General features: G+C 42.2%; 405 protein-coding genes, 11 tRNA genes, 1 other RNA gene, 4 pseudogenes and 1 riboswitch (2 of these 422 only partly in view). Of the genes and pseudogenes, 224 read left to right on the plus strand and 197 right to left on the minus strand.

The window, feature by feature from the left end; all coding sequences use genetic code 11:
* Nucleotides 1-310, minus strand: partial view of a peptide-methionine (R)-S-oxide reductase MsrB gene (gene msrB, locus DBR32_RS01055; RefSeq protein WP_124634435.1) — the 5' portion only. 215 nt of this gene lie to the left of the window's left edge; only the first 310 of its 525 coding nucleotides appear in the window; the start codon lies at nucleotides 308-310; its stop codon lies off the left edge, out of view.
* Between the two features lie 116 nt (nucleotides 311-426).
* Here msrB and DBR32_RS01060 point away from each other — a divergent pair, with 116 nt between their 5' ends.
* From DBR32_RS01060 to DBR32_RS01085, 6 genes are all read left to right on the plus strand, one after another.
* On the plus strand, nucleotides 427-1,002 hold the full coding sequence (locus DBR32_RS01060) for an RNA polymerase sigma factor (RefSeq protein WP_124634436.1): 576 nt from the start codon (nucleotides 427-429) through the stop codon (nucleotides 1,000-1,002).
* Between the two features lie 5 nt (nucleotides 1,003-1,007).
* Complete coding sequence (locus DBR32_RS01065; RefSeq protein ID WP_124634437.1) at nucleotides 1,008-1,871, plus strand: anti-sigma factor domain-containing protein; 864 nt, start codon at nucleotides 1,008-1,010, stop codon at nucleotides 1,869-1,871.
* A 138-nt stretch (nucleotides 1,872-2,009) separates the two neighbouring features.
* On the plus strand, nucleotides 2,010-4,436 hold the full coding sequence (locus tag DBR32_RS01070; RefSeq protein ID WP_124634438.1) for an outer membrane beta-barrel family protein: 2,427 nt from the start codon (nucleotides 2,010-2,012) through the stop codon (nucleotides 4,434-4,436).
* A 162-nt stretch (nucleotides 4,437-4,598) separates the two neighbouring features.
* Complete coding sequence (locus DBR32_RS01075) at nucleotides 4,599-4,997, plus strand: Fur family transcriptional regulator (protein WP_124634439.1); 399 nt, start codon at nucleotides 4,599-4,601, stop codon at nucleotides 4,995-4,997.
* Nucleotides 4,998-5,101: 104 nt separating this feature from the next.
* Nucleotides 5,102-7,081, plus strand: coding sequence for a heavy metal translocating P-type ATPase (locus DBR32_RS01080; RefSeq protein WP_124634440.1), 1,980 nt, complete (start codon nucleotides 5,102-5,104; stop codon nucleotides 7,079-7,081).
* An 88-nt stretch (nucleotides 7,082-7,169) separates the two neighbouring features.
* Nucleotides 7,170-8,264: an FUSC family protein gene (locus DBR32_RS01085; RefSeq protein ID WP_199724280.1), complete on the plus strand. Its 1,095-nt coding sequence runs from the start codon at nucleotides 7,170-7,172 to the stop codon at nucleotides 8,262-8,264.
* 69 nt (nucleotides 8,265-8,333) lie between these two features.
* On the opposite strand, the gene DBR32_RS01090 is transcribed toward DBR32_RS01085, so the two are convergent.
* The 3 genes from DBR32_RS01090 to DBR32_RS01100 all read right to left on the minus strand — a co-directional run bounded on the left by DBR32_RS01090 (nucleotide 8,334) and on the right by DBR32_RS01100 (nucleotide 11,374).
* A complete protein-coding gene (locus tag DBR32_RS01090) occupies nucleotides 8,334-9,500 on the minus strand; it encodes an MFS transporter (protein ID WP_124634441.1) in 1,167 nt (388 codons plus the stop codon).
* Nucleotides 9,501-9,551: 51 nt separating this feature from the next.
* Nucleotides 9,552-10,499, minus strand: coding sequence for an aldo/keto reductase (locus DBR32_RS01095; RefSeq protein WP_233559626.1), 948 nt, complete (start codon nucleotides 10,497-10,499; stop codon nucleotides 9,552-9,554).
* A gap of 245 nt (nucleotides 10,500-10,744) precedes the next feature.
* Nucleotides 10,745-11,374, minus strand: a complete 630-nt coding sequence (locus tag DBR32_RS01100; RefSeq protein ID WP_124634442.1) for an NAD(P)H-dependent oxidoreductase — start codon at nucleotides 11,372-11,374, stop codon at nucleotides 10,745-10,747.
* Between the two features lie 83 nt (nucleotides 11,375-11,457).
* Here DBR32_RS01100 and DBR32_RS01105 point away from each other — a divergent pair, with 83 nt between their 5' ends.
* From DBR32_RS01105 to DBR32_RS01115, 3 genes are read left to right on the plus strand one after another with little or no spacing between them, the layout of a single operon-like run.
* Nucleotides 11,458-12,390 (plus strand): LysR family transcriptional regulator, encoded by a 933-nt coding sequence (locus DBR32_RS01105; protein ID WP_124634443.1) that lies wholly within the window; start codon nucleotides 11,458-11,460, stop codon nucleotides 12,388-12,390.
* A 42-nt stretch (nucleotides 12,391-12,432) separates the two neighbouring features.
* On the plus strand, nucleotides 12,433-12,966 hold the full coding sequence (locus DBR32_RS01110; protein WP_124634444.1) for a Crp/Fnr family transcriptional regulator: 534 nt from the start codon (nucleotides 12,433-12,435) through the stop codon (nucleotides 12,964-12,966).
* A gap of 57 nt (nucleotides 12,967-13,023) precedes the next feature.
* Nucleotides 13,024-13,584 carry a DinB family protein gene (locus tag DBR32_RS01115; protein WP_124634445.1) on the plus strand — a complete coding sequence of 187 codons (561 nt, stop codon included), beginning with the start codon at nucleotides 13,024-13,026 and terminating at the stop codon, nucleotides 13,582-13,584.
* Here the strand turns inward: DBR32_RS01115 and DBR32_RS01120 are convergent, their stop codons facing one another.
* Entirely contained in the window at nucleotides 13,585-14,412 is an 828-nt protein-coding gene (locus DBR32_RS01120) for a 2OG-Fe(II) oxygenase (RefSeq protein ID WP_124634446.1), read from the minus strand.
* A 134-nt stretch (nucleotides 14,413-14,546) separates the two neighbouring features.
* Between DBR32_RS01120 and DBR32_RS01125 the strand changes: the two genes are divergently transcribed.
* Nucleotides 14,547-16,175 (plus strand): ABC-F family ATP-binding cassette domain-containing protein, encoded by a 1,629-nt coding sequence (locus DBR32_RS01125; protein WP_124634447.1) that lies wholly within the window; start codon nucleotides 14,547-14,549, stop codon nucleotides 16,173-16,175.
* Between the two features lie 79 nt (nucleotides 16,176-16,254).
* On the opposite strand, the gene DBR32_RS01130 is transcribed toward DBR32_RS01125, so the two are convergent.
* From DBR32_RS01130 to DBR32_RS01155, 6 genes are all read right to left on the minus strand, one after another.
* The gene (locus DBR32_RS01130; RefSeq protein WP_124634448.1) at nucleotides 16,255-16,800 is read right to left on the minus strand and encodes an NADPH-dependent FMN reductase; all 546 of its coding nucleotides are present in this window, start codon (nucleotides 16,798-16,800) and stop codon (nucleotides 16,255-16,257) included.
* Nucleotides 16,801-16,811: 11 nt separating this feature from the next.
* Nucleotides 16,812-17,093, minus strand: coding sequence for a GNAT family N-acetyltransferase (locus DBR32_RS01135; RefSeq protein WP_124634449.1), 282 nt, complete (start codon nucleotides 17,091-17,093; stop codon nucleotides 16,812-16,814).
* Between the two features lie 90 nt (nucleotides 17,094-17,183).
* Nucleotides 17,184-18,080, minus strand: coding sequence for a CorA family divalent cation transporter (locus DBR32_RS01140; protein ID WP_124634450.1), 897 nt, complete (start codon nucleotides 18,078-18,080; stop codon nucleotides 17,184-17,186).
* Nucleotides 18,081-18,137: 57 nt separating this feature from the next.
* Nucleotides 18,138-18,422 (minus strand): hypothetical protein, encoded by a 285-nt coding sequence (locus DBR32_RS01145; protein WP_124634451.1) that lies wholly within the window; start codon nucleotides 18,420-18,422, stop codon nucleotides 18,138-18,140.
* 31 nt (nucleotides 18,423-18,453) lie between these two features.
* Nucleotides 18,454-19,602, minus strand: a complete 1,149-nt coding sequence (locus DBR32_RS01150) for a glycoside hydrolase family 3 N-terminal domain-containing protein (RefSeq protein WP_124634452.1) — start codon at nucleotides 19,600-19,602, stop codon at nucleotides 18,454-18,456.
* Between the two features lie 20 nt (nucleotides 19,603-19,622).
* Nucleotides 19,623-21,320, minus strand: coding sequence for a sodium:solute symporter (locus DBR32_RS01155; RefSeq protein ID WP_124634453.1), 1,698 nt, complete (start codon nucleotides 21,318-21,320; stop codon nucleotides 19,623-19,625).
* Between the two features lie 278 nt (nucleotides 21,321-21,598).
* Here DBR32_RS01155 and lpdA point away from each other — a divergent pair, with 278 nt between their 5' ends.
* The 6 genes and pseudogenes from lpdA to DBR32_RS01175 all read left to right on the plus strand — a co-directional run bounded on the left by lpdA (nucleotide 21,599) and on the right by DBR32_RS01175 (nucleotide 39,160).
* Entirely contained in the window at nucleotides 21,599-23,005 is a 1,407-nt protein-coding gene (lpdA, locus tag DBR32_RS01160) for a dihydrolipoyl dehydrogenase (protein WP_124634454.1), read from the plus strand.
* A 933-nt stretch (nucleotides 23,006-23,938) separates the two neighbouring features.
* Nucleotides 23,939-26,437 (plus strand): annotated as a pseudogene (locus tag DBR32_RS15815) (fibronectin type III domain-containing protein); the annotation flags it as partial.
* A 1,152-nt stretch (nucleotides 26,438-27,589) separates the two neighbouring features.
* A pseudogene (locus DBR32_RS15820) lies at nucleotides 27,590-29,479 on the plus strand (T9SS type A sorting domain-containing protein); the annotation flags it as partial.
* Nucleotides 29,480-30,364: 885 nt separating this feature from the next.
* Nucleotides 30,365-32,560: pseudogene (locus DBR32_RS15825) on the plus strand (hypothetical protein); the annotation flags it as partial.
* Nucleotides 32,561-33,778: 1,218 nt separating this feature from the next.
* Nucleotides 33,779-35,644, plus strand: a pseudogene (locus DBR32_RS15830) (T9SS type A sorting domain-containing protein); the annotation flags it as partial.
* A 321-nt stretch (nucleotides 35,645-35,965) separates the two neighbouring features.
* Nucleotides 35,966-39,160: a GEVED domain-containing protein gene (locus DBR32_RS01175; RefSeq protein WP_124634457.1), complete on the plus strand. Its 3,195-nt coding sequence runs from the start codon at nucleotides 35,966-35,968 to the stop codon at nucleotides 39,158-39,160.
* An 85-nt stretch (nucleotides 39,161-39,245) separates the two neighbouring features.
* Here the strand turns inward: DBR32_RS01175 and cmk are convergent, their stop codons facing one another.
* Nucleotides 39,246-39,947 carry a (d)CMP kinase gene (gene cmk / locus DBR32_RS01180; RefSeq protein WP_124634458.1) on the minus strand — a complete coding sequence of 234 codons (702 nt, stop codon included), beginning with the start codon at nucleotides 39,945-39,947 and terminating at the stop codon, nucleotides 39,246-39,248.
* 53 nt (nucleotides 39,948-40,000) lie between these two features.
* Between cmk and DBR32_RS01185 the strand changes: the two genes are divergently transcribed.
* The gene (locus DBR32_RS01185) at nucleotides 40,001-40,870 is read left to right on the plus strand and encodes a 1,4-dihydroxy-6-naphthoate synthase (RefSeq protein ID WP_233559627.1); all 870 of its coding nucleotides are present in this window, start codon (nucleotides 40,001-40,003) and stop codon (nucleotides 40,868-40,870) included.
* 44 nt (nucleotides 40,871-40,914) lie between these two features.
* On the opposite strand, the gene DBR32_RS01190 is transcribed toward DBR32_RS01185, so the two are convergent.
* The 3 genes from DBR32_RS01190 to DBR32_RS01200 all read right to left on the minus strand — a co-directional run bounded on the left by DBR32_RS01190 (nucleotide 40,915) and on the right by DBR32_RS01200 (nucleotide 44,334).
* Nucleotides 40,915-42,453, minus strand: coding sequence for a M56 family metallopeptidase (locus DBR32_RS01190; protein WP_124634459.1), 1,539 nt, complete (start codon nucleotides 42,451-42,453; stop codon nucleotides 40,915-40,917).
* Nucleotides 42,454-42,459: 6 nt separating this feature from the next.
* Nucleotides 42,460-42,822 (minus strand): BlaI/MecI/CopY family transcriptional regulator, encoded by a 363-nt coding sequence (locus tag DBR32_RS01195; protein ID WP_124634460.1) that lies wholly within the window; start codon nucleotides 42,820-42,822, stop codon nucleotides 42,460-42,462.
* A 114-nt stretch (nucleotides 42,823-42,936) separates the two neighbouring features.
* The gene (locus DBR32_RS01200) at nucleotides 42,937-44,334 is read right to left on the minus strand and encodes an L-serine ammonia-lyase (protein WP_124634872.1); all 1,398 of its coding nucleotides are present in this window, start codon (nucleotides 44,332-44,334) and stop codon (nucleotides 42,937-42,939) included.
* A 195-nt stretch (nucleotides 44,335-44,529) separates the two neighbouring features.
* Here DBR32_RS01200 and DBR32_RS01205 point away from each other — a divergent pair, with 195 nt between their 5' ends.
* Nucleotides 44,530-46,800, plus strand: coding sequence for a T9SS type A sorting domain-containing protein (locus DBR32_RS01205; RefSeq protein WP_124634461.1), 2,271 nt, complete (start codon nucleotides 44,530-44,532; stop codon nucleotides 46,798-46,800).
* A gap of 172 nt (nucleotides 46,801-46,972) precedes the next feature.
* Nucleotides 46,973-49,126, plus strand: a complete 2,154-nt coding sequence (fusA, locus tag DBR32_RS01210; protein WP_124634462.1) for an elongation factor G — start codon at nucleotides 46,973-46,975, stop codon at nucleotides 49,124-49,126.
* Nucleotides 49,127-49,214: 88 nt separating this feature from the next.
* On the opposite strand, the gene DBR32_RS01215 is transcribed toward fusA, so the two are convergent.
* From DBR32_RS01215 to DBR32_RS01235, 5 genes are all read right to left on the minus strand, one after another.
* A complete protein-coding gene (locus DBR32_RS01215) occupies nucleotides 49,215-50,462 on the minus strand; it encodes a homoserine dehydrogenase (RefSeq protein ID WP_233559629.1) in 1,248 nt (415 codons plus the stop codon).
* Between the two features lie 99 nt (nucleotides 50,463-50,561).
* Nucleotides 50,562-51,752 carry a PLP-dependent aspartate aminotransferase family protein gene (locus DBR32_RS01220; RefSeq protein WP_199724283.1) on the minus strand — a complete coding sequence of 397 codons (1,191 nt, stop codon included), beginning with the start codon at nucleotides 51,750-51,752 and terminating at the stop codon, nucleotides 50,562-50,564.
* A gap of 140 nt (nucleotides 51,753-51,892) precedes the next feature.
* A riboswitch (SAM riboswitch) is annotated at nucleotides 51,893-52,004 on the minus strand.
* A gap of 314 nt (nucleotides 52,005-52,318) precedes the next feature.
* The gene (locus DBR32_RS01225; RefSeq protein ID WP_124634464.1) at nucleotides 52,319-54,454 is read right to left on the minus strand and encodes a gliding motility-associated C-terminal domain-containing protein; all 2,136 of its coding nucleotides are present in this window, start codon (nucleotides 54,452-54,454) and stop codon (nucleotides 52,319-52,321) included.
* A gap of 161 nt (nucleotides 54,455-54,615) precedes the next feature.
* Entirely contained in the window at nucleotides 54,616-55,203 is a 588-nt protein-coding gene (locus DBR32_RS01230) for a 50S ribosomal protein L25 (RefSeq protein WP_124634465.1), read from the minus strand.
* 141 nt (nucleotides 55,204-55,344) lie between these two features.
* Nucleotides 55,345-56,292: a ribose-phosphate pyrophosphokinase gene (locus tag DBR32_RS01235; RefSeq protein ID WP_124634466.1), complete on the minus strand. Its 948-nt coding sequence runs from the start codon at nucleotides 56,290-56,292 to the stop codon at nucleotides 55,345-55,347.
* Between the two features lie 164 nt (nucleotides 56,293-56,456).
* On the opposite strand from DBR32_RS01235, the gene DBR32_RS01240 reads away from it, so the two are divergent.
* The 6 genes from DBR32_RS01240 (at nucleotide 56,457) to ccsA (ending at nucleotide 63,564) form a co-directional block, all read left to right on the plus strand.
* Nucleotides 56,457-57,071: a hypothetical protein gene (locus DBR32_RS01240; protein ID WP_124634467.1), complete on the plus strand. Its 615-nt coding sequence runs from the start codon at nucleotides 56,457-56,459 to the stop codon at nucleotides 57,069-57,071.
* 5 nt (nucleotides 57,072-57,076) lie between these two features.
* Complete coding sequence (locus DBR32_RS01245) at nucleotides 57,077-57,616, plus strand: hypothetical protein (RefSeq protein WP_124634468.1); 540 nt, start codon at nucleotides 57,077-57,079, stop codon at nucleotides 57,614-57,616.
* Between the two features lie 79 nt (nucleotides 57,617-57,695).
* Nucleotides 57,696-58,214, plus strand: coding sequence for a ferritin (locus DBR32_RS01250; protein WP_124634469.1), 519 nt, complete (start codon nucleotides 57,696-57,698; stop codon nucleotides 58,212-58,214).
* Nucleotides 58,215-58,305: 91 nt separating this feature from the next.
* On the plus strand, nucleotides 58,306-60,543 hold the full coding sequence (locus DBR32_RS01255; RefSeq protein WP_124634470.1) for a helix-turn-helix domain-containing protein: 2,238 nt from the start codon (nucleotides 58,306-58,308) through the stop codon (nucleotides 60,541-60,543).
* 123 nt (nucleotides 60,544-60,666) lie between these two features.
* Nucleotides 60,667-61,068 carry a cytochrome c maturation protein CcmE gene (locus tag DBR32_RS01260; RefSeq protein WP_124634471.1) on the plus strand — a complete coding sequence of 134 codons (402 nt, stop codon included), beginning with the start codon at nucleotides 60,667-60,669 and terminating at the stop codon, nucleotides 61,066-61,068.
* A 30-nt stretch (nucleotides 61,069-61,098) separates the two neighbouring features.
* Nucleotides 61,099-63,564 carry a cytochrome c biogenesis protein CcsA gene (ccsA, locus tag DBR32_RS01265; protein WP_124634472.1) on the plus strand — a complete coding sequence of 822 codons (2,466 nt, stop codon included), beginning with the start codon at nucleotides 61,099-61,101 and terminating at the stop codon, nucleotides 63,562-63,564.
* 72 nt (nucleotides 63,565-63,636) lie between these two features.
* Here the strand turns inward: ccsA and DBR32_RS01270 are convergent, their stop codons facing one another.
* From DBR32_RS01270 to DBR32_RS01330, 14 genes are all read right to left on the minus strand, one after another.
* Nucleotides 63,637-64,026: a DUF1398 domain-containing protein gene (locus tag DBR32_RS01270; RefSeq protein ID WP_124634473.1), complete on the minus strand. Its 390-nt coding sequence runs from the start codon at nucleotides 64,024-64,026 to the stop codon at nucleotides 63,637-63,639.
* Nucleotides 64,027-64,106: 80 nt separating this feature from the next.
* Nucleotides 64,107-64,871: a hypothetical protein gene (locus DBR32_RS01275; protein ID WP_124634474.1), complete on the minus strand. Its 765-nt coding sequence runs from the start codon at nucleotides 64,869-64,871 to the stop codon at nucleotides 64,107-64,109.
* A gap of 10 nt (nucleotides 64,872-64,881) precedes the next feature.
* Nucleotides 64,882-65,721 carry a metallophosphoesterase gene (locus tag DBR32_RS01280; protein WP_124634475.1) on the minus strand — a complete coding sequence of 280 codons (840 nt, stop codon included), beginning with the start codon at nucleotides 65,719-65,721 and terminating at the stop codon, nucleotides 64,882-64,884.
* 202 nt (nucleotides 65,722-65,923) lie between these two features.
* Nucleotides 65,924-67,021 (minus strand): hypothetical protein, encoded by a 1,098-nt coding sequence (locus DBR32_RS01285; RefSeq protein ID WP_124634476.1) that lies wholly within the window; start codon nucleotides 67,019-67,021, stop codon nucleotides 65,924-65,926.
* A 98-nt stretch (nucleotides 67,022-67,119) separates the two neighbouring features.
* Nucleotides 67,120-68,568 carry a nicotinate phosphoribosyltransferase gene (locus tag DBR32_RS01290; RefSeq protein ID WP_124634477.1) on the minus strand — a complete coding sequence of 483 codons (1,449 nt, stop codon included), beginning with the start codon at nucleotides 68,566-68,568 and terminating at the stop codon, nucleotides 67,120-67,122.
* Between the two features lie 87 nt (nucleotides 68,569-68,655).
* Entirely contained in the window at nucleotides 68,656-69,384 is a 729-nt protein-coding gene (locus DBR32_RS01295; RefSeq protein WP_124634478.1) for a metallophosphoesterase family protein, read from the minus strand.
* Entirely contained in the window at nucleotides 69,381-69,950 is a 570-nt protein-coding gene (locus DBR32_RS01300; RefSeq protein ID WP_124634479.1) for a 2OG-Fe(II) oxygenase, read from the minus strand. The genes DBR32_RS01295 and DBR32_RS01300 overlap by 4 nt, the downstream gene beginning before the upstream one ends.
* A gap of 5 nt (nucleotides 69,951-69,955) precedes the next feature.
* Nucleotides 69,956-70,498: an RNA 2'-phosphotransferase gene (locus tag DBR32_RS01305; protein WP_124634480.1), complete on the minus strand. Its 543-nt coding sequence runs from the start codon at nucleotides 70,496-70,498 to the stop codon at nucleotides 69,956-69,958.
* A gap of 235 nt (nucleotides 70,499-70,733) precedes the next feature.
* A complete protein-coding gene (locus DBR32_RS15515; RefSeq protein WP_158605871.1) occupies nucleotides 70,734-70,877 on the minus strand; it encodes a hypothetical protein in 144 nt (47 codons plus the stop codon).
* A gap of 19 nt (nucleotides 70,878-70,896) precedes the next feature.
* Entirely contained in the window at nucleotides 70,897-71,439 is a 543-nt protein-coding gene (locus DBR32_RS01310; RefSeq protein WP_124634481.1) for an NADAR family protein, read from the minus strand.
* A 183-nt stretch (nucleotides 71,440-71,622) separates the two neighbouring features.
* Nucleotides 71,623-72,453, minus strand: a complete 831-nt coding sequence (gene prs / locus DBR32_RS01315) for a ribose-phosphate diphosphokinase (RefSeq protein ID WP_124634482.1) — start codon at nucleotides 72,451-72,453, stop codon at nucleotides 71,623-71,625.
* An 85-nt stretch (nucleotides 72,454-72,538) separates the two neighbouring features.
* Entirely contained in the window at nucleotides 72,539-73,222 is a 684-nt protein-coding gene (locus tag DBR32_RS01320) for an NUDIX domain-containing protein (RefSeq protein ID WP_124634483.1), read from the minus strand.
* Nucleotides 73,223-73,310: 88 nt separating this feature from the next.
* Nucleotides 73,311-73,844, minus strand: coding sequence for a hypothetical protein (locus DBR32_RS01325; protein ID WP_124634484.1), 534 nt, complete (start codon nucleotides 73,842-73,844; stop codon nucleotides 73,311-73,313).
* Nucleotides 73,845-73,850: 6 nt separating this feature from the next.
* Nucleotides 73,851-74,369 (minus strand): ribosomal protein L7/L12, encoded by a 519-nt coding sequence (locus DBR32_RS01330; protein WP_124634485.1) that lies wholly within the window; start codon nucleotides 74,367-74,369, stop codon nucleotides 73,851-73,853.
* A 292-nt stretch (nucleotides 74,370-74,661) separates the two neighbouring features.
* Between DBR32_RS01330 and DBR32_RS01335 the strand changes: the two genes are divergently transcribed.
* The 7 genes from DBR32_RS01335 (at nucleotide 74,662) to DBR32_RS01365 (ending at nucleotide 81,360) form a co-directional block, all read left to right on the plus strand.
* Nucleotides 74,662-76,206, plus strand: a complete 1,545-nt coding sequence (locus tag DBR32_RS01335; protein WP_158605872.1) for a CotH kinase family protein — start codon at nucleotides 74,662-74,664, stop codon at nucleotides 76,204-76,206.
* Nucleotides 76,207-76,238: 32 nt separating this feature from the next.
* On the plus strand, nucleotides 76,239-77,477 hold the full coding sequence (locus DBR32_RS01340) for a YCF48-related protein (RefSeq protein ID WP_124634487.1): 1,239 nt from the start codon (nucleotides 76,239-76,241) through the stop codon (nucleotides 77,475-77,477).
* 48 nt (nucleotides 77,478-77,525) lie between these two features.
* Complete coding sequence (locus DBR32_RS01345) at nucleotides 77,526-77,951, plus strand: thioredoxin fold domain-containing protein (RefSeq protein ID WP_124634488.1); 426 nt, start codon at nucleotides 77,526-77,528, stop codon at nucleotides 77,949-77,951.
* On the plus strand, nucleotides 77,952-78,896 hold the full coding sequence (locus DBR32_RS01350) for an FAD:protein FMN transferase (protein ID WP_124634489.1): 945 nt from the start codon (nucleotides 77,952-77,954) through the stop codon (nucleotides 78,894-78,896). It abuts the gene before it with no gap.
* A gap of 10 nt (nucleotides 78,897-78,906) precedes the next feature.
* Nucleotides 78,907-79,140 (plus strand): DUF4266 domain-containing protein, encoded by a 234-nt coding sequence (locus DBR32_RS01355; protein ID WP_124634490.1) that lies wholly within the window; start codon nucleotides 78,907-78,909, stop codon nucleotides 79,138-79,140.
* A 41-nt stretch (nucleotides 79,141-79,181) separates the two neighbouring features.
* On the plus strand, nucleotides 79,182-80,630 hold the full coding sequence (locus DBR32_RS01360; protein WP_124634491.1) for a DUF3570 domain-containing protein: 1,449 nt from the start codon (nucleotides 79,182-79,184) through the stop codon (nucleotides 80,628-80,630).
* A 163-nt stretch (nucleotides 80,631-80,793) separates the two neighbouring features.
* Nucleotides 80,794-81,360 carry an outer membrane beta-barrel protein gene (locus DBR32_RS01365; protein WP_158605873.1) on the plus strand — a complete coding sequence of 189 codons (567 nt, stop codon included), beginning with the start codon at nucleotides 80,794-80,796 and terminating at the stop codon, nucleotides 81,358-81,360.
* Nucleotides 81,361-81,443: 83 nt separating this feature from the next.
* On the opposite strand, the gene DBR32_RS01370 is transcribed toward DBR32_RS01365, so the two are convergent.
* The 6 genes from DBR32_RS01370 to DBR32_RS01395 form a co-directional block, all read right to left on the minus strand.
* Complete coding sequence (locus DBR32_RS01370; protein WP_124634493.1) at nucleotides 81,444-82,631, minus strand: lytic transglycosylase domain-containing protein; 1,188 nt, start codon at nucleotides 82,629-82,631, stop codon at nucleotides 81,444-81,446.
* A 247-nt stretch (nucleotides 82,632-82,878) separates the two neighbouring features.
* Nucleotides 82,879-83,106: a twin-arginine translocase TatA/TatE family subunit gene (locus tag DBR32_RS01375; protein ID WP_233559630.1), complete on the minus strand. Its 228-nt coding sequence runs from the start codon at nucleotides 83,104-83,106 to the stop codon at nucleotides 82,879-82,881.
* Between the two features lie 95 nt (nucleotides 83,107-83,201).
* The gene (locus DBR32_RS01380) at nucleotides 83,202-84,428 is read right to left on the minus strand and encodes an S-adenosylmethionine:tRNA ribosyltransferase-isomerase (RefSeq protein WP_124634494.1); all 1,227 of its coding nucleotides are present in this window, start codon (nucleotides 84,426-84,428) and stop codon (nucleotides 83,202-83,204) included.
* Between the two features lie 3 nt (nucleotides 84,429-84,431).
* Nucleotides 84,432-85,097 (minus strand): LUD domain-containing protein, encoded by a 666-nt coding sequence (locus tag DBR32_RS01385; RefSeq protein WP_124634495.1) that lies wholly within the window; start codon nucleotides 85,095-85,097, stop codon nucleotides 84,432-84,434.
* 86 nt (nucleotides 85,098-85,183) lie between these two features.
* Nucleotides 85,184-86,083 carry a site-specific tyrosine recombinase XerD gene (gene xerD, locus DBR32_RS01390; RefSeq protein ID WP_124634496.1) on the minus strand — a complete coding sequence of 300 codons (900 nt, stop codon included), beginning with the start codon at nucleotides 86,081-86,083 and terminating at the stop codon, nucleotides 85,184-85,186.
* Nucleotides 86,084-86,536 (minus strand): MarR family winged helix-turn-helix transcriptional regulator, encoded by a 453-nt coding sequence (locus DBR32_RS01395; RefSeq protein WP_158605874.1) that lies wholly within the window; start codon nucleotides 86,534-86,536, stop codon nucleotides 86,084-86,086.
* A 91-nt stretch (nucleotides 86,537-86,627) separates the two neighbouring features.
* Here DBR32_RS01395 and DBR32_RS01400 point away from each other — a divergent pair, with 91 nt between their 5' ends.
* From DBR32_RS01400 to DBR32_RS01420, 5 genes are all read left to right on the plus strand, one after another.
* Nucleotides 86,628-87,569, plus strand: coding sequence for a YihY/virulence factor BrkB family protein (locus DBR32_RS01400; RefSeq protein WP_124634498.1), 942 nt, complete (start codon nucleotides 86,628-86,630; stop codon nucleotides 87,567-87,569).
* A gap of 34 nt (nucleotides 87,570-87,603) precedes the next feature.
* Complete coding sequence (locus DBR32_RS01405; RefSeq protein ID WP_124634499.1) at nucleotides 87,604-88,584, plus strand: chorismate synthase; 981 nt, start codon at nucleotides 87,604-87,606, stop codon at nucleotides 88,582-88,584.
* A gap of 5 nt (nucleotides 88,585-88,589) precedes the next feature.
* Nucleotides 88,590-89,555: a geranylgeranylglycerol-phosphate geranylgeranyltransferase gene (locus DBR32_RS01410; RefSeq protein ID WP_124634500.1), complete on the plus strand. Its 966-nt coding sequence runs from the start codon at nucleotides 88,590-88,592 to the stop codon at nucleotides 89,553-89,555.
* A complete protein-coding gene (locus DBR32_RS01415) occupies nucleotides 89,556-90,131 on the plus strand; it encodes a nucleoside triphosphate pyrophosphatase (RefSeq protein ID WP_124634501.1) in 576 nt (191 codons plus the stop codon). It abuts the gene before it with no gap.
* Nucleotides 90,132-90,192: 61 nt separating this feature from the next.
* Nucleotides 90,193-91,389, plus strand: coding sequence for a beta-ketoacyl-[acyl-carrier-protein] synthase family protein (locus DBR32_RS01420; protein ID WP_124634502.1), 1,197 nt, complete (start codon nucleotides 90,193-90,195; stop codon nucleotides 91,387-91,389).
* A 2-nt stretch (nucleotides 91,390-91,391) separates the two neighbouring features.
* Here DBR32_RS01420 and DBR32_RS01425 read toward each other — a convergent pair whose 3' ends face one another.
* Nucleotides 91,392-91,592, minus strand: a complete 201-nt coding sequence (locus DBR32_RS01425; protein ID WP_124634503.1) for a hypothetical protein — start codon at nucleotides 91,590-91,592, stop codon at nucleotides 91,392-91,394.
* 179 nt (nucleotides 91,593-91,771) lie between these two features.
* Nucleotides 91,772-92,056, minus strand: coding sequence for a septum formation initiator family protein (locus DBR32_RS01430; RefSeq protein WP_124634504.1), 285 nt, complete (start codon nucleotides 92,054-92,056; stop codon nucleotides 91,772-91,774).
* Between the two features lie 175 nt (nucleotides 92,057-92,231).
* Between DBR32_RS01430 and DBR32_RS01435 the strand changes: the two genes are divergently transcribed.
* The 5 genes from DBR32_RS01435 (at nucleotide 92,232) to DBR32_RS01455 (ending at nucleotide 96,156) form a co-directional block, all read left to right on the plus strand.
* A complete protein-coding gene (locus DBR32_RS01435) occupies nucleotides 92,232-93,197 on the plus strand; it encodes a transketolase family protein (protein WP_124634505.1) in 966 nt (321 codons plus the stop codon).
* 76 nt (nucleotides 93,198-93,273) lie between these two features.
* The gene (locus DBR32_RS01440; protein WP_158605875.1) at nucleotides 93,274-94,164 is read left to right on the plus strand and encodes an EamA family transporter; all 891 of its coding nucleotides are present in this window, start codon (nucleotides 93,274-93,276) and stop codon (nucleotides 94,162-94,164) included.
* An 83-nt stretch (nucleotides 94,165-94,247) separates the two neighbouring features.
* Nucleotides 94,248-94,808, plus strand: coding sequence for an RNA polymerase sigma factor (locus DBR32_RS01445; RefSeq protein WP_124634507.1), 561 nt, complete (start codon nucleotides 94,248-94,250; stop codon nucleotides 94,806-94,808).
* Between the two features lie 34 nt (nucleotides 94,809-94,842).
* Nucleotides 94,843-95,706, plus strand: coding sequence for a hypothetical protein (locus DBR32_RS01450; protein WP_124634508.1), 864 nt, complete (start codon nucleotides 94,843-94,845; stop codon nucleotides 95,704-95,706).
* Between the two features lie 51 nt (nucleotides 95,707-95,757).
* A complete protein-coding gene (locus DBR32_RS01455) occupies nucleotides 95,758-96,156 on the plus strand; it encodes a hypothetical protein (protein ID WP_124634509.1) in 399 nt (132 codons plus the stop codon).
* Between the two features lie 218 nt (nucleotides 96,157-96,374).
* Here DBR32_RS01455 and rpsO read toward each other — a convergent pair whose 3' ends face one another.
* Both rpsO and DBR32_RS01465 read right to left on the minus strand, forming a co-directional pair.
* Nucleotides 96,375-96,653: a 30S ribosomal protein S15 gene (gene rpsO, locus DBR32_RS01460; RefSeq protein ID WP_124634510.1), complete on the minus strand. Its 279-nt coding sequence runs from the start codon at nucleotides 96,651-96,653 to the stop codon at nucleotides 96,375-96,377.
* A 93-nt stretch (nucleotides 96,654-96,746) separates the two neighbouring features.
* Complete coding sequence (locus DBR32_RS01465; RefSeq protein WP_124634511.1) at nucleotides 96,747-98,120, minus strand: pyridoxal-phosphate dependent enzyme; 1,374 nt, start codon at nucleotides 98,118-98,120, stop codon at nucleotides 96,747-96,749.
* Nucleotides 98,121-98,247: 127 nt separating this feature from the next.
* On the opposite strand from DBR32_RS01465, the gene pdxA reads away from it, so the two are divergent.
* From pdxA to DBR32_RS01520, 11 genes are all read left to right on the plus strand, one after another.
* Entirely contained in the window at nucleotides 98,248-99,297 is a 1,050-nt protein-coding gene (gene pdxA, locus DBR32_RS01470) for a 4-hydroxythreonine-4-phosphate dehydrogenase PdxA (protein ID WP_124634512.1), read from the plus strand.
* A gap of 15 nt (nucleotides 99,298-99,312) precedes the next feature.
* On the plus strand, nucleotides 99,313-99,957 hold the full coding sequence (yihA, locus tag DBR32_RS01475; RefSeq protein ID WP_124634513.1) for a ribosome biogenesis GTP-binding protein YihA/YsxC: 645 nt from the start codon (nucleotides 99,313-99,315) through the stop codon (nucleotides 99,955-99,957).
* Nucleotides 99,958-99,964: 7 nt separating this feature from the next.
* The gene (locus tag DBR32_RS01480; protein WP_124634514.1) at nucleotides 99,965-100,963 is read left to right on the plus strand and encodes an energy transducer TonB; all 999 of its coding nucleotides are present in this window, start codon (nucleotides 99,965-99,967) and stop codon (nucleotides 100,961-100,963) included.
* A 33-nt stretch (nucleotides 100,964-100,996) separates the two neighbouring features.
* The gene (locus tag DBR32_RS01485; protein WP_124634515.1) at nucleotides 100,997-101,953 is read left to right on the plus strand and encodes an energy transducer TonB; all 957 of its coding nucleotides are present in this window, start codon (nucleotides 100,997-100,999) and stop codon (nucleotides 101,951-101,953) included.
* A gap of 12 nt (nucleotides 101,954-101,965) precedes the next feature.
* Nucleotides 101,966-102,772: a 2,3,4,5-tetrahydropyridine-2,6-dicarboxylate N-succinyltransferase gene (locus tag DBR32_RS01490; protein ID WP_124634516.1), complete on the plus strand. Its 807-nt coding sequence runs from the start codon at nucleotides 101,966-101,968 to the stop codon at nucleotides 102,770-102,772.
* A gap of 81 nt (nucleotides 102,773-102,853) precedes the next feature.
* Complete coding sequence (locus DBR32_RS01495) at nucleotides 102,854-103,555, plus strand: GldM family protein (RefSeq protein ID WP_124634517.1); 702 nt, start codon at nucleotides 102,854-102,856, stop codon at nucleotides 103,553-103,555.
* 3 nt (nucleotides 103,556-103,558) lie between these two features.
* The gene (locus DBR32_RS01500; RefSeq protein ID WP_124634518.1) at nucleotides 103,559-104,734 is read left to right on the plus strand and encodes a mechanosensitive ion channel family protein; all 1,176 of its coding nucleotides are present in this window, start codon (nucleotides 103,559-103,561) and stop codon (nucleotides 104,732-104,734) included.
* Between the two features lie 169 nt (nucleotides 104,735-104,903).
* Nucleotides 104,904-107,027, plus strand: coding sequence for an endonuclease MutS2 (locus tag DBR32_RS01505; protein WP_124634519.1), 2,124 nt, complete (start codon nucleotides 104,904-104,906; stop codon nucleotides 107,025-107,027).
* A 62-nt stretch (nucleotides 107,028-107,089) separates the two neighbouring features.
* Nucleotides 107,090-107,452: RNase P RNA component class A (gene rnpB, locus DBR32_RS01510), an RNA gene on the plus strand.
* Between the two features lie 176 nt (nucleotides 107,453-107,628).
* The gene (locus tag DBR32_RS01515; RefSeq protein WP_124634520.1) at nucleotides 107,629-110,463 is read left to right on the plus strand and encodes a S8 family serine peptidase; all 2,835 of its coding nucleotides are present in this window, start codon (nucleotides 107,629-107,631) and stop codon (nucleotides 110,461-110,463) included.
* Nucleotides 110,464-110,824: 361 nt separating this feature from the next.
* On the plus strand, nucleotides 110,825-111,892 hold the full coding sequence (locus DBR32_RS01520) for a DUF3810 domain-containing protein (RefSeq protein ID WP_124634521.1): 1,068 nt from the start codon (nucleotides 110,825-110,827) through the stop codon (nucleotides 111,890-111,892).
* 55 nt (nucleotides 111,893-111,947) lie between these two features.
* On the opposite strand, the gene DBR32_RS01525 is transcribed toward DBR32_RS01520, so the two are convergent.
* Entirely contained in the window at nucleotides 111,948-112,175 is a 228-nt protein-coding gene (locus tag DBR32_RS01525) for a hypothetical protein (protein WP_124634522.1), read from the minus strand.
* A 218-nt stretch (nucleotides 112,176-112,393) separates the two neighbouring features.
* On the opposite strand from DBR32_RS01525, the gene DBR32_RS01530 reads away from it, so the two are divergent.
* The 3 genes from DBR32_RS01530 to kynU all read left to right on the plus strand — a co-directional run bounded on the left by DBR32_RS01530 (nucleotide 112,394) and on the right by kynU (nucleotide 115,211).
* On the plus strand, nucleotides 112,394-113,020 hold the full coding sequence (locus DBR32_RS01530; RefSeq protein WP_124634523.1) for a M48 family metallopeptidase: 627 nt from the start codon (nucleotides 112,394-112,396) through the stop codon (nucleotides 113,018-113,020).
* Between the two features lie 195 nt (nucleotides 113,021-113,215).
* Entirely contained in the window at nucleotides 113,216-113,893 is a 678-nt protein-coding gene (locus DBR32_RS01535) for a lipoprotein signal peptidase (protein ID WP_124634524.1), read from the plus strand.
* Between the two features lie 49 nt (nucleotides 113,894-113,942).
* Nucleotides 113,943-115,211 (plus strand): kynureninase, encoded by a 1,269-nt coding sequence (gene kynU, locus DBR32_RS01540; RefSeq protein WP_124634525.1) that lies wholly within the window; start codon nucleotides 113,943-113,945, stop codon nucleotides 115,209-115,211.
* 196 nt (nucleotides 115,212-115,407) lie between these two features.
* Here kynU and DBR32_RS01545 read toward each other — a convergent pair whose 3' ends face one another.
* Nucleotides 115,408-117,084 carry a sensor histidine kinase gene (locus tag DBR32_RS01545; protein ID WP_124634526.1) on the minus strand — a complete coding sequence of 559 codons (1,677 nt, stop codon included), beginning with the start codon at nucleotides 117,082-117,084 and terminating at the stop codon, nucleotides 115,408-115,410.
* A gap of 706 nt (nucleotides 117,085-117,790) precedes the next feature.
* Between DBR32_RS01545 and DBR32_RS01550 the strand changes: the two genes are divergently transcribed.
* Nucleotides 117,791-118,540: an SDR family NAD(P)-dependent oxidoreductase gene (locus DBR32_RS01550; RefSeq protein ID WP_124634527.1), complete on the plus strand. Its 750-nt coding sequence runs from the start codon at nucleotides 117,791-117,793 to the stop codon at nucleotides 118,538-118,540.
* 106 nt (nucleotides 118,541-118,646) lie between these two features.
* On the opposite strand, the gene DBR32_RS01555 is transcribed toward DBR32_RS01550, so the two are convergent.
* Nucleotides 118,647-119,255 carry a hypothetical protein gene (locus tag DBR32_RS01555; RefSeq protein WP_199724286.1) on the minus strand — a complete coding sequence of 203 codons (609 nt, stop codon included), beginning with the start codon at nucleotides 119,253-119,255 and terminating at the stop codon, nucleotides 118,647-118,649.
* A gap of 311 nt (nucleotides 119,256-119,566) precedes the next feature.
* Here DBR32_RS01555 and DBR32_RS01560 point away from each other — a divergent pair, with 311 nt between their 5' ends.
* The 3 genes from DBR32_RS01560 (at nucleotide 119,567) to DBR32_RS01570 (ending at nucleotide 124,191) form a co-directional block, all read left to right on the plus strand.
* Nucleotides 119,567-122,404 (plus strand): two-component regulator propeller domain-containing protein, encoded by a 2,838-nt coding sequence (locus DBR32_RS01560; protein WP_124634528.1) that lies wholly within the window; start codon nucleotides 119,567-119,569, stop codon nucleotides 122,402-122,404.
* 43 nt (nucleotides 122,405-122,447) lie between these two features.
* Complete coding sequence (locus DBR32_RS01565) at nucleotides 122,448-123,068, plus strand: response regulator transcription factor (RefSeq protein ID WP_124634529.1); 621 nt, start codon at nucleotides 122,448-122,450, stop codon at nucleotides 123,066-123,068.
* A 205-nt stretch (nucleotides 123,069-123,273) separates the two neighbouring features.
* Complete coding sequence (locus DBR32_RS01570) at nucleotides 123,274-124,191, plus strand: hypothetical protein (RefSeq protein WP_124634530.1); 918 nt, start codon at nucleotides 123,274-123,276, stop codon at nucleotides 124,189-124,191.
* A 198-nt stretch (nucleotides 124,192-124,389) separates the two neighbouring features.
* Here DBR32_RS01570 and DBR32_RS01575 read toward each other — a convergent pair whose 3' ends face one another.
* Nucleotides 124,390-126,441, minus strand: coding sequence for a gliding motility-associated C-terminal domain-containing protein (locus tag DBR32_RS01575; RefSeq protein ID WP_124634531.1), 2,052 nt, complete (start codon nucleotides 126,439-126,441; stop codon nucleotides 124,390-124,392).
* Nucleotides 126,442-126,858: 417 nt separating this feature from the next.
* Between DBR32_RS01575 and DBR32_RS01580 the strand changes: the two genes are divergently transcribed.
* The 4 genes from DBR32_RS01580 to DBR32_RS15835 all read left to right on the plus strand — a co-directional run bounded on the left by DBR32_RS01580 (nucleotide 126,859) and on the right by DBR32_RS15835 (nucleotide 136,083).
* Nucleotides 126,859-129,786, plus strand: coding sequence for a T9SS type A sorting domain-containing protein (locus DBR32_RS01580; RefSeq protein WP_233559631.1), 2,928 nt, complete (start codon nucleotides 126,859-126,861; stop codon nucleotides 129,784-129,786).
* A gap of 146 nt (nucleotides 129,787-129,932) precedes the next feature.
* Nucleotides 129,933-132,716, plus strand: coding sequence for a T9SS type A sorting domain-containing protein (locus DBR32_RS01585; RefSeq protein WP_124634533.1), 2,784 nt, complete (start codon nucleotides 129,933-129,935; stop codon nucleotides 132,714-132,716).
* A 565-nt stretch (nucleotides 132,717-133,281) separates the two neighbouring features.
* On the plus strand, nucleotides 133,282-135,513 hold the full coding sequence (locus DBR32_RS01590) for a hypothetical protein (protein WP_124634534.1): 2,232 nt from the start codon (nucleotides 133,282-133,284) through the stop codon (nucleotides 135,511-135,513).
* Between the two features lie 441 nt (nucleotides 135,514-135,954).
* Entirely contained in the window at nucleotides 135,955-136,083 is a 129-nt protein-coding gene (locus DBR32_RS15835; RefSeq protein WP_199724287.1) for a class I lanthipeptide, read from the plus strand.
* A 47-nt stretch (nucleotides 136,084-136,130) separates the two neighbouring features.
* On the opposite strand, the gene DBR32_RS01595 is transcribed toward DBR32_RS15835, so the two are convergent.
* Nucleotides 136,131-137,291, minus strand: coding sequence for a lanthionine synthetase LanC family protein (locus DBR32_RS01595; RefSeq protein WP_124634535.1), 1,161 nt, complete (start codon nucleotides 137,289-137,291; stop codon nucleotides 136,131-136,133).
* 46 nt (nucleotides 137,292-137,337) lie between these two features.
* Nucleotides 137,338-140,451, minus strand: coding sequence for a lantibiotic dehydratase (locus tag DBR32_RS01600; RefSeq protein ID WP_124634536.1), 3,114 nt, complete (start codon nucleotides 140,449-140,451; stop codon nucleotides 137,338-137,340).
* Nucleotides 140,452-140,837: 386 nt separating this feature from the next.
* Here DBR32_RS01600 and DBR32_RS01605 point away from each other — a divergent pair, with 386 nt between their 5' ends.
* Nucleotides 140,838-141,773, plus strand: coding sequence for an NADP-dependent oxidoreductase (locus DBR32_RS01605; protein ID WP_124634537.1), 936 nt, complete (start codon nucleotides 140,838-140,840; stop codon nucleotides 141,771-141,773).
* Between the two features lie 235 nt (nucleotides 141,774-142,008).
* Here the strand turns inward: DBR32_RS01605 and DBR32_RS01610 are convergent.
* The 5 genes from DBR32_RS01610 to DBR32_RS01630 form a co-directional block, all read right to left on the minus strand.
* Nucleotides 142,009-142,082: transfer RNA gene (locus DBR32_RS01610), tRNA-Pro, on the minus strand.
* 16 nt (nucleotides 142,083-142,098) lie between these two features.
* Nucleotides 142,099-142,187, minus strand: a tRNA-Ser gene (locus DBR32_RS01615).
* Nucleotides 142,188-142,284: 97 nt separating this feature from the next.
* The gene (dnaA, locus tag DBR32_RS01620) at nucleotides 142,285-143,757 is read right to left on the minus strand and encodes a chromosomal replication initiator protein DnaA (RefSeq protein WP_124634538.1); all 1,473 of its coding nucleotides are present in this window, start codon (nucleotides 143,755-143,757) and stop codon (nucleotides 142,285-142,287) included.
* 265 nt (nucleotides 143,758-144,022) lie between these two features.
* Nucleotides 144,023-144,940: a bifunctional UDP-sugar hydrolase/5'-nucleotidase gene (locus DBR32_RS01625; protein WP_124634539.1), complete on the minus strand. Its 918-nt coding sequence runs from the start codon at nucleotides 144,938-144,940 to the stop codon at nucleotides 144,023-144,025.
* The gene (locus DBR32_RS01630; RefSeq protein ID WP_124634540.1) at nucleotides 144,930-145,676 is read right to left on the minus strand and encodes a 5'-nucleotidase C-terminal domain-containing protein; all 747 of its coding nucleotides are present in this window, start codon (nucleotides 145,674-145,676) and stop codon (nucleotides 144,930-144,932) included. Before DBR32_RS01630 ends, DBR32_RS01625 begins: the two co-directional genes overlap by 11 nt.
* 170 nt (nucleotides 145,677-145,846) lie before the next feature.
* On the opposite strand from DBR32_RS01630, the gene DBR32_RS01635 reads away from it, so the two are divergent.
* Nucleotides 145,847-148,360: a bifunctional UDP-N-acetylmuramoyl-tripeptide:D-alanyl-D-alanine ligase/alanine racemase gene (locus DBR32_RS01635; RefSeq protein WP_124634541.1), complete on the plus strand. Its 2,514-nt coding sequence runs from the start codon at nucleotides 145,847-145,849 to the stop codon at nucleotides 148,358-148,360.
* A 66-nt stretch (nucleotides 148,361-148,426) separates the two neighbouring features.
* On the opposite strand, the gene DBR32_RS01640 is transcribed toward DBR32_RS01635, so the two are convergent.
* From DBR32_RS01640 to DBR32_RS01660, 5 genes are all read right to left on the minus strand, one after another.
* The gene (locus DBR32_RS01640; protein ID WP_124634542.1) at nucleotides 148,427-148,792 is read right to left on the minus strand and encodes a hypothetical protein; all 366 of its coding nucleotides are present in this window, start codon (nucleotides 148,790-148,792) and stop codon (nucleotides 148,427-148,429) included.
* 52 nt (nucleotides 148,793-148,844) lie between these two features.
* Entirely contained in the window at nucleotides 148,845-149,531 is a 687-nt protein-coding gene (locus tag DBR32_RS01645) for a response regulator transcription factor (RefSeq protein WP_124634543.1), read from the minus strand.
* A 116-nt stretch (nucleotides 149,532-149,647) separates the two neighbouring features.
* Nucleotides 149,648-151,780, minus strand: coding sequence for a DPP IV N-terminal domain-containing protein (locus tag DBR32_RS01650; protein WP_124634544.1), 2,133 nt, complete (start codon nucleotides 151,778-151,780; stop codon nucleotides 149,648-149,650).
* Between the two features lie 80 nt (nucleotides 151,781-151,860).
* Nucleotides 151,861-153,990: a S46 family peptidase gene (locus DBR32_RS01655; RefSeq protein ID WP_124634545.1), complete on the minus strand. Its 2,130-nt coding sequence runs from the start codon at nucleotides 153,988-153,990 to the stop codon at nucleotides 151,861-151,863.
* 112 nt (nucleotides 153,991-154,102) lie between these two features.
* On the minus strand, nucleotides 154,103-154,717 hold the full coding sequence (locus DBR32_RS01660; protein ID WP_124634546.1) for a deoxynucleoside kinase: 615 nt from the start codon (nucleotides 154,715-154,717) through the stop codon (nucleotides 154,103-154,105).
* A gap of 145 nt (nucleotides 154,718-154,862) precedes the next feature.
* Here DBR32_RS01660 and DBR32_RS01665 point away from each other — a divergent pair, with 145 nt between their 5' ends.
* A complete protein-coding gene (locus tag DBR32_RS01665) occupies nucleotides 154,863-158,714 on the plus strand; it encodes a trifunctional MMPL family transporter/lysophospholipid acyltransferase/class I SAM-dependent methyltransferase (protein ID WP_158605877.1) in 3,852 nt (1,283 codons plus the stop codon).
* A 66-nt stretch (nucleotides 158,715-158,780) separates the two neighbouring features.
* Here the strand turns inward: DBR32_RS01665 and DBR32_RS01670 are convergent, their stop codons facing one another.
* A complete protein-coding gene (locus DBR32_RS01670) occupies nucleotides 158,781-160,352 on the minus strand; it encodes an NAD(P)/FAD-dependent oxidoreductase (RefSeq protein WP_124634548.1) in 1,572 nt (523 codons plus the stop codon).
* Between the two features lie 249 nt (nucleotides 160,353-160,601).
* On the opposite strand from DBR32_RS01670, the gene fmt reads away from it, so the two are divergent.
* From fmt to gmk, 4 genes are read left to right on the plus strand one after another with little or no spacing between them, the layout of a single operon-like run.
* Complete coding sequence (fmt, locus tag DBR32_RS01675) at nucleotides 160,602-161,528, plus strand: methionyl-tRNA formyltransferase (protein WP_199724289.1); 927 nt, start codon at nucleotides 160,602-160,604, stop codon at nucleotides 161,526-161,528.
* A gap of 58 nt (nucleotides 161,529-161,586) precedes the next feature.
* On the plus strand, nucleotides 161,587-163,065 hold the full coding sequence (locus tag DBR32_RS01680; protein WP_124634549.1) for a hypothetical protein: 1,479 nt from the start codon (nucleotides 161,587-161,589) through the stop codon (nucleotides 163,063-163,065).
* Nucleotides 163,066-163,106: 41 nt separating this feature from the next.
* Nucleotides 163,107-163,658, plus strand: a complete 552-nt coding sequence (locus DBR32_RS01685) for a TlpA disulfide reductase family protein (RefSeq protein ID WP_124634550.1) — start codon at nucleotides 163,107-163,109, stop codon at nucleotides 163,656-163,658.
* A gap of 19 nt (nucleotides 163,659-163,677) precedes the next feature.
* Entirely contained in the window at nucleotides 163,678-164,241 is a 564-nt protein-coding gene (gene gmk / locus DBR32_RS01690) for a guanylate kinase (protein WP_124634551.1), read from the plus strand.
* A gap of 30 nt (nucleotides 164,242-164,271) precedes the next feature.
* On the opposite strand, the gene DBR32_RS01695 is transcribed toward gmk, so the two are convergent.
* Nucleotides 164,272-164,754, minus strand: coding sequence for a GyrI-like domain-containing protein (locus DBR32_RS01695; protein WP_124634552.1), 483 nt, complete (start codon nucleotides 164,752-164,754; stop codon nucleotides 164,272-164,274).
* A gap of 103 nt (nucleotides 164,755-164,857) precedes the next feature.
* Here DBR32_RS01695 and DBR32_RS01700 point away from each other — a divergent pair, with 103 nt between their 5' ends.
* Complete coding sequence (locus DBR32_RS01700) at nucleotides 164,858-165,814, plus strand: YafY family protein (RefSeq protein WP_124634553.1); 957 nt, start codon at nucleotides 164,858-164,860, stop codon at nucleotides 165,812-165,814.
* 40 nt (nucleotides 165,815-165,854) lie between these two features.
* Here DBR32_RS01700 and DBR32_RS01705 read toward each other — a convergent pair whose 3' ends face one another.
* The 3 genes from DBR32_RS01705 to DBR32_RS01715 form a co-directional block, all read right to left on the minus strand.
* Entirely contained in the window at nucleotides 165,855-166,331 is a 477-nt protein-coding gene (locus DBR32_RS01705; protein WP_124634554.1) for a DinB family protein, read from the minus strand.
* A gap of 71 nt (nucleotides 166,332-166,402) precedes the next feature.
* The gene (locus DBR32_RS01710) at nucleotides 166,403-166,999 is read right to left on the minus strand and encodes a DapH/DapD/GlmU-related protein (protein ID WP_199724291.1); all 597 of its coding nucleotides are present in this window, start codon (nucleotides 166,997-166,999) and stop codon (nucleotides 166,403-166,405) included.
* 5 nt (nucleotides 167,000-167,004) lie between these two features.
* Entirely contained in the window at nucleotides 167,005-167,394 is a 390-nt protein-coding gene (locus DBR32_RS01715) for a VOC family protein (protein WP_124634556.1), read from the minus strand.
* Between the two features lie 122 nt (nucleotides 167,395-167,516).
* Here DBR32_RS01715 and DBR32_RS01720 point away from each other — a divergent pair, with 122 nt between their 5' ends.
* Complete coding sequence (locus DBR32_RS01720) at nucleotides 167,517-169,403, plus strand: PEP/pyruvate-binding domain-containing protein (RefSeq protein ID WP_124634557.1); 1,887 nt, start codon at nucleotides 167,517-167,519, stop codon at nucleotides 169,401-169,403.
* Here DBR32_RS01720 and DBR32_RS01725 read toward each other — a convergent pair whose 3' ends face one another.
* Entirely contained in the window at nucleotides 169,404-169,964 is a 561-nt protein-coding gene (locus DBR32_RS01725) for a DUF4956 domain-containing protein (RefSeq protein ID WP_124634558.1), read from the minus strand.
* Nucleotides 169,965-170,752: 788 nt separating this feature from the next.
* Between DBR32_RS01725 and mltG the strand changes: the two genes are divergently transcribed.
* Genes mltG through DBR32_RS01740 form a run of 3 tightly spaced genes read left to right on the plus strand, consistent with a single transcriptional unit; the run spans nucleotide 170,753 to nucleotide 173,883 of the window.
* Nucleotides 170,753-171,766, plus strand: coding sequence for an endolytic transglycosylase MltG (gene mltG, locus DBR32_RS01730; protein ID WP_124634559.1), 1,014 nt, complete (start codon nucleotides 170,753-170,755; stop codon nucleotides 171,764-171,766).
* Nucleotides 171,767-171,772: 6 nt separating this feature from the next.
* Nucleotides 171,773-173,263, plus strand: coding sequence for an FAD-binding oxidoreductase (locus tag DBR32_RS01735; protein ID WP_124634560.1), 1,491 nt, complete (start codon nucleotides 171,773-171,775; stop codon nucleotides 173,261-173,263).
* Nucleotides 173,264-173,316: 53 nt separating this feature from the next.
* Nucleotides 173,317-173,883 (plus strand): thermonuclease family protein, encoded by a 567-nt coding sequence (locus DBR32_RS01740; RefSeq protein WP_124634561.1) that lies wholly within the window; start codon nucleotides 173,317-173,319, stop codon nucleotides 173,881-173,883.
* 8 nt (nucleotides 173,884-173,891) lie between these two features.
* Here DBR32_RS01740 and DBR32_RS01745 read toward each other — a convergent pair whose 3' ends face one another.
* Nucleotides 173,892-174,905, minus strand: coding sequence for a tetratricopeptide repeat protein (locus tag DBR32_RS01745; protein ID WP_124634562.1), 1,014 nt, complete (start codon nucleotides 174,903-174,905; stop codon nucleotides 173,892-173,894).
* A gap of 67 nt (nucleotides 174,906-174,972) precedes the next feature.
* Nucleotides 174,973-175,440 (minus strand): hypothetical protein, encoded by a 468-nt coding sequence (locus DBR32_RS01750; protein WP_124634563.1) that lies wholly within the window; start codon nucleotides 175,438-175,440, stop codon nucleotides 174,973-174,975.
* A gap of 170 nt (nucleotides 175,441-175,610) precedes the next feature.
* Here DBR32_RS01750 and DBR32_RS01755 point away from each other — a divergent pair, with 170 nt between their 5' ends.
* The 7 genes from DBR32_RS01755 (at nucleotide 175,611) to DBR32_RS01785 (ending at nucleotide 187,251) form a co-directional block, all read left to right on the plus strand.
* Nucleotides 175,611-180,914 carry a S8 family peptidase gene (locus tag DBR32_RS01755; protein WP_124634564.1) on the plus strand — a complete coding sequence of 1,768 codons (5,304 nt, stop codon included), beginning with the start codon at nucleotides 175,611-175,613 and terminating at the stop codon, nucleotides 180,912-180,914.
* An 89-nt stretch (nucleotides 180,915-181,003) separates the two neighbouring features.
* Nucleotides 181,004-182,293 (plus strand): acetyl-CoA hydrolase/transferase family protein, encoded by a 1,290-nt coding sequence (locus tag DBR32_RS01760; RefSeq protein ID WP_124634565.1) that lies wholly within the window; start codon nucleotides 181,004-181,006, stop codon nucleotides 182,291-182,293.
* A gap of 106 nt (nucleotides 182,294-182,399) precedes the next feature.
* Nucleotides 182,400-184,778, plus strand: coding sequence for a thiamine pyrophosphate-dependent enzyme (locus DBR32_RS01765; protein ID WP_233559632.1), 2,379 nt, complete (start codon nucleotides 182,400-182,402; stop codon nucleotides 184,776-184,778).
* Nucleotides 184,779-184,813: 35 nt separating this feature from the next.
* Nucleotides 184,814-185,071, plus strand: a complete 258-nt coding sequence (locus tag DBR32_RS01770; protein ID WP_124634566.1) for a phosphopantetheine-binding protein — start codon at nucleotides 184,814-184,816, stop codon at nucleotides 185,069-185,071.
* Nucleotides 185,072-185,195: 124 nt separating this feature from the next.
* On the plus strand, nucleotides 185,196-186,068 hold the full coding sequence (locus DBR32_RS01775) for an RDD family protein (protein WP_124634567.1): 873 nt from the start codon (nucleotides 185,196-185,198) through the stop codon (nucleotides 186,066-186,068).
* Between the two features lie 51 nt (nucleotides 186,069-186,119).
* Nucleotides 186,120-186,653, plus strand: a complete 534-nt coding sequence (locus tag DBR32_RS01780) for a hypothetical protein (RefSeq protein ID WP_124634568.1) — start codon at nucleotides 186,120-186,122, stop codon at nucleotides 186,651-186,653.
* A gap of 19 nt (nucleotides 186,654-186,672) precedes the next feature.
* Nucleotides 186,673-187,251, plus strand: coding sequence for a Crp/Fnr family transcriptional regulator (locus tag DBR32_RS01785; protein ID WP_124634569.1), 579 nt, complete (start codon nucleotides 186,673-186,675; stop codon nucleotides 187,249-187,251).
* Here DBR32_RS01785 and DBR32_RS01790 read toward each other — a convergent pair.
* Together DBR32_RS01790 and DBR32_RS01795 are read right to left on the minus strand one after the other, a co-directional pair.
* Nucleotides 187,244-187,924: a DUF4386 domain-containing protein gene (locus DBR32_RS01790; protein ID WP_124634570.1), complete on the minus strand. Its 681-nt coding sequence runs from the start codon at nucleotides 187,922-187,924 to the stop codon at nucleotides 187,244-187,246. The genes DBR32_RS01785 and DBR32_RS01790 overlap by 8 nt on opposite strands.
* A 200-nt stretch (nucleotides 187,925-188,124) precedes the next feature.
* Nucleotides 188,125-188,763, minus strand: coding sequence for a Crp/Fnr family transcriptional regulator (locus DBR32_RS01795; RefSeq protein ID WP_199724293.1), 639 nt, complete (start codon nucleotides 188,761-188,763; stop codon nucleotides 188,125-188,127).
* Between DBR32_RS01795 and DBR32_RS01800 the strand changes: the two genes are divergently transcribed.
* Genes DBR32_RS01800 through DBR32_RS01810 form a run of 3 tightly spaced genes read left to right on the plus strand, consistent with a single transcriptional unit; the run spans nucleotide 188,762 to nucleotide 190,614 of the window.
* Nucleotides 188,762-189,454 carry an HAD family hydrolase gene (locus DBR32_RS01800; RefSeq protein ID WP_124634571.1) on the plus strand — a complete coding sequence of 231 codons (693 nt, stop codon included), beginning with the start codon at nucleotides 188,762-188,764 and terminating at the stop codon, nucleotides 189,452-189,454. The genes DBR32_RS01795 and DBR32_RS01800 overlap by 2 nt on opposite strands.
* Complete coding sequence (locus DBR32_RS01805) at nucleotides 189,454-190,080, plus strand: chloramphenicol acetyltransferase (protein WP_124634572.1); 627 nt, start codon at nucleotides 189,454-189,456, stop codon at nucleotides 190,078-190,080. Before DBR32_RS01800 ends, DBR32_RS01805 begins: the two co-directional genes overlap by 1 nt.
* A gap of 9 nt (nucleotides 190,081-190,089) precedes the next feature.
* Nucleotides 190,090-190,614, plus strand: a complete 525-nt coding sequence (locus tag DBR32_RS01810) for a GNAT family N-acetyltransferase (RefSeq protein WP_124634573.1) — start codon at nucleotides 190,090-190,092, stop codon at nucleotides 190,612-190,614.
* Between the two features lie 90 nt (nucleotides 190,615-190,704).
* On the opposite strand, the gene DBR32_RS01815 is transcribed toward DBR32_RS01810, so the two are convergent.
* Complete coding sequence (locus tag DBR32_RS01815) at nucleotides 190,705-191,094, minus strand: energy transducer TonB (protein WP_158605878.1); 390 nt, start codon at nucleotides 191,092-191,094, stop codon at nucleotides 190,705-190,707.
* A gap of 26 nt (nucleotides 191,095-191,120) precedes the next feature.
* Complete coding sequence (gene ade, locus DBR32_RS01820; protein ID WP_233559633.1) at nucleotides 191,121-192,776, minus strand: adenine deaminase; 1,656 nt, start codon at nucleotides 192,774-192,776, stop codon at nucleotides 191,121-191,123.
* Nucleotides 192,777-192,865: 89 nt separating this feature from the next.
* Here ade and DBR32_RS01825 point away from each other — a divergent pair, with 89 nt between their 5' ends.
* The 4 genes from DBR32_RS01825 to DBR32_RS01840 all read left to right on the plus strand — a co-directional run bounded on the left by DBR32_RS01825 (nucleotide 192,866) and on the right by DBR32_RS01840 (nucleotide 196,825).
* A complete protein-coding gene (locus DBR32_RS01825; protein WP_124634575.1) occupies nucleotides 192,866-193,828 on the plus strand; it encodes a stage II sporulation protein M in 963 nt (320 codons plus the stop codon).
* 70 nt (nucleotides 193,829-193,898) lie between these two features.
* Entirely contained in the window at nucleotides 193,899-194,600 is a 702-nt protein-coding gene (locus tag DBR32_RS01830; protein ID WP_124634576.1) for a hypothetical protein, read from the plus strand.
* Between the two features lie 11 nt (nucleotides 194,601-194,611).
* Nucleotides 194,612-195,736 (plus strand): hypothetical protein, encoded by a 1,125-nt coding sequence (locus DBR32_RS01835; RefSeq protein ID WP_124634577.1) that lies wholly within the window; start codon nucleotides 194,612-194,614, stop codon nucleotides 195,734-195,736.
* 60 nt (nucleotides 195,737-195,796) lie between these two features.
* On the plus strand, nucleotides 195,797-196,825 hold the full coding sequence (locus DBR32_RS01840) for a hypothetical protein (RefSeq protein ID WP_124634578.1): 1,029 nt from the start codon (nucleotides 195,797-195,799) through the stop codon (nucleotides 196,823-196,825).
* An 80-nt stretch (nucleotides 196,826-196,905) separates the two neighbouring features.
* Here DBR32_RS01840 and DBR32_RS01845 read toward each other — a convergent pair whose 3' ends face one another.
* Nucleotides 196,906-198,006, minus strand: coding sequence for an Mrp/NBP35 family ATP-binding protein (locus DBR32_RS01845; protein ID WP_124634579.1), 1,101 nt, complete (start codon nucleotides 198,004-198,006; stop codon nucleotides 196,906-196,908).
* A gap of 157 nt (nucleotides 198,007-198,163) precedes the next feature.
* Here DBR32_RS01845 and DBR32_RS01850 point away from each other — a divergent pair, with 157 nt between their 5' ends.
* Nucleotides 198,164-198,841, plus strand: coding sequence for a carboxypeptidase-like regulatory domain-containing protein (locus tag DBR32_RS01850; RefSeq protein WP_124634580.1), 678 nt, complete (start codon nucleotides 198,164-198,166; stop codon nucleotides 198,839-198,841).
* Between the two features lie 86 nt (nucleotides 198,842-198,927).
* Here the strand turns inward: DBR32_RS01850 and pgk are convergent, their stop codons facing one another.
* A complete protein-coding gene (gene pgk, locus DBR32_RS01855) occupies nucleotides 198,928-200,136 on the minus strand; it encodes a phosphoglycerate kinase (RefSeq protein WP_124634581.1) in 1,209 nt (402 codons plus the stop codon).
* Between the two features lie 185 nt (nucleotides 200,137-200,321).
* Between pgk and DBR32_RS01860 the strand changes: the two genes are divergently transcribed.
* Nucleotides 200,322-201,914: a L,D-transpeptidase family protein gene (locus DBR32_RS01860; protein WP_124634582.1), complete on the plus strand. Its 1,593-nt coding sequence runs from the start codon at nucleotides 200,322-200,324 to the stop codon at nucleotides 201,912-201,914.
* A gap of 87 nt (nucleotides 201,915-202,001) precedes the next feature.
* On the opposite strand, the gene DBR32_RS01865 is transcribed toward DBR32_RS01860, so the two are convergent.
* Nucleotides 202,002-204,290: a M4 family metallopeptidase gene (locus DBR32_RS01865; RefSeq protein WP_124634583.1), complete on the minus strand. Its 2,289-nt coding sequence runs from the start codon at nucleotides 204,288-204,290 to the stop codon at nucleotides 202,002-202,004.
* Nucleotides 204,291-204,441: 151 nt separating this feature from the next.
* Nucleotides 204,442-204,759: a DUF4157 domain-containing protein gene (locus DBR32_RS01870; protein ID WP_124634584.1), complete on the minus strand. Its 318-nt coding sequence runs from the start codon at nucleotides 204,757-204,759 to the stop codon at nucleotides 204,442-204,444.
* A gap of 38 nt (nucleotides 204,760-204,797) precedes the next feature.
* Between DBR32_RS01870 and DBR32_RS01875 the strand changes: the two genes are divergently transcribed.
* The 4 genes from DBR32_RS01875 to DBR32_RS01890 all read left to right on the plus strand — a co-directional run bounded on the left by DBR32_RS01875 (nucleotide 204,798) and on the right by DBR32_RS01890 (nucleotide 209,002).
* Nucleotides 204,798-205,898, plus strand: coding sequence for a Nif3-like dinuclear metal center hexameric protein (locus DBR32_RS01875; protein ID WP_124634585.1), 1,101 nt, complete (start codon nucleotides 204,798-204,800; stop codon nucleotides 205,896-205,898).
* Between the two features lies 1 nt (nucleotide 205,899).
* On the plus strand, nucleotides 205,900-206,658 hold the full coding sequence (locus DBR32_RS01880; RefSeq protein ID WP_124634586.1) for a zinc ribbon domain-containing protein: 759 nt from the start codon (nucleotides 205,900-205,902) through the stop codon (nucleotides 206,656-206,658).
* Nucleotides 206,659-206,782: 124 nt separating this feature from the next.
* Nucleotides 206,783-208,528, plus strand: a complete 1,746-nt coding sequence (locus DBR32_RS01885; protein WP_233559634.1) for an ABC transporter ATP-binding protein — start codon at nucleotides 206,783-206,785, stop codon at nucleotides 208,526-208,528.
* A gap of 60 nt (nucleotides 208,529-208,588) precedes the next feature.
* Nucleotides 208,589-209,002 carry a hypothetical protein gene (locus DBR32_RS01890; protein WP_124634587.1) on the plus strand — a complete coding sequence of 138 codons (414 nt, stop codon included), beginning with the start codon at nucleotides 208,589-208,591 and terminating at the stop codon, nucleotides 209,000-209,002.
* On the opposite strand, the gene DBR32_RS01895 is transcribed toward DBR32_RS01890, so the two are convergent.
* The 3 genes from DBR32_RS01895 to rbfA are packed head-to-tail and all read right to left on the minus strand — an operon-like array spanning nucleotide 208,997 to nucleotide 211,605.
* Nucleotides 208,997-209,980, minus strand: a complete 984-nt coding sequence (locus DBR32_RS01895) for a GSCFA domain-containing protein (protein WP_233559635.1) — start codon at nucleotides 209,978-209,980, stop codon at nucleotides 208,997-208,999. The two genes, DBR32_RS01890 and DBR32_RS01895, sit on opposite strands and share 6 nt — an antisense overlap.
* Before the next feature lie 10 nt (nucleotides 209,981-209,990).
* Complete coding sequence (locus DBR32_RS01900) at nucleotides 209,991-211,217, minus strand: FtsX-like permease family protein (RefSeq protein WP_158605880.1); 1,227 nt, start codon at nucleotides 211,215-211,217, stop codon at nucleotides 209,991-209,993.
* Between the two features lie 10 nt (nucleotides 211,218-211,227).
* Nucleotides 211,228-211,605, minus strand: a complete 378-nt coding sequence (gene rbfA, locus DBR32_RS01905) for a 30S ribosome-binding factor RbfA (RefSeq protein ID WP_124634590.1) — start codon at nucleotides 211,603-211,605, stop codon at nucleotides 211,228-211,230.
* A 120-nt stretch (nucleotides 211,606-211,725) separates the two neighbouring features.
* On the opposite strand from rbfA, the gene DBR32_RS01910 reads away from it, so the two are divergent.
* From DBR32_RS01910 to DBR32_RS01925, 4 genes are all read left to right on the plus strand, one after another.
* Nucleotides 211,726-212,649, plus strand: coding sequence for an Omp28-related outer membrane protein (locus DBR32_RS01910; protein WP_124634591.1), 924 nt, complete (start codon nucleotides 211,726-211,728; stop codon nucleotides 212,647-212,649).
* A 261-nt stretch (nucleotides 212,650-212,910) separates the two neighbouring features.
* Nucleotides 212,911-213,558: a pyridoxamine 5'-phosphate oxidase gene (gene pdxH, locus DBR32_RS01915; protein ID WP_124634592.1), complete on the plus strand. Its 648-nt coding sequence runs from the start codon at nucleotides 212,911-212,913 to the stop codon at nucleotides 213,556-213,558.
* Nucleotides 213,559-213,571: 13 nt separating this feature from the next.
* Nucleotides 213,572-214,123, plus strand: a complete 552-nt coding sequence (pyrR, locus tag DBR32_RS01920) for a bifunctional pyr operon transcriptional regulator/uracil phosphoribosyltransferase PyrR (RefSeq protein WP_124634593.1) — start codon at nucleotides 213,572-213,574, stop codon at nucleotides 214,121-214,123.
* Between the two features lie 42 nt (nucleotides 214,124-214,165).
* Entirely contained in the window at nucleotides 214,166-215,098 is a 933-nt protein-coding gene (locus tag DBR32_RS01925; RefSeq protein ID WP_199724295.1) for an aspartate carbamoyltransferase catalytic subunit, read from the plus strand.
* Between the two features lie 72 nt (nucleotides 215,099-215,170).
* On the opposite strand, the gene fabV is transcribed toward DBR32_RS01925, so the two are convergent.
* The 3 genes from fabV to DBR32_RS01940 all read right to left on the minus strand — a co-directional run bounded on the left by fabV (nucleotide 215,171) and on the right by DBR32_RS01940 (nucleotide 219,824).
* Nucleotides 215,171-216,358, minus strand: a complete 1,188-nt coding sequence (fabV, locus tag DBR32_RS01930; RefSeq protein WP_124634595.1) for an enoyl-ACP reductase FabV — start codon at nucleotides 216,356-216,358, stop codon at nucleotides 215,171-215,173.
* A 153-nt stretch (nucleotides 216,359-216,511) separates the two neighbouring features.
* A complete protein-coding gene (locus DBR32_RS01935; protein ID WP_124634596.1) occupies nucleotides 216,512-217,012 on the minus strand; it encodes a hypothetical protein in 501 nt (166 codons plus the stop codon).
* Between the two features lie 286 nt (nucleotides 217,013-217,298).
* Nucleotides 217,299-219,824 (minus strand): SdrD B-like domain-containing protein, encoded by a 2,526-nt coding sequence (locus DBR32_RS01940; protein ID WP_124634597.1) that lies wholly within the window; start codon nucleotides 219,822-219,824, stop codon nucleotides 217,299-217,301.
* A 324-nt stretch (nucleotides 219,825-220,148) separates the two neighbouring features.
* Between DBR32_RS01940 and DBR32_RS01945 the strand changes: the two genes are divergently transcribed.
* Nucleotides 220,149-220,622 (plus strand): Dps family protein, encoded by a 474-nt coding sequence (locus DBR32_RS01945; RefSeq protein ID WP_124634598.1) that lies wholly within the window; start codon nucleotides 220,149-220,151, stop codon nucleotides 220,620-220,622.
* Between the two features lie 76 nt (nucleotides 220,623-220,698).
* Here DBR32_RS01945 and DBR32_RS01950 read toward each other — a convergent pair whose 3' ends face one another.
* Nucleotides 220,699-221,739 (minus strand): hypothetical protein, encoded by a 1,041-nt coding sequence (locus tag DBR32_RS01950; protein WP_124634599.1) that lies wholly within the window; start codon nucleotides 221,737-221,739, stop codon nucleotides 220,699-220,701.
* Nucleotides 221,740-221,900: 161 nt separating this feature from the next.
* On the opposite strand from DBR32_RS01950, the gene DBR32_RS01955 reads away from it, so the two are divergent.
* The 9 genes from DBR32_RS01955 (at nucleotide 221,901) to DBR32_RS01995 (ending at nucleotide 230,725) form a co-directional block, all read left to right on the plus strand.
* Nucleotides 221,901-223,136 carry an FtsX-like permease family protein gene (locus DBR32_RS01955; RefSeq protein WP_124634600.1) on the plus strand — a complete coding sequence of 412 codons (1,236 nt, stop codon included), beginning with the start codon at nucleotides 221,901-221,903 and terminating at the stop codon, nucleotides 223,134-223,136.
* Nucleotides 223,137-223,141: 5 nt separating this feature from the next.
* Nucleotides 223,142-224,077, plus strand: coding sequence for a hypothetical protein (locus DBR32_RS01960; protein WP_124634601.1), 936 nt, complete (start codon nucleotides 223,142-223,144; stop codon nucleotides 224,075-224,077).
* Between the two features lie 27 nt (nucleotides 224,078-224,104).
* The gene (locus DBR32_RS01965) at nucleotides 224,105-224,455 is read left to right on the plus strand and encodes a translation initiation factor (RefSeq protein WP_124634602.1); all 351 of its coding nucleotides are present in this window, start codon (nucleotides 224,105-224,107) and stop codon (nucleotides 224,453-224,455) included.
* A 4-nt stretch (nucleotides 224,456-224,459) separates the two neighbouring features.
* Nucleotides 224,460-224,801, plus strand: coding sequence for an MmcQ/YjbR family DNA-binding protein (locus tag DBR32_RS01970; RefSeq protein WP_124634603.1), 342 nt, complete (start codon nucleotides 224,460-224,462; stop codon nucleotides 224,799-224,801).
* A 102-nt stretch (nucleotides 224,802-224,903) separates the two neighbouring features.
* A complete protein-coding gene (gene rpmI, locus DBR32_RS01975; RefSeq protein ID WP_124634604.1) occupies nucleotides 224,904-225,101 on the plus strand; it encodes a 50S ribosomal protein L35 in 198 nt (65 codons plus the stop codon).
* Between the two features lie 74 nt (nucleotides 225,102-225,175).
* Nucleotides 225,176-225,520, plus strand: coding sequence for a 50S ribosomal protein L20 (gene rplT / locus DBR32_RS01980; RefSeq protein ID WP_124634605.1), 345 nt, complete (start codon nucleotides 225,176-225,178; stop codon nucleotides 225,518-225,520).
* A 76-nt stretch (nucleotides 225,521-225,596) separates the two neighbouring features.
* On the plus strand, nucleotides 225,597-225,968 hold the full coding sequence (rplS, locus tag DBR32_RS01985) for a 50S ribosomal protein L19 (RefSeq protein ID WP_124634606.1): 372 nt from the start codon (nucleotides 225,597-225,599) through the stop codon (nucleotides 225,966-225,968).
* 278 nt (nucleotides 225,969-226,246) lie between these two features.
* On the plus strand, nucleotides 226,247-230,137 hold the full coding sequence (locus DBR32_RS01990; protein WP_124634607.1) for a GEVED domain-containing protein: 3,891 nt from the start codon (nucleotides 226,247-226,249) through the stop codon (nucleotides 230,135-230,137).
* Between the two features lie 168 nt (nucleotides 230,138-230,305).
* Complete coding sequence (locus tag DBR32_RS01995) at nucleotides 230,306-230,725, plus strand: hypothetical protein (protein WP_124634608.1); 420 nt, start codon at nucleotides 230,306-230,308, stop codon at nucleotides 230,723-230,725.
* A gap of 86 nt (nucleotides 230,726-230,811) precedes the next feature.
* On the opposite strand, the gene DBR32_RS02000 is transcribed toward DBR32_RS01995, so the two are convergent.
* A complete protein-coding gene (locus DBR32_RS02000; protein ID WP_124634609.1) occupies nucleotides 230,812-231,393 on the minus strand; it encodes a hypothetical protein in 582 nt (193 codons plus the stop codon).
* A gap of 154 nt (nucleotides 231,394-231,547) precedes the next feature.
* On the opposite strand from DBR32_RS02000, the gene DBR32_RS02005 reads away from it, so the two are divergent.
* Together DBR32_RS02005 and DBR32_RS02010 are read left to right on the plus strand one after the other, a co-directional pair.
* Nucleotides 231,548-232,387, plus strand: coding sequence for an SDR family NAD(P)-dependent oxidoreductase (locus tag DBR32_RS02005; protein ID WP_124634610.1), 840 nt, complete (start codon nucleotides 231,548-231,550; stop codon nucleotides 232,385-232,387).
* On the plus strand, nucleotides 232,384-233,769 hold the full coding sequence (locus tag DBR32_RS02010) for an AMP-binding protein (protein ID WP_158605881.1): 1,386 nt from the start codon (nucleotides 232,384-232,386) through the stop codon (nucleotides 233,767-233,769). The genes DBR32_RS02005 and DBR32_RS02010 overlap by 4 nt, the downstream gene beginning before the upstream one ends.
* Before the next feature lie 71 nt (nucleotides 233,770-233,840).
* On the opposite strand, the gene DBR32_RS02015 is transcribed toward DBR32_RS02010, so the two are convergent.
* Nucleotides 233,841-234,308: a hypothetical protein gene (locus tag DBR32_RS02015; RefSeq protein WP_124634612.1), complete on the minus strand. Its 468-nt coding sequence runs from the start codon at nucleotides 234,306-234,308 to the stop codon at nucleotides 233,841-233,843.
* Between the two features lie 145 nt (nucleotides 234,309-234,453).
* Here DBR32_RS02015 and folP point away from each other — a divergent pair, with 145 nt between their 5' ends.
* The 5 genes from folP (at nucleotide 234,454) to DBR32_RS02040 (ending at nucleotide 239,735) form a co-directional block, all read left to right on the plus strand.
* Nucleotides 234,454-235,290: a dihydropteroate synthase gene (folP, locus tag DBR32_RS02020; protein WP_124634613.1), complete on the plus strand. Its 837-nt coding sequence runs from the start codon at nucleotides 234,454-234,456 to the stop codon at nucleotides 235,288-235,290.
* Between the two features lie 56 nt (nucleotides 235,291-235,346).
* On the plus strand, nucleotides 235,347-235,712 hold the full coding sequence (locus tag DBR32_RS02025; RefSeq protein ID WP_124634614.1) for a hypothetical protein: 366 nt from the start codon (nucleotides 235,347-235,349) through the stop codon (nucleotides 235,710-235,712).
* Between the two features lie 309 nt (nucleotides 235,713-236,021).
* On the plus strand, nucleotides 236,022-237,071 hold the full coding sequence (locus DBR32_RS02030; RefSeq protein WP_158605882.1) for a glycosyltransferase family 2 protein: 1,050 nt from the start codon (nucleotides 236,022-236,024) through the stop codon (nucleotides 237,069-237,071).
* A gap of 62 nt (nucleotides 237,072-237,133) precedes the next feature.
* Nucleotides 237,134-237,775 (plus strand): glycerol-3-phosphate 1-O-acyltransferase PlsY, encoded by a 642-nt coding sequence (plsY, locus tag DBR32_RS02035; protein WP_124634616.1) that lies wholly within the window; start codon nucleotides 237,134-237,136, stop codon nucleotides 237,773-237,775.
* A gap of 115 nt (nucleotides 237,776-237,890) precedes the next feature.
* Nucleotides 237,891-239,735, plus strand: a complete 1,845-nt coding sequence (locus DBR32_RS02040; RefSeq protein WP_233559649.1) for a M28 family peptidase — start codon at nucleotides 237,891-237,893, stop codon at nucleotides 239,733-239,735.
* A gap of 78 nt (nucleotides 239,736-239,813) precedes the next feature.
* On the opposite strand, the gene DBR32_RS02045 is transcribed toward DBR32_RS02040, so the two are convergent.
* The 3 genes from DBR32_RS02045 to DBR32_RS02055 form a co-directional block, all read right to left on the minus strand.
* Entirely contained in the window at nucleotides 239,814-240,476 is a 663-nt protein-coding gene (locus DBR32_RS02045; RefSeq protein WP_158605883.1) for a phosphatase PAP2 family protein, read from the minus strand.
* On the minus strand, nucleotides 240,473-241,948 hold the full coding sequence (locus DBR32_RS02050; RefSeq protein ID WP_124634619.1) for an LptF/LptG family permease: 1,476 nt from the start codon (nucleotides 241,946-241,948) through the stop codon (nucleotides 240,473-240,475). The genes DBR32_RS02045 and DBR32_RS02050 overlap by 4 nt, the downstream gene beginning before the upstream one ends.
* Before the next feature lie 160 nt (nucleotides 241,949-242,108).
* Nucleotides 242,109-242,489 (minus strand): START-like domain-containing protein, encoded by a 381-nt coding sequence (locus DBR32_RS02055; protein ID WP_124634620.1) that lies wholly within the window; start codon nucleotides 242,487-242,489, stop codon nucleotides 242,109-242,111.
* A gap of 241 nt (nucleotides 242,490-242,730) precedes the next feature.
* Between DBR32_RS02055 and DBR32_RS02060 the strand changes: the two genes are divergently transcribed.
* The 4 genes from DBR32_RS02060 to folK all read left to right on the plus strand — a co-directional run bounded on the left by DBR32_RS02060 (nucleotide 242,731) and on the right by folK (nucleotide 245,541).
* The gene (locus DBR32_RS02060) at nucleotides 242,731-243,597 is read left to right on the plus strand and encodes an RNA polymerase sigma factor RpoD/SigA (protein ID WP_124634621.1); all 867 of its coding nucleotides are present in this window, start codon (nucleotides 242,731-242,733) and stop codon (nucleotides 243,595-243,597) included.
* 80 nt (nucleotides 243,598-243,677) lie between these two features.
* Nucleotides 243,678-244,208 (plus strand): calcium-binding EGF-like domain-containing protein, encoded by a 531-nt coding sequence (locus tag DBR32_RS02065; protein WP_124634622.1) that lies wholly within the window; start codon nucleotides 243,678-243,680, stop codon nucleotides 244,206-244,208.
* Nucleotides 244,209-244,283: 75 nt separating this feature from the next.
* Complete coding sequence (gene lipB, locus DBR32_RS02070; RefSeq protein ID WP_233559636.1) at nucleotides 244,284-245,021, plus strand: lipoyl(octanoyl) transferase LipB; 738 nt, start codon at nucleotides 244,284-244,286, stop codon at nucleotides 245,019-245,021.
* Between the two features lie 10 nt (nucleotides 245,022-245,031).
* On the plus strand, nucleotides 245,032-245,541 hold the full coding sequence (gene folK / locus DBR32_RS02075; protein WP_124634623.1) for a 2-amino-4-hydroxy-6-hydroxymethyldihydropteridine diphosphokinase: 510 nt from the start codon (nucleotides 245,032-245,034) through the stop codon (nucleotides 245,539-245,541).
* Here folK and DBR32_RS02080 read toward each other — a convergent pair.
* Nucleotides 245,519-246,460, minus strand: coding sequence for a glycosyltransferase family 2 protein (locus tag DBR32_RS02080; RefSeq protein ID WP_199724297.1), 942 nt, complete (start codon nucleotides 246,458-246,460; stop codon nucleotides 245,519-245,521). The genes folK and DBR32_RS02080 overlap by 23 nt on opposite strands.
* A 144-nt stretch (nucleotides 246,461-246,604) precedes the next feature.
* On the opposite strand from DBR32_RS02080, the gene DBR32_RS02085 reads away from it, so the two are divergent.
* From DBR32_RS02085 to DBR32_RS02120, 8 genes are all read left to right on the plus strand, one after another.
* Nucleotides 246,605-247,318: a glycosyltransferase family 2 protein gene (locus tag DBR32_RS02085; protein ID WP_124634625.1), complete on the plus strand. Its 714-nt coding sequence runs from the start codon at nucleotides 246,605-246,607 to the stop codon at nucleotides 247,316-247,318.
* A 20-nt stretch (nucleotides 247,319-247,338) separates the two neighbouring features.
* The gene (locus DBR32_RS02090) at nucleotides 247,339-249,660 is read left to right on the plus strand and encodes a hypothetical protein (RefSeq protein ID WP_124634626.1); all 2,322 of its coding nucleotides are present in this window, start codon (nucleotides 247,339-247,341) and stop codon (nucleotides 249,658-249,660) included.
* Nucleotides 249,661-249,684: 24 nt separating this feature from the next.
* Complete coding sequence (locus DBR32_RS02095; protein ID WP_124634627.1) at nucleotides 249,685-250,338, plus strand: metal-dependent transcriptional regulator; 654 nt, start codon at nucleotides 249,685-249,687, stop codon at nucleotides 250,336-250,338.
* Nucleotides 250,339-250,511: 173 nt separating this feature from the next.
* Nucleotides 250,512-251,009, plus strand: coding sequence for a MarR family winged helix-turn-helix transcriptional regulator (locus tag DBR32_RS02100; protein ID WP_124634628.1), 498 nt, complete (start codon nucleotides 250,512-250,514; stop codon nucleotides 251,007-251,009).
* Nucleotides 251,010-251,021: 12 nt separating this feature from the next.
* Nucleotides 251,022-252,368, plus strand: coding sequence for a TolC family protein (locus DBR32_RS02105; RefSeq protein WP_124634629.1), 1,347 nt, complete (start codon nucleotides 251,022-251,024; stop codon nucleotides 252,366-252,368).
* Nucleotides 252,369-252,404: 36 nt separating this feature from the next.
* Entirely contained in the window at nucleotides 252,405-253,466 is a 1,062-nt protein-coding gene (locus DBR32_RS02110; protein WP_124634630.1) for an efflux RND transporter periplasmic adaptor subunit, read from the plus strand.
* Nucleotides 253,467-253,529: 63 nt separating this feature from the next.
* On the plus strand, nucleotides 253,530-256,679 hold the full coding sequence (locus DBR32_RS02115; RefSeq protein ID WP_124634631.1) for an efflux RND transporter permease subunit: 3,150 nt from the start codon (nucleotides 253,530-253,532) through the stop codon (nucleotides 256,677-256,679).
* The gene (locus tag DBR32_RS02120) at nucleotides 256,680-257,375 is read left to right on the plus strand and encodes an NAD-dependent deacylase (protein WP_124634632.1); all 696 of its coding nucleotides are present in this window, start codon (nucleotides 256,680-256,682) and stop codon (nucleotides 257,373-257,375) included. It begins immediately after the preceding gene.
* 33 nt (nucleotides 257,376-257,408) lie between these two features.
* On the opposite strand, the gene DBR32_RS02125 is transcribed toward DBR32_RS02120, so the two are convergent.
* Both DBR32_RS02125 and DBR32_RS02130 read right to left on the minus strand, forming a co-directional pair.
* Nucleotides 257,409-258,008 carry a ribonuclease HII gene (locus DBR32_RS02125; protein WP_124634633.1) on the minus strand — a complete coding sequence of 200 codons (600 nt, stop codon included), beginning with the start codon at nucleotides 258,006-258,008 and terminating at the stop codon, nucleotides 257,409-257,411.
* A gap of 1 nt (nucleotide 258,009) precedes the next feature.
* Nucleotides 258,010-259,149 (minus strand): DUF4421 family protein, encoded by a 1,140-nt coding sequence (locus DBR32_RS02130; RefSeq protein WP_124634634.1) that lies wholly within the window; start codon nucleotides 259,147-259,149, stop codon nucleotides 258,010-258,012.
* A gap of 131 nt (nucleotides 259,150-259,280) precedes the next feature.
* On the opposite strand from DBR32_RS02130, the gene DBR32_RS15670 reads away from it, so the two are divergent.
* From DBR32_RS15670 to DBR32_RS02145, 4 genes are all read left to right on the plus strand, one after another.
* Nucleotides 259,281-259,718, plus strand: coding sequence for a hypothetical protein (locus DBR32_RS15670; RefSeq protein WP_148089204.1), 438 nt, complete (start codon nucleotides 259,281-259,283; stop codon nucleotides 259,716-259,718).
* Nucleotides 259,719-259,899: 181 nt separating this feature from the next.
* Entirely contained in the window at nucleotides 259,900-260,283 is a 384-nt protein-coding gene (locus DBR32_RS02135) for a DUF4359 domain-containing protein (RefSeq protein WP_124634635.1), read from the plus strand.
* Between the two features lie 4 nt (nucleotides 260,284-260,287).
* The gene (locus tag DBR32_RS02140; RefSeq protein ID WP_124634636.1) at nucleotides 260,288-260,695 is read left to right on the plus strand and encodes a DUF4258 domain-containing protein; all 408 of its coding nucleotides are present in this window, start codon (nucleotides 260,288-260,290) and stop codon (nucleotides 260,693-260,695) included.
* A 56-nt stretch (nucleotides 260,696-260,751) separates the two neighbouring features.
* On the plus strand, nucleotides 260,752-261,450 hold the full coding sequence (locus DBR32_RS02145) for a CoA transferase subunit A (RefSeq protein WP_124634637.1): 699 nt from the start codon (nucleotides 260,752-260,754) through the stop codon (nucleotides 261,448-261,450).
* 84 nt (nucleotides 261,451-261,534) lie between these two features.
* Here DBR32_RS02145 and DBR32_RS02150 read toward each other — a convergent pair whose 3' ends face one another.
* From DBR32_RS02150 to gcvT, 3 genes are all read right to left on the minus strand, one after another.
* On the minus strand, nucleotides 261,535-262,191 hold the full coding sequence (locus DBR32_RS02150) for a protein-L-isoaspartate(D-aspartate) O-methyltransferase (protein ID WP_124634638.1): 657 nt from the start codon (nucleotides 262,189-262,191) through the stop codon (nucleotides 261,535-261,537).
* A 154-nt stretch (nucleotides 262,192-262,345) separates the two neighbouring features.
* Nucleotides 262,346-262,552, minus strand: a complete 207-nt coding sequence (locus DBR32_RS02155; RefSeq protein WP_124634639.1) for a cold-shock protein — start codon at nucleotides 262,550-262,552, stop codon at nucleotides 262,346-262,348.
* Between the two features lie 94 nt (nucleotides 262,553-262,646).
* Nucleotides 262,647-263,735, minus strand: a complete 1,089-nt coding sequence (gcvT, locus tag DBR32_RS02160) for a glycine cleavage system aminomethyltransferase GcvT (protein WP_124634640.1) — start codon at nucleotides 263,733-263,735, stop codon at nucleotides 262,647-262,649.
* A 197-nt stretch (nucleotides 263,736-263,932) separates the two neighbouring features.
* Between gcvT and DBR32_RS02165 the strand changes: the two genes are divergently transcribed.
* Nucleotides 263,933-264,964, plus strand: coding sequence for a VWA domain-containing protein (locus DBR32_RS02165; RefSeq protein ID WP_124634641.1), 1,032 nt, complete (start codon nucleotides 263,933-263,935; stop codon nucleotides 264,962-264,964).
* 1 nt (nucleotide 264,965) lies between these two features.
* Nucleotides 264,966-265,727, plus strand: coding sequence for a tetratricopeptide repeat protein (locus DBR32_RS02170; protein WP_124634642.1), 762 nt, complete (start codon nucleotides 264,966-264,968; stop codon nucleotides 265,725-265,727).
* A 56-nt stretch (nucleotides 265,728-265,783) separates the two neighbouring features.
* Here DBR32_RS02170 and DBR32_RS02175 read toward each other — a convergent pair whose 3' ends face one another.
* Nucleotides 265,784-266,242 carry an SRPBCC family protein gene (locus tag DBR32_RS02175; RefSeq protein ID WP_124634643.1) on the minus strand — a complete coding sequence of 153 codons (459 nt, stop codon included), beginning with the start codon at nucleotides 266,240-266,242 and terminating at the stop codon, nucleotides 265,784-265,786.
* A gap of 15 nt (nucleotides 266,243-266,257) precedes the next feature.
* Entirely contained in the window at nucleotides 266,258-266,818 is a 561-nt protein-coding gene (locus DBR32_RS02180; protein ID WP_124634644.1) for a hypothetical protein, read from the minus strand.
* Nucleotides 266,819-266,912: 94 nt separating this feature from the next.
* Between DBR32_RS02180 and DBR32_RS02185 the strand changes: the two genes are divergently transcribed.
* From DBR32_RS02185 to DBR32_RS02205, 5 genes are all read left to right on the plus strand, one after another.
* Nucleotides 266,913-268,190: an HD domain-containing protein gene (locus DBR32_RS02185; RefSeq protein ID WP_124634645.1), complete on the plus strand. Its 1,278-nt coding sequence runs from the start codon at nucleotides 266,913-266,915 to the stop codon at nucleotides 268,188-268,190.
* A gap of 42 nt (nucleotides 268,191-268,232) precedes the next feature.
* Complete coding sequence (gene lpxD / locus DBR32_RS02190; RefSeq protein WP_124634646.1) at nucleotides 268,233-269,282, plus strand: UDP-3-O-(3-hydroxymyristoyl)glucosamine N-acyltransferase; 1,050 nt, start codon at nucleotides 268,233-268,235, stop codon at nucleotides 269,280-269,282.
* Nucleotides 269,283-269,347: 65 nt separating this feature from the next.
* Entirely contained in the window at nucleotides 269,348-270,757 is a 1,410-nt protein-coding gene (locus DBR32_RS02195) for a bifunctional UDP-3-O-[3-hydroxymyristoyl] N-acetylglucosamine deacetylase/3-hydroxyacyl-ACP dehydratase (protein ID WP_124634647.1), read from the plus strand.
* A gap of 10 nt (nucleotides 270,758-270,767) precedes the next feature.
* On the plus strand, nucleotides 270,768-271,568 hold the full coding sequence (lpxA, locus tag DBR32_RS02200; protein WP_124634648.1) for an acyl-ACP--UDP-N-acetylglucosamine O-acyltransferase: 801 nt from the start codon (nucleotides 270,768-270,770) through the stop codon (nucleotides 271,566-271,568).
* Nucleotides 271,555-272,175: an ATP-binding cassette domain-containing protein gene (locus DBR32_RS02205; RefSeq protein ID WP_124634649.1), complete on the plus strand. Its 621-nt coding sequence runs from the start codon at nucleotides 271,555-271,557 to the stop codon at nucleotides 272,173-272,175. Before lpxA ends, DBR32_RS02205 begins: the two co-directional genes overlap by 14 nt.
* A 10-nt stretch (nucleotides 272,176-272,185) precedes the next feature.
* Here the strand turns inward: DBR32_RS02205 and DBR32_RS02210 are convergent, their stop codons facing one another.
* Both DBR32_RS02210 and lepA read right to left on the minus strand, forming a co-directional pair.
* Nucleotides 272,186-272,806 (minus strand): CatB-related O-acetyltransferase, encoded by a 621-nt coding sequence (locus DBR32_RS02210; RefSeq protein ID WP_124634882.1) that lies wholly within the window; start codon nucleotides 272,804-272,806, stop codon nucleotides 272,186-272,188.
* 94 nt (nucleotides 272,807-272,900) lie between these two features.
* Nucleotides 272,901-274,697 carry a translation elongation factor 4 gene (lepA, locus tag DBR32_RS02215; protein WP_124634650.1) on the minus strand — a complete coding sequence of 599 codons (1,797 nt, stop codon included), beginning with the start codon at nucleotides 274,695-274,697 and terminating at the stop codon, nucleotides 272,901-272,903.
* Nucleotides 274,698-274,807: 110 nt separating this feature from the next.
* Between lepA and DBR32_RS02220 the strand changes: the two genes are divergently transcribed.
* From DBR32_RS02220 to trxA, 9 genes are all read left to right on the plus strand, one after another.
* A complete protein-coding gene (locus DBR32_RS02220; protein ID WP_233559638.1) occupies nucleotides 274,808-275,419 on the plus strand; it encodes a DUF3109 family protein in 612 nt (203 codons plus the stop codon).
* 139 nt (nucleotides 275,420-275,558) lie between these two features.
* Nucleotides 275,559-275,966 carry a hypothetical protein gene (locus DBR32_RS02225; RefSeq protein WP_124634651.1) on the plus strand — a complete coding sequence of 136 codons (408 nt, stop codon included), beginning with the start codon at nucleotides 275,559-275,561 and terminating at the stop codon, nucleotides 275,964-275,966.
* Between the two features lie 179 nt (nucleotides 275,967-276,145).
* A complete protein-coding gene (locus DBR32_RS02230; RefSeq protein ID WP_124634652.1) occupies nucleotides 276,146-277,228 on the plus strand; it encodes an efflux RND transporter periplasmic adaptor subunit in 1,083 nt (360 codons plus the stop codon).
* 27 nt (nucleotides 277,229-277,255) lie between these two features.
* The gene (locus DBR32_RS02235; protein ID WP_124634653.1) at nucleotides 277,256-280,423 is read left to right on the plus strand and encodes an efflux RND transporter permease subunit; all 3,168 of its coding nucleotides are present in this window, start codon (nucleotides 277,256-277,258) and stop codon (nucleotides 280,421-280,423) included.
* Nucleotides 280,416-281,849 (plus strand): TolC family protein, encoded by a 1,434-nt coding sequence (locus tag DBR32_RS02240; RefSeq protein WP_124634654.1) that lies wholly within the window; start codon nucleotides 280,416-280,418, stop codon nucleotides 281,847-281,849. The genes DBR32_RS02235 and DBR32_RS02240 overlap by 8 nt, the downstream gene beginning before the upstream one ends.
* Nucleotides 281,850-282,084: 235 nt before the next feature.
* Nucleotides 282,085-283,497, plus strand: coding sequence for a rhodanese-like domain-containing protein (locus tag DBR32_RS02245; protein WP_124634655.1), 1,413 nt, complete (start codon nucleotides 282,085-282,087; stop codon nucleotides 283,495-283,497).
* A 3-nt stretch (nucleotides 283,498-283,500) separates the two neighbouring features.
* A complete protein-coding gene (locus DBR32_RS02250) occupies nucleotides 283,501-284,136 on the plus strand; it encodes a methyltransferase domain-containing protein (protein WP_124634656.1) in 636 nt (211 codons plus the stop codon).
* Entirely contained in the window at nucleotides 284,129-284,326 is a 198-nt protein-coding gene (locus DBR32_RS02255) for a hypothetical protein (protein WP_124634657.1), read from the plus strand. The genes DBR32_RS02250 and DBR32_RS02255 overlap by 8 nt, the downstream gene beginning before the upstream one ends.
* A 4-nt stretch (nucleotides 284,327-284,330) precedes the next feature.
* Entirely contained in the window at nucleotides 284,331-284,633 is a 303-nt protein-coding gene (trxA, locus tag DBR32_RS02260) for a thioredoxin (protein WP_124634658.1), read from the plus strand.
* 77 nt (nucleotides 284,634-284,710) lie between these two features.
* On the opposite strand, the gene DBR32_RS02265 is transcribed toward trxA, so the two are convergent.
* Nucleotides 284,711-286,234 carry an NAD(P)H-hydrate dehydratase gene (locus DBR32_RS02265; protein WP_124634659.1) on the minus strand — a complete coding sequence of 508 codons (1,524 nt, stop codon included), beginning with the start codon at nucleotides 286,232-286,234 and terminating at the stop codon, nucleotides 284,711-284,713.
* Nucleotides 286,235-286,351: 117 nt separating this feature from the next.
* The gene (locus tag DBR32_RS02270) at nucleotides 286,352-287,548 is read right to left on the minus strand and encodes an aminopeptidase C (RefSeq protein ID WP_124634660.1); all 1,197 of its coding nucleotides are present in this window, start codon (nucleotides 287,546-287,548) and stop codon (nucleotides 286,352-286,354) included.
* A gap of 111 nt (nucleotides 287,549-287,659) precedes the next feature.
* On the opposite strand from DBR32_RS02270, the gene DBR32_RS02275 reads away from it, so the two are divergent.
* Together DBR32_RS02275 and DBR32_RS02280 are read left to right on the plus strand one after the other, a co-directional pair.
* The gene (locus tag DBR32_RS02275; protein ID WP_124634661.1) at nucleotides 287,660-288,541 is read left to right on the plus strand and encodes a TIGR01777 family oxidoreductase; all 882 of its coding nucleotides are present in this window, start codon (nucleotides 287,660-287,662) and stop codon (nucleotides 288,539-288,541) included.
* A 114-nt stretch (nucleotides 288,542-288,655) separates the two neighbouring features.
* Entirely contained in the window at nucleotides 288,656-289,885 is a 1,230-nt protein-coding gene (locus tag DBR32_RS02280) for an NADP-dependent isocitrate dehydrogenase (protein ID WP_124634662.1), read from the plus strand.
* 94 nt (nucleotides 289,886-289,979) lie between these two features.
* Here DBR32_RS02280 and DBR32_RS02285 read toward each other — a convergent pair whose 3' ends face one another.
* The 7 genes from DBR32_RS02285 to DBR32_RS02315 form a co-directional block, all read right to left on the minus strand.
* Nucleotides 289,980-290,561, minus strand: coding sequence for a Crp/Fnr family transcriptional regulator (locus tag DBR32_RS02285; RefSeq protein WP_124634663.1), 582 nt, complete (start codon nucleotides 290,559-290,561; stop codon nucleotides 289,980-289,982).
* 288 nt (nucleotides 290,562-290,849) lie between these two features.
* Entirely contained in the window at nucleotides 290,850-291,734 is an 885-nt protein-coding gene (locus DBR32_RS02290) for a DUF4349 domain-containing protein (protein WP_124634664.1), read from the minus strand.
* Nucleotides 291,735-291,876: 142 nt separating this feature from the next.
* A complete protein-coding gene (gene ribH / locus DBR32_RS02295) occupies nucleotides 291,877-292,380 on the minus strand; it encodes a 6,7-dimethyl-8-ribityllumazine synthase (RefSeq protein ID WP_124634665.1) in 504 nt (167 codons plus the stop codon).
* A gap of 13 nt (nucleotides 292,381-292,393) precedes the next feature.
* On the minus strand, nucleotides 292,394-292,981 hold the full coding sequence (gene coaE / locus DBR32_RS02300; protein ID WP_124634666.1) for a dephospho-CoA kinase: 588 nt from the start codon (nucleotides 292,979-292,981) through the stop codon (nucleotides 292,394-292,396).
* Between the two features lie 82 nt (nucleotides 292,982-293,063).
* A complete protein-coding gene (gene yajC, locus DBR32_RS02305; protein WP_233559639.1) occupies nucleotides 293,064-293,411 on the minus strand; it encodes a preprotein translocase subunit YajC in 348 nt (115 codons plus the stop codon).
* 70 nt (nucleotides 293,412-293,481) lie between these two features.
* Nucleotides 293,482-293,943, minus strand: a complete 462-nt coding sequence (gene coaD / locus DBR32_RS02310; protein WP_124634667.1) for a pantetheine-phosphate adenylyltransferase — start codon at nucleotides 293,941-293,943, stop codon at nucleotides 293,482-293,484.
* Nucleotides 293,944-293,982: 39 nt separating this feature from the next.
* Complete coding sequence (locus tag DBR32_RS02315; RefSeq protein WP_124634668.1) at nucleotides 293,983-294,519, minus strand: dTDP-4-dehydrorhamnose 3,5-epimerase family protein; 537 nt, start codon at nucleotides 294,517-294,519, stop codon at nucleotides 293,983-293,985.
* Between the two features lie 163 nt (nucleotides 294,520-294,682).
* Here DBR32_RS02315 and DBR32_RS02320 point away from each other — a divergent pair, with 163 nt between their 5' ends.
* Complete coding sequence (locus DBR32_RS02320) at nucleotides 294,683-294,973, plus strand: hypothetical protein (RefSeq protein ID WP_124634669.1); 291 nt, start codon at nucleotides 294,683-294,685, stop codon at nucleotides 294,971-294,973.
* A 57-nt stretch (nucleotides 294,974-295,030) separates the two neighbouring features.
* Here DBR32_RS02320 and DBR32_RS02325 read toward each other — a convergent pair whose 3' ends face one another.
* Nucleotides 295,031-296,569, minus strand: coding sequence for a YifB family Mg chelatase-like AAA ATPase (locus DBR32_RS02325; RefSeq protein WP_124634670.1), 1,539 nt, complete (start codon nucleotides 296,567-296,569; stop codon nucleotides 295,031-295,033).
* A 206-nt stretch (nucleotides 296,570-296,775) separates the two neighbouring features.
* Here DBR32_RS02325 and DBR32_RS02330 point away from each other — a divergent pair, with 206 nt between their 5' ends.
* The 4 genes from DBR32_RS02330 (at nucleotide 296,776) to DBR32_RS02345 (ending at nucleotide 299,613) form a co-directional block, all read left to right on the plus strand.
* The gene (locus DBR32_RS02330) at nucleotides 296,776-297,129 is read left to right on the plus strand and encodes a hypothetical protein (RefSeq protein WP_124634671.1); all 354 of its coding nucleotides are present in this window, start codon (nucleotides 296,776-296,778) and stop codon (nucleotides 297,127-297,129) included.
* A gap of 55 nt (nucleotides 297,130-297,184) precedes the next feature.
* Nucleotides 297,185-298,282: a 2Fe-2S iron-sulfur cluster-binding protein gene (locus DBR32_RS02335; protein ID WP_124634672.1), complete on the plus strand. Its 1,098-nt coding sequence runs from the start codon at nucleotides 297,185-297,187 to the stop codon at nucleotides 298,280-298,282.
* A 66-nt stretch (nucleotides 298,283-298,348) separates the two neighbouring features.
* Nucleotides 298,349-298,422 (plus strand) — tRNA-Arg (locus DBR32_RS02340).
* Nucleotides 298,423-299,316: 894 nt separating this feature from the next.
* Nucleotides 299,317-299,613 carry a hypothetical protein gene (locus tag DBR32_RS02345; RefSeq protein ID WP_124634673.1) on the plus strand — a complete coding sequence of 99 codons (297 nt, stop codon included), beginning with the start codon at nucleotides 299,317-299,319 and terminating at the stop codon, nucleotides 299,611-299,613.
* 267 nt (nucleotides 299,614-299,880) lie between these two features.
* Here DBR32_RS02345 and DBR32_RS02350 read toward each other — a convergent pair whose 3' ends face one another.
* The 7 genes from DBR32_RS02350 to DBR32_RS02380 all read right to left on the minus strand — a co-directional run bounded on the left by DBR32_RS02350 (nucleotide 299,881) and on the right by DBR32_RS02380 (nucleotide 304,769).
* Nucleotides 299,881-300,249, minus strand: a complete 369-nt coding sequence (locus tag DBR32_RS02350) for a hypothetical protein (protein WP_124634674.1) — start codon at nucleotides 300,247-300,249, stop codon at nucleotides 299,881-299,883.
* A gap of 246 nt (nucleotides 300,250-300,495) precedes the next feature.
* Nucleotides 300,496-300,855: a hypothetical protein gene (locus DBR32_RS02355; RefSeq protein WP_124634675.1), complete on the minus strand. Its 360-nt coding sequence runs from the start codon at nucleotides 300,853-300,855 to the stop codon at nucleotides 300,496-300,498.
* A gap of 114 nt (nucleotides 300,856-300,969) precedes the next feature.
* Nucleotides 300,970-301,332: a hypothetical protein gene (locus DBR32_RS02360; RefSeq protein ID WP_124634676.1), complete on the minus strand. Its 363-nt coding sequence runs from the start codon at nucleotides 301,330-301,332 to the stop codon at nucleotides 300,970-300,972.
* Nucleotides 301,333-301,433: 101 nt separating this feature from the next.
* Nucleotides 301,434-301,799, minus strand: a complete 366-nt coding sequence (locus DBR32_RS02365; protein WP_124634677.1) for a hypothetical protein — start codon at nucleotides 301,797-301,799, stop codon at nucleotides 301,434-301,436.
* 199 nt (nucleotides 301,800-301,998) lie between these two features.
* On the minus strand, nucleotides 301,999-302,364 hold the full coding sequence (locus DBR32_RS02370; RefSeq protein ID WP_124634678.1) for a hypothetical protein: 366 nt from the start codon (nucleotides 302,362-302,364) through the stop codon (nucleotides 301,999-302,001).
* A gap of 235 nt (nucleotides 302,365-302,599) precedes the next feature.
* Nucleotides 302,600-302,965, minus strand: a complete 366-nt coding sequence (locus tag DBR32_RS02375) for a hypothetical protein (protein WP_124634679.1) — start codon at nucleotides 302,963-302,965, stop codon at nucleotides 302,600-302,602.
* A gap of 166 nt (nucleotides 302,966-303,131) precedes the next feature.
* A complete protein-coding gene (locus tag DBR32_RS02380; RefSeq protein ID WP_124634680.1) occupies nucleotides 303,132-304,769 on the minus strand; it encodes a T9SS type A sorting domain-containing protein in 1,638 nt (545 codons plus the stop codon).
* Between the two features lie 1,001 nt (nucleotides 304,770-305,770).
* Here DBR32_RS02380 and recQ point away from each other — a divergent pair.
* The 8 genes from recQ (at nucleotide 305,771) to DBR32_RS02420 (ending at nucleotide 313,199) form a co-directional block, all read left to right on the plus strand.
* Nucleotides 305,771-307,978, plus strand: coding sequence for a DNA helicase RecQ (gene recQ, locus DBR32_RS02385; RefSeq protein ID WP_124634681.1), 2,208 nt, complete (start codon nucleotides 305,771-305,773; stop codon nucleotides 307,976-307,978).
* Between the two features lie 671 nt (nucleotides 307,979-308,649).
* Nucleotides 308,650-308,922 (plus strand): acyl carrier protein, encoded by a 273-nt coding sequence (locus tag DBR32_RS02390; RefSeq protein WP_233559640.1) that lies wholly within the window; start codon nucleotides 308,650-308,652, stop codon nucleotides 308,920-308,922.
* Between the two features lie 22 nt (nucleotides 308,923-308,944).
* Nucleotides 308,945-309,832 carry a lipid A biosynthesis acyltransferase gene (locus DBR32_RS02395; protein WP_124634682.1) on the plus strand — a complete coding sequence of 296 codons (888 nt, stop codon included), beginning with the start codon at nucleotides 308,945-308,947 and terminating at the stop codon, nucleotides 309,830-309,832.
* Nucleotides 309,833-309,874: 42 nt separating this feature from the next.
* A complete protein-coding gene (locus tag DBR32_RS02400) occupies nucleotides 309,875-310,273 on the plus strand; it encodes a 3-hydroxyacyl-ACP dehydratase (protein WP_233559641.1) in 399 nt (132 codons plus the stop codon).
* The gene (locus DBR32_RS02405; RefSeq protein WP_124634683.1) at nucleotides 310,274-311,410 is read left to right on the plus strand and encodes a beta-ketoacyl synthase N-terminal-like domain-containing protein; all 1,137 of its coding nucleotides are present in this window, start codon (nucleotides 310,274-310,276) and stop codon (nucleotides 311,408-311,410) included.
* Nucleotides 311,407-311,988, plus strand: a complete 582-nt coding sequence (locus tag DBR32_RS02410; RefSeq protein ID WP_233559642.1) for an SIS domain-containing protein — start codon at nucleotides 311,407-311,409, stop codon at nucleotides 311,986-311,988. The genes DBR32_RS02405 and DBR32_RS02410 overlap by 4 nt, the downstream gene beginning before the upstream one ends.
* Nucleotides 311,989-311,997: 9 nt before the next feature.
* A complete protein-coding gene (locus DBR32_RS02415; protein ID WP_124634684.1) occupies nucleotides 311,998-312,681 on the plus strand; it encodes a nucleotidyltransferase family protein in 684 nt (227 codons plus the stop codon).
* Nucleotides 312,678-313,199, plus strand: a complete 522-nt coding sequence (locus DBR32_RS02420) for an HAD-IIIA family hydrolase (protein WP_124634685.1) — start codon at nucleotides 312,678-312,680, stop codon at nucleotides 313,197-313,199. The genes DBR32_RS02415 and DBR32_RS02420 overlap by 4 nt, the downstream gene beginning before the upstream one ends.
* 74 nt (nucleotides 313,200-313,273) lie before the next feature.
* Here the strand turns inward: DBR32_RS02420 and DBR32_RS02425 are convergent, their stop codons facing one another.
* Nucleotides 313,274-314,179 carry a 3-hydroxybutyryl-CoA dehydrogenase gene (locus DBR32_RS02425; protein ID WP_124634888.1) on the minus strand — a complete coding sequence of 302 codons (906 nt, stop codon included), beginning with the start codon at nucleotides 314,177-314,179 and terminating at the stop codon, nucleotides 313,274-313,276.
* A gap of 203 nt (nucleotides 314,180-314,382) precedes the next feature.
* Here DBR32_RS02425 and DBR32_RS02430 point away from each other — a divergent pair, with 203 nt between their 5' ends.
* Entirely contained in the window at nucleotides 314,383-315,075 is a 693-nt protein-coding gene (locus DBR32_RS02430; protein ID WP_124634686.1) for a hypothetical protein, read from the plus strand.
* A gap of 83 nt (nucleotides 315,076-315,158) precedes the next feature.
* On the opposite strand, the gene DBR32_RS02435 is transcribed toward DBR32_RS02430, so the two are convergent.
* On the minus strand, nucleotides 315,159-316,475 hold the full coding sequence (locus tag DBR32_RS02435) for a sugar MFS transporter (RefSeq protein WP_124634687.1): 1,317 nt from the start codon (nucleotides 316,473-316,475) through the stop codon (nucleotides 315,159-315,161).
* Nucleotides 316,476-316,526: 51 nt separating this feature from the next.
* Between DBR32_RS02435 and DBR32_RS02440 the strand changes: the two genes are divergently transcribed.
* The 7 genes from DBR32_RS02440 to DBR32_RS02470 all read left to right on the plus strand — a co-directional run bounded on the left by DBR32_RS02440 (nucleotide 316,527) and on the right by DBR32_RS02470 (nucleotide 323,643).
* Complete coding sequence (locus DBR32_RS02440) at nucleotides 316,527-317,456, plus strand: ROK family protein (protein ID WP_124634688.1); 930 nt, start codon at nucleotides 316,527-316,529, stop codon at nucleotides 317,454-317,456.
* A 35-nt stretch (nucleotides 317,457-317,491) separates the two neighbouring features.
* A complete protein-coding gene (locus tag DBR32_RS02445; RefSeq protein ID WP_124634689.1) occupies nucleotides 317,492-318,727 on the plus strand; it encodes a dihydroorotase family protein in 1,236 nt (411 codons plus the stop codon).
* 5 nt (nucleotides 318,728-318,732) lie between these two features.
* Nucleotides 318,733-319,293, plus strand: coding sequence for a DUF4199 domain-containing protein (locus tag DBR32_RS02450; RefSeq protein WP_124634690.1), 561 nt, complete (start codon nucleotides 318,733-318,735; stop codon nucleotides 319,291-319,293).
* 12 nt (nucleotides 319,294-319,305) lie between these two features.
* Nucleotides 319,306-320,253: a glycosyltransferase family 2 protein gene (locus DBR32_RS02455; protein ID WP_124634691.1), complete on the plus strand. Its 948-nt coding sequence runs from the start codon at nucleotides 319,306-319,308 to the stop codon at nucleotides 320,251-320,253.
* 48 nt (nucleotides 320,254-320,301) lie between these two features.
* On the plus strand, nucleotides 320,302-321,468 hold the full coding sequence (locus DBR32_RS02460; RefSeq protein WP_124634692.1) for a 1-deoxy-D-xylulose-5-phosphate reductoisomerase: 1,167 nt from the start codon (nucleotides 320,302-320,304) through the stop codon (nucleotides 321,466-321,468).
* A gap of 44 nt (nucleotides 321,469-321,512) precedes the next feature.
* Complete coding sequence (gene rseP / locus DBR32_RS02465; protein WP_124634693.1) at nucleotides 321,513-322,883, plus strand: RIP metalloprotease RseP; 1,371 nt, start codon at nucleotides 321,513-321,515, stop codon at nucleotides 322,881-322,883.
* Between the two features lie 109 nt (nucleotides 322,884-322,992).
* Entirely contained in the window at nucleotides 322,993-323,643 is a 651-nt protein-coding gene (locus DBR32_RS02470) for a heme exporter protein CcmB (protein ID WP_233559643.1), read from the plus strand.
* A 246-nt stretch (nucleotides 323,644-323,889) separates the two neighbouring features.
* On the opposite strand, the gene DBR32_RS02475 is transcribed toward DBR32_RS02470, so the two are convergent.
* On the minus strand, nucleotides 323,890-324,657 hold the full coding sequence (locus tag DBR32_RS02475; RefSeq protein WP_124634695.1) for a hypothetical protein: 768 nt from the start codon (nucleotides 324,655-324,657) through the stop codon (nucleotides 323,890-323,892).
* 195 nt (nucleotides 324,658-324,852) lie between these two features.
* A complete protein-coding gene (locus DBR32_RS02480) occupies nucleotides 324,853-326,346 on the minus strand; it encodes a T9SS type A sorting domain-containing protein (RefSeq protein WP_158605884.1) in 1,494 nt (497 codons plus the stop codon).
* A gap of 735 nt (nucleotides 326,347-327,081) precedes the next feature.
* Between DBR32_RS02480 and DBR32_RS02485 the strand changes: the two genes are divergently transcribed.
* Complete coding sequence (locus DBR32_RS02485; protein ID WP_124634697.1) at nucleotides 327,082-327,489, plus strand: hypothetical protein; 408 nt, start codon at nucleotides 327,082-327,084, stop codon at nucleotides 327,487-327,489.
* A 549-nt stretch (nucleotides 327,490-328,038) separates the two neighbouring features.
* Here DBR32_RS02485 and DBR32_RS02490 read toward each other — a convergent pair.
* Nucleotides 328,039-328,109 (minus strand) — tRNA-Gln (locus DBR32_RS02490).
* A gap of 473 nt (nucleotides 328,110-328,582) precedes the next feature.
* On the opposite strand from DBR32_RS02490, the gene DBR32_RS02495 reads away from it, so the two are divergent.
* Complete coding sequence (locus DBR32_RS02495) at nucleotides 328,583-329,323, plus strand: hypothetical protein (protein ID WP_124634698.1); 741 nt, start codon at nucleotides 328,583-328,585, stop codon at nucleotides 329,321-329,323.
* An 18-nt stretch (nucleotides 329,324-329,341) separates the two neighbouring features.
* Nucleotides 329,342-330,325, plus strand: a complete 984-nt coding sequence (locus tag DBR32_RS02500) for a T9SS type A sorting domain-containing protein (protein ID WP_124634699.1) — start codon at nucleotides 329,342-329,344, stop codon at nucleotides 330,323-330,325.
* A 132-nt stretch (nucleotides 330,326-330,457) separates the two neighbouring features.
* Here the strand turns inward: DBR32_RS02500 and DBR32_RS02505 are convergent, their stop codons facing one another.
* The 3 genes from DBR32_RS02505 to DBR32_RS02515 form a co-directional block, all read right to left on the minus strand.
* Nucleotides 330,458-330,799 (minus strand): hypothetical protein, encoded by a 342-nt coding sequence (locus tag DBR32_RS02505; protein ID WP_124634700.1) that lies wholly within the window; start codon nucleotides 330,797-330,799, stop codon nucleotides 330,458-330,460.
* Nucleotides 330,800-330,823: 24 nt separating this feature from the next.
* Entirely contained in the window at nucleotides 330,824-332,113 is a 1,290-nt protein-coding gene (locus DBR32_RS02510; RefSeq protein ID WP_124634701.1) for an aminopeptidase P family protein, read from the minus strand.
* A 165-nt stretch (nucleotides 332,114-332,278) separates the two neighbouring features.
* Complete coding sequence (locus DBR32_RS02515; protein ID WP_158605885.1) at nucleotides 332,279-334,054, minus strand: tetratricopeptide repeat protein; 1,776 nt, start codon at nucleotides 334,052-334,054, stop codon at nucleotides 332,279-332,281.
* 228 nt (nucleotides 334,055-334,282) lie between these two features.
* Here DBR32_RS02515 and DBR32_RS02520 point away from each other — a divergent pair, with 228 nt between their 5' ends.
* The gene (locus DBR32_RS02520; protein WP_158605886.1) at nucleotides 334,283-335,398 is read left to right on the plus strand and encodes a GEVED domain-containing protein; all 1,116 of its coding nucleotides are present in this window, start codon (nucleotides 334,283-334,285) and stop codon (nucleotides 335,396-335,398) included.
* 105 nt (nucleotides 335,399-335,503) lie between these two features.
* Here the strand turns inward: DBR32_RS02520 and DBR32_RS02525 are convergent, their stop codons facing one another.
* Both DBR32_RS02525 and DBR32_RS02530 read right to left on the minus strand, forming a co-directional pair.
* Nucleotides 335,504-336,220, minus strand: coding sequence for a YetF domain-containing protein (locus DBR32_RS02525; protein WP_124634704.1), 717 nt, complete (start codon nucleotides 336,218-336,220; stop codon nucleotides 335,504-335,506).
* A 71-nt stretch (nucleotides 336,221-336,291) separates the two neighbouring features.
* On the minus strand, nucleotides 336,292-337,110 hold the full coding sequence (locus DBR32_RS02530; RefSeq protein WP_124634705.1) for a hypothetical protein: 819 nt from the start codon (nucleotides 337,108-337,110) through the stop codon (nucleotides 336,292-336,294).
* Nucleotides 337,111-337,503: 393 nt separating this feature from the next.
* Between DBR32_RS02530 and DBR32_RS02535 the strand changes: the two genes are divergently transcribed.
* Both DBR32_RS02535 and DBR32_RS02540 read left to right on the plus strand, forming a co-directional pair.
* Nucleotides 337,504-338,913 (plus strand): hypothetical protein, encoded by a 1,410-nt coding sequence (locus DBR32_RS02535; protein ID WP_124634706.1) that lies wholly within the window; start codon nucleotides 337,504-337,506, stop codon nucleotides 338,911-338,913.
* 36 nt (nucleotides 338,914-338,949) lie between these two features.
* Nucleotides 338,950-339,777 (plus strand): hypothetical protein, encoded by an 828-nt coding sequence (locus tag DBR32_RS02540; RefSeq protein WP_124634707.1) that lies wholly within the window; start codon nucleotides 338,950-338,952, stop codon nucleotides 339,775-339,777.
* A gap of 843 nt (nucleotides 339,778-340,620) precedes the next feature.
* Here the strand turns inward: DBR32_RS02540 and DBR32_RS02545 are convergent.
* The 8 genes from DBR32_RS02545 to DBR32_RS02580 form a co-directional block, all read right to left on the minus strand.
* Nucleotides 340,621-340,696 (minus strand) — tRNA-His (locus DBR32_RS02545).
* A gap of 63 nt (nucleotides 340,697-340,759) precedes the next feature.
* Nucleotides 340,760-341,668, minus strand: a complete 909-nt coding sequence (locus DBR32_RS02550; RefSeq protein ID WP_233559644.1) for a ribonuclease Z — start codon at nucleotides 341,666-341,668, stop codon at nucleotides 340,760-340,762.
* Nucleotides 341,669-341,680: 12 nt separating this feature from the next.
* Nucleotides 341,681-342,058, minus strand: a complete 378-nt coding sequence (locus tag DBR32_RS02555) for an STAS domain-containing protein (RefSeq protein ID WP_124634709.1) — start codon at nucleotides 342,056-342,058, stop codon at nucleotides 341,681-341,683.
* Between the two features lie 116 nt (nucleotides 342,059-342,174).
* Entirely contained in the window at nucleotides 342,175-343,164 is a 990-nt protein-coding gene (locus DBR32_RS02560) for a T9SS type A sorting domain-containing protein (protein WP_124634710.1), read from the minus strand.
* Nucleotides 343,148-344,518 carry an MATE family efflux transporter gene (locus tag DBR32_RS02565; protein ID WP_124634711.1) on the minus strand — a complete coding sequence of 457 codons (1,371 nt, stop codon included), beginning with the start codon at nucleotides 344,516-344,518 and terminating at the stop codon, nucleotides 343,148-343,150. Before DBR32_RS02565 ends, DBR32_RS02560 begins: the two co-directional genes overlap by 17 nt.
* Before the next feature lie 89 nt (nucleotides 344,519-344,607).
* Nucleotides 344,608-345,153: a DUF1697 domain-containing protein gene (locus DBR32_RS02570; protein WP_124634712.1), complete on the minus strand. Its 546-nt coding sequence runs from the start codon at nucleotides 345,151-345,153 to the stop codon at nucleotides 344,608-344,610.
* 102 nt (nucleotides 345,154-345,255) lie between these two features.
* Nucleotides 345,256-346,230, minus strand: coding sequence for a deoxyhypusine synthase family protein (locus DBR32_RS02575; protein ID WP_124634713.1), 975 nt, complete (start codon nucleotides 346,228-346,230; stop codon nucleotides 345,256-345,258).
* Between the two features lie 188 nt (nucleotides 346,231-346,418).
* Entirely contained in the window at nucleotides 346,419-350,111 is a 3,693-nt protein-coding gene (locus DBR32_RS02580) for a S8 family peptidase (protein ID WP_124634714.1), read from the minus strand.
* A 278-nt stretch (nucleotides 350,112-350,389) separates the two neighbouring features.
* On the opposite strand from DBR32_RS02580, the gene panB reads away from it, so the two are divergent.
* Nucleotides 350,390-351,205 carry a 3-methyl-2-oxobutanoate hydroxymethyltransferase gene (gene panB, locus DBR32_RS02585; protein WP_124634715.1) on the plus strand — a complete coding sequence of 272 codons (816 nt, stop codon included), beginning with the start codon at nucleotides 350,390-350,392 and terminating at the stop codon, nucleotides 351,203-351,205.
* A gap of 13 nt (nucleotides 351,206-351,218) precedes the next feature.
* Nucleotides 351,219-351,893: a YggS family pyridoxal phosphate-dependent enzyme gene (locus DBR32_RS02590; RefSeq protein WP_124634716.1), complete on the plus strand. Its 675-nt coding sequence runs from the start codon at nucleotides 351,219-351,221 to the stop codon at nucleotides 351,891-351,893.
* A 72-nt stretch (nucleotides 351,894-351,965) separates the two neighbouring features.
* On the opposite strand, the gene DBR32_RS02595 is transcribed toward DBR32_RS02590, so the two are convergent.
* The 3 genes from DBR32_RS02595 to DBR32_RS02605 are packed head-to-tail and all read right to left on the minus strand — an operon-like array spanning nucleotide 351,966 to nucleotide 355,202.
* Nucleotides 351,966-353,822 (minus strand): glucosaminidase domain-containing protein, encoded by a 1,857-nt coding sequence (locus DBR32_RS02595; protein WP_124634717.1) that lies wholly within the window; start codon nucleotides 353,820-353,822, stop codon nucleotides 351,966-351,968.
* Nucleotides 353,823-353,844: 22 nt separating this feature from the next.
* Nucleotides 353,845-354,498, minus strand: coding sequence for an O-methyltransferase (locus DBR32_RS02600; protein WP_124634718.1), 654 nt, complete (start codon nucleotides 354,496-354,498; stop codon nucleotides 353,845-353,847).
* An 8-nt stretch (nucleotides 354,499-354,506) separates the two neighbouring features.
* Nucleotides 354,507-355,202, minus strand: coding sequence for a TIGR00730 family Rossman fold protein (locus DBR32_RS02605; RefSeq protein WP_124634719.1), 696 nt, complete (start codon nucleotides 355,200-355,202; stop codon nucleotides 354,507-354,509).
* 273 nt (nucleotides 355,203-355,475) lie between these two features.
* Here DBR32_RS02605 and DBR32_RS02610 point away from each other — a divergent pair, with 273 nt between their 5' ends.
* The 6 genes from DBR32_RS02610 to DBR32_RS02635 all read left to right on the plus strand — a co-directional run bounded on the left by DBR32_RS02610 (nucleotide 355,476) and on the right by DBR32_RS02635 (nucleotide 361,134).
* Entirely contained in the window at nucleotides 355,476-356,861 is a 1,386-nt protein-coding gene (locus DBR32_RS02610) for a LutB/LldF family L-lactate oxidation iron-sulfur protein (RefSeq protein ID WP_124634720.1), read from the plus strand.
* A gap of 191 nt (nucleotides 356,862-357,052) precedes the next feature.
* Entirely contained in the window at nucleotides 357,053-357,754 is a 702-nt protein-coding gene (locus DBR32_RS02615) for a response regulator transcription factor (protein ID WP_124634721.1), read from the plus strand.
* A 21-nt stretch (nucleotides 357,755-357,775) separates the two neighbouring features.
* Nucleotides 357,776-359,173 (plus strand): HAMP domain-containing sensor histidine kinase, encoded by a 1,398-nt coding sequence (locus DBR32_RS02620; RefSeq protein ID WP_124634722.1) that lies wholly within the window; start codon nucleotides 357,776-357,778, stop codon nucleotides 359,171-359,173.
* A 151-nt stretch (nucleotides 359,174-359,324) separates the two neighbouring features.
* On the plus strand, nucleotides 359,325-359,840 hold the full coding sequence (locus tag DBR32_RS02625) for a hypothetical protein (protein WP_124634723.1): 516 nt from the start codon (nucleotides 359,325-359,327) through the stop codon (nucleotides 359,838-359,840).
* Between the two features lie 17 nt (nucleotides 359,841-359,857).
* The gene (locus tag DBR32_RS02630) at nucleotides 359,858-360,301 is read left to right on the plus strand and encodes a hypothetical protein (protein WP_124634724.1); all 444 of its coding nucleotides are present in this window, start codon (nucleotides 359,858-359,860) and stop codon (nucleotides 360,299-360,301) included.
* 11 nt (nucleotides 360,302-360,312) lie between these two features.
* Complete coding sequence (locus DBR32_RS02635; RefSeq protein WP_124634725.1) at nucleotides 360,313-361,134, plus strand: YoaK family protein; 822 nt, start codon at nucleotides 360,313-360,315, stop codon at nucleotides 361,132-361,134.
* A 290-nt stretch (nucleotides 361,135-361,424) separates the two neighbouring features.
* On the opposite strand, the gene DBR32_RS02640 is transcribed toward DBR32_RS02635, so the two are convergent.
* Nucleotides 361,425-363,839 carry a S9 family peptidase gene (locus DBR32_RS02640; protein WP_124634726.1) on the minus strand — a complete coding sequence of 805 codons (2,415 nt, stop codon included), beginning with the start codon at nucleotides 363,837-363,839 and terminating at the stop codon, nucleotides 361,425-361,427.
* 145 nt (nucleotides 363,840-363,984) lie between these two features.
* Nucleotides 363,985-365,169: a hypothetical protein gene (locus tag DBR32_RS02645; RefSeq protein WP_124634727.1), complete on the minus strand. Its 1,185-nt coding sequence runs from the start codon at nucleotides 365,167-365,169 to the stop codon at nucleotides 363,985-363,987.
* A 354-nt stretch (nucleotides 365,170-365,523) separates the two neighbouring features.
* Between DBR32_RS02645 and DBR32_RS02650 the strand changes: the two genes are divergently transcribed.
* A complete protein-coding gene (locus DBR32_RS02650) occupies nucleotides 365,524-366,573 on the plus strand; it encodes a T9SS type A sorting domain-containing protein (protein WP_124634728.1) in 1,050 nt (349 codons plus the stop codon).
* A 153-nt stretch (nucleotides 366,574-366,726) separates the two neighbouring features.
* On the opposite strand, the gene DBR32_RS02655 is transcribed toward DBR32_RS02650, so the two are convergent.
* A complete protein-coding gene (locus tag DBR32_RS02655; RefSeq protein ID WP_124634729.1) occupies nucleotides 366,727-367,509 on the minus strand; it encodes a T9SS type A sorting domain-containing protein in 783 nt (260 codons plus the stop codon).
* A 115-nt stretch (nucleotides 367,510-367,624) separates the two neighbouring features.
* Nucleotides 367,625-369,511: a T9SS type A sorting domain-containing protein gene (locus DBR32_RS02660; RefSeq protein WP_124634730.1), complete on the minus strand. Its 1,887-nt coding sequence runs from the start codon at nucleotides 369,509-369,511 to the stop codon at nucleotides 367,625-367,627.
* Between the two features lie 179 nt (nucleotides 369,512-369,690).
* Between DBR32_RS02660 and DBR32_RS02665 the strand changes: the two genes are divergently transcribed.
* Nucleotides 369,691-371,019 carry a folylpolyglutamate synthase/dihydrofolate synthase family protein gene (locus DBR32_RS02665; protein ID WP_233559645.1) on the plus strand — a complete coding sequence of 443 codons (1,329 nt, stop codon included), beginning with the start codon at nucleotides 369,691-369,693 and terminating at the stop codon, nucleotides 371,017-371,019.
* Nucleotides 371,020-371,023: 4 nt separating this feature from the next.
* Nucleotides 371,024-371,641 (plus strand): outer membrane beta-barrel protein, encoded by a 618-nt coding sequence (locus DBR32_RS02670; protein ID WP_124634731.1) that lies wholly within the window; start codon nucleotides 371,024-371,026, stop codon nucleotides 371,639-371,641.
* 53 nt (nucleotides 371,642-371,694) lie between these two features.
* Here the strand turns inward: DBR32_RS02670 and DBR32_RS02675 are convergent, their stop codons facing one another.
* Both DBR32_RS02675 and gap read right to left on the minus strand, forming a co-directional pair.
* Nucleotides 371,695-372,936: a DEAD/DEAH box helicase gene (locus tag DBR32_RS02675; RefSeq protein ID WP_124634732.1), complete on the minus strand. Its 1,242-nt coding sequence runs from the start codon at nucleotides 372,934-372,936 to the stop codon at nucleotides 371,695-371,697.
* Between the two features lie 123 nt (nucleotides 372,937-373,059).
* The gene (gene gap / locus DBR32_RS02680; RefSeq protein ID WP_124634733.1) at nucleotides 373,060-374,073 is read right to left on the minus strand and encodes a type I glyceraldehyde-3-phosphate dehydrogenase; all 1,014 of its coding nucleotides are present in this window, start codon (nucleotides 374,071-374,073) and stop codon (nucleotides 373,060-373,062) included.
* A gap of 236 nt (nucleotides 374,074-374,309) precedes the next feature.
* Here gap and DBR32_RS02685 point away from each other — a divergent pair, with 236 nt between their 5' ends.
* Both DBR32_RS02685 and DBR32_RS02690 read left to right on the plus strand, forming a co-directional pair.
* Nucleotides 374,310-374,972 carry a hypothetical protein gene (locus DBR32_RS02685; RefSeq protein WP_124634734.1) on the plus strand — a complete coding sequence of 221 codons (663 nt, stop codon included), beginning with the start codon at nucleotides 374,310-374,312 and terminating at the stop codon, nucleotides 374,970-374,972.
* 407 nt (nucleotides 374,973-375,379) lie between these two features.
* A complete protein-coding gene (locus DBR32_RS02690) occupies nucleotides 375,380-377,098 on the plus strand; it encodes a T9SS type A sorting domain-containing protein (protein WP_124634735.1) in 1,719 nt (572 codons plus the stop codon).
* A 184-nt stretch (nucleotides 377,099-377,282) separates the two neighbouring features.
* Here the strand turns inward: DBR32_RS02690 and DBR32_RS02695 are convergent, their stop codons facing one another.
* From DBR32_RS02695 to DBR32_RS02710, 4 genes are all read right to left on the minus strand, one after another.
* Nucleotides 377,283-377,927 carry an MgtC/SapB family protein gene (locus DBR32_RS02695; RefSeq protein ID WP_124634736.1) on the minus strand — a complete coding sequence of 215 codons (645 nt, stop codon included), beginning with the start codon at nucleotides 377,925-377,927 and terminating at the stop codon, nucleotides 377,283-377,285.
* Between the two features lie 114 nt (nucleotides 377,928-378,041).
* Nucleotides 378,042-379,025 (minus strand): MlaD family protein, encoded by a 984-nt coding sequence (locus DBR32_RS02700; RefSeq protein WP_124634737.1) that lies wholly within the window; start codon nucleotides 379,023-379,025, stop codon nucleotides 378,042-378,044.
* Nucleotides 379,026-379,093: 68 nt separating this feature from the next.
* Nucleotides 379,094-380,197 carry a type IX secretion system protein PorQ gene (gene porQ, locus DBR32_RS02705; protein ID WP_124634738.1) on the minus strand — a complete coding sequence of 368 codons (1,104 nt, stop codon included), beginning with the start codon at nucleotides 380,195-380,197 and terminating at the stop codon, nucleotides 379,094-379,096.
* Between the two features lie 67 nt (nucleotides 380,198-380,264).
* Nucleotides 380,265-381,077 carry an enoyl-ACP reductase gene (locus DBR32_RS02710; RefSeq protein WP_124634739.1) on the minus strand — a complete coding sequence of 271 codons (813 nt, stop codon included), beginning with the start codon at nucleotides 381,075-381,077 and terminating at the stop codon, nucleotides 380,265-380,267.
* Between the two features lie 124 nt (nucleotides 381,078-381,201).
* On the opposite strand from DBR32_RS02710, the gene DBR32_RS02715 reads away from it, so the two are divergent.
* On the plus strand, nucleotides 381,202-382,680 hold the full coding sequence (locus DBR32_RS02715; RefSeq protein ID WP_124634740.1) for a hypothetical protein: 1,479 nt from the start codon (nucleotides 381,202-381,204) through the stop codon (nucleotides 382,678-382,680).
* Between the two features lie 61 nt (nucleotides 382,681-382,741).
* On the opposite strand, the gene DBR32_RS02720 is transcribed toward DBR32_RS02715, so the two are convergent.
* The 8 genes from DBR32_RS02720 to DBR32_RS02755 all read right to left on the minus strand — a co-directional run bounded on the left by DBR32_RS02720 (nucleotide 382,742) and on the right by DBR32_RS02755 (nucleotide 390,749).
* A complete protein-coding gene (locus tag DBR32_RS02720; protein ID WP_124634741.1) occupies nucleotides 382,742-383,305 on the minus strand; it encodes a hypothetical protein in 564 nt (187 codons plus the stop codon).
* Nucleotides 383,306-383,317: 12 nt separating this feature from the next.
* The gene (murB, locus tag DBR32_RS02725) at nucleotides 383,318-384,334 is read right to left on the minus strand and encodes a UDP-N-acetylmuramate dehydrogenase (protein ID WP_124634742.1); all 1,017 of its coding nucleotides are present in this window, start codon (nucleotides 384,332-384,334) and stop codon (nucleotides 383,318-383,320) included.
* Between the two features lie 81 nt (nucleotides 384,335-384,415).
* Nucleotides 384,416-384,784 carry a hypothetical protein gene (locus DBR32_RS02730; RefSeq protein WP_124634743.1) on the minus strand — a complete coding sequence of 123 codons (369 nt, stop codon included), beginning with the start codon at nucleotides 384,782-384,784 and terminating at the stop codon, nucleotides 384,416-384,418.
* 100 nt (nucleotides 384,785-384,884) lie between these two features.
* Entirely contained in the window at nucleotides 384,885-385,958 is a 1,074-nt protein-coding gene (locus tag DBR32_RS02735; RefSeq protein WP_124634744.1) for an Ldh family oxidoreductase, read from the minus strand.
* Nucleotides 385,959-386,002: 44 nt separating this feature from the next.
* Nucleotides 386,003-386,509 (minus strand): DUF2480 family protein, encoded by a 507-nt coding sequence (locus DBR32_RS02740; RefSeq protein WP_124634745.1) that lies wholly within the window; start codon nucleotides 386,507-386,509, stop codon nucleotides 386,003-386,005.
* A 39-nt stretch (nucleotides 386,510-386,548) separates the two neighbouring features.
* Nucleotides 386,549-387,343, minus strand: coding sequence for a DUF3108 domain-containing protein (locus DBR32_RS02745; RefSeq protein WP_233559646.1), 795 nt, complete (start codon nucleotides 387,341-387,343; stop codon nucleotides 386,549-386,551).
* A 60-nt stretch (nucleotides 387,344-387,403) separates the two neighbouring features.
* The gene (locus DBR32_RS02750) at nucleotides 387,404-389,230 is read right to left on the minus strand and encodes a tetratricopeptide repeat protein (RefSeq protein ID WP_124634746.1); all 1,827 of its coding nucleotides are present in this window, start codon (nucleotides 389,228-389,230) and stop codon (nucleotides 387,404-387,406) included.
* A gap of 76 nt (nucleotides 389,231-389,306) precedes the next feature.
* Entirely contained in the window at nucleotides 389,307-390,749 is a 1,443-nt protein-coding gene (locus DBR32_RS02755; protein ID WP_124634747.1) for a TlpA family protein disulfide reductase, read from the minus strand.
* Nucleotides 390,750-390,871: 122 nt separating this feature from the next.
* Here DBR32_RS02755 and rlmD point away from each other — a divergent pair, with 122 nt between their 5' ends.
* Entirely contained in the window at nucleotides 390,872-392,284 is a 1,413-nt protein-coding gene (rlmD, locus tag DBR32_RS02760) for a 23S rRNA (uracil(1939)-C(5))-methyltransferase RlmD (protein WP_124634748.1), read from the plus strand.
* 103 nt (nucleotides 392,285-392,387) lie between these two features.
* Here the strand turns inward: rlmD and DBR32_RS02765 are convergent, their stop codons facing one another.
* From DBR32_RS02765 to DBR32_RS02780, 4 genes are all read right to left on the minus strand, one after another.
* Nucleotides 392,388-393,284: a hypothetical protein gene (locus DBR32_RS02765; protein WP_124634749.1), complete on the minus strand. Its 897-nt coding sequence runs from the start codon at nucleotides 393,282-393,284 to the stop codon at nucleotides 392,388-392,390.
* Nucleotides 393,284-393,508 (minus strand): hypothetical protein, encoded by a 225-nt coding sequence (locus DBR32_RS02770; protein ID WP_124634750.1) that lies wholly within the window; start codon nucleotides 393,506-393,508, stop codon nucleotides 393,284-393,286. The genes DBR32_RS02765 and DBR32_RS02770 overlap by 1 nt, the downstream gene beginning before the upstream one ends.
* Before the next feature lie 335 nt (nucleotides 393,509-393,843).
* Nucleotides 393,844-394,473 carry a leucyl/phenylalanyl-tRNA--protein transferase gene (gene aat, locus DBR32_RS02775; protein ID WP_124634751.1) on the minus strand — a complete coding sequence of 210 codons (630 nt, stop codon included), beginning with the start codon at nucleotides 394,471-394,473 and terminating at the stop codon, nucleotides 393,844-393,846.
* A gap of 254 nt (nucleotides 394,474-394,727) precedes the next feature.
* Nucleotides 394,728-396,272: a PLP-dependent aminotransferase family protein gene (locus DBR32_RS02780; protein WP_233559647.1), complete on the minus strand. Its 1,545-nt coding sequence runs from the start codon at nucleotides 396,270-396,272 to the stop codon at nucleotides 394,728-394,730.
* 9 nt (nucleotides 396,273-396,281) lie between these two features.
* On the opposite strand from DBR32_RS02780, the gene DBR32_RS02785 reads away from it, so the two are divergent.
* The 6 genes from DBR32_RS02785 to DBR32_RS02810 all read left to right on the plus strand — a co-directional run bounded on the left by DBR32_RS02785 (nucleotide 396,282) and on the right by DBR32_RS02810 (nucleotide 401,815).
* On the plus strand, nucleotides 396,282-396,899 hold the full coding sequence (locus DBR32_RS02785) for a hypothetical protein (protein ID WP_124634752.1): 618 nt from the start codon (nucleotides 396,282-396,284) through the stop codon (nucleotides 396,897-396,899).
* The gene (locus DBR32_RS02790; RefSeq protein ID WP_124634753.1) at nucleotides 396,892-398,007 is read left to right on the plus strand and encodes an aminotransferase class I/II-fold pyridoxal phosphate-dependent enzyme; all 1,116 of its coding nucleotides are present in this window, start codon (nucleotides 396,892-396,894) and stop codon (nucleotides 398,005-398,007) included. Before DBR32_RS02785 ends, DBR32_RS02790 begins: the two co-directional genes overlap by 8 nt.
* Nucleotides 398,008-398,009: 2 nt before the next feature.
* Nucleotides 398,010-398,615: a dethiobiotin synthase gene (gene bioD / locus DBR32_RS02795; RefSeq protein ID WP_124634754.1), complete on the plus strand. Its 606-nt coding sequence runs from the start codon at nucleotides 398,010-398,012 to the stop codon at nucleotides 398,613-398,615.
* A gap of 4 nt (nucleotides 398,616-398,619) precedes the next feature.
* Complete coding sequence (bioB, locus tag DBR32_RS02800) at nucleotides 398,620-399,612, plus strand: biotin synthase BioB (protein WP_124634755.1); 993 nt, start codon at nucleotides 398,620-398,622, stop codon at nucleotides 399,610-399,612.
* Nucleotides 399,597-400,868 carry an adenosylmethionine--8-amino-7-oxononanoate transaminase gene (bioA, locus tag DBR32_RS02805; protein ID WP_124634756.1) on the plus strand — a complete coding sequence of 424 codons (1,272 nt, stop codon included), beginning with the start codon at nucleotides 399,597-399,599 and terminating at the stop codon, nucleotides 400,866-400,868. Before bioB ends, bioA begins: the two co-directional genes overlap by 16 nt.
* Before the next feature lie 98 nt (nucleotides 400,869-400,966).
* Nucleotides 400,967-401,815, plus strand: a complete 849-nt coding sequence (locus tag DBR32_RS02810) for a ChaN family lipoprotein (RefSeq protein ID WP_158605887.1) — start codon at nucleotides 400,967-400,969, stop codon at nucleotides 401,813-401,815.
* Nucleotides 401,816-401,827: 12 nt separating this feature from the next.
* Here DBR32_RS02810 and DBR32_RS02815 read toward each other — a convergent pair whose 3' ends face one another.
* The 12 genes from DBR32_RS02815 to DBR32_RS02865 all read right to left on the minus strand — a co-directional run bounded on the left by DBR32_RS02815 (nucleotide 401,828) and on the right by DBR32_RS02865 (nucleotide 409,646).
* Nucleotides 401,828-402,958: a DUF692 family multinuclear iron-containing protein gene (locus DBR32_RS02815; protein ID WP_124634758.1), complete on the minus strand. Its 1,131-nt coding sequence runs from the start codon at nucleotides 402,956-402,958 to the stop codon at nucleotides 401,828-401,830.
* A gap of 8 nt (nucleotides 402,959-402,966) precedes the next feature.
* Nucleotides 402,967-403,140, minus strand: coding sequence for a hypothetical protein (locus DBR32_RS15520; RefSeq protein ID WP_158605888.1), 174 nt, complete (start codon nucleotides 403,138-403,140; stop codon nucleotides 402,967-402,969).
* A 56-nt stretch (nucleotides 403,141-403,196) separates the two neighbouring features.
* Nucleotides 403,197-403,601 carry a hypothetical protein gene (locus DBR32_RS02820; protein WP_124634759.1) on the minus strand — a complete coding sequence of 135 codons (405 nt, stop codon included), beginning with the start codon at nucleotides 403,599-403,601 and terminating at the stop codon, nucleotides 403,197-403,199.
* A gap of 364 nt (nucleotides 403,602-403,965) precedes the next feature.
* Nucleotides 403,966-404,190, minus strand: coding sequence for a hypothetical protein (locus DBR32_RS02825; RefSeq protein ID WP_124634760.1), 225 nt, complete (start codon nucleotides 404,188-404,190; stop codon nucleotides 403,966-403,968).
* Nucleotides 404,191-404,319: 129 nt separating this feature from the next.
* Complete coding sequence (atpC, locus tag DBR32_RS02830; RefSeq protein WP_124634761.1) at nucleotides 404,320-404,571, minus strand: ATP synthase F1 subunit epsilon; 252 nt, start codon at nucleotides 404,569-404,571, stop codon at nucleotides 404,320-404,322.
* A gap of 36 nt (nucleotides 404,572-404,607) precedes the next feature.
* Complete coding sequence (gene atpD / locus DBR32_RS02835) at nucleotides 404,608-406,113, minus strand: F0F1 ATP synthase subunit beta (protein ID WP_124634762.1); 1,506 nt, start codon at nucleotides 406,111-406,113, stop codon at nucleotides 404,608-404,610.
* A gap of 304 nt (nucleotides 406,114-406,417) precedes the next feature.
* The gene (locus tag DBR32_RS02840) at nucleotides 406,418-407,674 is read right to left on the minus strand and encodes a T9SS type A sorting domain-containing protein (RefSeq protein ID WP_124634763.1); all 1,257 of its coding nucleotides are present in this window, start codon (nucleotides 407,672-407,674) and stop codon (nucleotides 406,418-406,420) included.
* Nucleotides 407,675-407,776: 102 nt separating this feature from the next.
* Nucleotides 407,777-408,601: an AraC family transcriptional regulator gene (locus DBR32_RS02845; RefSeq protein ID WP_124634764.1), complete on the minus strand. Its 825-nt coding sequence runs from the start codon at nucleotides 408,599-408,601 to the stop codon at nucleotides 407,777-407,779.
* 648 nt (nucleotides 408,602-409,249) lie between these two features.
* A tRNA-Val gene (locus DBR32_RS02850) sits at nucleotides 409,250-409,324 on the minus strand.
* A gap of 23 nt (nucleotides 409,325-409,347) precedes the next feature.
* Nucleotides 409,348-409,422, minus strand: a tRNA-Val gene (locus DBR32_RS02855).
* A 21-nt stretch (nucleotides 409,423-409,443) separates the two neighbouring features.
* A tRNA-Val gene (locus DBR32_RS02860) sits at nucleotides 409,444-409,518 on the minus strand.
* Nucleotides 409,519-409,559: 41 nt separating this feature from the next.
* Nucleotides 409,560-409,646: transfer RNA gene (locus DBR32_RS02865), tRNA-Leu, on the minus strand.
* Between the two features lie 540 nt (nucleotides 409,647-410,186).
* Here DBR32_RS02865 and DBR32_RS02870 point away from each other — a divergent pair.
* Nucleotides 410,187-410,381 (plus strand): cold-shock protein, encoded by a 195-nt coding sequence (locus DBR32_RS02870; protein WP_124634765.1) that lies wholly within the window; start codon nucleotides 410,187-410,189, stop codon nucleotides 410,379-410,381.
* A gap of 68 nt (nucleotides 410,382-410,449) precedes the next feature.
* Here DBR32_RS02870 and DBR32_RS02875 read toward each other — a convergent pair whose 3' ends face one another.
* From DBR32_RS02875 to DBR32_RS02885, 3 genes are all read right to left on the minus strand, one after another.
* Complete coding sequence (locus DBR32_RS02875; RefSeq protein ID WP_124634766.1) at nucleotides 410,450-410,905, minus strand: cold-shock protein; 456 nt, start codon at nucleotides 410,903-410,905, stop codon at nucleotides 410,450-410,452.
* A gap of 728 nt (nucleotides 410,906-411,633) precedes the next feature.
* Nucleotides 411,634-412,308, minus strand: a complete 675-nt coding sequence (locus DBR32_RS02880; protein WP_124634767.1) for a hypothetical protein — start codon at nucleotides 412,306-412,308, stop codon at nucleotides 411,634-411,636.
* A gap of 10 nt (nucleotides 412,309-412,318) precedes the next feature.
* Nucleotides 412,319-413,218, minus strand: coding sequence for a hypothetical protein (locus DBR32_RS02885; protein ID WP_124634768.1), 900 nt, complete (start codon nucleotides 413,216-413,218; stop codon nucleotides 412,319-412,321).
* A gap of 235 nt (nucleotides 413,219-413,453) precedes the next feature.
* Here DBR32_RS02885 and DBR32_RS02890 point away from each other — a divergent pair, with 235 nt between their 5' ends.
* On the plus strand, nucleotides 413,454-413,753 hold the full coding sequence (locus DBR32_RS02890) for a hypothetical protein (protein WP_124634769.1): 300 nt from the start codon (nucleotides 413,454-413,456) through the stop codon (nucleotides 413,751-413,753).
* A gap of 320 nt (nucleotides 413,754-414,073) precedes the next feature.
* Here DBR32_RS02890 and DBR32_RS02895 read toward each other — a convergent pair whose 3' ends face one another.
* Nucleotides 414,074-415,018, minus strand: coding sequence for an IS1595 family transposase (locus tag DBR32_RS02895; RefSeq protein WP_124634770.1), 945 nt, complete (start codon nucleotides 415,016-415,018; stop codon nucleotides 414,074-414,076).
* Nucleotides 415,019-415,442: 424 nt separating this feature from the next.
* On the opposite strand from DBR32_RS02895, the gene DBR32_RS02900 reads away from it, so the two are divergent.
* The 11 genes from DBR32_RS02900 to metQ all read left to right on the plus strand — a co-directional run bounded on the left by DBR32_RS02900 (nucleotide 415,443) and on the right by metQ (nucleotide 425,475).
* The gene (locus tag DBR32_RS02900) at nucleotides 415,443-416,237 is read left to right on the plus strand and encodes a DUF6591 domain-containing protein (protein ID WP_124634771.1); all 795 of its coding nucleotides are present in this window, start codon (nucleotides 415,443-415,445) and stop codon (nucleotides 416,235-416,237) included.
* A 243-nt stretch (nucleotides 416,238-416,480) separates the two neighbouring features.
* Nucleotides 416,481-416,882: a hypothetical protein gene (locus tag DBR32_RS02905; RefSeq protein WP_124634772.1), complete on the plus strand. Its 402-nt coding sequence runs from the start codon at nucleotides 416,481-416,483 to the stop codon at nucleotides 416,880-416,882.
* A gap of 34 nt (nucleotides 416,883-416,916) precedes the next feature.
* A complete protein-coding gene (locus DBR32_RS02910; protein WP_124634773.1) occupies nucleotides 416,917-417,969 on the plus strand; it encodes a hypothetical protein in 1,053 nt (350 codons plus the stop codon).
* A gap of 22 nt (nucleotides 417,970-417,991) precedes the next feature.
* The gene (locus DBR32_RS02915; protein ID WP_124634774.1) at nucleotides 417,992-419,140 is read left to right on the plus strand and encodes an HBL/NHE enterotoxin family protein; all 1,149 of its coding nucleotides are present in this window, start codon (nucleotides 417,992-417,994) and stop codon (nucleotides 419,138-419,140) included.
* A gap of 59 nt (nucleotides 419,141-419,199) precedes the next feature.
* Nucleotides 419,200-420,252: a hypothetical protein gene (locus tag DBR32_RS02920; protein ID WP_124634775.1), complete on the plus strand. Its 1,053-nt coding sequence runs from the start codon at nucleotides 419,200-419,202 to the stop codon at nucleotides 420,250-420,252.
* A gap of 13 nt (nucleotides 420,253-420,265) precedes the next feature.
* Nucleotides 420,266-420,649 (plus strand): hypothetical protein, encoded by a 384-nt coding sequence (locus DBR32_RS02925; RefSeq protein WP_124634776.1) that lies wholly within the window; start codon nucleotides 420,266-420,268, stop codon nucleotides 420,647-420,649.
* A gap of 811 nt (nucleotides 420,650-421,460) precedes the next feature.
* Nucleotides 421,461-422,501 (plus strand): EamA family transporter, encoded by a 1,041-nt coding sequence (locus DBR32_RS02930; RefSeq protein WP_124634777.1) that lies wholly within the window; start codon nucleotides 421,461-421,463, stop codon nucleotides 422,499-422,501.
* A gap of 12 nt (nucleotides 422,502-422,513) precedes the next feature.
* A complete protein-coding gene (locus tag DBR32_RS02935) occupies nucleotides 422,514-422,978 on the plus strand; it encodes a DUF4395 domain-containing protein (protein WP_124634778.1) in 465 nt (154 codons plus the stop codon).
* Nucleotides 422,971-423,999 (plus strand): methionine ABC transporter ATP-binding protein, encoded by a 1,029-nt coding sequence (locus DBR32_RS02940; RefSeq protein ID WP_124634779.1) that lies wholly within the window; start codon nucleotides 422,971-422,973, stop codon nucleotides 423,997-423,999. Before DBR32_RS02935 ends, DBR32_RS02940 begins: the two co-directional genes overlap by 8 nt.
* Complete coding sequence (gene metI, locus DBR32_RS02945) at nucleotides 423,992-424,648, plus strand: methionine ABC transporter permease MetI (RefSeq protein WP_124634780.1); 657 nt, start codon at nucleotides 423,992-423,994, stop codon at nucleotides 424,646-424,648. The genes DBR32_RS02940 and metI overlap by 8 nt, the downstream gene beginning before the upstream one ends.
* Before the next feature lie 14 nt (nucleotides 424,649-424,662).
* A complete protein-coding gene (metQ, locus tag DBR32_RS02950; protein WP_124634781.1) occupies nucleotides 424,663-425,475 on the plus strand; it encodes a methionine ABC transporter substrate-binding lipoprotein MetQ in 813 nt (270 codons plus the stop codon).
* Nucleotides 425,476-425,555: 80 nt separating this feature from the next.
* On the opposite strand, the gene DBR32_RS02955 is transcribed toward metQ, so the two are convergent.
* The 6 genes from DBR32_RS02955 to DBR32_RS02980 all read right to left on the minus strand — a co-directional run bounded on the left by DBR32_RS02955 (nucleotide 425,556) and on the right by DBR32_RS02980 (nucleotide 430,380).
* Nucleotides 425,556-426,401: a hypothetical protein gene (locus DBR32_RS02955; RefSeq protein WP_124634782.1), complete on the minus strand. Its 846-nt coding sequence runs from the start codon at nucleotides 426,399-426,401 to the stop codon at nucleotides 425,556-425,558.
* Between the two features lie 56 nt (nucleotides 426,402-426,457).
* The gene (locus DBR32_RS02960; protein ID WP_124634783.1) at nucleotides 426,458-426,946 is read right to left on the minus strand and encodes a hypothetical protein; all 489 of its coding nucleotides are present in this window, start codon (nucleotides 426,944-426,946) and stop codon (nucleotides 426,458-426,460) included.
* 16 nt (nucleotides 426,947-426,962) lie between these two features.
* The gene (locus DBR32_RS02965; RefSeq protein WP_148089206.1) at nucleotides 426,963-427,379 is read right to left on the minus strand and encodes a hypothetical protein; all 417 of its coding nucleotides are present in this window, start codon (nucleotides 427,377-427,379) and stop codon (nucleotides 426,963-426,965) included.
* 98 nt (nucleotides 427,380-427,477) lie between these two features.
* Nucleotides 427,478-428,293 (minus strand): hypothetical protein, encoded by an 816-nt coding sequence (locus tag DBR32_RS02970; protein WP_124634785.1) that lies wholly within the window; start codon nucleotides 428,291-428,293, stop codon nucleotides 427,478-427,480.
* Nucleotides 428,294-428,311: 18 nt separating this feature from the next.
* Entirely contained in the window at nucleotides 428,312-429,157 is an 846-nt protein-coding gene (locus DBR32_RS02975; RefSeq protein WP_124634786.1) for a hypothetical protein, read from the minus strand.
* Between the two features lie 215 nt (nucleotides 429,158-429,372).
* Nucleotides 429,373-430,380, minus strand: a complete 1,008-nt coding sequence (locus DBR32_RS02980) for a ClpXP adapter SpxH family protein (RefSeq protein ID WP_199724303.1) — start codon at nucleotides 430,378-430,380, stop codon at nucleotides 429,373-429,375.
* Between the two features lie 75 nt (nucleotides 430,381-430,455).
* Here DBR32_RS02980 and DBR32_RS02985 point away from each other — a divergent pair, with 75 nt between their 5' ends.
* The 4 genes from DBR32_RS02985 to DBR32_RS03000 all read left to right on the plus strand — a co-directional run bounded on the left by DBR32_RS02985 (nucleotide 430,456) and on the right by DBR32_RS03000 (nucleotide 436,968).
* Nucleotides 430,456-430,767 (plus strand): helix-turn-helix domain-containing protein, encoded by a 312-nt coding sequence (locus DBR32_RS02985; protein WP_124634787.1) that lies wholly within the window; start codon nucleotides 430,456-430,458, stop codon nucleotides 430,765-430,767.
* A 445-nt stretch (nucleotides 430,768-431,212) separates the two neighbouring features.
* Entirely contained in the window at nucleotides 431,213-434,614 is a 3,402-nt protein-coding gene (locus DBR32_RS02990) for a T9SS-dependent choice-of-anchor J family protein (RefSeq protein ID WP_124634788.1), read from the plus strand.
* A 235-nt stretch (nucleotides 434,615-434,849) separates the two neighbouring features.
* On the plus strand, nucleotides 434,850-435,515 hold the full coding sequence (locus tag DBR32_RS02995) for an ABC transporter ATP-binding protein (protein ID WP_124634789.1): 666 nt from the start codon (nucleotides 434,850-434,852) through the stop codon (nucleotides 435,513-435,515).
* Nucleotides 435,516-435,570: 55 nt separating this feature from the next.
* Nucleotides 435,571-436,968, plus strand: coding sequence for an ABC transporter permease (locus DBR32_RS03000; protein ID WP_124634790.1), 1,398 nt, complete (start codon nucleotides 435,571-435,573; stop codon nucleotides 436,966-436,968).
* Between the two features lie 69 nt (nucleotides 436,969-437,037).
* On the opposite strand, the gene DBR32_RS03005 is transcribed toward DBR32_RS03000, so the two are convergent.
* The 14 genes from DBR32_RS03005 to DBR32_RS03070 form a co-directional block, all read right to left on the minus strand.
* Complete coding sequence (locus DBR32_RS03005) at nucleotides 437,038-437,898, minus strand: DUF5829 family protein (protein WP_124634791.1); 861 nt, start codon at nucleotides 437,896-437,898, stop codon at nucleotides 437,038-437,040.
* 347 nt (nucleotides 437,899-438,245) lie between these two features.
* A tRNA-Asp gene (locus tag DBR32_RS03010) sits at nucleotides 438,246-438,319 on the minus strand.
* Nucleotides 438,320-438,457: 138 nt separating this feature from the next.
* Entirely contained in the window at nucleotides 438,458-439,282 is an 825-nt protein-coding gene (locus DBR32_RS03015) for an NAD(P)-dependent oxidoreductase (protein WP_124634792.1), read from the minus strand.
* 65 nt (nucleotides 439,283-439,347) lie between these two features.
* A complete protein-coding gene (locus tag DBR32_RS03020) occupies nucleotides 439,348-439,797 on the minus strand; it encodes a DUF2147 domain-containing protein (RefSeq protein ID WP_199724306.1) in 450 nt (149 codons plus the stop codon).
* 31 nt (nucleotides 439,798-439,828) lie between these two features.
* Nucleotides 439,829-440,095 carry an acyl-CoA-binding protein gene (locus DBR32_RS03025; RefSeq protein ID WP_124634793.1) on the minus strand — a complete coding sequence of 89 codons (267 nt, stop codon included), beginning with the start codon at nucleotides 440,093-440,095 and terminating at the stop codon, nucleotides 439,829-439,831.
* Nucleotides 440,092-440,547 (minus strand): thioesterase family protein, encoded by a 456-nt coding sequence (locus tag DBR32_RS03030; protein ID WP_124634794.1) that lies wholly within the window; start codon nucleotides 440,545-440,547, stop codon nucleotides 440,092-440,094. Before DBR32_RS03030 ends, DBR32_RS03025 begins: the two co-directional genes overlap by 4 nt.
* A 21-nt stretch (nucleotides 440,548-440,568) precedes the next feature.
* Nucleotides 440,569-442,377 (minus strand): long-chain fatty acid--CoA ligase, encoded by a 1,809-nt coding sequence (locus DBR32_RS03035; protein WP_124634795.1) that lies wholly within the window; start codon nucleotides 442,375-442,377, stop codon nucleotides 440,569-440,571.
* A 95-nt stretch (nucleotides 442,378-442,472) separates the two neighbouring features.
* Nucleotides 442,473-443,810 (minus strand): SGNH/GDSL hydrolase family protein, encoded by a 1,338-nt coding sequence (locus tag DBR32_RS03040; protein WP_124634796.1) that lies wholly within the window; start codon nucleotides 443,808-443,810, stop codon nucleotides 442,473-442,475.
* A 23-nt stretch (nucleotides 443,811-443,833) separates the two neighbouring features.
* Nucleotides 443,834-445,069, minus strand: a complete 1,236-nt coding sequence (locus tag DBR32_RS03045; protein ID WP_124634797.1) for an OmpP1/FadL family transporter — start codon at nucleotides 445,067-445,069, stop codon at nucleotides 443,834-443,836.
* A 135-nt stretch (nucleotides 445,070-445,204) separates the two neighbouring features.
* The gene (locus tag DBR32_RS03050) at nucleotides 445,205-446,995 is read right to left on the minus strand and encodes an acyl-CoA dehydrogenase family protein (RefSeq protein ID WP_124634798.1); all 1,791 of its coding nucleotides are present in this window, start codon (nucleotides 446,993-446,995) and stop codon (nucleotides 445,205-445,207) included.
* 33 nt (nucleotides 446,996-447,028) lie between these two features.
* Nucleotides 447,029-448,207, minus strand: coding sequence for an acetyl-CoA C-acyltransferase (locus DBR32_RS03055; protein ID WP_124634799.1), 1,179 nt, complete (start codon nucleotides 448,205-448,207; stop codon nucleotides 447,029-447,031).
* A gap of 55 nt (nucleotides 448,208-448,262) precedes the next feature.
* Nucleotides 448,263-450,644: a 3-hydroxyacyl-CoA dehydrogenase/enoyl-CoA hydratase family protein gene (locus DBR32_RS03060; RefSeq protein ID WP_124634800.1), complete on the minus strand. Its 2,382-nt coding sequence runs from the start codon at nucleotides 450,642-450,644 to the stop codon at nucleotides 448,263-448,265.
* 21 nt (nucleotides 450,645-450,665) lie between these two features.
* On the minus strand, nucleotides 450,666-451,253 hold the full coding sequence (locus tag DBR32_RS03065) for a TetR/AcrR family transcriptional regulator (protein WP_124634801.1): 588 nt from the start codon (nucleotides 451,251-451,253) through the stop codon (nucleotides 450,666-450,668).
* Between the two features lie 461 nt (nucleotides 451,254-451,714).
* Nucleotides 451,715-452,305, minus strand: coding sequence for a hypothetical protein (locus DBR32_RS03070; protein ID WP_124634802.1), 591 nt, complete (start codon nucleotides 452,303-452,305; stop codon nucleotides 451,715-451,717).
* 164 nt (nucleotides 452,306-452,469) lie between these two features.
* On the opposite strand from DBR32_RS03070, the gene DBR32_RS03075 reads away from it, so the two are divergent.
* Entirely contained in the window at nucleotides 452,470-453,534 is a 1,065-nt protein-coding gene (locus DBR32_RS03075) for a hypothetical protein (RefSeq protein ID WP_124634803.1), read from the plus strand.
* A gap of 150 nt (nucleotides 453,535-453,684) precedes the next feature.
* Here the strand turns inward: DBR32_RS03075 and DBR32_RS03080 are convergent, their stop codons facing one another.
* Nucleotides 453,685-454,074: a DUF5856 family protein gene (locus DBR32_RS03080; protein WP_124634804.1), complete on the minus strand. Its 390-nt coding sequence runs from the start codon at nucleotides 454,072-454,074 to the stop codon at nucleotides 453,685-453,687.
* A gap of 386 nt (nucleotides 454,075-454,460) precedes the next feature.
* On the opposite strand from DBR32_RS03080, the gene DBR32_RS03085 reads away from it, so the two are divergent.
* From DBR32_RS03085 to DBR32_RS15615, 4 genes are all read left to right on the plus strand, one after another.
* Nucleotides 454,461-455,405, plus strand: coding sequence for a hypothetical protein (locus DBR32_RS03085; RefSeq protein ID WP_124634805.1), 945 nt, complete (start codon nucleotides 454,461-454,463; stop codon nucleotides 455,403-455,405).
* 42 nt (nucleotides 455,406-455,447) lie between these two features.
* A complete protein-coding gene (locus DBR32_RS03090; RefSeq protein WP_124634806.1) occupies nucleotides 455,448-456,092 on the plus strand; it encodes an outer membrane beta-barrel protein in 645 nt (214 codons plus the stop codon).
* Nucleotides 456,093-456,159: 67 nt separating this feature from the next.
* Nucleotides 456,160-456,657, plus strand: a complete 498-nt coding sequence (locus DBR32_RS03095) for a hypothetical protein (RefSeq protein ID WP_124634807.1) — start codon at nucleotides 456,160-456,162, stop codon at nucleotides 456,655-456,657.
* 375 nt (nucleotides 456,658-457,032) lie between these two features.
* Complete coding sequence (locus DBR32_RS15615; RefSeq protein WP_124634808.1) at nucleotides 457,033-457,686, plus strand: response regulator transcription factor; 654 nt, start codon at nucleotides 457,033-457,035, stop codon at nucleotides 457,684-457,686.
* 148 nt (nucleotides 457,687-457,834) lie between these two features.
* Here the strand turns inward: DBR32_RS15615 and DBR32_RS03105 are convergent.
* Nucleotides 457,835-457,908 (minus strand) — tRNA-Asp (locus DBR32_RS03105).
* A gap of 196 nt (nucleotides 457,909-458,104) precedes the next feature.
* Here DBR32_RS03105 and DBR32_RS03110 point away from each other — a divergent pair.
* Nucleotides 458,105-459,328 carry a beta-ketoacyl synthase gene (locus DBR32_RS03110; RefSeq protein WP_124634809.1) on the plus strand — a complete coding sequence of 408 codons (1,224 nt, stop codon included), beginning with the start codon at nucleotides 458,105-458,107 and terminating at the stop codon, nucleotides 459,326-459,328.
* Nucleotides 459,329-459,331: 3 nt separating this feature from the next.
* Nucleotides 459,332-460,219, plus strand: a complete 888-nt coding sequence (locus DBR32_RS03115; RefSeq protein ID WP_124634810.1) for a lysophospholipid acyltransferase family protein — start codon at nucleotides 459,332-459,334, stop codon at nucleotides 460,217-460,219.
* A 48-nt stretch (nucleotides 460,220-460,267) separates the two neighbouring features.
* Here DBR32_RS03115 and DBR32_RS03120 read toward each other — a convergent pair whose 3' ends face one another.
* Complete coding sequence (locus DBR32_RS03120; protein ID WP_124634811.1) at nucleotides 460,268-461,008, minus strand: bifunctional 2-polyprenyl-6-hydroxyphenol methylase/3-demethylubiquinol 3-O-methyltransferase UbiG; 741 nt, start codon at nucleotides 461,006-461,008, stop codon at nucleotides 460,268-460,270.
* A gap of 131 nt (nucleotides 461,009-461,139) precedes the next feature.
* Between DBR32_RS03120 and glmM the strand changes: the two genes are divergently transcribed.
* Nucleotides 461,140-461,373, plus strand: partial view of a phosphoglucosamine mutase gene (glmM, locus tag DBR32_RS03125; protein ID WP_124634812.1) — the 5' portion only. It continues 1,149 nt past the right edge of the window; 234 of the gene's 1,383 nt are visible here — the first part of the coding sequence; it begins with the start codon at nucleotides 461,140-461,142; its stop codon lies beyond the right edge, outside the window.

Here is a 461,373-nt window from a genome sequence, read left to right on the forward strand (position 1 = left end):
TGGAAAATTTTGCCGTCGAGCGGAATAAAGGATTGCCGCAGGCGGCACAATAATAGGTGCCCTTTACATCGTATTCATAATATTTTCCGGTGAAGGCAAATTCTGTTTCTCCCTCCCGGGCAACGGCATATAATTCGGGCGATAATACTTTCTTCCATTCTGCATTTGTAACGGTAAGTCTTTTCGTATCCGTTCTGGAATAATAAGGATTTTGTTTCTGAGTAGATTGCGCCTTTCCGCTACAAGCGGTAGCTCCCAATAAAAGGACTGTCATTAAAGCGGCACCTATATATTCAACTGGCTTTTTCATTGTCTCTAGTTTGTTGTTTTCCCTGTCATTTACGAAAAGTTTGATAAAATGGTTTGATAAAAAACTTTTTTGTCCGCTTTATTTTTATATTTTTGTGAGACACAGCAAAAAACTTTTTGAATCCAGTTATAAAACTTTCCGAAGAAGAGCTTATCTCTTTATTACAACATAAAGACGAAAAGGCGTTTAATTATCTTTACGATAATTACTCGGGGGCGATCTATGGATTGATTTTAAGAATTGTTATTTCTAAAGAATATGCAGAAGAAGTAATTCAGGATGTGTTCATGAAAGTGTGGAAGAATATTGGCCAGTATGATGTTTCGAAAGGAAGATTATACACCTGGATGATTAATATCTCCAGGAATACCGCTATTGATTACCTGAAATCCAAAAGCTATCAGAATGAACAAAAAAACCAATCGCTTTCAAATTTCGTAAATGAAGACGGTTCCCAGTTCGAGAATAGTCATATTGACGACATTGGGATGAAACGTGCAGACCTTATAGGAATGAAAAGCATTGTGTACAGTTTGAAGAGAGAGTGGCAGGAGCTGATAGAATTAGCTTATTATCAAGGATTCACCCAAATCGAAATTGCAGACAAATTAAGCATTCCTATAGGAACGGTTAAAACCCGTACCCGGAATGCATTATTAGCTTTAAAAGAATTATTAAAAGATTACCAGTAAATAAATTGGATATACAATCATACATATCGTCCGGCATTATTGAAGCTTATGTCATGGGGCTCGCTACAGAAGAAGAGATTCAGATTCTGGAGTGTGTTCAGAAAAACAGTGCTGCAGTAAAACAGGCCATTATGGAAGCCCAGGAAACCCTAGCAGGTTTTGCTGAGCAAGAAGCGATTGCGCCCCCAACTCATTTAAAGGCAGCTATCTGGGCAAAAATTCAAGAAGAAGAAGAAAGAGAAGAAACAGCAGCACCTGAAAATAAAATACCTCTTATCGCTGAGATCCCGGTTGTGGAACCAACACCGACAAGAGAAAATACTGTTTTTGTACCAAATCATGCGCCGGTTCAAAGGGCCAATAAAGTGCCTTTTAAAACAATCGCTGCAGCCGCTTCTATATTATTTATCGTGAGTGCGGGTGGTTTAGTGTACCTGAATCAGGAGCAACAAAAGACGCAAAAACAATTGACGGCTTTACAGCAGGAACAGCAACAATCCCAACTTGCTTATAACAACTTGCAGAAAAAATGGGACATGAGCAGCAATCCGGAGATGAAAACCATAGCCCTTACCGGTGTGGAAAAACATCCGGGGATGAAAGCCATGGTATACCTGGATCATAAAACCAATCAGGCTTATCTGAGTGTAGAAAACCTGCCTCCGGCACCGAAAGACCAGCAATACCAGTTATGGGCTATTGTAGATGGCAAACCGGTAGATGCCGGGATGTATGATCCGCGATCTGACGGTTCTGTACAAAAAATGTATGCCGTAGCAAATGCACAGGCTTTTGCGATTACCCTCGAAAAAAGCGGTGGCAGCCCAAGCCCAACCATGGAAAACATGTATGTAATGGGTAAAATTTAGATCATTTTTCATAATCCATAAGAAAGACCGGACTTGCTTTTGCAATGCCGGTCTTTTTGTATGCCCGGAACTATCACTTCAGAATTTCTTCTAAATCGCTACGGAGCTTTGCATTATCATAATACAATCAACAGCATCATGCAAAAGAACCATTTGACACGGGCACTAACCTTTTTTTTCAGCCTCACATTCCTTTTTGTGACCCAAACTTATGCCCAGCAAAAGTCTGTAACCTTATCCGGGCTGGTGAAAGATAAAGCAACTAAAGAAAACCTGCCCTATGTAAATGTAGTCCTCAAAGCTGCAAAAGACAGCACCTTCATTACCGGTACCGTAACTAATGAAGAAGGCCGCTTTTCCCTTAACAGTATTCCTCCTGAAAACTATATTCTGGAAACTGCCTATCTGGGCTACACGCCACAGTACACTCCGCTGTATGTAGGCAATCTTTCTGAGTTCCTCGATATCGCCCACATTGAATTAACGCCCCTCAGTACGACTTTAACAGATGTAGTCGTTACGGTCCGGCAAGATGATCTCAGTGCAAAATTGGATAAAAAGACATTTTCAATAGCCGATAACATCAGTCAGGCCGGAGGCTCCGTATTACAATCGATGCAAAACCTTCCCGGTATTACCGTACAGGAGGGTAAAGTACAACTGCGCGGCAATGATAAAGTCACGGTACTGATCGATGGCAAACAAACCGCCATGACCGGTTTTGGCAGCCAGACGGGTTTGGATAATATACCGGCATCGGCGATCGACAAAATAGAGATCATCAACAACCCTTCCGCTAAATATGATGCAAATGGCAATGCAGGGATTATTAACATCATCATGAAAAAGGAAAAACAAGAAGGGTTTAATGGTAAGATCGGCTTTACCGGCGGACTGGGGTCGCTTTGGCAACGCAGAAGCAACCTACCGGGCATTCGTCCGCAATACCAATTTACCCCAAAACTAAACCCATCCTTATCTTTTAATTACCGAAAAAATAAGATCAATGTTTTTTTCCAGGCAGATAATCTGTACAACCAAAGCCTGAATAAAAATGAGTTTGTCACCCGAACTTATGATGACGGCAGCATTATACAACAACAAACCAAACGCAACCGGAACACAAATTACCTCACCGCTAAAGCAGGGCTGGACTGGTATCTGAATGCCCGCAATACGCTCACGGTATCCACCATGTTTGGCAGTGAAAAGATCATAGATCGTGGTGATGAACCTTTCTTTAATGCAGACCTTAGCCAAAGAAAAAGACTATGGCAGTTTCTGGAAGATGAATTAAAAACCACGGTGATGGCAACTGCCGTTTACCAGCACAAATTCAAGCAACCGGGCCATGTCGTGAACGCCGGGATCAATTATACTTTTCACCGCGAGAATGAGCAATACTTTTTTGACAATATTATGCCCACCTATACCGGAAAAGATGCCTTCAAATTACTTTCAGATGAGCATGTAGCCGATTTGAATCTTGATTATATAAAACCCCTGGCTTACGGACGGCTCGAAGGTGGGTTCAAATTCAGATACCGGACTATTCCAACCAATATGTTGTTTATCCCGGGACGGAACTCCCCACTGGATACCAATGCCGGCGGATGGGCAAAATATACCGAAACGATCCCTACCGTATATGGAAACTATATTTTTGAAAACCCTAAAATAGAAGCTGAGATCGGCCTACGCATAGAATATGTGGGCTTACAATATGATGTTAACCCGGGCCACAACACCTATAAAAGTGATGGCTATCATTACACCCAGCCTTTTCCTAACCTACGCTTCGCTTATAAATTTGATGAACACAACAGGCTTTCCTTCTTCTACAACCGCAGGGTAGATCGTCCGAATGAGGTGGATATCCGTATTTTTCCAAAATATGATGATGCCGAGATCATTAAAGTGGGCAATCCGGCCTTGAGACCCCAATTCACGAATAGCCTGGAATTGGGTTATAAAAACGGTAGTCACGACGGTTATGTTTATGCGGCATTATACCACCGGATGGCTTTAGGTACCATTACGCGTATTGCCAGTACCGTTCCGGGCAGCGAATTGATTTATGCGATCTTCCAGAATGCCGGCAAAAGTTATAATACAGGAATAGAAGCTATTTGGGATCAAAAAATAGCCAAAGCCTATCGCTTCAATTTGAATGCCACGGTCTATCGAAACCAGATTGATGCCTTCACGGTAAGCAATCTGTATCCGGTACCCAATTCCTTTACGGCAGCACAACAAGAAATTATTTCTGGCAATGTAAAGCTCAATAATATGTTTCAGTTAGGTAAGAATCTTAAAGCTCAGCTGACAGCCGTATACTGGGCTCCGGATATTATCCCTCAGGGAAAAATGTATGCCCGGTTTTCTATCGATATGGGTATACAGCAGCAAATTCAAAAAGGCAAAGGCAGTATATTTATCAATGCAAGTGATCTCCTGAATACAATGGTCAGTAAAAAGCGTATTTACGGCAATGGCTTTCAGTACCTCAGTACAGACTATTATGAAACACAGGTATTTCGTATAGGCTACAACTATAAATTTTAATCACTTTAGATGTTGCCCTCAACAGAGCAGCATCTAAAGCCTTAATAAGTACAAAAGCGCCTCGTCTTTTGTATCTTTGTGTTATCCGATTTATTCCCTGGCATACATACCGAACAGACAAATTAAGACAAGGTGAAAAACGAGCAATGCGAACAAATTTTGATGCGTAAAAAAATTACGCCTACTGCCATGCGTATCCTTACGCTGGAGTTTTTACTGGAACAATCTGCAGCCGTATCCCTTACAGATATTGAAAATCACTTCTTCCGGTCGGACAGGATTACGCTGTACCGAACCCTCAAAACCTTTGAACAAAAAGGACTGATCCATAGTATACAGGAAACCAATACGACTAAATATTCTTTATGTAAAGACAGCTGCGGAGAAGGTACGCATAACGACAATCACCTGCACTTTTATTGTGTTCAATGTAAGGAGACTGTGTGCCTGGAACACGTAGACCTTTCTCCTGTCATGCTCCCCCCGAATTTCGAAGTACAGCAAATCCGTTTTTTTGCCAAAGGTGTTTGTAATAAATGCAGCCGCCAAACAATGCAATAGGATTGCAGTCCTACCGCTTTATCTTTGTATTCTAAATCAGGAACAATTTTCCAAACATCAGAAATATTGCTTCTTATCATAAACATTAAAGAATACAAAACGATATGAGCCATACGCATCAAACAGCCGATCACTGCTGCGCCACAGCAGAAAAAACAGGACACAAACCGGCCGGCACCGCACATAATGAAGAAGACGGGCACGATCATTCCGCCACAAGCGACAGTACCTTAAAACTGTTTACCCCCGCAATTATCTCCTTAGCCCTTTTATTACTCGCGATCGCTTTGGACAACTGGATGCCGCAATCCTGGTTTAAAGGCTGGATACGCATCGTATGGTATATTGCCGCTTATGCGCCCGTAGGTATTCCGGTACTTAAAGAAGCCGTACAGAGCATTGCAAAAGGTGCCGTTTTTTCTGAATTCCTGCTCATGTCGATTGCAACAATTGGTGCCTTTGCCATCGGCGAATATCCCGAAGCGGTGGCCGTTATGTTATTTTATGCGGTAGGCGAGGTCTTCCAGACTTTAGCGGTGAGCCGGGCGAAAGCTAATATTAAATCCTTACTGGATCAAAGACCAGATGAAGTAACGATTATTACAAACGGACAAACGCAAACGATCAAGGCAGAAAGCGCACCCATAGGCGCCATTATCCAGCTGAAACCCGGAGAAAAGCTGGGCTTGGATGGCACCTTACTATCCGAAACGGCTTCTTTTAACACTGCCGCCTTAACTGGAGAGAGCAAACCGGACACCAAAACAAAAGGGGCAACGGTTTTAGCCGGGATGATTAACCTTAATACAGTGGCTCAGGTAAGCGTGACAACTGCCTATACCGATAGTAAACTCAGCAAGATCTTAACGTTGGTGCAAAATGCCACAGCACAAAAAGCCCCCACAGAACTATTCATCAGAAAATTCGCCCGGATATACACGCCTATTGTAGTCGTGCTGGCCATTCTGATCTGTATATTACCCATGCTCTTTGTTTCCGATTATCAATTCAGAGACTGGCTGTACCGTGCTTTAGTCTTCCTGGTGATCTCCTGCCCCTGCGCCCTTGTAATCTCCATTCCCCTGGGCTATTTCGGAGGCATTGGTGCGGCCAGCAAAAACGGTATTTTATTTAAGGGCAGCAATTTCCTCGATATTATGGCCGGTATACAGCATGTCGTAATGGACAAAACCGGTACCCTCACAGAAGGTGTCTTTCAGGTACAGGAAGTAATCCTGCAACCAGGCGTAGACCGGGATTCGATCCTACAAATGGTGAATGCCTTGGAAAATAATAGTACCCATCCGGTAGCAACCGCAATTCATCAATTTGTAGGTGCCGTTGATCCAGCGATTACCTTAAGTGAGGTTGAAGAAATTGCCGGTCATGGCCTGAAAGCAAGTGTAGGCGGTAAAGAACTGCTGGTGGGTAATTTCAAACTGATGGATAAGTTTTCCATACCCTACCCTATAGATCCTGCTACAATTGTGTATACCGTGATTGCCATTGCCTATGATCATAAATTTGCCGGTTACCTGACCATTGCCGACAGCATTAAAACAGATGCACAGGTTGCTATTGATAAGCTTAAAGCCTTAAACGTACACACCACCATGTTGAGTGGTGATAAAAACACCGTGGTACAATATGTAGCCCGCTCCTTAAGCATCGACAATGCTTTTGGCGATCTCCTGCCCGAAGACAAAGTCGATAAAGTAAAGGCTTTGAAAGCTAATGGTCAGACCGTCGCTTTCGTAGGCGACGGGGTTAATGATGCTCCGGTAGTGGCCCTCAGTGATGCCGGCATTGCGATGGGTGGCCTGGGCAGCGATGCAACCATCGAAACGGCCGATGTGGTGATCCAGGATGACAGACCGGAAAAAATCCCCATGGCTATCCATATCGGAAAGCAAACTAAAAAGATTGTCTGGCAAAATATTACCCTGGCTTTTGCCGTCAAAGCGGTCGTACTCGTTTTAGGTGCCGGTGGCTTGGCAACCATGTGGGAAGCGGTGTTTGCAGATGTAGGTGTTGCTTTGCTCGCCATTTTAAATGCAGTACGGATACAAAGCATGCGCTTTTAAATAATAAGCAAAAGCTTGTGTTTACCATGCTCCTGCTATAAAAATTGTAATTTTGCCCTTTAAGCGATTCCGGTCAATTATTGCAATCATGGCGACAACATTCAAACAGGTTTTACAAAAGGAGACAAATGCATTTTTTACCCTCAACAAAAGTAACAGGGTATGGCATATTCCCCTTTTGGCGGCCCTTTCGGTAGGTATGCCGCTGATTGCAGGATTGCTTTTGGGCAATCTGAAAGCCAGCCTCACGGCAAGTCTCGGTGGTTTAGTGATCTTATATTATGCACCCTCTATTCCACTGGCCGGCAGGATGATCACCTTACTGGCCTGCTCTTTCGGGTTTATGCTGTCCTATACGATTGGCCATTGTTTTAGCTTTAATCCTTATGCCTCGGCCATCGTCTTCGGATTATGGGCAATGGCTGTCCACTGGATTGTTTCTTTCTTTAAGACGAGAGCACCGGGCAATTTCTTCTTTATCATGATGGCTTCCATGGCGAGCTGTCAGCCATTTGACCTGCATCATATTCCTCAGAAAATAGGCCTGATGGGCCTGGGTACTATGTGGGCCTGTATGCTGGCTTTGGTTTATGGCCTCCTCACGCTGCACAAGCAAACCCCATCGCCCCATAATAATAAGCTATCAGTTACGATTGTCAAAAATGAATATACATCTTTAGTAGAGTCGGGCATTATGGGGTTCTTTATGTTTTCTGCACTCCTTATAGGACATTTGCTGGCTTTTAAGAATCCGTACTGGATCCCTATTTCCTGTCTTGCCGTGATGCAAGGGGTATCGCGCCTGCATATATGGCAAAGGGTGGTACACCGCATTGTTGGTACTTTTGTCGGTTTGTGTTTATGCTGGCTGGCCTTATCGATCAGCAAAACACCCCTTAGTATTTGTATCAGCATTATCCTGCTGCAATTTATTGTAGAATCCTTGATTGTGCGCCACTACGCCCTTGCCGTTATTTTTATTACACCGATGACCATCTTATTGGCCGAAGCCGGTAACCCTTTAATACAAGATCCCAATCACCTGCTTGCCGCCCGCGTGACGGATATTATCGTAGGCAGTATGATCGGCGCTATTGGCGGATGGGTGATCTACCATGAAAAATTGCGGCAAAGCGCTATCCGGCAAATCAGAAAAACAAAGGTACTCATCCACCGGCGCTAAGGATCATAATAAAAAAGATGCCTCCCTATTGCTTATAAGAAGGCATTTATATTTATAAAAAGCGCAAGCTTATGCGGCTAGGGCTTTATATCGTTTTTGCGTGATTAAAAAGGAGGCGGCAAACAGCACGCCAATTCCTGCCATACCCACACCGAACAGTACCGGAGCATTATAGGCAAGACCGTAAGTAATCGGCAAGCCTCCGAAGAAAGCCCCAAACGTATTACCCAGGTTAAAACTGGCCTGTCCTGCCGCAGCGGCAAGGGTTTCTGAACCATTGGCTGAATTGATCAGCATCATTTGCAAAGGGGCACTATTGCTAAAAGCCGCTAATCCCGTAATAAACGACATTGCATAAGCCATCGGCGTATATTGAGCTGTAAAATAAATAAGGAGCAAACATAAGCCCATGGCCGAAAAGGAGATCGTGGCCGCTCTCGCCGGTGTTAAGGCATCGGCCAGACGGCCACCCAAAAGATTGCCGACTAACATGCCCAGACCGACCAAAACCATTACTAAGGGAATGCTGTTTTCCGCAACCCCCGCAATAGAAGTCATTAAAGGGGCAATGTAACTGAGCCAGGCAAACATACCCCCGGTACCAATCGCAATCATTCCGATCATGGCCCAGGCCGTTTTAGTTTTAAAATAGGCCAGTTGCTTAAATACTTTTTGATCCGAAAAGGCTGCCATCACAGGTAGCCAGTACCTTATGGCCAACATCGTAACCACCCCAAAAAGGCTGATAAACAGATAGGTGTACCGCCAGGAAAAATGATGCCCGATGTACGTACCGATCGGCACTCCGATCAGGTTGGCCACGGTCATACCGGTAAACATTACGGCAATCGCCCTTGCCGCTTTCCCTTCTCCTGAAATCTTAGAGGCCACAACAGCACCGATCCCAAAAAAGGCACCATGTGGCAATCCGGATAAAAAGCGGGTGATGAGTAAAAGCGGATAGTACGGCGCAAGGGCAAACAATCCGTTAAAGACCACAAACAGCAACATTAAATAAAACAATACTTTCTTAGGTGGAAACTTTGCGGTGAACAAGACCAGTATGGGTGCGCCAACCACTACTCCTAACGCGTATAAAGCGATCAGATGGCCGGCAGTAGGGATATCTATGTGAAGGTCTTTGGCAATATCGGGCAAAATGCCCATCATCGTAAATTCGGTCATACCGATTGCAAAAGCACCAAAGGCCAGTGCAAGGAGACTTTTTTGTGTCATTATGCTTATTAAAAATGAATGGTTGAATGTATGAATCTGTAGGGCTTTTGCTTATTGTTCCGTATCACTGGCATCATCCAGCAAAGCCAGGTGTTCAGAACTGAGTTTTAACTGAGCCGCCGCCATCAGGTCATTGAGTTGTACTAAAGAGGTTGCACTCGCAATGGGCGCGGTGATATACGGTTTATGCAACTGCCAGGCAATCGCGATTTGAGAGATGGGCGCATAAATCATTTCAGATACTTCATCCAGTGCATTCAGGATACGCATACCGCGGTCATTAAGGTATTGCTTGATGCCATTCCCTCTGGCGCTTTTATCCAAATCGGCAGCCGTTCTGTATTTCCCAGATAAGAAACCGCTGGCCAGGGCATAATAACTCGTCACCCCTAAATGTTCCTGCTCTACCAGGGGTAGATATTCCGTTTCAAAGGGTTTCCGGTCATACAAATTATATTGGGGCTGTATGCTGATATACGGTTCAAGACCATTTTCACGGGCGTATTGATTAGCAGCTTTTATCCGCGCTGCAGAAAGATTTGATGCCCCGATATAACGCACCTTACCTTCTTTAATCAATGCATTAAAAGCATCCATCGTTTCGGCAACCGGTGTCGCGGGATCATCGTAATGGGCAATATACAGATCGATATAATCGGTTTGTAGACGCTTCAGTGATGCTTCCACAGCGGTTTTCATATAGGCTGCGGACAGGCCGGCATTGTGCGCACCTAATTTTGTGGCAATGACTAAATCGTCTCGTTTACCCCTTTGTTTCAGCCACTTTCCAATAATCGTTTCCGACTCTCCACCCGTATTGCCCGGCACCCAACTGGAATAAACATCTGCAGTATCAATACTATTAAATCCGGCCGCTACAAAAGCGTCTAAAAGGGCAAAAGAGGACTGCTCGTCTACTGTCCAGCCAAATACATTACCTCCGAAAATCAACGGCGCGATAGAAAGGTTTGAGGGTCCTAAATTTACGTTATGCATCATGATCTTATATTTTTATGTTCTTTTTATAATTCCCGGCGACCGGCAGGCTGTCTGTCACACCATAATTAACCAGGCTGGAAATAGATAGCCAGCATACGATTGTTATAGGAAATCATCAAGGGTAAGGGAGTAGTCGTCCGGAACACATCTGCAATAGATAATATTCAGAATACAAAAGTAGGTTAATCCAAAATCTTGCGGCAGATAAAATAAAGCCAAAAGCACTATTGAATCGCCTTTCTTTCTTATCTGCAGGCGGAAACCGTTTCCATACAATCTACCAATTGTGTCTGTATATGCTGTTTGTAGCGGCTGGTATAGGCAGCTATTTTCTGTTCCGTCACATTTTTTTCCATATCATGAAAGTGTATGCTCTCCAAAGGGCTCATACCCACGAATGCATTCATTCTATGAAAGCCAAACATAACGCCTTCGTCAACCGATTTTTCCTGAAAAAATTCACCGGGTAAGGTAAAGGCCGTTTCCGGAGCATTCCAGGTTGTGCTGAGCATGTACTGCTTTCCCTGCATCATACCACCCGTTCCGTAATTCAGATCGGGCTGATCGCTTTTACGGCCATCGCTGTAATAAATGCCTTTACGGTGACCGGCGGTGAATACAATATCGAAATAGGCTTTTAATTGATAGGGCATAGAAAACCACCAAATGGGCGTATGATAGAGCACGACATCTGCCCAAACGAATTTATCGACTTCTGCCGCCGCATCATAAGGTTCATTGATGTCGGTGTATTTTAGTTCAAATCCATTTTCAGGTGTAAACAGTGTTTTATCGATATCCAGCAAGGTTTTATTAAACTTTCCACCGGAATGCGCAAAATGCTGTCCTCCGTTAATGACCAATATATGTTTCATATCTTTATTTTTAAGCAAAATTAATTCGCTTTAAACTATTATAAAAATTATTTAAATTTGCACTTGTATCATAATAATTATAGATGAAAACAAATCTGGAATGGTTCAGAACCTTTAAAGCGATCTATGAAACGGGAACGCTGACGGGTGCCTCTAAGTCCTTATCGATGTCGCAACCCGGTGTGAGCCTGCATTTGAACTCTTTAGAGGTTTATACCGGTTATCCTTTGTTTGAACGAAAAGCAAAAAAAATGCTTCCGACAGAAAAGGGTACTATTTTGTACAGTCAGGTAGCGCATCTATTGGGTTGCCTGGAAAACGTAGAGGATTTACTGCACAAGAAATCGGGAAAAAACAGGGCGACTTTGAGCGTAGGAATGTGTATTGAAACTTTTGAGCATGATCTTGAGCAGTTCGTGCCCACCTTGCCTTTCAACCTTATTATGCGTTTTGAAAACAGCGAGCAATTAAAACAATTATTTGACTTGGGCATTTTAGACCTGGCATTAGTGCATAAAAAAGGAAATGAGAAAGAGGTTTCTTATCATTTTTTCCGGACAGAAAAGCTGGTACTGGTTTCGGGGAAAGACACAGACACCGCTGTGCTGGAACAATACCTGCAGCATAACCAATTGGATGCCGCCAAACATTGGCTGGAAGAACAGGTCTGGTACGGCACAGCTGCCGATACGGAGCAGATCCATCGCTTTTGGGAAGCGCTTTTTGGTGAGACGCCACATTTTCTGCCCAATTATATTGTACCCAATAAATTCTCGATTATCCGTTGCCTTGCAGAAGGTGGGGGCTTTTCGATTTTACCGGATTACTTATGTCTTAATCAGAAGTATAATCAGGGTATAAAGATCATTGAAACACCCAAATCGGCGGAAAATCAATTGTTTTTTTGCAGGAAGAAACGGTCGATGTATGATACCGAAATGGATACAGTGATCTCTTTGTTGGAACAACAAACATTGTCATCAACGATTACCTCGTTCGAGCAACAGCAAGCATAAAGCCTGTCACTGTTCATCAGTACGCCTAATTAATGAACCAATATGAATCCTACACGACTCATCGATTTACTGGAAACACATCAGCTCGTTTCTAAAACAATGACCATAGAAAGAGGTGCCTATTTATGCCATGCCGGTATGGTATCGACAGATATTTATTACCTGACCGAAGGCAGTGTACAGGCCTATGTGCTGGAAAATGAAGAAGAACAGATCATTCGCTTCGGGTATAAAGATAATATTATTGTGGCCCTGGATTCTTTTTTATCGGGCGCGCCGTCTTCGTTTTATATGCAAGCCCTTAAAAAAACGACAGCCAAAGTGATTCAAAAGGAACACTTCATGGCCTTTATCCAGGCCCATACAGATCATCTGAAACTATGGGCCGGCCTGCTGGAAGACCTCGTCTTACAGCAAATCGAACGGGAGATCGACATCCTTACCACGGCTCCGAAGGAACGATATGAAAGGGTTTTACAACGAAGCCCGCAACTGTTTCAGGAAATACCCCATAAATATATTGCCAATTATCTCCGGATGAGCCCGGAGACCTTATCGCGGCTAAAAAAGTCTTGACTTCAATCAATATTTTATTAGGCAAAGAACAGGAGCTTTGCTCAAAATTAACCTCCAATGCACATCGACACAAATACTTTGCTGAGCCAATTAAAAGAAAGCACTTTAAACCTTATCGCGAAAGCCAATGTTTTAGCAAGCCAAACAGAACAAAGCCTCAACTGGCGGCCCGATAAGGATAGCTGGAGTACCCTGGAATGTTTGCAACACCTAAATCTGTATGGTAACTTTTATCTCCCCGAAATCGATAAGCGCATTCGCCAAAGCCGGCATCGCCAACCCGTAGCCACCTTCAAAAGCGGTGTGCTGGGCAATTACTTTGCACAAAGTATGCTACCTAAGGAAAAGCTGAATAAAATGAAGACGTTCAAAAATATGAATCCGATCAATAGTGCGCTGGATAAGAAAATTATTGAGGTGTTTATCGCGCAGCAGCAGCAAATCCTTAATCTGCTGGAAGCGGCAGGGCATATCAATATCATAAAGACCAAAACCAGCATCAGCATTTCCAGTATGATTACGCTAAGACTGGGAGATACTTTCAGGTTTTTTATCAATCACAATATCCGGCATTTTCAACAGATCGCCCGAATTGAACAGGCAAGAGTTGCTTCCTGATTATTGGTCTTTTTTGTAAATATGCTTTGTTTCCACAATGCTTTTACCGGTAATTTTACGGATAAAATTCCGCAGTTTCCGGTCTATGGCGAGTATCACCTTTTTCAAGGGCTCTTCCGGTCTGCCGTAAAAACTGGTTACATGAAAGTAATTGCTATCCTCTAAAGAATGAGGAGAAAAATAGTAATTGGACACGCAACAACGACTGGCTTCTGCGGTCACCTTGCTCACCGAATGCAGCGAAGATTTGTTGGTGATCATTAAAACTAAACGGTTAAAGGCCGATACAATGGTTCTTTGTTCCTGATCAATGCCCTTATCCCAAAGTTCCAGATTGCCGCCATTTTCTACCGTCCAGTCGGGCGATACGTAATATAATAAATTAAGTACCCGGTATAATTTCCGGTCATTATCATGAGAGTTGTCCAAGTGGGGATTTAAGAAATTCCCTTTGGTCATCAGACTGATCCCTCCGGCATATAAATGCTCGTCGGGATTCATCTCCGGAATACCAGTAATCTCTTCAACCAGGCGCACAACCCGCTCATCCTGAAAAGCATAAATAATCTCTTCGAGTAAAGGATGGTACAGGTTCATCTGTGCAGCTACCTTTTTATATTCCCTGATGGAGCGATGCTCTCCCATTTGCTCCGGTTTAGGAAAGGCACGATAGATCTGCAACGCTATGTCTTCCGGCAGCAGCTTGTCTACGGTACAGGAATTGATCTGCCCCGATTGTTTAAAGGCATCACGGAGCTTAGTTTGTTCTTCAAGAAGTCTTTTTAATATAATATCAGCAAGTTCCGTTCGTGTATATGGACTGGTCATAGGGGAATAAAAAATATAAAAACCGGGGCACCCAAGCCCCGTAAATCAAAGTTACAGCTTATTGTTAATAGTATATATAAATTTTCTAATGGCAGATTATAATCGTACCTTTGCAACCAAAATTTTGAGTAAAAATGATTAATGTAAATAATCTCTCCCTTCGCTATGGGAAACGTGTGCTTTTTGAAGATGTAAACCTAAAGTTTACAGAAGGAAACTGTTATGGTATCATTGGTGCGAACGGAGCGGGCAAATCTACTTTCATAAAAATCTTATCGGGGGAAATTGATCCTACCGGTGGCCGCGTGGATATATCTAAGGGAATGCGCATGAGCGTATTAAAACAAGATCACCATAAATATAACGATATCCCTGTATTACAAACCGTAATGATGGGTAATACGGAGTTATACAAAATCATGCAGGAGAAAGATGCTATTTATGCCAAAGAAGACTTCACCGAAGAAGATGGCTTAAGAGCAGGTGAACTGGAAGGAATCTTTGCAGAAATGGATGGCTGGAATGCAGAAAATGATGCGGCTACCCTATTAAGCAACTTAGGTGTAAACGAAAGCAAGCATAATTCAAATGTTCAAGACCTGGACGGTAACGAAAAGGTAAGGGTATTGCTGGCACAGGCTTTATTTGGTAATCCAGATATCCTTTTATTGGATGAACCTACGAATGACCTTGATCTGCAAACCATCGGTTGGTTAGAGAATTTCTTAGCCGATTATGATAAGATTGTATTGGTGGTATCGCATGACCGTCACTTCTTGGATACGGTCTGTACCCACGTTGCTGATATCGATTTTGGAAAGATCACCATCTTTACGGGTAACTATTCTTTCTGGTATGAATCAAGCCAATTGTTATTAAAACAACGCAGCGAACAAAACAGAAAATCTGAAGATAAGATCGCTGAATTAAAAGAGTTTATCGCGCGTTTCTCTGCGAATGCCTCTAAATCTAAACAAGCCACCAGCCGTAAGAAAGCTTTAGATAAGATCAAACTGGAAGACATGACGGCTTCTACGCGTAAATACCCGGCCATCTTATTTAACAACCAGGTACGTGATGCAGGTGATCAGATCCTTGAAGTAAAAGGACTGACCAAGGTGCAAAACGGAGAGGTATTATTTAAAGATGTAAGCTTTGATATGAAACGCGGACAAAAACTGTCTGTTTTATCTGAAAACTCCTTAGCAACGGCAGCATTTTATAAAATATTAAGTGGAGAAGATACCGATTTTGAAGGGGAATTCAAATGGGGAGTGACCATTACCCCTGCTTACTTACCGGGCGACAATACGCCTTATTTTGAAGGCCTGGATTTAAACCTTATTGATTGGTTGCGCCAGTATTCTGAAGAAAAAGACGAAACCTTTATTCGCGGTTTCTTAGGTCGTATGTTATTTAGCGGCGAGGAAACGCTGAAGAAATGTACGGTATTATCAGGAGGAGAAAAAGTACGTTGTATGCTGAGTCGCATGATGATGCAGAAAGGAAATGTATTAATGTTTGATGAGCCGACCAACCACTTGGATCTGGAATCGATCACAGCATTGAATAATGGTATGAAAGACTTCAGAGGTACCGCTATCTTTACGTCACGAGATCATGAACTGACCCAAACGGTAGCAGATCGTATTATCGAGATCTCTCCAAATGGCATGTTAGACAAAGACATGAGCTTTGATGAGTATATTTCTGATGATCGCGTAAAAGCACAAAGAGAAGAATTACACAAAGTACCTGCATAATCCATAAGTTTTATAGCAGTACTATTATAAAGGAAAGAGGGTTGCGNNCGCAACCCTCTTTCCTTTATAACTTATGTCCCTACTTCATCGCGGCAATCTGCTGCTTAAAGGCGGTAATTTTTTCTTCTAAAGCGGTTTTCAATGCTTCATCTGTGATGGTACCATTCGCGAAATTCTTATTAAAAGAAGGCAGGGAGAAGGTCTCCAAAACCTGAGCCGCAAACTGTGGAAAGAAAGTACTGGCGGTATGCATTACATTACCGCCGCCATAACCACCGGGCGAGGTACTCATCAGCAACATCGGTTTGTCCTGAAATAGTTTTACTTCAATACGGCTGCACCAGTCAAAAATATTTTTAAAAGCGGTAGTGTAGGAACGATTATGTTCTGCCAGAGAACAGATAATTATATCCGCCGCACCGATCGCTTCCAGGAAACTATGCGCCTGCTCGGGATAACCCTCTTTTTGTTCCCGGTCTACAGAGAACAAAGGCATCTCAAAATCGTTCAGATCAAGCAGGTTGATTTCCGCTCCTTCAAAATAGCTCAAGGCAAATTGAGTCAGTTGCTTATTAATTGAAGTGGAGCTATTGCTCCCCGCAAAGGCAAGTATTTTTTTCGGCATATTGGTATAATTTATAAAAGTACGTCGTGAATAGATGGTGTTTTATCAAAAACACTTTTGGCAAAGGGACAAAGCGGCATGATCTTTATCTGTTGCGCGCGGGCAAAGTCAACGGCAGCATTAAGCAGTTCATTGCCCACACCTTTTCCCTTATATGCGGGATCTACTTCGGTGTGATCAATAATAATCTTGTCGGTTCCTGCCCAGGAATAGGTCATGGTTCCGGCTTTTGCCCCATCAATCATGGCTTGAAAGGAGCCTTTCGTTTCATTGTTAAATTGCAGCATTTCCATAAGCGGATGATTGAATTTAAATAATTATTGTTTGACATTCAGGGCAAAAATAGCACGACTGATGTTATCCTTGCTTGATGTATGATAAGATTATAAAATTCTTTTCCTTTTAAACCAGGTAAAAATAGCTATACAGATTAACGCCATTAAACCCAATACGGCAAAATAACCATATTTAGTTTTCAGTTCGGGCATAAACTCAAAATTCATCCCATAAATACCGGCGATAAATGTAAGCGGTAAAAAGAAGGCAGAAAATACCGTTAGCAGTTTCATGACGCCATTGGTCTTCTGTGCATCCAGGTTCAGGTAGGAATTAAGCAGGTTGTTGGCATTTTCCCACTCTTCATCAAAACCCAAAACAAGGTTCAGCATCGTATCTTTGATATCCTGCATCGCCACGCGGGAGGCTTTCTGTACCTCCACTTGGTTCAACACATTCTGGGTAATAATCAGTAATTTTTTTACAATACGGGTATGTGCTTTCTGATAATACAATTCCTCCAAAGACACTTTTGTCCTCGTCTTCAAAAAAATCGTTTTCTCCAGCTGTTCATTTTTCTCAGACAATACCAGCGTGGGCCGTTCATAGGTCTTCAGCATTTTGCTGATCAGGTAAATAACGAGCAATTCGGAACTCGCAAATTGCGGGCGCACATTGTTGATAAAATCAAAATCGGCTCTGTGTATCGTGATCACCGAACGGCTGTTATAGAAAAAGGCGATCTTATTGGTAATCTCGTTAATGGAACTGGATTTATCCCTGATGGTATGGGTATAGGCCCTTAGAATGATAAAATTATACTCATCTCCTTTTTCGAATTTGGGTAAATGCCCGGGCTCCAGACTATCTTTTATCTGATAAAAATCCAGGTCATATTTTTTAGCAATACCCTCTATATCCTCTTTTTGCGGATCTTTAATATCAATCCACTTAAAGCGGTCATAAGTCTTTTCGGTATACTGACAAATTTGAGGACTGTCCATAGTACAAAGCGATAATTATGTAAATGTAAAATATGCTGTAACACATTTACGGTAAATCTATTTTTTATCCGCAGGTTCTTCCTCCCCTTCCTTATCTAATTCGGGGATATGCATCACAGAAGAAAGAAATTGAATGGTTCCTTTTTTCTGCCAAACCTTTACAGCCCATAATATACCCACAATCAAGCCGACAAAAGCAATGGAGCAACCAATAGTAAGGCTTTTTACCGAGGGCTGTGGAATATAAATCAGCGCACCGATACCTGAACCGATGAGCAGGGGCGAGGCCACAATACGCAACCATCCTATAACTTCTGTAATATATTCAAATATCTTATGCATTGTTCCTCATTAAGGATCAAAACAGCTTTCCTTATTGCATTAAGATTTTAAGTCGAATAATGCGTTTCACAGAAGCTTCAAATTGTTTGCCCAATTCAGACTTTTTATCCAATTCGGCAACAATCTTTTTATTAAGTTTCGCTGCATCTAAGGGCATCAACACTAAGTCCACTCCCGCTTTTGCCGCTTCCCAATCCGCATCAGGAAAGTTTTTGGAGGCCTGCATGTTCATGGCATCGGTAGTGATCAAACCTTTAAACCCCATTTTATTACGGAGCAGATCGGTCACAATCTTTCTTGAAGTGGTGGCAGGACGCTCGCTTTCGGTATTAAATCCTTCGGGATTGTTCTTTACTGCTATATGCCCTACCATAACGAATATCGGATTGGACGAAGCGATGACTGCTTCAAAGGTCGACAGCTCGGACATTTTCCCGTTAATAAATACGGACTGCTTATGGGTATCTCCGGTAACGGCGCCATGACCGGGGAAATGCTTTATCGTAGCGGCTTTCCCATCATCCTGTGTTTCTTTAATAAATATACCGGATTGTTTTATGATCACTTCCGGATCATTACCGAAAGAGCGGTTATTAATGATCGATTTATTTTTGGCAATATCCACGATAGGAGCAAAATTGATCTTGATGCCCATCTCATCCATCAGGTTATTGATGGTATCTACCGAAGACTTGACGGCATCTTCTGTTTTCAAATTGCCGGTCGCCGTCATTTTCGGATTGCCGACAAATTTATTATGCAGTAAAGTGGGCTCGCAGTCACAGGCAAACAACGGGCTGAGCCCTGCGATGGTATATTGTGCCAATTGGTTATGCTGGTTGATAAACTCCTGTTTATTTCCTTTCAGAAACAGCACATTAGCTGCTTCATTCTTACTCACATTAGGCTTCACGGTTGTCGCGTATGGAAAACCTAAAACTTCGCTGGAAGCCACCATGATCATTTGTGCTGCCCGTTCCTGATTGCTCATTTTAAGATACAGGTCATCCACACTTTTGTCCAGTTGTTTATCCGCATTAAAATACCGGTTAGCAATATTATCCGATACGGCAATGACTTGCGAGACACTGGTTTTTTTCTTTTCAGTTGTTTTCGTTGACTGTCCGTTGCAGGCTAATGCCAGTGTAGACAATACAGATATAAATAAGAATGATTTCATTATTTTAGGGATCAAATAGATTAAGGGGTACGATTGATATTTTTGCTGTTCAATTGCTGTTGTACCAGGAGGGCAATGACAATTACCAGTAAAGAACCGATGACATTAAACCATAAAAACCCGACAACGTTTAATTTGTATATAATAAAGATAAGGATTTCTGAAGCGATGGCGGCCACAAAGACGGCCTTACCCGATACGCGCTTAATAAAAAATGCAGTTAAGAAAATGCCCAGGATAACACCATAGAACAAGCTACCCAACTCATTTACGGCCTCAATAAGAGAGCCCATACGGGTTGCAAACATGGCCACGATGATACTAAAGATGCCCCATAACAAGGTATAAATCCTTGCCCAGCGTAACTCTTGCTTTTCATCAATCTCTTTTTTAGAAATCAGTTTATGAAAGTCCAAAAGGGTACTGGAAGCCAAAGCGTGTAAAGCAGCCGAGATAGATCCCCAACTGGCCAGAAAGACCACGGCAAATAACAGCCCGATCATACCTACAGGCAAGTAGTTGCGTACAAAGTGCAGAAAGATATAATTGGTATCATTGGCTTCTGCGGGTACCTTATAATTGGTGACCAGGTGCTGAAAGGAATCCCGGCTCTGCACGATCTGCTTTTGGGTCTGGCGGAGTAAATGGAGGTTCTGTTGCGTGGCATTCGGATTATCTGTATGCCGCAACCCGACAAGGGTTGTCGCCAGAAATGCCTGCTGCTCGGATAACATATTATATTGAATAGCCAGATCGGCATATTGCGTGGGAGCCGCTTTTGCCGTCAGACCGATCGCTTTATCATTAAAAGAGATGGGTGCTTTTTGAATTGCATAAAAAGAGAACAGCAAAGCGCCTAAGAGCAGGATCAGGAATTGCATCGGAATTTTGACCAGGCCATTCATTAGTAATCCCAGACGGCTTTCGCGGATGCTCTTTGCCGAAATATAACGACCTACCTGGCTTTGATCAGTACCAAAATAGGAAAGTGCTAAAAAGAAGCCCCCAATCACCCCACTCCAGATGTTATACTTATCTTTAATATTGAAATTAGTAGTGATCACATTTAATTTACCCGATTTTCCTGCCAGGTACAAGGCATCTGAGAAATCAATGCCTTTAGGCATTGCCCTTACCAATAGTACTCCGGCAAAGGCCATAGAGGTCAGGATAATGATAAACTGAATTTTTTGGGTTTGGGCGATCGCCTTAGCTCCCCCGGTATAGGTATAGATGATTAATAAACCTCCTACCAGAACATTGGTGATGTATATATTAATATCTAAAATGGAGGATAAGATAATGGAAGGCGCATAGACACTGATTCCCGTAGATACGCCGCGGGAGAACAGGAACAGGATACCGGTCAGTAGACGGGTATTCCGGTCGAAGCGCTGCTCGAGGTATTCATAAGCGGTGCTTACCCTTAGTTTTCTAAATATCGGAACGAAGACGGCCGCAATCACGATCATGGCAATCGGAAGACCAAAATAGTACTGCACAAAACGCATACCATCGGTATAGGCTTGTCCGGGGCCAGACAGGAAAGTGATGGCACTGGCCTGTGTCGCCATAATACCCAGAAGCACGGTGTACCAGGGCATTTGACGGCCAGCCATAATATACGATTCCCTACCCGTTCCCCTGCTCTGATATAATCCGTAAATGATGATCGCAGCAAGGCTGCCGATCATGATCATCCAGTCTATACTACTCATTTATAATATTGGGTAAATAGCGTGAACAATATAATGAGTACTACCAGCCATAAGACCAAAAAGGTATACCATCTTTTCCAATAACGCTGCTCTTTTTCTGTTTCCATATCCAATACTTGCATCCCTCATTTAAAAGTATTGCAAACCTAACCATTTATAGTAAGTTGAGAAAACCGGAGCGGTAAAATTATTGTTGGTTTACATCGAATTAATTACTTTTGTACGATAACTTTTGATAGAGAACTTTATTTTACATACAAAAAACACAATTTTATATTATGGCATACGATGTAATCGTAGTAGGTAGCGGTCCCGGTGGTTATGTAGCCGCCATCCGTGCTGCTCAATTAGGATTTAAAACAGCAATCGTTGAACGTGAAAGTTTGGGTGGTATCTGCTTAAACTGGGGTTGTATCCCTACCAAAGCTTTATTGAAATCAGCTCAGGTTTTTGAATATATCAGTCATGCACAGGATTATGGTGTATCTGTAGAAGGAGCAAAACACGATTTTGATGCCATCATTAAACGTAGCCGTGGTGTTGCCGATAAGATGAGTAAAGGAATCCAGTTCCTGATGAAGAAAAATAAAATTGATGTTTTAGCCGGCTTCGGTAAATTAAATGCGAGTAAAGAGTTGGAAGTAACTGCTGCCGATGGTAGTGTTACAAAACATACCGCAAAACATATTATATTGGCTACCGGTGCACGCAGCCGTGAGTTACCGTCTTTACCAATCGATGGCAAAAAAATCATTGGTTACAGAGAGGCCTTGACTTTACCTGCACAACCAAAATCGATGATTGTAGTCGGTTCGGGCGCAATCGGGGTTGAGTTTGCTTATTTCTACAGCGCTTTGGGTACCAAAGTAACGATTGTAGAATTTATGGACAGAATCGTACCGGTTGAAGATGCAGACATTTCTAAAGAATTGGAAAAATCATTCAAGAAGAAAGGTATTGAAGTAATGACTTCTTCTTCTGTAGAGAAAGCGGATATCAGTGGTAACGGCGTAAAAGCAACCGTAAAAACGGCTACCGGTGAAATCACTTTGGAAGCGGACATCTTATTATCTGCTGCCGGTGTGGCAACAAATATCGAAAACATCGGTTTAGAAGCCTTAAACATCACTACCGAAAAAGGTAAAGTAATCGTAGACCCATACTACAAAACAAACGTAGACGGTATATATGCCATTGGCGATATCGTACCGGGACAAGCCTTAGCACACGTTGCGATGAAAGAAGCGGTAATCTGTATCGAAGCGATCGCTCATAAAGAAGGCAAATTTGCACACCAACCAGCTGTATTAGATTACGGTAACGTACCAGGTTGTACTTATTGCACTCCGGAAATTGCTTCTGTAGGTTTGACCGAAAAAGCAGCGAAAGAAGCCGGATATGAAATCAAAGTAGGTAAATTCCCATTCTCTGCATCCGGAAAAGCTAGTGCTGCCGGTGCAACAGAAGGTTTTGTAAAAGTAATTATCGACGCGAAATACGGCGAATGGTTAGGAACGCATATGATCGGTGCAAATGTAACTGAGATTATTGCAGAAACCGTAACCGCACGTAAATTAGAGACAACTTATCATGAGCAATTAGATACGATCTTCCCTCACCCAACAATGAGTGAAGCCGTAAAAGATGCGATTGAGGTTGCTTTAGGTGAAGCGATCCACTTGTAATATATTTTTCTAAAACAGAAGAGGTAGCATTAGAAAATAATGCTGCCTCTTTTTTTGCGCATATAATGACTAAAAACTGTCATTTTTTTAACTTTTGTTAATAAAATGCTTTATAAATTTTAGAAATAATCATACATTTGAGCCACAAATTCAATATATAACCCCCCCACAAATTCTAGAAGTATGCTTAGACTACTACAAGAAAAACCAAAATGGTTGAAAACCGATCTGTTCAGGCTTAAGTCGCTACGGCTTAAATTATTTGCCGGGCTGATGCTCTTACTTTGCCAATCTACTGAAAGTCACGCACAAACGAACATTTCGAATTACGCGTTTACAAAAAGCACCGGGACCTATACCCCGATCACCGGCGGAACTGCGTTCGTTGCAAGTGGTGTAGCGTATGATGAAGATATCTCCGCTGCGATCAACATCCCTTCTTTTACCTTTGGAGGTGCTGCCCAAACATCACTTTATATTTCCGCTAATGGTTTTATCACCTTTGGCGCTGCTCCTGCGGGCACCAATTACACCCCATTATCGACCCTCGGGTCAACAACCGGGGCTGTTGCTGCGTATGCTGCTGATTTGGGCTATACCGTTGGTACCGTCAGTGCCGGAGCAAGCCCGGAGATACGTCATCAATTAGTTGGTACAGAATATGTTATCCAATTTACAGATGCCAGACGTTGGGGTTCTACTGCAGAAAGAACGTCTTTCCAGATTAGATTGAATACTGCTAATGGAGAGATTAAAATAGTATATGGTGGCCCGATCGTCGGTGGCTCTTCTACCAGTTCTATACAGGTAGGCTTGAGAGGGAACAGCATAACCTACGCCAGCAATGTTAACAACCTGATGACTGGTAATGTACCGACTGCAACTACTTGTAGTTGGGCTGACGCCGTAACAGGCTATGATAATGGTTCGACAATGTATTTAAATACAACGAACAATAGTATAGCACCCATTGCCGGCTTGACGTACACATGGACGCCAGCGGCTAATCCCGCGCCGGTAAGAACATTTGCTGCTGTAACCAATCTTTTTGCTACAAGTGCAAAAATCAACTGGACTGCGCCTACCGGTGCAACAGAATATGAGGTAGCCTATCGCATTCCCGGCACCTGTGCCTGGACCAATTTCTCAGGTAACCCTGTATCGACCAATACAGCTACCATTACCGGCCTGCTTCCGGTCACGACTTATCAAGTAATGGTAAGAAGTAAAAGTGGAACGAATTACTCTATATGGTCACATATTCCCAATCAGGCGGGTACGGGTAACGGATATACCACTACAGGCACCCTCACCACTACGCCAACTTGTATGGTCCCAACTAACCTGATCAACAATACGGTAACAAGAGTAGGCGCAACCATTCGATGGAGCCCGCCAAACCAATTACCGGCAAATGGTTACGACTACTATGTAAGTACAACGAACACTGCTCCTACGGCGTCTACAACGCCAACAGGCACTGTAGCCACCGATACCTTTAAAGTTATAACTGGTCTACCCCCTGCAACCCTGCATTATGTATGGGTACGTTCCAATTGTAGTAGCACGGACAAAAGTGCCTGGACTGCTACGACTACGACCACATCATTTACAACACTTTGTGCGACACCTGCTCCCGGAGCAACCCTTGCTACACCAAGCACTAATTTATGTGCCGGTGCTACTATTGCATTGTCTTTCACTAACCAAACTGCTGGTCCTGTTGTTTCTTATGCATGGCAATCTTCTACCGATGGCATCACCTTTACTAATATTGCCGGTGCAACCGCAAATACACTGAGCACAGCGGCTATTGATAATTATTATCGTTGCAGAGTGATTTGTTCCGGTGGACCGGATACCGTTTACTCCACTCCCGTACAGATAAACTATATTAATAACGTTCTGACCGCAACCGGCGCGCAACGTTGTGGTGCGGGAACCGTTGCCTTAACCGCAACTGCCAATAGCGGTGCAACGATTAACTGGTATGCCGCAATAACAGGAGGAGCGAGTCTTGGAACAGGAAGTCCGTTTACAACGCCTCCCGTTGCAGCTACATCAACCTTCTATGCAGAGGCTAGTCAAATTACTGCCGGATTGTTGCCAATAGGAGCCGGAGCGTCAACAGGCACGGGCGTTGCTTATAACCCTACGAACGGCGGTTATGGAGGCCTTAAAGGTCAGTACCTGCTTACTGCCGCTGAATTACAAAGCGCAGGCCTTACCGCAGGTAACATCTCCAGCCTGGCGCTTGAATTAACGACTGCTGGAGCAACTTTAAATGGCTTTACCATCCAAATGGGGCCTACGGCATTAACTTCATTTGCGGCTACCGATATACAGGCGGTTACGACTACGGTTTATCCTTCTGCCTCCTTCGTTCCTACAGTAGGGGTAAATACATTTACACTGGCAACACCATACAACTGGGATGGTACCTCCAACATTCTTATTTCGATCAGCTGGAGTAATGCCAATTCAAGCAATACCTCTTCTACCGTAAAATATGATGCAACGACTAACTATGCTTCACTAACCTATAGAAAGGACAATGAAACAGCTGCAAATATGCTTGCGTTCACAGGGCCAACCGGATCGGGAACCAATACCTTTGACCGATCTCAAAACAGGCCTAAATTGATCCTAAATGGCCAGGTTATCTGTCGCAGTCCTCGTGTTGCGGCTACCGCAACTATCAATACCGCTCCGGCATTTGATGTAACGAATAATAAAACAGTTTGTAATACTGCTATTACGACTTTAACAGTAAACTCTCCGGCTACAAATTATAATAATGTAACCTGGAGTCCGGTGACGAATTTATTTACCGATGCTGCTGCTACGGTTGCTTATGCAGCTAATGCAAACGCCAGCACCGTTTACTATAAAAATACTACTGCAGGACTAAACACTTATGTGGCGACTGCAAATAATACGACGACACAGTGTGGTGCGGTAGATACAGTTAAATTACAAACCTTACCGGCTACCACCACGGCTATTGCCGCTACAGGGACATTATGTATTTCCGGAACCAGTATTATTAACCTTACACCTGCTATTACACAAACAGGGTTGAGTTATCAATGGCAAAGTTCTGCAGACAATACAACTTTTGCGGACATTACAACCAGTGGAACAGGCGCAACTTATACAACGCCAAGCATAACCGCTACGCAATACTATAGAGCAACTATTAAAAACAGTGATGGTATCGTATGTTTCAACTCTGTATCGGATACTGTTTTAGTCAACAATCCACAAGTAGCCACTACGGCTCCGGGTACCCGTTGCGGAATAGGTCCTGTGATCTTAGGCGCAACCCCAAGCACCGGAGCGACCATTAACTGGTATACTGCCGCTACAGGTGGTACGCCTGTGGGAACGGGTAATAGTTTTACCACTCCTTCCATCAGCGCTACGACTAACTATTTTGCAGAACCAAGTATCGGTTCAAGCCCTGTAAATGTTGGCCCTGTAAATAATGCAACTACTTTAAGCTATTTTGTTACTCCAAACTGGGGAATAACATTTGATTGTACTGCTCCAACTGTAATTCAGTCCGTCGCAGTATATCCTGGTAGTGCAGGTACAATGACAATTGCAGTGCAAAATTCAATGACTTCTCCTACTGTTTTTGGAACATATACCGCTACCTTTACTGCTGCACAAATAGGCACCAGAGTTGTATTACCCATAAATATCACTGTTCCAACAGCGGGAACAGGGTATAAAATGATTGTACAATCATCTACCGGCTTAAGTGGTTTACATAGAGAAACACCTCCAGGTGGTGGCTTCCCATATACGACAGCTGGCTGCCCGATTTCGCTTACCAATTCCGAATGGGGAGGAACCACAACAGGAACGTTCTACTTTTTCTATGATTGGGTTATCGGTCAATCCTGTAAAGGACCAAGGGTTTCTGTAGCAGCTACGGTAACACCCGCACCAACATTTGATGTGACCAATGATAAGACGGTTTGTAATAACGGGATTACGACCTTAACGGTCAATTCCCCGGCAGCAAACTTCAATACGGTGACCTGGTCTCCGATAACAAACTTATATACCAATGCTGCCGCAACGACTGCTTATGTAGCGAATGCAAATGCCAGTACCGTATATTATAAAAACACGACAGCAGGTACGGTAATGTATACGGCCAATGCCCTAAACACGACTACACAGTGTGCCAATTTAGATACCGTAAAAATCCAGACCTTACCGGCTACGACTACTGCAGTTGCTTTGGTAGGTACGCTTTGTCAAACAGGTAGTTCTACTTTAAGTTTAGTGCCGGCGATTACACAAACAGGATTTACCTATCAATGGCAAAATTCTGCGAATAATGTTGCCTTTACTGACATTACAACCGCAGGAACAAGTGCCACTTATACTACGCCTACGATCACAACAACGCAATATTACAGAGCCACCATCAAAAATAGTGATGGTGCGGCATGTTTCAACTCCGTATCAGATACGGTTGTGGTAAACAATCCGCTGTTATTAACAACGACTCCAGGTGAAAGATGCGGACCGGGAACGGTAATATTAAATGCAACTGCTAATGCGGGTGCTGCACCGGTATGGTACAGTGCGCTGACCGGCGGTACTGCTTTAGGTACCGGTACAAACTTTACAACACCTGCACTGACGGCTACTACAAACTATTATGTAGCAGCAGAAATCAACAGTCCCGTTACCGGAACTGTAGGAACCGGAGCAGCGACCAGTACTACCTATCCGAATCCTTTTTATAGCTTATGGTCTAATACACATAATCAGTACCTGATTACGGCAGCAGAATTACAGGCAGCAGGATTAATGGCAGGTAACATTAACAGCCTGGCTATAAAGATCAATAGTGGTACCATGACTATGCAAGATTTTTCATTGAAAATGGCGCATACTACGGCTACTAATATGTCTGCATTCGTTGCCCCTACTTTCACCCCTGTCTATGCAGCCACTTCTTTAACTCCGGTTGTTGGTGTTAATACAATCAACTTTAGTACGCCGTTCAACTGGAACGGTACGTCCAACATCGTGATTGAAGTGTGTCATGGTAACAGTGCGAGTAGTACAACAATGAGCAGTAGTGCCGATGTAGACAATACCGCTTATGTATCTACCATACACGTACACAAAAGCACCTCTTCTGCAGGTTCTGCGACTTGTACCGATATATTGACGAACCTTACTACTTATTCGATCAGACCTAAGTTTACGTTTAGCGGAACGACTTCATGCGCCTCTACCCCAAGGGTTATGGTTACCGCTACGGTTAAAGTAAAACCAACAGCAACCTTAACACCAAATGGCACGATCAATTTGTGTCAGGGTGCAGCACAAACCTTAACAGGTGCCGGTACCGGAAACTATTCCTGGTTGAAAAACAATGCAGTCATCCCGGGACAAACAACGAATACCTATAGTGCCAACCAAACAGGTGCCTACAAAATTGTCGTCACTAATACGGTAGGATGTAGTGATACTTCAGTAGCAGCCAATGTTACGGTTAATCCTAAACCTGTGGTTAATCTGGGTAACGATACTGCTGTATGTGGTAATGTAACCCTGACCTTAAATGCGGGTAATCCCGGCGCAGCTTATCTGTGGAATGACAATAGTACCAACAGTACTTTAGCAGCAGTGAATGCAGGGCAATACCGCGTTAAAGTAACCAATACCTTTAACTGTGCAACTTCTGATACAATCAATATTGCACACTTAGCGGTTCCTGTGGTGAACCTGGGTAATGATACCATGATTTGTCATGTACAACCCTTAATCTTAAATGCACAAAACCCGGGCAGTACTTATGTATGGAGTACCGGTGCCAGTACACAAACCATTAGTGTAAATCAAGCAGGTACTTATTCGGTTAATGTAACCAATACCAGCAATTGTACCGGAAACGATGCAATTATTGTAACCTCAATGCCTGATCCGATTAATGATGGATTTAACTTTGTGCCTTTATTCAACGAAGCACAAGGTAAGGTACGCTTCGAGCCGATTGATGCCAATAACACGTATACTTATGCATGGAACTTTGGAGATGGCGGCACGAGCACCCAGATGACTCCAACCCATGTTTATGCAGCAGCAGGTGATTACTTAGTATCTATGGACATCTCTAATGGTTGTACCGATACCACGGTAACCTTGCCTATTCGTGTTGACTTTACTTTAGGAACTGTTACCGTAAGTAAAAACAATATCAATATGAAATTATATCCAAATCCTGCTCAGGATCAGTTGAACCTTGAGCTGATAGGCGATCATATTTTCTTTAGAAATATTATAGTGTACAATGTAATCGGACAAAAAGTACTCGATCAAAAAACAAACAAAACCACTGCAGAAAAAATCAGTACTCAGCAGCTCCCTGCCGGTATGTATATTTTAAAAGCAGAGACCGATAAAGGAATGGTGATGCGTAAATTTGAGATCATTAAATAACCGCGATCATACAGCGTCTGAAAAGGCCGGCCCTCTTAATTGAGGGCCGGCCTTTTTTAGATTAAGTCATATACTCGATAATACATCAGGTATTGACAAAAGAATACCCCCTATAATCACTTCATTTTCAATAATTAGTACGGCGAATAAATCACATAACAATCTGTAATAATGTAATATAAATATTAAAAAAATATTTATTTGAAAATATAGAAATAGATATTTATTTAATGTATTACATTCGTTAAAGAAACAAATAACCCTTAGCTATATATATCATAATCAAAGGGTTAATTAAGTATAACAAATATAAAATCAGAAGAGTCTACGATTAGCAAAAAATTCCAATGTATACCATCCAAATAAATTATAAACAACTATAAAAACGAATGCATGAAAAAAATTTTACTCCTTACCATTACCCTTATATGGATAGCCTTTAACGCCCTACAGGCGCAAATTGCGATTCCATATACAGAGGCCTTTTCCTCCATCACAGCAGCCAATGGTTTTCCAACGGTTACAGGAGGAGCATGGACCAGATCGGGCACAGCTGCCGCACAACCCACGTATATCGCCAATCAAGTTGATTATAACAGATCCGGCAATGGAGATGCGAAATTTATCGCCTTCCGTTATGACGCCAGTACACGTTATTTCTTTGTAGGGCCATTTACCCTTACTGCCGGCACATCCTATACTGCTTCAGTATTATACAAAGCAGACGGGCTTACCGGCTTCGGACCATTAGCATTGACTTATGGTACCGCTGCTACAGCAGCCACACAAACCAATACAATTGTGTCTGTCCCGGCGAACATCACTAATGCAGCATTTGCGCCCTTATCCGGTGCCTTTACACCCGCTACAAGTGGCAGCTATTTCATGGCGATCAAGTGTACTGCCGACGGCAATCCCTGGTACCTTACCCTGGACGATTATAGCCTTACCGTAACACCAACTTGTTTTCCACCTGCCACTATCAGTAATGCGGCTGTAACCCGTTCCGGAGCAACCGTTTCCTGGAAGAAGGCAAGCCCCGTACCCGCTAATGGATATGAGTATTACTTAAGCACCTCCAGCACTGCACCCACCGCAACTTCCACCGCTACGGGCAGCACAACGGACACCTTTAAAGTTTTAACAGGCTTACCTTCAGCAACCTTACATTATGTATGGGTGCGTTCTATTTGTAGCACGACAGATAAAAGTGCCTGGACCTCTGCTACAACTTTTACGACCTTATGTGCGACACCCGCTCCGGGTGCAACGCTTGCCAGCCCAAATACCAATTTATGTACCGGTGCGCTCGTTACCTTTTCTTTAACTAACCAAACCGCAGGTCCGGGTGTTTCTTATGCCTGGCAATCATCTGCCGATGGCATCACCTTTACTAATATTGCCAGTGCTACCGCAAATACATTGAGTACAGGCGCTACAGATAATTATTACCGTTGCCGTGTAGTTTGCTCGGGCGGTCCGGATACGGTTTATTCTACCCCGGTACAGCTAACTTATATAAATAATATATTAACGAGTACTGGTGCACAACGTTGCGGTGCGGGAACAGTAAGTCTAACAGCTACTGCGAATACAGGCACTACGATCAACTGGTATAATGTACCAACGGGAGGCACCAGCCTTGGCACAGGTAGCCCTTTTACAACCCCATCTATAAACACAACCACTAATTATTATGCAGAGGCTGCTCAGACGATACAAGGCACCCTATTAACGATTGGTGCCGGTGCCAGTACCGGTACCGATGTGGCCTACAATCCAACGAATGGCACCTACGGTGGTATGAAAAGCCAATATATTTTCACTGCATCAGAACTGCAGACGCTAGGTCTTACCGCAGGGAACATTACTTCTCTGGGTCTGGAATTTACTACTGTAGGTTCTGCTCTGAGTGGATTTACGATGCAAATTGGCACAACAACGGCCACAGCATTCATCACGCCGATAACCATTCAAGCGACAAGTAATACAGTATATACCGCAACTAGTTTTACACCAATAGTTGGTATCAATACTTTTGTATTCTCTTCTCCATATAACTGGGATGGCGTCTCCAACATTATTGTGTCCTTGAGCTGGAGTAATAATAATAGCAGTAATTCTACTTCTACAATTAAGTATGATGCGAATACCGGCTATATGTCCCAATCTTACAGGAAAGACAACGAAACTGCGGTAAATATGCTCAGTTTTACCGGTGCAACAGGTTCCGGAACATCTACCTTCGATAGAACTCAGAACAGACCAAAAGTAATCTTGAACGGAACACCTTTTGTATGCAGAAGCGCCAGAAAACCAGTTACAGCAACCATTAACACGGCTCCTGCATTTGATGTAACCAATGACAAAACAGTTTGTAATACCGCGATTACCACGCTAACCGTTAACTCTCCCGCTACCAACTACAATAGTGTAACCTGGAGCCCAATCACGAATCTGTATACCGATGCGGCCGCTACGGTTGCTTATGTGGCCAATGCAAATGCCAGCACTGTTTATTACAAAAATACAACGGCAGGATTAACTACTTATGTGGCCAGCGCAAACAATACCACCACGCTATGTGGTGCCGTAGATACCGTAAAAATGCAAACCCTTCCTGCGGCAACTACTGCTATTGCAGGTACCGGTACCTTATGTATTACCGGTACAAGTTTAATCACTTTGTCCCCGGCGATCACACAAACAGGTTTGCAATACCAATGGCAAAATTCTACTAACAATACTGCCTTTACAGATATTACTACTAATGGAACAGGAGCAACCTATACAACGCCAACCCTGACTGCAACACAATATTACCGTGCTGTAATTAAAAACAGTGATGGTATTGTATGCTTCAATTCCGTATCAGATACCGTTTTAGTGAGCAATCCACAAGTATTGACCACCACGCCGGCCAGCCGTTGTGGTTTCGGCCCCGTGACTTTGGCTGCAACAACGAATACCAATAGTACTCTGGTATGGTACAATGCAGCTACCGGTGGTGCACCGCTTGCTACAGGAAGTCCCTTTATCACACCATCTATCGCCAGCACAACCAATTACTGGGTTGCGGCAAAAGCAGCAGGTACGGGTGGTAGTGTAACCAATAAAGTAGGTACAGGTACCGATCTGACTACGACAACGGAAGAATTGACGGCATTCTGTAATCGCAGACCAAGCTATAAAATGCAAATGATCTTTACCCAGGCCGAGTTGAATGCAATGGGCTTTTTCGGGGGTAACATTACCGGTATTGGTTTTGACATCACTTCTATAGGAGATGGAGCTACCAATGCAGCTTATACCGTTAATATCGGATCTACAACACAAAGTACCTTTTCCACCTATATCGCAACTGGTCTGAACACTGTGTACGGGCCGTCAACCTATACCCATGCTGTTGGTAACAATCTCATTACCTTTACAGCACCATATATATGGGATGGTGCATCGAATGTTGTTGTAGACATAACGCATAATGGTGTGGATGCACTTTACAATGCGCAAACGTATTGTACAACAACGAGCAGCAATATGACCGGCTATTCTTACGGAACTGCCACAACAGCAACTACTTCAATAAAACGCCCAAACACAACATTCGTATTTGCAAACGTTTGTGAAAGCCCTAGACAACAAGTGACCGCAACGGTTACGCCACCACCGGCATTTGATGTAACCAATGATAAAACGGTTTGTAATAATGCAGTTACTACCCTTACCGTAAATTCACCTGCGGCCAACTTTAATACGGTGACCTGGTCTCCGATTACGAATTTATATACCAATGCTGCCGCAACAACTGCTTATGTAGCGAATGCAAATGCCAGTACTGTATATTATAAAAATACCACTGTGGGTACCGTAATGTACACGGCCAATGCTTTGAATACAACAAGCCAATGTACCAACGTAGATACTGTAAAAATCCAGACTTTACCGGCTACTGCAACAGCTATTGCAGCATTGGGTACCTATTGTCAATCCGGTGCCACAACCTTGAGTCTGACACCGGCCATTACACAAACGGGATTAGCTTATCAATGGCAAAATTCTGCGAATAATGTTGCCTTTACCGACATTACAACTGCAGGAACCAATGCGACGTATACGACGCCTACCCTTACTGCAACACAATATTATAGAGCGACTATCAAAAACAGCGATGGCGCGGTATGTTTTAATTCTGTATCAGATACGGTTGTGATCAACAACCCACTGCTTTTAACAACCACTCCGGCACAAAGATGCGGACCGGGAACGGTAACCTTAAATGCAACCGCTAATGCAGGAGCCACGCCGGTATGGTATACCGCGGCAACCGGAGGCACATCGGTAGCTACAGGTAATAGTTACACCACACCAAGCATCAGCGCTACAACCAACTACTGGGTAGCGGCACGTACCATAGGAACAGGAGCAGGCAGTGCGATAGTCGGTACCGGCAACAGCCTCACGACCACAACAGAGGAATTAACGGCATTTTGTAACCGCAGACAGAATTATAAAATGCAAATGATCTTTACGGCTGCAGAATTGAATGCTTTAGGGATGGGTGCCGGTAATATCACGGGCATTTCATTTGTAACTACCACCATCGGCGATGCGGCATCCAATAATAACTTTACCGTAAAAATGGGGGCGACTACCCAAGGCACCTTCACCAACTACATCACCACTGGTTTGAACACCGCATACGGACCGGCGACTTATACGCATGTAGTGGGTAATAATACAATCACTTTCAGCACGCCATATCCATGGGATGGAACCTCCAATGTTGTGGTTGAGGTGACACATGATGGCATTGATGCCCTTTATAATGCACAAACCTATTATACGACAACGACCAATAACATGCTGGGCTTTTCTTATAATAGTAGTACTACAGCAACAACTAGTAATAAACGCTTGAATACAGTCTTCTTCTATAACACTTTATGTGAAGGTGCAAGACAACAAGTTACCGCAACTATAAATCCGAAACCGACAGCAACTTTAACACCAAATGGCACGATCAACTTGTGTCAGGGTGCAGCACAAACCTTAACAGGTGCCGGTACCGGAAACTATTCCTGGTTGAAAAACAATGCAATTATCCCGGGACAAACGACGAATACCTATAGTGCCAACCAAACAGGTGCGTATAAGATTGTGGTCACCAATCCCGTAGGTGGTTGTAGCGATACTTCTGTAGCGGCCAATGTTACGGTTAATCCTAAACCTGTGGTTAATCTGGGTAACGATACCGCTGTATGTGCTAATGTAACCCTTACTTTAAATGCGGGTAATCCCGGCGCAGCTTATCTGTGGAATGATAACAGTACCAACAGTACTTTAGCAGCAGTGAATGCAGGGCAATACCGTGTTAAAGTAACCAATACCTTTAACTGTGCAACTTCTGATACAATCAATATCGCACACTTACCGGTTCCTGTGGTGAACCTGGGTAACGATACCATGATCTGCCGTGTACAACCTCTAACTTTAAATGCACAAAACCCGGGTAGTGCTTATGTATGGAGTACCGGTGCCAGTACACAAACCATCAGTGTAAACCAGGCAGGTACTTATTCGGTTAGTGTAACCAATACCAGCAATTGTACCGGAAATGATGCTATCGTTATAACCACAATACCAGATCCGATAAATGATGGATTTAACTTTGTGCCTTTATTTAACGAAGCACAAGGCAAAGTTCGTTTTGAACCCATCGATGCCAATAGTACGTATACATACACATGGAACTTTGGAGATGGCGGTACCAGCAACCAGATGACCCCAACCCATGTGTATACAACAGCAGGTGATTACTTAGTATCGATGTTTATCTCTAATGGTTGTACCGATACCACGGTAACCTTGCCTATTCGTGTTGACTTTACTTTAGGAACTGTTACCGTAAGTAAAAACAATATCAATATGAAATTATATCCAAATCCTGCTCAGGATCAGTTGAACCTTGAGCTGATAGGCGATCATATTTTCTTTAGAAATATTATAGTGTACAATGTAATCGGACAAAAAGTACTCGATCAAAAAACAAACAAAACCACTGCAGAAAAAATCAGTACTCAGCAGCTCCCTGCCGGTATGTATATTTTAAAAGCAGAGACCGATAAAGGAATGGTGATGCGTAAATTTGAGATCATTAAATAACCGCGATCATACAGCGTCTGAAAAGGCCGGCCTTCTTAATTGAGGGCCGGCCTTTTTTAGACCTGTACTTTAAATGATAGGCCGATTATGATCTAAATGAAGTTTGTTATCCCTTGACATCCTAGATACAGATAAACAAAATACCACAACATATTGCATTATAAATATATAAGTATTAAGTAAATAATTATTTTATTTAATATAAACAAATAATTATTTAATTTATTATATTCGGTAACAAAATAGCAATAGAGCTAATACCATACAAACCGAAGCATACCTAAAATCTAAAAAAATAACTAATAATAAACACACCAATACATGAAAAAAAAGTTACTGCTTGCCCTTGCCTTTGCGGCGATGGCTTATACCGCTACACGGGCACAAATAGCTCTACCCTATACAGAAACATTTGCCTCTATCGCTACAGCCAACGGCTTTCCAACGGTTACAGGAGGAGCATGGACCAGATCGGGCACAGCTTTCGCACAACCCACGTATATCGCCAATCAGATTTTTAACAGGTCGGGGAATGGAGACACAAAATATATCGCATTTAGTTACATTGCCGGCACACGTTATTTCTTTGTAGGGCCATTTACCCTCACTGCCGGCACCTCCTACACCGCTTCAGTATTATACAAAGCAGATGGAGATACCGGCTTCGGACCATTAGCATTGACTTATGGTACCGCCGCGAATGCAGCCACACAAACCAATACACTTACGTCGGTCCCGGCCAATATTACCAATGCCCAATTCCAGACCCTATCAGGCACCTTTACACCGGCCACAAGCGACAATTATTACATGGCAATCAAATGTACCGCTGACGGTAATCCCTGGTACCTGACTTTAGATGATTATGCGCTTAAAGTCAACCCAAGCTGCCTGCCACCCACCGGATTAAATGCCACGGCCACGTTCAATACCGCAACCCTCAACTGGTCTGCCGCTACACTCCCGGCGAGCAACGGTTATGATTATTATTATAGTACCAGCAATACGGCTCCTGGTAGCGCAACGATTCCTTCAGGCAGTACTGCAGCAGGGATCACCACAGCATCAATATCCAGCTTAACAGCCAATACTACCTACTATTTTTGGGTGCGTTCAAAATGTAGTACCACTGATATCAGTATTTGGTCTGCAATGAGTAACTTCTTTACCGGTTATTGTACCCCTACTAACAATCAATGCAGCGGCGAAGGCGTTACTAACGTCACTTTTGGCACTTTAAACAATACTTCTGATGCTTGTGCAGGTACCGGAGGCTATTCGGACTACACAACTACTGTTGCGGCACCCAACATACCAATCGGTGCTACTACCCCAATTAGTGTGGGGATCAAGGCCAATGCTGCTGGTGGTGCAGCTGTGTGGATAGATTTCAATAAAAATGGTAATTTTGAAGCAGGAGAATGTACAATCTTACCGCTAATAACGGGAAGTGGCACCTTCAATACAATCACAACCGGAGATATTACTGTTCCGGCCACAGCCTTACCCGGCACAACCAGGATGCGGGTAAGGGAAACTTATGGGACTTTAGGGTATCCCGGCAGCCACAATATCGCTACCACATCCCCATGCCTATCGAATGACTACACAGAGTTTGAAGACTATACTGTTAATCTGTTTATTCCTTCCCCACCTCCACCTTGTGTAACTGCACCTACTGCTCCGGCACATAATACAAGCTTATGTAAAACAACTACCGGAACGACGCTTAGCTGGCCCGCAGTGGCAACAGCAGCAAATTATGATGTCTACTTGTCTAATGGAGTATCTCCGACCCCTATACTGGTTGCTACAGTAAGTACCAATACGTACACGACAGCGGCAGTACTCAATGCGGGCACCTATTACTGGAAAATAATTCCGAAAAACCTAGGCGGATCCGCTACCGGGTGTACGGAATTTTCTTTCACGGTAAGTCCGGTGCCTACCGTTGCCTTGGGTAATGATACGACACTGTGCCTGGGTAATAGCCTTAGCCTGAATGCGGGCAATACAGGGTCATCTTATAACTGGAGTACCGGGGCGACAACACAAACAATAACCACCGCCACTGCGGGTACTTATTCCGTGAAGGTAACCAACAATACTTCCGGATGCTTTTACAGCGATACGATCAATGTCGCAGTCAGCCCTATACCGACCGTGTTCTTAGGGAATGATACCGCAATATGCGCAGGTAGTAATATTACTTTAAATGCTGCTAACTCTGGCTCATCTTATCTTTGGAGCACCGGTGCAACAACACAAACGATTGCGGCAACTACAGCAGGCAGCTATTGGGTAAGGGTGACCAATGCAGCAGGTTGTCAAAAAAGAGATACAATTCAACTAACCCTCAATCCCTTACCTATAGTCAACTTAGGCAATGACCTGATCCTATGTGCCGGTAGTAATACAACTTTAAATGCAGGCAATCCCGGAGCCGCTTATTTATGGAATACGGGCCAAACGACCCAAAGCATTACGGTAACGACCGCAGGCAGCTATTGGGTAAGGGTGACCAATGCAGCAGGTTGCGCCAAAAGAGATACCGTACAAATTGCCGTAAGCGCTTTACCCGTTGTTGCCTTGGGCAACGACACGACCATATGTGCTGATGGCAGTATCACACTCAGCGCAGGTAATCCCGGAGCAAGCTATTTATGGAGCACCGGCGCCACAACACAAAACATTACAGCGACTACGGCAGCGAGTTACTGGGTCAGGGTAACGAACAATTCCGGTTGCGTTAAAAGAGACACGATCCAGGTAGCTGTAAGCGCCTTACCTGTTGTACACCTGGGTAATGATACGACCATTTGTACCGGAGTGAGCATCACCTTAGATGCCGCCAATCCGGGTAATACCTATTTATGGAATACGGGTGCGACAAGCCAAACCATTACCGTACAAACAGCAGATACCTATTCTGTAGCAACAACCAATATGTATCATTGCGTAGGTACAGATAGCATTGCAATTACCGTAATGCCCGATCCGATTAATCTCGGCTTCAATTTTATTCCCTTATTTAATGAGGCGATTGGCAAAGTGCGTTTTGAACCCATCGCTGTTCATCATAGCAGCTACACATACAGCTGGAATTTTGGAGATGGGCAAACCAGCACGCTTGCCACACCAACACATACCTATGCTGCGAAAGGTGATTATGAGGTATCTCTGACAACCACCAATGCCTGTAAGGATACTGTAAAGAAACTGTGGGTGCATATCGGCTTTACTACGGGTACATCAGGTGTGTACAGAAACGAGGTGAGCTTAAATCTGTATCCGAATCCGGCAAAAGCCACATTGACCCTGCAATTAACAGACGATCAGGCATTTATCAACAATATTATAATATATACAGTTGTAGGACAGAAAATACTGGAACAGAAAGCACAAAAAACAATAACGGAGCAGGTCGATATTCATCAGCTACCGGCAGGTATATATATTTTAAAAGCAGAAACAAACAAAGGATTAGTCATCCGAAAATTTGAGGTGATCCGTTAAATACAAACGGGCTCACAGATTTAAGGAACAACAGTAAAGGCAGCACAAATTGTGCTGCCTTTACTTATTAATATTCTGTTTAAAATTATTTACTACTGCTGTATGTATGCTCCAGCACTTCCTCTACCCATTTCAAGGCCAGCTCTAATTGCTTGTCCGGAGTAAGATCACTGTTATCAAGCATTCGGGCATCATCTGCTCTTCTGAGCGGGCTTTCTTCCCTGTTACTGTCAATATAATCACGCATTTGCAAATTATGCATCACATCCTCAATATTAATATGCTGGTTTTGTGCCTCCATTTCCAAGAAGCGCCTTTTCACGCGCACCGCAATATCTGCAGTCATAAAAATCTTCAGTTCTGCATTAGGGAATACTACCGTACCGATATCACGGCCATCCATCACGATGCCTTTTTTCTTGCCCATCTGCTGTTGTTGCTTTACGGCAAATACCCGTACAGCTTTTATTGCAGCGACCTCACTCACTTTTTGGGCAATCGTCATTTCCCGTATATATTGCGCTACATTCTCATTGTTCAAAAAGATATCCGACTTTTCGGTAGCGGGATCTAATTCAAAATGCAAATGAATATTTTCCAGCGCATTCACCACACTTGCCGCTTCGTCTAAGCGCACGTTATTGCGGATGAAATACAAAGTAATCGCCCGATACATTGCTCCCGTATCAATAAAATTGTAGTTCAATTTTTTGGCCAGTGCCTTTGCCATGGTACTTTTTCCACAGGACGAAAAGCCATCGATCGCTATAATAATTTTTTTGCTCATTTGTTTTGGGAATACTTTACAAAGATAGCAAGTAAATAATGCATTACCTTTGAATGCGAAAAAATTATGCCTTTTTTATGCAACTGAGCCTTGGTTTTAGCCCCTGCCCTAACGACACATTTATTTTTGACGATATGGTTAACCAACCGCATCCGGAGCAAGGCTTGTCCTTCCAATATGTAATGGAAGACGTGGAGACGCTTAATCAATGGGCCATTGAAGGTAAGCTGGACATTACCAAGGTAAGCTATAATGCCTTTTTACACCTGACCGATACCTATGCCTTATTGGATACTGGCAGTGCGCTGGGCCGGGGAGTTGGTCCTTTGTTGATCACGACCAAAGAAACGTTCAATTCAATTAGCGATGTCAGCAGCTTTTTAAAACAGGCTAAAATTGCCATTCCGGGCATCCATACAACAGCAAACTTATTATTGAGTTTAGCTTTTCCGGAAGCGCAGCAAAAAACAGAAGTACTATTCAGCGAGATCGAACAAGCAGTACTGCAAGGCACTTTCGATGCGGGTTTAATCATTCATGAGAACCGCTTTACCTATGCCGACCGCGGCCTGGCTAAGATCATGGATTGCGGGGAATGGTGGGAACAGGAAACCGGAGCGGCCATTCCTTTAGGCGGAATTATTATTAAGAAATCATTGCCGGAAGCAGTAAAGCAGCAGGTACAGCAAATGATTGGGGAGAGCCTCCGCAAAAGCTGGGATCAATATCCGGACCTATCCGGTTTTGTACAGGAACATGCTCAGGAAATGTCAGAAGAGGTGATGCGCAAACACATCAACTTATATGTAAATGAATACTCTGCTTCCTTAGGAACAGAAGGCAAAAAGGCAATTGATATTTTATTTCAGAAAGCCTTCCAGGCCCAGATCATTAAAATATTGCCGGAGCAATACCGTCTATAAATAATAAAGCCATTGATGTTTCATCAATGGCTTTATTGATAAACCTATTTTGTTTCAATCAGGATAACGCCGTTTTTACCTTTTTCGCCATACTTTTCAGTAGCCGTTTTATCTTTAAGTACCGTCATGGTCATCACATCATCTGCCTTGATTTCAGTCAGTTTCATTTTATTCTTCTCCACCCCATTCACAATAATTAAAGGTGTGCTGTCATCGCTTGATTCGATCTTTATTTTTTGCTTTATCCCCTTTTTACCTTCGGCTTTGCTTACTTGCGTGTAAGAAATTTTCCGCGCAGAAATACGACCATCTTCGTTTGCTACAACAACCTGTTCATTTTGCTGATCAATATAAATATTGACTGCTTCTTTTTCATAGTCGGCAGCAGCATCATTTTTTTTCTTTTTATTTTCTATTGCTACAGATGCCTTTTGACCAGATGACTCCTGATCGTTTACCGCTACAGCCTCCACCGCATAAGCAGCATTCATCTGATCCTCCAAATTGTGCCTTCCTTTTGCCGCACCCGATGCGTCTTTTGCGCTTACCTCTACCGTATAAGCCTGACCATCCACATAGTCAATTCCCTTTATTGCAGACATCTTTTTATCTGATGCATCTTTTCTGTTTACGATTGCAGCCGTCCCCGTATTTACATCCGTAACTGCAACCTGATTATACTGCATGGCGTTTGACAATTTCTCGGTTTTGCTTTGTGCCTGCGTCAGCGAAAAGCTGAATCCTACAGCAATAATCACCGGAATAGCCAATGCATACTTGAACAACCGGCTTTTTGAAGTTTGGTTTTGATTCATCATAATGATTCGATTTTTAAGGTTATGAATATTAAAAGAGTTGGTGAGGTATAAGTATTTATTTTGAGCGGAAACATGTAAAAGACTGTACTGATACTGTTTCTTATCCATTCTTTTTTCAATCATTTCCTGATCTGCGATATATTCCAAGTTTTGATTTACCACATCCTTTAATTTGTACAATAAAGGGTTATACCAGAAAAGAATACTAAGCAGCTCGGCAAACAGGACATCAAAAGAGTGCCCTCCTTTTACATGAATATATTCATGTGTGATGATAGCAGTTATTTGTGCGTCTGTATACAGATCCGGGTTAAGATAAATGTTACCGGCAAAAGAAAAAGGACCGACCTCTTCGTTAAGCCTGCGATAAGCAATCCCTTTCCAGTATTGCACTTCACTGTTCCGGTGCACTTTATAAAGGCTAAGCAGGCGTATAACAAACCGAAGCAAAAAAACGAACGCACCTACCACTATCAGGCTAAGAAGCATAGGATAGGCATAGGTTTGCCAGAAGGAAACTTCTCTAAGAGGCGCACTATAGACCATTGGAGATGCCGTCTCCGTAACTTCTATAACCAACTCCGGGCTTGGCGGCAGGATGGCCAACTTTATGAAGGGTGCCGTAAAGGCAATGACCATAGCCCCCAATAAAAACCATCGGTTCCATTTATAAAAAGTCACTTTGGCGAGTAAACCTTTGTAGACGGTGTATACCACTATAAGGCAAACATTCGCAATCAGTAATTGAAATAACATGTCTTTCATAAAACTTTATTTTTTACTTTGTTCAATGAGTGCTATAATTTCCTTTAACTCCTTTGCAGAAAGATTATTTTCTTCCACAAAGAAATTGACCAGTGCTTTGTAAGAGTTTTGAAAATAATCCTGTACAATATTGCCCATGTGGACTTTTTTATAATCCACTTCAGAAACAATCGGTTCGTAACGCAGGGCATTGGCGTATTTCAGGCCTTTTACAAATTCCTTTTTTTCCAGATTCTTAACCGTAGAAGCCAGAGTGGTATACGGAATATCCTGATGAGGAATGGCCTGTAAGATTTCTTTCACAAAGCCCCCATTCAATTTCCAGATGGCCAGCATCGCCTCTTCTTCCTGTATTGTTAGTTTTTCCATAATTACAATCTTTTCGTAAAACTACGAACATTTCGTAATAATACAAAATAAAAATATCCATTACCTTTTTTTTGCTAATGGATACTGATATTTTATGCTAAAAAATACTTGCGGCTAACATTCCGGCAAGGCAAGGGTAATATTCGTTGCCAAACCACCATCTGCCGTCTCTTTGTATTTGGTATTCATATCTAAAGCCGTTTCCCACATGGTTTTCACAACTGCATCGAGTGATACACGGGCATTATCCGGATTACTTTGTAACGCTAGTTGTGAGGCGGTGATGGCCTTAATAGCTCCCATTGTATTGCGTTCGATACAAGGTACCTGTACTAATCCGCCCACCGGATCGCAGGTCAGCCCCAGGTGATGCTCCATCGCTATCTCCGCTGCCATCATACACTGACGTGCACTGCCTCCCAACATTTCAGTCAGGGCTCCGGCAGCCATAGCAGAAGAAACGCCTATTTCGGCCTGACAACCACCCATAGCCGCAGAAATCGTAGCGCCTTTCTTAAAGATTGAGCCGATTTCGCTGGCACATAACAGGAAATGATAAATTTTATCTTCCACATTACCATCACAAAAAGCGATGTAGTACATCAATACTGCGGGTATCACCCCTGCTGCGCCATTGGTCGGGGCAGTCACTACCCTACTAAAGGAGGCATTTTCTTCATTTACCGCCAAAGCAAAACAACTCACCCAATCAAGGGTGTATTGAAAGGTAGCCGGTTGCGACCGGATGCCCTGCAGCCACTCTTCATAATTATGGTAAGGAACATTCTTCATCAGACGGGCATTCAGTTTTGCCGCTCTGCGGCTTACATTAAGCCCCCCGGGTAATTTTCCATCTATATGACAACCCCGATAAATACAAGACTTCATCGTTTCCCATATCCTTAATACGCCGGCTTTGGTCTCTTCTTCTGAGCGCCAGGCATGTTCATTTTCCTGTACGATTTCAGAAATGCTCAAACCCGTTTTAATACACCAGTGTAAGAGATCCTGTGCTTTATCAATTGTAAAAGGGAGCTCCACCTCATTAGCCGAGTTATTACTCACCCCTTCCTGGACCACAAAGCCCCCTCCGATGGAATAATAAGTTTCTGCCAACTGTGTACCATCTTTTAAAGTACACAAAAAGGTGAGTGCATTAGGATGAAAAGGAAGACTCTCATTCATTAAGAAAACCACATCTTCCTTGGGCTGAAAAGGAATCTCAACGGTATGGTCGATCTTCATTTTACCCGATAGGCCGATAGTGGCGATGGTGCTGTCAATCAGGTTCACATCAAAGGTAACCGGATCGGCACCGCATAAGCCTAGAATAACCGCAACATCTGTACCATGACCAATTCCGGTTTTTGCTAAAGAACCGTATAGGAGTACCTTCAAGGCAACCACCTCGGTAATGGGATACCGTTCCTTGATCTTATCTAAAAATTGCAGTGCTGCACGCCAAGGACCCAAAGTATGGGATGAACTCGGGCCAACACCGATTTTAAACATATCAAAAACGGAAATATTCTCTCTGGTGCTCAATGTATGGTTATTTTATCGCTTCAAAAATACTGCAATGCGCCGACAAAACAATTTTAATTTGTCATAGAAAAAATAAATGATTACCAACCAAGCAATAAAAACGGAGGTCTTATTTAAGAGCACATACAGATATAAACCAATCTAATTCAAAAAATTATCCCTATGAAAAAGAATCTATGTAACATTTTATTGGTAGTACTCTCCTGCTTCCTGGCAAACAGTAGCTACGCACAAATGTATGCTGTGCCCGATCCAAATTTCAAAACAAAACTTATTGCGCTGGGATATAGTAGTTGCTTTAATACCGCTATGGATTCTCTTAACAGCAATTGCATCAATATTCAGAATACAGTTGAGTTGAATTTAAGCAATGCCAATATCAGTAATTTAGCCGGAATACAAGCATTTGAAAATCTTATTTTCCTGAATGTTTCCCATAACAATTTAAGCAACATACCGGTCTTAAATAGTCCGGATTTAATGGGTTTAGATGCCACTTATAATAACCTAAGCAGTGTGGGCACCTTACCGGACAGCCTGCAAATATTACATCTTGATTACAACCCTATAGTTAATCTACCGGTATTAAGCAACAGCTTAGTGACATTAGGGCTGGAACATACTAATGTAGCCGTTTTACCCAATCCTTTGCCCCCTTCCCTGCAGGCATTGGTTATTAAAAATACAGCTATCAGCACCTTACCGGCATTACCCAACAGTCTGGGCATCTTAAGGTGTGACAGCACGACAATAGCCGTTATCCCCAATATGCCCGGCACGATGAACCATTTATCCTGCCGGAATACCAATATCAGCAGCATTCCGGATCTACCGGGTGGTACGTCCTATTTAGATGTGTATAATACAAATGTCAGCTGTCTGCCGCTAAGGCTTTCCCTTACTCAGCCTAATGCGACACAGATTATTTGCGACACCAGTATCATTCATTGTAAGCCCATGGCCGATTATAACATTTTTAGCGGCAGTACCAATATATTTGTACCCACCTTTCCCTATTGCGGCACAGGTACCTACACGCAATGCCCAGTAGGATTCAATATCGTGGGAGCGGTGTTTTATGATAGCACGAATCTCTGCACTTTCGACAATAGCGATGGTGTTATTGCCAATGCTAAAGTATTATTGCTGGATGCAGCCGGCAATGTACTGAACTATACATTTACCAATACGCAGGGCCAATATATGTTTAATACAACCGCTTATGGCACCTATACCTTAAGAGTAGATACTGCCGCTTTAGCGATCGGCACCAGTTGTGCGGCATATCAATCGCTAAGCTCCATTATTTCTGCTGCGGATTCTATCGACATAAATATGAATTTCGGATTACGTTGTAATGGGAACACCAATGATAAAATAAGTTACGGAACAGCTGTAAACGGGGTTCATTTTCCGGGCGATACCATTTCGGTAAAAGCATTGATCGGTCAGCTTGGTCTTTGCAATCCTAATACTGGCGGAATCGTAAAATTGATCAAAAGCGGCAGTGCCCAAATCCTGGGGATTGCACCTACTGCCCTCACACCGGCATTCATCAACAACGATAGCGTCATATGGAATGTTCCCGATTTTAATACCATTGATTTCTCAACAGCCTTTAAAGTATTGGCGCGTACAAACACCAATGCCGGTATAGGAACACAGGTATGCTACCAGACACAGGTCAGTACAACGTTGCCGGAAACCAGCTACAGCAATAATATCTTCAATTCCTGCTATAATGTTGTCAATTCACATGACCCGAATGACAAAAATGTACAGCCAAAAGGCAATGTAAGCCCCGATAACCAATGGCTGGTATATACCATCCGGTTTCAGAATACCGGCAATGCTCCGGCCAGAAATATCAATATTAAGGATACTATTTCTACTAATGTGGATATTAATACACTGGAAGTACTGGATTTTAGCTTCAAACCTGTGGTCGAAGTCAGCGTTCCGAACAGAGCCGTACGTTTTGGCTTCAATGCCATCCATCTACCGGATAGTTTTAGCAACGAACCGATGAGTCATGGATATGTTACTTACCGGATCAAACAATCTGGCAATCTGGCTGCCGGAGCAACGATTAAAAATACCGCCCATATTTATTTCGACTACAACAGTCCCATTACCACGAATACTGCGATTACAACCATCGAAATCCCGAGCAGGATCAAAGAGGTAACCCGAGACCAATCCTTACAGGTGTACCCCAATCCTGTAGCGCAGCAATTTATACTAACGATTGATGGTAAAAGGGTATCGGATGGCCGTGTGGCTTTGTATGATGTGACGGGCAAGCAAGTCTTCAATCAATCCCTTAGGGCCACGACAGCCATTAATATTGGCCATTTACCAGCGGGAAACTATCTACTGCATTACATTAATCAACAAGGAGAAACACTTAGCTTTAAGATTGCAAAAAAATAAACATCAATACAATTTCAGCAAGACAAAAGCGGCCAATATCCGGCCGCTTTTGTCGTATGTAATGGGCAGCCCGAGCCCAAATCGCATAATAAAATAATATTTTCTCATATAAATAGTAAATAGTACCTTTGCAGCCAAAATTATATCAAATAAATTATTAATTTAAACTGTTATGGCAGATTTACGCTTACAGCGCAACTTTGGTATTGCCGCACACATTGATGCCGGTAAAACCACAACTACAGAACGTATTTTATATTACACTGGTGTAAACCACAAAATTGGTGAAGTACACGAAGGTGGTGCAACCATGGACTGGATGGCACAAGAACAAGAGCGTGGTATTACGATTACATCAGCTGCTACGACTTGTTTCTGGAACTTTCCTACCATTCAAGGTAAAGCGATTCCTGAATCTAAAAAATACAAATTCAACATTATTGATACTCCGGGTCACGTGGATTTCACCATCGAGGTAGAGCGTTCTATGCGCGTACTGGATGGCCTGGTAGCTTTATTTTCTGCGGTTGATGGTGTAGAGCCTCAATCTGAAACTGTATGGCGTCAAGCAAACCGTTACAAAGTACCACGTGTAGGGTTTGTAAACAAAATGGATCGTATTGGTGCGGACTTCCTGATGGTTGTTCAACAAGTTCGTGATATGCTTGGTGCAAAAGCTGTTCCATTGCAATTACCTATTGGCGCTGAAGATGATTTCAAAGGTGTTATTGATTTGATTACCATGAAATCTCTTGTATGGGATGATTCTACTCAAGGTATGACTTATGTTGAAGGCGAAATTCCTGCTGATATGCAAGAAGAAGCACAACAATATCGTGCTGAATTAGTAGAAGCAGTTGCCGATTATGATGAGAAATTATTAGAAAAATTCTTTGAAGATCCTAACTCTATTACAGAAGACGAAATTCATGAAGCCGTTCGTAAAGCTACGCTTGATTTAAGTATCATTCCAATGCTTTGTGGTTCTTCTTATAAAAACAAAGGTGTTCAAAAAATGTTGGATTGCGTTATTCGCTACCTGCCCTCTCCATTGGATGTAGACGCGGTAACGGGTACTGATCCTGATGACGCTGAAAACGTTTTAGTACGTAAGCCTGATGCGAAAGAACCATTTGCAGCTTTGGCGTTCAAGATCATGACCGATCCATTCGTAGGTCGTTTAGCGTTCTTCCGCGTATATTCCGGTCATTTGGATGCAGGTTCTTACGTATTAAATGTACGTTCCGGTAAAAATGAGCGTATCTCCCGTATCATGCAAATGCATGCCAATAAACAAAACCCAATCGATTTTATCGAAGCAGGTGATATTGGGGCAGCTGTAGGATTTAAGGATATCAAAACAGGTGATACTTTGTGTGATGAAAAACACCCTATTGTATTAGAAAACATGTTTATCCCTGAATCTGTTATCTCTATCGCTATTGAGCCTAAAACTCAGGCCGATGTAGATAAAATGGGTATGGCAATCGCTAAATTAGTAGAAGAAGATCCTACACTTCGTGTAAAAACAGACGAAGATACTGGTCAAACAGTATTGAGTGGTATGGGTGAATTACACTTGGAAATCATCGTTGACCGTATGCGTCGCGAGTTTAAAGTGGAAGTAAACCAAGGTGCACCTCAGGTAGCTTATAAAGAAGCATTTACCATGCAACTTTCTCACCGTGAAGTATTCAAAAAACAATCTGGTGGTCGTGGTAAATTTGCCGATATTCAATTCGAAATCGGACCTGCTGAAGAAGCTTTCTTAGCAGAAGGAAAAGGTCGTTTCCAATTTATCAATGATATCTTTGGTGGATCTATTCCAAAAGAATTTATACCTGCGATTCAAAAAGGTTTTGAATCTTGTATGACTTCTGGTGTATTAGCTGGTTTCCCGGTAGAACACATGCGTGTAAGAATCTTTGACGGATCTTTCCACCAAGTGGATTCTGACTCTATGTCTTTCGAATTGTGTGCTAAGCAAGGTTACCGTGAAGCGGGCCGTATGGCAAAACCAATCGTACTGGAGCCAATCATGAAAGTAGAAGTATTAACTCCAGACCAATACATGGGTGATGTAACAGGTGATTTGAACCGTCGTCGTGCTATGTTAGAAGGTATGGATACCCGTAATAACTTACAAGTAATCAAAGCAAAAGTTCCATTGAGCGAAATGTTTGGTTATGTAACACAATTACGTTCTTTGTCTTCTGGTCGTGCCTCTTCAACAATGGAGTTCAGCCACTATGCGCAAGCGCCTAGAAACGTAGAAGAAGAAGTTGTAGCAAAAGCAAAAGGCCGTAAGACTTCTTCTGAAGATTAATCTTAGCCTTCTTATTATAAAAAAATACGCTGCCCTTTTGGGTAGCGTATTTTTTTGCTTTTGATAAGGTATCTGTGGTATCCTCAACCTATAGCTTTTCGAGTACAGAAGCCGATTGATCCCATACCAATTCAGGGTTGTACAATACTTCTTCACCAATCGCGATTACCGAAATACTCTTATCATAAAACCATTCTGCATTGTGTAATACATCCAGGTTAATAATACCCACTATATAATTGCGGGTATTGCTTTTAAAGACCTGCTCAATTTCTGCAAACTCCTCTTTATCTATCGTATCCCAGGATTCAAAACTGACATATACTTTTAGAAAAATCTCGTTAGTTAACACATTTGCAATACCCAGTTCCGATTTCTTATACTCATATCTGTACTCATAACGTAAGGCCGCAATATCACTCAATACGGCAGAGGAAGTCGGATAACGACCCGCACCTTTACCATATAGGAACTGCTCATCTGCCAGTTTACTACCGATCAATACCCCGTTAAACTCATTACGTACATTATATAGTTGGCTATCCTTTGCTACAAAAGTGGGTAACACAAAGGCTGCAACCTTACCCTGGTCTACCTGCACCGATTGCGCTACCAGTTTGATCTGATAACCTTTCTCATTGGCAAATTGAATGTCCCGCTCGTTGATATGAGTGATGCCATTATATAAAATATCTTCCGGAATCTCATTAATCCCATAAGCATGCTTCAGGATAATTGTCAATTTATTCACCGCATCAATACCCTCCACATCTAAAGTAGGGTCACTTTCCGCGAAGCCTAACTCCTGAGCCTGTTGCAACGCAAGCTCATAAGAGAGCTGCTCTTCTTTCATCTTGGTAAGAATATAATTGGTAGAGCCATTAATAATACCGGAGACAGAAGACAAAAGATCATTATCATAATACTCTTCTAAATTCCTAATGATAGGCACACTACCACAGACCGCTGCTTCGTATAATAAAGAAACCCCGTGTTCGTCCCGCAGGGCCACCAATTCTTCCAAATGATTGGCTAATAATTTTTTATTAGCAGAAACTACCGATTTTTTTTGCTTTAATGCTTTCGTTACAATATGATAGGCGGCTTCCGCATCATCAATCAATTCCACGATTACATTGATCTCTTCATCGGCCAGCAGCTCATCGGCTTCCGTAGTAAACAGCTCCGCAGGTGCATTACGCACTTTATCAATATGCTTGATACAAATCTTTTTTACCGTGGCATTCAGTGATTTGGTATCCTGCAACACTTTATATATCCCCTCTCCGACGACGCCAAAGCCAAAGAGTCCTATGGTTAATTTTGGATTACTCATGATCTATTCAAATAAATTTTATGATTGAAAAAGAATGTCATCATTCAGAACGACGCATTCATATATTGGGGGTAGACCTACTGCTGCAGGACTAGTGCCTTATACAGCACCCTGCCCTACTAAATTAGTTGCAGTAGCCGCAACAACCTGGTCTATCGCAGTTTTCAGGTCATCGATCAAGTCTTCGGCATCTTCAATACCACAGCTGATCCGAATTAAAGAATCGACCACACCTGACTGTAAACGCTTTTCACGCGGGATAGATTTATGGGTCATCTGTGGCGGAGAACAGATCAGGCTTTTAACGCCACCCAAACTTTCTGCCAGTTTGAAATACTGTGTGTTCGTAACCAAAACATTGGCCGCTGCTTCTGTATCTTCTTTTAAGGTAAAAGAGATGACACCGCCATACAAACCATTCTGCTGTACTTTTGCGATTTCGTGGTTTTTATGTGAGGCCAAGCCCGGATAATATACCTTATCCACCGCTTCATTTTCGGCTAAGAATTCGGCTACTTTTTGTGCGGTTTCGCATTGGCGCTGTACCCTTAATGTCAGGGTTTCAATACCTCTGATCAAGAGCCAGCAATCATTAGGGCCTAAGATGCCCCCGGAAGCATTTTGAATGAATTTTACTTTTTCAGCCAATTCATTATCGTTGACGACCACCAGCCCTGCCACCAGGTCAGAATGACCACCTAAATATTTGGTACCACTGTGGATAATGATATCCGCACCCAGAGTAAAGGGTTGTTGTGCAACAGGAGAGGCAAAGGTATTGTCCACCACAACTAAAGCATTAAAAGGCTTAGCGATATCGGCAATTCTTTGAATATCCGAGACCTTTAGTGTAGGATTGGTAGGAGATTCCAACCAGATAAACCTTGTTTTTTCATTGATCAGTTCAATTACATTTTCGGCATCGGTAGTATCTACATAATGCACCTTGATTCCGAATTTTGCATACACATGCGTAAACAAGCGATAGGCCCCTCCGTAAATATCATCTACTGCAATGATCTCATCCCCAGCGGTCAGCAATTTAAGTACGGCATCAATAGCCGCAAGACCTGTTGCGAACGCATAAGCATGGGTGCCGCCTTCCAAGGTAGCCACTAAGCTTTCCAATGCAGCACGGGTCGGGTTGTTAGAACGGGCATAGTCATAACCTTTATGCACACCAGGCGCGTCCTGCACAAAAGTAGCCGTTTGATAAATAGGCACCGAGATAGAGCCGGTTAAAGGATCGACGGGAAGAGAATGAATGATTTTTGTGGTGTTAATACCCATTGTGATTTATTTTTTAAGTTTAAAAAAAATTAAATCACTTATGCAGTGTACTCACAGGTTCGCTTTAATAAAAAAAGCTCCCCTGATAGTCAGAAGAGCTTTTCAATATCGTACGTTATATCGTTGGCTTGTTGTTTCTGAACTTATCGTTCTTGCATTCCTGCAAGTTGGAGTTGGCACCTTACTTCACTTTCGCGAAGCAGGTTGTCAAGGTGTCGTCGGGCCATATCCCTCTACCTTTCTGAATAAGTAATCGTTTTAAAGAACTGATGCAAAGATAATGTGATAAATTTTACATTTCCAAAAAAAATATTTTTTCTTCTTTCAAAGCACCCTAAAACAAGAAGCAGATAAACCGCCAATATTATACTTAAATTAATGATAAACAGCAATATAACATGTACCTTACAAGCACGCAAATGAGTCAAAACTTTATTGTCCAGCCCGCCTTTATTACTCTAAAAGTTATCCTTAAAAGACAAAAAGTACATAAAAAAACAGCTTGAGCAAACACTCAAGCTGTCCTGATTTTATAATTAATGACGATCCTTTTACATGAGCTTAGCCTATCTGACCAGGGTCACATTCCCGGTTTTGGAGAATCGCTTACCTTCATGCGTAATAGCCATGATCTGGTACACATATACACCGGCGGCTTGTGCCGTACCCTTGAAAGTACCATCCCAGCCGCGATAGATATCGCTAGTCTCAAATACCTTCTGTCCCCAGCGATTATACACTGCAAATGTTTCCAGTGCCGCCAGGCCCCTAATACTGACCTTAAATTGAGCATTGTTTGGATTAAATGCATTAGGCATATCCAGTACGGTCTCTTTCACCAGAAAATCGACGGAATCAGTAACAGAACAACCATATTCGGTACGGGCGGTTACAAAATAACGGGTATCCACCTCTGGTTTTACCATAGGATTACTAATCAGATTATTACTCAGACCCGAGTTAGGGAACCACTGAAAATAAGTAGCATTCGTACCCGGTTGCATATAATAAGTTTCACCGGGATAGAGGTTTACAAAATCCGGCAGTTCCAGTACAGCAGCAGGATGGACTGTAATATCGACTACCTGTGTATCGGTACAACCTTTATTGCTGGTGCCAATCAGGGTATATACAGTGCTGACTTCAGTCCTGGCCACTGGATTGGCAATATGCGCATCGCTTAAGTATAATTCCGGGGACCAATGATAAGTGCTGGCACCACTGGCAGACAGCTGTATGGTATCGCCGGGACAGATACCCGAATCGATAATAGGTACCTGCAGGAAATCTCCGGGATTGACAATGACATTTACCGTATCGGAGAGGTTACAGGATACATTATTCACCGTATTGGTTACCGTAAGTACATAGCTCCGGCTCAAATCGGCTACAAACCATACATTGGGATCTGTAGTACTGTTCAGATTAGTCGCCGGATACCAGTTGTAGGTATAGTTATTGCTATAGGGCAGCGTATTCGATTCCAGCGCTACGGTATCATACTGGCAGGCGATGATCGTATCGTGCATCAGGATCTGCCCGGGGCTCTGTGCTACCGTAAGGTCAAGTGTTACCAGTGTATCACAGGTTCTGCCCGTTGCCGCAATAATCGTATCATAGATACCGGTAGTATTCAGTATCCTGCCGTAGAAATCGAATGTAGTGCCAGAGCAGATGGTCTCATACAAGAAGACCTTGGGTATGGAATCAATATATATTTTTGAGGTATCACTGATCCCGATACAATTTGAATTAGCGGTAGTACCGGTACCACCCGTCAGGTAACGGATCAGGTATTGACCCAAAGCCATACCATTGGTACTAAAAGTATAATTCGGGCTTGGAGAGGCCGCTCCGGCATTGATCCAGGTCACCCCACCGTCATTACTATATTGCCACTGGTATTCCGCTGGATTATAGGGACTGTTAATCACATTGGCGTGCATGTTTACATTCGTATTAGAACAGGTAAGGGTATCCAGCTTGGGCAATACTTGCGATATAGGCACACAGGGCTGCACTGTAATATCGTCAAGCGCGAGATCATTACCACATCCCGAACCGACAGAATTATTGATCAGTTGCAGTTTTACAGAAGGATTGGCCGCATTACTGAACACAATAGAATATTCATGCCAGGCGCTATCCAAAGGCACATTACCGGTATTAGAAGTACTGATGATAGCATTGGTCACCGGATCTACTACCCTGAGTGTAATATTGGGATATTGTGTACTGGCGCCACAGGTGCTGGTTAATACCAGCCCGGAGTTTACATTCAGTACCCATACAGAAAGCTTCAATGTCGTATTAGGACACAGATCGTTCATGGTATATTCAAAAAAAACAGTCGCCGCCGTTGATGGTGCATTAACCAGGAGCATCAGCCCGTTTGTATTACCGGTATGATCGGTTTTACTGATCCAGTTGGCACCTTGTCCGCTTACATTGGGATTCTTAGCCAAACCAGAATACCCATCACTTAGGCTTCCTCCGGGCGGGCCCGCAACCCCGACAAAGGTAGTAGAAGTACTGGCACCGGGTGCATAAGTGGCCAGAGGGCCATACCAAGTATCAGTGGCATTGCCGGTTCCGAAAGTTTGATTAACTAGGTATTGCCCCCAGTACCCGTTACACACGGGTTGGCAATACGCTACAATACTAATAAGTAAAAGAGTGAGCGAAAAAAACAACTTCTTCATGGTACAATATATACCCCTAAAAGTATATATTTTTTTGATGATTTTTAACTTATTCAATACTTTTCTATATTGAACAGACGCGCAGAGGGTTACATAGAGAATCTCTCATGAAAAAAAGGCACCGGATTCGGTGCCTTTCTGATTTCATTAATCTGAAATAATTATTTTTTACCTGTTTTTGCCGCTTCGGTTTCTGCCTGACGCAATGCACGGGTCATTACTACAGAAGCTACCGGTTGACGACCAGACATCATAATCTCCATATTGTCTGCCTTAATATCTTCAACACGTAAATTACCATTCAACTCAAGGTTTGTTAAGTCTACTTTGATTCCTTCTGCTAAAAATTTAGGAAGTGTACGTACTTTTACTTTTTTCAAACGTAATTGTAAACGTCCACCTTCTTTTACCCCTACAGGTTGTCCTTCAAATACGAAAGGTAAGTTGGCAATTACTTTTTTATCTTCTACTAATTCCAAGAAATCGATGTGGTTCAAACGATCTGTTACAACATCAAACTGGATGTCTTTCAAAATCGCTTTATAGCTTTTACCATCAACTTTCAATTCAGCAATCTGAAATGCCGGTGTGTACACCAATGAACGGAAAGCCAAAGCAGGAGCATAGAAGTGAACTTCTTCTTTACCGCCATAGATGACACATAATACGTTTCCTTGACTGCGTAAATCGCGTGCTGCTTTTTTACCTGAGTCTGTTCTCAATTGTCCTTCGATAACAACTGTATTCATAATTTGTTTAATTGTACTTTTCAACGGTAAACGATATTCTGGTGAACGCTTAAAATTGAATCGTGATTTTTAAAATAAAATTTAGTTTTTTGCCCTCAGGCTTTACCAGATTTTGTTGTTAAACACCTTGTTTAAAATCGTTTAAACCAATTTTGGTTTATGCGAAAACAAACTTGTAATGGATTTGTTTTCAAAAGTATTTTTGATCGCTACTGCAAATAATTGTGCTGTAGTTAAGACTTCAATTTTATCTGATTGCTGTTTCAAGGGCATTGTATCACAAACGACCAATTTCTCTAAAACAGAATTTTCTACATTTTCATAAGCCTTACCGCTTAATACAGGATGCGTACAGAAGGCGCGAACACTTAAAGCCCCTTTCTCCATCAGGATGCTGGCCGCCTTACATAAAGTACCTGCTGTATCGCAGATATCATCTATAAGAATCACGTTCTTTCCTTTCACATCTCCGATTACCGTCATAGAACCTACTTCATTGGCCTTCTTACGGTATTTATCACAAATAACCATTTCTGCACCGAAATAGCTGGCTACCTCTCTTACGCGATTGGTACTGCCTACATCAGGCGCCGCAAAGATAAAGTTTTCTAACTTCAGGTTTTCGATATAAGGGATAAAGATTGCAGAGCTATCTAAGTGATCTACCGGAATATCAAAAAATCCTTGAATTTGCGGTGCGTGCAGGTCCATAGTCATTACACGATCCGCTCCTGCTTCAGTAAGCAGGTTAGCAATAAGCTTAGATGCGATAGACACACGTGGTCTGTCTTTACGATCCTGTCTGGCAAACCCATAATAAGGAATCACCGCAGTAATGTAACCGGCAGAAGCACGGCGTGCTGCATCGATCATCATCAACAGTTCCATTAAGTTGTCCGTAGGCGCACAGGTAGATTGTACTAAAAAAACATGGTCTCCACGTACAGACTCTTTGAATACAGGCTGAAACTCGCCATCACTGAACTTTTGAATACTTACTTCGCTAAGTTTCTTTCCCGCTGCTTTTGCTATTGCCAGAGCCAGATAATTAGATACTGTACCCGAAAAGATTTTTACTGATGATTGCATTGCTTCAATTTTTTATGAAAATCGAGTGCGAAGGTACATATATTTCTTTTAAAAAAGCAATAAAAAAGGGGAAGAATGAGGGTAATCTATAAAGATATTTCAAAAATCCCATTCCGCAAAAGAATTTCTGTTACTTTTAACCGAAATAAGTCTATTTTCATTTTGTGATCGCAATCATCAGTGGTAAAATCGTACATGCCTGGCAGGTAAACCCGAATACATGGCTGTTCAAGCTAAAACAATACTTTAATAGTTTTGGCGCGGCCCCGGTAACCTGGGAGATATTTGGCGGAAATGCTTTTTTATTAAAGGTGCGCAATCCGGCAGAAGCCTTGTGGATTGCATTTTGTATCAAGGCTATTTTCAGGCAAATCCCTTTGCTGGATATATCACTCTCTGTCACCATCGGTACAGAAGACACCGAGGGTAAAACCCTGAGAACAAGTACGGGAAACATTTATAGCCAAACCCACTGGGAAACGGAAGATCCTATTCCCAAACAAGCTCTATTTACTTTAAGCTCCCCTTCTGAACCCTTTGACCGGCAACTGAACCTCTTACTGGAGTTTGCCCTGATTAATATGAACAGCTGGTCGATGGCCGAAGCGGAGATGGCCGAACTCTGCATCGTCTTCCCGGAAAAAAACCAACAAGAGATCGCTGATTGGCTGCAAATCAAACAATCGGCTGTTAGCCAACGCAAAAAGCGGGCGCATTTTGACCTGATTCAGAAACTAAACGAATATTATAAACAACTTTTCCATCAAACCTTTGACTGATAGCTATGAAAACACATCAGGAATTATTCAACGATTTAAAACAAAAAAGCTTTTCCCTAAAAATCGAAGCGATCAAACAGCTGGAAGCCGTAGCCCTGTCCGAACCTGAAATCATCGTGGCCCACTACCCCGAGCTATTTGAACTACTCCGGTCTGATAAGCCCAAACTTAAATGGGGTGTTACGATACTGATCAGTATGACGGTACAGCTCGCGCCTGAAACGGTTTTTGAACAATTGGGTTTACTAGCGGAAGTCGCGGATGGTGAATCCGTAATTGCCAGAGATCATTATGTAAAAATACTAGCCTATTTGTCTGCCTTCAGCAATTATAAAGAAACTTGTATACCCCTACTGCTGGATGAGGTCCTGAAAAGCCCGCTCAACCAATTGCCCAGTTATGCAGAAACAGCGGCAAAAGCGATTGAAAAGGAGGATGCGCAACAGCTTTCGGCAATCATTACTGCCAGGCTACCGGAGATTTCGGATTGGCCTCCAAAAACTAAGCGGTTGGAAAAAGTCCTCAAAACCTTAAAAATAAAGTAAATTACATTTTGACCATTTTTAAACATTTTTACGATTAGAAATGCTGTAATTTTGTAGGAAACAAAAAACAAAGAAACTTATGTTATCACAAGTAATACAAGACGCACTTAACAAGCAAGTTGCTATGGAAGCAGCTTCTTCTCAAGCATATTTAGCCATGGCCAGCTGGGCAGAGATCCAACCGGGCTTAGATGGTGTCACCAATTTTTTCTATCAGCAAAGCGATGAAGAGCGGGTACACATGTTGAAACTGATCCGTTTTATCAATGAACGTGGCGGTTTTGCAATCGTACCGCATTTGGACCAGCCTAACATTACCTTCCAATCATTACAAAGGGTATTTGAGGATTTCCTGAAACACGAAATAGCCGTATCGGAAAGCATTAATGACCTGGTTGGCCTTGCCCTACAGGAAAGAGATTTCTCTACGCATAATTTCTTACAATGGTATGTAACCGAGCAACTGGAAGAAGAAGCTTTGGCACGTACCCTGAACGATAAATTGGAATTGGTCGGTGATGACAAAGGTGGTATCTATCTTTTTGACAAAGACATTCTGCTGTTCAGAGGAGCGGTGAGTAAAGACGCCGGACAATAACATTTTCAGTATTAAAATCAGTTTAGATGTCAGGGTACAATTAAAGGTACACTGACATCTTTTTTCGTATCGACAGACAAGCTACATATACATGATGGAGGTAAATAGTATTTTTGAGAAGGCCGTATCGTTTGTGAACCAGACCAACCAACCGATTTTCTTAACCGGGAAGGCAGGAACGGGTAAAACAACGTTTCTGCGGCACATCAAATCCCATAGCCATAAACGCATGGCCGTCATCGCGCCAACGGGCGTGGCAGCCATCAATGCGGGTGGCACTACCATTCACTCCTTTTTCAACCTGCCTTTCGGTACGTACATCCCCACTACCAAAACGGTTTGGGGCGGTGCTTATGCCAATGTCTACAATAAGCACCAGTTATTTGCCAAAGCAAAGCTGAACAGTATTAAAAGAGATGTGATCAAAGGGTTGGACACCCTGATAATCGATGAAATCTCGATGGTGCGCGCCGATACGCTGGACGCCATTGATGCTTTGCTCAGAATGGTGCGCTACAAACCCAATACGCCTTTTGGCGGCGTACAGATGATCTTTATCGGAGATATGTTTCAACTGCCTCCGGTAGTGAAAGATGAGGATTGGGAACAATTAAAAGAAGTGTATAACTCACCCTTCTTTTTCGATGCACAAGTGATGCAGGAAGCAGAACCGGTCTATATCGAACTAAAGAAAATATATCGTCAGCGCGACGATATGTTTATCAAGATATTGAATAATGTACGGAACAATACTTGTAATGAAGAAGACTTAGAAATCCTGAATGAACATTATGATCCGTATTTTATTCCGGATGCGCATTCTGAATATATTACCCTGACAACGCATAATTACAAAGCAGATGAGATCAATCAGAATGCTTTGGAACAATTAATGTCCGAGCCGGTGGTTTTTGAAGCGAAAATAAGTGGAGAGTTTCCACCGAATGCCTATCCTGTAGAGGAGCAACTGGTGCTCAAAACGGGTGCCCAGATCATGTTCATCAAGAATGACAAAGGGGAAAGCAGGCGCTATTACAATGGTAAGATTGGCACGATCGAAGCGATAAACCCTATAGAAAAACAGATCACCGTGCGGTTTGCCAGTGAGCCCGATCCGCTCGTGCTGGAAGCTGAGACCTGGAAAAATATAAAATATGATTTCGATAAAGATAATGATGAGATCAAAGAATTAGAATTGGGAACCTATACCCAATACCCGGTGCGTTTAGCCTGGGCTGTAACCATCCACAAAAGCCAGGGGCTTACTTTTGAAAAGGCAATCGTGGATGCCGGCCAATCTTTTGCTGCAGGACAGGTATATGTGGCGCTCAGCCGGCTGACGAAGCTGGATGGATTGGTCTTAAAATCGAAAATCACCCCGGCCAGTATCAATACTGACCCCAGAATTATTGACTTTGCGAAAAATGAAAGTTCGGAGCAGGCGCTGGAAAACCAGCTACTGATGAGCCAGCAGATTTTTGCGGAACAAGCCATTGCACAGGCATTCGACTTTGCAGAAGTATATGATTTGTGGCTGGACTTTACCAAAGATATGCTCAAAAGATCGATCCCTGAAAAAGAAGCCGCCTCTGCCTTTGCCGTACAAAGTTTGGAACAGATCAAAGCTATGGAGCAAACGGGCAAGAAATTTGAGCCGCTGATCCTTTCTATTCTCAACCAAAGTGACCCCGAAAAATACAATACCTTAAATGAGCGGGTACAGGCCGGCTCTTCCTGGTACCTGAATATACTGACACAAGTCAATACAGAAATCCAAAACCATATCGAAACCTATAGGATTAAGCAGAAGACCAAAAAATATATCGGAGAAGTAAAGGAACAACTGCAGGGCTTAGAACGCAAAAAAATACAGATAGAACAAGCGGCAGCAGTCGCTATGGGCTTATCTGCCCGGATCGATATGCATATGGTGATGCAAGAAGTCAATAAAATGTTTGCCCCGGTACCGATCGTGCTCAGCGAAGCGGAAGACAAACAGGCCGACAAGGAGCCTAAACCAGAAAAAGGACAGTCTAAGATCATTAGCCTGGAATTATTTGGCCAGGGTATGTCGATCGAGAAAATCGCAGAAACCCGCAATATGAGTGTCAATACAATATTTGCCCACCTTGCAGATGCTGTAGCCGCCGGCAGCCTGGATGCCTCAAAACTTATCCCGGAAAAGAAATTAAATATCGTTATGGAGATAATCGCAGCACATCCCTATAAAACTTTAACAGAACTTAAAGAGCTCTTAGGAGCAGATTTCAGCTTCAATGACCTTAAAGTCGGCAAGGCAAAAGAGGCGTTTAACATACAAAAACAATAACTTAAGCAGCCATTTGTCATAATATTGTCATGTAAAATCAAGCGGAGCAGAAATCAATAGAAAATGCTAAAGACTACCTGAATTGAGTTAATTTTGCAGAAATTTATTAACTCAGGTTTTATAATGAAAAAGTCAAGCATTATTGTTTTAGTATTGATTGCGGTTGCCATCGGAGTGATTGTTTCTTCTTTTGGCAGTTTCAGTACCTACGAGACGTTCGCATCCGCCGCAGAGAAGCCCGGCAATACCTTTGTGGTTATGGGCACTTTAGACAAAAGTAAAGACATGGAATACAATCCAAAAGCAGATGCCAATCGCTTTATATTCTATGCTAAAGATCAAAAAGGAGCTCCTTTGCGTGTGGTCTTTAATGGCACAAAACCGCAGGATTTTGAAAGATCGGAACAATTAGTGATGACAGGTTTTGTAAAAGACAATGAATTTCACTGTGAAAAAATACAGATGAAATGTCCGTCCAAATACGAAAATGATCAAATCGTAGTGGCCGATAAAAAACAAGCCTAACCTTTTTCTCTTACTATACAACCATTCGTTTTGGAACAAACATTTACTGGAGAGCATTTATTGCCTGGTCAGATCGGGCAATTCTTGTTAGTTTTTTCATTTATTGCGTCCCTATTCTCTTTATTTAGTTATCTGCAAGTAGCTAAATTCGAAACTACCAAACCTGACCTGAGCCTGAGCTGGCTCAAACTATCCCGCCTTGGTTTTGTCTTACATGCTTTTGCCATCATCGGTATTTTCGTTACCTTATTTTATATTATCCAAAGCCATTTATTTGAGTACCATTATGCCTGGAAACACAGTTCCACTGGGCTTAAAGCCAAATACCTGCTGGCCTGTTTCTGGGAAGGTTCCGAAGGTAGTTTCCTGCTATGGACTTTCTGGCATGCAATATTGGGCTTTTTCGTAATTGCCAAAGGCCGCCAATGGGAAAGCCGTGTGATGGTAGTGGTCTTATTTGTACAAGCGATCTTATGCACGCTTCAGTTGGGTATTTATTTTGGAGACACTAAAATAGGTGCCTCTGCCTTTACTTTATTGCGTAATGAGATGCAAGGTGCACCCATCTTCCAACAAGCCAATTATCTCGAATTTATTAAAGATGGTAGTGGCTTAAATCCTTTATTACAGAACTATTGGATGGTGATTCACCCGCCGATACTTTTCCTGGGTTTTGCCTTAACCTTATTTCCTTTTGCATATGCCATTGCGGCTTTATGGAAAGGCGAGTATAAAACCTGGGTCAATCCCGCTTTACGCTGGACATTGGCTACGGGGGCTATTTTAGGAACCGGTATTATGATGGGTGGTGCCTGGGCCTACGAGAGTTTGACTTTCGGTGGTTATTGGGCATGGGATCCTGTAGAGAATGCTTCTCTAGTACCTTGGTTGATCGTTATTTCGGCAATCCATACCCTGATTATTTATAAAAGTACAGGGCGCTCTTTAAAGATCACGCTGGTATTCTTTATCCTGCAATATATTTTGATCTGGTATTCGACCTTCCTGACCCGTACGGGCATTTTGGGCGATACCTCGGTACATGCTTTTACCGGCGAAGGGGCTTCCATGAAATGGCATTTACTGATCGCCATTATTTTGCTACTGCTTTGGGGTATTATCTTATTGGCGAAACAATGGCGTAAAATGCCGCGTATTGCCGGTGAAGAGGAAACCAGCAGTCGTGAGTTTTGGATGCTGATTGGGTCTATCGTACTCCTTATCAGCTCTATGCAGATCATTTTTGCCACCTCGCTTCCGGTTTGGGCACCTTTATACAAAAGTATTTTTGGCAGCGATGTTGCGCCGCCAACGAACAGGGAAGCTTATTACAATAATATCCAGGTGTGGTTTGCCATTATCGTGGCCATGTTGACCGCAGCAACACAATACCTGAAGTATAAAAAATCGGGCAACCTGAAACCTTTCTGGAAGATTAACAGCATTATACTGCTGGCTTCTCTGGCCTTAAGTGTGTGGATTATCAACTGGCAAAAAATTGCGCATCTGCAGTATATGGTCTTCTTATGTGTGTCTTTATATGCACTGCTGGCCAACACTTTTTACTTAATTACCGCACAAAAAGGCAATCTAAAAAAAGCCGGTGGGTCGATTACCCATATCGGTTTCGGTATGATGCTTTTGGGTATCTTATTTTCCGCTTATAAAAAAGAGGTAATCTCTAAAGATATCAGTGGCAAAGTGATGAACTTTGGCAAGGAAACCTTTGAAGAGAATGCTCAGGAAAGCCGTAACAATGTAATGATCTACCGGAATACAGCCGTGCCAATGGGTGAATATATGGTGCGCTATCTGGGAGACAGTACAGACAACAAGAATGATCCGCCGATTACCTATTTCAGGTTACGCTTTGACAAAACGGATAAGAAAACCGGGGAAACTATTGAATCCTTTAACCTCTACCCCGACGCTTTCATAAATGCTAAAGGGCAGGATGGAATGAGTTCTAATCCTGATGCACGCCATTATTGGAACAAAGATATCTTTGTCTACATTACCTCTGCGCCAAATCCTAAAGACAAAACGGACACGAGTGCTTATCATCCTCTGGAAATTAAGAAGGGTGATAGTGTATTTGTCAGTAACGGTTATTTTGTTTTTGAAGGATTTAACCCGACCATCACGAATAAGAATTACAAAAAAGAAGCCGGTGATGTACCGGTGGGTGTAAATCTTAAGGGTTTTGATGTGAACGGTAGTATTGGTAATATTCAACCGGTATTCTACATCAGGGGTAGCCAATCAGGCACTGTTTATGACTCTTTAAGTGCCTTGGGTACTTTTATAAAAGTAGATAAAATCAATCCGGAAACAGAAACGGTTACCTTGGGCATTAAACAAAGAGCCCAACAAGATGATTATATCGTTATGAAGGCTCTGGTCTTCCCGATGATCTGGCTTTTATGGCTGGGTATCATCATTATGATCGTTGGTTTCTTTGTGAGCCTGCTGGCCAGAAGGGAAAAATCAAAATAACACTTTACTATTTATATACAAGAAGGGCCGCATATTGCGGCCCTTCTTGTATATAAAACAAATTAAGAGTACTTAGCCGGGAATGGTCTCAACGAGTATTTCCCTACCCTGAAGGTCATAATAAATACAGGTCATGGCATCGAGCGATACTATCCATTTCTCAATGCCTGTCTCTGCGCAATGCCTGCAGAACGTATTGTAGTCTGTCTGTCCCTGCTGGTGCGTCTTAAGGTATTGTACAAATTGTTCTTTATTGCTTTCCGAGGCGATCGTCAGTGCCTCGTATTGGGGTGAAGAGGTTCGTTCAAAATGCGGGGCACCGTAATAACGGGTGTGGCTATCTGCTACAAAAGTTTCAAAGCCGATAACTCCCATAGCCTTAATTTCTTGAATGTAGCCGGGAAAATCAGCTCCGGAACGTACTTTTTCATGTGCTTTTTCAATAGCATCTATCGTAAACATATCATCTTATTTTTTTTATTTTCAATCAGGATTCAAATATAAAGATTATCCCTTTCTGAAGTAGATGCTTTTCTAACTTGTTACAGTCTTCGATAGTGGCTGTTGATACCAAATATTTTATAGGCAATACCGACATTAAACGCCGTATTGCCGGTACTCAGATAACTGTTTAATTTTTTATAATGAGCATGGTTGTATTCTACAGTGGCAAATAGCGCCAAAAAATGATTATCGCTCTCAACCCGGAAATACTTATTGATGGTTATGCCACTCACGAAACTGCTTAATTTACCCAGATTATGGCTCACTGTTCCCGGTTTGGAAGCATCGTAGTGTAAGGCAAGCGTTTCATTAAGCCCTAAAGCAATAAACGGTTCTACCGAAAAATTGCCCGGTATATTGAATCCATAGCCGACAAAATAATCAATATGGTTCATATTGACGGTAGTGTCTTTTTCCACAAGCCGGTCTCCGATAGTCATCGTTTGCCGATTAATCGTCGTTGCTGTTCTGAATTTCACCCCTATGTTCCAATGATTATATACAATTGCAGCACCACCACCGAGGCCTTCACTACGGGTTCCTAACCAGTTTTTGGTGCTGCCTTGATATTGCTGGTGCAGGTATCCTACCTCTAATCTCAGGCCCAAACGACCCACCTTACGACAGGAAACCACCTGGTACGGAACAAATGTGGTATCTCCCAAATGCTTTAAACTGTTTTGGTTATTGACTTCATAGGTATCCCTTCCGCAATAAGTTGTCCGGTCAATCATTTGTGCAAATACAATCGGGCTATTGAAGAGTAATAAAATAATCAGGAGTAAATTTCCAGGTCGCGTCATCTTATGGATTTTATGCTTTGCGTAAGGTAAACAGGGTAATTTCCGGCCGTACATTAAAGCGCACCTGAAAGGAATGGCCTAAGGCACGGTTAATGTATAAGGTTCGGCCGTCTTCCAGATCGATCAAACCGGCTGTATACTTTTTATTTTGCACCGGGATAACCGGCGGCGGTAAAAAAGGAGGCTTACATTGCCCACCATGAGTATGCCCGGCAAGAATCCAACCTTGATAGCCATTCCAGATTTGTTCATCACAGGCATCCGGATTATGACACAGTACAATGGTTGCCTTTTGGGCATCGTATGCGGGCATTACCCGTTCCGGATGAAAACAAGGACTCCAATAGTCATCCAGTCCAATGATTGTAAGCCCATGCAGTAAAACTTGCTGGTTACGTAACAAAAGCATACCACTTTGCCGGAGTACATCGGAGACGCGATCCGCTACCGGAAGCTCTTTCCAGGCACGGCCATAATCATGATTACCCAAAATACCTACAGTACCCAAAGTACCGGTAACGATATGTTGCATTACGGTTTCCAATTGCTCCAGTTGTGTTTCATTTTCCCAACTCACAAAATCACCCGTATACACTGCAAAGTCCGGTTTATAGGCTTGTGCCGCTTTAAAGGAATCGATAATATACTGCCAGTCGAAGCGATTACCAATATGCATATCACTGATCTGCATTAATGTTTTTCCAATCAGCTGTTCCGGCAGGTTTTTTACCGGCATTTTTACATGAACAAACTCCATCCATTTGGGTTCGATTTGCCAGGCGTATAATCCGGTGAGCATAGTCACGCCTGCCAGGCCCAAAGCACCTTTAATAAATTTTCTTCTCTGCATGAATGCTTTTCTGTTGCTTAAAAAACGAATGAACCTTACTGTTTGGTATAAAGGTTAGCACCCTCTTCTCTTTATGTTTTTTATTACTCAATACGCCCGGAAGACAGGGAAATGCGAGCACCTCATTTTGTCATTCCAACCTAAGGAGGAATCAGTATAATGCGCTGAAGTCCTTACTGCACTTCCAAAAGACAAAAGGAAACTATTCCACACTTATGCGCATACTATTTGTAATTTCCACAGGCCTACCGTTAAGCTTTCCCGGCCGCCACAACGGCAAACGAGCCAGACGTTCTTTATACATGGGCATCAACACTTGGTTGAATTGTCCTTCTATATTAATCAGTTCAGTTCCACCTTCCCTCGTAATTTTATAAACTATGTTATAGGTCCCGTTCAGGTCATATTGCAAATTGTAGACCACATCGCGCAGCACGGAACGTATTTCCGTCACAAAAGCATCATATCCTTTAGGAAACTCTGGCCCCTGTTCTACAGAACGAAAGACCTCAACAGGCGGTGGCAACAGACCGAAGCCTTCGCCCGATTCTTTTAATAAAGTAGCATAGGAGGCATGTTGCTGCTTTTTAAGCAGGCTGCCTTTTTCTGAATAAAACGACCAGGTAAGGCAGGGCTTATCACGGTAATAGTAGCAAAGGCTCTTTATACGGCCATTAGCATGGTACATCTTTGTACAGTGGATCGTCAGCTTTTTGATCAACGTATCAAAAGAAAAGGCCTCGAGTGTTCCGCTCTGTGTGTATATCTTTAATGTAGAATCGCCGCGGTTGTTGAATGTGGTATAAGTGTGTACCGGACCATCTTTCAGATAATAATCTATACGTACCGAATCAGTGCCGCCTATGGCGTAGTACAGCTTGCTACCGTTTTGTGTATTTTGGCGCAGGTACACTTTATCGCTGGAATACATAAAGGAATAATAATATCTTTGTTTCCGGCTTGGCCCCGATAGGTCAATGCTATCTGTATACACTATATCCTGTTCCATGTATTTCATGACTTCGCTGCTTACTTTACCTCCTCTTCTGCAGGTAAAGGCAGTATTTACCTTGCCGGAAACAATGACAGAATCTTCTTGCTGTTCGCGATGTAGCAGCAATAGTGTATAGCCCTGATAATCGTCCCAGGCAACGGAAAGCTCACGACTGCCTCTGTAGGTAATTTTCTTATCCCGGCGTGCATCTTTAACGTGCGGTGCGGCTGATGCTTTTGCATAGCCTGTCGCTCCCATAACCAACAGGAAACAACAATATAAGGAATAAACAATCAGGGCTTTCATGTAGTATCTAATTTTCACAAACAAAGTCGGGGGTACTTTTCATGGTGCCCACACAATATTAAAAATACAATATTTAGCGCATTAAAAAAGTCTTTCTGTTATCGCAGCCTACTCCTGATCTCAGAAAGACTTTGATCAATCAGTAGCTTCCCATCCCGGAATACTTCTTTAAGTGCTCCTTTTTGTTCCTCCTCCCAGCTTACCTGATCGGTTAGGGTATAACTACCCTCTTTAAGGGAAATGTTCATTAAACCCTTGGCCGATTTTTTGGTACCATCATCGGTTATCGGATCCTTATAGATAGCTCTTCCTTCCCCGTTTACCTCGCCATACGTCGCTTTCATCGCAAAACCGAAGGTATCCCTCGTATTGTACTGATAAGTAAAAGAGCCAATACCCAAAACAATATTGGTAGACGCAAAACCTTTAGTTTTAAGCCTTGCACAAATCTGCTCCGCTCTTTCCAGGGTAATACTGTCGCCATAAATGGCACCGATCTGCGGGATCAGCTCTTTGTATCCCTTCTCATTAATGCTCCCTCCGAATACATCCCATAATAATTCGATAACCCCTTTTCTCTCTACTGCAGTTGCCGCTTCGGGATCGCCGCAAATAATGGCTACCGGATCGCCACTGTCCGGGCGGATCACTACCTTTCCGTCCCGTTCTGTAATTTCTTTCTTTAAACGGGGGAGATAATCGGTCAGCACTTTCCAGAGATCCCAGGTATCGGATACAATTGAAACAATTCCTTTTGGGTAAACCGCAGTGATCAGTCTCCGGAACGTTGCTAACTCCCCTTCTGTCGTACCCATACACATCACAGAATGCTCTGTTGCGGCTACTGAACCACCGATCAGCTCCCGTTCTGCATCTGCATTGTAATAGGTCTCCAGGAAGTCTATGGCAGGGATGGTATCGGTTCCGGTAAAACTCAGCAAATGACCGGCCGCAGAGGTTGTGGCGGCTTCTATACCTGCCATTCCCCTCATGGAGAAGTCATGTGCCTGCCAATCTACGAAGCCCGGTGCAGAAGCGGTTTCTACCGCATAGCGATCCAGTATTTTCCGGTATTGCAGGGCGATTGTCGCAGAGGTACAGGGCAACCATATGACTGCAGAAAGCAGGGTTTCAAAATAATTGGTGAGCCAGAAAAACTCCGGGCGCGTATTGTACATCGTAAACATCGGCACCCTCAGCGGCACTTTTGCACCTTCCGGCAAGGCTTTAAACACCATCGGGATATAACCAAGGTCATGCAAGGCAGCAATGTGCGCTGTACCTACCTGATTTTCGCCCAAATAGCAATTAATACGTCTTGCATAGGCTGCCACTACCTCCTCTTTGGGTTGTTTAAAGAAAAAAGTATCAAAATCCTGGATAATATATTTTTTGATAAAATACTGCAGCCCGAAAAAAATGATCTCTTCAATTCCATCCATTCTGCTTTTGCGCGGGGTCCAGTTGGAGTAAACCAAGCTGGTTCCTTCGGGATATTGTCTTCTGTGATCTGCTTTGTAGCCGTCTGTAAGGAGTAAAGGATTCATAAGATTTCTATTTTGCGTAAATTATACACAAATATACATTTATTATTGTAGCGTGTATAATTTTATGGATATTTTAAAAGATTTATTTTAGCTCCGGCCTTTTTCCTGAGGATATAATTCCGGTAAGGGATCACTTTGCCAAAACGTTTTTGTATCGATATCCATTATACTCAGTCTACCGGTAAAACCAGCGCCGGTATCGATATTCCATACATTACAGCCATTCATCGGAGTGCCTTGTTTATAATTCAAAGTCGGCGTATGGCCAATATAAATCTCCTTAAACAAGAGCAGTCTTTTCAGGTATAGCGCTGAATGCTGCTCTATACGATTATCCATTGTCAACGCCAGTTCCCAAAGCGTCCTGTCCCAATTATACATGGAATGATGAAATTCCTGATCGGGCCCGTGCATTGAGGTAAAGCCGGCATGAATGAACAACCTGTTCTGCACATCTACATAATAATTACGCAGGCGTTCATAAAAATCAATATGGGTGATAAGCGCTTGTTCCGGTACCTGTTTATAGCTGTTGATTGTTGCTACACCTCCATGTCTCAGCCAGTTATCTGTGGCTTTACCTTCTGCCAGCCAATTGTACGCATAGACATCATGATTTCCTTTGATAAAAATGCATTTGTATTGTGATTCCAGTAACATCAGGAAATCAATAACCCCTGCCGATTCACTCCAGCCGTCCACATAATCACCCAAAAAAATCAGGGTGTCTTTAGTAGTTACTCCGGCACGTTCCAGCACTTGTTGTAAGGCTTTTAATCCTCCGTGAATATCTCCTATAACTAATGTCCTGTTCATATATGTTCGCATTCATTAGGAAACAGGTACAGCACATCGGTTCTTAATACATATTTACAACCCGATGAAACCATACTTCCTTGGTGTTTTAAAGGATGAAGAAAGACAAGGGCCTGGCCGGTTACCGGCGCAATCTCAGTACCGTCTTCGAATATAGTAGCGCCGCCTTCAAAACCTTCATTCAGGTAAATCAAGAAGGTTAAACAACTACGCTCCCGCTCATTTCGCTTAAAGCTGCCGTCCCGGTGCTGTTTAAATCGCTGCCTCTCGCTGTATTTATAAAACCGGAACATCTCATTAAAACCCCTGGCCATGCCACCGTTTATAGATGCAGGGATAAATGCTTTGGCTTTTTCCCAGAGCTTTGCCGCCAGCCCAGGGTCATCATACATAATACGCTCGTTATTTCGTATCCCGGTGAACTTCCGTTGAACGCCATTCCCAAAATCCACCTCAGCTTCTTTAAAGCCGATCATTTCCGCTTTCCTGATGAGCGCAGCACAGTCGGCTTCATCCAGGAAATGCCGGATTACAAACAGGTCATCACTATAAGGATACTTCTCCATAATACTTATTTTAGAATATACTGGATCGCGACATAATCAGTGAGCCAAACGCCATTCTCTGAAAGATAAAAGACGACACCGTCTTCCTGCATTTTTTGCGCACAAATCGTCAATACCTCCGGACTGCCATGTCTTGACCCGACAGCAAGGGCAGTAGCGCGATCTACACTTAAATGTACATGATGCCGGCTTCTCTTCTCAATGCCCTGTTCCCGGATAGCCGATACCGATTTGGAGCCGGTACCATGATAGAGGTATTCCGGTGGATCCTGTGCTTGTAAGCCAATATCAATACTAATAGAATGCCCTTGGCTGGCTCTGATTCGGGTATGATCTTCATTAAAAGCAAATCGTTTTTTCTCATTTGTTGCTACGATGTCTTCAAGATCTTCCATCGTAAACTGCAAAAATGCATGTGTATTCTTCTGCATCAGTTCGGCTACCGCTACCCAACCATTTTCATCCAGTTCCAAACCTATCGTTTCGGGATGATGCCGGAGCAGATAACTCAGGTATTTACTTACTGATTTTTTATGTTTATCGTTCATTATATTTTAATTGAGTATCCGCTTTTCGGAAACAAGGACTTAATTATTATTTTGGTTACTATTTATAGCTGTTGCTACCTTTTGCCTTGATGCAAAAGGTACCGCCAAAAAATCAAGGCTCTATAAATCATTGGCTAAAAATCATTGTGTCGGTCGGTAGCAAACCAAACTAGCTGCGCTCAGACAGTGGTTTGCGCCTTTAGCGACCGAGCCAACGATTTTCTTAAGGCCGGATTTATAAGGCCGGTCTTAAGCGATCTGTTCTGTACCGATTGTTTATTGTTTTCATCACAGCAATCGCCTTGATGAAAACAGGCATTTTTCGTCCTTTTGTTGCCATAAAAGGACGAACAAAATAGTGGCCTATTGCGGATTTCATAATATTTTTAAAGGCGTTTTCATTGTTGTTGTATTTTATCCCGCACTTCCATTAGTGCAAATCCCAAAAGATTCAATCCGCGCCACTGTTTCGGCTGCAGTATTTCGGGATGGTCTTCTGCCATACCAATGCCCCAGATGGCATCTACAGGACTGGCCTCTACCAGCACCCGGTCTTTGGTATTGCACAGAAATTCCTTTAAGGCTGCATGTTGGCTGAACTTGTGATAATTGCCATGCACCACAATCTCATAACGATGTGCCAGCCATATCGCCTCATCATAATTTTTCACTTCCCTTCCTAATTTTTTTGCTTCGGCAGGCGTTTTCGCTGCCAGTACTGCTAGCGCTATGGCTTCATCCCCAAACAACAGCGCTTTCTGCTCCATCATCCAATGCTCCGCTGTGGCGTAGTTTTTCCCATCTACCGTAAAGGTTGCAGGCCACCATTGACTAAAACAGCTTTTGGTAATGATTCCGTCTTTAGCCGGTCGGTGTCCCCAGAAGTACAAATACTGCTGCGCTTGTCCTGCCTGCATCAATTGCTCTATTGTATATTTCATGCTCTGTTATTTTATTTTTTTTAAACTTAATATCGTTACGCAAAAGACATTTCACTTCCTTAAGGACCTCATCGCCTCAATGGCACGCGAATAATGCAAGGGCAGCAATCCCCTAAAGTGCGATTACATAAGGATCTCCAAGCCCGCCTCCACTTAATGGGTTTAAAAAAGCGGCATTTTTCATTAGTCTAATGTTATTTTTTCCACCATAACTTCCTGCTCTTCCCAATCCCGGATAGAATTGGTCGTGTATATTCGTTCAAACCACTGGTTCAGACCATCAAATCCTTTACTGAAAATGCCATGACTAACCGCTACGTATAACGATCCCGCATTCTTTTGTTTCAGGGCTTCCGCCAAACCGATAAAGGTTCCACCCCCATCACAGATATCATCTACCAACAAGCAAGTCTTACCGGCAAGGTCATCAGCATATACACTAAAAGATTTTAGTTTCCCTGTAGCCACATCCCGTACTTTACTACATTCAATAACGGGTACTCCTCCCAAAGCTTCTGCGACTTTGTATATTTTTTTAAGCGCCCCCCCATCAGGTGAAATCAGTACGAGATCCCCACCAATGGCAGCGGCTACATTCCGGATAAATTTGTGGTTGGTCATTACAGTCACGCGATTCAGCAAAGCCGGAGTGACCTCGGAATGCGGATCATAAACCCATACCTGATGCAAACCAAGACTATTGATGATATCGGCATTTACTTTTACCGACAAAGGTTCTCCGGGCACCATCACGCGATCCTGCCGGGCAGCCGGAAAATATGGGATAAATAAACTGATCTGCGCTACGCCTAAACGACGCAACGCATCTACCGCCAGGCAGAGCAGGCCTATATCCTGGAAGGTATTAAAACGGTGGGTAATGATAACCGGTTCGCTTATGTCAAAATCAGCTTGTATGCGGATATGTGGCTCGCCACCCGAAAAGATGAATGATTCAAAAGCAATAGGTGTACCGGCAACCGGGCTGAAATTTCTATCTAAGTTAAGGATCATGACGTTTTTATTTTGCGTAATTATAACGCAAAGTTATTTATAAAAACGAAATCACCAAAAAATATTTGTGTATTTTTTACACTAACTAAATTTCAAAGTGGAAACCTTCTTTAATAAGGGTCTTATATTTCTGGCGGTTAAAGCGAAAAGAGCGTGCAGGGCGGCCCGCAGGCTGTGCAATGGTTTTACCGGTTTCTTCCAACAAACCGAAGCTAAGGAATTTTTTACGAAAGTTTCTGCGGTCTATCTCTTTTTCCAATATGGCACAATAGAGATTTTCCAGGTCGGAGAAGATAAATTCTTTAGGTAGAAGATCAAAACCGATCGGTTGGTATTTCAGTTTGCTTTTAAGCCTTTCACAGGCGAGTTTCAATATTTTACTATGGTCATAAGCAAGCTGTGGCACATTATTAATCGGAAACCATTCTGCTGCGGCGGCATCAGTATCGGCAACCAGCTGTAGTTTCGTAGAATTGACGAGGGAAAAATAGGCCACCGAGATGACCCTGAAGCGCGGGTCACGATCGATATCATCGCCAAAAGTATAGAGCTGCTCCAGATAATTGACTTTGATTCCGGTTTCTTCAAGCAATTCCCGGTGTACGGCATCTTGCAAGGGCTCTCCGTTTTTAACAAAGCCCCCTACTAAAGCCCAGGAGTCTTTTAGTCGTCCGTATTTCTGCTGCACCAGCAGTACATGCAGTTCGTTTTGTTTGTACCCGAACACTATTGCATCTACCGCAATCTTTATATCCTGAATCAGTTCCATATCTTAATCTAAGCGTAATTATTACGCAAAGTTAAAAAATGTTTCTTATATGACCCTACCGGATATCCTTTCGGGTATCTGTAGCGGCTCAGGAGTGACTACGGACATAGGTCAGGGCTTCATAACTACTTTTGAATATCCGTTTCTCCTGTCTGCTTTTCACAAATCGGGCCGATCCGGTAATAGCATCGATCATTTTTCTCAGTACCTCCGAATTATTCAGTGGTTTAAAATGCCCTAGCAGCCGGTCTTGCTGATCCCATAATTCCAGCACATTCAGCTGGCGCACATTCAAAGTAATTTTCCAAACCGCATCATACCGGATCACCTGGGTTTCTTTACGGTGCTTTGTTATGGACAGGCTATCCCCATCCAGGCGTACCGTGATCTTGGGATAGATCAAGCGGATGAGCAAGAAGGCCGGCACCAACAGCACTACAGCGCCGAGTAAACCAATACCGAAATTGCTGCCAAAATTATGGACAAAAGCGGCCAGCCGGTCAAAGCCTCCCATGGCCATCGCCAGCAGGGAAATGGCCACGACGAGGTACACAACCGTAAAAACCAGGCCCCTGAAGGGTTTGATCTGCAAAAATGTGTAGGTTTCCTGTGGTATCATCATCTGTTTTTATTTTACAAAAAAGAAATAGGCGAAAAGCAGTAGGATAAGGATCATCACCAGATAACGCGGCCAAACCGACCTCTTGGGACCCTGCGCTAACAGGAGCCTGTCAATATCGGTTGTCTCCGCATCGGAGACCTGCCTGCTATATGCCGCCTCATAGCTTTGCAGCATTTTATGATCCCCCATCAACCGCCTGACATCAGGCCATTCCGGGCTATCGGGATTGACAATTTTCACTTGTCCTTCCGTGTTGGTATAGGTTATAACGGTTTTACCTTTATTGGATTGCATCTTTACAGACTCAGACGATCGTTGCCGATAGGAGGCTGTATGATCTGTACTTCCGTTTTGTGTGAGCTGATCTACAAAATCCTTCGCTTCTTTAAGGCCCATACCGGTCGATTCGATCAGCATCTTAATGGCTTCAATTTTTCTATCTTCTTCCAGAAGACGAATAAATGCGTCTAATTTGATACCCTTTTCTTCAAGGGCTTTATACTTTTCTTGTTCGGATTGCAGCATAGATTTTATGTATAATTTTCCGGTTAAGGGTCAATCCGATATGTCTCATTCAGAGCAGACCGAACACGATTTACTTATGGCAAAGTATATCCACACTTCAAAGGATACACTTTTACTGCCTCAAATATACAAGGTAATTTCAAGATAATGATTTGACGCAAAGGCAAGCTCAATACCCATAAACTTCAAGAGTCATATAAGAATGTCACGAATACGTAAAAGTATTGTCATATATGGTTTACGACAGAAAAATGACAATACTCTCTTATACATTTGCGCACAAAATCATAAGATGAATTTTTATTCATACAAGCATTATATCATCCTTTTTTCGATCCTGGCATTCTTTTTCCCAAAGAAATCGGTACAGGCGCAATCGATCTTTGAGGCAACAAAACTACATGAAATTCATATCGCTATCCCTACCGCACAATGGTTCGATACCCTTCAGCAATATTATGATGAAGGACTGAATGGCAGCGATAAAAAAGTGCTTCCGGCCCGTATTGTTATTGACGGGCATAAACTGGCTCATGATATAGCGATAAGGTTTAAAGGGCAATATTCTAATTACGGATTTCCGGGAAAGAAAAAGCCCTTCCGTTTACATTTTGGCAAGTTCAATAGCGACCAGGATTATGAAGGCATCAAAAAAATAAACTTACACAATTTAGCAGGGGATCCGTCTTTTTTGAGGGAGTTTGTGGCTTATGATTTTTTAAACACAATTGGCCTTCCGGCTTCCCGTACGGCGTTTACCCGTTTGTATATCAACAATACTTATTTTGGCTGCTACCTTATTGTGGAGGAACCTGAGGATAAAGTATTTCTAAACCGTCATTTTCAGAACGACAAGGGCAATCTTTTTGATGCTAAAGACAATACAGAATTAAAATGGGTTAACAATCAGGCAGCGTCTTATCCGGAATTGGGTTTGCAAACTAAAGAAAAAAACGATTCATGGGATGCCCTGATTCACTGGCTGGACCTGTTCAACAATTACCATGCTTTTGATTTCCAGCAACAGTTTTCGGCATCCTTCCATACCAGTTCTTATTTAAAAACTTTATCGGCCGATGTACTCATGGATAATTGGGACTCCTATGCCGCCAACAGCCGGAATTTCTTTTTATATGATAATTCTCCTAACCATCAGATACACTGGATTCCATGGGATTATAACCTGTCTTTCTGGTATAAAAACCTATCCCCTTTTCCAAAAAAAAGCGATGGCAGCTACAGGCCGCTGATCGCCAGGATTGTCAATACCCCTTATCTCAAAAACGCTTATTTCAAAACCCTTTGTCAACTGCTTGATCAGGACGCAGCCGTATATCCTATCGCAGCCAAAACAACTGCTGCATTCAATTTGATCAAAGAAGCAGTCATCGCAGACAGCTTTAAGTTTTACAGCAATGATGACTTTTTCCGCAACCGGGACAATGAAGTAATAGTAAAAATGCTTCGCAGTAATGTATTAAAGGAGGTAGCCCTTCCCGGAGTTGTACCCTATTTTGAACAAAGAAGGTTAAGGCTCCGCAAAGAATTATTGCAATACGGTTGTGATTGCGATCAGATAAACAAAAAGAAGGGCACCTCCTATACGCAAGTCTATCCCAATCCGGTAACATCGGTGCTGCATATATATACAGAAGATCCGATCACATCAATAGACATTTCAATATACAATGCAATAGGGCTTACAATGCGCCATACAAGCCTTGTCTTAAGCCAGGGAAAAGGAACGGTAGATATACAGACATTACCCGCAGGCATCTATTTCATAACCCTGCATACCGATACCGCGCCTGAAACAATTCGATTTATAAAACAATAATATTTTACCCTTTTAAACACAACACGAACGATATGATCCGTAAATGTACTTTTCTATCCTTATGCCTGCTCACACCGGCTATGCTTTTTGCTCAATGGACCAAACTTACAGCACCAACTTCTGAAGACCTGAATGCCGTATACTTTGCGACAGAACAAATCGGATGGACCGCAGGTGAGGATGGTAAATTATTTAAAACGACCAATGGAGGCAATTCCTGGACAACACTTAACGCCGGCACTTCAAAAGAGCTCAATACCTTGTTTTTCCTGGACGAAAACACGGGTTGGTTTGCCGGTAAGGAAGGCATTATCAAGAAAACAACTAATGGCGGCAGCACTTGGACAAGTCAGGTTTCCGGAACCTCTCACACCCTTACCAGCCTGCATTTCTATGATGCACAAAATGGCGTGGCCGTAGGGGAAGACAACCTTATCCTAACCACAACAAATGGCGGCAGTACCTGGGTACTCCGTTCCGGCGGTAACCACTCTGGAAGTGATGATGACGAAATGCATTACAATAAAGTCCAGATGTTGAGCGCTACGAAAATATATGTCTGCGGAGACGATGGAGCCTTTGCTCTGTCTACAAACGGCGGCAGCACCTGGACCACCCAAAACCCGGGAACAAGCCAGGATATAGAAGGTATGCACTTTGTATCGGATAATACCGGTTATATCTGTTATAGTTCCGGAGGCGTAAAGAAGACCAATGGTACCGGAACCTTTACCAATAGTACCACCTCTTCTTCCCAGGATTTCAAAGCCATCTATTTTGTAAGTGCCAGCAAAGGTTGGGTTGTCGGAAAAAGCGGCAGGATCTTATATACCGAAAACAGCGGCGGATCCTGGACTTCTCAAAGTATCCAAAACGTAAGTACGGAGCTTAAATCGCTTCATTTCCCTTCTGCAACAACGGGATATGCTGTGGGCAAAGATGGTACGGTTTTGAAATCTAATGGTAATGGCGGTGGCGGTAACACCACGGCCATAGTGCCGGTTAGCCAAAACAGTTTAAAAGGTGTCGCGATTTTCCCGAACCCGGTTCAGCATCAGCTCACGATCACACTGGAGGAACAAGCACTAAAACACCATCTTCCGATAAGCATCCACATCACCGATATCAGCGGAAGAACAATCTATACCGGCCAGGCGAGTGCGGCAAATCCAGAGATTCTGATTAATACCAGTAATTGGCAAACAGGTATCTTTCTGGTAAAAGTTTTTAACGGAATGCAGTCTTCCACCTTAAGTGTAACCAAACAATAAATGAACTTATTTCCGTATTCGTTTGTTACTTTACAAAAATAGAAAAAGATGAAATCCCTTTTATTAAGCCTGCTCTTGCTTGCCGGCACGATCAATAAAGACAATGATTATTTAGCGCAATTTCAGAGTGAAGCGCAGGAAAAAAACCAGAATATAGCGGTTTACTTTTCCGGCTCTGACTGGTGTAGCAATTGCCATTATTTCAAGAATAAAATACTAAATCAGGAAGCCGTCAAGGCAACACTTGATCAAAAGTATATCTTCTATATTGCTGATTTCCCGCAAAGAAAAAAACTACCGGAAGCAGAACGAAAAACAAATGAAGCACTGGCTGAAAAGCTTAATCCGGAAGGCGTTTTTCCTTTATTGGTGATCGTGGATAAGACGTTTACGGTAAAGACCAAAATTTATAAAGGCAATACACTCGAGAAAGTGGTCGAAAGCCTGAAAACCTTTGAAACGCCGGAACCCTAAATGAAATTACAAGCATACCACAAGAGTATTGCCTCCATGACTTCTCACCTGGATGTTACAATCGTTTATGAAGCCGGCAAAGAGGCCGTGGTGGAACAATTAATGGAGGCTGCATATGCAGAAGCCAATCGGTTGATCAATATTATTTCTGCCTGGCAGGAAGGTACTGAACTGTATGCAGTCAATCAGCAAGCGGGTATACAAGCGGTAAAAGTATGTGATGAACTGTTCTACCTGATTAAGCGAAGCCTTAAAATTTCGGAATGGACCAAGGGGCTTTTTGACATCACCTTCGCCTCTATTGATAAAGTATGGTTCTTTGACAAGCCGATGAATGCTTTGCCCACTAAAGAGGCGGTAGCGGCTTCCGTCCGGCATATCGACTATCGTTTTATCGAACTCAACGAAGCGGACAAAACGATTTTTATCCGAAACAAGGGTACGAAAATAGAATTGGGCGCTATCGGGAAAGGTTTTATCGCCAATAAGATGAAAAGCAGATTACAAGCGCTGGGGATACACAATGGCATGGTTAATGCCGGGGGCGACCTGACGGCCTGGGGGAAAAGTGAATCGGGAGAGACCTGGCGCATTTCGATTGCGGACCCGGAGCAAAAAAGAGATTTTATTGCCTGGCTACCCATACAAGATTCGGGTATTGCCACTTCAGGAAGCTATGAAAGATACGCTTTGATTGAGGGCAAAAAATATTCGCATATCATTCACCCAAAAACGGGCATGCCGGTAAAAGGCCTGCTCAGCGTTACGGTTATCAGTCCCGATATTGAACTGTGCGACGCCCTGGCAACTGCCCTCTTTTTATTAGGTATTGAAGAAGGCCTGGCTTTTATAAACCAATTCAACGACCTGCAATGCTTTATTGTCGATGAGCAACAGGTATATCATTATTCAGACAATCTCAAACAAGTTTATTTCAACGCATAAAATCACTTTCATGCATCACCATATTCCCCTTTGGATCAAAGGGATATTATTACTCACTGCTTTTGCTTTATGCAACAGCGCCTGCAGTAGCGTAAAACCATACCAGCAACAGCATTTAAAAGACCACTATATGCAATCTAATGCCCTCCCGATCGAAAAAATGGAAAGTGAAGCCGATGGCTACAGAGAAGGCATGACGGGGGGCACGGACGGAAAATCCGGTGGCGGCTGCGGTTGCAATTAAATTTCATTCACTAAACATCAGGCTCTTTTATAAAAATATTTATGGGAATTATTATTACATTTTTACTCTTATGTTGCGTCTTTTTTACCGTTGGACAATCGTCTGCACTTGCTGCAGCCCAACCGGAAGAGGAAGATAAAAACAGGCCAACGGTAAGTTTGCTCACCAACTATTACGATCAGGACGGAGATCATGGTGCGGTAAATGGTGGTATCGGGTCTCAAAAATTAGAAAGTTTTACACAGGAGGCACATATATACCTTCCGGCGCAGGACCGTCCGGCAAGCTTAAAACTCAGTGCCGGCATCGATCATTTCACCTCTGCCTCTTTACGATTAATCGATAAGTATAAAACATCGGCCAGTGCTGCACTCGGAGATGTAAGCGGTAAAGAAACCCGCGTGTTCGGCAGCCTGGGTTATGAATATGAAAACAAAAAAGCAAAAACAATTTCCTCTTTAGGCTTTGGGTATTCCCAGGAATACGACGTACGCTCACTTAGCCTGAACCTGGGTTGGAGTAAGGAAATGCCGGCTGCTAACTTATTATACCAATTTGGACTCAGTGCATTAGCTGATCGCTGGCTGGTGATCTATCCGGGAGAATTCAGAAATCAAACAATGGGCTATGCTAATAGTAATGGCGGAAGCAATGGAAGTGGCGGAAGCGGTAACGGCAGTGGTGGCGGAAGTGGAAGTGGCGGCAGCGGAGGGAGTAATGGTAGTGGGGGCGGAAGCCATGGGCAAAGCGGTGCCAGCGTAGATACAACTCAGGTTCCCGTCGGCTATGCGACGCCTATTGACATAGCCAATAGTCCTACTGCTACAAAAAACGGGAAAACATATCCCATCGACTGGCGTTATTCCGTCAATATGACCCATAAACTTAACTATGTACTTCATCCCAGAGTAAATGGTGCCGTAGGCCTGGATTTTACTTTTCAATCAGGTTTACTCTCTACCCCATTTTACCGGGTTTATTTTAATGACGGGGTGCTCAATGAACTGGATAAAGAAGTCCGTATTGAGCGGCTTCCTCGTGTACGATACCGGGCGGCGATATACAACCGGTTAAATTATCAACTAACAGATGTGGTTGGCATCCGCACTATGCTGCGGTATTATAGGGACAATTGGGGTATCCAGGGCTATACTGCTAATATCGAGCTACCGATTAAGATCGGAACCGCCTTTTCGATCAATCCCTTTTATCGGATATCCGTTCAAAAAGGCAGCCGTTATTTTGCTGCTTATGGCGCGCAGGTATATCGTCCAGGCAGTTATTATACCAGCGATTATGACCTCTCTTCATTTACATTTCATAAAATAGGTGCTGCAATAAGAGTCGCTCCTTTAAATGGCATTTTTGGCACCAGCAACCGGGAATATTTCACCGGAATTGCGTCCATTGGCTTGCGCTATGCCTATTCCAGCAGAACAGATGGCTTTAAAGCGCATTCTGTTTCGATAGAACTGAATATCAAACTATAAACGGAACAAAACGACGCGAAAGGGTGCTTTTCCTATCACCAATCAGGAAAAGCACCCTTTTGTTATTAGGAAATTATTATGAAAATAGAGGTCATTTCCGCACCTATTTGTATTGATGTTGTCGATTGATGTTGTAGATTTGCAGCGAATAAACATCATAATTATGAAAAGAATAGTTTTATCAATGACAGCCTTAGCGCTTGTATTAAGCGGATCGGTAAATGCTAACGCACAAAAAAAAGGCGGTTTCTATAGCCAGCCGTACAAAACCAGGAATAGTGGATCTTTCAACAAAAGTACCAGCTTGCTATCTATTGGTATCGGAGTACCCGATAATTATGGCAATTACAAGGTCTCCTTACCTCCTGTTTATGTAAAATATGAACATGGCATTACGGATGAAATCGGTATCGGCCTTTTAGGTGGCTTAGGCATGAGCAACTACAAATCTGGCGGAAACAGGTATAACTACTTAGAAACCACAATAGGTGCTTTAGGTTATTATCACTTTAATAAATTAATCCCGGTTTCTAAATTGGATGTATATCTGGGTGCGGGTATTGGTCTGAACATCAGAGATGATAATTATAGCAACTACAATAATACTAGTGTTATTGGCTTAGGTAAAGCTGGTGCAAGATATTATTTCAATCCTAAGTTCTCTGTTTATGCAGAAGCGGGATATGACAATTTAAGCGTATTGAATGCCGGTATTACCTTAAGATTCTAAGAAAATCTCCTTATACAGGTTAATAAAAAAGACAATGCCCGCATCAGCGGGCATTGTCTTTTTTATGCTTTATTTACAACAGGCTAGAAAGTATTCAAATCTACTTTTTGTCTTTCTATATAGTCTTTTTTCTCTAAGAAGACATCCAGTTTATCTTTCGGGATTCTCAAGTTAAAATTCACTTTTTCACCGGCATTAAAATCATCTACAAAACTGTAGAAGTCATAATTCCATCTGCCCAACAATCTTCTGTCTACCTGCAATACAGAGGCCAATACATCCATATCAATAGGTTTTTTGATTTCTACGATAGACATCGTTTTCAACTCAGCTTCCGAAAAGCGCAAGAGCAATGGATTCTTAGGTTTTTCAGGAACGGCTTCTACTGCTCCTCCCGGTTTGTCTGTACCGACATTAAGCCATTTCCAGTTAAAGTTATCCGGAAGGCTACCACCGATATAATTATCCATACGTTCCATAACCGTTGCTGTAGCAATAAATGCCATAACATGGTTTTGTGTCTCTGCAGGTAAGTATTTTTTAATCGCAAAAAAATCGGATTTACCTGTTTTTTTGATTGCATTGATAACGGGTCTGGGACCGCTGTTATAAGCCGCAACCACCAACAACCAATCCTGCAACTGATCATAAAGATAGTTTACATATTTGGCAGCGGCATTGGTTGATTTGCCCCAATCCCTGCGTTCATCTACTTTGCCATTCACCACCAGTCCCATAAACTGACCGGTTGTGGGCATAAACTGCCATGGGCCTACGGCACCTACAGGAGATTCGGCATTATTATTAAAGGCCGATTCAATCACACACAGGTATTTAAGTTCCAGCGGTACTTCCCTGCGGTCAAATGTTCTGTCAATAATTTTAAAGTAACGATTACTCCTTTGTTTAATCGTATTAAAGTGTTTGATATTGGATTGATAATAATTCTTTACATAATTCAGTACGTACTCGTTATTCTTTCCAAAATAGGCCATCTCACCGGCGATCGGAACATATTGATCTCCTTTCTCTTTACGGCTGCGCTCTGTTAGTTTATGAGCGGTAGCCGCAACCGGCGTTGTTGTGATTTTTGCACCAGAGGGGGTAACTGTTGCAGGTAAAGCCGTTTTCTCCAATGGTTTTGGAGCGGCAGTCTTCATGGGTATTGCATTTTCAGCAATGGGTTTATTGTCTTCTTTTACCTTTTTCTGTGCAAAAGTTACACTTGGCACGTACATCATCACCGCACAAAAAATCTTTTTCCAAGGCATTTTACTGTTTTTTGAGGTTAAAAAATTACAATTTCAGTAAGTCTATTGTTCTCTAGTATAAACCAACCTAAAATGTGAACCATAATTAGAATGGAAACTGCGGCTTTTGTTTAATGCAGTCCTCCAAACGCTAATACAATAATAGCAAATATTTTGTGAAAAAAGTAATAAAAACTTAAAATCGAATAAACCTTTCCTTAACAGAAGATCTATTCGATTCCAGTAAAATAATGTTTTGCGAAGTACCTTATTTGGTTTGATTGCTATTCGGCGTTTCGTTAATACCGCTTTCAATCTCTTTCTTCACTCCTTCTTTAGCGTCATTGAATTCTCTAATCCCTTTACCAATGCCTTTGGCCAACTCAGGGATTTTTTTGCCACCGAACAATATTACGACAACCAATACAATCCACAACCATTCTCCACCACTTGGCATAGATATTAATAAGGCCGGATTAAATGAAGATATTACCATCTCGCTTGAATTTTAATATGAATTAATACGGCAAAATTAAGTGATAAATTATTCAAAAAAGCAAACTTTAACAAAAAATGTATATGCCGCTTTGCCTAGCTTGTTTTCCACAACAAACTACTGTCCCCATAGCTCAAAAACCTAAAATCATGATCCAAGGCATGGTCGTATACCTTCTGCCAATCGCCGCCGATTAAAGCAGAAACGAGTAACAATAAGGTACTTTCCGGCTGATGAAAATTGGTAACCAAGGCATCTACGAGCTTAAATTGATAGCCCGGCGCAATAATAATCTGTGTCTTGGTCACCAGGCGATCCAATCCCTGATCTGATAAGTATTGCATTAATATGTGCAAGGCTTCTGTCGCACTAAGGCTAGTATTGGTTTCATAAGGCACCCATTGAGACACGGCAATATCCTGTCCCAATACAGGGCGGCCTTCCTGAAGCTGCACCCCTATCCAATAGAGGCTTTCCAGCGTTCTGCAGGAGGTTGTCCCTACGGCAACCAAGGGCTTGCCGGTTTGTATTTGTAGTATTAATCCTTTTATAAAAGCAAGGGAAACATCAATCCATTCGGCATGCATTTCATGCCCCTCCATGGTGTCGCTTTTTACCGGTTTAAACGTACCGGCACCCACATGTAAGGTCACAAAACCTGTGGCGATACTCTTTGCTGCTAATTGATCCAAAATTGCTTCTGTAAAATGGAGTGCGGCTGTCGGCGCGGCCACGCTGCCTTCTTCTTTAGCAAAAATCGTTTGATAGCTGGTTTCATCTTCCTGTTCTGCTTCCCTGTTCAGGTAAGGTGGCAAGGGCACTTTTCCGGCCAAATGTAATATCTCTGCAAAACTGAGTTCCGGCATATTCCAAAAAATCCGAAGGGTGTAAGAACCCGTATTTTTATGGATGAGTGCCGCATGAACGGTAAGGGTCTCATTAACTTCTAATAATAAAATCTGCCCCTCTTTCCACTTTCCGGCACCTCCTAAAAAACAGGTCCAGTAGACTTCCCCTTTTTCAGTCATTGCGGTCTGCACATCCGCATAGCGGCCGTCCGGTTCCAGGCAAAAGACCTCAATCTTACCTCCCGTAGGCTTTTGAAATGGCAAGCGTGCATGGACAACTTTGGTCTGGTTAAAAACCATCATGCTCTGCGCCGGAAGGTGTTCTGCCAACCGGCCAAAATGATCTTCCGTAATGGTATGGTCTTTATAAATAAGGAGCTTTGAGGTATCTCTTTGTGCCAAAGGATATTTGGCGATTCGGGCATCGGGCAGATTGTAACGATAAGCCGCGATGCTAAGCGCTTTAGGATGCATGCATTATTGATTGATGAAAAAACAATATACTTCTTTAGGGCCATGGACTCCGGTGACTAGTGTTTTTTCGATATCTGCGGTACGGCTCGGGCCGGTATTTAAATTGATCATGGAAGGCATATTATGCACCCCATATTTATTCTGCATCATTTTCAATGCAATGTCCACATCATCTACAATATTATGAGCATAAACAATAGCAATATGCACCGGGAAATAAATGGGGGCCGTTCTGCCGAAATGCTGCTTACTACTGAATAATAAGCTGCCCGTACGGGCAATGGCCGCTTCACATTCGGTGATACAGGCATCTGCCTGTCCATTTCTAAGGTTAAAATCCCTGATAAAATTCAACTGTTTATGTACCAATAAGGTAAAAATATGTGCCGGGGCGCAAACAACTTCTTTCCATTGTTTGGCCAAAGCCAATTCCTGCAATTGTACACTGAAATCATCCTCATCATTACAGAAAATAAAGTTTCCACCCGATTTAGAAAACTCGTAAGCAAAATTTTCTTCTGCAGTCGCCTGCTCCATCGGAACATACACATTAACCGGGGCTACCTGATCCAATTCCGGGAAAGGTTTACGCACACTTTCTTCCTGTAAGGCAGCGCGTACCCTTTTCAGGATATTTTCCTTTGCCTTTGATGTTTTAAATACCGCCATGAATGTTACTAATTTGTATAATCTGTACTTCCCAAAAGGGAATAAGAGGACAAAATTACTATTTAATCCTTTTATGAACTTTGATTTTAGAACCTGGGATGAAATTTTTGCAAGGTTTGTTGTAAAAAATTCCGGTCCAGATGGGTATAGATCTCAGTGGTCGTAATGCTTTCATGCCCCAACATTTCCTGCACCGCCCTTAGGTCGGCGCCGTTTTCCACAAGATGGGTCGCAAAACTATGCCGGAGTGTATGTGGATAAATATTTTTAGCGATCCCTGCCGCAAGGGCTATCTTTTTAATGATCAGATAGATCATAACCCTGCTTAGGCCTTTGCCCTGCTTATTCAGAAACAATATATCTTCCTGGCCCTTTATAATTTTTCCTTGCTGACGAATGGTCTCTTTATAAATAAGTATATATTTGGCAGCCTCATCCCCGATCGGAATCAGGCGTTCTTTATTTCCCTTTCCGATCACCCTGATAAAGCCAACATCGAGATATAGATCAGAGATCTTCACCGCTATCAATTCAGACACCCTTAGTCCACAGCTATACATCGTTTCGAGGATTGCACGATTGCGTTGCCCGTCAAAGGTACTATGGTCAATATGCGAGAACAAGAGATTGATTTCTTCCAGACTGAGCACATCCGGTAATTTTCGTTGGATCTTTGGTGTTTCTAAAAAAGTAGTTGGATTTTGGCTGATGACTTGCTCCAGCACTAAATAATTAAAGAAGGATTTGAGTCCGGATACAATCCTTGCTTGTGAAGAAGCCGCCATCTCTACCTCATTGATCGACTCCAGGAAAGAAATAAAGTGATGCAGTTCTATAGCCTCAAACCTTATACCCGCATACTGTTGGTCTAAAAAAAGCAAGAACATGTTGCTATCATGCAGATAAGCTTCTACAGAATTTTCTGACAAAGATTTCTCCAGTTGCAGATATGATTTGTATCCTTTTACATAGTCTCCGCTTGGCATTTAGGTTCTCATTTTATCCATTAGGTCAGATAGCATCTCCGCTTCCTGCTCGGTCAGGTTTTTAGACATCATCTCCCGCTCTTTTTCCAACACTTTTGGTGTCATCGCGGCAAGTAAGGCCTTCCCTTTTTCCGAAATGGTAATGTAGATCACCCTTTTGTCGGTACTGCTTATTTTTTTATCAATATAATGCTTATCCAGCAACTTGTCAATAATACGCGTCACGTTAGATGCTTTAAAAAGCATCCGCTGCTGTACAGCCGCAACCGTCAATGCATTGGCGCTGCCATTCAAAATCCTGAGTACATTATACTGAGCACTTGTTACCCCATGTGCTTTAAACACCGGGGTAATCATTTTTTCTACCCAAATACCCGAAAATATTGTATTCAGGCAGACCTTATGATAATTATCCTTTATTTTTTGTGTCTTTAACACATCCTCTAGCCTCATAGTTTTGGCGGCTGGCCATATTTTAATAAACATTAAGATATACCCGGCAAAATTATTACATTTTGGCATTAATAACATAATTTTACTTTTAATGAGCAGAAAAGCTACAGCTACCCTGAAAAAATATTGGCGTATACTCCTCAATGCAGGCATTGGCTTTGCTGATGACCGGGCCAGCAAACTTAGTGCAGCCTTAGCCTACAATACCATTTTCTCATTACCGCCTATGCTCTTGCTGATCATTATCATCGGGGGTACATTTTACGGGCAACAGGCATTGGAAGGCAAGCTTTTTGCCGAATTGCAACATTATATCGGCTCTTCGACTGCTTTTCAGATACAGGAAGTGATGTCTAAAATTAACTTTCAGAAAAACAGCGGCATCGCCACCGTCATCAGTATTATTGTACTGTTAATCGGCGCTACCGGTATTTTTGTGGAAATCCAAGACTCGCTCAACCTGATATGGGGCGTGCGGGCCAAAGCAAAAAAGGGATTTATCAAATTATTAATCAGCCGGGCGGTTTCCTTTACCATGATTATTGGCCTTGGGTTTCTCTTACTGGTCTCTCTGGTCCTTAATGCCGTGCTTTTAGGATTTAGCCATTTCATCATAACCAAATTACCCTTTATTCCTGTAGAGCTGGTCAGCTCTGTTAATACGACATTTGTATTCCTCATCCTGACCTTTCTGTTTATGGTGATCTTTAAAATGTTACCGGATGTGAAGATCCGATGGCTGCAGGTATTACCGGGCGCGATTGTGACCACGCTATTGTTCTTTTTAGGAAAATATTTAATCGGATTATATATCAGCAGCAGTACTGTAGCCAGTCTTTATGGTGCCGCAGGCTCAATTATTATCTTACTTTTATGGATCTATTATTCTGCTTTAATCCTTTATTTCGGAGCCGAGTTTACCCGCGCCTTTGTGGAAGAAGGCGGAGAAAAGATCAAACCTACGGCCTATGCAGAGTATAGCGACCGTTTACTGCTAAAAGCACACTTGGAAGAAGAACGCAAGGAAGCATAAAGAGACCATCTACTATTAATTTCAATCGATTATCATGAATAGTTTCAATACTATTTTCAACATACAGATTTTTGGTGCCTCTCACGGGCCGGTGGTAGGCATTACGCTTGACCATGTTCCTGCAGGCATTCCTTTAGAGACCGCAGATTTCTTACCAGACCTGGAACGGCGTAAGGGAGGCCAAAAAGGAGGCACGCCAAGGGTGGAAGCCGATATACCCCAAATTGTTTCCGGTCATTTTAACGGATATACAACGGGGGCACCACTGACCATCCTGTTTGAAAACCAGAACATCCGTTCCGAAGATTATCAAAAACAAAGGGCTTTTTTCCGTCCGGGACATGCCGATTTTGTCGCTCAGGAAAAATTTAAAGGATTTGAAGATTTTAGAGGAGGAGGGCATTTCAGCGCACGCCTGACTACAGGCATTGTCGCGGCGGGAGTCATCGCAAAAAAAATATTACCGCAGATTACGATTGAGGCGTTGGTAACGGAAGTAGGTGGAGAAAAGGATATTGAAAAAGGGTTACAAAAAGCAATTACGGCCAAAGACAGTGCCGGCGGCCTGATCTCCTGCACGATTCAACATGTGCCGATTGGCTGGGGGGAACCGTTCTGGGATAGTGTCGAAAGCAGAATGGCCCAGGCCATGTTTTCCATTCCGGCGGTAAAAGGCGTGGAATTCGGTGCCGGCTTTGCCGCAGCCAGGATGTTTGGTACGGAACATAATGATGTATATATCGGCGCGCAGGGTCGCACGGCCACTAATCATGCCGGTGGTGTGATCGGCGGCATTACCAATGGTAATGATATTGTCTTTCGCATTGCGCTCAAACCAACGGCCTCCACCCCAAAAGAACAACAATCGTACAACCGGGAGACCGGACAAGTAGCTCCTTACTCCGTTAAAGGAAGACATGACCTTTGCGTAGCGCTAAGGGCTCCGGTTATTGTAGAAGCCATGGCTGCATTGGTACTAGTAGATTTAATGATGTTACATAAAGCAAGAAATTAAGTATAATGACCTTTTCAGAGCTATCCAAACTTGTTCGCCTTTCTAACCTGACCATCGTATTTGCCACACAAATGCTCATTTGGTTTTGCCTGATCAGGCCCCTACCCCAATTGACAGAAGGCACTCTTTTTTTAGACTGGCCCAATGCCTTGCTGCTGAGCTTGTCTACCGTCCTCATTGCCGCAGGGGGATATATTATCAATGATTATTTTGATGTAAAGATTGATGCCATTAACCGACCGGAAAAGTCACTGATCGGCAAAGATATCAACCCTAAGTTTGCGATTTTATTGCACAATTTCTGCAATGTAGCAGGCTTGATTATTGCCGCGATTCTGGCCTATCAGTTAAAGAGTATTGTGGCCTTCTCCATTCCCTTTATATCGACCATACTCTTATGGTTTTATTCCACCCATTTCAAAAGGCAATATATAAGCGGAAATGTGGTCGTGGCCTTGCTCACAGCTATGTCTATCGGCATTTTTATTCCTTATGAGCCCCTAAGTCAGCAATACCTCAGCCATCCATTCCTTTATAACAGCAATCAGGAAACGGTGGTTAATCCGGTATGGATTTTATTTGTCTATTGCTTTTTTGCCTTTAGCCTTACCTGGATCAGGGAAATCATCAAAGACCTGGAAGATTTTAAAGGAGATGCGGAAGATGGCTGTGTCACGATGCCTATTAAAATCGGCCTGCGCAAGACCATCCGTTTTATTAAATTACTAACCATCGTATCGGTCATCCTACTGGCACTTGCCGCGGGCTACCTGATGTCGCATCACTGGAGGATACTGGGCATATATATTATTGTGGCGCTCATCATTCCGATCGGGTATCTTTTTATCAAGATTGGTCAGTCTATGACCCAAACCCATTTTGCCCGATACAGCAAATACCTGAAAGTATTGATGCTCTTAGGGATCTCCACCTTAATCTTATTTTATTTTTTACAATTTTACTGTTCATAAATGTCTATCATCCTTGCTTCGGCCTCTCCCAGAAGAAAACAATTATTAGAAGATGCCCGTCTTAGCTTCGACATTATCGTAGCCGATACGAAGGAGCTCTATCCTGAAGATTTGGCAATAGCACAGGTGCCGGAGTATATTGCCAGGGAAAAAGCACTGGCAGTATGGGCGCAATTATCTGCTGCGCAAAAAAAGGAAGAACCTATTATTATTGCCGCAGATACCGTTGTTGTGTTAGACCAGGAAATTATTGGCAAACCGAAAGATGCAGCAGATGCCCAACATATTTTACAGAAATTATCAGGCAGAACACATCAGGTCATTACGGGCGTATACCTGATCAAAGGTACCGCATACAAAAGTTTTTCCAGTACTACAGAGGTTACCTTCAATCCCCTGAATTCTGCACAAATTGATTATTATATCAAGCATTATAAGCCTTTTGACAAGGCAGGAGCTTATGCCATACAGGAATGGATCGGCCTGGTCGGTGTCGCTCATATTTCTGGCGACATTTACAATGTGATTGGCCTCCCGGTCAATAAAGTGTTACAAGCACTGGAAGTCTGGGAATAAAATCACTTTCACCTTTGCTATTTTACTTATTTTTGCTCCCTTGTCGGCAATTGATTACATTATGGAAAAGAGTTCACCTGCATATATTACCGGATTAGGGATTATTAGTGCCATCGGCGCCAATGTATCCGAAAACCGTGCTGCTTTGGAACAAGGACAGGCTGGTATTGGTCCGGCTACTCATCTTAAAAGCATCCACCCCTTTCCCGTGGGAGAAATTAAATATTCCAATAAGGAGCTGGCGGAAATGATCGGTTGCCTGGACACTTTTCCCAGAACAGCTTTATTGAGTATAAAAGCAGCAAAAGAAGCGTTTGCCCCTTTTATGGGCAAAACAGAAGGCTTAAATATCGGCCTCATCTCTGCCAACACGGTAGGCGGCATGGATCTTTCTGAGACTTTATTCGAAGCGGTGGCGGAGCGAGGTACTTTTGATAAAAGAAAATTATGGTACCACGAATGTGGCTCTATTACGGACCTAACGGCACATGCCTTAGGCCTGGAAGATTGCTGGTCTACTTCTATCAGTACGGCCTGCTCTTCTTCTGCCAATACCATTATGCTCGGCGCACAATTGATAGAACAGGGCAAAATGGATATTGTGATTGCCGGCGGAGCTGATAGTCTTTCTAAATTTACCTTAAACGGTTTTAACTCTCTAATGATTTTAGATAAGGAGTTATGCCGGCCTTTTGATGAAAACCGGCAAGGACTCAACCTCGGTGAGGCTGCAGCCTATGTCGTTTTAATGAGTGAGAAAGCCGTGACACAAACGAATGCCGCAAAATTAGCAATCCTGTCGGGTTATGCCAATGCTAATGATGCTCATCACCAAACCGCTTCCTCTCCGGACGGAACCGGCAATCAGTTGGCGATGCTTACTGCCATCAAGCAATCCGGCATTGCCCTGGAAGCAATTGATTACATAAATCTTCATGGTACGGGTACGGCCAATAATGATTCTTCGGAAGGCATTGCCATAGAAAAGATTTTTTCCGGCATCCCGGTTCCAGATGCCAGTTCTACCAAAGCGTATACGGGGCATACCCTTGGTGCTGCCGGATCGGTAGAAGCCGTATTTTCTGTATTGGCGATTATGGGCAGCAAAACATGGCCTCATTTGAGGATGAAAACGCCTATATCCGGTCTTAATTGGCAACCGAATACACAAAGCGTGGCTAAGGAAATCAGAAATGTACTCTCTAATTCCTTTGGTTTTGGTGGAAACTGTTCTGCCTTGGTGATCTCAAAAGTATAAAGCTATTTCAAGTCTTTACTCACTTTCCTGATTTTTTCCATCAGATCGTGAACCGATTCCAAACTCGGTTCATAATTGATTTTATGCAGTATATTCAGTTCTCTGGAATATTGCTCATATAAATCCAAATCGGCAATCAGCTCGATCGTCGTATGGGGCGTATGGGCATTATTAGAAGTGGTGTGATGTAAAAGTAATCCCATTTAATATTTTTAGTGTGTTCCCCTTAATAACGAACCAAAAGGAGCTTATATTGTGTGCAGTATAAGGAAGAGTTCAGGTATTTTGTTAAGCTTAACGTTTTTAACAAAAAAGCATACGCCACATTGCGTACAATGGGTTACTACATCATCAATGCTATAAGCAGGCCTGCCTTTCTGATCTACTTGGTGATCACATAAACATCTTCCCCTTCTTTTTTATGATGGTAATTTTCGCGGGCATATTGCTCTAGTGCCTGAGGGTCGGCCTTGATATGCTGTAAGGAGGCATCCATACTATCTGACTGGGTATTGAGATACTCGATCTTGTTATCCAGATCATCCAATTCCCGCTGACTGTCGCGGATGGTAAAGAGGTCATACGGGCTAAAAAACAACATCAACAATGCAAAGACGACAATAGCCAGGACATATTTGTTGGTAATGATTTTTAAAACCGTTTTCATATTTTTTGTTTGATACTCTGCGCAAATTTCTATAAAAAATCAATATCTCCTTTGAAATATGTGTTTTTGTGGAAAAGTATTTTTATCCCAAAAATGCTTTTTGAAAGCTTCCCAAATAATAATACTTTTGCAATCGTATTATTAACATTTCTCAAGCATTTCAATAAACATCATTATGTTGCAGGATTATACCGCATCAAACGAAAAAGAAACCCGTGCAGGTTTCGGAGACGGCATTTACGAACTGGGCAAAACAAACCCTAATGTTGTGGCCTTAACTGCCGACCTTGCCGGTTCTTTAAAACTTAACAATTTCATTAAGGATTTTCCGGAAAGATTTGTACAATGTGGTATCGCTGAAGCAAATATGATTGGGGTTGCCGCAGGTTTGGCAACAGCTGGTAAAATTCCATACACAACAACTTTTGCCAACTTTTCTACTTCCCGTGTCTATGACCAGATCCGTCAGTCTGTAGCATATAGCCATAAAAATGTAAAGATATGTGCTTCCCATGCAGGACTTACCTTAGGTGAAGATGGTGCTACACACCAGATACTGGAAGATATCGGGATGATGAAGATGCTACCCGGGATGACGGTGATTGTACCTTGTGATTATAACCAGACCAAAGCGGCTACCATTGCCATTAGTCAGATTGAATCGCCGGTATATTTACGATTCGGAAGGGTAAAATGGGCTAATTTCACAAAAGAAGATGGTTCTGATTTTGTGATTGGCAAGGCGCAGGTACTGAATGAAGGTACAGATGTAACCATTATCGCCTGTGGCCACCTGGTATGGACGGCTTTAGAGGCGGCAAGAGCCCTTGAAGCAAAAGGACACAGTGTGGAAGTCATCAATATGCATACCATTAAACCACTGGATGAAGCAGCTGTAATTAAATCACTGACCAAAACCGGTTGTGTCGTGACTGCAGAAGAGCATCAGATCAATGGCGGTTTAGGAGACAGCATTGCCAATGTAGCCGCGCGTAACTGCCCGGTGCCTCACGAATATGTAGCGGTAAACGATACCTTCGGAGAAAGTGGTAAACCATTACAACTTTTGGAAAAGTATGGTCTTGGCCAGTCTAATATTATCGAAGCGGTAGAAAAAGTCTTAGCGCGTAAGCAGAAATGAGCTACCAACAATATATAAATAACACATGAACGCGCCTTATGGCGCGTTCATGTGTTTTAAACCCCATTATAAGTATATGAGTATACAAAGCAAAGCCTGGATCTCCCTCATCTTTATTTGTATCGCCTGGGGTACTACTTACCTCGGCATCAAAATGGGGCTGGAAGCCCTGCCGCCATTTCTAATGGCCGGCTTCAGGCAGGCATCAGCCGGTATCATCATCGGTCTGATCGCATTCAGTAATAAAAAAGCAAATGACTGGTCCTGGGGGAATATCCGCCGTCAGGCTTTAATCGGCTTCCTGTTGATCACCTTGGGCAATGGATTAGTCAGCTGGGCTGAGGCTTATATTCCCAGCGGTGTGGCCGCATTAGTTTGCGCGACCATGCCTTTGGTCTCTGTACTGATCAATGTGATGATCCATAAAAGCGAAAAGATAAACACGCTTATTGTGGTAGGAATGTTCCTGGGATTTGCCGGTGTCGCACTCAATTTTAAAGACAGCTTCAATGATTTATCTAATACGAGCTACCTGATGGGGATTGGTGCCACCCTGATCGCCACTACCAGCTGGGCTTATGGCAGCATCATGGGCAAGAAAAATAAGAGTACAGGAAACCCGGTATTTAATAGTGCCCTGCAGGTGTTTAGCGGTGGAGTATTCTTATTATTATTCAGTCCTTTGGTAGATGATTATCATAAAATCAATTTACAAAACACGCAAGCATTACTGGCAATTGTGTACCTTATTATTGTTGGTTCAGTATTGGCCTATACCGCCTACATGTATGCCTTAAAACATTTACCGGTAGGTATCGTTATGGTGTATGCCTATATCAACCCGCTGGTCGCGGTATTGTTGGGCTGGCAGCTCGCCAATGAACCTTTAAATATATATACTTTGTTATCCTTTATCAGCATTGCTTTGGGTGTGTATTTAGTGAATAGAGGATATCGAAAGCAGTAAATCATTGTTGGGATTTTACTTTTGATGTTTACAGTTAATATGGCTATTTTTGTTCGTTACAAACCTATTTTTCACGAACAGATATGGCTGAGCACATTCCTCAAGAAGATGACAAAGAACTATTAGCGGCATTTAGAGAAGATGCTACGCGGGAGCGTGCTTATACCAAGATCGTAAAAAAATATCAGGAACGCTTGTACTGGCATGTCCGAAGAATGGTAATCAACCATGAGGATGCCAACGATGTCTTACAGAATGTATTCATTAAAGTATGGACGTACCTGGAAAATTTCAGAGAAGAATCCAATCTGTATACCTGGATGTACCGGATCGCTACAAACGAGACCTTAACCTTCTTGGAAAAAGAAAAGAAACGCGCTTCCCTATCCTTTAGCGATCATGAGAGCGGCCTATCCAATAAATTACATGCTGAAAAAGGCTTTGATGCCAATAAATTAGAATGGCGCCTGCAACAGGCGATCCAATCCCTTCCTACAAAACAGAAAGCTGTTTTCCTTTTACGCTATTATGAAGAAATGCCTTACGAGGAAATGTCAAAAGTGCTCGAAACCTCTACGGGTGCCCTGAAGGCTTCTTACCATCATGCAGTTAAAAAGGTAGAAGAATTTTTAAAGCAAGATTAAACTTTAAGTATCACTACAGGTCTATAAGGGTATTATGAAAAGGAATATTGACATACAAAAAGAGTGGGAAGCTATCGGCGCAAGGTTCGATAGTGATATTGCCTTGCCATCTTTCAAGATTCCAGACAATTATTTTGACAATTTCCCTAATGAAATGTGCTCTATCGTCTTATTGAAAGAAGACCAACCATTAGCAGCATCGAAGGAGAATCCATTTTCTATCCCTCCCGATTATTTTAATGATTTGAGTACAGGCCTCCTCTTAAAGGTGCAGGAATTTGAACAGCTTATACATACTACTTCCATCGCCGGATTATCCCAGGCAAACCCCTTTATACTACCGGATCACTATTTTGATCAGTTCCCGGAAACGGTTTGGAACAAAATAAATGAGGAAACCAATATTGATGAGGAGCTCAACGCGACTCCCCTATTGTCTTCTTTGAAAAAAAGCAATCCGTTTAGCACTCCGGAGATTGTCCTTACGATGCCTGTAACCGCGCCGAAGGTAATTGCAGATGTAACACCGGCAAAAGTTGCCCCGGTTGTTCCGATGACGGTAAAAAAACGCTTACAATGGGCACAATGGTCTGCCGCAGCTTCTATCGCTATCTTTTTTATATTAGGAGCTACCTGGTTGCAAGTAGATAAGATGGACAATACATCGCCCAATACTTTATCGGCTACCAATGCGAACACAAATACCATGAAATTGCTGGCGAGCATTCCGGAACGGGATATAGCAAGCTATGTAGAGCAGCATTCAGATGAGTTTGATGAGTTTACTTTAGAAGCGAACCTGGCCAATGTACCTGCTGCAACACAAACGAAGAACCTTGAATCGTCTTTACAAAATATTTCAGACGAAGACATTGAAGCATATTTGAACACTTACTAGATTCATGATGATTATAATGAACAATAATTATTATGCCTTAAATTTGATATTATGAAACCTTATTTGATTCTTCTTGGACTGTTATTCCTCAGCTTTGGCAGCTATGCCCAGAATACAAGTGACGCGAAGATCCGTGCCATAAAGATTTCCCTCATCACTGATAAGATGAAATTAAATGCCGATCAGGCCACTAAATTCTGGCCGGTATACAACCAGTATGAAAGCGAAATGCGCGTTATCTGGAAGGCTAAAGGCGCTTTAAAAAACGAAAGAGGTATGACGGCAGAAGAGATTATTGATGAAAGACAAAAATTAGACGAGCGTACCGTCAGTATTAAGGCAAAATATAAAAATGAATTTTTAAATATCATTTCTGCGGCACAACTGAACAGCTTGTATCTGGCTGAGTCTGAATTTAAAAATATCCTGATCAATCAGTTAAAGAAATAAAGTCCCACTATACATAGCATAAAAGCCGCGAACGTTGTACGTTCGCGGCTTTTATCATGATATCAAGATTCCTGACAAGCTGATTGATTACGGGCTGTATAAAAAAAGTCTCCTAGTGACCCATTTCAAGTGCAACGCCATAGATCATAAACACACAAAAAACTATTCCCCTAAAGAGAATAGTTTTCAATATGCTAAAAGCAGGTGTTTTGCTTAAATTATTTACGTAAGCCTAATTTCGCGATCAACTCACGATAGCCATTCAGGTTAGTACGGCTCATGTATTGCAATAAGCGTTTACGTTGCCCTACCATTTTGATTAAGCTCAGGTTGCTGGAATGGTCTTTTTTATTACCACCTTTAATATGAGCAGAAATGTGATTGATACGCTCTGTCAATAAAGCTACTTGAGCTTCTGCAGAACCAGTGTTCGTTTCAGAACCACCGTAAGTTTTAAAAATGTTTGCTTTTTTAGCGTCAATAGTTGCGTTAGCCATTTTATACTAATTATTTATAATTTTTTTTACAAATTGGTTTGCAAAGGTAGCATATTTATTTTAAATAACAATAATATTTATCCCTTGCTTATTTTACCCTTTAGACAAGGCGTTCAGTACATCATATTGGGTGATAATATGATAATTGCCGCTCTCATCTTTTGCCAATACGGCGTTGTTTTCCTTATTGATATAGCCCGTCAGGCGCTCCAATGGTGTCGTCATGGCCACCAATGGAATGGCAGGCTCTTGTACGGAAGCAATAGGCTGATCCTTAACGTTAATATCCGTCATAAGCTTTTTAAATAAGCCACTTTGAGAAACAGAAGCTACAATCTCATTGTTTTGTGTGACCGGAATCTGCTCAATGTCATATTTCTGCATCAATTCCATTGCCTTTTGAACGGGTTCTTCTGCTTTGATACTTACTAATTTACGGGTACCCAAGCCTCCGATTAAATCCTGAACAGTATTCACATCCAGAAAACCTCTGTCCAGCATCCATTCATCATTGTACACCTTACCTACGTAACGGCTACCATGATCATGGAAGATGACCACAACAAGGTCGCCTTTCTTTAATTTCGCTTTGTTTTGTTTTAAACCCGCCACTGCTGAACCTGCAGAATAGCCTACAAAAATACCTTCTTCTTTTGCAATACGACGGGCCATTACTGCACCGTCTTTATCCGTTACCTGTTCGAAATGGTCAATGTTTTCTCTCTGGTAGTTTTCCGGCAGAAAATCTTCTCCGATACCCTCTGTAATGTAAGGATGCACCTGATCCATATCCAGCTCGCCGGTATTAAACCATTTAGTGAGCAGAGAGCCATAGCTATCGATTGCCCAAACCTGAATATCAGGATTCATTTCTTTTAAATACTTACCCGTTCCGGAAATAGTGCCTCCGGTACCGGTCGCTACGACCAAATGGGTAATTTTACCTTCGGTTTGCGCCCAGATCTCCGGTCCGGTTTGCTCGTAATGCGCCAGGCGATTCGCCAAATTATCATATTGGTTTACATACCAACTGTTCGGCACTTCGGTCGCTAATCTTTTGGATACAGAATAATACGATTGCGGATCTTCCGGTTCTACGTTGGTAGGACAAATAATCACTTCGGCGCCCAGGGCTTTAAGAATATCGGCCTTTTCTTTAGATTGTTTATCCGTTGTCGTAAAAATACAACGATAACCCTTCTGAATAGCTGCCAGAGCCAAACCCATACCCGTATTACCGCTAGTCCCTTCAATAATCGTTCCGCCCGGTTTGATCTTACCTTCCTGCTCGGCCACTTCCAGCATTTTTAAGGCCATTCTATCCTTAATACTGTTGCCGGGATTAAAGAATTCTACCTTGGCATATACTTCACAAGGCAGGTCTGCTACTGTTTTGTGCAATTTCACCAAAGGAGTATTTCCAATGGTCTCTAATATATTGTCATATACTCTTTTAGATGCGTTCATTGTATGCTTATTTTTTTAATACACTGATGAGAACATAAGTCCGCAAAGGTAATGTTTAATTGCTTATCCTTATTAATCCAAAATCATTTATTAACTTGCAACATTATTGAAAACATAAGTTTATAAAATGGAAAAACCCATTATTGGTATTACCACAGGAGATTTGAATGGTGTGGGATTAGAGACGATCATAAAAGTACTTTCGGATAACAGAATGCTGGAATTCTGTACCCCGGTTGTATTCGGTTCCAATAAGGCCATAAATTTTTATAGAAAATTGCTTCCGGATCATGAATTGAAATTCGCGAGCATTAAAAGCTTTGAGGCAATCAATCCAAAGCTGGTCAATATATTTAATTGCTGGGAAGAAGAAGTGGCCATTAATCCCGGTGAACTGACTGATCTTGCAGGCAAGTATGCCGTACGTTCGCTCCAGGTAGCGACACAGTGTTTGAAGGAAGGATTGATACAAGGTATTGTTACGGCGCCGATACATAAAAAGAATACCCAATCTGCAGATTTTAATTTCACCGGCCATACACCTTTCTTCAAAGAGACCTTTGAGGCAAAAGATGTGGTGATGATGTTGTATGCAGAAGACTTTAGGGTTGCTTTGATTACGGAGCATCTCCCTATTGCAGAAGTCAGTAAGCAGTTGACACAAGAGCTGATTGTCAGCAGAATTAATATTATTAAAGAGTCTTTACAAAAGGATTTTGGTATTGATATCCCGAAAATAGCCGTACTGGGCCTCAATCCGCATGCAGGAGACAATGGACTGATCGGCAAGGAAGAGGAACAAATCATCAAACCGGCCATGGATCGTTTGCAGCAAAAAGGCGTTCATGTCTTTGGCCCTTATAGTGCTGATGGCTTCTTTGCCCATGCACAGCAGCAAAAGTTTGATGTGGTGGTGGCCATGTATCATGACCAGGGTCTGATTCCATTCAAATCCCTGGCAGGCAGCGAAGGTGTCAATTATACCTGCGGTCTTCCGATCGTACGCACCTCGCCCGACCATGGTACTGCATTTGATATTGCAGGCAAGGGCATCGCCAGTCCTGATAGTTTGAGAGAAGCGATATACCAGGCCATCAGTATCTTGCAACAAAGAGAAGCGTATGCGGCCTATACCGCCAATCCGCTAAAAAGAAATCATATTGCAAAAGAACGCTAAAAAGCATTTTAAATTTTGGAAGTAAATAAAGCAAAATATATAATCAGTAGTCCGAGCATTTCGAAATGCCCGGCACCTGATCGCCCGGAGTACGCCTTTATCGGCCGCTCTAATGTAGGCAAATCATCATTGATCAACCTATTGACCAATCAGAATAGTCTGGCAAAAGTATCTTCCAGTCCCGGAAAGACGGTAATGATCAATCACTTCCTCATCAATGGCAATGCACATGATGAAGGTGGTTGGTACCTGGTCGATCTACCCGGATATGGCTATGCCAAACGTTCCAAAGCACAAAGGGAACAATGGAAGAAAGTAATGACCGATTATTTCGAAAAACGTGAAAATCTGGTGACGATTTTTGTGTTGGTGGATAGTCGTTTGTCTCCTCAGGCAATTGATCTGGAGTTTTTGGGTCACTTGGGTGAAATCGGGGTGCCGTTTAATATCGTCTTTACCAAAGCAGATAAGAACAGCCAGGCCGATACTTCAAAAAATACCAAAACCTTCATTGGTAAGATGAGGGAAGATTGGGAGTATATTCCTAAAACCTTTGTGACTTCTACCGTAAAACGCAGTGGCAGAAAAGAAATTCTGGCCTATGTAGAAGAACTAAATCAACAATATAAATCACAAGGCAATCAACTTTTAGAGCACTAAATCCGAAATGAAAAAATTAATCCCTGCTTTATACTTGCTTTTTACCGGTAGTATTGTGGCCTCCTCACAGGAAACAAGCGTTGTTTTCTTTGATCAGCACAACGAAAGAACTGTTTCAAAAAATACGGCAAACTCCTATAAAGTTTTTGTAGAAGATGCGACTGATCCTAACCTGGTATCGGTGAAAGAGATCAATCTATATACAAAAGAGTATAATACCGGTATGGTTACGAAGAAAGACAGTCTGAATCAGGGTGTCTTTAAATATTACAATAGCGAGAAGCAACTTGTGAAAGAAATTACTTTTGTAAATGGTATCCGTGAGGGTATGGCAAGCGAGTACACGAACGATCATAAAACGGCTACTTATCCTTTTTCTGAGCAGTTCATTAAAGGAACGGTAGAGGAATTTTATGTATCTGGCAAATTGAAGGCAAAAAAGAATTATTTATCGAATACGGATCAGATCATCAGGGTTATTAATCAGGATACTGCTGCGGTCAATTATTTGCTACAGAATGGCAGGAGTGACACCTTATCTTTAAAAGAAAAGATGTATAAAATAGAGGGCATTTATGATGGTGCCTGTACCTATTATTATGAATCGGGCACGGTAGCCAGCGAAGAGACCTTTCAACAGGGAAAGCTGATCAAAGCCTTATTTTACGATACGCTGGGCAGTTTGGTAAAGACAGAAAAAAACCCATGGAACCTGGACAAAATGCCAAGCTATAAAGGCAATTACATTAACTACTTAAGCAATAACATACGTTATCCGAATAAGGCGCTGGAAGAAAGAATCACAGGTACTGTGGTGATCGGCTTCAATATAGCACAAGATGGCAAAATGACGGATGTCTGGATCTTAAAATCGGTGCATCCATTGCTGGATAATGAGGCCTTGAGGGTGATAAAAAGCACTTACAAAAAATGGAGCCCCGGCAAGTACCATAATATTCCGATGACTAAACCCTTTATTGCACCCATCATATTTAATTTGCAATAGCCATCTGAAAAAACATAAAACAGTATACTGATCATGATAAAAACAATATGGGCTTTTTGTAGCATATTCTTTTTGTGTGTATCCGCTTCCCTGCAAGCGCAAGACAATCATGCCATTTACTTTAATCAAAAGTGGGCCGTTATCCCTCAGAAGGATACGGCATCCTTTTATAGAATCTATACCCCCAAAACGAACCTCATTGAAGTAAACGACTTTTACATCAACGATACGCTGCAAATGACGGGCCAAATCACACTCAAGGATAGCCTAAAAACCGGTATATATAAATATTACGATGAACAAGGAAGGCTTTCCAGCGAGATGCCTTATATCAAAGGCAAAAGGCAAGGAAAAAACCTGGATTACTATCCCAATGGTACGATTGCTTATGAAGTAAGCTATAATGAAAATTTCCAGACAGGATACCGAAATTCCTATGACACTTTAGGTGTACTACTATCCAAGGAAAGATTCCTGGATGACCCTGATGCTGTGCGTACCATTTTTGCCAGTGATACCAGTTGGCAAAAATTAGCGGAAAATGACTGCCATGGTTTTCTGGATGGTAAAAGTTATTATTATTACCCCAATGGAAAAACGGCTTCAGAGGAGCTGTATGAAAAAGGGCATTTTGTATCGGCAAACTTCTTTGACCCTTCCGGGCAAGTCGTTTATTATGACCATGAAAAAGAATCTACGGCAGCCATGCCTTCTTTTCAGGGAAATTATACGTCATACTTATCTAAAGCCATTAAATATCCCAAAGAGGCCAGAAGGAAGAAAATAGAAGGACGGGTAATCGTGGCCTTTGTAGTTGAAAAAGACGGTTCAGTCGGGCAACTTAAGGTTATCAATTCGGTACATCCCTTATTAGATGAAGAAGCCTTAAGGGTGGTAGCAGCTACGAGCAGCCTATGGAAACCCGGAAGGATACACAATCTTCCGATAAGGGTATATTTTAGCGCACCCATTAAATTTACATTGAAATAAACAATATAAAACATGCAACAATTAATAGAACAGGCTTTTGCAGACCGGACTTTATTACAACAAGCAGTATATGAACAAGCCGTTAGAACGGTTATCGAATCGGTAGATAAAGGAACACTGCGTGTAGCAGAACCAAGTGCAGACGGATGGAAAGTAAACGAATGGGTAAAGCAGGCAATACTGATGTATTTTGGCATTCAGAAAATGAAAACCTGGACGCTGGAACCCTTTGAGTTTTATGACAAAATGGAATTAAAGAAAGGCTATGAAGCCTTAGGAGTACGTGCCGTGCCACATGCAGTAGCGCGTTATGGTGCCTATATTGCCAAAAATGTCGTGCTGATGCCTAGCTATGTAAACATAGGTGCTTATGTAGATGAAGGAACAATGGTCGATACCTGGGCGACTGTAGGTAGCTGTGCCCAGATCGGCAAAGGCGTACACCTTTCCGGCGGAGTTGGTATTGGCGGGGTGTTAGAGCCCTTACAAGCTTCTCCGGTAATCATTGAAGATGGTTGCTTTATCGGATCACGTTGTATTGTGGTAGAAGGCGTACATGTAGAAAAAGAAGCCGTACTCGGAGCGAACGTTGTGTTGACCAAGAGTACAAAAATAATTGATGTAAGCGGTGCTGAGCCGATTGAATATAAAGGTCGTGTGCCCGCCCGTAGCGTGGTGATTCCGGGGAGCTATACCAAATCGTTTCCTGCAGGGGACTATCAGGTAAGCTGTGCCTTAATTATTGGTCAACGCAAAGAAAGTACCGATCTTAAGACTTCTTTAAACGATGCCTTGAGAGATTTCAACGTAGCCGTATAATTTTTGTTTAACTATAAAATGGGCCTTAGGCAATACATAGGTGTTTTCACCCTCATTATTTCCTAAGGCTTTTTTATCATAATGCTCAAATACGTTTTAAGTGTTCTTATCCTGGTGACATTTGCGACAGCGGTGTTTGCCCAGGATTTCAAAGTAACCTGTCCTAAAAATTATGTCGTTGCCACTACCGAGAACCTGATCCAGGTAAGGGTAGACAATGTTGCCTGTGGTAATATACAGGTACGGTCCGACAATGGAAAACTGAAAAAAATCGGCGAGTGTACCTATATACTTATTCCATTGAGGATCGGCGAATGTAATATTTCTGTAAGCAGGATGATGGGTAATGAGCTTGTAGAGATCGGCGTAAAGACCTTTAAATCGGTATCGGAAAAATCGGGTGGAAATCACCAGAATGGCGCAACGGCCTCGCGCAAAAAGGAAGTTGAAGTACCGGTTGTAAAACCCAAAATTTTATTTGCAGATAAAAACGGGGGCGATCTCCGAAAAATGCTTGTGCTCCGGCAAAATAGCCTGGTGCTCGAGAAAACAGAAGGCGTTGCTGCAGGTAAAGTAAAACTCGTTTCTTTTCAGGTAATGGTTCTGGATAAGGAAGAAAGCATTTTTACCCGTAAAATAAACGGAACCGTATTCGATGAGGACGTAATGGCCGCATTGAAACAACTCAGACAGGGCCAGATGCTCTTATTCACCGATATCAAATGTTCCTTTGAGGGCAAAATCATTAGTCTTAATGACCTTATCTTTGATATCAAAAATTAAACGATGATGGAGCTATTAGCACAAACATTCTTAGGACTTCCTTTATTTGCTTACCTCAGATTCGGGATCATTATATTGTTTGCATGGTTACTCAAAGGTTTTTTGTCCAAAATCATTTCCAGGCTTGCCTATCGCCTGTTCAAAAAAAATGATGGCGATATTTATTATGATCGCTTTGTAGATCACATCAATAAACCATTTGGGAACCTGATCTTTGCTATTTTTGCCTACATTAGCATCAATCAGATTGCGCCATTACTGGAACGGATTTGGCTGTTCAAAAGAGGTAGTAGTAATGCACTTGCCGCCGATACTAAAAATATCATCGCTGTTAAGGCTTTTACCTTGATGGATCTTACCGATAGGATTTTCTTCTTCATCATCATCATTACCGCAACCAGTCTTATTGTCAAAATCGTAAGATTCTTGTTCCGTGTATTGATCGATAAAGCTATAAAAAACGGGGATAAAGAAAGACAGCAATTATTGCCCCTCCTACGTGATGTACTCCGTGTAGTGATATGGGGATTTATGTTTTTCGTGATCCTGGGCGTGGTTTTCAATGTCAATGTAGTAACCCTGATTGCCGGTTTGGGCATGGGTGGAATTGCCGTAGCCTTTGCCTTAAAGGACAGTTTAGAAAACCTGCTTTCCTCTTTTATGATCATGCTGGATAAACCATTTATCATCGGAGACCTCATCAAGATTGACGGTGTAGAAGGAAATGTAGAAAAGATAGGCTTCCGGAGCACGCATATCAGAACCGCAGAAAAAACATTAGTGTCGCTGCCCAACCGTAACCTGATCAGTAATAGCCTGGAGAACTTCTCCGAACGGGGCGCAAGAAGGGTAAAAATGGTGGTTGGTGCAACGTACGGATTGTCTAAACAGCAATTGCAAACCATACTGGAACAAATAGCAAGCCATATCAGGCAACACCCGGAGACGGTAGACAATCCAAACGTATTTCTGGATAGTTTTGGTGATTCCGCACTTAATATTAATGTATCTTATTTTGTAAAAGTCCATACCGAAACACCCTTTGATAAAATCAAAGAAGCCATTAATTTTGACATTTACGAGATCATGTATCAATACGGTGCCGGCTTCCCCTACCCCACCCAGGCCACTATTGAAACGACAGAAATAAATAATGTAACGCCCGGTACCAACCCATAAGGGAAAGAGGAGCAATACCCCTTTCCGCGCAAAATAAGCATAGGATACCAGTACGATTGTTTATTTTTGTGGGCGTATCCAACACAACCCATATCCACAAAACAGGCTCAAGTGCATGCTTTAAGCAGCTCCTGGTCTGTTTTAAATATTGATTTTTGATTTAGACAATATGTTACAGTTTTATCCAGAGCAGGCTTTAGAGCGATTGGAATTTGAGAAAATAAGACAACTATTATTATCCAAATGCAGGACTACCTATGCAAAAAATACGGTACAGCATTTGAAATTTCATACAAAAAAAGAATACCTTGAATTAGCCTTATTACAGGTACACGAATACAAACAAACCCTGGGCGGGAATGATTATTTCCCCAACGATTTTACCAAGGACATCAGCAGTGAATTAAAATTGCTGCGCATTCCCGGCGCCGTATTAAATGGCGACGATATCCTCGCTTTAAATCAGCTTACGATTACGATAAGGGATATTTTGTTATGGCTCAAACGCCAAAACAACCTTTATCCAAGCCTGGAAACAATCGCAATCTCCGTGGTGTATCAAAAAGAGATCCCGAAAATCATCAATGAAATGATTGATGATGCGGGCGTGGTAAGGGATACCGCCTCTACGGAACTGATGCAGATACGGTCTGATATTGAAAAGAAGCGGCAACAATTACGTAAAGCATTTGAAGGCATCTTGAGAAAACTGAATAAACAAGGTTATCTGGCAGATATTTCAGAAAGTTTTATGAATGGCCGCAGAACGGTTGCCGTGGTTGCCGAACAAAAACGCATCGTAAAAGGAATCATGCATGGCGAAAGCGAATCGGGTAAAACTGTTTTTATAGAACCCGAAGAAACGATTGAGCTGAATAATGACCTCAACAGCCTGGAAAGAGAAGAAGGCCGGGAAGTATACCGCATTTTAAAAGAGCTGACCGCACAGCTCAGTGTATACCATCCGCATTTCGAGTCTTATTTTAAATTGTGCGGGGTATATGACTTTATCCGTGCCAAAGCCATCCTGGCTAAGGACCTGAACGCCTTTATGCCAAGGATCAGTCCCCATCCCGGCACACACCTGATCAAAGCATACCACCCTTTATTATTATTACACAATAAAGAAGCGGGCAAGATCACGCATCCCCTAACCATTTCTATAGATAAGGACAACCGCATTTTAATGATCAGCGGCCCGAATGCCGGAGGGAAGACCGTTTCGATGAAAACAATCGGCTTATTACAAGCCATGTGTCAGGCCGGAATGCTTATTCCCGCAGATGACACTTCTGAAGTGGGCATTTTTAAACAAATCATGATTCATATCGGCGATACCCAAAGTATCGAGAATGAACTGAGTACCTATAGTGCACACTTAAGGGATATGAAATATTTCCTGGAACATGCCAATAGCAAAACCTTATTTTTTGTAGATGAATTGGGTAGCGGATCTGACCCTAATCTTGGCGGTGCTTTTGCTGAAGCTATTGTAGAGCAACTGTCCAATAAAAAGGCCATGGGTATCATTACTACCCACTACCTTAACCTGAAAGTAATGGCCGGAAAAGTACCCGGTATCTTTAACGGTGCCATGGCCTTTGATGAAGAAAATTTATTGCCTTTATACCAGTTAGTACTCGGAAAACCGGGAAGTTCTTATACCTTCTCTATTGCACAAAGAAGTGGCCTGCCCGAACCTGTCATTAACCGCGCCCGGCAAATCACAGATAAGGGGCATTTTAAACTGGATAAAATGCTGCATCAGACCGAGCAGCAATCCGTAAGGCTTACCGGTAAGGAAAGAAGCCTGGACCAACTGATTAAGGAAAATGAAAAGTTGAAGTCTAAGTATGAAGAGTTGATTGACAAAGAGCGTTTAGAACAACATTACCAGACCCTGAAGCTCCAAAACAAAATTAAGAAAGAAGAACTTGATTATTTAAGAGATACCGAACGCAAATTCAAGCAAATTGTTTTTGACTGGAAGCGTGCGGAGAATAAACAGGAAGTTATAGAAGCTGCCGAGAAAATCCTGTTCAAGAAAAAACATATTATCCAAAATCAGGTTGCGGCGACCAAGGCCGATAAAAATTATATCATCACTGCTAAAGAACCGCAGATCGGTGATTTGATGCGCAACAAAGACAACCACCAGATCGGAAGGCTGATGGAAGTCAAAGGCAAAAAAGCCGTAATCCGTATAGGACATATGCCTTTTAGTGTCACTCTGGAAGAATGGATTACCGTAGAGGCTAAGAAACCGCAGCCCCGGAAGAAGAAAGTAGATTAAGGCTTCCTGTTTAAAGGAATAATACACCAGAATCCTTTAAATAAACCATACTTTTGCAAAGACTACAAATCCGCGCTACCGCTGGAGCTCAGGCTCGGGAGGAAAGTCCGGACAGCACAGTGCAACGCACCACCTAACGGGTGGGTATGCGGCAACGCATAACAGCCAGTGCCACAGAAAATAACCGCTTCTGCTTGCAGATAGTAAGGGTGAAAATGTGCGGTAAAAGCGCACGATAGTATCAGGCAACTAATATTATGGGTAAACCTTGCGTGCTGAAATGCCCAATAGGCAAGCGCTTAGGACTGCACGTCCAATGCTTGCGGGTAGGCAGATACAGTCTTGCAGCGATGTAAGGCGTAGATAAATGGTAGCGGCTTCTCTTCGGAGAAGTACAAAATCCGGCTTACAGGATTTGTAGTTTTTTTTAAATATTTTTTTATTTCTATATTATTTCCCTATCTTAGTCTTGTCTTTTGGCCAAATTGACCACCCCAAATCCCAGAAAAGAGCCCCAACAACAGAACCACACACAGCTAAATCATTTTTAGCATTTATTGTTGTGTAAATAGTATTTTTTAACGGCAAATAAAATACGTTTATGAAAAAAAATCTCATCCTTACGGGAATTGTATTCGCATCGGGTATCCTCACCACTTATGCGCAAACGGCACAAGAACGTGCCCAAATTATCAAAAACTATGACAAAGGCTTGCTCACCGAAATGGCGAGACAAAGCGAGATCAAAGCGAAAGCTGAAAAGGCCGCAGCTATTACCTACGCCAAAAAAAATAACATCCCCGTTATCATCAAGCATAAAGATGGTTCTACTTCAGAATTGATGCGTATTGATGAACATAACGTACCCATCTACTATACCAATAATAATGTAAATGCGGCCCGGTCTACGCGGGTCAATCACCTGAATACAGGAGGCTCTCTGGGCCTGAACCTTGACGGACAAAATATGATCGTCGGCGTTTGGGACGGTGGCGGTGTTCGAACGACCCACCAGGAACTTAACGGGCGCGTAACCGTAAAAGACAATGCGACTACCACCGGCGATCCTCATGCAACGCATGTGGGCGGAACAATTGCCGCCAGTGGTGTCACAGCCAGCGCAAAGGGAATGGCCAGCGCTGCAAAAATATATTCTTATCAATGGGACTCAGACGTGTCTGAGATGACCACAGAGGCCGCCGCAGGTCTTTTGGTCTCAAACCACTCTTACGGCTACAGATCCGATCAACTTCCCGCTTGGTATTTCGGCGCTTATATCTCAGAATCTAAAGCATGGGATGACCTTTTATTTAATGCGCCTTATTATACCATTTGTAAAGCAGCCGGCAATGACGGGACCTTTACCAATTCAAGTCCTTTGGGAGGAAGTTCAAGTGCTTATGACAAGCTTTCCGGTGCGGCAACTTCTAAAAATGTAATTGTAGTCGCCAATGCACAGGATGCCTCGGTCAGTAATAATGGCGACCTGAACAGTGTACTGATTAATTCCAGCAGTAGCCAGGGGCCTACTGATGACCTGCGCATCAAGCCGGATATCGCGGGCAACGGAACAACGCTTTATTCGTCTGTTTCTTCTTCCAATACTGCTTATGGTACCATGACCGGTACCTCTATGGCCTCGCCAAATGTAGCCGGCAGTATCACGCTGGTACAGCAACACTTTAAAAATGTAACGGGCGCTTATATGCGGGGTGCCGCTTTAAGAGGGCTCGCACTGCATACTGCAGATGATGCCGGTGCCAATGGTCCTGATGTAAACTTCGGATGGGGCTTGCTTAATGCCAAGAGAATGGCAGAAGTGATCAATACAAGGAATACGACTTCCCTGATCTCGGACAAAACCCTGAACAATAATGCAACAGATAATGTAACGGTCAATGCTGATGGTGTAAGCCCTTTAACGGTCTCTATCTCCTGGTATGACCGCGGAGGAACAACGCAAACCTCTTCTCAACTTAATAATACGACCACTAAAAGATTGGTAAACGACCTGGATCTAAGGGTTAGTGCCGTTAGCACCAACACCACCAGTATGCCTTGGGTACTGACGTCCCGATCAACTAATGCCAAACAGGATAATAATACGGACAATTTTGAAAGAGTAGACCTTGGCATCGTACCGGCCGGCCAATATACAATTGCTGTAAGCCATAAAGGATCCCTTACCGGTGGTAGCCAAAACTATACCCTTATCGTTACCGGCAGAAGCAATAATGTAGCGGCATGTAATGCACCGAATAATTTAAGTACGGCAGATATCACGACTGGCAGTGCCACTTTAAACTGGGTAGCTTCTGCTTCTGCCAATACCGGTTATACCGTAGAATACAAAGCAGCGGCGGCAACGCAATGGATTGTTGTCTACACGGGTACAAATACCAGTACTCCCTTGACCGGGCTTGCAACAGCTACCAATTACAACTGGAGGGTCAAAACAAATTGTTCTGCAACAGAAAGTAGTGCGTATGCCGATGCCAGCTTCACCACAACAGGAGGAGCAGCTTGTAATGCACCTACTAACCTCGCAAGCAGCAATATTACTTCGAGTGGCGCCACAATATCCTGGACGGCCTCTACTACTGCCAATACAGGTTATACCGTAGAATATAAAGCAGCAACTGCCACACAATGGATTAGTGCAGGAACGACTACCGCAACAAACATTTCCTTATCTAGCCTGAGTGCTGCTACAGCCTACAATTACAGAGTGCGTACCAATTGTAGCGCCAGCTCCACCAGCAGTGATGCAACCGGTAACCTGACGACGGCAGCAGCACCGACTACTTCTTGTGCCCAGGCCTTTGAGCCCAATGCAACGATAGCCGCTGCCTATGACATTACGCTTAATACGGATTACCAGGCGGCAATCGCAACCAGCGGAGATGTAGACTATTATAAAATCACCGTTCCTACCAACAGTATAAATACGGTGAGCCTGACTAATCTGACGCATGATGTAGATTTAGCCATACAAAGCAGCGCCGGTCAGAATCTGGCGGTTTCGGAAAATGGCGGCAGTGCAAGTGAGCAGATCTCAGCTACTTTTTCCGGCGGTATCTATTATATCAAAGTATACCCATATTCAGGCTTTAATGCGAATAATTGCTACACGCTTAGGGTTTCCAGCGGCTCCGCTACAGCCGGCATGGCAGATGCAATGTCCTCTATTGACAATGCTAACCCAATTAGCGCTTATCCAAATCCGGCCAGTAACCTGCTCACAATAAAAATCAGCGCTAAAATGGCTAAAGATGCCCTGATCAAAGTGTATGATGTACTGGGTAAGGAACAAATGAGCCTGAAAGCAAAAGATACAGAGAGCCAGCTGGATATTTCCAGCTTACCTGCAGGTATTTACCATATTACCGTTAGCAACGAGCGCAATCAATATCATCTTAAATTTACCAAAAAATAAAGTTCATTTTTTGAATTGAATGATTGTAAATGGTCGGTCTGCTTCCCGCAGACCGGCCATTTTTATTTTATTGAGTATTGCTTTCAGGAAACAGAGGCCTACTTTCTTCTTCTTGTTTCAATTTATCGGTATTGCTACCATTTGCCTTGATGCAAAAAGTACCGCCAAAAAATAAAGGCTATATCAATCCTTGGCTAAAAATCAATGCACGGAACGTACCAAAATTGCGATGCACCGCAATCGCCTATATATGCTTATAAAAAACGGTTAATCAATCAAATAAACCTGGCGACAAGCCCCTAAAATTATTTTTCTGATTTAACCTTTAATTTTTTTACAAAAATTGTACTTTAGCGTAGACATGGCAAAACGCAACAAAAAAACAGTACAATATAGCCTTATCGTACTGCTGTCATTATACCTGATCAGTGCCTTATGGCTGCAATCGGCCAAGGGAATCCAGTTTTACATTCCTTATGTCTATCTGCCCTTACAAAGAATCAGAAATACGCTGTTTCATATGTTCCGTTTCAGTATCGGGGATATCGTTTATATCATCTTGCTGGCCTGGCTGCTATACACCTTATTTAAACTGATACAATTTTTATTTACCTGGCGCAAAAACAAAAAGAACCTCCTCCTGAAGTTTGGCAGGATTAGTATGACCTTGGTTTTCTTATATGCCAGTTTCATTATCCTGTGGGGGGCCAATTACAATCGGCCCAAACTCATCTCAGATCACGATACAGAATCTTTAGATAAAAATGCATTGATTGCCCTGAATGACAGCCTGGTACACAAACTCAATACCCTAAACCCGCATGAGCAGCCTTTGGTATTATCTGAGCTGAATAAACAACTCTCAAAAGACTATAGCCTTTTGTTTGGCCCCAAAGTACCGGAACTGATGGTCAAACCGACTGTGTTCGGCAATATGCTGCACTATTTTGGCATTCAAGGTTATTATAACCCTTTGAGTGGTGAGGGACAATTTGCGGCGTCACTCCCTCAATTTATGTGGGGTTTTGTGATCGCTCATGAAATGGCCCATCAGGCAGGTATCGCCTCTGAAGGGGAAGCCAATTTTCTGGCCTATGTGGTTTGTGTTCAGGATAGTTTGGCGCCTACGCAATACTCCGGTTATTTCAATTTATTTTTATATGCAAACCGAGAGTTGGCCGAAACCGATTCGGCATTGGCTTTGGCCAAATATGAGGCTCTAAATCCTTCAACCCGGGCCGATATCCAAACCCTCAAAAATATGCGGCAACAATATAGAAGTATCTTTCGGGGTCTCTCGCTTGATTTCTACAACTGGTATTTACAAAACAGGGGTTTGAAACAAGGTATCCGCAGTTACCGCCAGATCGCCAGAAATGTATATGACTGGGAGCAAAAGGGCAAACCGGCGATTGCTTTGTATCCATAAAAAAAACGGTTGTGCATTTTGCACAACCGTTTTTTCATGTACGCTATTTTGGTATTTAGAAGACTGTAATATTACATTTATAGTCTATCCCAAATGCACTACCCGATTTATTACACTCGGCTTTGGCTTCTTTGTACGTTTTGTCCCTTATGATAGAGGTGTTTTTATTCCCATTCACCGTACACTCACAATTCCAATCTTTTGGTTTATTACACGAGGTGGCAAAGGCTAAGGCGCTTCCAAATACAGCAAGGGCGACGGTTACTGATGCTAATCTCTTCATAATTATTTGTTTTTGTTCACCCAATATTAGTCAAATAATGCCAGCTATCCATCAATACAATGTTAATAATATAGATGTATGTACAACGAAACAAGGGTTCTTTGGCCAAAAGCAAATAGAATGTTCCCCTATAAATGTGCCTTAAAAAGAATATTTTCAATTACCTTTGCCCCCTAAATTTGATAGGAAAAATGTTTGCATTACGTAGATTTTTAGTAATGAATAGATTGCTTGTTGCAGTTCTATTAATCGCCTTAGGTATCTTTTTGGGTATAAAAGTAACCTGGTGGCTGGGCTGGCTGCCTATTTTAATCGGTCTGTTAACCGTGGTCGCGCATTTTTTAATCGGCCCTATGACCATTCTGCCCCGCTATATTGAAAACGGCGATGTAGATGAGGCACAAAAATTGATTAATTCTGTAAAAAAACCGGAATGGTTGTTTAGCCAGGTACGCAGTGGTTTTTATATGCTGAAAGCCAACCTGTCTACAATGAACAATGACCTGGATGCTGCAGAAGCAGAACTCAGAAAAGGACTGGCTTCCGGCAAAAACGATAAAGATGCGGAAGGAATGGCCTTACTACAACTGGGCTTTATTTCGGCACAAAAAGGAAATTTAAAAGATTCATATGAGCAGTTAAGAAAAGCGGTGCAATTAGGATTGCCTGATGGTGATACCTCTGCCAGGGCATATATGCAACTCTCTTCAATCTGCGCGCAACGCCGCGATTACAGAGGTTGTAAATTTTATTTTGCTAAAGCCAAAGCGGCCAAACCTAAAAATGCAGAGATACTGGAACAATTAAAAGAAATGAACAAGCAAATTGCCCGCATTCCCGGTTAAGACCCGAAGGATTACACCCAATTTCAATTTCTTAATTGCCCCCTCAAAATCATCAGTACAAAGCAGCCTTTGACAGGCTGCTTTTTTTGTGCTTATTAAATTGGTGTCTTTATAAGTAATGCCTACTTTTGTTTCGATTTTTTAAACCGATTTTTCAGCCGTTCCCTGCTTTAGGGGTACCACATCTTAAATTCAATGAAGTATAAACATATTCTGTTCCTTGTATTTCTTATCATACTCATAGATCAGTTGATCAAAATATATGTAAAACTTAATTTTCATTACGGTGACAGCATCAACGTAATGGGATTAAAATGGTTCCAACTCTATTTCATCGAGAATTCGGGCATGGCCTTTGGCATGAAGATCATGGACTCTACAATGGGTAAAGTGATTCTTACCCTGTTCCGTTTATTTGCAGTTGGTTTTGGTTTTTATTGGGTCAAAAACCTGGTGAAACGCGGCGTAAGTAATGGTGTAAAAATATGTGCTGCCATGATTCTCGCAGGTGCTGCCGGCAATCTGATCGACAGTATGTTTTACGGACTGATCTTTGATAAAGGTTTGGCTTATGATCCCGCTATAAAAGATTACGTAAGTTATCTGGGACAGGCACAGTTTGGCAAGGGCTATTCCGGCTTATTACACGGTAGCGTTGTCGATATGTTTTATTTCCCCGTCATTGATACACAATGGCCTCAATGGATACCTGGTCTGGGCGGCAAGCGATTCACGTTTTTTGACCCGATCTTCAACTTTGCAGATGCCTCTATTTCCTTAGGCGTAATCATCCTGCTGTTATTTCAGCAAAAATCCCAGAAAGGCGAACTGAACAAGAAAACGGAAACCCCTACCCTGAGCGATCCTGCTTAAGCGTAACCCTTCCCGTACAATATTGATTTATCATACTGAATTTATACTAATGTCTTATACATTTGAGAACAACTTAGAATACGCATTATCTCTGGACGATATGGATATTTTACATTCCTACAGAGAACGCTTTCACTTTCCGCAGCATGAAGGAGAAGATGTCCTTTATTTTTGTGGCAACTCTCTGGGCCTGCAACCCAGAAGTGCTTCCTGGCTTTTCCAAAAGGAACTGGCCGATTGGGCAAAATATGGCGTGGAAGGGCATTTTCAGGCCGAAAACCCATGGATGTACTATCACAGCCAGTTCAGCGAATCTTTAGCCCGAATCGTAGGGGCAGATGTATCTGAGGTGGTTGCGATGAACACGCTTACGGTAAACTTACATTTATTAATGATCTCTTTTTACCGTCCTACTGCAACACGTTATAAAATCATTATGGAGGCCGGTGCCTTCCCTTCTGATCAGTACGCAATAGAAACACAGGTGGTTATGCATGGCTTCAATCCCAATGAGGCTATTATAGAATTGACTCCAAGAGCCGGGGAACATTGTCTCAGGGATGAAGATATCCTGCAGGCGATTGCAGATGCCGGAGACAGCCTGGCCTGTGTGATGATGGGTGCGGTGAATTATTATACCGGGCAATGGTTTAATATGCCGGAGATTACCAAAGCAGCACATGCAGTAGGTGCCTTATGTGGTTTTGACCTGGCGCATGCGATGGGTAATGTGCCTATGCATTTACATGACTGGGACGTAGACTTTGCCTGCTGGTGTTCTTATAAATATTTGAATTCAGGCCCGGGTGGCGTGGCCGGTATCTTTGTGCACCAGAAGCATGGAGACAATCCGGAAACCTTTCGCCTGGCCGGTTGGTGGGGTAATGAAGAAACGACCCGCTTTAAGATGAAGAAAGGATTTGTACCTGCCAAGGGAGCGGCCAGCTGGCAGATGAGTAATGCACCGGTCTTCAATATGATCGCCCACAAATCATCCCTGGATATTTTTGACAAGACCTCGATAGATACTTTAAGAGAAAAAAGTCTATTGCTTACCGCCTATACAGAATACCTCCTTAAAGAAGTAAAAAATCTTGATTTTGAGATCATTACTCCTGAAGAACCACAGCGCAGAGGGGCACAATTGTCTTTATTGTTTAAAGACAAAGGAAGAGTTGTTTTTGATTACCTTACAGAAAACGGTGTGGTAGCAGACTGGCGCGAACCAAATGTAATCCGCATTGCTCCGGTACCAATGTATAACAGCTTTGAAGACGTATACCGTTTTGTAAGTTTGTTCAACACCTTTCCCGGATAGACACCTTACTTAACACTATTTTTATAGAAAAAGCGCAGCATAAATATTCCCTTATGCTGCGCTTTTTCCATAGGATTGCCGGGAGGATACAAAACCAAGCGAAGCAGGCAAGGAACAATACCGGCTTAACTCTGCATGTCTTTAAGACCGGCTATCCGCAATTGGCGATTATTTACAAAAGCATGTATCCCTATTTTTACTTTCCATTTTGTGGCAGGGTTAATTCTATTTGTGTTCCGGATAAATGCCCGGATTGCACCAACATTTTTCCGTCCATAAGGTGCACACGGGCATTTATATTTTTCCAGCCAATCCCTTTAGCCTTTTCTATCGCACCTTCCTCCAATCCACGACCATTATCTTTAATCGTGATCATCAGGCTTTGTTCTGCTTTTCTGGCCGACAAATGAATCTGGCTTGCCTGTGCATGTTTAGTCATATTATGCACGACTTCCTGTACAATACGATAAATCGACAATTCGTTCTGTTTGCTAAAAACGATATTGCGTATCTCTTCGGGAATGTCCGTATCCATTTTCGTCTCACCCAATGCATTTATTTCATCCGAAAGGCTTTCCAATGCCGGAACAATGCCAAAATGCAGGGCTTCCGGGATGAGGTTATGCGATACGTTTCTGACTTCTTCAATGGTTTTATCAACCATATCTTGCGTTTTTTGCAGCTGCGGAACATCCAGGCTTATCGTAGATAAATTCATCTTTACTAATGAAAGCATCTGCCCCACACCATCATGCAGATCGCGGGCGATGCGGATCCGCTCTTGCTGCTCTCCTTCAAACAGGGCTCTGGAAGCAATTTCTTGTTGCAGGAATATATCCTGTTGTCTCTTTTGCGCCTGTTTATACCTGATATTGCGATAGAAAAGATAAACTGCGATCACCAATAATACAAAGGCCAGGCAAGCCATAAGCAACCAAGTGTTTCGCTTTGCAATGGCAAATCCTTGTTGCTGGATGAGTTTTTGTTTTTTCTCCGTTTCATATTTTACATTCAGCTCAGACAGCTGATTGTTGCGTGTGACATTGATGACCGAATCGCGGTAATTACCGTATCGCTCGTAACTCGTCAATGCCTCTTTTAAATTTCCAGTTTTAGCATAGTACTGATACCTGGCGTAGTAATAATCTTCGATCTTACTGTTATCTTCAACGAGCGGCAATAAGGCCGCACAGCTGTCCAGATAGGCCTTAGCCTTATCTGACTGACCGCTGTTGAGATAGGCTCCACTCAGGGTAATATAAGAAGTGAACCAGTTTTTCGTATCACTTTTGGCGCCGATATAACGAATACCCTGCAACATGTATTGAATCCCTTTTTCGGCATCACCGATTTCAAAATAAATGGCTCCCAGATTTTTATATCCTTTAAAAAGACCGATAGAATCATTGATAAGCAGCCTGTTTTTGATCGACTCGGTGAAGAAGTGCAGGCAGAGCGAATCGCGCTCTTGCATATAATACACATTCGCCAATGAGTTATAGGCATCAGCAAGCCCTTTTTTATCCCCCAGATTTTGGAAACTCGTTATCGCTTTTTCTGCGTATACAATCGCCTGCGGATAATTTTCGGTTTCATGATAGGTAGCCGAAAGGTTATTGTAATTGGTTGCGGCAATGGAAGCATAGCCCCTCCGCTCTGCCACCGCAAGAGAAGCAAAGAAAGATTTGGCCGCCATTTCAAAGTTGCCCGTTTCAAAATAGCGGTTTCCGGCATGCGATACCTCCTGTGCATAAACAGCAGAATCGATGCCTGTTTTTATGGCCCGGTCTTTTTGTGCAAATAAGCCTTGGCTTAGGATACAACAAAACAGCACCAGCAGATTGTTTCGTTTTTTCATTTGTGTACGGATCATGATTCTGTGATGTTTATATTCAAAAATACAAGCTCTTTCTTAATACATTAAAAAAATTATCATCCCGTAGTTATATTTATTAATAAGCACTTACAAGACTTATCAGCAAACGCATTTACAATTTACGGCTTTGACCTAATCAGCTATGCCCGACAAATAATAGTAGAAAGGGATTCATTTTTCCTATAATTAGCTATCGCAAATAATAATGGTTTTCTTTTATTCATTTTCCGGCGCAACGGTTTCAATAGTTGATGTTCTAGCATTCTTTCCATGCTTTTTTCCGACAGCAAAAAGAATAAAAGGCTAATACATAAGTATAGCTATCGAATGCGGCTTTCTTCATACTTTATCGTTTTTTATCAATAACAAAATTATAAAGATTCAAAATCCTGACAATAGGGTGATCTCATCAAATATCGTAGGTATATATACCTATGTACACCTTCCGAATCCATAAATAGTGTATAAAAAACAGATCAGCAAACACCTTATGTAAAAGAATTAAAGATGAGGCCATAAGGACTGCAAACAAACCCAAAATGACGCTTCTAACACTTTAACAATAAGCACTCTATATCATTTATAGCCTTTCGAATATTGTGTACATTTAATTAGCAATACTTTAGGAATGGATACGCCTCCGGCAGCAAAAAAAATAAAGCAGATGTCGTAATTTAGTAGTTCACTCTTTAAATATGTGATTATGAAAATATTAGAGCATAAAGTAGCCTTAGTAACCGGAGCCGGTTCCGGCATAGGGCTTGCCGTAGCGCTGGCTTATGCAAAAGAAGGTGCAAAAGTGATGATATCTGATATTAATGAATCGGCGGGGCAGGAAGCGGTGAACCAAATTGAAGCTGCAGGTGGTACCGCCGCTTTCTTTAAAGCGGACAGTGCGCTTCCGGAAGATAATGAAGCCCTGGTTCAGGCAACGGTTGCACAATTTGGCCGCTTAGATATTGCTTGTAATAATGCCGGAATCGGTGGAGAAGCTGCGCTGAGCGGGGACTATAGCCTTGATGGTTGGAAAAAGGTAATTGATATTAATTTTAACGGAGTCTTCTACGGATGCAAATATCAATTGCTGGCCATGGAAAAAAACGGAGGAGGTGCTATTGTAAATATGGCTTCGATACACGGTATGGTAGCAGCCCCTATGTCTCCGGCTTATACCTCTTCTAAACATGCAGTGGTTGGGCTCACTAGAAATATTGGGGCAGAATATGGCGCAAAAAACATTCGTTGTAATGCCGTTGGTCCGGGTTATATTGACACGCCACTACTGGCTAAACTCAGTCCAGACCACATACAGGCTTTGATCAGCAAGCACCCTATGGGCAGGCTGGGCAAAGCAGAAGAGGTGGCGGAACTGGTCGTATTCCTTAGTTCGGAGAAGTCTTCGTTCATGACCGGAGGATATTATCTGATTGATGGCGGTTATACGGCAGTATAATCGTTGAACCGACATAAAAACACCCTAAGAATTCTTATTGACTCCTTAGGGTGTTTTTATGTGTTGCATTACCTAATGTTCCGCAAGGCTTAAAAGCTTATAAGGGCTACTTCACGTATATCTTTTTCCAATCCGCATTTGCATCAAACCAATTGAAGCCCTGTTCTGAATCTGAACAGAGATATTCCCCACTCCAGTTTCCATCTATCGAGAAGAAGTTGAAATTATCATTTGCCTTTACGAAGTATCCGATCCACTCCCGCTTCATAGAAAAATACAGGTATACCATATCATTGGCACTAATCAGAAAACCTATTGCATCTTCGTTCTTGTCAAATACATACTTCCCGGCCCAAGCATCTTTGCCGGTATTCGCGGCACCTCCATAGTTCGGATTAATCCGCCAGTTGTATTTAGGATTCAGGTCAGCATTGTATTTGGGATTGATGTCGGAGTTATATTTTGGATTAATCGCCGAGGTATAGGTCGGATTGATCGCTGCATTAAATTTCGGATTAAGCGTTGACGTATAAGTCGGATTAATTCGCGTATTATATTTCGGATTGATACTGGAGGTATAATCCGGATTCAACTTTGCATTATACTTCGGATTGATTTTAGTATTGTATTTAGGATTTAAATCTGTAGGGATATATTGCCCGCGGGCATGCGCCAGGGAGCAAAGCATACTTATAAGCAATATAATGTATTTCATAATTAGATTTTGAGCATAAAGATTTTGAGGTAATCATATAATACTATAGCATAACGCTATTTCTATAAGGTGGGATAAAGATATAAAAAAATACTCCTATGAACCAATAAGTCCTTTCTTAAGCCCTATTGGCATTAATTTTCGTCCTTTTGCGTAAGCCTTAAATTGCCATTTAAAGCCCTTGTATTGAACCCTTTCAATACATTTTCACCAGACCCAATAAACTAAAATGACGTTGCTTTTTTTTACCTATCTTTATTTAACTACAATCAAACCTAAGTATCAAAAACATACTGTTCATATCAATTCTTTTGCTGGGTTTATACCCCTGTGCACAAGCCCAATCTTATGTAAAACGAAATACGTTTACAACAAATGAAGGTTTGCCCAGCAATCATATTTATGATATTACCGAAGACAATAAAGGTTTTTTATGGATCGCAACTGACAATGGGGTTTCGCGTTTCGATGGCAAATACTTTCAGAATTTCTCGGTGAGGGAGGGTCTTCCCTCAAACGAAGTATTACAGGTTTTAAAAGACGGCGATGGTCATATCTGGATCAATTGTTTTAAACAAGTCCCTGCTTATTTTGATGAAATTAACGGTCGTTTTGTACCCATTAAGAACCACTCCAGCCTGGACATTATTGCTAAATCCTTACTCGTTGCAACCCATTTAGCGGATGGTTCTGTAAAATTTTACAACTACATCGGTTATGTCACTTTTAAAAACAAGCAAATAACCGATTATCAATTCATGGTACAAGATAGAATAATCATTAAAAATGAATCTATAGATCTAAGGTTGAAACATTACAACAACGGAGCTTATTGTAGCTACCTTTATGCAAACAATCAACTACTGGATAGTATTGTACTGAAATCAAAAAACTTCTTCATAAAGACACACTTTCACGAAAATGAGATTTTTCAATTCACCAGGAAAAATAAAATCTACAAAATCTACAAAATAAATATACGGCCTCTTTCTTATCAATTGGATTCGCTGAATATTCCCGAAAACATTACCTGGTATAAGTTTGTGGCACATAATATGATTATTACGAGCCTGGGAGGCAATGTATATATCTACAATAAAAATAATTTTTCTTTTATCACCAAATTAGAAGGCGATGTTAAGGCCAATTGCGCTTATGTCGATAAATTTAAAAAGATTTGGGTCGGTACATTAGATGAGGGACTGGTCTACTACGACAACAATAAAATCAGGACAATTGCGATTCCGCCAAATTATGTCCGGCCAAATTTTTTAAGCATCTCCATCAACAATAACAAGGAATTATTTGCAGGAAACTATTACGGACAGGTCTTAAAAGTAAAAGGCGGCCAATTTAGCAGATACGAAAATCAATATGAAAATTATCAAACCTGGATCAGAAAATTAATCTGTATCAACAATGATATTGTAACGGTTAATGATAGAGGCTACAACATTAATTTCAATCAGAACAAACAGATTCTAAATGCACAAAACACTCCCACAGTCTTAAAGGACGCAGTATCGATTAATGATAGTACAATTGTTTTGGGCACGATTTCCGGTTTGATCGCCTTGAACTTAAACACCGGTAAAACCAAAAGTTTAGATAGTGATCGGGACCGCGCGCTGAATTTGGTAACCACAGATGGGAATTTGATTTATTATATCGGAACGAAAGGATTGTATAGGTATAATATCGCAAAAGATACCTCCATTTTCATTCCGCTGCCCCCTTCATGTATCAATGAAAATTTATCCGTTTTAGCTGCTGCTGCGGACCATACCTTGTGGGCGAGCTCACGCAGAGGGGATTTATTGATTTTCAAACACGATACGGTATACGCCATCATAAAAGAGAATGCAACCCTTCCTGAAAACATTACCTGCATGCTCGCGCATCAACAGAAAATATGGATTGGAAGCAAAAAAGGTATTGCCGTTTTAGCATATTACTTTGTGGACAATAAACTTCACTATACGATAAATACAATTTCGAAGAATGATGGTTTACCCTCTAATACTATTAATGCTCTGGTGGCCCAAAATGACACTGTTTATGCCGCAACAGAAAATGGTATTGCGCTCATTCCGGCAAATTATCAAAACCCAAAATTTGAAATTAGACCCGAATTGACGGGCATTAAAATAAATCAGGTTAGTATCCCAATCGCACAAAATTACAAGCTGGAAAGTAATCAGAACAACATTACCCTTCAATTTGCCGGCATTGAGCTGAGCGGGCATTTCAAAGCTATTCAGTATCGTTTGAATGAGGATACAAAATGGGGTACCTTGGATGGAAACACCTTAAACATTCAATTAAACAGCGGGCATCACACGATTTACATCCGGGCAATTGATGCCAACAATCAGGTTAGCAAACAGATACTGCAACTCCATTTCTCTATTAAGACCCCATTTTACCAGGCTATATGGTTTTGGATCCTGATCGCAAGTGTTATAACGGCAAGTGTTTTAAGGTGGTTTAACTGGCGGAGGCTAGAAAAACAGAAGGCTATTTACGAGCAGAAATTAGCTTTAGAATTGCAAAGAAAAAAAATAACTGCCGATTTACACGATGATATCGGGGCTACCTTAAGCAGTTTGCAACTGAACAGTGCCGTAGCAAACCAATTGATTCATACGGATACCAACCGAACCAAAGACATCTTACATAAAATTGAAGATCAATCTCAAAGTCTCGCTGATAAAATTGGTGATATTATCTGGAGCATGAAGCCCGGAAAAGATGAGTTCATGACGATAGGCAGTCGCATCAAAAACTTTGCCAATGACATTTTAGGTTCCGGTAATATGGATTATAAAATAATCATAGACCCTAATATCAACAAAACAATACAAGACATTACGACGCGAAAAAACATCGTACTGATTACAAAGGAAGCCCTCAACAACATCGCAAAATATAGCGATGCTTCCGAAGCATTTGTCTGTATCGAAATCAAAGGCACGCAAATCGAATTGTTGATCCGGGATAACGGAAATGGATTTGATGTTTGTGACCAAAAAGGAAATGGCCTGGCAAATATGCGGATCAGAACAGAAGAGCTGAATGGCTTGTTTACTATTGAGTCTGCTCCGAAAAAAGGAACGGTTATTTTGGTGACCATTCCACTTGTCCCTTAATTTAAGGACATGGAATTGCTTATATTATTCCTATATTTATGAAATGAGTATCCGGATCTTTATATATGATGACAGTACTGAACGAAGAGACAGTTTAAAGGCGCTCTTAAGCCTCGATGAACAGCTTGTCGTTGTCGCAGAAGCGCCTAATTGCATCCATGCAATACAAGATATAGAAAATTATTTTCCTGATGTAGTACTTATGGATATCAACATGCCCGAAGTGGACGGCCTGGAAGGTCTAAAACGAATCAAAAATAAATTTCCGGAGGTTAAGGTTTTAATGCAGACAGCTTACGATGACAGCGAAAAAATATTTACAAGTTTAAAAAATGGCGCGAGCGGTTATATTTTAAAAAATGACAAACCCCAACGTATTCTTCAAGCGATTGATGAGGTTTTTAAAGGAGGAGCCGCTTTGAATCCTGCCATTGCGCAAAAGGTATTAGATTACTTTAAACCTGCTCAACGTACTACATCATTAAGCCCTAAAGAAAATGAAGTTTTATCTTTACTGGCTGAGGGTTTAAGCTATAAAATGGTTGCCGACAAACTGGGTGTGAGCTATACAACCATCAATACGCATACCAAACGAATTTACGAAAAACTACATATCTCTTCAATTGGTGAGGCTATTGCCTATTATTATAAACACCTGCAGTAAGCACTGTTTTGAAAGCTGTATATAAAAGCGCTTATAGTCGTATCAATAAAGCCTCATAAAAATATGCTGCTCATAAGCAGCAGTGCTTATCTGAACATATTCCCCCACTTTCTCAGATACCCGAAATCCCTATTTTTAGGGATTTTTTTTCTGCCCAATAAGCTCATTTTTGTGGTATTGATAATCCTTAAAACAATAGAAATTTATGAAAAACACAAAATCCAAGGCCACCACTCTATTGGCGATCGCCCTATTAGGTACAGGCATTATTTCCTGTAAAAAAGCAGCAAGCCCGGTGCCTGCAAAAAGTAAAGACGAGGCATCCAGTACTCAGCTGACACCTGTTTACATGGCAGGTATCATGTCCTGGCGGTATGTTGCGAGTTCCCAGACGGTGGAGTTCCCTTATTACCAGTTTTACGGTCTTTCCACAGGCATAGGTTTTACGGGTTCGACCAGTAGTTATGATGTATCTGCAAGCAGTCCCAAAGCATTTGGTGCTACCAAGAAATATAAAGTTTTTGTTTATCAGAATTCAAACGGCGGATGGTTTATAAATCATAGCTTCTGGGGTGAGCACCTGCTTGTAAATGCCGGAACAGGCACGCTATTTAACAGACCAATAGATGAGGTCGAAATAAACCCGGCAACCGGAGAGACTTATGCCGTAGTCGTCAACTTTTCAAATGTAGAACTATACCATCTTAATCACAATACTGGAGACGCTACCCTAGTGGGCACCTTGTTTAACAGTGCTTACAAGAATAGGTACAAATCCGGCTCTATTGCTTTTGTGCCTGATGGCAATGGTGGTTACAATATGGCATTTACCCATGAGTCAGGGGTATATACGGCAAACGGGCTGACGATGTGGGTATATAATATTTCGGGAACAACAATGAGTATTGCAGCCTCTTATATCTTCCCTACTTCAGGCATACCAGGCGCGCAGACCGGCAACCTGAACACCACTTATGGCAATGGGACTTTTTATATTGCACGCGACGGGGGCAACCTGTATAGCCTTCCGTTTCCATTTGTCAGCAACAGTGTTGCAAGCTTGGTACTCAACGCATCGGCTTATGAGAATAAATATGATTTTGGTTACTGGGAAAGTCGCTAGAAACCGGATTGCTATACTATTAAAAGAGCCATACGGTGTATGGCTCTTTTAATAGTATAGGGAAGAAGTATGAGTATCCAATCTGCTAAAAAAGAGCATTCGATACCGCATCGCGAGCAGCTACCGGGCACCGTTTATAAGACAGAAAATATATCGTAAAACACCAATTCATTTTTTCTTTCCGGCCGATTTACCTTATTATCGAAGCAAGGTAATTTCCCCTTTAAAATTGTTCACCGTCCCATCCAAAAATAAAATGGATATACTGTAAAAATAAACGCCCTGATCAAGTGGTTTTCCATTTATAACAGAGGTCCCATCCCATCCGCTATTCAGATTAGCCGTTGAATGTACAATTTGTCCATACCGGTTATACACCCTGAATTCAGCCGTGTTATAGGCGCGTTCTAATTTCAATTTTGGCACAAACACATCATTCCTGCCATCACCATTCGGCGTAAAGGCATTCGGCATCATCACCTCTTTGCTATAAGCTTTCAACTTAATCGGAATCATCACGCTGTCTGCGCAACCTTCTATGGAACGTCCGAAAACTTTAAGGTTTTGCGGCTGTGTGGCCGACAGGTATTGCTGTTTGGCTGTTTGTACCGGAAAAAGGTTTGCCGGGTGCCAACTCAGCACTTCAAAATTACCGTCAAACTCATCGGATACCGCTATATTAAAACGCTCCATTTCATAAGGGTCTTCTGGATCTACAGTATAAAGCAGATTAAATCGATTCACCGTAATATTAAATTGTCTATACACGCTGTCGCAGCCGAGCGTATTGTATAAGGTATCTGTTTCAACGGTTGATGTTGTGTATCGTATGCCATTCAGCCAAACCGCATCACAGCCTGACGTATCTATCTGAACCAGACGCGCATTATTGTGGATGGTAATTCTGATTTCTTTATAAAGGCTATCACAACCCCCTACAGCGTACAATGTATCATACAATGTAGTGCTTTGTGTATAAACCCGATTGTTGTACGTAAGCTGTTTACAGGAATCTAAATGCGTTATCGATATTTGAGGTGCATTGCGTACAGTTAAGTTTAAGGTGACGATGCTGTCGCAACCGCCGGATCCTGCCAGGGTATCCGTAGCAGTGTAATTGCTTGCGGTGTACGTGATCCCGTTAAAAGTATAGGATTGTCCATAACAAACCGTTGCCGTTTGTATTCCTGCCGGCGCAGGATTTATGTGTACCGTCATGGTCTGTGTACCGAGCGCGCATTGCCCCGCGGCCGGAGTGAAGGTATAGGTAGTCGTCGCTGTATTGTTAATGGCAGGACTCCAGCTACCCGTTATACCGTTATTGGAAGTCGAGGGTAAAGCCATCATGGTCGCACCACTGCAATAAGGCGCAATTTGGGTGAATAAAGGTGTAGCTATGGGTTGCGGTGAAATGAAAACTTCCTGCATAATATTTATGGCACAACAAGGATTTGTAAAGGCACTGATAATCCTTACAGTGGAATCTCCGGTCACATTATTGATATTTATCGTTGCTGTACCGGAACCGTTGGTCACAACGGTATCAAGCAATAACTGACCCAGTGCACTTTGATTATTAACATTGTACACTACCGAAGTACCGGGCGCTGAAGTTAAAGCAATGACGGCATCATCACCCATACAAACAGTAGCTGGAGGATTGATCAAAACGCTTTGAACAGAACACGACGATTTACTACTGCCTAAAATGGAAGTCCCGTTAAGAACCCTAAACGTACCGCCGGCGTGTGTGGCACCGCCCAATACAAGCCGGAGCACAACACTATCGTTTGCAGGGATACAAAAATCTGTTTGAAAGGTTATCGTCTCATTATTGGTGCTGTTAAGATATCCCGTACCAATAAGGCTGTTTACCCCGGTAGCCGGAAACAGAAGATAGGCCTTAAAATAGGTCGGTCCGGTATTACTTCTACGGGCGACAAACGAAAACTGGGTAATATTTAAGGAAGTAGTGGCATCTGTTTTGATATAGGAAGATATATATCCAAGTGGATTGCCATTTAGATTCTGAGAATTGTACCCGTCACTTGCACTTTGATAAGTACTGTTACTATACCTTCTCCACTGAGAAAAAGTAAGCCCTGTACCGGCTGGAAGACTGGCAAAATTTCCATGCGGTGAGGCATCAACATAACCACTCCAGGTAGTAGCAGACAATGGTGTTTGCGCATAAATGAATGTGCTAAAACCCATAAGAAACAGGCTAAAAAAAAGTAGTATATACTTCATAAAATCGCTATTATAATAATTACAAAATAGTTTGTCGGCTAAGGTAAACGTCAAGCATTACCGGAACATGTCCTTTATATTATCTTTTATTAAATCACATGAATAGGTATTGTTACCAAATTCAAATTTTTACACTTCAATCAGACGAAGAAAAATATGCAGCGATTTCCTACATGGAAATTCGAATTGCTCGCTAAAAAATCGAAACAAACACTACCTCAACAAGTAGTGATGTCATAAAGCAGTCGATAAAACAATATAGCACCCGCTCGACATATGAGTATCTAAAGTGGGCAACCATCCCGATAGTGTTGATATTTAATTCATAAAACATTGAGTTAATTTTTTATTCATTTAGGTTTAACAAGCACATAACATATATGAACAATATTTGCAATGCCTAAAACATTTCTCAACATGATGAAATTCCACACGGGATCGATTACAACATCTCCCTCAGTGCCTTCAAAAAGCACTGCCGAAACTCGAAAGACAAGCTCACGCTTGTCGAAACTGAAAGTTATTGCCGGAGTAGCATTCATGATGCTGACATCGTCTTTAACCGCCTCTGCGACGCTCATTAACAGTACAGTCACCTGTACACAGACCACCACTGCTACCACATCTTGCGTAAATGGTTTTTATGCAAGCGGCTGGAACTCTAACAACGGAAACTGGACGTACGCGCTGAACACTACAGGGTTTACAGGCATCACCATGAATTTTAATACCAGCTCATCTGGTACCGGGCCAACTAAAGGCTATGTTTATTATAACATTGGTGCAAGTGATGTACTGGTGGATAGCTATTCGGTAAACACAAGCTGTGCACTAAAGACATTTACCCTTCCTACGGCTTGTAATAATAAAGCCAATTTGCAAATCAAATTGAAGATGATCAATGCCTCGGCAGCGGGCGGCACCAATCGTGTTCCGTCTAATGGTGTATTTGACGGAACGAATACAAGCGGCTGTTCAGGAACCCCTACAAGCGGTACAGTGAGTAGCAACAAAACGGCTATCTGCGGTGCTGATTCTGTATTGTTCACCCTTGGTGGTGCTGCAAGTGGTACAAGTATCAGTTACCAATGGCAATCATCTCCGAATAATAGCAGCTGGAGCAACATTGCGGGTGCTACTGCACTTACCTACAAAGGTTTTGTATCTGCATCAACTTACTACCGTGCGGTAACAACTTGTGCCGGTTCTGGCTTATCTGCCAATTCTAATGCACAACTAGTAACGGTAAATGCACTTCCTTCGGTAAATCCTATCACAGGCGGCAGCAGCTCACCTTTATTAATTGGCCAAACTGTTAGTCTATCTAACACGACAGCCGGTGGTGTATGGAGCAGCAGCAATACTTCTGTAGCGACTGTTAATACATCCGGTTTAGTAACAACAGTAAGCGGCGGTACCGCAGTCATTAAGTACACTGTTGAAGCTTCTGGTTGTGAAAATGCAGCTACAACTAATGTAAATGTTGTATGGCCTAATACTTTGGCCTTGTATGCCGGCTACAACGGCAGCAATACCAATGTAATCACTATTGCCGGTGAAACTTCAGGTGCTTTAACCGCACATAATTTTACGGTATTAGACACCCCATCTACACCTTGTGCTTCCGGTGGATTAAGTGGTTTGAATATACTGCCTTCAGTAACGGCTTTCAACAGCGCTACAGGACCTTACGTTTCCTATGTATTGACGCCTGATGCCGGTAAAGCATTAAACATTACCCGTATTACTGCTAAAACACGCGAATCTGATTCCTCTGCATTAAAAGCACGTATTGCTTACCGTGTTAACGGTGGAGCTTGGATAGACGAGAACCGCGATGTGACACAAAGCAGAGGTGGTAACTGTGGTGCTAACTCTAATGTATGGGATTTCACTTTGAATGGTGCTAACCCTACAGTAAATGGCATTACCGGTACATTGGAAGTTGCTGTATTCCCTTATGCAACCGCTACCAAATATGGTACTTTCCAATTAAACAACCTTGAGGTATATGGTACGATCACCACTGCCGCTGTTTGTGCAGGTACTCCAGGTGCAGGTGCAGTTACACCTGCTGCAGTGAACATTTGTGATAGTGGTTCCCGTTGGTTGAACTTTGCAGGAGATGCAGGTTCAGGTATTACGTACCAATGGCAGAAATCTACAGATAATGTAAACTTCACGGATATTTCCGGTGCTACTGCCGCTACTTACAATACAGGTAATTTGATTGCAGGTGTTGCACCGGCAATTAACTATTACCGTGTAAAAACAATCTGCTCAGGTTCTGGTTTATCATCATTCTCTCCTGCTGATACTGTAAATGTAAACACTACAGGAAGCCTGGGTGCCTTTACCGCTCCTGACTATCTGCATATCGGAACACCGGTTACCATTACAGCACCCGTTAGCGGTGGTAAATGGAGCAGCAATGATATGAGTGTAGCTACTATTGACAGCCTTAGCGGTGTTGCGACACCACACATCCCTGGTGATGCCGTATTTACCTACAGCAAAACAACTAACGGATGTACTGCGCGCAGCAGAGATACCGTAAATGTGATCTATCCTAATACAATCGCTGCATACATTGGTAAAAACGGAAAAAGCACTGTCGTAACCACTGCAAGCGGTTATACCGCTACCGCATTGGTAAATGCAGGATTTGATACCACACAGAAATGTACCAACGGAGGATTAAGTGGTTTGAAAAAAGATGGTTTGATGACCTATTCTGACTTAGGGCCTCATGTATCTTTCACATTAAATATCGGCAGCAGCACACCTATTGACATTACCGGTTTCTACGCTACCCTGCGTCGCTCAAACTCTGGTATAGCTAAAGCACGCCTGGCTTATAATTTAGATGGTAGCTTCTGGTTTGACGGTGGTGAATTAAATGTATTGGCTGATGATTGTGGTTATAGTTCTGCAGTACTGTCTCATTCAGATTTGTCCTTCCTTACTGGCCTGATCAATTCTAATCAAGTTGAATTTGCTATTTATGGTTATGGCCCAATTGCTAATGGTGGTACTTTACAAATCAATGCAATTGATATTACAGCCAGTGGTTCTTCGGTATATTTATCTAAGAAAATACCGCTTAGTATCCTGGCAGGTGATGCAGTAACTATTTATCCTAATCCGGCTACTAATGTATTGAACATTACAGCTCAGGAAGCGGTGAATGTAACCATCTTCAGCATTGAAGGAAAACAATTGATGAATGCAGCGAAGGCGACATCGGTTGATGTAAGCCGCCTGGCAGCCGGAACATATATGGTTCAGGTACGCAGCGCAGCAACGAATACTTTAATTAAAACTTTAAAATTCTCTAAACAATAAGGAACATAAAAACCATATTGTTTTATCTGATTACACAACCTCTTTCCAGAGGTTGTGTAATCTTTTTACGTGCATCAATTTTCCTTTCCGTTTTGCTTACCCAAAGAGATAAAATTTAAGTAAAGAGATTTCAAAATCATAAAAAAATGATCAAATATTATAAAATTCTATTCTTCCTATTCAGTCTGATACCTTTTCTTGCTCAAGGACAAACAGACACCATTGCCTTCTGGACTTTCGAAAGCCAGTCAGGGCAGCAATTAATTACACCACCCAATATCTATGGGCCTTTAAGCCCGGAACAAGGTATTGGTACCTTAACAAGCTTGCATCAAAATGGTGCCTATGCCGCCACTTTCGCTAATCCCGGAAACGGCACACCCAAGTCTTTAAACATTAACCGGTGGACCACCATTGGCGATTATATTCAATTTAAAGTAAATACTACCGGCAAATCAACTATTCGCATCGCATTTGAACAAGGAAGTGCCAGCGCAAATGGCCCGAGCGATTTTAAGGTATCCTACAGTACAGACGGTATCACCTTCACCGATCTGCCCGCAGGCAGTTTTCAACAAACCGCTTCTTTAACCGGCGACTGGACTGCTGCGAATTATGTACAAGGATTTACTAAAAGTTTTAACCTCCCCGCTGCTTTAAACAATATGGCCAATGCCTATATCAGGCTGTCTACGACTTCGCTGGCAAGCGTGTCACCCGGCGGTTTAGTCGCTCCGGCAGGTAATTCCCGCTTCGACAACATCCTTATTACCGGCATCTCTACGGTCACTACCTCCCAAATTACCAATGTAGCGACCAATGACTCGTCATTTTGTAATGCAGCTGCCAATAGCTTTTCGGTATCTTTCAATACCACCGCCACCATCCCTACTACTTACACCGCTGAGCGCTCCGATGCATCGGGTAGTTTTGCTGCACCTGTCGTGATCGGCAGTGGTACGGCATCGCCCATAGCCGCCACAATTCCGGCCGGAACAGCAGCAGGCAGCAATTACCGTATCCGTGTGGTAGCAACGGGCAGCATCAGTCAAAACACAGCTGGCCCAATAGTGATAGATCCCGCCATATCTATATCCTTGCAGCCCTCCGGCTTTACGGTGTGCGAGGGCGCTATCGTTAACTTCGAAATGCAAAGTACCAATGCACAAACATTTCAGTGGTTATACAACGGTAGTCCCGTAGCCAACAATTCATGGACAAACTCTTACAACCTATCTGCGGCTTTGCCAAGCGATGCAGGAAACTACAGCGTAGCGCTGACCAATGGAGCCTGTGCCGATACGACGAACAATGCAGTCATAGTGGTGAACCCTGGTACGATACCCAATAACACCACGGTAAGCGGCTTGCGATTTTTGAGCTCCGGGAGTTATTTTCCGGTTATCGCCAACAACGGCAGTTGTGGCAGATTAGCGATGATTAAGGCACTCAACAATACTTTGGGTAACACTACGGTTACCGTTACAGCAGGGGCTCCGCAACAAGCAGGAACCAATGGCCCCTGGTATGTGGGGCGTTATTACAATCTTAACGCCGCTACCCCGCCAACGGGTAATGTAGCCCTAAGCCTTTATTTCAGTCCGCAGGACTGGATCGCCTACAATCAATCTGCCCCGGTTGCGCAGCAGATAGTGGTCAACCAAACCGCGCAAACATTAGGGAACTTATATTTCTCCAAACTGACCAATGTTAATGATCTGGGAACGGGCAATGGGGTATTACTCACACCCGATTCGGTACGTTTTCAAAACGGATACTGGAAGGTGAGTCTAACGGTGAATGGCTTTAATAATCTCTCTACTTTCTATGCACATGGAAATAATTTTGCGCCTTGTGCCACACCAACGATCAGCATTACGGAGAGTATCAACAATATTTGTTCCGGCACAACCGTAAGTTTTTCTGCGGTAGTAACCAATCAAGGCACGGCTCCGGGCTATCAATGGCAGGTGAATGGCACGAACGTTGCTACGGGCATATCATACAGCTATACGCCTGCAAACGGCGATATTGTAAGGTGTATCCTGACCAATACAAACTGTTTTAATCCGACCACAGCAACCAGCAATGTTATTACGATGCAGGTAAACGCCACTGTAACGCCAGGTATTGTGATCTCGACCAGCAACCCCACTTCCTGTTCGGGTGCACCGGTAAGCTATACAGCTACACCGAGCAATGGCGGTACAAGTCCGGTCTATCAATGGAAGGTAAATGGTGCTAATATGGGAAGCAATAGCCCAAGCTTTGATTATACACCCGCTAATGGCGATTTAATCTCCTGCGAATTAACGAGCAATGCCCCTTGTTTGACCACCAATATACCTGTGCTCAGTAACACCATCACCGCAAATGTAAGCAGCATTATTACCGCGGCGATCAATGTGACCGCCAATCCTTCAAGCAATGCCGTTCCCGGTACGCCGATTGTTTATACGGCTAATGTGTCTGGTACAACCGTTTACCGCTTAGAATGGTATGTGAACGGACAACTGATCCAACAACAGCAAAGCCCTGATCATACTTTTACAAGCACTGCAGCGGCAGTACCCGATACCGTTTATGCTGTATTAAAAGTAAATGGATGTTTTACCGATTCCGTTTATCAATCTAATAAAGTAGTGGTGTCTTCTGCCACCGGTATTCCTAAGCTTAGTGCTGAGGTAGGATTAAGATTTTATCCAAATCCTGTTTTGAATCAATTGACGGTTGCGGTGAATCAAGGCGAATTAAAATCCGTGCAATTAATTAATACGATAAGTCAAACCCAGCAGATAGAACAAACCATAACCAATCAAAAGCAGGTAGTGAATTTGTCCCGTTTTGCATCGGGCATTTACTATGTAAAAGTTCTGGTAAAGTATCAGGGCAAAGATTACATTATTGTGGAGAAAATTATTAAAGATTAGAAAAAGACATCAATCATAACATCTTATGTAAAAAGAGCAAGCTACTCACTATGGGTAGCTTGCTCTTTTTACATATATCAAGTGTACCCGATAGTAAGCACCTGTATGCTTTCAATATATTTGAAAAGAGGATAAAGAAGCACTCCCCGAAGACAATCCCTCTTCTTCTTTGCTCCTATACAATCAGGCCAAATTTTTGCGGATACAACCCTACTCAAGTACCAAAAATCAGTGCATAAAGACTAACAAATTTCTTAGTTATAATAAACATCTTTTTCTTCTTTTTTGCCCGGCAGCTAACTAAAAAAAATACCTGAAATTTATGCACTACGTCGTATAATGGCGTAAGCTCGTGCTACTTTTACATTATAGAAACGGAGCACAATAATCTGAAATTGCATCTTTCTTAAACAGGACAAAACACCCTCATCACCATTGTACCTTGTAAGAAAATGCCTTTCTGAATCGCCCTGCCATTGTCGTATTTATTAGACCGGTCGTACAGGCACCGGCAGGGCATTGTATTTCCGTTTCCAACCATTATAAACCTTAAAATCCAAACATCATGTCCGTAATTATTGTAAGCGCATCCGCTACCCTCAACACCGCTTATTTTGCCGCCGGCAACGTCTATGAATTCCTTAACAACCACGATTTACAAACAGCCGCTATCACGCTGCCCGCCAATGTTACGCTCCGCTTTAAAGGCGGTAGTCTGGACAACGGTATGCTAATCGGTACCGATACCATTATCGAGGCCCCAAGAGCCCGGATATTTGGCAAGAACCTTGCTATTGAGCCTACAGGCACCTGGAAAGTTGACCGTGCCTACTCCGATTGGTTCGATTGCTACAAAGACGGGTACTATATCGACCCGGCGACCTTTACTTATAATGCCGGGACGGGCACCTATCAATACAAATATGCCGGTACCACTTTTAATGCCGGAGAGCTCTGCGGTGCAACATTTAACAATGATCGCTTTATGCTGCAGCAGCTCCTGAATATCGGCGCCTTGCACACTATTATTACCGAAGGGGTATACATGGTGGATAGTCTGGGTGGTACAGGAGAACACGTTGCCAATCAATTAACCTGGTTTGGCAAGAAAGGCCTCACCTTGGAAATTGAAGGGATACTGAAAATGATCCCCAACAAGCACAACAACTATAATGTGCTGCTGGTAGCCGAATGTGATAACATAACCCTTTGCGGTTCGGGAAAACTAGTCGGTGATCTGCCGGAACACCAAGGCACTGGCGGAGAAGCAGGCATGTGTCTGCAGGTCAATTCTACAGTAAACATGCATCTTGAAGACCTGACTTTCGAGCAGGGCTGGGGCGACGGTATCTATTATTCCTGGAGAAGGTATTACAGCCTTACCGATAAAAACAAACAGGAAAAACACACCTGGAATCAGGTCAAATGCTTGTACAACCGCCGCACGGGCTTCGCCGTCGAGAAAGGAGACTACCTGTCCATCAACAACAGCGACTTCAATTATACAGCCACGTTTAACGGTACCGCAACTTTCTCAGGTGTGGATATCGAACCATTTGGTAGCGACGATACGCCGCAACGTTATTGTAAGGAGATTCATTTCAACCAATGCCGTGCCAATTACAATAAAGGTACCGGCTTCCGTTTCGAGCGCTTAATGGGCGGCTCTGTCACCAATTCCGAGGCCTCATTCAATGGTGGCGCGGCGGTTGAAACCTTAGAATGTTACTTCGTTAATGAAGATAAAGTCTGGGGGGTGCATGTAACCGAAACCGACAGACGTTTCTTTAAAAATCACATCATCATAGATGCGAATACTTTCAAGGATAACTGGATTACGTTTGTCTCATCAAATAGTTCGGCCAATATCACGAACAACTTTATCCAGAATACGAGTATGGTGATGAATGGCGCATGGCAAGACTCTATCGTAGCCAACAATAAAGTGTTTAACACGGGTTATGTATTTTTTCTGTCGGGGCACCTGCGCAACCTGCTTTTTGAACACAACTACGTAGAGGGTATTGACTGCCCGAACGAAGGTACTGCAGCAGGCGATAGTGCCGCGATGTTTATCATCCGCCAATGGGGCACACCTGCAGACCATGTAAGCGACGTAGTTGTTCAAAACAACACCTTTAAATATGCCGGTGGCAAGATCATCTATGGCAGTAACGACAGCCAGCCGATGCCTTATCCTTCTGTAAAAAATTATCTGTTCTTTGTAGAAAACGGACCGACAGTAGAGAAGATCAAATTCCTGGACAACCACTTTGACGATGAGCTGTGGGCTCCGGAAATAAACACCAATGGATACACCTTGTTTGAAACAGCTGCAGATCCAAAAATCATTCAGCGCAGAACCTTCAGTGTAGCAGATCTGCAGAAAACCAAACACCTGATGAAAGGCGATATTATCGAAGCATATGGTCAGAAAGGTTTGGTAACGAGAGGTGGCTGGCTGGAGACTATTGGTACAACCTTTGCCAACAGTACCGCTTATGAGCGATACCAGATCATAAACGATGGCATGCAATCCGGTATGTCCCTGGTCGTTGGTGCCGGCACCACTGCAGCAGGCGGCGGATTCCCCTATGGTTACGGAGGAAGCGGAACTGCTTCAATCCGGCCAATCAATATCGATTACCCGGTAATCGTTTGGCAAAATCTGGGTACCTGCACCACGGGTGATCGTCCGACAGATTTCAATACACTGGGCAGAACCCTTGTAGAGATAAATCCGGGCGTATCCAGCCAAATGATCCAATGGGACGGATCGGCATGGGTAGTATTGTAAAGTGTTCCAAGTTCGTACACAGGCAGATGACTGTCTAAGCTAATGAAGTATTACAACGGTGTGTATACAGCGGATAATCTTCATCAGATACCCATTAAAAACGTGGCTGTCCGTATTTTCGGACAGCCACGTTTGATGTGCACACACTTGGCGCAGCGTTCTGAGGATTAGCGCACTGGTCGGCTGCATCTTTGCTCCTGAATAAATTTCCGCGCTGTTTCCTCTTATTAGCCCCAGACAATTTCTACTGTATTGACGCTCAATAACTATGCTATTACCAACAGCCAGACGAATGATTAGCAGCACCTGTAACAAGGTCTATTGATATCCAAGTGATTAAAAAAATAATCAAATATTACTAATTTATTTAAGACGTTTTTAACATTTTTTAATAATTACATGTAATATCTTTATATCTCACTAAAATTAAATATAACTTTTATGAAAAAAGCCAATGTAACACCGAAAAAATTAGTGCTGTCTAAAAAAACAATTGCTGTTTTGAACACAAACACTAAACAAGAAAGTAACAACAACACTAAACCATCTTGTATTCCTGAGTGCTATTAAAAGATGATAAAATGCTTCAAAATCCCCACTATAATGTGGGGATTTTTTTATGGCAATAACACCATCTTTCTCCAATCCGAAAGGCTGCTATCGGATTGCTCCATTAAAACCAACCCAATGCCCGGCAGCCCCGTTAAAATACTTTGTTGCCCTTCACTTTCTTTGTTCTTTATATAGTCCAGTTGCTTAAGCGTTTCCTCCAGCCAATAAAAAGCGGTATGCTTATAAATGTCTGCTCCCGTTTCCGCATATAAAAAAGTAAATACACTAACCAGACCGCTTGTACCATGGCAAAAGAATGGATCGGATATTGCAGTTTCCGCAGACCTTATCCTTTGTGTAAGCCTACACCCTAATGCTTCGGCTTCATCAATATACCTTTGGTTCTGCAGATATTTACCTGCTACCGTCAATAAAATCAGGTAACCAAGATCCCCATAACACCAGCCTAGCCTTCCAGAAGCGCCGGCCTCTAGGCTAACACTGTTTATCAGCGATGGGAATATGGACAGTGTGCCCTCATAACCGGCTTCCTTTCTATAGCCCAGCATATAATCTATACTTTTTTCGACAAACCGCTTGGTAGACACCTGATAACCTAATTGCTTTGCCGCATGGATCAGTATCATTAACATGCCGCACTGCCCGTGCGCAAAGCTCAGGTTAAAATTGCCGGCAGCCTCGGCAGATTCCATTCGATTGACGATCAAGGGTGGAGAATGATGATAATATCGCGTCCTTATTTCTTTAAATATTTTTTTTGCATAGCGGTCTTTGCCCGTGACCTCTGCAAAGTACAGCAGTGTATGTAAAATACCAAAACTGCCATGTAAGGGGTCATTTAAGCCGCGCGCTATCATATCGAGTGCCTGCTGTAAAAGATGCCCGGCCAGCAGGTCTGCAGCTTCACAATCGGCCGCGCTTATATATTCCCAATCCCTCAAGACCATCATTACATACAATAATCCACCATAGCCTAAGCTATATGATGCTCCATCCAGTTTAGGCTCGCCTTCATTAAACGCCTGCAACACTTTGTGCCATCGGTTTAAACAAAGTTGTTTTACTTTCTTATTATTGCGGCTCAAATAAGCGAAATACAATACCAGACCAAGCTGGCCTGCAAAAAGACTATTCTCTTGCGGTCGCGTGCTTTGTAATACTTTACTGATCTCGCTGAGTGTATTCCTGATCCGTTGTTTCTCCATTGCACTATTTATTTTAATGTTATAAAGGCGCTGACACACTGCGTATTTATGATGATGTTTTGCGGTTATCGGACCTTGCGATTTGTCCGCTGTAGTACTGGTAGAGAAAGTCGTACAGCACCAGTTCGTGCTCCCTTTGCTGTGTGGCTATGAGCCGGTTGACCAGCATATGGATATGGCTTTTAATCAGGTGATTTAAGGGCACATCCAAGATACCCGCATGCTCCATCCTGATAATTTCACTTACCAGCGGTTTGATCTTTTCGTTCTTAGCCGACAGTATGCAGTGAAGTGTAGCCGCATATTCTGTATCAATATTACTTTCCATTATAGCGTCGATGTTTTGCTTTTGTTCCCGATACAAAAGGCCAAGCTGTTTCTTGAATGCATGGTCAACCGTGAATTCCCGGGCAAAAGCTTCTTTCAGTTCTGAGGTGATCTGTTGCTTTTGCCGGATGGTATATCCGCAGGCATTTAAAAAATTGTCAATGGCCGGTATCACCGCCTGCCAGGAAGCTTGCGGATCATCTGCTGTATCATTGGCCGAGATGATATCAAGCGCCGCTATACTATCATGGTAAAATATCGCCTCAGACAGTGTTATCGCGCTTGTACCATACCTTGAAAGCTCGGGTTTATAAGTATCTATCTGCACATCCCTTACCAACCCCGATTGGTATACTTCTTTAAAGACATCATTGATATGATTGATAACATCTGAAAGGGATACCTCATCCTGCAGCTTTAGCCTAAGCCTTATGTGATAATCAGGATCCATATACCTTATGAAGAAAAAACTGCTGATAAGCCGCGTAGAAAGCAGTTTTTGGGTAAGGGATTTCAGCAGCTGGCTCAATATCCTGTCGCCGGCTTGGGCACTAAGGTATATTTTGTAGTAAAGCCACTGCATGCCCGGTGGATAGCATTGAGGTATCGCTGCGTTTAATATTACTTTATAATTTTCCTGTTGATACACCTTATTTGTATTTATAAGAGGCGCTAAAACCTGGCCCTGGTAATAATGTCCATTTTCGTCGCGGAATTGCGGTGCAAGGTCGAAGCACTCCCGTAGCTCAATATGCTCTTTCTGCCGGATATAGTCTATAAAAACAGCAACAGCCATAGGATCATTAAAGTCTATGGGCAATTCATTATCGTCCTCAATAAGCAAGACCTTGCCGGGAAGTGTATACTTTTCAATAAACGATTTTAAGGTAGTGGTAATGTCCCCTTTCCTAAAAAGATCGCTCAGGTCTTCTCTTGTAAAGCGCCAGCGGGCAGCCGACAAAATAATACCGTCGTATTCTACTCTTGGTAAATAAGTATAAAGGTTTTGTAGGGCACCCCAATTAAAATTTATTGACCGCTTCAAACCCTGAAACTGCAGGTCACATAGAAACTGATAAATGGGCAAAGCATTGTAGGTATAATTATGGGCACTGCTCAACCTGGGTATAATATGAGTACCGTTTTTTTTGTCGTACACAATAACCGTGCCGTCCTTTACACATACCATAATATCCTGAAGTGGAATTTGCATGGTGCGTGGCCGGGAAGATAGGGAAAGACAAGGAATTTCGTACGCTCGGAAAGCAGGATGGCATAATATATTACCGGCACGGCTATCCCCGAAATGCGCGATTTCTGCAAAAGTTATATCCGAGTTCAATGATTGTTCCTTTTCAGCGATGTTTTGACAAATGTCATTAATCTCTTTATTTGCAAATGCAAACCGGGATAATAGGTTGATAGCACTGGAACCACCGCAACTTTCGATATAAATTTTAGGGATATCCTCATCTGACACCAACCTGAATAAAAGATGCATGGAAGGAGGTAGCTGCTCCCAATGCGCCACTAAAGCCTGGCAATCGCTATCATACAGTTTTATAACAGCAGCACCATCGACTAAAAGCTGTACCATCTTTTTTTGCAGTAGTTTTTCAAATGGTTGCAGGACATAGCCAAGTTCTTCTTTTTTGGAAGGAAAAACCAATGCTGCTAAAAGCGGGCTATCTTCGTTCTGACCGCTATTTACATAAATAATACCAAACTCTGGATCGAGCACTTCGAGTATAGGCATACTGGTATTATTGCCATAACGTTTTTCAAAAACGGTCGCAAAGTTTTGTAAGGCCCGCCCCTCTTCTGCCTTTGCACTAAAACAATTCATGATTTTCAAAGTCTGTAACAAACGGGGTTGCAATGAAGCAGGAAATCCTTTTGCTATGGTGGCTTTAGAAAGGTCGACATGGAACAAGTTGCGCTCATCAAATGCCGGGCCAATAGGCCTCAATAACCGCATAATATCCTCATAAACCGTTTCATCATTCCCCATTACACGATCTGTTTCCTCCAGTTTCTTGGCCACTAGATACAGCGTGTTCAATATACTTAAAAGGTATTCATCTTTATTGATATCATACACTCTTTGAAGTGTTTTCAGTATTTGCTGTAAAAATCCATCCCCATGTAAAGCAGGTTCCAGTTCGCTGATAAGCACCTGTGCATTTATAAGTACTTCAATGAAATCGTCCGCTTCTTCAGCAGCAATGTCGGGCGAAACAAGGAGTGCTTTTATATCGGGTAATGCAATGCCCTCACTGGCCCTGTTAATGACAAGATCAAGGTAATCCGATGCAGCCAGGGCACTTATTTGATGTACGCCATTTTCTTTGCTCTGTTGGCACTCAATGTAGCGCCATTCATCCTGTACTTTGTATAAACTATTGTTTGCATAAAAAAGAAGATTTGTGAAAATGCAGGGCCGCCTGGAAAGATGTTTGCCCAACTCCCGTAAATAATGGATATCAAGCACTGTATGGCGCGACTGTCTATTTTTCAGCACATCGATATCTTCATCAGACCACTCACTAACGTGGCAACCGGAAAACAAACCAAAGGGTGTAGCCCTATTCGCGGAACGCCACCAATATTTCATCAAAGAACGGCTGATTTTATTTTTCGTTTTTTCATTAACGACAAAACCATTACGGTATTTCATGCATGCGTCATATAATGTGGGCGAGGCAAGGTAAACCGACTCCATAAAGGCAGCATCTTCTAACAGATCTTCCCAGTTGTTGATCATATTGCCGGAGTCGTATGGTAGCCTGGGTGTGCGTACCACAATTTGGGGATAAAATTGAAATGGTAACATAGGTTGCAGATTAGGGAATAATATGAGTACTGTAAGTTAGTTAGGAGAAAAATTACAAATCTTATGCGCGTTGCAGCTATCCCAAATAGATTTTAATTATCTTTTAACATAATTATGGATTATATATATTAAAAGACAAATGTTTTCTGTTTTCAAAACCACAACATACAAAACCAAGAATTGTAAAGCCACAAGTGGACTGTACTCCGCCATTTCTCGGCTTATTTGATGCAAAACCTATTGCCATCCAATACAGAATCCCAGGAAAGTGTTATACTAACCTTTAAGCAATAAAAGAAACAACAAATTCACTTCCAGTTCGTTTTAACGAAATATTATTCCCGTCAGGCTAAATCATTATTACAATTTATTCCGATTTTTGAATCATGAAAGCGTATTTACTATATGAAGCCGGAGGAACCGACAAACTGATTCTTGGCGAAGCTGAGCGGCCCACTTTAAAAAGCGGGGAAGTTTTAATTAAGGTAAAAGCCATCGGTATAAACCCGGCCGATACCATTTATCGTAATTCGCCGACATTTATTACGCATATATTCGGTGAGGAGCGACCCGTAATAATGGGTTGGGATATAGCCGGGGAGATTGTAGAAAAGGCGGAGCATACCGACGGATTTGAGATAGGTGATGCCGTTTTTGCCCTTTTGCAAAATGCGCGTGGTTATGCAGCATTCGTTGCGGTAAATGTGGGTTTATTAGCGCACAAACCAAAGCATATCACTTTCGAAGAAGCGGCGGCTTCGCCGATGGCTGGTTTGACCGCATGGCAACCACTGGTTCACGGAATGAATATCAAAAAAGGGGACAGAATTCTTATTCATGGCGCTGCAGGGGGTGTGGGTCATTATGCGGTACAAATAGCCAAGTACCTGGGCGCGGAGGTAATCGCAACTTCTTCTGCTAAAAATCATGATTTTGTGGTGGCACTCGGTGCTGATCAACACATCGATTACCAAACTGAAAATTTCTGGGAAGTAATTAAAGATGTCGATTTTGTTTTAGACACCGTCGGGGGCGAAACGCTGGAACGTTCTATTGAAATAACGAAACCCGGTGGTACCATTATCTCCATCGTCGCGCTTACACAGGAGAACCTCATGCCCAAAGCGAAAGAAAAAAACGTACACCTGTCTTTAAGAGCATTGCAATTTAATGGCGCAGATCTGAGAGCATTTGCCGATTTACTCTCAACGGGCGCATTAAAGTCATATATAGCCAGGACATATCCCTTTGCATCTATGGCTGAGGCACATCAACAGGTAGAAACCCGCCGTACCGCCGGGAAAATAGTCCTTAAAATGTAATGGAATGATCCACCATATAATAGATACATGGTATTCACCCGGATTCTTTATGCATGCCCTGCTTGTTCAACAAATCAGGAGCTACGATTTTTTATTATGCCCTAAATGAAGCGCTATTATTATCGGAGGAAGTACAACAAAACAGGAGGACACACGCAACTGATTTATAATAAATGGAATGAAAATGTAGAAAAACAAAAGCCCCACTCCAAAGAGCGGGGCTTTACTGTTAATGTAGGGAAGACAGGGTTCGAACCTGCGACCCCCTGGTCCCAAACCAGGTGCGCTACCGGACTGCGCTACTTCCCTATAAAGACTTTAAGTGCGGTGAGGGGGGGATTCGAACCCCCGGTACAGTTTGACCCGTACGTCAGTTTAGCAAACTGGTGATTTCAGCCACTCATCCACCTCACCAATACTTTAAGATCTTATCCCTTTTCGTTACCTAAAGGGGATGCAAAGGTAAAAATTATTTTCAATAAAAACAAAATTTCTTTGCAATATTTTTTGTCTACATAGCCGCCAGCTGTACTTTATGCTGGATTTCGAGAAAAGATTCTCTATACTTTTCATCCGTTTTCAAAAAGTCTTCTACTTTTTGTACAGAGTGGATTACGGTCGTATGATCGCGCTTCCCAAAATGATCACCAATGGTCTTCAAAGAACATTTGGTAAACTTCTTGGCCAGGTACATCGCAATCTGACGGGCATTCACCACATCGCCGGTACGGGTCTTAGATTGTAATTTATCGTAGTCGATTTTAAAATAGCTACACACCATTTTCTGAATATCACCAATGCAAATTTCTTTCTCTGGTGTTTTGATCAGGTTCTTCACCACACGCTTAGCCAATTCAAGATCAATATCTTTTTTCAGCAAAGTAGACTGTGCCAGAATGGAGATGACGGCGCCACGCAAATCACGGATATTATTTTGGATATTAAAGGCAATATACTGTGCTACTTCTTCTGAAATCTCCGTGCCTTCATTGCGCATGATCACTTCCAGGATCGACTTGCGGGTCTCGAAGTCGGGTTGTAACATTTCGGCAGTTAAACCCCAGCGAAAACGGCTTAACAAGCGTTCCTGCATGCCATCCAGATCCTTTGGTGCCGTATCGCTCGTCAACACAATCTGCTTCCCGTTTTGGTGCAGGTGATTGAAGATAGCAAACAGGGCATCCTGCGCTTTAGGCGCATTGGTAAAAATATGAATATCGTCCAGCAGCAAGACATCTATTAACTGATAAAAGTTAATAAAATCACCTACTTCACGATTTTTGGAATGTTCAATATATTGGTTGATAAACTTTTCTGCGCTTACATACAAAACGGTTTTGTTCGGATGCATTTTGCGTACATCATTACCGATCGCCTGCATTAAATGGGTTTTACCACAACCGGTGCCGCCAAAGATCATCAGCGGATTAAAAGAAGTTTCTCCCGGTTTTTGCGCGACCCGAAGACCTGAGTTCCGGCATAGAATGTTACACTCCCCTTCAATAAAATTATCAAAGGTCAGGTTTGCATTCAGCTGTGCATCGATCTGCATGCGCTTCATACCCGGAATAGCAAAAGGATTCTTTATTTTAGAAGGATCCTCGACCATCAAAGGCATGTCGATAAAGTTATTTTCCTTGCTGGGTTTGGCATGACTACTGGCGGGCAGCTGCATGGTGGCAGGTTGCTTTTGCGAGTTGTTTTCCATCTGGATACGGTAGGCCAACTGACCTGCGCGTCCTAATACCCTTTTGATTGTTTTGGCCAGCAATTCCACATAATGCTCTTCCAACCATTCATAAAAGAATTGGCTGGGCACCTGGATGGTCAAAATATTATTGCTCAAATCAACCGCCCGAATCGGCAAGAACCACGTCTGATAAGCCCTCCTGTTGACATTATCCTCAATGATTAGCATACACCTCTCCCAAGCGGTTGCAGGGTCAAGGTGTTCTTGCGGAATAGTAGGTTGAGTTTGATTCATTTAGTTGATTATAGTTGCTGGTATACAAATGTACTGCTAATAATTTCTTTTCTTACAAAGGCGACAAATCCACATCAGTATAGCCATTGCTTTAAAAAAAAGCCGGATACTGAACAGTTACGCATTACAAACTGTTTGTGTTTTTTGTTCGCTACGACCCTCATAATTGGGCTGCTCTTCACGGAAGAATGATCGTATGCTCTTTGCGAGTTAAGGATTCAAAATTCTAAACAAAATGTGTAAAAAAAAAATTTTTTCCATTTGTTTATTTGCCTAGAATTACAGTATTGGCTTTGGTGTTTTTTATGGCTTTCTTATGATCAAAAACAAAATCTATTCGTCCTAAGCGGAGTCCGGCCCAGCCCACCTGATTGATGAGTACTTCCTTTCCGAGTTTATTTTTAACCTTTTGAGGCTCATTCAGAAAGGTATGGGTATGCCCGCCGATAATCAGGTCAATATCCTGTGTTTCTGCAGCAATTACCCGGTCACTCACCTTCTTTCCCTCATAGCTGTAACCCAGATGGGATAAGCAGATCACCATATCACAGCCTTCTTTTTTCTTCAGTTTTTCCGTGATCTCGAGGGCGGTTTTTATGGGATCATTATACCATATTTTACCATAGTTCTCCTGGGGCACCAAACCATGCAACTGGATACCCAACCCAAAGACCCCTATCTTAACTGGGCCTTTTTTAAACACTTTATAAGGCTTGATCTTGCCCTCTAATATGGTTTTATTGAAATTGTAATTGGCGACCAAAAAAGGAAAGTTTGCTTTACCCATTTGTGCCATAAATTCCTCTAAACCAATATCGAAGTCATGGTTTCCCATGGTGCTGGCATCATAGCCCATCATACTCATAGCCTTGATTTCCGGCTCGCCCTTATACTCATTAAAATAGGGTGTACCCTGAAAGATATCTCCGGCATCCAGCAGTAAGACATGGTGCTGTTCTTTTCTTATCTGCTCAATAGCTGTGGCCCGGGCAACAATGCCCCCCTGCCCCGGGAAATTCCGGTCATCTGCAGGAAAAGGATCTAAACGGGAATGCGTATCATTGGTGTGTAATATCGTTATCGTAATATCCTGTTGTGCCAAAGCATCAAAAGGAAAAGCATTGGCTGCGAGTAAACCGCCGCCCATCGCAACTTTCCTGATAAAATCTCTTCTAGTCTGCATAAATAATCCTGTTTTGGGTTGTTGCATAAATACTATTTTGAGCCAGCGCTCCTGCCTTTACTTTATCCATAATGGCATCTCTTAAAAAGACAGGAGAAGGATACCGCTTACAGCTCTTCAGGAAATCACAATCGTCTCCTCCATTGGCAATATAATCGGATAAGGCTACTTTGTAGATCAGGTGCGGGTTGATGGCCGCGCCATTGGCCAGAATGCCTTCTGCCTGTTCATTTTTGATGGTAAAACTCAGGCCGCTTACCGGCCAGCCTTTGCGTTTGGCGATGTGATTGCAGAATTCAACCAGAATGGTACCGGGTACATCTACAATCGTCACCATATTATCAAAGGGCATCAGCTCGTAAATCTTCCCTTTGGTAATATTTCCCTTACCGATAAACGGAATACGCAAACCGCCATAATTCACCACAGAGACCTGTACTTTGGCATTCAGCTTCTGCGCCGCCTCCAGCTGTGCATCGGCTACAAAATTGCCCATATTGCTTTCCGGCTGCGCCTTGCTCAGGCTCACCTCAGAAGTACCGATCACCTGGTTCATATTGCTATCCATCTTTTGCTTATAAGGCTGCAGAAAAGCAGTCATCGACTTATCGGGCGCAATGGTATCGGAAATGGTGATCAGTTTGGGTTGATAAGTGGCTACTGTATAATGTGCCGAGGAGCAGGCCGCCATTACGCTCCATCCGAGGGCAAAGACTATTTGTTTCAATCTGTTCATACCAAAGATATCTGAGTGGTAAAGTTGGGCTCAAATTAGCTAAAATCAAAAAGAAAATCTTGTTTTTTGTACTAATTAAAGGAAATGTAACTTTGCATACACGAAACAAGCCATTGACACAGAACCGACAACAGAAGGCTGTTTCCAAACTTTAGCCACAAACAAACGACATGTTACTTTCTGCTATATTTCAAGCCCTGCATTTATCTGTTCCAGAACCAGTTCATGATATTGATATTCAGGAAATTATTATTGATACGCGAAAAATCGTGAATGCGACTTATGCCATTTTTATTGCCCTGAACGGCAATAACAGGGCCGGGCATCAGTATCTTGAAAATGCCTATAACAAGGGTATCCGTCATTTCATAGTTGCCCAACCGGTCGATTCCGATTTATATCCGGATGCAGTCTTTCTTTATGTAGCCAATACCCTGGATGCCTTACAACAAATAGGGCGGGCCAACCGCTTGAAATATGATTATCCTGTGATTGGCATTACGGGCAGTAATGGCAAAACGATCGTGAAGGAATGGTTGTATGAATTATTGTCGCAATGCGCGCCCTACAATCAAAATGCCGGTCCGGTGCGCAGCCCCAAAAGTTACAATTCTCAAATCGGGATTCCCCTTTCGCTGTGGCTGATGCAATCGGAAAACAGTATCGGCATTTTCGAAGCCGGCATTTCCCAGCCCGGCGAGATGGCCAAAGCCGAAGCCATGATGCGGCCTGACATCGGGATCATTACCAATATCGGAGATGCGCATAGCGAAGGATTCGACAATAAAGCACAGAAAATAAACGAAAAACTCCTGCTGTTCACCCATGCAAAGCTGCTGATTTACGGTATTGATAATCCCGATTTGCAAGCAGGTGTCCAGGCGCTGAATGAGGCACGAATTGCTCAGGGAACACAGCCTTTGGATTTATTTACCTGGTCTTACCGGGAGGAAGCGACCCTACGGATATTGGATACGACCGTTGCCGGTCCCTATACCCACATTCATGCGCTATATCAGGGTCAGGATATACACCTGGCTATTCCGTATACCGACAAAGCATATATCGAGAATGCAATCCATTGCTGGTGTACCCTGCTACACTTAGGTATTGCCGCTGAACAGATTGCATCATTAATGACCCGTTTGCATCCTGTGGCCATGCGGCTGCAGCTGGTAGAAGGGATCAATAATTGTACCCTGATCAATGACTCTTATAATTCAGATTATACCTCGCTTCAAATCGCTTTGGATTTCCTGAATCAGCAAAAACAACATGGTAAAAAGACGATTATTCTATCGGACATTTTGCAGATCAAAAAAAATCATGAGCAATTTTACCAGAAAGTAGCGGCACTAATCAATCAGAAAGGGATAGACCGGCTGATTGGTATTGGGAAAAACATGCGGCAACACCAGGAAGCCTTTGCGGCTTTCCCACAAATCGAACAGGTATTTTTCGACAATACGGAGGCCTTTCTGCAAAATTTTTCCACGAGTGATTTTACAAATGAAACGATTTTACTTAAGGGTGCCCGGGATTTTGAGTTTGAAAAAATAGAGGCTATTCTGGAGGAGAAGAAGCATACAACTGTGATGGAGGTAGACCTATCGGCCATGCACAGCAATTTAAAGGTTTATCAGAAAATGCTCCGGCCGGGTGTAAAGCTTATGGCCATGGTCAAAGCTTTTTCTTACGGTACCGGAAGTTATGAGATCGCCAGCTTATTGCAATATGCCGGTGTCGATTACCTGACGGTCGCCTATCTGGATGAAGGTATTGCCTTAAGAAAATCAGGCATTACCCTGCCTATTATGGTTATGAGCCCGGAACTGGGTTCTTATGAGCAAATGATTTCGTGGAAGATAGAACCGGAAATCTTCAGCCTGCAATCATTGGAGAATTTCATCAAGATCGCACAACAAAAAGACAGTAGCGCCTACCCGATTCATATTAAACTGGACACGGGTATGCATCGCCTGGGCTTTAATGAGGAAGAGTTGCCCCTTCTGATCAGTATCCTGAACAGCACGCATCATATTGAGGTAAAGAGTATCTTCAGTCATTTGGCGGGTAGTGATGAGGCTAGTTTTGATTCGTTTACCCAATTACAGGCAGAACGGTATACCAGAATGAGCGATCAGTTATTGGCCGCACTCCCTTACCAGCCCATACGCCACTTATGCAACACCTCCGCGATCTCCCGCTTTCCGGATCTGCAATTCGATATGGTTCGCCTCGGTATCGGGCTGTATGGTGTAGATGCCAATAAAGCTACACAAGACCAGTTGCAAAATGTGGGTATCCTCAAAACAACTATCGCCCAGATCCGTACCCTGAAAGCGGGGGAAACGGTTGGTTATAGTAGAAGAGGCACTTTGTACCAGGACAGCACGGTTGCAACAGTCAGCATTGGCTATGCAGACGGCTATTTCCGCGACTTCGGCAATGGCAAGGGGGGAATGATGATACACGGAATGTTTGCCCCTACACTGGGTTCTATTTGCATGGATATGTGTATGCTGGACATTACCGGCATTCCTGATGTAAAGGTAGGGGATGCGGTGACTGTATTCGGGCCAGATTTGCCGGTAAGCAGACTTGCAGGCTGGGCAGACACTATTCCTTATGAGATCATGACTTCGGTCTCTCAAAGGGTAAAACGGATATATACTAATGAGTAAAATGTTTTAAAAAGGAATAGCCCTGAANNAGGGCTATTCCTTTTTAAAGAGACCAAATATAAAGGTCTATTTATTATCGTATAATCTTAAAGATTTTGCGGCATTGTCAAACCATTGCTTGACCATCTTAGACTGAAAAGCATCCAGTTCTTCAATCCAGGTCTGATTATCGGTTTTCCAGGACATGATTTTGTTTTTAAGATCTGCGGTTTTAGTCGCCTGATTTTTCTGGGCAACTACTACGTAGTCTTTAAACATTTTATCGAGTTGCTCCATTTTTTTATTGGAGGCCTGATCGTCTACATAAGGAATATCCTGTGTATAGTACACATTATATTCTTTACTGTTAGCCGTTGTTGCTTGTTGTGCAAATACTTGCATGCTAAGGGTGGTAGCAAACAATAGTGCGAAACTTGTGATTATTCTTTTCATGTTGAACTCTTTGCACACAAATATATAAAAATAAATAATTAAATCAAAGAAATTATTCGGCCATTTCAAATTTATAGCCTACACCTTTTACAGTGGTAATCAAATCAATACCCATTTTTTGACGAATCTTACGCACATGCACATCGATGGTTCTGTCGCCGACAATAACATCGGTGCCCCATACTTTCTGTAAGATTTCATTTCTCAAAAATACCCTACCCGGTTTTGCCGCCAAGAGATTCAGGAGTTCAAATTCTTTCTTAGCAAGTACGATTTCCTGGTCTTTGTAGGTAACAGAAAATTTGGTTTTATTGATCACCAGATCGCCAAAGTTCAATACCGATTCTTCATCTCTGTCTTTTCTTACCCGGCGAAGGGCAATATTCAAACGAGTAACTAATAAATCGGGTTTGATGGGTTTGGTGATATAGTCATCCGCGCCAAGTTCCAGTCCCATAATCTCCGATTTCTCATCGCTCATGGCGGTTAAGAAAATAACGATAGTGCTGTCTAAACTCGGGATTTGTCTTAATTCTTTTATGGTCTGAAAACCGTCTTTTCCCGGCATCATCACGTCCAATAAAATCAAATCGGGATTAAAGTGTTTGGCTACGCGTACCGCGTCATTGCCGTTTGTAGAAGAGGCAACCTCGTAACCTGCTTTTTCTAAGTTGTAACAAATAAACTCTACGATTGGTTGTTCATCGTCTACAACAAGTATTTTACCTTTTGGAAGCATCAGGATTTGTAATTTTAAAACTTTCGGCAATATTAACCACTCTTAACAAATAATTCATATTATGTTATTGTAAACAAAAGTGCTTAACCGTTTAAAGTTAAGCACTAATATAGGAATTATTTTAGATAATCATCAAAATAGTCTGCAATTTTCTGCATCAAATGCACCCTGTCTTTGCCGAGTACATTGTGTTGATGACCGGGATAAACGAAGTAATCCATCTGTACCCCTTTGTCGACACAAGCCTTGATAAATTTCATGGAATGCTGCCATACCACAACATCATCCTGTGCGCCGTGGATCATCAAAAGCTTACCTTTCAGTTGATCTACTTTGGTCAGCAAATTATTATCGGCATAGCCTTTAGGATTTTCCTGAGGCATGTCCATATACCGCTCGGTGTACATGATCTCATACAGACTCCAGTCGATTACCGGGCCACCGGCTACACCCACTTTAAATACACCCGGATGACGCAACATCAAAGAAGTAGTCATAAACCCGCCGAAGCTCCAGCCATGCACACCCATTCTCGCCGCATCTACAAAAGGTAAGGATTTAAGGTACTGAACGCCTACTAACTGATCATTCATTTCTACGGTACCCAATTGACGGAACGTAGCTTGTTCAAATTTCTGTCCACGGTTGCCACTGCCGCGGCCATCCATCGTAAAGATCACATATCCACGTTGTGCCATATACTCATACCAAAGATTGCCGCTGGCCGGATAAGTATTGGTCACCAATTGAACATGAGGACCATTATACAGGTATACGATTGTCGGGTATTTTTTCGTCCGGTCGAAATTGGCCGGATACACAATTTTACCAAACAATGGCGTACCATCGTCGGCCATTAGGGTTACGTCTTCCACTTTAGGGCGGTTATAAGATACTAAAGGATCTTTGGCCGTCAGAATATTTTGTACCAGTTTACCATTGCTATTAAACACTTCGATATTGCGAGGCGTTGTTGCATTTGTATAGCGATCCAGGATATAAGTCCCGTTGCTATTAGCGTCTGCCATATGTACCCCGGCCGCTTTATCGATTCTTTTCATCGCGCCGCTCTTCCAGTTTACGGCATAGATATGTCTTTCTTTAGCAGATTCTTTGGTCGCCGTAATGATCACTTCATTTGCTTTTGCATTATCACCCACAATTTCATTCACCAGCCAGGCACCAGAAGTAACGGTATTCAGTAATTTACCACTCACATTGTAGCGGTACAGGTGCATAAACCCGCTGCGCTGGCTCCACCACAAGAATTCTGTATTGCTGTTGGGTAAGAAATGCAACTCATGTTGCGGTTCTACATACTTATCATCTTGCTCTTCAAACAACGTTTTTAAGAAAGCACCCGTTCTGGCATCATACTGATTTAACCACATATGATTTTGCGCCCTGTTCAGTACCGCAACAAAAACAGATTGTTCGTCGGGACTCCAGGTAACACAAGTCAGGTACTGATCTTTAGGCATACCCGTTTTCAGGAATACCGTTTGTTTGGTCGCAATATTATACACCCCTACCGTCACCTCATGTGATTTACCACCGGCCATCGGGTATTTAATATTTTCATTTTGCGCCGGTGTGCTGGCCCAGTCAATAACCGGATAATCATTGACCATGCTTTCATCCATACGGTAGAAAGCCACGTAATTATTTTTTGGAGAGATAAAGATCCCGCCATCAATCCCGAATTCATTACGATGTACACTCTGACCGTTTTTGATCCCGCTACCGGCATCATTGGTAATGGTATGCTTATTTTTTTGGGCATCAATCAGGTACAGGTTCTGATCTATGGTATACGCGATCAGCCGGTCTTTTATGGTTGTATTCTGTGCCTTAGGATCAATATTCAAGGGCTTGTCTACCAAAAAATTGGCATTGGGATTCCCTAAAAAGTACAGATCGTTTTTCAACTGGAAATATGGAACGCTGTTTGTCCAGTTAATGGCCGGAATCGCCTTAAGGCTATCCTTACCAAACAAAAGCTGATTGAATCCGCTCAGGGAGATCCAGGGTGTTTGCCTCATGGAAGGAACAGCCGTCTTGATGAGTTCATTGTTTTTGTTGAACACAAAAGCATCTTCATTTTTCAGCCAGCTTAACTGGTTTACATTATCGATGGCAAGATTGGTTCTCAGCCCCAATACCGCATCTTTCATGCTGAACTGCTTGTCTTGCGCTTGTGCGGCATGAGCGGCAATAAACGCACTTACTAAGAGTATATATTTTTTCATTCGCATTGTGATTAAGAAAACATGATATAAAAACAAATGCTACGACCCTTACGACCGTAGCATTGTAAACTTAAGTAATATTATTTTACGACTTGCATTTCGTCGATCAGATTTTTGGCACCGCCCAATTTATCGATAATGAATAAAACAAAGCGGGAGTCCACCACAATCGTTCTTTTGTATTGTTTGTCGAAAGCGATATCACCACTCATCGCTTCCCAATTACCATCAAAGGCCAAACCGATCAGCTCCCCGTTTTTATTAATCACCGGGCTACCGCTGTTACCACCGGTAATATCGTTATTCGTTACAAAACAAGTTACGATGGTACCATCCGCATTGGCATACTGACCGAAGTTTTTATCATTATATAATTTGATAAATTCTTTTGGTAAGTCAAACTCATAATCACCTTGCTTATATTTTGCCATTAAACCATCAATAGTGGTGTAATAATCATAAGAAACGGCATCCTGAGGTTTGTAACCACCCACACTACCGTAAGTTACGCGCATGGTAGAGTTTGCATCAGGAGACCATGCTTTCTCCGGTTGCATTTGCATTAAGCCATTGATATAATCTTTAGCCAAATGAGATTTTGCCGTTTGATAAGCATCTGTTTTCTCCTTAAAGTTCTTATCCTGGTTTTGCAGGAAGCTGCTCATATATTGTACGGCAGGATCATTTTTCAAAGCTTCTGCACTTGGATTCAACACAAAATGATCAAATTTCTTATCATCCAATAATATTGTATTGTCTACAAGATATTTTGCATAATTTTTAAAGGCTTCAGCAGGCTTGTTGCTATCGAATTTTTTAAAGATTACGGAATTGTAGATTACCGGTTGTTGGCTCGCAGGAATATCTGTATAATACATTTCCATTGTTTTGGCCAGAATTTCTTGGTCTACCTGTGCTACATAATCTTCCATCAGGTTGGTTCTGTAGGCTTTTAATGCTTGTACCAGTTTCGTGATATCTTCTTTCTTACCTTCTTCTATGGTTTTTGCCAAAGTGCTGGCTCTGGCAGCTAATTTAGCCAATACCGGCGCAGCAATACCTTCTGACAAATACACGTTTTGTTTTGCATAAGGGCGATACGCAGCATATACTTTTGCGTATTGAGACATTACGTCTTTATAGCCGGGGCGGTTTTTCGCAGCCCAATCGGTAAAGGCAGCTTCTTGCTTTTGTTTATCGGCAATAACATTAAGGCGTTTTAATTGCTCTGTTTGTCCGATAAAGTATTTCCAATAGTTAGCAATGCTTGCATATCCGGAAGCCAGTTTTAAGTTCACCGCTTTATCCTGACGCATATATTTACGCATAATGGCCAAACGGGCATCACGTAAATTAACGATAGATGGGTTTACTTCATTGATCGCCAAGTCAACACCATAAGAGGTTTCGTAACGATTGGTACGGCCGGGATATCCCATCACCATCGCATAATCGTTTTTCTCTACGCCCTGGATATTTACCGGTAAGAATTTCTTAGGTTTGTAAGGAACGTTATCTCTGGAAAATTTAGCCGGTCTGTTCTCTTTATTGGCGTAAACGCGGAACATAGAGAAATCGGCCGTATGGCGTGGCCACATCCAGTTATCGGTATCGCCACCATATTTACCTAAAGATTTAGGCGGTGTACCTACCAGGCGTACATCAGTATATACTTCATAAACCAACAGGAAATATTGATTTCCTCCAAAATATGAAGAAATCTGTGAAGCATATTTCCCTCCTTCATTAGCTGCATCAGTAATCGCCGCTAACATTTTTTCTGTTTTCTTTGTTTTTTTAGTCGCCGCATTTACTTTTTCGGTTACGTCTTCCATTCTTACTAAGAATTTCACACTTAGACCTGCAGCAGGCAATTCCTGTTCGATAGATTTAGCCCAGAAGCCATCTTCCAAATAGTTTTTCTCTACGGTGCTCAGATCAGCGATATTACCATAACCACAGTGGTGATTGGTGATCAACAGACCGTTTGCAGAGATGATCTCGCCGGTACAACCGCCGCCAAAGTGGACGATCGCATCTTTAAGGCTCGCCTGATTGATGCTGTAAACATCTTCGGCAGATAGACGAAAACCTTTGGCTTTCATTGAATCAATGTTTTTACCAATCAGCATCGGTATCCACATCCCTTCGTCGGCACGCGCACTGAGTAACATACAGGCAGCGGCAAGCGATAATAAAATTTTCTTCATTATACTATTTTATGGTTTGAATAGAAATCAACGCAATTTACAATGCTTTTTGCTGGATTAAAAGGATTCATACAAAAATCCCCCAGAACGGGGGATTGTATAAGATATTCGCTTATTGCACGCTGAAGATATGATTTTCAAAATCATAGTCCCGCTCCAGGAACTGCACCAGCTGCTGAAAGTGTTCTTCTTTTTCAAAATCCACATCGTTCATTTCCACCATCAACACCTTAGAATGTTGCTTTAAAAATGGTTGATACGCATTTTGCACTTTCTCCAGGTATTCCGTACTGATATTCTGCTCGAAGCTACGACCCCTGCGTTGAATATTTTGTTTCAATTTACTGATCGAAGCATGTAAATAGATGAGCAAATCCGGTTTCTGAATATTCGGTTTCAGGTTATCCATCACCCGCTTAAACAGCTCCATTTCATTTTGGGAGAGGGTAACTCCGGCAAAAAGATTGGATTTTCCGTATAAATAATCCGAAACCAGCATCGATGCCTTAGCATCTACCTGCTGCAACTGTTCAAAACGATCGAGCAAAAAATGCAGCTCTAAAGGCAGTGCATTTTGCGCCTGATTGTCATAAAAAGTAGATATAAACGGATTTTCAGAAAAGGTTTCCAAGATCAATGTAGCTTGGTAATGTGCCGCCAAGCGGCTGGCTAAAGTAGTTTTTCCAGAACCGATATTCCCTTCTACTGCGATAAAACGATAATGCATAATCTCTCCCGAATTTTGGACGACAAAAGTAAAAAAGCGGCCGTGCAGATAAAAATATAGTTGTACACATTATTATATTTTATTTATTACCCTTCAATTCTGTATGATTTCAAAAGAATACATTTATTTTTACCGGCTCAAAACTATGCAAACCGTATTCCTGAATATATTCGATTATTTCAAAACCCACCGCAAAGCGTTCTGGTGGAGTTTTACACTGCTCTTTATGCTTGTGGCCGCCGGGGCTACCCGCATCCGCTTCGAAAGCGATATCAATAAAATGATCCCGCACGACCCAACCATCGAAGCAATGGGCAATATCCTGAACAAGACAAAGACAGGAGAGCAACTGGTATTTACCCTTAGCTTTAAAGACAGCACACTGCAAAACCCGGATAGCCTTATCGCGCTACAACAGCAGCTCGAAGAGCGGCTGAAGCCCTTGCAAACGCAATACATTAATGCCATACAAAGCATTAATAATAATGACAAAGAGCAGCAGTTCTCCGACATCGCCTTGCAGTATCTACCCTTATTCCTCAACGAAGCCGATTATCAAAAGCTGGATACCCTCAGCAATCCGGAGCGGATGCCGGCTAATTTTGAACAGCTGCACAAATTACTCTTGTCGCCGGCCGGTATGGTGGCCAAAAACTGGGTAGCTTCCGATCCTATCGGTATGATGCCGCTGGCTTTTGATAAAATGCAGTCGCTCAATTTTGATCCGAATTATGAATTATATAATGGCTATATCTTTAATAAAAGCCTGAACAAATTAACTTTTTTTGTTACCCCTAAGTATGCTTCCGGCGAAACCGGCAAAAACAAAGCCTTTATGGCTAGTCTGGATCAGATCCTGAATACCTTCCAACAACAATATAAAGGTGCTGAAGTACAGTATTTCGGTGGTGTGGCTGTAGCGGCCGCGAATGCTGCGCAGATGCAACAGGATTCTAGCCTCACCCTCAGTATTACCATCATCCTTATTCTGGCCTTAACCTATTATGTATTCCGCCGGAAAAGAACACCCTTGATTATCATTATACCGGTGGTCTTCGGGGCCTTGTTTGGCATGTCCATGACGGCTTTATTACAAGGGACTGTCTCTGTGATTGCGATTGGTGCGGGTGCCATCATCCTGGGTATTGCCGTAGATTTTTCGGTACACTTTATGAGCCATGCGCGTACCCATCCGGATATGCGGGACAATGTGAAAGGATTGGTCTTACCCCTCACTCTGGGTGCCATTACCACCATTGGTGCTTTTTTTGCCTTGCGCTTTGCCAATGCCCCCCTGCTCCAAGATCTGGGTACTTTTGCCGCATTCAGTTTACTCGGCGCCTCTTTGTTCACCCTGATCTTTTTGCCTCATATTACCCCAAGGCCGAAAACGGATCATGGAGCGGTTAAGGAAAATCTGATCGACAAAATAGCCCATTGGAAACCCGAAGGAAATAAATGGCTTTTGGCTTTTGTGCTGCTACTGACCCCGGTTTTATGGCATTTTGCCAAAAAGGTACAGTTTGACGGAGATTTGATGAAGCTTAATTATATGAGCCCGAAACTCGCCAAAGCACAGGAACAACTGAATAAAGACAATGCTTTTGCCCTCAGCTCGGTGTTTATTGTAGCAAAAGGAGCCGATGCGGAACAAGCTGCTCTTAAGCTGGAGCAATCCAGCCCGATGATCCAGCAGTTATACCGGCAGCAGGCGATCAAAAAAGTGATCAATCCGACAACGGTGCTTCCTTCTCTGGCAGAGCAACAAAAACGCATTGTCCGATGGCAGGCTTACTGGACCGAAGAAAAGATCGAAGCCACACTCCTTAGCGTTCGGAAAGCGGCTGCCGCTGCAGGGTTTAGCCCGGATGCTTTTGCCGCTTTTGAAACGACGCTAAGGCAAAAATACAGCCCTTTCGATACGGCGACTACTGCTTTTCTGCAACAGATTTTACCGAGTTCTTTTGCCCAGGATGCTCAAAAATCTTATGCTATTGCCACCTTAAAGGTCGCACCGGAACACAGGGCACAGGTATTAAAAGCCTTTGCACAGCAGAAGGATTTGATCGCAACAGACCGGCAATCGGTTTCGGAAAGTTTACTATCCTTGTTGCAAAACGACTTTAATAAGATCTTATATATATCCGGTGGCCTGGTTTTCCTGGCGCTGCTCATCGCTTATGGCCGGTTTGAACTCGCACTGATCTCTTTTTTACCCATGATGATCTCCTGGATTTGGATCATGGGCATTATGACCTTATTCGGCTTAAAGTTCAACATTGTCAATATTATTATTGCGACCCTGCTCTTTGGTCTGGGGGATGATTACAGTATTTTTATGATGGATAGCCTGATGGAGAAATACCGGACGGGCAAGAATCATATTAAATCTGCACGATCGGCCGTCTATCTCTCGGTCTTAACGACCATTACGGGATTGGGTACCTTAATCTTTGCTAAACACCCGGCCTTGCAGTCTATTGCCTTAATTTCTGTCGTTGGCCTTGTTTGCGTTGTCTTTATCTCGCAGGTACTGCAACCCTTTCTCTTTAATTTTTTAATCCAAAAGAGAGCCAGTAAAGGTTTTATGCCCTTTACTTTATGGAGCCTTACCAAATCGGTCTTTGCCTTTCTTTATTTTTTCACGGGCTGTATGATCGTGAGTATCGCAGGTTTCATTCTGGTCAAACTCAATATTATCGGACAAAAGCGGGGCAAATATGTCTTTCATTATTTGCTGAGCAAATACAATAAGAGCGTGCTGTATGTGATGATCAATCTGACCAAGATCCTCACGATAGACCCAAAAGTAAGCTTTGACCGCCCGGCCGTTTACATTGCCAACCACAGTTCGTTTTTAGATATTTTACTCATGACCATGCTACACCCGAAACTGGTGCTGCTGACCAACAAATGGGTCTATCGATCGCCTGTGTTTGGCGCGGTGGTTCGGATGGCAGAATACTACCCGGTGGCAGATGGCGCTGAAGAAAGCATAGAACCATTACGGGACCTGGTTGCACGTGGGTACGGCATCGTTGTCTTTCCGGAAGGCACCCGTTCCAAAACAGATAAGATCAGCAGGTTTCATAAAGGCGCCTTTTATGTTTCGGAACAGTTACAACTGGACATTGTACCCATTATCTTACACGGAGTGCATTATACCATGCAAAAAGGCGATTTTTTATTAAAAGACGGCACGATAAGGCTACAAATGCTGGCGCCAATTGCCTATGCAGATCGTAGTTGGGGCGACACGGTAAAAGACCGCACAAAATCCATTTCCTTATATTTCAAAACGGCATTTGCCGACCTCAAAACACAAAAGGAAACACCCGGTTATTTCAGGGAGCAGCTGATCAGAAGCAATACCTACAAAGGCCCTGTATTGGAATGGTATTGCCGGATCAAAACGGCTCTGGAAGGGAATTATGAACTTTTCCATCCCTTACTACCGCGAAAAGGAATCTTTTATGACCTGGGTTGCGGCTATGGTTTTATGACCTATATGCTGCACTGGGCATCGGAAGACCGGACCTTTATCGGTGTGGATTATGACGAGGAAAAGATAGAGACGGCACAACATAATTACAAAAACAATCCCGATAAGATTCGCTTTGAACATGCCGATATCAACCAATATACGTTAAATCCTTGTGACGGTATTATCATCAGTGATGTATTGCATTATCTACTACCGGAGCAACAGACTGCATTACTCAACCGTTGTAAGGAAGCCTTAGGTACAAACGGCATTTTGATCATCAGGGATGGGGTAAAAGACCTGGCCGAGCGGCATAAAGGGACGGAATTGAGTGAAAAATATTCTACCCGTATTGTCAATTTTAATAAGACGCAAAACGACCTGCACTTTATCAGCAAAAGCTTTATAACGCAGTGGGCCGCAACAAATGGTTTTACAATAGATATTATAGATAAAACGAAAAAGACCAGTAACCTGATATTCATATTAAAGAAACAGGAAGGCGTCATATAAAGAAAAGAGGNNCAAACCTCTTTTCTTTATATGATATTTTGTAGAGCCAAGCCTAAAATACCGGCCTTATAATACTTCATAATATTCCCATACTTTCATGGCTACTTTATCGCCATCCATTGCAGCAGAAATAATACCTCCGGCATAGCCGGCTCCTTCTGCACAGGGAAACAAACCTTTGATTTGCGGATGCTGCAAGCTATCCTCATTTCTCGGAATGCGTACCGGGCTTGATGTTCGGGATTCTGTAGCCAGAACCATCGCATTTTCGGTATAATACCCTTTCATTTTTTTACCAAAACTCACAAAGGCTTTCGCCATAGAAGCATATACTTCCTTAGGCAGAATTTCACTCATTAAGGCACTGTTCGTACCCGGCAGATAACTACAATCCAGAAGTGAACCGGATCTTTTATTACCGACAAAATCAGTCATTCGTTGTGCCGGGGCAACCAGTTTGCCACCACCCGCCTGCCATGCTTTTCGTTCTACCATTTGCTGAAAATGCATGCCTGCCAAAGCTCCGGTAAACCCATAGGTCGCAAAATCTTTTTCATCTACGGTCACCACCATGCCGGAATTAGCAAAATTCCCATCCCGTTTTGACGGAGACCAGCCGTTCACCACCAATTCACCTTCCTGTGTGCTGGCGGGTGCAATAATGCCTCCCGGACACATACAAAAAGAAAATACCCCACGACCCAATTCCTGGCTAACCAGGCTGTAGGCTGCCGCAGGCAAATAGTCGCTGCGGGGCGCATCCACACTACAATGGTACTGTGTGGCGTCAATCAAAGCCTGCTGGTGTTCGATACGTACGCCCAAGGCAAAAGGCTTACTTTCGATAAGGATCTGTTTACGATCTAATAATTCAAAAATATCACGAGCTGAATGACCTGTGGCCAGGATCAAGGCATCGGCTTTAATGTTTTCCGTATCGTTGACCACGACCCCTTTTAGCGTATCACCTTCGATGATAAAATCGGTTACTTTGGTATTGAATAGTACTTTTCCGCCGCAGGCCTCTATCGCTTCCCGCATGGCCGTAATGATATGCGGTAGTTTGTTGGTTCCAATATGAGGATGCGCTTCGTATAGGATCTTTTCGGTAGCACCGAAATAGTGAAACCACTGTAAGCTTCTGAAAATGCTGCCGCGTTTATTGGACCGTGTGTAGAGCTTACCATCACTGTAAGTACCGGCACCACCCTCTCCGTAACAATAATTGGACTCGGGGTTCACAATCCCTTCTTTATTCATCGCCGCAAGGTCACGACGGCGCTCACGCACATCCTTTCCCCGCTCGATAATAATGGGGCAAAGCCCTTTTTCGATCAATTGCAATGCTGCAAAAAGACCGGCAGGACCGGCTCCGGCCACAATAACCGGTTTGGCATTATGTACGTTTTGTAATTGAGGTGTAAAGGCAAAGGCATCTTCAAATGTTTCTTCTACAAATACATTAACCTGCATTTGCACCACAATATTCCGGCTCCGCGCATCAATAGAACGACGCTGAATCTGGAAGGCATTGATTCTTTTCTCTGAAATATTCAATTTCTGCGCCAACATTTTTTTTAACTGTTGGTCATTATCAGCAATTTCAGGAGGCACTCTGAGGTCTACTTTTTGTGGCATTCGGCAAAAATAATGATAATCTTGCGGTACAAGGGTAATAATCACGGATTCCTTTGGGATTCTTCCTTGCGTCGGATTGACAAACGACATATCAAAACAACACTATTGTCTTTTCGAAGCGCAGCGAAGCAAGCGAAAAATCTAAAAGACCTGAAAAGAGATGCCTCCTTGCATCAGCGGGACAAGCGATCCGATGAAAATTTACGGTTTCCTGCCTGCAAAAGCTGCATTTATAAGTAACTTCGCCGCATGAGGAACAAAGAAGAGATGAAAATCGTATTTCTAGGAACACCTGACTTTGCCGTGGCTTCTCTAAAAGCTTTGGTCGACAATGGTTTTAAGGTAGTGGCTGCGGTTACCGCACCGGATAAACCTGCCGGAAGGGGCATGCAGCTGAAAGCCTCTGCCGTTAAGGAATATGCCCTCTCTCAAAACATTCCCGTACTCCAACCGGAAAGATTAAAAAATCCTGAATTCCTGGCTAGCTTAAGCGAATACCAGGCCGATATACAAGTGGTAGTAGCCTTTAGAATGTTACCCGAAGCGGTTTGGAATATGCCTCCTTTAGGCACCATCAATGTACATGGCTCTTTGCTCCCCTATTACCGTGGTGCCGCACCCATTAACTGGGCGATCATTAACGGTGAAAAAGAAACAGGAGTCACGACTTTTCAACTAAAACATGAAATTGATACAGGAGACATTCTGCTGCAACACCGGGAACCAATCTTACCGGAAGATGATTTTGGCACCATGTACCATAAACTGATGGAAGCCGGTGCCCGGTTACTCACTACTACACTGGATCGGTTGATGCACAACGACATTCAGGAGCAGGCCCAACATCTAGTGGATAAAGAAACCCATGCCCCCAAAATATTTAAGGAAACCTGTCATATCAACTGGGCACAGTCTACAGAAGCAATCCACAACCTGATCAGGGGTTTATCGCCGGTACCTACGGCCTTTACTGCCTTAGGGGATAAGCAATTAAAGATATTTGCGGCTACCATGGAGCACGCAAGGCATGGAGTACCCCCCGGAACGGTAGACAGTGATGGCAAAAGCTACCTGAAGTATGCCACCACTGATGGTTGGTTACATTGTACGCTGGTGCAATATGAAGGGAAGAAGAAAATGCCGGTTGCTGACTTCTTAAGGGGCTATCGATTTTAAAAAATACATAATTATAAGCCCTATATTTGCGTTTATCATTGTAACATAAGCTTTTTAAATGTTTGTTCACAAAAAACAACTCTTGCCCTTCGGTATTTTACTGGCCTTTTTTTTATGGGGCTACAGCAGTTCCTGTATTAAGAAAGACAGCTATCGTACCAATGGCGGTACTATCGCCTTTTCTAAGGATACCTTTTTATTTGATACCGTATTTACGGCTATGGGTACTTCTACCCGTAGTGTAAAAATCATTAATAAAGAAAAAGATCGCTTAAAAATCGAATCGATTCGCTTATTCAGGGGAGCACAGTCTCCGTATTTTATCAATGTGAATGGGATGTCCGGAAAATCGGTCTCTAATATTGACATTGAAGGGAATGACAGTCTGTACATTTTTGCGTCGGTTTTTATCAATCCGGATAACACCAATGATCCTTTTATCGTAGAAGACCGCATTGTAGCCCGCGTGAACGGACAAGACTTTACTTTACCGGTCCTGGCTTACGGACAAAATGCAATCTACATTACGGACAGCCTGTTACAAACACAAACCTGGACCAGGACAAAACCTTATGTGATTATCAAGAATGCTGCGGTTGCACCGGGGCAAACACTGACGATTAATGCCGGCACCAGGGTATATGTACATGCAGATTCCAGATTGTATGTGCAGGGCACGCTAAAAATCAATGGCACTAAGACAGACAGTGTCGTATTTCAGGGTGATCGGATTGACAGGAGGATCTATTTTGATGAGGACGATTTTGTGAATGGCGTAGGCGGCGAATGGGGTGGTATTAATTTGCTAAAAACGAGTTATAACAATAACATTAATTACCTCTTGCTTAAAAATGGCGGAGCCAGTACGATGCTTGGTACGAATGCTGTAGCAGATGCGAGCCTGCAGGTAGATCCGGATACGGTTAACAACAGTACTCCGAAACTGATTATGACCAATTCCACGATCCGTAATTCGGGAGGCTATGGTTTACTGGCTTTTGCCTCAAGTATTAAATCGGAGAATAATCTTTTCTTTGCCAGTGCAAAAGAAAATGTGGCTTTGATACAGGGCGGGAAATATGATTTTTACGGATGTACGATGGCGGGATTTGCGTCGCGCATTAACACCGCTACAGAAAAACATTACAGCATGGTGGCCTTAAACTTTCTGAGTACGGGCAACAATACGTATATTGGCGGCAATCTATTCCTGACCCTTAGAAATTGTATTATTTATGGCAATACCGAAGATGAGTTTTTCCCGAATAAAGTAGATGACTTTACGGCTCAGGTACAGCTTGACCATTGCCTGATTAAAGGTGCTGCATTACCAGCATGGGTCACACAACAAAACAATTTATTTAATCAGGATCCTTTATTTGAAAATACCAATGCCAATGACTTAAGCAGCAATAATTACCGTCTTAAAACAGCTTCTCCGGCGAAAGCAAAGGGAATCTCTTTTTCCGGTATGTTACCTGTAGACATGGATGGTAACTCCAGGGCAAATCCACCCAGTATGGGCTGTTACGAATAAGAAATGAAGCATCACCTGAACACAAAAAGACAAGAAAAATAATGAAGAAACTTTTATGCGCCCTGTTGCTGCTTGGAGCAACAAGTACTTATGCCCAATATACCAATCAGACTGTCAAAGTAGGTGATATTGCTCCGGAACTATCCTTTAATAATCCGGAGGGCAAAGCCATCAGCTTAAAAACACTGAATAAGCAACGTTATATCCTGGTGGATTTCTGGGCAAGCTGGTGTGGCCCCTGCAGAAGAGCCAATCCCAGCCTGGTTAAATTCTATACAGAATATAGCAAAAAGAAGTTTACCGGCGCCAAGAAAGGCTTTGATATCCTAAGTGTTTCTTTAGACAATAATCAGGAAGCATGGGTAGCAGCTATTGCTAAAGATAGCCTGTACTGGAAAAACCATATGAGTGATTTAAAATCATGGCAGTCTGAAGCCGCCACTATTTATGGTGTACAGTACATCCCTCAGGCCTTCTTACTGGATCCTAATGGAAAAGTACTCGGCGCTTACTTAACTGCCGACCAGGCCATACCGGATATAGAAAAATTAGTATCTACCAAGAAGCGTAAAAAGTTTTTGGGCATTTTCTAAATTATACAAGCATACCATTTTGAGCAAAATATTAATCATCACGGCACCCTCCGGTTCGGGTAAATCCACTATTGTAAAAGAGGTTTTAAAACAATTCCCTCAAATAAAATTTTCCATTTCCGCCTGTACCCGTAATCCCAGGGGTGCAGAGCAAGACGGTGTCGATTATTACTTCATGTCTGTAGCTGATTTTGAACATAAAATCCAGAAAGATGCTTTTGTAGAATGGGAAATGGTGTATGAAGGTAAATACTACGGCACTTTAAAATCGGAGCTGGAACGAATCTGGAAAGCCGACGAAGTCCCTTTATTCGACATTGATGTACAGGGAGCGGTAAATGTCAAAAAACGCTATCGTGAACAGGCACTGTCTATCTTTATACAGGCACCTTCTATTGATGAATTACAGAAGCGGCTCATATCCAGAGGTACCGATCCAATGGACGCCATTGAAGAACGGATTGCGAAAGCAGCAACAGAACTGACCTTTGCCCCGCATTTTGACCATACGGTGGTTAATGATACGCTGGAACATGCTGTGGTAGCTGTTACCAGGCTGATTGCGAACTTTCTGCATACTTAATACCAAAGGCTACTTTTAGGGTAGCCTTATTTATTTCGGCTTTACCGGAATCCATATTTCCTCTTCCGAGTCAGGGTCACCATTTTTATATTTGGCACCCAATACTTCAAAATGAGGCCGGGCATCCAAGGTATAACTTGCATGATGCGGCAACCACTCTTTAAAGATATATTCAAAAACAGACAAGTCGGTGTGGGGTCCCTTATGGTCAAAAACCGCATAGGTACCCGCCGGAATGTTCAGGCATACCATGCCCTCAGGAATCCGGTTCGTTTTGGCGGCGACGGCTACAGTGGCCCACTTTTCAAAAATGACATCCGGCTGATAGGTATCGAAAAAATGTTCCGGATAGCATTGAACGGAATACAAATCATTGCCCAGTCGATTATCAATGCAATTTCTTTGTGGCATAAAACAACGCCAAAGCGCTGGTGTTTGATCTGTGGCATAAGACATATTGACCTTGAGTCCCACAAGCCATTTTTCGGTTAAGGATACGATTCTGGGTTGCATACATTTTTTTATGCTTACGAATGTAACGGAATAGGCATTCTTGCCAAAATAATTTAATTTTCCAGACAGAATAACCGGGCAGGATAACCCACAAAAATAGCTTATGAATGAAGACAGCCTTAAAAAATTCAACCGGATTATTGCTATCCTGGTACAATTGCAATCAAGGAAAATAGTAAAGGCTACAGACCTGGCCGATCGGTTTGAAGTGAGTATCCGCACGATATACAGGGATATCCAATCTTTGGAAAAGGCCGGGGTACCCATTATAGGTGAACCGGGACTGGGCTATACGATTATGGACGGTTATCGGCTGCCGCCCGTCATGTTTAACAGAGAAGAGGCCATGAGTTTTGTAACGGCAGAGAAGCTGATGCAAAAGCTTAGCGACAAAAGCATTGGCAAGCATTATGAGTCGGCAATGGCCAAAATAAAATCGGTTTTGCGCACCAGCGAAAAAGAAATGATCAGCGATGTATCGTCCAGCATAGATGTGCGTTCGAAGCAATCTCTGTTCAACAATAATATTCCTAATGCCTTGGAGCTGGTTTTGGAAAGCATTGTTCAGAAGAAACAGGTGATTATACAGTATCAGGCATTTTCAGAAGAGCTTACACAAAGAACGCTCGAAGCCGTAGGTGTCTTTTACGAGTACCACTACTGGTACATTTTAGGGTATTGCCTGTTGCGTAAGGATTACCGTCAATTCAGAACAGACCGCATTGTCTCCATTCAAGCCAGTGATGTCCCGTTTAGCCAGGCACATGGCAGCCTATCCGATTACAAACCGTCTTATAGCACAGCGCCCAAGACAGAAGTCGTATTACTCGTAGATTTTAAAATAGCAAAATATATCGCCCAATCGAAATTGCACTATGGATTTGTTTCAGAAAGGAGCACAGAAGAAGGGATAGAAATGACCTTTAGAACGGCGGACATTAAAGATGGCTTTCCCAGGTGGATACTGATGTTTGCAGACAAGATAACGATCGTTAGCCCTGAACTGTTAAAGACCTATACCCGATCGCTCCTGGAGCAGATCAGCAATAGGTTAAATTAAGGCCGGGAAGCATTTTCCCGGCCTTAATTATTGATTCAATTTAACGCTCCCAGAAGAATGGAGGATTAATATTTAAGGCCCTCAGGTACACATACCCCTGACCCCTGTGGTGAATCTCATTATCGATGAAATAGAAAATATTTTGTATCACCGGAAAAGCATATTGTCCAAACAGGTTAAAGGTTTCTGCAAAACGACTTACGGGTAACAGGTTAAAGTAATGATTAATAACCGCTGTCTCTTCATCCCACTTTTGCAGCAGGTCGGCTTTAGTACTAATTTGGATACCTTCTTCTGAATAGGCTATGGAACTCTCCTCCACAATGGCTTTGAGCCCGGGACCACACATACTCAACATTTCGGTAGCCAGTTGCGCAAAGGTGCGCATACCACCTATAGAGAATTCAAAAAGTTCTTTCTCGGGAAATAGCTCAATAAGCTTTCTGGTTAAATTCCGGTGGCCTTGCCAATGAATTAATAATTCCTCGGGCGTAAAAATTGCATTTGTGTTTGCCATAATTCTTGTTTTTTTAGTTTGATAAAACAAAGGTATATGCACCCTGTGACAAGGCTATGTCAGTAGTGTTTTTATGGCTTTATTTGTTCTATCAGTTCCAGTCTCCTGACGATGCTTTTTGGCACCAACAGGGTGCCGGGAGACAAGACTGCATTGGCGCCTACCCTGCTATCGTCACCCACCACCGCACCAAATTTGGTGCAGCCCGTGGCGATTATCTCCGATTGATGTACAACCGAAATGGCTTTATCTTCCCGTTCATTGTAATGATTGGCAATGACGGCGCCGGCTTCCATATTCACCCGATGACCGATAAGGCTATCCCCCACAAAATTAAAATGTGCCAAAGCGCTATTATTAAAAATTATGGAAGATTTGATCTCGCAACCCGGGCCGATTTTAACCCCATCCAGTAACCATACACCATTGCGGAGATAGCTATGTGCCCCAATAAAAACACCCGGACCAATAATGATGGGGCTTTTTAAAATAACATGCTCTTCTATGACTGCCGTTTTATGAATAGCGATCGAATCCTGAATAGTATACCCTTCGTCCAGCCTTTGTATTGCTGTTTCGATATAGCGATTAAGATCAGCAAGCCATTCCCATGCTTGCTTTCCCTGCAGGTCAATGCGTTCGGAAAATCCTTTTATATACGTGTTCATTATACTCATTTTTCATAAAATTCTATAGGTAAATAATCAGGATCGGCAATAAACGTAAATCGTTTTCCGGTTTGCGCATCGATGCGCAGGGGTTCTGCGGCAATATTAAGGGCATGCAGCGCTTCCAAAGTAAGATCAAGATCATCGACTTCAAAAGCAAGATGCCTTAACCCGCGGGCCTCAGGATGACTGGGCCTTTCGGGCGGATCGGGGAAAGAAAACAGTTCAATTATATATTGCCCATGGAGGGAAAGATCCGCCTTAAAAGAGTCTCTTTCTGCCCTGTATTGCTCCTGCAGCAGCGTAAATCCCAGAGCTTCGGTATAAAATGTTTTCGATCGTTGATAATCGCTGCAGATAATAGCGATATGATGGATACGGTTGATTGAAATCATAGAAATAAAAGGAATAAAATGCTTGCTAATCGTCCTCAAAAATACACTATTGCACTGCATCGGGTGCAACCTGCATATAAAATAATTGGGTACATTTGTTGCGCAAGCAGATCCGATACTTTATGAGCAGAATCTTTCTTTTATGTTGTATACTCTTTCATTTTTCATTGAGTGCACAAAAGCATTATGTCAAAACCTTGTCCAACAAAGAAGAATTTATCAATCTATCCGGCAGACCGCTTTCCGATAAATTTACCAATATGAAATCCGTGAAAGTGGTCTTTGATTGCTTTGACAGTACTTTATATTTTTTCAATAGTACTAAATACAAATACCATCATGAGTTTTGCGAAAAAGTGCTGAGATACCCTCCTGATCTGGGTTCTTTTAATGCGGCCAGCTATAATGCAGGCAATAGCCGGTCTTTCCTTTTAGGCAATCTGAATTATTTAGCGCAGACAGAAGATTGGGTATTAGAATTGGCCCCTTCCGATTTAATGAATGCCTCTTTGATAAACCTGTTCTACAAAAAAATAAAAAAGCAGGTCTTCTTTGGCGATAAATTAAAGTTTTATCTAAATACCCCTAGGACCATCGCTTTAGCAGCCGAAAACAAACTTCAGGTACCCTTTGTGTATTCTGATTTCCTGTTTCGCAACCTGACAGAACAATCAATTGAAAAAGGTACCGCCTATGGTCTGCTCAAGAAATATGACATCAAAAAAGAGCCCAGGATCTATCCAAAGCCTAACGAGATCATCATTATCAATACGACTCCTGAGATCATTCCAAATGTAAAGGGGATTATCATTACTGAATTACAAACGCCTTTAAGCCATCTGGTCTTGCTGGCAAAAAATAGAAATATCCCGGTGTATGTCGATACTAAAATATGGGATAAGGAGGCCACAAATGCCTTATTGAACCAGCCGGTCGCCCTTACCGTTACCGAAGATGCTTATCGGATAGAAGCTACCACCAAAAACATTGATCTTACCACCAGTAAGCCGCCTATAAAACTCGTGCTCAACCTGGATACAAAGGGCTTGGTCGATCTGGCACAACCCTTGCCGGATCATCCGCAAAACATCATTGGGTCTAAGGCTTTAAACCTCGCCTTATTAAAAAAAATAGAGAAAACCACCAAAGGTTTTAAGACGCCGGAGTATGCTTACGCTATTCCTTTTTATTATTACACCCAACATTTAAAAAACAATAAACTGGAAGCGCCTGTTGCCGATCTGCTGGCCACGCCCAAAGATTCCGTTTTATTACTGTACCGAAAGCTGAAAGCGCTGAGAAAGCAAATCAAGCAGGCACCTATAGATAAGGCTTTAATCCAACTCGTACAGGAAACACTATCCACGCAATCTCAGTTTAAGCAATTCAAGTTCCGCTCTTCGACCAACGCAGAAGACTTAGACGGCTTTAACGGAGCGGGACTATATGACTCTAAATCGGCCACACTCGGCGACTCCGAAAAGACGATAGAAAAAGCCATCCTTGCTGTATGGGCAAGTTTTTGGAATGACCGTGCGTTTTTCGAGCGGGAAATATTCCATATTGATCACCAGTCCTGTGCTATGGGTATTCTGATACACCGGTCCTTTCCCGATGAATTGGCCAACGGGGTTTTAATCACGAAGAATATTTACAGAAGCGAATATGAAGGCATTACGGTAAATGTACAGAAAGGGGAAGCCTCTGTTGTGGAGCCGGATTCAGGTGTGACCTGTGATGAGTTTTATTGCCACAATTTCAACTTCCTGAGCAATGACTTGAGTGTAGACTACCGGTCTACCTCCAGTCTGAATGAACATCAACCCATCCTGAGCAATGCAGAAATCAAATTACTGTTCGACATTTCCACTAAGGTAGAAAACCGTATGCACCGGCTTTGGCGCCAATACCAGATCAGCGGTCGTAATATGTCCTTAGATATAGAATTTAAACTGGTTGGTACCAAACGGCACCTCTACCTGAAGCAAGCCAGGGCTTATATGGATTAGTTAATAGGAGACTTTAATAACCACTTTATTTTCCCGGAGGTCTATAGTCCTGATCTGATACGAGAAGGAACTGAACTGTGTTTTCTCTTGTATAAAGTTTTTCTTTTCCGCTTCATTCAATTTAAGAAAATCTTCGGTGGCTGTAATAATGTCTACCGATTTTTTATCATTAAAAGAAACATCTTTCTTTTCGAAATAATTCAGCAGTACAAAGGCAAGGATTATCACCAGGTTGATGCCGGCTAAAAACTCAATTCGATCCAATGGCAGCAAGATATCCAGCATGGACAGCGTAATGGATACGAAAATAAAAATGGTAGTCTGTATCGAAAAAGATTCTGTCCGAAAACGGAGTATAGAAAAGATTGCAAACAGTCCGAATCCTATCCCGATGCTCACATCTACTTTAGTAAAGACCAGGCATAAAAAAAAGGTACAGATACTCAATAGATTCACCAAAGGGTGCAACTTCACAATTCTATTTCTGTTGGTAAAATAATATATGATTCCGATGGAAACGATTAATAATAAGAAGCGTTCTACAATCTCCTGTACACCCATGTTGAAAATATTACAAAAAGTAATATTAACTTTTTTATAGCAATCCCAAAAAAAATAAATTGAGTATCCGCTTTTAGGAAACAAGAAATTTCTTTATTCTTTTGGATTTTCATTTATAGCGATTGCTAGCTTTTGCCTTGATGCAAAAGCGAGCGCCAAAAAATCAAGGCTATATAAATCCCTGGCTAAAAATCAATGTGTCGGTCGGTCGCAAACCAAACTCGCCGCGCTCAAACAGTGGTTTGCTCCTTTATCGACCGAGCCAATGATTTTCTTAACGCCGGATTTATAAGGCCCATCCTAATCGACTTGTTCTATATGGATCGCTTATTGTTTTCATCACAGCGATAGCAATTTTGTAAGTGCAGTTGCGATTTTTGAGCCATGTATACTCCCTTAAAAGCTCAAAAATCAATGCACGGAACGCAACAAAATTGCGGTGCAGAGCAATCGCCTTGATGAAAACAGGCATTTTTGGTCCTTTTGTTGCCACAAAAGGACGAACGAATTGGTGAACTATATGCGGATTTCATAAAAAATAAAATAAATCATAATTATTTCATGACATTGAAGCTGCCTTTTTTCTTATCAAAAAGAAGCAAAACCAATACGAACGAACGATCAAACCATTTCCAAAATCTATACCCCGCACATAAATAACAGATCCATTTGCAGGTTTTGCCCTTCACTATATTGAGGATAAAAAGATATAAAATCCGTATAAAAGATCTCAACACACATTTTATTTTGGCTTACTTTTGGTTAGCTTAAACGTTACTCAATTTCAAATGAATAAAAAACTTCTTATAGGAATCCTCGCCCTCATCCTTGTGGGTGTAGCGGCCTACTTTTATATGCAACGCTACAGTAATAATGTAGCCCAGAAAGGATACCTCTATATCCCTACCGGAGCCCGTTTCGAACAGATTTTAGACTCCGCAAAGCCATTGCTTAAAGACCTTGGTGGTTTTGAACGGCTGGCTAAAAGTAAGGGTATAGACCACAATTTCTATCCCGGGCGCTATAGCCTGAAACCGGGGATGAGCAATACCGAAATCGTATCTATGATCCAGCAAGGTAAGCAGGACGAGATTGCGATCAGGATCGGTAATTATTCCAGTATATCCGAATTAGCCGGAAAGATGGCTCCCTTCCTGGAAGCGGACTCTGCACAAATCATCCAAAGTATTGCCGGCGCTTCCTTTACCCGAGGCCTGGACACACCTGCTATGCTTTATTTTTTCATGCCCAATACCTACAACTTTCATTGGAATACTTCCGGGCCGGAGTTTACCGAAAAAATGAAAAAAGAATTCGATAAGTTTTGGACGGAGGAACGCAAACAAAAAGCACAAGGGGCCAATATGACACCCCTGCAAGTAACCACCCTCGCATCGATTGTACAGCTGGAATCGGCCAAAGAAGATGAGCAGGCCAAAGTGGCTGGATTATACCTGAACCGGTTACGGATTGGTATGAAGCTGGATGCAGACCCGACGATTATCTTTATCAAGAAAATGCAATCTGGCTTTTCTACCAAGATCTCCCGCGTTTATTACAATGATCTGAAGATCGCCTCTCCATACAATACGTATATCAATAAAGGTTTACCCCCCAGTCCGATATGCATGCCTAATCCTTCGGCTATAGATGCGGTACTGAATCCCGTAAAACATGAGTATTTATACTTCGTAGCAGACCCGCAGAAACCGGGCTATCACTGGTATGCAAAAACCCTGGCTGAGCAGGAAAAGAATGCTGCGGTATACCGGGCATGGTTAGACAAAAATAATATCAAATAAGCCGATATGAAGACATACAGTAAAAGAGAATTTTTAAAGATGATGGGCCTTGGGGTTGCTTTTATGCCCTTTATTTCCTGCTTTGGCAATAGCAATAATAATCAGGCCGCAGCACCCGGACTCACAAAGGATAAGGAACATCCCGAAGATCCGAAAAGCGGGTCGGCTACACCGGATGATATCACGAAAGCCGCACCGGGAGATGTGATTTTACTCACCCGTTCGGATGCTGCCTATGCAAGCTTTAATACTGCGTTTAATGCACGGGTAAAAAAAATGCCTAAATATATTGCGCTGTGTAAAACGCCAAAAGGCGTACAGATGGCTGTTGCATTTGCCAAACAGCAAAAGTTACCTACGGCTGTAAAAAGTGGTGGGCATAGCTTTGAAGGGTTTTCAAGTAATGATGGCGGGCTGGTGATCAATGTATCTCAAATGAAAAAAATCACCTGGACGGCCAATAATATGGTTACGATAGAGCCTGGTTGTCTTCTGGAAGAAATACAGGCAGCATTGTTCGCCAAAAAACAACTGATCCCAAGCGGAAGCTGTGGTACAGTGGGCATCGCGGGGCTGACCCTGGGCGGTGGTTATGGTTTCTTCAGCAGAAAATACGGACTGACCTGCGACAGCCTTCAAGCATTGGATATCGTGGCAGGAGATGGCAAAACCTATCACAGTTCAGGAAAAGAGGAACTACTTTGGGCTTGCAAAGGTGGGGGAAATGGCAATTTCGGCGTGGTGACGCAGTTTCAGTTTAAAACGCAGCCTATGCCCGCAACATTCACGAGCATTGTTCTAAAGTTCAGAAACCTTAACACGGACCATTTTTACACCGTGCTTTCCCAATGGTTCGAAACGACACCAAAACTTGCTCCTGAAGACTTTTCTGCTTTTGTGCTAAATGGCAGCACGCTCACCATATTGTGTACCACCTATGGCAACAATAACAACCTAGAACGCAATATTCAGGCGCTGACGGGCATTGCAGATACGGTCAATAAAAGCATGAATCAGAACCTGCCGCAGGCCATGAAAAGATATTATGGTCGTAAAGGCCCCATCTTGTTTAAAAACGCAAGCGCCGGCTTATACAAAGACTTTGGAGATATAAAAGCCATTGCAACACAGATTTTCAACAGTGTGGTACAAAATAAAGGACTCATTTACCAGATCAACACGCTTGGCGGTAATATCAATAATACTGATTTTGAACAGGGATCGTGCTATCCGCATCGTGCACTACCTTATCTGAGCGAATTGCAAGCCTATTGGGAAAATCCGGCGCAGGAAGCCAAGCTACTCAAAGCATTTCAGGGCATTCAGGAACTGATATTAGCGGCAGGTATTACGGCGCAATACCGTAACTATCCCGACATCAATTTCAAAAACTGGCAGCAGGCATATTATGGACAGCACTATGCGAAATTGCAAACAATCAAAGGCCAATATGATCCTGAAAACCTGTTTCAATACCCACAATCCATTACTTTATAGTTTTCTTTCATGACCAAAACTGTTCTGCGCTCCCTTGTATTCATTGGCATACTTTGTTTTCCCGCTACACTGCCTTATGCGCAACAAAAAACAAACAGGCCCTTCCAGCCTTACAGGTTAACAAAACCTATTCAGGACGCTCTGTTTCTGTAGCCGATGGTGATACGTTCACCTTATTGACCGAAGATAAAGTGTCCTACAATATCCGTTTAGAAGGTATTGATGCACCCGAAAAAGGAATGCCGTATTACAAGGTATCAAAAAAATACCTGGCACAATTACTACTTGAAAAAAAGCTCGAGTGTATGGTCAAAAAAGTGGATCAGTATGGCAGGTATGTAGGCCGGATCTATTATATTGAAAATGGCCGCTCCCTTGATGTTTCCAAAGAAATGTTGCGCGCCGGCCTAGCCTGGCATTATAAACAATACAATAAAGAAACGGATTTATCAGCGCTCGAAATAGAAGCGCGGCAATTGAAAAAGGGCTTGTGGGTCGAAACAAAGCCTATCGCCCCCTGGATGGTGCGGAAATACCGGAGGGCAGGTATATCCGACGCTCGTTTCCGGCAGTTGCAACAAGAAAACAGTCCTTTCATAGCACCCTATTTGGCACCTTAAATAAGGTGCTATTTTGTTTGTAGTTTTTTCAATTCTGCAAGCACAGCTGTATTGTTTTTATCAAAGACCAGTGCCTGGTTAAACATGCTCATGGCTGCGGCCTTTTTATTGAGCTTAAGTGCAGCTAACCCTTTTTGGTAATAAGCTTCCGCACTATTGGGCGCCACTTCTATGGCGATCTGAAACTGACGGTCTGCTTTCTCTGCAGAATCCTGCTGCATTAATATCTTGCCATATTCCAGATAAGCATTGGTAAAGTCTTTATCGATCTTAATCGTTTTGATATAATATTGTTTTGCCATCGCCACCTTGCCCTGGCTTTTGTAAAACAAAGCTGCATCGTAAACGGGATTGGGGTTCAGGGTATCTAATCGATATATTTTCTCATACCATTGTAAGGCTTCCGGATTACCGGTCGCGCTATACAAATCTGCTAATTGATACAAACCATCAAAGAAATTGGGCGTAATTTTTAATACCTCTTTCGCATAGGCAATGGCTTTAACCGTATCTTTCTGTGCCGCTTTCAAACGGGACGCATCCAGGATTACATCCGGCTCATTAGCCATCTCCAGCATCAATCGATTAATGATCGGTTCTGCTTTATCCAAATATCCGCCTGCCATCAGGGCTTCCGCCTCTAAAAGGGTATAGGTCGCATCTTTCGGTTTTTTTTGCTGCAAAATTTTCACCTGCTCGAGTGCCTCATTTGCTTTCTTTTTATCAATCAGGAAAAGTGCCAGTGACTCTCTATAATCAATATTATCGGGCGCCAGGGCCACTGCCTTTTGTAAATCGGCCATCGTCAGTTCCACCTGCCCCATTTTATTCAACTCAACACTTCTCTGATAGTACAGCTTAGCGTTTTTAGGATCATACTCGATTGCCTCGGTCAGCGGACGAATCATCGGGTTTACTAATGCTGCCGGTAATTGCTTTTGCTGTTCTGCCGCTTTATCACCACCGTTTCCACAGGCGCTCAGACCAATCAGGCATAAAAAAAAATAGAAAATGTTCCTCATGTAACTCAAATTGAGTTACAAAAAAACAAATTCTATTGCTCTAAAAAAAATTACAGAATTTCTACGGCTATTTTACCTGTGCCGTAAGGAAATGTCTGATTTTACGGATATAGTCATAATAGCCCGATTGCATGCGCAGCATAAAAACAATAAATATGATTAAGCCGACTGCTAAGAGTGCAAGGGGGATAATAAAGGTCTCATCGGGATATGCTTTCCAAAAATAAAGAGCCACCATAAACATAAAGACCACAAATGCAATAATCAGGTATAGACCACCCACATCAATTTTTCGAGGTTTACTACTGATCTTAATCGTGGTTTCTGCAGCATTAGGCTCCATTTCAATATGCGTAATCGGGAGGGTCTTCAGGCCATCGATATTTTCCGCATGTGGAATGACTTTAAGCATACCATTTGATTCTAAAACTTCAAAGTCCAACTGGTGTACCAGCACCCTTTGGCCTAAAAGTTTACTCTTAATAATTTCTGGGGATAGTTTGGATTTAATTCTAGAGGTGGTGTTGAATATCATAATGTTTGAGTTTGAAGATTTATGAAAACATACTCAAAACAAATATAATATTTAAAAATAATAAATGCAATAGTTTGCTTTATTTTATTTAAGGGGAAAATTTAAACCCTTTTGCCGGTTTCATATATCAATTATAAAAAATATCTTTACTACTCAAAATCACCAAGGAAATGAACTGGAACATCCTGTACAAACGCAATCTGCTCCTGCTGGGTCTTATCGCCTCGGGCATACAAATCACTCATGCACAACAGAACATAGTCCTAAAAAACAGGGAAATAAAGGTACAATCCGCAAAAGTATCTTTAGAAAAATACCTTAATACGACTACCGCAGGCAGTCCGGTACAACTTTACCTTCAATTCAAAAAGCCACCCAATAAAACAGTTTTAGCCGCGCAAGGAATTCTACTACAGGATTATGTAGGAGGCAATACTTTTAACGCTCTTATTTCAAAATCAAAAGACCTCGCTCCGATAATCAATATGCTGGATTATTGGGCACCGGTACGCCCCGAAGATAAAATAAGCGCATATCTCCAGGACCAAAATACCGATGCACTCGCAACAGTATTACTCAGCCTCGATCCGGGCAGCAACTTAGCGACCATCGACCATATGCTGAAACGTTGTAAAGCCATTATTCCGGCGATACAAGATTGGTCTGGCCAACATATGTTTATTGTGCAGGTACCTTACAACCAATTAACACAACTGGCAACACTGCCCAATATATTATCGATAGACCCCAAATTTGAAGACCACTCGCTGAATAACGGCGCCATTCCTGTAACCAATACCAGCAATGCACAAAGCGAAAACGGCTATGGACTCAGTGGTGCGGGGATCACGATTGGTGTGGGAGATGATTCACAGCCAACACATATTGACTATGACGACCGCGTACGCAATTTCAATCCGCAACTGCTCAGTTTTCATGGCTTACATACGACCGGTACAGTAGCCGGAGCGGGCATTGTAAACGAAGCATACAAAGGCTTTGCCCCTAAGGCAAATCTGGTCAATAATTTTTATAGCCAGATCATCACACAAGCACCGCGATATGAGCAGGATTTCAATATGAAGGTGACGAACAATTCTTATGCTGCCATCGTAGGCAACTGTAATTATGCCGGCACTTATGATGCCACGTCCCAATACCTCGATCAACAAGCCCTCAATAACCCGCAATTACTCAACATCTTTGCAGCCGGCAATGATGGCCCACTGACCTGTAGTGCTTATCCCACAAGTTATGCAACGGTTGCAGGTTCCTACCAGTCCGCTAAAAACACATTGGTGGTCGCCAATACCGGAAAGAACAGCGACATTCTTAGTGGTGGTAGCAGCCGCGGGCCCGCTAAAGATGGAAGGCTTAAACCCGAGATTACCGCAATCGGGGTACAAATAATGTCTACCGTATTCAACAACGATTACGGACTGTCGACCGGTACCAGTATGGCTGCTCCCAATGTAACCGGTGCTGCGGGCTTATTACAGCAAAGATATAAGCAGCTCAATGGCGGCCAATATCCCGCCAGCGATCTGCTGAAAGCCATCCTGATGAATAGTGCAACAGACCTGGGCAATCCCGGTCCCGACTATCGTTATGGTTTTGGAAGAATGGATGTTGGTGCTGCCCTGGAAATTATAGATAGTGGCCGCTACATGGCGCAGACAATAAGCCATAATGCACAGCAAACTTTTACCGTTTCGGTACCACCCAATCTGGCTCAGGCCAAGATCATGCTGTATTGGAATGATGTACCGGCCTCTCCCCTTAATGCAAAAGCACTGGTTAATGACCTGGATCTGAATGTAACGACACCTTTAGGTGCTACCAGATTCCCCTTAGTATTGAACCCCGAGATGGCGCATGTTACCGATAACGCTACAGAAGGAGCGGATCACCTGAACAATGTGGAGCAAGTGGTCCTCAACAACCCTACCGCAGGGAATTACACGGTTAAGGTCAGCGGGTTTAATATTCCCACCGGCAGCCAATCTTACCGCATTGTCTATCAATTTTTATCTAAAGAAACGAAGATCAATTATCCCGTAAAAGGATCTAAAATAGAGAGCGGCCTGGCCGTCTATCTACATTGGTATGCAGCAGCAGCAACCGGCGATTTTACGGTTGAATACAGCACAAACAATGGCGCAGCCTGGAATTTCATCGAGACGGTGACCAGCGATAAACGGTATGCCACATGGAATGTACCGGCAGGTATAAATTCCGGTTTATGCAACATAAGGGTAACGCAAAATGGTGTTCCTACCCTTTCGGAAACCTTTTCCATTATGGCAAGGCCGGTAGCCACTTTAGCGGCAGATCAATGCCCGGGCAACATTACCATCAACTGGACGGCTATTCCTGGTATCAACAAATACTATCTCTATAAGAAAACTGGTATAGAAATGCTGGTCACCGATTCCACCGCCGGTACCACTTACACCTTCTCTGGATTAAACGTGGACAGCACTTATTGGGTGTCTGTAGGTGCAGGGATTGATGGTGCTAAAGGTTTTCGTGCCCTCGCCTTGAATAGAATGCCGAATAGTGGAAACTGCACTAACATTACGCATCACGGCGATCTAGCCATCACCAAAATCAGCAATCCGAAAAGTGCAAGAGCGTTTACATCAACTGCAATAGGCAGTACGCTGACGGTAGAAGTGCGCAATATGGATAATGTGACGGCAAACAATTATAATATTCTGTACCGTATCAACAATGGCTCCTGGAACACAACTGCGGTGAGTAACCCGATTCCTGCAGGCGCCGCCAGTAATGTAAGCATACCGGGATTAAACCTCAGCGCAACCGGAAGCTACATTATAGAAGCGGTGGTGCACAATGTTGCTGTGACCGATCCGATCAGCCTGAATGACACGCAAAGAATTATGGTAAAAAATGTGGCCAATCCACCCATGAACCTGGCTACTCCTTTTGCCGAAGGCTTTGAATTAATGCCCTCGCTACAAACAACAGATGCGGTCTTTGCCTTAACGAATGCCGAACATTTTGATTTTGACAAATCCGCACCCAACGGCCGTATGCGCACGTTTGTAGATGGAAACATTACCATAACGGGCAACCAGTCTATAAGCCTGGATAACCAATCGAACCAACGCTACGACCTGAACGGAAGCAGTAACAATACCCTTACCGGAACCTTTAACCTCTCTAATTACAATATCAGCAATAATGAATTGCGTTTCGACTTTGATTATATCCTGCATGGCATACCCAAATTTGACACCGAAAACAAAGTGATGATTCGCGGCAATGACCTTGCCCCATGGATATCCATCAATCCTTTTGACACCAATAGTATTGGCGCCAAGGTCAATTATGGCTCTATTTCCATCAACAACCTTTTAGCGGCCCATGCACAAAGCTTTTCGAGCTCCACACAGATTGCAATTCAACAAAGAGACACCTCGCTGATTAGTTCAATCGGTTACGGAAACGGGTTGACGATTGATAATTTTAAACTATATGAAGTTGCTGATGATATTGCTTTAATCAAAGTAAATACCTTAAAGCGGTTCAATTGCGGTTTAAGTGCTGCGGTACCCCTTAGTGTTGATGTGGCCAATATGGTCAACCAGGGGATCAATAACATCAGTATCAGTTATCAGGTAGATCAGCAGGCCGTCGTTACGGAAACCATTGCTGCGATTCCAGCAAAAGATACGATTACCTATAATTTTACCCAGGCCATGAACCTATCGGCGCCGGGACAACACCTGATTACGGTATGGGTTCATTATGCCAGCGATAACTATCGCCTTAATGACACTTTGAAAAATATAGAAGTACATAACCAACCCGTGATCACCAGCTTTCCTTATTTAGAAGGTTTTGAAACGAATGATGGCTATTACTATGGACAGGGTGTTAATAATACCTGGGCATACGGCACGCCCAATGCCATCGGCATCAATAAGGCCGCCAGTGGCAGCAAAGCCTGGAAAACAAACCTGACGGGAGCATATAATTCCAATGAGCATTCCTATTTGTATAGCCCCTGTTTCGATGTAAGCAGCCTGAGTAAACCTATGCTGAGCTTTAGCTTGTTTCAGGAAATAGAGGCACCTTCCGGTGCGGAGATATTTGATAAAGCCTATATGGAATATTCTGTTGACGGTGGTCTTATCTGGCAAAAACTGGGGGCCAAAGGCCAGGGGTACAACTGGTATGATAATAATGCAGATATCTGGGCAACCACCAATAACAATTTTTGGAAAGTGGCCAGCATCCCCTTACCGGTTGTCAATAGCATCAGCTTCCGTTGGGTTTTAGAAAGCGATCCCGGATCTGAATTTGGCGGCATTGCGATTGATGATATTCACATTTTCGATCTGCAGAAAACCATTTATGACCAGGACAGCTTCAGCAGCCCGATTGTAAGTAATGTGACGGCTAATACTGCTTTTGGAAATGCAACGGAAATCTCCGGCTATTTAGATCCGCTATCACAATCCTTTACTAATGCTGCGTTCCAGTCCTATAAACATACCAATTACATTAGCCCGGATGCGCAGCAGTTCTTCCTGCCTAGAAACTTTACGTTTATCTCGCCCAACCAGGCGGCTACAGGAAAGATACAATTACAATTATTCGTTACCGATTCTATGATGGGTGTGATTCGCAATGCGACGAACTGCCCTTCCTGTAGTTCACACCCCAAAGAGGTTTATCGATTAGGGGTTACCACGTATATCGACAACAATAATGCCGTATTGAACAATTCGCTGGCCGATGATACGAATGGCGTATTTCAATATATCCCAAGCGACAGTGTTCTGTGGGTTCCGTATAACAATGGGTATTATGCGCAATTCCGAACCAATCAACTGGGGGAATATTGGTTTAATGATGGCGGTATTACGCGCAACAATCCACTGCCGCTGAATACACTGACATTTGACGCGGTAAAAAATGATGCCCGAACCGCAAGAATCCATTGGTCCAACACCGTAGATACCGATGTATTACATTATAAAGTGCAACGTGCCGGTAAAGATGGCCAGTTCCAGACGGTGTTTACCGAAAACTCGGTGGCACAAAACGGGCACAACTACAGTTATACCGATACACCTGTATTAGATGCTCCCTATGCCTTTTACCGTATCCGTTATACCAGTCTTAACGGAGGGGCTTTTTACAGCATCATCAAAAAGGTTACCTGGAATGAGCTGCCAGTCACCTTCGACATCTATCCTAATCCAACTCATGACGGTAAAGTAACGTTCAGATGGTATAATCCGCAGCAAGCCGGTTTCCATTGGGAAGTCTATAATGTCATCGGACAAAAAATACGTTCCGGCTGGATAGACCAGACTAATTTTAACAGCACACAAACCATTTCCTTGAAAGATATGGGTAATGCTTCCGGCATTTATATTTTAAAAGTGATTACCGACAACCAGACGCAGGAATATAAAATCGTATATGATCCTAAATAGGCTACTGTAAAATATCCTTTACAAAGGCAATGGTTGAGAAAGCTGTGCGAGATGTATTATCTTTGCGCAACTTTTTCAACCTTTGTTTTATGAGCACATACCCATATGTTTCCGCAGCTGAGGCCCTCTCGCTTATCCAAAGTGAGCACCGGGTATTCATTCACGGAAGTGCCTGCACGCCAACCTATCTTTTAAATGAATTGGTCCATGAAGCACCCCGTTTACGCAATGTAGAACTGGTGTCTATTACCCAACAGGGCAAATCGATCGCGATCTATCAACCGGAATACCGGGCTTCTTTTCAGGTCAATAGCCTTTTTGTTTCGGAGCCGGTACGCCAGGCGGTAAAAGAAGGGTATGCCGATTTTGTGCCGGTATTCTTAAGCGATATTCCTGACCTGTTCAACAACGATATTCTGCCTTTAGATGTTGCCATCGTTCAGGTGTCTCCTCCCGACCGTCATGGCTATTGTTCTTTAGGTACCTCCATCGATGTGGCCCGCTCTGCAGTGAACAAAGCAAAAAAAGTAATCGGGCTGGTGAACCCGCAAATGCCCCGCACCCATGGCGACGGATTGGTTCATCATTCCTATTTTGATAAAATGGTCTTTCATGATGCACCTTTACCGGAAGTGAATTATGCCGAGAAGGTAACCGACATTGACCGTAAAATAGGGCAATATGTTGCCGCACTGATCGAAGACAAATCGACCCTGCAAATGGGTATCGGCACCATACCCGATGCGGTATTGGGCAACCTGCACAACCATAAGCACCTGGGGGTACATACCGAAATGCTGAGCGATGGCGTGATTGACCTTTTTCTTGCAGATGTGATCGATAATCGCTGCAAAAACCTGCATCCCAACCGCATTGTAACCAGTTTTGCCCTGGGTACTAAACGCTTATACGATTTTGTACATGATAACCCCGGCCTCACCTTCCTTGATATCGACTATGTAAATAATCCTTCCATTATTGCCAAAAACGATAATGTGGTGGCGATCAATTCCTGCCTGGAGATTGATCTGACCGGACAAGTCTGTGCGGACAGCATTGGTACCTATCAATACAGCGGTATTGGTGGCCAGATGGACTTTATGCGCGGAGCAGCCCTGAGTAAGGGTGGCAAGCCGATTATCGCGGTAAACAGCCGTACTAATAAGGGCATTTCCCGTATTGTCTCTGCGCTGAAACCCGGTGCCGGTGTGGTCACAACCCGTGGACATGTGCAATATGTGGTGACAGAATATGGTGTGACCAATTTATTTGGCAAAAACCTGCGCCAGCGTGCCAGGGCACTCATCGATCTGGCCCATCCCGACGACCGGGCAATGTTGCACCAGGAAGCTTACGACAGATTTAAAATATTTTTATAGATTTCCCCATTTATTGAATCCCCTAAAAGACAGAATACAAATCAAAACTGTATATTTGTCGCAATATATTGATTACGATATGGCCACAAAAAATAAAACTAAGGACATGGAAGCGCAGATCTCCTTCGATGAGATGAAAGGCGAAGTATTAAAAGATTATGAATTGGCGGTCATGAGCCGTGAAGCGAGTCTTATTGGTAGAAAAGAGGTATTGACCGGAAAAGCAAAGTTTGGCATCTTCGGTGATGGAAAGGAACTGGCACAGATCGCTTTATCTAAAGTGTTTCAGGCAGGCGACTACCGTTCGGGCTATTACCGCGACCAAACCCTCATGTTTGCTACGGGCATGTCTACCGTAGAGCAATTTTTTGCACAATTATATGCCAATCCGACTACGGAACAAGAGCCATCTTCTGCGGGCCGCATGATGAACGGGCACTATGCCACGCGTTGGCTGGATGCCGATGGCGAATGGAAAGATCTGATGGCACAGCCTAACTCAACCAGCGACATTTCCCCTACAGCAGGGCAAATGGTACGCGCCCTGGGTGTGGCTTATGCTTCTAAACTATACCGCAATAGCGATAATTTAAAAGAAGGTTTTGAAAAATTTACGAATAACGGTAATGAAGTTAGTTTTTGTACCATAGGCGATGCCTCTACTTCTGAAGGCCATTTCTGGGAAACCTTGAATGCCGCTGCCGTATTGAAAGTACCTTTGGCTATTTGTGTTTGGGACGATGGTTACGGGATCTCTGTACCGCGTAAATACCAAACAGCCAAGAACTCTATCTCTGAAGCGACCGCCGGTTTTCAATATGATGAAAAGCTGGAAAGTGGTGTGGAGATTTACCGCGTGAAAGGATGGGACTATGCTTCTTTGGTTAAAACCTTTGAAGAAGGCGTGGCCCGTGTAAGAGAAAATCATATTCCTGCATTATTCCATATCCAGGAAGTAACGCAGCCGCAAGGTCACTCTACTTCAGGTTCTCATGAGCGATACAAATCTAAAGAACGCCTGGAATGGGAAAAAGAAATGGATTGTGTTCATAAATTAAGACAATTCATCCTGGATAATGCTATCGGCAATGAAGAAGAATTAACCGCAATTGAAGAAAAAGCAAAAGATGCGGCGCGTACAGCAAAACAATCGGCCTGGAATAATTTCATGGCGCCGATTAAATTGCAGATTGAGCAAAGTGCACAGCTGATTCAGCAAATTGTTATGGAAGGCCATGCAAGCGGCACGCAAATGGCTGCCTTGTCTCAGGAATTACAAAGCCTGAAAGAGCCGATTCGTAAAGATGTGTTCCGTACGGTACAGAAAGTATTAAAATTAGCCGGGGTCGACAATACGCCTGCTTTAAGAAACCTGCGGAATCATTACGATGCCCTGGCTGCTGAAGCACAGGATACCTTCAGCTCTCACCTGACTTCCCAGTCTAAATATGCCGTAAAGCATGTAGTGGAAGTAAAAGCTGAATATTCCGACAACAGCCCGGTACTAAATGGTTTTGAAGTACTGAACCAATATTTCGATCAAACCTTAAGCACCAATCCGGCAGTATTTGCCTTTGGAGAGGATGTGGGTAAGATCGGTGATGTAAACCAGGCTTTTGCCGGCTTACAGGAAAAACATGGCAAACTGCGCGTAAGCGATACCGGTATCCGGGAAGCTACGATTGTAGGCCAAGGTTTAGGCATGGCACTACGGGGTCTGCGTCCGATTGCGGAAATCCAATACCTTGATTATTTATTATATGGCTTACAGACCTTGAGTGATGATGTAGCCACCTTACAATACCGTACCAAAGGCGGGCAAAAATGCCCTTTGATTATCCGTACCCGCGGCCACCGCTTAGAAGGGATCTGGCATAGCGGTTCTCCGATGGGCATGATCATTAACGCCTTAAGAGGAATCAATATTTGTGTTCCGCGTAATATGGTACAAGCTGCCGGTATGTACAACACTTTACTAAAAGCCGATGAACCGGCAGTATTGATTGAGTGTCTGAACGGTTATCGCCTGAAAGAAAAGAAACCGGATAACCTGATGGAATTCACTATTCCTTTGGGGGTGCCTGAAATTGTACAAGAAGGAACCGATATTACCATCGTTTCTTACGGCTCTACCTTAAGGGTAATTCAGGAAGCTATTGATCTGTATTTAGCACCACAAGGAATCAGTTGTGAAGTTGTGGATGTACGTACTTTATTGCCTTTCGATACCAACCACAGCATCGTAAAATCATTAGAAAAAACCAATCGGATTATCTTTATTGATGAAGATGTACCGGGCGGAGCCAGTGCCTATATGTACCAACAGGTAATGGAACTGCAAGGCGGTTACAAATGGCTGGATGTAGCCCCGCGCACTTTGTCAGCGAAGGCACACCGTCCTGCTTATGCTACGGACGGCGATTATTTCTCCAAGCCTAATGCGGAGGATATTGCTGCGGTGATTGAGCAAATGATGGCAGAATAATTTTATCACAAAACCATATTTTATATAGAAGTAACATGGAAGAATTAAAAATTAAATTAAAACAACAAATCATCGAGTCATTGAACTTACAGGACATGAAACCGGAAGATATTGATGATGATGCGCCTCTTTTTGGTGATGGTTTAGGCCTGGACAGTATCGATTCTTTAGAACTGATCGTTTTACTGGAAAGAAACTACGGTATTAAGCTGGAAGACCCTAAAGAAAGCCGTAATATACTGAGCTCTGTTAATAGCATGGCCGCGTATATTCAGTCTAAACAACAAGGATAATTACCGGAAGCATATCGCATGCACAAAGTCGCTGTTTCTCAGAAGCAGCGACTTTGTTATACCGCAACGCAAGCGTACACTTTGCGCATACAATCAATACTCACGTCAAAAAACACCACTTTCTATGCATAACACTCCGGTCAATCGAGGCACACGGATAGCCACAATGCTTTTGGATCATGTCTTCATGACCATAATCATTATGTTCTTTTTCATGCCTGCATTCGCTTCTGTATTTACGACTGCTTTTAACGTAGAAAACCCCGAAGATCCTAATTTAAATTTTTTGTTCGGCGCAACCGGCTATATTGCCCTGTTCGGCTTTTCCCTATATTGTTGTAAAGACATTTTCAACGGGCGCAGCCTGGCCAAACGCATTTTAAAATTACAGGCAGTAGACCATAAATCAGGCCAGGTCGCTACGCCTTTCCAATGTTTCATAAGAGATTTATTTTGTCTCCTATGGCCTGTGGAGGCGATTATAGCCTTAATTAATCCCGACCGACGACTGGGCGATTATATTGCGGGCACAAGACTCGTGACCTATGACCCCAATCTGGCGCAACCCAAAATCAGCATACTCAGGATCCTGCCGCCAATAATTGTGTCCTATGGGTTTATCTTATTACTGGCTCAATTAATACCCAAGAACATCATGGAGCCCGTCGACTACAGCCCCACTTCTTATAACGCTTCGGAAAGCGCACAATTAGCGCAATTATTTTCGGACAGCCTGGGCACTTATCTCAGTGCGGAATGCAAAGTATATGATACCGTAAAGCAAAAACCCCTAAAGTACATTTCAACCGTCCTACATCTGAAGCAAAATTACCTGGATCAGGAGCAGCAATACCGGCAGTTCAACCAAAAAGTCACCGGTTTGCTTTACAGCCGTTTTCCGGAAGGCAGCTTCAATGGCAAGATTATGTATCTCTATAACGACAATCATCAATTCCGAAGCAGAACAACAACTATTAGTATTACAACACATCGCTAATTGGTATCCGTCTGGTTTAATTTTATCATTTACACTCCCGCTGACCATCAAATGAACCGCATAAACAAAAAGTGGAAACACGGGTATCTCTTTTTCTTCTTCTTGCCCATTTCGCTATCGGGCATTTATCTGTATATGCTCTATGCGCACCGGTACCAGCATGATAATATCGTGATTTTGTCCCTTTTTATGACCCTTAGTTTTCCAATAGCCTTTCCGTTGCACTACCTTAGGCTTAAAGAAACAAAATGGTATGGCCGTTTAGGTAATGCTTTGCTCACTATAGGCTGCGTCATTCCCTTCCTTTTGGGCATGTTGCACCTGGAACGATATTACTGCGCTTACCAGCTAGAACATTACCGGAGTACCGCCTATGGAACTATATCCTGTTTTACAACGAATAAGGTTAAGGGCACAACGAATCATTACGCACAAATAGATTATACCTTTGAAGGAAAAGCATACACGCAAAGTATCGGTAACAATGAAGACCTTTATAAAGTTGGGGATAAACTTAAACTCGGAGTATCCTATAAAGACCCGGAAATATATACCGTTATTGAAATAATAAGCGAACCCTATTAATACAAAAAAACAAGGTTTTATGCATCCGGAACTCCTTTTATTCCTTGACCAGTTTCCTGACTTAAGTCTTGAAGACAAAGCCGCTATGGCGCGACAGATTACAGTCGTGGAAGCGGCTAAGGGCACGATCCTTATCGAAGAAGGCGTAATTAGTCAGGACTGCTATTTTGTACTTAAAGGTTGTTTGCGGCAATACCGGCTTGTAGACGGTTTGGAACAAAGCACTACGTTCTATACCGAAGGACAGGCCGCCGTTTTGTTTACCAGCTATACACTGCAAACACCTACCGATCATTTTTTATCTTGCCTGGAGGACAGCGTTTTCCTGATCGGGAATCCCGTAAAGGATGCGGCCCTGTATGCCCAATTTCCACAGCTGGAGCAGATTACCAGAAGGATGATGGCAGAGGATTTCGGAAAGACACAAGACCACCATGCCCGCTTCATGCACGCCTCCGCAGCAGAACGTTATCTACAGCTGTTGCAGGATCGCCCGGATTTATTACAAAGAGTACCCCAACATCAACTCGCCAGCTATCTCGGTATTACCCCGGAGTCGCTGAGCCGGATTCGCAAACGGATACAAAAAACTAAATAGCTTTTTTGCTTTTCCCTCCTTTGACAATAAGCCATAAGGCCAAAGCCAATTCGCCTAAAGCCATAGGCAAACTCAATAGGGCTTCAAGGGTCAATCGATAAGCTGCATAGCCCGGCCATATTATCGGCAAGCCATGAGCCGCGATATAAGCCAGCCCTGCAAGCAAGAGCAACGCCGCTCCTGTTTTGGGTAGCGGTGTATAGCGGAACAGTAAGTAAGCCAATAATCCCAGGTGTATCCCAAAGACCAACAAGGCCATAGACCAGATGGCCGTAAATGCCTGAAAACAATAAAGGACAATTGTTCCCTTAGCTGCAACAGCAGGTAAGGAAGAAAGCAAAAAGGCCAAAGGTGCTAATGCGACACCCAGTAATGCGGTATACATAATCCTGAAACAGGCTGTCAATAAAGATAGCGCAGCATGCCAGGGTTTTAAGAAATAATACAATGCCCAGGATACCAAAATATCCAAAACCAATATCCCAATAAAAGCCAGGAAGAGCCATCGGAATAATGATTCATGAGCAGTCAGCTGCTGTACGGTAGCTAACTCATCATGGGCAATATATATCTGGTTAAACCCAAATCCATAAGCAAAACCGGCCAATGCTGCCATGAGTAAAAGGGACCAACCGGCACAAAGCGCCAGCTGGCGTGGAGTAGCAGTATTCATTACTTATCTTTTGGCAAAAATAACCTGCCTCCTTCGATCTGCTCCTTGACTTTAGATAAGAAATAAAGGAAATGCCTGATCACCATTAAATAAAAAAAATGGGGATATATATTCATCACAACAAATACTTCTGTCGTATTTAATCGCTTTTTGTTTTTATCAAAGTGCGTACAATCGTAAGAAAACGGAAGGTTCCTGCCCTACTTCATTTCCTTCAAAGCCCGGTTCAGGCTGCGGATATTCACGCCCAGATAAGCCGCCATATCATCTTTAGAAAGCCTGATTTGTTGTTTTTCCTGCAAGGCCAAAAGCTTGGCCAATCCATGTTCTGTGGTATAGAGTTGCTGAAATGAAGCCCTGCTACTGGTATAGACCACCCTTTCAGCCAATTCCTCCAGCAAGATCCGGTTAAAGGCCAAATCCTGTTCCAGTAAAGAATGAAATAAGGGAAGAGACAGCGCATAGGCCTGCACTATGGTGATCGCCTCAATAGAACAGAGACAATCGATCTTACGAAGTACTTCAATCTCACCTACAATTTCGCCCACACCTAAAAATTCTACAATATATTCCTTGCCATTGGCCTCACTAAAGAAGCACTTGGTGATTCCCTCTTTAAGAATCATTACCTTGGTCTGTTGCTGCCCCTGGTGCAGCAACAACGACCCCTTATCAAATGACTTCAGGACAATATGCTCTTTGCGCTCCTGTTCGGCATAAAGCTTTTCCGCAAAAGACAATAAAGAAAGATTGGTCAATAACATAGGCCCGGGACAAATGTCCTTTTTAGGAAGAAATACAATCCTGACTTTTGCAGGGATACAGTACAAAAATAACATGAAAAATAATATCTCCGTCATTGCTTTTGATGCAGACGACACCCTTTGGGTTAACGAACCTTATTTCCAGGAAACCGAGCAAAAATTCTGTGCCCTGCTGGAAGCCTATGTACCCCGGCATATTGCCGCGCAGGAGCTGTTCAAAACAGAGATGGCCAACCTGCATTTATACGGTTATGGGGTAAAAGGGTTTATGCTTTGTATGATTGAAACGATTGACCGGGTTTCCAAAGGCAAAGCGAGTATCGCTCTGATTGAAGCCAGCATAGCTTTGGGTAAAGAACTACTCCAAAAACCAATCGTACTACTCGATCAGGTGGCAGAAACCTTACAAAGTTTACAGGGAAAATACAAACTGGTGATGGCCACCAAAGGAGACCTGCTGGATCAGGAGCGGAAGTCAAAACAATCGGGTCTACAATCTTATTTTCACCATATCGAAATCATGAGTGATAAGAAGGAAGGGGATTATCAAAAACTGATGAACCACCTGGATTGCCGCCCGGATCAATTCCTGATGATTGGCAATTCGCTCAAATCAGATGTGTTGCCCGTACTGGCTTTGGATGCCTATGCGGCGCATATCCCCTATCATACAACCTGGGCGCACGAGCATACGGAGCAAGTCCCGGAACATCCCCGTTTGATGACCTTAAACGCTATTCAAGACATTTTAAATTATATATCCTGATGAAAACAGCCCTAGATATAACACAATGGTCGCGTAGAGATCATTTCGCGTTCTTTTCACAATTTGAAGAACCTTTTTTTGGAGTTACGGTAACCGTAGACGTAACCAACGCTTATGAACAAGCCAAAAAACAAAATATTTCCTTCTTTCTGTATTACCTGTACCGGGCCTTAAAAGCAGCTAATGAAATTGAAAATTTCCGGTATCGTATTATTGATGAAAAAGTATTTATTTTTGATCAGGTAAATGCGTCGCCAACCATTAATCGTCCTAACGGCACTTTCGGTTTTGCTTATATGGACTATACACCGGAAGCAGCGCAGTTTTACACCCATGCACAAGAAGTGATTGCAGCCGTCCAGGTGACAGAAGGATTAAGACCGGCTGTTTCGGGAGAAAACGTCATTCAATTTTCTGCCTTGCCCTGGATCGATTTTTCGTCCATTTCGCATGCCCGGAGTTTTAGTTTTGCCGATAGCTGTCCTAAAATTTCTTTTGGGAAAGTAAGCACACAGGAAGGCCGAAAAACGATGCCGGTCTCAATACATGTACATCACGGTTTAATGGATGGATATCATGTAGGACTATATATCGAGGCTTTTCAAAAACAATTAGATCAGGTTTAAATCGCACATATGAACAGTCACATCAGACCAGAAACAGCGGCAGATTATACAGCAGTCTACACCATCAATGCAAAAGCATTTACACAAGATGGGGAAGCGAAATTGGTGGCGGCCTTGCGCCATAATAAAGATGCCTTTATTCCCGAACTCTCGCTTGTCGCGGTAAAAGGAACGGAAGTGATCGGGTATATTCTATTCACCAAAATTAGCATTGTCTCAATAGATCAAAAAATATTCGAGAGCCTGGCTTTAGCACCCGTTGCCGTCGATCCGGAATACCAGCAACAAGGCATTGGAAAGGCACTCATACAATATGGGCTGGATAAGGCGAAAGCATTAGGATACGCGTCTGTTATTGTATTAGGGCACGAAGCATACTATCCAAAGTTCGGCTTCGTACCGGCGGTAAAATGGCAGATCAAAGCACCATTCGAAGTACCCGAAAATGCCTTTATGGGTCTGGAATTAATTCCGGGCAGCTTAACAAATGTTAGCGGAACAGTACGTTATGCTAGAGAGTTTGATAACGTGTAAGAATAAATAGATAAATGCTTGTATACAATACATAAAAAGCACCGCCNNGGCGGTGCTTTTTATGTATTGTTGTTTTCTTTTCCCAAAGACCTATAATCTGAAAGAGATCGGAATCACTACAGGCAATGCTTTGACAACACCATCTTCCTTACCCGGTTTCCAAACCGGCATTTCATTGATTAAACGCAAGGCTTCTTCATCACAGCCCATTCCGACGCTGCGCACAATTTTGGCATTCGTTATTTTACCCGTTTCCGTTACGGTAAAGGAGACGTAAACTACACCTTCTTTTTTAGCCGATTTGGCTTTTTCCGGGTAGTTCAAATTAGCATCAATATATTTTTGTAATTCCGGTTTTCCACCTACAAATTCTGGTTCAGGATCCAAGTCCTTACTGGCAGACTTAGATTGTGCGTACATCGCCTGACTGATCATTACCGCCGGTAATAAAAGGGCACCAATCAATAGTACTTTTTTCATTTTGCTACGATCTATCATAAGTTTATTTATTGGTGTTTAGACTTTATCAATGATGTAAAGTTAAAGGAATCTACATTAAATAGTCCTTTATCCGTCATTTTTAAAGAAGGGATTACCGGAAGTGCCATAAAAGAAAGGGTCATAAAAGGCGCCGCGAGGCGACAGCCGAGGGTCTTTGCGGCAAGGTCAAGGCTTTCATAAGCTGCCGCCGCTTCCAACGCAGTTTTATCCGTAATCAATCCGGCAATAGGCAAAGGCATAAGGTTGATCTGGTCACCCTCCGCCACGACAATCCCACCGCGGGAAGCCACCAAGGCATTTACAGCCGATTGCATTGCTTCATCCGTAACCCCAACCACCACAATATTGTGGCTGTCATGCGCAACAGTAGAGGCAATAGCACCGCGCTGCAATCCGAAATTACGGATAAAGCCTAAAGCGACCGGAGCCTCTTTATAGCGGTTCACAACGGCAATCTTTAGTACATCCTGGCTAAGGTCACTATTCAACACACCCGCTTCAACAGCGAGCTGTGCTGTGGCGACAGTCGTAATCAACTGTCCTTCCAAAGCCTCAATAACCTGTACCGATACAGAAGCCGCATCTTTTACCTCCAGCCTGAAGTCCGCTGCCTGTACGGGATGACGGTTGAAATGATTAATAATAGCCGGGGTAAAAGGTGTTTCAAAATTTTCACCTGCTGCGGCAACCATATGCCCGTCAATATAAGTTTGCAGCACGTCAAAAGTACTGAGATTACTGACCACAATAAAGTCTGCGGCATCTCCTACCTGCAATTGCCCCACCTCCAGTGCATAGTGTTCGACAGGCGCAATACAAGCAGCATACAACACATCAAAAAGATCAAAGCCTTTGGCTACTGCACGGGCGACTAATTGATTAATATGACCCTTTATCAACTCGTCAGGGTGCTTGTCATCGCTGCAAAACATCAAGGCTTCCGGGTGACTGGAAAACAGATCAACCAAGGCCTCAAAATTCTTTGCAGCACTCCCTTCCCGTATTAAAATCTTCATTCCGTGTTTGATCTTATACAGTGCTTCTTCCAGGCTGGTACATTCATGATCGGTACTGATACCGGCACCGGCATATTGCGACACATCCGCCTCCGACATGTGCGGGGCATGGCCATCTATAGGTTTTTGATAATGCCCGGCCCAATGTAGCTTTTGCATTACTTCCGCATCTTTATACAAGACCCCGGGAAAATTCATCATTTCCGCCAGGTACTTGATCTCCGGTTGCGCCATCAATATTTTGATCTGTTCCGCATCAATTACAGCTCCGGCCGTTTCGAAGCCGGTTGCCGGTACGCAGGAAGGAGCGCCGAAGTTAAATTTCAGGGCAGCATGACGGGCATTGTCGATCATATATTGTATTCCTTCCATACCGCAAACATTGGCAATTTCATGCGGATCGGACACCGTTGCTATCGTACCAAAGGTGGTCGCAACCCGGCTAAAAGCCGTAGGGGTCAGCATAGAACTTTCAATATGAATATGCGCATCAATAAAGCCGGGCATAATATATACTCCCGGTACCGTCTCCAGGCGTTCAATACGATTTATTTTACCTTCTTCAACACTAATCTTTGCAGGGTATATGGCCCGCTGTTGCAGGTCGACTAATTGTCCTTCTATTTCAAACTTTAGGGGCATCATCAGAATCTTTTGTATTTTAGTGTCTAAGCATAAAAATAACCTATTTTTGGTCCGTGTTTTTGCTTTTAGAAACATTTTTTATATAAAATATGAGAGAAGGACATTTTATAAAAGTAAATAAAGAACGTTGGGATAGTTATCTAGCAGAAACGAATGATCCGGATGAACTGGCCAAAAGATTTGCATACCTGGTAGATGACCTGGGTTATGCCAAAACGCATTATCCACAAAGCAATACGATCAAATATATCAACAGCATTGCCGCTAATATTTATTTGTCTATCTACAAAAACAAAAAAGAAAAAGGCAATAAATTCAAACTGTTTTTCCTGGAAGAATTGCCTTTGATTATGTACCGAAACCGGAAAACCTTATGGTATACTTTTTTGTTCTTCATGGCATTCATGCTGCTCGGTATTTTCTCCTCCTGGAGAGACCAGAGTTTTGTAAGGGGCGTATTGGGCGATCAGTATGTAGACATGACCATGTCTAACATCGCTTCAGGCGATCCGTTTAAAGTCTATAAAGAACAAAATGAATTCAGCATGTTCTTATCCATTACCTGGAATAATATGCGGGTCATGTTTTTATTCTTTTTGTCGGGTATTACCTGCTCGGTGGGTACGATCTATTTATTATTTAAAAACAGTTTGATGCTGGGGGTTTTTGAACAAATGTTCTTTGCCCATAAACTGGGCTTTAAGTCAATACTGGTCGTCTTTACCCACGGCACGCTGGAGATTTCCGGTATGATCATTGAAGCAACCGCAGGTTTGGTTATGGGCAATGCCATCTTGTTTCCCGGTACCTATACCCGTAAACAATCATTTGTGCGTGGAGCAAAGGATGGCATCAAGATTGTAGTAAGCCTGATCCCGATTGTGATTACAGCAGGCTTCTTTGAAAGCTATATTACCCGCCATACCGAAATGCCTTTGGTGCTGAATATCCTTATCCTGACTGCCTCGCTGGCCTTTATTGTTTTTTATTTTATCCTGTTTCCGCAAAAAGTGGCCAAACGCCTGTCTTTGCAGCATGTGGACTTTAAGTAAAATTAAACTTAAAATCAGCATGCCTTTTAAGATATTAGTATATTTGAATCATTAAAATCAACCTTATTATATGAGCGAAGAGAAAGCTGGTAAGTTCGGGGGAATCCTGGGAGGATTGCGCAAACTTATTTTCACAGATGAACAGATAGCAAAAGACGAACCAAAGACCCCTTCGGAGCACATTACAAAGAAAGAGGAACCCACACCCGCAACGCCCATTACTTCAAATAACCTGCAGACGGCAAACCTTAGCAATGAGGAAGCGGTAACGGAAAGCGAGCTTATTGAAAAAATGTATAAACTCTTCGATAGCCTAAACAAACCGGGCGTCGATTTTTTTGAATTGTGGAATGCGGCAGAGGCCATGGGCGGACCTACAGTACAAAATATACAAAATGCTTACACAACTTTAAAAATCCTGGGATTAAGCAAAGAAAGTTTGCTGCAATCGGGTAATGCTTACGTAACCGAATTGGATGAGAAGATTAATACGGATATCCGGAGCAAACAACAGGAAAAAACGGGACTGTTAGCACAACAAGAACAGGAAAAAAGACAACTGAGCCAACAACAGGCTGATCTGCAAAAACAGATTGAAGGCCTGCAACAAAGTTTACAACAAACGAATGATAAACTCGCACTGGTGGATTCAAAATACAGCAAACCGGTAGCTGTTATCGACCATAAAATACAAGTAGGTCAGAAAGCCTTGCAAATGGTAACTAACAAAATGAAAACCGTCCTACAAACTATAGAAACCTCTGTACAATAAAAACAAAAAACATGGCTACACAAAACCAATCCTTAACCACAATAGATAAGCGTACGCTACCCAGCGAGCTGACGCAATTACCCATCTTTCAGGTAATCGGCAATCAATTACCCACTACGGTACAAAAGGTGGCCTCCAATAAAACCTTTGCTTCGGTTATCTATTGGGCTGCCCTGATCGGCGGCGCATTTTTCTTTTTCAAAATGCTCCCTACCCTGATTCATTACGCCAGTATGACCATATGGCTCATCGTAATGTCTATCGTTATTGTGGTATTGATCATGCTCTATCCTAAGATCGTTAATTTGCTTTATACTTTGGGGGCTACTTTATTATTTAAAGGGGAAAAAGCGATCGTCCGCAATAATCCGATCACGACCCTACAGTTACTATTGAATGATGCAAAGGATACCTTGAAAAAAGTTAGAGATAAAATCGCGAGTGTGGATGGGGTGCGCATCAATATGATTGATGAAGCCAGCAGAAGCAAGGAAGAGGCAGAGAAGAAATACGGACAGGTAAAATACCTGACGGAAGAGGCGGGAAAACTGGAAAAAGAAGCCCTGGTTTTTGAAGAAAAAGGAATGCAGGAAAAAGGAAATGCCCTTAAAAGAGAAGCAAAAGAAACCAGGGTAAATGCAAGCCTGCGGATGGAAGAAGGTAAAGCCTCCGAACAAATGGCCAGACAGTATACCCAATACAGCAATCAGTTTAGCAAAGTACTGGAGGTATTAAAAGACAATGAAAGCGGTTCCCGCATTTATGTAAATGCACTGGGCAGTACCATCAATATCATCAGTAAAAAAGTAGAAGCGACCAATAAAATGCGCTCTGCAACGGAGGGCTTGGCCGACGTTTTTGAAATAAAAGATGGCTGGAAATACCAGGAGGCCATGGATGCAGCCAGCAGCCTGATCAGCCAAAACATCGGAAGAATCCGTAGTAACCTGGAATTCTTAGATCAGAATAATGCCATCACGATTGGTGCGAATGTAAGTCAGGCCGAGCTGGAAAGTTTTGTAAAACAAATAGACGGTGGCCGCCTGGAAACATTAAATATTACGGAGATGAGCGATGCAAATTATGAATTAACTCCGGAAGAGAAAGTAGATAAGGGTTTTAATATCTTAGATTAGTTTTCTGTTTTATAAAACACGCACTTTCATTTTCTTTTGACCATAAACTTCATTAATCTTATGACAACTAATAATCAACCCTCTACATGGTCTCGCTTAAGATGGCCGATTAAAGCTTTAATCATTGCCTTGCCTCTCGTAGCCTTATTGTGGATCGCACAAAAATCCGGCTGGATCGACAAGCTCAATGAGCAAACAAGCACGGCAAGCAGTCCAAGCCTGCCCAATGCAGATAATGATCAGAAAAAAGGACAAACCACCGAAACAACGACCAGCGGGGAGCATCGTTCTTTCAACTTTAGCCCGGTAGCACCTGTAAACGGAACCCTGAAAGGTGTGGTAGAAGTAGGCGCTTCAGGATTTAATTCCTTTGTTATCAATGTAGATAAAGACAAAAACTGGGAAATAAAAAGTAAAGACTTCGGTCAGTCTTTTGTATATGAAGGTTTGGCCTCTACAGAAGATATCCGCTTAGGCCTAAAGAAATATATCGCGGCCATGGCAGAGAAAGGCGTAAAAAGCAATAATATTCATTTTATCATCAGTTCTGGTGCCCAAAAAGAACCTAAAACCGGCCCGATTGCTGATGAGCTGAAAAAGATGGGTTATGTGGTGAACTTAGTTACCGCAGAGCAGGAAGGAAAGCTCGCCTTAAAATCGGTATTGCCCAAGGCTTATTATGATAATGCTTTTGTGGTAGATATCGGGAGTGGTAATACTAAAATATCTTATCCAAACGCAAGCGGCTTAACTTCTTTAGAAGCACCTGGTGCAAAATATTATGAAAAAGACATGACTGATGCAGCGGTATTTCAGGAAGTAAAAACCAAAGCACAATCAATCCCGGCGGCGAAGCGTAAAGTTTGTTTCATCATAGGTGGTGTGCCGTATGAACTGGCTAAAAAGACCAGACAAGGAGAGGAGCGCTATACCGTATTGAATGCACCCGATACTTATAAAGCCGGAGACAGCAAAAAAGTATCCAGTGGTTTAAACATATACAAAGCACTCGTAGACGCTACAGGATGTGACACTTTTGTATTTGACTGGGATGCGAATTTCTCTATAGGGTTTATCTTATCCTTATAAAGTTACTGATTAGGATAAACATAAATGCGGCGGCTATCATTGATAACCGTCGCATTTATGTTTTATATCTTGATTCCCGATTACAATTTCATGGTAACGATTTTCGTCGGATCGAGGTTAGCATTACGCATGGCCACATTACGGGCTATCTTCTTAGCAATATCGGTAAACGCGTTTAAAGCTATCGGCTCATCATTTAATACCGCAGGAAAACCTCTGTCGGCCCCTTCTCTGATACTTTGCACCAAAGGAATTTCTCCTAAAAACGGCACCTCAAACTGATCAGCCAAAGATCTACCTCCATCTTTCCCGAAGATGTAGTATTTATTTTCAGGCAATTCTGCCGGAGTGAAATAAGACATATTTTCCACTACGCCTAAAATAGGCACGCTAATGTTCGCATTTTTAAACATCATCATGGCTTTTTTAGCATCTGCCATAGCCACATTCTGCGGCGTGGTTACAATCACCGCACCCGTAATCGGAATGGTCTGTACCAGCGTCAGGTGAATATCTCCCGTGCCCGGCGGTAAGTCAATAATCAAATAATCCAGCTCCCCCCAATACACGTCAGAAACAAATTGTTTCAAGGCCGAAGTGGCCATAGGCCCCCGCCAGATCACGGCTTGCTTTTCATCTACCAATAAGCCGATGGACATTACTTTTACTCCGAAGCGCTCTAATGGTTCGATCATACCCTTGCCATTAACTTCACGCATCATCGGACGCTCTCCCTGTATGCCGAACATGATAGGTGCTGACGGACCGTAAATATCCGCATCCATGAGGCCCACTTTCGCACCTTCTTTTGCCAAAGCAATGGCCAGATTGGTCGACACGGTAGATTTACCTACCCCACCTTTACCCGAACCTACCGCGATAATATTTTTTACTTGAGGCAGCATTTCGCTTCCGTCTGCATTGCGGGAACTTAATACACGCGCGGTCATGTGTACCACTATAGTAGCCTCTTTATCGACAAATATTTTTATCGCATTGATACAGGCCTTGTGGATCATTTCCTTCATTGGACAGGCAGGCGTGGTCAGTTCGACGGTACATTCGATATGATTACCTTCAATCTTTATATCCTTAACCATGTTTAAGGTCACAATGTCTTTACCAAAATCGGGATCATCTACGTTTGATAATGCCTTGAGTACGTCCGCTTCCGTTATCATATAGTACAATTATATATTTTTATCAATTTGATGTGCAAATTTAATACAGTCTGCGCGACTTATTTTAAGATTTAACATACTAAATTCAGAAAAAATATAGTTTTATACAAAAGTAAAGCCCCATAAAACGATCTTTATATCTTTACGCCCATATATTATGAGCAACCAATATAAAACAGTATTTTTGTTCCGTATGAATCTAACCATAAGCAAAGTATTATTACTCTTATTTTTCCTGTGCGGCAGTACGGCTCTTTTTGCACAAAATGATCGTCTCGTGCAAGTAACGGGTGTTGCTAAAATGAAAGACACTTCTGATGTAATCCCTTATATGGGTGTTTTTGTTAAGAACAAGAATGTAGGTACCCTAACGAATGAAAACGGGGTATTCTCTTTGCTTTGTTATAAAGGAGATACATTGTTATTCAACCGCGTTGGTTTTCGCAGCAAAGAGCTGGTGGTACCGGCTACTTTAGACCAGAATTTTTTTACGACCGTGCAGTATTTTGTACAGGATACATTTTACCTGAAAGAAGCCATAGTGCGTCCTTACCTGAACGCTGCAGAGTTTGACTATGCAATGCGTTATAAGCAATACGACGGAGATATGTATGATGCCATCAAGGAAAATACCAGTAAGGAAGTGGTTAAAATGATGATGCGCAATATGCCTAGAAGCGCCGGAGAAAATGCGGCTTTCTTACAGGGGCAGCAAGCAACCCAGGCCACCTATTATGGCCAACAAGCACCGGTAGGGCTTTTCAATCCTTTTAAATGGGCTGAATTCTACAAAGCCATCCAAAGGGGCGATTACCGCAGCGACAAGAAAAAATAAACAGATTGAAAGATATAAGCAAAGATAAAGGCCTCCTGATGGGAGGCCTTTATCTTTATACTAAGACTTATTATTATACTTAATTATTATTGTATGGCTGCAATACCCGGCAAAACCTTGCCTTCAAAGAATTCCAGTAAAGCACCACCACCGGTAGATACATAGCTCACTTTATCTGCAAATCCGAATTTATTGACCGCCGCAACGCTGTCTCCACCGCCTACCAGGCTGAAAGCACCTTTTTCTGTAGCGGCAACAACGGCTTCCGCTATGGCTTTCGTTCCTTTTTGGAAAGCTTCCATTTCGAATACTCCCATAGGGCCATTCCATAAAATAGTGCGTGAATTAGAAACGATGTGCTTGAAATCTTCTATCGCCTTTGTACCGATATCTAAACCCATCCATCCTGCTTCAATATGCATATTATCGGCTTCTTTGGTTTGGGCATCCGGGGCAAATTTATCGGCGATGAGGCTATCTACGGGTAAATGAATATTTACACCTTTAGCCTTAGCTTTTTCCAGTAAGGCTTTGGCCATATCCAAACGATCATCTTCACATAAAGAACTGCCGATATCACCACCTAAAGCCTTATAAAAGGTATAGGCCATGCCTCCTCCGATAATAATATCGGTTGCTTTTTCTAAAAGGTTCTCAATGATCAATATTTTATCAGATACTTTCGCCCCACCGATAATCGCGGTAAAGGGTTGCTCCGATTGAGACAATACTTTTTGCGCCGCGGTTACTTCTCCTTCCATCAGCAAGCCAAACATCTTGGCAGGCGTATCAAAGAATTGTGCGATAACCGCTGTGGACGCGTGTGCACGATGTGCCGTTCCAAAAGCATCATTTATATATATATCACCATATCCGGCCAGTTTTTCGGCAAAATCGGCATCTCCTTTTTCTTCTTCTTTATAATAACGCAGGTTTTCTAAAAGCAAGACCTGTCCTGGTTGTAAGGCAGCTGCTTTTTCACTTGCTTCGGCACCCAAACAATCATCGGCAAACTGTACCTCTATACCCAAAAGCGCAGCAAGATGATCTACAATACGGCTCAGCGAGAAATCCGCTTTAGTCAGCTCGGGCTTCTTTTCCATGTCTTTTACCGGACGGCCCCAGTGGCTCATCAGGATTACACTACCTCCCTCTGTCAATACCTTCTGAATTGTAGGTAAGGCGGCTTTGATTCTCGTATCATCAGTAATTTTACCATCCTTAATCGGTACATTGAAGTCTACCCGAATCAGGGCTTTCTTGCCCGAAAAGTCAAAAGTTGAAAACTTGCTCATAGCTTTATTAAAAAATTTGAGTGCAAATATACAGATATTTAATATCCCCTTTCCACACAATCGGCAGCCAATTATATTTTGTATCTTTATAATGATGCATAAACATTATTCCCAGTAAAAAGAAAATATTTATATTTGTTTGCCACCAATAAATATATAATCTTTGTTCAAATATTATTACCCAAATGAAATTACGTTCCCTATCTAAGTATCCCTTCTTCCTTGCTGCTTTTTCCATGATTTACCTACTGCCTTCTTGTAATTCCGATTCGGGAGATAACAAGGGGGGTATACTATCCGGGATTTCTGATGCCTTCTCCTCTGAAGTCAGTAAAGAAGCCATGACCAAAGCATTATCTGCCCAATATACCCAGACAAGCGATTCCGCAGCCAGCCCTGCAGCGCAATTAAGAAATATCAGCACCCAGGTAAAGGCGGTATATGAAAAAAATGACCATAAACCGATTTGGCTGAAAGGCGATAAATTTTCTGATCAGGCTTCCGGTTTTATCAACTCTTTAGAGCAATTAAAATGGGATGGACTTGATCCGGAAAAATATCAATTATCCAGACTAAAAAAGTGCCTTAGTGCCTCGAAAGCAACAGAAGATTCACTGGCCCGTTGGGACATCCTGTTTACAGAAGCCTATGTAGGCGCAGCGCGGGACCTTACCTTCGGTCTTATAAATCCTGCGGAAATTGATAAGGAATGGCATGCCGATAACGACAGCACCTTTACGGTAGTTGATGACCTCGCTAAACTGGGTACTGATAAAAGCGCTACTGACTTAAAGAACTATCGCCCGCTGAATCCGCGTTATGCCCTGATGCAAAAAGAGCTGCAGAAATGGAACGGCCTAAAATCAGATACAGCCTATATTAAGCAGAAAAGCATTGTAAGCACCGGCGATATGGCTGCCGCACAATATATCATCAAAAAGGAGATTAGTTCTACGGCAACGGATACTAATTTAATTAAAGCTTACCAGTACCTGAATCACCTTTCTGCGAACGGCAAGATTGATGTCGAAACCATCAAAACCTTACAACGCAGTCCTGATGATTATGTGCGTTTGCTAAAAATCAATATGGAGCGCTTGCGCTGGTTGCCCAATACAATGGCCGGCCAATATATCTGGGTGAGCATTCCGCAGACAGAAATTGATTATTATAAAAACGGCAATAACCTGTTTCATAACCGTTCCGTAGTGGGTTCCAGAACAACGCGCACTCCCACGATTTTGAAACCGATGCAGAATATAGTGATCTGCCCGCCATGGACCCTTCCTTTGTCTATTGTGGGAAAAGAGTATGGTGGTCGTATTCCGAGTTACTACGAAGTATATTCTGGTGGCAAGCGGGTACCCAATGGAGTGGTGAACGCCTCTAACTACCGTAAATATACCGTAAGGCAACCGGCAGGACCCAGAGCGGCTCTAGGTTATGTAAAGTTCAACTTACCCAACCAATGGGACATTTACCTGCATGATACGCCGGGTAGATATGTATTTGCCAATAAATCACGCTACCTGAGCCATGGCTGTGTACGGGTAAAAGATCCGAGAACGCTGGCGGCACTTATCCTGGAAGATAAGAACATCGGGATTGACTCAATCAACACGATGATTGCTAAAAACAGGACAAAACAGATTCCAACAGACCTTATTCCGGTATACATTACCTATACCACTGCTAATGCAGACAGTGCTTTTCAAAATATCATCTATCTGAATGATCCTTATAAAAAAGATTCTGTTCTGGTCGCAAAATTCAAATAATCATCTGCACCATAACCGCATTCAAAAAAGAGGCCGGTACGTTAAAACGTACCGGCCTCTTTTTATTTTTATATCGATTATTCTATCTTACAATACTGACACTTTATGGATATAAGATTGCCCGTCTACGATGAAACTAAGCGTATATACTCCTTTGGGTAAGCCGCTGATATCATAAGCATTATTACCGCTTTTAACTTTCAGGGTTCTTACATTCTGACCCAGTGCATTTAATAACTGCATATCGATTACTTTGTTCAGGGTAGAACTGATATTCACGTTACTGCTTGCCGGATTAGGGTAAACATTGATATTTTTATTTCCTTTATCCACACTGCTAATGCCTACGGCATTGTCGCCTCCTATCCCTACGGCATACCAGGCATGTTTTACCATTTTATATTCTACACTATTGGTATCATTACCATACAGGTCTAAAGTCGCCTGCAAGCTACCGGTATAAGCATCCAGATAATCTGCGTTGCTGGTCAGGTATTGCATCAGGTTTCTATAAGCGATTTTCTCTGCTTTCTCCATACCAATGGCCGTTACGTTATACGTTTTCCCATTGTCATTTGTTCCGGAACCACCTTGACACAATAAATAGAACCACTTATTTTGTATGCCACTGTTAGTGTGTACACCACCATTATCATTATTGCCATTCGTAGGATCTATCCAATATTGTCCGCCATAAGTATGTGGATTTTGTCTTAACTTAGGATTGGCCATCGAGCGTAAAAAATTGGTTCCGATAAACACCTCTTCACCGATAGTCCAGTTCGCAACCGTCGGTTTTGCATAAAACTCAACACAGGTACCAAAAATATCCGCAAAAGATTCATTTAAGGCGCCGGATTCGCCTGTATAGGCCAAACCGCCGTTCCCATTATGGCCAACCACCATGTGGGAAAATTCGTGTCCTGTTACGTCCAGCGCTACAAAGGGATTGTAAGTAGCACCATCGCCCATACCGTATACCATCGCATTGTATGGATCAGGCATGGCTGCGGCATTATTTTGTGTAAATGCTGAGGGCCATACGCCATTCACATAATTCATGATCTTACCGCCATTATCATCATAGCTCGTTCTGTTAAAGACCGTCTTGTAATAATCGTATGTTTGCTCGATACCCCAATGGGCATCCAAAGCAGGATTTTTAGTCTTAGTTACCACATAATTACCGGCATTATTGGCTGTATCGCTCCAAGGGAAAGTACCTACTCCTGTAATATTAATCGGAAAGAGTATCGTATCTGATGCAAATCCCGTCGAAAGATTAAGCTTTGCAAAAGTACCGGTATAAGTGGTACCCGATTCCGGAAATACAAACAGGTTACGAGTAACTATAGGTAACGTAAGAGCGTTGAATTTAATGTCTGGCCAGGAAGCCATTGCTTCAGGTACGGCGGTAGAACTGCCCAGTACAGTCGCAGTTGGAAAAGCCGTGGTACCCCATCCTAAACCATTAAGGAAGTTACTATTGCTGCTGACTGCCGACAACCTGATCGACATCAATGCCGGTTTTTCGGTCCATTCGGTAGATAGGTCATGATATTCTTTAGCCAGAGGGAAAATGTTTGGGTTTCCGAAGCTTTGGTCCATATCGGCACCGCTTGCATCCATTGTTTCTATATTACGGGCATTATCACGCAAACGATAATGAGGTCCTACACTATCCGTAACAATCGTTTGTATACCGCTCAGGAAGGTATGTGCCGTAGCATTTACATCCTGGTGCGCGATCAGGTTTACGGCTTTTAAAACCGTACCACTCGCTGCATCTACAAATACATTTTTCATAACGACCTTACCTTCTGTGGTCTTTCCGTCAATTCTCACCAAATAGGCCAAAGCAAAATCGTTATTTCCTTTAGGATTAAGGCTTACAATTGTTAAGTTGGCCGGATAAGTATTGAGTAAACTTTTTATAGACAAGCTATTTTGCGCTGCGGTTACTGCCTGTACTTTATCAATACCGGCAGTGGTGCTCAAATCAGTGATAGATGCTACACGCCCATTAATCGATTCAATCGTATTACCTTTAGTATGTACCAATAAAGTCGCTCCTTCAACTTTCACGTTTTTATAGAATTGCTGATAGGCATAATGGGTGTAACCTAAACGATCGGTACTTGTTTTTTCCAGAGAGAAACTATGTCCGTTAGGCAGATCTAATAAACGCACCAGGTTTTTATCAATATCTTTTGCAATAACGTTTTTGCCTCTGAAGGAGACCATTACCTTGCCGTTTTCTAAGGGAATAGCGGTCAAAGCAGTGGGGTTGTTATTTTGTTGCGCAAATACAGTCATTCCGGTACCGGATAACATACCTGACAATAATAACAGGGAGGTGAATTTTGGGTATTTCATGCTTACTGGTTTAAAAGAGTACTTTGAAGGTTAAATAATAATGATCAAAAAAGGTTTCCAAAGTTAAACGATAAAAATGGGAAAGCAATTATTACATATGCTAAAATAATGATATCGTAAATTTAACATATCACACCCCTAAGCCGAAGAATCACAGGACTATATAGCGCTCCAGATAAGTTATTTCGGTCTCTGCCGCTCTGGCCTCAAGTTCGAATTTATTATGATAATAGCCTTTTCTGATCGATTCTATGGTATAAAGCAGGAGGAACCAAAAAAAGCCGTAACGTAGAAACTGCTCCACATGCTTTAGTTCGTGGCGCAGCCATCGTTCACTGGAAAGCAGGTCTTTTTTAGTGGCATTATGAAGATATATGGTACGCCCTACGGTTATAGCCATGGTGCTGCTTTTTAAATTATAAGCAGCAAGTCTTGCCAATAGCGCGTTTTCCTTAATTTTGATTTTCATTACAGACAATCCTTATCCTTCAAAAGACAATACAGATCATGCAAATTAAACATATAATTCAGGAAATAGAACAATTTGCACCCCTCTCCTACCAGGAAAGCTATGATAATAGTGGCGTACAGGTCGGGGATATCAACCTTGAATGCAGTGGCGCGCTACTCAGTCTGGACATTACAGAAGCCGTGATTGAGGAAGCCATTGCCTTAGGCTGTAACCTGATTATTGCCCATCATCCCCTCATCTTTTCCGGGCTTAAAAAAATAACGGGTAAAAATATGGTTGAGCGCTGCATCATCAAAGCCATTCATCATAACATTACCTTATATGCGGCCCACACCAACCTGGATAATATGCAACAGGGGGTCAATCAAAAAATAGCGGACAAACTGGGTTTGCAGGATACGCGCATCTTAAGGCCGGCGAATAATAACCTCTACAAACTATATACCTATGTACCCCTTCATGCGGCTGAGGAGCTCAAAACAGCCCTTTTTGCCGCCGGTGCCGGGCAGATTGGCAATTATGCCGAGTGTAGCTTCAGCACAGTGGGTACCGGGAGCTTTCGGGGCAATGAACACAGCCGGCCCAAGATCGGTACTGCCGGGGGGGCCAGAGAAGAGCTGAGCGAGGTAAAATTGGAAGTATTGGTACCGGCACACTTACGTTATACCCTTATCAATGCCCTAAAAGCAGCCCACCCCTACGAAGAGGTCGCTTATGAACTGGTCGCAATCGCCAACCAAAACCAAACAATAGGTTCGGGTATGATCGGTACCCTGGCTGAGCCGATGGCAGGTAGCGATTTTTTAAGGCATATCAAACAAAACCTAAGCGCCACCTGCATCCGCCATACGGACATGATCAAGCCTATGATACAGAAGATAGCCGTCTGTGGCGGTAGCGGTAGCTTTTTACTGGCCGATGCAATGGCAGCCGGAGCCGACCTTTTCCTCACGGCAGACTATAAATATCACCAGTTTTTTGAAGCGGAACAGCAAATTGTGATTGCAGATATTGGCCATTATGAGAGTGAACAATTTACCGTCGAAATATTTGATGCCATTATAAATAAAAAATTTCTTAATTTTGCAGTTCATTTGTCGAAGACGAATACAAACCCGATAAATTATTATTTCTAATATGGCTACAGTAGCAAAAGACTTCTCTATTGAAGAAAAATTGGTTGCAGTACTTTCTTTGCAAAAGATTGATTCTAAAATTGATGAATTGCAAACATTGAAAGGGGAATTACCAATGGAGGTGAAAGACCTTGAAGATGACGTAGAAGGTCTGCAAACCCGCATCAATAATGTAGATGCTGAAATAACAACGATTAACGATTACATTACTTCCCGTAAGGACGCGAAACAAGAAGCGGAAGCGCTTATCGCCAAATACGAAAAGCAACAAGATAATGTAAAGAATAGCAGAGAGTTTGAAGCGATTACGAAAGAAATAGAAATGCAAAACCTGGAAATGCGCCTTTGCGATAAAAACGTAAAAGATGCATTAGTAGAACTTCAGGAGCGCGAGACGGTAAAAAATCAAAATTTAAGCCTGATCGAAGCAAAAAAAGAAATGCTGGCTCAAAAACAAGAAGAGTTAGAAAAGATTATTAAAGAAACAGAAAAAGAAGAATCGGCTTTAGCAGAACGTTCTGAAGCAGCTAAAGAAAAAGTAGATGCCCGTTTATTCGGTGCCTATGAGCGTATTCGTCAAAGCTACAAAAACGGCTTGGCTGTAGTTCCGGTATTGAGAGACAGCTGTGGTGGTTGTTTCAACATCATCCCGCCACAACGCCAAACAGAGATCATGCAACGTAAGAAAATTATCGTATGTGAGCACTGTGGTCGTATCCTGGTAGATATCGATTTGAATGACTCCGTTCAGTCCGCTTAATCAGGATTCTTAAAATTATATTAAAATAGCAGCGATATCCTTATCGCTGCTATTTTTTTGCGTGAAATATAATGCAGCTGCCCGCATTATTGCCCTATATTTGCAGCCAAAACGCAGCAAAATCTTGGAAGGGAAGAAAAAATTTGACCGTAATTTACTGTTTCGCATCTTATCTTTTGGTAAACCCTACCAGTCTAAATTATGGCTCAGCATTACCTTAAGCATTGTCTTAGCGGTGCTCACTCCTGCAAGGCCCTTCTTGATCCAATACACTATTGATCATTATATAGAGAACAAACTCCTGCAAGGGCTTTTATACATTACCCTAATACAATTCGGAATGCTGCTGCTGGAAACAGGCCTTCGCTTTGTTTTTTCTTTTGTAACGAGCTGGCTGGGGCAAACTGTGGTGAATGATATGCGCGAGAAAGTACACCAGAAAGTCATCCACCAAAACCTGAGTTATTTTGACAATACACCCATAGGCACCCTAACCACCCGCACGATAAATGATATAGAGTCGATCAATGATATTTTTTCTGAAGGGTTTATTTCCATCCTTGCCGATGTGCTGACCATTATTGCACTGATCGGGGTAATGCTGTATACCGATTGGCGGCTGACACTCGTGAGCCTGGCCGTATTTCCCCTGCTCCTTGTCGCCACCTATTGGTTCAAAGAAAGTGTGAATAAATCTTTCAAAAGGGTAAGAAATGCGATATCCGCTTTGAATGCTTTTGTACAAGAACACCTTACGGGTATGTATGTCGTGCAAAGTTTTGCCGCAGAAAAGCAAGAGCAGAAAAAATTTACCGCAATCAATAAAGAACACCGAGATGCCAATATTAAAAGCATCATGGCTTATTCCATTTTCTTTCCGGTGGTAGAAATTATCCTTGCCGTATCGCTGGGTTTACTGGTTTGGTGGGGTGCAACCCGAATGCTGAATTACCAGGTCACTCAGGGTACGATCATCGCTTTCAATATGTACCTCAATCTAATGTTCCGTCCCCTCAGGATGCTGGCTGATAAATTCAACACCTTACAAATGGGGTTAATCTCCGGCGAAAGGGTCATGCAGGTATTGGACAGCGAAGAGCACTTACAGGAAAACGGCAGCTTAAAACCTACCCGCGTAAAAGGTGCAGTCCGTTTTGAACAGGTCGATTTCGAGTATAAAGAAAACCTCCCGGTATTAAAAAACATTTCTTTTACTGTAAATGCAGGAGAAACCGTTGCTTTAGTAGGGCAAACCGGAGCCGGCAAAAGCTCGATCATTTCTATCCTTAGCAGGCTATACCCAATCAAAAGCGGGCATATATTTATTGATGATATAGACCTGAAGGATTATGACATTTACAGTCTGCGCAAACATATAGGCATTGTCTTGCAGGATGTATTTTTATTTTCCGGGACCATCCTGGAGAATATCACGCTTAATGATAAAAACATTACGACCGAACAAGCTATTTCGGTATGTAAAACTTTAGGCATCCATACGTTTATCATGCGATTGCCCGGCGGTTATCAGTTTAATGTAAGAGAGCGGGGCAATACCCTGTCTCAGGGGCAGCGACAACTCTTATCCTTTGCCCGGACTTTATTATTCAATCCGTCTATTCTTATCCTGGACGAAGCCACTTCTTCGATAGACAGTGAGTCGGAAATCCTGATTCAGCAGGCAATAGATAAAATGATTGTGGGCAGAACAGCTATCGTGATCGCCCATCGCTTATCCACCATCCGGAAAGCACATAAAATAATCGTGCTCGAGCAAGGCATTATTATGGAACAAGGTACCCATGAATCCTTACTGGCACAAAACGGGATTTATCATCAATTAATCTTTACAGACCCGGAGATTGTATAAGCCTATAAAACTTATGGCATTTTTACAAAATATGATTATTTTGCATGAAAATACAAGGTTATGGGAAGAAATATAATCGCTTTTTTAGCAGGCCTTATTGGTGCCAGCCTGGTTGTTTCTCTGTTTGAGTTACTGGCCGTTTTAGTACATCCCTTACCTGAAAATTTTGACCGTAATAATATCAATGCAATGATAGAGCATGCGAAGACCGCACCCCTGTCTGCAATTTTGATTGTGCTCGTCGCCTATACCGTGGGTGCCTATACGGGCGGGCTGATTACGACGCTCATTTCCAAAACCCGGCCCAGAACCCTGAGCATACTGATCGCAGTAATCTATATTGCCTTCACGATCTTCAATTTATTGAAAATACCACATCCTTTCTGGTTTGGCGCCCTGGCGATTTTAGTATGGATTCCTTTTGCGCTGTTAGGATATAAGACAGGTATGCGCATGAAGCGGGCAAAGCTATAAGGAATCTTCCAAAAAGGCTCTGCGCTCTGCCTCAAAATCAATGTAAGGATACGCTTGTTGGTACTGGGCAATCTTTTGTAAGAAATTTTGCCGGAACTTGGTATATGCATTCGTTTCGGGAAAACGGACTTTATGGTTTTTGGCCGTACTCAGTTCCTGCATTTTAGTCGCTATGGTTTGCGCTTCTTCACTTAAATAATGTAGAAAAAATTGTTCCCATACAGCATTAGTGGCTGCAAAATTAGGGTGTACCAAATCAATATCATAATAGCGGTAATCGCGCAATACATCAATCACCAACTCATAAGCGGGAAAATAAAAGCAATGATCATGCAAGGTGGTCATTTCATGTACGGCTTCAATCAACCGGGCCTTGCTTCTGTTATTTTCTACGACACCATCCCTGATATGCCGTACCGGGCTTATGGTAAAAATAATCTTCAAATCAGGATTAAAAGCCTTTAATTCCTCAATCATTTCTTTCAGGGCTTCCTGAATAAGGGCAATGGATAAAAGCCTTTTTTCAAACCATTGTCCCGGGGCACGATGACAATTAGCCACTGCTTGTTCGTTTTCATGCAGAAAGTACTGGAATGCCGAGCCCAGAGTCACAATAAGCCAATCTGCCTTTTGCAAATATTGGTGTGCCGCTCCTATGGAGGCATTCATTCGTTCCACAGCGATCTGCTTATCAAAATCGGAAAAACGGGTATGAAAGTCCCAATGGTTCCAAATCTCATTAAGAGAAAACAAATCGCTTGCTGCTATGGCTTGGTTTTGGATATAGGAAGAGATACTTTTCACCACACTGAGCGGGTTGAACAAAATTCCGTTGGGATTCTCCAAAACACTAAATTTCGCCTCTGCCAACCGTTTGCCTATATGCTCGGTAAAACAGGAACCGAGCAACAGCAATTTATCCTGGTGTTCGATTCGGGGCTGAGGTGCCGTGATCTGTATGGGTAAAGAAGTAAGCAAGTCTATAAATTTATTCGTCCCGGAAAATCATTAATTGTTTTGCCGCTTTGCGTGCCGGATAGAGCGCAGCAAGAAACCCTACGAATAGTACGGTGAGCAATACCAGCGCAAAATCATTCCATTTTAAAGCCACCGGATAAGCCTCTAAAAAACCATCTCCCATGGCAATGATGCCAAACTTAATCTGAACTAAAGCAATAATCAGACCCAAAAGCATACCGATGACCGCTCCGATAAAGGAAAGGATAAGGCCAACCCATAAAAATATGGTATAGATATGTTGCTGAGTCGCCCCTAAAGATTTGAGAATGGCTACATCAATTTTCTTCTCTATGGCCAGCATCGAAAGCGAACCCACCATGTTGAAGGAAGAAATAATCAATACGAGCAAAAGAATGCCGTAGATTGCCCATTTCTCCGTTTTGGTCACCATATATAAAGTTGCATTCTGCTCCAATCGGCTTTGCACCTTAAATTCACTACCCAGTAATTTTTTAAGGTCTGCGATCACCTGAGATTCGGCTTTTGCCGACTGTAAGGAAAGCTCCACAGAACTATATTGATTACCTACCCCAAATAATTGCTGTGCCGCCGCAACCGGGACTAAAAAATATAATCCGTCCAGCTCAGGCTGCACATTAAAAGAGGAATAAGGCGCTACTTCCAGGCTGTTAATGGCGGCATCGGTAGGCATGCCGCTTATGTTACCATCTGCTTTTGGATAAAAAATCTGGATTTTGTTAAAAGGATTGCTGACATCAATGCCCATTTCGGCAACAATATCGACCCCTATATTGGAGGGGATATCTCTGCTCTGCTCCGGCCAGGAAGCCGTGCCTGTAGTGATATGGGATTCCATCGTATTGACCCGGAACCACTCATTATCGACACCTTTTAAACTGATGACCTTCTGGTGATCGGTTCCATCCAGCAAAGCCATATCTTCGGTCGCATAGGAAGCACCCTTAACCCCTTTGACCAACCGGATTTGCTGCTTTTGTTTATCCGTAAGGGGGAAAAACTTACCATGTGTAGCCGTAATCTTTACTTCCGGGTAAAAGGAAGTATACATACTCTTTACATATTGTTCCAGTCCATTATATACAGAAAACAACACAATCATGGCCGTAGCCGATAAGGCAATAGCACCGATGCTGATCCAGGTAACAATATTGATGGCCTGAGCAGATTTCTTTCCTTTAAAATACCGTAGGGCAATTCGGAATGGAATATTCATCAAGGCCTGATTAATCTTCGTCGGAAGAAGGTTTCTTATCGGCATTTATTTGCCTAAATAACTCTTCCATCTTGAATACATAGTCAAGGGTATCATCCAGGAAAAACTGCAATTCCGGTATCCGGCGCAGTTGATGACGCAATTTATTGCCTAAAGCCCCGCGCAATTCGCTGGTTTTGGCTTTGATTTCTTCTAACAAAACATCGGGATGCTCTATCTGGAAAAAGCTTAAATGAATACGGGCTTCCAGCAGGTCAGGCGTTACCATTACCTTCGCTATGGATATCATTCCTCCTTTAATAACATTAATCCCTTCTTTCTGAAAGATCATACTCATCTCTTCCTGAATCAGTTGGGCTACCTGTCTTTGTCTTTTCGTCTCTTGCATTTTTTCGCCTGTTTATTATATAACCGATAAAATTACAGCTATTATTAATGCTAAAAAAAAGAAGTTCCAAATAAGTTAATTTATGATTAACTTTGATACGATAAAAAATATATAATTTATATGTCCACAAAATTTCTTCCTGCTATTGCCGCCTTTATGAGCGTCACCTTTTTGTTCTCCTGTAAAGAGCAACCAGTGGGAATCTTTACCGGTGAAAACGCAAAAGATTCTACTTATGTAGGAACCGTAGAAAGTCCGCAGACCAAGAATTTTTATATTGAAGAATTTTCCGGAGTCCGCTGTGTAAACTGCCCTGCCGGGGCAACCAAACTAGAAGAGATGATGTCCCAAAATCCGGGGAGATTAAAAATTGTCACCATTCATGCGGGTGGACTGACGGCACCGGATTATACCAAGGGTAGCGTGCAAGATTTAAGAACAGGTGTGAACGGAAACGGTGATGGGCTGAAAATCAGCAATATTATTTATGGTGGAGATCCTTCAAAACCGGCTGCCAGTTTCGACAGGATGCCTGTTTCCCCACAAACCACCACTCCATTATTAGGAGCAAAAGAAGACTGGGATATTATGCTTTCTGCTATAAAAACGCAAAACAGCACGACGCCGGTAAATATGTACCTGAGCAATTCTTACAATGCGGCAAAAGATGAATATACCATACAGGTAAAACTGGCGTATACTCAGGCAGTAACCGAACCACAATTCTTAACTATATACCTGATCGAGGACAAAATTGTTGATCAGCAGGTTTCTCCCCTGATCCCCAATTATGAATACAACCACGTATTCCGTATGTCGGTAACTCCTTTTAATGGTATGGCAATCTTGGATTCCATTCCAAATAAAGAATCAGGACGTGTATTTGTAACGAATTATAAATTAAAAATTGACCGGAACGATGCCTCTGATCTGAAGCAGAAATTCTGGAATCTCGATAATATACATGTAGTCGCTTTCGTACACAAAGGGACCAGCGCTGCAGATAAGAGAGTACTCCAGGCAATTGATAAAACATTAAAATAATTTTTAAAAGCAGTCTTCCCAAAGAGACTGCTTTTTCTTTTTCGAAAATCGAAATTTAATCTTAAATTTGCAGGACTTTAAACTATCAAGATATGCAATCTGTATTACTGAATTCCTTTTACAAAATAGGAGATAAAATAGGAGATGTTTCTTCCCTTGCTTTAACTATTTTTGGTGTGATATTATTGATCTGGGTTATGTTCAAATATTTGAACACCTCTGATTTGAAATAATTTCCCTTTAAATAGTTCAATCCAAACAATGGATTCATTTTCAAAAAACATTGCCAATATCAGACAGGATTATTGCCAGGCGACACTTTCCGAAAGTGAAACAGGCAAGGACCCTGTCCTTTTTTTTACGAAATGGTTTGAGGAGGCACAACATGCCGACTGTATGGAAGTCAATGCACTGACCTTGGCAACTGTAGATGCGGCACATAAGCCTCATGCAAGAATCGTATTATTGAAAGGCCTGGAAGACGGGCAGTTTATTTTCTTCACCAATTATGAGAGTGATAAAGGAAATGATCTTGCCGCTAATCCTTATGCCAGCATGGTCTTTTTTTGGCCCGAGCTGCAAAGACAGGTAAGGGTCGAAGGCGTGATCAGTAAAGTACCGGAAGCGTATTCCGATACGTATTTTAAATCCAGGCCTGTTTCCAGTCAGATCGGTGCCATTGCCTCGCCCCAAAGCAGGCGTATCAGTAGCCGGGAAACATTAGAAACGGCGATAACGGAGCTTAGCGCCAGAGCACATATTGAAAGACCCGACCATTGGGGAGGCTATCAGTTACAACCACAGAAAATTGAATTCTGGCAAGGCAGAGCAAGCCGGCTGCATGACAGGATTATATTTGAAAAACAAAGTGCACCGGCAGATTGGGAACAATACAGAGTAGCTCCATAATTTTATACCGGCCATGAAAGCTTTATATTCACATCAGGAACTTGATATCACCCTTACCCGGTTGGCACACCAGCTGATCGAGAATCATTTAGATTTCTCGAATACAGTTATCATCGGTTTGCAACCACGCGGGGTATTTCTATCCGACCGTATTCATCAAAAGTTACAGTTCTTATTACCGGACATTCAGATTCCTTACGGAAAACTGGATATTACGTTTTATAGAGATGATTTTAATTCGCCCGGCTTATTACACCAGGCGCAAGAAACCCAACTTGATTTTTCCGTAGCCGGCAAGAATGTAATTCTGATCGATGATGTACTGTATACCGGACGTAGTATTCGTGCGGGATTGGATGCCTTATTAGATTTTGGCCGTCCACAACATATAGAATTACTGGTTTTGATTGACCGGCGGTTTAGCCGTGAAGTACCGATACAATCCGATTATATCGGTATGTCGGTCGATGTGATCGACAATCAGAAAGTGAGGGTCTTATGGCAGGAAAATGACGGAAAAGATGAGGTGGTCATGATCGCCCCCAAAAAAATAGCACATAAATAATTTTAATCCATATCGTAATAAGCATTTTTCAGAAAATAAATTATGTCCTTATCTGTAAAACATCTTTTAGGCATCAAGGATTTGTTACCATCCGACATCGCATTGATTCTAAAAACCGCAGAAAAATTTAAAGAGGTATTACAAAGGCCTATTAAAAAGGTACCTACGTTGCGCGATACTTCTATCGTTAATTTATTTTTTGAAAATTCTACCCGAACGCGTATTTCTTTTGAATTGGCAGAAAAACGTTTGAGCGCCGATACCATTAATTTTGCGGCCTCCAGCAGTTCTGTTTCCAAAGGGGAAACGCTAATCGATACCGCAAAAAACATCTTATCCATGAAGGTGGATATGGTGGTGATGCGGCACTCCGCAAGTGGTGCGCCTCATTTTCTGGCCAATCATATAAACGCCAGCATTGTCAACGCAGGAGATGGCATTAACGAACATCCTACACAGGCTTTATTGGATGCGTTTTCGATGACCGAAAAACTTGGTACCGTAAAAGGTAAAAAAATTGCCATCATCGGTGACATTATGCATAGCCGTGTAGCCCTCAGCAATATTTATTGTCTTACCAAATTAGGTGCGGAGGTGATCGTTTGTGGCCCGCCTACCCTGATTCCCAAACATATTGAATCGCTTGGGGTTAAAGTGTCTTATGACGTAAAGAAAACACTTGCCTGGTGTGATGTAGCGAATGTATTGCGCATTCAGCTGGAACGCCAGAACAAGCCGCTGTTTTCTTCTTTAAGAGAGTATTCCATGTATTATGGTATTTCCAAATCATTGCTGGACAGCGTCAAAAAAGATATCGTAATCATGCACCCCGGCCCCATCAATCGCGGGGTAGAGTTGAATTCTGATGTGGCAGATAGTCCAAACGCAATAATTTTGGATCAGGTAGAAAATGGTGTGGCGGTACGCATGGCTGTTTTATACCTCCTGGCAGGCAAAAAAGACAATTTAATCTAAATTTTTCTGTACTATTTATAAAAAAGCATTGCGCNNGCGCAATGCTTTTTTATAAATAACTTATGGTAGCTTTTACGCCAACTCCATAGGAACATTTTCATTTACATCTGCCGTATAATCTACGCCTTCAAATCCAAAGCCAAAGAGATTTAGAAAATCTGATTTATATCCTTTCAAATCTCCGATTTCCGGCAGGGTCTCTGTATCGGCCTTTGCCCATAAAGCATCTACTTTAGCCTGTACATCGGGTCTCATTTCCCAATCGTCTACTCTAATGCGGCCTTTTTCATCTTTTAGCATTTCCTGGCCGGTATATAAACGGTCTTTAAACAGGCGATACATCTGCTCGATACAACCTTCATGAATCCCCTCTTCCTTCATCGTTTTGTACAACAAAGAAATATACAAAGGAATCACCGGGATTGCAGAACTGGCCTGGGTAACCAGCGCTTTATTCACCGAAACAATTGCTTTACCATTTAGGTTTTTTAATTTATCGGTAATCGTGAATGCAGTGGCTTCCAGATGATCTTTAGCCATACCGATCGTGCCTTTTCTGTATACCGGTTCTGTAAGTGCAGGACCAATATAAGAATAAGCAACACTCAATACATTTTCAGACAATACACCCGCTTCTGACAAGGCATCCATCCATAGTTCCCAATCTTCGCCACCCATTACAGCTACCGTATTATCAATATCTTCTTGCGTACAGGGTTCAATAGAAATATTAGATACAATACCCGTATGAAAATCAACCGTTTTATTGGTAAAAGCCTGTCCAATCGGTTTCAGGGTAGAACGATGTGTAACCCCTGTTTTAGGATTCGTTCTCACCGGAGAGGCAAGGCTATAAATGATCAGGTCAATCTTTCCCAAATCTTTTTTAATCAGTTCAATGGTTTTACTTTTCACTTCATCAGAGAAGGCATCACCATTAATACTTTTAGCATACAGTCCTGCTTTTTCCGCTTCTGCCTGGAAAGCAGCACTATTGTACCAACCCGGCGTAGCCGTTTTACCTGCTTGCGGTGCTTTTTCAAAAAATACCCCAATCGTTGAAGCATGGGCTCCAAAGGCACTGGTAATGCGTGAGGACAGTCCAAAACCGGTAGATGCACCGATTACCAGTACATTTTTCGGACCATCAATTGGACCTTGTGACTTGACATAGTTAATCTGGTTTATCACGTTTGCTGCACAACCTTCAGGGTGTGCCGTCAAACAAATAAATCCTCTCATTCTTGGTTCTATTATCATATCTCTTCTTTTATTTAAGATTAGTGTATATCGTTTTCAAAAGCCTGTATTTCTTTAAGGCAAAATATAGGGAACAAAAATAAACAGAATTCAGCACTTCGTTTAATTTTTTCAATTTTCATTTGGGCAGTATGTTATGATGGGACTAAGTGCCTACACCACAAATAATTGCCCGGCCAATAAGCCCAATACAAGGCCCCCAATAATACCTCCGGCAGCTAATACAATCAGCAAGATGGCAACAAGTCCCAGATAAGTAGCCTGGCTCTCTCTTACCTGCAGGGTACAATGGGTGACATCGGGAGGTAAATCGGACCATACCATCGTAGAAAGACGCCCCATAACAGACTGCTCTCTGGATATCATTAATTCCAAACGGTAATTTCCCTGAGCTGCAGTAAAGCGTTTCCACTCCATTCTTCCGGTCTTCCAGCCATTGATACGCGGAGATAATACGGAAGCAAATAGATCCAGCGCTGTTCCAACTTCCGCCTGCACTATTTTCGGCTCAAAATAACCGATTGGCGTCCTGGTCAATAATTTTCCGGAAATCCACAAGGCAAAAACCCCTTCTTTCTGAATACTAAAAACGGCCTCTTCTTGAGTAAAAGGCAGCTCCAGTATGATCCGGCCATTGAATATCCCTTGCAACATCTTTATCGCCTTGACCAATACAAATATTCCGAGAGGAATAAGACAGAAAAAAAATATCCGGATCAAGAGTATAGTCATGGAGTAATCATTAGTAGGCATCAGAAGATAGCCGTAGTTCAGGGATTCAAATATACATACAATTTATCATTGCATACAGGTGTATGTAAACGGCTGCTTTTTGAAAAAAGTAGTCGCTTATCGGCTTCATGATTACCTATTATATTAATGCCCTGCCGATGGTATCGGCAGGGCATTAATATAATAGAGTATTACAATTACAGGCGGACTATAATTTGATTATTTTCACGGTAGACAGTATTGCTCCCGATCTGCTCACCTGTATGATATATTGACCGGCAACCCAAGCTGAGGTATTAACAGACTGTGTTCCTGATAAAGCTTTGATCCTTATTTCTCTGCCATCAACACCAATAGCCCGGATCCATTCATCTCCTTTAAGCCCTGTTATGTTGATATGATCATTGACTAAAGTAGGTAATATGGAAATGTTTTGATCACTGCAGGCAAGCGAAACTTTGCTTACTTCTGAATATTGAAACTGCCCGTCAAGGTCCATTAATTTCAATCGATAATAATGCAAGCCATCAGCAACCTGATTCAGCAGTACATCATATTCTCCCTTTGTATTAAGCGCTACGCGCGTCACAAAATCAAATACAATACCGTCTCTGCTGGTTTCTAATTCAAAATGACTAAAAGAAACTGCATCTTTCGTTGCCCATTGTACCAGAACCGAACAGTCTTTTGCCTGCGCACCAAAGCGGACTAAGGTAATGGGCAAAGGCAAACTGAAGTTAACGGTATAAGGTGCGGCCGGCGAAATCGCTCCGGCTGCATCTGTCACGGTATAATTAAAGACTGTTGTGGTTACCCTCGCCGGTGTCGATGTGGTAGCCTCGATGGTCAACAGCAATGGATTATAATTAGGAATGGCCTGACCCAATACAACCGCAAGGCCGTTGTATTTTAAAAGAAAATTATTGCTGGGTGCTGTCGTAATCGTCACCGTCCGGCTATTCCAACTACCTCTCGGCTGGTCTTCAGGATCGCTACCCTGCAAAGGAGCGCTGCCCAGGTTATTGGGTACGCCTACAAAAGGAGGGCCGGAAACCGTATAGGTCTGCGCATATGCAGTAGGTGGACGGTTCAAACCAAAGTTTACGCCCGTCACAGAACTTGTACCCACGCTTACAGATGTTTTACCATCGGTTTGGCTTGCATCGGTAGCGCTTACATATTGGTAACCCGAAGGAGCAGTGACACCCACCACATAGTTACTTGATAAATTGGCGGAGAAGCTGTAATTACCATTTACATCAGTTGTGGTACTCGCCAAAGCGGTCGTACCATCGGCAGCATATAAGGTAACGGTCGTTCCACTCATCACTGTACCATTCACCCCACCTGTTGGTCCGTTCGCATCGTTATATATTGTTCCGCCGATCGTTACACAACCCGTTACTACCGTAGCATCATTAGCCGCCAGAGTATTCGGGTCATTAGAAGGAATACGGTCGTTGGGAAGGTTTAAAGATTCTACACCATTATAGGTCACAAAAGCCTGGTTGCTGATTGATCCAATCGTATTGGAACCCACGGTACAATTCAGTACGATTGTTGCCGTTTCTCCTTTAAATACCTGACCGTCTGTGGTAGCACCTGTTGATTTAATGAGTATACCCGTTGTAGCCAGGTTGGTGGATGCAATAGTTGTTCCATTAAGTGTAATGCTATTTAAACTGACCCCCGCAGGCAATACATCCATCAAATGCGCATTCACCGCGTGGAAAAGCCCCGTATTGGCTACCGTAATGGTATAGGTAAGCGTATGGGCTGCACAATTGAGTACCGCCGTCTGATTAACCACCAAGTTAGGAGAAGGTGCTGCACAAGAAGCAAAATCGCTTGAAGAGAAATTCACGCCGCCTAGATCGGTTTCTCCACCGGTATTTGTATTCACAATGCTGCTTCCTGAAGTTGACCCTATAATATAATTACCATTTGTCAAAAAAGCCACGGAAGAAGGACTGCTTCCCAGGGCAGCATATTGCTGACCCGTTAAAGAAAGCCCCAGATAATTCCCATTAGCATCATATTGCCCGGGAAAGATCGCGAGAATATTGGCATTATTAAAAGCACCCGTCAGGTTGCCCAAACCATCAAAGGCAATATCGCCCCCACTGAAAGGGCCGGTACCGGTAAATCCCGTAACGGTCAGATTGCCTAAGGAAACGGCATCAACAGTTGGTGTTGCCGGATCAAAACGATACAGGGTATTATTGGAAGAGTTATGAAAATAAACTTTACCATCTACAGGGTTATAGGCAGACTTATTGATATTTTGCGCTGTGGTTAAACCCGGAAAACTAGCTACACTTGTACCATAACTATTCGTAGTCAGGTTATAGGAATAGATATGGGGTGCGGCATCAGGAGTACCCCCACCTCTGCTGCTAAACCAGATGATATTGGTGGTGAGGTCCAGTGCAATTGCACTGGTTTGTTTCTGTCCGTCGTTTGCAGCAGCGCCACCGCCGTACAAGTTTGTGACCAAAAGTGTACTGGCTTCCGTAGCCGGGTCAAGGCGGAATAAGCCCTGCTGTACCGATACTGCAGGTGTACCTGCTACAGCACTGCCATTAACCGCGTATACAGTACCAGAAGTACATTGTGCGGTTGCCTGTTGATGGGCAACTAAAAAGTTGAATACTAGGCACAAACCCATTATTCTGATAAACTTCTTATTTACAGCTCCTGTAAAAAAGGAGGTTAACAATAATTTTCGTTTCATAAAATATTAAAAAGAAATATAAAAAATAAAAGCATGTCGTTTTTTATAACAGGGCGCAAAGTTAGAAGCCATATTCGTATAAAAAAATATTAATACATAATATTATCCTATAGTTCGATAACTTAAGTTAATATTTTTGTTATTTTACAATTTTATAACAAACCAAAACGCAGATACGCCCCGAATGCCTCAAATGCTGCATGCAGATTTGCGAATAACCTCATCAGTATCAGATACAAACATTAACAGTACGTTCTATATTATCGGCGTAAATTCATGCTAGATTTCTTATCGCTTTTATTATTCACTTTTAAACAGCACACAATGAGAATAGACATTGGCATTTCCGCCGAAAACTTAAAAAAAGTAAATGGAGTATTAAACAATGTGTTGGCTAATGGCAACATTATTTACATCAAGCTCCGCAAGTTCCACTGGAATGTAAGCGGTCCGGATTTCATGGAGTATCACAAACTTTTTGAAGAACAATATGAGGCTATTGCACAAGCAATAGATGACGTTGCAGAACGAATCAGTACACTTGGCGGCATGGCTGCGGGCACAACCAGCGAGTTTGCCAAATTATCGGAACTTAAAGAAACACCCGGCAAATGCCCTGCTCCTTTAGACATGCTTAAAGAATTACTGGCCGATCATGAGACCATTATTAAAGGGCTACGCAAAGGTGTAGATGATTGTGATGAAAAATATAAAGATGCCGGCACCGCCGACTTTCTGACGGAATTAATGCAGGACCACGAGAAAATGGCCTGGAAACTAAGGCACTATTTCAGATAAGTATAAAGCATTGTGGCAACACAAAAAAGCGCGATCCTCCCGGATCGCGCTTTTTTGTGCCTAAGCTATATATAAATTACTTGTTCTCTTTGATTAAATAGATATAAGTGGGAAAGTGATCGGAATAACCATCGATCCAAACGCCATTTGAAAAGGAGCGATGAGGATAACCTTTAAATCTACCGAAATTGCTAATCAAATAGCTTGGTTTGAATATTTCGGCTTTATAAAAATGCCATCCTGCATTTTGTGGATTGACAAAACCATAAGAAATAACAATCTGATCAAACAGGTTCCAGGAATCGCCGTAACCCAAAGTACCAATACCTTTTTTAAAGAAGGACATCCATGGATTAAACATGCCCCCCTGTTTTACCTTGTCTTTATCACCTACAGCACCCAATACCTCTGCCACACTCGGACTAACCGGGTCATCATTAAGGTCACCCATCAGGATCACTTTCGCATTAGGATTTTCGGCTACTTTTTTATCGATGATTGCTTTACAGATCGCAGCAGCTTTCTTTCTTTTCCAGGCCGAAGCAGCTTCTCCACCACTTCTGGATGGCCAGTGATTCACAAATACGCTTACGGTATCACCACCCAACAAGCCGGTCACATGCAGGATATCACGCGTATATTGCTGTTTGCCGTTTTCCACGATATCAACAAATAAAGCTTCTGCATCAAGTACTTTAAAATATTTCGGGTTGTAGAACATCCCTACATCCACACCACGCGCATCAGGAGATTCAAAATGAACGATTTTCCATCCGCGGTCTTTGAGTTTAGGTTGTTTTAAAAGATCTTGTAATACCCGTTCATTTTCGATTTCCGCTACACCGATCAGCGCAGGACCATCCGGTATTTTTTCCACTGCAATCTCAGAAAGCACACGGGACATATTCAACAGCTTTTTCGCATAAATCGCTTCGGTATAGTGGTTAGCGCCATTCGGAGTAAATTCTTCATCAAACTTCTTCGGATCATCTTCCGTATCAAAAAGGTTCTCTAAATTATAAAATGCCACAGCATTGATCTGATAATCTTTTTTCTGTGAAAACCCAGACTGGGCAAGGCCAAGACAGATCAGGAGCGAAAGCGTTACTTTTTTCATTAATACAATATTTAAAAATAATCTGCAAAGCAAACCAAAACTATCGAATTATAAAAATGTTTATAGAAAATTAATGTGTACATAACACTTTGAGGATTTAGGGATTCAATATCTTAATTATGACAACAGTTTAGCTTATTTTTGTCGCAAATCACTCCAGCTTGAACATACCCTATTTCATTGCCGTAAAAATAGCGCGAAATAAGCAATCTACTTTTTCTACCTTCATCATTCGCCTGGCGACTGCTGCCACCATATTGAGCGTAGCGGTCATGATCCTGTCGGTCGCTATTGTACAGGGGTTTAAAACAACGATAAGAGACAAAATGTTTGTGTTTTGGGGCCATGCCCAGGTTACACTCTTCAGCCCTAACCCGGCCTCTGTTATCGGTAGTGAGCCTTTTGCCAAAGACACCCAACTCATCCGGCAGATCCGCAACCATAGTGGGGTGCAATCTGTCTATCCTTATATCGTTAAACCGGCCATCATTAAGGCTAATAATGGCCTGGAAGGCATCAAATTAAAAGGCGTAGAAGCAAATTACCCCCTGACCAGCAATGCTGCCATCGGTTTTCAAGGCAAGCCGATCCACTTTCCCGATTCGGGCTATGCCAGCGAAATAATCTTATCCCAATCTACCCTTGACCGCTTAAGGCTTAAAATCGGAGATGCTATACTCGTTGTCTTTTTTAGCCCCGAACAAGAAACGCCCCCCGTACGAAAAATGACCATCACGGGTAGTTACCACACGGGCATGGAAGAGATTGACAAAGGCTTTGGCATTTGCGATATACGGCTGCTGCGCAAAACCAGCAACTGGGCACCAAACGACATCAGCGCTCTGCAGATCAATGTAACTGATTATACCAAGGCGCAGACCATCGGCACCGATATTTACCAGTCTTATCTGCAACCGCCTTTGGCTGTGTCAACCATAAAAGATATCTATCCATTTATTTTTTCCTGGCTTGATTTCCAGAATGTCAATACCCGGATTATCCTGATCATTATGGCCATTGTAGCCGCCATCAATATGGCTACGGCCTTACTGATTTTTATTTTGGAACGCACCCATATGATCGGCGTCCTGAAGGCATTGGGTATGCCCAATTCGGAGGTGCAAAAAACCTTTGGTTATCATGCTGCATTGGTTGCCTTTAAGGGCATTTTCTGGGGCACGATATTGGGCGTAGGCCTTTGCCTGCTACAGTATTACGGCCAGGTGATACAGTTAAATGAAAACACCTATTACATGAAGGCCGCACCTATAGAATTAAAATGGTGGTATGTAGCCCTTATTGACCTTGGCACTTTATTATTTTGTACGGTTATTATGATTATTCCAAGCCTTATCGTAAGAAAAGTGAATATCGTGAATGCCCTAAAATTCAGGTAATCTATATGCAAAACAGAACGCTTCGTATCCTCCCTTCGGCCGAACTGGATCATTCCTTATGGGATCGTTGTGTACAACAGGATGGCAAGGCAAAGGTCTATAATTATAACGCCTACCTGGATTGTTTTGCCCCAGATTGGCAAGGATTGGTTTTAGGCGATTATGAAGCTTGTATACCCCTACCCGCTTACAAGAGGCTGGGCAGCCAATGGCTACAAATGCCTCCGTTCATACAGCAGTTTAACCTGGCGCAACAACAGGATAAACCGGTCACTGAAATGGAAAAGCAGCAGATAAATAAGCTACTGAAAAAACAATATAAGCTGATCCGTTACTCCTGTACAGACATCAGCTTTGACAGGCCGCCTGCAAAAGTACGCACCAACTATGTGTTAGATCTATCAGAAACATATAAGGTATTACAGAGCCGTTTCAACAAAAACGGCAGTAAGAATATTCGAAAAACAGAAGCATTTGCACTAAGCCTCACCCAAGGGATTCCCGTCGATACTGTTATCGCCTTTTACAAAGCTGCCTATGGCACGCTCAATACCCTAAAAGACGATCAGTATCTTCTATTCAAAAAATTGTGTGCCACAAAAACGGACTTTTTTACTACCCAGACTTATGGGGTATCTAACGCGAACGGAGAACTGATTTTCGCCGCGCTGCTCATCAGGGATGCAAAAGCACTTTACTATGTTTTAGGTGCACCTAATGAGGAAGGACGAAAGAAGAAGGCAACCTATTTCTTTATCCATGAAATCATTAAACAGCATGCGGGCCAACCGTTAAAACTGGATTTTGAAGGCTCTGACTTAAAGAATGTTGCCGATTTTTATCTTAGTTTTGGACCGGAAACGGAACCGTATCAATATTATCAATTAAACAATTACGCATTCCCTGCAAAGCCTGTTATAAAGGCACTGACCGGGATATAGAGTATTTGTCGAGATCATTTTATTATTATGAGTAAGCAAAAAAAACTGGGCTTAGGGGCTTTGGGTGGTTTGGTATTTTCCACCAATCCGGATGCCATACAACCCGAACCGGAAGAGGAAATGCAGACCCTAGCGGCCGGACATCAAAAGCTTCGTGTCTTGTTGGACAAAAAGCAAAGAGCCGGCAAAGTGGTGACTTTGATTGATGGTTTCGAGGGAACCGAGGAAGATTTCCAATCGCTGGCCAAGCAAATAAAAACCAAATGTGGTACCGGCGGTAGCGCCAAAGATGGGATGATCCTGATACAAGGCGACTATAAAGTCAAAATAGCCCAGTGGCTAAAGGACTGGGGCTACACCAAAACAAAAACAATCTAAAGTGATGGATATAGAATCATTAAGAAATTATTGTTTAAGCCTGGATGCAGTATCAGAGTCCTTTCCTTTCGGAGAAGGCACTTTGGTGTTTAAAACGAATGACAAAATCTTTTTATTGCTGAGCCTGGATGCACAACCGCCACGCTTCAATGTAAAATGCGATCCGGAGCGGGCACTGCTACTAAGAGAGCAGTATTCGGCCATACTTCCCGGCTATCACATGAACAAAAAACACTGGAATACCATAGTCCTGGATGGCAGCCTGAATGCACAAGAAATAAAGGCGGAAATCATGCACTCTTATGGGCTGATTTCCGCAAAAAAAACGAAGCAAAAAAAATCCTAATGCATTACAGTAATGCATTACGCAGTGTTTCGGAAAAATATTTGAAAAAAATATTGTTAGTAGAAAATATTATCATACCTTTGCAGTCCGAAATTTGAAATTATGCCAAAAGTAAAAACACATTCAAGGGCTAAAAAAACTTTTAAAATAACTGGTACAGGAAAAATCCGTCGTTTTAAAGCGTATAAAAGTCACCTTTTAACCAAAAAGACAACTAAACGTAAACGTCATTTACGTGGTAGTACAGAGATTCACTCTGCAAACTTACCATTGGTAAAAAGAATGTTGAACTTACGTTAAGCCAGGTTTCCCTCTGTAAAAGAGGTATGTTAGAAAACAATTTTATTAAAAAAACAGCATTTAATTTATAAATTATGCCACGTTCAGTAAATGCAGTTGCATCACGTGCAAGAAGAAAAAGGATCCTTAAGCAAGCGAAAGGATTTTACGGTAAACGTAAAAACGTATATACCGTTGCCAAAAACGTATTAGAGAAAGGTTTAGGATACAAATATGTAGGCCGTAAACTGAAAAAGCGCGATTACCGTGGTCTGTGGATTGCACGTATCAATGCAGCCGTTCGTGAAGAAGGTCTGAGCTATTCTGTTTTCATGCATAAATTGAATGAAAAAGGAATTACTTTGAACAGAAAAGTATTGGCTGATTTAGCGATGAACCAACCAGAGAGCTTCAAAAGCTTGATCGCTGAAGTTAAATAAATAATTCTAAGTATGGCTGCTGTTGTAAAATAGTATGTACATGCACTTTGATGTTAATCAATAAAATAATTAAAAAATGGAAGCAGCAATTGCATTTATCCACGAACAATTAACTACAAAAAGAGAATTACCTGCTTTTAAAGCTGGTGACAATATTACAGTTAATTATAAAATCATTGAAGGTACAAAAGAGCGTATTCAATCGTTCAAAGGTGACGTAATCAAGCGTCAAGGTACTGGTGCAACCGCAACATTTACTGTTCGTAAAATTTCTGACGGTGTTGGTGTTGAGCGTTTGTTCCCTGTATTATCTCCAAACATTGAATCTATCGTTGTAAACAAAAAAGGTCGCGTTCGTCGTGCCAAATTGTATTATCAACGTGAGCGTTTCGGTAAAGCAGCACGTATCAAAGAAAAACGTATGGCTGTGGCAACTGTCAAAAAATAATATATCCCTTCTTATAGGGCATAAAAAAGCGAGTTCAGCAATGAGCTCGCTTTTTTATGCCCTATATTTTTTGGAGCATATCCAATATATCACCTGCCCGCAACTCCCTGACTAGTAAGCAGCCATTTAATTTTTCCATCAAACCAACGGAAGTGCCCGAAGACTAGTCTTTAATAAGGTAGATTTATTTTGTCCAAACACTTGCAAATAAAACGGATAAAGAGTAAATTCACAACAATAAAATAAATATATAATTTTTACCTTAAAATCATGTTGAAATGAATCCAAAACGGTACACATTTTTCAATGGATGGAAACGGCTATCCAATCCATTACTCTTACTGCTCTTACTCTTACCTGGCATTAGCAAGGCCCAGTACTGTACGATGTCTTATCCAAGCGGCTATTCGGGTTGGGGGATGACTCAGGTCACCATCGGAACTTATACACAGAGCCCATCTTTCTCCAACGCTTATGGTAATTTTCTGACCCAAAACGTACCGATGACGGCAGGTACACCTACCGCTGTGAGTATTTCAACCACAGGATGGGTATCGACCGGTATTGCGGTAGATTTTAACAACGATAATGATTTTGAAGATGCGGGCGAAACCCTGTTCTTCCCAACCTATAGTGGTAATCAGAACTATGCCTATACGGGCAATATTGTAGTACCGCCAAGTGTCGTTTCCGGAAACTACCGGATGCGGATCTGGACAAGGTCTGCCAATGGCGGCGGTGCCAATGACGGAGCGATACCCTGCGGCACCTATGGTTATGGCAGATACGCAGATTATACCATGGTGGTAACCAACAGTGCCACCTGTCTTTCACCTTCTAATGTGCAGGCGACTCCCGCAGCCACTACGGCGGCCATCAGCTGGACCGCTTCTACCTCAACACCCGCCAACTATCGCTGGAAAGTTGTTGCTGCAGGAGCTGACCCTAACACAGCACCCGCAGTAGCCGCCACGGCTACTGGTACTACAGCGGCAGTTTCCGTGAGTGCTACCGGTTTAGCATCCGCAACTGCTTACGATGCGTATGTTAAATCATTGTGCAGCGCATCTGACAGTAGCGTATGGACCCTGGTGCGCAATTTCACCACACTTTGTGATGGAACGCCGGCTACCGGCGTCGCGTCGTCTTCTGTGCCTACTGTTTGCCCTACGATTAGCTTTAACCTCGTGCTCACCGGCGTTACGTCGGCTCCCGGCATTACGTACCAATGGCAGTCTTCCACAGCGGCAGGCGGTCCGTTCAACAATATTACCGGAGGCACAACGGCTACTTATGCAGCCACACAATCTGCTGCTACCTTTTACCGCTGTATTGTTACCTGTACCGGTAGTAACCTGACCTCTACTTCCAATGTGATCAATGTAGCCTTAACAGCGCCCTCCAGCTGTTATTGTATACCAACCTCTACGACTCCCGGCTCATACTATATTACCAGTTTTTCGACTACCGGAGGTACAACCAATGTTACCAATAACGCTACCGGAAGTGCTTCTTACACCGATTACAGTGCCACGATGTCTACATCTGCACCACTGGGTGGTACGATAAACTTCTCGCTGACGACCAGCAGCGCATTTAGTAACCGCGCGATATATATAGATTGGAATAAAGACGGTGCGTTTGACGAAGTAACAGAAAAAGTTTATTCTGGTATATACTCTGCTGTTTCTGCTACAACCGTAACCGGTTCCTTTATGGTACCCTGGACGGCAACAGTTGGAGCAACCCGTATGCGTGTCAGAAATGCATATTATATCAATACGATGAACGCCTGTGGTAATATCCAGTACGGAGAAGCCGAAGACTATACCTTCAATGTCGCGTCTGTAAGTGGTGTTTGTGTAAATCCGATTAACCTAAGTACAAATGGGGTTAATTTTACCACTGCTACCGTAAACTATGCAGCACCTCCTGTAGGAAATGTACCAACAAACTACATTTATGAACTTAGAACAGATGGTACCGCGCCCGGTTCCGGAGCTAATGGCCTGGCCCAAAATGGCACGACGACAAATACCAGCGTAAGCTTTACCAATTTATATCAGGGTACTCCTTATACATTTTATGCACGCACCTTCTGTAGTGTAGGTGATACCAGCAGCTGGGCTTCTATCAACTTTACAACCCTGACCGATACCTTAACGCCTGTGCCACTGACCGGCTTTAACGCCGATGTGGTAGCGAATGGTCTGGGCAATGCAAGTGCTTCTACCAATAATGATGTGGATGGAGCCGGATATGCACTGGTAGCAAATGATTTCCGGGCTACATCCAGCAGCACCGCTCCTACCCAATCTATCCCGATGACCCGCGTGTTCCAAAGTACGTTCAGGAAATACCGCATGGACTCGTATGCTCAAAATAACGCTTTAAGAATGTCAGGTACAACAAGCGGCACCATCCGCTTCCTGGCTCCAAAAAGAGCTAATAAAGTGTATATCATGGGTGTGAGCGGTAGCGGAGCTTCTACACATACGGCTACGATTTACTTTAATGATAATACCACACAGGTAGCTACCCAATCCTTCCCGGACTGGTTTGTTTCCGGTAATAATGTAGCTACTGCTGTAGGCCGTATCACGATCGCCAGCAATGCACTGGGTACCGGTGGTCCTTACCTGCATGATTCAGCAATTACGATCAGCATTGCAAACCGGAACAAGCAGATAGACAGTATCTCCTTCAGCCATACTGGTGCGGTAATGAATTTACTGGCCGTAAGTATCGTACCGAATACAAAACAACCTTGTGCTTTACCGGGTATGCCGGTAGCCTCTAATGTAACCTGTGCGGGCGGTACACTTACCTGGGCCGGAAATGGTACCAATACCAACTACCAGGTCAGCTATGGTCCAAGCGGCTACTATGCCAACAATGGTACTATTGTACCGGTAAGCGGCACAACAGGAACCAATACCTACACCTTCCCGAATATGGGGACCAATGTTAACTACCAATTATATGTTCGCACCAACTGTGGCAGCGGTTCTTACTCTGACTGGGTAGGACCTGTAGATGTGGAAATCCCGAATACGATTATTACGCCGACGTTTACCATACCGCAAACACTGTGTAGTGGTGCAACCGCCCCTATCCTGCCGACAACTTCAGGTAATAATATTACCGGTACATGGAGCCCGGCAACTGTAAACAATACCACAAGCGGCAACTATGTCTTTACTCCTACTCCGGGACAATGTGGTGTATCTATCACACATCATATTGATGTAGCCAGCCTAATCACCCCTACATTTACTGCCATCGCACCTATTTGTAACGGAAGCCCGGCACCTGCATTGCAGCTGACTTCCAACAACGGTATTGCCGGCACATGGAGCCCGGCTACGATCAGCAATACAACGAGTGGCGCATACACATTCACCCCGACAAACGCAGCCAGCTGTAATGCTTCTGCAACACTTAATGTGACCGTTTTGAACACTCCACATACTACAGAAACCATCGAGATCTGTTCTGAAGACCTGCCTTATACCTGGCACGCCCAAAGCATTACTGCCGGTGGTGCAAATGCAGCTACTTATACTACTCCAGCCGGAAATGGTTGTGATAGTGTTGTTACCCTGAATTTGAATGTAACCAGCAGTAGTACCCCAAGTATTGCGATTACGGTAAACCCTGCTAACACCGTAAATACCGGTTTGCCGACCGTGTTTACAGCACAGCTTACCGATGGCGGTACCAGCCCTCAGATCAGTTGGCAGAAAAACGGAATTACCATTCCGGGTGCAACCAATACAACCTGGACAGGTATTGCGGGTACAGACTTCTATCATGGTGATGAGATCTCTGCTTCTGCAGAAAACTTCAATGCTTGTGCCAGCGCTGCTGTCGTATATAGCAATGGTATTATGATGTATATTATCCCAACCAGTATTGGCAATACGCCAAACCGCATCGGTTACAAATTGTATCCAAATCCAACGCATGCAACTGTTCGTGTAGAAGGATTGATCAAAGGAGATATGTATAAAGTATATGATGCTTTAGGCCGGATATTACAAGAAGGCGATGTAAGCAATACAAATACACTGGAAATAAGCCTGCAAGCTTATGCACAGGGTATGTATATTATCAAATTCAATAATAAAAATGGCCAGGCATGGCAACAAAAAGTGAATAAACTATAAAGTACATTCATTCTTTTATCAGAAAGGGCTGTCGAAGACAGCCCTTTCTTTATGCGCCTACAGGAACGATCCTGTAATATCTTACCTTATAGACTGTTTCACTTAATTATAACAAATATTCCCAGCATACATTTGTTAAATTTGGTGTTTACCATCAATTCAAATTCCATGAAACAATTCTTCCTTTTAATGGCCTGCAGCACTTTATTTATCGCCTGTAAAAATACAGAAACGAAAGACGAAGTGGCGGTGCCTAAAGACACCACACAAAGCGTAAGCAATGCAGTAACCACACCAATAAGCACGGACCAAAACGCCACAACGAACACTAATGCAGCTCCGGCGCCTCCCGCTACCGGTACCACCAAGCTTAATCCGGCACATGGACAACCCGGACATGACTGTGCTGTTGCCGTAGGCGCGCCTCTGGACGGTTCTGCCGGTAAAACTGCACAACCGATTACGGTAAACCCCGGAAATGCGACACCGTCGACAGCACCGGCAGCTACAAGCGGACAGAAATTGAATCCGGCACATGGAGAACCGGGACATAATTGTGCTGTTGCCGTAGGAGCACCTTTAAGCTAAGGAGAAGCACTAAACAATACTGATTATTAATAAAGCAAGAGCCAACCGAAGAATCGATTGGCTCTTTTTACAAACACACCAAAAATTTATCGCTGTCCCCTGTTAGCGGAAGATCTGTTATTTGTTCTCACCGATTGCTCTGTGGTTTGAGCTCTGGCGTTGGTATTCCTTACCGTATTATTATTGTTGTTGCGGGGCTGTACTCTTTGTGTATTTCCGCCAACATTCCCATTATTACCTTTCCACTGGTTGTGGTTTGGATGCCCTGCACTCTGATAGTATTTATACTCCCCACTATTCCTGATCACTGCCTGTGAATGGTTGTTTTTATACCCACCATATGCTCTTAAGTCATTACTATTGTACTGATACGGTTTGGGTCTGTTCACCACAACTTTATAAGTACGATACAGATCAAAGCTTCTATATCTTGAAGGCACCCCCGCACTATACACCCACTGGTTATTGTTTAATATAATAAACTGGCCACGGGCTACATCATAATAGCAGTTTATTTCGGGCAAGTAATAATAAGACGCATAATCATACCCGGTTGGACCCCATCCCGGCTGGCTTCCGATATTCACCTGTACATTTACCTGTGCCACACCTGTTGTTGCCTGCATCATACCCATACCAATCATCAAAGCAATCATTATCTTTTTCATAATCTCATTTTTTAATTGTTCTTAAATAAATATTTGGTATTTTGACTGCAAGTAAAGTATTCGTTTAATCTCCTTTTCCCTGTATAGCTTTTTTATCGGTGAACGGGCCGAATCCTGCGGTATTCCTTATCATTGCAAAACAGAACACAAGCTTATGCAACGTCCTTTAGCGGAACGGCTCCTATTTCCACCACAACAGGTAAATGAAACGAAACTGGCAAAAGCCGTAAACGGGAAAACGATTGTTGTGAGCGGAGCCAGTTTTGGCATTGGGCATGCGCTTTGCCTGCTCCTCTCCCGATATGATACCCACTTGGTCTTAATCGCCCGTACAGAAGAGGCTATGTCCATACTGGCCAAAAGTATTGAAGCCAATGGCTCCAGGGCCACAATTATTGTAGCCGATCTTTATCAAATAGACGATGCGGAGGCTGTTTTGGCACGATTAGCCACCATAGGAGCAATTGACATCTTTATTTCCAATGCCGGAAAATCTATTATGCGGCCCTTAGTACAATCTTTAGCACGTTATCAGGACATTACCCGTACCAATAGCCTGAATTATCTCGCACCGGTCAAAATACTCTTAGGGCTCACTCCCCTGCTTACCCGGAGCAAAGGAATGATCATTAATGTTTCGGCGCTAAACGTATTATTACTTCCGGCGCCTAACTGGGCCGCTTATCAAGCCTCAAAAACGGCATTCGATCAGTGGTTCCGGTGTAATTGGGCAGAATGGAAACAATTGGGCATAACCGCAAAAAGCATTTATTTTCCTTTGGTCAAAACCAGGATGATCGCCCCCAATCCAAAATACACCCATGCTCCCGCTATGGAAGTACAACAGGCCGCCATCCGGATTGCAAAGCTGATATACCAAGATAAATCGGTGTCTAAACCCTGGTGGGCTATCTTTCCGCAAACAGCCGGCTTCCTGGCTAGCAAATTATGGAATGCCTATTCTTTTCATCATATATCCCGGCATTCCTCATGAGGCTGCTACAAAAAATAAAAAAGGCAAAAAAACTGGCAACGGTCATCGCCCGGCATGGTTATAACCTCATTAGCCTGTTGGCCAGTGTACAGGATGCCGCTCCGAAAGATGCCTTTATTCAGGAAGGAGTAAATCGTATCTCTTATGCAGCACTTTATCGGCAGGCACTTCAAATAGCCTATATTTTAGAACATAGGTATGGGGTAAAACCGAAGCAGAAAATTCTTTTAGCCTGCCCTAACGGCATTGCATTTTTGAGCATACTCTTTGCCTTGTCGGCCTTGGGTTGCGACATTACGCTCATTCATCCTGCTGCAACAAAAACAAGCCTACAGGGCCAAATACAAGATTATGATTACCTCATCCATAGCGGAGCGGGCACCGTACCAGATCTCCTTCCTGCATTAGATATACAGGTATTATTGCATCAATTATCTGCCCATTGCCCAAGCCTTAGCCCGAGAAAATGCGGCAGCTATCTAAGTGTATTAAGTAGCGGATCACAGGGCATGCCCAAACGGTATAAAAGAAAAGTAAAGGCATTCACTTATTACCGGCCTTTTCGGGAACTCTATACCAAACTCCGGTTGTCGGAGTATGATACTACTTATATTGCCCTGCCTTTCCACCATGGTTATGGCCTGGCTGCGGTCTTGCTCTCCTTATTTTTAGAGAAAAAAGTATATTGCCACCCGGACTACAACAGTCATAATATCCTGGCGGTAGCTACAAAAACTCCTATTTCCTGTTGGATTGTGGTTCCCTCCATGATTCCACTGCTTTACACACACAAAGATCAGGTACTTTGCCACACCCGGGCAATTATTAGTGGTGGAGACCTGCTCGAGCCTTTATGGACACAACAGATTTTACAGGAGACCAAAGTGCGTCTCTACAGTCTCTACGGCACCTCTCAAAACGGCATTTGCGCCATTGCAACTCCGGAAGATCTACGCCAATACCCGGCTACTTTGGGAAAACTCATCAGGGGGACGAGGTACAAGCTTGCAGCACTACCACAAGAGCATGCAGAAAGCCTCTGGCTTAAAAATGCCTGGTCAACCGACAATCCCAATGGTGGATTTATTGATACCGGCGACCTGATCCGTATCAATAAGGAAGGGTATTTATTTTATGAGGGTCGCAGAGATCAGATGCGCATAGTCGGGGGCAAGAATCTATACCCGGCAACGATTGCCGACCATATCCGCGCCTTTGAGCAGGTGAAAACAGTATCGGTATCGGTTAGAAAAGATGCACAGCTAAGGAGTACGTTACATGCCGCATTAGAAGTACATCCAAACTTTGACGCTAAGCTTTTTGATCAATATATCACCAGGGTATTACCTGAGTATACGATTCATTTCGATATTATAGCCTGAGTACGCAGCGCTTCTAAACGGCATCAAAAAAGGGGTGCTATTATGCACCCCTTTTTTGATATATTCCTATCTTATATTCTGGACATTTTGTAATTCCATCGTTCATTGCCAATATATTCGCTGGCTCGGAGGTATTTTGCCGTTATACTGCCAATATTCCATACATAATTGGTTCTTTGGGTGCTGCTGCTCAAATCGAAACGCAATACATAATCGGTACTGGAAGAGGTCGTGCCGTCTTCTTCATAATAATAATCGGTATACTGATCGATCCACCAGGCACCTTGCAATTGCTCGCCGGTATTGGCATTACGGGCTAATACGGTATTGTTTTCCTTAAATTCATAAGTCCAGTTTTCGTAATTGCGCGTAATATCTACAGACTGTTTAAAAAGGCCGGCCTTATGGGTTACTTTATCAAAACGCCAGGTTCCGACAATTTTTTTCCGGTAAGACATAAAAGAGTATTTGGTACAGGAGGCTAATCCGAGCACCAGTCCGATTAAAAGGACAAAGCCAAGGGTGTATTTCTTATTCATAACATTACGGGGTTTATATTATTGCTATTTTCCTTACTAAGAACGTAAAAATACATCCGGGTTTAATGATCTGTTAAAAATATTTTTCAATAACCGCTGAACGATGCTTTACTTACTCTAAAAGGGATTTATATACCTTTGTGCCATGATACACACGATCAACTGCAAAGGCAGCCTGTTGCACCTTGAACAACCTATCGTTATGGGCATTTTAAATGCCACTCCTGACTCTTTTTATACTAAGGGTAAGAACAATACGACAGCGGGCTTACTGGAGCAGGCGGCACAAATGCTGGCAGCTGGTGCCACCATCCTGGATGTGGGTGGGGTCAGTACCCGGCCCAAAGCGCCGGAAGTAAGCCTTGAAGAAGAGCTGAACCGTGTGATCCCTTTGATCAAAGCCATTAAGGTGCACTTTCCAAAAGCCCTTATCTCAATAGATACTTTTCGGGCAGCAGTGGCCCGGGAGGCAGTGGCGGCAGGTGCGGCTATAGTCAATGATATTAGCGGTGGTACCATGGATCCGGAAATGTTGCAAACCATTGCGGATTTAAAGGTGTCTTATATATTGACGCATATTAAAGGAACGCCGGCCGATATGCAGGAAGCACCGGCCTATGATGATGTCGTGCTGGATGTAATGGATTTTTTCATCGAAAAACTACAGCTTTTAGCATCATTTGGTGTAAAAGATGTAATATTGGATGTAGGTTTTGGCTTTGGTAAAACACTGGCGCATAACTATACGCTCTTACAACATATGGATGCCTTCGCTATACTAAACAGGCCGGTACTTATGGGTATCTCGCGTAAATCGATGGTGTACAAAGTATTAAACAGCAATGCCGCAAATGCACTTAATGGTACGACTGCCCTGCACAGCATAGGATTGCTCAAAGGGGCGCAAATATTGAGGGTACATGATGTACAAGAGGCCGTAGAAACTATTTCATTGCACAAAATGTTGTCAAATCAACAGTAAAAAACAAAATACATTAAAAAAAATATTTTATATTTGAATTCTTAAAATTAACAATTATGAATATTAAAATCGCTCTTGTCGCATTTTCTATTACATTCGCCGGCTTCACTCAGGTAGAGGCCCAGCAGAATAATAATGCTGCAACTGTAGCTACAGTCACTAAACCTCAGTTCACTGCAAATATCAACGCATATGAGCAAGCTAACGGAGCCAACAGCACAACCGTACTGACCACTTTAAAAAGCCAAATGCGTACCGCCATTGCGGATTTGAAAGAAAGCATGAGCAACGGTGGCGGTACAACTCAAGAAACAAAAATGCAGAGCCGTATCAATGCCTTCAACAATGCGGTACAAAAAGAAAAAGCCAATGATAAAAGCGGCGTGGTTACTGCTTTGAAAGCCTTTGCAGAAACACTGTAAAAATTATTTTACAAAACTGTTGTAGATTGAATCTATTTCTATTAATTTTGCGAGGAATTATTTCGAAATATTAACATAATGGATCAGAACCATAACACAAATAAAGAAGAGCTATTAGATAACGAGTTAGACATTAAATTGTATAAGCCAAGTTCCTCCAGGTTTTTCTTTCTTTTAGGCTTTTTCGGCTTTTTCATTTTTGCATGGTCAGGTTGTTACAATCTGTATCAGCACAAATTTGTAGACAAAAAAGATATCGTACCGGTTAACGAAAGTTCCCTGTACGAACCTAAATATAAATAGACCATTGTGATTGTTTGTGAATCAGGCACTGCAGTAGTTATACTCAGCTACAAAAGCATAGCATGGCACAAGCTATTCTTACCTAAAATTATTGAGCAAGCAGCATCGGGTTACGATGTTGTTGTTGTAGATCATGCTTCACCGGATAATACGACTGAATATATTCAGCGCGAATTTCCTTCGGTGAAGCTGATTTCTTTACAGGAGAATCATGGCTTTGCCTGGGGCTATGCCAGGGCTTTGGAACAGATCACCGCAAAATACTATGTCTTGTTGAGTTCTGACTTTGAAGTAACAGACAACTGGTTCCCTCCTCTTCTTGCGGCTATGGAGCAATATCCTTCCTTAGCAGCCTGCCAACCTAAAATCCGTTTTTGGAAAGAAAGAGCGTCCTTTGAATATGCCGGAGCAGCCGGTGGCTTCATGGATAAATGGGGTTATATGTTCTGTCGCGGCCGGATATTCAATACTTTAGAAAAAGACCATCACCAATATGATGATGATATTGAAGTCTTTTGGGCGAGTGGCGGATGCCTGATGGTCCATGCAGAACGCTACCATGAGGTAGGTGGTTTGGATGCCGACCTCTTCGCACACATGGAAGAAATTGATCTTTGCTGGCGCTTAAAAAATGCGGGTTATAAAATCGGAGCGATTGGTTCCTCCACCGTATTTCATGTAGGTGGGAGTATTATATCTTATGGCAGCCCACAAAAAACCTATTTTAATTTCCGAAATAACCTGGTGATTCTTACGAAAAACGAACGTACTGCAAAGCTTTTGTGGCTGATTCCCTTGCGTTTAGTGCTGGATGGTGTTGCTTGTCTGCCTTTTTTATTAAAAGGAGATGTTAAAAATATCTTCGCTGTGGCCAAAGCACATTTCCATTATTACGGTAGTTTGCGTAAATGGTTAAAAAAGCGGAAGGTCACCCGTAAACTGGCGATCAGGCCCAATACAACCGGCATTTACCCTCATAGTATTGTACAACAATACTTCCTTCAGAAGAAGGATACTTTTGATAAGATTAACTTTCCTACGACAACATTAAGTTAACAAATTATTATGTACTCTCAGATTTATTATTATCTTTGAGGCTCTTTTTTTAGTAAAAAATCATGAATATAGTTTTTTTATTGGCTTTTGCATACATGTTGGGTTCTATCCCTACAGCCGTTTGGGTAAGTCAAAAGTTTTTTGGGATTGATATCAGAGAGCACGGTAGTGGAAACGCCGGGGCAACTAATACGTTCAGAATCTTAGGAAAAAATGCGGGCATTGCCGTAATGATCATTGATATGCTAAAGGGCTTTGTGGCTGTAAAACTGGCCTACCTTTCTCTTTATCCCCATAATGATACGAGTAGTGCATTTACCAATCTACAAGTTGCCTTAGGCTTATTAGCTGTGATCGGGCATATTTTTCCCTTATTTGCCGGTTTTAAAGGTGGTAAAGGGATTGCGACTTTATTTGGTATGATCCTGGGTATACAATGGGTAGTGGCCTTATGCCTGGTAGGTGTATTTTTAATCATGCTCACCCTTACTAAGTATGTATCACTGAGTTCTATAACCGCCAGTATTGCCTTCCCTGTATTATTACTGTTTATTTTCAAGGGTCAGGAGCCCTCCTATATGCTTTTTGCCATTGCCACGGCCTTGCTGGTGGTACTCACCCATCACAAAAACATTCAACGTTTGTTGACGGGCAATGAGAGTAAGGTAAAACTAAAGAAGAGGAAAGACCGGAACAATATTTAACGACAAAAACGCTGCTGTAACATAACAACAGCGTTTTTTTTAACGTTATATTCTTGAAAAATCCTGAGTACAGAAGTAAATTTGTGCTTATTCTTATAAAAATGAAACTTATTTGATGGTATATAGAAGAATAGTGGCCTTGACCTTACTTCTGGCAACTGCAAGCAGCGGGCATAGTCAGCTACTGAAAAACATACTCAATACGAAACCTTCAGCACCTAATAACGATGCCCTCATACAAGGCATCAAGACCGATATACAGGAACTTTCGAATGATAAATATACGGGCAGGGCGATAGGAACCAATGGTTATAATAATGTAACGGCACATATTGAGAAGCGAATGAGTGAGTCTGGCCTGGTACGTTATGGAACCGTAGGCTACAAATCCAGTTACAAATATGCAACCGGCAGAAGCGCAACAGTAGAAGCTAAGTTTCTGGTTAGCAATAAAAACCTGATCGTCAATACGGATGTCATTCCTTTGTCATTCTGTGCGAATGAGGAGAATAATGCTTACCTGATCCCTAATGTACCTGCGGCATACTCCGCATGGTTGGTACCCTTATTTACCCCACAGCAAGCGAACCGCCCTGCAGAGGATTGGCTGGATAAACTCGACAAAGTGATCTTGAATGCTCAGGAACGTGGGGCCACGGCCTTATACCTGTATGATAATTCTGCGAATGGGCTGGATCTGAAAAATATAAAAAATAGCAATATTCCCATTCATAGAGATATTACTATTCCCGTGTGGATCATTTCTAAAAAAGCCTATAACGATCATTTTAAAGATGTGAATTACCTGGTTCCGGTATACAGTAATACCAAGTTCAGAAATGATTATAAAGATGGGTACAATCTTGCCGGCACAATTAACAATGGTGCCGCCTCAACGATTGTGATTATGGCCGATTACGATCAGCTTTATCAATCAGATAAGGGAGAAATCCTGAATGGTGCCAATGACAATGCCAGCGGCATAGCCACATTATTTCAGTTAGTGCCTTTATTAAGAACACCGGAGTACAAACAATACAATTACGCCTTCGTTGCCTTTTCGGGTAGCCAAATGGGGAATCTGGGTGCACAATCCTTTTTAAATATTCCGGATATTAAGTCAAAGATTGCTTATGCCATAGATATTACGGCAGTGGGCAAATTGGATAGCGATCAACGTATCTACCTAAATGGAGTAGCCTCTGCGTTGATGTTCAAAAATGCCATTAAGGATGCCTCTAAGGATTATCAGCCCCGGTTGGGACAAGAGTACCCGCACGCGTCTTCTTATACCAGCTTTTTAAAAGAGGGTATCCCTACCCTGTCTTTCTCTACGGGATATAATCAATATTTCAATGCTGAGACCGACAAGATTACAGGAATCAATTTTGCGGGCTTGGCTACGGTAACCCGTTATATTGCCGGCGTTATCGCTTCGGTTAATAAATCCGGACTCCCTAAATACAATAATAACGACATCGCTATAAGCGATAAGGATCTGGTGGTAGAGAAAATTGTTGCCGCAGCACCGCCACCTAAGGTAACCACAAAACCGGCACAAAAACCGGCTTCAAAACCCACACCGGCTGTAGTGAGCAACGGGGCTCCGGTTAATCCGGGCAAACCCAAAACCAATAACCCGGCCTTAGTCAATAAAAAAACTTCTTTTGATTCTACTTATGCCGGTGGCACGGCCATCGTCATCGACTTTTTAGGACTTGGCGTTAATGAATTGGATTCCAGAGAAGGAGGTGCCTATATTTATAGCCTCGAAGGCCAGGGAAAAGGAGCCACATTGGGCTTTAAAGAAGGAGACGTCGTCTTACAGATTGGTAGTTTTCCTGTGTTTAATGCGAAAAGCTATTTACTGACCCTGAGAAAGTTTAAAACAGGAGAGCGGGCATATTTCAAGGTAAAGAAGCCCGATGGCAAAACAGAAATGATCAATGTTGCTTTTTAAAGGCACAAACGATATACAATCATACAAAGAAAGAACTCCACAATGGGGTTCTTTCTTTGTGATAGGCAATTAAGTGTATTATTTAAAGAAAGAATGTTGTTTGCGAAACCCGTATATCCCTATCAGGCAGACGAGTACGCCTTCGATACTTCCGGCATATACATCTGCAAAGAAATGCTGTGCCAGATAAATACGGGAATAGGCCACCAGTAAGGCGCATATGAGGAATGCAAAAGCCCAAAACCAATGCCGCTTCCTCAACAGTAAGGACAGTAATAAAAAAAAGGCAAATGCTCCTGCCGTATGGCCTGAGGGAAAAGAATTACCATAATGTAAGGTTTCGCCGGGTATATGATGAAACCAGGCTTCTTTCTCATATAAAGCTGCCGGACGAGGCCTAGCAAACCAGAATTTCAGCCCTTGGTTGATCAATAAGGAACCCAGTTGGGTCGTGAGCAATAAGCCTAAAAAAGCATTGTTCCGATACCGGAACCAGTATAAGCATAATAAAACGGGAATAATGAGGAGTGCTGTCCCGAATAAAGTAAAATATTTAAAAAAGGTATCCAGCAAGTCGGTATGCCGGATATGGATATACCGGAATAAGAATGCATCTCCGTAGTGTATTAATAAGCATCCTCCTACCAGTACCCAAAGCAGAAAAGCCGCCAGAAAGCAGTATAAGCCCTTTCTGTCATTTGTATCAGGCTTTGGTTGATATTGTTCGGTTACAGCAATCAAGCAGCGGGCAATTTTGATTTTTTATCAAAGAACTGCTTGAGCTTCCTCCAAACATTAATATAGGCTTCTTTCTTAAATATTGGTGAGTCGTTTCTCGCTTGTATTAGTATCAAGATCGCTACGGGCAATAAGGATATTGTCGCCAGCCACATTCCTTGTACCGGAGGTAGCTTCCCTTGCTTGGCCAGCTTTTCCCCTGTAGAAGAGAGAATGAAATATACCACAAAAAAGAGTACGGAGATTACCATCGGCATGCCTAATCCCCCTTTGCGGATAATCGCACCCATAGGCGCTCCGATCAGGAACAGCACTAAACAGGCAAAAGCATAGGTGAATTTTTTGTGCCATTGCATATTATACTGGTTCAACCTTGTCGTGTTAATCTCCGTGTTTGTTGCATTAATGGACAAGTAACGTTGTATACTTTGCGCATTATTGGTCACCTTATTGGCAATATCATTTTGCTTTTCGGCGGTAAAACGGGTAATCAGGTCTTTACTATAAGTCTTTTCCGGCATTTTGGCCATATATGCCCTTATGCTATCTTTCAGTGCACGCGCCGCGGCATCATTCTTACCGAGGCTTATAAAATAGGCCGTGCTCCGCTTCAGTTCATTTCTGTCTTTGGCAATCGTTTTGTAGGTGCTGTCAATACCCTTGTTCAACATCGCGATATCCAGCATTTCCTCGCTGCTTTTGAATAACTCTTCTTTAGTTCTGGAAAAACCGAAACCGGATACATCAATCACCTTATTCCATTGCTTAAAGAACATCCTCTGTTGCTCATATACACCGGTCTCATCCTTTTTGAGGTCATAACGCCATCCATTGGTCAATTCAAAGACCAAAAAACGCTTATCGGTGCTCAGGTACATTTTACCTTTTTCGGCGGCGACCACATTATTATTACCATAGCCTTTGCTGTGATCATAGATCAGTACATCTTTAATGGTAGTACCATCTTCACTTTTACTGCCGATCCTTATCACAAAACTACCCAGCCCCCGGTTAAAGACTCCGGGCTTAATGCTCATGGTCGGTTTTTTATTCCTCATATCATACAGCAGGGAATAGGCTTTAAGATTTGCTTTGGGAATGACGTAATTGCTGAACAGGAACATGCCCACCACGATTGCGAGGACAAATAAGGTTAAGGGTCTTAAGAAGCGGAACAAGGAGATCCCTGAAGACTTAATGGCAACGAGTTCATAATTCTCCCCAAGGCCCCCAAAAGTCATGATTGCGGCCAGTAATATACCTAGGGGCATGGCCATGGGTACTAAGGTGGCCGACATATAGACCATTAGTTCTAAAACCAGGGATATGGAGAGTCCCTTTCCGATCAGGTCGTCCATATACAACCAAAAGAACTGCATCAGGAATACAAATAACACAATAAAGAAGGTGACCACGTATGGCCCCATAAAACTTTTCAGTATTAGTTTATCCAGTTTCTTGATTCCGAAATTCATATTCGTGGTAAGACGCAAAAATTACCCTGCAAATATAGCATGCTTAGCGCTAGCAGTAAAATGTAATCTATGCTTTTAAGCTTTTTATAGCAAAAGAAAAGAGCCGTTTATAATAGGTTATCCCTATATAAACGGCTCAAAGCATCTGTATATTTTCCGCTTAGCTTCCTAATCTGTGTTTCAAATCATTTATTTGTGTGCTCCATAATTGTTGCTGATCCTTAATTTCTGCTTTGTCAGCAAAATCAGTGATCTGTAAAATTGTTTCATTGGTCACATCGCTTTGGGTTATTCTAAATTCAAAATATTCATTATCGTCATAATAATCCCAGCGAAAACGCACAAATTCATTTTCTGTCATTTCCAGTAACTCGGCTTCATCGGCTACGCCCTTCCAGCTAAAAAAGAAAGTATGATCGCGTTGATTCACCTCATCGGCAAACCATTCCTGCAATCCGGCTGGTGTAGATAAAAATTCGAATAATATACTAGGACTGCAGCGTATTGGTATTTCGATGTTGTACTGGTTCTTTTTACTCATACTAAAGGTTTAAACAAAAATAAATTGTGTCTGCAATAAGGATAAAAATTCTGACAAAAACAAACCTTTCTTTAATTTTTTTAATTTTTACAAAATATGTAACAAAAAAATCCCGGTGTTCACATTTTATTTGGAATTAAATTAAGTAATCGTTAAATTTGGTATCGTATAATGTTAAAAATAGTTTAAATCACACAAAAAAATTAGTGTTTATAAGTTAAAAATTTACAGAGTTATGTCAATGCGCCAACTTAAAATTACCAAGTCGATTACGAATAGGGAAAGTCAATCCCTGGAAAAGTATCTTCAGGAAATCGGAAAGGTTCAGCTTATTACCCCCGAAGAAGAAGTATTGTTGGCCATAAAGATAAAACAGGGGGATCAGAAAGCACTGGAACGACTGACTAAAGCCAATCTTAGGTTTGTTGTTTCGGTAGCCAAGCAATATCAAAACCAAGGCTTATCCTTAAGCGATCTTATTAATGAAGGTAACCTGGGCCTGATTAAAGCTGCACAGCGCTTTGACGAAACCAAAGGCTTTAAATTCATTTCTTATGCCGTATGGTGGATCAGGCAATCTATTTTGCAATCGCTGGCAGAGCAAAGCCGTATTGTACGCTTACCGCTCAATAAAGTGGGCCTGACCAATAAAATAGGAAAAGCATATACCGCTTTAGAGCAGGAATTTGAACGTGAACCTTCTGTAGACGAAATCGCCACGCTTTTGGAGATCGATATTGAAGAGGTTGAAAGCACCATAGGCGTGTCTACCCGCCACATCAGCGTTGATGCACCATTCTCCGACGGAGAAGACGGTAGTTTACTGGATGTACTCACTAATGAGAATGCTTCTTCTGTAGACAACGAGATTACTAATAACCAGTCGCTGAAAACGGAGATCGACCGTACTTTAAACTTACTTTCAGACAAACAACGCACAGTTGTAAAAATGTATTTTGGCCTGGGATATGACCATGCGGTGTCTTTAGAAGATATCGGTGATCATTTTGGCTTAACCAGGGAAAGGGTAAGACAAATAAAAGATAAGGCCATCAGTAAATTACAATCAAATAACCAGTGTCATTTACTAAAATATTTCTTAGGCTAAGCGATCATTTTAGAAAATTTATTTTATCTTTAAGCCTTATTCCTGTTTTGAGGAATGTGAATACTATCAAATAATTAAACATGAAAAAAATAAAATCTATTCTATTAGCAAGCTTTGGCTTTTTGGCCATGGGCGGAATGGTATTAAGTACTTCTTGTGAACAGGATCCTTGTACTACACTTTTGTGTCAAAACGGAGGTAGCTGTACAGAAGGTTTGTGTCAATGCCCTACGGGTTATGAAGGCGCGCAATGCGAGATTAAAACAGCCACCCGTTTTATAGGTAAATACAAAGGGACTACTCGTTGTACACACGACAATGTATTGTTCCCGATTGTAGCCGATAGCGTAGTGCTTAATTTAGTAAAGGATCCTAATAAAATAAGCCTGGTTATGTATGCCGGTAATACTTCGGTTGTTGATTTCAAAGGCACTGCAGATAATCCAAATGCGACATTTGAAACCTTTAATAATGGTGTGGTGAGTATCCATCCGAGCATTCAAATAGACGGCGATTTAATCTACGTTTATCTGGAATCCATCACGCTCGCTTCGGGTGAAAGGCAGAATTGCAAATTTACCGGAAAGAAAGTAGTGATAACCAATCCTTAATTATAAATCTTTTTTATACCTAAGCGAGCAAATTCAATATTGCTCGCTTAATTTTTACCCAATAATTTCCGAATTTTGCAGACAAATAATCATCGTATGGTTTCGGTAAACTTTAAAGACTTAGGCAATATTGAATATGGCGATGCATGGGATCTCCAGGAAGACATTATGAAACAGGGCCTGAACATCAAGTCGGAACGATTTGCGGCAAAGGATGAAACCGGTACAGAAAAAGAAATTGCCCAGCACCTGTTCCTGTGTGAACACCCGAATGTATATACTTTAGGAAAAAGTGGTGCTTTGGAAAACCTTTTGATCAACAATCAAAGCATGAAGGACCTGGACGTCACTTTCTATAAGACCAACCGTGGAGGAGATATTACCTATCATGGACCGGGACAGATGGTGGCTTATCCTGTTTTAGATCTGGAAGCATTCAAAACGGATCTGGGTTGGTACATGCGTTCTTTAGAAGAGGTGATTATACGAACCATTGGCGAATATGGCCTTAGCGGTATGCGTCTTGAAGGCTCTACCGGTGTATGGCTGGATGCAGATAATCCGGCTAAAGCCCGTAAGATTTGTGCGATGGGTGTGCGTTGCAGCCGTTGGATCACCATTCATGGCCTGGCATTAAATGTCAATACCGATCTCCAGTTTTTTAATTACATTGTTCCCTGTGGCATTAGCGATAAAGGCGTTACGAGCATGAAACAGGAGCTAAAGGCGCAGGTTGACGAGCAGGAAGTAAAAAAAGTATTTTTAAAACATTTTGAAGAAATCTTTGGCGCCAGCTTAAGACATGCCTCCTAAAGCACCACTCTTGAATACAGCATATTTATTATTGGGCGGCAACGAAGGAGACCGGCTCAAAACGCTCCGGGAATGTGTCGCTTTCCTCTGCAAAGAAGTAGGTACGGTGATCAGTGCATCACCCATATACGAAACGGCTGCCTGGGGCAAAGAAGACCTGCCGGCACACCTGAACCAGGCAATTAAGATGGAAACAGATTTGTCTGCAACAGCCTTATTGCAACAGGTACTGGCTATAGAAATAAAACTGGGCAGGCAACGCCAGGAGCACTGGGGCTGCCGTACCATAGATATTGATATTATCTTTTTTAATGAGGATGTAGTGCAGACGCGGGATTTGGTTATTCCTCATCCGTTGATGCAAGTGCGTCGCTTTGTTCTGCAACCCTTATCGGATATTGCAGGAGCATACATACATCCCGTACTACACCAGTCAGTAGCCACACTATTGGCCCAATGTACAGATCCTCTAGCGGTAACGCGCTATACAACGGATCTTACTGCAGATGCTCTTCTATGATAAATCTCGGGCGCTGCTTGACCTCTTTATACATTTTGGCCACGTACTCTCCGATCAAACCAATACATAATAACTGAATACCACCCAGAAAGTACATGGGAATAACGGTAGAAGCCCAACCGGTTGCCGCATGATTGGTAAAGTAGGAGACTAGGGCATAAATACCCAGTAATATCGTGATCATGAATACGGCAAAACCACAAAAGGTCACAAAACGAAGGGGCTTAATACTCAAGCTGGAAATGCCATTCCAGGCAAAGGACAGCATTTTACGAAAATTATATTTACTTTCCCCTGCAAACCGCTCCCCACGATTATAATATACGCTTGTTTGTTTAAAGCCGATCATAGGCACCATGCCGCGCAGGTACAGGTTGGCTTCTTCAAACGATTTAAACGCATCCATTGCCCTGCGGCTCAACAAGCGGTAGTCAGCATGATTATAAACCGATTCTACGCCCATTACAGACAGTAATTTATAAAACCACAATGCCGTGTTGCGCTTGAAACTGGTATCGGTGCTCCGGTCATCCCGTACGCCATACACCACATCATAACCATTCTGGTAAGCGGCAATCATGGCCGCCATCGCATTAAGATCGTCTTGTAAGTCTGCATCAATAGAAATAATGATATCGGCATCATCGGCATGAAACAGCCCGGCCAGTAAGGCATTCTGATGCCCGAAATTGCGTGACAGCTTAAGCCCTTTGAAATAAGGATTTGAGGTATACAGTGCGGTAATTAAGGACCAGGTTTTATCTTTACTTCCATCATCTGTAAGCAATACGTAACTATCCGCGGCAATCATCTGTTGCTTCACATATTCCTTCAATAATACCGTGAGGCGCTTCGATGTTTCGGGAAGAACTTCTTCTTCATTATAACAAGGAATCACTATAACGAGGCGAGGAGGCATAATATCATTTTAATTCGCAAATGTAACTATAATTATGTATTCATTTACCTTCTAAGGAAGCCATACCATAAGCGCAGCTCACTTATATGATCATTTTTTGTTAGTTTTACCGTTTACCGTTTTCACCAAGACTTTTCAGCCAAAATGACCTCTATCAGTATCGTATTACCTTGTTATAATCCTCCTGAACACTGGGAGCAATATGTATATGAGGGATACCGGGTAATTTCGGATCAAATCGGTTGCTCTCCAGAACTGATTATTGTCAATGACGGCAGCAGTCAGGATATACAAGAGGCCATTGATTTTCTCCATACAAAAATTGATGTACTGACGTATATCAGTTATCCCGTCAATAAGGGAAAAGGTGCGGCTTTAAGAGAAGGCGTACAGGTAGCTACGACCGATTACATCATCTACACGGATATTGATTTTCCATATACCACAGAAAGCTTTTTAAGTATTCTGGAGGAGCTGACCAGCCATAAAGCAGATATTGCGATCGGGATAAAGGATGACAGCTATTATCAGTATTTGCCTAAGTATCGGAAATTTATTTCCAAGTCTCTACGAAAAGGTATTAGCCTTTGTTTTCGCATGCCGATTACCGATACGCAATGTGGTTTAAAGGGTTTTAATAAAAAGGGACAAGCCTTATTTATACAGACGACCATCAATCGGTACCTCTTCGATCTCGAATTTATCTATCAGGCCTTTCGAAAGAAGCGAAACCTAATCGTTAGCCCGATAAAAATAAGCCTGAGACCGAATGTTTTTTTCCGGAAGATGAATCTAAAGGTACTGGCGGGAGAAAGCACCAATTTTTTAAAAATATTATTAAAGAAGACGAAATACTAAGCGGCTATAGCTAATACATTATGAAGAAATATATTGCCCCATCGGTTCTATGGTTCCTTTCTATCGGATTAACCCTGTGCTATTTTTATGATCTGATCATACATCTCAACACTGGCGTAATGAGTATCGGAGGGGATGGCATGAAAAATTATTATACTTATCTCTATTATATCCAGTACGATCAGGGCAATCATTTTTCAGGAATGAATTATCCATTCGGGGAGCATATTGTATTTACCGACAATATGCCGGCCCTTGCAGGAAGCATAAAATGGCTCAGTCAATGGTTTCCGGGTATTGCTCATTATAGTTTGGGGATCATGCACGGGCTCTTGCTCCTTTCCCTGAACCTGGCCACATATTATATTTACAAAATACTAAGAAAATATGGAGCGGCCTCATTATGGGCAATCGTTTCTGCCTTGTTTATTACCTTCTTCTCGCCGCAATTGTTCAAAATATACGGGCATTTCGGAATGGGCTTTGTGTTCTACATCCCCTTTACCATTTATCAACTGATACGGTACCAGGAAACCAAAAAATTAAAATACGCGATTGCCCTCTTTTGTTGTGCAACACTTCTGGCTTTTATTCATTTATACAACCTTGCGATCATCGCGGTCTTAATCGGGTTTTATGCAATTGCTTATTTAATTACAGAGCGGAAGACGACCTTACTCAAACAAAAGATCCGATACTTAACGCCCCTGGCGCTCGCAGCCATCCTTAGTTTTGGCATTGCATCGGTATACCTAAAAATGACCGATAAAACAGCGGGACGGCCCGCTTATCCCTATGGTGTACTGACTTCAGAAACACAGGGTAAGGATCTATTGGTGAACAAAACCCCATTAGGATATATCTTCCAGTTTATTTTTGGCAAGCCCGAAAATGTGTCTGAAACGGAAGGAAAAGCCTATGTCGGGCTGATCACTATTATCGTATTTCTTGTGTTCCTCTATCGGTTTATCAAAGGAAAAACAAAGAAAGACAAACAATCTCTTGTACAGCCGGTAAAAGGATATACAATCTGGCTTTGGGTTGCCCTCTTTCAATTGCTTTTTGCCATGGGCGTTCCCTTTGTCTGGGCAAGGGAATTTTTTGCAGACCATATATCAGTGCTTCGGCAATTCAGGACTTTAGGAAGGTTCATCTGGCCTTTTTATTATCTTATCATGATATATGCCGCCTTATTTGTATATCATTTTGCAAAACAATACCTGAGCAATGGTAAGCGGGTATGGGCTTATGGTATTTTATTTCTGACACCTCTTATTTGGGCGATACAGCTCACCGGATATTATGAAAATAGCCGGGTGATTATGCAGGATGTAAAAGAAAACTATACCTGGCTTTATGATCAGTCGGGGAAAAACTGGAACAGCTGGTTGCAGGAAAAAGGGTATCAGCCCCATCAGTTTCAGGCAGCGCTTGGATTACCCTTCTTCCACATCGGCTCCGAAAAATTATGGATCATGGATGTAAATGAGGGCATGAACCTGGGCAGACTGAGTAAAATGTCGCTGCAAACGGGCTTACCCGTGGTGAATGTGATGATGTCGCGCACTTCGTGGCCCCAAACTTTTGAAACGGTCAATATCATCGATGGGCCGTTTAATCCAAAAAATATCCTGAACCGCTTTAATAACAAACCCCTCTTGCTGCTTATAGACAAGACATTTCCCTTAAAATCCAAGGAACAGGAATGGATGCAATATGCCACCTTTATCGGGGATAAAGACAGCACCCTTGGCGTATACGCTGTAGATATCCAAGCCTTCCAGGTACAGGGTAAGGCCTATACCAGCGGCATCAAAAAACGTGCTGCAGATACCACCGCAACAGAAGGCCTGCTGGGCAGTACCGGCTTCTATTATGTAAATCATTTCGATCATACCGAAAACAATACTGCTTTCGCGGGGACTAATAGTTTTAAACCCGTATGGGCGAATAAAGAGGTTGTACTTGATACGATTCCTATGCCGAACATGCATACAGACAGTATGTTTAATCTTTCCATGTGGGTAAAATGCAACCTGACAAATTACCGCAGTCCTTATTTCAATATTTACCAATACGACAAAGCAAACAATAAGATTGGCTTTTTGGATGTATCTACTAAATACAGCACCTACATTTCCGGCAACTGGTTTTTTGTGGATAAGGATATTAAAATTGAGGCGCAAACAGCCTATCTGGTAGTTGGCATCATAGCCGATCATTCGCATGAAAACTATTTTGGCATTGATGAGCTGGTGCTGGCACCTTCATCGGCGATATACTTTTACAAGGCACCTGGTGGTACTTTGTTTTTAAATAACCGGCCACAAAAAGCGCAATAAGCCGTAATCCTTATCTTTGCGTTTATGTATTCCCTAGCAGAAGAAAATTATCTTAAAGCATTATACCTCATTGCAGGAGCCTCCGGAGCCGTTAATGTTAACGACTTAAGTAAGCATTTGAATATCAAAATGCCCACGGTAAACAGCATGATGAAAAAGCTTTATGAAAAAAAACTGGTTGAATACGAAAGCTACAAACCGATCCGGCTTACCAAAGAAGGCCAAAAGCAAGCCGCGCTCATTATCCGAAAACACCGGCTTACTGAGATGTTTCTTGTGGAGAAAATGGGCTTTGGCTGGGAAGAGGTACATGAAATTGCCGAGCAGATCGAACACTTACATTCTCCCTTGTTTTTCGATAAAATGGATGCAATGCTGGGCTTCCCCAAAGCAGATCCGCATGGATCTCCTATTCCGAACAAAAGTGGTGAAATGGAATGGGTGGATTATGTAAACCTCTGTGATTGTAAAGAAGGCGAAAAAGTTATTTTATCCGCAGTAACGCGCTCTTCCGACGAATTTTTAAAATTCCTGAATACCAAGCAAATCAAACTGGGTGATCCCATTGTCGTGCATCATATAGAACCATATGATGGCAGTATGCAGCTCCTTATTGGTAAAAATCCCCTGGAAACCTATAGTAAAGTCGTCTGTGAGAAACTATTAGTCCGCAGATAATCCTGTTCAATTTATAATTTTTTGTTATAATATTGCATATTATCTTTGCCAACAACAGCTAAATATCATTAAGGCGCCTCCCCCCGGCCCGATAATCACAAATTAATGACAAAATAAATTTGGTTGACATATCAACCAAATTTACCTTTGCAGGAAATTTCAATTTTCATATAGTGAAAAACATCAAAGAAAATTTTCTGGAAGGACTAGAGCATTCCTTTTTCGGACAGCTCAGAAAAGTTTTAGTGGCGTCGCACCGCATCAGTAGTAAGCTTATTGCAGAAACCAAATTACCCTTACAAGTAGATCAGCTTCCTGTATTCATGGCCATCTATATACACGATCAGATCTCTCAACAGGAAATAGCCAATAACATTTGCCGGGACAAAGCTTCCGTAAAAAGGACCATTAGTCATTTAGAAAAAAACGGTTTGGTGAAAATCCAACCGCATCCAACTGATAAAAGAGCAAACCTGATTAGCCTTACAGAAGAAGGAAATAAAGCGGTACTGCTTATTAACGACGTTATTGAAGAAGTCAATAAAACGATTAAAGAAGCCGCAGCCACCGATGTAGATTTACTGACAAACGCCCTTAAATCGCTCGGAGAAAAACTTGCCAGTCTGCCCGGATTGGATGATATCCATTGTCAACACATACAAAATTCATAATATATACTTAAGATGAAGCTAACTTTCAAAACCTTACTCCTGGCATCAATGATTGCCTCGGGAACCGCAGTACAAGCTCAGGAACAGCTTACACTGAAAGAAAGCATTGCTTACGGACTAAAACACAACCGTAGCATTACTATTTACAATAACAATAAATTACAAGCCCAACAAAAAGCGAGAGAAGCACTGTCTACTTATTTGCCTCAGGTAAATATCAATGCAGGATTGGACGATAACCTGAAGCTCCCGGTAACGATCATCCCGGCGGGTGCATTCGGACCCGGTACACCGGCGCAAAGAGTAAGTTTTGGTACGCAGTACAACTCAACCCATTCGGTGCAATTGGATCAGCCAATCTTCAACCAGGCAGCCATTACGGGTTTAAAAGCAAGAAAACCTAATATTGACCTGGCGCAATTGAATGAAGAACTGAACCAACAGAACATCATATACAATATTGCGAATGCCTATTATAAAATCATCATTACCCAAAAACAACTGGAATTATTGCAAGACAATAAAACCCGGATGGAAAAAACACTGGCAATTGCACAGTTAAGGGCAAAAGAAGGTGTGGCTAAAAAAATAGATATCAAACAGGTACAGGTAAACATCAATAATACTGTATCTCAGATATCCGTGACGCAAAACTCTTATGAACTGGCGCTGAATACTTTGAAGTTTCATTTGGGAAAAGACCTTGCAGAACAGGTTTTATTGAGCGACACTTCCAGATGGCTGAGTCCGTCAGCAGTATTAAATGCAGATGCCCCAATCTTCGATTATAAGAAGACTATTGATTATAAGTTGAATTACACGCAACTGACTTTATTGGATATCAATAGAAAAAATATCAGAGACGGCCGCTACCCTACCCTTAACTTTTATGCCCGTTATGGTGCGAACGGTTTCGGTAACGATATTGGCAAGGCATATAGCGAGCTCTATGATTTTGCGGTAGTGGGATTGAAATTTTCCTGGAACATTTTTGGAGGGTTCAAAAGAGATGCCCAATATAAAATGGCCAATATTGATTATATAAATGCTCAAGAGAATCTTAAACTACAAGAGGAACAACAAATATTGACTTACCAGAATGCAGGTCTGGCCTTCAGCAGAGCACAAAGCACTATTGTGACCAATAAAGCAAATATGGATATGGCCAATGAGGTATATGCCAATGTAGCCACACAACATAAAGAAGGTATTGCCACCCTGACAGAGTTATTGAATGCTGAAAACTCTTATCAGCAGGCACAAAACAATTACATACAGTCCTTGTTAGATTTTTACCTGGCAGAGATCGAGCTCAAAAAAGCCAACGGAACTTTAGACGAATATTACGCACAATTATAATTATCAAAAAACAAACAAAACAAATCATATATTTTTATGAATAAGAAAGCTATCCTTCCCATTATTATTGTGATTGCAGTTATTGCTGCTATTGCATGGAAACTATCTTCCAACAAGAAGAAAATAGACGAGAAAAACAAGCCTGAGGTACAAAAGAATGTATCTATTCCGGTGTCTGTAGCGACGGTAAAGAAAGAAATGATTACCGATCAGCTGATGAAAACCGGAAACCTGATTCCGAACAGAGAAGCCGATATTATGGCCATTTCTGCCGGTAAACTGACTTCTGTAAATTTCAAATTAGGCAGTTATGTAAGCCAGGGAGGCGTAGTCGCTCAGGTAGACAGCCGTCAGCAATCTATCAACCTGAGACAAGCTGAAATCGCAAAAGCTAAAGCAGATAAGGATTTCACGAGATACAAGAATTTGTTAGAAGGTGAAGCCGCTACTGAGGTAAACTTTCAGGATGCGAAATATCAAAGAGATAATGCCACAACACAAATCGACTTATTGCACAAACAAATTGCAGATAATACGATCAAATCTCCGATTAGCGGTCAGGTAGTGAGCAAATTAAAAGAACCGGGAGAATATGTAAGTGCAGGTACACCACTGGCCCATGTCGTAGACATCTCACAATTGAAAGTTAATGTAATGGTGAGTGAAAACGATGCGTATGGATTGAAAATCGGTGATAAAGTAACGGTAACCACTGATATTTACACTGGTCATACCTTCTCCGGTACTATTTCTTTTATCAGTGCACAGGGTGATGCAACGCATAACTATCCGGTAGAAATCTTATTACAAAACAATAGCAGTTTCCCATTAAAAGCGGGAACGACGGTTTCTGTTAATTTCAACAAGAAAGGTGGCGGATACATGATGTTGATTCCAAGAACTGCCTTAACGCAAGGAATGAAAACACCTAAGGTTTATGTAGTGGAAAACAATATTGCAGTATTAAAAGACATCGTGATCGGCAGAGAGATCGGCAACCAAATCGAAGTGTTGAGCGGCCTGGCCGAAGGAACAGATGTTGTGGTAAGCGGACAGATCAATATCAAAAACGGATCGACCGTAAAATCAGTTAAATAAGCATACTGCTTAATGTTATAAAAGGACATAATCTATTCTCAAGAATACATTAAAAAATATTAAATGAAAAAACTAACGGAACTGTCCATTAACAGGCCCCTACTGATTACGGTAGTATTTGTGGTACTGATCTTATTTGGACTGATATCATATAACAAACTGAACTACAACTTGCTTCCCAAGTTTGATGCCAATGTAGTTTCTGTTGTCACCACTTATCGTGGTGCTTCGGCAGACGAGATCGAAACCTCGGTAACCAAACATATCGAAGATGCGGTATCTTCTTTAGAAGGAATTAAACGCATCAACTCTTCCAGCCAGGAAGGAGCTTCTTTGATTACGATCGAATTGAATGCCGATGCGGATGTAAACAAAGCACAAAATGATGCCCAAAGAAAGGTAGACCAAATCGCGGCTACCCTTCCTGAAAATGTGGATCGTTCTATTGTAAACAAGTTCTCCTCAGACGACATTCCCGTAATACGTATGGGGGTTGCCGCAAGTGTGGATGATCGTACTTTGTACGACATTGTAGACCAGCAGATCAAACCACAATTAGGTAATATACCCGGTGTGGGCCAAATCAACCTGGTAGGTGGTAACGAACGCCAGATTAATATCAATGCAAATGTAGATAAGCTGAATGCTTACAACATGACCATTGCACAATTATCCCAGATCGTAAACTTAGCCAGCCTTTCTACCCCTGCGGGTAAAGTAGAAACAGGATCTAACCAGTTCTCTATTAAGTTCGATGCCAAATTTAATGATATCGAACAGTTGAAAGACATGGTGGTGATGCGCAGTAAAGACGGTGGTGATGTACGTCTTAAAGATGTGGCAGATGTTATGGACGGACAACAGGACGCAACGGCCATCAACCGGGTAAACGGCCTGCCTTCTATTGGTATCCAGATCATGAAACAAACCGATGCGAATGCCGTAGAGGTGAGTAAACTGGTAAGGGCAAAGATTACGGAAATAGAAAAAACATACTCTGATAAACACTTAAAATTCAGCATTTCTTCCGATCAAAGTACCTATACCCTCGAATCTGCCAATGCGGTAATGTTCGATTTGGTACTGGCAATTATTATTGTATCGATCGTGATGTTGCTGTTCCTGCACAGTTTAAGAAGTTCCCTGTTCGTACTGATAGCCTTACCGGCTTCTATGATCCCGACATTTATCTTTATGTACATGTTTGGCATGTCCTTAAACCTGATGACGCTGATGGCCCTCTCACTGGTCGTTGGTATCCTTGTGGATGACTCTATCGTAATTCTGGAGAATATCATGCGTCATATGGAAATGGGTAAAAACAAACGCCAGGCTACTATTGATGGTCGTGCAGAGATCGGGTTTACCGCTATGGCCATTACTTTGGTGGATGTGGTGGTGTTCTTACCCATGGCCCTGACCTCCGGTATGATCGGTAACATCCTTAGAGAATTTGCCTTGGTGGTCGTATGTTCTACCTTAATGAGTTTGATGGTATGTTTTACCTTAACACCGCTTCTGGCTTCACGGTTTGCTAAAATTGTACACCTGGATAAGAAAACGCTTTGGGGTAGATTTAATATTTGGTTTGAAAACCAGATTACCAAAATCAGAGATGGTTATACCTCTATCCTGAAATGGGCTTTGGGTAAAAAACGTTATGTATTTATCCTGACTATATTATTATTAATCGGTTCTTTCTCTCTGCTGGCTACCGGCTTTATCGGTGGTGCCTTTATCAGTAAAGGAGACAAAGGGGAAATGGTGATCAAACTGGAATTAGAGCCTCAGGCTTCTTTATACCAAACCAGTATGCTGACCCAACAGGCCGAAAAAATATTGCTGAGCCAACCGGAAGTAATTGACTTGTTTAGTAATATCGGTTACTCCAGCAATGGTATGGCCAGTTCTAGCAACAGTAACTTATCAGAAATCAATGTAAAACTGAATGATAAGAAAAAACGTACGATTTCGACCGCAGCATTTGCGAAGAAAATGTACGACACCATCAGTACCATTGCGGGTGCTAAAGTGACCGTAAGTGAGGTCGATATCATGGGTAATGCTGCCCAGGGAGATGTTCAGGTATTGGTAAAAGGGCCGAATCGCGCCTCCGTACAGAAAACGGCTATCGAGATGAAACGCCTTATTGAGCAGACACCTGGTACCAACTATGTAGAATTCAGTACCAAGAATCCAAAGCCACAGATTGAGATTAGTCTCGACAGGCAGAAAATGGCGATGTATGGCATTAACCCAAGTGAGATTGCCAGTGCGGTATCCAATGCCTTCAGGGGTAATGATAATGCCAAATTCACCTATAGTGGTAATGAATATGACATCATGGTACAAAATGATGCGACAGACAGAAGTAATATCGACAATGTAAGAAAGCTGAATTTTGTAACTGCTCAGGGCTTATCCTTTACCTTAGATCAGTTTGCAACGATCAACGAGGTAATGGGAGAATCGGTACTGCAAAGAAGTAACCGTTTATCCTCCATCACTATCAACGCTACGGTAACCGGTCGTTCTGTAGGTACGGTAGGACAGGAACTGCAAAAGAAATTTGATGTCATAAAATTCCAGGATGGAGTAACCTGGGAGTATATTGGTAACCTGGCCAATCAAGCAGACTCTTTTACCAGTTTGTTAGCGGCTTTGGGGATCGGTATCCTGTTGGTATACCTGATCATGGTAGCCTTATATGAAAATGCCATCTATCCGTTCGTTGTATTGTTTGCCTTACCATTGGCCATGATCGGAGCCTTCCTGGCGCTGGCTTTAACAATGAATGAGATGACCATTTTTGCAATGATCGGTCTGATCATGCTCATGGGGCTCGTGGCGAAGAATGGTATCCTTATTGTGGATTTCACCAACCAGCGTAAAGCAGAAGGTGCGGGATTGGTAGAAGCCCTTATCGATGCCGGTAGAGAACGTTTCCGTCCTATTATGATGACGACGATCGCGATGATCGCAGGTATGTTGCCGATCGCGATGGCCAGCGGTAGCGGTGCTGAAGTGAAGAACGGGATGGCTTGGGTGATCATTGGTGGTCTGACCAGCTCTCTCTTACTGACCCTGATCGTTGTACCTTGTGTATATTATATAGTAGATAAATTGTTGGGAAGATTCAGCAGCAGAAGAAGAAAGAAAATGGTGAGAAAAGTAATCGCAAGACAAGTAGAAGTGCAAGAAAGAGGACACTAAATGAGTAAAAAAAAGAAACTGGTTATATTAACCGGAGCCGGCATCAGCGCGGAAAGCGGATTACAAACTTTCCGCGATGGTGACGGGCTTTGGGAAAATCACAGAGTAGAAGATGTAGCCACACCGGAAGCATTTGCCAGAGATCCTGAATTGGTTTTGGAATTCTATAATTTCCGCAGAAAGGCTTGTGCTACCGCATTACCCAATGCCGCCCACAAAGGCCTAGCTGCTTTGGAAACCGATTTTGAAGTAAGCATTATCACGCAGAATATAGACGATTTGCATGAACGTGCCGGTTCTACACAAGTTCATCACTTACACGGTGAGATTTTTAAAATGCGCAGTGTAGCGAATGAAGATGTGATCTACGATATTAGAGCAGACATCAAGCATGGTGATTTGGCAGAAGATGGCAGCCAGTTACGGCCGCATATTGTTTGGTTCGGCGAAGCCGTTCCCATGATTTATGAAGTGATGCCTATCGTACAAAGCGCTGATATTTTTGTGATCATAGGCACTTCCCTCTTGGTGTATCCTGCAGCCGGTTTAGTAGACTTGGTACCCACGGGACACCCGGTGTATGTGCTGGACAAAAAAATACCCTTGCTCAAACGCTCTCCTTATTTGAGGACGATCGAGCAAACAGCCAGCGAAGGAATTGCTGAATTAACCGAATCATTAAAGAGTTTATTATAAACAACAACAAACAAAAACAAGAGAAGGTACTCCTTATGGGGTACCTTTTTCTTTTGGTGGTTTTATCTTGAAGGTAATTCTATGAAAAGGGGTGTGCCCTTTGCTCATCGTGATGCGCTTATGCGCCGGCGTAGGATAGCCTTTATTGGTTTTCCAGTCATAGTCGGGATAGGACTCCGAAAGCTGCTCAATATATTCATCCCTATAGGTTTTAGCGAGGATACTCGCGGCGGCAATACTGGCATATTTCGAATCTCCTTTCACAATACATTGATGAGGAATGCCCAGATAAGCCGGAAAGCGATTCCCGTCGATCAACAGTAATTCCGGTTTGATCAGGAGTTTATCCACACATTGATGCATGGCCTTAAAAGAAGCCTTCAGAATGTTGATCACATCGATCTCTTCATTGTCAATAAAAGTTACGGCAAAAGCCAAAGCCTGTTGCTCCACCACCGGCCTTAAAAGTGCGCGGTCCCTTTCGCTTAGCTGCTTACTATCATTCAGCAGTGGATGATAAAAATCTTTGGGTAAAATCACTGCAGCGGCCACTACCGGACCGGCGATACAGCCCCTTCCGGCCTCATCACAACCCGCTTCAATCAGTTCTTTAGTATAACTTGCGGCTAACATTTTAAGGAAGTATTTTTTCAAAAATCTTATAAGGAATATCCAGTAGTTTGTCTACCGGCTTCAATTGCTTTCTTCTTTTTTTCCCAATCAAAAACCGTTGGGTATACATCAGCCTCAGGTATCCGGTATTTGATACAAAATTGGGCTCAAAGACCGTACCGCCAATAGGTATCCTGTTATTGGTGGCCAAAAGCGCCAGATTCCAAAAGTCACTGTTGTATCCTACTTTTGCCCACAGGCTCAGGTTCACGCCCATACTCACTTCCTCCCCCGTTTGTCCCAGGGTATTGGTTCGTTTTATAAAATTAACCGGAACTTTAGCACTCACAATGCCGGTCATAAAAAAGTGTTTATCAAACACATAGGTATAGGCATAGCCCGCCCCTAAACCGAGGCTCCAGATACGATTCTTCAGTACATCTGCATGATAATAATCTGCTGCAATATTTCGGGGCACAAAGACACTGTCTGCTTTATTAATGCCTAAAAAAATGTCTAAAGAAATTAAGGGCGTTCCTCCCGAACGCTTTTGCCACTGTACCGAAGAGATATTGGCACTAAAAGAAAAATCCTTTTTTAATCCAAAAGAAGTAGCTGCCCCTAAAAAGACCATACCCATATCCGGGCGGGCATAGGCTTCTTGTCCCGGCGCAAGTACAAAAGACTGGTCGCTAAAAAAACCTTTATAATATTGTGCATACAGGAAAGAAACATACCTGCGTCCGGACAACTGCGACTGAAAATCCAGTGCTTTGGTACGTATGGTTTCGTTAGGCTTGTTCTGAATCACATTAAAAGTACCGCTCAAGGCAAGGTAGCGATATACAAAGCCCAGACCGAGTGCAATGCCCCGGTTGGGTTGATAGATCAGGTGATGATTATTCTTCATCGACTGGAAATTTTGCCGCACATTTTTCTGTTGCAGGTAAAAGGTAAGTCCAAAATGTTTGTCGTACAGGTTTACCCTTTCCGAGTCCACAACCGGGTGGTACCATTTGTCCTCTTTTTCTGTTAAACGGGTACCTGTCGTATCCCTAAGCGCTTGCGCACTGCAATAGTTCAGACCATTCAAAAATAATACAGCCGCCAGCACGTACCCCCCCATTTTCCCAATCAAAGCCCTATCATATTTTTGGATCATCAATAAAAAACTATTTTATAGAAATGCAATGCGCAAATCTACTGAATATTCAATAAACCGTTTTTTTGTATCACATTGAATATTTTCTCATACACTCACTAATGTCAAGGTTATCAGCAAAACAAAAGTTTATGACAAGACCATATATCCCTTTTTTTGCTTTTTTAGTATTGTTATTATCCAGCATTTCTTTGTCTACTGATTTTGCAACTTCCGTTGTTCCAGGTTGGCATACTACTGTTTTTTCACCCTATTTTCTCGGAAAATCCACTATAATCATTACACTACTCCTTGTGACAATAGGATACTTTTTCTTATCAAAACGGACCGCGAATATTAGTCGGATAATATTTTTCATACATTTAATATTAACCATCCCATTTATCCTATTTTTAAAATTCCCATCCATATTTTTAGGTATATCCCACGCTAACCCGGAAAAAATGGGTGAAGCTTTATCCTTACGGATAACCTTGATGTTTTTGGCAGGCGTGCTTTTCATAGCAGGCCAAGTTACATTCCTCGTTTATTTTATTAGAAATATTATTATTAAACGCACGCTTATATAAAAAAGGATAAAAGAGATAATTATAAACCTGTTGCAATACTATCAATCCTTTGCCAATCCCGTTTACAGGGGTCATAAATATAGAATATTAACCGGTCTGCATCATTTCAATTATATGTGGTAATGGACATATAAAATACTAATTTCGTGTACATATATTCAAAGTCTAAGCAATTATTCCAATGAAAAAAAGATACGTCTTTCTCCTGATCTTCCTGCTGACCGGTATGGTCATGTTCTTTAGCAATCCAAAAGAACAAACCCATAGAGATGCGGTCTCTAAGGAAATTATGAGTGCCTTATCAGAAGAAAAGGACCAGATCGAACAAAAAGGAAATCTCGCCGGTGTGATGATGAACAACCTGAATGATGATGTATTCAAGCTTATGGTGACCCCTATGGTAAAGAATGCGGTCATCCGTGAAGATTATGTCGTTTTCTCACTCACCCGACTTAAACTGGGCGCTATAGACCGCCGCGTGGGTATTGGCCTCTTTGGCAAGGTATTTATTGCACCGCAGGTAAAAACCACTATTAAAGATAATATTCAGCAGTATTTTAAATAGAGGAATGTCATACCGTAAATCGAAAAAAGGAATTGCCATAGCACTGGTCCTGTTGGCTATTGTGTTGCTGCTCGTTAATAGGAACACAAATTCGGGACGAAAATCAGGTACGACCAACACACAGGTGCAACAGGTGATTGCGGCAGATGCGCCCCTTTCTTTTACCAAGCATGCCCGCTGCCGTATGGCTTGCAGAGGCATTACTGAAGAGGAGATCAGGGAAGTATTGCGCGAGGGGCATATTAACCTCAAAAAATCAGATGTGAATGACCGGCCCTGCCCCAGTTATGCCATAGAAGACAAAGTACAGGACGGGCAGGAGTTGAGGATTGTTTTCGGGGTCTGTGACCGGCAAATCAAGGTCATTACCTGTATTGATCTCGACGTGGAGTATTCCTGCGATTGCAACTAATTTTTTTTCATCAGACCATTAAAAAATATTACTTTTGGTCACTTCAAACACGCACAATGGGTTTTAATAAAGTAGTAGCAAATGCCGAAGAGGCCATAAAAGATATTCAAGATGGTGCAGTGATCATGCTCGGAGGCTTCGGTCTTTGTGGCATTCCTGAAAACTGTATTAATGCTTTGGTAAAGCAGGGCACTAAAGACCTGACTTGCATTTCTAACAATGCCGGTGTAGATGATTTCGGTATTGGCTTAATGCTAAAAACGAAGCAGGTAAAGAAAATGATCTCCAGTTATGTGGGTGAAAATGCAGAATTTGAGCGCCAGTTATTAAGCGGAGAATTAGAAGTAGAATTGATTCCGCAAGGCACCCTTGCTACGCGCTGTTTAGCGACTGCTTATGGTATGCCGGCAATATTTACACCTGCCGGTGTGGGTACAGAAGTAGCCGAAGGAAAAGAAGTGCGCAACTTCAATGGCAAGGACTATCTGATGGAAATGGCCTTTGATGCGGATTTTGCAATTGTAAAAGCGTGGAAAGGTGATACTTCCGGCAACATTGTGTTTAACAAAACGGCCCGTAACTTTAATGAAGTGATGGCAAAAGCCGGTAAAATAACCATCGTAGAAGTAGAAGAACTGGTACCAGCCGGTGACTTAGATCCGAATGCAATCCATGTACCGGGTATTTATGTACACCGTATCTTCCAGGGTACTGATTATGAAAAACGCATTGAACAAAGAACCGTTTCTAAATAGGTTTAAACGTGAACTTTCTTAATAAAAAGATTGTGGCGCGCCACAATCTTTTTATTACTGTTTGAGCGAATATAAGTTCAGCCTCTATCGCTGTTTCCCGGTCAACATCGGCACGAAATACGCTTTACCCACCACCTCTTCGGTATATCCGGTAGCGGTCTTTACAATCTTCTTCATTTGCTGCTCTTCATCTCCGACAGGAATGACCATAATGCCACCAACCTTTAATTGCTGGATTAATTTTTCCGGGATATAAGGTGCCGCAGCGGTCACAATTACTTTATCGAAAGGTGCATAAGAAGGTAAGCCTTCAAAGCCGTCACCATAAAAGCGTTTGATGCCGTTCAGGGTTTTTAAATATTCGAATTGATTCATCTGTTTGAACAATTCCTGCTGGCGTTCAATGGAAAATATCTTTGCGCCCAGCATAGCCAGTACACAGGCCTGATAGGCACTTCCGGTACCTACTTCCAGGATTTTCTCATAGGGTTTTACTTCCAGGATTTGCGTTTGCAGGGCAACGGTAAAAGGATGGGAAATCGTTTGGCCGGCAGCAATAGGAAAGGCCCTGTTCTCATAAGCATAGCGCTCGAGCGCCGAATCGAGGAAATAATGACGGGGCACTTTATTGACTGCATCTAACACCTTTTCATCTGTAATGCCTAAAGTGCGCAGTTCCTCTACTAACTTTTTGCGTAGTCCTTTGTGTAAATAAGTATCTTCTTTTGGTAAATGGTGCATATCGGTACAAAGATACTTAATTCAGGAGGAGTGGTACTTCATTAGTTATTCACTTGTGAAGGAAGCCTAATATTTCATCTGCATGCTGAAATAAGGCATAAAAAAAAAGAGCCAGAAGTTAATACTTCAGGCTCCTTTTTGGTAATTAATATAATTAACGAACTAATGTTACATTGATTGCATTCATACCTTTGCGACCTTGTTGCATTTCATACTCAACGTTGTCGTTTTCTTTTACTTCGTCAATTAATCCGCTTACATGTACGAAGATATCTTCGCTGTTGTTGTTCGCTTTAATGAAGCCGAAGCCTTTTTCTGAGTTAAAGAACTTTACAGTTCCTTGGAATTTTTGATTTTCCACTTTTGTAATGATTTAATTATTTTATTAATAATGCTAAGATAATGGAATTATATTAAAAACCGCACATTTGTCGGAATTATATTACAATTAACATTTAGTTCAAAAAAGGCATCTTTACTATCGTCGCTTTCAACGATTTATCTCTTACCGACACAAATACTTCAGAACCTTCTGCAGCATTAGCTTTCGCCACATAAGCGATACCGATAGCCTTACCTAAAGAAGGTGATTGTGTACCGGAAGTCACCACTCCGATTTCATTTCCGGCAGCGTCTTTAAGGGCATATCCATGACGAGGAATACCTTTATCCACCATTTCAATACCCACTAATTTACGGGCAGCACCTGCTTCTTTCACGCCTGCGATAATATCTTTTGCCGTAAAATCTTTCGTAAACTTGGTGATCCAACCTAAACCGGCTTCAATAGGAGAAGTGGTATCGTCGATATCGTTTCCGTACAAACAAAAACCTTTTTCCAAACGCAGGGTATCTCTTGCACCCAATCCGATTGCTTTTAAGCCTTTAGGAGCACCTACTTCAAAGATTGCATCCCATATTTTGGAAGCATCGTCACCTTTATCTTCAAAATAGATCTCTACCCCACCCGAACCGGTGTAACCGGTCGCACTGATGATCACATTATCAACACCGGCAAAAGTCCCTACCGCAAAAGTGTAATACTTTAAATTAGCCAGTTCTACATCTGTTAAAGATTGCATCAACTCCGTAGCTTTAGGACCCTGGATCGCCAACAAAGCCATCTGCTCAGAAATGTTCTCCACCACAGCGTTATTGGTATTGTTCTTCACCACCCAATTCCAGTCCTTTTCGATATTAGAGGCATTCACCACCAACATATATTTTTCGTTAGGCTCAAAGCAGTATACGATCAGGTCATCAATTATTCCTCCCTGTTCATTAGGGAAACAAGAATATTGCGCCTTACCCTCGGTCAGTTTTGAAGCATCATTACTGGTAATGCGCTGTATTAAATCCAATGCATTAGGGCCGCTAATGATAAATTCCCCCATGTGGCTCACATCAAACACACCGGCCGCATTACGCACCGTAGCATGCTCATCGTTGATACTGGAATAAGAAATAGGCATATTATATCCTGCAAATTCGGCCATCTTTGCACCAAGGGCAATATGCTTCGCCGTAAAGGGGGTGTTCTTCATTATTATATTATTTTTGATTTTTAATGCGACAAAGATAATATATTCATTATACAGATGCTACAGCTCTTACATCATAATAATAATTAGGGGCAGATAATGTTCCTTTTTGTTAAATTTGACCACAATTGGCAGCACATAAAATCATTGCTTCAAACTATTATTATATTTGCTTGCCCTAATCTGGTTTATTCTATTTTATGTTTACATTTCAGCACAGCGCCTATTTGTGGTTATTACCGGTTGTTTTGCTTCTTATATTCCTTTATGTAAGGTATCTAAAATGGCGCAGGACTACAGTACAGCGCCTGGGTAATCCGAGGCTGGTTCCGGTATTGATCAAAGGCAAAATAGCCGGCAGGGCGACGACCAAACTGGTTCTGGTTACAGGGGCTATTATCTTTGGCATTATTGGCCTGGCCAATTTACAAATGGGAAAAGATACCGAGAAGATTGAGCGAAAAGGAGTAGATGTGATGTTTGCGTTGGACGTGAGTAAAAGCATGCTGGCTAAAGACATTAGCCCGGACCGCCTGACCCGTGCCAAATTGCTGATACAAACGATGATCAATAAAATGAGCGATGACAGAACCGGACTGATCCTGTTCGCGGGCAGGGCATACCTGCAATCACCGCTCACAGTTGATTATGCCAGTACAAAAATGCTACTCAGCGGTGCCGGTCCTGATGTAGTACCCACACAAGGCACTGTACTTGGAGATGCCATTGAAATGGCCAATCAGGCATTTAACAATAAAGATAAAAAATCGAAAGTGATCATCCTTTTGTCCGATGGTGAAGACCATGATGAGAAAGCGGCGAAAATGGCCGAAAATGCTGCGGACAATGGTATCATCATTCATACGATAGGGATTGGCTCTGTTGCCGGCGCACCCATCTTCGACCCGACATTGGGTAGCAATAAGCTAGATGCACAAGGTCATGAAATTATTTCAAAATTAAATGAAGCGGAATTACAACAAATCGCAGCAGCCGGCAAAGGCACTTATCAATTACTGACCAATAACAATGAAACAGTATCGAATCTGCTAAGCCAGATCGATAAAATGGAAGCGAAGAATATGGGTTCCGTATTGTTTGCCAATTACAAAAGTTATTTTCAGTATTTTTTATTGGTTGCCGTCGTTTTATTATTAATCGACTGGTTTATTCCTGCGGCCAAAAAATCTAATATGAGCGTGGAACACAGCTTTCAAACGACCGGAGTATAATATGAAGTCTTTATTTTTCCTGATCCCCATCCTTCTCTTGTCTTACAGCATCTTTGCACAGCAGGAAACCAAAACGGGCAATAGTAATCCTTCCTTGCGTGAAGGCAATAGCTTGTATCTTAAAAAAGATTACGCCGGAGCAGAAAATATGTTTCAAAAAGCATTAGCCATAAACAATGTAAATCCGGTTACTTATTTTAATCAGGGTGATGCCCTGATGCAAAATAAAAAATATGAGGATGCCCGAAAAAGTTTTAATCAGTCGATTGCCCATACAAACGATAAACAGCTAAAGGCCAAAGCACATCACAATATCGGTAATGCATTTGCCCAGGAAAAAAAATGGCAGGGCGCTGTAGATGCGTATAAAAGTGCGCTGCGCCTGAATCCGGCAGATGCCGATACCAAATACAACCTGGCTTATGCTCAGAAAATGCTGCAGCACGAGAAAGATCAAAATAAAGATAAGAAAGACGATAAGGATAAGAAGGACGACCAGAAAGACAAGGATAAAGATAAAGACAAACAAGATCCGGATAAAAAGGACCCAAAAGACGATAAAAAAGACCCCGAACAAAAAGACAAACAGGATCCTGATAAGAAAGACGGAGACAAAGGGGAGCAACCCAAGCCGCAGGACGGACCGATGAGTGAAAAGCAAGCCAATGACATTCTGAATTCCTTACAACAAAATGAAAAGAAAGTTCAATCCAATAAAAACAAACAGGGTACGGTTCCTGTAAAACTTGATAAAGACTGGTAATATTAAAATGGCGCGCCTTCGGCGCGCCATTTTAATATTACCAGTAAAGAATACCCTTATTTATTACCCGGCGGAAATTTGTCGGCAATCAGGTTCAGGCGGATATTATGTTCCAGATAAGCCTTTAGCCCATCCAGTACGGTGGTAAAACCACCCATATTATCCATTACCACAGGCAATAGATCCTCGCCTTGTTCTGTAAACCCATAATTGCTGATTTCGACATAAGTTGTATCTTCTGTAAGTGCTTTAAACTCAAACTCTATGGTTGTTTTTCCTGCTCCCCATACGACCGTTATCTTTTCGTTGGGTTTGATTGCTTTTACCCAAACCTCTGTAGCGAACTGATACATTTCCCATTCCCAGGTCACCATACCATCTTCCACCAAAGGTCCGCTCGATTTGGTAAACCAGAAGTTTATCGTCTGCGCCGGATCAATAAATGCCTGAAACACTTCAGCAGCAGGCTTTCTGATCAGCATTTGCGCCGTTACGGTTACCGTTTGATTCCTCATTAACTCAATAGCTTATTAGGTTAAAAAAATATAATTATATATAAATATAGCGATAATAAATAAGATACTCAAGCCGAAACCCCAGGCAGCGCCAAAGACTTGTAAGCGGGAATAGAAAGGTTTCAATGCTTCATTCACCTGCATAGCCACTACTTCTTTGGGGATTTGCATGATCCGCTCGCGCAGCATTTCGGGTATATCCACCTGCTGAACGTAGGTTTTCAGAATAAGGGGTAAGCTGCTCTGTATCTCCGTCAACAACAGTTCTTTGACCTGCGTCACGATCTTATCGCCTGCAAACATGGCCACCAAGGGTATTTTTTCCTGTAGTTTATGCTGTATAAATTGTTCTATTTGTTTTTCGAGCTCCGGCTTTAAGGCGGCTAAAGACCGCTCGGATACCAAATGATCGGCCAGTTCCTCAACAGAAAGATGTTGCATCATAGTACTTGCGATACCCTGCACCATTTTTGCACCCTGCTGCCGGATACTGTTTTGCATGATCAACGAAAATATTTTGTGTGCCAGCCAGCCGAAAAACGCCCCGAAAATGGGGAAAAAGATAATTAAAAACATAAGTATTGTTTAATTCTGTGCTGCAAAAATAGCCGATAATCCAAAGCATCGCTTATCCACTCCTTATTTTACTAATAAATTGTTGTGAACATATATGCTATACGACTATTTATTTCTTAATTTTGCAGCCAAATTAGGTAATCCTTTGTACGGTAAAATAATTAACGACCCTGTTTACGGATTTATTCGTTTTTCTGAACGGGAATTGATGCAGGTTATAGAGCATCAGTGGTTTCAACGACTGAGACGCATCAAGCAAATGGGTATGGCGCAACTGGTATATCCGGGAGCAGTACATTCCAGATTTCATCACTCCCTTGGTGCCACTCATTTAATGGGTATCGCCCTGAATGAGCTCAAAAGAAAAGGGGTAGCCATCAGCCCGGAAGAAGAAACAGGTGCCAAACTCGCCATCTTACTGCATGATGTAGGGCATGGCCCTTTTTCCCACGCGTTGGAACATAACCTGATCCCGGTTTCGCATGAAAGCTTGTCTTTACAGATCATGCATAACCTAAACGACATCTTCAGAGGTAATCTGGATATTGCCATTAAAATATTCAACAACAGTTACGAAAAGCCCTTTTTGCACCAATTGGTGAGCAGCCAGCTCGACATGGACCGTATGGACTACCTGAACAGGGATAGCTTCTTCTCCGGTGTTGCAGAAGGAACGATTGGCTATGACCGCATCCTGCAAATGATCACGGTACAGGATGGTAACCTGGTCGTGGAAGAAAAAGGAATCTATTCTGTAGAGAAATTTATTATCGCCCGGAGATTAATGTACTGGCAGGTATACCTGCATAAAACGGTACTTGGTGCCGAAAGGCTCATTGTGAATATTCTGAAACGAGCGAAAGACCTGGCAGAACAGGGCGTTGCCTTATTTGCCACCCCGAGCCTTTCTTTTTTTCTGTATGAGCAGATCAAACCGGAAGATTTCCAGACTGACCCCGCTATATTGGAGCGCTTTTGTGCCATAGATGACGCAGATATCGTTTGTAGCATCAAAGAATGGATGCACCATGCTGATCCTATCCTTTCTAAAATGTGCACCATGCTCACAAACAGGCAATTATACAAGGTAAAGCTGAGTAATGAAAGTGATCCTGAAAGCTTTGAAGCCCTAAAACAAAAAGGCCTCGCCAGCGGTATCCTAACGGAAGAAAACATGCCTTATTTCCTATTCGATGGCACGACAACCAATAATACGTACCAGGTAAATGATGATAATATCAATATTGCCTTGAAAAACGGTACGGTTGTGGACATTTCGGCGGTTAACAATACACTAATCGGAAATACCGTTTCGGGAGAAATTAAAAAATACTTCATTTGTTATATACCAGAACTAAAATCGGTTCGTTAAATTCGTTAGACAAAAACAAAACCACACAAGTTATATTACCATATGCAATTCACGGCAATACAAATAGCGCAATTACTGCAAGGAAGCGTAGAAGGAAATCCAGAGGCTGTTGTCAGTACTTTTTCTAAAATAGAAGAAGCCGGTGCACAATCTCTTTGTTTTATTGCCAATCCTAAATATGAGCATTATCTATATGAAACCCAGGCAGCCGTTGTCGTGGTGAATGACAATTATGTGCTGACCGGCCCCGTATCGGCAACCCTGATTCGGGTAGCTGATGCCTATGCGGCATTTGCCCAATTGTTGCAGGTCTATGAACAATTTACCAAAGGACAAAAGAAAACGGGTATAGAAGCCCAGGCATTTGTTGCGGACAGTGCTTCGGTAGATGCAAGCGCTTATATTGGTGCTTTCAGCTATATCTCTGAACACGCAGTGATTGGTAAGAATGTACAGATCTATCCCAATTGTTTTATCGGTAGTAATGCCGTAATTGCAGAGGATAGCATTATTTACCCTTCCGTAACCATCTACAAAGATTGTATCGTGGGACAGCGGGTGATTATCCATAGCGGAACGGTAATCGGTGCCGATGGTTTTGGCTTTGCGCCTAAAGCGGATGGTTCTTATGACAAAGTACCACAGATAGGTAATGTAGTGATTGAAGATGATGTAGAAATAGGCGCTAATACCTGTATTGACCGTGCCACGATGGGTTCGACCCTTATTAAAAAGGGTGCAAAATTGGACAACCTCCTGCAGGTTGCCCATAATGTGGAGATTGGAGAAAGTACTGTTATTGCCGCGCAAACCGGCATTTCGGGCAGTACAAAGCTCGGAGCACATTGTGTTGTGGGTGGACAGGTCGGCATTGTAGGCCACATCAGTTTAGCCAACGGTACTAAGATTAATGCCAAAAGTGGCGTCTCTAAAACGATTGTCAAAGAAGATACGGCTATTAGCGGCATTTATGCATTTGACTACAAAAGTGAGATGAAAAGCCAGATTGTTTTTAGAAGCCTGCCCGATATGATGGACCGGATTAAAAGTTTAGAGGCTAAAATTCAGGCCTTGGAACAAAAAAATGTTTAAGTTTGCCTTTAGATTTTAAAAAGCGTGGAGAGTGTCGCATACACCGGCATTCAAAATTAATATAAATGACCCAGGAATTTTATCAACACACATTACAAGGCACAGGAAGCCTTTCCGGCATCGGATTACATACCGGAAAAAACACCACAATTACGTTACATCCTGCTGACCCCAATTACGGCTACCGTTTTAAACGCGTAGACCTGGAAGGGCAACCCATGGTAAAAGCAGATGTCGACTTTGTAACAGACACTTCCCGTGGCACCACCATCGAAAATAAGGAAGCCAAAGTAAGCACGATTGAGCACTTACTTTCTGCCTTTGTCGGTTTGGGCGTAGATAATGTTTTGATAGAGATCGATGGCCCCGAAGTGCCTATTATGGACGGGAGCGCTAAGTTATTTATCGAACTGATCGAGCAAATCGGCATTGCGCAACAAGAAACAAAAAAGACGGTCTATACCCTACCGGAAAACCTGCATTATTATGATCCCATCAAGAATGTGGATATGATGGCGATTCCGGCAGACAAGTATAAGATCACAACCATGATCGATTTCAACTCTCAGGTACTCGGCACCCAACATATTGCCCTGCACCAGATTGAAGATTTCAAAAAGGAAATTTCTGCCTGCCGTACATTCAGCTTCTTACATGAGCTGGAATATTTGTTGGACAATAACCTGATCAAGGGTGGCGATCTGAATAATGCCATTGTTGTAGTGGATAAACCTATCTCGGAAGACACCTTAGGCAAACTCAAAACGGCATTTAAAAAGGATAATATTAATGTAAAACAGGAAGGTATCCTGAACAACTTGGATCTGCATTTCCCTAATGAACCGGCTCGTCATAAACTATTAGATATTGTTGGCGACCTGGCTTTAAGTGGTTATCATATCAATGCGCATATTGTCGCCAGCCGTCCGGGTCATGCCGGTAATGTGGCTTTCGCAAAGGTAATCAAAGAATATATTAAGAAAAACAAAGCGGCTTTAGAAGCCCCGACCTACGATCCTGCTAAAGAACCGATATTCGATATCAACCATATTGAAAGTGTATTGCCACATCGTTATCCGTTTTTATTGGTCGATAAAATTATCGAAATTTCCGCTACCCATGTAGTTGGGGTGAAGAACGTAACGATGAATGAACCCTTTTTCCAGGGTCACTTTCCGGGTAATCCGGTGATGCCGGGCGTACTACAGATCGAAGCGCTGGCACAATGTGGTGGGATATTGGCTTTAAATAACATGCCGGAAGTGGAAGGCGGTTATGATACTTATTTCGTAAAAATTGACAAAGTACGGTTCAAACATAAAGTCATGCCGGGTGATACCCTGCTGTTAAAAATGGAATTGATGGCTCCTATCAGACGCGGTTTATGCGAAATGAAGGCCACAGCGTATGTAGGAAATAAAATTGCAACGGAAGCAGAGCTGATGGCTCAGTTAACTCCGAGTTCTAAAAGATAAAAAATAATTGATGATACATCCTTTAACATACGTTCACCCGGAAGCTAAAATCGGTAAAGATGTAAAAATTGATCCTTTTGCTACAATTCACAGAAACGTAGAAATTGGTGATGGAACTTGGATTGCTTCAAATGTCACCATTATGGAGGGCGCGCGCATTGGAAAAAACTGCCGCATTTTTCCGGGAGCAGTGATCTCTGCCATTCCTCAGGATTTAAAATATAATGGGGAGGAAACCACAACCATCATTGGGGATAATACCACCATCAGGGAATGCGTGACGATCAATAAAGGTACCAGTGACAAAATGTTTACCAAGATCGGCAACAACTGTCTGATTATGGCCTATTGCCACATTGCGCATGATTGCATCATTGGTGATAATTGTATTTTCTCCAACAGCACAACACTGGCCGGGCATATTACCCTGGGCAATAATGTTGTACTGGCGGGCTTAGTAGCCGTACAACAATTTGTCAATATCGGTTCTCATACCTTCGTTACCGGCGGTTCTCTGGTACGTAAAGATGTACCTCCTTATGTAAAAGCAGCCCGTGAGCCCTTATCTTATGTTGGGGTAAATACCGTAGGCTTGCGCAGGAAAGGCTTTAGCTCAGAGCAGATCAACCACATTATGGATATCTATCGTATCCTTTACGTAAAAGGCTACAATACAGCAAAAGCACTTAATATTATTGAAGCAGAAGTTCCTTTTTCAGAGGAGCGCGAACAAATATTAAATTTTATCAGAGAGTCTAAACATGGCATCATGAGAGGGCTGTCGACGAATAAAGTACATGATGAAGATTGAACTCCATCAAATCAGCAAAAGATATATTAACCATTGGGTTTTTAAAGGTATTTGTACCACATATGAAGGGGCAAATACCTATGCTATTTTAGGGGCTAATGGTTCGGGAAAATCTACCTTACTGCGTATGATTGCGGGTATGCAAACCATCAGTAACGGCACGGTTACTTACGAACTGGAAGGCAAAGAGATTACTTCAGAACAAATCTTTGAATACATCAGCTATTGTGCCCCTGCCATGGATGTAATCGAGGAAATGACCTTAAAAGAATTTTTATCATTTCACTTTCAATTCAAAAAAACACTACAGGGTTGGTCTGTAGCACGCATCATCAGTAGTATGCAACTGGATCATGCTGCAGGGCAGTATATCAATGAATTTTCATCGGGTATGAAACAAAGGGTGAAATTAGCGCAGGCCTTTTTTGCCGATACCCCCATCTTGTTATTAGATGAGCCTTGTAGCAACCTGGACCTTCAGGGTGTAGCTATGTACCAGGAATGGCTACAAACATTGGCTACAGACAGGCTGATCATTATTGCCTCTAACGATGCACGGGAATATCCCGGTGCCATCGCTACACTGGATATGCAGCAGTACAAATAAGCAACCTTATTTAGCGTAATTTATCGATCTCCATACGTGTCAGGTAGGGCAGCTTATCCGTGATCTTTTGGATATCCCAATCCCACCAACGCAAGGTCAGTAATTGTTCAATCACTTCTTCCGAAAATCGTTTCCGGATTACGATAGCCGGATTACCCCCAACAATTGTATAGGGTGGCACATCTTTCACCACCACCGCATTGCCGGCAATAATAGCACCATCTCCGATACGAACACCCGCCATAATCGTGGCGCTATGTCCTATCCAGACATCATTCCCGACCACAATATCACCTTTATTGGGATAAACGCTACCTTCCATTGCCCGTTCCCACCCATTCCCGAAAATAGCAAAAGGAAAGGCACTGAGTGCATCGGTTACATGATTGGCACCATTCATGATAAAGGTTACATCAGACGCGATCATACAAAACTTACCAATGATGAGCTTGTCGTTGATAAAATCGAAATGGTATTTTACATTCTTTTCAAAGTTATGCACGTCTTCAAAATCATCATAATAAGTATAATCACCCACAATGATATTAGGGTTACGAATGATATTTTTCAGAAAACATAGCCGCCCATAATGGGCTAAAGGAAAAACCGCGTCTTTATCGGGTCCGGTCATCATGTTAATTTAAGAAGTTTCAAAAGCCAAAAAGCGTGTGGCGCGCCTTCGGCGCGCCACACGCTTTTATATAATAATTCTGTGCTTGTTATAATTAATCGTCCAGCTTCAATACGGCTAAGAAGGCCTCCTGTGGCACCTCTACATTACCAATCTGACGCATACGCTTCTTACCTTCTTTTTGTTTTTCCAGCAATTTACGTTTACGGGAGATATCACCTCCATAACACTTCGCGGTAACGTCTTTACGCATGGCACTAATCGTTTCACGCGCTACGATTTTCGCACCGATCGCGGCTTGTATCGCAATCATGAATTGGTGACGCGTTAATAGTTCTTTTAATTTAGAACATAACTTACGGCCAAAATCATGCGCCCTGCTGCGGTGAATCAAAGCACTCAAGGCATCTACCTTCTCCCCGTTCAACAGGATATCCATTTTAGCGATATCACTTTCGCGATAGTCTAAAGGTTGGTAATCGAAGGAAGCATAACCTCTGGTGTTCGATTTTAATTTATCATAAAAATCAAATACAATCTCCGCCAAAGGAATATCAAAAATCAGCTCTACACGCGTTGGGGTCAGGTAATTCTGATTGATCAGGATACCGCGTTTACCCAAACACAAAGTCATGATATTGCCGATATAATCGGGAAGGGTAATGATCTGCGCACGGATAAAAGGCTCCTCTACCTTAGCCAAACGGCTGGGATCGGGCATTTCCGTAGGATTATTCACAATAATCTTCACATCAGGTTCCCTTGTGGTATAAGCATGAAAACTAACGTTAGGTACGGTAGTAATCACCGTTTGGTTAAACTCCCTTTCTAAGCGCTCCTGGATAATCTCCATGTGCAGCATGCCCAGAAATCCGCAACGGAATCCGAAACCAAGTGCCTGAGAAGTTTCCGGTTCAAAAGTCAGAGACGCATCATTCAATTGCAGTTTTTCCATGCAATCCCTTAACTCTTCAAACTCATCTGTATTGACCGGGAAAATACCCGCAAATACCATTGGTTTTACATCTTCAAAACCTTGAATAGATACCGTGCTCGGATTGGTTACTGCCGTAATGGTATCACCCACTTTTACTTCTTTCGCATTTTTAATACCTGTAATGATATACCCTACATCACCGGCCAATACTTCCGTTTTAGGAATCAATCCCAAACCTAAAGTACCTACCTCATCTGCATTATAATCTTTACCGGTATTGATAAAGCGTACTTTTTCTCCTTTTCTTAAAGAACCGTTCAATACACGGAAATAAACGATAATACCCCGGAAAGAGTTAAATACCGAATCAAAGATCAGGGCTTGCAAAGGCGCTTCCGGATCTCCTTTTGGTGCCGGAATACGATCGACCACTGCACTCAGGATTTCTTCTATACCAATGCCGCTTTTTCCGCTCGCTAAAATAATATCTTCTGCTTTACAACCAATCAACTCTACGATCTGATCCGTTACTTCCGGAATCATCGCCCCTTCCATATCAATTTTATTGATCACCGGAATGATCTCCAGATCATTTTCAATGGCCAAATAAAGATTGGAAATGGTTTGCGCCTGAATACCCTGCGACGCATCTACCAGCAGCAAAGCGCCTTCACAGGCAGCTAATGCGCGGGATACTTCATAAGAGAAGTCAACGTGACCCGGGGTATCAATTAGGTTGAAAACATAGGTTTCATTCCCTCTTTTATATTGTACTTGTATGGCTTTACTTTTGATGGTAATCCCTTTCTCCCGCTCCAAATCCATGTCGTCCAATACCTGATTTTGCATATCTCTTTCCGATATGGTTTTGGTATGTTCTAAAAGACGATCCGCCAAGGTACTCTTACCATGATCGATATGGGCAATAATGCAAAAATTGCGTATGTTTTTCATATTCTTAAACTGCCCGCGAAAATACGACTATTAATTGAAAAAAAGATGTAACGTATCGCGCAGGTAACCAACATCTTTCAAAACCCGTATTTTCCGAAATAATCATAACTTTGCAGCAAATCTTTTTAACCTTGGTAGCGATAGAGGACATCCTGATCAGCGATGATATTTTTGATAAGCAATTTGTTTGCGATTTGAACAAATGCAAAGGTGGTTGCTGTGTGGAAGGCGATGCCGGCGCCCCCATTACCCGTGACGAAGCCAATCTGATCGAGGATCTTTACCCGGTGCTGAAGCCCTATCTGCCCCAAAATGCCATCAATATTATTGAAGAAGACGGGGCGTATACTTTTGATGATGAATTTGACATTGTAACCCCAACCATCGATGGAGGAATCTGCGTGTATGGCTTCTATGATGAGGGTGGCATGGTCAAATGTGCCATAGAGCAAGCTTATTATGATGGCAAAACGGATTTCAAAAAACCCATCAGTTGCCACCTGTTCCCAATAAGGGTTGTCGAAACAGAAACATTCCATGCACTGAACTATGAACCCCAACCTTCTTTATGTAAACCGGCCTGTAAACTGGGCAAATCGCTTAAAGTACCCGTATACCAGTTTCTAAAAGAACCCCTGATCCGGAAATATGGAGCAGAATTCTATGAAGACCTGGAGCATACTGCCAATGAATATTACAAAAATAAAGAGGCCGGATCATAAATGATAGCTGCTATCGGCTCATCCTAAATGCCTTAGCGCAGGTTCCCTTCGCTTTAGCTAAAAAATAACGTCTTTTTTGCAATTTAATAATTCACGATCTGCTGATCACATGCTTTCTTTTGTTAGTTTTGCCCCCTAAATGAGAATAGTCTTATTCCTTATCTACTGCTGTTGCTTTTTGTTCAACAGTAATACGCCCGCCTTCTCGGCAGCGTACAGGAGTGCTATTACTCATACCCATACGCCACAGAGCAAACAAAAACATCATAAACATTACTACAATACAAATAGTACTCATGCGGCCATTGAAGGATATGCGCTGAGTACAAATGAGGAATGCCTCAGTAACGATGATGATACAGAGGAAGACGAAGACCATAACCAGTCTTTCAATTTCCAGAAAATACAACACAGGCAACAAAGCCTGTACACTTATTCCGCTGCTCCATTCATCACGAATGAGCTCTGCAGCTATCTAAAATCTTCTTTGTTCTATTTCGGACAAGAATCGCATAAGTATATTATGCAAGGGGTTTTGCGCATTTGAGCCATCCCCCACCTTCTTTCTATACCTGAAAGAAGACACCCTTCCTTTTTTTAATAAAACATAAGCTACGCAATCATATTGATGCAGGGCTTCTTCAGTCGTTTTCACAGGACTGATGTTTTTCTCTTCCTAAAATACCCAAACAGTACCCCTCCAAAATATCATATCCAATTAATATCATGAAGAAAATGATCATGTTTGCAGGCTTGTGTGCCCTATTGATCCATACAAGTTGCAGCTCAAAAAAGAAAGAAAAAGAAGAAGAAACTAAATATACGGGCACCAGCCCTATGGCTATGGACACCTCCTTTACCAAGGAATATGTAGCACAAATACGCTCTGTGCGGAATGTAGAACTGCGGGCTCAGGAAAAAGGGTTTCTGCAAAATATCTATGTAGATGAAGGACAATTTGTAAAAGCCGGGCAACTTCTTTTTAAGATCATGCCGAAGTTTTATGAAGCAGAACTACAGAAGGCACAGGCAGAAGCAAAAGCGGCAGAAATTGAATTATTAAATGCCAAAACCCTGGCCGATAAAAACATTGTCTCCAAAAATGAACAGGCACTGGCACAGGCAAAACTGGAGCAGGCCAGAGCAGAAATCTCCCTGGCAAGGCTCCATCTTTCCTTTACTGATATCAGAGCCCCTTTTGACGGAACCATCGACCGTATTCCCAAAAAACTGGGAAGCCTTATTGATGAAGGAGAACTGCTGACCAGCCTTTCGGATAATAGTTCGGTATTTGCTTACTTCAATGTTTCAGAACCCGAATATCTCCAATACCAAACCAACATAAAAGACAGAGGCGATAACCAAGTGAGCCTGCTCTTAGCCAATGGACAAACCCTGCCCTATAAGGGAATGATCGAAATTATCGAAAGTGAATTTGATAATGAGACCGGCAATATCGCCTTTAGGGCCAAGTTTCCCAATACCGATAAACTCCTGAAAAACGGACAAACCGGTAAAGTCTTAATGACCGTTCCGCTGAAACAAGCCATCCTTATTCCACAAAAAGCCACTTATGAAATTCAGGACAAAAAATATGTTTTTGTCATCGACAAGAACAATGTGATCAGTTCCAGAAACATTACGGTTGGTGGCGAAATGCCGGACCTCTATGTCGTACAAAGCGGCTTAACCACAACAGACAGAATACTGCTCGAAGGGGTACAAAAAGTAAAAGACGGCGACAAAATCAAGTATGAATATGAGCAACCCCAGGAAGTGATGGCTCACCTTCGTTTAAAAGCCGAATAGTTTTCATCCCCCCAATAACCTAATTCAATGTTTAATAAATTCATTCAGAGACCGGTATTATCTATTGTAATATCGCTCATCATCGTATTTTTAGGGATACTGGCCATGACAAACCTGCCGGTAACCCAGTTCCCCTCCATTTCGCCACCTAAGGTAAATGTAACCGCAGACTATCCCGGTGCCAATGGAGAGTTAATGATCAAATCTGTAATCATTCCCCTGGAAAGAGCCCTGAACGGCGTTCCCGGGATGAAATATATGACCTCCGATGCCGGTAATGACGGAGAAGCGACCATACAGGTTGTGTTCAACCTGGGTACCGATCCCAATCAGGCTGCATTGAATGTACAGAACCGCGTGGCTTCTGTCGTCAACAAACTACCGCCACTGGTGGTAAGGGAAGGGGTTAAGATAACCCGTGAAGAGTCAAACATGCTGATGTATGTGAATCTTTACAGTAAAGATCCGAATACGGATCAAAAATTCCTGTTCAACTTTGCCGACATCAATGTATTGGCAGAACTCAGACGGGTAAATGGTGTAGGTGTTGCCGACATTTTGGGTAACCGCGAATATGCCATGAGGATCTGGTTAAAACCCGACCGTATGCTGGCCTATAAAATATCGGCCGACGAAGTCATGGAAGCCCTGTCTGCCCAAAGTCTGGAAGCCTCGCCGGGCAAGACCGGTGAGAGTTCGGGCAAACGCTCCCAAACCTTTGAATATGTATTGAAGTATTCCGGAAGGTTTACGACTAAAGAACAATACGAAAATGTAGTGCTCCGATCAAATGCCAATGGTGAAATCCTGCGCCTGAAGGACGTTGCCGGGGTAGAATTTGGCAGCTCGATGTACGATATTTATTCCAACCTGAACGGCAGGCCATCGGCAGCCATCGTCTTAAAGCAGTCTTACGGAAGTAATGCGAGCCAGGTAATCAAGGATGTAAAAGCCAAGCTGGAAGAAATCAAAAAAAGGTCCTTTCCTAAAGGAATGGATTATGAAATCAGCTATGACGTTTCTAAATTCCTGGATGCTTCTATCGAAAAAGTAATCCATACCCTGATCGAAGCCTTTATTCTGGTGGGTTTGGTGGTTTTCCTTTTTCTTGGGGACTGGCGCTCCACGATTATCCCGGCCATAGCCGTACCGGTATCCCTTATCGGAACCTTTATGTTTATGCAATTTTTTGGCATTACCCTCAACCTGATTACGCTCTTTGCCCTGGTGCTGGCGATCGGGGTCGTGGTAGATGATGCCATCGTAGTGATCGAAGCCGTCCATGCCAATATGGAAGAGTTCCATCTCAGCCCGCGAAAGGCCACGAAGAAAGCCTTGCACGAAATTTCCGGTGCCATTATCGCCATTACCTTTTTGATGGCCGCGGTATTTATTCCCGTAGCCTTCATGTCCGGACCGGTGGGTATTTTCTACCGGCAGTTCTCCATCACCATGGCTACCGCCATTATCCTTTCGGGTATTGTAGCCCTGACGCTGACGCCGGCCTTATGTGCGATGATCTTAAAAAACAATCATGGCAAACCTAAAAAGAAAACACCGGTCAACCGATTTATCGACGGCTTCAACAATAAATTTAATAAAACCTCTGACAAGTACCAGAATGTACTGGGTAAGATTGTCAGTAGAAGAAGTGTTACGGTCATTACCCTGTTGGCTTTCTGTGCCGGAACATGGCTTTTAAGCGGCAGCGTTCCTTCCGGATTTATTCCCAATGAGGATCAGGGGATGTTTTATGCCATTATCCAAACGCCTCCCGGATCTTCATTAGAAAGAACCAATAATGTTGCGGAAAAGCTGCAAAAAATTGCAGAAGGCGTAGACGGCGTTTCCTCTGTTTCTGCCCTGGCCGGTTATGAGATCCTTACCGAAGGTACCGGCTCTAACTCTGGTACTTGTTTGATCAACCTTAAAGACTGGAACGAGCGTAAGCATTCCGTACAGGAGATCATGACAGAACTGGAAGAAAAATCGAAGGATATACCCGGAGCCAATATTGAATTCTTCCAGCCACCCGCTGTGCCCGGATACGGTGCCGCCGGTGGTTTTGAATTGCGCCTGCTGGATAAAGCTGGATCGGGCGATTACAAAAAAATGGAAACGGTAAACAATAACTTTGTAAAAGAACTGAGTAAACGGCCGGAACTCTCTTCGGTATTCAGCTTTTACAGCGCCAGCTTCCCGCAATTTATGCTGAAGGTCGATAACGACCTGGCACAACAGAAAGGGGTTTCTATTGAGAATGCCATGAATACTTTATCTACGCTTTTGGGCAGTAACTATGAGATCAGTTATATCCAGTTTGGCCGCCAGTATAAGGTGATCGTACAGGCTGCTCCGGAGTACCGGGCACTGCCGGATGATGTATTGAAGCTATACGTCAAGAACAATCGTGATGAGATGGTACCCTACTCCGCCTTTATGCACTTGGAGAAAGTATATGGCCTTTCTGAGATCACAAGGCACAACATGTACAACTCTTCGGAGATCAGTGGTTCTGCAGCACCCGGCTTTAGTAGTGGTACGGCCATTAAAGTTATTCAAGAGGTTGCAGACAAAACCTTACCCAGAGGCTTTGGTATCGGATGGGCAGGGATCTCTGCCGATGAGGTGGCACAGGGCAATCAGGCTATTTATATCTTCCTTATTTGTCTTGGTTTTGTATACCTCATCTTAGCCGCACAATACGAAAGCTTCATCCTTCCGCTATCCGTTATCCTTTCCCTGCCGGCAGGTATTTTTGGAGCCTTTCTTTTATTAAAATTAACGGGCCTGGAAAATAATATCTATGCGCAGGTAGCCATGGTAATGCTGATTGGTTTATTGGGTAAAAATGCAGTATTGATTGTAGAATTTGCCGTGCAGCGGCACCGTGCAGGAAAATCCATTCTCGAAGCGGCTATGGAAGGCTCCAAAGCCAGGTTCCGCCCGATTTTGATGACCTCATTTGCTTTTATCGCGGGCTTAATCCCGCTGGTACTTGCGAGCGGTCCGGGTAAGATCGGGAACAGAACAATCGGTACGGCCGCCGCCGGTGGTATGTTGCTGGGTACGATCTGTGGGGTGTTTGTGATCCCCGGTTTGTACTACATTTTCGGCAGCATCGCCGCCAAGCATAAACTGGTCAAAAATGAAGAAGAAAATCCCCTAACCGAAGAAATCGATAACAATGTATAAATTCAAAATAGATCGCCGGCTGGCGACGCTGGGCTTATGCCTGGCCATCGCCGGCTGTAATATACCAAAAGTCATGCAGCGGACGGAAAACCACTCCGTTCCCCAATCCTACAATAATACTCAGGACAGCACCAATACCGGCCAACAGCAATGGCACGATTTTTTTAAAGACCCCTATCTGGCGGACCTGATTGATACGGCTTTAAAGAATAACCAGGAATTGATGATCACCCTGCAGGAAATGGTGATTGCCCAAAACGATATCCGTTTAAGAAAAGGCGCATTATTCCCAAGTGTACGCCTGGGTGGTGGCGCAGGATTGGAAAAAGTAGGTCGCTATACCAGTCAGGGTGCGGGTGATGCTTCAACAGACATCAAACCCGGAAAACCCGTACCGGATTGGTTGCCCGATCAGAAAATTGCCGCCTATGCAGAATGGGAGGTAGATATCTGGAAAAAACTACGCAATGCCAAGAAAGCAGCCGTCAGCCGGTATTTATCGACCGTGGAAGGGAAGAACTTTGTGCTGACCAACCTGATTGCCGAAGTGGCCAATACTTATTATGAGTTGCTGGCTTTAGACAATCAGCTGGCGATTGTGAAACAAAATATCGAGCTGCAAAAGAATGCCCTTGAGATTGTAAAAGTACAGAAACAGGCCGCCAGAACAACGGAGCTTGCCGTCCAGAAGTTTCAGGCGGAAGTCTTGAATTCCCAAAGCCTGGAATACGACATTGTACAAAATATAAGTGAAACGGAAAACAGGATCAACTTCTTACTGGGCCGCTATCCACAGCCTATTCCAAGAGACAAAAGCAACTTCCTGGAATTGCTGCCGGCAAGTGTGCAGTCCGGTATTCCGGCACAACTATTGGCCAATCGTCCGGATATTAAACAGGCGGAACAAAGCCTGATCGCAGCCAAGCTGGATGTGAAGGTTGCACGTGCCGAGTTTTATCCTTCACTTAATATTTCGGCCTCGGTAGGGCTACAAGCCTTTAATCCGGCTTACCTGGTCAAGTTACCGGAATCGCTGCTGGCCTCTCTGGTGGGTGATCTGGCCGGTCCGTTGATTAACCGGAATGCAATTAAGGCAGAATATTTTAGTGCGAATGCCCGGCAATTACAAGCGGTATACAATTATGAGCGCACGGTGCTGAACGCCTATCTGGAGGTATACAACCAGGTTTCCAAAATAGACAATTTGGGTAAGAGTTATGACTTGAAATCCCAACAGGTAGCGGCCTTAACCAGGTCGATCAGTATTGCCAATGACCTGTTCAGCTCTGCCAGAGCAGATTATTTTGAGGTACTGATGACCCAAAGGGATGCCCTGGAATCAAAACTGGAATTGATCGAAACTAAAAAGCAGCAATTTAATGCTGTGGTGAATATCTACAGAGGCCTGGGTGGTGGCTGGAAGTAAATAAGGATTCATTAATGCTGTAAAGGGCCGTCTTAAAACAAGACGGCCCTTTGGTATTATTTATATCCTGAAACGTTAAAATCGGGGGTACAATTCTTTTTCCGCACATATTTACCGAAATTTGTTTGATGCCGGAATAGAGCGACCTTATAGCAGAATTGATAAAGATCATCTTTTATCTCTTCAGGGTCTTGTATTTTCGCAGGAGCAAATAAATAAAAACATATATAAATAGATGAAAGTAGAGCAAATTTATACCGGTTGTTTAGCACAAGGAGCTTATTATATTGTATCCGATGGCGAAGCGGCCATTATAGATCCTTTAAGAGAAGTACAGCCTTATCTGGACAGATTATCTAAAGATGGAGTACGCTTAAAATACATTTTTGAGACCCATTTTCATGCTGATTTTGTATCGGGCCATTTAGACCTGAGCAAAGCTACAGGAGCTCCGATCGTTTATGGACCAACGGCCCAGCCGGCCTTTGAATCTATAATCGCCACAGATGGTCAGGAATTCAAGGTAGGCAAGGCAACAATCAAAGCACTGCATACACCCGGCCATACGATGGAAAGCACCACCTACCTGCTGATCAATGAAGCCGGCGAGGAAGAGGCCATCTTTAGTGGCGATACTTTATTCTTGGGAGATGTAGGCCGTCCCGATCTGGCACAGAAAGCGGCCACAATGACTCAGGAGCAACTGGCCGGTATGCTTTATGATAGTCTGATGCAAAAGATCATGCCTTTGCCCGATACCGTAACGGTATACCCTGCTCATGGCGCGGGTTCTGCCTGTGGCAAAAATATGCAGAAGGAAACGGTAGATAGCCTGGGCAATCAAAAAAGAACGAATTATGCTTTAAACCAACCGGACAAAGCAAGCTTTATCGAAGCGGTGACCGAAGGCCTTTTGGCCCCTCCGGGATATTTTGGCATGAATGTAGCCATGAATAAACTGGGTTACGAATCCTTTGACAATGTGATGCAAAAAGGAAAGCAGGCCTTATCGCCCAACGCTTTTGAAAGTGCGGCAGAGGAAACAGGAGCTTTAATCTTAGACACCAGAAACAGCGGCGACTTTAGCAAAGGTTTTATTCCTAATGCGATCAGTATCGGCTTGAAGGGCGATTTTGCCCCTTGGGTAGGTGCTATGATTGTGGATGTAAAACAACCTTTACTATTGGTTGTTGATGAAGGAAATATTGAAGAAGCCATTACCAGACTGAGCCGTGTAGGCTTTGATAACGTACTGGGCTATCTGGAAGGTGGTTTCGAGGCCTGGAAACAATCGGGCAAAGAAGTAGATACTGTACACCGTATTGATGCCGCGCAGTTTGCCACAGCATTAAAAGAAGATTCGGTTGTGATTGATGTGCGCAAAGACGGAGAATATGCCGCAGAACATGTTGATGGCGCGTACAGTTGGCCTTTAGCTTCCATTAATGACTGGATCAAAGACCTAAACCCGGAGCAACCTTTTTTCCTGCATTGTGCCGGTGGCTATCGCAGCATGATCGCAGCCAGTATTTTACAAGCAAGAGGATACCGGAATTTTAGTGAAGTGTATGGAGGCTATAATGCCATCGCAAAAACGGAAGTCCCTAAAACTGATTTTGTATGTCAAAGCAAACAACTGAGCAAATAAAACATGGCGGAAGATAAAGATATAACCTGCTGTGTGAAGGCTTGTGATCAGCCTTTAGACAAAACATACTGGAATACCCAATGGGAAAATGAGCAAATCGGATGGGACATAGGCTATGCCGCTCCGGCGATTGTGGCTTATATGCAGCAATACCCAAATAAAGAGGCCCGTATTTTAATCGCGGGCTGTGGCAATGCCTATGAGGCGGAAGCCTTGTGCGATATGGGTTTTAAGCACATTACCTTAGTAGACATTGCGCCAAAAGCAGTGCTGCTTTTACAGGAAAAATTTGCAGACAAGCCGGAAATAAATGTGGTTTTGGGCGACTTTTTTGAACATGAGGGTCAATATGACCTGATGATTGAACAAACCTTTTTCTGTGCAATTCCTCCCGGAAAAAGAACAGATTATGCCCAACAAGCCCGCAAGCTGTTAAGCGATAAGGGCAAGATCATCGGTCTTTTATTCGACAGGAGATTTGAGCAGCAAGGCCCACCCTTTGGTGGCTGCCCTTGCGAATACAAGCCTGTCTTCAATCCTTATTTTGAGATAAAAACGATGGATTTATGTACCAATAGCATTAAACCACGGGAACATCAAGAGGTATTTATCATTTTAAATAAAAAAGATAATGAATAGAAGGGTGTGGGGTACCTGGACAGTACGGCGTTTAGCTTACCTGATTATTGGTTTATGGATCGCCATACAATCTGCAATGGGTCAAGAATGGCTACTGGCGGCACTCGGCGGCTATTTTTCGGTATTGGCTATCTTCAAACTCGGCTGTGCCGGAAATCAATGTACTACCCTTAACACAATAAAAAAATAAAATTATGCTCGATAAATTTCAAGAACTGATTAATGATGAAAAACCGGTACTGATCGATTTTTTTGCAACTTGGTGCGGCCCTTGTCAGGCAATGGCTCCCGTATTAGAACAGGTAAAAGAGGAAATCGGTGATCAGGCCAGGGTCGTGAAGATCGATGTCGATAAATTCGGACAGATCGCACAGGAATACCAGATCAGCAGCGTACCCACCTTTATGATTTTCAAAAAAGGAGAAGCGGTGTGGCGTCATAGTGGTACTGCACCAAAATCAGAGCTGGTCAAATTATTACAGGCCAACGCCGGCTGAGTTTGTCAGCCTGTTTATACGATAAAGCCTCGCAATTATGCTGCTATCCGTCACAGGATGGAGTACTGATTGCGGGGCTATTTTTGTGTCTTCGAGGTAAGGCTCAAAAACGCTTTAGGTAAATAAGCGATTATATCTCCGGCAATCAGGCTTTCCATGCTAAGATCTAAAGCAGCCAGATCTCCGGCACGGCCGTGCAGCCAAACGCCCATAATTGCCGCTTCCGTTGCGGTATAACCCTGCGCCCGCAAAGCAGTAAGCATACCCGAAAGCACATCGCCACTCCCTCCTGTAGCCATACCGGCATTACCGGTACTATTGAAATATAATTGTCCATCGGGCAGGACGACCACCGTATGGGCACCTTTAATCAATACAATCAGCTGATGGGCTTGTGCGAACGCTTTACATTTTTGTAATTTTTCAAAATCATGCTCCCAAGTTCCGATCAATCGTTGGAGTTCTTTAGGATGCGGGGTCAGTATCGTTTGTGCCGGCAGTAATTTCAAATATTCTTTATGGGTTGCAAGTATATTTAATCCGTCTGCATCGATCACCAAAGGTGGTAATTCCTCTTTTGCGGCGGCCAGCCACTCCAGAAAAGCCAATTCTGTTTCTTTTTCCTGCCCCAATCCCATCCCGATGCCAATCGCCTGCAGCTGGGCAATATCATCGGGAAAGCTGCTGATATATTGCGTTTGTTCATCGGTACGCACCATGGCTTCTGGAAAAGCATTTTGCACAATGGCATAAGCACATTTCGGAGTATACAGGCTCACCAGGCCACAACCCGATCTTAAAGCAGCTTTTCCACTTAACAATACCGCACCCACTTTACCATAACTTCCCCCGATCAATAAACTGTGCCCGTAAGTACCTTTATGTGTATAGGGCTTTCGAGGTTTCCTAATCCGCTGTACCAAGGCCTCCTCAATATAATGCATATGAAAGACCTCAGGGGCAAAACAAGTATCGTCCAATTGCAGATTAAGAATCTGAAGCAAGCCTACCTTGTCTTGGTTTTCGGGCTGGAGTAAAGCTAGTTTGGGTACCTGAAAGGTCAGGGTATAATGGGCCTGCACCACCGGAGCGGTGTCGGGGGTATGCACATCGGCCATTAAGCCGGAAGGCAGGTCTATGGCCAGTATACAAGCTGCTTTGTTAATCTGCTGAATCAATGCCTGCCAGGAATCATCCAATACCTGACGCAGGCCATAGCCAAACAAACCATCCAGTACGACAGCATCAGCCGGCAGCATTAAATGGTCTTCTTTACTAAAAAAATGAATCGCAATATTATGATCGCTCAGGCGTTTTTGGTTTTGAAAATTATCTGCGGTGTATTGCGGTGCTTCCAGCAGGTAAACTTGTACTTTGTATTTTTGCTGATGCAACAGGCGGGCAATCGCCAGCCCATCCCCACCATTATTCCCTTTGCCGCAAATAATTGCAAATACGGGCTTAGTGGCCGAAAATTGCTGTATCAGTGCTTCTGTAAAGGCTTTCGCCGCCCGCTCCATAAGCGCCAAAGTTGACATATTTTGTACCTGGACCGTGTGGGCATCCACTCGTTTTAACTGTTCGGCGGTGTATAGATGCATGGCTGATGCTATTTTAGATACAAATGTAAATACAGTTGGGGAAATAGCAACCAACGAAAAAGCGCATCAACATTGATGCGCTTTTCTTATGTAATATATGTTTTATACCAACCGGTATTAAGGTTGTACTTTTTGCATAATGCTTGCCGGTACGCCTTTTTTATTCAGTAAAATGCTGGTGGTTTTGTATTGCACATAGGCTTTAGATACATTCAGGTAACCTTTGTAGTCATTATCTTCACCCCAGGAGTTTTTTACGATATAATACTCTTTACCATTCTGATCTTTGGACATCCCTACAATATGCATACCATGATCATCAGTTGTGGCCTGGTTATCCAAACCTTGCTGGCGGATTTCCGGAGTGATCACCAATTCTTTTTTAACCGTTGCGAATAAAGCATCTTTTTCTTCTTTCTTCATGCGCTTTGGCTCCAGGTATAAAGCACTATCCGGAACCATTGCCACACCATTAGGCCAGCTAAAATAAGGCTCTGATACATCTGCACCCCAGGCTACCGTATAACCGCTTTTCAAAGCATTGTCAATCGTAGCGGTCAGGTCTTCCATAGGAATATTGTTGATCCATTGGAAAGACCAGTTATCCGGAACCATCATCATGGCTTTTTCCCAGTAAGGCGTATTGGTTTGAGAGATAAATTCGATATAATCGTTCGCATTCAAACCCACAACCTCCGTAGCAAAAGATTTTGGAGTATAGGATTTACCCTGATAGGTAAAGCTTTGTGGCACCTCGCCCAAGTAGGCGTCTAAAGTGCTTTTTACTACATTTTTCCAGGCCGGAGATATGGTACCGTTTTTATTGGCCACCACACCTTTTAAAATACCTTCCATGATGGATTGCATTTCCCCAAAGTTATTACGGGTAGATCCGTTTAGTAAGCCGGTATAGGCTTCTTTAGGCATCGCACCGTATTTACCATATAAATGAATCACATCATGTGCTTCACCGCCATCACCCCAACCGATATTGCCGCCCATTCTCACATAGGTATCGGACTTATCTTCGTATTGTTTTCTGGCATGAAATATTTTAGATAGTTGTACCGGCTTACGCCCTGCTTTGATCATTTCAGACTCCAGAAAAGACCCGGTAGAGTAGCTCCAACAGGTTCCTGAACTGCCCTGATTTTCTACCGGTGTACGATCCAGATTGATCACATCGGTAAATTTATAGGCTTTCTTTTTAGCATCTATCTTAGTGCCACTGGCGGTCTTCACTAGATTATCCTGCGCCTGGGCTACCTGCATCATACATGCTAAGGCAACAATACTTAAGGTAATTTTTCTCATTATCAATTAAAATAGTTTTTCAAATTTTGTCAAATATAGGCAATATCAGAAAATATCGTTTGTATAGGGCATAATTATAAATACCTTTATGCAAATTGACATACGGTTTATATGGCAAAAGTAATCTTAGCAGGCGGTACCGGTTTTATCGGTCAATACTTACAAAAACGGTTTCGTCAATCGGGCGATGAGGTACTGGTCCTTTCTAGGGAAAAGGGCGACCTTTCCTGGAAGGAGGAAGATGCCCTTAAAGCAGCTCTGGAAGGTGCTTCTGTTCTGATTAATCTTTCAGGGAAATCGGTGAATTGCCGGCATAATGAACGTAATAAAAAAGCGATCCTGGAGAGCCGGGTAAAGACTACCGAAAAGCTGAACGAGCTTCTGCGCAGTTGTACCCATCCACCTGCGTATTGGTTTAATGCGAGTGGCGCGGCTTTTTATAAACCTTCGGAGCATAAAGTAATGACCGAAACCGATTATGAATTTAACCCCGCTTTTATGGGTATCGTCTCCAGAGATTGGGAGGAAGCTCTTTTTGCCCATCCGCTTACCGCCACAAAACGATATGCCCTGCGCACGACCATTGTGCTGGGGAAAGACGGTGGCGTAATGCAACCGTTTAAAACCCTAACCCGTTTTGGATTGGGGGGCAGGCAAGGTACAGGCAGGCAAATGGTAAGTTGGATTCATATTGAGGATTATTACCGCATTATCAGGTTTGCAATGGAGACTGATGCCGCAGAAGGCCCGATTAATTTTGCAGCACCGGAACCGCTTAGTAATACCCTTTTTATGAAAAGCCTGCGTAAGGCCATGCACATGCCTATTGGTATACCCGCACCGGGTTTCGCCATTAAATTTGGGGGTGCATTGATCGGCACGGAGCCCGGATTGATCCTGGATAGCCAATATGTGGTCTCCGAAACGCTCAAAGCAGCAGGATTTTCCTTTAAGTATCCTAGCCTGGCTTCGGCCTTAAAAGACCTGGTCTAAGGTGTAACAATAACATAAAGCGATTTATCCCCGCAAGGTGTGCCGCTTTCAATTGATTTTACTATTTTCGCCAATAGTTTTATATTTACCCGATAAAAAAAACAGCAATAAAATATGAGTTCAAAAATTAAAGTAGCCAACCCGGTTGTCGAACTTGATGGTGATGAGATGACCCGAATTATTTGGAAATTCATTAAAGACAAATTGATCTTACCTTACCTGGAGGTAGATATCAAATATTATGATTTGGGTATGGAGCATCGCGATGCTACGGATGATCAGGTGACGGTAGATGCCGCTAATGCAATCAAACAATATGGTGTGGGTATTAAATGTGCCACCATCACCCCGGATGAACAACGTGTGGAAGAATTCAAATTAAAACAAATGTGGAAGTCTCCTAATGGAACGATTCGTAACATCCTTGATGGTACGGTATTCCGTGAGCCGATCGTTTGTTCCAATGTACCCCGCCTGGTACCCAACTGGACTGCTCCGATCTGTATCGGCCGTCATGCCTTTGGTGATCAATACCGCGCTACAGATTTCGTAACGAAAGGTAAGGGTAAACTGACTGTGAAATTTGAAGGAGAAGATGGTACGGTACAAGAGTATGAGGTATACAATTTCAAAGGAGATGGTGTTGCCTTAACCATGTATAATACCGATGAAAGCATTCAGGGTTTTGCCCGTTCTTGCTTTAATCAGGCCCTGAGCAAAAAATGGCCTTTATATCTTTCTACTAAAAATACTATTCTTAAAAAATATGATGGCCGCTTCAAAGATATTTTTGAAGAGATCTATCAAAATGAATTCAAAACTAAATTCCAGGAAGCAGGGATTACTTATGAACATCGTTTAATCGATGACATGGTCGCGTCTGCCTTAAAATGGAATGGTAATTTCGTATGGGCCTGTAAGAACTATGATGGTGATGTACAGTCTGATACCGTTGCACAAGGATTTGGTTCTTTAGGTTTAATGACTTCTACTTTGGTAACGCCCGACGGACTGACGATGGAAGCGGAAGCAGCACACGGAACTGTAACGCGTCACTACAGAGAGCACCAAAAAGGTAATCCTACCTCTACAAACCCGATCGCGTCTATCTTTGCATGGACAAGAGGTCTGGAGTTCAGAGGTAAATTGGATGACAACCAGGAGCTGATTAAGTTCTGCCATGCTTTAGAAGAAGTATGCGTGGAAACAGTAGAGAGCGGTAAAATGACTAAAGATTTAGCAGTATGTATTCATGGTAATAAAGTAAATCATGGAGAACACTACTTATATACAGAAGAATTTTTAGATGCTTTGGATCAAAATTTGAAAGCAAAATTGGCTTAAGGCCAAAATCCAATCTTCCTTATATGACTCATGGGGCGCCTTCGGCGCCCCATGAGTCATATAAGGAAGATAATCAACACTCAATTTTTACTTTTTAGGAAATCTGTTCCGAAAATGACTTTCGAATCCTGCTGAGTGCCTGCGGGGTAATGCCGATATAAGAGGCTACATCCTTTAGCGGCACCGCGGTTAAAAGCTCCGGCCATTCCTTATAGATACGGCGATAGCGACCTTCAGCATCCTCACTAAGCAGGGATAATTCTCTATGTATTTTAGAAATAAAAATGCTTTCTGCAATCTTTCTCCCAATCAAATTACCGATAGATGATTGCTGGTAAATCTTATCTAAATCATCAAAAGAAACGCGTAATATTTCCACATCTGTCACCGCCTGAATCTGAAATATTGATGGCCGTCTTAATAAGAAAGAATCATAGGCACAAAAGGCAGTATCCGGAAAGAAAAAATTAAAAGAAACATTTACATTCTCTTTAAGGTACGTATACTTTACAATCCCCTTATTGACAAAAGAAATATGGTTTTCAATCTCTCCATATTTAAGGATCACGTCTTTTTTCCTGAAATGGGTCTTGGTCAGTTTATCGTTCAGTAGTGCCCAGTCTTCCTCTGAAACGGCGTTAATGTTATTAAAATGCTTTCTCCAGTTTTCCGGCATATCAAGATTTTTTGGTGATCAGAAACCGTATTTGTCTGATACAAACAAATAACAATGTTTTACAAAACTAAATATAGTTTTTTATCTGATACCAGCGCCCATTATAGCTAAGCCGATTACGTTATTTTCCCGTTAAAGGAGAAATTTACCTGTCTGAACAAAAACGTTGCACTTGCCATAACCATAGCGAGCTATAGGGATTCATCTGAATTATCCAGACCTGTCACCAAAGCTTGGGAAATGGTTGTCCTACAAATTATTGGGGGATTTGCGACCAGAGGAGCATAGCTATTGTACTGATTTAATAAGTCTTTTATTTTTCTTATACTTCCGGATCAATATCCACACCAACCCACCGACTAGTAAGAGTGCCCATAGATTAGTGATGCCAATCAGGATAATCTTGATCACTTCCCAGCCATTATATAAGGCAGTACGCATTCTTTCTCCAAAAGTAGGAGCGGCCAGCGCTTGTACATTAGCAATAACCTTTGTTTCAATACGCTGTGGCTGATAGAGGTCCAGGCTCAGTGTCGCATATTTCACTTGTTCCTGAATGCTTAAATTCTCTATCTTACGATCAATCTGTTGCTCCGAACGATCATCAATATAGCTTACATTAGCTAATGTTTTGGGCGCAAGATGGTTCGCTTTAGAGGCTTCTTGTTTGAGTTTATTGCTTAAATAATTCAAGGTTACATCTTCCAATGCAAGATTTCTGTTATTAATAAATTCTGATTGACCGGCTACAAGGCGTAGAAAAGAGTCAAGCTGCTGCACCGGAATTTTAAAGGTCATGGAAGCAGTCGTTGTATAGGCTTGCACCTGCTTTACGGAATCGGAAGACAGGGGCCTCCGGTAAGTCTCTTCAACGGCATTTTCCAGACGGGAACTAACAATTGATCCCTCTAATTGGCGCGTTACCTGCTCCAGATAGGTTGTGGTGGCCAATACATCTTTTACCCTCGAGCGCATATCAGCCGTCTTGATAATTTTGCGTTGTTCCGAAGATTGGTAAGTAGCTGTATCTACAGCAATCTGTTCCGCGGCTGCTTCGTCAGCTGTCGTCGTAGATGCAGTACCCACGCTGCTTTCATGATTATTACTTTGCTTACATGCGGTGAATGCCGCGCTGGCAAGTACCAGGATCAAAATACTTTTAAGGGCTTTCATAATCTTTTGTTTTGTGTTTCCATTTTATACCCAAAGCCGGTAAAAGGTAATCCTGCTTAACAAAAAATTTACAAATCCCTCAAAAAAACAGGGCCTGATGCGTCGTTCATCAGGCCCTGTTTTTTTAAATTTATGATGATGTTTACTGCATCAGATCATTACCCATTTTTATCATTTTCAAGGCACCGATCATGGCTTCCTGGCCCTTATGCCCATGTATACCTCCTAGGCGCTCCCAGGCTTGTTCTTCATTATCCAGGGTCAGTACACCGAAGATAACCGGAATCGGCAAACTAAGGTTTAATCGAAGAATACCTTCTGTTGCCGCCTGACACACATAATCGAAATGGGGGGTTCCGCCACGGATTACCGCACCAAAGGCAATAATCGCATTGGGGCCTTCCGGATCGTTTACTGATTGTTCATACAAAGCCTTACAGGCAAAAGGTAATTCAAAACAGCCCGGCACTTTAACCAGGTTAGAAATTGTATTTCCTGTTTGTTCTGCGATCGCTTTTGCGCCACTGATCTGTTCTTGTACAATACGATCGTTCCACTCGGTGTATACGATACCTACTTTCCCATTTCTTAAATGCATGATCTCAGATAGATCAAGCAGGGTATTGCTGTCTGATGATAAGGCCATAATCTTAATTATTTTATTTTGCTACTTGTGTGAATTTTTTGTGCAAATGTAATACTTGTTCGATAAGGGAAACAGATTCATCATTCCGAATCACAAAATCGCATAAGCTCATTTTTTTCGTTTCGTCCATCTGTTGCTCCATACGTTTCCGTATGGCCGTTTCATCTGCATGATCGCGCTGCATAGCCCTTTGCAAGCGGGCATCGAATGGACTCTGTACACCAATCATATAATCCATATCGGCATCGCTGCCACTTTCAAAAAACAAAGCGGCTTCTTTGAGCACATAAGGCGATTGCTGTGCGGCCATCCACTGTTTACCATATTTTCGCACAGCAGGGTGTACAATACTGTTGAGTATCGCGAGCTGCGCCCGGTCGTTAAATACAATACCCGCCAGATAAGGCCGGTTTAACTGGCCGTCTTCGTACATACCCGAGCCAAAAGCAGCGATCAAGGCCGTCTTAACGTCGTCATTATGAGCCATCAGTTGCTTGGCAAAAGCATCGGCATCTAAGACCGGAATGCCCAAAACGCCAAATATCTGGCTCACGACACTTTTACCCGAGCCGATGCCTCCTGTAATCCCAATGTTCAACATAAGGCAAAATTAAAATTTTATTCATAAAAAAAACGCTGAAACCTTTTGATTTCAGCGTTTTCAAGATCATTTTCGGGTATGATTATGCTACGACTTTAGGAGCAGTATCTATACCGGCTCTTTTTTGGAATGCATTGGTCATTTCCATAGAAACGGCCTGGCGCTCTACTACAATATTTGTGTTTCTATCTATTTCGATTGTTAAAGTACCGTCATCATTTGTACGGGTAATACGACCGTGAATACCAGAAGTCATTACTACTTTTTCGCCGGCTACTAATTTTTCTGCAAATAATTTTTGCTCTTTGGCTTTCTTTTGCTGCGGACGAATCATGAAGAAATACATCACCACGATCATACCAATCATAAAAATTGGCATCATTCCGCCGCCCATTGGCCCTTGTGCTTGTAACAAAATGTTTGTTATCATAAAACTTAATTTTTTTAGATTTCGAGCCGCAAAGGTAATCAAAATTCTCTCAAGAAATTGCTAAAAATCTTTATTTATCCCATTGCACTTCATTGGGCAGAAACTGTGATACATCCCCGTGGTGCCGGATCACATCCCTGACCAGCGTCGAAGATACGGTCGAATATTGCGGAGAGCTGGTCAGAAAAACCGTTTCCACATGATGGCTCAGCATGCGGTTCATATCAGCAATGCCTTTTTCATATTCAAAATCGCTGACATAACGAATCCCTCTCAGGATAAAGGCTGCCTCTATTTTCTTACAAAACTCAATTGTAAGCCCTTCATAGGCCGCTACGGAAACGCTGGGCGTATCCTTAAATATTTCCTGTATCCATTGCATCCGCTGCTCAATGGAGAACATGGGTTGTTTGGTGGAATTGAGGCCAATGCCGATTACAATTTTATCAAAAAGCGGAATAGAACGCTTGATGACATCAACATGCCCTAAGGTAATAGGATCAAACGTTCCGGGAAAAACAGCTATACGCATATAGGTTGCTTAAAATTTAGTTATTAATGAAATATATCTTTAAAACGGGCTATCAAAGTCGGCAAATGCCACAAAGGATTTGTCCCGATCTGATACCACAGGAGCCGCACATGCCCAGTCCATACCAAAACTATCGAACCGAATACCGGTATCGCTTTTAGGCTCATGCACTGAGGATACTAAATAATAGGTAAGCGAATCGTCTTCCAAAGCTTTAAAACCATGGGCAAATCCTTCGGGAATATAATAAGCCTGATGGTTTTCTTCTGAAAGGATATGCGCTTCGAAGTGCCCATAGGTCGCAGAGCCTTTCCGCAGATCAAGGATTACATCAAGAATAGCACCTTTGGGACAAAAAACGACTTTAGCATGTTGGTAAGGAGGAAGCTGAAAATGCATACCCCGGATAACCTCTTTATTGGAATAAGAAAAGTAACTTTCCTTTGTTTCAAACGTAATTCCCTGTTCCAGAAAAGCTCCTTCGTTGAAGGCCTTCACAAAACTGCCCCGATGATCTAAGAACCGGGGTAAGGTGAGGAGCCGGGCACCGGCCAAACCCAAAGGAGTAAAATCCATATTGTGTTATTTTGGTCTTCAAAAATAGTGCTTTATCTGAGCAGCACCGAATTTTAGCAGGCTTTTTTGTTTTTATGATTTATTTAATCTTTCCGGATAAACCATAAAGACATTGTATAGTCTTAATACACAAATAAATTACTAATTTAAAAATTGAGCTATTATGAAAAGCAAAGTATTAGGGTTAATCGCGTTTTTAACCATCGTGTTAAGTTTTAGTGCAAGCACCGCCAATGCACAATATCGTGGAGAAGGCAGGCATTATCAGGAAAGACCACACCATAGAAGAGTAGCTTGTGCACCGCGTCGGGTACACCACAGACCGCCTATGATGCTGCGACATGAAAGAAGAATGGCTTTGCGTCATCAAAGAATGGCACAACATCATAGAAGAATTGCACAACACCACCGCAGAGAAGCACAACGTGCCCGCGTTTATGGCTATTACCGTTAAGAAGTACACAAAACAATTATAAAATATGCCCCGGCTCATCGCCGGGGCATATTTCTTTTATCCCGCCCACCCTTCTCTATCCAGGCTACGGTATTGTATCGCTTCTGCAATATGTTCTGCTTTAATCTGTGGGCTTGCTTCCAGGTCGGCAATCGTACGGGATACCTTCAGTATCCGGTCATAGGCACGGGCAGAAAGGTTTAATTTCTTCATTGCAGCCTTTAGCAAATGGGCACTTACGGTATCCAGTGCACAATGCTCCTGTATCAATTTACTAGTCATTAAAGCATTATTATAAATACCCTCTTGTTGTTCATATCGTTTGGTTTGTATTGCTCTTGCTTGAATCACCCTTTCGCGAATCACGGCACTCGATTCTGCTGCCCGATACTCCGAGAGTTCATGAAAAGACACCGGTGTTACTTCTACATGCAGATCGATCCGGTCCAGCAAAGGCCCCGATACCTTGTTTAAATATTTTTGCACCATCTGCGGTGCACAGCTGCACTCTTTTTCAGGATGATTATAATAGCCACAAGGGCAGGGATTCATTGACGCGATCAACATAAAGCTAGCCGGATAATCGATGCTCACCTTTGCACGGGCAATGGTGACCTGTCGTTCTTCCATAGGTTGCCGCATTACTTCTAAAACCGTTCGTTTAAACTCCGGCAATTCATCTAAAAATAAAACGCCATTATGGGCCAGGGAGATTTCTCCCGGCTGTGGATTGCCCCCTCCCCCGATCAATCCGGCATCCGATATGGTATGGTGCGGGCTTCGGAAGGGTCTGTGGGCAATGAGTGAGGCATGATCGGGGAGTTTCCCGGCCACGGAATGTATTTTTGTCGTCTCCAGCGATTCCTGTAGGGTAATGGGTGGCAATATTGTGGGCAGACGCTTGGCCAACATGGTCTTGCCCGCACCCGGAGGGCCTATCAGGATGGCATTATGCCCTCCTGCTGCCGCAATTTCTAAAGCACGCTTTATATTTTCCTGCCCTTTTACTTCTTCAAAATCAATATCGAATTGGGATTGTGCATTGGCAAATTCCGCACGTGTATCCACAACCGTCGGTTTTATACTGTCGTCCCCCTCCAGTAAGGCAATTACTTCTCTTAAATGCGTTACGCCGTACACTGCAAGATTATTGACCATGGCCGCTTCCCGCGCATTTTGCTGTGGCAGGATAAGCCCTTTATAGCCCTCTTTACGGGCTTGAATTGCCATGGGTAAGGCTCCTTTTACCGGCCGTAGCGTTCCATCCAATTGCAATTCGCCCATGATAATGTAATCCGTTAGCCGATCAGAGGCTAACTGCTCGGTAGCGGACAGCATACCGATGGCAATAGGCAGGTCATAAGCAGAACCTGCTTTCTTAATATCTGCAGGCGCCATATTAATCACCATCTTGTAACGGGGACTTTTATAACCATTGTTTTTATAAGCCGATAAGATCCTGTCTACACTTTCCTTGACGGCACTATCGGGTAAGCCCACAATAAAATAACCACTTCCCGGTACGGTATCGACCTCGATGGTTATTGTCAGTGCATCTACCCCGTATACCGCACTCCCAAATACTTTTACTAACATAGGTTTCAATCTTTGTCCTGCAATTTATCAAAATAAAAATTTATGGGATCGGGGAAATTATATTATTTTTGATTAGACAGCTCTTTGTTGCACTACATCCATAAACCATGAAAAACACCTTTTTTCTTGTATCTACAGCCTTACTATTCTCATTCAATCTATTCTCCTGTTCAAAGGATCACGAGTCAGATCATCGAGAAAAATATGTGCGCCAAATAATCGGCAACCACCACTGGAAGGGCTATGACTATTTTGTTAATCAGTCACTTCCGAGCTATGATACTACCTTCAGACCGGATACAACTGTCGCTATAAGTATGGTTAATATGAATACCATTATCGCTTTTGGTGATACCCTCTTCTATTCAACAACCGTAAACCCAAATGGTACCGGTGCAGTTATTGATGAATCCCAATGTATCTATTTCACTAAAGTAATAGGAGTGAATTTGAAGGACATCAAAAAAATATATTATTACTTCAATAAAGACAGCTTGTCTTATATCAGAGAAGGCTACACCATTGATCGTCAGTGGGGGGCTTTGTATACCCGATTTTAAGCCGGCTATCTCCCATTTTACGGTTCGATAGCTTTTATGTAAATTTGCCCCAATTATGTCCACATTACAATTTCACGACTTAACCGTAAAAGATATTCGTCAGGAGACGGCCGACTGTGTTTCTATCGCATTTGACGTTCCAGAAGCCATAAAAAGTGCTTTTGATTATTTACCGGGTCAATACCTTACTTTCAAAACCTTTATTGAGGGCAATGAAGTGCGCCGTTCTTATTCTATCTGCTCGGGCAAATCTGATCGGGAACTGCGTGTTGCGGTAAAAAGAGTTATGCCACAGGGAAAATTCAGCTCTTGGGCCAACGAAGTGCTTAAAGTAGGTGATACCGTAAGCACCATGCCGCCAATGGGGAAATTCACCCCAAAAAAATCGGAGAAGACACAAAGAAACTACTTAGCCTTTGCTGCCGGTAGCGGTATTACACCGATCATGAGTATCATGAAAGCCGTTTTGCACGAAGAGGAAGAAAGTACCTTTACCCTAGTCTTTGGTAACTATAACAGGAACTCTATTATTTTTAAAGAAGAACTGGAAGCCTTAAAGAACAGGTTTATGCACCGCTTACGCCTGTTTCATGTTTTTGACCGGGAAATGCAGGAGGCTGAACTGTTTAACGGGATGATTACGGTAGACAAAGTGAAAACGTTTGGACAAAAACTAATCAATTTCAATACTATTGATGATATTTTCATTTGTGGCCCGGAACCGATGATCCTCGCTTTAAAAGATTATTTTTTAAATGAATTGAAGAAACCGGAAGACAGTGTATATTTTGAACTGTTCTCCTCTCCGGATCAACCCAAAACGCTTAATAAAGACTGGGAAGCGAAGCAACAGCAGGTGGACCGAAGTAAACTGAGTAAAGTGACGGTGCGCCTTGATGGTGCGTCTTTTGATATGGATCTGGCTTATGGCGGAGAAAACATTCTGGATGCGGCTTTACAACATGGCGGTGACCTGCCTTACGCCTGTAAAGGCGGGGTATGTTGTACCTGCAAAGCTAAATTGATATCGGGTGAAGTAGATATGGAAGTAAATTATGGTTTGGAACCTGATGAGATTGCAAATAATTTCATTCTTACCTGCCAGGCACACCCAAGAAGTGAGACGGTTGTGATTGACTTTGATACAAAATAAAAATGATTTTGTTTATTTGACAAACAATACTTATTTTTGCAGCCCATCATTCATTTTGATGGGAATGGATCGGTAGCTCAGCTGGATAGAGCATCAGCCTTCTAAGCTGAGGGTCATTGGTTCGAATCCAATCCGATTCACGAGATTAAAACTTCAGAAAGTAGCCATGGTGGCTACTTTTATTGTTTTAGGGGAGTCCTGCACCTGCCTGCGCCCTTCGCTATTCCTTTGCCTCCCTTAACCTATCCTTATTTCCCCAATCACTTCCCCAGTTTACCCAAAACACAATTTCCACATATTCAATATCCTATATTCTTATTCTAGCCGAATTGCTATAATAGTGATAACCCTATATTTTTTCCAGACTGATCTGTATCTCCTCCGAAGTATTAGTTGTCATATCGGAATCTTAAATCAACAGTGCTCTCAACTAACTTGTTTAGACACAATTTCCGGTGCTCTTTTCTATCTATCATCTACTAAATTGATGCTAATTCGGCTCAAAAGCTACCCTAGTCTAAAGCCAATTAGATATATACCTATTAAAATGAAGAAAAGCTCCTATTGTAATTACTCTGTAAGCATCTCACCTTTGTGTCGTAATCACAAAAAAAGCCATTGCGTTCGCAATCATTTTTATTTGGAACCCGCTTTATGAAACATAAAGATGCTTGTCCATAGATAAAAATTGATTTACAATTATCGCATAGGAAAAGGCAAGAATACATAACCAACAAGAATCATAAAAATAAAAGAAAATGAAAAAATTAATAAGCATGCTGCTGTTCTTTATATGCTGCACAAATATGCACGCAAAAATCGGCCTTACCACATGGAAATAACAAAGCTAAATTAATTACTATTTTTTTCACTTTTTAGTGACAAAACTCTTGTAATCCAGCTTGGTTTTATTTATATTTGTCTGCAGTTAAATATTTAACACACTTGTTAGAACATTGAAAACAAAAGCGAAGAGGCCTATTTATTTTGTTTTCACATCTTTTTTTAACCTTTTTTAAAAATTTAATTTAATTATGAAGAAAGTTCTTTTTGTTATCGCATTCAGTTTATTTTCCGGTTTTATTGCCAATGCGGTTACACCAGTTAGCAGTGGTACCATTCCCTGTATGTATACTGCTTCAGTCAGGCACTATAACGACAACCCAACTACGGGCGTAAGAACATACTATGGTTTATATTATTATTTTAACTCTGTAGCAGATGCACATACTTATATCTTGGAGCAATACCCACCTGTTCCCTTTATAAGATATAACGGCGCGAATGTCACATGCACAACCGTTATTGGACCTGGTCCCGTAGGTTCATAGTTTGTAAAAAATCAATCCTAAATTTTTTTATTCTTTATCTTAAAGACCACCCGAAAGCGTGGTCTTTATTGATTATTGGATGACGCGCTTTATCCCATCCGTTTTTTTGCATTTAATATTCTTCAGAAAAGTATGTAGTCATAAACGATGCTTAGAAATTGTTGGGTATCGAAAGGTTTTATCCGCAGCATTTTGGATACACAACAAAGCCCCGTATTGCTACAGGGCTTTTGTATTGATGGATATGTTTTAATAATTTAAAAAGGCCTAAAATATAACCAAGGTTGCATTCGAGCTTGGTGTCGCCTGAGCCCAGCTTCCTGTAAAAAAGGTGGAGGAAGTGATACATGGAGGTGTTGGCTGTCCGATACTGTTATGATAAGGATGCGTAAACCCAACATTAACTTGGGTAGCCGTAGATCCTCCAAAAATATAGACAATTTTCACGTCATCGATATTTACAGCCGGAAAGGAATTAACCGTTGTGATGCCAGGCCCAATGGTCACGATTCCACCGCCCGAAATACTTAAAGTATAAGGACAAGGTGTAAGGTTATTGATGGTCAAAACATTTGCTGCTTTTGCAAATCCAAATGTTCCTATTAAGGTGAGGCTTGCTAATAATAATTTTTTCATAAAATAATATTTTATTAAGTTGATTAATAACTAAATATATCAAAAATACTTTTAATCACAAATGAAGGATATATGTCACATTTCAGGCATATCCTCATTGCTAATAGCGCTACCATTACGGCATTAGCAGTCCAGAATCAGGGACTTGTTCATCAAAATGATTATACTCTTCATTCTGGCATCGCAATGCACCGTATTTCTGCAAAGCTTTGTGTTTACCGGTAGGTTTACAACATTCAAAAGATCTTAAAATATCACCAAGGTTGCATCCGCTGTTATTGAAGCCTGAGACCAGCTCGCGGTATAAAAAGGATTGGTAAGGCATGGCGGTACCGGCTGACCCGCACTGTTCGCATAAGGTGTACTCATCCCTACCGCAACTGACGTCCAAGGGTAGCTCGGAAATTCGTATACTACTTTTGCAATATGAAAATCATCATTAACTGGAGAGATAAATGTTGAGGTACCAGGGGGTATGGTACTTAATGGACCCGAGGAGTTTAAGGTGTAGGTACATGGCGTAAGGTTATAAATGGTCAAAACATTCGCAGTCGTGACGCTATAGGTACCGATTAAGGCAAGTGCTGCCAATACTATTTTTTTCATTTAATGACATTTAAAAAGTGGTAGATATTTCAAATACAATTAAATAATTTTAAGATAAAGCCCTGTAGTTAATACAGGGCTTTATTCATACTCAAAAGTATTCAAAAGAATATTTTAGAATATTACCAATGTTGCATTTGCGGTCATTGATGCCTGAGACCAGCTCGCGGTATAAAAGGTGGTACCGACAAGGCATGGCGGTACCGGCTGACCTGCACTATTGGAATATGGAGTACCTAAACCCACACCAATCGATGTCTCGGGGAAAGATCCAAAATTATACACTACTTTAGTGATATAAAAATCATTGCCGACCGCAGAAACAAATGTGGAGGTTCCCGGTGGTACGGTCAACAGTGGCCCTGATGTGCTTAAAGTGTAACTACATGCAGTAAGATTATGAACAGTCAATACATTTGCAGAAGTAATCCCATAGGTTCCTGTTAAGGCAAGCACGCCTAATAATAATTTTTTCATAAAATAATATTTTAAAGGTCTATTAATATAAATCACTTCAAGGCAAAGCCCTGTAGTAACACAGGGCTTTGTTTATTTTAGCGTATTTTAAAGAAAAGGTCTTAAAAGATAACCAATGTTGCATTCGCAGTTGGTGAAGCCTGAGACCAACTACCGGTATAATAGGTGGTACCTACGAGACATGGTGGTGTCGTTTGGCCCATAGTATTCGCATAAGGACTACCAAGCCCTACTCCAAGTGTTGTTTCCGGAAATACCCCAAAATTATACACCACTTTAGTGGCTACAAAATGCAGAGAACCTGTTGAGGTAAATGTTGACAATCCGGGAGGTGCGGTTAAAATTTGACCTGTTGAGGTGCTTAGGGTATACGTACATGCCGTAAGGTTCTGAACAGTCATAACATTTGCATCAGCAATTCCATAAGTTGCAATAAGTGCAAACGCTGCCAATAATACTTTTTTCATAAAATAATATTTTAAAAGGTTGATTAATAATCAAATATATAGAAAAATATTTTAATCACAAATAAATGATTTATTAATTTGCATTCGGAATCACGATGTTTTAATCCTCTTTTTGCCCTATTTTATAGCTGCCCCAAAATGCAGTTTCAATAGCATTTCGGGCCTGTATTTTCAGGAATAGTTATATAATTCAAAAATCTTAAAATATAACCAAGGTCGCATTCGCTGCCGGCGATGCCTGAGACCAGCTCGCGGTGATAAATGTTGATGTGGTGAGACAAGCAGGTGTTGGCATACCCATACTGTTAGCGTAAGGTGTACCTATACCTACCCCAATGCTGCCATCATTGGGCCATCCGGCAACGTACATTATTTTTGTACCCTCAAAATTTAAGGTACTGGGCGAATTAAATGTTGTTGTTCCAGGCCCTATCATCAGGTAACCACCCGATGTGCTTAAGGTATACGGACATGGTGTAAGATTGTGAACAGTCAAAACATTTGCCGCTTTTGCAAATCCAAAGGTTCCCATTAAGGTGAGGCTCGCTACTAATAATTTTTTCATAAAATAATATTTAAAATGTTGATTAATAACCAAATATATAAAAAATACAATTAATCTCAATAATATGATTTATTTAAATGAACACCGAAATGGGCTTTAGTAACGGTAGACCTGCAGCAATAAAACACTTCATTACTATTTTCGCCAAAAAACATAAGTCCCCGATGCTGCTGCACCAGGGACTTATTTGTCCTAAAAAAATTGCGCTCAATAAAGCAAGGTAAGTGAGCTATAATTAGAAAATGATCATCGTAGCATTGGCCGTAGGACTTGCTTGCGCCCAACTCAAAGTAAGATAACCCATAGGCGTGGGACATACGGGTGAAGGCATTCCAGCGCCACTTGAATAAGAAGGTGTTATTCCGGATACCAGTTGAAGATAACTACCATTTACCGCCAGAAATTCTAATTTCAATGAGCTGATATCATTACCCGGAGTGGAAGTATAGGTAGACAGACCGGGTGGCACCATTACATCGCCATAGTACGAGATACCGCAACGTAAAGTACAGTTTGTCAAATTATTGATGGTCAGAGTATTTGCCTGCGCCATTTGAAATGTACCTGCTAATGCAAGTGCTGCAAAAAGAATTTTCTTCATAAATTAATATTTTAAAGGTTAATAAATGTTTGAACGGTGTATGATATTAGTCCTATACAGCCTATGCTTTCTAAGCATTAGCTATATAGGACTAAACTTTAAATAAGCATTAGTGCTTGTGCTGATCAGATCAGCATTTGTCTATACCCTTTGTTGTATGCAGGGTTTATTTTTTTATTACAGTCCTGGTCTGTACCATTTTACCATCTATAGAAGTCTTCAGGAAATAGCTGCCCGAAACAATGTTCTGCAGCCCGCTTAATTGCATCGGATAAGTTCCTTTATCAACAACTGTTTCATATTGGGATACCAGACGTCCGGCGATATCGAGCAATTCCAATCTTACCGTACCTTTTTCAGCAAGCGTAACAGTCGTATTAAGTTCTGTTGAGAAAGGGTTAGGATAAACTTTAACCTGGCTTAAATCCATTTGTAACTTATCTTTAAATGCTGTAAAACCAATTAAATGATAAGCATGGTGCAACCTATTTACATTGTTGGCATTATCATAATCATAATACACCGTATACATATGTCTGTTTGAGGTAAGATCCGCATCCCCTTTACAGAAGGCAATGCCCGATTTTGATACATAAGGGTATGGAGTAGCCGTAAATGCATTGGGTAGTTCCAGGTAATCAGCATCACTGATCAAACCCGTTCCATCCGGAGTCATCTCGACCGCCAAGTAACCATTATGGTTGCCGTCTGTATTATACCACCCTACGAAAATTTCATCTCCTTTGGAGCCTTTTGATCCATAGTGCAACGTTGGTGCATAGACATTATATTGCCCATATAAAGAAGCATTTCCCAAAGCGCCGGTATTAACACTTACAGTAGTGGGCGTACCAGTCGTATTATTATCAATAAATCGAACAAATACCTCTAATGCATTTTGGTCTGTATAGGTATAAGCCCAGTTCTTTGCATTATCGTAATCTTTACAATCTAATACCAGGTTTGAGTTTAGCGGACTACTCAGATAATTAACATCTTGAATAAAATGGTTAACCGTGCCTGTAGCGCTCATTAAGGTATTAAAGTCTATCATTGATGAAGTAATCTGGGTACCGTTCGCATCACGATATACATAGCGTACATAAGGCGACCCGCCAATATTCGTTACTGCGATATCAGGACCGGATTGGCCACTTGTATTATTTAAATTAAGGATATTACCCCAAGTACCGCTGTTACAGGCAATCGTTTGCAGGCCAATAAAAGGATTATCCCAAACAAGAGCAACCGAGTTTAGGCTCTTGCTATCGCAATCCATACGAATTCTGTGATCGAAATAATTTAAACTCGAGCTTGTTAAATTAATGGTTGAGTTATACACCACCGGGTCTGTCGTAGAGGTAGTGATATCAAATACATCAACTTTAAATCCTACCCATTGATAGGCAACCAGGATTTGTATATTACCTGTATTTTCATTGTACACGGCACCTACCTGAAGATATGATGCATCCTGATAATTATTATTTGATCCCTGTAAGCCTGATAGATTACCCTTATACACGACGCTTGTAGGATCACCGGGTTTTGTAAACTGTACCGTTACTTCGCTAAAGCCAAATCCCCAGCTGGCAAGATATACATCCACATCTCCCCAGGCAGTAGGGGTTATGGTATTATTAAACGCAAAAGATGAAATATCTCCCGAATAATTAATATCCCAATTGTTAAATACGGTCTCATGTGCGACTGAAGGCACAAATGTTTGGGCTTGTGCCAGGAATATCCCTGACATTGAGGAGACTACAGTTAATACTGCATTTCTGAATAGTTTTGAAATCATAACGTAACATTTTAAAATAGATTAGATAATGATTTAAAGATAATTTTAATGTAGATTGAAGTAAGTCCCATTTTGTATATCAACTGCTCTATTTTGCAGCAAGCCTTACTTTATTTTGTACAGGAAACCGCTACTTCCACTATCCTAAATACATCCGTATTAAATTACCCCTTTGTGAAAAACGATGCAGAGAAGCAGGGGTAAAATAAGTTCGCTTCTTATTGCCGATGGAGAACGATGAGGCAATAAAACATATTGACTACCCGCCAACTGTAACAACGATAGCTGTCAATTATGCCTTTTTTGGCTTCCATAACAGCGATAGCAGTTTTGTTTGGAATTGCGATTTCTGAGTACTGCCTATGCCGCTTAAAAGTTCAAAAACCGAAGCATGTAACCTAGTAAAATTGTGTTGTGCCACAATCGCCTTAATAAAAACAGGCATTTTGGATCTTTTCTTGCCCGACAAAAGAACAGAAAGCTATTATGATTTACGCTATAAGGATCATTATAAAAAATATAATATTCTGCCCGTAATGAATAGCCTTGTACGATCCCGAAATCCATAAAAACAGGAAAAATTGCCCGGCAACAAAATTTTCAAAGCCTTCAGATATGTTAAATAAAAAACAAAAGTTATTTTAATAAGATATTCGCAGCTGTGTTTAAAGACAATGGCCCTTAATTATAATCTGAAAATACAATATTCAAAAAGTTTATGATCTAAATTCAATATAAAAATTCTACATTTGCACCGGTAAAAACGGACCCCTGTTTTTATTATTAAACCAAGTAACGGAACTCATAACTAGACGATATTTTCTCAAAGAGTGGTGTGATACACTACTTCTTTGCAGAGCGAAACTCTAAAGAAGAGTTTCGCTTTTTTATCGCAACAAATTTTAGTAATATATTGATAGAGATGTGTGAAAATATCTTATATTTATGTACTGCTTTATTTGACAGATCCTTAATTTACCGAGGATTATAAATTATAGACAATGGCTGTAAAGACTAAAAGAAATTTAAAGAAAGACCTACATAAATATTTCGGTTTTGATGGCTTTAAAGGAGAACAGGAATCAATTATCAATAGTATTTTAGACAGAAAAGACACCTTTGTCATAATGCCTACCGGCGGTGGCAAGTCCTTATGCTATCAATTACCGGCTTTATTGAGCGAAGGCGTTGCGCTGGTCGTCTCTCCCCTGATTGCATTAATGAAAAATCAGGTGGATCTCATCAGAGGATATAGCGATGATGATAATGTAGCACACTTCTTAAATTCAAGTTTGAGCAAAGTGCAACAAAGAAAAGTAAAGGAGGATTTACTATCCGGTAAAACCAAATTATTATACGTAGCACCCGAAACTTTAACCAAACAGGAGAATATCGATTTCTTTTCTGATATCCAGATTTCCTTTGTGGCTGTTGATGAAGCCCACTGTATCTCTGAATGGGGTCATGATTTTCGCCCCGAATACCGGAAACTGAGTGCCATGATCAAAGAAATTGATCCGACACTTCCCATCATTGCCTTAACCGCAACAGCAACACCAAAAGTACAGGACGATATTGTAAAAAACCTTGAATTAAGAGACCCTGTAATTTATATCTCTTCCTTTAATCGTCCGAACCTGTACTATGAAGTAGTCCCTAAAGGATCTAAAAACCAAGTACTGAAGCATATTGTACGTTTTATTTCTAATCATAAGGGTAAGAGTGGGATCATTTATACCCTCAACAGGAAAACGACCGAGGAGCTGGCCAGCACACTGGTGGCCAACGGAATCAAATCGGTTGCCTATCACGCAGGACTGGATGCCACCACAAGGGCACATCGGCAGGATATGTTCCTGCACGAAGAAGTGGAAGTGATCGTAGCCACTATTGCCTTCGGAATGGGCATCGACAAACCTGATGTGCGGTTTGTCATGCACTATAATATTCCAAAATCAATTGAAAACTATTATCAGGAAACCGGCCGTGCCGGACGTGATGGTATGGAAGGTAAGTGTCTTTTGTACTATTCCTATAAAGATGTGCAGAAACTGGAGCACCTTATGCGCGACAAGCCGCTTAGTGAGCGCGAAATGGGCGCACAGCTCATAGCAGAAACGGTTGCCTATGTCGAAAGCGGGGCCTGTAGAAGAAGACAATTACTCCATTACTTTGGCGAAATTGACCGGATTGAGAATTGTGGCAGTTGTGATAACTGTTGCAATCCTAAAGAAAAATTGGATGTTAAAGACAGCGTAAAGATCATTTTAGATGCTGTCGACCAACTGGATGAGCGTTTCGGTATCGATTATGTAGTCGATATTGTACTGGGTAAGAAAAACCCGCAAATCACCACTTTCAAACATAATAAACTCTCTTCTTACGGAGCCGGTTTAATCATGGAAATGGATGATAACTTTTGGCAATCCCTCATTCGGCAGATGATGCTGGAGGACTTTATCCGTAAAGATATTGAGGAGTATGGTCTATTGAAGATTACTGAGAATGGACGTAAGTTCCTGAAAAAACCATTTTCGATCAAAGTACCCCTGAACCACCAATACGAAGAAACAACAGAAGAAGAGGAAGAGATACAGGCAGCGAGCGGTGTTGCTGCAGATCCGGTATTGCTGGAAATGCTGATTGACCTTAGAAAACAGGTAGCAAGAGAGAAAAAACTACCTCCCTTTGTTATTTTCCTGGAAAATTCTTTGGAAGATATGGCCTTAAGCTACCCTACCACAATGGAGGAACTGGAGAAAATCCAGGGTGTCAGCAAAGGAAAGGCAATCAAATTTGGTAAAAAATTCATTGAACTGATCGCGGCCTACGTTACGGAAAATGAAATTGAGAAACCGGATGATTTCATCATGAAAAACGTGGTGAATAAAAGCGGGCTAAAAGTGTTCATTATTCAGAATATAGATAAGAAAATACCTTTAGAAACCATTGCCAAAACAAAAGACCTGTCTGTAGATGAACTGTTGCAGGCTATGGAGGCAATTGTGGCCAGCGGCACCCGTCTTAATATTGGTTATTGTATTGATGAAGAGTTGGATGATGCCGAGCAGGAAGATATCTTCGATTATTTTAGAAACTCGACAGATGATGACCTGAATGCAGCTTACGACGAATTTAAAGACAGCGATGTTTCGATAGAACAACTACAACTGATGCGTATTAAGTTTATGAGCGATTACGCCAATTAATATACTGATGATGCTACTATATAAAAAAAGCTTCTACCAATCGTAGAAGCTTTTTTTATAACCATTTATGTACCAACAATAAGTGACCTCTAACTATAAAACCTATGTTTTAAACGGCCAAAAAATCTTTTGTGGGAAATCCCTTACTTTAAAACAATACTTCTCTTTAGATTTGTACTGTAGTTACAAGATAACATCAAAAAAAGACTTTTGCGATTTACCAAAACAACTGCTGTATCGGGAATATTGATTTAATACACCTTGCATATATTCCGAATGATTCAGGTCTGGTATAGCATTTATGAAAGCTCCTCTTGAGGCGCTTTTAATCTAAATTGTTCTCATTTAGTAAATTACAAATCTTCATGTATAGTGGGCCTCTTTTCAGGGGCTCTTTTTTATTTCCTCCATCTCCATTAAACCTGTTCCGTACATCGAGTCTAATGATTCGTGCTATGATTATCTCACAAAGAGTATATTCATGTACCTAGAGGGCAAAGTATTGCTATTGCGTGATGCTAATCTTTCCGTGATTGATTACAAAAAAGAGGTAAGCTCAATTTTAGAAAACCAAACGGAATTATATTATATTTTTTCGCAATGCATTCATATTAAATAAAATATACGTAACTTCGCGTCCGATTTTTGGGAATCGAAACAACCTGTGAACGATGAATAATTCTTTATTAAAAACAATGGAAAAAGCAGAAATGATTGCAAAAATCAACCATTTTTTGGTTGAAGACTTTGAGGTAGCGGCCGAAGACATTAAGCCGGAATCTAAACTTAAAGAGACTTTAGACTTAGACAGTTTAGACTATATTGACTTAATCGTTGTGATTGAAAACAATTTTGGGTTTAAAGTAAAACCGGAAGATTTCCAATCAATGGAAACCATTCAGGATTTCTATAACTATGTAGCCCAACGTTTACAGGCGGCATAATTACCTGAACCACAATCTTGCCATGTCTAGCTGGAATGGAAAATCTAAAGGAACAGCTTTAGGATATAAAATATTTATTGCACTATTACGCATAGGTGGTCTGAGGCCTGCCTATGCGTTACTTTATTTAGTAGCGTGGTATTATGTCTTTTTTGTACCCGCAGCCACCCGTCCTATTCTTTATCTTTACCGGGAACGCCTTGGTTTTGATAAGCGTAAGCGCAAGAAACTACTCCGCAAAAACATCCTCCTCTTCGGACAAACCATCCTGGATAAAATATACACCCTCAGTACCCGCAAAAACCCGTTTACCGTAACGCGTGAAGGTGGCCATCACCTTAACGAGATGGTTGCGGCCGGCAAGGGTGGCATTATAGTGAGTGCCCATTTGGGTAATTACGAGTTGGCCGGGCATCTTCTGGAACGTTTAGAGACAATCGTAAATATAGTCATGTATGACGGAGAAGATACCCAGATTAAAGCCTATCTCGACAATGTAACGGGAGAAAGAACATTCCATATCATCTATATAAAAGAAGACATGTCTCATATCTATGAGATGTCCGCTGCCCTAAGCAGAAATGAACTGATCTGCCTTCATGCAGACCGTTATGTACCGGGCAACAGAACCATAGAACACTCTTTTTTGGGCAAAACTGCTCAATTCCCCCTCGGCCCTTTCATCTTGGCCAGTAAGTTACGGGCACCCGTAAGCATTGTATTTGCCATGAAACGATCCGATTTTCACTATCATTTTACCGCTACCCCACCAGAAGTTTTCGAAGGCAGGGGAACCACAGGAGCAGAAAAAATGCTGGGGAAATATATTCAGGAAGTGGAACAAAAAGTACGCGAATACCCCGAACAATGGTTCAACTATTTCGATTTTTGGGAAGACATAAAAGCATAAATTGTCGTAACTTCACCGTTAAAGCAGACAATCGTATCAACAGTGAAATATATACCTCAGGCAGCCCCCTTCGTGATGATAGATGAGATTATCAGTGCGAATGAACAGCAGACAACAAGCTCTTTTTTGATTTCCCAAGAGAATATTTTTGTAGCAAATGGTGTTTTTACAGAACCCGGGCTAATCGAAAATATGGCACAGACTGCTGCTGCAGGTACCGGTTATAAAGCGGCTCTTGAAAATACCGCTCCTCCTGTCGGATTTATAGGACAGGTGAAGCAGCTTAACATCTCGCAATTGCCCAAAGTAGGCGATACCCTTCAGACCACGATCACCAATATACAACAAGTGATGAATGCTTTTATCGTAAAAGGTACAATCCTTTGTGCCGGTCAGGAAATAGCCAGTGCAGAATATAAAATTTTCTTACAGGAAAACTAAATGAGCACTATGGTCTATCATGTTTCTGATGCAATCATAAGCCCATTGGGTTTTGACAGCCAAACAACATTTACAGCAGTCGCTCAAGGAGCAACGGCCCTGCGCGCTCATCTTTTCCCCGATGGACAAACCGCAATGGCAGCTAAGCTGGACACGCTGCAGGAAGCCTTGCTGTCTGCAATGGTTACCCAGGAGCAGTACAGCAAGTTTGAACGCCTCTGTATTGTAGCCACGCAACAAGCCTTAGCGCAAACAGATGTAGACATTACGGACAAGGAAACCCTAATCATCCTTTCCACCACAAAAGGAAATATTGAGTGGATCAATCACGAAGAAAAAAAAGAATTATTACCCTTACATATTTCCGCTCAAAGGATTGCGGCTTTTTTTAAGCACCCCAATCCCGTGCAATGTGTTTCTGTTGCCTGTATTTCGGGTGTGGCCGCGCAAATTATGGCAAAGCGCCTGCTGCAAGTAAAGCGATACCGCCATGCCGTTATTATTGGCTGCGATATCGTAAGTGACTTTGTACGGGCAGGATTCAGTTCCTTTCAGGCATTGTCTCCGGAACAATGCATACCCTTTGATGCAGCGCGTAAAGGACTTAACCTCGGTGAAGCTGCTGCTTGCTTAATCCTGAGTCGCGAAGCTTCCCTTGCCTCCGAAACAGCCGTGCTCGGCGGCGGGTCAATTAGTAATGATGCCAATCACCTTTCGGGGCCTTCCAAAACGGGCGCTGAACTGGCACTTGCCATCACCAAAAGTATGAAAGAAGCCGGCACAAACCCGACCGATATCGGATTTGTATCGGCACATGGCACCGCAACAAATTATAACGATGAGATGGAAGCAAAAGCCATTTCTTTAGCCAGCTTACAAAATACTCCGGTAAACAGCCTCAAATGCTATTTCGGACATACCTTAGGTGCCTCCGGTTTACTGGAAAGCATTATCAGCCTAAAAGCTATGGAGGAAAATGTACTTTTGCCTATATTGCATTTTGGTCATAGCAATACCAGTGTACCCATAAACATTATTTCAAAAAAAGAACAGCAAACTATTGACCATTTCGTCAAAACAGCGGCCGGGTTCGGTGGTTGTAATGCGGCAGTAGTTTGGTCAAAAATACCATCATGATGATATCCAATATTAAAGAAATCATTCAGCGCTCTATAGCGGTAAAACAAGAGATCCTTAGTGACGATACCTTATTGGCACAAGTACAATCCTTAACAGAAAAAATCGTAACAACCTTTCAGAATGGCGGAAAAGTGCTGTTTTGTGGTAATGGTGGCAGTGCAGCAGATGCACAGCACCTTGCCGCAGAATTTTCCGGCAGGTTTTACACCGATCGCGACCCATTACCGAGTGAGGCGCTTCATTGCAATACCTCTTACCTGACGGCCGTAGCCAATGATTATGGTTACGAATTCGTATACAGCCGCCTGCTAAAAGGAATGGGCAAACCCGGAGATATTTTAGTAGGGCTCAGCACATCGGGCAATTCTGCAAACATCCTGAAAGCATTTGAACAGGCGCGTTCAATGGGTATCACTACAGTGGCCTTTACGGGTGCAACGGGTGGCCAAATGAAGGACTTGGCTGATATCCTGATCAATATCCCATCTGAGGACACACCGCGCATACAAGAAAGCCACATCACGTTGGGTCATATTACCTGCGAACTGGTAGAACGTCATTTATTTTCAAAATAAACCCACCCGATGGAATGTATCATCTTAGCCGGAGGCTTTGGCACCCGGTTGCAACATATCGTATCGGATGTACCGAAATGCCTGGCCCCGATCAATGACAAGCCTTTTTTGGCCTACCTTATGGCTTATCTCGAAGCCCAGCATTGCGATCACGTGATCCTGTCTTTGGGTTATAAACATGAGTTGGTACTGGAATGGTTAAAGACAAAAGCCTTTACCTTTAAGGTAACCTGGGTGATTGAGCAGGAGCCTTTAGGCACAGGAGGGGGCATTAAGAAAGCCATGCAAAAATGTAAAACAAATCAGTGTTTTGTCGTTAATGGAGATACCTTATTCAATATTCCCTTTGCACAATTACTTGCGGCTAATGAAGCGAGCGCCAAAGCGGTGATCGGACTGAAACCAATGAACGATTTTGAGCGGTATGGCACCGTTATTTTAGATGATCAAGCGTACATTTCTAAGTTTGAAGAAAAAAAGCCTTGCACCAGCGGTTTAATTAATGGTGGTGTGTATTTACTGAATAATGTACCTCAAATATTTGAACACTTACCGAAACAGTTCTCTCTGGAGCAGGATTTTTTCGAGATAGAAGCCACAGCACAAAGCCTCAAAGGTTGTATTGCTGATGATTATTTTATCGACATCGGCGTAGAGGAAGATTATTACAGGGCACAAAAAGAAATTAAATGAAGGTATTATTCTTAGATAGGGACGGTGTTATTAATGTAGAGAAAGACGGCAGTTATATTTTCAAACCCTCGGAAGTAAGTTTTTATGAGGGTGCTTTAGAAGCGATCTGCCATGCCAGGCAATATTTTGACCTTACCCTTGTCGTCACCAACCAAAGGGGCATCGGGAAAGGCTTAATGACGGAGCCCGACCTCCATGAGATACACCAATATATCAATAGTGAACTCGAAAAACACGGCGGCCGCATAGACGGATTTTATTTTGCTCCTGCATTAGCTTCTGACGATGCCTTCCGTAAACCTAATACAGGTATGGCCTTACAGGCACAAAAGGATTATCCGGCGATCGATTTTTCGGCTTCTGTAATGGTCGGTAATAATTTCAGTGATATGAAGTTTGGAAAAGCCATGGGGATGAAAACCGTATTTCTGCATACAACACAGGAACAGCAGGCATTGCCAAATGAATGGATCGATGCCCAGTTTGACAGTCTTGCAGCCTGGAGCAACAGCTTATAAAGCAACAGTTTATATAAAAAGAGCGACGAATAATATATTCGTCGCTCTTTTTATAAATGGGTATTCTAATACAATTATGGTCTCCATTTCTTATCGGCGAAACGATCGCTGATCACTAATTCTTTGCTTCCCGGAGTATATTTATAAAAACCTTCTCCTGATTTTGCACCCAGGTAACCTGCCTGTACCATATTGGCCAGTAAGGTAGCCGGAGCATATTTTTGATTACCAAAGCCCATGTGTAACACGTTCATGATAGACAAACAGGTATCCAAACCAATAAAGTCAGCCAACTGCAAAGGTCCCATTGGATGTGCCATACCTAATTTCATGATCGTATCGATCTCTTCCACACCGGCAACACCTTCTTGTAAACTGGAAATGGCCTCGTTAATCATAGGCATTAAAATACGATTTGCAATAAAGCCCGGATAGTCATTAACCACACAAGGTACTTTACCGATATGTTCTGTAAGGTCATAAATAACCTTCGTTACACTTTTATCAGTCGCATATCCGGCAATGATCTCTACCAATTTCATTACAGGAACCGGATTCATAAAGTGCATACCCACTACTTGTGCAGGTCTTGTTGTATGAGATGCAATTCTCGTAATAGAAATAGAAGAAGTATTGGTAGCAAGAATCGCGTGTGCCGGAGCCAAACGATCTATATCCTGGAAGATTCTCATTTTAAGATCAATATTCTCCGTAGCAGCTTCAATAACCAAATCAGCACCTTTAAGGCCTTCTGCCAAATCGGTATAAGTAGCGATTTTCGCTAAAGCGGCCGATTTCTGATCTTCGGTAAGGCTACCTTTAGTCACCTGACGATCCATATTCTTGCTTACATTGGCCAATGCTTTATCTAAAGCAGTCTGCGCAATATCAATCATATGTACATCGTAACCGTTTTGTGCAAATACATGCACGATGCCATTACCCATTGTACCGGCACCAATTACAGATACCGTCTTAATTTGTTGGATACTGCTGATTACCGTATCGGCTTCCACAGTTTCCTTCGTTAATATTTCTGACATTGTTAATTTTTTTAAAACACACAAAAATACAACAATTCCGTAATGTATGGATCAACCCTGCTATAATATCCCGTTAAAATATTGAGGCGTATAAACCATCAAATAATTTTTATCTTCGCAGCCGAATATTATCGCTGTTTATGCCACAATCTCATTTAAAATTAGGAACCCTAACCGAAAATAAATTTTTACGTTCACTGGCCAATATTGTATCCATCATCTGTCATCCGGTGTTTATGCCGGTAATCCTGACGTTTGTGTTGTATGGTATTAACCGGACCAGTTTCGGCAATATTCCTAAAAATACGCTTTATGAATGGTTGGCCATCCTTGCCCTGAACACCATCTTTTTCCCTTTGGTGACCATCTTCCTGCTGAAACGGTTAAATTTCATTGAAAGTATTAAGTTAAAAACCTCCAAAGACCGGATCATACCCTTGATCGCCACCATGATCTTCTACTTCTGGGCGTATATGGTCTTTAAAAATTTCAAACCACCCGTTGTCGCACCACCTATTTTGAAAATATTCCTTTTGGGTAACTTTTGGGGTATTATTGCCATTTTTATGGTCAATATTTTCAAAAAAGTGAGCATGCATGCCGCTGCAGCCGGCGGTATGATCGGTATCCTGATTATCACCATGATTATAAGCCGTGTCAATATCTTTATGCCCCTGATGATTTCGATTTTAATTGCCGGCATCATTGGTTCTTCCAGATTGGTATTACGCGCGCACACCAATGGTGAAATCGGCTTGGGCTATCTATTGGGTATCCTGGCACAGCTGGCCTCCTATTTCTACATTACCAAGTTGATCAACATTTTTGATTAATCAGGCTCAATATATTCATAAGAAAGGGGTTGTTCTTGTTTAGAACAACCCCTTTCTTATGAATAATCAATTATCATATATGCTTAGCGCCTACCCACTTTATATCCGCTTAGCGCAAAATAAAGGATAAAGAGATAAGCCGGAATCATCATATAATATGCGCTTTGGAGCGTAGCCGTTTCCGATATCCTGCCATAAAGAGGCGGCAATACTGCTCCGCCTACAATAGCCATGATCAATAAAGCAGAGCCCATTTTAGTGTATTTACCCAGGCCTTCAATAGCCATAGGGAATATCGCCGGCCACATCACCGAATTAGAAAACCCAAGTAATGCAAAATACCATACTGCCGGATGTGTGGGCACATTAAAGGTATGGCCAGCCAAAACATAGGTTTTAAAATCAGGTGCAGCTGTGGTAACCACAGACAGTACAACCAGGATCATACTCAGTATCGTCGCAATAACCAAGGCATTGCGTTGCGAAATATATTTGGGAATCGCCGTAATGCCAACTCCGTAACCGACCAGTAAAGCATAACCTGTATAGGTTGCAAAATGCTTGGCGGTATCCATAGAATAGCCAAGGTATTTTCCAAAGCCCGTAAAGGTATCATAACTGATCACCTCAACCCCTACATACAGAAATAAAGCAATAACCCCAATGACTAAATGCGGAAACTGCAATACACTTGTTTTCGGCGTATCGGCTAAGGCCTTCGCATCTGTTATTGTTTCCTCATCAGCAATTTCGGGTAGTTTTACAAAAAACAGCAATAAACCTATGGTCGCAAAAGCCACCGCAATCCAGGTATAAGGCATGATTACTTTGTGTGCCAAGGTATTTAAGGCCTGCTCCTTCGTTGCTGCATCCATCACTTTAAGACTCGCTTCAAAGGCATCACTGTCCTTAAGAATAATACTTCCTAATGCATACACGGCCAAAATACCGGCTACTTTATTACAAACACCCATGATACTAATGCGCCGGGCAGCACTCTCTTTAGGCCCCAAAGCCGCCGCATAAGGGTTGGAAGCAGTTTGTAATAAAGCCAATCCCGTACCGATAATAAATAGACCGGTTAAGAAGACGGGAAAGCTTCTGGCATTGGCCGCGGGAATGAAAATAATCGCGCCCAAAGCCATAACGAACAGCCCTAAGGACATTCCTTTCTTAAAGCCCGTAGCCTTCAAAACATAAGAAGAAGGGATGGCCATTACGAAATAGGCGGCAAAAAAAGCAGAGGCCACATAATAAGATTGGGTAGTGGTCAGCTGGCAGGCAATTTTCAGATATGGAATCAATTGGCTGTTGGCCCAGGTAATGAAACCGAAGATAAAAAACAGCACGCCGATAATTAATAAGGCAAATCCGTAATTATTTTTATTATTATCCTGCATTTATATATAATTTTGGCGACTAAAGTACAATTATTGTTGTTAATTTAAGATATGAGCCATAAAAAATATGCCATCGGAGTCGATATGGGTGGCACCTATACCAAATTCGGGCTTGTAGATGATCAGGGAACAATCACCAGAGCGCAGCAGATCCGAACGGATAGCTACAGAAGCCCTGAAGATTTCGTTGCAGCACTAAGCCTTCATTTACAGTCTATTGTTGATTATCACGATCAGGATCACACCATTACCGGTATCGGTATTGGTGCCCCTAATGCCAATTATCATACGGGTACTATAGACCGTGCGGCCAACCTACCCTGGCGTACGTATATTCCGCTTCGGGATATGGTTGCCTCCGCAATGAATATAAAAACGGTGATTACGAATGATGCAAAAGCGGCTGCCCTTGGTGAGATGCAATTTGGCGTAGCCAAAGGCATGAAAGATTTTATTGTAGTGACGTTGGGTACCGGTATTGGCAGTGGTATCGTGAGTAATGGACAATTGATCTATGGCCACGATGGCATGGCAGGTGAAGTCGGACATATTATCGCCAAACCCAATGGCCGTCCCTGTGGCTGTGGTCGTAAAGGCTGTCTTGAAACGTATGCATCGGCAACCGGGATCCTCAACACGGCACAAAAAATTATGTTGGCCAATAACCTCGTTCCTTTTGAAAATTCGCAGGCCATAACCGATGCCGCCATGATGGGCAATCCAATGGCCCTGGAGATATTTAACCAAACCGGAAAAGTACTGGGAAAAGTATTGGCTCATGTACATACCGTAATCTCACCGGAAGCCATCATCTTTTTTGGTGGCCTTGCCAACGCCAGGGATTATCTGTTAGTACCTACGCAAAAAGCTTTTGAAGAAGAATTACTCTTTGTCTACAAAGAGCGAAAACCCCAATTTCTGATCTCTGCGCTGCAACATAGAAACGCCGCTATATTGGGTGCTGCAGCCTTAGTTTTTTAACCCATTTATACTCAAAAGGATTATCTTTGCCCATTATGTCATCCGTTCTCATCAAAAACATTCAGGTTGCGGACCCAACCTCCGCATACAACGGCAAAAATGTAGATATTTTTATTGAAAAAGGTATCGTAAAACAGATAGGAAAATCACTATCGGTACAAGCAAAAGACATTATACAAGGTAAAGGCAAGTTTATTGCTCCGGGCTGGATCAGCCTGATGACAGACTTTGCAGAGCCTGGTTTTGAACATAGAGAAACGATTGATACCGGTTTACAAGCCGCTGCCAACGGTGGCTTTACACAAGTAATCGTTCTACCCAACACACAACCCACTATGGCCACCAAAAGTGTGGTCGCATTTGTACAACAAAAGGCTAAAGGTCATCCCGTAGGCATCCATGTTTTAGGAGCAGTGTCACAAAATATAGAAGGGAAGAATCTTGCTGAAATGATGGAAATGTACCATTCCGGAGCGATTGCTTTTTCGGATGGCTGGAAACCTATTCAGAATGCCGGTTTAATGCAAAAGGCATTAGAATATGTAAAAGCTTTTGAGGGAACAGTGGTTCAGATTCCTGTTTTGGCCGAGTTATCGGATGGTTTGATGAATGAGGGGCCTAATTCGGTACAGTTCGGAATGCCCGGCATCCCTGTAATTGCAGAAACCTTAATGGTACATCGCGATATAGAGCTGGCCAGGTATACACAATCTAAACTGCACCTTTCCGGAATCAGCACGGCAGAAAGCCTGAACCTGATTAAAAAAGCAAAAAAAGATGGCGTACAGGTAACCTGCTCTGTAGCGCCTTATCACTTACTATATACTGACGATATCCTGGCTACCTACGACAGCTTGTATAAGGTAAACCCTCCCCTGAGGACGGAAAAAGACCGCAAAGCCCTGCTCAAAGGATTGGAAGAAGGCACTATAGATGCCATCGCTACGCATCATAAGCCGCAAGACTGGGATGCTAAAGTAAAAGAATTTGAATACACCCAATCCGGCATGGCCACCTTGGAAAGCTGCTGGCCTATGCTGGTTAAAGCGGCACCAAATGTAAGCGCCGAAAGATGGGCTGCCCTGTTATCAAACAATATCGCCGGTATATTCGGATTGCCCATACACAGCATTGAAGAAGGTACTGCTGCCCGGTACACGATATTTGACTTCACTACAGAATGGACTTTAACCACCGGAAACAAAGCAACAATGGCTTATAATACGCCTTTGTTGAATGAACCCGTAAAAGGAAAAGCTGTAATATTATAAAAACAATGAAACAAAAAAGTACCGCATTCGGAATCAAAGCAGGCCTTATTATTGCTGCATTATATGTACTCTTACTTTGGATAAAATTTACCTTTTTAAGTTATAATCCTTTCGTATTTTATCTGGGAGGCTTTATCTCTTATTTCCTGATTATTGCTGCGCTCATCATCGCTGCAGTACAGAAAAGAAACCAGCAGGGTGGATATGCAGAAATTAAAGACTTGTTTCAACCTATCTTTATTGCTATCATTTTTGCGGAGATCGCCTATTTATTATTTACTTATTTTTACCTCAACTATATTAACCCTACGTTCTTCCAAACGTATGAACAGGCCATGGATGCTTTTGCGCACAAAAACAAAATGAGTGCAGAAAAAATACAGGCTCAGGTAAATATGGTACGGGCACAAGCACAATCCAGCAAAGATTTTTGGGGTCTGGCCAAAGGCATTCTGGCCAGGTGGATCGTTATTGATAGTATTTTCGGATTGATGATTGCCTTTTTATTTAGAAAGAAAACGCCGCAACAGTTAATGGACATGCGTGTTTTGGATCAAAAATTTTAAACCCTGAAAAGCGTGTTAGACCTATCTGTAGTAATACCATTATTGAATGAAGAAGAATCGCTGCCCGAACTGGCGGCGTGGATTGCGCGCGTAGCGCAGGAGCATCATTACACTTACGAAATTGTATTTGTAGATGATGGTAGTACGGACTCCAGCTGGGAGGTGATCCAACAACTAAGCCAGACCAATCGCAATATAAAGGGCATAAAATTCCAGCGTAATTATGGGAAAAGTGCTGCTTTAAACGAAGGGTTTAAAGCAACCAGCGGCGAGGTGGTGATTACGATGGATGCTGATCTTCAGGATAGCCCGGATGAAATTCCGGAGTTTATGGAGATGATCAGAAATCAAAAGTATAACCTGGTGAGCGGATGGAAGAAAAAGCGTTTTGATAATAAATTGACCAAAAACCTGCCTTCTAAATTTTTCAATGGGGTGACCAGCAAAATGTCCGGTATTAAACTCAATGACTTTAACTGCGGCCTTAAAGCATATAATTATAAGGTCATAAAAAGTATAGAAATATACGGAGAAATGCACCGTTACATTCCTGTGTTGGCCAAAAATGCCGGCTTTCATAATATTGGAGAAAAAGTGGTGCAGCATCAGGCACGAAAATACGGGGTTTCTAAATTTGGATGGAACCGTTTCGTAAACGGTTTCCTTGATTTACTAACCGTACAGTTCATCGGTAAATTTGCTAAGCGACCGATGCACTTCTTTGGGCTTCTTGGTGCCATTTTGTTTTTCATCGGTTTCTTGTTTGTCTCCTATATGTCGATATGCAAGTTTATCTGGTGGGAAAATTATGCAGTGTCCAACAGGCCTCCGTTTTATATTTCATTAACCTTTATTATCATGGGTACGATGTTCTTTTTGTCCGGCTATCTGGCAGAACTGATTGTCCGTAATGCACCCGAGCGTAATCACTATTATATTGACGAAAAATTAGGACTATAAGCTCCTGTGAGATGGCTATATTTGCCAATACTCCAAAATAAACCCGTTATGGCACAAAAAAGGTTAGCAATATTAGGTTCTACCGGTTCTATCGGAACACAGGCTTTAGAAATTGTGGATGCCCATCCGCAACTCTTTGCTGTGGAAATATTAAGTGCCCATACGAACAGTAAACTAATTATCGAGCAGGCGATCAAATACAAGCCGAATGCGGTTGTGATTACCGATGCGAAAGCATATGCATTGGTCAAACAAGCTTTAGACCATAGTGATATAAAAGTATTTGAAGGCCATCAGGCACTCAATGAGGTGGTACAATGGGATACGGTGGACTTTGTTTTAGCTGCTATTGTAGGCTATGCAGGGCTGCACTCTACCCTATCAGCCATCCGGGCCGGTAAAACGATAGGCCTTGCCAATAAAGAAACCCTGGTGGTAGCCGGAGCGCTTGTTATGCAACTTGCTGCTGAAAAGAATGTCTCCATTATCCCGGTGGACAGTGAGCATTCTGCTATTTTCCAATGTTTGGTCGGCGAGCGTGTAGACAGTATCGAAAAAATCATTCTTACGGCCAGCGGTGGCCCGTTCTTAGGCAAAAAACCTAATTTCCTGGTGAATGTAAAGAAGGCCCATGCCCTACAACACCCCAACTGGACAATGGGTGCCAAAATATCTATAGACTCCGCTACTTTAATGAATAAAGGGCTGGAAATGATTGAAGCAAAATGGTTGTTTGGCTTAAAGAATGAGCAAATCGAAGTAGTGGTACACCCACAATCAATTATCCATTCTTTAGTACAATTTAACGATGGCTCACTCAAAGCGCAAATGGGCCTGCCGGATATGAAACTCCCGATACAATACGCCTTGGGCTTTCCCAAACGTATTGCGAATGATTTTCCGCGGTTTCTTTTCAAAAACTACAATACCCTTACGTTTGAAGATCCTGATGTAAAAACCTTCCGGAATTTACAGTTAGCCACACAGGCGATGCATAAAAGTGGCAATATGCCTTGCGTATTAAATGCAGCCAATGAAGTAGTGGTTACCGCTTTTATCAATAATAAAGTAGGCTTCCTTGAGATGAGTGATATTATTGAACAAACAATGGAGCAATTACCTTTTATCGAAAACCCCAATATAGAAGAATTAATCGCTTCTGATCTTGAAGCGCGGCTGTTTGCAGAACAACTGCTTCAAAATAATGACTACTAACTAAGCCCTATTTATAAACACAAATTACCAGATAACATTTCCTCATGAGCGGACTTTGGGTGCAGATTGCACAATTTTTCGTGGCGCTTTCCCTCTTAATCGTATTACACGAGGGCGGCCACTTTTTCTTTGCGAGATTATTTAAAACGCGTGTAGAAAAATTTTACCTCTTCTTCGATTTCCTATTCCCTTTTAGTAATGTCCTGCCCTTCTCTCTTTGGAAAAAGAAAAAAGGCGATACGGAATATGGCATTGGCTGGTTTCCCCTGGGCGGTTATGTAAAAATTGCCGGTATGGTAGATGAGAGTATGGATAAGGAGCAGATGGCCAAGCCACCGGAACCTTGGGAATTCAGAAGTAAAAAACCGTGGCAACGCCTGCTCATCATGCTAGGCGGTATTATTGTCAATATCCTTACGGCTTTCCTGATCTATGCAATGATTCTGTTTGTATGGGGTGAAAAGAAGCTCCCGATGTCGGAATTGAGAAATGGTATTGAAGTAGCGGATAGCTTAGCTTATCAATTAGGCTTTAAAGATGGCGATATCATTAAAAAAGTAAACAGCGAGGACCTGGTTTATTATAATGACCTGATGCCAAAAATGCTGTATGCGCAAACGGTTACAGTAAGCCGTAGTGGTAAGGATACAACCTTTGGGCTTCCGGTTAATTTTGTAGAGCAGCTGGTTGATAATAAAAGCAAAATGTTGTTTGCAGTACCTTTTCCTGCAGCAATCAAGGAGGTGACTCCCGATAAAAATGCAGCAAAGGCAGGTTTACTAGCCCAGGACAAGATTCTTAGTGTAGCCGGCACGCCTACCCACACGGTTATCGAGTTCAAAAAAGCATTACAATTACATAAAGGCAATATCGTTCCGATAAGCGTGGAAAGAAAGGGGACGATTACCTCCTTAAATACGGCGATTGCTGCCGATGGTACCATCGGTATTGAATTAAACTTACCTTCCAATAATGAGGAGCTTGCTAAAATGAGCAATCTCAAAATGGAAGTCAAAAAATACGGTTTCTTTGAAGCCATTCCGGCAGGCATGGTAATGGCCAAAAACAAAATCGGCGATTACTTGGGTCAGTTTAAATTGATCTTCAATCCTAAAACCGGTGCTTATAAAGGTGTGGGCGGTTTTGATTCCATGCGTAAAATATTCCCGGAAGAATGGCACTGGCAGTCATTCTGGAACATCACAGCCTTTATTTCCCTGGCGCTGGCCATTATGAATTTATTGCCGATTCCGGGACTGGATGGAGGTTATGTAATGTTTACCCTTTGGGAGATGATTACCGGCCGAAAACCTAATGAGAAATTCCTGGAAATCGTTACGACGATCGGGCTGGTACTGTTGCTGATCCTTATGGTTGCAGTAAACGCAAACGATATACTCAAGTATTTCAAATAAATGATCCTTAAACTGTTTTAGAAAAGGTAGCCTGTACAGGCTACCTTTTTATATTTACGCATTCTTACATGGGAATTGACTATTTTTGCAGTCCCTAAAATTCTTGGCATTGAATACAGTATTGGCATTAATCAAAAAAGACATACTGCTGGAATGGCGGCAAAAACACACTTTCTTTAGCGTGTTATTATATGTGAGCTGTACCGTATTTGTAATCTACATGATGGCGGCACAACCGGAAACAAAGGTGTGGAATGCCCTCTTCTGGATCGCAGAACTTTTTGTTACGGTGAATACCGTTGCGAAGAGTTTTCTACAGGAAAACACAGCGCGCAACCGATATTATTTTACGATCGTACCTCCGGTTAAATACCTATTGGCCAAAATGATCTACAGCATCATTTTAATGCTTGTTATTTCACTTTTATCACTTGGGCTGTTTAATATCCTTCTGGGCTACAAACTGCTTCGTCCGGGTATGTTTATTGCAGTAGTTTGCTTAGGGGCCAGTTGTCTTTCCGTCTTGTTTACCTTTCTATCGGCCATCGCAGCACAAGCCAAGCAGAATGCAGCATTAATGGCTATTATGGGCTTCCCTATTGCGATTGTGATGTTGATGATGTTGAGTAAACTGGCAAATGCGGCCTTATCGAATGTTTTACAGGAAGGCTGGGGAACGCTTATCGCTGTTATGGCCGGTATGAATTTCCTGATCTTAGGGATTGGCGTTATCCTTTTCCCTTTCTTATGGAAAGAGTAAAGAATTATTGTCTCTTGCTATTTTAGACCCCTCCTATCGTCGGAATGACAAATAAAATGTATGGTTTCATTCTATAATTAGGTAGCTATCCTGGTTATTAGAAATTTTTTATTTGCCAGAAGCAATAGTCAACAAAATGCACAAAGATGCTTTTATTTCCGACATGCACATCATCAATTAAATGATATAAAAAAGGGCTGTGAATATGATTCACAGCCCTTTTTCGTGCATTGACGAATTAATATCTTAGAATGCAAAACCTAATCTAACACCAGTAACGATACCAGGTGTAAAAGCAGATTCTTTACCTGTAGACTTGCTTGTAACAGTCGTAGTTACATTGTTCAATGTTTGCGTAGTTTCAGTTTCTCCAAATTTAGTAGAAGAATATCCTAAACCAGCTTCAACACCTAAGTATACATTTTTAGCGATGTAGTAATCAGCACCAACTACTGCACGGAAACCTAAAGTTGTGTTGTTCAAATTTTTAGATTCAAACGTGTAGTTATTCAAGTAAGTAATACCTGATGTTGCATTTTCACCATTGCTATGGTTGCTTGTGTTACCAACAATGAAATCGGCAGCTACATAAGGAGATAATCTTCTTGTACCGGCAAAGTGTTTTTCTACACCGATGTTGAATAATACTGTTGTATTACGTGTTTTTACGAATCCTTCTTCAGAACCAGTACCGTAAGCAAAAGTTTTAGAAGATTCGTTAGCGATGTTAGCACCTAATCTGATAGCTAAATCATCTTTTACGAAATAACGGAAACGTAACATACCTGCATTGTTGTTCAGGTTTAAAGCCGTGTTGCCTAAGCCACCTGCAATACCTAATTCAGAAGTTACATTACCAGCGTGAGGTTTGAATGCTTCCATTTCGCCACGCTCAGCGCCCATCGCTCTGTAACGTTTTGCATCACGACCGGAATACATACCTCTTTCTGATTCTTGTGCGTTTGCGGCTAATGTAAATACAGTTAAGCCAACAATTGTCATTAATTTTTTCATGAAATCAATTATTATAATGAATTTTAAAAGTGGTGCAAGTTACTGATTAATGCCAATACTTTGACACTTTTTGACTATTTGTCGAAATAAATTATTGTTAAATCAGAAACAAGCTGTTTAGCACAACTACTTGAAAAGCATAACTTTCATTGCGTTTTTCAAGTAGTTCTACCTGGAATAATCGAGTGGATTCCCTTATTGCTTTACGATTCGCTCTATGATAGATTTTTGTCCATAGATTAATTGGATAAAGTATACACCGGCCGGGGCATCTGAAAGATCGAAAGCCCATTCCGTACCGGTTACTTTTGTTTTTTGTATCACTTTACCGGCAACAGAACTAATCGTAATGGCTGCATCCTGCACCGGATTATTGCATTGCATCTTGAATATTCCATTTGAAGGATTTGGTATCAGGCTCATCGTAAGTGCCTCGGTTTGCACTGCATTCGCTTTTGCAGCAAATGGCCCTATTACCAACTGAGGACGTATAAAGACATCCTTTGTAAGTTGTTTATTAACACCGCACAGATTCACATCGGCCTTAACCGTTACTGTTTGTCCGAAGCTTCCAGGTGGCAGAAAATTAAAATTTGTATAAAAATAGGTATTGAACATTGTGCCCGAAGTATTGTAAAAATGCGTTTGGCTACTGTGCGAGGAGGACCATTGCGGCAAAGATGCGAAGGAACACGGCCAATTGTAATTAATTGGAGTAGAAGTTACTCCTTGAATATCAAAAAAACCGGCTTCATTCGGAAGCAGGGTATTTGGCCCATAGATCATCATATCGGGTGTCGTTACTGTAGTGGCCACATTATTTGTTGCTATGTTTTGGTTTTGCCATACCGCATGAGCACTCATCGTATTGGGGCCGGCACAAGAGACCGGAGTCAGCGTTATGGAATTAGCGGGCGGTGTAATTTCGATAACACTTGGTGCTGCTGCACCATTATACATCCAGGCATTGCTGGCAGGGTAAAATTTATATTTGCTTACAGTAGCATTAGTAGGATTCTGAACCGTAAAGGTAACGGCATTCTGACTACCACATGATCTTGTTGTTGCAGAAGCACTCAAGGTGAAAGTAGGCGCTTGCGGCGTCACATCAGTGATGGTAATCTTTCTGATTATGATCCATTGAGATGCTGCCGGATCGCTAAAACCAGGAATTGCACTAATAGCCAATGCACCATATCCCTGATTACCTATAGAATAATTGAACTGATGATTCAGAAAGGTATTTGTGAGTATCGGAGCGTTGGTTGCCGACGTGGCGGTAGATATGGAAGCGGCACCATTACACAGCGCGCTCGATCCATTGAAAGAGGCTAGTTCCAAATTTAAAGTAGGCACTTGATTATTTGTTATACCCGCAGCATTAACCGTAACCGTATATTGATGGTTAGGCAAAAAATTATATTGTATTTTGTATTGTGTACCGATAGGCGCACTATTTTGATACGTGCAAAATAAGGTTATCGGACTGTTGGCACTACCATATGTGGGCTGCCCTATGGTAGATTGGTGCACCACGCTATTAATGGTCGTTGGGCTTCCAAAGGCATTACATTGACTAGTACTCCAGGCTTGGTAATCAATTGTCGTGGTCTGTGCTACACATAGCGATGGGGACATTACAGCCACATAAATAAGCGGTTTCAACAAACGGCCAAAGATTGTTTTCATATGCATTTTTTTAAAAGTCAGAAAAGGGCAAATATCTTTAATAATCAGATAAAAACATAGCTTTCAAAAACATTTTTCTCTAAAAAGATAAATAATATTACCATGAAACAAAAAATGCAGGCAATACAATGCCCTGCGAAGCAAACACAATTATTCAGGACAACATTTAGGCAGTAGCTGGGTATTGATTAGTGATAAAAATGAGGGGTGATTATTATTTTTAAATTATAATATTGACTTGAAAACGGGAATACTAATAATAAGTACCATACCAATAATAACCTTTGCCGATATCAATTTCATGCTACATAAAGATTGTTATTATCGGCGCCATCTATGATTAGAGGAAGCTACAAATAATGGACATTTTGAAGCGGAGTGAGCTGTAAAGAGGAGTGACGGATGATACGGGCTTTCTTGTCTATATCATATTTATGAAAGAGACAGAATCATCAGAAGCATTTGTAATAAAACTACTACAAACATAAAATTTTAATGTGAAGTACATTTGCATCTCATAGCAAAAGCATTAATAGGATGTGAAGGCCCCTTTCCAGGGGCTTTATTTATGCCCCTAAGCATCATTGTTTATCAGATAGAGATTCTATGCCCCATGTACTGCAAATCGGCGGCAATTCTAAGCCTTTTTTATGGGCACGAAAGCTTCACAGAAAAAAGTTGAAGTATATTTTAAAAATAATATTTATTTCCTATTTTTGTTAAAAATTATTTTTTATGAAAAAACTATTGACTATCCTAACAGTAGGATTAATTTCCTTAACCAATTTTACTGTCTCTAATGCAGCTTCACTTACTCGGGAATCTTCTGGCGGAAGTCCTGGTCAATCAAAAGCATCGATTTGTACTAATCAAACATGTACTGGTTTAACAGATATGAATTTAGGTTCTAGCATATCAAAATTTGGGAATGCAGATGGTATGGCAATATCTTTTAGTTATAGTTTCTATCCGGGTTTTCAAACAATTTCTCTTGGACCTTCTGACATTGCAGCCATAAATAGTGCAACACCAGGAACATATGTAACATTTATTTTTCCCTCTGAACCATGCTTTAGAGTAAAAATTAAAGTTGGCGCTTCCCCGGGAAATTATCTTTATAATGTTTCCACAATTTGTCTGTAATTAGGTACCTCAACTGTCCTATTAATCTTTAGTGTATATTAAGTAAAGCCCCCGTATCATTATGGGGGCTTTATTATTTAAGCTAAACATGTGCCGATTCTTTGTAATCAAACTACTACACGTTGGAAAAATCTATCTAAAGTACATTTGTCCCTCATAGTAGACACATATAGGATGTGAAGGCCCCTGTCTAGGGGCTTTATTTATTCCCCAATCATCATTGTTTGTTAGACAGCGCTATCTATGCCACATGTACTACAAATCGGCATTTATTCTGTTCCCGTCAGAATTCACCGGCCGCTGCATAGAGACACTTAGCCCTATTGTACCATTATTTGAATTCTGAACTAACTTATTCTTTCTTTGTCGCCACCTGAACTGATAATATGTTCAGACCACATACAAATTTACATACGCATTCACATACAAATGCCAAGATCTTTATAGCTATTTAAGAATAGTAGAGGAGCTTTTGATTATTTGATCATCACAATTGTAACGTAATTATTGGGCATAAAAAAAAGCGCAACTTTCGTTGCGCTTTCCGAGTAGTTCTACCTGGATTCGAACCAAGACAAACAGAACCAAAAACTGTTGTGCTACCATTACACCATAGAACTATCCGTTGTTCCCTTTTGGGAGTGCAAAGATAAAAACTTCATTTTTATTTTCCAAAAGTTTTTAGAAAAAAGTTGGAAAAATTTTTACCAAATGGATTTACAGGGTGCAAAAGCCCGACCAGCGATACGGTGCTCATCATAAAATAATTGCGCGCTTTTTTCACCTAAATAAAATAACAGAAAATATCAACAGATAAATTTTGATAGTATCGAAATTGCTGTAGTTGTATTAAGAGATTATTGTGGCCACAATATCCTTGCAGCAATCCGTTACTGAATCTATATTATAGCATTCTGTACGTCCCCTTGTCGTGCAAAAACCCGGAATATATATTTCCTTGCAGCCGGATACCCTGTTCAAACCATTACGATCGTTTCAATGGATTAGCAGACTACATTATCTTCTTATTATATATCACATAATATATAAATTAATGAAAATTAGTATTATATTTATACTATAATCTTTTTTCATGAAAAAACTCATTACAACATCACTACTTTTATCTTCAGCATTTTTACTGCACACCAATGAGGCTACCGCCCAGGTAGGTGTGGGAACGACTACGCCGCATGCTTCTGCTATGATGGATATTACCGCAACTGGCAAAGGTTTATTGATTCCCCGCATGACGCAGGCCAATCGTCCAGGATCCCCGACTACCGGCTTACTCATTTACCAGACCGACAATACACCCGGATTCTATGTGTATAATGGCACGGCCTGGACAGCAGTTACCAGTGCTGCATCCAGCCAGACGCCAATGGTTATCACCACCCGTGCGACATCACCCTATGTGGCGGGCAATCCGGCAATAGGCCCATTCTTCTTCAGCCCGGTATCTTATCAGACACCTCAGGCAAATCTTCACGAATCCAATACATCGGGGGCATCTTTAAACGGCACCACCGGTGCCACGAGCTTTATCGTACCTGCCGCATGTACGATTACCAAATTACGCTTAACCGCAAGGGTGATACCCGGTGGTGTTGCAACCGGTAATGCGAATGTAACGACTGTTACACTATTCAAGAACGGGGTAACGACCAATTTATTCGCGCAAATAACCAATCCTGTTGCCGTTGGTTCCTCCGCTACCAATCTGGCTACCGGTTCGGTTTCGTTAGCGGCGGGAGATGCTATCTCTTATCAATATACACAAACGAACCAGGAGCCAACGAATAGTTACACTATTGTATTAGAAGGGCAATAATCACGAAAATACATAACCATGAAAAAATTTATAATCTTACTTTGCCTTGCCGGTATTAGTGCATCGGGGCATGCGCAGTTGAGTATCGGATCTGCCGGCAGCCTGACCATTACGTCTGCGACAAGCTTCTATATCGAGGGACTGACCTTAAGCCCCTCGGCCAACCTCACCTTGCAGAATACCACAATTAATGTGTCTGCCACACCGGTCGCTATAGGAAGTGGCAATAGTATTGCCAGTGTGTATACTATTACTCCCGCACTGAGCTTTTCGGGAGCTATTGGTATTCGTTATACTGCAGGCCAGCTAAATAGCAACCAGGAAAATACGCTATCTATGGTTAAATCGGGAGCAACCAGCACATTTACTTCCGTACCCAGTAATACAGGCGGTACAGGTAGCTATTATGTAATGGCTTCCGGCCTGAGTAATGTACTGCTCAACAAAATAACGGCGACCAGCACCGCCGTGCCGTTACCCATTCATTACCAGAATATGCAAATAATCAATGCTTCTTCCTGCACCATGCAATTGAGCTGGCAAGCTGATGGCGCTAAGGCTTCTGATTTCAATATCGAACGCAGTGAGGATGGCAAGAATTTTCAGGAATTACCGGCCAGTGTATCACAGTCTGACAGAGATTTTAAGGCTATTGATCGGCAACCCTTACCCGGCCGGAATTTTTATCGCTTAGCGATTCGGGAAGCCGGTAGCCCGGTTTATTATAGTACTGTCCTTTCGGAAAACAATTCTTGCACGCAGAATCAGGCATTGATGATTTATCCTAATCCCGCAAAAGGAATGGCCACCCTATCTTTAGCGAATACTCCTTCCGAGCAGGTTACGATTAAGCTTACCGATTTGAGTGGCAAAGTGATCCGGAGCTTCCAAACGACCAAACAGGTTAGCATGCTACAATTTCAGGGTATTATACCGGGACATTATCTACTGCAGGTACAAAACGGCACTACAATACAAAACACGCCGATCATCTTACTGTAGGCCTACTAAATCGTTCTAAAAGATTTACTATAACAGAAAAGCACTCTNNAGAGTGCTTTTCTGTTATAGTACCTATATTAATCTTCCGCATAGCAGAAACAATCGTTTGTTATATGCGTATGCCAAATAAAATTACCAGATGAATTTATAGAGTACAAAAAGTAAGCCCAGCAAAACGGTTGCGATAATTACCCCTTTTGTGCTCTGATACGCTTTTCTATTTAAGAAATAATAGAAAGGCACCAGGTTCACAATCATGGCCAAGCTGATTGGCTTAGAAGCCGCAGAATAAGTGGGCTCTCCTTTAAAAAGGTTTAAATAAAAGGTCAATCCTACACTATTGTACATCAGAAAATAGACGAGCACCAATCCCAGTATAGAGAAGCCTAAACCGACTAGCAATCCGGCTACGGCATTATCTACGCCTTTCTTCTTTTTAGGTTTGTTAATATCATAAGGACTGTATTGATCCATGGGTTACTTTTTAAAGGTTTATAATTATTTACGTTTCATGTAACGCTCTATCTCATCTACGGTAATCGGAATACCTTTAAACAAATCGATACTGCCATTTTTAGTCAGCCAATAGTTGTTCTCGATGCGGATACCCATCTGTTCTTCTTCTATGTAAATACCCGGTTCTATCGTGAATAACATCCCTTCTTTTACCGGTTCATTACGGGTACCTAGATCATGTACATCCAGGCCCAAATGATGCCCGATACCATGATAGAAATATTTACGGTAGGCCGGATTTTCCGGATCCTGGTTCTTAATATCTGCTTTTGAGATCAGCCCGATTTTCACCAATTGCTTTTCCATCTCTACATTGACCTTTTCCATATAGTCAGCGTAATTGATCTTAGGTTTTAAGATCGAAACACAGTAGTTATGTACATTTAAACAAGCGTTGTACACTTCTGCCTGGCGCTTAGAGAATTTTCCATTGACCGGGATCGTACGGGACATGTCTGCGCAATAATTACCATACTCTGCACCGAAATCCATCAGGATCAATTCTCCGTCTTTACACTCCTGATTGTTCTCTACATAATGCAATACCCTTGCACGGTCGCCGCTGGCCAAAATACAGCCATAAGCGTGGCGCGTAGCACGGTTGCGAATAAACTCATGGGTAATTTCGGCTTCGATTTCCTGTTCGAAAATACCGGGTTTAATAAATTTCATCACCCTTAAGAACGCCTTATGCGTGATATCTACCGCTTCCTGCGTTACGGCAATTTCTTCTTTGGTTTTGATGGCCCGTACTTCCTTCATGATCACCGCAGCCCTTTCATATTTATGTAAAGGATATTGCTGTTGGATCTTTGCGACGAATTGCAAATCTGTTCTTAAAACGTTCCCTCTTCTATCGTTTTCATTCGTATCTAAATACACATATTCTGCATGATGCATCCATACCTGGATCATGGCTTCTATGCTATCTACATATTGCACATTTTTAATCCCTGATAATTCCGTTGCTTCGTCTTTGCGTAAAAGATGTCCGTTCCATTTTTCCAGCAGTTCATTAGGCCTTTGTATCACCAATACTTCTCTGGCCGCCGCATCTTTATTGTCGGGGTAAAGGATGACCATAGTCTGCTCCTGAGTAATCCCGGACAACCAGGTGATATTTGAATTGGCTTTGTAATTATATACAGCATCGCCATTCTCCGCAATCACGGGGTTTGCATTGAAAAGGGCAATACTATTAGGTTTCATCGCTTTTATGAAACGTTCTCTGTTCTTTTTATATAAAGCAGAATTGATGGGTAAATATTTCATTACGTAAACGCTTAAAAATTATTAATACGGTTGTAAAGGTAAGCATTAGCGATTATTTTAAAACAAAAGATTGGGGACATTTTACCCTTCATCGGTCTGTTGAATCGTATTTACTTTCACAGCGAAAAAGCGGCTCCTGTATACAGCCGGTTCTTAAGATAAGCCTTACAATATATTCTTCACAAAATCGTCCAGCTTATCCTGTTCCTGTAAGCCAAATCGCTTTTTTAAACGATAGCGGTTTTTCTTGACGCCCAAAATAGAGATCCCAAGCATATCGGCACATTCCTTATTATCAATATTTAATTTGATGAGCAAGCACTGCCGCTCTTCGGCCGGTGCCATATCGGGAAACTGAGCCCTTAGTTTATTGATAAAACCGGGATGCACTTTATCGAAATGAATCTTAAATTGCCGCCAGTCGTCTTCCGTTAATATTTTAAATTGATACAGTTCGCTCAGGGTTTCCGAATCCTGAACCTGAAGGGTTTGCGCCGTACTCAATTGTACCAGTTTTGTCTCCAGCTCATCAATAAATTTATTTTTTGATATAATGCTTTCGGTAAAATGAAGTAAATCCTTTTCGTTTCCTTCTAATTCGCGCCTGATCTGCTCTATTTCCAGTTTATTCTTCCGGTTACGGCTGTGTTGTAATAGAATAATTAATGCGCCGATACCCGCCGCTACAATAAACAAGAGCAGATAGATGATTTTCCAGGTCGTATTTATCTTTTGCTCATAATTCAATTGCTGAATACGCTGCTGCTTTTGATTCGTCTCATATTTAATATTCAGCTCGTCTATTATTTTTGTCTTGTCTTGGTTGTATAAAGAATCGCTGGACGCTTTATATTGTTGATAATAATCCAGTGCTTTGGCAAATTGCTGCTCTTTTTTGTATATGCTGTACAGCTTTCGACAGGCATTAGACAAGGCGCCCATCTGGCCCTTATTCCGGGCCTCGGTAATCACCCCTTCCAACATTCGCACCGCAGCTTCTGTATGACCGGTCATCCATAAGCAGGTCGCCAGGTTTTGTTTGATAATCGGTAATTGACGGATGTCGCCGGATGCTTCCATCAAGCTCAGTGCCTCTGTAAGGACGGCTTGTGCCTCCTGCCATTTTTCAGATGCCATATAAGGCAAGGACAGATTATTCAGGCTTTCGGCTATATCATGCTGATCCCCTATTTCCCTACGGAGTTGCAGGGAAGATTGTGCAAACTCGATTGCTTGCGGATAGGCTTTAATATTGTAATATAAGGTCGACAAAATCGATTCATTATACGCAATCATAGCCCTGTTCTCGTTTCTTTTATAATATGTCCTGCATTCAAGGGCCGTCTCGATGGCTTTCACATAGTTTTTCTGATAATGATAATCAATGGACAAATCGCTTTTTATACGATATATACTGGCAGAATCTTTTGCGGCTTCATACAGGGCTAAGGCCTTATAGTGGTAGATAACCGCATCTTTGTAGGCTGCTCTGTAGATAAAATTTGTAGCCAGTCCCGAATACACATCCGCCAAATCAGCAGGGCTGTTTATCTTTTGGTATATCGCCGCCGCCGCTTCAAAAAAAAGGGTTGCTGTGTCATATTTCGATAAATAATTATAATAGTATCCTCTTGTTTTTGCCAGTAAGCCTTTTGCAGGCAAACTTCCGGGATTCATACTATCGTAATAAGAGATATGCTGCAACAACAATCCATACTTATTTTCAGCACTCATCGATTGTGCCAGGGCTTCATACAAGCTATCTATAGTCTTTGCATTAAAGGCTTCGATACGGGCATATGTCTTTTCCACATCTGTAGTATCCAATACAAAAGTACCCGGGGCAGGAGAATCCATCGCCTGCTCTTGCTTGCGCTTACAGGCACTCAACCAAAGAATACAAATAAGAATCAGAAAGCGGCTGGCTTGTCTTAACGGCACGTAAAATCGTTTAGAAAAATAATGAGGAGATACAAAAAAAGATAAAAAACAACTGACAATCAACATTATACAAAAATGTCTACCTATCTGTCTCCGCAAAAGTAAACAACTTTTTCATGATTGTCGCCCTTTCTGTAGCCCCCTATATGCCAACCCCTGTAGGCACCCGGGAAGTCTTACCAGCAAACGCTGCAAAGCATAATTTATAATCAATCAAAAAAAATGAAGATGAACAAAATGAGACTCGCTTTATTGTCGCTTGCAATTTCTGCAACGCAAATTTCTTACGCCCAAATCACCAGTCCGGCCCCCTATTGTGCTGCCGGTTATGATGACGGCTTTATGCCCGTGCCCCATTATATCTCCAATGTAAAGCTGGGCGCTTTGAATAATACGAGCGGCACGACACAATACTCTGGTGTACACTATGCCTATTATAACACTGTAACGGCTCCTGCACTGATCAAGGGCAATAGCTATCCTCTTTCGATAACACATGATGGTGGCGTAACGATACACTTTGTAGCAGTGTATATTGATTTTAATCATAATAACAGTTTCGGAGATCCGGGAGAAAGGGTACTGCAACAAACCATTAATAACAACAGTGTAACCAATCCGTCGATGGCCAATATTACGATTCCTGCGACGGCCGCTACCGGCATTACCCGTATGCGCGTTATGGTATTTGAGGATGATGAATACACGTTTGTACCCGGCACTAATGCCACACCCTGTACTGCCGATGCAGGTGGTTCTTTTGACTGGGGAGAAACAGAAGACTATAATGTAAATATTACGGGTAGCAGCACCGGAACAAGCCCTGTCGCTGCTTTTACGGTCAATGCCACAACAGGTAGTACAAATACCATCTTTAGCTTTACCGATAATAGCACAAACAATCCATCGGCCAGAAGCTGGAGCTTTAGCCCCAACAATGTCAGCTATCAGGCTGGCGGCAGCGCGACTACAACAAACCCAAGTGTTTTATTTACAACTGCGGGTGTTTATACCGTAAAACTTAAGGTCAGCAATGCTTCCGGCAGCGACTCTATGATTAAAACAGACTATATAACCGTAAGTGAGCCGAGCGCCTTAAGGGACCTTAGCCTTGCTCCAACAATGATGTCGCATCCTAATCCGGCAAAAGATTATCTCAATATCAATCCGGAGTTCAAAGGATCTGTGATCAGCATCACAGATGTACAGGGAAGAACCTTGTTTAGCACTCCAGCCCTGCAGCATACCAGCATCGATCTCCGCAATATCCCTGCAGGTCTTTATTTTCTGCGTATTATGCAAGAGCAGCATGTTTATGTACAAAAGATATCCATTCAGAAATAAGCATAAATAAAAAAACTTGTCCAAACCACCTGCGGGATGATCAGTTGATCATCCCGCAGGTGGTTTTAAACTATATTGCCATCATCCTATTTAGCTGATAACCGCCTACCGGATGCGTTTTTTATTACTGGACGGCACCCATTTATTTTTACGGCAATCCGGGCAGCTTGTATGGTCTGCCGCTTGCCAGTATTGGGTGTGGCCACAGAAGGTACAGGAATAATGCCCTTCCCGGTCAATTCTGTCGAGGCTTTGATCCAAAGAACCGGGCATAATGGGTAAGCCATATTTCACTTCTTCATCCGGGTAATAGAAAATACTGATGCTTCCGTTTACCTCTACAATGGCCTGTTCAATCTGCCCCAGCTGAGAGACGCTCTGTAATCTTAACTCTGCAAAGAACTCATCTTCTCCCAAAGTTTCTTTTCGAAAATTCTCTATAGAAAAAGCGCCATTCTTAATCAGGCAAATCGGCTTACCCTCTACCATTTGTTCAAATTTCTTGTGCTTCCCGATCAGATAGGTAATGGTGGTGTACATGCCAATGACGAGGGTAAATACGGCTAAAGAAGGCAGGATACCTACATCCTTATAGAACATAGGGTCGCCGGCTGCAGAACCCAGGCCAATGATCACGACGAGTTCAAAAACGGACAATTGTTTCACACCCCGTTTACCCAGAATACGCAGGGCAATCATGATTATGGTAAACATAATGACGGTTCTGAGGGCTGTTTCCCCAAGGAATACCCAGTCTTCTTTTCCCAGCAGGACTTCTTTCCAGCTAAAACTATTTTGCGCTTGCAATAAATGTGGTCGCATAAATTGAAGTTAGGTAAAATATCGATTCAATTCTGAGCGCAGCTTTTTTCTTAAAGAATATAATCCGGTCTTTATTTCGCCTGGATCAACTGCATCATGCCATTAATATGCTTGGCCCCGTATAGTACCAGAATCTTCTTATCGGATGAGGCTTTAATCAAACGGGCTACATGTTCATTCCGATAATCCACGATGACCGGCGTGATATCATTATTTAATTTATCGCAGGGATACATCAGGTTGTCAAAACCAGCCTCAAAATCGCATGGTGTTAGCTTTATCTGGCCATAACGCCTTTCATATTCGGCGATTAATTGCCCTATACGCAGGTCGGCATTCAGATCCGATTTTGTAATCCCAAGATCTTTGTATTCCGGTTGTGTGATAACATCGGGAAAGAATTTTTTCAAAATGGCATAAGTTTGACGGGTAGGTTCAATACCGATCATTTTCCGAAGCTTTAAGCGCAGGGTATCGACAGCATTGGTATCTTTTGCATGTGCCGATCCTTGCAGTTGTTCGTAGTAAACTGTGTAGCCTTGCGATTTGTACTTGTTTACAATATTTTTCACTTCACTATAAAATTCGGGGGTAGAGACGTGAGCCAGAGGGACAAAAGCAACGGTCTTGTTTTTTAAGGTGACCGTTTTTATCTCCGGTGTCTTGGACTTCATGGCTGTTAAGCTCTCCTCAATTTCACTTTTCTTTTCCGGTGGCAGGCTATTGATGGCCATTTTAAACATGGTTTCGACCTGCTCGGGCGACATCTTGCTTAATATAGATAAGGCGGAATCCTGTTCCCGACTCTGGGCAAAGGAGGTGGCCCTTCCGGCAAAAAGAAAGTTGCCAATACAGAGGATAATAAATGCTAAGGGTTTTATACGATACATAATACATAAGGTTTAAGGCCATAATATTATTGAGAAAAAATCAGATAAACCAATGCTTAAGGTTATTTAATGTTAAAGGGTAAGCGCTTAAGCACAAGGGAACCAGAAGTAAGGGATCTCTTCTGTAAATTCTTTCACCACTATTTTATACAAGTGTAGATTTTTTATAGTTAAATTTTTAAATAAAAAAACACCGATGCATGGCAGCACCAGAACCTGAATAAAAATAACACAGATTAAATCAATTATTTGACCTTAGTTATATATAAAACTTTGATTTGTTTATTTGTGATTAAAATTCAATTAATTATCACAAAAGTGAAATATATTTCATTTTTCAACATTTTCCTTATAATTTGCGACATCATTTAAAATCACTTTATACAAAAATTCATGAAAAAACTATCCATTTTCGCCTTACTTATAGCGGGTTTGGCTTTTACAGGTTGCAAGAAAGAATTTGCAACTGAAGAACATCTTCCAATATCGCTGAAGACAATGAGCGGCACAATTACGAATATGCCAACAGTCATTGATGGCATGCTTTATTTTGAAACGGACGATCAGTATTTACAATATGTACAGGGTTTGAAAGATGCCGTTGAAAACAAGGAAGATGATCGGGAAGATGATGAAATATTGAACGAAATTGAAGCATCAATGGGCTTTAATTCATTACGTAAACAAAGGTATACGACATTCAATATTCAAAATCAAACCGGTTGGGGAAAGTATGAAGATATCCCTGAAATGAATGAAATCGATAAAGTTGACCAGAGTATTTTTAACACGAAAAGTGAATATAAGATTGGTAACAAGGTCTATAAAAAAATGAATCATAAATATGACATCGTTGTTGACCTAAGTTCAAATAATGCTGTTGAAATCTTAAATGGCGCGCGCGTTCTAGTGGAAGAAACCGAGCATAAAGGCGACATCACATTAAGCCAAATTAGAAATTTAGATTGGACAAAAAAATCATTAACAATCCTCGATCTGTCAATCAATGGATGGGAAATTACACCAATGGATGAAAACCCTACTCCACTAGCTGAATATGAATTATCTGGGTTTGTACATGAAATGAATGCTTGCGGTGGAACACTAAACCGCATGACCGTTCGTAGCATGACATTAGTGAAAACAGGAACAAGTACGCCATATGCAGCTTACTACACAGTCAACTATGGCGATGGAACACCTGGATTAGTGGATTATCATGCAACGGCTGGAATGTTCGGTGTGGAATATTATGATGAACACCAATATGCAAATGCAGGAACATATACAGTAACCATTTCTGCTAAATTAACGCCAACCGGAGCCATCCTCGCATCTCAAACTTACCAAGTAACAGTTACGAACTCAGGCGTGTGTTCGAAAACAACAAAAGAGAAAGTATACACATATGAAATAGATGCAACACACAAATTACGTTGTACAATTAAATACCGTAATCACTGGGTGTTCTATCGTGGTTGGATTGTAGATGGTACCGCAACAGCAGAGTACTATGTTAAATCTGGTTCAACATGGAAAAATCAAAAAGCAACAACATTAGGCGTAAAAGTGAAATCATATGCTTACAAGAAAGATGAAAACAACTGTATATTATATACAGGTACTGATGCTTCAGGTCTTTGGGTCGAGTCAGATTTAGCCCAAAACAATAAAAAATCAATGACAGTAGGGAGTAAAGGACATGGCCCCGTTGTTAAATATATAACAATCGATGCTTGGTTCCAAGTTACCGTAAACAACGTTATATACAACAAACTGTACACGATGACCGCGTGTGATTAATTAATGTTATTTTGCAAAATAAAAATTGAACCGGAAATGAAAAAAGCTCTTGTATATCTGGGAATATTAGTTGGGAATATTGCAACTGCTCAAACAAACAGCATTGAGGTAAGTGCTACGCCCAAAGTATGGTTAAACAGCCTAGATGTATATAGGGATGACTTCGGTGAAAATGCGCTGTCATCAAAGAATAGGTTAGGTATAAATGCGGATGTTAATCTCAGGAGAACGACAAAAAAGAATTGGACTTATGGATTAGGTATCGGATGGGGACAATATTCCGAAAGACTGAAGATAAGATATAAAGACTTTAGTGTGCTATGGGCAAACGGATCGTACAAGGACAGAAGTATGAACGGAACCTATGCAACTAACATCGGATATCTTTCAGCACAAGTATTTGGTGGTTACATTTTCTCACTACCTTCCACAACAAAAACAACTCGTAAGTTAGGAGTCGAATTAGGTCTAAAAAAAATGTTCTTTCTTCAAGGAGGTAAGGGTCAAATTGCACAAAGACTCTATGTGGATATGAGCAATCCGGCAAGCGACTTTGCTATATTTAAATGGGGATCATTGGGGATGGATCAGTTTTCAGGGCCGATCTTGGCTGAACTTTCCGCAACCTATTACGTCCAAATGAAAAATAGTCCGCATAAGTACTTTGTTGGTCTTGTTTTAAGCGGTTTTCCTGCATTTCAATATCCTTTTTATGATGGAGAAGAATATGATGGAATGTCAACATTGATCGAATATAAACGTGATATGAGTGGCAATAGAACCTATGCAAAAAAAGGTGAAAGTACATTTCCTTATTATGCATCAGTAGGTATAAAGATAGGTGTTGATCTATTCAATTTTTAAATCAAAATAGCTGACTACCCGGTTTTAAGAAACATATTTTCTTCTTTTCTTTTGCCTGGCAGCAAAAGAAACAAAAATGCCTGTTTTCATCAAGGCGATTGCTCCGCATCGCAAATTGCTACCGTTACGTGCTTTGATCTTTGAGCCGTATTGTAATTGTTATTTTGCTCAAAGATCGCAACTTCACTCGCAATTTGCTATCGCTGTGATGAAAACAATAAGCGATCCGTACAGAACAGATCACTTAGGACCGACCTTATAAATCCGGCGTTAAGAAAATCATTGGCTCGGTCGCAAATTCGTAAACCACTGTCTGAGCGCAGCGAGTTTGGTTTGCGAACGACCGACACATTGATTTTTAGCCATGGATTTATATAGCCTTGATTTTTTGGCGGTACCTTTTGTATCAAGGCAAAAGGTAGCAATACGAATAAATGGAAAACAAAATAATAAAGAAAGTCTTTGTTTCCTAAATGCAGATACTCAATTTAAAATAAATGAATGAAGGCAGTCGTAAGGACTGCTTTTTTATTTTGAATCACCAATTGTATAATCAGGTTCAATCATCTTTTTATTAATCAAGTCCTAACCAATTATATGTATAGAGTATTCGATACCTTCTTTCTTTTCATCTGTTGTTACTTCTTCAAGCACTTCCGGTGTATAATACAATATAATAAGAACAGCTATTTCAGCATTATGCCAAAATAATCGGGAAAACTATGAAAAGTAAGGAGGAGTCTAATCCCATTCCAGAAATACGAAAAGCTATCAAAAACCAATACAGTATCGATTCTTAATAGCTTTAAAACAGAAAAAAGCACCCTATTGGGTGCTTTTGGAGGGAGGCTAATGGGTCTCGAACCCACGACCTTCGGAACCACAAACCGACGCTCTAACCAACTGAGCTATAGCCTCCATTTTGGGACTGCAAAGATAGGATAATAGAATTGAAATTACAAAAAATATACTCAATATTTTTCTACAACTCTACAGATAATCCCTCGTAAGTCGCTCTGGTATTGGTAAAGATCGCTTTTGCCTCTACTTCAAACTCTTCTATATTTTTGTATCTGCTGGAATAATGTCCCAATAATAACATCTTGACCTCCGCTTCCTCAGCCAGCATAGCCGCCTGGCGGGCGGTGGTATGGTAGCGCATATTGGCCAGGTCACTTTCTGCATCCAGGTAGGTGGATTCATGATAGATCGCATCGGCATTTTTGATTACCTGCAAAAAAGAAAGCGTATATTTCGTATCGGCACAATAAGCATATACTTTATCTGCTTTGCCTACTTCTGTTACCCATTCATTTTTCACCAGCAGCCCGTCTTTACGCGTGTAATCCTCACCCAGTTTTAATTTATTATAAAATGCCTGGGGAATATTGTATTCTCTACAGGCTTCAGGTACTATTTTTCTGCCGCTGCTTTTCTCGGTAATCACAAAACCATGTGTGGGAATACGATGATCAACCGGAAAACAGGATACACTATATAAACCATTTTCCACGATAAGCCTGTTTTCTCCTTCATCTTTAATCGTTTGAAAGATTAAATCGAAGGGCATAATACTACCACAGGCATCCAGCTGTAATTTGATGATCTTCGGAAGTTTCTCGGGACAGTGTATATGGAGCGGATCGGTTCTGCCCAATAAGCCTAAGCTATTGATCAGGCCGATCAGACCAAAATAATGATCGCCATGTAAATGGCTTATAAAAATATGCTGGATCTTACTTCTTTTAATGCCATACTTCATTAATTGCATCTGAGTACCTTCTCCACAGTCTAAAAGGAGCAGATGATCTTTAATCTCCACAATTTGGGCACTTGGGTTACGCCCATGTGCCGGAATTGCAGAATTATTGCCTAGTATGGTTATTTTCAAAATACCTGAATATTAAAGTTCATTCAAAAGCCCGCGTTCCATCATCTCATGATTAATGAAATCGACCGCTTCAGGCATAGTGGCTGCGATGTTTATGCTCAGGTGTAAACGTTCCTGTTTCATTTTCTGCATCACAGACTCTTGTAAATTGACAAATACAATAGAACCTTCTTCGTTGTAAATCGTTTCGTGCAGCCCCAGTAAAGCATCTAAAGCATCATTTTCCATATACTCTGCATGAGCCATATCAATAATATAACATTGGCCGGAATTTGCTTGACTACCTTCTTTTGTTTTGCTAGTCAAAGCAGCTACAAATTCTTGATTCATCACACTCCCCTCGGGGCTTATAATGATATAGGTCGGTTTAATTTCAATCGCAAATTTCATGTTCGTATCCTTTTTATGATTCTGGTTAATAGTCTGTCCTAACAATAATCAAACTTACAAAAAAAAAGTTCAAAATGTTCGTTATTAAATATAGACGCAATTTTCAAAGTAAAAGTTTAGTGCTTTAAAAAATGAGCCGCACTTTTTGTCCCATTGCTCTCCGTGAAAATATAATAACTACCCGCTGTAAGGCCTGACACATCTATATATACGTTATTCTTTACCGTTCCGGATTTTATTTCTTGTCCTAAAACATTAACGATTCTATAATAAAAAATCGTATTTTTTTCACTGCTTAAGCTTATAAATTGATTTGCCGGATTCGGCACTATCTGTACCTCATTTTTATTCATCCGGTCAGCAATGCTGTTGGTTCTGTTATTCAATACCGCAATGCCCGAAAGATCAAATCCACCGGAAGCATAGGGACTGGGATATGGATCGTTGATCAGGTTTCCCTGTGCATCTTTTGATCCCAATAAAGGATTTACACTACCGATCACATCGACCAGTCTCACATGTGTAATATTATTGATATCCAAACCGGTACTGTCCTGTAATTCTTCCAAATCGAAAGGTGTACCATAGCCCAACACATAGCGGCCTGCAAGGTTTTTATACTCCCGGCCATCTACATAGGTCCAGTTCCCATACTGCGTTGCTGTGCTGCCGGTGTAGCTTGCCGGGAAGCGCACATAGCGCTGTCCGTCAGAACTCACCTCTACAAAAGCAAATTCCAGGAAGGCTTGTTGTGGATTTTGACCGTCTACAAAGCCATTCTCAAAAACAGCAAAATCCGGCCCGCTCATGTTCTTAATAGGATTGGCAAAAGTCAGGACAGCAGTGCCGCTATCTCCAAGACTGACGACATCTGTACTGCTTCCGGGAATCCCTACCCCATTCGCGTCTACGCCGAAGCTGGCTAAACCCTGGCTATGATCTGCAATATCTACCCAACCCCTGGTCACGGTACAAGCCGTAGCCCATGCGGAGATCCGGGTGTCTGTTTTGCTGACCGCATACGCATCTACATTATTTTGCGCCAGCGCAGCGTGGGAACACAAGCCACTAAGGCCGATCATGAATAATTTATGAAACTGTTGCATTGCTTTTTAATTTATTTAAAAATCGTTTAGTTAATGATATAGAGGAAAATGCTAATCCGATGATAAAGCCCCACCAAATACCGGATGCTTGCAGGTTAAAGGTTTTGGCCAGCCAGTACCCAACCGGTAAACCTAATACCCAATAAGCTACAAAAACCAATACGGTCGGGAATTTCACATCTTTTATGCCTCTTAATAAACCGGCACTGATGACTTGCGTGGCATCAAATATCTGGAATATACCTGCGAGCAAGAGCAAGTTTGCTGCAATCATGATTACTTCAGCATTGCCTTCTGACTGGTTATGCAAAAAGGCGATCGGCAATACATGACGGAAGACCACAAATAAAAGGGCACAAAGAACGCCGTAACACAAAGCTAGTAAAAATGTGCTTTTGCCAATGGCGGAAATCTTGGACCATTTACCCTGGCCAAAAGCATTACTCACCCTGATGGAACCTGCCTGCGCCAATCCCATAGAAACCATAAAGGTGAAGGAAGCACATTGGAGTGCCACCTGGTGGGCCGCCAATTGCTTGCCACCGCCGCCCATACTACCGACGATAATACCGGAAACGGCAAATACACCGGCTTCCAAGCCAATTTGCAGGCTGCTGGGGATACCGATGGTCAGCAGCTCCTTGATGCTGGTCCATTTGAGCTGCCACTGTTCTTTTCGTAAGCTGATATAAGGTTTGTAAATTCTATGGGTGAGGATAACATAGGCTAATACGACGAAAATCAGGCTTCTGGTGATCAAGGTGCCGTAGGCTGCGCCCACCATCTCCATTCTCGGGAATCCTAAATTACCAAATACTAAAAGCCAGTTGATAAAAATATTGATCGGTAAAGAAAGGACAGACAAGACCATTGCGGTACGGGTATATTCCAGACCATCTGTGAATTGTTTCAGGGTCATAAATAAAAGCATAGGCACAATAGAAAGCCCCATAACTCTCAGGAAGGGTAAGGCCAGTTTGGCCACTTCTTCATCTTGTCCTAAATGAAATAAAATATTCTGTCCCCCCTCGATACCTAAAGAGATCACGACCGCACTCACCGCACAGATCCAGAAACCGTTGTACAAATAGTGTGAAATGGCCTTATCATCTCCTTTTCCTTTGGCCATGGACACGAGTTGTGATACTGAAATGGTAATACCAATACCCAATACGAAAGGGATATTGATGACACTAAGGGCTAAAGCCGCCGCAGCGACTTGTTTATAACTTTCCGGACCGGTAGCACCTATCATTGCCGTATCAATGATATGCAATAACATTTGCGCCAGTTCGCCAAAAATAATAGGCAGTGCAAGTTTTGTCGTATTTCTTGCTTCTATTTTGAGTGACATAAAAAAATGTGGATATACTAAGAACCCGCAAAGATAACGGATTCTCGCTTTACTAAGGGCAAAAGCGTTCTGATGCAGCGTGCCGCTCCTTATATTTTAGCGGCAATTTCGGCGATCGCCATCATGGTTTTATGATTACGAACGGTTGTGGTAAGCTGCAATTTCTTATCAAATAAGGTATTGGTCAATTTAGTATTGCCAAATTTCTGAATATGAAGATAGATAGTCTGATGAACCAACTGAAAAACATCCGGAAGGTATTGTTCTGCTTTTATAGCCGATAGCAAAGACGCGTCCGGCACTTTGGAAAGCAGCATATAATGCCAGTTAACAGCATCTTCTACGCCTGAAGCAGCATAAGGATTTTCGTTCAGAATCTGTTGCCACTCTTCCCTAGAACGTATGATGACCGGGATATTCAATCCAAAATGGTTCCGGATACTATTCTGAATGAGTGTGGTTAGGGCCGCATCATCCAGTTTATCATTATGTCGAAAGACAATGTTACCACTTTGAATATAGGTGGTAACCTCTTGCAAACCCGCTTCACTAAGCACCGTTTTCAAGTCGGCCATTTTAATCATATTGTTGCCGCCTACATTGATACCGCGCAATAAAGCAATACTTACATTCATTTTTGATTCAATTTTATTTATGTTTCCTACAACAAGGATAGTATTATAAAAAAAATACCTATAAAAACTTATAGGTATTTTTAAGACAATAAAAAGTATGCATTAATGACCCAGGATATAGGCAAAAATAAGCGGTGCAACAATTGTGGCATCACTTTCTACAATATATTTAGGGGTATTGATATCCAGTTTTCCCCAAGTAATTTTTTCATTAGGCACTGCTCCTGAATAAGAACCATAGGAAGTAGTGGAATCGGAGATCTGACAGAAATAAGACCAGAACGGAACATCATGCCATTCCAGATCCTGATACATCATTGGTACCACACAGATCGGGAAATCGCCGGCAATACCACCGCCAATCTGGAAGAAGCCTACACCTTTACCACCACTGTTGGCACGATACCACTCGGTTAAGAAGATCATATAGTCAATCCCGTTTTTCACAGTACTTACCTGCAATTCACCTTTGATACAGTAACTGGCAAAGATATTACCGGTAGTACTATCTTCCCAACCCGGAACGACAATAGGAATATTTTTTTCTGCTGCCGCTACGATCCATGAATCTTTAGGATCGATCTCATAATATTGTTCCAACTCCCCGCTTTTCACTACCTGAAATAAGAACTCATGTGGAAAATAACGTTCTCCTTTTGCTTCGGCTTCTTTCCATGCTTTTACCAAGTGCTTTTGCAAACGGCGAAAGGCTTCTTCTTCCGGAATACAGGTATCCGTTACACGATTGTAGTGATTTTCCAATAAATCCCACTCGTCCTGCGGAGTAAGGTCGCGATAATTGGGTACACGCTTGTAATGTGAGTGTGCCACTAAATTCATCACATCTTCTTCCAGGTTTGCACCGGTACAAGAGATAATTGCTACCTTATCCTGACGAATCATTTCGGCCAGCGAAATACCTAATTCTGCTGTACTCATAGCACCGGCAAGAGAGACCAACATTTTTCCACCTTCATTCAGATGTGTTTCATAACCTTTTGCAGCATCTACCAATGCAGCGGCATTGAAGTGTCTGTAATGATGTTCGATAAACTGAGAAACAGGACCTTTACTCATTGTTGTAATATTATAAGTTTAGTATTGTAAATGTTTGAAAATATCCCGCAAAAGTAAGGCAAATAAATAGACTTTTAAGGTTAAAATTTGTGTATTCCATCTATAGGCTCCAGGCAGCAAACTGATTAATATTCATTACATAATAAACTATGAAAACCAAAGCCAACCTATAGATAATCCTCCCTTCCTTAAGGCTTGTATATTACTTTAAATACTTGTGTATGGCCGGGGTTTTTCAAGGTCAGCAGATACATACCAGGCGGCAATGCACCTAAAGAAATCACTTTATGATAGTCATTTCCGACAATTACAGCAGAGACCTGCTGACCCAGCATATTGGTAATCAAACATTGTGTCGATGCCCAACCGGCGCCCAATTGAACATTAATTTTACCATCATGACTAAGCGTAGGGAAAACTTTTACCGGCGTCTTATCGGTCACCATCACATTATTTACAGGGCTATATTGAATATTGCCATCATCATTTGTCCAGTATAAGCGGTAATAATTCATGCCTTCTGCCGGATGTTCGTCTATCATCCGATATGTATGTGTCCCTTCCAACAGCATTATCGAAGACACTATCCGTTCAAAAGTATGAGCATCGCTGCTTTGATGGGCATACAGTTTCATATGAGGCATTGTCGCATTTAGGGTAAAGTCAAGTGCAACCTGTTTGTTGGACATTGTGGTCGCTTCAAATCGCTTCAGGCTGGCGGACAAGGGGACAGCCAAAGGGACGATTTCAATATAATTATGTGAGCCGTATGCCTCTACTCTTATTGTGCTGTTTGCATCCAGAAAGCCCGTCCATATATTATTGACGGTAAATGCATTATTAGGACTGGTATATTGTGTATTGCTGCCATTGTATATCGTCATTTTCAGTTTACCTGCCGCTCTGCGCAAATTAATCTGATAGGTACCTGCAGTAAAACCCTTACGCTTATACACCGTGGTGGCATTAGTGGCTGAAGTGAAATCGCATCCCTGATACCCGGCAGCGGTACTGGGCCCGGAACTATACCATGCATAATAATCACTACTATTGAATCCCAGGCTGTCTGTCCTGAATTTGCCATAATATTTTGGATTGGTACCATAATAAGGATTGCTGCCGGTACTACCGTCTTTGTATGCAGAAACAAGCCATTCAAAATTCCCCCAAAGTGCTGTATCTGCAATATTAGCCGGACCAGCATTAACCGTATACGCAGGACCGGTATAGGTACAATTATTCAAATAAGTCTTAAAGTAATAAGAGCCGGTATCATAAATTGTTCTTGGCAACTGCGTCCCGGTAGCTAATACGGTACTGTTGCCCATCCGAAACCACTGCACACTGTCATTTTGCAGGCTACCCACAGTAAGCTTAGCCGTATCGCCGTAGCACAAGGTACTGGTTGCGGGTACACTATTATTGATAAGAGGATCGGTCTGCATTGTACTAACAGGAAGTGAACGTATGCTTAATGCGCCGGATGTATGTCTTGCGGCCACTGCAAAATATTGTGTTCCCGTCCATTGTTGTCCGGCACCTAACACACTGGTTGCCGCCAGACGAATGTTGCGCGCAGGATGCGCAACGCTATCGACCGGGTACATATATTTTTCACCAAGACGGTAGATGATATATTTCCCGCCTGTATTATTAGATAGCGTATCCCATTGTAAACCTATGGTATCAGCACAAATACGGGTTAAGGCAAGGTTAGCAGGTGTTGCCATTACCTGAAAATATTCGCTCGTATCTACTATGGATTGATTTCTTTGTTTCACCATAATACGTGCTGTAGCACTATGAGGAAAGGATGCTGGAATGGTGTATTCATAATATTTTTTGTCAGGGGCCAAGGTAGCCAATAGAGCAAAAGCTTCCCCGCTATTGCGTTGCAGATACAGCTCCAGGCTGTCGGTATTGACTGCAGTATTATTGGAAAGGTTCCAGGTAAACATCATATTTTTACCGGCCGGTATGCGATAGTCTGATACCGGGTTGGTGATCTCGATATGATAAGGCAACATATCATAAGTCAACACATAATCCTGGGGGCCTTGCGGCACTACAGTTCCGTTTACATAAACCGTGTAATTGCCGGCCAAAGGATTATCAATGGTCACTTGCTCCACATTATTCAAAGTGTCTTTTTTCCTTAAAGGGAGGTCATAAACCGTACTTGGCGTCGGATTGAGTACCCATGGCCGTAGCGTATCTCCCGTCGGAGCGACAAGGTACATATCCAAGTCATTTACGAGCGCCTTGACTGCACCGGAGGCGCCCTGATAATCGTGCCAGTATAGCATAAACCGGGCTTCACTCGTACCAGCCGGAACATTAAGAACATACTGTGCTGCACCCGCAGACCCTTGTGGCATTACGCCTGTAAGAATCCGTTGCTGCTCAATCGTTCTTTTAGCCCGGATAGGATTAATGGTGCCAAAGCCTGTTTTAAAGTCAATCCCTTTCTTATCTATATCATAAGCGGTATTTAAGATTACAGCCTTGACAACATCACTTCTGGGAGCCGTATTATAGGTATTAGTATATACTTCGTACAAAATAGCGGCCAAGCCCATCACGCCGGGGGAGGCATAAGAGCTTCCTTCTCCACCTTCGGCACATACATCAGGCTTCAGGCGACCATCCGCAGTAGGCCCATTATTGGTCCACTCGTGATGCTCTCCTGGTCGGGCTGCAGAGTGGACGGTAAAATTATTTTTATTCACTTTTATATCTCCGGTCAGATTGGCCCAACCTGCGGAATAACCATTAAAAGGACCAGAATCACCATTGTTACCTGCAGAATAACTGTGGAGATAGCCTCCAAGACTTCTCGTAATGCGATCCAATTGCCGCGCATCGTTATTATAACTTACCTGTCCCGCACTCCAACCTACAGAATGATTGCTCACCATAGGTTTTATATTATCATTTAAATAACGGCTCTCGGCAATATTATACCAATCCACATACAAGGAAGTAACCCCTGGAGCCATACCCCGGTCTTCAAATTCATTATAATTATTTGCTGCGCCAACGATCGCGGCACAACTGGTACCATGACCGTTAACATCCGTTCCGAAAAACTGTGGATGCTGCCTGCCTTTCATATTAAAATCATAAGCCGTATCCACACCAAAGGTTTCATAATTTCCGAAGTACACCCCATTTCCACTCGCGCCAAGCGTATACTGGTAATTAACCGGTAATACCTGATTGGAGAATAGTTTAAATGCCCATTCATCTTCCGGCGTTCCGGCATAAACCTCTGCAGAAGCAACAAAAGACAAACTTGTGATTGAAGTCAAATTTTCTTTTGAAATATTTTTGATCACGATCGCATTATCACCGCAGTATGCTTCCCGCGTATATTGTAGGCCTAATTGCTTCAGGTATTCCGTAAGTAAGGGCATATCGGCCGTATCATAAACGCTAATCATGATCGCCTTGCCAAATAACGCTTGCTGGTCAAGAAAACCGGTCAATGCGGTGCTGATCTTTATTATGGCCGGAAGATCGGTAATACCGCTCAGTGGAATCAGTTCCCGATTACTCAACTCCTCCAAAGCATTAAGGCTTTTATCCAATTCGGGCATTCTGCTTATATAGCCATTGCCGGGATACCAGTCTTTCAAGACTATGCCAATTGACTCTACTGCTTTTCGTTGTTCCGCAGTCAGAATGCGATCAAAAGAAAGGAGTAAATATTGCTTCTGATAGGCAGCAAAATCAATAAGGCCTTTTTGCCGGTATTCCCCTACCGTCTGCCTTTTTAATTCAATGGTACCTTTTTCGGTCAGGAGCTGTTGTGCCGACGCATGATGCACTCCCCCGGCCAGCATCATGCTAACCAGTAGGTTCTGTAATAATGTTTTCATTTTTTCGAATGTTTGGTTAAAGTCCTTTCAAAGATATTGCAAAAAAACACTAAATGATAAGGGAAATACCACATCATTTTATCGACGATACATAGGATCCTATACAAATTCAAAAATCCATCGGGCACCCTATATTCATCTATATGCTATATCTGAAGGGCATACTTACAGAGAATAAAGAGGGTACAATACATAATCAGGTATCAGTAATAATTATCCTTTTGGATTTAATAATGCCTTACATTTGGAGATTATTTTTTTATAAAAAACCAGAAACAATGTCTGTACATAGCGAAATAAAAAGAGTGACAACCCACACCCTTCAGAAAATGAAAGTAAAGGGAGAAAAGATATCCATGATTACCGCCTACGATTTTGCTTTCTCGGGCATTTTTGACGAAGCAGGTATCGATATTATTTTGGTGGGCGACTCTGCTTCTAACGTGATGATGGGTTATGAAACAACACTGCCGATTACTTTGGATCAGATGATCTTTATGGCGGGCTCTGTGGTACGTGGTGCCAAGCGTTGTTTTGTCGTATGTGATTTACCATTTGGCACCTATCAGGGCAATAGTAAAGAGGCCTTAAACTCTTCTATACGCATCATGAAAGAGGCGGGTGCGCATGCGGTAAAACTGGAAGGCGGCTTGGAAGTATGTGATTCTATTGCGCGGATTGTGAGTTCGGGTATTCCGGTCATGGGCCACTTAGGCTTAACCCCGCAATCTATCTATAAATTCGGCACCTACACGGTACGTGCCAAAGAAGAGGTGGAAGCTGAACTGCTGATCAAGAATGCCCATGCGGTACAGGAGGCAGGTGCCTTTGCTTTGGTGCTGGAAAAAATTCCGGCAACTTTAGGTAAGCGCATTTCTGAAGAATTAAGTATTCCCGTTATTGGTATCGGTGCAGGAATGCATGTAGATGGCCAGGTATTGGTGATGCACGATTTGCTGGGCATTACAAAAGATTTTTCTCCAAGATTCCTACGCCGATATGCTAACCTGAGAGATGACATTCATCATGCAACAGCAAAATATATTGCGGATGTAAAAAGTAAAGATTTCCCTAACGATCAGGAGCAATATTAATTTATTTTAGATTATGGTGAATACAAAGGCATACCAGGAAATCATAACGATCTTAAACAGTACAAAAACCACACTCGTAGCCGTTTCTAAAATCAAACCGGCTTACGATATACAAGCTTTGTATGATCTGGGGCAGCGGGATTTTGGTGAGAATTATGTGCAGGAACTCGTGGAAAAGGAAGCTTTACTTCCTAAGGATTTACATTGGCATTTTATAGGCCACTTACAAAGTAATAAAGTAAAATATATTGCGCCCTTTGTACACCTAATCCATGGGGTAGACAGTATTAAACTATTGGAAGAGATCAACAAACAAGGTCAGAAAAACAATAGGGTTATTGATTGTTTGTTACAAATGCATATTGCGAAAGAGGAATCTAAGTTTGGATTTGATGAAACTGATCTGATCCGATTCGGGGAATACTTTGATCAGAAAAAAGAGGTGTTACAACATGTAAGCATCAGGGGACTAATGGGTATGGCCAGTTTTTCTGAAGATGAAGCATTAATACGTACTGAGTTTAAAAATCTAAAACAAAGTTTCGAAGTACTCAAAGGAAGCACGTTTTTATTAGACCCTCATTTTGACACCCTGTCGATGGGTATGAGCGGCGATTATCCGATCGCTATTGCCGAAGGGGCAACAATGGTGAGAATAGGCAGCCTGCTGTTTGGCAGAAGATCATAAACAAACATAAGAACGATACAAAAAAGGTTCCACATATGATGTGGAACCTTTTTACTTATAGAAAAATCCTTTTTATTTCACTTTCAGTTTAGCACCGAGCGATACACTTCCACTGGCCGGCAATTTATTCCATTTAACCAATTGGTCTACAGTAATCCCATATTGCTTGGCAATTCCAAAGGCAGTTTCTCCTTTCTTTACCACATGCACACCGGATTGACTGTGCTTAGCCGGGGCAGGTGCGGTATTGACAACATTATTGGGGCGTTCCACAACCGGTTGCGCGCGATAACCTTCCTGCTGTTGCTCCTGTTGGTGCTGGTTTATCTTATTTTTTAAAGAACTATGAGCACTTTTCGTGTCAATCGAACTTGCTGCTGTACTCGGAGTATTCTTGTTTACGTTATTATTAACGGCAGACGGAGTAACATTATTCCGATTGGCATTATTGTTATTCGTCGTTGTCACAGCAGGTGCCGTTCCGCCATATACCGACTTATCCAGCTTGGCTTTTAAACGATCTAAAGAAGACATTTCTTTTTCCGGAGCAGTAGCTGCTGCTGTGGTAGTTCCCACATTTTCGGCTTGTAACTGCTCTTCTACCGCGGGTTCGTTGGCAATATTAAAATCTTCCTGCTGTTGCCCCTGAGCAAGAGGCGTTGCCGCCTGCTCCGTCGTTTTTTGCTCCTCTTGTTTTTGCAAAGCCCTCATCTTAGGATCATTGGGTTCGCTGGTATATTTGGGTGCATTACCGGTAGCGATATACTCATTATTGTTTTTAGCTACGCGGTCTATATTGTTGTACTTGGAAGTATTGTATTGTTGTCTGCTCAAGTCGGGTTTTTGCGGGGCAATACCCTGCAAATACAATACGGTACCCTCTGCAGGTTCTTCTCCCGGCAACAAATGATTAAACGCTAACAATTCTTTCATGCGCATACCTTGATCCTGAGCAATGATAGAGATGGTCTCCCCCAGTACAACCGTATGGTTTGCTTCATAGCCGGTTTTGTTTTTCTTGCCCAGATAGATGAACATATCTTCCGGCAACGGCGCATCGGCCAGATCATTTAAATCTAACAATTTGGCGTAGCGGATATTATTTTTATTGGCTGCATTCAGCAGTAAATCGCCCTGCGGTGCATAAAATCCTTTGATCCCGTTTCTATTGGTGATTACATAATAATCAACGCTTCTCGGTTCCGGTATTGATTTGACGGCAGGCGGTTTTACGGCAGGGGCCTCTGTTTCGTTTTCTTCCGGAACATTGGCAAACACATTACCGTCATCTGTTCTTCTTTTGGGTTTACGGATTACCGTATCCTGATTGTTCAACCCAAAGTATTTATCGGTAGAGGCAATCGCTTCTATCGCGCCATCCGAATCCTTCAGCTGAAAGTATTCATAGGCTACGGTATATTGTTGCAGGTCGTAGCGTTCTATAAGATCAATGAGCTTTTGCGCATATTTGGGATTGGTCGCATAGCCACATTTTTTTAAGCCATTAGCCCAGGATTTATAATCGTTTTGTGCCAGGCTGAACAAGGAAAGGTATCTGGGATTGTTCTTTAAAAAGTCGGAATGATCTTTATAAGAATGCAAATCACTTTCATATTTCCGGAAACATTCATCCTTTGCATCGTCTGTATAGGTATAGGTTTCGCCTAACCAGGTGCTCTTGCATTTAATGCCAAAATGATTATGGGCATTAAGGCTCAATTCACTCTTTCCCGATGCGGATTCATGAATTCCTTGTGCCAGTGTGATGGCAGCCGGAATACCGGTACGCTGTTGCTCTGCAACGGCTACCGCTTTATATTTTTCGATATAATCCAGCACATCTCTGTTCTGGCTTTGTTGCGCGTACGAAGCACTACCTGTGCCTATCGCAAGGGTAGCTAACATCCAGGATAAAGATCTTATGGTCATTGTATATTGTTTTAGTTTGATATTATTTTATTTTCCTGATCAGGCTGATTCCATCCCGGATAGGGAGTATTACCTGCTCTACGCGATCGGAGGCTTTTATTTTTTCATTAAAGGCATGCATCGATTGTGCCGACTTGCTTTGTTCGGCTTCGGCTAAGACCACTTCACTATGAAAAAGCACATTATCTGCAATCAAGCAGGCGCCAAGGGGTAAAGTATCGATCAGCATATCGAAATAAAGGCCATAGTTTTTTTTGTCCGCATCAATAAATACAAGATCAAAAGAAACGTCTATTTTCGGCAAGACCTCCGCCGCAGCACCGATATGTTGTACAATTATCTGCTCCAATCCAGCCTCTTTCCAATAGGCTTGACGCATTTGCTGCAGGCTATCGTCGGTATCGATCGTGTGCAAAGTTCCTCCTTCGGCTAGCCCTTGTGCCAGACAAATGGCGGAGTAACCGGTATAGGTACCTAATTCCAGAATATGCTTAGGCTTTATCAATTTACTGATGATACTGAGGAATGATCCCTGCAGTGCTCCGGAGAGCATTTGCGCCCCACGCACATTCGCAAGGGTCGCCTCATTCAGGGATTTAAGTACGCCAGATTCTTCCTGAGAATACTGTTCTGCATACTCATTAATCGCTTGGGAAGTGATTTGATGTTGTTCCATATCTTAATTTAGAAATTGGGCACCAGCTTATTGTTAGCGTAAAACTGATTGATATAGTCCACCACTTCATCTGCAGTATCGTATATTTTAATCAGGTCAAGGTCTTGTTCATTAATATTATGATGACCGTCCAGCATGGTTGCTCTCATCCAGTCGAACAATCCTTGCCAATACGATTTGCCTACGCATACCAAGGGAAGGTTAATGGATTTTTGTGTTTGTACCAAAGTGGCTATTTCAAAAAACTCATCCATCGTACCCCAACCACCCGGCATCATAATAAAACCTTGTGCATACTTGGTGAACATTAATTTCCGGATAAAGAAATAATCGAAACTCAAATTTTTATCCGTGTCCAAATAGGGGTTATGGTGTTGCTCATGTGGCAAGAAGATGTTTAAACCCACCGATTTGCCCCCTACTTCAAAAGCGCCTTTATTGGCCGCTTCCATAATACCCGGTCCGCCACCGCTAATAATCCCAAATCCTATTTCAGAAAGCTTTTGGGCAATTTCTACCGTTAATTTATAATACCTGTCTTCCGGTTTTGTTCTTGCAGATCCGAAAATCGAAATGCAGGGCCCTATTTTATTTAATTTTTCAAATCCTTCTACAAACTCCGCCATAATTTTAAAAATCTGCCAGCTCGAATGCGCTTTAGGCTCTGTCCAATCTCTTTCTCTAACCTTTTTAAAATACTCCATTAAAATTATTCCATTTATTAAACCCCAAAGATAAGATTAATAACCGTTACGCCTGCCCCCTTTCCATAGTTTTACATTTTCCTTAAATCTTATATGTAACCCCTCTAAACCTGTTACCAAACAGCCATAATTCGTAACATTTACAAGCAGGTATTAGTGCTCTATAGCGGCTTCCTGCATCGTGCATTTTTCTGCAATATCTTGTTGCCCTTAAGATTATGTGCCCGAATCGTCTTACCTTAGTGTATTAAAACATTCAGGAGTGTAGTAATTATGGGCGAAACGAAAGATATTTTTCTGGAGAAAAGCAAGATAAAAGTAAATGACAGCAAGCATCGTAAAACGATTGCTTTTAATATTGATAAATATAATGCTGCTGTCATTAATGGCAAGCATCAGTATGCCGAATTAGAGATTGCGCGAAAAAGGGCTAAAAACATTAAGTGGAAGGCTATTGAGGAGTTGGATAAAAATCTGGAAAATTTTGAGAAAAAGTTTTCGGAACATGGTGGAAAGGTAATCTGGGCAGAAGATGCGGAAGAAGCCTTGGCTGCGATTGCTGAAATATGTGAACGAGCTAAGGCGAAGACGATTGTCAAGTCTAAATCGATGGTGACGGAGGAGATACACCTGAATGCTTTCCTCGAAAAAATGGGTATTGAATCGGTAGAAACCGATCTGGGAGAATATATACAGCAATTGGACGGAGAACCACCTTACCATATTGTAACGCCGGCGATGCATAAAAGCAAAGAAGACATTGCAACTTTGTTTCATGAAAAACTGGGTACCGCTCCTAACTTAAGCCCAAAAGAGCTGACACTTATTGCACGCGAAAAGCTCCGCTCTAAATTCCTGACAGCTGATGTAGGTATCACCGGAGGCAATTTTATCATTGCAGACTCCGGCGCGATCAGCATTACGGAAAATGAAGGCAACGGACGGCTGACGACTTCTTTACCCAAAATTCACATTGCGATTGTGGGTATCGAAAAAGTAATTCCCTCCTTAAAAGATATTGCACATTTCTGGCCCTTGCTGTCCACCTTTGGCACCGGGCAGAAACTAACGGTTTACAACACCCTTTTCTTCGGGCCACGCACCACAAATGAATTGGACGGACCAGAGGAAATGTATGTGATCCTTTTGGATAACGGACGTACCAATTTACTGCGTAGCGAAGTAAGAGAAAGTATGTATTGTATTCGCTGCGGCTCTTGCCTTAATGCTTGTCCGGTGTATAAGAATATCGGCGGCCACAGCTATGGCACTACCTATAGCGGGCCTATAGGGGCTGTAATTACGCCACACCTCACCAGTATGCAGGAAAACGGGCATTTGAGTTTCGCCTCCAGCCTTTGCGGAAACTGTACAGAGGTATGCCCCGTAAAAATAAATATCCATGAAATGCTGCTGGAGAACCGTAGTATTTATGTAGACGAGGGACATAGTGAGATGAAAGAGAAGATAGGTTGGAAGCTCTTTAAAGCGGGTGTATCTTACCGGCCCTTAATGAACCTCGCGAGTAGTAATATAAAGAATAAAGTCTTTGATAAATTATTTGCACCCATGTGGGGCGACTCCAGAGAGGTACCTGTTTTTCCTAAAAAGAGTTTTGCCAAATTATGGAAAGAGCATCAGAAAAGCAGTAAAGATTAAGTACAGAAAGCAAACCGTATAACCCACAGCCACCTTTTATAAGGTGGCTGTTTTCATGATGTATAAGGATAATTTATAGGCGGTTAAAGATAAAATGGAAGCTAAAAGTATATTTTTTATACCTTCGATAACCTATGCTGCCCCTCGTCTATACAGGGATCCCATGCATAACAGCATATATAAAATAGGAAATGAAAAAAATATTACTGGTAGAAGATGAAGCTCATGTCGTGTCCTTTATTACAAAGGGACTGAGCGAAGATGGTTATGAGGTGAGTGTGGCTTTGGATGGAAAAATGGGGTTGACGATGTTTGAACACAATTACTTTGACCTGATCGTCCTGGACATTATGCTTCCCGAAATGAATGGTATTGAAGTCTGCAAAGCCATCAGGCAAAAGAACGCCAAAGTACCCATCCTGTTTTTAACCGCCTTGGGGACTTCTGAAAATGTAGTGATTGGCCTGGAATCCGGTGCAGATGATTATTTAGTAAAGCCATTTAAGTTTATAGAGCTGGTCGCACGCATCAAAACTTTATTGAGGAGAACGGAACATACGGAAATGGACCGGGTGAATAGTGAGGAGCAGGAACACATCTACCGCATTGATGATCTTATCTTAAATGATTATACCAAAGTAGTGACGAGAGATGATCGGGAGATACAACTAACCAGTACCGAATACCGCCTGTTGCTGTATTTCTTGAAAAATCAAAACAAGGTCTTGTCCCGCATGGAAATCCTGGAAAAGGTATGGGATGTAGATTTTAATATGTCGACCAATGTGGTGGATGTATATGTTAACTATCTTCGCAAAAAAGTAGAACCCTTCAATCATAGCAAATTAATCCATACGGTTATCGGCATGGGCTATGTATTGAAAACCGACTAACCGGGCAAAACCAAAGGGCTTATGAGTAAAATCAACATACAGTTTAAGGCCATCATGATGCTGTTTTTATCCATCATCGGGCTGACCATTATTTTAGGGGTAATCGTATATGTATCCATTAATAATTATATGTATGACGATTTTTTCAACACTTTGAAAATCCGGGCCAATACGGTAGCGAAAATCAGTGTAGACGGTGCCAACCGCGATTCTACCTTCGTTTCGGGATATAGTGTGATTCACAAAGATGTATCAGAAAAATTAAAGAATGAGAATGACTATGTCTTTAAGATAGAAGGCAGCAACACCTATCAGCATAAGATCTTTTCCGACTCCTTACGCATACCGATTAGCTTCTTCAATACCTTAGCCAAAACCGGAGATGCGGAGTATATCAAGGACAAAATACTATACAAAGGGGTATTATATAAATACAACGGGCGCAGCTACTATGTGATCGCTTCTGCTGAAAACTATTTTGAAAACAAATTGATCCGGTATCTGCAAAGAACCCTGCTCTTCTCCATAGCCATTGCGACACTGTTTGCCCTTGTCGCATCAGTGTATGTCTCTAAAAACATCTTCAAACCGATTGACCGTATTACGAATAAGGTAAAACAGATCAGCTCGGAAAACCTGCACTTAAGGTTGGATGAGGAACGCTATAATAATGAATTAAACAAACTGATCGGGACCTTCAATGATATGCTGAACCGGATCGAAACTTCTTTTGAAACACAGAATAATTTTATCAGCAATGCCTCTCATGAGCTGCGCACCCCACTCACCGGGATTATCGGTACAGCAGATGTATGTCTCTCTAAAATAAGAAGTACCGAGGAATATGTAGAAACCCTGTCCATCATTTTAGACGAGGCCGGAAAGCTCGACCGAAAAACCAAAGCCTTGCTCTTTTTGGCACAAACGGGTTTTGATGGTAAGGTGCAAAAATTTGAAAAAGTACGCATCGACCAGCTTTTATGGGATTGTATTGCGACGATCGAGAAACTCGATCAGAAGAATAAGGTGCATTTTGACACCAGCCTTTTACCCGAAAATTCTAAAAAATTAAAAGTGGTGGGTAATGAACAATTACTGCATCTCGCCTTTACCAATATTATCGGCAATGGTTGTAAATATTCCGACAATCAGGTCGTACACGTATCTATAGGTGCTTCTAATGATAAAGTATTTATCGTGATCCGCGATACCGGCATTGGTATTCCTAAGGACGAATTAAAGTACATTTATGATCCCTTCTTCCGGGCCTCTAATACCCAAAAATATGAAGGATATGGCATTGGCCTGCCGCTTACCCGCAATATCATCCGGATGCATTCGGGTAAGATTACCGTAAGGGCTACCGAAAACATGGGGACTACGGTGCAGATTGACCTGCCCATTGCCCATACACAGTAAGTCCGATAAATCACTAGAAATATTGTTAAATCTTCTATTCTAATCTCATTTTAATATGAGCCCGGAATTCTAATTGCATTCTTACATGCCTCTTAGGAGCCTCTAATTTGGTGGAACTACTTTTGCATTATACAAACAAAACGTTCTCATTATGGCTCACAAAGTATTATTACCCACAGATTTTTCTATAGATTCTTTAAAGGTATTAAAATCATATCTGCAGCAGAGCCCGCCGGACAGCTCTTTTGATATTGTGCTGGCACATGGACAGACTTTGTCAGACTCTATCAGTGATCTGCTGTTCTTTTCTAAATACCGTTTATTAAAGGAATTAAATATCGAACACTTTGAAGATGCGGTAAAAATCCTGCAAAACAAATACGATAGTAAGCTAAAGAATATACACATCGACATTTTTACCGGCCATAACCAAAGTGCCTTTCAAAATTACCTGAACGGTAATAAAATTGAAGAGATCGTGGTTTCGGAAAACCGCAGTTTCAAACCTTGCAATAAGAAGAGTTTTGACCTGACGAAATATGCTTTAAAAACTAAAGCGGCGGTAAAAATCACGAAGATTAATTGTGAACAGGAAGGATCATCTCTAAGTGCAGATGCAGCAGATATCTCTTCGCTGTTCAACAACCAAATGGCTTTAAGCCAATAACCTAAAAATCGCGCATCATGCCTACAAAAATCATTTATACCGTCTTTATTGTTTTATTATTCAGTCCGCTATGCTTACTGTTTGATGAGATCAAAACACCCGAAAAAGACTTTCTGGGCACTTGGAAAGAATTGACCTGGGAGTATAAGGAAGCAGATCATTTCTTGTTGCATAACCTAGCGCACCGACAGAACCGCTCCGCAGAAGACAGCATCCGCATTCATACAGCAGAAACCTGGGACTTTAAGAAAAACGGTGTATTGGTACTGACTAAGGCAGATGATCGCATCAAAACCATGAAATGGTCGCTAAAAGGAAGGGGTAATATATTGGAAATTACTGACGGCGATATTACAGAACACTACGACATCTCGGCCATTGAAGGCGACAAAATAGAACTGAATTACCTGACGGACATACACGTAAAAGAATCGGCAAAATTAATATTTGAGAAGACTTAAAAAAAATAGCAATGTTAAGGAAATATAGCAACAGCAGAACATTAAGTGACAACATAAAATTGGGCGGCCTTACTGCATTCGTAGCAGGAATGGTGAATGTAGCCTCCTTCCTGTTATTTTTCTCTTTTACTTCAAACGTAACCGGTTATTTTGCCGTAATGATCGCAGAACTGATCAAAGGTAATCTCTACCAATTTGTGATCGTTTCTTTATTCATTGCTTCTTTTTTCGTAGGGAGTTTTATCTCAAATTTTATTGTCATTCATTTCAACAAAAGAAACGCTTATCTGGCACATGCGATGCCGATCATACTGGAAATGGCCTGTCTTTTATTTGTAGGTGTCTATGGCAGCTATTATTACAAAGACAGCCTTATCGAAACGGAAGTACTGCTGATGCTGATGTTATTTGCCATGGGCCTGCAGAACGGACTTACCGCCAGTATTTCAAACTTTGCAGTAAAGACCACGCACCTTACCGGAGCAACAACTGATCTGGCCATCCTGTTTTCCATGTTTACCCATAAAGAGTACCGGAATAAGCAACACATCAAAGACAAGGCAAAATTACTGCTGAGTATCTTTTCCGCTTACTTGTTGGGGGCATTGGTCTCGAGCCTGGCTTATAGTGTATTAAAATTCCAGGTGTTCTATGTCGTTTCTTTATTCCTCTTGTTTGTGATTGCATATGATTTCTACAAAATCAGATCGGTAAGCTTTTTATTAAAGATCAGGAAGAGAAAGACGGAAGAACTGCAGGAAGAACAAACACCCCTGTCATCGGTCGCTTCAAAAGAAAAAAATATACATACCGGTAAAGTATTGTTACAATAAGGCTTATACCGTATTAATTCGTTTTGTTCTACCTATAGTAGAGATAATGGGTGGTAGATTCGTTCTGCCCCCATTTTTTAATGCCCAGAAATAAACAATTTATGGACATACCCCTCCGACTCTCGGCAGGACAAATATTAAAAATCTGCAAAGTCAAATTTATCCTTGTGAGGCTAGTGTAAGCAATCTAAAAAAACATCAGGAAGGTTTCGGCTAAGGGTCGATGGATCATACAAAAAAAGGCAGGTGGATTGATCCACCTGCCTTTTACTATTGCGTCAATAATTCGTTTATTTTTTCAAATACTTATCTAAGAACTGCTCTTGCTCCCATAATAAATGCATGATATTTTCCTTTGCAACATAGCCATGACTTTCTTTAGGTAAGATCACCATACGGGCATTCGCCCCCAAGCCTTTCAAGGCCTGGAAATAACGCTCGGTTTGTAATGTAAAGGTTCCGGGATTGTTATCGGCTTCTCCATGTACTAACAAAATAGGTTTCTTCATTTTATTAGCTGAATTAAAAGGGGACATTTCGCTGTATATATTGGGTACATCCCAGAAATTGCGCTGCTCTGACTGAAACCCAAAGGGAGTCAGGGTACGGTTATACGCACCGCTACGGGCAATGCCACAAGCAAACAGATCACAATGTGTCAGCAAATTGGCCGTCATAAAAGCACCATAAGAGTGCCCGCCAACACCAACCCTTGTTCTGTCAATATAACCCAAAGCATCTACCGCGTCAATCGCCGCTTTTCCATTGGCCACCAATTGTTCGATAAAATTATCATTGGGTTCTTTATCGCCCTCACCGATAATCGGGAAAGAGGCATTGTCCAATACCGCATAACCTTTGGTGACCCAATAAATAAAGGTCCCGTAATAAGGAAAGGTAAATTCATTGGAGTTCTGGTTGTTTTGCCCAGCGCTGCTTTTATCTTTAAATTCTTCAGGATAGGCCCAGATCAGCAAAGGTAATTTTTCCTTTTTTGTCTTATCATAACCTGCTGGTAAGTATAGCGTTCCGGAAAGGTCTACCCCATCGGCACGCTTGTATTTGATCACTTGTTTATCTACATTCTTTATGCTTTCAAACGGATTTTTATTGAAGGTGATCTGCTCCGTTTTGTTTTTTTGTTTAAAGTTTCTGAAATAGTAATTCGGATACTCATTTTTAGATTGTAATACGATCAGCGCAATACCCTTTTTAAAATCTTCAATGCTGTTAATTTCCTCTTTCTTATCGGTATAGGCAGACTGATATAATCTTTTCGACTTTAAAGTACTTAAGCTGTATTCATCAATAAAAGGAAACTGGCCTTTAGCCGTATGTCCTTCTCCGATCAGGTACAGGTTATTGTTTTCCATAGCCAATACCGCTCTCCCATATTCATTACGTTTTGTTTCGAAACTACCCGGATCGCTGTAGATATCCTGCGAATTTCTGTCGAACAGTATTTTTGGTGATTCATTTTTCGCAGCAGGGCTAAAAAGATATGTTTTCTCGTTGCGGGTATCATACCATTGATCATAAACCATTGCCACCTGATCGTTGCCCCAAACAATTCCGGCAAAACGTTGTTTCACTTTACCAAAAGATACCGGCTCAGCAGTAAAAGGCGCCTGCCAGCTAAAAAGCTCATCTCTGTAATCTGCTTTCACAGCAGGATCCCCTCCGTCTAAAGCCTCTACAAAAAATAGCGTCGCCGGTTTATCGGCTCTCCAGCTCATGCTTCTTTTACCGGTACGGGTCGACATAAAGCCTTTAGGCATGATCTCGGTAAGGGGTACCTGGTTCACTGTTTTTATCTCCTTTCCCTGTACATCATATACCTTGGTTATACTAGGAAAGCGGCTTAAAGGTACAATGTAAGAGAAGGGCTTCTGTATGGTCGAAATCAGGATATACTTTCCATCGGGAGAAAAGCTTTGGCCGGCATACAGTGCTTTCGAGAGGAAAGGCGTTTTTTGCCCGCTCAGCGACACTTTATAGAGTTCACTGCCCGTCAGGGTTTCAAAGTTTTGCTCATCCGTTTTATTCTTTAATAAATCCGCATAGGTACGGTTTTGTGATACCGTTCCTTCTGCTACCGAAACGGTAGGTCCTTTAGGCAGGTCTTTGGCCGCATTGATCAGTGCTGCTCTGTCCTCTGGTATCATGCTCACCAACAAGTGCTCATTATCTTTAAACCAACTAACGGGACTACCCATATTGGCATTGATACGGTCTTCAGTAAGCTTGGTGGCTGTTGCCGTAGCGACGTCAATTACCCAAAGTTCCACGCCTTTAGATGTGGTATTGGTAAAGGCTATTTTATGCTCATCAGGCGACCAGGACAGATTCGTGATCTGTGGATTGGCGGGCAATCCGCTTACTTGCGTAGGAGCTGCCGTATAAGCCTTTATTTTCCTTATTTTAATGTTATTGAGGTAAGTCGTTGTAGAAGAAATATTGGTGATTGGGTTGATCCGTAAACCACCCAGGCGCATTTCTTCCTGATTCAGGTCTTCAAGCGTCTTATAGGTATTTCTGTAAGAAAGCAACATGTATTCTTTTTTCGAATCCATGCTTACAGATGGGCTTCTTTCATAATCCGCTAAAGCATATATGTCTGCAGAAGGTTTTTGGTAGCTCAGGTTTTCCTGTGCGTCGGCCAGATGGCTTAGGGCAAGCAGTAATAAGAGGCTAAGTTTCTTCATAAATAAAGTTTAAGAGTGGTTGAAAAATAAAGCAATAAAATTGAATGCTTAAAAATAAGCAATATTGCGCTATTCATAAGGCCTTGCGGCCATAACCAGGATTAAAATTCACTAAGAAGAAGAAAATTTATTGAGGAAAGTCCCTTTATGGATGATAAGCATACGCAATCTCGTATACCTGATTTTTATACTTATCAGCAATCTCCCCGACTTTAAGGGCTTTCGCCTGCGGTGTGGGTTCACAAATCACATACTGCTCATTATTGTAAGAAACGGTAGCACCTTTAATATGATCCAGCTTTACTGCAAGCATCACGTGGCTTGGATAACGCACAACAACCATAGGCAGATTATATACTTCCTTTACCAGAAAATAAAACAAAGCAATGCGGTCATCACAATCACTTTTATCATTGATCAGCGTCAGTTCCGGAGAAAAACGCTGCTCTTTACCTACTGCTACAATATCACTTTCATAAGTAAATGCATTGCGGACAAACTCCATCAGGTATTCCACACCTTTTCGCTGTGGCATTTTATGAATTGCCTTTTTCAACTCGGGAATAAGGGTTTGATACGTACTGTTACTGACGGGAATATTAAAATAGGCATCGTAATTTAATACAGGATAATTAACAAATAAGGTGTCCATAGCCTTATTGACTTTAATATCAAATTGATAGGGCACATTATTAAAGGTAAAATCAATCAGTTTATTGCTAAAGTTATTTTCCGTAAAATCCGGTAGCTGATTTATCTTATAAGAAAATGCGGACAGCTTATTTTTAGGAACATCCAAAGGTATATTCTGTAGTTCATCCCGATCAAAATCGATTTTCTGGAAGTCATGACGGTTAAGGCATATATAAGATTTGCCTTCATAAACAAAGTAAGGAACATCATACACATCCTCATTACTCTGCACATAAAACAATAATTGTTCTTTTATAATAGCAAGGCGCACATCAAACCCAGTCTCTCTCATGAAATACCATTTCAATAAAGTATAGGATACATAATTTGTGACTTTGGGGTTTAAATAATTAGCCGTCCTGCGTACCATTTGATAGTACATCCAATCACTAAGATGATGTTCTTCTTTGTACGCACCGAGCGCATGAGCCACGACCTGATAGTTACTTTGTTCCAACTGCCGTGTATACTGCTGCACATTTGCAACGGTTACCGCCTCCTGCATGGGTGCTATATCTGCAACGATGTTAGGGATATGAAAAGCTTCTTTATAAATGTCAATCGTTTGGGCATATGTAGTATGTCCAATGGTCAACAATAATAAAATCAACCCTCTAAACCATATGTTGCAAAACATTTTCACTATATAAATATACGAAATATACAGAAATGATAATAATTATTTAACATAGAGCCTATCTATTCATACATATAAATCGGGAGAATTATGTTAACCCAAGTTAATAACCCGTTATATCACATATTTTATAGACATACTTAGCTTTTCTGATTCTATATTTGCCGCCCTAACACACACAGCTATCTTAAAATACCTCACTACATTATACATTGATATTATCCACATTCATATCATAACAAATTGATATTCTGATAATAGTCAAACCCTTTGAAATTAAATATCGTATATCCTAACAGATCGTAGGATTAAGTTATAATACTCATTTTTTTTCAATACATAAATTTCATTATTATGAAAACGTCGCTTTACAAAAAAGCATCTTTGCTCTTAGCTATCTTAATCGGTATAGCCGTACAATCTAACGCACAAGTTAGTTACAATGTAAGTCCTATCGCATCTACAAACGGTTATACCCTGAATACAAAAATTACGATCACCGGAATCGATGTTATCACCTATTACGGGCCGGGTAGTTTCCAATACAATATCAAACTGAATTATGCCAATACCATCACCGGTACAGGAAATTCCGGAAATTTTTATGCTTATGAAATTAAATTTTACAAAAACAGTTCCGGTTCTTTCCAAAGCGCACAAAGCACCAGTTCTATCCCCGTAGCTACAGCATCGGGCAGCATGACTTCTTATGGCCCCAACTCCGGAACAAGTACATTAGTGACCGGTACCGGATTATATACGAATCCCAATGTGATTAATGAAATCTTGACAAGTGTAGGCCTTGCTGTAAACGCACCCGGAATACCAAGCCAAACCGCAGGATCTACTCCTGCCACTATCGCTCCTCTGCCGGTAAGCTTGGAAAGCTTTACTGCACAAAATAACAATGGACAAGTTTCCCTGAAATGGCTTACCGTAAGTGAACACAACAACAAAGGTTTTGCGATAGAATCCAGTACTAATGCCCGTGATTGGCATAGCATAGGTTTTGTAAACAGCTTAGCTAAGGAAGGTAACAGCACCGAAAGATTAGCGTATACCTTTACAGCAACTAATGTAACAAGCAAAACATACTACCGCTTACAACAAACGGACAATGATGGTACAGCGATCTATTCTGCAATTGTGATGGTGAGTGGTGGTGCTACTGAAACGGGCCTGGTGAGTGTGTATCCTAATCCTGCTACCGGCAATGCCGTAACGGTAGACGGTATAAAAGATGCTAACACTTTAAGTCTGTATAATGCTATTGGTCAGCAACAAAAAGTAATGGTCAACAGCAATTCAGGTACAGCGGTATCTTTTTCTCTGGATAATTTATCTAACGGGGTTTATTATATCAGTGCTGATCAAAAACAATACAAGATCATCGTGAACAAATAAAGGATGATGAACCATAAAAGAGGGGCAGATATGTTACATATCTGCCCCTCTTTTATGTACAAGATTATCACTGATAAAATGATTACAGAAAATGCCTGATNNTCAGGCATTTTCTGTAATCATCACTATAGAATATCTCTTATATTAAATGACTTAGTTCTTAATCAACTTCCGGGTCGCAATTACTTCGCCCATAGCATTTTGAATTTTAACTATATAAGTACCTGCAGCAAAAGCAGCAGTGTTTACACTAGCCAACTCATTGCTTACTTTAACGGCACTCATTTCCGCACCTAACAAATTGTAGATTTTGGCTTCTGTACCTTTCAAATCTTTATTCACAAAGATAGTTACATCACTACCATTTGCAGGATTAGGATATACGGTCACTCTGTTATCATTCATTTTAACAACTCCAATACTATTGGAATTCCCTTTTTTCACAATAAATGTAGCTGTATCCGCTTGCGTACTATTCCATACCCTAACTTTTGCGACACCTACAGTACCATTAGGCGTAGTAGAGGGTACTACAACCTGCATCTTAAAATCGGAACGTGCACGATCTGCAATATCAGCAAATGTGAATTCTTTATAGGTAACAGGATTTGAACCCGGAACAGTTAAGTTAGATGTAGTATAACATATGAAGTTATCACAAAAAGTATAAATATACCAGCCTTTGTATGGTGCATTTGCAGAATCAAAGCTTTGTATAATTTGCCATTTAAGACCACTCAGGTTTGCACCTGAAACATTATTCACATGGTTATAGAGCGTTACCGCATCATCAAGCACCACATTCGGGTCTGTAACATTTAAACCCGCAGTAGTTACGGTTACGGTATCCGCTTCCAACTCGAATACTTGTGCATTTGTATTCGTTACAGCAAAACCAAGGCACAAAGCGGAAAGAATAAAGATTTTTTTCATCATTATTTTAATTTATTATTTGTTCTCTCAAATTTACGAATATATTATATTAAAAATACAAAAGACTGACAATTTTAACAAGTCAGTCTTTTGTAATAATATTACTGCTAAACAATAATTATTTTTTTACAAATTTTTGTTGTGTAGCTCCTTCAGGAGTAGTAATGTTCAAGTAATAGATACCTGCAGCTAAAGCAGAAACATCTAATTTAGTGCGTTGAGCGCCTAAACCAAAGTTTTCAGATACAGCAGTACCAACTTCTTGACCTAAAGCATTTACCATGCTGAAAGTTACTTTAGAAGCTTTAGTCATATTGATTTCTACATTCAACTCATTTGTCGCAGGGCTAGGATAAGTCTTAATAGTACCTTCTGCAATCACGTTATTGATAGAAGTTGGACCAGTACGCAGTCTTACATTATCAATGAAAATGTTGTTACCATAAGTAGAAGTACCTCTGAAGCCTAATCTCGCACCTTGAGGTACTGTAGATACATCAACAGCTTCTAATCTCCATTGAGCGTTACCACTAGGTATGAATTGAGATGTTGTTGCTGGTGCCGTAGACAAAGCAGTACCTGATTTATCCCAAACGGAAGTCCATGTAACCCCACAATCAGTAGTATACACTACTTCCAGTTTCTCATTTGAACTTGCATTATATTGTGCATAAGCAACATAAAACTCTAAGGTTTTAGCGCCTGCTGCCATATCCGCTTTAGGGATGATATGATATCCGTTACCTGATTCTACAGAGAAACTAGGGAAATATAACATATAATTTGAACCGTTATATCCTCTACCTGTTGCAGTAGCTCTTAAGATTGGCGCACCACTAGTACCTGCCAAAGGAACCCATAAACCATTAGCGGCTTCAAAGTCATTAGCCAATGGCAAAGCCTCATTAGTTGCATTTAACAGATATACACTAGTTGCGTTTACATTATTACCTGTAAAAGCATCAGCCACAGCATTTGGCATCGCAACTGAATCGGTGATTACATGTGCACCCGGAGTCGTAATGGCTACAGCCGGTAAGGTTACATTCGTAGAAGCACCTGCTGCTAAAGAACTACCAGTCCATTGATAGCTCTGGTAAGCATCATTATTTAATTTGTAATAGATAGTTGCAGAAGTTAAGGCTGCAGAACCTGTATTTTTAATAGATACTACAGGAACATAAGAACCGGTAGCACCACATTGCAAATTAGAGGCTACAGAAACACTGTTAGAGGCAACTGCATTTGTGGCATTAGGCAAAGAAATTGATTTTCCCGCTTGCAATACTTCTTTATTACTATCATCCTGTACCCAAGCAACAAAAAATCTGTTGAACTCAGTAGACATGTAAGCAGGCAAAGCACCTGTAACCGTAATCGTTTGTGTTTGACCTACTGTAAATGTAGATTGTACCGCCTGACCCTCAGCAGAAGGATACATCTTACGCATTACATGGTGGAAAGACTTTTCTCCGTTTGTACCAGGAGCTACTGAAAATTCCAAATCTTCTGCAACTGCAAAACGTAATTTAAGATTGGCATTATTGGTTACTGCGCTGGTTGCTGTAATCGTAACGGCAACAGAGAAGTTACTACCAGTATAAGTTGGTGTACCTACTGTTAAGGTAAAAGGAGTTGTTTCCAAAGCAGCAGCATCAATGATTGCCTGCGTTGTTTGAGAGATGTTTCCTTGTCCTGCACCACCTACTACTTTACCATTAATTCTTCCATAAGGAGCAAAAGGTACAGTGTAATAGGTCATTCTATTTTGAACATCTACGGTATTCTGACCATAGATAGGACCTCCGGAAGGAATAGGAGATTGATATTTCAACAACAATGCTTTAGTAGTATTATTACCTAACAGCGTCATTAAAGCCGGGTTATTTGCCGCACAGGGACCACAGTTCTCTCCGGAAAATTCTTCATAAAGCGACAGTTTTTGCGCATTGGAAACACCAGCTAAAGTGATAAATGTTCCTAATAAAAGTAGACTTTTTTTCATTTTTTAAAACGTGTTTTTTTAACAGTTAAATAATGTTTATTTAATGAATTTTAATAAATAGTTGAAGATGAAGTTATGGAATTATTATTAATAAAAAAATATTTTTTAAATTTGTTTCAAGACTATCAATCCTAATCCTAGCATTATCAATTACTTTTGTTTCTAAAAAAATTTTTCAATTGTCACCTCACCTATTATCATACGAAGCCTCTGTTGCATTCATGTTGGAACAATTACCTATGTTCTCTAAGATCGGGGCTAAAGCATTACATCCCAGCCTGGAGAAAATACTGGCTTTTTCCAAAGCCTTGAATTTTCCAGAAAAACAGTTTAAAAGTATCCATATTGCCGGCACTAACGGAAAGGGCAGTACGAGCCATATCCTCGCGGCTACTTTTCAGCAGGCAGGCTATAAAACAGGCTTATATACTTCTCCGCACCTTATCGACATCAGAGAACGTATCCGCATCAATGGCATTCCTTTTGCGCAATCCTTGCTGACGGAATTCATCAATACCCACATGGTGCTTATAGATGAAATAAAGCCCTCCTACTTTGAGCTCAATGTCGCCATGGCCTTTTGGGTCTTTGCAAAAGAGGCGGTAGATATTGCGATTATCGAAACGGGTCTGGGAGGCACTTGGGACAGTACGAATATCATTACACCGGAATTATCCGTTATTACTAATATAAGCCTTGATCATACCCAAATACTAGGTGATACGATTGCTTTGATTGCCGGCGAAAAGGCGGGGATTATCAAACCGAATGTACCGGTAGTTATTGGCACAACACAAGAGGAAACAAATCTCGTTTTTTCGAAAACAGCGATTCTGAACCATACCGCGCTGTATTATGCCGACAGCATGTATGATGCCATTTTTGTTGAAAAAGAAGCCACATACCAGGTGTTGAAAATTGTGGATAAAACACAGATGAAGGTACTGGAGGTGCGCACAGATTTATTGGGGGATTTTCAGGCCAAAAACATTATTACCGCACTGGCCTGTATGCGGGTGTTGCAAACCCTGGGCTGGAGGGTAGATGAAGCGATATGTATCGAGGCCTTGAAAACCGTTAAACAAACAACCGGTCTTCGTGGTCGCTGGGATTGGGTTCAGACCGGGCCCAACATCATTTTAGATGTTGCGCATAACCCTGATGGCATTGCCACAATTGTCGCACAATTAACACACACCTCCCTAAAAAACAGTAACTTGCATATCATTATCGGCTTTGTTTCTGATAAAGATGTGCCTCAGGCACTGGCCTTATTACCCAAAAAGGCACGTTATTATTTTACACAGGCACAGGTGCCTAGAGCCCTGCCTGCAGAAAGCTTGCAACAAACAGCGACGGATTTAGGTATGGCGGGCATACTTTACCCCTCGGTAGCAGATGCGGTGCGCGCTGCCCGCAATGAGGCGAGTTCAGAAGATACCATTTTGATTACCGGCAGTTTCTTTATCGTGGGAGAAGCCTTAGACTTTTTAGAAAATAAACAATAATTATATGAAAAGATTATCATTTGCATGGCTTATCGCCTTTATGGTGCTTTTACCTGCAACGCAGGCGAGCGCTCAAAAGCCGCTGATTGGCGTTAAAATTGGTGCGAATGTGTACCGAACTACCGGGAAACAAATTGATAATGATTATAAGGCCTATCCGTTTGGAGGCGTGTATCTGGGCTTACAAGGTGACAAAATGAGCCTTGTAGCGGAAGGTTTATTCACACAAACCAGGATGATTACGGGTAATAATTTCAATGATATTTACCGTGCCTACATTCAGAATGGAAAAGAACAAATTACGCATGCTGAATTTGACTTTACCGAGTTTTCGGTGCCGGTACTTGTGGGTTTTAAACTCTTCACCGGCACATGGCTGGAATTAGGGCCGCAATTCACGAAGATCGTGAATATGAAGGATAGGGATATGATCTTAACTGAGGTGACCAATGTGTATAAAAACAGTTACGTATCGGGTGTAGGCGGACTAAGAATCCAATTACCCTTACACTTAAATATTTCGGCAAGATATATTTATGGTATTACCAATCGCAACAATACTTCGGTTCCGGAGCGTTGGAGCACCCAACGAATTCAATTCGGGATCGGATTTGGATTTTAGGCTTATAAAAGCATTAGAAATAAAACAACAAGGGCTGNNCAGCCCTTGTTGTTTTATTTCTTCTTGGATTTTTTACTTTTTTTCGCTTCCAGTGCTTCATTTTCTTTTAATAAAGCCTTCCAGTTGCTATCATTGACCTCTTCTGTAAAGAGAATCGTATCGGAATAGGTTTCGGGATCAATATCCAATACATTAATCTTGTTCCCCAAATACTGTTCAATCGTTTTTAACACAGGTAGTTCATCCTTACTACAAAAAGAATACGCAATTCCTTTTTGCACCCCACGGCCGGTACGACCTACACGGTGTACATAATTTTCCGCTTCTTCGGGCAGGTCATAATTCACTACATAATCTACATTTGGTATATCTACGCCACGTGCATTGAGATCGGTTGTGATCAATAGTTTCACAATACCGTTCTTAAAGGAATCCATAATTTCGGCACGCTCGCTTTGGTCTTTTCCACTGTGCATGGTCAGTGCCTTGATTTGCACGCGCTCCATGGCTGATGCTACCCTTTCGGCACGCACTTTAGTACGTACAAAGATCAGTATTTTGGCTTCGGGATGCTCTGTAACTAAGCGCTCCAGAAAATAACGCTTATCGTCCATTTCTATATGTGCTACGAAATGCGTAATATTTTTAGAAATGGGATCTTGCGGAGAGATCTGGATACGAATCGGATTCCGCACAATGCCATAGGCAATTTCTTTGATCTCACTATTGATGGTTGCGGAGAAGAAAAGCGTCTGCCGGTAATCGGGCAAAAACTTAATCACATCCTGTATATCTTTAATAAAGCCATAATCCAGCATAAGATCGGCTTCATCCAACACCAGGATTTCCGTTTTATTCAGGTCTAATTTCTTTTGATAGATCAGGTCAAACATCCTTCCGGGCGTCGCAATCAGCACATCGGTGCCGTTAGCCAGTTGTTCGATCTGGTGTTCCTGCTCTACTCCACCCAATAAGGCAGTCGTTTTCAGCTTGGTATATTTACCAATCGTCCGGAATACTTTGGCAATCTGTATGGCCAGCTCCCTTGTGGGTACCATCACCAGGCATTTTGCTTCTCTTTGTTTCGGCGGATTTTTAATATACATCAGCTTATGCAAGACCGGAATCACGAAGGCTGCTGTCTTTCCGGTACCGGTTTGTGCTACGGCCAGTACGTCATTTCCCTGTAAAACCGGGCCAATAGCCTTAAACTGAATATCGGTAGGTTTTTTAAACCCTAATTCATCCAGACTTCTTTTAAGTTCTGTGGCAATGTGATATTGTTCAAATTTCATTTTATTTCAATCAAAAAGTCAAGGTCAGATAATAAATTGACTATAATACGGCAAAGGTACTTTAATAAAAAGATAAAAGCCTGAGGCTTTTACCTCAGGCTTTTATCAAAAGAATGAAACTTATTATTTAGAGATCAGTTCCGCAAAATATTTTACGGTACGTACCAATTGAGATACATAGCTCATTTCATTATCATACCAACTTACGGTTTTGACCATTTGATAATCACCAACAGTCACTACTTTAGTTTGTGTTGCATCGAACAAAGAACCGAAAGAAGTACCAATAATATCGCTGGATACAATCTCGTCTTCGTTATATCCGAAAGACTCGTTAGCCGCAGCTTTCATTACCGCATTTACCTCTTCTACAGTTACTTTTTTACCCAAAACAGTCGTCAGTTCGGTTAAAGAACCTGTTACCGTAGGTACGCGTTGTGCACCACCATCTAACAAACCTTTTAATGCCGGTAATACTAAACCAATTGCTTTAGCTGCTCCGGTAGAGTTTGGAATAATGTTTTCTGCAGCAGCACGGGCACGACGCAAATCACCTTTGGCATGCGGTGCATCCAGGGTATTCTGATCGTTTGTGTACGCGTGAACAGTTGTCATCTGACCTACTTTGATTTCAAAGTTTTCGTGTAAGGCCTGCGCCATTGGTGCCAAACAGTTCGTAGTACAAGAAGCACAACTGATTACTGTTTCAGAACCATCAAGAATATTATGGTTTACATTGAATACTACTGTTTTCAAATCGCCGGTAGCCGGAGCAGAGATCACTACTTTCTTTGCACCTGCAGTGATGTGTGCTTTTGCTTTATCAGCATCAGTAAAGAAGCCGGTACATTCCAATACAACATCTACTTCATGCTGACCCCAAGGAATATTTGCAGGATCTTTTTCTGCATATATCTTGATCTCATTACCGTTTACTGTAATCGCGTTATCAGAACTGGTCACGTCTTGGTTAAAACGGCCCTGAGCAGTGTCGTATTTTAATAAATGCGCCAATACATTAGGCTTGGTTAAATCGTTAATCGCAACAACCTCAATACCTTCTATGTTGAAAATTTGACGGAAAGCTAAACGTCCGATACGACCGAAACCATTAATGGCCACTTTTACTTTACTCATTTTTATAAAATATTTTATGGGTGTGAATGAAAATTTGTGCAAAGGTATGCAAAATAAATATTATAGGCCTGAGAGAAAAGAAATGCTGCTGCTTGCTATAGCCGCCAAAACAAGAATATCTACAACAGCACCTATATAAAAGGGCAACATCATCCTTTAAAAATCGGTAAAATGCCCATACATTCAGTTACAAATACATACTATATACCTTATATTTGTTGCCCGAATGCCTGCTTATGCGCTTAATGATTTTATTACCAATTATTGCTTTCTTCTCCCATACCGCATCTGGCCAGAGCCGGTTTACCTCTATTTCTTATAATAACCAACACACCTATATCCCCGGCACCTACGGTTTCCCCATCAGTATTTTTTCTTATATTTCTTTTCCTGATCCTGCATATAAAGCGATTATCTCCTGGGGAGACGGTCATAAAAGTTCGGTTAGTTTATCTCAGTCTTGTTTTATGGATGTGTATTACTATAAGCATCCCGGTATATACAACGTATCCATTGTGCTATATGACAAAACCTTAAACAAAGCACTAGACACAACCCAAATGCAGGTTATGGCCTTTTGTACCCATTTCAGCAGTAATATCTTTCAAAGCAATACGGGCAGTTGCACTTATAACGCAGCTACAGATGCCCTGATCCCTATCCCACTTAGGTTTATCGTCAAAAAAAACGGGGTACTTATTGATACTTTTAGTGCTCTCGGCGCCTTTAAGGAAGTCGTTCCGATGGCAGATCTGCAGGCCGTTTTTAGTGTAAGCCCCACCGGTATTCCACCCGGCTACCGGCTCGTTTGCCCGGCAGCGGGAAGTTATACCTTTAAGTTTGACACCCTGAGTTCTGCCAATAACATCTTTGATTTTAAGTTACAGCCATCGCGATAGGTATTCGTCCTATATGCAGCATAACTGAGCTCTACTTCTTTCTATAAATATTTATGGGTATATCTGTATCCAGCAAATAGTCCTGTCAAAAAGATACCGCAAACAAATAAGCAATAGTCTATACGCAGGCCAAATGGGCTTTCAGGAATGCCAATATCTCCCTTCTTTCGCAATCATTTCTGCCAGTACATTTTTGTAGAATAAGCTCGAATAGTATATCTATTACAATGAATAGCAATAATATATGTGAAATTCCTTTTTTAATATAATTTTCATACATTTACTCAAACAAATCCCAATTATATGAATAAATAAAAAACAACTATGATTGCTACGCCTTAAAGACTAGAATTGAAATGATACCCCTATATGAAAAATCATTTTTTAATCCCTAAATCAAAAAAAGTATGTTACGCAAAATCATTACCACCATTTGCCTCCTCTTATTGTCCGGTTTAGTATTCGGGCAAACCCTTACCAATATGTCCTACAACAGTTCCTTTGCTTGTACGACTCCTAGCCTACCCTTTTTCCCTGTAACAGTTACCGCTAGCGCTTTCCCTGCTAATCCCTCTCTTACCGCCGAATTTGCTTGGGGAGATGGCACACCTGTCACTCCGGTACCCATCATGCAATCTTTTTTCACGAGTACACATAATTATAGCCTACCCGGTGTATATACGGTGACGATCGTCTTAAAAGATGGTGGCGGGATCATTTTAGACACCAAAACCATAACCGTAACGGCATTTTGTAATCTGATAAAAGGAAATATTTTCAAAAGCAATGATGCCAATTGTACTTATGATGTCGGTGTAGATGAACCACTTAATTTACCCATCAACCTCGAGCTGTTCAGAGCAGGTACCCGTATTGATGCATTCACCCCAACCGGTTTCTTCTATAATATGGTTACGGGTGCTGATTTAGTCAATGTCTTCACACTTCAGCCGGCCGGCCTTCCTCCCGGATATATGGTGAGTTGCCCTCCCGGTGGCGTACATGCCTTCAAGTTTGACACCTTAAATAACGAAAACAACACCTTCAATTATGCCCTGGAATGCGATGGTTCTACTAATTTTGATCTTGAGATCCTGAGTATGCGTGGATTATTCCGCCCGGTGGCCAATTCTTATATTTATCTTTATGTAGGTAATAGAGCTTGTTTGCCGACTAATGGAATCGTAACTATTGATATTGATCCTCAATACACTTTCTCCTCTGCCAATATAGCCCCATTGAGCGTGGCCGGCAATACCGTGACCTGGATGATACCTGGCCTGAGCGGATCAAAAACCGAATTAATCCGGGTTGTTCTTGATCCGGTAGGTGCACCGCCAATCGGTGGTACGGTGACCACCAGAGCTGAAATCACTCCAAGAGGAGGTGATGTCAATCCAGCCAACAATGAGTTGATCCAGGTGGATCCGATCGTTGGTTCGTTTGATCCGAATGAAAAAAGCGTGCTTCCTGCAGGCGATATCAGACCGGGAGAATTACTTACCTATACCATTAACTTTGAAAATTTAGGGAACGATACGGCTTTTAATATCCATGTATTAGATACCTTATCACCAGATCTTGATTTGGCCTCTTATCGCTTTATCAGCAGTTCTCATGCGGTTAGTACCTATTTCGCCCACAGCGTATCCGGCTTGAACATTATCAAATTCGATTTTGCGAATATACGTCTTGGAGACATTAATGATCCGGAGCACAATAAGGGTTATGTTAAGTTTCAGATCAAGGCAAGAGGTGGCTTAGCCCCGGGTACGACCATCGGCAATACGGCACATATCTATTTTGACATTAATCCGGCTGTGGTCACAAATACAACCATAAATCAAATCCCTCAGATAAACGAGTTATCCGGAAAAACACATATCGGTACCCTATCCGGTATCAATATTTACCCTAATCCGGCCAGTAATATCGTTTCTGTTGAAAACGGTTATAAACAATCGGTATCGCTTGATATCGTCAATACCATAGGTCAGGTAGTACGTACCGCACATGCTCAACCGGGTCTTAGCCAGATCAATCTTAAAGGGCTCAGCAGCGGTACTTATTTTGTATATATAAAAGGCCTAAATAACGTTCAATTCCAAAAACTGGTTATTCAGTAATCGTTTGTTTGGCATAACAATATAGAATACTAAAAATTACAAAGATCAATTCCAGATTAAGGTATCGTCTCTTTCGATAATCTTTAAAATGGAATTGATCTTTTTTTATGCCGGTATACTGCTCCGATGAAGCGCTAATTTGATCGATTTACAGTAATTAGCTGTTAAGCCTATTTATATATAGCTAAAACTGGAAAGCCAGGATCCGCGCATCAGTCAATAATTGATTGACCAGTTCATCATGTTTGGAACGCCTTCCCGATACCGCCCAATTGGTACTGAGCGATTCGTCTGTTTTCTTTTGTCCTTCCAAGGTAAAACGAAGACTGTATTGCTTAAAAAGCATTTCACAATAAGCAATATCTTCTATACGAGCCGTACTTACTTTGTAGGTACGCACCCGGTTACGATCATCAATTACTTTTTGCAGGGGATACAAAAAAGCCAGCACAACCAAAACGATTATTGTTCCTAAAAGGGCAAGGTAAAGATGATTAGAGCCCGTACACATACCCAAAGAAGCAGTTGCCCAAATCGTCGTTGCAGTAGTAATACCCCCTACTTTATTATCTTCTTTAAAAATCACACCCGCACCCAAAAAACCGATACCGGTAATAATATTTGCCGCAATACGGTCGTAACTCTGTACCCCGATCTTAATAGATAAAATAGTAAAGATACAGGAGCCAAAAGACACCAGGATAAAGGTCCGCAAGCCTGCAGACTTCCCTCTATACTCCCGCTCTGCCCCAATCGCCAGACCAATGACGATCGACAGCATGATCATGATAAATTCTTCGTAAAGAATACCTACCGATTGAAAATTCATATAAGCCCTCTATTTAATTCTGACACTAAAATAATTCATTTTTCAAGTAATCTGCCCACAAAAAATCCTGTATGGGTTAAAGCCATACAGGATACAGTATCATATTTTTGATCCCTAGTCTTTTCTCGCTTTAGACGGAAATATGGATATATTGATATAACGGCCCGGATGTGCTTTAAGATCAGAAGATAATTCGCCAAGATCTTTCACCGTTTTGTTTACGTTTTCATACAATTTAGGATCATTCAGCAACATACCTACTGTACCATCTTTTGCATCCAGCTTGGTCATCAGTCCATTGAGCTTTTGTGTCGTCGCTTCCAGGTTATCGATGGTTTGCTGAATCTTGGCCTGAGATAATTGATTGGTTGCACTTTGTGCATTATCCAAAATGCTGTTGATTTTTGCATTATTATTAGCCAGGTTAGCCGTAAGGCTATTGGTATTTTTCATGGTCACATTCGCGTTATTCATCAGCGCACTGATATTACCGGATTGTTGTGATAGTGCTCTTGATAAGACTTCCAGTTGCTTCATCGTTACTTCCAGCGATGCCATACTTTGGTCGATATGTGCTGCAGTACCTTTCGTAACCACACCTTTCAGATTGGTCATCAGGGTATCTGCATTAGCCACTACACTATTGACATTCGTCAGTACAGAAGGCATGTTTTCATTCAGCTTATCCATCAAACCTGCAGAAGAAGTACCTATTAACACCGTACCTTCGGGCGCTTGTTGGGTACTGTTCCCTGAAATGACCTCGATATTCTTTACGTCCGAAAGCAAACCTGCAGAAAGTATCTGAACCTTAGAGCCCACGACCACTTTAAAGTCATCATTAATCGTCATTTTAACTTTAAACTTCTGATCAGGCATCATTTCAATATTCGTAACCTTGCCCACTTTATAGCCATTGACCATTACTTTACTACCGGTAGTTAACCCTTCAACATTATCATAGTAAGTGAAGTATTCCATATCGGAATCAAACAGACTATTTCCCTTCAAAAAATTAAATCCTAGAAATAAAGCCAGTATGGCCGCTAAAGCCAATATCCCGATCTTTACTTCTTTATTTTTGTTACCTTCTGCCATGTTTTTATTTTAATCTCCAAAAATAGCTAAATATCTATAATGATACCTAAAAATTCCTAATTGAGAGATTACCAGTTATTATAATCATTATTCCAATGCCACGGTTCTGTTTTATCCCCTACTTTAAAAAGCTTGTCCAAAGCGATATTCAGCCCGAATTCATTGTAGGCACCTGCAGTAGCCATAAACGAACGGGCATAATGCACCTGAAATTTATTGAGGTATAAACCACCACCAAAGGAGAATCCGGCAAGCCCTTTCGTTTCCAGAGTACTTAACTCATTCCTACGCAAGTGGTTATAAGCTACAGTTACCGTCAAGCGTTTACCGATGGTCAATTCGCCACCCACAATTACGTGCCGGAATAACTTGTCTGCAAAATGGCTTTTGGTATCGGCTACCGTATCAGCCCCAAAAATATTGGATTTTTTATCGGCCGGGTTGTTATAGCGGATATCCCACTGATACAAGTGATGGGCCACCACAAATAATTTGAGGGGTACATTTTTCAGCTGTTTGGTAAATCCGATGTTCAAATCGAAGGGTAGCGGTTCCGCAGGATTGGCAGGATTATACTTTTTAATCATAAAACCCATATTCTTGGCCACAATACCAATCGTAATATTATTAGCGGTATCAAAATAGACCACACCCACATCGCCTAACAGCGCACTCGCGCTGCGATCAGCCAATACTGAATTTGCCCATTTTAAGGTTACCCCATAGCGCCAGTGTTCTTTATACTGACGGGAAGCAGACAGGCTCACCGCCATATCATTAGCCCTTACGTTACCCAAATAAGTACCATAGATATCTGCTGCTTGAAAAGTACCGTAATTAATACTCTGTAAGCCTACACCAAAAGTGGTTTCCAACCTAGGGGAGTGATAGGCATATTGCAGGTTGGTGATCCCGATATCTGCGTAATACAGATTATGATTGGCAGATAATTGATTATGAATACCGGGCCGGAACAAAGCCGGGTTTTGCAAGGCTAAAGAGACATCCTGTTCGGGATTGGCCGGGGCCAAACCTCCCAAAGCAGAAGTATGAGGACTGTTGGACATATTCAAAAATTCGAATGCCCGCGTTCCCCCTACGACTTGTGCTTGTAAAGACAGAGCACAGCTTAATAAAACCACTGTGCTGTATATTTTGTATGTTATCTTCATATTATCGGAACGAAAAACAGCACTAAAAATGTATGGTGCGCTTTTGTATAATTTTAGGCAATGGAACTTATTTCATGTTTTCGATGACCTGATCGCTCACTCCTGTAAAAGAAAAACCGCCGTCATGGAACAGGTTTTGCATCGTAACATAGCGGGTCAAATCGCTGAACATGGCAATACAATAATTAGCACAATCTTCAGCAGGCGCATTACCCAAAGGAGACATCCTTTCTGCATAGGTAAAAAACTGATCGAATCCCGCAACCCCGCTTCCGGCAGTCGTGACGGTCGGCGATTGCGAAATCGTGTTTACGCGCACTTTTTTCTTTTGGCCATAAGCATAGCCAAAACTCCGGGCAATACTTTCCAATAAAGATTTAGCATCGGCCATATCGTTATAGCCGGGAAAAGCGCGCTGTGCGGCAATATAGCTCAAGCCCAACACAGAAGCCCAATCGTTCAGCGCATCCAGTTTCATGGCGGTCTGCATTATTTTATGAAAAGACAAGGCAGATATATCCAGCGTTTTCATAAAATTGTCATAGTTGGTCGCCTCATAGGGAATGCTTTTACGCACATTGGGCGACATTCCTATAGAATGCAGTACAAAATCTATTTTACCCCCAAAATGGGTCATTGCCTGTTCATATAAGCGCTCAAGATCTTCCATATTCGTGGCATCTGCACCAATCACCGGGGCATTATTACACAAAGCAGCCAATTCATTTATTTTTCCCATACGCAACGCGATGGGCGCATTCGTCAAGACGATTTCCGCTCCTTCTGCCACCGCTTTCAAGGCTACTTGCCAGGCGATCGACCGCTCATCTAAAGCTCCAAAAATAATCCCCTTTTTACCTTGTAGTAATTGATATGACATCACGTTGAAATTTGGGTAAAAATAACAAAATAGCATGAAAAGCATATTAATTTAGCTGATTATAAATTTATTTAACATCGTTAACTTTGTACTTTGTTCTGTATTTTTAATGAAAATAGATTGTATGAAAAAGATATTGCTGCTCTTCATGTTTTTAATCGGCAAACTGGGATCCTATGCGCAAACCATTAAGTATTCCGAACCACAGGATTTCAATGTAGCCAAAGACTTGTTTGAAATCGGGGGCTGGGTGGATGATCGGCTGATGATTTTTTACACGCAAAAAAATGAATCTTTTATCGATCTGTATGATCAGAATATGGTCAGAAAGGCGATTGTCTCTTTAAGCTTTATGCCGGAGAAACCAAAACAGATCAAATTAGTCCCTATGGACGATAAGATTATGTTACTGTATAGCGCGATGACAGGCAGTAAGGAATTTTACTATGCTGCTTTACTGGACAAACAGGGTAAATTAATAGGGAAACCAAAAAACCTGGATGAACAGCAACAGAATTTTTTGGGATATACCAAAATCCGGTATCAGTTTGTAGTATCGGAACACAATCAGAAAATGGCTTTATTTGGCTACCAGATCAAGGATAATAAATTACAATACCATATCAATATTGTTGACAACGATTTGAACATCAGCAGCTCTTCTTCGGGGAAAGTAGATTGTAAAAACGCCATGGAAGTGGAACAGGCCCTGATCAAAGATGATGGTACACTGGTATTGAACATCAATGATCTCAATTCAAGCCATAATCAATCTATCGGTGAGGCGGCAATATACACGATTAAGCCAGTGGCCAAAAACAAATCTGAGGCGCAGGTATTCCCATTTGAATTGCAAGGTAAATTCCTCAGCGGATTATATATCAAAGACGATCTTGCAAAAGCCAACAATCTTTATTTTGCCGCCTTTTATATGAGCCGTAGCAATGGTATTATTGAAGGTTCCTATTTGGGCAATGTAGCTATTGATGGCAGTACCAACGGCTTAACCAACGGTGCCGCTACCCCATTCGATGTGAGCCTGCTCGAAAGCTATAAAGGAAAAGACCAAAAGCTATTGAATGACTACCGCATTAAGGATATTATCGTTAAAAATGATGGCGGCGTCATCCTTGCGGCAGAAGCCTTTTACAGCTTTACCCGAACCACCAGCAATGGGATGTATAATGGTTACAGCAGTATGGGATTCGGCGGCATGGGCATGAACAACAGCAGTTATACTGAATACAATTACGGCAATATATTAATCCTTGATTTTAAGCCCAACTATGAAACGAATTGGTTCAATATGATTAATAAAAACCAGCGCACGACTGATGACTATGGTACTTATTCCTCTTACAACATGCTGAACAGTGGCGCCCAATTGGTGTTTACGTATAACAATATTCAACGCAATGGCATCAAACTGCAGGTGGCTGCCCTGGACATGGAAGGCAGTCTTACCGAAAAGGACATTGCCGCTACCATGAAAAGTAACGGGCTTTGGCTGCCGAAACTAAGTGTGCAAACTGATAATAAAGAACTGGTGATTCCTGTAGTAAAATCGAATAAGAAAATGTCTTTTGCCAAGCTGAGTTATTAGTCCGGAAAATAAAAAAGTGAATCTGTCCAGTGTACATTGGATGGATTCACTTTTTTATTTGCTATTTGTGTAATAATGTTTCTAATTCCAAGTAATCTTCGAACCCACCAAACCCTCTTCCATTGGCGTAAACGCCCTGTATCTGGTGCGCCATACAATGGAAGCAGATTTTCGCCGTGCCGACAATCTTATCTTCTCTCTTAAAGACTAGGATATCACGATAAACATAAATACAGGCCATAGCAGCAGAGTCAGTACCCTTTTCTTTAGTCCTGAAAATACTATCGATTGACGGAAACATAACACTATCAATAATACTTTTTCGATAACCAATTGATTCAAGTTTATCAATAAATGAAACATCCTGAATATTTTGGGGAGCATTCCCTACAATCACGACATATTTCAGAAAAGCTATTGGTGAACTATGTCTATTATTAATTAACGATCCAACATGTCGTTCATCGACATCATTAAAATAGTAGTCAATAGCATCATAATCTAAAAAATATTTTTCCTTAAAAGGTTTTCCCGAGGCAGTTTTATCCCTTACTTCTTCGGGTGCTGTGTGACAGCTCTGTAATAACAGGATCAATATTATCGGGAAAAATAAATATTTATTCATTACAATACCGTATTATACAATCTGTACTTCCCGCTCCAGACTGATGCCAAAGCGTTCTTGCACAGAAGCGATGATCCGCGTCGACAGGTGAAAAATATCGGATCCTTTTGCCTGTGCATAATTGACCAATACCAGGGGCTGCTTTTGATGTACCCCAAAGTCACCCTCCCGAAATCCCTTCCAGCCACATTGTTCAATGAGCCAGGCAGCCGGGATCTTCGTCACCTGCTCTGATATAGTATAACCGGGTATGGTGGGATAATCATCCTTCAAACTCTGGTATATTGTATGTGGTACTTCCGGGTTTTTAAAGAAACTGCCGGCATTGCCGATTTCTTTAGGATTGGGTAATTTAGATTCACGGATATGCACCACTGCGGCAGATACTGCTTTCAGGCTTAGGGTTGTGATGCCCATACGATCCAGTTCTTCCTGTATATTGCCGTAAGAGATATTAAAATTCGGTGTTTTGGAGAGTTTAAACACCACATGGGTCATCAAAAACTGTCCTTTAAGTTCATGCTTAAAAATACTGTTCCGGTAGCCGAAAAGGCAGGCGGCATTATCCAGCGTAACCAAGGTTTCTTTATTAAAATCCCAAAAGGTTACGGTATCAATTAATTGCTTCACTTCTACCCCATATGCGCCGATATTTTGGATCGGTGCTGCGCCTACGGTACCCGGAATCAGGGATAAATTTTCGACACCGGCATAATCATGTTGCACGCAATATTGTACAAAGTCATTCCATACTTCACCCGCACCTACTTCCAGCCATACCGAACCATCATCTTCTTTTAAAAGATGAATGCCCCTGATCTCATTTTTCAAAACCCAGGCTTGCGGATCTTGTGTAAAAAGAATATTACTTCCTCCACCTAAAGGCAGAATAGGCAAATGATTGGGAATATGTGCCTTGATATGAGCACAATCTGCTACCGTACGAATGACGGACAGAAAGGGCGCATTGACAGCCATTCCAAAAGTATTTAAGGGTAATAAGGGGATGTTTTTTTGTATGGTAAGCATAGGTAAATGTATCAATTTTATAGGCCAATATCAATTTTATCCGAGGGAGTATCTTGCGTTGTAAAAATCCGCTTTCTGACATTATTTTACGAGTCCGCCCACCAATAAGGTTAAAGAAGCATACTTGCCTCTAACCATACTAATTTCCTCCATGGTCTTATTCTTTGCATGATAATTCTTATACAAATGAAGCCCCCAACTGGGCAAAATTAAATATTGCCACAGTTTCACCTGCGTTCTGGAATAATTTATTTCGGGTAGCTCTTTCAGGTAAAGTACAATTTCGGGTGCCGTAATATTGGCTGCAATATACTTTTTCAATTCTATTGAATATTTGGAAAAGGCCTCAATCGCCTCATCAGATTGTTCCCCTCCTAGTATTTTGTCCGACTGGGCCTGAATATCTTTAAGCTGCCGAAGCAGTAACCTTATTGCATGCTCTTGTTCCATAAATTTCGGCTGAGAAGGGTCCTACCTTATCCCAGACAACAAAAATAAGCTATAGAAACAAAAGAAACCACTAGCAACCCAAATGTATATAGCATTTTCATCAGATCATCGGAACGGAAAATTTATCGGAAAGGGTTTGCAGATCCGCAATCACTTCTTCATGCAGGGGAATACCTTTGACACGCCGCTCGGCTTCATATTCCCGTTCCGGATCGCCCGGAATCAGTACTTTATCCTGACCGGGAACCGGAGTGGCTTCCCGGAAACGACTGATCCAAAGATCCATTTGTTCCAGAAAAGAATCTTCAGTTCTAAAAGCATCGACGCGCATAGCGCCGAAAAAATGGCCTAAACCTTCTCCGGGCATGTTTTCCGGTAAGGGTACATAAGCGGGGAAAGGCGGTGCCCAGGGACCAAAGGAAGCCCCACTCAAAACACCCGATAAAATATCGACAATACTACCCAGTGCATATCCTTTATGACTTCCATGCACCCGATCTCCCCCAAGAGGCAATAAAGCCCCTTTTTGTTTTAAAATATTGGCATCCTGCGAAGGATTACCGTCTATATCCTGTACCCAACCGCTGGGTGTATTTTCTTTTTTGCGTTGTAAGATTTCCAGCTTTCCGTTCGCCGCCGTTGTGGTTGCAAAATCGGCCACAAAAGGTGGCTGATGCTTCGCCGGAATGGCATAAGCAATCGGATTGGTTCCCAACATACGCTCGGTGGAGAAAGTGGGTGCTACTAAAGCACTGGCATTGGTCATGGAGATACCAATCATCTTATGTTCCAAAGCCATCATCGCATGAATACCGGCAATGCCGTAATGGTTGCTGTTCTTAACCGCCACCCATCCTGTTCCGGCTTGTTTGGCTTTATCAATAGCCACTTGCATAGCATAAGGAGCTACCACCAGTCCTAAACCTTTATCGCCATCAATAACTGCTGTGGAGGGGCTTTCATGCACAATCCTGATCTGCGGATTGGCATTCACACGGCCTACTTCCCATAGGCGTACGTAACCAATCAACCGGGCTATACCATGACTGTCTACGCCTCTAAGGTCTGCACTGAGCAATACTTTTGTGGCCGTATCGGCATCCGCATCAGGACAACCGATCTTTAGGAAAATGGCTTTAGCAAAATCAAATAGGCTTTGATAGGTGTAATTCATCGGAGCATCAATCATTTTATCAGCAACAGAAAACGGTTGCTTTCTTATTTCTTTTTATAAATAGGTACCGTAGAGCAGGGTTCGCCATACATCAGACTTTTCACAACCGGTAACACTTTCTGGCTTACTTTAAAATAAGCACTTTCGGGGATTTGAATATCACTACAACCCTTGATCACCAGACGACTGTCTGTATAGGTACTGATGTCTATCTGATCAATGGCTTGTAATAAAAGATGTTCCGTCAGCTGCGCCACCGTACCATAAAAAGGGGTTGCGCCGCATTTATATAAATAAGTTGCCAGCAGCATATAGGCCCACATCGGGATAATGGCATCTGCAGAACAGAATACAGCGACCTGCTTGTTTTCAAAAGGCGTCCAATCCAGTTCCAACAAGGAGGTACGGAAGTCCTTTTCCCGTAAAATCATTCCCTTGAATAAAAAAGGAGCAATATCTAAAGAGGCGATTTGTTCCGGCTTGGGTAAGTATTGCTCTAAATTGAGGGTGACAATGCCACTCTCCGCTACTTTGTTTACAATCGTGTCCATGCTGCAAAGATAAGTCATCGTAAAACGCGGCGGTATAGATTATTTCTTTTTGACCAAAGAGGATAAGGGATAACGGATACCGCTATAGCTCATCATATCAACTTTGATACTACCGACCAGAATAGGACTGCTGATGCGCACGGGGATATGGTTATCATCATCGCTTACATAGATCTCCATCTTTTCGCCTCCTTTGAAAAGAGTGCCTTCTACAAGCAGGGGTTTTATCTTTATGGTATTAAACGTACCATACTTTGTGGTGATCTTTTCTTTTCCCATGTAGCGGATGTATAAATGAAAGACCTCCTCATCCAGAAACATATCGAAAGGAATTTTATCGCCTACATTATATTTGCTGTAATCTATGTTACGTGCATAATACACGGCAGATAAAACATCTTGTATACATTCGGGTACCGTATAGACTTTATTATTGGTAAATGCTTTCTTCTGAGCGGGTAAAAAGCGTACGTACTGGTATAATTTATGGCCGTCTTCATTGATGTCCCGTACGAATTTTACAGGAAGCATGGTAGCCGTATCAATATAGGTTTCGTATTTATCTTTTACAGAAAAGATCCAGTCGTAGGATTTGACGGTATTGCCTAACCCGATTACATGAAAGACGGGCTTGCCATCAAGCGTTTCCAATTTGGTGGTAAAGCTCGCTTTCGCAGCACCCACCCATACCGCACTGAGGTTGTAGTATACCGTAAAGTTGACCACCTCTCCCGATTTGACCACCCTGTTCTTTAACCCGCAAAAATTACTTTGTCCCCATGTGATACCTGCTGCTAAGCAGAGCAACAAGGCCATACTTATTTTTTTCCTCATCTTCTTATCTTCCAAAATAGGTTTAGGATTAGACCCGACCCCAGCACAAAAGTTTAGCGCTTAACTCTGCTTCGCCTTTAAAGCCTCATAATTCATTCTGGCTTGTTGTACAAAAGAGCTGCCGGGATAGTTCGTAATCAGTTTTTCGTATTGTTCTATGGCCTTAGCCTTATCCTTAAGCTGCTGCTCATAGATGAGGGCCAATTGCATCGTTGCATCATCTCCCAAAACATCATCACCATATTTTTCCTGAATGGTAGTTAAATAAATAATCGCTTTGTTATAATCTTGTCTTTTCATAGCGATCGATGCTCTTTGCATCTGTATATCATCCTGAAGATCGTTATCAGGATAAGCCGCAGATAGACTATCGAGCAAGGCATCGGCCTCCTCATATTTATGTTGAAATAGTAACAGATCGGCATAGGCAAATCTACCCAACACGTGAAAATCTTTATCCTCAGGGGTATTTTCTGTAATAAGTACCGACAGGTATAGGGCATCATTGGCAATCAACTCTGAAGTAGAAGCCTTTAACACCGATAATTGCCCCTGGGCATATTCAAAATCGCCGCGGTAATAAGAGAGTTTTGCATTGCGATAGCGGGCTTCTTCTCCTAAAATATCTTCTTTAAAGGTTTTATCGACCTGGGAATAGAGTAAAGCCGCATCCCATACTTTACCGGTAAGGATATAATAATCGCCTAAGGCCAGTTTCGCTTTGCCCTGTAGTTGTGGAGCAAGATAAGGTTGCGCCATCACCTCATTTAGGGTATCGATCGCTGCTTCGGGGCGATGGGCATATAAGGCTATGTTGCGGGTATAATCCAGGATCAGATCACTGTTTTTATACTGTGGGTATTCTGTAAAAAAAGACTGGTAACTGCCTAATAACTGGTCGACAGATGCAGCTACAATAGGATAGGTATGTTCCAGTTTTTGCTGCATGATATCCAGGTAAATCTGCCGCGCCTTTAAATAGGAAGGATTGGTTTTACCCAGCTGAATCACATAACTGACGCCTTGCAAGGCCAATTCCAAGGATTCTTTCTGATATTGCTCTATGGCCCAGTTAAGCACTACCGCACCCATGCGTTGCTGGCTTTCATCCAGCTTTATGATTTCTTTCAGTTGTTCTGCTTTATCTCCTTTGCCCGATTGCAACCAGGTAAACAGCTCCCTCCAGAGATAATTATTGGGATCTTTCGTTAGCTTTTTGGTTAAGGCTTCTTCTGCCCGCTTTATCTTTTTGGGATTCCCATTGGTAATCCGTTCTAAAGATTGTTTTGCATTCTCCATAGAAAACGGCTGCACCGCTATAGATTCCAACAACAAATCGATGGCTTTATCCGTTTCTCCTTTCTGATCGTAAAGTAAAGCCAGCTCATAACTAAAAATATAGGGATTTCGGGTTTTGTCCCGGAAAGTCTCCATGGTTTTCAACTCGTATTCAGGGATCTTATAATAGCGATAAGCCCCAACCAAACCCGTCGCCTGAAATTCATTGCCATTAAGACTGCTCAGGCTTTGCTCAAAATATTGTTTTGCATTTTGCTTATCCCCTTTTAATTGGTAAACATTACCGATATCCACCAGAATCGACAAATCCTCTCTGCGTATTTTAGTCATAAACTGTCCTAAAGCGATAGCGGTATCGTAATTTTTGGTGGCTAATAAGGCAGATAAATAATTATCATAAAACTTTTTATCGAAGGGAGCCGAGACATACAGTTCCTTAAGCAATGGTAAAGCCTTGTCATATTGCTTTTCACTTAAGAATAACTGCGCATTGCGCTCTGCTTCTAAAGTGCTTTGTGCCTTTAATGCTTGCGGCAATAAGGAAACAAAGGAAAGTAACAGGAAATATTTCAAAAAATCGGTTCTCATTCTGATGCTAATATATAGAATCTAATCTTATCTAAACGGTAAAAAAAAGCGGAATATAATATTCCGCTTGTGTATTTTATGATTTCTTATCGGTCTTTGTCCGTTTTTGTTCTTCAAATTCGATAACCTTTAAAATCGTAGAATGAGATAAACTTTTACCAATGAGCTTTTTGTCCTTATCCAGCAAATACACTTTAGGCGTGCTGTATACATCATATAAAGGTTTGTATTCTAGTGTACCATTGGCATCCACCAAAGTTCTCCATTCTGTAATCTTATGATCTGTATTAAATTTCAGCAGTTCAGAACGCTCTCCGCTTGTTGGTACAGAGATCACTTCTACGCCATACTTCTTCAGATCGTTATAATAAAGGTCTATGATCTTAGGCATTTCTTCCATACAATGTCCGCAATCAGGCGACCAGAACATTAATAAGGTATAGGGTGCCTTTCCGCTTCTTACGCTTTCATTTTTCAAAGTAGTCAGGTCCTGCAATATTAATTCAGGAGCAGGATTGCCCAATACATTCGGGGCAATTTTCTTAGCTCTGTCCAGATAACGCGCTACACCGGCAGAATCCAACCAGTAGGCTTTTCCTTTGCCGAAATAATTTTCTACCAGGTACACAAAAGAGGCATCTACACCCATCATTTTACTTTCTGCGGTATAATTACCCAACCAGTGTAAAATGTATTTATAGATTTCTTTAGCGTTTTCAGACTTTTTTAAAAGCTTATCCATCTCCGCATTAATGGTATCGGGAATAGGATACACCAATTGAGAAAAATATTCATCTAAACGACCGTCCAGAATCGGTGTTTTCACCAAACGGTTATCGGTAAAGTCAAACTTATCCCAGAAATGAGCTTTGTAATCATTTAAGGCGTACAGAGAGTCTACGGTCTTGCCATCGGCCAGATAATGCTTACCCTTATCAATATCCGGGGCATTCATGGCATTGAAAATCTGGGTCAGCAGGCTTTTAGGATGGCTGGCCACATATTTTCTTCTATAGTCCTTATCTTCTTTTGATAATTTTTCAAACTGCTCCTGCAATTTGGTAGTATCTGATTTTGTTTTGGCAGTAGTTATCGTTTCCTGCAACTTTTTACGTTTGGCCATCTGCCCCACCATAAAGGTCTCATGGGCTTCAAAATCCTGGTTGATCTTATTTTGCGTAAAGTGTGCCCGATGCTCTTTTGTGATACCAGCCTCTACATTATAACCATTGTCGAGTAACAGCTGAAAGAAGGCTCCTTTATCATTGTACATTACGATATAAATACCGCCCAGAATACTATCTTTATGTTCAAAAGTAGCCGTATTCCCATTCACCACGGTGGCCGAATCTGTTTTATAAATCGTCGGCAAGCCCTTACCAAAGTAATGCGCCAGATAAATGGTCTTATCTTTTATGGGTTCCGAAAAATTAACTTTTATCTTGTATCCGAATTGCTGTGCACCCGCTGTACCGGCTATCATCAGGATGGCCGTCAGCGCTAAGAGGATTTTTTTCATTATATAATTTGAACTTAAAGCGAATCGTTTATTGTTAACGATTCCCAAATCTAAAAAAACTAAATTTTCCCAAAGCAAAAATCAACCTAAATTTGCAAAGGTTTAACTTACAAATATACATTTTGGGACGTAAAAATAAAAAGACAATACTTAGCGGCGTAAGGTTGGAAAAATATGCTGCAGAAGGCAAATCAATTGCTCATTTAGAAGATGGGAAAACATTGCTGGTAGAAGGTGGTGTACCCGGTGATGTGGCGCAGGTACTAGTACTTAAAAATAAAAAAAGCTATGCAGAAGGTAAAGTAATGAAGATAGAAGAACTATCTGCAGTACGGGAGACGCCTTTCTGTGATCATTTTGGTGTGTGTGGTGGTTGTAAATGGCAAATGCTGCCCTACAACAAACAAATAGAATATAAACAACAACAGGTAGCGGATCAGTTGCGCAGGATCGGTAATATTGAATTGCCGGAGATGGAAACCATCTGTGGCAGCAATGAAACCCGGTTTTACCGGAACAAACTGGAATTTACCTTCTCTACCCAACAATATTTAACTCAGGAAGCACTGGACAGGGCACAGGGAGAAGTGATCGAACGTAAACCTGCCTTAGGTTTTCACGCACCGGGCATGTTTGACAAAGTGGTCGATATTGAGACCTGTTATTTACAACCCGATCCTTCTAATAAGATCAAAAACTGGGTGAGGAAATTAGCAGAGGAGCATGATCTGCCTTATTATGATTTCAAAAAACAAGAAGGCTGGTTACGTACCATGGTTGTACGGGTAGCCACTACCAAAGAGGTGATGGTAAACCTGGTTGTGCATCATGAGCGGCCAGAACTCTTTATGATATTGGATACTTTATTGGCAGAAGTTCCGGAGATCACGTCCCTGAATTATACGATCAACCCCAAGAAAAACGACACGATCTACGATCTGCAGGTGGTGAATTATCACGGAAAGGCCTACATTGAAGAATATCTGGAAAGCTTCCGCTTTAAAATATCTCCTAAATCTTTTTTTCAAACCAATACCAAACAGGCGGAACGTTTGTACCAAATCACCAGAGATTTTGCCGGCCTGACGGGTTCAGAAGTTTTGTATGACCTGTATTGTGGTACGGGTAGTATCGGTATTTTCTGTTCTAAGGGTGCGAAGCGCGTAATTGGGATTGAAGCAGTTGCAGATGCCATCGAAGATGCAAAGATCAACGCCGCCTGGAATAACCTGGAGCATTGTGATTTTTATGCCGGTGATGTTTCTGATATTGCGACCGATGCCTTTTTTGAGCAGCATGGCCGTCCGGATGTAATCATTACCGATCCGCCAAGAGCAGGGATGCATGAAAAGCTCATTCAACAATTATTACGGATGCGTGCCCCCAGAGTGGTCTATGTAAGCTGCAACCCGGCAACACAAGCCAGAGACCTGCAATTATTAGATGAGGCTTATGCGGTTATAAAAATCCAACCGGTAGATATGTTCCCTCATACTCATCATATTGAGAATGTGGTCTTGCTGGAATTAAAATAATCTATTAGCACATATACATGAAAACAAATGCTGTATTCAACTCCGATTGAATACAGCATTTGTTTTTGTAATCCATGAATACCTTTTACGGAAAATGGAATGTTTATTTAAGCATTAATCCAACTTTGGCACTAAGGTTTACGGTTTGAGCAACACTGTAATTGGCCTGTTGCGTTTTATATTGAAACGCTTGTGGCGTTCCCTGATAAGCATAATAACTAAGGAAGTAAAGTGACCTATTGGCCACGAAGTTAAAATCACCCTGCAAGCCATAAAATCCATAAATACGCGTTCCTTTAATCAATGGCTTTTTACCTTCTGAACCGAAATACAGAGATAACCTCATATTTTCAGGATTCATAATGCTATTCCTATTCAGCCCTTTACCGTATTGGTTTGTAAATGGAGCATAATAATGTACATTATTTATGACCTGCCATACGGCTGAATATTCATAGTTTTTATTCCCGGTAATTTTATTGGCATTAAAAGCCATACCCAGTCCCAATCTTACTTCATACCAACGCGAGGATGTTTTTTTTAGTTTAAATTGCTTTCCACCATAAAGCCCAAAATTCATTGTCTTTAATTTCTGTGTGTAGTTTAATACTACAGGGTCATGAACGGGTTTATTTTCGCCATAAAGAGCATCTGAATTGTAACTATACTGGACTTTTGTATGTGCAGTACGATAATTAGCATCCACTCCAACATACCACCCGTTTTTTAGGTAAAATTCATATTCTAAACCGGCAGCAATGTTCAACGTATTAGGAATATTCAATGTTGCCGGGCGATAATTGTATCCTTCAGGAACATTGAATTTCTGTTTATCCGCATTATATTTGATATAGGGAGATAAGTAAGTAATCCCAGGAGTATTAAAGCTATATACAGGACTAGCATATACTTTTAATCCTTTTGTCGTAAATCTCTTTTGGGCAATAGCCTTGCTCCATAAAAAGGTTAAGGCTATTGTTAATATGATTAGTGGTTTCATTATAGGCATTTAGGTAATTCCGAATTTAGTTCAATTTTTTCGTTCCCATAATAAGCATAATGATAGCTTTTTAAGTTTTTCGTGCTAAGGCTAAGCGTGCCATTTAATTTGTGGAGAGCAGGTTTGCTATCAAGTGTGGTTTCACGTTTCTTACACCCAGTATTAAAGATGAAGAAAGCAGCCGTTAACAGGCTTAACCCTCCAATTTTGATTTTTTTGTTCATAGTTAAATTGTTTTAGTGTGTCAAAAATGGGAGCAAATATATTGTTAAATACATTAACATATGATGTTTTTAATTTATTAACTAAAAATTAAAAGTCATTTAATTTTAAAGTATTGACAATTAGATCATTCAGTAAAAAGAAAAAACCTTTTCGTATTACAATTGGGAATTATGGGGAATGGCTATTTTAATCCTCAAAAAAAGTTCAACCTATGTCCGGTCCAATAAGAAAGGCTTTCAAAATAAATTTTGAAAGCCTTTCTTATTTTAGTAATATGAATTTTTATCGATATGAATCGGGATCGAATAGATCATCAATAGTGTCAGATGATCCTTTATGCTTTAAGGTAAGCCGTATAATCGGCCCGGGGAATCATGGTAGCGCCTAAACTCATCAGGTGGTCATTGGGTACCTGGCAGTCGATCAGGCGATATTCATGTTGTGTACAAAGCCAGATCAGCGCCGCTTTAGAAGCATTACTCCGCTTACTGAACATACTCTCTCCACAAAAAACATTATGGACGACTACGCCATATAGGCCACCCACCAGTTCCCCATCCTCCCATACTTCAACGGAATGTGCTTTACCCGTCTGGTGCAACAGCAGATAGGCTGCCTGCATTTCCGGTAGAATCCAGGTACCATCCTGATCCAGGCGTACTATTTCTGCACATTGCAAGATCACCTGCTCAAAGGCCTGATCCATTGTAAGCTGAAAACGCCCGCTCCGAAGCAATGGTCGCATACTCTTACTGATCTTGATATGTTCAGGAAAGATCACGCAACGTGCGGGCGGGGCATACCAGCAGATGGGTTCCCCCTCGCTATACCAGGGAAAAATACCATTGTTATAAGCCTTTTGCAGGGTCTCGGGTTCAAGATTGCCGCCAATGGCCAGTAATCCATCCGGCTCGGCAAGTGTCACATCGGGAAAATGGGTAAAATGCTTGGATAAGAGAATCATTCAGAGAAATATCGGGTACAAGAATAAGGCAAAGTTATCTTCAATTCCTAAGATTCGAGGACACAATCTTGCAAGATATTAGTCCATACCTACTAAAGCCTATTGCTAAGATTCTTTGACCTTCGCTGAACCGGTATTACAAAATCCTGCTTCAGAATAACAGATTCTTGCAAAATTGCTATCCTGTAATAAAAGCAAAAGGCTGCTAAACAGTAACAAACGCAGATTTCTGCTACAATAGATGCGCCGTAAGTTTATTGCGTAAAATCCTTTACCGTTTGTGCAAGGATCGCAATACTGGCCTCCATTTCTGCAAAGTTCAGGTTACCAAAGCCCAGCCGCATGGCTGTAATATCTTTGTTTTGATAGAGGAGCGTTTTGGGAATAAACAGGTTATTCCGTGCACAGGCTTTACTTAAACCGATAAGATTGAGGGGCTGTTCCCATTCCAGCCAAACCGCCAGGCCACCGGAAGGTTTTTGAAAAGTAACCCGATTCGCTAAATGATGTATCAATAGCCGGGTATAATGATCTCTTCGTTCCTGGTATATTTTTATCGATTTTTTCAGGTAGCGATGTATCTCCCCTTCAGCAATCATTTCCCCCAGCACCTGTTCCATAAGGATATCCCCCTGCCGGTCAATGATACCCAGGTGTTTTCGCATTTCCACCATGAGGTTTTCCGGCGCTACGATAAAGCCGGTCCGAAAACCCGGTGCCAGCGACTTCCCGAAACTACCCACATAGACAACCATGCCATTGGTATCAGCACTGGCCAGCGGCAATACAGGACTTTTGTCATAATGAAAATCATAATCATAATCGTCTTCCAGAATAATAAAGCCATGTTTTTTGGCCAGCGCCAGTAAGGCTAATCGTCTTTGTGCACTCAAAGTGACCGTAGTCGGATAATGATGGTGTGGGGTAAGGTACAACATGCGTACCGGCTGTTCCCGGCAGATGCGCGCGACACTGTCCACATCAATCCCTTCTTCATCTATAGGAATAGTCAGGATACGGGCACCCGATTTCTGAAAGATCATATTACTGGCAAAATAGCTCAGCGAACCGACCAGGACCACATCTCCCGCAGACAATAAGATCTCTGAGGCAATGTAAATGCTCATCTCCGTACTCCGGGTAATGAGTAGGTTATTTTTAGAAATATGTAAACCCCGGGACAGATTGAGGTAATTGGACAAGTGCTTCTTAAAAAACTCACTGCCGTCGTGATTATAATGCCCTAATATTTTACGGTTGCTTTTACGTTTGAGATTGGCACTATACCACCTCGAATGCTGGTCGATCTGGGTAAGCCGGATATCCGGTACGCCATCATTAAAGACATAATCACAGTCGGAGTGTTCAAAAGGATTATCCAAAAGGTTAGATTGGCGAAATAAAAAACCGGTTGTTTTAGGGTATTGCAGTAAGGCCTGTTCCGGAAGTACCGGTATTTTGGAAGGCCGTCCGGCAGGCTGTCCGATCACAAAAGTACCTTTATTGGGTTTTGACGCTACCCAGCCTTGCGCATGCAGTTCTTCATAAGCCGCCACAACAGTATTGCGGTGCAGCTGCAACAATATGCCAAGCGCGCGGGTTCCAGGCAATTTTGTACCCAAAGGTAAATATCCCCTTTGTACCGCATTGATTAACTGAGCAGCGACCTGCATATATATTGCAGACTCCGAGATACGATCTATTTGGATAAAACTTTTGTAGGGAATACTAACCGGACTAGCCATAATATAAAAACTGGCACATTTAAACAGACCGGCAATATAATACTTTTGTGCCAAAACAAGGGAATGGATCTCTATAATACATTACAAGACATCGTACAACAAGCACCGGTACACAGCAAATGGCTGAATACTCTTTCTTATATGGAAAATGCCGGTGCCCGGAAAATTTCTGCCTGTGAACATACCGATAAGGTAAACCTGATCCAGTTAAAACATGCTGCGGAAGAACACCGGCATGCCTACTACCTTAAAAAACAAATTGGCAAAATAAACCCGGGTGCCTGCCTTACTTATCAGGCAGATGAATTGCTGGCGCCCATACATACCAAGCAGTATTTGCATCAACTTGATGTACAGGCTTGCCGATACCTAAAGCAGACCTTTGGCCTGCAAAAGGAAGCCCTTAAATATGCGGCTTATCTCTTTGTGACCTATGCGATTGAGGTACGTGCAGATGAACTCTATCCGGTGTACCAGGAAGTATTGACCGCCCAAAAACAGAAAGTGATGGTTAAGTCTATTATCCTGGAAGAGGAAGGGCATTTGGAAGAGATGATACAACAGCTGCAGCACTTTGCACCGGACTGGCAAATACATGCCGCTAAAGTACAGGAAATAGAACATGCTTTGTTTACCCAATGGATGAGGGCTATACAAACTGCAACCCTGGCGCATGCATAAACAATTGCAAGATATGCAGGCAGCACTGCAGGCCAGAATAGACGCCGGCAACTACCGAGCACTCACGGCCCAACAAAAGGGTATTGATTTCTACTCGAACGATTATTTAGGACTCGCACAAAATCCCTTACTGCAATCTCACCTACTGAAAGCAGTACAAGCAAGGCCGGAAGTCCTTTCGGGGAGCACTGGTTCCCGTTTGATCAGCGGTAATCATCGGCTGGTCGCAGAAACGGAATCTTACATCGCTTCCCAACACGGCTACACATCGGCCTTGCTTTTTCCTTCAGGTTATACCGCCAATCTCGCACTTTGCAGCACATTGATGCACAGAGGAGACACCCTGATTGTAGATGAGTACATACACCGATCGGTGCATGACGGCTGCCGCCTGAGCTATGCACATAAATTAAAATTCAAACACAATGACCTGACTAGTCTCGAAATGAGGTTGCAGAAAGCCATAGGCAATTGTTACGTTTTTATCGAGAGTTTATATTCTATGGATGGTGATTTTGCGCCGATACAAGCTATTGCAGCGTTAACCCGAAAATACGGAGCCGCCTTATTAGTTGATGAAGCGCATGCTTTTGGGGTACTGGGATCAGGACTGGTGGCACGTTATAATTTACAGGATTCGGTACTGGCTACTGTGGTAACCTACGGCAAAGCACTGGGTACACATGGTGCTGCCCTACTGTGCAATGATACACTCAAGCAATACCTGGTCAATTTTGCCAGCCCATTCATATACAGCACTGCCTGTGGCGCACTACAGGCCATTAGTATTGAAGCAGGATACCGTTTTCTGAAAGATCACGAATCCTTAAGTACACAACTGCAGCAAAACATTGCGTTGTTCCGTTCCCAATACAGCAGCACGCGCTCTGACCAAAACAGCCCGATACAAGTTGTATACCTTCCGGAGACCAGACGCCTGCAGGCTCTGCAACTGGCTTTGCAGGAGCAGCACCTGCTCACCTATGCCGTATACAGCCCCACTGTCAAGGCAGGAACAGAACGCATACGCATTTGCTTGCACAGCTTCAATACCACAGCAGAAATCGGTGTACTCACACAGATAATCAATCATTTTTCTCTTTCTTAACTATGCAGCAAAAACTTTTCCTCACCGGCATCGGTACGGATGTCGGCAAAACCATTTGTGCGGCTGTACTCACCGCTTATTTCCAAGCCGAGTATTGGAAACCGGTACAAGCAGGCAGCCTCTCTTATACTGATAGCATGCGGGTACGGGAACTGACCGGCCACTATACTCATCCGGAAGCATACCGGCTGCAACTGGCGGCCTCTCCTCATAACGCAGCAGCAAAAGAGCATATCCATATTAAACTCGATCATATCCAACTGCCCGATACAGATCAGCAGCTGATCATAGAAGGCGCCGGAGGTCTCTTTGTGCCCTTATCTGATCAGGTATTTATGATCGACCTGATTGCACAATTTGCGATACCGGCCGCTTTGGTGGTACGAGACTACCTGGGTTGTATCAATCACAGCTTGCTTTCGATACAGGCCTTAAGGCAAAGAAAAATCCCCTTATCCTATTTAATTTTAAATGGCACATTCGATCCGGATACCGAGAGGGTTATCTGTATGTATATCGGTCAGGAGACGCAAGTGATCCGTATTCCTGAGCTTGATGTGATCGACCGGGCCGCTATTCTTTCTATCAGTAAACAAACTTTAATTTAATACAATGAACACCTCAATCAGAAACGATTGGACCAAAGAAGAGGTCCAGGCAATTTACGACCAACCCTTAATGGCATTGATCTACCAGGCGGCTACGGTGCATCGTCAATGGCATGAAGCATCTGAAGTACAGGTTTGCACGCTGCTTTCGGTAAAGACAGGCGGATGCCCTGAAGATTGTTCCTATTGCGGACAGGCGGCCCGATACCATACTGACATCAAGGTACAGGCCTTATTACCGACAGAAACGGTGCTCGCCCATGCCCGAAAAGCAAAAGAAACGGGATCTTCCCGATTTTGCATGGCAGCGGCCTGGCGCGAAGTAAGGGATAACCGTGATTTTGACCGGGTCATTGAGATGGTAAAAGGTGTAAATGAACTAGGTCTGGAAGTATGTTGCACTTTAGGGATGCTTACGGAAGAGCAAGCCATCAGACTACAGGATGCCGGTTTATATGCCTATAATCACAACCTGGATACCTCTGAGCAGTATTATGATGAGATTATTTCTACACGCACATTTGACAACCGCATCAACACGATCAATAATGTGCGCAAAGCGGGCATTACCGTTTGCTCCGGAGGGATTATAGGATTGGGAGAAACGGACCGGGACCGCATTTCTATGTTGCTGACTTTAGCCACGATGCCCAAACACCCGGAATCGGTGCCGGTCAATGCACTGGCCAGGATAAAAGGTACTCCTTTGGAGCACAATCCAAAAGTGGATATATGGGAAATGGTGCGCATGATTGCCACGGCAAGGATCATTATGCCGACTGCGGTGGTCAGGCTTAGTGCCGGACGCATTGAAATGACGGAGCCGGAACAGGCCTGGTGTTTTATGGCGGGGGCTAATTCTATCTTTACCGGAGAGCGGGAAACCCTTTTAGTGACCCCTAATCCCGGTGTTTCAGAAGATATGGCGATGTTCCAAACTTTAGGATTAAAGCCTATGGCAAAACGTGAAAAAGTAAAGACATGCCCCACAACTTAAGCAGCAGAGATGCCGCAGTAAACTGGCATCCTTATACCCAAATGCAAACAGCCGCCGATGCGATTGCCATCGTTCGGGGATCGGGTGTGTATTTGTACGATGAACCGGGCAATCGCTATCTGGATGCGATTGCCTCCTGGTGGGTAACCCTTCATGGCCATGCCCATCCTTATATCGCTCAGAAAGTTTCGGAACAGTTGTACCAACTGGAACAGGTAATCTTTGCAGGCTTTACCCATGAGCCCGCAGTGCTGTTGTCGGAACGACTGCTGGCACTCCTGCCCTCAGCACAGCAAAAAGTATTTTATTCCGATAATGGCTCTACGGCGGTGGAGGTAGCACTTAAAATGTGTATCCAATATCGCTATAACCAGGGCAAACCCAAAACAAAGATCCTGGCTTTTAAAAATGCCTACCACGGAGATACCTTTGGCGCAATGTCGGTCAGTAGCAGGGGTATATGGACAGAACCTTTTGGCAATATGCTTTTTGAAGTACAATTTATCGATCCACCCACCATCGACAACCTGGAAGCGCTTAAATCCTGTATAGATACCTATACTGATGAACTGGCCTGTTTTATCTATGAGCCGCTGATACAAGGCGCCGCAGGTATGCTGATGCATGAGGCACCCGCCTTGAGTGCGCTGATGCAACATTGCCGGTCAAGAGGTATATTAATGATACAGGATGAGGTATTTGTAGGCTTTGGCAGAACCGGAAAACTCTTCGCGGCCAATCACCTATCGGAACAGCCCGATATTATGTGTTTTTCCAAAGGCCTCACGGGGGGAACCATGCCTATGGGCATCACGACTTGTTCTGCTCCGATTTTCGAAGCATTTTTATCAGACGATCAATACAAGACCCTGTTTCACGGGCATTCTTTTACGGCCAATCCGCTGGCCTGTACTGCTGCACTGGCAAGCCTGGATTTACTCTTACAGGAAAGCACGCAAAATAGCATTCAGGAGCTCTCTGCAGCACATTGCAGGTTCGCCCGTTCTATAACCACACATCCCAAAGTAAAAGCGATACGCCATACGGGAACAATTCTGGCGATCGAATGGCATACCACTCAGGACACTTCGTACTTTAACCATATCGGCACTCATTTATATCAATATTTCTTACAAAGAGGCATTCTCATACGTCCTCTGGGTAATATTATATACCTGGTGCCTCCCTACTGTATGACGCAAGAAGAGTTACAGTATATTTACCAGGTTATTCTCGAAGCATTGGAAGAAGTGTAAGGAGCCCGGCCGATTTTATGCAAATATATGCTCCCTTAATCTTTACAAATTCCTTACAAAAGGGATCATATCTTTGCGGGCAAAATCAATCCCGACATATGCGCTTCTTTATCCATACTTTATGCCTTTTATGTGGTCTTTTCCTGACTTGCATGCTTTCTGCACAGACGCCGGAAGGACATTATAAAATATATGATACCCGCAACGGGCAGGAGCTCGATTACGCCACTATGATTCAGGAACTTTCTGTTGCTGATGCGGTATTTTTTGGAGAGGAGCATAACGATAGTATCGGGCACTTACTGGAAGGTGCTGTTTTAAAGAGCCTGTATGCGCTGCATAAGGATCAATTATCCCTGTCTATGGAAATGTTCGAAACAGATGTACAGGGCATTATGAATGAATACCTTGCAGGATGGATTAGCGAAAAGAATTTTAAAAAGGAAAGCCGCTCCTGGAATAATTACCCGGACTATCAGCCTTTGGTAAATTTTGCCAAGGAAAAAGGTATCGCGGTCATTTGTGCCAATGCCCCGGCACGGTATACGAATATGGTGACGAGAGGAACCTTAAAGGCGCTGGACCAATTACCCAAAGCAACCCGGAAGGCATATTTACCTCCCTTCCCTATTGACACCCTCAGTGGTGCGTATTATGACAAATTCCTGGAAACAATGGGTGGCCATACCATGCCGAATATGCATATCTACCAATCACAAAACCTTTGGGATGCCACTATGGCCCACAATATACTGAAGGCAATGAAGCATAAAAAGGTATTTCATTTGAACGGCCGTTTTCACAGCGATAGTTATTTAGGTACGGCTTACCGGGTATTACAGCAAAAGAAAGGCAAGGTCAAAACCATTTCCTGTTTTTCCGAAACGGTTTATAAAGCGTCTGAACACAAAGGACTGGCTGATTTTGTAATTCTTACACAGCCTTAATCAAACATCCTTCTATTTCCATTTTTGAGCAATACGCAGCGCAGCATCGATCATTTCCGGCTGCCAGTGTTCTATATCCCAGCTGCTTTGGCGCAGGGCTGTTTGTTGCATCTGATGCAAGGCATCTTCATGATCCTTTGCATGCTCCAGGATAAAAGACAGGATTTGCTGCTCGGCATAAAGATATTCATCCTCTACAACCCTTGTGGTATCTAATGATCCGGAGGGCATAAAGGTATTGTGGGGTTGGTATACATGGCCTTCGTTGTACTGCATCACCAGGTATTCCATTTGCAGGAAATCGCGGTAAAACTGTAATCTGTCTGCTTCTGTTTGCAGGCCTATTCCCAGCTGCTCCATCACTACATATTTCAGGTTGGGACATAAAGGCAGGGCCTTTTGCAAAAGTTCGAAAACCATTTGAGGTACGGCACCATCGTGGGTATCTCTCCGTATTTGCTTCTGCTCATTCACAATAGACTGTTGCCAACTGCCCCCGGAAATATGAATTTCCCGTACCCGGTCTAAGGGATATAAGGCAATCAGGGTATCAAACGGGATGTTGAAATTATGCAGCTGACAATAAAAATTGTGGAGATCCAGGATAATAAATCCATTCAACGGTTCGATCAGCTCATTTAAAAAATCGCCATGCTTTTTCACTTCTTCCAGTGAATAGGAAAACGCCAGGTTTTCCAAACCCACCGGGCATTGGCAAGCCTGTTGTATTCTGGAGAGGCGGTCTCTTCCAATCGCAACCGTACTTTTGGAATAGGGAATACTCATGGGTGCACCCTTATGAAAATCCGCTCCGGTCATAAAGCCAAAGTGCTCTGTAATATGATCGAAGGTGTATTGTTTGGAGACGGTTTCCAGGTGTTGCAACCAGGTTTTCTGCTCGGGCAGCAGGCGTCCGGAAAATAAGGAGAAAAACACCCCGTGGCCAATTAACCTGTTGGCCTGGCTGTAGGTCTCTAATAATTCCTGAAACCATTCGGGCAGAATATGGTTTCTTTTAAACAGGGTATCAAAGGACCACTCTATAGCGGCTACTCTGCCCTCTTCTAATAAAGGTAAAGATGCCGACAATATATCGGCATCTAAATTGCAAGCAACTGTGGGTAAAATCTTTGGGGTATCCATATGTTTCTTTAGCCCATTCCGCAAGCGGGACAGTCAAGGACCGGGTCGTGGTTTACCGGCTGTCCATTCTCCGCGTTAGGGGCTTTTTGTGGTTTAATCTCTTTTTTGTTACAGGAAGTTGTACTTACCTGGATGGCAATGCCGACAACGATGGCGCCGATTAATTTTTTAGAAATTTTCATGATGATAAATGTTTATATGTGATGAGAAACTTGGGTGATGGATTGGGTTTATACACTTACATTCTTTTCAGCTTGTATATATCTATGGTATTCATGTTTTGCTGTTTGGATAGCACAATAGTATCTCCGTAACTTGTCATTTCATAAGTTCCTTCCAGGATCAGCGACCAGTCAAAATCGGGTGCCCAGGTGCACGTATTCACAAAAGAAATTGTGCTACTGGTCATCATATAGGTGCCTTCACATAATGCCGGATATTTATTTATCGTTGAGCTACCGTGCCAATTACCGGCAGAGAAGTTCAGTGTTATTGCTGACCCCGCACTAGACGTAAGGTTCTGTCTTTGAAAAGTACCGGAATAGGTACCTTCTGAAAAATGTGGCATATTTCCGCCCATATCTGCTTTACTACAAGCAAAAAAAGTACAACACAATAATAGAAAGCCAACAATTTTATTCATGATTAAACACTTTTACGCAACGGGAGCATATCTGTTACTACTAAATTGCCCCTGATATTATATTAGACGTAAACTACATTATTTTCCTTAGGCCGTTTATAAAAAAATATCATTCCCCATCTAATGCCAACAATTTATTCTATTCTGTTTTGATCCTTTTACGGGGCAACAAGTGTCTCAAAAATGTCCGTTTTTACCAGGAAGCTTGCTACACAACAATTTTGCGGCCTTGTATACTCCCTTGATTTCCGAGCCCTTAAGTGATGTAAACCGTACCGTAATGCCCCTATAAATGGTTATTGCGTTGATAAAAATAACAACCGGGCACAATCAGTCATCTTTGCGGCCGGATAATTGCTAAAATTTATCCTCGTCCGCAGGTAATACAGGGTTCTCTCAATACAGGTGCCGTTTCCGCAGTATCGATCAATACCATTGGCGGAGCCATAAAGCTATCTTGCCTTATGGTATCTATTCGGTTTATATTTCTTTTTTGAGGAATTGCAGTAGCCTCTTTACAAGCGGTGGCCGTAAGCCCACAGGTAATACCTAAAGCAATTGATTGGAGTAAAGCGGTATTTATTTTCATAACAAAACTGTTTCTATAAGGATGCCGGGGCACCACATATTCCACAAATATCCGGCAGGTTAAGCATAAAAAAAGGAAACCCTGATGAGGGTTTCCTTTTTTTTATGTGCTTATGAAGTAATCAGTTGCTTATGCAGTAACAGCGCCTTCCAATAAAACGGTTGCTTTATTGTTCAGTACTTCTACAAAGCCACCGGTAATCATAAATAATTCTGTATTGGTCTTATCTTTCAAAATTTTCATTTTACCTTCTCCCAATGCCGCTACCATAGCCGCATGGTTTTCCAGAATTTCAAAAGAACCTTCTACACCAGGAAGTTGTACACCGTACACTTCTCCACTATATATTTTTTGCTCTGGTGTTAATATATCTAATTGCATAGCGCAGATTGAAGATTAAACGTTAAGAAATAAAGATTAAGCTTTTGCCTGCTCTAATAATTTTTTACCTTTTGCAATGGCATCGTCGATATTACCTACCAGGTTGAAGGCTGCTTCAGGATACTCATCTACTTCACCATCCATAATCATATTGAAACCACGGATTGTTTCTTCGATAGGTACTAATACCCCTTGTAAACCGGTAAATTGTTCTGCTACGTGGAATGGTTGAGATAAGAAACGTTGTACACGACGTGCGCGGGAAACGATTAATTTATCTTCTTCACTCAATTCATCCATACCCAGGATCGCGATGATATCTTGTAATTCTTTATAACGTTGTAAGATACGTTTTACTCTTTCCGCACAATCATAGTGTGCATCACCAACGATTGCAGCGCTCAGGATACGAGAAGTAGAATCCAATGGATCTACCGCAGGATAGATACCCAAATCGGCAATTTTACGAGACAATACGGTAGTAGCATCCAAGTGCGCAAAGGTTGTTGCCGGCGCCGGATCCGTTAAATCATCCGCAGGTACATATACCGCTTGAACAGAGGTAATTGAACCGTTTTTAGTAGAAGTGATACGCTCTTGCATCAGACCCATTTCTGTAGCCAGCGTTGGTTGGTAACCTACCGCTGATGGCATACGACCCAATAGTGCCGATACCTCAGAACCTGCCTGTGTAAAACGGAAGATGTTATCTACGAAGAAAAGGATGTCTTTACCGTTGCCATCACCTTCTCCATCACGGAAATATTCTGCCATGGTCAAACCAGACAAGGCTACACGCGCACGTGCTCCAGGAGGTTCGTTCATTTGTCCGAATACAAAGGTCGCTTTAGATTCTTTCAGGCCTTCCAGGTCAACAGCAGACAGATCCCATCCACCTTTTTCCATAGAATGCATGAATTTTTCTCCGTATTTTACGATACCTGCTTCGATCATCTCACGCATCAGGTCATTACCTTCACGTGTACGCTCACCCACACCGGCAAATACAGAAAGACCACCGTGGCCTTTTGCGATATTGTTGATCAATTCCTGAATCAATACGGTTTTACCTACACCCGCACCACCGAACAAACCAATTTTACCACCTTTTGCATAAGGTTCGATCAAGTCAATTACTTTAATACCTGTAAATAAGATCTCGGTAGAAGTACTTAACTCATCAAATCTTGGCGGTTTTGCGTGGATTGGACGACTATTTTCTTTATTTGGTTGCGGCAAACCATCAATAGCATCGCCAGTTACGTTGAATAAACGACCATTGATCTGTGGACCGGTAGGCATCGCAATTGCTTTACCTGTATCAACCACTTCCATGCCGCGTACAAGACCTTCTGTACCATCCATTGCTACACAACGAACGCTATCCTCTCCTAAGTGCTGCTGCACTTCCAAAACTAATTTGTCTCCATTTTCGCGCTTTAATTCTAAGGCGTTGAAAATTTCTGGCAATTGATTATCAGCACTGAAATGTACGTCAATAACTGGGCCAATGATTTGTTTAATTTTACCAACGTTTGGCATATCTAAAATTTATTTATTATGAATTGTAATCGTTCAATTTGGGTGCAAAAGTAAAACTCTATTAGCAAAAAATAAAATTTTAATGCAATTTATTTGAAATATAGGACAAAGTATGTATAAGTATTTATTTTTATACTGCTTATCAGACAAAACAGGTCATCTGCTTTCCGGTCGAAAATGGTAAAGAGCAAGGATATGAAGGGTTTTCTTCGACAGATTGAAAAAACATAGGGGTTATTATTAAATATAAAATAGCCACTACCCTATCCTTACGAATCCGGCAGTGGCACTCCTTCATAGGTTATTACTTTAACACTTGTATCTTTTCTATATAATTACCTGTTGCGGTTTGTATGGCTAAAAAATAGGTACCATTCGCCAAGTCCGGGAAAGTAAATGTGGTCCGTTCTGTATTTAAAACACGAGATACCCTGCCGGTAGCATCTATTAAGGTAAGCCGCTCTATTTTTATATTTTTTTCATTTTGTATACGAATATCGCCCAGACTGGGGTTCGGGTAGACCTTAAATCCGCCCTGAGCTGCCGGAAGCGTATTGACAGCAGTGGTTCCTCCGCCATTGGTCGTTTTGAACAATCCGTGTCCACTGGCAAATCCGGTCTGTTCGTCCAACATTTCTATTTCCATCATTAGCATATCTGCCGGGCTAGTCGCCTGTACGCTCCAGGTCTGTCCTCCGTTTAAGGTCTTATATATGCGCTGATTATAGACTACGTATCCGTTCTGTTCACTTATAAAATGAACATCCGTCAGTGAGAACCCGGCAAACATAGTCCCCGGCATCTGCGCCCATGTATTGCCGCCATCACTTGTCTTTAACATCTTACTTGGCGCGCCTGTGGTAATGGCGAAGCCTAGCTGACTGTTTACAAATTGCATTTGTGTGATGCCCCCATAAACAAATACCTGTTGTGTTTCCGGTATTTCACTATACACGGGAGTCCAAGTATTGCCACAATCAATGGTTTTAAATATCATGTCCCGATAAGCTACATTGCCCTGCTGTACCAAGCTCACAAAACCGGTACTTTGATTGATAAAATGAATATTTGTAATGTAATGGCTCTCCGGGATCAGTTCTTGTGTTGTAAAGGTATCACCTCCATTAATGGTTCTACCTAAGATACCCATACTGCTTACAAAGCCGGTGTCTTTATTCAGAAAATGGATGGTGCTGAAATAATCACCCCCACTGATAGTATAGTTCATCTGTTGCCAGGTTTGCCCGCAATCCAAGGTTTTGTAGCAGGTAGGCGCTGTGGCAAAGGCAGCATAAGCCGCTACGAAGCCTGTATGCTGGTCTGTAAAATGCACTTTGAAGGACGAGGCATTCGTAAAAGCAAGTGTATCCCAATGCACACCGCCATCTACAGATTTAAGCACACCGTCTCCGTCTGTTGAGGTGGCAAACAGGGTATCTTTATTCAAAACATTAAGCTGCGTAATCGCTGCAGTGGGCGATGCGGAGCGCATGGCCCACTGTGCCCGGGCTTGCACAATGAGGGCACTGAAGCTCAGTACCAATAGGATGATCTTTTTCATGATTATTCAATTTACAGGGTGAATTATCCTACAAATCTCCATCATAATCATGCCATACTGTTTGCAAAAAGAGGTATTTATACTGCAAAAAAGGGAAATTCTTTATATTTTAAACTCCGAAGGGGTTACGCCGGCCTGCATTTTAAACCAATTGGTAAAGTGGGCGGCTTCTTTAAATCCAAGTTCCAGCGCAATTTCATTGATATTATGATCTGAGGTGATCAGCAATTGTTTTGCTTCCTTTAAGATTCGATCCTGGACCAATTGCTTTACGGTTTGTCCGGATGCCTGTTTGATCCTGTTCTGTAAGGTTCTTGGCGCAACATGTAATAATGCCGCGTATTGCGATAAGGTCCAGTTTCGTTTGAAGTTTTTATGGATCAAAGAAATAATTTTCTGCAACAGCGGGTCATTGGTTTTTGGCGTGTGCGGAATGTGATGAAAGGAGGTGGCAATCTTCGTGAGCATTGCGCCGATTAATTGCAGCATATAAAGTTTATCCCCGGCGTTATCCTGCATTTCCCGAAAGATAAATGCAAATTTCTGCTGTTCTTCTTCATTCAATCTAATGATACGGGAATAGTCAAAAATATGCCGAAAGTCTATTTCCGGGTTTATGGTCGCTAATTTATATAAAAACTGTTCCTTATATACGATTGCAAAACCACTGGATTGCATATGACGTTCCACCCAATGCAGGTCCCGCGCAGCAATCAGGTGTATCGAATTATCTTCTATATTGTAATGCTGAAAACTAATATTGTGGGTGCCTCCGCCTTTCAGAAAAACCATCACCTCATTATACTCATGGGCATGAAAATTATCGAAGGGATAACTTCCCGGATTATCTAATTGTACAAACCGGGCGATATTGCTTTTTACATCATCATCCGAATATTTGTAGGTCTGGTAAATATCTGCTTTCATTTTCTATATTTTTAAATAACCGGCGCTTCAAATTATGAAAATAATCTTAATCATTAAGATCATTAAGCAGCAAAAAGCCGGACACTAAAACACTGTCTTTTGTACAATCCCCTTAACGCTATATTACACTTATCTTATCGCAAATAAAGCACATAATATGTTATCCTTCCTATCGAATATAATAACATTAAAATTTATGATTAGCGAATATGAGAAAGCTACTATTCCTCTTTTCGTCATCCCGGCCGCACTAAAAAAATGTCCTTAAAGTATCATTTAATATCATCATTACTGCCCTTGCCTTATAATAATCCAGGACGGGCAATTAGCGTATACAACGATACCGGCACTTAAATAAATACTTATGAAAACGAATTTAATACTGAGCATTATCATGCCATAGTACCCTGCTGCCCCAAGTACCTTTAGTACTCAAAAATACACTATTAAAAACAGCAGAAATAAAACATGATAATCATTGATAAGCGGTGGTGTTTTCAGTAGGATTAGGCTAATGATTATATAACCCGAAATAGTGGAAGCGGTAATGTTACCGCTGTTTTGTTATATACGACTTCAGGATAAGATTATCAAAACGCCTATAAACAAAAAATCCTCGCTATAAAAAATAGTGAGGAAAAATTTATGTGGAAGCACACGGATTCGAACCGCGGACCCTCTCGGTGTAAACGAGATGCTCTGAACCAGCTGAGCTATGCTTCCAAAATAATATTAAAAGAACGATGTGGAAGCACACGGATTCGAACCGCGGACCCTCTCGGTGTAAACGAGATGCTCTGAACCAGCTGAGCTATGCTTCCAAAAATATTAAAAGAACGATGTGGAAGCACACGGATTCGAACCGCGGACCCTCTCGGTGTAAACGAGATGCTCTGAACCAGCTGAGCTATGCTTCCAAGTAATTTTCAAAAACCATGATTTACTGTTAAATCATTTTTGGTGCCCAGAACAGGAATCGAACCTGCACATCCTTGCGAATACAAGATTTTGAGTCTAGCGCGTCTACCAATTCCGCCATCTGGGCCTCAATATCATCCGATTTTTTCGAATGGACAGCAAAGGTAAATCAGTTTTTCTAAAAAACAAAAAAAGATTAGAATATTTTATCCGGCATGCATCAAACCCTTTTACATCAAGGTTCTGAAGTAAATCATGGTATCCTAAAGAGTACATATAATCTACCGGATGGCATTATGAAAAACTGGACGAAACAGAATTAAAAACAGAAGCACTCATAAATAAATCATCCGTACACCATCTATTATATAAGTAATATAGTATCCATTATTTTTTATCATTTTACATATGCCCTTTCTGCAGGGCAAATATGATAGCCAATAGGCAAAAAAACAAGATAGCAACTAATCGATACCATCGCGCCAGCTCTATCTATCAGGCTTCATCTACAGTTTAAAACAACATTAAGCAGTCTTGTTTATTTGCTTTACTTCAGCGCTTAAAACATGGGCTGGAAGGTTAAAAAAGAATAAAAAAGAATAAATTATTATTTTTTCCAATATTTTTCCTTATCTTTGTGCTTTATTAATTATTTCAATTTTATCAAATGCAAGAAGGAACAGTAAAATTCTTCAACACAACCAAAGGATTTGGTTTTATCACACCAGCAGATGGAGGAACCGACCTTTTCGTTCACGCGAGCGGCCTTATCAGCAATGAAATCCGTGAAAATGACCGCGTGTCATACGATTTGAAGGACGGCCAAAAAGGTCCAAATGCAGTTAATGTAAGAGTTATCTAACTTTCAATATATTAATTGAAAAGGGGCATGATATTTATATCATGCCCCTTTTAGTTTTGTATCGAAGTCTAGCGTGGTTGCTTCTTAACCATTACCGCCTGCATTCCTTTTTTACCTCTCACAATTTCAAAAGAAACTTTATCATTTTCTGATATCATTTCAGTAAGATCATTGCTGTGTGTAAAATAACTGTTGTTAGAATCTTTTTCTTTGATAAATCCATAACCCTTCCCGGTATCGAAAAATGTAACGGTACCATACTTTACTTTATCTGCCACCGGCAAATTATGCGGCGCTACAGAGAAAGAAATATCTTCTACATTAACTTCTTTCTTTTTGCGCGGATCTGGCGGCTTAGAAGAAAGATTACCATTCTCATCAACATACGCAATCATATCCTCTAAGTCTTTACCCTTATTGGAATTTGCTAAACGCTGTTCTTTCTTTTCCGCTTTTTCAATTTGTTTTTCTCTTTTCTTTTTTGCAATTTCTTTTTTATTGCTGGTTTCATTTGGTCTTGCCATAAATAAATTTAAAGTGATGAATCAGTCTCTCCCTGAGTATGAGTGGAGATAGAGGAGTAGAGACTTTGGCAATAAAAGAACCTTATTTCTAAGCGTATCAACAGTGGATGGAGGAATGGACCTTATATGCAAATATCGTATATTTTAGCGACACTACCTATTCCTTAATGATATCGGCTGCTTTTCAGGGTCTGTTTCCGCTAAAGCGGCCTTATTATATTAAAGCAGAAACCCCTCCCCTCTTGTATCACCTGAAGGCCATATGCGTCAAAGACCGTTTAAGGCTTCCCGAAAAAATATTTCAAAAGGGCATCGCCTGCTATTCCGCCATGCTCAGGTAGCCGTAGCACTCTTGCACTACCCGGTCGTATAAATATACTTAGAAGCTACATATTTTCCTGAAACGGGCGGCCATAAACAAGCCATCTATTCTACAATTTATTCTGCCTGTTATAACCAAGCCGGAAAAGGAATCGTAAAAACGGAAGCATCAAAGCCAAAGCGCCAGCTGGCACTTATACGGTGATAACAGCCACATCAAAGCTAAGCCTGTACTTATTGGCAAGTAAAAATACCTGTTTTAAAAAATGGGTATTTCTATCTGCTTTTTCACTATATCTGCCATCTAACTTTATCTAATTAAGGCACTCACTTACTATAATACATGAAATTATTATAAATATAATGGGACTCANNTGAGTCCCATTATATTTATAATGTTTAATCTTCTAAAGAGGAGTTAGCCAATTAGCAATTTTCCATACAAGGATTAATAAAAGTATTAATGTTAGACTGGTCCAAAAAATATATTTTCTAAAATAATTCATGTATCTAACATAGCTGGTTTTATAGTTAGAATCAAATGGTTGACCTGATTTAGTTAGCTCATCAGCATATGTTGTACCCAACCAAAACCTAAAACCACCCAAACAAAATAGTATACCAACAATTATAAAAATACATTTAAAAAATACATAAGAAAAAATTTGGTTCTTTAATTCTTCTATTTTCTGCTTCTCTTCTTTCAATTTTAGGTTGCTAATTTCAATCTCATTTGCATATTTCAGACCATCTTCTTTTTTCTCATTAAAATACTTTAATAATTCAATTTTACTATTTTGTATTTCTAAAGATTTTTCTCCCTTTTCTTCTTCCAATTTTTTTAAAACATCTATTTGTTTTTGAATAGTAATTTGAAGAGATTTGATTTCTGACATTTTTATTCTCAAATGTGCTGTATCATTACTTAATTTTTCTTCTTCAATTTTTAATGTAATACGCTCAAATTTCAGTTTTTGTTCTTGCTGTAATGGATATACAATTGCAAAAAATAGCAATATCAATCCAGCAGTTAGAAGATATTTAAAAAAATTATCAGATCCAGGCAAAATATTTGGTAACATAATATTAGATTTATAGATTAATACCCATACCTACTATTTCTTGCTTACTACTATCTATATGTTGTTTGTTTTGAGTGTAAATATTATCTATCTGTTGTTGTACTTGAGGTGTTTGCTTCTCTTTACATCCTGTTGCGCCAAGCAAACACGCAGCTAATGCAAGTGCAGATCCAGAAAATTTAATGTTAAACAGACCCGGTGATTGCAAGTTAATTCTAATGGTGCTTTCATCAATATTTTCCCCTAATGACAACTGCTCATTTACAAGCCTCATTATATCAACAAGATTTGTGAGTGCTTTACTTAATCCTACTAAGTTAATTTCATTCTGTTGAGTAACTCTTAAGACGAAATGCGTACTATCTTCTTTCTGATAGAGGTCATGAATTATACTATCAATATAGTATTGATAATCTGTCGAAATTTCACTTATTGCATGCCATGGTTTCCTGATTTTAAAGAACGTTGGATCTAATGATGTAATTGGTAATGCATCGGTCAGCCATTTAACAGCTCTTCTCTTATAATGAGAACAATTTCCTATTACATTTTCTGATACTTCAACATGATTGGTCAAAATTTCACCAAAGGCCAGCCTCGACGAATTTTCACTTGGGATGAAAAAAATATCACCCTTCTTTAGATTCACAAAATTATGTAATTTATTGTAAATCCTTGTTACACTATTACGATTAGAACGTTGATCTAATGGCAAATTATAAACATTAGCAATTTTTTGTTTGGCTTGTTCCGCTGGAATCTGTGTCAAATCATGAAGCGTGATATCATTCCACCCAATTGCAATAAAATCATTTTCTAAATATGTTTCAAAATTTTGTCCACCATCAGATCTTATAAACCAATACTTTATTGTAGAATCAATTTTGTAAATCTCTAAAGTCTCATCCATGTGATTTTTTATGCAAACATAATAGGTTGTTTTGAAATATGCAATAAATTTAATGCGTAATTCTTAAATAAAGGTAACTATCTAATACGACAAGATATGTCTGCCTTTTATTTATATACTAATTGTCTCTGAATTATGATAATGCATTGATTGCTGTAAACAAAAGTTTATAGCAAGACTATTAAGTATCTATCTTTGTTTAATTCTGACTAATTCACTATTAAATTAAATAAATATGTTACAGTCACAAACAGAATATTTGATAACTATTCTACAAAAAGACATAGATTTTGAGGAATTATTTAACAAGGTAATATCTGAATGTAAAACTTATGGAGTTGACAAATATAGAATGAATGAGAGGATTATAAATAATACACTTATATTTATTGATTACAGACAAGTAAATATACCTAAGGGAATTTATAACGCTTTACCACGGCCAGATGCAATAAAAGATCTAATAAAGAATCTTTTGGGAAATATTAGGTACAATTTCAAATCACAGGTTATAAAAGAAAGCACTAGATTTTAAATCCTTTACTTTTTTCGATATATTTAAATCTAAGCCAAAAATTCCTAAAAAACCAACAATCGAAAATCATGTATTTTCGCCATATCCACTTCCAATATGGATTAAATTTTCCTTTTTTATTTTTTCGTAATCCCTTATTAATTAAAAAGCTTTTTATATAATAGCGTGGACCGTGTTTAATTCTAAACATAATTCTAATATTTGATATTAGATAATGCCATAATTATGTCCTAGTATAAACCGAATTTTATTAAATAGGTTGTTGTGCCATTTTCAAATCTTATCAGTTTTAAAGAAATTATACTCTTAACAATCTCATTCTATAAGCCTATTAGCTCTCGATAAGTCTTCTTAGACTTCATCGAGTTGGACAGTAAATGCATCAAATTCTCAAAGGGTTTGCTTTTCCTGGTATTATACTTAAACACAAATTCGTTTAAATACTTCTGTAAGTGCTTACGGGAAGTAACACGATAAACGCCGATGATTCCCCTTTTTAAGTTACCCCAAAAATTCTCAATCGTATTACTATGTGCATCACCGTTCACGAATTGCTTACGACCATGATTTACAATTGCATGATCGAACGTTAATCCTAAACCATGATATGCTCCCCATTCGTCTGTATAAACAGTACTAAATAATTCTACTGTTCCACATATAATAGGTTGTAAGTCTTCAGCCTTGACGGAAGGCACTACACGTGCCATTACCTTTCCGCCACGTTCAATCAAACCAAATACAGGGACTTTATCCTTATAGCTACGGCCTTGTACTTTTTTATATTTTTTGTCATGGTGTCGATTCCTATTCTTACCGCCAACATAAGTTTCATCAGCTTCAACAATGCCTTTCATTTTATGCATATTCTCAAATTTGGAACAGTTGCGAAGTCTGTGCAACATTGACCAGGTTGTCTTTTGTGTTAAACCAAGTTCCCGATGAAGCTGCATTGATGATAAACCTCCTTTATGAGTTACAAAGAACCAAATGGCTGCAATCCATTTCTGCATGCTGACTTTAGAGCCATGCATGAACGTTCCATATTTAACATTGAAATACTTTCCTGTCTTGTTGCATTTATATCGATTACCGCATTTATAAACTTTGGAATCTTTATCAAATGGTGAAACAACAACGCCTTTCCATATTATATGCTCTAGAAAGTCAATACATTTCTCTTCTGTATTGAAGGCTAATATCAATTCAGTGATGGATATGAATTTGAACAGTTTTTCGGGATTTAATCTAGTGGATATTTTCATATCACACTTATCCTATATTTCCAAAAATTATAAGAGATTGAGCAGAAAAAACGCTAAGATTCAATTTTGATCAAAACAAACAATGCGCAAAAGGAACGCTAAATCCGATGACTTTTATAGAAAACATGGTTATGGGAAAAATAATTTGATTAATTTTGTCGAGTTATTTAGGCATATAAAATGCCCCAATATTGATTACACATAGAAGGTGTTTAACTTTTTCTCTTCCACGAATCTGGTAAATTTACAAGAACGAGAAATAGGTAAACTGACCTGCGCTATATACATTATGGCGTGGGCTGTTGCTTATTTTAGTTCGAGGCTTACCAGAGCCCGTGGAATGAAGTTTGTTAACAGTACCCACGCTTTCTTCATTCTATAAATCTCTTCTTCGGGTCTGGGGAGAAACAAATACTCATTTTTAATGAAAAAGATTATCATTCCTGCACTGATGTTAGGACTGTTCTTTGCGAGCTGTAAAAACGAATCAAGCTCAACCAAAGAGACATCTGCGGCTATTAAACCACAAAGCACCAAAATTAATGGCCCGATAGGCGACTATTATGAAGTCATTGATAAAGAGTACAAGATTGATGATAGTGGAATGTTCAACGTGATTTCCGTTACTATTAAACGCAAATCGGCTAATTTACCGTTTGAGCCAAATAAAACTGTTCCATACGGTACAGAACAAGCAGGAAAAAGCACTCATATTGGATTTGGTATTGAATTATTAGATGAAAAAGGTAACTCATTAGAAGTTAAGAATGCTTCTGAAAGCGGATTAGGTGGTGTTTTTAGTTCAGACGATATTATTTCAATAATAAACTTACAAAATGGCGAAACGGCTACTGTAAGATGGTCCGTAGACAAAGAATTAACTTCAAAAGTAAAATCATTCAAAATAACGTCTGCTATAGATAATAACACATCAACAGAGGTAAACGATGTTGAACCACAAACAGTAACTGCATCATCTTCAAATAATGAAGAACTGCTTCGTTCTTATGAAGAATTTATAGACGGATACATTAGTGCGTTGAAGAAAGTTAAAGCTGGAGATGTGTCCGTTATGAATGAATATCCTAAATTAATGGAGAAAGCACAAGCTATTGATAACAAAATCAAAGCAAACGAAGGAGAATTAACCAAAGATCAATTGAAGCGTTATATTAAACTTCAAACAAAGATGTCTAATGCAATGGTTGACATGATGTAATACATTGTACTATTATCAGGAATTAATATGGTAATATAGTAAAGTATTGTATTTCTTGTTGGCCTTTAATGGATTAGAAAGCTAACAGGCTTGTTAGAATTAAGGGACTCCAATTGGAGTCCCTTAATATTTTTAAATCTTTCATGTATTATCGTAAGTGGATGCCCTAATTAATAATATTTCACCACACTATGATAAAAAAATACAAGAAACTTCTTTCCTAATTTAAAAAAATGAAAAAAAATGAAAACAATTGATGTACTGATTATCGTTGATGCACTGGGTGCGGTGGCCAGCGGCGACCTCTCCGGCAATGTGTACCTAGTAGACACCAATAAATACCTCGGCTCCTGGAATGAGGGACAGTGTGAACTACACACAAAATGCTATGACGGACAGATTATTAAATGGCGTGTAGAATCAATCAGCCCTGATGAAGATGTGAATATTGTCAAGTTTGTCGGTGTTATGATTGATCAAAAGGTATGTATCCCAAGCCAGCAAGGCATTCAGGGGGATATCTATTGGGAAGGACGCGTACAGGCGCGCGGTGTGACGGGCCCCTATCAGTATGCCTGCGTGCTGAGCATAGATGGGAAACAAATGACTTTTGATCCTTTTCTTGAAGTCATAAACCCTGCCTAAAAAACTTCTTCTTATACCATTTAAAAATGTAGATATGTTATGTCCCCATGTAAATGATACAAGCGAGCGGCTCGCGCTTGCTTATTCCGGCATGATCAATTTCAAAGGCTATGCCTATAGCTGTAATAATATCCGGATCGCCATATTACCCGAAGACCCCAACTGGCTGCCAGCTGTCAGAAACCGGATATCGCTGCTGAGCGACCAAAGTGGCCTCTGGATGATGGACGAACCCAATGTCTGGTCGCAAGTGCTGCTTTCCTTTATCACTTATACCAATTTATTTGAAGGATTCACCGCCAATATCGGTTATTACACGACCAAAGAGCAATGGATACAAGTGCTGAAACAATTAAAAACCGGTGTACAGCAATCGAGAAATGCAATAGAAGCGGCAGCGCAGACGTATGATGAGCGCTATAAGCGTTTTAAGAATATTCAGACCCTATTGGATGAAAGTATTAAAGCCGGCTGGGAAGAACTGGATGACGAGATCAAGATCATTACAGAAATTGCCGGTCAGATACAAAAACTACAGGATCAGCTGGGCAACCTGCAGGATGACATGTCCGGCATAGGCTTGCGCAGCGGGCAATCTTATGTACAGTCTAGCCTTTCTATGATGTATGGCCTGGTGACCGTGGCAGGTTCCAGCGTGTCTTTCCTATCGATGCTCGGCCTGGCCTTTACCATCGGAAAAACTTTTTACGATGTCTACAAAGACAATGCGGATATTGCCAATACACTGCATCAGCTCAATGAGCTGCAACTAAAAGCCAGCTATACCGCACAAGCGGCGGCGGCCACTAAAATGGTGCTGCAAACCTGTTACCAGCTGGAGAAAGAATTCCTTGGCCTGCACAAATCACTACCCTATCTCGCTTCCATTTGGACGGCCGAAGAAGATAAAATCAATGAAGCCATAGATGCGCTGAACAGCGGTTCTGACCCGGCCAGGATGTTTACCCTGCAAAGTATGCCTTCTGCATTAGCCACCTGGACCACAATAGCAGGCTATTGCCAGAAAATGACCGCAAGCCCGCTACCGGGCGAGGCCGTAACAATACAAATTCCTACCACTAAATAAATAACCACAAAACACAAATGCAATGAAAGCAAAATTCTCATCTCAACCAATGCGCAAAAGGGCTTTCGCTCTTTCTGAAAACAACAATGGCGATGATGTACCTGTAGACAAAAAGGTGCAAACTGGATTCCTGTCGATGCAGGTCGTTACCGCATCCTGCCATAGTGTACTCAATACCCAGTTTGTACCCTTTACACCCAAACCAAAGTGGTTTGACGATCTGAATGCCAAATTAGATGCGGCTAAAGTTGTCGCAGGTGTATGGATTAATGATCTGGCACCTAAGCTCACGGCTTCGATTCCGAATCAAATCATTGATTACGCAACTACTTACGATGCCATGACCACACAGATACTGGCACTAGTCGACAAAGATCCGATGGCGAGGGGAAAAGATAATCCTATCGTACAACAGACCTTCGCACTGATTGATGCTTTGTCTAACGAAGTCGATAAGATTATCAAGAATGTGGTTGCCATGGAAGACAAGCTAAAAAACTGGGGTAAAGACATGCAAAAAGCCCATGATGAACTCAGCAGTGGTACTACTAATATACAGAACCTGGAGATAGAACTGCAATCTGATATCGACAAGATGAATAATGCTATTACCAACCTGCGCACGCAAATTGACGGAGAAAACAAGGCAATTGCGATCAGTGCCGGGGCGATCGGTGTCGGCGTATTTATTGGCGTAATCGGTATTGCTTTGGCACCGGTTACGGGCGGACAGTCTCTTTGGGCTACCGGAGCAGCAGCCGTAGTGGTCGTGGGTGGCGCGGTCACCTGGGGCATTATGCAGTCCAAAATCAACGGACAATTTGATGAAATTGCCAAAAATCAGCAGAAGATTGCCGATGAAAAACGCCAGATCGTTGCCTTAAAAGGCTTAGAGATGTCCAGTTCTTCAGCCATTACTTCTATGGCGAATGGCTTACAGGCACTCTCCGATGTACGTACCCAATGGCAGGTATTTGCAGGAGAACTGCAAGGGGTAAAAGATAAGCTGGAAAGCGCTGATGAAAAGCTGTATGCCATTGTAAACAAAGGTTATGTAGAAGCAGCACAGAAAGAGTGGAAGATCGCTCTGGCTTTTGCACAACAGTTGGTGGGTATGGTTACGCCAAACGTAGAAAGCAAAACATTACCAATGTCAGCAAAAGTAGCATAATATTCATTTTCCGAAGAAGCCCTTGCTATAAAGCGGGGCTTCTTTCTAATATACATCCTATGGCAAACGATAATAAAATAATACAGCAGATCAATCAAAGTGCCAATGCCATGCAAATGCTCAATGCCTCTTGTCAGGGTATCGTAGAAGTCTACATACAACCCTCACAAAGCTCATGGTATGCCCTATTGGAAACCGAACTGGTAACGGCACAGCGATTAGTACGGGCATGGCGCATCAGCGGTTCGCTGTACTTCAACCAATATGTACTGAATACGTCGATTGCCTGTGGCCAAAATTTCACAAACAACGAGGACATTATTAATCATTATTTTGATTTATTAATTGCCGGCGAAGAGGATAGCGTGAAGCCAAAACTGCTGAACCTGTTGCAACAGTTGGCCACACCGATTGTCCAACTCAACAGCAGTATCAATGAATATGAAAGTAATTTGAGGGATTTTGCGATAAAGATGCAAGCTGCACGTGATGCTATGGCCAAAACAGTTAAGGAGATACAAGCAGAGGAAGCTACTTATCAAAGCCAGATAGCGGCCATAAACAATAAAATAATTGATCTGCAAAAACAAATACAGACTGATCGCGAGGCCATCGCCAAGGCCAAGTCCGCAGAAACAACCGGTATTATAGAAACGATATTCGGCATCATCTTTGTTCCCTTCACAGGTGGGCTGTCGCTCATCCTTGCCGGTATCGGTGTAGGGAGTATCGCTGAGGCAGAAGCACAGATCTCGAGTATACAAGCCTCTATAAACAATTACCAGGACAAAATCCAGCAGGATATGGCCACCATATCGGACGATACCCGGCAGATAGCCGTACTGCAAACCCTGATCATGCCGGTAGTCACCGCCATACAAGATGCAGACCTGATCTCCTCAGCTTTAGACGGGCTTAAAGTATTGTGGCAGGAACAGGCCGATGAACTGCAAAACATAGCAGATAAGATAGAAAAGGCAGAAACGACACAATACTACGTTGTTGGCAAAGCATGGTTTACAGCGGCCTGCGCTCAGTGGAAGGCGATACACCTAAATGCGGAGGCGATTAAAGAAGCACCACTGCGCATCGTACATATTTCTTGTCCTTAAATCAATCAATCTTATGGCTATTATAGATATTTTAGTGGTGGTGGACTGCCTCGGGGCGGTAGCTGCAAATGACCTGTGCAACAATGTATACCTTGCCGATTCTTTAAAGTTTCTCGGTTCCTGGAACGAAGGACAGTGCGACCTGCATACCCTCACGCAAACAGGGCAACTGGTTAAATGGCGTGTCGTTCCGGTAAGCCCCGATAGTACCGTATCGATAACGGGTTTTAGCGGTCAGTTGGTAGAACAGCATATATGCCGACCGGTCAATACGGGTCTCGAAAATGAGGTATGGGAAGGCCGTATACAAGCAGATCCCGGCAGATATACTTACCAGCTTAGCCTTTCCGTCGATGGTAAAAATATGAGTTTCATACCCTATATAGAGGTACAATAAATATAGGCTTGCTTATTCAGCAGATTACTTGGCTACTTTGCTTTGTCAAAATTGATGTCTTAACATATTGCGCTTTAGCTATACAGAATGAAGGATGCTAAAGGGATTAATGCCCCGGAATTGTATGTGCAATTTCAGCTCAGGACACATATCTGCCCATGACCCCGTACACTTGCTGAGCAGGCTTCTCTATCGCGCCTTTTGGCGTCTCTAGACATCGCTGTTTTGCTTTACCACGTATGGCAACATCTGTTATTTACAAGCCCTAAATCAAGGCGAAATCATTTTTCTGATTACCCTTTTATGGCTACACTTTCCGATATAAATGGCAGGGTTAATATAAAGTTGACATAAATATTTTAAGGTTTTTTAAAATAATAACTATATTTGCTGCCTGCACTTTCGGCAAGATTGTATTCTTGCAAGGCAGTAAAAAAAGAAAAAATGACACCAAATTTCATCCGACATAATAACGTTTGCAAAGCATCTATGATGATTTGTTGTATGGCTATGCCACTAAAACACTATGATATCGGATAATCCTGGATATAGAAATTACACAATGTAAAATCCACCGATACTGTATCGGTGGATTTTTTTATGTTATCCCTTCAAAAAAACAAACAATGAACAACACATCCGTAAACATTTCCATCATTAACCATAAGCATATGAACCATATTATGGTATGTTGTTGTATGCGCATGTCCCGATGTTGTTGTGTTTAGCCCCAATTCTTAATATTCTTAAGGCTTTACGACACAACGTAAAGCCTTTTTTTATGTCCGTAATCAAGCAAAAAAATTAAACAATGAATCTTCAAAAAAACAAATGGTTGGTGCCCCTTGCCTTCACCAATATATACGTCATCTGGGGGATAACCTTTTTAGCCATATCCTTCGGCCTAAAGGGCTTCCCTCCTTTTATTCTTTCCGGCTTTCGTTTTTTAGCAGCCGGTATCCTAATCCTTGGCTTTTTACTGGCCAAGGGTTCAAATGCCCGTTCCTTGAATAACTGGAAGAAGAATGCCATCACCGGCATCCTCATCCTTACCGGTGGTACAGGGCTTGTCGCCTGGGGAGAGCAATATGTTACAGCTTCAGAAGCGGCTATTGCTATTGCCACAGGTCCATTTTGGTTTATCGCCATCGATAAGGCAAACTGGAAATTTTATTTTGCAGACAAATTTATTCCCATCGGGCTCGTCATAGGCTTTACCGGCCTGATCTTCTTTTTGAAAGGCAGCGTGCATTCAGGTAGTGCAGATGCCACGAGTGGCATGACCCGCGTCACTGCTTTTATCGTTCTGGGGCTGAGTTCTATTTCCTGGGTGCTCGGTTCGCTTTATTCTAAAAAGAATCCTGCAAGCCATACCACCATCATGAATATTGCCCAACAATTGATTGCGGCTGGATTGGCCTCTTTATTAATTGCATTGTTCCGAAACGAATGGCAGCAGTTTTCTTTTACAGCAGCTCCTGCATCGGCCTGGATAGGCTTGTCTTTCCTGATCATTTTCGGATCTGTGGTTGCCTATCTTTCTTATATATGGTTGCTCTCCGTAAGGCCCGCGGCTTTAGTCAGTACCCATACTTATATCAATCCTATTGTGGCCGTGATTGCCGGATGGATCATTACCCGTGAAGTCATTAACGGCCACCAGCTATTCGGTTTGTTTATCATCTTAGCCGGTGTCTTGCTGACGAATGTAACGAAGTATTTTAAACTGTCTAAACGGTCAAAAGTAAAAATCAGAAGAACGGTAAGGGTTTGGTTACATACTGTTAATGTCAGCCGCTTACTACAACTGCAAAAAGAAAAAAGAAACTATTCTTCCTCCATTCGCAAATAAAACAACAAACTCATGAACTCAAAAATGCATGCTCAATACTATACAGAGGAGACGGTCGTACGGCTTATCGCCGCACAGGTGATTATCCTCACGCAGATTGCCATCATAAGCCATTGGGTGGTACCTATGCTTGTCTTAACGGCCGACTTTTCCATCCGTGCTTTTACAACAAGAACCTCGCCCCTTGCGGCCCTGGCAAAAGCCATAGCTGCTTTATTAAAGGTTAACCCCAAACCCGTTTTTGTGGCACCCAAAAAATTTGCGGCCTTGCTGGGCATGGTATTTTCTTTAAGTATCGCAGTTCTTTTATGGTTACAATACTATCGAGCGGCATACGCGGTAGGCGGTGTACTGATCTTATGTGCCGTGCTGGAATCTATTTTTAAGATATGCCTGGGCTGTTATGTCTATGACTGGTTTGTAGCCCCTATTATTAACAGAAGCAATAACAAAACCCGAAACAACAATCATGATTGAATTAAGAAACATATCTAAATCCTTTAGCCTGCAAAAGCAATCGTTCAAAGCACTGGATCAGGTAAACCTGACAGTAGCGGAGGGAGAAATACTGGGTATCATTGGCTTTTCCGGCGCCGGAAAAAGTACACTGATCCGTTGTATCAACCTTTTGGAACGCCCGGATGAGGGGCAAGTTTTGGTGAAGGGTATGGACCTGGGCCAACTAAACGCAAGGGAATTAGCGAGGGCCCGCAAAAAGATTGGCATGATCTTTCAGCACTTTAACCTGCTGTCTTCCCAAACCGTCTTTGATAATGTTGCCTTGCCTTTAGTCCTGGAACATCTGCCCAAAGCTAAAATCAGCCAAACCGTGACCCGCTTACTGAAGCTCGTAGGGTTGGAAGACAAGGCTAAAGAATATCCTAAAAACCTCTCGGGTGGCCAGAAGCAACGGGTAGCTATTGCGAGGGCTTTGGCCAATGATCCTTATGTATTGCTTTGTGATGAGGCAACCAGCGCCCTGGATCCGGCCACGACACAATCTATATTACAATTGCTGCAGGACATTAACCGACGCCTCGGGATCACCATTGTACTGATTACCCACGAAATGGAGGTGATCAAAGCCATATGCAATGAGGTAGCGGTAATCGATCAGGGAAAGCTAATCACGAAAGGCAATCCGGAGGCGCTAAATGCTGATCCCGAACATCCTATTATTAAACAATTTTTAAATCCTACTATCATGACGCTGCCACAACAATTGAACAGCAAACTCCGGGAAGTGCCGCAGGACGGCCTGTTTCCGCTTATCGAAATACAGCTTAACGGTAATATTTCCTTTGACAAACTCTTGTCTTTAATCACTGCGGGTGCAAAAGCGCCTTACAAACTACTAAAGGCAGATGTGACCTATTCCGGAAATACAAACTTCGGAAAAGTACTCTTGCAGTTACAGGGAAACACTACGGAAAATGCTACCATCATGCAGTCCTTTCATCAACATAATATCAAAAATACGCTCAAAGGATATGCTTAACGAAACCACTATTATATTATTGCTGGAAGGCCTTTGGGAAGCCGTATTCATGACTTTTGTTTCCGGTACTTTCGGGTTTATATTAGGACTTCCTGTGGGGATCATTTTATTTCTTACCCGAAAAGGTCAAGTACTCGAGCATCGGCTATGGAATCGTGTTTTATCCGTTCTGGTCAGTGTCTTTCGATCCATTCCGTTTATCATTTTGATTGTCTGGATGATTCCCTTTACCCGCGCCTTAGTCGGAACCTCGATCGGGATCAGTGCCGCATTAGTCCCGCTGAGTATCGGGGCGGCACCATTTATTGCCCGTCTGGTAGAAAATAGCCTATTGGAAGTCCCGGCCGGCCTGATCGAAATGGCCAAAGCAATGGGCGCTAATTTGCTACAGATCATTACAAAAGTATTGCTTCCGGAGGCATTGCCATCCCTGATTAACAATGCAACCATCACACTGATCACCCTGGTTGGCTATGCCGCGATGGGCGGAGCGGTAGGTGCGGGAGGTTTGGGACAGATCGGTTACCAGTATGGTTATATCGGTTATGATACCGTCATCATGAACCTGGTACTGGCTTTACTAGTCGCACTGGTCTTTAGTATTCAGTACTTAGGCGATCGCCTTTCCAAAAGATTTAATCACCGATAAACATAATTTTTAAAATGAAAAAAAAACAATTCTCCCTTTTACTGGCCGTCGGAATTTTATTCCTTAATGCCTGTGGCAACCGCACAAAAAAAGAAGACCCGAATTATATCCGGGTAGGCATCAGCTCCGGCCCCGAAAGGGAACTGGCAGAAGCCGCAAAAAAAGTAGCTAAAGAACAATTTAACCTTGAGGTAGCGCTGATCACGTTTAACGATTATGTTGTACCCAATGAGGCTTTGAATAATGGTGATATTGACCTTAATGTTTTCCAGCATGTTCCTTATCTGGAAGCGCAATCCCGACAAAGAGGTTATCAATTAACCGCTGTAGCGAATACGTTTGTGTATCCGATTGTGGCCTATTCAAAAAAAATAAAAAAGCTTGAAGAACTGGCTCAGGGCAGTACGATCGCGATTCCTAACGATCCGACCAATGGCGGGCGGGCTTTATTACTTCTGCAACAAAACGGTTTGCTGCAACTCAAAGCGGATGTCGGGCTATTACCGAAAATAACAGATATTACGGGCAATCCGAAACAATTGAAGATACTGGAAATAGAAGCACCACAACTACCCAGGGTGCTCGACGATAAGGAAGTTAGCATCGCGATTATCAATAATAATTTTGCAAGCCAGGCAGGATTAAATGCAGCGGAGTCCGGCCTTTTCAAGGAGGATAAAACCTCTCCTTACGTAAATGTAATTGTAGCAAGAACAGATCAAAAAAATGCAGAAAAGGTCAAAAAATTCATCAAAGCATACCAGTCGGAGGCTGTGCTGCAAAAAGCCGATGAAGTATTTAAAGGTGGTGCCGTAAAAGGATGGTAACCTATTTTTGCTTACCTGAAAGACCTGCTCGGGAGCAGGTCTTTCAGGTAAGTATTAAATTCCGGCACAGATGACATAAATCAATCGTTGACTTCTTCAGAACGAACGTAAATGAGTTTGCGCCCTTTATATTTCCAGACATCCCGCCACCAGCGCGCGCCACCGCGGCAGGCGGTCGACAATTCCTTTTTGCGCGCATCCAGGCGTACATCACACAGACAGGCACAATGGCTTTTTTTAGTATAGTCAGGTTCTTTCATCCGGTAAAATTGCTTTTGAACAGGATCGTATACATAGATTTGAAACTCCTGGTATACGCCCATTCCGGCATCGGAAACAGAAAATGCGACATCATCATAACCATCAAAATTATAATCTCCAATATGGCTTTGCCGTGCGCCTCCTGATTGTACAATTTCCGGCAATTCAATGATATGGACGCTTTTATCCGGGTAGCGAAATATGAGGGTATCGGAATAAAAGTGATTGAATGCAATCCGTGTTCCATGCAACAAATATTGATCCACACCATCGTACTTGCCAGGCGCTTCTATATGTTCCAATATAAATTTCTTTTGGTCTCTTCCGCGTACATACCAGGCGTCTTCAATCGTACGAAGCCCTTCTGTAAGCCCGTAAGTGCCGGTAATTTTACCTTCGAGTACCTCATTCCAAATATAGCTCGTAAAACGATTGCCATCCGAAGTATCGGTTACGCAACTTTTGATTGTTAGCGGAATAATACCTTTATGACCGCTGTATTGTACAAAAGCGCCTTTTCCCCCGCTGCCATAATAAATATTCAGGCTAAAGGGTTTTGCCTGGCCTTTGGACTGTAACAGAAAGGGCTGTGCCACTGCTTCATTTAAAAGTCCGCTCAGCAATATCAGGAGTATAAAGTATAGTCCTGTTTTTTTCTTCATCATTCGATTTATTTTTGATCCATACAATTCTTCGCTTATGCTCCTCATAGTAATTCCGATTATTGTTTTATAGGGATAGGACTAAGCTCCTTACCGGTATGACTGGTATACCGAATGCGATAATACCTGCCGGATTGCGCCAAAGTTTCTATAATCCGATAAACATATGTCCCATCATCATGACTATCTTTATAATATTTATTTTTTTGGCTGTATACAAATCCACTTGCTTTTGCCGATGCAATAATACGATCGTATGCCTGCCGATCCTTAAGCGCATATTCTATACGCACATGATAACCGCCTTCTGTCTCATAGCCTTGATCGTACGTTACAGAGAGCCTATCTTGATGCTTATCCTCAAAAGTATAGCTTAGTTCGCTATCTGTTTTCAGGGCCTGTACTTCTTTAAATTTTTTTTGATTCAATACCGGGACATTTCCCTTATCGCTAAAATTATACGCTTGCTGCAGTTCTTTAAAGCTAAGGCTTTGCGCCATTCCTAGGTTAACCGAAAGGAGTAATAGAAGAAGTAACCTGTATTTCATTGCCGAAGATTATGTTTTAATTTACATGAAAGTTCAAAGGGATATATATTCCTGCCGATGCGGTGAATCCCTTCAGCAATCCCATCTTTTGTTGCGGTGTAAAATGCATTCCGTAGCCAAGGTCAATATTGAGGATTGTATATATACTACAGCCTATTTTAGGGGTGAGGGTATAGGGATTTATTTCCAGTTTGGCATAGGGTGCATACTTGGTTTCCGTAAAATAAAGAGTACCCGCTAATTCCGGAACCACAAATGTTGTCCGGTCATGAAAGATAATATTGGCTCCCGCTTCCAGCCTTATGAGTTGACGATCGCGAATGCTTTTCAAACCAAAGAAGGACAATTTCAGCGCGCTACTTTGCTGGTACTGATAGCTAAGACTAGGCCCATAAAGAATCCGATTGCTGCGAACCGGCTGTTGCCGGGCCATAAGGGTATTAGTAGGAGCAAAGCATATCAGCAGTAGTAAGCAAATTTGCCCTAGCGCTTTCGGGATATGCCCGTTCCTTTCCAACATGCATTCAAAAATCATTTATCATAATTTACCGGAGTCATTTTGTGAGCACCCTCCTTTTCAAAAGGCATTAACTGCGGCGTGAATATTTCCGGTGCAAATAAGATAAATTTATCTTGCCGGTTTAGTATCCATTGCCCGCGTTTAGCCAATAAGAATTGTAATCGTTGCGCAGTACTTAATCCCGGTAAGGTATAATAGTTGAATACCTTCCTTTCTTTATACTGTTTGAAAGTTCCGGTAATACGCAGTTTATGTTGCTTTTCATAATCCCGGATAAAAGGAGCATCTTCCTGTTCCAGCGCCAACATGGGATCTTTCGGATTGGCGCCCCCACCATAGGTTTCAGTCCGGTAGACTACCAATGTATCCTTAAAAGATGTCTTCTGCTTCCGGAAAGAAAGTTCGGGTTGTTCACTACCCTGCATCCGCAGGCTGTCGATATGTATTGCTGCTCCTTCTCTTTTGATATGATAGTATATATTAGTTGCGATCGGTTCCGCACAATAAATTCCGGTACCCCTGATGCTTTTAGCAACATCGTCATAATACGCCCAATCGGGTACGATAAGGATGAACTCTTTAAGATTTGGAAAAAATCCATTAGCCTTTTGGAATAAGGATACCGGCATATGCGCATCCAGGAAAAATACATAAGCTTTATCATCTGAATGCGGTAGCGGAATATCCACCAAATAATTACCTGCTATTTCAGCCACCTGATTATCGTCAATACGTATGACCCCATTAAAGGCTTTATCCTTTAATGTTTGTGCATGGCCTTGTATATAAGTAAAGAGTAATAATAGTAAACCGTATCGTTTTCCCATTCCCAAGCTGATTATTTTTTATTCAATATCCAGATATTGCAAGGGAATCACAACCGTGCTGTTATAGCTAACTTCCTGCGCAGACCATTGGGGCATGGTCCCGATTTTATTGCGGATCGCCTGCTTCAGTTTTGCATTGGTCGTTCCCTGTACTTCTTTCAACGTGGCTTTACCTTTTGCATCAAATTGCAGCGATAAACTAAGCCGTATGTCGGAATCTATCCCTTGTTTTTTAAAAAAAGCGGCATCGAAATGTTGACTGATCCACGTTCTGACTTGTCTGTAGGGCTGCTCCGGTGCTGCGTATTCAGAAGGAGGCTGTACTTCGCCATTTGGATCTGCTCGTTCGATCACTACCGGTACCGTTTCCGTTGATATAGCCGCTGCCGCCGCTTCTGCAGTCGCTGCTGCTATATCCACCGCTGCAGCGGCATCGGTTGCCCCTTCGGGATATGCTTCCTCTGCGGTTCCCTGTCCTTCCGATACCGGTTGTAAGGTCATCCGGTTACCGGAGATGGTATAGGTAAAGGTACCATTCAGGCTTTGCGGTTCTGTACAATCGACAGCCATAACAGCATCCATTCCCGAAAGGCTTATTTGCTGTTCTTCTTTCAATTCATAACGACCATCTTCTCCAAAACAACTGGTGCCTTTATGGTATTTATCGTCGGTATCAAATTCTATATAGTGAAATTTCGCCTGCTCTTTCTTCAGGTCGATCCATTTCACTTTTTCCAATAGTGCATGCCCATCGGCATCAATGCTATTGATTTTCCAGGCCGTCTTTTTTAAAGGGTTCTGCTGCGCTGTTGCTTGACCCATAAACGCTCCTGTACCTGCAAGTATAATCAGTATTTTTTTCATGTATTCTCTTTAATGCCTTGTTTAAAATCCTTTCCTACAGAAGTGACTTTTGATGCATGTATAGCGCCATTTTAGCGATCACAGCCTGCTCATTTTCGCATACAAGATAAATAAAATTACCCTTCAAAACACTGGTATCGTTTTATTTAGCATAGTAACAACATAAAACCATGCTTCTGTTCTTCCTGGTCTTAAGATGACTGGTGATCATGATTTTATTGGTTCGTATTATTGATACGCGTCCAAAGGGAACCGTTTTTTGTTGTATACTTTTGCAATAGCCCTTTATCCGATAATTGATTGAGTTCTTGTTCGCTGTCCGCTCTTGGCTTACCTGACAGTTCTGAAAATTCTTTTGCTGTCAACGAGGCATACTTTGCAAATAAATCCTTCCAGCTTTTCCCGTAAGCTTCAGGCACAGAGGCAGCATCCAGTTTTACCAGCGCTGCTTCATACTGTGTATAGGGCTTGGTGCCATATATCATTTCTTTGTTGCCAGCATTATTGATCAAAAACATGGTTGGAAATCCGCGCACCCCCATGTCTCTGGCCAGTGCTAAATCGGCTTCGAACAACTCTTTGCCTTTTCCGGCAATATCAATCTTCAGGGTTTCGGTATCTAAACCGGATTTTAGTGCCGCCGCTTCTATATGTTCCCATTTTGCAATATTTTTTTTCTGCAAAAAAACCATTTCACGCAATTCCCTTAAGAAAAAAAGCGCCTTACCGGCATCCTGCATTTGAGCTGCTTTAAATGCAATAGAAGGCGGATAGGAAGAAGACAAAGGATCTTCCAGCCATACTGCTCCATCAATTGGCATATCATAATAAACACTTACTTCATCCCAATGGTGTGCCACATCGGAAGGTTTACTGATACCTCCGCTGTTATAACTCCAGTCGGGCAGCAAACCACCCATCCTGTATTCGATATCAATGGCATGGCCGTAGGCCAATTTCAGTTTTCGAAGCTGCGGTTCTATACCCCAGCAGGAAGAGCAAATGGGGTCAGTAAAATAAATGATCTTAACCGACTTTTCGCTTTTAGCGATTTGGCTGCCGGGCAGGATATTGTTTCCCGTATCAGGTATTGCGCAAAATCCTTGTTCCGGATCGCATAAGAGCGGATTCGTTTTGTTGTCCATTTGTTGCAGTGTTTGTGCCCGGCCAATGATCGTCAAGGGCATGATGGCCACTATCAAAATATACTTAATTGCTTTCATGTCGGGGGCTGTTAATATTTTATCTTTGTGTAAAGTTGCATGATATAAACCTGTATTACAATAAGTCAGAAATTTATGACCAGTCCAAAAAACACAACCGATGCAGAAACCTGCCCGGCACAAGCCCTGTTAAAATCGCTTTCCGGGAAATATAAACCAGAAATATTTCGGCTTGCCCTTGAAGGACCTTTACGATTCAGCGGTTTGCTGCGGCAACTCAGCGGCGCCAATAAACAATCATTATCGCTAGCGCTAAAAGCAATGGAAGAAGATGGCTTATTGGAGAGAATTGTGATACAAATAAAACCCTTACACATAGAATATACCCTCACCGAAAAAGGCCAGTCCCTGATTCCCGTATTTAAACAATTAGAGCATTTGGGATAGGATTAAGATATAGTTACCATGCACCGATAATAAATGGGGTATTTACAGATCGCAACTATTTTCTGCAAGTCCTTTTCCGGTTCAGCTGTCCCAAGTGCTTCGGGTCGGTCTCGCTCCTCCAACGCTTGTACCGATCATAATTTTCTTAAGCCCAAATACATTCTGGCATAAGCCTCCCATATCTATCTTACCAGGCTATTTTAGCAGGTAATACACCTGCCTCTCTCCAGTCAACAGGACTGGGCAATCCTCATTTTATATTGATACAGAAAATCGCCACAAATAAAAATTATCCCTGTACTAATCATTGCTCATCTATCCAATATTTCTTAGGGTATTACCGGGTTCGTTTTTAATATAAATAATTGATTATCAAAAAAATATCAATCATTTAAGACTAAACATCATTCTCTTTTTTTATCTTGCCGTCCAAATAATCATCCTTATGAATAGAACTTTACTGAGACTCCTTTGTTGCTTTTTAGCCGTACTTTCTGTAAGCCTCAGCCATGCACAAGTTATTGACATTACGTCCAATGCGGGCACAAGTGCCGCTATCGCCTTAGCCAATAGCAATAACGCCGCAAATGAGAGCATTTATACAGAAACCGAAATCGGTGCAGGCAACTTTATCACTGCAGGAACGGCTATTACACATATCGGTCTTAATGCCTCTACGGTGGGCACGAATACCGTATTCAACAATGTTTCTATCTACCTGAAAGAAGTCCCTACGACGACAACGACTTTTACTGCAGGTGTATATTCGACGAGTGACTATACACTTGTCTTTTCCGGAAGTGTTACGATTGCGACTACCGGATTTACAGAAATCCCACTCAGCACCGCTTATACCCGTACGAGTGGTAAAAACCTACAGATCCTCATTACGCGTACCGACAATGCGACCCATGGCGGTTTTATATGGAACTGTTCTATGGGCAATAATACCAGTCCTTCCGTCTCCTCAAACCGAAGATATAATGCCTCAGCAGCCCTTTCGGGTACTACATCGATGACCACCTCCTTTTTCCGTCCTGCAATCCGCTTTAAACATATCTATGCCAATGATGTGGGGGTAAACCTTATTTATAGTTTCACAAAATTACCCATTCCGAGTGCGGCACAACAATCGGTATCTGCTTTTATTACTAATTATGGAACAAATGCGGTGACCAATCTTCCGGTATCCTTAAATATCTCGGGTGCCAATAGCGCTACCCGGTCTCAAACAGTTGCCTCGCTGGCTCCGGGCGCTTCTGCTACGGTAACCTTCCCCGTGACCAGCAATACCTATACGGGAACGAACACAATCACGGTTAGCGTTCCTGCTGATGATTACCTTAGCAATAATGCCAAAACCACATCACAGCTGGTTAATATGGATACATGGTCTTATACAGACGGCGGCCCCGCTACCGGTGGCATAGGATTTAACGCGACCACAGGCGATTTGGTCGCTAAATTCAATGCTGATCTGGCCACTTACCTTAAGCAGGTCTCTTTAAATTTTTCGGCTGGGGGCCAACCCTTTAAGATTGGCATATGGGATGCCGGCGGAACCGGTGGCAGTCCGGGCACTTTACTGTGGGAATCGGCACAATATACGAGTACGACAGGCGTTTATTTGATACCGGTGGCCCCGGCACTGGCAATACCTGCGGGCAATTTTTATGTAGGCATGCGGCAAACGGGTACCATAAGTATCAGCTGCTCTTATCAGGCAGAGATCCCCATGCGTACAGCTACGTTTTACTATAAATCTCCTGCAAGCAGTACAAGCTGGATCGACTATGCCCCGACAAGTGCCTTACGGTTTATGATAGAACTAAAACTCATATTCGCTACAGACGCCAGTCTTAGTCAAATGACTTTTGGCGGCGGCGGTCCGCTCAGCTGTCCCGGAGGCACACAAAGCATTTCCACCACGCTCTCCAACACAGGTATTAATGCAATTGCGGCCGGCGCAGCAAGCATTCACCTAAAAATTGCCGGCGCCAACACGTATAGCGCAACAGCGCAAAACATATCATCCATTGCTCCAGGTAGCAGTGAAGTGATTACCTTTAACAACATTTCGCTCAACAATGCCGGTGCCAACTATGATACGGCCTATGTTGTGCTGTCTGGAGATCAACAAACCCTGAACGATACGGTGACCATGAGTCACCAAATACAAACCGTCCTGTCTGCCTTTCCTCAGATCGCTTCCTATGAAGATGCCCTCACAACATTTAGCAACATACAACAACTGAACGGTAGCGGCAACTGGAATCTGCACACAGGTAATGTGACTAATGCAGGGTTATCTGGCCCCTTAGCACCCCACTCCGGTAACAGATTCATGCGTTTTAATGCTATTAGCTTTCCGGCATTAACGACCTCGCGATTATCCGGAAATTGCATCAGCCTACCGGCTTTGGCTAATGCCAATTGCAATCAGCTCGAGTTGGGCTTTTGGATGAGCCATGACAACAGCTATGCTACGGCTGCAGACAGCCTCTATGTAAGCATCAGTACCAATAGTGGTAGTAGCTGGACGCGAATAGGAGGATACCAACGTTATAACGCACTGTATACCCTGCCTGGATGGGCTAAAAAGACGATAGACCTTAGTCCTTATGCCGGACAAACGGTATTGATTGGATTTGAAGCGGTAGGCAAAGCGGGTAATATTATTGGCCTCGATGACATTATGGTCGGCAGCCAGGCGATACAAAGCGTAGGCCTCTCGGGCAGTGCCTCAAACAATGTAAACCTGCAACTGAGTTGTGAGGATGCCGGCTGGAGTTATTATACCAATCCATTATTACCTAACGAAAATATTCTGGCTATCAATTGGGACCCTAACGGCATTAATGCAAATACAGCCGCTAAAGCTGCCGCAATACCGACGATCACTTTAGATGCAAATACTTATACCGCGCAGAACACAGCTACCGCTCAGGCGACATTTACGATGAAGCGCTATTGGAATGTGGCCATTGGCAGCAATACCCTAACCGCACCCGTTAACGTTCGTTTTTTCTACGATTCTCTGGAAATTGCTGCAGTAGATAACGCCGTGGCAAACTTATCCCTCACCTATGGTGCCCCGCCCGCAAATCCGACCTGGTTCAAAACAATATCCGGTGCTTTTGTACCATCGCCAACGCAAATCTCTGCCAATGCAGTACTCGGTGCCATTCCACTGATCAATACCAATACGACAAATAACCGAATCAACGGTATACCCTACGCCCAATTCAACGGCATTACCAGTTTTAGCGGGGGTACTTATGCGGGCGGCGTAGGCGCAGCAACACCGTTACCTCTTTCAGGAATAGCGATCAGTGCCACAGCAATGGGTAGTAAGAACGGGGTACACTGGACCATTACAGATGCTACTGCCACAGACTATTTCTGGCTGGAAAAAAGTATTGACGGCAAAGCATTTTCACCATTGCAAAAGATTGCCTGTAAGGATAAAACCCAACTTAGTTACACTGCTTATGATGAAAACCCGGTAAAGGGCAGCAATTATTATCGTATAAAAGAGATGACACTTTCCGGCCATAGCGATTACAGTAACATTGTACGGCTGAACAATGAAAACAGCACAACAGTATCCGTGTTTCCTAACCCGGCCAAAGAGTCGGTGCATGTACAGCTTTCTAATGTGCTTGATGGTCTGGTTCAATTGACCTTAACTGATTATACAGGAAAGGTAATGTACCATACGGAGGCACACAATTCAAAAGGTTTACAGACGGTAACACTGCCCGTAAAAGGCTTTGCGGCAGGTATCTACTTATTGAAAGTAAGTATGGGTACAGAGACGCATTATCATAAGGTAACGCTCTATTAATCCTGTTATGTATTACTTAACGATAAAGGCCGGGAACTGTCCCGGCCTTTATTTTTTATGGCGTAAATTGATGTCCTTTTCTGCAATAATACGTCCCGGAATGGCGCGCCATAAAAGCTATGCGAAAAGGTTCTTGGGTTGCAAGGAATGTGTCCTGACTCATATTTAACATTTCTATACACTAAGGTTGCGCAGGAAGGGTAATACTCTTTGTACATTTGCTTAAATCTCCCCGATGATAACATTAATTTCGGTCAATAAAACCTACACCAAAGGAGCGCATCAGATTGTGGCTTCGAATAATATCAGCTGCCATATTAACGAAGGTGAGTTTGTAGCGGTTGTGGGCAAATCCGGCTCCGGCAAATCAACCTTATTAAATCTTCTTGCAGGATTGGATACGGCAAGCTCAGGAAAGATCTTATTTGACGGAACCGATATCAGTTCTTTTAATGCCAATCAATATGCGGCACACCGCTTGCATAATATCGGCATCATCTTTCAGTCTTTCAATTTAATATTTTCAAAAACGGCTTTGGAAAATGTCATGCTGCCGCTGATCTTTGCGGGCTACTCAAAATCAGAGCGGCTAGAAAAAGCGAAGCGCGCCTTAGAGCAGGTGGGATTGGGCGATAGAATGCAGCATAAAGCGAATGAACTCTCGGGTGGTGAAGCACAAAGGGTCGCCATTGCCAGGGCTTTGGTTAATGATCCGAAAGTCTTATTGGCAGACGAACCGACGGGAAACCTGGATTCAACCACCACAATGGAGATTTTGCAGATATTACAGACGCTAAAAGCAAAAGGAAAAACAATTATCATGATCACGCATGATCAGGAAATAGCCGGGCAAGTCGCTGATAGAATCCTTACGATTAAGGATGGCTTGCTTAGTGAATAAATATACCAAAGCAACCAGGCAATATCTGTCCGGAACACTTCTAATTTCACTCTGAATGACAATACTAGATTTAATCACAATGGCCCGCAAAAACCTTTGGCGCACGCGGCTCAGAACCTTACTGACACTTATTGGCGTCATTATCGGTATAGGCGCCCTAATCTCGATGGTCAGTTTTGGCATAGGCCTGGAAAAAAATATTACCCAAAAATTCAAGTCTAACGACTTGTTTACCAGCCTGACCATTTCTGCCAAAGCGTTTAATTTCAAGAGTGGCCCAAGAAATAAAACGCAACAGGACCAAAGCGCCCAATCTTCTGTTCCCCTCAACGATTCCCTGATCGCGGTATTACAAAAAAGACCCGAAGTGGCAATCGCCTATCCCAGATTGAACGTACCCGTTAGAGCGGCTCTCAGCAAGGATACTGCCGCAACGAATATTGGTAGTTTACCCATGGCGATGGCCCAATATCCACCCTACAATCAGCTTTATGCTGGTCATTATTTCTCCAGCGATACGGCTTTAGAGGCCATCGTCAGCCTGAGTTTCTTACAGGCGCTTGGCTATGAGGTCGTCTCTAAAGAAAGAAAAGGTAACTACCAGCAAACAGATACCAGCTTGACTCTGGCCGCAGCAGATACCATTATCGGCAAAACGCTTGTGCTGTTTAGTGTGTCGCTCAAAAGCACTTCGCCCTTTGCATTGATGGGTGGTATTGAAAATGCAATTGACGAAAAAGAAACCAGGGTAAAGATCGTCGGCATCCTTAAAGAAGAACAATTTGCCGGGCCCACATTACGGGAAGAGATCATTTTGCCTATCAATACGGCTAAACGCTTGCCCTCTCTGGGTTTTGACAAAGTAAGCGATTTGATCAACAACAAAAATAAAGGGAATCAATATACTTCCATCTATGTGAAAACAAAAAGTATGGATGACCTGAACCAATTAAAAAAATTCCTGGACCATCAAAAAATCAACTATTTTGCTATAGATGATGGCCTGGCCGAAATGAAAAAGGCTTTTCTGATCCTGGACAGTGTGTTGGGCATTATCGGCCTGATCAGCTTATTGGTAGCGGGTTTTGGCATTGTCAATACCATGCTAATGAGTATCATGGAACGAACCAGAGAGATAGGTATTATGAAAGCAGTGGGTGGCAAGAACAAAGACATCCGCATGATCTTTTTCTTTGAAGCCGGCTTTATTGGCCTTGTGGGTGCATTTGGCGGTATTGCTTTGGGTTATGGACTCACCCGTGTGGCCAATCTTATTGTCAACAATCAATACCTCAAAAATGCAGATGAGTTTGTGGACTTGTTCTCTTTTCCCTGGTGGCTGATCGGCGGTTCCGTTTTATTCTCGATCATCATAAGCCTGTTGGCCGGTTTGTATCCTGCGATAAGGGCTTCCAGCATTCACCCGATCGATGCGTTAAGACAGACCGGATAATGACCGGAATGATTTTCATATTGCATCATAACGAAACGATATTGGCAAAAAGGGTATGATAAACCGTCTTTAAAAACGCCAAATACTTTTTCGTTTGCCCACATGCAGGACACAATCCTCCGAAAAGCGAATGGTTTGTTTGGACATGTTTTTGTTATGTGAAATAACTAAGTAGGCGAGTTGATCTTTATTTGAAATCTTTATCATGATGACAAGATTATCTTTTTGTGCCCTTATGTTTGACTGATGCTCAGCAACAGTATATCCAATAGTTTGCAACCATTTTTTCATTTTGAGCGTTTCACGCCGGGTCATATTAAGCCCGATCTCGGCAATACTGTTTGCGGCCTTATTGGGGGCATAATATTTTGCTGCCCGGTAACTTTTTGCGGTAAGGTCGAGCGGTTCGGGTTGATCACCATAAACATCCCGAATAAAAAAAGAAGTATATTCCTGAATCCAGTAAGCCGGCAGGCTTGCCAGGGTATCTTGCTGTACATAAAATGACCGGGATTTTACATTACCCAATTGATCCTTTTCTTCCTGCATTTTGGCAGAACCATGGTAGCCCTTTTTCAACATACCTATAATCGCGTCGGCGGAATCTTTTCTGCTGCTTATCCAGCCCATACCCAATTTATCAATCGGTTCTTTCCATCTGTTAGCCGTGCTCAGGAGCTCGAAGTAATTGTCTTTGAATCGAAAATAGGCTTCTTTTTTTGCGGTATCAATCGGTTCGAATTTCGGCCATCCCTTATCAACATTTGCGAACATTTCTAAAACAAAAGGGTGCGCCACTATTTTTCTATATACCGTATCCGGCACAACAATATATAAATGATCAAAGGTGATGGGTGCGTATGTTCCTTTTTCCTGCGCGGTGGCACAAAAGGCCCAAAAGACCATCCATAAAAGAAGATATTTTTTCATTTCGTTTTTTATAAGCCGCTCTAAGTTAAGTATTTTGTTCCGGTACTATTGTCGGAAACATGTTAAAGGTGCTCTTCACATGACTTGCTAGATTGTCGAATGCGTTGCACTGCACTTTGCTCCAATTTGTATTTACCTTATATCCAGTTTATTACGGAAAGAATAGGTATTTAGAAGTAAAAAAAGAATCGGCAGCTTATCGGAATTTATTTTTAGCGGCAATCCGAAAAGGGGTCAAATCAAAAGTGGTGGATGAAGAAAACAACTACAGCAGTCGCCTGTGAACCCGCATTTCTGGGCTATGTCTATAAAGCAAAAAAGCACCACTTTTTGAGTGATGCTTTTCGCGGACTGGACGGGACTCGAACCCGCGACCTCCGCCGTGACAGGGCGGCATTCTAACCAACTGAACTACCAATCCTTAGAACCTTTAAACGCTGTTATTGCTTTCACAATTCCACCGTTTTGGGATTGCAAAGGTATAATCCTTTTTTGATTCCAACAAGTTTTTTTCTTAAGTTTTTTTCTTCCTAGACCATCCAGAAAGCAACCCTTAGCTTTAATCGAGAAATAAGTCCTTTTGCAGCGCAATACCAGGACTTATGGCATAGCGATCAAAATCGGTAATGCCTGCTTGTTTGAGTACCCCTTCATCCAACAATTGTTGCCCGGTATACATAGCGGGATTCTGTTGCAAAATATAAAAAACGGCATCGGCCATTATCTCGGGGCTACGGCTTCGTTGTATCATCTCGACACCGCCCAGAAGATTATTGACTGCAGCGGTCGCAATGGTGGTCATCGGCCATAGTGAATTTGCCGCGATTCCCTGCTCTTTAAACTCAGCAGCCCAGCCCATGGCCAACATGGTCATATTGAATTTAGAAATGGTATAGGCAACTGAATGTTTAAACCATTTGGGGTTCATATCCAAAGGAGGAGAAAGCGTCAGGATATGTGCCGCATCACTTTGTTTAAGATAAGGCAGACAATGTTGGGTCACCAGATAAGTACCCCTTACATTGATCTGATGCATCAGGTCAAATTTCTTTGCAGGCGTTTGTTCTGTATTGGTCAGCGAGATTGCAGAAGCATTATTGATGACGCCATCAATGCGGCCAAACCGGGCTACTCCTGCGGCAATAGCCTCTATGATGGTCGCTTCCTCCCGGATATCGCAAAATACGGGAAGGGCTTTTCCGCCGGCCTGCTCTATTTCAGCAGCTGCCGTATAAATGGTCCCTTCCAGTTTTGGATGGGCTTCTACGGATTTTGCTGCAATGATTATATTGGCGCCTGCCGAAGCAAGCTTTAAGGCGATTGCTTTACCAATACCCCTGCTCGCTCCGGAGATAAAGTATGTTTTACCTTGAAAAAATGACATATACTTGTTTTTAAAACATAAGCGCGGTGTGCTGCCACACCACTTCTAAATTAGGGTAATGAATCTTATTCTGCCCTTTGCCAGGTTGTGGTACGCCCGATCATAGAGATGCCGACATATCCGCGAACACTCAGACTGGTCCCTTTATGCGTGATCTTACAATCATAGGTCTTTCCATTCTTAGGATCATAAATCTCGCCGTTATCATAGGTTTTTGCTCCGTCTTTTTCAAAATGACGCAGGATCTGCAATTTCATGATGGGGCGTGTGCGTTTGGCCGCAGTCGTATTATTGACATCTGTACGGGGCTTGCCATTCACATTGGGTTCTTTCAACCATACGATCTCGCCCCAGAATTTCCCATCTGTAGCTTTAAAGATATTGATCTTAGCCGTTTTTTCTGCATTATACCACAGCCCTTCAATCGGGTCTTTAGCCTGCGCCATGGCTTGCATTCCTAATCCGGCGACGAGCAGTAGCATCGCCATTACTTTAAAAAAGGTTTGTTTTTTCATTATACTTTCTTTTAAGTTAAACCATATTGTGTTACTTACCGGCAAGCCGGTTTACCAAAGCGATATACTCTTGCTGTGCTGTTTCGCTATCCATGCCTTTCTTCTGTTTCCAGGTTTCATGTTTAAATTTTTCTTTAAAATCAAACATTCCATAATCCCCTTCTTCCGGTGCATCGCCTTCTGTGGCCTGTTTAAACAAGGCATATAATTGTAAAAGCGTATCGTTATCGGGCTTTTCTGCCAATGTACGGCTATTGATAACCGCCTCATTAAAGGCTCTAGATGTTATCGGCTTCATGATTGCTGTATTTTATTGGGTTCTAAGACAAAATCTTCTGTTTTGGGCATTTCCATAAAGCGTAACATCGCTGCTTCCGGCAAGCCCGTCAATTTCCGTTTATCCAGATCGATCCAGGCACCATCGGCATGAATAATGGCGGCCACGGCACCATCTGTCCGGTATACTTTTTGCAGAAAAGACCAGCGGCTTCCGTCGGCCCTGCAGGATTTAAGCAGACAACTGATCTGCAAGGTTTCATTAGGTCTTATTTCTTTGAGGTATTGCAATTCTTCTCTGAATAATACCGGGCCTATGCGTAAGCGGGCCAGTTCATTAAATCCAAACTGCATTTTATCCATCAGTTCTAAACGCGCCTGTGCCGCGAAGTCGGCATAAGCCGAATGCCGCAAGTGCATGTTGGCATCCAGCTGACTCCACATTACTTTTGCTGTCAATACAATATTGTCCATACTTCTTATTTTTTTTAGGTATTAAGGGCGGTCTGTTTCTGCTCCTTCATACATCTGATCGATTTGTACCGCATATTTCTGTAAGATCACTTTACGCTTCAGACTCAATTTTGGGGTTAGTTCTCCCGTCTCTATACCCCATTCCTGTGGCAGGAGCACAAATTTTTTAATCTGCTCGATGTGGCTAAAATTGGCATTATAGCCATTTACCAGTTCATAAAAAGACTTGATTACCTGCGGATGTTTTACGGCCTGTTCCTGCGACTCAAAAGGAATATGTTGTTCTTTCATCCAAAGTTCAAGGTTGGAAAATGAAGGCACAATAAGTGCACTCACGAATTTACGGCTCTCTCCAATCAGCATCACCTGCTCAATGAAGCGGCTTTCCTTCAACTTACTTTCAATTGGCTGAGGAGCCACGTATTTCCCGCCGCTGGTTTTAAATAATTCTTTTTTACGATCGGTAATTTTCAGGAAACGCCCCTCTATCAGCTCTCCGATATCGCCGGTTTCAAACCAACCATCGACAAAAGCTGCAGCCGTGGCCTCGGGCTTTTTATAATATCCTACCATGATATTATCTCCCTTACATAAAATCTCTCCGTCGTCGGCAATACGCACCTGAACCTGATCAATAACAGGACCTACTGTACCGGCACGCCGATTGGCTTCATCATAATGATTTACGGCAATAACCGGAGAGCTTTCTGTCAGTCCATATCCTTCCATAATGACCACTTTCGCAGCAGAAAATATTTTTACCAAACGTGGCTGACAAGGAGCCCCGCCTACGACAATGGCTTTCACCTGACCGCCAAGCGCCGCGCGCCATTTACTGAAAATGAGCTTATTGGCAATGGCCAATTTGAAACGATACCACCAGCTGCGAGACTGTCCCGGTTCATATTGACGGCCCAGTTCTACCGCCCAGAAGAATAATTTTTTCTTAATGCCGGTCAGCTGATGTCCGGTAGCCATGATTTTCTCATAGACTTTTTCCAGCAGGCGCGGAACGGTAACGAAAATACTGGGCTGCACTTCTTTCAGGTTATCACCGATCGTATCCATACTCTCTGCATAATAGATCGAGAAGCCATTAAACAGGTACACATAAGAGATCATTTTTTCGAGAATGTGGTTTAAAGGCAGGAAGCTTAAGGCTTTTCGCTCTTTCAAACCGATACCATCTATGATCGGGTGTACATTGTTTACATTACTGACCACATTCTTATGGCTCAGCATCACACCCTTGGGCGTGCCGGTAGTACCGGAAGTATAAATAATGGTTGCAATATCACTTTCTACCGTACGCTCTTTTATGGTATCCATCACTTGCAGCTGCTCCGGAAGCGGTTGCTGTATTTTACAGGACTCCCAATACGGAACCCCTTCCTCTTGTTCAAAGGTATAGACCCATTCCAGTTCCGGCATCAGTTCTTTATGCGCCATGATCTGCCGGTATAAAGCGGGGGAGTGTACAAAACATCCTTTCACTCCCGACTCATTAAAAATACCGGTCATCTCTGAGAGCGTTATGTTCGGGTACAGGGGCACGAGTATCGCGCCGGTCAGCTGTACCGCAAGGTCTGTAATAAGCCATTCGGGGCGGCTGTTACTCAATATTGCAATTTTATCTCTGCCCTCTGTGCTCATATCATGAGCCGATATGCCTTTAGCAATCAGACCCGCAGCAAGTTTCTTTATTTCTGTATGTACCGCTTCTGTGCTCAATGGCACATATTTTCCGGCCATTTTACCGGCCAGCAGATCCGGTATAGGCGCTGCTGCCTGCAAGGGCATACAATCGAATAGTCTGCTTGGTATATTCATAATCGCATATTTTTCTGTTATCAATCCACAAAATCTACCGATCCGGAGGCGTACTCTTTAAGGGTTTTATCCAAAGTCTTTCTTACACGATGCAATTAAGGGAATAATACACCCCTGTAGGCATTGGCATCTATCTGTGGTACGGAGGACTTATAAGTACTGTTAATCACCCGGATTATTTCATTGGCCATCAGGGCGTATCCCCTGGGGCTAAGGTGTATGCCATCTAAAGAGAATGCACCGCCGGAAACGAATGTGGGTGTAAAGCGCACGCCATTAAAGGTAATGCCGCTTTGCAATGTCGTCAGGAAGCTTTGTGCATCTACATAACCCAGCCCTTTCCGTGTAGCCGCATCTCTGATAATACTATTAAACGCATTGGTTGCGGTACGTACATTGCCGACTTCGATCTGATCTAATACGTACTTTTTAGGAATTGGTTTTATACTACCCCAGCCGCCACACTTTAGCGAATCCTGAGGCAGGGTCAATAATAGGTATTCATTGTCTTTGATCTGGCGCAGGCCTCCCGGTGCGGCAGGATCCTGGATAATAAATGGATTAGCACCCACCGTAAATTTAATACCCAAAGGGCTATAAGCTGCAGTCAGGGAATCGGCCTGACCCTTACGGGCTAATACCAGTCCTCTGGGCGGAATGGTGGTAAAGAAAGGAATGGTGGTCACATCGGGAATATTAATCAGGATACCTTTTGCACCTTTTGCCGTCATCACATCTACCACAGCATTGTAGGTGGCGTCAAAAGCCGATGTAGGCGAAATATCATTGGGCAGTGTACCGGTACCGAGTCCATTCCCTTCTCCTCCATTGCTTGCATAACCTAATACATCGTTACCTCCCAGCCAGATACTAAAAAAGGTAGGATTACTGGCGGCCGCAATATCGATAGGCCTGTCTGTCGACGGACGCGGATACATCCTGGCCGCATAGCCTACCCCTGCAAGGGCCTGAGCGATGACAGCATAACCGGATAGGGTATAATCAATACAACGGATACCCGGCACTCCTAAATTATTAAACGGACCTTGTCCAGAAATATTGGTACTGCTACCGGTAGTGTCTGCAGCACCGGAGAAAAGCGTTACGCCCATACCGGTTACCCCATCACAACCGGTTGTATAGCCCAGCACTCTTTTACGCGCCGGCCACCCTGCGTTTCCGGGCAGTAAAGGTTGTCGAAATTCGCCACCGCCTACAGTCAAAAATTGTTTGGCCAACATGGCAGGATAGGAACTTTCCTGGCCACTACGGTATAAAGATCCGTCTGCATAACCCGCCGTCAGTGAGTTTCCGAGTGATACATAGGAGGCAAAATTGGCCTCGCCATTAGCAGGCACGATGCCTTTAATGGTGGGCTTGCAGGCAGTCATCAGCATGGCTGCCGCGATAACAGGTATATATGACGCTTTCATATGTTCTTTTTTACAGGGTTCCTTTAAAATTTATAAGAGATGCCAATAGCCGGTACTAAGCTTTTGATCTGGTATTCGCCCGAGAAATTGGCCGGTTCATACCTTACTTTACGGCCCGCAGTTGTGGTATAATTCACTGCTGCCATAATACTCAGCTTATCCATCACTGCGTAGCTCAGGCCTGCCGATAGCGAGATACGGTCTGCATCTACCGCATCGGGAGATACATAACGGCTATTGCTCGGTGTCGGATCATAAGCCCCGCCAACCATTACGGCAAATGCATTAGAGATTTCATAATGCCCGCCTATTCTTACCGCAAGGGTATTTTTATATAACCTCGGCTCTCTGGAATCGGCCAAGGAACCGGTATTTTGAGCAAAATCAAATTTCAGCGAATCATAACTATGCCAGCCGGCGAAGACGAGGTCACCCTGTAATGTCAGCCTGGGCGATACTTTAAACGCTAGCCCTGCGGTAAGAATGCCCGGCAAAGGCAAGGTAGCATCAAAGATCGTATTCGGGAAGTTGGACGTAAGGGCTGTCGGCACCGTAAAGGTGGCCTTTCCATCATTCACTTTCATCCTTACTCCGGAACGATAGGATACACCAAACTGCAACTTATCGGAAGCCTTAATCTGCACGCCTGCATTAAAGCCGATACCATTGGCTTTACCATCTAGTTTTGCCTGGCCTTCATTGCCATTTATATCCTGCACGGGCAAGGCTTTTGATATTTTCACCGAACCGGTACCATATACAAAGCCTGCACCAAGAGCGATCCTATCATTAATACGATAGCTCACCGTAGGTTGAAAATAGATGCTCTGTAAAGCGATAGACTGTGTAATAAAACGACCGGTCCAGTCTTTCCCCCAATTAGCACTGCTTCCGAATGGTGTATAGATTCCCAGCCCCAGTGCCCATTTACTGTCTTTTGATAAAGGAGCGCCGACATATACTGCAAAAGGAGTGGACAGGTGTTGTTTGGTTTCTGCATAGGTCTCTCCCGAATTATCCGGCACATACCTTACGGTAGGCGATACCGCAAATACCCCGGCATAAGCTTGTACGCCCTGTAGCCGTGCCAGTCCTGCCGGATTATAGAAAAGGGTTGAAATATCCCAGGGCATAGCCACCCCACTGCCTCCCATGGCAGTTTGTCTCAGGCCCTGCAAGTTGAGCTGAAAGCTTCCCGCATACAGACTGGCAGCAGACAGCGTACATGCTGCAACTGAAAAAATAAATCTTTTCTTCATACTAATTAACGTTAGATTGTGAACGATTTTTGATTTGTTTTTAGGATAACTGCACGCATCAACCTTATTTGAATATTGCGGGATTGCCCCCTACGGCTTCCTGATTAATACGTGCAGCTGTTTGCTCATTTGGATTTAGAAACAATATTGGTTCGCCTCAATTAATTGATCGGCAATACGCCTTCTGGCCGCTACTGTGTTCAGGTCTTCTACTTTGGTAAAACGTTTTAAGCCCATCATCATCATGCGGCGTTCATCCCCTTCTGCAAAAGCATTTAAGGCATTACGTCCGGCACTATTGATCCTTTCTGCTGCATCATACAGATATACCTTTGCGATATCAGTTTTCAAGGCCAGTAAAGGATCCTGATGTGTATTGGTAATCTTTTCAACACGGAGTAATACAGATTCTGCTACATAGGTCTCGATCAGCATATCGGCGAGATACATAATCACTTCCTGCTCTTTAGACAGGCTTTGCATGAGCTTCTGTACGGCAGCACCTGCGGTCATCAGCACGGCCTTTTTAAATCCGGCAATGTATTTATGTTCTTTCGCAAAACCATTTTCTTCGACGGCGCTGAAATCAGGAATACTCATGAGTTCCCCCACAACTTTTTGGGCAGGCCCCATAAGATCCAGTTCCCCTTTCATGGCTCTTTTCAGCATCATATCTACTGAAAGCATGCGGTTGATCTCATTGGTTCCTTCAAAGATGCGGTTAATGCGTGCATCACGATATGCACGATCCATAGGTGCTTCAGCACTATAGCCCATTCCACCGTAGATCTGTACGCCTTCATCACTTACATAGTCCAGGGTTTCAGAAGCATGTACTTTAATCATGGCCGCTTCAATGGCAAACTGTTCTGTTCCCTTCAGCTTGGCCTGTGCTTCATCCATTCCCTCTTCGATATAGGACTTGGTTGCATCCTCTATATTCTGACTGGCACGATAGGTGGCAGCTTCACTGGCGTAGGTACGGATTACCTGCTCTGCCAGTTTATATTTAATGGCTCCGTATTTGGATATCGGGCGTCCAAATTGTTCGCGCTCATTGGCATAATGTACCGATTTACTGATCACTTCTTTTGAGGCGCCAATGGCAGCACCACCCAGTTTAATACGGCCCAGGTTCAGGATATTCACGGCAATCTTGAATCCGTTTTCACGGGTAGACAAAAGGTTTTCTACAGGGACTTTGCAATCATTGAAAAAGATCTGGCGGGTACTGCTGCCTTTAATCCCCATTTTATGCTCTTCTGCATTCAGAGAAATGCCTTCAAAGTTTTTTTCCACGATAAAAGCGCTTAGGTTTTTATCATCATCTATTTTAGCAAAAACGATCATCACATCTGCAAAACCACCATTGGTGATCCACATCTTCTGTCCGTTCAGGATGTAAAATTGCCCATCTGCAGATAAGGTTGCTTTTGTTTTTCCGGAATTTGCATCCGATCCCGCACTGGGTTCTGTAAGGCAGTAACAACCTTTCCACTCGCCGGTAGCCAGTTTACTTACATATTTCTGCTTCTGCGCTTCGTTTCCGTAATACAGGATGGGTAAGGTACCGATACCCGTATGTGCTGAAAGCGCTACCGCGAAGGAATGCCCGGCACCCAACACCTCGGTAGTCAGCATCGAGGTTACAAAGTCTTTTCCTACTCCGCTATACGCTTCGGGTACACTCATGCCCAGCAGGCCGAGTTCCCCGGCTTTATCCAGCAAAGACGGCATTAGTCCCTCTTCTTGTTGATCGATTTTATCTAATTGTGTAAATACATTCTGCGCCAGAAATTCGCGGCACATATCCGCAATCATTCGTTGCTCTTCATTCCAATCTTCCGGGATAAAGATATCTTCTGCTTTGGTATCTCTAATGAGAAACTCGCCTCCTTTTAAGGCTGTTTTCGCTTCGTTGCTCATGGCTATAATTAGTTTAAATGTTTACAATTTTGGTTACAACATTTCAAATATACCGGCAGCCCCTTGCCCGGTACCCACACACATACTCACCAGTCCGTATTTCTGATTTCTTCTTTTCAGTTCGTTCAAGATCTGGACGGACAATTTAGCGCCGCTACAGCCTAAGGGATGTCCTAAAGCAATCGCACCACCATTGACATTAATTATGTCGGGGTTAAGCCCCAGTTCGCGTACAACAGCTAAGGACTGCGAGGCAAAGGCTTCATTTAATTCGATCAGCTGTATATCGTTTTGTGTAAGACCGGCCAGCTTCAGCGCTTTGGGAATGGCCATGACGGGGCCAATGCCCATAATGCGCGGAGGTACGCCTGCAGTGGCAAAGCTTACCATACGGGCAATCGGTGTAAGGTTATGCTCCTTCAGAAAACGCTCACTCACTACCATTACAAAGGCTGCGCCATCGCTGGTTTGAGAAGAATTACCGGCTGTAACCGAACCTCCTGCTGCAAAAACAGGCTTCAGCTTCGCCAATGCTTCCAGAGAGGTGTCGGCACGGGGACCTTCGTCTGCTGATACGATAAACTCACGGGTTTTCTTGGTGCCGCTGGCAGCATCAAAATAATTTTCGGATACCGTAACCGGTACGATCTCATCGGCAAATTTATTGTTGGCCAATGCCTGTATTGCTTTTTGATGTGATTGGTATGCAAAATTATCCTGGTCTTCGCGGCTAACTTTATATTCTTTGGCAACTGCTTCAGCAGTAAGCCCCATTCCCCAATAATAATCGGGATGTGCTAATGCCAGGTCGGCATCCGGCACCACGCGCCAGCCGCCCATAGGGATCATGCTCATACTTTCAGCACCACCTGCAATGATGCAATCGGCCTGTCCGGCATGAATCTTAGCTGCTGCAATAGCAATGGTTTCCAGACCAGAGGCACAATAACGATTTACCGTCATGGCCGATACTTTATCGGTATTAAAACTCATGAGGGAGACAAAGCGGGCAAAGTTCAGACCTTGCTCGGCTTCGGGCATGGCATTCCCAACAATAAGATCGTCTACCTGCTCATGGGCAACCTGTGGCAGAGAGGCCATCAGGTGTTGTATTACTTTTGAGGCCAGTACATCGGGACGGGTAAAACGAAAGCCTCCACGGGGCGCTTTACCAACTGCTGTCCTGAATCCTCCTACGATATATGCATTCATTTTTTTTATTTTTTAATTTGTTCAGACACATTATCTAATCGCTCACCTTTTACGGCTAATTCCTAAGCACCTTTCCTCCATTGAGGATAGATTGGATGCGCTCGAGCGTTTTCCGTTCTGCTGCCAGACTCAGGAAGGCCTGGCGTTCCAGGTTGAGCAGGTATTGCTCGCTTACCTGGGTCGCTTGCGACAAGTCACCGCCCGCCAGTACATAACCCAGCTTTTGCGAAATCTTGACATCATGTTCACTGATATAATTGCCGCTGTACATAGCATTAGCTCCTAAATAAGCCAATCCCAGCGCGGTTTTCCCAAGCACGGTAATATCTTTGCGTTGCTGTGGTTTTACATAACCTGCATGAACCATTTCCAGACATGCTTCTTTGGCTTCTGCCAACAGTCGGTTATAAGAAACCACTACCTTATCGGTACCTCTGCGCAGATAACCCAGCTCAAAGGCTTCTTCTGCCGACGTAGATACTTTCGCCTGACCAATGGTCAGAAAACGGTCTCTGTAGGTATTCAGGGCGACATCACCTTCTTTGAGTTCATCGGAAATGCGTACCGCAAATTCTTTGGTACCGCCACCACCGGGAATAAGGCCTACACCAAATTCCACCAGTCCCATATAGGTCTCGGCATGTGCCACCACTTTATCGGCATGCAAACAGAGTTCGCAACCACCACCCAGGGCCATATTATGCGGTGCTGCCACTACCGGAATAGCAGAATACCGTATCCGCATCATGGTGCTCTGAAACTGGCGAATGGCAAAATCCAATTCATCGAATTCCTGTTCTACTGCCATCATAAAGATCATGCCCACATTAGCGCCGGCACTGAAATTGGCGCCGTTATTGGAGACAACCAATCCTTTATATTCTTGTTCTGCCAGGTCTATAGCTTTGTTGATGCCTTCCAGCACTTCTCCGCCAATACTGTTCATCTTGGTATGAAATTCGAGGTTGAGGATACCATCACCCAGATCGGTAATTGTGCTTCCGCTGTTTTTCCAAATGGTTTTGCTTTCGCGGATATGATCCAGAAGAATAAATGCTTCTGTACCCGGAATAATTTTGTAGGTTTTGGAAGGAATATCATAATAGAGTCGCTTGCCGTCTTCTATTTTATAGAAGCTGTTGTTTCCACCGGCCAGCATATCAATAACCCAGCCCGGAACACCGTGTCCTGCTTCTTTCAGCGCATGGACCGTTTCTGCTACACCCAAGGCGTCCCAGGTTTCAAAAGGACCTAGTTCCCAGCCATAGCCGGCTTTAATCGCATCATCAATTTTATATAATTCGTCTGATATTTCGGGAATACGGTTGGCCGAATAGACAAACAGCGGGTATAAGGTAGCCCGGTAAAATGCACCGGCCTCATCTTTAAAATTAACCAGCAGTTTGAGGCGCTGTTTTAAATCGTCTATAGGTTTGGAAGCTTCGAGCGCGGCAAACTTCACTTTTTGTGCAGGCTTGTATTCCAGCGTTTTCAGATCTAATGCATGGATCTCACTTTTCCCCCCTTCGCCTTTTACTTTTTTAAAGAAGCCCTGTTCGGTTTTGCTGCCCAGCCATTTATTTTCAATCATTTTCCGGACAAAGTCGGGCACTTTTAAGGAATCTTTCCCTTCATCGCCCGGTACATTTTGCACTAAACTATCGGCCACTAAAGCTAGGGTGTCAATACCGACAACATCTGCTGTACGGAACGTAGCCGATTTGGGCCGGCCTACTACGGGTCCGGTTAGCTTATCGACGGCTTCGATACTCATGCCGGATTGCTGCACATATTGCAAGAGGCTCATCATACTGAAAACCCCTATACGGTTGCCAATAAAGGCCGGGGTATCTTTGGCCAATACGGTCGTTTTGCCTAGGTATTGCTCCCCATATTGCATCAGAAAACCGGTGACTTCAGCTAAGGTATCTTTTGTCGGAATAATTTCTAAGAGCTTAAGGTAACGCGGCGGATTAAAAAAGTGCGTCCCACAGAAATGTTGTTTAAAGTCCTCACTGCGGCCTTCGGTCATCAGGTGTATCGGGATGCCCGATGTATTGGAGGTGATAAGGCTACCGGGTTTACGGTGTGCCTCTACTTTTTCGAATACCTGTTGTTTAATATCCAGCCGCTCTACGACTACTTCAATCACCCAGTCACAGTCCGCGATGCGGTGCATATCATCTTCAAAATTACCGGTCCTGATCCTTTGGGCAAATCGTTTGCTATAAATCGGAGATGGATTGGATTTGAGCGCAAAAGCCAGTGCATCATTCACAATCTTATTCCGCACCTTAGGATCTCCCTGAGGTGCATCCTTAGGGACAATATCCAGCAACAACACTTCCAGTCCTATATTGGCGAAATGGCAGGCGATACGGCTACCCATTACACCGGAGCCGAGTACGGCTACTTTTTCAATGGTCCTGTTCCTCATTATTATCGTATTTTTATTTGTTTACTTTTTATCTATAGCGATGGCTTCCCAGCAGGCATCATAAAACTTTTTTTGCATCGAAGTCTTCGTTAGGTCTACCTTATGTGCAAAATGCATTTTCAGCATCGTATTCATCGGGCCATGCACCATCGAGAGCAATACCGCATCGGGCAGGTTTTTGATCAGCTTTTGTTTTTTTCCCGCGCGCATCATTTTATATATGGGCAGCAGCAGCGTAAAGTTCTGCTCCTGGTATTCTTTAAAAAGAAAAGGAGCATAAGTATACTGTTCTACAAAGCTGAAATAGTCTTTATTGTTCAGGTAAAATACTACTGCCTGGGTCATCATAGCATTGTAGCTGTCCCTGATCGGACCGTCATGATCGTAAGCCTCCAGCACATTCCCATTAAACTCGGTAACGATCATTTTATACAATTCATTGATGAGCTCTTCCTTTCCTTTAAAATACAGGTAAATGGTACCCGCAGCTACCCCGGCTTCCTGAGCCACCATCTTCATATTGATATGGTAAAATCCTACCCGGTTGACTAGTTTTAATACGCCTTTTAAAATCGCCTGTTTCTTATCCTGTGCCATAATTACAAACAAATCTAATCTTTATTTTTCACAAAATGAATGTTCATTCATTTTTATTTTCCTTAAAGATTCATTAAAAAACCTCTTGTTTGCAGGCGGTTATAGTTGCTCTTTAGAATCTGATAAGTATTTGACTATTGAGTATATTTCGAAGAAAATGGCTCAAAATAAAAATAGAATTCAAAGCGTCGGTTTATACGGCTTTCATAGCCAGAAGAAAATACATTACAGGGTAGCATTGTTTTGAGAACAATGACTGGAATGAGGATAAACCGAAAAGATTAATGAAAGAGATCTTATGGACTGTATTGGATTTGTTGTGCTGGGTTTGCACTGGGTGAAGGTACTGGTAGCCAAAAAAAAATTCAGCAATAAAGTTAAGCGGCATCGCGGCGCTACCTTCGAAGGGAAGATTATGTGTTAGTAGATATTATAATCATGGGAATGATTGATACCATCCCCATTAAATATATTTAGTTATTGCATTCTACCCGCGTTTCCAAAAGTGCCGGATGTGCCATTTTAAATTCAATGGTCCTGTTCAACTTCGGTGCTTCTTTTCCCAGATCCGGATTCATTTCCATATCATAAAATGACATGGACAGTTTTTTGGCGGTCTTCAATGCATCGGCAAACTGTTGCACCAATGCTTTATCTTTAGTGGCAAAGGGATTACCAAATGATTTACCGTCCAGACTTACTTTAAGCTCGGCATAAGTGGGTTCTTTTGATTTGGCATAGTCCAGGCCACCCCAGTCTCCATCCCGATAACTGTTGCTATACTCTATCATAAAATAAGGAGCCGTTTTACCGCTCTTGCAGTTTATACCTATATTAAGCCGGTAATCTTTATTGGAACAATTGACAATCATACTACGTCCCTGATAGGTTAATAATACCCAACCATCGGTTGGAATATGTTTTTCTAATTGCGCGAGTTGCTGCTCCGAAAATTTATCTGCATTAATAATATTGGCGTCGTCGCCTTGCTGCGCCTGTGCTGTAGTAGTCTGCAGACATCCCATCAGCATGGTAAAGGCCCCCAGTATGAAAAACTTTCTCATAGTCAATAATATTTTCTTTGGTTTTGATGTGTTCAAAAATAGGGAAACCAAAATAAATGATACGTTATAATATCACCTTGTCTCTTCGAATGTCTATATTGATATATAACTTAAATTTGACTATCGTTTCTATACCAGTTCGCTTTTAATTAAGGCGGTGCCGTATGAAGAACAGCCAAAAAACAGTAATTATGAATGCCCTGAAAAAATTAATAAGAATCCTAAAATCCTTCCCTCAGCCCCAACCTCTAAAACAAGCCATATTCCTTTTATCTTTATTGTTCAGTGTATGCAGTCCTGCTTACAACTTATGGGCACAAATGCCATCTTTCTCTACAATAGAAGGAATGATCAATAAGGCATCTTATGAGGATGTCAAAAAAATGATGGGGGATACCGGACTGGATATACGAAATAAGGGTCTACCCGAATTAAATTATAAGATAGCGGAAAGCCAATGGAACTTCCGATTCTATAATAACAAACTGCATTTTTTCCGCTATAGTAATAATGAGGAGCAGGCGATTAAACAGGATGTAAACACGATACAAAAAATGTTGCATAATGGCTCAGGTCTTCGGGATATCATTGCGGAAAATGGAGCTCCCGGCGAAGTGAAAATGACTCCCTATAACAGCAGATTAGTGTATACGACCGATCATCAGCTCATTGAATTTACACTGGCTCCGAACAATAGTGTACAAACGATATACATGGATGATCTAAATACGCGTATTACAGACAATCGTTTATCTTATCCTGAAGTAAAAGCCATAAGTAAAGTACAATCGGAGCGGGAGCTCTTGAAGGTATTCGGAGCACCCAGCCAGGTACTCGCAAGTAAGGAAGGCATACAATACCGCTATATCGCAGTAGCCCAAAAGCCTAATACAAGCTGTACCTTATCGGTTTCGATTAAAAATACTACAGAAAAATCGCCGGTAGCGGACAAGGGCTCGAGCAGACAAGCAGCTGAGCAGACAAATATGCTCGAATTTGCTTACGAGTATCAGGATATATGGAGCCCGTCCTCTTTTGACACCAACACGCTGGGCAGCCTTAAAGCAGGTGTAACCACTACAGCGCAAGTATTGCAGCTCCTGGGTATGCCACAGGAAATACACTACAAAACGGATGTTGAATATTGGCAATACTCCGGCAGCAAGGGAAAAGCGGATATCTATTTTGACCGAAAGAACACAGTATACAAATATTTCATCAGGCCCTGAGCCAACATCCAACGATTCGCAGTTTAGACAGATATTCTTCCGTCTAAGCATACCCACCTTTTGCCGATATACAACCTTAAGATCCCTATTAAAAAAGCAGGAGTGCCATATGGCGCTCCTGCTTTTTTAATAGGGAATTGTTTGCTGCGTTTACTCCAATCTTTTTAAACGGAACAGCAATTGCTGAATCGCTTCTTGCGCATCGTCTATGATAGACTGGGAGAATGTTTCCGGGAACAGGGCTTCTCTTGTGGTTTCTACATGTTTATAATATCCTTCGATATGCTTAATATACTCTTTGGCTCTGGCGGTCTCGGGGATCACAATCTCCAACGCACCATTTAGAGCGAACGTGGTTTCTACCAGGCGATCGGTTATATCGGCCAGAGATTCAATAGCCTGATCTAAGGAAATGTGGGCTTCATAACTTCCTCTTCCCGTGATAGACCAGTGAATCAACTTCAGGGAATTACGGAAAGAGATCATCTCACCCAAAAAGGTTGCGATTTTTTTGTTTGTGTTTTGTTCTTTAGTAGCCATAATTAAAAGGTTTTATTCTTGAATAAATTTAGGAAAAAGGAATGGGAATTTTGATCTTATTCTGTTAAAATACAAATACTTAATACTAGGTACTACCCGACGTTGCATATCCTCCAATGATCGTCAAGAAGCAAGACTGATGATGCCCCTAGGCCGATGGTTTGTGACCGGAAACAAAACTACCATAACAGGAGAAAATAGGTACTTATACCTATAAGATAGATGATTTCTCCCTATTGCAGATCGTTCGATTAGGTACTTATTTTGCAGTATAAACAGGAACCAAAAACAACAAATCCTTGCCCGGCACCTTGATCTTTAAACCGAAAAAATAAACCATTGAAAACCTATCCCGTATTTCTAAACAAATAAACCCATTAATAAAAATGAAAAGGATACTCTACAGCTTGCTCTTCGCACTTTCCGCTGTTACAGCACAGGCACAACAAACCACAGAAGCCTTTCTCAACGATGTGGCGATACATGCTTCTACAAACTTTCTTTCTATTGCGGGTGCAAAAACCGGCACCAGCGCGGACGGCACAGACACCTACTATCAAGCCAAACTGAAGCCGCCGATAGGTACGGCACATATTGCGGCCAATAAATCTCTGGAAGGTTTTTTCACCTGGATAATCCCGCTTTCGAAGGCCAAACAGGCAGCGGCTGATGCTACACTACTGATGAAAAACATTGTCGCCCAGGACAGTATCAATTATTACGTGGAGGACGACACCGACGAAAAGGGCAATAAAGCAATCATACTTTATGAAGATGACGGGTTTGAGGGTGCTCCGGTATTATCCGTATTAAACAGTATAGATAAAGCCAATGCCTCCAACAGCCAGTGTATCATTACGATGTACGGCACAGGGCCTTTAGGAGAGGGCTACCTGACCCAAGATTACACAACAGACCTGAATACAATCGTCAAACATGCCACTAATGGATTTAAGGATATCATCGGAAGGGAAATAAAAACAGTTGATGCAATAACCTATTTCGGATCTAAACTCTATCCAAAGGCAGGAGAGGTGACCATTGGTGTGGAAAAATCTTCAGCCAGCCGTTGGCTGGCCTGGAAAACACCCCTGGCCTTATCCAAAAAACTTCAAGCCGACGCGGAGGCATACATCAAAAGCCAATATGCCGATAATCCCTTTTACGAGGTAAAAACAACAGAAGATGCTGCTAAAGGGATGAAGATAACCTCTGTTACTGTGCTGAACTATCCGGTGTTTGAAATAGCCACTATAAAAAGTGCAAAAGACCTTTCACCCGACGCAAACCAATTTTTGATTATGGTTTATGAAACGAGTACACCAAAATAACAACATTTCACAACAATAAGGTTAACACTTAAATTTTCAACAATGAATACTTCTTTTTACACCAATTATGTACACGCTCCCAAAAAGCATTGGACAGCGTTATTACTTTGCTGCTTTTTAGCGTCTACCGCAACAGGCCAACGCCTGGATATTTTTGGTGGCATCAATCCTTCCGGCATTCGCCACCAGGTAGCTGGTACACGCCAAAATGCGAGCGGTACCATTGGCTATCATTTCGGGATGGCGGTACTGGTTCCTTTTAATGCCAAAGCGTATAACAGTGACGACGGTGGCTATGGAATATTCCCGGCCCTGCAGTTTATCAAAAAAGGCACCTCAAAATCTAGTTTGATCAATGCTTCGGCCGCCGATATCAAACTTGGATACCTTCAGTTGAATCTACCGCTATCCTATACTGCCGGGTCGTATGGAATAGGTATCGGACCGTATATGGCCTATGCCTTATCGGGCACGAAAAAATACAGGGTGGGCAGCGGTGCAAAGGAAAAAATCGATTTCGGGAACGACCTGAAAAGAGTAGATTATGGCATCGGCATCAATCTCAATATCAGCCTTTTCAGAATCCAATATGAGTTTGGCCTGGCCAATCTCGCAACAGGAGCCAATAGTAGCGCTAAAACACGTGCGCTTAGTCTTAGTCTAGACATTCCACTTGTACAGGAGTAATGGTTAGTACAAGGTGGACGGCCACAAAAGCCATCATTGAATATAATGCTTCCTTAATAATAAACCAATGAAAAAATCATACCTCTTCTTGATCATAGTAATGGGCTTTAGCTTATTCGCGCAGGCACAGATTTCAGACAATTTTGCCCAGGAAGTCAATGCGCTCATTTGCGCGGACATAGAAACCATCAAAGGCCTGAAAGAAGAAAAGTCGGTCACAACAGCTTACCAGTCTACCCTGCCCTTAAACGGTTTTAAAGTACTATTGAAAGAATCTTTTGGAGATTATCGGGTAAGTTGTTTTTACAAGGGAACAGGCAATATGGCTGTGATGGACAGCATTGCCACAACATTATCCAAGCTCAGGAACAAGTACATATTGATAGATAGTAAAGAACATCGTAATCTGCTGGAATTAAATAAAAACGGGATAACCGTTGCCCGGAGAATTATATTGGTAGATATTACAGAAAAGATAAAAGCAGAAATCGAACTTTGGGCGGAAACAAATGGGACCCTCTCTGTGACCATTTATAAATATGACCGGAAATTACTTAAAGAATGAGGCAAAATGAGCTTTTAAACGGGAAATCCATCCCCTCTCGTTTAAGGGCTATTGCTTATCGCAATACTCTTTTCCAAGATATTCCCAAATAGCAGGCAACCAAAACGAGTGAAGCAATTTCACACTGAATGTACGGCGAATAATTTCTGAAGAACATTTCTTATCGATAAGACTATAATTAAATATTATGTGTAACTTTCTGAAAAGATAAGATCTGTTGCTTTTATTACTGACGATGCTTGCGTACTTGGTATATCAGAACAAAAGATGAACCATGCACTTTTGCAGGGCAAATGCTGTCTTTCATAAAATGAATCACTCTGCCGGAGTGCAAACTGATGAAAGGAAAAAGCGGCTGCATAACATTACCAAAAAATGGATAACACAGAAAAAATAAATATAATCGTAGCCGACGATCATCAGATGATGATTGACGGCATCAAAAATATGTTGGCCCATACGCCACAATACAACATTATTGCAGAAGCAAATAACGGCCAAGCTGCTTATGAAATGATCGCAGAACGCCCAGATGCTTTTCAGCTGCTGCTTACCGATATCAGTATGCCGCTCCTCAGTGGAACGCAACTATGCCGGATGCTAAAAGACCAGTTTCCCTCTATCCAAGTGTTGATCTTATCCATGTACAATAATGCGGTTGCCGTAAAAGAGGCCATACTCGCCGAAGCAGATGGGTATATCCTGAAAAATGCCGGAAAGAACGAGCTTTTGAAAGCGCTGCACCGTATTACAGACGGAGGCACCTATTTTGCAGAAGACATTGTCCCGATTATCTACAATCAATACCATCATCAGAAAGTCCAGGATGCACAGCTCAAGGAACTAACGGAACGGGAAAAAGAAGTGTTGGGCCTTATCGTGAAGGAATATACCAGTGATGAGATCGCTCAAAAACTATTTATCAGCAAAAAAACCGTGGACAACCATCGGCAGCATTTACTGGGTAAAACCGGCTGCAAAAGCACCGTTGGTTTGGTGAAATTTGCCGTAAAACTGGGCATCGGATAGCAAAGTCTAATATTCAACACAAGGTTAGAAAATGACGAGCACATTATTGTTCAGGCCATTCTATCATTATCAGTTGTTTCAAATATCAATAGATAAAAATGCAGTGTTACACATAACAAAAGAGCTTCACCATAAGTGAAGCTCTTTGCGGACTGGACGGGACTCGAACCCGCGACCTCCGCCGTGACAGGGCGGCATTCTAACCAACTGAACTACCAATCCTTAGAACCTTTAAACGTTAGGATTACTTGCATAATTCCACCGTTTTGGGATTGCAAAGATAATACCAAAATTTGATTTTCCATATATTTTTTTAAATAAAAATATTTTTCTTCTTAAAATCGGCTTGAACTGCTGCTGCTCTATCCACATGGTCAGCTCAAATCCTTTAATTACCTTTGTCAAAATTTACAGTAATATGAGTCGTCGTGTAGTGATTACAGGATTAGGAATATATTCTTGCTTGGGTATCGGTAAAGACGCCGTAAGGGATTCTTTATTTCAGGGTAAGTCAGGCATCGCCTTTATCCCCGAGCGCAAAGCCATGGGATATCGCTCTGCCCTATCGGGTGTTGTACCCAAACCGGATTTAAAAAAACTACTGGACCGAAGATCCAGGATCATGATGCCGGAACAGGCGGAATATGCTTATATGGCAACCATAGAAGCCTTGCAACAAGCCGGATTGGATCATGATTTTATACACCGGAATGAGACTGGAATCATTTATGGCAATGACAGCTGTGCCAAGCCCGTTATCGAAGGTTTCGACATTGTCCGGGAAAAGAAGGATACCATGATGGTGGGTTCTGGCTCTGTGTTCCAGGTTTTGAACTCAACTGTAACCATGAACCTTTCAACCATTTTCAAATTGACGGGTATTAATTTCTCGCTCAGTGCAGCCTGTGCCAGTGGTTCTCATTCTATAGGGATGGGATACCTCTTTATTAAAAACGGCTTACAGGACCGGGTGATTTGTGGCGGCGCACAGGAAACCAATGATTATTCCATGCCGAATTTTGATGCTTTAGGCACCTTCTCTACACGAGAGTCGGAGCCGACCAAGGCTTCCAGACCTTTTGATCGAGACAGGGATGGCCTGGTACCCGGTGGTGGAGCAGCTACTGTGATCCTGGAAAGCCTGGAATCGGCGCAGGCCAGAGGCGCCCATATTTTAGGAGAGATTGTGGGCTATGGCTTTTCTTCTAATGGAGAACATATATCCAATCCGACAGTGAACGGCCAGGTACGCTCTATACACAAAGCCCTTGCCGACGCACAGCTTGCCGCCGATAAAATTGCGTATGTCAATGCACATGCAACCTCTACGCCTGCGGGAGACGGTGTGGAAGCGGAAGCCATATATGAGGTATTCGGCGCTAAAATACCAGTCAGTTCAACAAAATCAATGACCGGGCACGAATGCTGGATGGCCGGCGCAAGCGAAATCGTTTACTCCATGCTCATGATGCAACATGATTTCATGGCACCAAATATCAATTTTGAAAACCCGGACGAGCATACGGCAAAGATCAATATCATTCCGGAAACACTGAACAAAGGATTTGATACTTTTCTCTCGAATTCTTTTGGATTTGGTGGCACCAACTCGTCGCTGATTATTACCAAATTTATGCCTTAAGATATGATTGCTTATTGCCTGGCTTACCCGATTCTTTACCTGATTTCGTTCTTGCCCTTCCGGGTACTTTATGGCTTCTCGACGTTCGTAAAGTTCATCTTGTTTGATATGATCGGGTATAGAAAAAAGGTTATTCTGGGCAACTTACGTCATGCATTCCCCGAAAAAACGGAATCCGAAATACAAGTCATCGCGCGGCAGTTTTACCAATATTTCTGCGATATGATGCTGGAAACGGTAAAAAGCATGACGATTTCGGCAGCAGCACTTCAAAAACGTTTTTTATGCACTGATGCTTTGCTGAAAGACTTTCAATACTTTGCCGATCAAAAAAAATCGGTCATTATTGTGATGGGGCATCATGGTAATTGGGAATGGGGCGGCAACAGCTTCGGACTAAACTGCCCGCAGCAGCTTTATGCCATTTTCAGGCCTTTACACAACGTATATTTCAACAACCTGATTATCCGGATCAGAACCCGGTTTAAGACCAAATTAATGACCGATAGGGATGTTATTGGTGCCATGAGGAGATTAAAGAGGGAAGGAAGCGTTATTGCAACCGCTTTTCTTGCCGACCAGGTTCCGGCTAGTAAAAGTGTATACTGGACTCAGTTTCTGAATCAGGAAACGGCTGTTTTTTGGGGAACAGAACGCAGCGCGATCAGTATGAATATGCCGGTGATCTATGCCGATATTAAGCGGGTAAAAAGGGGCTATTACCGGGTAGAGGGCAGAATACTTGTTGAAGATCCGCAGCAATACAAAACAGAGGGTTTGATTTCGGAATTACACACCCGGGCACTGGAACAGGATATTATCGCGCAACCGGAAACATGGCTTTGGACGCATCGCAGATGGAAACGACAAAAACCACCAACATCATTATAATGAGATATGCTCCCGATTGGGAGCATATCTCATTATATCCATTTAATATTATTTTTCAAAAACCATAATCAGTCTGGGCGATACGGCCTGATCAAAGGCGCCTAGATTGTAATCGCCAAATACTTGCGTCATGGTCAATCCTGATGTTTTAAAAATTTCTTTAAAATCTTCGAGTTCAAAACCAGATACACGTTCCTCGTACTTCCGCGCTTTACCCTGATCATCTGTAAAGCGGATTTCTTTCACCACTTTCCCATCTTCGAAGCTTCTTTTGAGGTCAAAGGTTACCCCTTCGGTGTGGAGTATCTCTGTAGACACTAACTTTTCTTTTACGACCGATATATTCATATAATCAATCACCAGCTTACCACCGGGTTTCAATGATTTTGCAAAGGCTTCTGCAGCTATGATATTGTCTCTGTATTGCTGAAAATAGCCGAAACTGGTAAAAAAGTTAAAGGCATAGTCAAAATAATTGAGCCGGAATATATGGCGCATATCATGTCGGTAGAAAGAAAGTTGCTCATTACTGAGTTCCTTGGCGCGGTTGATCCGCTCCTCTGACAAATCAATACCAATCACCTCATGGCCCTGCGCCTGCATGTATTGTGCATGCCGGCCATCACCACAGGCAATATCCAGTATTTTACAACCCGGCTTGATCTCCAAAAATCGGAATAGATTGTCTACCAATCCCTTAGCTTCTTTCGTATCTCTATTCTTATATAATATTTTGTGGTATGGGGAGTCAAACCAACTCTCAAACCACTCTTTTTGTTCCTCTTGCATTATCTTTATTATTGGATTGCAAAAGTAAAAGCTAATGTTCAGATAATGGTATATTTTATGTTAAGATAAAGATTCCTGCAGGTTTGCGACCGAAATTAAACTACTTTTGCTCGTTGTTAAAAAAATGAAAAATGGCTTTAATTAAATCTATATCAGGCATCAGAGGGACCATTGGGGGCGCTCCGAATCAGGGCCTAACCCCGATTGATATTGTGAAATACACCGCTGCATTTGGCGTGTTGGTACAAAAAAAGTCTTTAGAAAATAAAAAAATTATTATTGGCAGAGATGGCCGTATCTCCGGAGAGATGGTCAAAAACCTGGTCGCAGCTACCTTACAGGCCATGGGCTTTGAGGTAATTGAT

This window comes from Taibaiella sp. KBW10, from assembly GCF_003852495.1.
Classification (GTDB): Bacteria; Bacteroidota; Bacteroidia; order Chitinophagales; family Chitinophagaceae; genus Edaphocola.

What these genes read in the sequence shown, in the direction of transcription:
- DBR32_RS01300 (WP_124634479.1), bottom strand. Translation starts at nt 69,950, where the DNA reads ATGGAGAAGTATCCTTATAGTGATGACCTGTTTGTAATCCGGCATTTC.
- DBR32_RS01345 (WP_124634488.1), top strand. Translation starts at nt 77,526, where the DNA reads ATGAAATCCCTTTTATTAAGCCTGCTCTTGCTTGCCGGCACGATCAAT.
- DBR32_RS02845 (WP_124634764.1), bottom strand. Translation starts at nt 408,601, where the DNA reads ATGAAAGCAGATATTTACCAGACCTACAAATATTCGGATGATGATGTA.
- DBR32_RS02695 (WP_124634736.1), bottom strand. Translation starts at nt 377,927, where the DNA reads ATGAATTTTCAATCGGTAGGTATTCTTTACGAAGAATTTATCATGATC.
- lepA (WP_124634650.1), bottom strand. Translation starts at nt 274,697, where the DNA reads ATGAAAAACATACGCAATTTTTGCATTATTGCCCATATCGATCATGGT.
- DBR32_RS03035 (WP_124634795.1), bottom strand. Translation starts at nt 442,377, where the DNA reads ATGAATATACCAAGCAGACTATTCGATTGTATGCCCTTGCAGGCAGCA.
- DBR32_RS01900 (WP_158605880.1), bottom strand. Translation starts at nt 211,217, where the DNA reads ATGAATATTCCATTCCGAATTGCCCTACGGTATTTTAAAGGAAAGAAA.
- DBR32_RS01795 (WP_199724293.1), bottom strand. Translation starts at nt 188,763, where the DNA reads ATGTTATTTTTGTACTGTATCCCTGCAAAAGTCAGGATTGTATTTCTT.
- DBR32_RS02405 (WP_124634683.1), top strand. Translation starts at nt 310,274, where the DNA reads ATGAGCACTATGGTCTATCATGTTTCTGATGCAATCATAAGCCCATTG.
- DBR32_RS02225 (WP_124634651.1), top strand. Translation starts at nt 275,559, where the DNA reads ATGAGAATAGTCTTATTCCTTATCTACTGCTGTTGCTTTTTGTTCAAC.
- ade (WP_233559633.1), bottom strand. Translation starts at nt 192,776, where the DNA reads ATGATGCCCCTAAAGTTTGAAATAGAAGGACAATTAGTCGACCTGCAA.
- DBR32_RS01625 (WP_124634539.1), bottom strand. Translation starts at nt 144,940, where the DNA reads ATGCAGACTAGAAGAGATTTTATCAGGAAAGTTGCGATGGGCGGCGGT.
- DBR32_RS01490 (WP_124634516.1), top strand. Translation starts at nt 101,966, where the DNA reads ATGCAACAATTAATAGAACAGGCTTTTGCAGACCGGACTTTATTACAA.
- DBR32_RS02610 (WP_124634720.1), top strand. Translation starts at nt 355,476, where the DNA reads ATGGGCGAAACGAAAGATATTTTTCTGGAGAAAAGCAAGATAAAAGTA.
- DBR32_RS02185 (WP_124634645.1), top strand. Translation starts at nt 266,913, where the DNA reads ATGCTATACGACTATTTATTTCTTAATTTTGCAGCCAAATTAGGTAAT.
- DBR32_RS02445 (WP_124634689.1), top strand. Translation starts at nt 317,492, where the DNA reads ATGTCATCCGTTCTCATCAAAAACATTCAGGTTGCGGACCCAACCTCC.
- DBR32_RS02890 (WP_124634769.1), top strand. Translation starts at nt 413,454, where the DNA reads ATGTTACAGTCACAAACAGAATATTTGATAACTATTCTACAAAAAGAC.
- panB (WP_124634715.1), top strand. Translation starts at nt 350,390, where the DNA reads ATGTCTGTACATAGCGAAATAAAAAGAGTGACAACCCACACCCTTCAG.
- DBR32_RS03095 (WP_124634807.1), top strand. Translation starts at nt 456,160, where the DNA reads ATGAAAAAATCATACCTCTTCTTGATCATAGTAATGGGCTTTAGCTTA.
- DBR32_RS02235 (WP_124634653.1), top strand. Translation starts at nt 277,256, where the DNA reads ATGTTTAATAAATTCATTCAGAGACCGGTATTATCTATTGTAATATCG.
- DBR32_RS02955 (WP_124634782.1), bottom strand. Translation starts at nt 426,401, where the DNA reads ATGATGAAGAAAAAAACAGGACTATACTTTATACTCCTGATATTGCTG.
- DBR32_RS01665 (WP_158605877.1), top strand. Translation starts at nt 154,863, where the DNA reads ATGCAAACCGTATTCCTGAATATATTCGATTATTTCAAAACCCACCGC.
- DBR32_RS02195 (WP_124634647.1), top strand. Translation starts at nt 269,348, where the DNA reads ATGACCCAGGAATTTTATCAACACACATTACAAGGCACAGGAAGCCTT.
- DBR32_RS01385 (WP_124634495.1), bottom strand. Translation starts at nt 85,097, where the DNA reads ATGGCGGTATTTAAAACATCAAAGGCAAAGGAAAATATCCTGAAAAGG.
- DBR32_RS02250 (WP_124634656.1), top strand. Translation starts at nt 283,501, where the DNA reads ATGGCGGAAGATAAAGATATAACCTGCTGTGTGAAGGCTTGTGATCAG.
- DBR32_RS02500 (WP_124634699.1), top strand. Translation starts at nt 329,342, where the DNA reads ATGAAAAAATTTATAATCTTACTTTGCCTTGCCGGTATTAGTGCATCG.
- DBR32_RS01280 (WP_124634475.1), bottom strand. Translation starts at nt 65,721, where the DNA reads ATGCAGAGAAGAAAATTTATTAAAGGTGCTTTGGGCCTGGCAGGCGTG.
- DBR32_RS01925 (WP_199724295.1), top strand. Translation starts at nt 214,166, where the DNA reads ATGTCCTTATCTGTAAAACATCTTTTAGGCATCAAGGATTTGTTACCA.
- DBR32_RS02460 (WP_124634692.1), top strand. Translation starts at nt 320,302, where the DNA reads ATGGCACAAAAAAGGTTAGCAATATTAGGTTCTACCGGTTCTATCGGA.
- porQ (WP_124634738.1), bottom strand. Translation starts at nt 380,197, where the DNA reads ATGAAGATAACATACAAAATATACAGCACAGTGGTTTTATTAAGCTGT.
- DBR32_RS01480 (WP_124634514.1), top strand. Translation starts at nt 99,965, where the DNA reads ATGAAAAAATTAATCCCTGCTTTATACTTGCTTTTTACCGGTAGTATT.
- DBR32_RS01340 (WP_124634487.1), top strand. Translation starts at nt 76,239, where the DNA reads ATGATCCGTAAATGTACTTTTCTATCCTTATGCCTGCTCACACCGGCT.
- DBR32_RS01850 (WP_124634580.1), top strand. Translation starts at nt 198,164, where the DNA reads ATGAGCAACCAATATAAAACAGTATTTTTGTTCCGTATGAATCTAACC.
- prs (WP_124634482.1), bottom strand. Translation starts at nt 72,453, where the DNA reads ATGATCCTTAACTTAGATAGAAATTTCAGCCCGGTTGCCGGTACACCT.
- DBR32_RS01120 (WP_124634446.1), bottom strand. Translation starts at nt 14,412, where the DNA reads ATGACCAGTCCATATACACGAACGGAACTTGCTGATATTATATTAAAA.
- DBR32_RS01760 (WP_124634565.1), top strand. Translation starts at nt 181,004, where the DNA reads ATGAGCACATACCCATATGTTTCCGCAGCTGAGGCCCTCTCGCTTATC.
- DBR32_RS02825 (WP_124634760.1), bottom strand. Translation starts at nt 404,190, where the DNA reads ATGAAAATAAATACCGCTTTACTCCAATCAATTGCTTTAGGTATTACC.
- DBR32_RS01565 (WP_124634529.1), top strand. Translation starts at nt 122,448, where the DNA reads ATGAGTATCCGGATCTTTATATATGATGACAGTACTGAACGAAGAGAC.
- DBR32_RS01545 (WP_124634526.1), bottom strand. Translation starts at nt 117,084, where the DNA reads ATGATCCGTACACAAATGAAAAAACGAAACAATCTGCTGGTGCTGTTT.
- DBR32_RS01650 (WP_124634544.1), bottom strand. Translation starts at nt 151,780, where the DNA reads ATGAAAAAATATATACTCTTAGTAAGTGCGTTTATTGCCGCTCATGCC.
- DBR32_RS02130 (WP_124634634.1), bottom strand. Translation starts at nt 259,149, where the DNA reads ATGATCCAAAAATATGATAGGGCTTTGATTGGGAAAATGGGGGGGTAC.
- DBR32_RS01710 (WP_199724291.1), bottom strand. Translation starts at nt 166,999, where the DNA reads ATGAACACGTATATAAAAGGATTTTCCGAACGCATTGACCTGCAGGGA.
- DBR32_RS01660 (WP_124634546.1), bottom strand. Translation starts at nt 154,717, where the DNA reads ATGCATTATCGTTTTATCGCAGTAGAAGGGAATATCGGTTCTGGAAAA.
- DBR32_RS03110 (WP_124634809.1), top strand. Translation starts at nt 458,105, where the DNA reads ATGAGTCGTCGTGTAGTGATTACAGGATTAGGAATATATTCTTGCTTG.
- DBR32_RS02750 (WP_124634746.1), bottom strand. Translation starts at nt 389,230, where the DNA reads ATGAGAACCGATTTTTTGAAATATTTCCTGTTACTTTCCTTTGTTTCC.
- DBR32_RS02655 (WP_124634729.1), bottom strand. Translation starts at nt 367,509, where the DNA reads ATGATGAAAAAAATCTTTATTCTTTCCGCTTTGTGCCTTGGTTTTGCT.
- DBR32_RS01700 (WP_124634553.1), top strand. Translation starts at nt 164,858, where the DNA reads ATGAATGAAGACAGCCTTAAAAAATTCAACCGGATTATTGCTATCCTG.
- aat (WP_124634751.1), bottom strand. Translation starts at nt 394,473, where the DNA reads ATGATTCTCTTATCCAAGCATTTTACCCATTTTCCCGATGTGACACTT.
- DBR32_RS03070 (WP_124634802.1), bottom strand. Translation starts at nt 452,305, where the DNA reads ATGAGAAAGTTTTTCATACTGGGGGCCTTTACCATGCTGATGGGATGT.
- DBR32_RS02675 (WP_124634732.1), bottom strand. Translation starts at nt 372,936, where the DNA reads ATGAAATTTGAACAATATCACATTGCCACAGAACTTAAAAGAAGTCTG.
- DBR32_RS02615 (WP_124634721.1), top strand. Translation starts at nt 357,053, where the DNA reads ATGAAAAAAATATTACTGGTAGAAGATGAAGCTCATGTCGTGTCCTTT.
- cmk (WP_124634458.1), bottom strand. Translation starts at nt 39,947, where the DNA reads ATGAGCAAAAAAATTATTATAGCGATCGATGGCTTTTCGTCCTGTGGA.
- DBR32_RS01550 (WP_124634527.1), top strand. Translation starts at nt 117,791, where the DNA reads ATGAAAATATTAGAGCATAAAGTAGCCTTAGTAACCGGAGCCGGTTCC.
- DBR32_RS01135 (WP_124634449.1), bottom strand. Translation starts at nt 17,093, where the DNA reads ATGGAAATGCTGCAATTTAACAATGAAACGAAAGGCTCCTTTCAAGCC.
- DBR32_RS01785 (WP_124634569.1), top strand. Translation starts at nt 186,673, where the DNA reads ATGCATCCGGAACTCCTTTTATTCCTTGACCAGTTTCCTGACTTAAGT.
- DBR32_RS01505 (WP_124634519.1), top strand. Translation starts at nt 104,904, where the DNA reads ATGTTACAGTTTTATCCAGAGCAGGCTTTAGAGCGATTGGAATTTGAG.
- DBR32_RS02820 (WP_124634759.1), bottom strand. Translation starts at nt 403,601, where the DNA reads ATGAATAAAATTGTTGGCTTTCTATTATTGTGTTGTACTTTTTTTGCT.
- DBR32_RS02065 (WP_124634622.1), top strand. Translation starts at nt 243,678, where the DNA reads ATGAAAAAAATAAAATCTATTCTATTAGCAAGCTTTGGCTTTTTGGCC.
- fusA (WP_124634462.1), top strand. Translation starts at nt 46,973, where the DNA reads ATGGCAGATTTACGCTTACAGCGCAACTTTGGTATTGCCGCACACATT.
- DBR32_RS01770 (WP_124634566.1), top strand. Translation starts at nt 184,814, where the DNA reads ATGGAAGAATTAAAAATTAAATTAAAACAACAAATCATCGAGTCATTG.
- DBR32_RS01115 (WP_124634445.1), top strand. Translation starts at nt 13,024, where the DNA reads ATGCACATCGACACAAATACTTTGCTGAGCCAATTAAAAGAAAGCACT.
- DBR32_RS01865 (WP_124634583.1), bottom strand. Translation starts at nt 204,290, where the DNA reads ATGAAATACCCAAAATTCACCTCCCTGTTATTATTGTCAGGTATGTTA.
- DBR32_RS02055 (WP_124634620.1), bottom strand. Translation starts at nt 242,489, where the DNA reads ATGAGTAAAAAGAACCAGTACAACATCGAAATACCAATACGCTGCAGT.
- DBR32_RS02730 (WP_124634743.1), bottom strand. Translation starts at nt 384,784, where the DNA reads ATGGAACAAGAGCATGCAATAAGGTTACTGCTTCGGCAGCTTAAAGAT.
- DBR32_RS03000 (WP_124634790.1), top strand. Translation starts at nt 435,571, where the DNA reads ATGACAATACTAGATTTAATCACAATGGCCCGCAAAAACCTTTGGCGC.
- DBR32_RS01415 (WP_124634501.1), top strand. Translation starts at nt 89,556, where the DNA reads ATGTCTATCATCCTTGCTTCGGCCTCTCCCAGAAGAAAACAATTATTA.
- DBR32_RS02320 (WP_124634669.1), top strand. Translation starts at nt 294,683, where the DNA reads ATGAAAAGCAAAGTATTAGGGTTAATCGCGTTTTTAACCATCGTGTTA.
- DBR32_RS02350 (WP_124634674.1), bottom strand. Translation starts at nt 300,249, where the DNA reads ATGAAAAAATTATTATTAGCAAGCCTCACCTTAATAGGAACATTTGGA.
- DBR32_RS01155 (WP_124634453.1), bottom strand. Translation starts at nt 21,320, where the DNA reads ATGAGTAGTATAGACTGGATGATCATGATCGGCAGCCTTGCTGCGATC.
- DBR32_RS15835 (WP_199724287.1), top strand. Translation starts at nt 135,955, where the DNA reads ATGAAAAAAGCCAATGTAACACCGAAAAAATTAGTGCTGTCTAAAAAA.
- DBR32_RS02885 (WP_124634768.1), bottom strand. Translation starts at nt 413,218, where the DNA reads ATGGATGAGACTTTAGAGATTTACAAAATTGATTCTACAATAAAGTAT.
- DBR32_RS01370 (WP_124634493.1), bottom strand. Translation starts at nt 82,631, where the DNA reads ATGCCTTGGAAAAAGATTTTTTGTGCGGTGATGATGTACGTGCCAAGT.
- DBR32_RS03040 (WP_124634796.1), bottom strand. Translation starts at nt 443,810, where the DNA reads ATGAAAGCGTCATATATACCTGTTATCGCGGCAGCCATGCTGATGACT.
- DBR32_RS02205 (WP_124634649.1), top strand. Translation starts at nt 271,555, where the DNA reads ATGATGAAGATTGAACTCCATCAAATCAGCAAAAGATATATTAACCAT.
- DBR32_RS01995 (WP_124634608.1), top strand. Translation starts at nt 230,306, where the DNA reads ATGAAACAATTCTTCCTTTTAATGGCCTGCAGCACTTTATTTATCGCC.
- DBR32_RS02880 (WP_124634767.1), bottom strand. Translation starts at nt 412,308, where the DNA reads ATGTTACCAAATATTTTGCCTGGATCTGATAATTTTTTTAAATATCTT.
- DBR32_RS01635 (WP_124634541.1), top strand. Translation starts at nt 145,847, where the DNA reads ATGTTACTTTCTGCTATATTTCAAGCCCTGCATTTATCTGTTCCAGAA.
- DBR32_RS03030 (WP_124634794.1), bottom strand. Translation starts at nt 440,547, where the DNA reads ATGGACAATATTGTATTGACAGCAAAAGTAATGTGGAGTCAGCTGGAT.
- DBR32_RS03020 (WP_199724306.1), bottom strand. Translation starts at nt 439,797, where the DNA reads ATGAAAAAACAAACCTTTTTTAAAGTAATGGCGATGCTACTGCTCGTC.
- DBR32_RS01375 (WP_233559630.1), bottom strand. Translation starts at nt 83,106, where the DNA reads ATGGTAATATCTTCATTTAATCCGGCCTTATTAATATCTATGCCAAGT.
- DBR32_RS01720 (WP_124634557.1), top strand. Translation starts at nt 167,517, where the DNA reads ATGAGCAGAATCTTTCTTTTATGTTGTATACTCTTTCATTTTTCATTG.
- DBR32_RS01880 (WP_124634586.1), top strand. Translation starts at nt 205,900, where the DNA reads ATGGCTACAGTAGCAAAAGACTTCTCTATTGAAGAAAAATTGGTTGCA.
- DBR32_RS01970 (WP_124634603.1), top strand. Translation starts at nt 224,460, where the DNA reads ATGGATATAGAATCATTAAGAAATTATTGTTTAAGCCTGGATGCAGTA.
- DBR32_RS02475 (WP_124634695.1), bottom strand. Translation starts at nt 324,657, where the DNA reads ATGAAAAAATTAATGACAATTGTTGGCTTAACTGTATTTACATTAGCC.
- DBR32_RS01715 (WP_124634556.1), bottom strand. Translation starts at nt 167,394, where the DNA reads ATGATTTCAATCAACCGTATCCATCATATCGCTATTATCTGCAGCGAT.
- DBR32_RS01535 (WP_124634524.1), top strand. Translation starts at nt 113,216, where the DNA reads ATGAAGTATAAACATATTCTGTTCCTTGTATTTCTTATCATACTCATA.
- DBR32_RS02285 (WP_124634663.1), bottom strand. Translation starts at nt 290,561, where the DNA reads ATGCCGGAAAACTGGAGAAAGCATTTTAATAACATTAACGCCGTTTCA.
- DBR32_RS02560 (WP_124634710.1), bottom strand. Translation starts at nt 343,164, where the DNA reads ATGCAACAGTTTCATAAATTATTCATGATCGGCCTTAGTGGCTTGTGT.
- DBR32_RS01935 (WP_124634596.1), bottom strand. Translation starts at nt 217,012, where the DNA reads ATGTTGCAAGGGATATTCAATGGCCGGATCATACTGGAGCTGCCTTTT.
- DBR32_RS01080 (WP_124634440.1), top strand. Translation starts at nt 5,102, where the DNA reads ATGAGCCATACGCATCAAACAGCCGATCACTGCTGCGCCACAGCAGAA.
- DBR32_RS01360 (WP_124634491.1), top strand. Translation starts at nt 79,182, where the DNA reads ATGGGAATTATTATTACATTTTTACTCTTATGTTGCGTCTTTTTTACC.
- DBR32_RS01305 (WP_124634480.1), bottom strand. Translation starts at nt 70,498, where the DNA reads ATGAACGATAAACATAAAAAATCAGTAAGTAAATACCTGAGTTATCTG.
- DBR32_RS02355 (WP_124634675.1), bottom strand. Translation starts at nt 300,855, where the DNA reads ATGAAAAAAATAGTATTGGCAGCACTTGCCTTAATCGGTACCTATAGC.
- DBR32_RS01430 (WP_124634504.1), bottom strand. Translation starts at nt 92,056, where the DNA reads ATGAAAACGGTTTTAAAAATCATTACCAACAAATATGTCCTGGCTATT.
- DBR32_RS02420 (WP_124634685.1), top strand. Translation starts at nt 312,678, where the DNA reads ATGAAGGTATTATTCTTAGATAGGGACGGTGTTATTAATGTAGAGAAA.
- pdxH (WP_124634592.1), top strand. Translation starts at nt 212,911, where the DNA reads ATGGATTCATTTTCAAAAAACATTGCCAATATCAGACAGGATTATTGC.
- DBR32_RS01455 (WP_124634509.1), top strand. Translation starts at nt 95,758, where the DNA reads ATGAAACCTTATTTGATTCTTCTTGGACTGTTATTCCTCAGCTTTGGC.
- DBR32_RS02580 (WP_124634714.1), bottom strand. Translation starts at nt 350,111, where the DNA reads ATGAAAACATTATTACAGAACCTACTGGTTAGCATGATGCTGGCCGGG.
- DBR32_RS01725 (WP_124634558.1), bottom strand. Translation starts at nt 169,964, where the DNA reads ATGGGTGTACAGGAGATTGTAGAACGCTTCTTATTATTAATCGTTTCC.
- gap (WP_124634733.1), bottom strand. Translation starts at nt 374,073, where the DNA reads ATGAGTAAAGTAAAAGTGGCCATTAATGGTTTCGGTCGTATCGGACGT.
- DBR32_RS02540 (WP_124634707.1), top strand. Translation starts at nt 338,950, where the DNA reads ATGAAAAAAGCTCTTGTATATCTGGGAATATTAGTTGGGAATATTGCA.
- DBR32_RS01515 (WP_124634520.1), top strand. Translation starts at nt 107,629, where the DNA reads ATGAAAAAAAATCTCATCCTTACGGGAATTGTATTCGCATCGGGTATC.
- DBR32_RS02840 (WP_124634763.1), bottom strand. Translation starts at nt 407,674, where the DNA reads ATGAAAAAGATCATCCTATTGGTACTGAGCTTCAGTGCCCTCATTGTG.
- DBR32_RS01440 (WP_158605875.1), top strand. Translation starts at nt 93,274, where the DNA reads ATGAGTATACAAAGCAAAGCCTGGATCTCCCTCATCTTTATTTGTATC.
- DBR32_RS01130 (WP_124634448.1), bottom strand. Translation starts at nt 16,800, where the DNA reads ATGCCGAAAAAAATACTTGCCTTTGCGGGGAGCAATAGCTCCACTTCA.
- DBR32_RS01595 (WP_124634535.1), bottom strand. Translation starts at nt 137,291, where the DNA reads ATGGAGAAACAACGGATCAGGAATACACTCAGCGAGATCAGTAAAGTA.
- DBR32_RS01670 (WP_124634548.1), bottom strand. Translation starts at nt 160,352, where the DNA reads ATGCCACAAAAAGTAGACCTCAGAGTGCCTCCTGAAATTGCTGATAAT.
- DBR32_RS01200 (WP_124634872.1), bottom strand. Translation starts at nt 44,334, where the DNA reads ATGTTTAAAATCGGTGTTGGCCCGAGTTCATCCCATACTTTGGGTCCT.
- DBR32_RS02180 (WP_124634644.1), bottom strand. Translation starts at nt 266,818, where the DNA reads ATGTTTTTAATTATCTTTTTCCCCATTTTCGGGGCGTTTTTCGGCTGG.
- DBR32_RS02495 (WP_124634698.1), top strand. Translation starts at nt 328,583, where the DNA reads ATGAAAAAACTCATTACAACATCACTACTTTTATCTTCAGCATTTTTA.
- DBR32_RS02335 (WP_124634672.1), top strand. Translation starts at nt 297,185, where the DNA reads ATGTCCACATTACAATTTCACGACTTAACCGTAAAAGATATTCGTCAG.
- DBR32_RS02095 (WP_124634627.1), top strand. Translation starts at nt 249,685, where the DNA reads ATGTATTCCCTAGCAGAAGAAAATTATCTTAAAGCATTATACCTCATT.
- DBR32_RS01495 (WP_124634517.1), top strand. Translation starts at nt 102,854, where the DNA reads ATGCTCAAATACGTTTTAAGTGTTCTTATCCTGGTGACATTTGCGACA.
- DBR32_RS02140 (WP_124634636.1), top strand. Translation starts at nt 260,288, where the DNA reads ATGTCATACCGTAAATCGAAAAAAGGAATTGCCATAGCACTGGTCCTG.
- DBR32_RS02375 (WP_124634679.1), bottom strand. Translation starts at nt 302,965, where the DNA reads ATGAAGAAAATTCTTTTTGCAGCACTTGCATTAGCAGGTACATTTCAA.
- DBR32_RS01435 (WP_124634505.1), top strand. Translation starts at nt 92,232, where the DNA reads ATGTTGCAGGATTATACCGCATCAAACGAAAAAGAAACCCGTGCAGGT.
- DBR32_RS02980 (WP_199724303.1), bottom strand. Translation starts at nt 430,380, where the DNA reads ATGAAAGCAATTAAGTATATTTTGATAGTGGCCATCATGCCCTTGACG.
- DBR32_RS03015 (WP_124634792.1), bottom strand. Translation starts at nt 439,282, where the DNA reads ATGTCATTTTTTCAAGGTAAAACATACTTTATCTCCGGAGCGAGCAGG.
- DBR32_RS01410 (WP_124634500.1), top strand. Translation starts at nt 88,590, where the DNA reads ATGACCTTTTCAGAGCTATCCAAACTTGTTCGCCTTTCTAACCTGACC.
- DBR32_RS03055 (WP_124634799.1), bottom strand. Translation starts at nt 448,207, where the DNA reads ATGAATGCATATATCGTAGGAGGATTCAGGACAGCAGTTGGTAAAGCG.
- bioB (WP_124634755.1), top strand. Translation starts at nt 398,620, where the DNA reads ATGAACACCTCAATCAGAAACGATTGGACCAAAGAAGAGGTCCAGGCA.
- DBR32_RS02990 (WP_124634788.1), top strand. Translation starts at nt 431,213, where the DNA reads ATGAATAGAACTTTACTGAGACTCCTTTGTTGCTTTTTAGCCGTACTT.
- DBR32_RS02265 (WP_124634659.1), bottom strand. Translation starts at nt 286,234, where the DNA reads ATGCATCTATACACCGCCGAACAGTTAAAACGAGTGGATGCCCACACG.
- DBR32_RS01140 (WP_124634450.1), bottom strand. Translation starts at nt 18,080, where the DNA reads ATGGACAGTCCTCAAATTTGTCAGTATACCGAAAAGACTTATGACCGC.
- DBR32_RS01605 (WP_124634537.1), top strand. Translation starts at nt 140,838, where the DNA reads ATGAAAGCGTATTTACTATATGAAGCCGGAGGAACCGACAAACTGATT.
- DBR32_RS01185 (WP_233559627.1), top strand. Translation starts at nt 40,001, where the DNA reads ATGCGAAAAAATTATGCCTTTTTTATGCAACTGAGCCTTGGTTTTAGC.
- rplS (WP_124634606.1), top strand. Translation starts at nt 225,597, where the DNA reads ATGGAAGCAGCAATTGCATTTATCCACGAACAATTAACTACAAAAAGA.
- DBR32_RS02635 (WP_124634725.1), top strand. Translation starts at nt 360,313, where the DNA reads ATGTTAAGGAAATATAGCAACAGCAGAACATTAAGTGACAACATAAAA.
- trxA (WP_124634658.1), top strand. Translation starts at nt 284,331, where the DNA reads ATGCTCGATAAATTTCAAGAACTGATTAATGATGAAAAACCGGTACTG.
- fmt (WP_199724289.1), top strand. Translation starts at nt 160,602, where the DNA reads ATGAGGAACAAAGAAGAGATGAAAATCGTATTTCTAGGAACACCTGAC.
- DBR32_RS02390 (WP_233559640.1), top strand. Translation starts at nt 308,650, where the DNA reads ATGAATAATTCTTTATTAAAAACAATGGAAAAAGCAGAAATGATTGCA.
- DBR32_RS02575 (WP_124634713.1), bottom strand. Translation starts at nt 346,230, where the DNA reads ATGAGTAAAGGTCCTGTTTCTCAGTTTATCGAACATCATTACAGACAC.
- DBR32_RS01320 (WP_124634483.1), bottom strand. Translation starts at nt 73,222, where the DNA reads ATGGAACTGATTCAGGATATAAAGATTGCGGTAGATGCAATAGTGTTC.
- DBR32_RS01230 (WP_124634465.1), bottom strand. Translation starts at nt 55,203, where the DNA reads ATGAATACAGTTGTTATCGAAGGACAATTGAGAACAGACTCAGGTAAA.
- DBR32_RS01465 (WP_124634511.1), bottom strand. Translation starts at nt 98,120, where the DNA reads ATGAACGCATCTAAAAGAGTATATGACAATATATTAGAGACCATTGGA.
- dnaA (WP_124634538.1), bottom strand. Translation starts at nt 143,757, where the DNA reads ATGAATCAAACTCAACCTACTATTCCGCAAGAACACCTTGACCCTGCA.
- DBR32_RS01285 (WP_124634476.1), bottom strand. Translation starts at nt 67,021, where the DNA reads ATGAAAGCCCTGATTGTTTATTCCTTATATTGTTGTTTCCTGTTGGTT.
- recQ (WP_124634681.1), top strand. Translation starts at nt 305,771, where the DNA reads ATGGCTGTAAAGACTAAAAGAAATTTAAAGAAAGACCTACATAAATAT.
- DBR32_RS02620 (WP_124634722.1), top strand. Translation starts at nt 357,776, where the DNA reads ATGAGTAAAATCAACATACAGTTTAAGGCCATCATGATGCTGTTTTTA.
- DBR32_RS03060 (WP_124634800.1), bottom strand. Translation starts at nt 450,644, where the DNA reads ATGAGGAACAGGACCATTGAAAAAGTAGCCGTACTCGGCTCCGGTGTA.
- DBR32_RS02505 (WP_124634700.1), bottom strand. Translation starts at nt 330,799, where the DNA reads ATGGATCAATACAGTCCTTATGATATTAACAAACCTAAAAAGAAGAAA.
- DBR32_RS02485 (WP_124634697.1), top strand. Translation starts at nt 327,082, where the DNA reads ATGAAAAAACTATTGACTATCCTAACAGTAGGATTAATTTCCTTAACC.
- lpdA (WP_124634454.1), top strand. Translation starts at nt 21,599, where the DNA reads ATGGCATACGATGTAATCGTAGTAGGTAGCGGTCCCGGTGGTTATGTA.
- DBR32_RS01835 (WP_124634577.1), top strand. Translation starts at nt 194,612, where the DNA reads ATGGCTACACAAAACCAATCCTTAACCACAATAGATAAGCGTACGCTA.
- DBR32_RS01125 (WP_124634447.1), top strand. Translation starts at nt 14,547, where the DNA reads ATGATTAATGTAAATAATCTCTCCCTTCGCTATGGGAAACGTGTGCTT.
- DBR32_RS03075 (WP_124634803.1), top strand. Translation starts at nt 452,470, where the DNA reads ATGAAGAACAGCCAAAAAACAGTAATTATGAATGCCCTGAAAAAATTA.
- DBR32_RS02630 (WP_124634724.1), top strand. Translation starts at nt 359,858, where the DNA reads ATGCCTACAAAAATCATTTATACCGTCTTTATTGTTTTATTATTCAGT.
- DBR32_RS01790 (WP_124634570.1), bottom strand. Translation starts at nt 187,924, where the DNA reads ATGAATACTGCTACTCCACGCCAGCTGGCGCTTTGTGCCGGTTGGTCC.
- DBR32_RS03050 (WP_124634798.1), bottom strand. Translation starts at nt 446,995, where the DNA reads ATGAGCAACGAAGCGAAAACAGCCTTAAAAGGAGGCGAGTTTCTCATT.
- murB (WP_124634742.1), bottom strand. Translation starts at nt 384,334, where the DNA reads ATGCTTACCATACAAAAAAACATCCCCTTATTACCCTTAAATACTTTT.
- DBR32_RS01810 (WP_124634573.1), top strand. Translation starts at nt 190,090, where the DNA reads ATGAACAGTCACATCAGACCAGAAACAGCGGCAGATTATACAGCAGTC.
- DBR32_RS02435 (WP_124634687.1), bottom strand. Translation starts at nt 316,475, where the DNA reads ATGCAGGATAATAATAAAAATAATTACGGATTTGCCTTATTAATTATC.
- DBR32_RS01095 (WP_233559626.1), bottom strand. Translation starts at nt 10,499, where the DNA reads ATGATGCATAACGTAAATTTAGGACCCTCAAACCTTTCTATCGCGCCG.
- xerD (WP_124634496.1), bottom strand. Translation starts at nt 86,083, where the DNA reads ATGCCAAGCGGAGACTATGTAAAAGGATACAAATCATATCTGCAACTG.
- DBR32_RS01245 (WP_124634468.1), top strand. Translation starts at nt 57,077, where the DNA reads ATGAAAACACATCAGGAATTATTCAACGATTTAAAACAAAAAAGCTTT.
- DBR32_RS01875 (WP_124634585.1), top strand. Translation starts at nt 204,798, where the DNA reads ATGCAAATTAAACATATAATTCAGGAAATAGAACAATTTGCACCCCTC.
- DBR32_RS01680 (WP_124634549.1), top strand. Translation starts at nt 161,587, where the DNA reads ATGTTTGTTCACAAAAAACAACTCTTGCCCTTCGGTATTTTACTGGCC.
- DBR32_RS01195 (WP_124634460.1), bottom strand. Translation starts at nt 42,822, where the DNA reads ATGGAAAAACTAACAATACAGGAAGAAGAGGCGATGCTGGCCATCTGG.
- DBR32_RS02745 (WP_233559646.1), bottom strand. Translation starts at nt 387,343, where the DNA reads ATGAGGAAAAAAATAAGTATGGCCTTGTTGCTCTGCTTAGCAGCAGGT.
- rseP (WP_124634693.1), top strand. Translation starts at nt 321,513, where the DNA reads ATGAGCGGACTTTGGGTGCAGATTGCACAATTTTTCGTGGCGCTTTCC.
- DBR32_RS01330 (WP_124634485.1), bottom strand. Translation starts at nt 74,369, where the DNA reads ATGCTGCAATCCGAACAAGAAAAGTATAAAGCCCTTGAAGAAAAGGGT.
- DBR32_RS02720 (WP_124634741.1), bottom strand. Translation starts at nt 383,305, where the DNA reads ATGAATAAATATTTATTTTTCCCGATAATATTGATCCTGTTATTACAG.
- DBR32_RS02900 (WP_124634771.1), top strand. Translation starts at nt 415,443, where the DNA reads ATGAAAAAGATTATCATTCCTGCACTGATGTTAGGACTGTTCTTTGCG.
- DBR32_RS02450 (WP_124634690.1), top strand. Translation starts at nt 318,733, where the DNA reads ATGAAACAAAAAAGTACCGCATTCGGAATCAAAGCAGGCCTTATTATT.
- lpxD (WP_124634646.1), top strand. Translation starts at nt 268,233, where the DNA reads ATGCAATTCACGGCAATACAAATAGCGCAATTACTGCAAGGAAGCGTA.
- DBR32_RS02430 (WP_124634686.1), top strand. Translation starts at nt 314,383, where the DNA reads ATGCCACAATCTCATTTAAAATTAGGAACCCTAACCGAAAATAAATTT.
- DBR32_RS01450 (WP_124634508.1), top strand. Translation starts at nt 94,843, where the DNA reads ATGAAAAGGAATATTGACATACAAAAAGAGTGGGAAGCTATCGGCGCA.
- plsY (WP_124634616.1), top strand. Translation starts at nt 237,134, where the DNA reads ATGAATATAGTTTTTTTATTGGCTTTTGCATACATGTTGGGTTCTATC.
- DBR32_RS01365 (WP_158605873.1), top strand. Translation starts at nt 80,794, where the DNA reads ATGAAAAGAATAGTTTTATCAATGACAGCCTTAGCGCTTGTATTAAGC.
- DBR32_RS01600 (WP_124634536.1), bottom strand. Translation starts at nt 140,451, where the DNA reads ATGTTACCATTTCAATTTTATCCCCAAATTGTGGTACGCACACCCAGG.
- DBR32_RS02175 (WP_124634643.1), bottom strand. Translation starts at nt 266,242, where the DNA reads ATGAGGAATCAAACGGTAACCGTAACGGCGCAAATGCTGATCAGAAAG.
- pgk (WP_124634581.1), bottom strand. Translation starts at nt 200,136, where the DNA reads ATGAGCAAGTTTTCAACTTTTGACTTTTCGGGCAAGAAAGCCCTGATT.
- DBR32_RS01845 (WP_124634579.1), bottom strand. Translation starts at nt 198,006, where the DNA reads ATGATAACGGAAGCGGACGTACTCAAGGCATTATCAAACGTAGATGAT.
- DBR32_RS01380 (WP_124634494.1), bottom strand. Translation starts at nt 84,428, where the DNA reads ATGCATCCTAAAGCGCTTAGCATCGCGGCTTATCGTTACAATCTGCCC.
- DBR32_RS02915 (WP_124634774.1), top strand. Translation starts at nt 417,992, where the DNA reads ATGAAAGCAAAATTCTCATCTCAACCAATGCGCAAAAGGGCTTTCGCT.
- DBR32_RS01555 (WP_199724286.1), bottom strand. Translation starts at nt 119,255, where the DNA reads ATGAAATACATTATATTGCTTATAAGTATGCTTTGCTCCCTGGCGCAT.
- fabV (WP_124634595.1), bottom strand. Translation starts at nt 216,358, where the DNA reads ATGATAATAGAACCAAGAATGAGAGGATTTATTTGTTTGACGGCACAC.
- DBR32_RS02010 (WP_158605881.1), top strand. Translation starts at nt 232,384, where the DNA reads ATGAGGCTGCTACAAAAAATAAAAAAGGCAAAAAAACTGGCAACGGTC.
- DBR32_RS02700 (WP_124634737.1), bottom strand. Translation starts at nt 379,025, where the DNA reads ATGGCAGAAGGTAACAAAAATAAAGAAGTAAAGATCGGGATATTGGCT.
- DBR32_RS01260 (WP_124634471.1), top strand. Translation starts at nt 60,667, where the DNA reads ATGAAAAAGTCAAGCATTATTGTTTTAGTATTGATTGCGGTTGCCATC.
- DBR32_RS01735 (WP_124634560.1), top strand. Translation starts at nt 171,773, where the DNA reads ATGAAGACATACAGTAAAAGAGAATTTTTAAAGATGATGGGCCTTGGG.
- DBR32_RS02765 (WP_124634749.1), bottom strand. Translation starts at nt 393,284, where the DNA reads ATGAAACCACTAATCATATTAACAATAGCCTTAACCTTTTTATGGAGC.
- DBR32_RS02150 (WP_124634638.1), bottom strand. Translation starts at nt 262,191, where the DNA reads ATGCACCATTTACCAAAAGAAGATACTTATTTACACAAAGGACTACGC.
- DBR32_RS02145 (WP_124634637.1), top strand. Translation starts at nt 260,752, where the DNA reads ATGGGTTTTAATAAAGTAGTAGCAAATGCCGAAGAGGCCATAAAAGAT.
- bioD (WP_124634754.1), top strand. Translation starts at nt 398,010, where the DNA reads ATGCAGCAAAAACTTTTCCTCACCGGCATCGGTACGGATGTCGGCAAA.
- rplT (WP_124634605.1), top strand. Translation starts at nt 225,176, where the DNA reads ATGCCACGTTCAGTAAATGCAGTTGCATCACGTGCAAGAAGAAAAAGG.
- DBR32_RS01270 (WP_124634473.1), bottom strand. Translation starts at nt 64,026, where the DNA reads ATGTTTACGATAGATGCTATTGAAAAAGCACATGAAAAAGTACGTTCC.
- DBR32_RS02410 (WP_233559642.1), top strand. Translation starts at nt 311,407, where the DNA reads ATGATGATATCCAATATTAAAGAAATCATTCAGCGCTCTATAGCGGTA.
- DBR32_RS01215 (WP_233559629.1), bottom strand. Translation starts at nt 50,462, where the DNA reads ATGAGTAATCCAAAATTAACCATAGGACTCTTTGGCTTTGGCGTCGTC.
- DBR32_RS02815 (WP_124634758.1), bottom strand. Translation starts at nt 402,958, where the DNA reads ATGGATACCCCAAAGATTTTACCCACAGTTGCTTGCAATTTAGATGCC.
- DBR32_RS02535 (WP_124634706.1), top strand. Translation starts at nt 337,504, where the DNA reads ATGAAAAAACTATCCATTTTCGCCTTACTTATAGCGGGTTTGGCTTTT.
- DBR32_RS02230 (WP_124634652.1), top strand. Translation starts at nt 276,146, where the DNA reads ATGAAGAAAATGATCATGTTTGCAGGCTTGTGTGCCCTATTGATCCAT.
- DBR32_RS01775 (WP_124634567.1), top strand. Translation starts at nt 185,196, where the DNA reads ATGCATAACACTCCGGTCAATCGAGGCACACGGATAGCCACAATGCTT.
- DBR32_RS01220 (WP_199724283.1), bottom strand. Translation starts at nt 51,752, where the DNA reads ATGGGTATTAACACCACAAAAATCATTCATTCTCTTCCCGTCGATCCT.
- coaD (WP_124634667.1), bottom strand. Translation starts at nt 293,943, where the DNA reads ATGCGTATAGCTGTTTTTCCCGGAACGTTTGATCCTATTACCTTAGGG.
- DBR32_RS02570 (WP_124634712.1), bottom strand. Translation starts at nt 345,153, where the DNA reads ATGAATGTAAGTATTGCTTTATTGCGCGGTATCAATGTAGGCGGCAAC.
- DBR32_RS02590 (WP_124634716.1), top strand. Translation starts at nt 351,219, where the DNA reads ATGGTGAATACAAAGGCATACCAGGAAATCATAACGATCTTAAACAGT.
- mltG (WP_124634559.1), top strand. Translation starts at nt 170,753, where the DNA reads ATGAATAAAAAACTTCTTATAGGAATCCTCGCCCTCATCCTTGTGGGT.
- DBR32_RS02875 (WP_124634766.1), bottom strand. Translation starts at nt 410,905, where the DNA reads ATGGCAAGACCAAATGAAACCAGCAATAAAAAAGAAATTGCAAAAAAG.
- DBR32_RS02895 (WP_124634770.1), bottom strand. Translation starts at nt 415,018, where the DNA reads ATGAAAATATCCACTAGATTAAATCCCGAAAAACTGTTCAAATTCATA.
- DBR32_RS01695 (WP_124634552.1), bottom strand. Translation starts at nt 164,754, where the DNA reads ATGCAACCCAGAATCGTATCCTTAACCGAAAAATGGCTTGTGGGACTC.
- DBR32_RS02480 (WP_158605884.1), bottom strand. Translation starts at nt 326,346, where the DNA reads ATGAAAACAATCTTTGGCCGTTTGTTGAAACCGCTTATTTATGTGGCT.
- rpsO (WP_124634510.1), bottom strand. Translation starts at nt 96,653, where the DNA reads ATGGCTAACGCAACTATTGACGCTAAAAAAGCAAACATTTTTAAAACT.
- DBR32_RS01405 (WP_124634499.1), top strand. Translation starts at nt 87,604, where the DNA reads ATGAATAGTTTCAATACTATTTTCAACATACAGATTTTTGGTGCCTCT.
- DBR32_RS01500 (WP_124634518.1), top strand. Translation starts at nt 103,559, where the DNA reads ATGATGGAGCTATTAGCACAAACATTCTTAGGACTTCCTTTATTTGCT.
- DBR32_RS03120 (WP_124634811.1), bottom strand. Translation starts at nt 461,008, where the DNA reads ATGCAAGAGGAACAAAAAGAGTGGTTTGAGAGTTGGTTTGACTCCCCA.
- DBR32_RS03045 (WP_124634797.1), bottom strand. Translation starts at nt 445,069, where the DNA reads ATGAAGAAAAGATTTATTTTTTCAGTTGCAGCATGTACGCTGTCTGCT.
- DBR32_RS01830 (WP_124634576.1), top strand. Translation starts at nt 193,899, where the DNA reads ATGAGCGAAGAGAAAGCTGGTAAGTTCGGGGGAATCCTGGGAGGATTG.
- DBR32_RS01890 (WP_124634587.1), top strand. Translation starts at nt 208,589, where the DNA reads ATGGGAAGAAATATAATCGCTTTTTTAGCAGGCCTTATTGGTGCCAGC.
- DBR32_RS02985 (WP_124634787.1), top strand. Translation starts at nt 430,456, where the DNA reads ATGACCAGTCCAAAAAACACAACCGATGCAGAAACCTGCCCGGCACAA.
- DBR32_RS02770 (WP_124634750.1), bottom strand. Translation starts at nt 393,508, where the DNA reads ATGAACAAAAAAATCAAAATTGGAGGGTTAAGCCTGTTAACGGCTGCT.
- DBR32_RS01310 (WP_124634481.1), bottom strand. Translation starts at nt 71,439, where the DNA reads ATGAAATATACAATAGAGCAATTGATGCAGGCAGGACAAGCGCAGCAG.
- DBR32_RS02600 (WP_124634718.1), bottom strand. Translation starts at nt 354,498, where the DNA reads ATGGAACAACATCAAATCACTTCCCAAGCGATTAATGAGTATGCAGAA.
- DBR32_RS02910 (WP_124634773.1), top strand. Translation starts at nt 416,917, where the DNA reads ATGTTATGTCCCCATGTAAATGATACAAGCGAGCGGCTCGCGCTTGCT.
- DBR32_RS02785 (WP_124634752.1), top strand. Translation starts at nt 396,282, where the DNA reads ATGGATCTCTATAATACATTACAAGACATCGTACAACAAGCACCGGTA.
- DBR32_RS02520 (WP_158605886.1), top strand. Translation starts at nt 334,283, where the DNA reads ATGAACAAAATGAGACTCGCTTTATTGTCGCTTGCAATTTCTGCAACG.
- DBR32_RS02245 (WP_124634655.1), top strand. Translation starts at nt 282,085, where the DNA reads ATGAAAGTAGAGCAAATTTATACCGGTTGTTTAGCACAAGGAGCTTAT.
- DBR32_RS02080 (WP_199724297.1), bottom strand. Translation starts at nt 246,460, where the DNA reads ATGCCTCCTCGCCTCGTTATAGTGATTCCTTGTTATAATGAAGAAGAA.
- DBR32_RS02015 (WP_124634612.1), bottom strand. Translation starts at nt 234,308, where the DNA reads ATGAATAAGAAATACACCCTTGGCTTTGTCCTTTTAATCGGACTGGTG.
- lpxA (WP_124634648.1), top strand. Translation starts at nt 270,768, where the DNA reads ATGATACATCCTTTAACATACGTTCACCCGGAAGCTAAAATCGGTAAA.
- DBR32_RS15520 (WP_158605888.1), bottom strand. Translation starts at nt 403,140, where the DNA reads ATGAAAATTTCTAAAAAATTAATCGGCGCCATCGTTGTCGGCATTGCC.
- DBR32_RS01840 (WP_124634578.1), top strand. Translation starts at nt 195,797, where the DNA reads ATGACAACTAATAATCAACCCTCTACATGGTCTCGCTTAAGATGGCCG.
- DBR32_RS01755 (WP_124634564.1), top strand. Translation starts at nt 175,611, where the DNA reads ATGAACTGGAACATCCTGTACAAACGCAATCTGCTCCTGCTGGGTCTT.
- DBR32_RS01910 (WP_124634591.1), top strand. Translation starts at nt 211,726, where the DNA reads ATGTCCACAAAATTTCTTCCTGCTATTGCCGCCTTTATGAGCGTCACC.
- DBR32_RS02360 (WP_124634676.1), bottom strand. Translation starts at nt 301,332, where the DNA reads ATGAAAAAATTATTATTAGGCGTGCTTGCCTTAACAGGAACCTATGGG.
- DBR32_RS01705 (WP_124634554.1), bottom strand. Translation starts at nt 166,331, where the DNA reads ATGGCAAACACAAATGCAATTTTTACGCCCGAGGAATTATTAATTCAT.
- DBR32_RS01825 (WP_124634575.1), top strand. Translation starts at nt 192,866, where the DNA reads ATGAGAGAAGGACATTTTATAAAAGTAAATAAAGAACGTTGGGATAGT.
- DBR32_RS02810 (WP_158605887.1), top strand. Translation starts at nt 400,967, where the DNA reads ATGCGCTTCTTTATCCATACTTTATGCCTTTTATGTGGTCTTTTCCTG.
- DBR32_RS02555 (WP_124634709.1), bottom strand. Translation starts at nt 342,058, where the DNA reads ATGAAATTTGCGATTGAAATTAAACCGACCTATATCATTATAAGCCCC.
- DBR32_RS01860 (WP_124634582.1), top strand. Translation starts at nt 200,322, where the DNA reads ATGAAATTACGTTCCCTATCTAAGTATCCCTTCTTCCTTGCTGCTTTT.
- DBR32_RS01655 (WP_124634545.1), bottom strand. Translation starts at nt 153,990, where the DNA reads ATGAAGAAAATTTTATTATCGCTTGCCGCTGCCTGTATGTTACTCAGT.
- DBR32_RS01290 (WP_124634477.1), bottom strand. Translation starts at nt 68,568, where the DNA reads ATGAATCCTTTACTCCTTACAGACGGCTACAAAGCAGATCACAGAAGA.
- DBR32_RS01800 (WP_124634571.1), top strand. Translation starts at nt 188,762, where the DNA reads ATGAAAAATAATATCTCCGTCATTGCTTTTGATGCAGACGACACCCTT.
- DBR32_RS01420 (WP_124634502.1), top strand. Translation starts at nt 90,193, where the DNA reads ATGGAAAAGAGTTCACCTGCATATATTACCGGATTAGGGATTATTAGT.
- DBR32_RS01175 (WP_124634457.1), top strand. Translation starts at nt 35,966, where the DNA reads ATGAAAAAAAAGTTACTGCTTGCCCTTGCCTTTGCGGCGATGGCTTAT.
- DBR32_RS01575 (WP_124634531.1), bottom strand. Translation starts at nt 126,441, where the DNA reads ATGAAGTATATACTACTTTTTTTTAGCCTGTTTCTTATGGGTTTTAGC.
- DBR32_RS02060 (WP_124634621.1), top strand. Translation starts at nt 242,731, where the DNA reads ATGCGCCAACTTAAAATTACCAAGTCGATTACGAATAGGGAAAGTCAA.
- DBR32_RS02165 (WP_124634641.1), top strand. Translation starts at nt 263,933, where the DNA reads ATGTTTACATTTCAGCACAGCGCCTATTTGTGGTTATTACCGGTTGTT.
- folP (WP_124634613.1), top strand. Translation starts at nt 234,454, where the DNA reads ATGATACACACGATCAACTGCAAAGGCAGCCTGTTGCACCTTGAACAA.
- rbfA (WP_124634590.1), bottom strand. Translation starts at nt 211,605, where the DNA reads ATGCAAGAGACGAAAAGACAAAGACAGGTAGCCCAACTGATTCAGGAA.
- DBR32_RS01350 (WP_124634489.1), top strand. Translation starts at nt 77,952, where the DNA reads ATGAAATTACAAGCATACCACAAGAGTATTGCCTCCATGACTTCTCAC.
- DBR32_RS02170 (WP_124634642.1), top strand. Translation starts at nt 264,966, where the DNA reads ATGAAGTCTTTATTTTTCCTGATCCCCATCCTTCTCTTGTCTTACAGC.
- DBR32_RS02905 (WP_124634772.1), top strand. Translation starts at nt 416,481, where the DNA reads ATGAAAACAATTGATGTACTGATTATCGTTGATGCACTGGGTGCGGTG.
- DBR32_RS01145 (WP_124634451.1), bottom strand. Translation starts at nt 18,422, where the DNA reads ATGCATAAGATATTTGAATATATTACAGAAGTTATAGGATGGTTGCGT.
- DBR32_RS01070 (WP_124634438.1), top strand. Translation starts at nt 2,010, where the DNA reads ATGCAAAAGAACCATTTGACACGGGCACTAACCTTTTTTTTCAGCCTC.
- metQ (WP_124634781.1), top strand. Translation starts at nt 424,663, where the DNA reads ATGAAAAAAAAACAATTCTCCCTTTTACTGGCCGTCGGAATTTTATTC.
- DBR32_RS02115 (WP_124634631.1), top strand. Translation starts at nt 253,530, where the DNA reads ATGAAAAAACTAACGGAACTGTCCATTAACAGGCCCCTACTGATTACG.
- DBR32_RS01225 (WP_124634464.1), bottom strand. Translation starts at nt 54,454, where the DNA reads ATGAAGAAGTTGTTTTTTTCGCTCACTCTTTTACTTATTAGTATTGTA.
- DBR32_RS02660 (WP_124634730.1), bottom strand. Translation starts at nt 369,511, where the DNA reads ATGAAAAAAAGTCTACTTTTATTAGGAACATTTATCACTTTAGCTGGT.
- DBR32_RS15670 (WP_148089204.1), top strand. Translation starts at nt 259,281, where the DNA reads ATGACAAGACCATATATCCCTTTTTTTGCTTTTTTAGTATTGTTATTA.
- DBR32_RS01990 (WP_124634607.1), top strand. Translation starts at nt 226,247, where the DNA reads ATGAATCCAAAACGGTACACATTTTTCAATGGATGGAAACGGCTATCC.
- DBR32_RS03085 (WP_124634805.1), top strand. Translation starts at nt 454,461, where the DNA reads ATGAAAAGGATACTCTACAGCTTGCTCTTCGCACTTTCCGCTGTTACA.
- DBR32_RS02005 (WP_124634610.1), top strand. Translation starts at nt 231,548, where the DNA reads ATGCAACGTCCTTTAGCGGAACGGCTCCTATTTCCACCACAACAGGTA.
- DBR32_RS02290 (WP_124634664.1), bottom strand. Translation starts at nt 291,734, where the DNA reads ATGAAAGCCCTTAAAAGTATTTTGATCCTGGTACTTGCCAGCGCGGCA.
- DBR32_RS01570 (WP_124634530.1), top strand. Translation starts at nt 123,274, where the DNA reads ATGAAAAACACAAAATCCAAGGCCACCACTCTATTGGCGATCGCCCTA.
- DBR32_RS03115 (WP_124634810.1), top strand. Translation starts at nt 459,332, where the DNA reads ATGATTGCTTATTGCCTGGCTTACCCGATTCTTTACCTGATTTCGTTC.
- pdxA (WP_124634512.1), top strand. Translation starts at nt 98,248, where the DNA reads ATGGAAAAACCCATTATTGGTATTACCACAGGAGATTTGAATGGTGTG.
- DBR32_RS01235 (WP_124634466.1), bottom strand. Translation starts at nt 56,292, where the DNA reads ATGCAATCATCAGTAAAAATCTTTTCGGGTACAGTATCTAATTATCTG.
- DBR32_RS02125 (WP_124634633.1), bottom strand. Translation starts at nt 258,008, where the DNA reads ATGTTAGCCGCAAGTTATACTAAAGAACTGATTGAAGCGGGTTGTGAT.
- DBR32_RS01150 (WP_124634452.1), bottom strand. Translation starts at nt 19,602, where the DNA reads ATGAAATCATTCTTATTTATATCTGTATTGTCTACACTGGCATTAGCC.
- DBR32_RS01590 (WP_124634534.1), top strand. Translation starts at nt 133,282, where the DNA reads ATGTCCGTAATTATTGTAAGCGCATCCGCTACCCTCAACACCGCTTAT.
- DBR32_RS01640 (WP_124634542.1), bottom strand. Translation starts at nt 148,792, where the DNA reads ATGAAAAGAATAATCACAAGTTTCGCACTATTGTTTGCTACCACCCTT.
- DBR32_RS02965 (WP_148089206.1), bottom strand. Translation starts at nt 427,379, where the DNA reads ATGGCCCGGCAACAGCCGGTTCGCAGCAATCGGATTCTTTATGGGCCT.
- DBR32_RS01250 (WP_124634469.1), top strand. Translation starts at nt 57,696, where the DNA reads ATGTTATCACAAGTAATACAAGACGCACTTAACAAGCAAGTTGCTATG.
- DBR32_RS02525 (WP_124634704.1), bottom strand. Translation starts at nt 336,220, where the DNA reads ATGCGACCACATTTATTGCAAGCGCAAAATAGTTTTAGCTGGAAAGAA.
- DBR32_RS02735 (WP_124634744.1), bottom strand. Translation starts at nt 385,958, where the DNA reads ATGAATTACACCTATCAAAGCCTATTTGATTTTGCTAAAGCCATTTTC.
- DBR32_RS01445 (WP_124634507.1), top strand. Translation starts at nt 94,248, where the DNA reads ATGGCTGAGCACATTCCTCAAGAAGATGACAAAGAACTATTAGCGGCA.
- DBR32_RS02280 (WP_124634662.1), top strand. Translation starts at nt 288,656, where the DNA reads ATGAGTTCAAAAATTAAAGTAGCCAACCCGGTTGTCGAACTTGATGGT.
- DBR32_RS02650 (WP_124634728.1), top strand. Translation starts at nt 365,524, where the DNA reads ATGAAAACGTCGCTTTACAAAAAAGCATCTTTGCTCTTAGCTATCTTA.
- DBR32_RS01205 (WP_124634461.1), top strand. Translation starts at nt 44,530, where the DNA reads ATGAAAAAGAATCTATGTAACATTTTATTGGTAGTACTCTCCTGCTTC.
- DBR32_RS01255 (WP_124634470.1), top strand. Translation starts at nt 58,306, where the DNA reads ATGATGGAGGTAAATAGTATTTTTGAGAAGGCCGTATCGTTTGTGAAC.
- DBR32_RS02935 (WP_124634778.1), top strand. Translation starts at nt 422,514, where the DNA reads ATGAACTCAAAAATGCATGCTCAATACTATACAGAGGAGACGGTCGTA.
- DBR32_RS02645 (WP_124634727.1), bottom strand. Translation starts at nt 365,169, where the DNA reads ATGTTTTGCAACATATGGTTTAGAGGGTTGATTTTATTATTGTTGACC.
- DBR32_RS01485 (WP_124634515.1), top strand. Translation starts at nt 100,997, where the DNA reads ATGATAAAAACAATATGGGCTTTTTGTAGCATATTCTTTTTGTGTGTA.
- DBR32_RS02120 (WP_124634632.1), top strand. Translation starts at nt 256,680, where the DNA reads ATGAGTAAAAAAAAGAAACTGGTTATATTAACCGGAGCCGGCATCAGC.
- DBR32_RS02930 (WP_124634777.1), top strand. Translation starts at nt 421,461, where the DNA reads ATGAATCTTCAAAAAAACAAATGGTTGGTGCCCCTTGCCTTCACCAAT.
- DBR32_RS02050 (WP_124634619.1), bottom strand. Translation starts at nt 241,948, where the DNA reads ATGAATTTCGGAATCAAGAAACTGGATAAACTAATACTGAAAAGTTTT.
- DBR32_RS02345 (WP_124634673.1), top strand. Translation starts at nt 299,317, where the DNA reads ATGAAGAAAGTTCTTTTTGTTATCGCATTCAGTTTATTTTCCGGTTTT.
- DBR32_RS01870 (WP_124634584.1), bottom strand. Translation starts at nt 204,759, where the DNA reads ATGAAAATCAAAATTAAGGAAAACGCGCTATTGGCAAGACTTGCTGCT.
- DBR32_RS01110 (WP_124634444.1), top strand. Translation starts at nt 12,433, where the DNA reads ATGAATCCTACACGACTCATCGATTTACTGGAAACACATCAGCTCGTT.
- DBR32_RS02940 (WP_124634779.1), top strand. Translation starts at nt 422,971, where the DNA reads ATGATTGAATTAAGAAACATATCTAAATCCTTTAGCCTGCAAAAGCAA.
- DBR32_RS02970 (WP_124634785.1), bottom strand. Translation starts at nt 428,293, where the DNA reads ATGGGAAAACGATACGGTTTACTATTATTACTCTTTACTTATATACAA.
- DBR32_RS01940 (WP_124634597.1), bottom strand. Translation starts at nt 219,824, where the DNA reads ATGAAACGAAAATTATTGTTAACCTCCTTTTTTACAGGAGCTGTAAAT.
- DBR32_RS02960 (WP_124634783.1), bottom strand. Translation starts at nt 426,946, where the DNA reads ATGAAATACAGGTTACTTCTTCTATTACTCCTTTCGGTTAACCTAGGA.
- DBR32_RS02085 (WP_124634625.1), top strand. Translation starts at nt 246,605, where the DNA reads ATGACCTCTATCAGTATCGTATTACCTTGTTATAATCCTCCTGAACAC.
- yajC (WP_233559639.1), bottom strand. Translation starts at nt 293,411, where the DNA reads ATGATAACAAACATTTTGTTACAAGCACAAGGGCCAATGGGCGGCGGA.
- ribH (WP_124634665.1), bottom strand. Translation starts at nt 292,380, where the DNA reads ATGGCCTTATCATCAGACAGCAATACCCTGCTTGATCTATCTGAGATC.
- DBR32_RS02105 (WP_124634629.1), top strand. Translation starts at nt 251,022, where the DNA reads ATGAAGCTAACTTTCAAAACCTTACTCCTGGCATCAATGATTGCCTCG.
- DBR32_RS02415 (WP_124634684.1), top strand. Translation starts at nt 311,998, where the DNA reads ATGGAATGTATCATCTTAGCCGGAGGCTTTGGCACCCGGTTGCAACAT.
- DBR32_RS02210 (WP_124634882.1), bottom strand. Translation starts at nt 272,806, where the DNA reads ATGACCGGACCCGATAAAGACGCGGTTTTTCCTTTAGCCCATTATGGG.
- DBR32_RS01075 (WP_124634439.1), top strand. Translation starts at nt 4,599, where the DNA reads ATGCGTAAAAAAATTACGCCTACTGCCATGCGTATCCTTACGCTGGAG.
- DBR32_RS01645 (WP_124634543.1), bottom strand. Translation starts at nt 149,531, where the DNA reads ATGCTTCCAAAAGGTAAAATACTTGTTGTAGACGATGAACAACCAATC.
- DBR32_RS15615 (WP_124634808.1), top strand. Translation starts at nt 457,033, where the DNA reads ATGGATAACACAGAAAAAATAAATATAATCGTAGCCGACGATCATCAG.
- DBR32_RS03005 (WP_124634791.1), bottom strand. Translation starts at nt 437,898, where the DNA reads ATGAAAAAATATCTTCTTTTATGGATGGTCTTTTGGGCCTTTTGTGCC.
- DBR32_RS02025 (WP_124634614.1), top strand. Translation starts at nt 235,347, where the DNA reads ATGAATATTAAAATCGCTCTTGTCGCATTTTCTATTACATTCGCCGGC.
- DBR32_RS01100 (WP_124634442.1), bottom strand. Translation starts at nt 11,374, where the DNA reads ATGAAACATATATTGGTCATTAACGGAGGACAGCATTTTGCGCATTCC.
- DBR32_RS01295 (WP_124634478.1), bottom strand. Translation starts at nt 69,384, where the DNA reads ATGAACAGGACATTAGTTATAGGAGATATTCACGGAGGATTAAAAGCC.
- DBR32_RS02110 (WP_124634630.1), top strand. Translation starts at nt 252,405, where the DNA reads ATGAATAAGAAAGCTATCCTTCCCATTATTATTGTGATTGCAGTTATT.
- atpD (WP_124634762.1), bottom strand. Translation starts at nt 406,113, where the DNA reads ATGCCAAACGTTGGTAAAATTAAACAAATCATTGGCCCAGTTATTGAC.
- DBR32_RS01275 (WP_124634474.1), bottom strand. Translation starts at nt 64,871, where the DNA reads ATGACGCGACCTGGAAATTTACTCCTGATTATTTTATTACTCTTCAAT.
- DBR32_RS01585 (WP_124634533.1), top strand. Translation starts at nt 129,933, where the DNA reads ATGATCAAATATTATAAAATTCTATTCTTCCTATTCAGTCTGATACCT.
- DBR32_RS01780 (WP_124634568.1), top strand. Translation starts at nt 186,120, where the DNA reads ATGAACCGCATAAACAAAAAGTGGAAACACGGGTATCTCTTTTTCTTC.
- DBR32_RS01580 (WP_233559631.1), top strand. Translation starts at nt 126,859, where the DNA reads ATGATGAAATTCCACACGGGATCGATTACAACATCTCCCTCAGTGCCT.
- DBR32_RS01325 (WP_124634484.1), bottom strand. Translation starts at nt 73,844, where the DNA reads ATGATGATACCACAGGAAACCTACACATTTTTGCAGATCAAACCCTTC.
- DBR32_RS02090 (WP_124634626.1), top strand. Translation starts at nt 247,339, where the DNA reads ATGAAGAAATATATTGCCCCATCGGTTCTATGGTTCCTTTCTATCGGA.
- DBR32_RS02315 (WP_124634668.1), bottom strand. Translation starts at nt 294,519, where the DNA reads ATGGATTTTACTCCTTTGGGTTTGGCCGGTGCCCGGCTCCTCACCTTA.
- DBR32_RS02270 (WP_124634660.1), bottom strand. Translation starts at nt 287,548, where the DNA reads ATGAGAAAAATTACCTTAAGTATTGTTGCCTTAGCATGTATGATGCAG.
- DBR32_RS02380 (WP_124634680.1), bottom strand. Translation starts at nt 304,769, where the DNA reads ATGATTTCAAAACTATTCAGAAATGCAGTATTAACTGTAGTCTCCTCA.
- DBR32_RS01765 (WP_233559632.1), top strand. Translation starts at nt 182,400, where the DNA reads ATGGAAGCGCAGATCTCCTTCGATGAGATGAAAGGCGAAGTATTAAAA.
- DBR32_RS01335 (WP_158605872.1), top strand. Translation starts at nt 74,662, where the DNA reads ATGAATTTTTATTCATACAAGCATTATATCATCCTTTTTTCGATCCTG.
- DBR32_RS02625 (WP_124634723.1), top strand. Translation starts at nt 359,325, where the DNA reads ATGGCTCACAAAGTATTATTACCCACAGATTTTTCTATAGATTCTTTA.
- DBR32_RS03025 (WP_124634793.1), bottom strand. Translation starts at nt 440,095, where the DNA reads ATGAAGCCGATAACATCTAGAGCCTTTAATGAGGCGGTTATCAATAGC.
- bioA (WP_124634756.1), top strand. Translation starts at nt 399,597, where the DNA reads ATGCCCCACAACTTAAGCAGCAGAGATGCCGCAGTAAACTGGCATCCT.
- metI (WP_124634780.1), top strand. Translation starts at nt 423,992, where the DNA reads ATGCTTAACGAAACCACTATTATATTATTGCTGGAAGGCCTTTGGGAA.
- DBR32_RS02275 (WP_124634661.1), top strand. Translation starts at nt 287,660, where the DNA reads ATGGCAAAAGTAATCTTAGCAGGCGGTACCGGTTTTATCGGTCAATAC.
- DBR32_RS02710 (WP_124634739.1), bottom strand. Translation starts at nt 381,077, where the DNA reads ATGTCATATCAATTACTACAAGGTAAAAAGGGGATTATTTTTGGAGCT.
- DBR32_RS01960 (WP_124634601.1), top strand. Translation starts at nt 223,142, where the DNA reads ATGCAAAACAGAACGCTTCGTATCCTCCCTTCGGCCGAACTGGATCAT.
- DBR32_RS01685 (WP_124634550.1), top strand. Translation starts at nt 163,107, where the DNA reads ATGAAGAAACTTTTATGCGCCCTGTTGCTGCTTGGAGCAACAAGTACT.
- DBR32_RS02135 (WP_124634635.1), top strand. Translation starts at nt 259,900, where the DNA reads ATGAAAAAAAGATACGTCTTTCTCCTGATCTTCCTGCTGACCGGTATG.
- DBR32_RS02790 (WP_124634753.1), top strand. Translation starts at nt 396,892, where the DNA reads ATGCATAAACAATTGCAAGATATGCAGGCAGCACTGCAGGCCAGAATA.
- DBR32_RS01805 (WP_124634572.1), top strand. Translation starts at nt 189,454, where the DNA reads ATGAAAACAGCCCTAGATATAACACAATGGTCGCGTAGAGATCATTTC.
- DBR32_RS02920 (WP_124634775.1), top strand. Translation starts at nt 419,200, where the DNA reads ATGGCAAACGATAATAAAATAATACAGCAGATCAATCAAAGTGCCAAT.
- DBR32_RS01085 (WP_199724280.1), top strand. Translation starts at nt 7,170, where the DNA reads ATGGCGACAACATTCAAACAGGTTTTACAAAAGGAGACAAATGCATTT.
- kynU (WP_124634525.1), top strand. Translation starts at nt 113,943, where the DNA reads ATGTCTTATACATTTGAGAACAACTTAGAATACGCATTATCTCTGGAC.
- DBR32_RS01105 (WP_124634443.1), top strand. Translation starts at nt 11,458, where the DNA reads ATGAAAACAAATCTGGAATGGTTCAGAACCTTTAAAGCGATCTATGAA.
- DBR32_RS02690 (WP_124634735.1), top strand. Translation starts at nt 375,380, where the DNA reads ATGTTACGCAAAATCATTACCACCATTTGCCTCCTCTTATTGTCCGGT.
- DBR32_RS02740 (WP_124634745.1), bottom strand. Translation starts at nt 386,509, where the DNA reads ATGGACACGATTGTAAACAAAGTAGCGGAGAGTGGCATTGTCACCCTC.
- DBR32_RS02925 (WP_124634776.1), top strand. Translation starts at nt 420,266, where the DNA reads ATGGCTATTATAGATATTTTAGTGGTGGTGGACTGCCTCGGGGCGGTA.
- DBR32_RS03090 (WP_124634806.1), top strand. Translation starts at nt 455,448, where the DNA reads ATGAATACTTCTTTTTACACCAATTATGTACACGCTCCCAAAAAGCAT.
- DBR32_RS02395 (WP_124634682.1), top strand. Translation starts at nt 308,945, where the DNA reads ATGTCTAGCTGGAATGGAAAATCTAAAGGAACAGCTTTAGGATATAAA.
- DBR32_RS02685 (WP_124634734.1), top strand. Translation starts at nt 374,310, where the DNA reads ATGCGCTTAATGATTTTATTACCAATTATTGCTTTCTTCTCCCATACC.
- DBR32_RS02870 (WP_124634765.1), top strand. Translation starts at nt 410,187, where the DNA reads ATGCAAGAAGGAACAGTAAAATTCTTCAACACAACCAAAGGATTTGGT.
- rpmI (WP_124634604.1), top strand. Translation starts at nt 224,904, where the DNA reads ATGCCAAAAGTAAAAACACATTCAAGGGCTAAAAAAACTTTTAAAATA.
- DBR32_RS02240 (WP_124634654.1), top strand. Translation starts at nt 280,416, where the DNA reads ATGTATAAATTCAAAATAGATCGCCGGCTGGCGACGCTGGGCTTATGC.
- DBR32_RS01530 (WP_124634523.1), top strand. Translation starts at nt 112,394, where the DNA reads ATGAATAGATTGCTTGTTGCAGTTCTATTAATCGCCTTAGGTATCTTT.
- DBR32_RS02510 (WP_124634701.1), bottom strand. Translation starts at nt 332,113, where the DNA reads ATGAAATATTTACCCATCAATTCTGCTTTATATAAAAAGAACAGAGAA.
- DBR32_RS01525 (WP_124634522.1), bottom strand. Translation starts at nt 112,175, where the DNA reads ATGAAGAGATTAGCATCAGTAACCGTCGCCCTTGCTGTATTTGGAAGC.
- DBR32_RS02565 (WP_124634711.1), bottom strand. Translation starts at nt 344,518, where the DNA reads ATGTCACTCAAAATAGAAGCAAGAAATACGACAAAACTTGCACTGCCT.
- pyrR (WP_124634593.1), top strand. Translation starts at nt 213,572, where the DNA reads ATGAAAGCTTTATATTCACATCAGGAACTTGATATCACCCTTACCCGG.
- DBR32_RS01400 (WP_124634498.1), top strand. Translation starts at nt 86,628, where the DNA reads ATGAGCAGAAAAGCTACAGCTACCCTGAAAAAATATTGGCGTATACTC.
- DBR32_RS02595 (WP_124634717.1), bottom strand. Translation starts at nt 353,822, where the DNA reads ATGACCATAAGATCTTTATCCTGGATGTTAGCTACCCTTGCGATAGGC.
- DBR32_RS01950 (WP_124634599.1), bottom strand. Translation starts at nt 221,739, where the DNA reads ATGAAAAAAGTAACGCTTTCGCTCCTGATCTGTCTTGGCCTTGCCCAG.
- DBR32_RS02255 (WP_124634657.1), top strand. Translation starts at nt 284,129, where the DNA reads ATGAATAGAAGGGTGTGGGGTACCTGGACAGTACGGCGTTTAGCTTAC.
- DBR32_RS02605 (WP_124634719.1), bottom strand. Translation starts at nt 355,202, where the DNA reads ATGGAGTATTTTAAAAAGGTTAGAGAAAGAGATTGGACAGAGCCTAAA.
- DBR32_RS01745 (WP_124634562.1), bottom strand. Translation starts at nt 174,905, where the DNA reads ATGAGGAACATTTTCTATTTTTTTTTATGCCTGATTGGTCTGAGCGCC.
- DBR32_RS01090 (WP_124634441.1), bottom strand. Translation starts at nt 9,500, where the DNA reads ATGACACAAAAAAGTCTCCTTGCACTGGCCTTTGGTGCTTTTGCAATC.
- DBR32_RS01520 (WP_124634521.1), top strand. Translation starts at nt 110,825, where the DNA reads ATGGCAAAACGCAACAAAAAAACAGTACAATATAGCCTTATCGTACTG.
- DBR32_RS02365 (WP_124634677.1), bottom strand. Translation starts at nt 301,799, where the DNA reads ATGAAAAAAGTATTATTGGCAGCGTTTGCACTTATTGCAACTTATGGA.
- DBR32_RS01395 (WP_158605874.1), bottom strand. Translation starts at nt 86,536, where the DNA reads ATGAGGCTAGAGGATGTGTTAAAGACACAAAAAATAAAGGATAATTAT.
- DBR32_RS01965 (WP_124634602.1), top strand. Translation starts at nt 224,105, where the DNA reads ATGAGTAAGCAAAAAAAACTGGGCTTAGGGGCTTTGGGTGGTTTGGTA.
- DBR32_RS15515 (WP_158605871.1), bottom strand. Translation starts at nt 70,877, where the DNA reads ATGAAATCCGCAATAGGCCACTATTTTGTTCGTCCTTTTATGGCAACA.
- DBR32_RS02000 (WP_124634609.1), bottom strand. Translation starts at nt 231,393, where the DNA reads ATGAAAAAGATAATGATTGCTTTGATGATTGGTATGGGTATGATGCAG.
- DBR32_RS03080 (WP_124634804.1), bottom strand. Translation starts at nt 454,074, where the DNA reads ATGGCTACTAAAGAACAAAACACAAACAAAAAAATCGCAACCTTTTTG.
- coaE (WP_124634666.1), bottom strand. Translation starts at nt 292,981, where the DNA reads ATGTTGAACATTGGGATTACAGGAGGCATCGGCTCGGGTAAAAGTGTC.
- DBR32_RS01750 (WP_124634563.1), bottom strand. Translation starts at nt 175,440, where the DNA reads ATGATATTCAACACCACCTCTAGAATTAAATCCAAACTATCCCCAGAA.
- DBR32_RS01945 (WP_124634598.1), top strand. Translation starts at nt 220,149, where the DNA reads ATGAGAATAGACATTGGCATTTCCGCCGAAAACTTAAAAAAAGTAAAT.
- DBR32_RS02670 (WP_124634731.1), top strand. Translation starts at nt 371,024, where the DNA reads ATGAAAAGATTATCATTTGCATGGCTTATCGCCTTTATGGTGCTTTTA.
- DBR32_RS02040 (WP_233559649.1), top strand. Translation starts at nt 237,891, where the DNA reads ATGGTATATAGAAGAATAGTGGCCTTGACCTTACTTCTGGCAACTGCA.
- atpC (WP_124634761.1), bottom strand. Translation starts at nt 404,571, where the DNA reads ATGCAATTAGATATATTAACACCAGAGCAAAAAATATATAGTGGAGAA.
- DBR32_RS02640 (WP_124634726.1), bottom strand. Translation starts at nt 363,839, where the DNA reads ATGAAGAAACTTAGCCTCTTATTACTGCTTGCCCTAAGCCATCTGGCC.
- DBR32_RS01630 (WP_124634540.1), bottom strand. Translation starts at nt 145,676, where the DNA reads ATGAACAGATTGAAACAAATAGTCTTTGCCCTCGGATGGAGCGTAATG.
- DBR32_RS02755 (WP_124634747.1), bottom strand. Translation starts at nt 390,749, where the DNA reads ATGAAAAAAATCCTCTTAGCGCTGACGGCCATCCTGATGATAGCCGGT.
- DBR32_RS01190 (WP_124634459.1), bottom strand. Translation starts at nt 42,453, where the DNA reads ATGAAAGACATGTTATTTCAATTACTGATTGCGAATGTTTGCCTTATA.
- DBR32_RS02995 (WP_124634789.1), top strand. Translation starts at nt 434,850, where the DNA reads ATGATAACATTAATTTCGGTCAATAAAACCTACACCAAAGGAGCGCAT.
- DBR32_RS01425 (WP_124634503.1), bottom strand. Translation starts at nt 91,592, where the DNA reads ATGGGATTACTTTTACATCACACCACTTCTAATAATGCCCATACGCCC.
- gcvT (WP_124634640.1), bottom strand. Translation starts at nt 263,735, where the DNA reads ATGAAGAACACCCCCTTTACGGCGAAGCATATTGCCCTTGGTGCAAAG.
- DBR32_RS02715 (WP_124634740.1), top strand. Translation starts at nt 381,202, where the DNA reads ATGAAAAAGATATTGCTGCTCTTCATGTTTTTAATCGGCAAACTGGGA.
- DBR32_RS01815 (WP_158605878.1), bottom strand. Translation starts at nt 191,094, where the DNA reads ATGAAAAAAGTACTATTGATTGGTGCCCTTTTATTACCGGCGGTAATG.
- DBR32_RS02325 (WP_124634670.1), bottom strand. Translation starts at nt 296,569, where the DNA reads ATGTTAGTAAAAGTATTTGGGAGTGCGGTATACGGGGTAGATGCACTG.
- DBR32_RS02530 (WP_124634705.1), bottom strand. Translation starts at nt 337,110, where the DNA reads ATGTATCGTATAAAACCCTTAGCATTTATTATCCTCTGTATTGGCAAC.
- DBR32_RS01355 (WP_124634490.1), top strand. Translation starts at nt 78,907, where the DNA reads ATGCATCACCATATTCCCCTTTGGATCAAAGGGATATTATTACTCACT.
- DBR32_RS02440 (WP_124634688.1), top strand. Translation starts at nt 316,527, where the DNA reads ATGAGCCATAAAAAATATGCCATCGGAGTCGATATGGGTGGCACCTAT.
- DBR32_RS02975 (WP_124634786.1), bottom strand. Translation starts at nt 429,157, where the DNA reads ATGAAAAAAATACTGATTATACTTGCAGGTACAGGAGCGTTTATGGGT.
- DBR32_RS02370 (WP_124634678.1), bottom strand. Translation starts at nt 302,364, where the DNA reads ATGAAAAAATTATTAGTAGCGAGCCTCACCTTAATGGGAACCTTTGGA.